General features: G+C 35.3%; 345 protein-coding genes, 1 other RNA gene and 1 pseudogene (1 of these 347 cut by a window edge). 221 read left to right on the top strand and 126 right to left on the bottom strand.

The features are described from left to right. A partial coding sequence (locus ACFSQS_RS04315; protein ID WP_388014631.1) for an HYR-like domain-containing protein occupies nt 1–2664 on the bottom strand: 2664 nt, incomplete at its 3' end. Nucleotides 2665–2696: 32 nt separating this feature from the next. Then, a complete protein-coding gene (locus ACFSQS_RS04310; protein WP_388014628.1) occupies nt 2697–3218 on the bottom strand; it encodes a hypothetical protein in 522 nt (173 codons plus the stop codon). 468 nt (nt 3219–3686) lie between these two features. Between ACFSQS_RS04310 and ACFSQS_RS04305 the strand changes: the two genes are divergently transcribed. The 4 genes from ACFSQS_RS04305 (at nt 3687) to ACFSQS_RS04290 (ending at nt 7924) form a co-directional block, all read left to right on the top strand. Continuing rightward, entirely contained in the window at nt 3687–4172 is a 486-nt protein-coding gene (locus ACFSQS_RS04305) for a SixA phosphatase family protein (RefSeq protein WP_388014625.1), read from the top strand. Between the two features lie 81 nt (nt 4173–4253). Next, complete coding sequence (gene ppk1, locus ACFSQS_RS04300) at nt 4254–6317, top strand: polyphosphate kinase 1 (protein ID WP_388014622.1); 2064 nt, start codon at nt 4254–4256, stop codon at nt 6315–6317. Between the two features lies 1 nt (nt 6318). Beyond that, a complete protein-coding gene (locus tag ACFSQS_RS04295; RefSeq protein ID WP_388014619.1) occupies nt 6319–7224 on the top strand; it encodes a Ppx/GppA phosphatase family protein in 906 nt (301 codons plus the stop codon). Nucleotides 7225–7330: 106 nt separating this feature from the next. Further along, a complete protein-coding gene (locus ACFSQS_RS04290) occupies nt 7331–7924 on the top strand; it encodes a porin family protein (protein ID WP_388014616.1) in 594 nt (197 codons plus the stop codon). Here ACFSQS_RS04290 and miaE read toward each other — a convergent pair. The 3 genes from miaE to dnaX are packed head-to-tail and all read right to left on the bottom strand — an operon-like array spanning nt 7921 to nt 10818. Then, a complete protein-coding gene (gene miaE / locus ACFSQS_RS04285; RefSeq protein ID WP_388014614.1) occupies nt 7921–8502 on the bottom strand; it encodes a tRNA-(ms[2]io[6]A)-hydroxylase in 582 nt (193 codons plus the stop codon). The two genes, ACFSQS_RS04290 and miaE, sit on opposite strands and share 4 nt — an antisense overlap. Before the next feature lie 2 nt (nt 8503–8504). After that, nucleotides 8505–9074 (bottom strand): hypothetical protein, encoded by a 570-nt coding sequence (locus ACFSQS_RS04280; protein WP_388014611.1) that lies wholly within the window; start codon nt 9072–9074, stop codon nt 8505–8507. Between the two features lie 10 nt (nt 9075–9084). Further along, nucleotides 9085–10818 carry a DNA polymerase III subunit gamma/tau gene (dnaX, locus tag ACFSQS_RS04275; protein WP_388014608.1) on the bottom strand — a complete coding sequence of 578 codons (1734 nt, stop codon included), beginning with the start codon at nt 10816–10818 and terminating at the stop codon, nt 9085–9087. A gap of 400 nt (nt 10819–11218) precedes the next feature. Here dnaX and rnpB point away from each other — a divergent pair. Continuing rightward, an RNA gene (rnpB, locus tag ACFSQS_RS04270) (RNase P RNA component class A) lies at nt 11219–11544 on the top strand. A gap of 60 nt (nt 11545–11604) precedes the next feature. On the opposite strand, the gene ACFSQS_RS04265 is transcribed toward rnpB, so the two are convergent. The 5 genes from ACFSQS_RS04265 to ACFSQS_RS04245 all read right to left on the bottom strand — a co-directional run bounded on the left by ACFSQS_RS04265 (nt 11605) and on the right by ACFSQS_RS04245 (nt 15471). Next, complete coding sequence (locus ACFSQS_RS04265) at nt 11605–12357, bottom strand: hypothetical protein (RefSeq protein ID WP_388014605.1); 753 nt, start codon at nt 12355–12357, stop codon at nt 11605–11607. A gap of 368 nt (nt 12358–12725) precedes the next feature. Further along, complete coding sequence (locus ACFSQS_RS04260; RefSeq protein ID WP_388014602.1) at nt 12726–13247, bottom strand: hypothetical protein; 522 nt, start codon at nt 13245–13247, stop codon at nt 12726–12728. 145 nt (nt 13248–13392) lie between these two features. Then, nucleotides 13393–13932, bottom strand: coding sequence for an RsmD family RNA methyltransferase (locus tag ACFSQS_RS04255; RefSeq protein WP_388014599.1), 540 nt, complete (start codon nt 13930–13932; stop codon nt 13393–13395). Next, a complete protein-coding gene (locus tag ACFSQS_RS04250) occupies nt 13932–14753 on the bottom strand; it encodes a DUF3822 family protein (RefSeq protein WP_388014596.1) in 822 nt (273 codons plus the stop codon). Before ACFSQS_RS04250 ends, ACFSQS_RS04255 begins: the two co-directional genes overlap by 1 nt. Next, nucleotides 14737–15471 (bottom strand): hypothetical protein, encoded by a 735-nt coding sequence (locus ACFSQS_RS04245; protein ID WP_388014593.1) that lies wholly within the window; start codon nt 15469–15471, stop codon nt 14737–14739. Before ACFSQS_RS04245 ends, ACFSQS_RS04250 begins: the two co-directional genes overlap by 17 nt. Before the next feature lie 131 nt (nt 15472–15602). Between ACFSQS_RS04245 and ACFSQS_RS04240 the strand changes: the two genes are divergently transcribed. From ACFSQS_RS04240 to ACFSQS_RS04215, 6 genes are all read left to right on the top strand, one after another. After that, on the top strand, nt 15603–17024 hold the full coding sequence (locus tag ACFSQS_RS04240; RefSeq protein WP_388014590.1) for an ATP-dependent DNA helicase: 1422 nt from the start codon (nt 15603–15605) through the stop codon (nt 17022–17024). A 309-nt stretch (nt 17025–17333) separates the two neighbouring features. Continuing rightward, nucleotides 17334–17909 carry a DUF4126 domain-containing protein gene (locus tag ACFSQS_RS04235; protein ID WP_388014587.1) on the top strand — a complete coding sequence of 192 codons (576 nt, stop codon included), beginning with the start codon at nt 17334–17336 and terminating at the stop codon, nt 17907–17909. A gap of 38 nt (nt 17910–17947) precedes the next feature. Beyond that, complete coding sequence (kdsB, locus tag ACFSQS_RS04230; protein WP_388014584.1) at nt 17948–18676, top strand: 3-deoxy-manno-octulosonate cytidylyltransferase; 729 nt, start codon at nt 17948–17950, stop codon at nt 18674–18676. Between the two features lie 115 nt (nt 18677–18791). Beyond that, nucleotides 18792–19496, top strand: coding sequence for an HAD family hydrolase (locus ACFSQS_RS04225; RefSeq protein ID WP_388014581.1), 705 nt, complete (start codon nt 18792–18794; stop codon nt 19494–19496). An 84-nt stretch (nt 19497–19580) separates the two neighbouring features. Further along, nucleotides 19581–20663: an iron-containing alcohol dehydrogenase family protein gene (locus ACFSQS_RS04220; RefSeq protein WP_388014578.1), complete on the top strand. Its 1083-nt coding sequence runs from the start codon at nt 19581–19583 to the stop codon at nt 20661–20663. 1 nt (nt 20664) lies between these two features. After that, on the top strand, nt 20665–21216 hold the full coding sequence (locus ACFSQS_RS04215) for a 1-acyl-sn-glycerol-3-phosphate acyltransferase (protein WP_388014575.1): 552 nt from the start codon (nt 20665–20667) through the stop codon (nt 21214–21216). 215 nt (nt 21217–21431) lie between these two features. On the opposite strand, the gene ACFSQS_RS04210 is transcribed toward ACFSQS_RS04215, so the two are convergent. The 4 genes from ACFSQS_RS04210 to prfB form a co-directional block, all read right to left on the bottom strand. Then, entirely contained in the window at nt 21432–23882 is a 2451-nt protein-coding gene (locus ACFSQS_RS04210) for a TonB-dependent receptor domain-containing protein (protein WP_388014572.1), read from the bottom strand. A gap of 82 nt (nt 23883–23964) precedes the next feature. Then, a complete protein-coding gene (gene arsC, locus ACFSQS_RS04205; RefSeq protein ID WP_388014569.1) occupies nt 23965–24306 on the bottom strand; it encodes an arsenate reductase (glutaredoxin) in 342 nt (113 codons plus the stop codon). Then, nucleotides 24306–24923: an HAD family hydrolase gene (locus tag ACFSQS_RS04200; protein WP_388014566.1), complete on the bottom strand. Its 618-nt coding sequence runs from the start codon at nt 24921–24923 to the stop codon at nt 24306–24308. The genes arsC and ACFSQS_RS04200 overlap by 1 nt, the downstream gene beginning before the upstream one ends. A 68-nt stretch (nt 24924–24991) precedes the next feature. Beyond that, nucleotides 24992–26102, bottom strand: a protein-coding gene (gene prfB / locus ACFSQS_RS04195) for a peptide chain release factor 2 (RefSeq protein ID WP_388014563.1) whose coding sequence is annotated in 2 segments (ribosomal slippage) — nt 24992–26038 and nt 26040–26102 — 1110 coding nt in all. Because the reading frame shifts where the segments join, the coding sequence is not laid out codon by codon here. Nucleotides 26103–26196: 94 nt separating this feature from the next. On the opposite strand from prfB, the gene ACFSQS_RS04190 reads away from it, so the two are divergent. Next, on the top strand, nt 26197–27213 hold the full coding sequence (locus ACFSQS_RS04190) for a threonine aldolase family protein (RefSeq protein ID WP_388014559.1): 1017 nt from the start codon (nt 26197–26199) through the stop codon (nt 27211–27213). Between the two features lie 29 nt (nt 27214–27242). Here ACFSQS_RS04190 and ACFSQS_RS04185 read toward each other — a convergent pair whose 3' ends face one another. After that, complete coding sequence (locus tag ACFSQS_RS04185; protein WP_388015115.1) at nt 27243–27566, bottom strand: YbaB/EbfC family nucleoid-associated protein; 324 nt, start codon at nt 27564–27566, stop codon at nt 27243–27245. A gap of 216 nt (nt 27567–27782) precedes the next feature. Between ACFSQS_RS04185 and ACFSQS_RS04180 the strand changes: the two genes are divergently transcribed. The 3 genes from ACFSQS_RS04180 to ACFSQS_RS04170 all read left to right on the top strand — a co-directional run bounded on the left by ACFSQS_RS04180 (nt 27783) and on the right by ACFSQS_RS04170 (nt 32397). Further along, complete coding sequence (locus tag ACFSQS_RS04180) at nt 27783–29843, top strand: S9 family peptidase (RefSeq protein ID WP_388014557.1); 2061 nt, start codon at nt 27783–27785, stop codon at nt 29841–29843. 78 nt (nt 29844–29921) lie between these two features. Next, nucleotides 29922–30974 carry a PLP-dependent cysteine synthase family protein gene (locus ACFSQS_RS04175; protein WP_388014554.1) on the top strand — a complete coding sequence of 351 codons (1053 nt, stop codon included), beginning with the start codon at nt 29922–29924 and terminating at the stop codon, nt 30972–30974. A gap of 163 nt (nt 30975–31137) precedes the next feature. Continuing rightward, nucleotides 31138–32397 carry an aminotransferase class I/II-fold pyridoxal phosphate-dependent enzyme gene (locus ACFSQS_RS04170; protein WP_388014551.1) on the top strand — a complete coding sequence of 420 codons (1260 nt, stop codon included), beginning with the start codon at nt 31138–31140 and terminating at the stop codon, nt 32395–32397. Nucleotides 32398–32526: 129 nt separating this feature from the next. On the opposite strand, the gene ACFSQS_RS04165 is transcribed toward ACFSQS_RS04170, so the two are convergent. Both ACFSQS_RS04165 and ACFSQS_RS04160 read right to left on the bottom strand, forming a co-directional pair. After that, nucleotides 32527–33648: a GNAT family N-acetyltransferase gene (locus tag ACFSQS_RS04165; RefSeq protein ID WP_388014548.1), complete on the bottom strand. Its 1122-nt coding sequence runs from the start codon at nt 33646–33648 to the stop codon at nt 32527–32529. Nucleotides 33649–33681: 33 nt separating this feature from the next. Then, nucleotides 33682–34731 carry a transporter gene (locus tag ACFSQS_RS04160; RefSeq protein WP_388014545.1) on the bottom strand — a complete coding sequence of 350 codons (1050 nt, stop codon included), beginning with the start codon at nt 34729–34731 and terminating at the stop codon, nt 33682–33684. Between the two features lie 166 nt (nt 34732–34897). On the opposite strand from ACFSQS_RS04160, the gene ACFSQS_RS04155 reads away from it, so the two are divergent. The 4 genes from ACFSQS_RS04155 (at nt 34898) to ACFSQS_RS04140 (ending at nt 40538) form a co-directional block, all read left to right on the top strand. Further along, nucleotides 34898–35161, top strand: coding sequence for a DUF4834 family protein (locus ACFSQS_RS04155; RefSeq protein ID WP_388014542.1), 264 nt, complete (start codon nt 34898–34900; stop codon nt 35159–35161). A 122-nt stretch (nt 35162–35283) separates the two neighbouring features. After that, nucleotides 35284–37719, top strand: coding sequence for a YfhO family protein (locus ACFSQS_RS04150; protein ID WP_388014539.1), 2436 nt, complete (start codon nt 35284–35286; stop codon nt 37717–37719). Between the two features lie 81 nt (nt 37720–37800). Then, nucleotides 37801–39081 (top strand): glycosyltransferase, encoded by a 1281-nt coding sequence (locus ACFSQS_RS04145; protein WP_388014536.1) that lies wholly within the window; start codon nt 37801–37803, stop codon nt 39079–39081. Beyond that, nucleotides 39081–40538 (top strand): oligosaccharide flippase family protein, encoded by a 1458-nt coding sequence (locus ACFSQS_RS04140; protein ID WP_388014533.1) that lies wholly within the window; start codon nt 39081–39083, stop codon nt 40536–40538. The genes ACFSQS_RS04145 and ACFSQS_RS04140 overlap by 1 nt, the downstream gene beginning before the upstream one ends. 266 nt (nt 40539–40804) lie before the next feature. Here the strand turns inward: ACFSQS_RS04140 and ACFSQS_RS04135 are convergent, their stop codons facing one another. The 3 genes from ACFSQS_RS04135 to ACFSQS_RS04125 form a co-directional block, all read right to left on the bottom strand. Next, nucleotides 40805–42049: a hypothetical protein gene (locus tag ACFSQS_RS04135; RefSeq protein ID WP_388014530.1), complete on the bottom strand. Its 1245-nt coding sequence runs from the start codon at nt 42047–42049 to the stop codon at nt 40805–40807. A gap of 217 nt (nt 42050–42266) precedes the next feature. Next, nucleotides 42267–42929, bottom strand: coding sequence for an ABC transporter ATP-binding protein (locus ACFSQS_RS04130; protein WP_388014527.1), 663 nt, complete (start codon nt 42927–42929; stop codon nt 42267–42269). Nucleotides 42930–42993: 64 nt separating this feature from the next. After that, nucleotides 42994–45492, bottom strand: coding sequence for a DUF5916 domain-containing protein (locus ACFSQS_RS04125; RefSeq protein ID WP_388014524.1), 2499 nt, complete (start codon nt 45490–45492; stop codon nt 42994–42996). A gap of 279 nt (nt 45493–45771) precedes the next feature. On the opposite strand from ACFSQS_RS04125, the gene folE reads away from it, so the two are divergent. Both folE and ACFSQS_RS04115 read left to right on the top strand, forming a co-directional pair. After that, entirely contained in the window at nt 45772–46359 is a 588-nt protein-coding gene (gene folE / locus ACFSQS_RS04120; RefSeq protein ID WP_388014521.1) for a GTP cyclohydrolase I FolE, read from the top strand. A gap of 45 nt (nt 46360–46404) precedes the next feature. Further along, nucleotides 46405–46698, top strand: coding sequence for a hypothetical protein (locus ACFSQS_RS04115; protein ID WP_388014518.1), 294 nt, complete (start codon nt 46405–46407; stop codon nt 46696–46698). A gap of 63 nt (nt 46699–46761) precedes the next feature. Here ACFSQS_RS04115 and ACFSQS_RS04110 read toward each other — a convergent pair whose 3' ends face one another. The 8 genes from ACFSQS_RS04110 to ACFSQS_RS04075 form a co-directional block, all read right to left on the bottom strand. Continuing rightward, on the bottom strand, nt 46762–49020 hold the full coding sequence (locus ACFSQS_RS04110) for a TonB-dependent receptor (protein ID WP_388014515.1): 2259 nt from the start codon (nt 49018–49020) through the stop codon (nt 46762–46764). Nucleotides 49021–49041: 21 nt separating this feature from the next. Continuing rightward, a complete protein-coding gene (locus ACFSQS_RS04105) occupies nt 49042–49374 on the bottom strand; it encodes a hypothetical protein (RefSeq protein WP_388014512.1) in 333 nt (110 codons plus the stop codon). Next, nucleotides 49374–49868: a DUF6787 family protein gene (locus tag ACFSQS_RS04100; RefSeq protein ID WP_388014505.1), complete on the bottom strand. Its 495-nt coding sequence runs from the start codon at nt 49866–49868 to the stop codon at nt 49374–49376. Before ACFSQS_RS04100 ends, ACFSQS_RS04105 begins: the two co-directional genes overlap by 1 nt. A gap of 35 nt (nt 49869–49903) precedes the next feature. Continuing rightward, nucleotides 49904–50356 carry a DUF6146 family protein gene (locus ACFSQS_RS04095; RefSeq protein ID WP_388014502.1) on the bottom strand — a complete coding sequence of 151 codons (453 nt, stop codon included), beginning with the start codon at nt 50354–50356 and terminating at the stop codon, nt 49904–49906. 252 nt (nt 50357–50608) lie between these two features. Further along, nucleotides 50609–51247 (bottom strand): DUF937 domain-containing protein, encoded by a 639-nt coding sequence (locus ACFSQS_RS04090; RefSeq protein WP_388014499.1) that lies wholly within the window; start codon nt 51245–51247, stop codon nt 50609–50611. A gap of 148 nt (nt 51248–51395) precedes the next feature. Next, nucleotides 51396–52346, bottom strand: coding sequence for a D-2-hydroxyacid dehydrogenase (locus ACFSQS_RS04085; RefSeq protein ID WP_388014496.1), 951 nt, complete (start codon nt 52344–52346; stop codon nt 51396–51398). A gap of 161 nt (nt 52347–52507) precedes the next feature. Beyond that, on the bottom strand, nt 52508–53572 hold the full coding sequence (gene serC, locus ACFSQS_RS04080) for a 3-phosphoserine/phosphohydroxythreonine transaminase (RefSeq protein WP_388014493.1): 1065 nt from the start codon (nt 53570–53572) through the stop codon (nt 52508–52510). Between the two features lie 78 nt (nt 53573–53650). After that, complete coding sequence (locus tag ACFSQS_RS04075; RefSeq protein WP_388014490.1) at nt 53651–54709, bottom strand: acyl-CoA reductase; 1059 nt, start codon at nt 54707–54709, stop codon at nt 53651–53653. A 96-nt stretch (nt 54710–54805) separates the two neighbouring features. On the opposite strand from ACFSQS_RS04075, the gene ACFSQS_RS04070 reads away from it, so the two are divergent. From ACFSQS_RS04070 to ACFSQS_RS04050, 5 genes are all read left to right on the top strand, one after another. Further along, on the top strand, nt 54806–55159 hold the full coding sequence (locus ACFSQS_RS04070) for a 4Fe-4S dicluster domain-containing protein (RefSeq protein ID WP_388014487.1): 354 nt from the start codon (nt 54806–54808) through the stop codon (nt 55157–55159). 146 nt (nt 55160–55305) lie between these two features. Continuing rightward, nucleotides 55306–56400 (top strand): redox-regulated ATPase YchF, encoded by a 1095-nt coding sequence (gene ychF, locus ACFSQS_RS04065; protein WP_388014484.1) that lies wholly within the window; start codon nt 55306–55308, stop codon nt 56398–56400. A 174-nt stretch (nt 56401–56574) separates the two neighbouring features. After that, nucleotides 56575–57273 (top strand): hypothetical protein, encoded by a 699-nt coding sequence (locus ACFSQS_RS04060; protein ID WP_388014481.1) that lies wholly within the window; start codon nt 56575–56577, stop codon nt 57271–57273. Between the two features lie 143 nt (nt 57274–57416). Further along, entirely contained in the window at nt 57417–59276 is a 1860-nt protein-coding gene (locus ACFSQS_RS04055) for a DNA topoisomerase IV subunit B (RefSeq protein WP_388014478.1), read from the top strand. 75 nt (nt 59277–59351) lie between these two features. Beyond that, entirely contained in the window at nt 59352–62033 is a 2682-nt protein-coding gene (locus tag ACFSQS_RS04050) for a DNA gyrase/topoisomerase IV subunit A (RefSeq protein WP_388014475.1), read from the top strand. A gap of 1 nt (nt 62034) precedes the next feature. Here the strand turns inward: ACFSQS_RS04050 and miaA are convergent, their stop codons facing one another. The 8 genes from miaA to ACFSQS_RS04010 all read right to left on the bottom strand — a co-directional run bounded on the left by miaA (nt 62035) and on the right by ACFSQS_RS04010 (nt 70509). Further along, nucleotides 62035–62946: a tRNA (adenosine(37)-N6)-dimethylallyltransferase MiaA gene (gene miaA / locus ACFSQS_RS04045; protein ID WP_388014472.1), complete on the bottom strand. Its 912-nt coding sequence runs from the start codon at nt 62944–62946 to the stop codon at nt 62035–62037. A 4-nt stretch (nt 62947–62950) separates the two neighbouring features. After that, nucleotides 62951–63820: an ion transporter gene (locus ACFSQS_RS04040; protein WP_388014469.1), complete on the bottom strand. Its 870-nt coding sequence runs from the start codon at nt 63818–63820 to the stop codon at nt 62951–62953. A gap of 25 nt (nt 63821–63845) precedes the next feature. After that, complete coding sequence (locus ACFSQS_RS04035; protein WP_388014466.1) at nt 63846–65807, bottom strand: DUF3857 domain-containing protein; 1962 nt, start codon at nt 65805–65807, stop codon at nt 63846–63848. Between the two features lie 2 nt (nt 65808–65809). Beyond that, on the bottom strand, nt 65810–67174 hold the full coding sequence (locus ACFSQS_RS04030) for an exonuclease domain-containing protein (RefSeq protein ID WP_388014463.1): 1365 nt from the start codon (nt 67172–67174) through the stop codon (nt 65810–65812). 61 nt (nt 67175–67235) lie between these two features. Continuing rightward, nucleotides 67236–67907 carry a YggS family pyridoxal phosphate-dependent enzyme gene (locus ACFSQS_RS04025; protein ID WP_388014460.1) on the bottom strand — a complete coding sequence of 224 codons (672 nt, stop codon included), beginning with the start codon at nt 67905–67907 and terminating at the stop codon, nt 67236–67238. A gap of 25 nt (nt 67908–67932) precedes the next feature. Then, nucleotides 67933–68394: a YcxB family protein gene (locus ACFSQS_RS04020; protein ID WP_388014457.1), complete on the bottom strand. Its 462-nt coding sequence runs from the start codon at nt 68392–68394 to the stop codon at nt 67933–67935. Beyond that, nucleotides 68394–69284, bottom strand: a complete 891-nt coding sequence (locus ACFSQS_RS04015) for a 3-hydroxyacyl-CoA dehydrogenase family protein (RefSeq protein WP_388014454.1) — start codon at nt 69282–69284, stop codon at nt 68394–68396. Before ACFSQS_RS04015 ends, ACFSQS_RS04020 begins: the two co-directional genes overlap by 1 nt. 265 nt (nt 69285–69549) lie before the next feature. Then, nucleotides 69550–70509: a Gfo/Idh/MocA family protein gene (locus tag ACFSQS_RS04010; protein ID WP_388014451.1), complete on the bottom strand. Its 960-nt coding sequence runs from the start codon at nt 70507–70509 to the stop codon at nt 69550–69552. A 283-nt stretch (nt 70510–70792) separates the two neighbouring features. Between ACFSQS_RS04010 and ACFSQS_RS04005 the strand changes: the two genes are divergently transcribed. After that, complete coding sequence (locus tag ACFSQS_RS04005; protein WP_388014448.1) at nt 70793–71434, top strand: protein-L-isoaspartate(D-aspartate) O-methyltransferase; 642 nt, start codon at nt 70793–70795, stop codon at nt 71432–71434. A 21-nt stretch (nt 71435–71455) separates the two neighbouring features. Here ACFSQS_RS04005 and ACFSQS_RS04000 read toward each other — a convergent pair whose 3' ends face one another. The 4 genes from ACFSQS_RS04000 to smpB all read right to left on the bottom strand — a co-directional run bounded on the left by ACFSQS_RS04000 (nt 71456) and on the right by smpB (nt 75242). After that, nucleotides 71456–72250 (bottom strand): cation transporter, encoded by a 795-nt coding sequence (locus ACFSQS_RS04000; RefSeq protein WP_388014445.1) that lies wholly within the window; start codon nt 72248–72250, stop codon nt 71456–71458. A gap of 82 nt (nt 72251–72332) precedes the next feature. After that, nucleotides 72333–74120: a Xaa-Pro dipeptidyl-peptidase gene (locus ACFSQS_RS03995; protein WP_388015112.1), complete on the bottom strand. Its 1788-nt coding sequence runs from the start codon at nt 74118–74120 to the stop codon at nt 72333–72335. A 49-nt stretch (nt 74121–74169) separates the two neighbouring features. After that, nucleotides 74170–74706, bottom strand: coding sequence for a hypothetical protein (locus ACFSQS_RS03990; protein WP_388014443.1), 537 nt, complete (start codon nt 74704–74706; stop codon nt 74170–74172). 77 nt (nt 74707–74783) lie between these two features. Next, nucleotides 74784–75242, bottom strand: a complete 459-nt coding sequence (smpB, locus tag ACFSQS_RS03985) for an SsrA-binding protein SmpB (protein WP_388014440.1) — start codon at nt 75240–75242, stop codon at nt 74784–74786. 102 nt (nt 75243–75344) lie between these two features. Between smpB and ACFSQS_RS03980 the strand changes: the two genes are divergently transcribed. The 13 genes from ACFSQS_RS03980 to ACFSQS_RS03920 all read left to right on the top strand — a co-directional run bounded on the left by ACFSQS_RS03980 (nt 75345) and on the right by ACFSQS_RS03920 (nt 87184). Beyond that, nucleotides 75345–76943: a S41 family peptidase gene (locus ACFSQS_RS03980; RefSeq protein ID WP_388014438.1), complete on the top strand. Its 1599-nt coding sequence runs from the start codon at nt 75345–75347 to the stop codon at nt 76941–76943. A 66-nt stretch (nt 76944–77009) separates the two neighbouring features. Continuing rightward, nucleotides 77010–78410 (top strand): dihydrolipoyl dehydrogenase, encoded by a 1401-nt coding sequence (gene lpdA, locus ACFSQS_RS03975; protein WP_388014435.1) that lies wholly within the window; start codon nt 77010–77012, stop codon nt 78408–78410. A 13-nt stretch (nt 78411–78423) separates the two neighbouring features. Continuing rightward, entirely contained in the window at nt 78424–79614 is a 1191-nt protein-coding gene (gene fabV / locus ACFSQS_RS03970) for an enoyl-ACP reductase FabV (protein WP_388014432.1), read from the top strand. Nucleotides 79615–79989: 375 nt separating this feature from the next. Further along, nucleotides 79990–80565 (top strand): RNA polymerase sigma factor, encoded by a 576-nt coding sequence (locus ACFSQS_RS03965; RefSeq protein ID WP_388014430.1) that lies wholly within the window; start codon nt 79990–79992, stop codon nt 80563–80565. After that, nucleotides 80565–80759 carry a hypothetical protein gene (locus ACFSQS_RS03960; RefSeq protein ID WP_388014428.1) on the top strand — a complete coding sequence of 65 codons (195 nt, stop codon included), beginning with the start codon at nt 80565–80567 and terminating at the stop codon, nt 80757–80759. The genes ACFSQS_RS03965 and ACFSQS_RS03960 overlap by 1 nt, the downstream gene beginning before the upstream one ends. Nucleotides 80760–80761: 2 nt before the next feature. Next, nucleotides 80762–81589, top strand: coding sequence for a mechanosensitive ion channel family protein (locus ACFSQS_RS03955; RefSeq protein ID WP_388014426.1), 828 nt, complete (start codon nt 80762–80764; stop codon nt 81587–81589). A 184-nt stretch (nt 81590–81773) separates the two neighbouring features. Next, complete coding sequence (locus ACFSQS_RS03950) at nt 81774–82472, top strand: serine hydrolase domain-containing protein (protein WP_388014423.1); 699 nt, start codon at nt 81774–81776, stop codon at nt 82470–82472. A 100-nt stretch (nt 82473–82572) separates the two neighbouring features. Further along, nucleotides 82573–83127 carry a hypothetical protein gene (locus ACFSQS_RS03945; RefSeq protein ID WP_388014420.1) on the top strand — a complete coding sequence of 185 codons (555 nt, stop codon included), beginning with the start codon at nt 82573–82575 and terminating at the stop codon, nt 83125–83127. A gap of 124 nt (nt 83128–83251) precedes the next feature. Continuing rightward, nucleotides 83252–83707: a cold-shock protein gene (locus ACFSQS_RS03940; RefSeq protein ID WP_388014417.1), complete on the top strand. Its 456-nt coding sequence runs from the start codon at nt 83252–83254 to the stop codon at nt 83705–83707. A 39-nt stretch (nt 83708–83746) separates the two neighbouring features. After that, complete coding sequence (locus tag ACFSQS_RS03935) at nt 83747–84655, top strand: EamA family transporter (RefSeq protein WP_388014414.1); 909 nt, start codon at nt 83747–83749, stop codon at nt 84653–84655. A 96-nt stretch (nt 84656–84751) separates the two neighbouring features. Beyond that, entirely contained in the window at nt 84752–85801 is a 1050-nt protein-coding gene (locus ACFSQS_RS03930; RefSeq protein WP_388014411.1) for a glycosyltransferase family 9 protein, read from the top strand. A gap of 93 nt (nt 85802–85894) precedes the next feature. Continuing rightward, entirely contained in the window at nt 85895–86437 is a 543-nt protein-coding gene (locus ACFSQS_RS03925; RefSeq protein WP_388014408.1) for a DUF4251 domain-containing protein, read from the top strand. A gap of 120 nt (nt 86438–86557) precedes the next feature. Next, nucleotides 86558–87184, top strand: a complete 627-nt coding sequence (locus tag ACFSQS_RS03920; RefSeq protein WP_388014405.1) for a dioxygenase family protein — start codon at nt 86558–86560, stop codon at nt 87182–87184. 190 nt (nt 87185–87374) lie between these two features. On the opposite strand, the gene ACFSQS_RS03915 is transcribed toward ACFSQS_RS03920, so the two are convergent. Then, nucleotides 87375–88553, bottom strand: a complete 1179-nt coding sequence (locus ACFSQS_RS03915) for a hypothetical protein (protein ID WP_388014402.1) — start codon at nt 88551–88553, stop codon at nt 87375–87377. A gap of 268 nt (nt 88554–88821) precedes the next feature. After that, a complete protein-coding gene (gene fahA, locus ACFSQS_RS03910) occupies nt 88822–90105 on the bottom strand; it encodes a fumarylacetoacetase (RefSeq protein ID WP_388014399.1) in 1284 nt (427 codons plus the stop codon). A gap of 199 nt (nt 90106–90304) precedes the next feature. Between fahA and glyA the strand changes: the two genes are divergently transcribed. After that, a complete protein-coding gene (gene glyA, locus ACFSQS_RS03905; protein WP_388014396.1) occupies nt 90305–91576 on the top strand; it encodes a serine hydroxymethyltransferase in 1272 nt (423 codons plus the stop codon). Nucleotides 91577–91797: 221 nt separating this feature from the next. Here the strand turns inward: glyA and ACFSQS_RS03900 are convergent, their stop codons facing one another. Next, a complete protein-coding gene (locus ACFSQS_RS03900) occupies nt 91798–92289 on the bottom strand; it encodes a hypothetical protein (protein ID WP_388014393.1) in 492 nt (163 codons plus the stop codon). A 233-nt stretch (nt 92290–92522) separates the two neighbouring features. Between ACFSQS_RS03900 and ACFSQS_RS03895 the strand changes: the two genes are divergently transcribed. The 4 genes from ACFSQS_RS03895 to ACFSQS_RS03880 all read left to right on the top strand — a co-directional run bounded on the left by ACFSQS_RS03895 (nt 92523) and on the right by ACFSQS_RS03880 (nt 99340). Next, on the top strand, nt 92523–95444 hold the full coding sequence (locus ACFSQS_RS03895) for an FAD-binding and (Fe-S)-binding domain-containing protein (RefSeq protein ID WP_388014390.1): 2922 nt from the start codon (nt 92523–92525) through the stop codon (nt 95442–95444). Between the two features lie 96 nt (nt 95445–95540). Then, nucleotides 95541–96602 carry a chorismate synthase gene (gene aroC / locus ACFSQS_RS03890; RefSeq protein WP_388014387.1) on the top strand — a complete coding sequence of 354 codons (1062 nt, stop codon included), beginning with the start codon at nt 95541–95543 and terminating at the stop codon, nt 96600–96602. A 422-nt stretch (nt 96603–97024) separates the two neighbouring features. Continuing rightward, nucleotides 97025–97753, top strand: a complete 729-nt coding sequence (locus ACFSQS_RS03885) for a phosphatase PAP2 family protein (RefSeq protein WP_388014385.1) — start codon at nt 97025–97027, stop codon at nt 97751–97753. Between the two features lie 138 nt (nt 97754–97891). Next, nucleotides 97892–99340 (top strand): cation:dicarboxylate symporter family transporter, encoded by a 1449-nt coding sequence (locus ACFSQS_RS03880; RefSeq protein WP_388014383.1) that lies wholly within the window; start codon nt 97892–97894, stop codon nt 99338–99340. 57 nt (nt 99341–99397) lie between these two features. Here the strand turns inward: ACFSQS_RS03880 and ACFSQS_RS03875 are convergent, their stop codons facing one another. Continuing rightward, a complete protein-coding gene (locus ACFSQS_RS03875; protein WP_388014381.1) occupies nt 99398–100033 on the bottom strand; it encodes an alpha/beta hydrolase in 636 nt (211 codons plus the stop codon). Between the two features lie 51 nt (nt 100034–100084). Between ACFSQS_RS03875 and ACFSQS_RS03870 the strand changes: the two genes are divergently transcribed. The 5 genes from ACFSQS_RS03870 (at nt 100085) to ACFSQS_RS03850 (ending at nt 105454) form a co-directional block, all read left to right on the top strand. After that, nucleotides 100085–100510: a PaaI family thioesterase gene (locus tag ACFSQS_RS03870; protein ID WP_388014378.1), complete on the top strand. Its 426-nt coding sequence runs from the start codon at nt 100085–100087 to the stop codon at nt 100508–100510. Nucleotides 100511–100513: 3 nt separating this feature from the next. Continuing rightward, a complete protein-coding gene (locus ACFSQS_RS03865; protein WP_388014375.1) occupies nt 100514–101668 on the top strand; it encodes a chorismate-binding protein in 1155 nt (384 codons plus the stop codon). A 159-nt stretch (nt 101669–101827) separates the two neighbouring features. Next, on the top strand, nt 101828–103576 hold the full coding sequence (gene menD, locus ACFSQS_RS03860) for a 2-succinyl-5-enolpyruvyl-6-hydroxy-3-cyclohexene-1-carboxylic-acid synthase (protein WP_388014372.1): 1749 nt from the start codon (nt 101828–101830) through the stop codon (nt 103574–103576). A gap of 167 nt (nt 103577–103743) precedes the next feature. After that, nucleotides 103744–104082 (top strand): DUF2853 family protein, encoded by a 339-nt coding sequence (locus ACFSQS_RS03855; RefSeq protein ID WP_388014369.1) that lies wholly within the window; start codon nt 103744–103746, stop codon nt 104080–104082. Nucleotides 104083–104623: 541 nt separating this feature from the next. Then, nucleotides 104624–105454 (top strand): CvfB family protein, encoded by an 831-nt coding sequence (locus ACFSQS_RS03850; RefSeq protein ID WP_388014366.1) that lies wholly within the window; start codon nt 104624–104626, stop codon nt 105452–105454. Here the strand turns inward: ACFSQS_RS03850 and ACFSQS_RS03845 are convergent. Continuing rightward, nucleotides 105446–105865 carry a hypothetical protein gene (locus ACFSQS_RS03845; protein WP_388014363.1) on the bottom strand — a complete coding sequence of 140 codons (420 nt, stop codon included), beginning with the start codon at nt 105863–105865 and terminating at the stop codon, nt 105446–105448. The two genes, ACFSQS_RS03850 and ACFSQS_RS03845, sit on opposite strands and share 9 nt — an antisense overlap. A 1058-nt stretch (nt 105866–106923) precedes the next feature. On the opposite strand from ACFSQS_RS03845, the gene ACFSQS_RS03840 reads away from it, so the two are divergent. The 26 genes from ACFSQS_RS03840 to ACFSQS_RS03715 all read left to right on the top strand — a co-directional run bounded on the left by ACFSQS_RS03840 (nt 106924) and on the right by ACFSQS_RS03715 (nt 136429). Beyond that, nucleotides 106924–107121: a hypothetical protein gene (locus ACFSQS_RS03840; protein WP_388014360.1), complete on the top strand. Its 198-nt coding sequence runs from the start codon at nt 106924–106926 to the stop codon at nt 107119–107121. 30 nt (nt 107122–107151) lie between these two features. Then, a complete protein-coding gene (locus ACFSQS_RS03835; RefSeq protein WP_388014357.1) occupies nt 107152–107823 on the top strand; it encodes a hypothetical protein in 672 nt (223 codons plus the stop codon). A gap of 236 nt (nt 107824–108059) precedes the next feature. Then, nucleotides 108060–109448, top strand: coding sequence for a tRNA uridine-5-carboxymethylaminomethyl(34) synthesis GTPase MnmE (gene mnmE, locus ACFSQS_RS03830; protein ID WP_388014354.1), 1389 nt, complete (start codon nt 108060–108062; stop codon nt 109446–109448). A 130-nt stretch (nt 109449–109578) separates the two neighbouring features. Beyond that, nucleotides 109579–110031, top strand: a complete 453-nt coding sequence (locus tag ACFSQS_RS03825; RefSeq protein ID WP_388014351.1) for a helix-turn-helix domain-containing protein — start codon at nt 109579–109581, stop codon at nt 110029–110031. 7 nt (nt 110032–110038) lie between these two features. Further along, on the top strand, nt 110039–111133 hold the full coding sequence (locus tag ACFSQS_RS03820) for a phage integrase SAM-like domain-containing protein (RefSeq protein WP_388014348.1): 1095 nt from the start codon (nt 110039–110041) through the stop codon (nt 111131–111133). After that, nucleotides 111133–112080: a DUF6617 family protein gene (locus ACFSQS_RS03815; protein ID WP_388014345.1), complete on the top strand. Its 948-nt coding sequence runs from the start codon at nt 111133–111135 to the stop codon at nt 112078–112080. The genes ACFSQS_RS03820 and ACFSQS_RS03815 overlap by 1 nt, the downstream gene beginning before the upstream one ends. Before the next feature lie 160 nt (nt 112081–112240). Next, complete coding sequence (locus tag ACFSQS_RS03810) at nt 112241–112540, top strand: helix-turn-helix domain-containing protein (RefSeq protein ID WP_155087805.1); 300 nt, start codon at nt 112241–112243, stop codon at nt 112538–112540. Beyond that, nucleotides 112537–112833, top strand: coding sequence for a helix-turn-helix domain-containing protein (locus tag ACFSQS_RS03805; RefSeq protein WP_388014341.1), 297 nt, complete (start codon nt 112537–112539; stop codon nt 112831–112833). The genes ACFSQS_RS03810 and ACFSQS_RS03805 overlap by 4 nt, the downstream gene beginning before the upstream one ends. Before the next feature lie 49 nt (nt 112834–112882). After that, on the top strand, nt 112883–113728 hold the full coding sequence (locus tag ACFSQS_RS03800) for a BT4734/BF3469 family protein (protein WP_388014338.1): 846 nt from the start codon (nt 112883–112885) through the stop codon (nt 113726–113728). Next, on the top strand, nt 113725–115476 hold the full coding sequence (locus ACFSQS_RS03795; protein ID WP_388014335.1) for a DUF3987 domain-containing protein: 1752 nt from the start codon (nt 113725–113727) through the stop codon (nt 115474–115476). The genes ACFSQS_RS03800 and ACFSQS_RS03795 overlap by 4 nt, the downstream gene beginning before the upstream one ends. Nucleotides 115477–115608: 132 nt before the next feature. Beyond that, the gene (locus ACFSQS_RS03790; RefSeq protein ID WP_388014332.1) at nt 115609–115926 is read left to right on the top strand and encodes a helix-turn-helix domain-containing protein; all 318 of its coding nucleotides are present in this window, start codon (nt 115609–115611) and stop codon (nt 115924–115926) included. 6 nt (nt 115927–115932) lie between these two features. After that, nucleotides 115933–118044, top strand: a complete 2112-nt coding sequence (locus tag ACFSQS_RS03785) for a Piwi domain-containing protein (protein ID WP_388014329.1) — start codon at nt 115933–115935, stop codon at nt 118042–118044. 9 nt (nt 118045–118053) lie between these two features. After that, nucleotides 118054–118788: a hypothetical protein gene (locus ACFSQS_RS03780; RefSeq protein WP_388014326.1), complete on the top strand. Its 735-nt coding sequence runs from the start codon at nt 118054–118056 to the stop codon at nt 118786–118788. Nucleotides 118789–118791: 3 nt separating this feature from the next. Then, nucleotides 118792–119895, top strand: coding sequence for a DUF4238 domain-containing protein (locus ACFSQS_RS03775; protein WP_388014323.1), 1104 nt, complete (start codon nt 118792–118794; stop codon nt 119893–119895). Between the two features lie 78 nt (nt 119896–119973). Then, entirely contained in the window at nt 119974–120387 is a 414-nt protein-coding gene (locus ACFSQS_RS03770) for an HYC_CC_PP family protein (RefSeq protein WP_388053061.1), read from the top strand. A gap of 128 nt (nt 120388–120515) precedes the next feature. Continuing rightward, complete coding sequence (locus tag ACFSQS_RS03765) at nt 120516–124322, top strand: efflux RND transporter permease subunit (RefSeq protein WP_388014317.1); 3807 nt, start codon at nt 120516–120518, stop codon at nt 124320–124322. After that, a complete protein-coding gene (locus ACFSQS_RS03760) occupies nt 124319–125542 on the top strand; it encodes a TolC family protein (RefSeq protein ID WP_388014314.1) in 1224 nt (407 codons plus the stop codon). The genes ACFSQS_RS03765 and ACFSQS_RS03760 overlap by 4 nt, the downstream gene beginning before the upstream one ends. A gap of 3 nt (nt 125543–125545) precedes the next feature. Then, a complete protein-coding gene (locus ACFSQS_RS03755; protein ID WP_388014311.1) occupies nt 125546–128047 on the top strand; it encodes a heavy metal translocating P-type ATPase in 2502 nt (833 codons plus the stop codon). 19 nt (nt 128048–128066) lie between these two features. Further along, nucleotides 128067–128561: a DUF305 domain-containing protein gene (locus ACFSQS_RS03750; protein ID WP_388014308.1), complete on the top strand. Its 495-nt coding sequence runs from the start codon at nt 128067–128069 to the stop codon at nt 128559–128561. Beyond that, nucleotides 128551–130329, top strand: coding sequence for an efflux RND transporter periplasmic adaptor subunit (locus ACFSQS_RS03745; RefSeq protein WP_388014305.1), 1779 nt, complete (start codon nt 128551–128553; stop codon nt 130327–130329). Before ACFSQS_RS03750 ends, ACFSQS_RS03745 begins: the two co-directional genes overlap by 11 nt. 35 nt (nt 130330–130364) lie before the next feature. Next, nucleotides 130365–130805, top strand: coding sequence for a heavy-metal-associated domain-containing protein (locus tag ACFSQS_RS03740; RefSeq protein ID WP_388014302.1), 441 nt, complete (start codon nt 130365–130367; stop codon nt 130803–130805). Nucleotides 130806–131947: 1142 nt separating this feature from the next. Beyond that, nucleotides 131948–132388 carry a DUF6943 family protein gene (locus ACFSQS_RS03735; RefSeq protein ID WP_388014299.1) on the top strand — a complete coding sequence of 147 codons (441 nt, stop codon included), beginning with the start codon at nt 131948–131950 and terminating at the stop codon, nt 132386–132388. 125 nt (nt 132389–132513) lie between these two features. Beyond that, on the top strand, nt 132514–133155 hold the full coding sequence (locus ACFSQS_RS03730) for a DUF6266 family protein (protein ID WP_191099767.1): 642 nt from the start codon (nt 132514–132516) through the stop codon (nt 133153–133155). 381 nt (nt 133156–133536) lie between these two features. Then, nucleotides 133537–134631: an NAD(P) transhydrogenase subunit alpha gene (locus tag ACFSQS_RS03725; RefSeq protein WP_388014295.1), complete on the top strand. Its 1095-nt coding sequence runs from the start codon at nt 133537–133539 to the stop codon at nt 134629–134631. A gap of 98 nt (nt 134632–134729) precedes the next feature. After that, the gene (locus tag ACFSQS_RS03720) at nt 134730–135044 is read left to right on the top strand and encodes an NAD(P) transhydrogenase subunit alpha (protein ID WP_388014292.1); all 315 of its coding nucleotides are present in this window, start codon (nt 134730–134732) and stop codon (nt 135042–135044) included. Continuing rightward, nucleotides 135044–136429 (top strand): NAD(P)(+) transhydrogenase (Re/Si-specific) subunit beta, encoded by a 1386-nt coding sequence (locus tag ACFSQS_RS03715; protein ID WP_388014289.1) that lies wholly within the window; start codon nt 135044–135046, stop codon nt 136427–136429. Before ACFSQS_RS03720 ends, ACFSQS_RS03715 begins: the two co-directional genes overlap by 1 nt. A gap of 257 nt (nt 136430–136686) precedes the next feature. Here the strand turns inward: ACFSQS_RS03715 and ACFSQS_RS03710 are convergent, their stop codons facing one another. Beyond that, nucleotides 136687–137685: a metal-dependent hydrolase gene (locus ACFSQS_RS03710; protein ID WP_388014286.1), complete on the bottom strand. Its 999-nt coding sequence runs from the start codon at nt 137683–137685 to the stop codon at nt 136687–136689. A gap of 167 nt (nt 137686–137852) precedes the next feature. Here ACFSQS_RS03710 and nrfH point away from each other — a divergent pair, with 167 nt between their 5' ends. From nrfH to ACFSQS_RS03665, 9 genes and pseudogenes are all read left to right on the top strand, one after another. Continuing rightward, entirely contained in the window at nt 137853–138452 is a 600-nt protein-coding gene (gene nrfH, locus ACFSQS_RS03705) for a cytochrome c nitrite reductase small subunit (protein ID WP_388014283.1), read from the top strand. A 12-nt stretch (nt 138453–138464) separates the two neighbouring features. Beyond that, nucleotides 138465–139963, top strand: a pseudogene (nrfA, locus tag ACFSQS_RS03700) (ammonia-forming cytochrome c nitrite reductase). Nucleotides 139964–140050: 87 nt separating this feature from the next. Beyond that, nucleotides 140051–143227: a cytochrome c biogenesis protein CcsA gene (gene ccsA, locus ACFSQS_RS03695; RefSeq protein WP_388014280.1), complete on the top strand. Its 3177-nt coding sequence runs from the start codon at nt 140051–140053 to the stop codon at nt 143225–143227. A 174-nt stretch (nt 143228–143401) separates the two neighbouring features. Beyond that, complete coding sequence (locus ACFSQS_RS03690; RefSeq protein ID WP_388014277.1) at nt 143402–143851, top strand: hypothetical protein; 450 nt, start codon at nt 143402–143404, stop codon at nt 143849–143851. Between the two features lie 377 nt (nt 143852–144228). After that, a complete protein-coding gene (locus ACFSQS_RS03685; protein ID WP_388014274.1) occupies nt 144229–145560 on the top strand; it encodes a hypothetical protein in 1332 nt (443 codons plus the stop codon). Between the two features lie 157 nt (nt 145561–145717). Beyond that, complete coding sequence (locus ACFSQS_RS03680; protein WP_388014271.1) at nt 145718–147148, top strand: T9SS type B sorting domain-containing protein; 1431 nt, start codon at nt 145718–145720, stop codon at nt 147146–147148. A 1-nt stretch (nt 147149) separates the two neighbouring features. Next, on the top strand, nt 147150–149735 hold the full coding sequence (locus tag ACFSQS_RS03675; RefSeq protein ID WP_388014268.1) for a PorP/SprF family type IX secretion system membrane protein: 2586 nt from the start codon (nt 147150–147152) through the stop codon (nt 149733–149735). A gap of 402 nt (nt 149736–150137) precedes the next feature. Continuing rightward, nucleotides 150138–158366, top strand: coding sequence for a T9SS type B sorting domain-containing protein (locus ACFSQS_RS03670; protein ID WP_388014265.1), 8229 nt, complete (start codon nt 150138–150140; stop codon nt 158364–158366). 25 nt (nt 158367–158391) lie between these two features. Further along, nucleotides 158392–159390 carry a PorP/SprF family type IX secretion system membrane protein gene (locus ACFSQS_RS03665; protein WP_388014262.1) on the top strand — a complete coding sequence of 333 codons (999 nt, stop codon included), beginning with the start codon at nt 158392–158394 and terminating at the stop codon, nt 159388–159390. Here the strand turns inward: ACFSQS_RS03665 and ACFSQS_RS03660 are convergent. From ACFSQS_RS03660 to ACFSQS_RS03650, 3 genes are read right to left on the bottom strand one after another with little or no spacing between them, the layout of a single operon-like run. Continuing rightward, the gene (locus ACFSQS_RS03660) at nt 159380–160123 is read right to left on the bottom strand and encodes a 4'-phosphopantetheinyl transferase family protein (RefSeq protein ID WP_388014259.1); all 744 of its coding nucleotides are present in this window, start codon (nt 160121–160123) and stop codon (nt 159380–159382) included. The genes ACFSQS_RS03665 and ACFSQS_RS03660 overlap by 11 nt on opposite strands. Before the next feature lie 3 nt (nt 160124–160126). Next, nucleotides 160127–164398, bottom strand: a complete 4272-nt coding sequence (locus ACFSQS_RS03655) for an amino acid adenylation domain-containing protein (protein ID WP_388014256.1) — start codon at nt 164396–164398, stop codon at nt 160127–160129. A gap of 20 nt (nt 164399–164418) precedes the next feature. After that, on the bottom strand, nt 164419–165654 hold the full coding sequence (locus ACFSQS_RS03650) for a HupE/UreJ family protein (RefSeq protein ID WP_388014253.1): 1236 nt from the start codon (nt 165652–165654) through the stop codon (nt 164419–164421). A 287-nt stretch (nt 165655–165941) separates the two neighbouring features. On the opposite strand from ACFSQS_RS03650, the gene ACFSQS_RS03645 reads away from it, so the two are divergent. From ACFSQS_RS03645 to ACFSQS_RS03630, 4 genes are all read left to right on the top strand, one after another. Continuing rightward, nucleotides 165942–166193 carry an acyl carrier protein gene (locus tag ACFSQS_RS03645; RefSeq protein WP_388014250.1) on the top strand — a complete coding sequence of 84 codons (252 nt, stop codon included), beginning with the start codon at nt 165942–165944 and terminating at the stop codon, nt 166191–166193. Between the two features lie 11 nt (nt 166194–166204). Then, the gene (locus tag ACFSQS_RS03640; protein ID WP_388014247.1) at nt 166205–170335 is read left to right on the top strand and encodes an amino acid adenylation domain-containing protein; all 4131 of its coding nucleotides are present in this window, start codon (nt 166205–166207) and stop codon (nt 170333–170335) included. A 21-nt stretch (nt 170336–170356) separates the two neighbouring features. Further along, entirely contained in the window at nt 170357–170803 is a 447-nt protein-coding gene (locus ACFSQS_RS03635) for a hypothetical protein (RefSeq protein ID WP_388014244.1), read from the top strand. Nucleotides 170804–170935: 132 nt separating this feature from the next. Continuing rightward, nucleotides 170936–173170: a TonB-dependent receptor gene (locus ACFSQS_RS03630; protein ID WP_388014241.1), complete on the top strand. Its 2235-nt coding sequence runs from the start codon at nt 170936–170938 to the stop codon at nt 173168–173170. A gap of 125 nt (nt 173171–173295) precedes the next feature. On the opposite strand, the gene ACFSQS_RS03625 is transcribed toward ACFSQS_RS03630, so the two are convergent. Next, a complete protein-coding gene (locus ACFSQS_RS03625) occupies nt 173296–174495 on the bottom strand; it encodes an aminotransferase class I/II-fold pyridoxal phosphate-dependent enzyme (RefSeq protein WP_388014238.1) in 1200 nt (399 codons plus the stop codon). A gap of 160 nt (nt 174496–174655) precedes the next feature. Between ACFSQS_RS03625 and ACFSQS_RS03620 the strand changes: the two genes are divergently transcribed. The 6 genes from ACFSQS_RS03620 (at nt 174656) to ACFSQS_RS03595 (ending at nt 178471) form a co-directional block, all read left to right on the top strand. Next, nucleotides 174656–175114: an Lrp/AsnC family transcriptional regulator gene (locus tag ACFSQS_RS03620; protein ID WP_388014235.1), complete on the top strand. Its 459-nt coding sequence runs from the start codon at nt 174656–174658 to the stop codon at nt 175112–175114. A 1-nt stretch (nt 175115) separates the two neighbouring features. Further along, nucleotides 175116–175742, top strand: coding sequence for a CPBP family glutamic-type intramembrane protease (locus ACFSQS_RS03615; RefSeq protein ID WP_388014232.1), 627 nt, complete (start codon nt 175116–175118; stop codon nt 175740–175742). Between the two features lie 101 nt (nt 175743–175843). Beyond that, nucleotides 175844–176365, top strand: a complete 522-nt coding sequence (locus tag ACFSQS_RS03610; RefSeq protein ID WP_388014229.1) for a hypothetical protein — start codon at nt 175844–175846, stop codon at nt 176363–176365. Between the two features lie 119 nt (nt 176366–176484). Continuing rightward, nucleotides 176485–176943, top strand: coding sequence for a hypothetical protein (locus ACFSQS_RS03605; protein WP_388014226.1), 459 nt, complete (start codon nt 176485–176487; stop codon nt 176941–176943). A 3-nt stretch (nt 176944–176946) separates the two neighbouring features. Further along, entirely contained in the window at nt 176947–177660 is a 714-nt protein-coding gene (locus ACFSQS_RS03600) for a hypothetical protein (RefSeq protein WP_388014223.1), read from the top strand. Continuing rightward, nucleotides 177653–178471 carry a sensor histidine kinase gene (locus tag ACFSQS_RS03595; RefSeq protein ID WP_388014220.1) on the top strand — a complete coding sequence of 273 codons (819 nt, stop codon included), beginning with the start codon at nt 177653–177655 and terminating at the stop codon, nt 178469–178471. The genes ACFSQS_RS03600 and ACFSQS_RS03595 overlap by 8 nt, the downstream gene beginning before the upstream one ends. On the opposite strand, the gene ACFSQS_RS03590 is transcribed toward ACFSQS_RS03595, so the two are convergent. The 4 genes from ACFSQS_RS03590 to panB all read right to left on the bottom strand — a co-directional run bounded on the left by ACFSQS_RS03590 (nt 178468) and on the right by panB (nt 182266). Beyond that, the gene (locus ACFSQS_RS03590) at nt 178468–179838 is read right to left on the bottom strand and encodes an aldehyde dehydrogenase (RefSeq protein ID WP_388015109.1); all 1371 of its coding nucleotides are present in this window, start codon (nt 179836–179838) and stop codon (nt 178468–178470) included. The genes ACFSQS_RS03595 and ACFSQS_RS03590 overlap by 4 nt on opposite strands. A 399-nt stretch (nt 179839–180237) precedes the next feature. After that, nucleotides 180238–180930 (bottom strand): RluA family pseudouridine synthase, encoded by a 693-nt coding sequence (locus ACFSQS_RS03585; protein ID WP_388014217.1) that lies wholly within the window; start codon nt 180928–180930, stop codon nt 180238–180240. 27 nt (nt 180931–180957) lie between these two features. After that, nucleotides 180958–181311, bottom strand: a complete 354-nt coding sequence (locus ACFSQS_RS03580) for a four helix bundle protein (RefSeq protein WP_388014214.1) — start codon at nt 181309–181311, stop codon at nt 180958–180960. A 136-nt stretch (nt 181312–181447) separates the two neighbouring features. Then, nucleotides 181448–182266 (bottom strand): 3-methyl-2-oxobutanoate hydroxymethyltransferase, encoded by an 819-nt coding sequence (panB, locus tag ACFSQS_RS03575; RefSeq protein WP_388014211.1) that lies wholly within the window; start codon nt 182264–182266, stop codon nt 181448–181450. Between the two features lie 452 nt (nt 182267–182718). Here panB and gshB point away from each other — a divergent pair, with 452 nt between their 5' ends. The 4 genes from gshB (at nt 182719) to ACFSQS_RS03555 (ending at nt 186680) form a co-directional block, all read left to right on the top strand. Then, nucleotides 182719–183759: a glutathione synthase gene (gene gshB, locus ACFSQS_RS03570; protein WP_388014208.1), complete on the top strand. Its 1041-nt coding sequence runs from the start codon at nt 182719–182721 to the stop codon at nt 183757–183759. A gap of 92 nt (nt 183760–183851) precedes the next feature. Then, nucleotides 183852–184676 (top strand): sulfurtransferase, encoded by an 825-nt coding sequence (locus ACFSQS_RS03565; RefSeq protein WP_388014205.1) that lies wholly within the window; start codon nt 183852–183854, stop codon nt 184674–184676. Between the two features lie 3 nt (nt 184677–184679). Continuing rightward, complete coding sequence (locus ACFSQS_RS03560) at nt 184680–185507, top strand: N-formylglutamate amidohydrolase (protein ID WP_388014202.1); 828 nt, start codon at nt 184680–184682, stop codon at nt 185505–185507. A 12-nt stretch (nt 185508–185519) separates the two neighbouring features. Beyond that, a complete protein-coding gene (locus ACFSQS_RS03555; protein ID WP_388014199.1) occupies nt 185520–186680 on the top strand; it encodes a flavohemoglobin expression-modulating QEGLA motif protein in 1161 nt (386 codons plus the stop codon). 302 nt (nt 186681–186982) lie between these two features. On the opposite strand, the gene thrC is transcribed toward ACFSQS_RS03555, so the two are convergent. The 3 genes from thrC to thrA all read right to left on the bottom strand — a co-directional run bounded on the left by thrC (nt 186983) and on the right by thrA (nt 191785). Further along, the gene (gene thrC, locus ACFSQS_RS03550) at nt 186983–188281 is read right to left on the bottom strand and encodes a threonine synthase (protein WP_388014196.1); all 1299 of its coding nucleotides are present in this window, start codon (nt 188279–188281) and stop codon (nt 186983–186985) included. 57 nt (nt 188282–188338) lie between these two features. Then, nucleotides 188339–189262, bottom strand: coding sequence for a homoserine kinase (locus tag ACFSQS_RS03545; RefSeq protein WP_388014193.1), 924 nt, complete (start codon nt 189260–189262; stop codon nt 188339–188341). Between the two features lie 78 nt (nt 189263–189340). Further along, on the bottom strand, nt 189341–191785 hold the full coding sequence (gene thrA, locus ACFSQS_RS03540) for a bifunctional aspartate kinase/homoserine dehydrogenase I (RefSeq protein WP_388014190.1): 2445 nt from the start codon (nt 191783–191785) through the stop codon (nt 189341–189343). Nucleotides 191786–192160: 375 nt separating this feature from the next. Here thrA and ACFSQS_RS03535 point away from each other — a divergent pair, with 375 nt between their 5' ends. Beyond that, nucleotides 192161–193714 (top strand): NAD(P)H-hydrate dehydratase, encoded by a 1554-nt coding sequence (locus ACFSQS_RS03535; protein WP_388014187.1) that lies wholly within the window; start codon nt 192161–192163, stop codon nt 193712–193714. A gap of 26 nt (nt 193715–193740) precedes the next feature. Beyond that, nucleotides 193741–194160, top strand: a complete 420-nt coding sequence (locus tag ACFSQS_RS03530; protein WP_388014184.1) for a hypothetical protein — start codon at nt 193741–193743, stop codon at nt 194158–194160. Between the two features lie 284 nt (nt 194161–194444). On the opposite strand, the gene ACFSQS_RS03525 is transcribed toward ACFSQS_RS03530, so the two are convergent. From ACFSQS_RS03525 to ACFSQS_RS03500, 6 genes are all read right to left on the bottom strand, one after another. After that, a complete protein-coding gene (locus ACFSQS_RS03525; RefSeq protein WP_388014181.1) occupies nt 194445–195479 on the bottom strand; it encodes a TlpA family protein disulfide reductase in 1035 nt (344 codons plus the stop codon). An 83-nt stretch (nt 195480–195562) separates the two neighbouring features. Next, a complete protein-coding gene (locus ACFSQS_RS03520) occupies nt 195563–196417 on the bottom strand; it encodes a substrate-binding domain-containing protein (protein ID WP_388014178.1) in 855 nt (284 codons plus the stop codon). Between the two features lie 13 nt (nt 196418–196430). Next, nucleotides 196431–197294, bottom strand: a complete 864-nt coding sequence (locus ACFSQS_RS03515) for a nucleoside phosphorylase (RefSeq protein ID WP_388014175.1) — start codon at nt 197292–197294, stop codon at nt 196431–196433. Then, entirely contained in the window at nt 197284–198225 is a 942-nt protein-coding gene (locus ACFSQS_RS03510) for a DUF1835 domain-containing protein (RefSeq protein WP_388014172.1), read from the bottom strand. Before ACFSQS_RS03510 ends, ACFSQS_RS03515 begins: the two co-directional genes overlap by 11 nt. 3 nt (nt 198226–198228) lie before the next feature. After that, nucleotides 198229–198558 (bottom strand): translation initiation factor, encoded by a 330-nt coding sequence (locus tag ACFSQS_RS03505; RefSeq protein WP_388014169.1) that lies wholly within the window; start codon nt 198556–198558, stop codon nt 198229–198231. Nucleotides 198559–198691: 133 nt separating this feature from the next. After that, entirely contained in the window at nt 198692–199642 is a 951-nt protein-coding gene (locus ACFSQS_RS03500) for an isopenicillin N synthase family dioxygenase (RefSeq protein ID WP_388014166.1), read from the bottom strand. Nucleotides 199643–199804: 162 nt separating this feature from the next. On the opposite strand from ACFSQS_RS03500, the gene ACFSQS_RS03495 reads away from it, so the two are divergent. From ACFSQS_RS03495 to ACFSQS_RS03485, 3 genes are all read left to right on the top strand, one after another. Continuing rightward, nucleotides 199805–201781: an alpha-ketoacid dehydrogenase subunit alpha/beta gene (locus ACFSQS_RS03495; RefSeq protein WP_388015106.1), complete on the top strand. Its 1977-nt coding sequence runs from the start codon at nt 199805–199807 to the stop codon at nt 201779–201781. Nucleotides 201782–201988: 207 nt separating this feature from the next. Then, the gene (locus tag ACFSQS_RS03490) at nt 201989–202861 is read left to right on the top strand and encodes a sterol desaturase family protein (protein WP_388014163.1); all 873 of its coding nucleotides are present in this window, start codon (nt 201989–201991) and stop codon (nt 202859–202861) included. 1199 nt (nt 202862–204060) lie between these two features. Beyond that, nucleotides 204061–204732 carry a hypothetical protein gene (locus ACFSQS_RS03485; RefSeq protein WP_388014160.1) on the top strand — a complete coding sequence of 224 codons (672 nt, stop codon included), beginning with the start codon at nt 204061–204063 and terminating at the stop codon, nt 204730–204732. A 1-nt stretch (nt 204733) separates the two neighbouring features. Here ACFSQS_RS03485 and mgrA read toward each other — a convergent pair whose 3' ends face one another. After that, nucleotides 204734–205747 carry an L-glyceraldehyde 3-phosphate reductase gene (mgrA, locus tag ACFSQS_RS03480; protein WP_388014157.1) on the bottom strand — a complete coding sequence of 338 codons (1014 nt, stop codon included), beginning with the start codon at nt 205745–205747 and terminating at the stop codon, nt 204734–204736. Between the two features lie 174 nt (nt 205748–205921). On the opposite strand from mgrA, the gene ACFSQS_RS03475 reads away from it, so the two are divergent. Next, on the top strand, nt 205922–207478 hold the full coding sequence (locus tag ACFSQS_RS03475; RefSeq protein ID WP_388014154.1) for a DEAD/DEAH box helicase: 1557 nt from the start codon (nt 205922–205924) through the stop codon (nt 207476–207478). A gap of 103 nt (nt 207479–207581) precedes the next feature. Here the strand turns inward: ACFSQS_RS03475 and ACFSQS_RS03470 are convergent, their stop codons facing one another. The 4 genes from ACFSQS_RS03470 to ACFSQS_RS03455 all read right to left on the bottom strand — a co-directional run bounded on the left by ACFSQS_RS03470 (nt 207582) and on the right by ACFSQS_RS03455 (nt 211294). Next, nucleotides 207582–208070 carry a hypothetical protein gene (locus ACFSQS_RS03470; RefSeq protein WP_388014151.1) on the bottom strand — a complete coding sequence of 163 codons (489 nt, stop codon included), beginning with the start codon at nt 208068–208070 and terminating at the stop codon, nt 207582–207584. 117 nt (nt 208071–208187) lie between these two features. After that, nucleotides 208188–208664, bottom strand: coding sequence for an Hsp20/alpha crystallin family protein (locus ACFSQS_RS03465; RefSeq protein ID WP_388014148.1), 477 nt, complete (start codon nt 208662–208664; stop codon nt 208188–208190). Between the two features lie 350 nt (nt 208665–209014). Further along, nucleotides 209015–210367: a DEAD/DEAH box helicase gene (locus ACFSQS_RS03460; RefSeq protein ID WP_388014145.1), complete on the bottom strand. Its 1353-nt coding sequence runs from the start codon at nt 210365–210367 to the stop codon at nt 209015–209017. A gap of 36 nt (nt 210368–210403) precedes the next feature. Next, complete coding sequence (locus ACFSQS_RS03455) at nt 210404–211294, bottom strand: aldose 1-epimerase family protein (protein WP_388014142.1); 891 nt, start codon at nt 211292–211294, stop codon at nt 210404–210406. Nucleotides 211295–211374: 80 nt separating this feature from the next. On the opposite strand from ACFSQS_RS03455, the gene pabB reads away from it, so the two are divergent. Next, on the top strand, nt 211375–212688 hold the full coding sequence (gene pabB, locus ACFSQS_RS03450) for an aminodeoxychorismate synthase component I (protein ID WP_388014139.1): 1314 nt from the start codon (nt 211375–211377) through the stop codon (nt 212686–212688). Here the strand turns inward: pabB and ACFSQS_RS03445 are convergent. Beyond that, complete coding sequence (locus tag ACFSQS_RS03445) at nt 212685–213377, bottom strand: hypothetical protein (RefSeq protein WP_388014136.1); 693 nt, start codon at nt 213375–213377, stop codon at nt 212685–212687. The two genes, pabB and ACFSQS_RS03445, sit on opposite strands and share 4 nt — an antisense overlap. Before the next feature lie 123 nt (nt 213378–213500). On the opposite strand from ACFSQS_RS03445, the gene tilS reads away from it, so the two are divergent. From tilS to ACFSQS_RS03400, 9 genes are all read left to right on the top strand, one after another. Further along, the gene (gene tilS / locus ACFSQS_RS03440) at nt 213501–214811 is read left to right on the top strand and encodes a tRNA lysidine(34) synthetase TilS (protein WP_388014133.1); all 1311 of its coding nucleotides are present in this window, start codon (nt 213501–213503) and stop codon (nt 214809–214811) included. Between the two features lie 142 nt (nt 214812–214953). After that, entirely contained in the window at nt 214954–216573 is a 1620-nt protein-coding gene (gene ade / locus ACFSQS_RS03435; protein WP_388015103.1) for an adenine deaminase, read from the top strand. 66 nt (nt 216574–216639) lie between these two features. Further along, on the top strand, nt 216640–217611 hold the full coding sequence (locus ACFSQS_RS03430) for a YheT family hydrolase (protein ID WP_388014130.1): 972 nt from the start codon (nt 216640–216642) through the stop codon (nt 217609–217611). A 65-nt stretch (nt 217612–217676) separates the two neighbouring features. Further along, nucleotides 217677–218132, top strand: coding sequence for a (2Fe-2S)-binding protein (locus ACFSQS_RS03425; RefSeq protein WP_388014127.1), 456 nt, complete (start codon nt 217677–217679; stop codon nt 218130–218132). Nucleotides 218133–218143: 11 nt separating this feature from the next. Beyond that, nucleotides 218144–220348: a molybdopterin cofactor-binding domain-containing protein gene (locus tag ACFSQS_RS03420; RefSeq protein ID WP_388014124.1), complete on the top strand. Its 2205-nt coding sequence runs from the start codon at nt 218144–218146 to the stop codon at nt 220346–220348. Further along, complete coding sequence (locus tag ACFSQS_RS03415; protein ID WP_388014121.1) at nt 220348–221367, top strand: XdhC family protein; 1020 nt, start codon at nt 220348–220350, stop codon at nt 221365–221367. Before ACFSQS_RS03420 ends, ACFSQS_RS03415 begins: the two co-directional genes overlap by 1 nt. 9 nt (nt 221368–221376) lie before the next feature. Then, nucleotides 221377–221994 (top strand): nucleotidyltransferase family protein, encoded by a 618-nt coding sequence (locus ACFSQS_RS03410; RefSeq protein WP_388014118.1) that lies wholly within the window; start codon nt 221377–221379, stop codon nt 221992–221994. Continuing rightward, entirely contained in the window at nt 221991–224285 is a 2295-nt protein-coding gene (locus tag ACFSQS_RS03405; protein WP_388014115.1) for an FdhF/YdeP family oxidoreductase, read from the top strand. The genes ACFSQS_RS03410 and ACFSQS_RS03405 overlap by 4 nt, the downstream gene beginning before the upstream one ends. 22 nt (nt 224286–224307) lie before the next feature. Beyond that, nucleotides 224308–224895 carry a DUF4202 domain-containing protein gene (locus ACFSQS_RS03400; protein WP_388014112.1) on the top strand — a complete coding sequence of 196 codons (588 nt, stop codon included), beginning with the start codon at nt 224308–224310 and terminating at the stop codon, nt 224893–224895. 2 nt (nt 224896–224897) lie between these two features. Here the strand turns inward: ACFSQS_RS03400 and moaA are convergent, their stop codons facing one another. From moaA to ACFSQS_RS03350, 10 genes are all read right to left on the bottom strand, one after another. After that, nucleotides 224898–225905, bottom strand: coding sequence for a GTP 3',8-cyclase MoaA (gene moaA, locus ACFSQS_RS03395; RefSeq protein ID WP_388014109.1), 1008 nt, complete (start codon nt 225903–225905; stop codon nt 224898–224900). A gap of 27 nt (nt 225906–225932) precedes the next feature. After that, a complete protein-coding gene (gene moaCB / locus ACFSQS_RS03390; protein ID WP_388014106.1) occupies nt 225933–226844 on the bottom strand; it encodes a bifunctional molybdenum cofactor biosynthesis protein MoaC/MoaB in 912 nt (303 codons plus the stop codon). Nucleotides 226845–226860: 16 nt separating this feature from the next. Further along, nucleotides 226861–227169: a hypothetical protein gene (locus tag ACFSQS_RS03385; RefSeq protein ID WP_388014103.1), complete on the bottom strand. Its 309-nt coding sequence runs from the start codon at nt 227167–227169 to the stop codon at nt 226861–226863. 34 nt (nt 227170–227203) lie between these two features. Beyond that, nucleotides 227204–227647 (bottom strand): molybdenum cofactor biosynthesis protein MoaE, encoded by a 444-nt coding sequence (locus ACFSQS_RS03380; RefSeq protein WP_388014100.1) that lies wholly within the window; start codon nt 227645–227647, stop codon nt 227204–227206. Next, on the bottom strand, nt 227647–228735 hold the full coding sequence (gene moeB / locus ACFSQS_RS03375; RefSeq protein WP_388014097.1) for a molybdopterin-synthase adenylyltransferase MoeB: 1089 nt from the start codon (nt 228733–228735) through the stop codon (nt 227647–227649). The genes ACFSQS_RS03380 and moeB overlap by 1 nt, the downstream gene beginning before the upstream one ends. A gap of 2 nt (nt 228736–228737) precedes the next feature. Continuing rightward, a complete protein-coding gene (locus tag ACFSQS_RS03370; protein ID WP_388014094.1) occupies nt 228738–228971 on the bottom strand; it encodes a MoaD/ThiS family protein in 234 nt (77 codons plus the stop codon). Then, on the bottom strand, nt 228955–229539 hold the full coding sequence (gene mobA, locus ACFSQS_RS03365) for a molybdenum cofactor guanylyltransferase (RefSeq protein ID WP_388014091.1): 585 nt from the start codon (nt 229537–229539) through the stop codon (nt 228955–228957). The genes ACFSQS_RS03370 and mobA overlap by 17 nt, the downstream gene beginning before the upstream one ends. Before the next feature lies 1 nt (nt 229540). Then, a complete protein-coding gene (locus tag ACFSQS_RS03360) occupies nt 229541–230281 on the bottom strand; it encodes a sulfite exporter TauE/SafE family protein (RefSeq protein WP_388014088.1) in 741 nt (246 codons plus the stop codon). 143 nt (nt 230282–230424) lie between these two features. Further along, nucleotides 230425–230763, bottom strand: coding sequence for a winged helix-turn-helix domain-containing protein (locus tag ACFSQS_RS03355; protein ID WP_388014085.1), 339 nt, complete (start codon nt 230761–230763; stop codon nt 230425–230427). 2 nt (nt 230764–230765) lie between these two features. Continuing rightward, nucleotides 230766–231944, bottom strand: a complete 1179-nt coding sequence (locus tag ACFSQS_RS03350; RefSeq protein WP_388014082.1) for a molybdopterin molybdotransferase MoeA — start codon at nt 231942–231944, stop codon at nt 230766–230768. 131 nt (nt 231945–232075) lie between these two features. On the opposite strand from ACFSQS_RS03350, the gene ACFSQS_RS03345 reads away from it, so the two are divergent. Continuing rightward, nucleotides 232076–233611, top strand: a complete 1536-nt coding sequence (locus tag ACFSQS_RS03345) for a YifB family Mg chelatase-like AAA ATPase (RefSeq protein WP_388014079.1) — start codon at nt 232076–232078, stop codon at nt 233609–233611. Here the strand turns inward: ACFSQS_RS03345 and ACFSQS_RS03340 are convergent. After that, entirely contained in the window at nt 233608–234228 is a 621-nt protein-coding gene (locus ACFSQS_RS03340) for a class I SAM-dependent methyltransferase (protein ID WP_388014076.1), read from the bottom strand. The two genes, ACFSQS_RS03345 and ACFSQS_RS03340, sit on opposite strands and share 4 nt — an antisense overlap. A 715-nt stretch (nt 234229–234943) precedes the next feature. On the opposite strand from ACFSQS_RS03340, the gene ACFSQS_RS03335 reads away from it, so the two are divergent. Then, nucleotides 234944–235729 (top strand): glycosyltransferase family A protein, encoded by a 786-nt coding sequence (locus ACFSQS_RS03335; RefSeq protein WP_388014073.1) that lies wholly within the window; start codon nt 234944–234946, stop codon nt 235727–235729. A 435-nt stretch (nt 235730–236164) separates the two neighbouring features. Here ACFSQS_RS03335 and ACFSQS_RS03330 read toward each other — a convergent pair whose 3' ends face one another. From ACFSQS_RS03330 to ACFSQS_RS03320, 3 genes are all read right to left on the bottom strand, one after another. Then, the gene (locus ACFSQS_RS03330) at nt 236165–237004 is read right to left on the bottom strand and encodes an OmpA family protein (RefSeq protein ID WP_388014070.1); all 840 of its coding nucleotides are present in this window, start codon (nt 237002–237004) and stop codon (nt 236165–236167) included. Between the two features lie 97 nt (nt 237005–237101). Then, nucleotides 237102–238094, bottom strand: a complete 993-nt coding sequence (locus ACFSQS_RS03325; protein WP_388014067.1) for a glycosyltransferase family 2 protein — start codon at nt 238092–238094, stop codon at nt 237102–237104. 60 nt (nt 238095–238154) lie between these two features. Then, nucleotides 238155–238598: a type I restriction enzyme HsdR N-terminal domain-containing protein gene (locus ACFSQS_RS03320; protein WP_388014064.1), complete on the bottom strand. Its 444-nt coding sequence runs from the start codon at nt 238596–238598 to the stop codon at nt 238155–238157. 107 nt (nt 238599–238705) lie between these two features. Here ACFSQS_RS03320 and holA point away from each other — a divergent pair, with 107 nt between their 5' ends. Both holA and ung read left to right on the top strand, forming a co-directional pair. Next, nucleotides 238706–239710 carry a DNA polymerase III subunit delta gene (gene holA, locus ACFSQS_RS03315; RefSeq protein ID WP_388014062.1) on the top strand — a complete coding sequence of 335 codons (1005 nt, stop codon included), beginning with the start codon at nt 238706–238708 and terminating at the stop codon, nt 239708–239710. A gap of 10 nt (nt 239711–239720) precedes the next feature. Next, on the top strand, nt 239721–240386 hold the full coding sequence (ung, locus tag ACFSQS_RS03310; protein WP_388014059.1) for a uracil-DNA glycosylase: 666 nt from the start codon (nt 239721–239723) through the stop codon (nt 240384–240386). 18 nt (nt 240387–240404) lie between these two features. Here the strand turns inward: ung and ACFSQS_RS03305 are convergent, their stop codons facing one another. Together ACFSQS_RS03305 and ACFSQS_RS03300 are read right to left on the bottom strand one after the other, a co-directional pair. Next, nucleotides 240405–240581, bottom strand: a complete 177-nt coding sequence (locus tag ACFSQS_RS03305; RefSeq protein WP_388014056.1) for a hypothetical protein — start codon at nt 240579–240581, stop codon at nt 240405–240407. Between the two features lie 148 nt (nt 240582–240729). Then, nucleotides 240730–241836, bottom strand: a complete 1107-nt coding sequence (locus ACFSQS_RS03300) for a C1 family peptidase (RefSeq protein WP_388014053.1) — start codon at nt 241834–241836, stop codon at nt 240730–240732. Between the two features lie 54 nt (nt 241837–241890). Here ACFSQS_RS03300 and ACFSQS_RS03295 point away from each other — a divergent pair, with 54 nt between their 5' ends. The 10 genes from ACFSQS_RS03295 (at nt 241891) to ACFSQS_RS03250 (ending at nt 253509) form a co-directional block, all read left to right on the top strand. Then, nucleotides 241891–242730, top strand: coding sequence for a 1,4-dihydroxy-2-naphthoyl-CoA synthase (locus ACFSQS_RS03295; RefSeq protein ID WP_388014050.1), 840 nt, complete (start codon nt 241891–241893; stop codon nt 242728–242730). After that, the gene (gene menA, locus ACFSQS_RS03290) at nt 242731–243633 is read left to right on the top strand and encodes a 1,4-dihydroxy-2-naphthoate octaprenyltransferase (protein WP_388014047.1); all 903 of its coding nucleotides are present in this window, start codon (nt 242731–242733) and stop codon (nt 243631–243633) included. Nucleotides 243634–243667: 34 nt separating this feature from the next. Continuing rightward, nucleotides 243668–244345 carry a metal-dependent hydrolase gene (locus ACFSQS_RS03285; RefSeq protein ID WP_388014044.1) on the top strand — a complete coding sequence of 226 codons (678 nt, stop codon included), beginning with the start codon at nt 243668–243670 and terminating at the stop codon, nt 244343–244345. Continuing rightward, a complete protein-coding gene (locus ACFSQS_RS03280) occupies nt 244346–245383 on the top strand; it encodes an o-succinylbenzoate synthase (protein ID WP_388014041.1) in 1038 nt (345 codons plus the stop codon). After that, complete coding sequence (locus ACFSQS_RS03275; protein WP_388014038.1) at nt 245383–246369, top strand: CPBP family intramembrane glutamic endopeptidase; 987 nt, start codon at nt 245383–245385, stop codon at nt 246367–246369. The genes ACFSQS_RS03280 and ACFSQS_RS03275 overlap by 1 nt, the downstream gene beginning before the upstream one ends. Beyond that, the gene (locus tag ACFSQS_RS03270; protein WP_388014035.1) at nt 246353–247474 is read left to right on the top strand and encodes an AMP-binding protein; all 1122 of its coding nucleotides are present in this window, start codon (nt 246353–246355) and stop codon (nt 247472–247474) included. Before ACFSQS_RS03275 ends, ACFSQS_RS03270 begins: the two co-directional genes overlap by 17 nt. A 49-nt stretch (nt 247475–247523) precedes the next feature. Beyond that, entirely contained in the window at nt 247524–249287 is a 1764-nt protein-coding gene (sppA, locus tag ACFSQS_RS03265; RefSeq protein WP_388014032.1) for a signal peptide peptidase SppA, read from the top strand. A gap of 304 nt (nt 249288–249591) precedes the next feature. Further along, complete coding sequence (locus ACFSQS_RS03260; RefSeq protein WP_388014029.1) at nt 249592–250002, top strand: T9SS type A sorting domain-containing protein; 411 nt, start codon at nt 249592–249594, stop codon at nt 250000–250002. A gap of 138 nt (nt 250003–250140) precedes the next feature. Further along, a complete protein-coding gene (locus ACFSQS_RS03255) occupies nt 250141–252450 on the top strand; it encodes a YfbK domain-containing protein (protein ID WP_388014026.1) in 2310 nt (769 codons plus the stop codon). Between the two features lie 90 nt (nt 252451–252540). Next, nucleotides 252541–253509, top strand: coding sequence for a carboxylesterase family protein (locus ACFSQS_RS03250; RefSeq protein ID WP_388014023.1), 969 nt, complete (start codon nt 252541–252543; stop codon nt 253507–253509). On the opposite strand, the gene ACFSQS_RS03245 is transcribed toward ACFSQS_RS03250, so the two are convergent. Further along, nucleotides 253510–255138 carry an acyl-CoA carboxylase subunit beta gene (locus ACFSQS_RS03245; RefSeq protein WP_388014020.1) on the bottom strand — a complete coding sequence of 543 codons (1629 nt, stop codon included), beginning with the start codon at nt 255136–255138 and terminating at the stop codon, nt 253510–253512. A 296-nt stretch (nt 255139–255434) separates the two neighbouring features. Here ACFSQS_RS03245 and ACFSQS_RS03240 point away from each other — a divergent pair, with 296 nt between their 5' ends. The 3 genes from ACFSQS_RS03240 (at nt 255435) to ettA (ending at nt 258103) form a co-directional block, all read left to right on the top strand. Continuing rightward, nucleotides 255435–255965: an NADPH-dependent FMN reductase gene (locus ACFSQS_RS03240; RefSeq protein WP_388014017.1), complete on the top strand. Its 531-nt coding sequence runs from the start codon at nt 255435–255437 to the stop codon at nt 255963–255965. A 153-nt stretch (nt 255966–256118) separates the two neighbouring features. After that, a complete protein-coding gene (locus ACFSQS_RS03235; RefSeq protein ID WP_388014014.1) occupies nt 256119–256301 on the top strand; it encodes a CAL67264 family membrane protein in 183 nt (60 codons plus the stop codon). Between the two features lie 110 nt (nt 256302–256411). Further along, on the top strand, nt 256412–258103 hold the full coding sequence (ettA, locus tag ACFSQS_RS03230; protein ID WP_388014011.1) for an energy-dependent translational throttle protein EttA: 1692 nt from the start codon (nt 256412–256414) through the stop codon (nt 258101–258103). 386 nt (nt 258104–258489) lie between these two features. Here ettA and ACFSQS_RS03225 read toward each other — a convergent pair whose 3' ends face one another. Further along, the gene (locus tag ACFSQS_RS03225; protein WP_388014008.1) at nt 258490–258762 is read right to left on the bottom strand and encodes a hypothetical protein; all 273 of its coding nucleotides are present in this window, start codon (nt 258760–258762) and stop codon (nt 258490–258492) included. A 338-nt stretch (nt 258763–259100) separates the two neighbouring features. Between ACFSQS_RS03225 and ACFSQS_RS03220 the strand changes: the two genes are divergently transcribed. From ACFSQS_RS03220 to ACFSQS_RS03180, 9 genes are all read left to right on the top strand, one after another. After that, nucleotides 259101–260447 (top strand): microtubule-binding protein, encoded by a 1347-nt coding sequence (locus ACFSQS_RS03220; RefSeq protein ID WP_388014005.1) that lies wholly within the window; start codon nt 259101–259103, stop codon nt 260445–260447. A 242-nt stretch (nt 260448–260689) separates the two neighbouring features. Next, entirely contained in the window at nt 260690–261751 is a 1062-nt protein-coding gene (locus tag ACFSQS_RS03215; protein ID WP_388014002.1) for a hypothetical protein, read from the top strand. Between the two features lie 91 nt (nt 261752–261842). Then, the gene (locus tag ACFSQS_RS03210; RefSeq protein WP_388013999.1) at nt 261843–262202 is read left to right on the top strand and encodes a four helix bundle protein; all 360 of its coding nucleotides are present in this window, start codon (nt 261843–261845) and stop codon (nt 262200–262202) included. Between the two features lie 72 nt (nt 262203–262274). Then, nucleotides 262275–264239: an AAA family ATPase gene (locus ACFSQS_RS03205; protein WP_388013996.1), complete on the top strand. Its 1965-nt coding sequence runs from the start codon at nt 262275–262277 to the stop codon at nt 264237–264239. 105 nt (nt 264240–264344) lie between these two features. After that, nucleotides 264345–264929 (top strand): NUDIX domain-containing protein, encoded by a 585-nt coding sequence (locus ACFSQS_RS03200; protein WP_388013993.1) that lies wholly within the window; start codon nt 264345–264347, stop codon nt 264927–264929. Between the two features lie 134 nt (nt 264930–265063). Continuing rightward, entirely contained in the window at nt 265064–266299 is a 1236-nt protein-coding gene (locus ACFSQS_RS03195) for a DUF6638 family protein (RefSeq protein ID WP_388013990.1), read from the top strand. A gap of 59 nt (nt 266300–266358) precedes the next feature. Further along, nucleotides 266359–266670, top strand: coding sequence for a GIY-YIG nuclease family protein (locus ACFSQS_RS03190; protein ID WP_388013987.1), 312 nt, complete (start codon nt 266359–266361; stop codon nt 266668–266670). A gap of 42 nt (nt 266671–266712) precedes the next feature. Next, the gene (locus ACFSQS_RS03185; RefSeq protein ID WP_388013984.1) at nt 266713–267234 is read left to right on the top strand and encodes a hypothetical protein; all 522 of its coding nucleotides are present in this window, start codon (nt 266713–266715) and stop codon (nt 267232–267234) included. 90 nt (nt 267235–267324) lie between these two features. Beyond that, nucleotides 267325–269019 (top strand): hypothetical protein, encoded by a 1695-nt coding sequence (locus tag ACFSQS_RS03180; protein ID WP_388013982.1) that lies wholly within the window; start codon nt 267325–267327, stop codon nt 269017–269019. Between the two features lie 139 nt (nt 269020–269158). Here the strand turns inward: ACFSQS_RS03180 and ACFSQS_RS03175 are convergent, their stop codons facing one another. From ACFSQS_RS03175 to ACFSQS_RS03165, 3 genes are read right to left on the bottom strand one after another with little or no spacing between them, the layout of a single operon-like run. Further along, entirely contained in the window at nt 269159–269752 is a 594-nt protein-coding gene (locus tag ACFSQS_RS03175) for a sugar transferase (protein ID WP_388013979.1), read from the bottom strand. Next, nucleotides 269752–270129, bottom strand: coding sequence for a hypothetical protein (locus tag ACFSQS_RS03170; RefSeq protein WP_388013976.1), 378 nt, complete (start codon nt 270127–270129; stop codon nt 269752–269754). The genes ACFSQS_RS03175 and ACFSQS_RS03170 overlap by 1 nt, the downstream gene beginning before the upstream one ends. 33 nt (nt 270130–270162) lie before the next feature. Beyond that, the gene (locus ACFSQS_RS03165) at nt 270163–271362 is read right to left on the bottom strand and encodes an alanine dehydrogenase (RefSeq protein ID WP_388013973.1); all 1200 of its coding nucleotides are present in this window, start codon (nt 271360–271362) and stop codon (nt 270163–270165) included. Between the two features lie 162 nt (nt 271363–271524). On the opposite strand from ACFSQS_RS03165, the gene ACFSQS_RS03160 reads away from it, so the two are divergent. Continuing rightward, the gene (locus ACFSQS_RS03160; protein WP_388013970.1) at nt 271525–273927 is read left to right on the top strand and encodes an outer membrane beta-barrel protein; all 2403 of its coding nucleotides are present in this window, start codon (nt 271525–271527) and stop codon (nt 273925–273927) included. 19 nt (nt 273928–273946) lie between these two features. Here ACFSQS_RS03160 and ACFSQS_RS03155 read toward each other — a convergent pair whose 3' ends face one another. The 3 genes from ACFSQS_RS03155 to porX form a co-directional block, all read right to left on the bottom strand. Continuing rightward, nucleotides 273947–274486 carry a hypothetical protein gene (locus ACFSQS_RS03155; RefSeq protein ID WP_388013967.1) on the bottom strand — a complete coding sequence of 180 codons (540 nt, stop codon included), beginning with the start codon at nt 274484–274486 and terminating at the stop codon, nt 273947–273949. Between the two features lie 266 nt (nt 274487–274752). Then, a complete protein-coding gene (gene tsaE, locus ACFSQS_RS03150) occupies nt 274753–275175 on the bottom strand; it encodes a tRNA (adenosine(37)-N6)-threonylcarbamoyltransferase complex ATPase subunit type 1 TsaE (protein ID WP_388013964.1) in 423 nt (140 codons plus the stop codon). Between the two features lie 104 nt (nt 275176–275279). Further along, on the bottom strand, nt 275280–276827 hold the full coding sequence (porX, locus tag ACFSQS_RS03145) for a T9SS response regulator signal transducer PorX (RefSeq protein ID WP_388013961.1): 1548 nt from the start codon (nt 276825–276827) through the stop codon (nt 275280–275282). 85 nt (nt 276828–276912) lie between these two features. Here porX and ACFSQS_RS03140 point away from each other — a divergent pair, with 85 nt between their 5' ends. The 20 genes from ACFSQS_RS03140 to ACFSQS_RS03045 all read left to right on the top strand — a co-directional run bounded on the left by ACFSQS_RS03140 (nt 276913) and on the right by ACFSQS_RS03045 (nt 297495). Continuing rightward, nucleotides 276913–278133 carry an HD domain-containing protein gene (locus ACFSQS_RS03140; RefSeq protein WP_388013958.1) on the top strand — a complete coding sequence of 407 codons (1221 nt, stop codon included), beginning with the start codon at nt 276913–276915 and terminating at the stop codon, nt 278131–278133. A 180-nt stretch (nt 278134–278313) separates the two neighbouring features. After that, complete coding sequence (gene lpxD / locus ACFSQS_RS03135) at nt 278314–279336, top strand: UDP-3-O-(3-hydroxymyristoyl)glucosamine N-acyltransferase (RefSeq protein WP_388013955.1); 1023 nt, start codon at nt 278314–278316, stop codon at nt 279334–279336. Beyond that, nucleotides 279327–280733 carry a bifunctional UDP-3-O-[3-hydroxymyristoyl] N-acetylglucosamine deacetylase/3-hydroxyacyl-ACP dehydratase gene (locus ACFSQS_RS03130; protein ID WP_388013952.1) on the top strand — a complete coding sequence of 469 codons (1407 nt, stop codon included), beginning with the start codon at nt 279327–279329 and terminating at the stop codon, nt 280731–280733. Before lpxD ends, ACFSQS_RS03130 begins: the two co-directional genes overlap by 10 nt. Nucleotides 280734–280735: 2 nt before the next feature. Next, a complete protein-coding gene (gene lpxA, locus ACFSQS_RS03125; RefSeq protein WP_388013949.1) occupies nt 280736–281521 on the top strand; it encodes an acyl-ACP--UDP-N-acetylglucosamine O-acyltransferase in 786 nt (261 codons plus the stop codon). Between the two features lie 44 nt (nt 281522–281565). Next, entirely contained in the window at nt 281566–282132 is a 567-nt protein-coding gene (gene efp, locus ACFSQS_RS03120) for an elongation factor P (RefSeq protein WP_388013946.1), read from the top strand. A 91-nt stretch (nt 282133–282223) separates the two neighbouring features. Then, a complete protein-coding gene (locus ACFSQS_RS03115) occupies nt 282224–283168 on the top strand; it encodes a UDP-3-O-(3-hydroxymyristoyl)glucosamine N-acyltransferase (RefSeq protein ID WP_388013943.1) in 945 nt (314 codons plus the stop codon). A gap of 76 nt (nt 283169–283244) precedes the next feature. Continuing rightward, complete coding sequence (sucD, locus tag ACFSQS_RS03110; protein ID WP_388013940.1) at nt 283245–284117, top strand: succinate--CoA ligase subunit alpha; 873 nt, start codon at nt 283245–283247, stop codon at nt 284115–284117. Nucleotides 284118–284380: 263 nt separating this feature from the next. Continuing rightward, nucleotides 284381–285127 carry a 3-oxoacyl-[acyl-carrier-protein] reductase gene (gene fabG, locus ACFSQS_RS03105; protein WP_388013937.1) on the top strand — a complete coding sequence of 249 codons (747 nt, stop codon included), beginning with the start codon at nt 284381–284383 and terminating at the stop codon, nt 285125–285127. Nucleotides 285128–285184: 57 nt separating this feature from the next. Next, entirely contained in the window at nt 285185–287218 is a 2034-nt protein-coding gene (locus ACFSQS_RS03100; protein ID WP_388013934.1) for a VWA domain-containing protein, read from the top strand. Between the two features lie 12 nt (nt 287219–287230). Continuing rightward, nucleotides 287231–288046, top strand: a complete 816-nt coding sequence (locus tag ACFSQS_RS03095; protein ID WP_388013931.1) for a prohibitin family protein — start codon at nt 287231–287233, stop codon at nt 288044–288046. Nucleotides 288047–288382: 336 nt separating this feature from the next. Next, the gene (gene hisG, locus ACFSQS_RS03090; RefSeq protein WP_388013927.1) at nt 288383–289240 is read left to right on the top strand and encodes an ATP phosphoribosyltransferase; all 858 of its coding nucleotides are present in this window, start codon (nt 288383–288385) and stop codon (nt 289238–289240) included. A gap of 110 nt (nt 289241–289350) precedes the next feature. After that, entirely contained in the window at nt 289351–290634 is a 1284-nt protein-coding gene (hisD, locus tag ACFSQS_RS03085; RefSeq protein WP_388013924.1) for a histidinol dehydrogenase, read from the top strand. A 54-nt stretch (nt 290635–290688) separates the two neighbouring features. Then, on the top strand, nt 290689–291738 hold the full coding sequence (gene hisC / locus ACFSQS_RS03080) for a histidinol-phosphate transaminase (protein ID WP_388013921.1): 1050 nt from the start codon (nt 290689–290691) through the stop codon (nt 291736–291738). Further along, the gene (hisB, locus tag ACFSQS_RS03075) at nt 291735–292868 is read left to right on the top strand and encodes a bifunctional histidinol-phosphatase/imidazoleglycerol-phosphate dehydratase HisB (protein WP_388013919.1); all 1134 of its coding nucleotides are present in this window, start codon (nt 291735–291737) and stop codon (nt 292866–292868) included. The genes hisC and hisB overlap by 4 nt, the downstream gene beginning before the upstream one ends. Before the next feature lie 129 nt (nt 292869–292997). Then, nucleotides 292998–293579, top strand: coding sequence for an imidazole glycerol phosphate synthase subunit HisH (hisH, locus tag ACFSQS_RS03070; RefSeq protein ID WP_388013916.1), 582 nt, complete (start codon nt 292998–293000; stop codon nt 293577–293579). A gap of 63 nt (nt 293580–293642) precedes the next feature. After that, nucleotides 293643–294377, top strand: coding sequence for a 1-(5-phosphoribosyl)-5-[(5-phosphoribosylamino)methylideneamino]imidazole-4-carboxamide isomerase (hisA, locus tag ACFSQS_RS03065; RefSeq protein WP_388013913.1), 735 nt, complete (start codon nt 293643–293645; stop codon nt 294375–294377). A gap of 92 nt (nt 294378–294469) precedes the next feature. Further along, nucleotides 294470–295231, top strand: coding sequence for an imidazole glycerol phosphate synthase subunit HisF (gene hisF / locus ACFSQS_RS03060; RefSeq protein ID WP_388013910.1), 762 nt, complete (start codon nt 294470–294472; stop codon nt 295229–295231). 40 nt (nt 295232–295271) lie between these two features. Further along, the gene (gene hisIE, locus ACFSQS_RS03055) at nt 295272–295898 is read left to right on the top strand and encodes a bifunctional phosphoribosyl-AMP cyclohydrolase/phosphoribosyl-ATP diphosphatase HisIE (protein WP_388013907.1); all 627 of its coding nucleotides are present in this window, start codon (nt 295272–295274) and stop codon (nt 295896–295898) included. A gap of 58 nt (nt 295899–295956) precedes the next feature. After that, nucleotides 295957–296739, top strand: coding sequence for a tRNA pseudouridine synthase A (locus ACFSQS_RS03050; protein WP_388013904.1), 783 nt, complete (start codon nt 295957–295959; stop codon nt 296737–296739). 69 nt (nt 296740–296808) lie between these two features. Next, nucleotides 296809–297495: a DUF2461 domain-containing protein gene (locus tag ACFSQS_RS03045; protein WP_388013901.1), complete on the top strand. Its 687-nt coding sequence runs from the start codon at nt 296809–296811 to the stop codon at nt 297493–297495. A 16-nt stretch (nt 297496–297511) separates the two neighbouring features. On the opposite strand, the gene ACFSQS_RS03040 is transcribed toward ACFSQS_RS03045, so the two are convergent. Continuing rightward, nucleotides 297512–297928 (bottom strand): glyoxalase, encoded by a 417-nt coding sequence (locus tag ACFSQS_RS03040; protein ID WP_388013898.1) that lies wholly within the window; start codon nt 297926–297928, stop codon nt 297512–297514. Nucleotides 297929–298344: 416 nt separating this feature from the next. Between ACFSQS_RS03040 and ACFSQS_RS03035 the strand changes: the two genes are divergently transcribed. The 5 genes from ACFSQS_RS03035 (at nt 298345) to leuB (ending at nt 303943) form a co-directional block, all read left to right on the top strand. Beyond that, the gene (locus ACFSQS_RS03035) at nt 298345–298704 is read left to right on the top strand and encodes an acyl-CoA thioesterase (RefSeq protein WP_388013895.1); all 360 of its coding nucleotides are present in this window, start codon (nt 298345–298347) and stop codon (nt 298702–298704) included. 238 nt (nt 298705–298942) lie between these two features. After that, nucleotides 298943–300337: a 3-isopropylmalate dehydratase large subunit gene (gene leuC, locus ACFSQS_RS03030; protein WP_388013892.1), complete on the top strand. Its 1395-nt coding sequence runs from the start codon at nt 298943–298945 to the stop codon at nt 300335–300337. A 118-nt stretch (nt 300338–300455) separates the two neighbouring features. Then, nucleotides 300456–301052: a 3-isopropylmalate dehydratase small subunit gene (gene leuD, locus ACFSQS_RS03025; protein ID WP_388013889.1), complete on the top strand. Its 597-nt coding sequence runs from the start codon at nt 300456–300458 to the stop codon at nt 301050–301052. Next, nucleotides 301053–302573: an alpha-isopropylmalate synthase regulatory domain-containing protein gene (locus ACFSQS_RS03020; protein WP_388013886.1), complete on the top strand. Its 1521-nt coding sequence runs from the start codon at nt 301053–301055 to the stop codon at nt 302571–302573. 311 nt (nt 302574–302884) lie between these two features. Next, complete coding sequence (leuB, locus tag ACFSQS_RS03015; protein WP_388013883.1) at nt 302885–303943, top strand: 3-isopropylmalate dehydrogenase; 1059 nt, start codon at nt 302885–302887, stop codon at nt 303941–303943. Nucleotides 303944–304039: 96 nt separating this feature from the next. Here the strand turns inward: leuB and ACFSQS_RS03010 are convergent, their stop codons facing one another. The 4 genes from ACFSQS_RS03010 to ACFSQS_RS02995 form a co-directional block, all read right to left on the bottom strand. Beyond that, nucleotides 304040–306337, bottom strand: a complete 2298-nt coding sequence (locus tag ACFSQS_RS03010; protein WP_388013880.1) for a hypothetical protein — start codon at nt 306335–306337, stop codon at nt 304040–304042. Between the two features lie 374 nt (nt 306338–306711). Continuing rightward, entirely contained in the window at nt 306712–307965 is a 1254-nt protein-coding gene (locus ACFSQS_RS03005) for a mechanosensitive ion channel family protein (RefSeq protein ID WP_388013877.1), read from the bottom strand. Continuing rightward, nucleotides 307966–308256: a DUF3817 domain-containing protein gene (locus ACFSQS_RS03000; protein WP_388013874.1), complete on the bottom strand. Its 291-nt coding sequence runs from the start codon at nt 308254–308256 to the stop codon at nt 307966–307968. A 65-nt stretch (nt 308257–308321) separates the two neighbouring features. Next, on the bottom strand, nt 308322–308945 hold the full coding sequence (locus ACFSQS_RS02995; RefSeq protein ID WP_388013871.1) for a YqaA family protein: 624 nt from the start codon (nt 308943–308945) through the stop codon (nt 308322–308324). Between the two features lie 1454 nt (nt 308946–310399). Here ACFSQS_RS02995 and ACFSQS_RS02990 point away from each other — a divergent pair. From ACFSQS_RS02990 to ACFSQS_RS02935, 12 genes are all read left to right on the top strand, one after another. After that, on the top strand, nt 310400–311014 hold the full coding sequence (locus tag ACFSQS_RS02990; protein ID WP_388013868.1) for a TetR/AcrR family transcriptional regulator: 615 nt from the start codon (nt 310400–310402) through the stop codon (nt 311012–311014). A 1-nt stretch (nt 311015) separates the two neighbouring features. Further along, nucleotides 311016–312266 (top strand): TolC family protein, encoded by a 1251-nt coding sequence (locus ACFSQS_RS02985; protein WP_388013865.1) that lies wholly within the window; start codon nt 311016–311018, stop codon nt 312264–312266. A 10-nt stretch (nt 312267–312276) separates the two neighbouring features. Beyond that, nucleotides 312277–313185 carry an HlyD family secretion protein gene (locus tag ACFSQS_RS02980; RefSeq protein WP_388013862.1) on the top strand — a complete coding sequence of 303 codons (909 nt, stop codon included), beginning with the start codon at nt 312277–312279 and terminating at the stop codon, nt 313183–313185. A gap of 11 nt (nt 313186–313196) precedes the next feature. Next, the gene (locus ACFSQS_RS02975) at nt 313197–313685 is read left to right on the top strand and encodes a hypothetical protein (protein ID WP_388013859.1); all 489 of its coding nucleotides are present in this window, start codon (nt 313197–313199) and stop codon (nt 313683–313685) included. Then, nucleotides 313686–314588, top strand: a complete 903-nt coding sequence (locus ACFSQS_RS02970; protein WP_388013856.1) for an ABC transporter ATP-binding protein — start codon at nt 313686–313688, stop codon at nt 314586–314588. 103 nt (nt 314589–314691) lie between these two features. After that, on the top strand, nt 314692–315450 hold the full coding sequence (locus tag ACFSQS_RS02965; protein WP_388013853.1) for an ABC transporter ATP-binding protein: 759 nt from the start codon (nt 314692–314694) through the stop codon (nt 315448–315450). A 100-nt stretch (nt 315451–315550) separates the two neighbouring features. Further along, a complete protein-coding gene (locus ACFSQS_RS02960; protein WP_388013850.1) occupies nt 315551–316657 on the top strand; it encodes an ABC transporter permease in 1107 nt (368 codons plus the stop codon). Beyond that, nucleotides 316657–317778, top strand: a complete 1122-nt coding sequence (locus ACFSQS_RS02955) for an ABC transporter permease (protein ID WP_388013847.1) — start codon at nt 316657–316659, stop codon at nt 317776–317778. Before ACFSQS_RS02960 ends, ACFSQS_RS02955 begins: the two co-directional genes overlap by 1 nt. A gap of 10 nt (nt 317779–317788) precedes the next feature. Then, a complete protein-coding gene (locus tag ACFSQS_RS02950) occupies nt 317789–318553 on the top strand; it encodes an LOG family protein (RefSeq protein ID WP_388013844.1) in 765 nt (254 codons plus the stop codon). Beyond that, nucleotides 318543–318944: a hypothetical protein gene (locus ACFSQS_RS02945; RefSeq protein WP_388013841.1), complete on the top strand. Its 402-nt coding sequence runs from the start codon at nt 318543–318545 to the stop codon at nt 318942–318944. Before ACFSQS_RS02950 ends, ACFSQS_RS02945 begins: the two co-directional genes overlap by 11 nt. Before the next feature lie 4 nt (nt 318945–318948). Further along, entirely contained in the window at nt 318949–319842 is an 894-nt protein-coding gene (locus ACFSQS_RS02940) for a hypothetical protein (RefSeq protein ID WP_388013838.1), read from the top strand. A 14-nt stretch (nt 319843–319856) separates the two neighbouring features. Further along, nucleotides 319857–320711 (top strand): ATPase, encoded by an 855-nt coding sequence (locus tag ACFSQS_RS02935; RefSeq protein WP_388013835.1) that lies wholly within the window; start codon nt 319857–319859, stop codon nt 320709–320711. Between the two features lie 674 nt (nt 320712–321385). Here the strand turns inward: ACFSQS_RS02935 and ytxJ are convergent. Further along, nucleotides 321386–321775 carry a bacillithiol system redox-active protein YtxJ gene (ytxJ, locus tag ACFSQS_RS02930; protein WP_388013832.1) on the bottom strand — a complete coding sequence of 130 codons (390 nt, stop codon included), beginning with the start codon at nt 321773–321775 and terminating at the stop codon, nt 321386–321388. Between the two features lie 303 nt (nt 321776–322078). Here ytxJ and clpB point away from each other — a divergent pair, with 303 nt between their 5' ends. The 4 genes from clpB to deoD all read left to right on the top strand — a co-directional run bounded on the left by clpB (nt 322079) and on the right by deoD (nt 327591). Then, nucleotides 322079–324685, top strand: coding sequence for an ATP-dependent chaperone ClpB (gene clpB, locus ACFSQS_RS02925; RefSeq protein WP_388013829.1), 2607 nt, complete (start codon nt 322079–322081; stop codon nt 324683–324685). A 547-nt stretch (nt 324686–325232) separates the two neighbouring features. Continuing rightward, on the top strand, nt 325233–325973 hold the full coding sequence (gene deoC / locus ACFSQS_RS02920; protein ID WP_388013826.1) for a deoxyribose-phosphate aldolase: 741 nt from the start codon (nt 325233–325235) through the stop codon (nt 325971–325973). Nucleotides 325974–326183: 210 nt separating this feature from the next. After that, nucleotides 326184–326852 (top strand): deoxyribose-phosphate aldolase, encoded by a 669-nt coding sequence (deoC, locus tag ACFSQS_RS02915; RefSeq protein WP_388013823.1) that lies wholly within the window; start codon nt 326184–326186, stop codon nt 326850–326852. Between the two features lie 40 nt (nt 326853–326892). After that, on the top strand, nt 326893–327591 hold the full coding sequence (deoD, locus tag ACFSQS_RS02910) for a purine-nucleoside phosphorylase (RefSeq protein ID WP_388013820.1): 699 nt from the start codon (nt 326893–326895) through the stop codon (nt 327589–327591). On the opposite strand, the gene ACFSQS_RS02905 is transcribed toward deoD, so the two are convergent. From ACFSQS_RS02905 to ACFSQS_RS02865, 9 genes are all read right to left on the bottom strand, one after another. Further along, nucleotides 327575–328318, bottom strand: coding sequence for a DUF6503 family protein (locus tag ACFSQS_RS02905; protein WP_388013817.1), 744 nt, complete (start codon nt 328316–328318; stop codon nt 327575–327577). The two genes, deoD and ACFSQS_RS02905, sit on opposite strands and share 17 nt — an antisense overlap. Nucleotides 328319–328382: 64 nt before the next feature. Further along, complete coding sequence (locus ACFSQS_RS02900; RefSeq protein WP_388013814.1) at nt 328383–329231, bottom strand: 5-oxoprolinase subunit C family protein; 849 nt, start codon at nt 329229–329231, stop codon at nt 328383–328385. Further along, nucleotides 329224–329955 (bottom strand): 5-oxoprolinase subunit PxpB, encoded by a 732-nt coding sequence (gene pxpB / locus ACFSQS_RS02895; RefSeq protein ID WP_388013811.1) that lies wholly within the window; start codon nt 329953–329955, stop codon nt 329224–329226. The genes ACFSQS_RS02900 and pxpB overlap by 8 nt, the downstream gene beginning before the upstream one ends. Before the next feature lie 5 nt (nt 329956–329960). Beyond that, nucleotides 329961–330701, bottom strand: a complete 741-nt coding sequence (gene pxpA, locus ACFSQS_RS02890; protein ID WP_388013808.1) for a 5-oxoprolinase subunit PxpA — start codon at nt 330699–330701, stop codon at nt 329961–329963. Next, nucleotides 330701–331930, bottom strand: coding sequence for an Nramp family divalent metal transporter (locus ACFSQS_RS02885; RefSeq protein WP_388013804.1), 1230 nt, complete (start codon nt 331928–331930; stop codon nt 330701–330703). Before ACFSQS_RS02885 ends, pxpA begins: the two co-directional genes overlap by 1 nt. 12 nt (nt 331931–331942) lie before the next feature. After that, complete coding sequence (locus ACFSQS_RS02880; RefSeq protein WP_388013801.1) at nt 331943–335176, bottom strand: S41 family peptidase; 3234 nt, start codon at nt 335174–335176, stop codon at nt 331943–331945. 89 nt (nt 335177–335265) lie between these two features. Further along, entirely contained in the window at nt 335266–336411 is a 1146-nt protein-coding gene (locus ACFSQS_RS02875; protein ID WP_388013798.1) for a DUF2891 domain-containing protein, read from the bottom strand. Between the two features lie 380 nt (nt 336412–336791). Continuing rightward, nucleotides 336792–338186: a DUF819 family protein gene (locus ACFSQS_RS02870; RefSeq protein WP_388013795.1), complete on the bottom strand. Its 1395-nt coding sequence runs from the start codon at nt 338184–338186 to the stop codon at nt 336792–336794. Between the two features lie 57 nt (nt 338187–338243). Then, entirely contained in the window at nt 338244–338864 is a 621-nt protein-coding gene (locus ACFSQS_RS02865) for an L-threonylcarbamoyladenylate synthase (protein WP_388013792.1), read from the bottom strand. Nucleotides 338865–339009: 145 nt separating this feature from the next. On the opposite strand from ACFSQS_RS02865, the gene ACFSQS_RS02860 reads away from it, so the two are divergent. Both ACFSQS_RS02860 and ACFSQS_RS02855 read left to right on the top strand, forming a co-directional pair. After that, nucleotides 339010–339195, top strand: a complete 186-nt coding sequence (locus ACFSQS_RS02860; RefSeq protein ID WP_388013789.1) for a hypothetical protein — start codon at nt 339010–339012, stop codon at nt 339193–339195. Between the two features lie 15 nt (nt 339196–339210). Further along, complete coding sequence (locus tag ACFSQS_RS02855; RefSeq protein WP_388013786.1) at nt 339211–339873, top strand: alpha/beta hydrolase; 663 nt, start codon at nt 339211–339213, stop codon at nt 339871–339873. A gap of 259 nt (nt 339874–340132) precedes the next feature. Here ACFSQS_RS02855 and ACFSQS_RS02850 read toward each other — a convergent pair whose 3' ends face one another. After that, nucleotides 340133–342478 (bottom strand): ATP-dependent helicase, encoded by a 2346-nt coding sequence (locus tag ACFSQS_RS02850; RefSeq protein ID WP_388013783.1) that lies wholly within the window; start codon nt 342476–342478, stop codon nt 340133–340135. 232 nt (nt 342479–342710) lie between these two features. Between ACFSQS_RS02850 and ACFSQS_RS02845 the strand changes: the two genes are divergently transcribed. Further along, nucleotides 342711–343232 carry a DUF7935 family protein gene (locus ACFSQS_RS02845; protein WP_388013780.1) on the top strand — a complete coding sequence of 174 codons (522 nt, stop codon included), beginning with the start codon at nt 342711–342713 and terminating at the stop codon, nt 343230–343232. Here ACFSQS_RS02845 and ACFSQS_RS02840 read toward each other — a convergent pair. Then, the gene (locus tag ACFSQS_RS02840; RefSeq protein WP_388013777.1) at nt 343224–344147 is read right to left on the bottom strand and encodes a patatin-like phospholipase family protein; all 924 of its coding nucleotides are present in this window, start codon (nt 344145–344147) and stop codon (nt 343224–343226) included. The genes ACFSQS_RS02845 and ACFSQS_RS02840 overlap by 9 nt on opposite strands. Before the next feature lie 201 nt (nt 344148–344348). Between ACFSQS_RS02840 and ACFSQS_RS02835 the strand changes: the two genes are divergently transcribed. Both ACFSQS_RS02835 and ACFSQS_RS02830 read left to right on the top strand, forming a co-directional pair. Then, the gene (locus tag ACFSQS_RS02835; protein ID WP_388013774.1) at nt 344349–350435 is read left to right on the top strand and encodes a PKD domain-containing protein; all 6087 of its coding nucleotides are present in this window, start codon (nt 344349–344351) and stop codon (nt 350433–350435) included. A gap of 9 nt (nt 350436–350444) precedes the next feature. Continuing rightward, nucleotides 350445–351440, top strand: a complete 996-nt coding sequence (locus tag ACFSQS_RS02830) for a PorP/SprF family type IX secretion system membrane protein (protein ID WP_388013771.1) — start codon at nt 350445–350447, stop codon at nt 351438–351440. Nucleotides 351441–351587: 147 nt separating this feature from the next. Here ACFSQS_RS02830 and ACFSQS_RS02825 read toward each other — a convergent pair whose 3' ends face one another. After that, entirely contained in the window at nt 351588–353555 is a 1968-nt protein-coding gene (locus ACFSQS_RS02825) for a M1 family metallopeptidase (RefSeq protein ID WP_388013768.1), read from the bottom strand. 109 nt (nt 353556–353664) lie between these two features. On the opposite strand from ACFSQS_RS02825, the gene ACFSQS_RS02820 reads away from it, so the two are divergent. From ACFSQS_RS02820 to ACFSQS_RS02810, 3 genes are all read left to right on the top strand, one after another. Further along, nucleotides 353665–356202: a DUF559 domain-containing protein gene (locus tag ACFSQS_RS02820; protein ID WP_388013765.1), complete on the top strand. Its 2538-nt coding sequence runs from the start codon at nt 353665–353667 to the stop codon at nt 356200–356202. 216 nt (nt 356203–356418) lie between these two features. Continuing rightward, a complete protein-coding gene (locus tag ACFSQS_RS02815; protein WP_388013762.1) occupies nt 356419–358584 on the top strand; it encodes an endonuclease MutS2 in 2166 nt (721 codons plus the stop codon). Between the two features lie 117 nt (nt 358585–358701). Then, on the top strand, nt 358702–360597 hold the full coding sequence (locus ACFSQS_RS02810) for a tetratricopeptide repeat protein (RefSeq protein WP_388013759.1): 1896 nt from the start codon (nt 358702–358704) through the stop codon (nt 360595–360597). A 95-nt stretch (nt 360598–360692) separates the two neighbouring features. Here the strand turns inward: ACFSQS_RS02810 and ACFSQS_RS02805 are convergent, their stop codons facing one another. Then, complete coding sequence (locus tag ACFSQS_RS02805; protein ID WP_388013757.1) at nt 360693–361613, bottom strand: leucine-rich repeat domain-containing protein; 921 nt, start codon at nt 361611–361613, stop codon at nt 360693–360695. 94 nt (nt 361614–361707) lie between these two features. After that, the gene (locus ACFSQS_RS02800) at nt 361708–363312 is read right to left on the bottom strand and encodes a thiol-activated cytolysin family protein (RefSeq protein WP_388013754.1); all 1605 of its coding nucleotides are present in this window, start codon (nt 363310–363312) and stop codon (nt 361708–361710) included. 547 nt (nt 363313–363859) lie between these two features. On the opposite strand from ACFSQS_RS02800, the gene ACFSQS_RS02795 reads away from it, so the two are divergent. The 6 genes from ACFSQS_RS02795 (at nt 363860) to ACFSQS_RS02770 (ending at nt 368070) form a co-directional block, all read left to right on the top strand. Then, complete coding sequence (locus ACFSQS_RS02795; RefSeq protein ID WP_388013751.1) at nt 363860–364276, top strand: thiol-disulfide oxidoreductase DCC family protein; 417 nt, start codon at nt 363860–363862, stop codon at nt 364274–364276. A gap of 160 nt (nt 364277–364436) precedes the next feature. After that, entirely contained in the window at nt 364437–364727 is a 291-nt protein-coding gene (locus ACFSQS_RS02790) for a hypothetical protein (RefSeq protein WP_388013748.1), read from the top strand. 151 nt (nt 364728–364878) lie between these two features. Further along, nucleotides 364879–365961: a glycine cleavage system aminomethyltransferase GcvT gene (gene gcvT, locus ACFSQS_RS02785; RefSeq protein WP_388013745.1), complete on the top strand. Its 1083-nt coding sequence runs from the start codon at nt 364879–364881 to the stop codon at nt 365959–365961. Between the two features lie 122 nt (nt 365962–366083). Next, entirely contained in the window at nt 366084–366917 is an 834-nt protein-coding gene (locus ACFSQS_RS02780) for a sugar nucleotide-binding protein (RefSeq protein ID WP_388013742.1), read from the top strand. Between the two features lie 55 nt (nt 366918–366972). Further along, nucleotides 366973–367263, top strand: a complete 291-nt coding sequence (locus ACFSQS_RS02775) for a 4a-hydroxytetrahydrobiopterin dehydratase (RefSeq protein WP_388013739.1) — start codon at nt 366973–366975, stop codon at nt 367261–367263. An 87-nt stretch (nt 367264–367350) separates the two neighbouring features. After that, nucleotides 367351–368070, top strand: coding sequence for a YebC/PmpR family DNA-binding transcriptional regulator (locus ACFSQS_RS02770; RefSeq protein WP_388013736.1), 720 nt, complete (start codon nt 367351–367353; stop codon nt 368068–368070). A 113-nt stretch (nt 368071–368183) separates the two neighbouring features. Here ACFSQS_RS02770 and ACFSQS_RS02765 read toward each other — a convergent pair whose 3' ends face one another. Continuing rightward, a complete protein-coding gene (locus tag ACFSQS_RS02765) occupies nt 368184–368912 on the bottom strand; it encodes an NYN domain-containing protein (protein WP_388013733.1) in 729 nt (242 codons plus the stop codon). A 189-nt stretch (nt 368913–369101) separates the two neighbouring features. On the opposite strand from ACFSQS_RS02765, the gene ACFSQS_RS02760 reads away from it, so the two are divergent. Continuing rightward, nucleotides 369102–371705, top strand: coding sequence for a zinc-dependent metalloprotease (locus ACFSQS_RS02760; protein ID WP_388013730.1), 2604 nt, complete (start codon nt 369102–369104; stop codon nt 371703–371705). 106 nt (nt 371706–371811) lie between these two features. On the opposite strand, the gene ACFSQS_RS02755 is transcribed toward ACFSQS_RS02760, so the two are convergent. Beyond that, complete coding sequence (locus tag ACFSQS_RS02755) at nt 371812–371988, bottom strand: hypothetical protein (protein ID WP_388013727.1); 177 nt, start codon at nt 371986–371988, stop codon at nt 371812–371814. Nucleotides 371989–372155: 167 nt separating this feature from the next. Then, nucleotides 372156–372797, bottom strand: a complete 642-nt coding sequence (locus ACFSQS_RS02750; protein ID WP_388013724.1) for a peroxiredoxin — start codon at nt 372795–372797, stop codon at nt 372156–372158. Nucleotides 372798–372974: 177 nt separating this feature from the next. Here ACFSQS_RS02750 and fumC point away from each other — a divergent pair, with 177 nt between their 5' ends. Then, nucleotides 372975–374372, top strand: coding sequence for a class II fumarate hydratase (gene fumC / locus ACFSQS_RS02745; RefSeq protein WP_388013721.1), 1398 nt, complete (start codon nt 372975–372977; stop codon nt 374370–374372). 143 nt (nt 374373–374515) lie between these two features. Here fumC and ACFSQS_RS02740 read toward each other — a convergent pair whose 3' ends face one another. Continuing rightward, on the bottom strand, nt 374516–375106 hold the full coding sequence (locus tag ACFSQS_RS02740; protein ID WP_388013718.1) for a Crp/Fnr family transcriptional regulator: 591 nt from the start codon (nt 375104–375106) through the stop codon (nt 374516–374518). A gap of 176 nt (nt 375107–375282) precedes the next feature. Next, nucleotides 375283–376167, bottom strand: coding sequence for a chromosome partitioning protein ParA (locus ACFSQS_RS02735; protein ID WP_388013715.1), 885 nt, complete (start codon nt 376165–376167; stop codon nt 375283–375285). Nucleotides 376168–376294: 127 nt separating this feature from the next. On the opposite strand from ACFSQS_RS02735, the gene ACFSQS_RS02730 reads away from it, so the two are divergent. After that, a complete protein-coding gene (locus tag ACFSQS_RS02730) occupies nt 376295–377329 on the top strand; it encodes a formimidoylglutamase (protein ID WP_388013712.1) in 1035 nt (344 codons plus the stop codon). Beyond that, the gene (locus ACFSQS_RS02725) at nt 377304–377768 is read left to right on the top strand and encodes a GNAT family N-acetyltransferase (RefSeq protein WP_388013709.1); all 465 of its coding nucleotides are present in this window, start codon (nt 377304–377306) and stop codon (nt 377766–377768) included. The genes ACFSQS_RS02730 and ACFSQS_RS02725 overlap by 26 nt, the downstream gene beginning before the upstream one ends. Before the next feature lie 80 nt (nt 377769–377848). Here ACFSQS_RS02725 and ACFSQS_RS02720 read toward each other — a convergent pair whose 3' ends face one another. Together ACFSQS_RS02720 and ACFSQS_RS02715 are read right to left on the bottom strand one after the other, a co-directional pair. Next, on the bottom strand, nt 377849–380014 hold the full coding sequence (locus ACFSQS_RS02720; RefSeq protein ID WP_388013706.1) for a S9 family peptidase: 2166 nt from the start codon (nt 380012–380014) through the stop codon (nt 377849–377851). Nucleotides 380015–380100: 86 nt separating this feature from the next. Then, complete coding sequence (locus ACFSQS_RS02715) at nt 380101–381279, bottom strand: proline dehydrogenase family protein (protein WP_388013703.1); 1179 nt, start codon at nt 381277–381279, stop codon at nt 380101–380103. Between the two features lie 98 nt (nt 381280–381377). Between ACFSQS_RS02715 and aroB the strand changes: the two genes are divergently transcribed. From aroB to ACFSQS_RS02700, 3 genes are all read left to right on the top strand, one after another. Continuing rightward, the gene (gene aroB, locus ACFSQS_RS02710) at nt 381378–382445 is read left to right on the top strand and encodes a 3-dehydroquinate synthase (RefSeq protein WP_388013700.1); all 1068 of its coding nucleotides are present in this window, start codon (nt 381378–381380) and stop codon (nt 382443–382445) included. Between the two features lie 62 nt (nt 382446–382507). Continuing rightward, the gene (locus ACFSQS_RS02705) at nt 382508–382810 is read left to right on the top strand and encodes a hypothetical protein (protein ID WP_388013697.1); all 303 of its coding nucleotides are present in this window, start codon (nt 382508–382510) and stop codon (nt 382808–382810) included. 30 nt (nt 382811–382840) lie between these two features. Beyond that, nucleotides 382841–383587, top strand: a complete 747-nt coding sequence (locus ACFSQS_RS02700) for a tyrosine-protein phosphatase (RefSeq protein WP_388013694.1) — start codon at nt 382841–382843, stop codon at nt 383585–383587. Here the strand turns inward: ACFSQS_RS02700 and ACFSQS_RS02695 are convergent. From ACFSQS_RS02695 to ACFSQS_RS02680, 4 genes are read right to left on the bottom strand one after another with little or no spacing between them, the layout of a single operon-like run. Next, entirely contained in the window at nt 383584–385962 is a 2379-nt protein-coding gene (locus ACFSQS_RS02695) for a GumC family protein (RefSeq protein ID WP_388013691.1), read from the bottom strand. The genes ACFSQS_RS02700 and ACFSQS_RS02695 overlap by 4 nt on opposite strands. An 8-nt stretch (nt 385963–385970) precedes the next feature. Continuing rightward, entirely contained in the window at nt 385971–386753 is a 783-nt protein-coding gene (locus ACFSQS_RS02690) for a polysaccharide biosynthesis/export family protein (protein WP_388013688.1), read from the bottom strand. Between the two features lie 38 nt (nt 386754–386791). Then, the gene (locus ACFSQS_RS02685) at nt 386792–388735 is read right to left on the bottom strand and encodes a polysaccharide biosynthesis protein (RefSeq protein ID WP_388013685.1); all 1944 of its coding nucleotides are present in this window, start codon (nt 388733–388735) and stop codon (nt 386792–386794) included. Beyond that, complete coding sequence (locus ACFSQS_RS02680) at nt 388732–389862, bottom strand: DegT/DnrJ/EryC1/StrS family aminotransferase (RefSeq protein ID WP_388013682.1); 1131 nt, start codon at nt 389860–389862, stop codon at nt 388732–388734. The genes ACFSQS_RS02685 and ACFSQS_RS02680 overlap by 4 nt, the downstream gene beginning before the upstream one ends. Before the next feature lie 646 nt (nt 389863–390508). Here ACFSQS_RS02680 and ACFSQS_RS02675 point away from each other — a divergent pair. Genes ACFSQS_RS02675 through ACFSQS_RS02630 form a run of 10 tightly spaced genes read left to right on the top strand, consistent with a single transcriptional unit; the run spans nt 390509 to nt 402179 of the window. Continuing rightward, nucleotides 390509–391525, top strand: a complete 1017-nt coding sequence (locus ACFSQS_RS02675) for an SDR family oxidoreductase (protein WP_388013679.1) — start codon at nt 390509–390511, stop codon at nt 391523–391525. Next, nucleotides 391512–392792 (top strand): nucleotide sugar dehydrogenase, encoded by a 1281-nt coding sequence (locus ACFSQS_RS02670; protein WP_388013676.1) that lies wholly within the window; start codon nt 391512–391514, stop codon nt 392790–392792. The genes ACFSQS_RS02675 and ACFSQS_RS02670 overlap by 14 nt, the downstream gene beginning before the upstream one ends. A 29-nt stretch (nt 392793–392821) precedes the next feature. Next, nucleotides 392822–394345 carry a lipopolysaccharide biosynthesis protein gene (locus ACFSQS_RS02665; protein WP_388013673.1) on the top strand — a complete coding sequence of 508 codons (1524 nt, stop codon included), beginning with the start codon at nt 392822–392824 and terminating at the stop codon, nt 394343–394345. A gap of 8 nt (nt 394346–394353) precedes the next feature. Then, the gene (locus tag ACFSQS_RS02660) at nt 394354–395634 is read left to right on the top strand and encodes a hypothetical protein (RefSeq protein WP_388013670.1); all 1281 of its coding nucleotides are present in this window, start codon (nt 394354–394356) and stop codon (nt 395632–395634) included. Between the two features lie 22 nt (nt 395635–395656). Then, entirely contained in the window at nt 395657–396622 is a 966-nt protein-coding gene (locus tag ACFSQS_RS02655; RefSeq protein ID WP_388013667.1) for a polysaccharide pyruvyl transferase family protein, read from the top strand. Nucleotides 396623–396637: 15 nt separating this feature from the next. Beyond that, the gene (locus ACFSQS_RS02650; RefSeq protein ID WP_388013664.1) at nt 396638–397735 is read left to right on the top strand and encodes a glycosyltransferase family 4 protein; all 1098 of its coding nucleotides are present in this window, start codon (nt 396638–396640) and stop codon (nt 397733–397735) included. Continuing rightward, nucleotides 397732–398943 (top strand): glycosyltransferase, encoded by a 1212-nt coding sequence (locus ACFSQS_RS02645; RefSeq protein ID WP_388013661.1) that lies wholly within the window; start codon nt 397732–397734, stop codon nt 398941–398943. Before ACFSQS_RS02650 ends, ACFSQS_RS02645 begins: the two co-directional genes overlap by 4 nt. 7 nt (nt 398944–398950) lie before the next feature. Then, the gene (locus ACFSQS_RS02640; RefSeq protein ID WP_388013659.1) at nt 398951–400051 is read left to right on the top strand and encodes an EpsG family protein; all 1101 of its coding nucleotides are present in this window, start codon (nt 398951–398953) and stop codon (nt 400049–400051) included. Continuing rightward, nucleotides 400048–401034 (top strand): glycosyltransferase family 2 protein, encoded by a 987-nt coding sequence (locus ACFSQS_RS02635; protein WP_388013657.1) that lies wholly within the window; start codon nt 400048–400050, stop codon nt 401032–401034. The genes ACFSQS_RS02640 and ACFSQS_RS02635 overlap by 4 nt, the downstream gene beginning before the upstream one ends. 17 nt (nt 401035–401051) lie before the next feature. After that, nucleotides 401052–402179 carry a glycosyltransferase family 4 protein gene (locus ACFSQS_RS02630; RefSeq protein WP_388013654.1) on the top strand — a complete coding sequence of 376 codons (1128 nt, stop codon included), beginning with the start codon at nt 401052–401054 and terminating at the stop codon, nt 402177–402179. A 623-nt stretch (nt 402180–402802) separates the two neighbouring features. Here the strand turns inward: ACFSQS_RS02630 and ACFSQS_RS02625 are convergent. Continuing rightward, complete coding sequence (locus ACFSQS_RS02625) at nt 402803–403834, bottom strand: glycosyltransferase (protein ID WP_388013651.1); 1032 nt, start codon at nt 403832–403834, stop codon at nt 402803–402805. A gap of 362 nt (nt 403835–404196) precedes the next feature. Here ACFSQS_RS02625 and ACFSQS_RS02620 point away from each other — a divergent pair, with 362 nt between their 5' ends. After that, the gene (locus ACFSQS_RS02620; protein ID WP_388013648.1) at nt 404197–405054 is read left to right on the top strand and encodes an ATP-grasp fold amidoligase family protein; all 858 of its coding nucleotides are present in this window, start codon (nt 404197–404199) and stop codon (nt 405052–405054) included. A gap of 175 nt (nt 405055–405229) precedes the next feature. After that, entirely contained in the window at nt 405230–406084 is an 855-nt protein-coding gene (locus tag ACFSQS_RS02615; RefSeq protein ID WP_388013644.1) for an ATP-grasp fold amidoligase family protein, read from the top strand. A 68-nt stretch (nt 406085–406152) separates the two neighbouring features. On the opposite strand, the gene ACFSQS_RS02610 is transcribed toward ACFSQS_RS02615, so the two are convergent. Further along, nucleotides 406153–407922 (bottom strand): NosD domain-containing protein, encoded by a 1770-nt coding sequence (locus ACFSQS_RS02610; RefSeq protein WP_388013641.1) that lies wholly within the window; start codon nt 407920–407922, stop codon nt 406153–406155. A 491-nt stretch (nt 407923–408413) separates the two neighbouring features. Here ACFSQS_RS02610 and ACFSQS_RS02605 point away from each other — a divergent pair, with 491 nt between their 5' ends. The 5 genes in view from ACFSQS_RS02605 to ACFSQS_RS02585 are tightly spaced (at most 49 nt apart) and all read left to right on the top strand, a layout consistent with a single transcriptional unit that may run on beyond the window. After that, nucleotides 408414–409859 (top strand): MBOAT family O-acyltransferase, encoded by a 1446-nt coding sequence (locus tag ACFSQS_RS02605; protein ID WP_388013638.1) that lies wholly within the window; start codon nt 408414–408416, stop codon nt 409857–409859. Between the two features lie 10 nt (nt 409860–409869). Next, entirely contained in the window at nt 409870–410820 is a 951-nt protein-coding gene (locus ACFSQS_RS02600) for a hypothetical protein (RefSeq protein ID WP_388013635.1), read from the top strand. A 48-nt stretch (nt 410821–410868) separates the two neighbouring features. After that, the gene (locus ACFSQS_RS02595) at nt 410869–411876 is read left to right on the top strand and encodes a GNAT family N-acetyltransferase (RefSeq protein WP_388013632.1); all 1008 of its coding nucleotides are present in this window, start codon (nt 410869–410871) and stop codon (nt 411874–411876) included. A gap of 49 nt (nt 411877–411925) precedes the next feature. Beyond that, entirely contained in the window at nt 411926–412879 is a 954-nt protein-coding gene (locus tag ACFSQS_RS02590) for a GNAT family N-acetyltransferase (protein ID WP_388013629.1), read from the top strand. A gap of 7 nt (nt 412880–412886) precedes the next feature. Continuing rightward, on the top strand, nt 412887–413214 hold the start of the coding sequence (locus tag ACFSQS_RS02585) for a GNAT family N-acetyltransferase (RefSeq protein ID WP_388013626.1). 866 nt of this gene lie beyond the right edge of the window; the window shows 328 of its 1194 coding nt (coding positions 1–328); the start codon lies at nt 412887–412889; its stop codon lies off the right edge, out of view.

Raw genomic sequence — 413214 nt, 5'->3', positions numbered from 1 at the left:
GCCATCAGACACATCAGAGACAAAAGCTACGGTTGGTGTGCCTTGGTTATCGGCCTCGTCTGTTACCACGTTTACATCGGGTGCAGGTACATCGCTGATGCACTGCACGTTAATGGGGTCTGGGTTAGATGCCGTTGGCACTATGGGGTCTGTAATGGAGATGATTTGTGTTACGTTCATGGAGTTTCCGCAATCATCGGTTACACTGTACGTTCTGGTAATTATTTCTGGGCAAGTGCCGTTATCGGACACATCAGAAACAAAAGCTACGGTGGGGTTTGCTGTACAGTTATCAGCTTCATCAGTAACCACTTCAACGTCTGGAGCCGGAGCTGGTCCGCCAGGGATTGTAATTCCCGCTGGGTTTGAAGCAGTTGGAGCCGTGGTGTCGTTTACGTTAATGGTTTGCGTAGCGGTAACCGAGTTACCACAGGCATCTGTAATGGTATAGGTTCTGTTTACCACGGTAGGGCAAGTACCCGATGCGGTATCTGAGTTTGTAACGACAAGGTCTGTATTACTGGTACAGTTATCGGCAATGGTAAGCCCAAGTGCTTCAAGGCCGGCAACGGTATTTGCGGGAGTAGTGGCATCTGCGATGCTGCATCCTTCAACGGTTGTATCGGCAATAGTGCCAGAGACCGTTGGGTCTGTATCGTCGTTTACTGTAATGGTCTGTGTAACGTTAATGGAATTGCCGCAATCATCGGTAACACTATATGTTCTGGTAATTGTTTCTGGGCAGGTGTTGCCATCAGACACATCAGAGACAAAAGCTACTGTTGGTGTGCCTTGGTTATCGGCCTCGTCTGTAACCACGTTTACATCGGGTGCAGGTACATCGCTGATGCACTGCACGTTAATGGGGTCTGGGTTAGATGCTGTGGGATCTTGATTTACATAATCTAAATAATCTATGCCAATAATGACTGGTGTTGGTATTGGCTCGCCTACACAAAGTCCGTCAAGTTGATAACCTTGAATTAATGGAAAGGAAAACGGTATGTTAGATACTGCTCCATTGCCACTTATAGTCCCGCTTAAAGAAACATCAGGGTTAAAATTAGGATCTGTTAACATAGTACAATCTGTGGTAACAGTTAATCTAAAACTAATGGTTGCCAATACCGTATCAGGGTCCGTAGGGTTTGGTAATGTGCCTAAATCCCACACAATAGATCCATTTGTTCCAAAACCAGGACCTGTTTGATAGGAAGGGGTGTTTGTAGTTGTAAATATACTTGGGTTTGGTAAAGTTGTTGTAATATTTAAGTTACTTGGGTTTACAGTATCGGGAAGCGGAATAGTAATTACGGTATTATCCGTAGCTTCTGTACCTGTATTTTTTATTTCAATAGTGTATTCTGAGTTTTGTCCAGGTTCTAATATGTCTGGCGGACTAGGCGGGTTTCCGTTAACAGATGTAATATTTAAAACACCTTCGGGCTCTGGGACATAAGCATCAACAGCAAAAGTAACGTTAAATATGATGTAGGTGTCTTGTGTAGAGCCATATCTAAGCACCGTAGAGGTTTGGTTGTTGGTAATAACATCGTTGTTTGTATTGTCTATATTAAACATTGCAATATCCAAACCGGTGTTATTGGGGTTGTTTGGGAATCTGTTGGGATTGGTAATTGAGGAGTTAAAAAAGTTATCGGTAGTGTTGCCTGCATGCGAAAGTCTTTGATAAGCACCATCAATTTGTCTTTCTATTTCAAAATAATCACCAGAAATATCGACATCGCCTTCACCAGCCATAAGACCTAATTTTACATTAACAGCACCGTTTGAAACAGCGTTAAAACCAGATACGCTAATGGTGTGCTCAAATGGCCCAGAGTTTACATAAGCATGTCCATCAAAAACGGTAATGTCTCTCCAATTCATTTTAGAGTTTTCATACACAATTACCATGCCCCAGCCGCCATAATAGCCAGTACCATCAACGTTACCTTCTCTTAAAGCAATGTCTGCAACATAGTACTCACCTATACCACCGGTACTAGGGTCTTTAACATAAGCTGTAATATCTGCATAGCCTGCATACATATTTCGCTCGTCGCCGTTAGTTGGATAGGCAATGTTAATAGGGTCTGCAATAATGCCTGATGCTCCTGCTGTAACAGTCGTGTAACTAGATGCACCTGGGCCTTTAATTCGTACTTGGCGTTTATCGAATTGTTTTGTTATTCCGTTTTTGGTAACTTCAAAAGTGTTGGGGTCGTTATCGCCATCGGCATTATCATCTGCACCAGATTCTGTTCTACCTGTCCAATATAAACCTGCATAAATAATGTTGGAACAACTAGGAATGGCGTTATTTTCAGTTGAAAACGTTACAGTGGCAGAAGAGGAATTGAAGGTGTTAAATGTATTGCCTGGAAATATAGTGTTGTCTGCATCTACATAGCGCATCGCATCATCATTTGCACCACCATCAGAGTAATTAACTAAGGTAAGATTGGTATTACCAACCATGGTAAAATCACCTTTTATATTGTACGTTGTTTTACTAGGCGTAGCATCTGCGGCCCTGGGTGTAAAAGGTACCCTAGCCTGACTATAACCACTAAAGATTGATGTTAAAAGTAAAACTGCAAAAAGCACTAATGTTGTGTAATGCCTATTTGTAGTAGTTTTGTTAGTGTACAGTTTTCTCATGTCGGAATCTTTTTAATTGACTTTGGGCGTTTTTATGATGGGGATTCTGTTTTGTAAAAAATTCTAATATTCGAATTTGATTTAACCTTTACAAATTTTTCGATTTGTTGTGCTGTGCATTTAAAATAACATTTAACAAACACATATTTTAGATTGGAAAGCTTTTCGTTGGTTGTAAGGTCTAAGCGGTTAGAAAGGTCGCTTAGCTTTTTTACTTTAATTGTTATCAATTCGGCTTCATCAAATGTTTGTTTGTCTAGTAAACCAAACGATCTGGTGTCTTCAAAATTCAATTTCTTTATTTTATCTTTTCCATACACATTGCTTATGGTTTTATTACTTAAATAAGCGGTTGTATGAAGGTTTTGGTAGAGATTGTAAAATTTAATCCTATTGTTTTTTTTGGTTTTGTTTGCGCTAAGATTAGAACGCGTTTCATTGGCAGTAAGTTCAAAAATACCATGTTCTTGGGCTTCGGCTTTACCTGTTGATAAAAGACCTAAAAGGCAGGCGAACAAAAAGGTGTAATATGTAATAGCTGGTTTGTTTTTCATAATAATTAATTTAACTTTACTATATATAATAGACTCTATTATCGTGCTTTAGTTATTAAATACAAGTAAAAAGCAAGTAATTAAGTTTAAGTTTTTGAGGGAAAAACCGTGAGGGAGAACATTGATACACCAATGTTTTTTTGTAATTATGTATTAGATTTAGGATCATAACTTTTTAATTTTAATAAGTAGGTAAAACAAAACAACGTATATGTTACAGGTTTATCAAAAAAAAATGTTAAATCACTTATAAATTCGTTAAAAAGATATGCGCAGGTATTTTGTCGGTTTATTAAAACGGCTTAACGATTTGTTTAAATGCTAACAGCTTGCTGGCTTGGTTTTTATTTCATAATTTCCGTCTTTCTTTTTTTTATTAAATATCTTAGCTAATATTGAACAAATAAATTGATTTTATCCGAGAAAAACAACTTTTTATCGGTAAAAAACGTATTTAATCGAATTTTAATGAAAACACTAATTTTAATAAGGCACGCAAAATCTTCTTGGAAACACGATGTTATAGACCATCAAAGACCTTTAAACAAGCGCGGTACCGAAGATGCAAAAGCCGTTTCCAATCATTTAAAAGCGAGTAATTTAGCAATAAACAAAGTGCTTACAAGCGATGCGGTTCGTGCACAGACCACTGCAAATACTTTTATCTCTAATCTTAAAATTGATAAAACCCTAGTGGAATCTAATCACGATCTGTACGATTTTTCAGGATATAATCTCGTAAAAACCATTAAAGCGGTTGATGCCTCGGTAAACAAACTTATGGTATTTGGCCATAACCACGCCATAACCCATTTTGTTAATACTTATGGCGATATGCACATAGAAAACGTTCCTACCTGTGGTGTAACCATAATTGAATTCAACATCTCAAATTGGGCTGATTTGGTTAAGGGAAAAACAGTACAGACAATATTCCCCAAAACATTAAAATAATATAGGTTTTAATACTCCTTTTCAAGTTAAATTATTAATGTAAATAGAATATATTTGCTAGAATATTTCTTAGTTAAAAACATGACAAAAGCCAATAAAGACAACAATAAGCATATCAATAGGGAAATAAGCTGGCTGCAGTTTAATGCCAGGGTTTTGCAAGAAGCCACAGACGAAAGCGTGCCTCTAATTGAGCGGTTACGTTTTTTAGGTATTTTTTCAAACAATTTAGACGAGTTTTTTAAAGTGCGATACGCTACAGTTAAACGCATTGTACAAGCAGGCAAAGGTGGCAAGCACGAACTTGGTGGTATAAAAGCCAAAGAGCTATTGGAGATAATAACCCAAATTGTAATAAATCAGCAAAGCGAAAGTTTAGGTATTTTAGATGCCATAAAAACCAAATTGGAAAAAGAAAACATCTATATAATAGACGAAACCCAAATTGATAGCGCACAGCACAACTTCATAAAAAAATACTTTGTTCAAAACGTAAGTCCCGCACTGGTAACTATTATTTTAAACGATTTGGTAAAGCTTCCCAATTTAAAGGATACCGGTGCATATTTGGCCGTTAAAATGGAAATGGCAGACCATAGCAAACAATTCGCACTGTTAGAAATACCAAAAACCGTTAACCGGTTTGTTGAGCTTCCCAAAGAAGGCGATAAAAGCTATATTATTTTAATAGACGATTTATTGCGCCACTGTTTGGGCGACATATTTAACATTTTCGATTACAAAAGCATTTCGGCACACATGATAAAAATATCGCGCGATGCCGAATTGGATTTTGAAAGCGATTTAAGCAAAAGTTTTATAGAAAAAATATCAGACAGTGTAAAAGATAGGCAAATTGGAGAACCCGTAAGGTTTGTTTACGACAAGACTATCGATGCCGATACCCTGGAGTATTTAATGTCTAAAATGGAAATCGATGATACCGATAGCATCATACCTGGTGGCCGCTACCACAACAGGCGCGATTATATGGGCTTTCCTAGCTTGGGAAGAACCGATTTGCTTTACCGTAAAATAGAACCCTTGCCCATTAAAGGGCTCAGTTTCGAGTCCAGTATCTTTAAAGCCATTTCAAAAAAAGAATATTTGCTCTATGCGCCCTATCATACTTTTTCCTATGTCGTAAAATTTTTAAGAGAAGCCGCCTTAGATCCTAAAGTAAAAACCATAAAAATAACCATATATCGTTTAGCCGAAATCTCGCATGTGGCAAGCTCGCTTATTAATGCCGCAATTAACGGTAAAACGGTAACCGTATCAATTGAACTTCAAGCCCGTTTTGACGAACAAGCCAACATAAACTATGCCCAACAAATGAAAGACGAGGGCGTTAATTTAATATTTGGTGTTCAAGGATTAAAAGTACATAGCAAAATGTGCGTAATAGAAAGAGAAGAAAATAACAAATTGGTACGTTACGGGTTTATAAGTACGGGTAATTTTAACGAATCTACAGCAAAAATCTATACAGACCACACCCTGTTTACCTCAGACCAAAGGATTTTAAAAGACGTTAACAAAATCTTCAACTTTTTTGAAGCCAATTATAAAATATTCAACTATAAACATTTAATAACATCGCCACACCATACACAAAAATCTGTATTTAAGCTTATTGATGCCGAAATAGAAAAAGTTAAACAAGGAAAAACGGGCAGAATACGATTGAAAATGAACAGCATTTCCAGCTATGTAATGATCGATAAACTTTACGAAGCCAGTAGAGCAGGCGTTAAAATACAAATGATAGTAAGAGGCATTTGCTGTTTAATACCAGGCGTTCAAGACATGAGCGAAAACATAGAGGTTATAAGCGTTGTCGATAAATTTTTAGAGCACTCCAGACTTTATATCTTTGGCGAAGGCAGTGATTGTAAAGTCTATATCTCGTCTGCAGATTGGATGACCAGGAATATAGAAAACAGGGTAGAAGTAAGTTGCCCCATTTACAACAAGGCCATAAAGCAGGAAATAATTGATACCTTTCAAATTAGTTGGAGCGATAATGTAAAAGCGAGATTGATTAATACAGCACAAGAAAACGAATATAGAATAAATGATAACCCAAAAGTAAGGTCGCAAATAGCTATTTACGATTATTACCTAAACAAGTTACAAAACTAGTATGCTTTCAATAAAAAAATATGCTGCCATAGATATAGGCTCGAATGCTGTAAGATTACTAATTTCAAATATCATTGAAGAAAAAGGGCAACCCGTGCGCTTTAAAAAAAACTCATTGGTACGTGTGCCTATTCGCTTAGGGGCCGATGTGTTTATAAAACAAAAGATATCTAAAATCAACACAGAGCGCCTTGTAGATACCATGAAAGCCTTTAAGTTACTCATGAAATCTCACAATGTTGTAAAATACAAAGCTTGTGCCACATCGGCAATGCGAGAATCTAATAACGGCAAAAAAATTGTCGATCGCATCTTTAACGAATCAGACATTCAAATCGATATTATCGATGGCGAAGAGGAAGCCGCTATAATTGCTGCCACAGACCTACAGAAGTTTGTCGATAAAAACAAAACCTATCTCTATGTTGATGTTGGTGGCGGTAGTACAGAATTTTCTGTAATTCACAAAGGCGACAAAGTGGTGTCAAAATCATTTAAAATAGGTACGGTTAGGTTGTTAAACGATATGGTTAATAAATCTACCTGGAACGCCCTTGAACAATGGATTAAAGCCAACACATCTACCTACGATAAGGTAAGGGTTCTTGGTTCTGGAGGCAACATTAATAAAATATTCAAGCTTTCAGGAAAAACCATCGATAAACCCTTGACTTTTTTCTATTTAACATCGTTTTACAATATATTGCAAAGTTATACTTACAACGAGCGTATTACAGAATTGGGGCTTAACCAAGATCGTGCAGATGTAATAATTCCGGCAACTCGTATTTACCTGTCTGCAATGAAATGGAGCGGAGCAAAACACATTTACGTTCCTAAAATAGGGCTGGCCGATGGCATTATAAAAAGTATATATTACGATACCGTTTCTAGCAATACACAGTAAAATTTTACCATTCATCTTTTAAAATACGTGTATTATACTTTTTAATATATATTGCTCAACGTTAAATTGTTACACTTTTAAACCCAAACCTATTAAAATATTACTTATGAAAAAATTATTACTATTAACGGTCCTGCTAGCTTTTTCTTTTTTTGGATTTTCTCAGGAAAACGATTCTGCTAAACAACCTGTAGATTCTGTAAAAGTAAACACCAAAGGCACCGCTTTTCAAGGGGTTATGTATGGTGTTAGAGGCGGTCTTAATATCTCTAATCTTGATTTTGATAGCTCGCCAAATATGGCCAATAAACACAGAAACAGCATTTTTGTTGGTTTCTTTGCCAATATTGGTTTATCAAAAACCATATCCTTAATGCCAGAAATTCAGTTTTCGGCTGAAGGAGCAAACGAAGAGAAATTACATTTAGACTTTATTCAAGCCCCTGTTTTTTTTAGGTTTAGGCTTAGCGAAAAAATACATATTGGCGCAGGACCACAAGTAAGCTTAAAGGTGCACAAGGTAGATGATGGCGTTAAAAACTTTGCATATTCTGGCGTTGGTGGCATCGAGTACAAACTATCGCACATGCTTTTTGCCGATTTAAGGTATGCATATGGGTTCTCTAATGTTTTTGACGACCATTTAAACGTTGAAGCCAAAAACTCAAACATTCAAATAGGCGTTGGTTATAAGTTTTAACCATGAATAGTCTCGGTTTTTCCAAGATTAGCCATAATTTTACCTTCAAATTCAAGAAGTTGTTGCCATTTGGTATCAACTTCTTTTTTATTACCGTACTGTCTGGCAAAGCCTAAAAACATGGTATAGTGGTTGGCTTCGCTTACCATGAGTTTTCTGTAAAAATCGGCCAATTCTTTGTCTTGTAATTCTTCCGATAGCAATCTAAAACGCTCGCAACTTCTAGCTTCAATTAAAGCCGCATATAATAATCTATGTACCAATTGGGTGGTTCTGCTTCCGCCTTTAGGAAAAAACTTTTGTAGTTGCACCACATAATCGTCGCGTCTGTCCCTGCCTAAAGTCCAACCGCGTTTTATAATAATATCGTGCACCATTTTAAAATGGCTGATTTCCTCTTTTACCAAAGCCACCATTTCTTGTACCAAATCGGTATATTCGGGAAAACTTACAATTAAAGATATGGCGGTACTTGTTGCTTTTTGTTCGCAAAACGCATGATCGGTAAGAATGTCTTCAATGTTTTTTTCTACAATGTTTACCCAACGCGGATCGGTTGGCAGTTTTAATCCTAGCATAATTATAATACGTTTTCAATGAGGTTGATTTGTTTTGTTTTAAGGGTTCCGAATGCATCAATTGAAATACTGAAATCTTTATACACGTTGGTTCCCGGAATGTTAAATGAAGTATTTATAACTATAAAATTTTCATTTGAGTTTTCATAATCTATCCAAACAAACTGCATGATGGCTTGTTCCCAAAAAGCAGAGGCCCCATGTTTTTTGAAAAATTCTTTATTGATAACATTTTGAGCGACAAATTTATTGTTTTTTGAAATGTGAAATTGAGCTTCAAAATTTTTAAAATATAATATTTTGTTTATTTCGTTTGAAGCTTTTATTCTTTTTGTTGAATAGTCATCATCAAGCACATAATATTGTATTTTAACCTGAAAACCGCTGCTTAAAATGGTATCGGTTAAAACCTCGGTACGCTGCTCGGGGATGTATTTTATTTCCTCAGAAAAAGAATCAAACAGTTTGTTTTCTTTTAAAACCTCGGCACTTGTTTTGTGTATTCTGTCTCGTCCATCACAACTAATTAAAGTGATAATTAATGCAAAATATAAAATTGATAAATACCTCATAAACAATAGTTTATATATCTAATCCAAAGGTTTTTCTTAAGGTTTCAATATTGGGGTTTTTAGCTTTTAGTTTTTCAAATTTATCCGCACTTGTGTAGGCGTATTTTTTTTCTAAAACCTCGTTTACGGTAATCGATAAATTAATGTCGAAATTATTCAAGGTTTTTCTAATATAGCCCAATAAATCGAATTGTTGCCGCTCAACCTCCAACTTGTTGGTTTCGTTAGGATATTCCAAATGAATCGTAGTGCCTTTTAATTTGGGTGTGTCAATCCGTAAAATAGAAGCCAGATTGTACTGCCCTTTGTCTTCAATTATTTTAACATAGGCATTCCAGGTTTCAACGAGTTGTTTTTGGGTAAAAGCTTCTTTAGGTAGGTTTTCTTCATCAACAACAACATCCATTTGCCGGATTTGATGTTCTTTTTTTGCTCGAATACTGCTTAAAGATAAGCCCGAAGTGCGCTTGCTACCTTGTTTTAAAATAATTTTTGGGGGCTCTTTAACCTGTAAATTAGCAACAGCTTTGGGGATTTCTTTTTCCTTTGGAGTCGTTACCGTAGCATTGGCTTCAATAGATTTATTTTCAGTAGTTTTTGAAGGTACTGTAACAGCAATAGCTGTAATGCCTTTCTTTTTAAAATACGAAGGCGGAATTATGTAATGTTTGCTATTTTTTTTTTCTCCATCGAAAGTGATGGAGGCCAATTGCATTAAACAAAGCTCGACGAGCAAGCGTTGGTTTTTGCTGGTTTTGTATTTTAGGTCGCAATCGTTGGCGAGGTTTATACCCTGCATTAAAAAGGCTTGCGAGGCTTTTTTTGATTGCTCTAAATACTTGTTTTTGGTTTGTTCGCCAACTTCAAGCAAATCTATGGTTTCAGGTGTTTTGCTAACCAGTAAATCTCTAAAATGCGATGCTAATCCTGCGATAAAATGGTGGCCGTCGAACCCTTTTGAAAGCGTATTATTAAACTGAATTAGCAATTCGGGGATTTTATTTTCTAAAATAAGGTCGGTGCTCGTAAAATAGGTTTCGTAATCCAGCACGTTTAAATTCTCGGTAACGGCTTGTCGTGTTAAGTTTTTGCCCGAAAAGCTAACCACACGATCAAAAATAGAAAGTGCATCGCGCATGGCGCCATCTGCTTTTTGTGCGATGATGTGTAGTGCGTCATCTTCGGCTGTTATGCTTTGTTCTTCGGCGATATATTTTAAATAGCTTTTAGCATCTTTAACGGTAATGCGTTTAAAATCGAAAATTTGGCAACGCGATAAAATGGTTGGAATAATTTTATGTTTCTCGGTAGTAGCGAGAATAAAAATACAGTGTTTTGGTGGCTCTTCTAAAGTTTTTAAAAAGGCATTAAAAGCGGCCTGCGATAGCATGTGTACCTCGTCAATAATATACACTTTGTATTTGCCCACTTGTGGCGGGATACGAACCTGATCGGTTAAACTTCTAATATCATCAACAGAGTTGTTTGATGCGGCATCGAGTTCAAATATATTAAAGGCAAAATCTTCGTCGCCCGTTTCGGAGCCATCGCTATTAATCATTTTAGCTAAAATACGGGCGCAGGTGGTTTTGCCAACACCACGGGGACCTGTAAATAAAAGTGCTTGGGCTAAATGGTTGTTTTCAATAGCATTTAATAAGGTATTTGTAATGGCTTGCTGCCCAACTACGTCTTTAAACGTTTGGGGTCTGTATTTTCGGGCCGATACTACAAAGTGTTCCATGAAAATGTATTGAATAACAAAGTTAAAAATTCAATTTATAATTCTGGATTTTGAGCTTAGAATTTAATAGGAGTTATTAACAAGTGTTAGTTGTTAATTTATTGTGGGGTTTTGGGGTTTGTGTGAAAAAACAAAGAATATTTCCAAAAACAAACCATCTTCCCGTTTAACACATAAGCCAGCAAGTAAACCCGCGTTAAGGATTGAGCGGTTTGTTTGAGCTCGCCGACGATAGGAGGAAGCGAGTAGTGAAAGCCTGACCCCGACTTAAGAAGGGGTAACGCCCAAATAATTAAATATTCTTGAAAAATTGCATTAGTTTGTTGTAATTTTGCGCTTAAGTAAATCGCCTTATCGCTCTTGTGCTGAATTTATTTCAGCATCTTTTTATTTTAATGTAAAAGTTGATTTGAGGAGTTGCTGAAACAAGTTCGGCACTTGGGAGGAAAGTCCGAACACCGTAGTGTAGCATAGTGGTTAATGGCCACCAACCGCGAGGTTAGGAAAAGTGCAACAGAAAGTATGTACAGGTAATGCTGTAGTGAAACCGGGTAAACTCTATGTGGTGCAATGTCATGTAAACCAGTGTCCCGATAACAATTGGGAGAGGGCGGCACGCTCGATGCTGGAGGGTAGGCAGCTAAAGTGTATGGGTAACCGTGCACTCAGATAAATGATAAGGGCTCTTTTAGAGTACAGAATTCGGCTTATAGATTTACTTGGTTATAATAAACCCTTCTTGAATTCAAGAAGGGTTTATGGTTAAAAAATGGTTGGTTTTAAGTACTAATCTTCTTTTGGCGCGTACGATAGGTCTGGGCGCATTTCGCCTGTATGTTCTTCTGTTCTTGATGTGTAATTCATTACTTTGGCAAAAGTATCCCATCGGTCTGGGCCCAAAACTTTTTTGTTTGCTTCACTTCTTTTAGCCGAATCTATAGCGTCTTTTGCAGGAATAGAAACCAAATAATAGCTTTCCATTTGCCCAAATCCGTTGCGGTAAACATTGTAATATTCTGTTGAGCCTTTGCTTTTAAACATGGCTTTAACGGCTTTCATGCCCTCGCGGATTTTTTTGGCATTTTCTGGCTTATAATACATGTAAATCCAAGTTCGGTAGTTTTCGGCCTCGGTGGGTTCGGCATCTTCGGCGGGACTGTAACTAAGCGCGTTATCTTTTACAATGATGTAAGTGCCATGTGCGTCGTAGCATGCATCGAAGCGATCAAACAAATCGCCAAACTTGTCGCCCATAGCTTTTGCCATATCTGTAAACGGGCGTTTATCTAATTCTGCGAAGTTTTCAATTGGGGTTATATAAAAATACTTAAAATCGTGGCTCATGGCCGTAAACCAGCTTGTTTGTAGCTTATGTTCTACACAAGCGGAATGGAACTCTTTGGCGATTTTTTCATATTCCATAAATTTTGAAGGCTTAACATTGTCTTGATGTATTTGGTAGGCTTGTTGCGCATGGGCTACATTAAGGGTAAAGCATACAAGTAATGCCAGTACAAGGGTTGTTTTAATTGTTTTCATAATTATTGTTTTAAATGATTGGTTAACTTAATTGTTTGAATACCTGTTGTTAATATTAAAAACCAAGGTTAGCCTAAAGTTGTTTTTACTGCTTTTGTTTTTGGTGTTTAATCGGTTAAAAAAATCCTTGAGGCTCTGCCTCGGGGTTTTGGTTAAAAATGTTATTCCCGAGAATTCCTAGGCTATGGGGACTGCCACGGATATAGTTAGATTCAAGGAATTTTTAGTTGTTTTGTAATAGGTTGTTTGGCATTGCTATGTAAAAAAAGCGCAATTGCCAAAAAACAGGGTTACATTTTAAAAAAACAGATGGTCTATTAATTTTTTTTAACAGCTAATAATTTAAAACAAAGGGTGTACTGCAATTGCTATTCCAACAAGTTTTCGGTATTGTTTTTTTCCATTTCTGCGGCTTCAATTTCTATAAATGCGGCCGTAATTGAGGCCGTATCGTAATACCCGTATTCTTTGGCTACTTTTCCATCAACAAATTGCGAGGTTAAGTGTACCGGGATAACTAATTCTTTGCCGTTTGCTTTTAGCTTGCCGCTCCAGACCGACCAATAGTTAACCCATTTGTTACCTTCTTTATCGATAACCATTTCCAATACGGTTTTGTCGTCTGAAAAGCCATAGGAAGAGAAATTAGAAATCATCTCTTGGTGGCGCTTCATGCTTTCTAAATAGGATATACCGGTGTTTTTGTTGTGGAATACTTGTGCGGTATCTATAAATACAGATTTCCAAGTGTTCCAGTCTTGATCTTCGTAGGCTTTTACTCTTAATTTTATGGATTCGATTTCCGGCGCTTCAGAATAATAGCGCTGAGGCTCTTTACTGCACGATAGCATTAGGGTAACAATAAACCCAAATAGGATAAGTTTTTTCATTTTTAGTGATAGTTTTAGTTAATGATTCTAATACCGTAAAAAAAGGTATTTGCTTTTTTTTGGTAAAAAAATAGAGCTTTTTACTCTTAGGGAGATACCTAAATTAATGAAAAAAAAGGAATTATAATAAAAAAAGGGCTAAAATTTAGTGGGCTTCAAAAAAGCTGAACATATTGCCTCCATAAGTTTTCGAATAGCTAAAACCTTTTAAATCAGATAGGTTGGTGTGTTTGGAATGCTCGATTATAAGCAGGCCGTCTTCTAAAAGTAATGTGTTTTGAAATACCAATTCTGGGATTTTTGCAAATTGCGCTTCTGTAAAATGATATGGCGGATCTGCAAAAACAACATGGGCTTGCTGCGTGCATTTTTCTAAAAACAGAAACACATCGCTTTTTATGGTGGTAATGGGCATGTTATATTTTTCGGCAGTTTGGTTAATAAACTTTATACAGCCAAAATCTTGATCTACAGATGTTATCTGTTGGGTGCCTCTTGATGCAAACTCGTAACTTATATTACCTGTTCCTGCAAATAAATCGAGTACGGAAATGGCATCAAAATAAAAAAGGTTGTTTAGTATATTAAACAGGGATTCTTTTGCCATATCGGTTGTGGGGCGCACCGGTAAGTTTTTTGGCGCAATAATTTTTCTGCTTTTGTATAATCCTGAAATAATCCGCATTAAAAACTGTGTATTAAGGTAAAGTTTGAGTGGTTGGCATCAGTGGGTTGTAAATACTTGTAATTGTCCAATCGTTTTCCAAAACTTACATGCCTTATGTAGGTGTAAGCTATGTTGTATAATTCATCATCTTTCGAAATATTTCCAATAAGAATTAAATGTAACGTTTCCGGGTTGAGTTTTAATTGTTCGGCAGTAAAAAGTATGTAGTAAATAAAATCTTCCTTGGTGCTGTATTCAAAGGTGTTGTAAAGGGTGAGTTTTCCTTTTTTTGTTACAATAATTTCAAAATGAACTGTATTTACATTAACGTAAACCTTGGTGCCATCTGCATTTTTTTCAATTGCTAAAATACGTTCTATTAAAATGGTGGAAAAATGTTTGTAGGTAAAGCTTCCGAATTTTTCGTAAATAAAGTTGTTAATGTTTATGTACGGGACGTAAACGTTTACGCTATTGTTGGTTTTTATGGTATCGAAAGCAATAAAATCGGTTTTTAGGATTTTAGAATTAAACTTCAGGTAATGGGCTAAACAGGCTTCATCGAAAAATGCTTCTGGTACTAGTGTGGATAGCTCGTTGGTGTGTATTGCAATAACGTTGCTAAAGGTGTCTTGTAAGGCGTTTTCTGTGTTAAACAATTGGATTAGCTTGTCTAAAACTTCAAAGGGGTTTAGTTTTTTATTGAAATCTATTTGCTTTAATGTGCTAATGGTTTGTGTATCTCTATTTAGGATACAAAAAGAAAGTCCACTCAAACTTATTTGAATGGACAATTCCTTATAACTTGGTTTATTGTAATCTTTATTCGTTAGCGCCATAGGTTTTTGGCCAGTTTCCTGCTGTGTTTACTTCGTCCATAGAGCCTACTTTTAAGGCGTCTCCATTTACACCGTCAACAGATACTACTTGGTTTTCTTGCGAGAGTAGGTCTTTGTCTTGGTCAAACAAAATTACTTCTTTTTTAACCAGAGCTTCAAACACGGGTATTTTATTGCCGTTTTGGTCCAAAAGGCCGGCTTTAAGTTGAAATTTAGCCCCTTCTTTTCCAACAGGTACATTCATCATGGTTTTGTAACGGTCAGAATTTTTAAACAACGAGTCTTTTACAGGTACAAAGCCCAAGGTGTCTATTAGTACTTTGTCTTCAAACATGTCAACTCCAAATTGTTTGGTTAGTACAGGGTCCAGAACGCTGGTATCACGGCGTTGCGTAATTGTAAATTCTGCGGTATCAACAAACTTCACTAAATTATCGAAGTTGCCAGCAAATTTACCAGTTACTTTTCTGTGCGCCAGTTGCGCTTCTCTTATATCGTTTAAGCTTTTAATTACTTCTGCATAACGTTTGTTTTTGGTTTTGTTAAACTCGATAGGCGCATAGATAGACTGGAATGTATTATATCCTAAAAAAGCAATAGCTATCCAAAGCACAACTTGCAACAGGGGTTTAAATTTTGTAGGAATAAATTTGTCAACTAACTTAACCAAGCCAATTGTTACAAGAATTACAGCAATAGCAACTAAAACTAATTTCATAATAGGTTATTTATTAAAAAAAATTTATTAATGGTATTTAGCAAATCTACAATTTTTTTTTAATCGCAAAAACCAAAGAACGTAAAAATCATTTCTATATTTGAATAATTTTTAAAATATTTTGTTTTAGTATGACGTCTTCAGAATTTTACGCCCTTATCAAGCAGCGGTTTCCGTTTCGGCCTACCTTGAAACAAAATATTGTACTCCAGCAACTTACAGAGTTTGTTTTCAGTAAAAGCCCAAATGCCCTGTATTTGCTAAAAGGCTATGCAGGTACTGGTAAAACCAGTATTGTGGGTACGCTTGTTGCCAATTTGTGGCAGGCCAAAAAAAGTGCTGTTTTAATGGCACCAACGGGTAGGGCGGCTAAAGTAATTTCAAATTATTCGAATAAAGAAGCCTTTACCATTCACAAAAAAATATATTTTCCTAAAAAGGATAAAGGTGGTAGCGTGAAGTTTATTTTACAACCCAATAAACATAAAAACACCATTTTTATTGCTGACGAGGCCTCAATGATTCCTGATACGCCCGCAGAATCTAAATTTTTTGAAAACGGATCGTTGCTGGATGATTTGATGCAATATGTGTATTCCGGCCACCAATGTAAATTGCTTTTAATTGGAGATACCGCCCAATTACCTCCGGTAAAACTCGATTTAAGCCCAGCGCTGGACGAAAACAAATTAGCCTTAAATTACAACAAAGAAGTTACAAAAATGGAGCTTGACGAAGTAATGCGGCAAGAGCAGGATTCTGGTATTTTAGAAAACGCCACGGTGCTGCGCGAGGCATTATCGAGAAATGCCCACGATGCTTTTAAATTCGATTTAAACGGTTTTGCCGATATTGTAAGATTGGTTGATGGCTACGAAATAATAGACGCCATTAACGACGCGTACAGCAGTTTAGGAAACGAGGAAACCGCTATAATTGTTCGTAGCAACAAACGCGCCAACATGTATAACCAGCAAATACGAAGCCGCATTTTGTTTAATGAGCACGAGTTAACCGCTGGCGATTATTTAATGGTGGTTAAGAATAATTATTTTTGGATTAAGCCCACTACCGAAGCCGGTTTTATTGCCAATGGCGATATCATTGAGGTTTTAGAAATTTTTTCAATTAAGGAATTATACGGATTTCGCTTCGCGGAAGTTAAGGTGCGCATGGTCGATTACCCAAAAATGAAACCTTTTGAAACCGTTTTGCTATTAGATACTATTGAAGCCGAAACACCATCATTAACTTATGAAGATTCAAACCGATTGTATCAAGAAGTTCAAAAAGATTACGAAAACGAAACGAGCAATTACAAAAGGTTTTTAAAAATAAAAGGCAATAAACATTTCAATGCGTTGCAGGTTAAATTTTCTTATGCTATCACGTGCCATAAATCTCAAGGTGGGCAATGGCACACCGTTTTTGTAGAGCAGCCCTATTTGCCCAATGGCATCGATAAAGACTATTTACGCTGGTTATACACTGCCGTAACCAGAGCCAAAGAAAAATTATATCTTATTGGTTTTAAAGATGATTTTTTTGAGTAATAGTAGTAAGTTGGAAGTTGGAAGACAGAATTTGTTTGCGTACATAATCTCATCGTATTTATAATGCGAAAATGTGTACAAATTAATAAACCACTTTTTAAATTTTAAGAGTGAGAGTTCCCCGCCTTGGAGGGGCTAGGGATGGGTTTTAAATTAAAGAGTTAGAAGATAAGCTTTTACTGAGGACTGCTGATTTTGAAGTTTTTTTACCAACCAATTAACTTTTAAAATCTTTGTAAATTAGCATGGTGCTTTAGCTTTGAATGATTATTAATTTTTAAAAAAATTCCCGAAAGGGGATTTAGGCTTATGACAGTAGAAACCATTATTAGTATATGTTTAGGCATAGGGCTTGCCGCATCGGTTGGGTTCAGGGTGTTTTTGCCGTTGTTCGCATTGAGTTTGGCCGCTAATTTTGAGATTTGGCCACTCAACGAATCTTGGGAATGGATCGGCAGTACCACTGCTTTATTAACTTTAGGTGTAGCTACCCTAGTAGAAATTTGCGCCTATTTTATTCCGTATGTCGATAACGTATTGGATAGTATTGCAATACCCTTGGCAACACTGGCAGGAACTGCGGTAATGCTATCTACGGTATCCGATTTAAGTCCCGTAACCACATGGGCTTTGGCCATTATTACAGGTGGCGGAACAGCAGCAGCCATAGCAGGAACATCCAGCACAACACGATTGGCATCAACGGCAACAACTGGCGGGATGGGAAACCCGTTGCTCTCTATTCTAGAAACGGTTACAGCAACGGTAATGTCTGTTATTTCAATATTCATTCCCGTTTTAGCCCTAATTTTGGCGGCCATATTATTATTTGTGGTCTATAGGGTATATAAAAAGTTTAAACCATCAAAAGCCAAAAATCATTAATATTATAGTATTTTTGAATTGTAATCGATTATTAAAAAATGAAGATAATTTCAATGATACCCGCGCGTTACAGCGCCACGCGTTTCCCAGGAAAACTCATGCAGGATTTAGGCGGTAAAACCGTTATCTGTCGTACTTACGAAGCAACTGTAGCCACCCATTTGTTTGACGATGTTTTTGTGGTTACCGATAGCGACATTATATACAACGAAATAGTAAAAAACGGCGGTAAAGCCATAATGAGCGTTAAAGAACACGATTGCGGAAGCGATAGAATAGCCGAAGCCGTAGAGGGGTTAGATGTAGATATTGTGATAAACGTACAGGGCGACGAACCGTTTACCGATGCAGAATCGCTAAAAAAACTCATAGAAGTCTTTAAAGGCGACACCGATAAAAATATAGATTTAGCCTCCTTAATGGTGCATATTACAGACCAAGAAGAAATTAACAACCCAAACACCGTAAAGGTAATTGTAGATCAGTCTAACTTTGCGCTCTATTTTTCTCGAAGCCCAATACCATACCCAAGAGATAAAAATGCTGGTGTAAAATATTACAAGCACAAAGGCGTTTACGCCTTTAGGAAAACCGCGATTTTAGATTTTTACAAGTTGCCCATGTTGCCCCTCGAAGCTTCAGAAAAAATTGAATGCATCAGATATTTAGAATACGGAAAAAGCATAAAAATGGTTGAAACAAACGTGCAAGGTGTCGAGATTGATACACCCGAAGATTTAGAGCGCGCCAAAAAACTTTGGAAATGAGCAAGTCATTCCGTTGAAATCGTAAGATTCATCAATTCATTATTATAAAATTTTAAACAATGAATATAAAGGGAATCTTTTTTAAAATGAATTATAATTATTCATAAACAAAAAATTGATAAACGAATACAAAAACATAAAAGTCATTGGTTTTGATGCAGACGATACCCTTTGGGTTAACGAAACCTATTTTCGTGAGGCAGAAGAAAAAATTCAACGTTTATTATCAGATTACGAAACCCCAAACAAAATAGACCAAGAACTGTTTAAAATGGAAATGAAAAACCTGCCCATTTATGGCTATGGCGTTAAGGCTTTCATTTTATCGATGGTTGAAGTCGCTTTAGAACTATCTAATTATAACATTTCAAATAAAACCATCGAAGCTATTTTGAATATTGGTAAAGACATGCTAGAAAAACCAGTAGAATTATTGGATGGTGTCGAAGAGGTTTTAAGCGACTTATCTAAAAAATACAGATTGATATTGGCAACCAAAGGCGATTTGCTGGACCAAGAACGAAAATTGCAAAAATCGGGTTTAACCAAATATTTTCATCACATAGAGGTGTTAAGTGATAAAAGAGAACGTAATTATTCAAACCTTTTAAACCATTTAGATATTAAACCTACCGAGTTTTTAATGATTGGTAACTCTTTAAAATCAGATATCTTACCTTTGGTAAATATAAAGGCACATGCCATTCATATCCCGTTTCACACCACTTGGGTCCACGAACAGGTAAGCAAAAAAGAAACCAACGGTAAAATATACAAAACTATTGGTAGCTTAAAAGAGCTGATAAACCTATTAAACTAAAATACTAGCACATTACAATGTTTTTAATCGACTATGATTGAAAATAATACTATTTTTACATTTTGATAAAAGAACTTATTTTAAATGAATTACAGAAACTTTCCAATGGTGCCAAAAGTAATTTTTGGCAGAGGTAGTTTTAATCAGTTAAATGATATTATTGCCCCAAAACGTATAAGCATTAACGCCCCTTTTATTTTTTTGGTGGACGATGTCTTTAAAAACAATACTTGGCTAACCTCAAGAATACCTACGGCTTACGAGGATAAAATTATATACATTTCTGCCAACCAAGAGCCCACAACAGTACAAGTGGATGCGTTGGTAGAAGATCTTATACTAAACACCAAAGCGCTGCCCTCTGGTATTATTGGAATAGGTGGCGGCACCATTTTAGATTTAGCCAAGGCCGTATCAATCATGCTAACCAACAAAGGAGAATCTAAAGATTACCAAGGCTGGGATTTGGTTAAAAACCCTGCCATATACCACGTTGGCATCCCAACATTATCTGGTACCGGGGCCGAGGTTTCCAGAACTACGGTGCTTACAGGCCCCGAAAGAAAATTAGGCATAAACTCAGATTTTACTCCTTTCGATCAAGTTGTTTTAGACTCCGAGCTAACCAACAACGTACCAAAAGACCAATGGTTTTACACCGGAATGGATTGTTATATCCATTGCGTAGAATCGTTAACGGGCAACTATTTAAATGCCTTTAGCCAAAGTTATGGAGAAATGGCTTTACAGCTTTGCGAGTCTATATTTTTAACCAACGACCTATCAACAATCGAGGCACAGGAAAAACTTATGATGGCGTCGTGGCACGGTGGCATGAGCATTGCCTATTCTCAAGTAGGTGTAGCACATGCCATGAGTTATGGCTTATCTTATTTATTAGGTACAAAACACGGTATTGGTAATTGTATTGTTTTCGATCATTTAGAAGAATTCTATCCAGAAGGCGTAAAAGTGTTTAAAGCCATGAAAAAAAAGCATAATATTATTTTACCAAAAGGTATTTGTGCTAATTTAAGCGATAGGGAGTTTGATATAATGATTAATATATCACTTAGCCTAGATCCGCTTTGGGAAAATGCACTGGGTAAAAATTGGAAAAAAATAATGACACCAAAAAAACTAAAACAACTCTACCAAAAAATGTAATATGCGGTGGTTGGCCAAATTTATTTACTTTAAACTTTTAGGCTGGAAAGCTGTTGGCAATACCAATTTCTCAAGTAATACCATTAAAAAAGCCGTAATTATTGCTGCGCCACATACCAGTTGGCACGACTTTTATATTGGGGTTTTATTACGAGCGGTTTTAAATATTAAAACCAACTTTGTTGGTAAAAAAGAATTGTTTGTTTTTCCAATTGGGTGGTTTTTTAGAGCCTTAGGCGGCGCACCAATTAACCGCCAATCCAACGAAAACAAAGTGCAGGCCATTGCAAAATTATTTAAAGAGCACAATGAGTTTAGAATGGCTATGGCACCAGAAGGTACAAGAAAAAGAGTAGAAGATTGGCGCACCGGTTTTTACTACATTGCCAAAGAAGCTAAAGTGCCCATAATAATGTTTACATTAGATTTTGAAAACAAACAAAATAAGATTTCTGAACCTTTTTATCCCACAGATGATATAGAAGCAGATTTTAAATTTATATATAATTTCTATAAAGGAGTAAAGGGAAAAGTGCCCGAATATTCAAAATAATCTAGATTTTAAAATTTATGCTAATATTATGTTTTTGGCACAAATTTTGAATTACATTTTGTAGAATCCCGAATGAAACATAAAGTAAACCAGATTACTGGCTCTAAAAAGAAACATTCGCTCTATATACACTTAAAGCTGCTTTGTTAAAAGCAGCTTTTTTGTTTGTGTAGTTTAAAATAAATAGGTGTTTTAAATACTATATATAATTGGCATTACATTTCCATGTCACCACCGCCAAAATCGCCGCTGCGTTCGCGTTTTTTCTTTTGGTTAAACCTGTAGGTAAACGATAAATTGTAGGTGCGTCCGCCTCTAAATCTTATTTCTTGGTCTGCCGTAAAGGTATCGGCAGTTATATGGTTTTTAAAAACAGCACTATCTAGTATATCTCTAATATTAAATGCAATAGAGGCTTTGTCTTTAAACAAATCTTTACTAAAAGCCATATTTGCAGAAAAACGTCCTTTTCTACTGTTTTGTGCATCATCACTTGGGCCTCTGTACCTCATGTTTGTTTGCCAATCAATCTTGTAGGGTAAAGTTAATTTGTTGCTTAAACGTGCCGACCAAGTTAAGGCATCCGAACTTAAATCTACTCCATTAAATTCGCCTGATCTATCTAATTTAAAAAGATTAAAATCTGTATTTATACGCCATTTGCGCGTAGGGCTGTAGTTTAGGTTAAACTCAAAGCCAGAGCGTTTGTCTGTAGCTAAATTTACCGGACCTCTTTCTATTACAGGAAAAATTTCATTATCAATACTAACGGTTTCTCCGGTTTCTCTACTTACAAAACTCATTACATTTGTAGAATGCTCGTAATACACCGCGGTGCTTAGGGTAAATTTTCCAAATCTGTTCAAATATCCTAATTCAAATTTATCAGAATAAGTGGGATCTAAATCTGGGTTGCCTTGAAAAACGTTTGTTAAACTAGAGCGCGACGGAAAAGGGTTCAGCATAAAACCTCGCGGTCTTCTTAGTCTTCTATTGTATCCCAACGATAGGCTTTCGGTATCGCTTATCTCGTAATTTAAGTTTGCTGTTGGGAATAAACCTGTTAGGTTCTTTCTTTTAAAATCGCCGCTGGTTGGTTGGTCCAGGGTGGTTCTTGTATTTTCTAATCGTAAACCTAATAAATACGAGAACTTATTAATTTTGCTACCGTATTGGGTATAAACCGCAGTAATGTACTGTTTGAAATTAAAGAGGTTGGAAAGGTTTTCATTCAATTCGAAATTTCCGGTATCAGTATTCAATAATTCTACGGTATAATCAGTAGAACGATCGCTAAAATCGCCACGGAAACCCATTTCAATTTGGCTCATTTTGCCTATGGGCAGAATGTAATCAGACTGTAACAGTACTTTGGTTTGATTTTCTAGAGTTGTAACAAAATCGGTATCGGTACCATCAACATTTATTAACGAGCTTTCGTCTTCGTTGGAATCTTCAAATTGAAAATCGAAAGTTAGCTTATGGTCGGTTTTATCAAAATCTTTTGTGAAATTTAAAGCGTATTGAATGGTTTCTCCGTCTTCTAATTCTGGGTCCAGTCGTACACTTCTGCTCGTTGTATTGTTTATTTTGTTAAATTGAACAAGGTTGTTAACCGAGTTGTTTTCGCCATTGCTATTGCTGTAAACAACCGAGGTGGTTAAAGATGCCGAATCGTTAATGTACCATTCAATTCCGGCATTGGTGGTAAAGCCTTTTCTGGTATCTGTCCAATCTCTTTTTTCGTCTAGATCGGGCGTGTTTATATCGTTATATTTTACATCGTTGTACCAGCGCCCAATAGATTCTCTGTACCTGTAAGACGTGGTGTTAAACAGGTTTATGTTTCCGGTTCTGTAATTTACATTGCCCGAAATGCCTGCAGCATCCGGATGGCCAACATTAGCGGTAATGGCACCGTTGAGCCCCAATAACTTGCTGCGGCGTAAAATAATATTTAAAATTCCGGCGGTACCCTCGGCTTCGTATCTGGCCGATGGCGAGGTAATTACCTCTACTTTTTCAATAGATTCGGCAGGCAATTGTTTTAAGGCATCGGTAGAATTTAACCCCACTAGACCTGATGGTTTTCCGTTAATTAAAATACGTACGTTGTCGTTTCCGCGTAGCGCCACATTACCTTCGGCATCAACCGAAACCGAGGGTACATTGTCTAAAACATCGCTAACGGTTCCGCCGCTAACGGTTAAATCTTTGCCAACGTTGTATATTTTTTTATCGAGTTTTATTTCTACCGTGGTGCGTTCAGCTATAATTTCTACTTCGCCTAGCGATGCAAAATCCAGCTCTAAAGCAAAAGTGCCAATATTCTCGTCGGCTATTAATTCTTTATTCGAAATTTTTTGGGTTTTAAAAGAGATATATTCAACAGAAATATCATAAACACCGGTTTTAACAGGAATGCTAAAATTGCCATTAAGATCGGTAATGCCGCCAGTAACTATTTTATTTTTCTTTTTGCTAAAAAAAGAAACGGTTGCATACTCTAAAGGCTCACCTGTTTCTTTGTCTATAACGTTTCCGGTTATTAATACCTCTTTGATTGTGGGTATTGAAACAGGTAGTTCTTCTAAATTTTTAGGTTGAGAATACGCCTTTACAATACATAAAATAAAAGCGAAAGTAAAAGTAAATATTTTGTTCATGGTTAGGTTTTGCCGTTTTAGACTGCAAAAATAACCTATGGTTTAAGCTATGCAGGTTAAAGATATGTTAAAAGATTAACCTTTAAATAATATCTAAAATAAGTTCGGGCGGCCTGCCAATTACAGCTTTGTTGCCGTTAACTACAATGGGGCGCTCAATTAGTTTGGGGTTTTCTGCCATGGCTTGAATAATTTCGGCATCTGTTAATGTTTTGCCTTTATAATTTGCTTTCCAAATGGCTTCGTTTTTTCTAACTAAATCTATTGGTTTTATTTTTAATAATGCAATTATTTCTTTTAACGCTTTCGCGGAAAGGGTAGCGTCTAAATATTTAACAATTTCGAATTCCTTTCCTGAATTTTCTAGAATCTCTAATCCGCAACGCGATTTACTGCAACGGCTGTTGTGGTATATTTTTATCATTATATATTGATATTATATTTTTTTAATTGTTGAATAAGTTGATTGGGAGATGTAAAATGAATGCCATTAATATCCAAATTATTCGCAGCTTCAACGTTTGTTAAACTATCATCTATAAAAATAGCGTTTTCGGCTTTTATATCGAACCGGTTTAGGGTTAAATGATAAATGGCATCAAAAGGTTTTCTGGTTTTTTCTTCGCCCGAAACCAAAACACCTTCAAACCAATGTAAAAAACCGAACTTTTTTAAGGCAATCGGGAAGGTTTCTGCACTCCAATTGGTAAGTGCAACCACTTTGTATTGTTTTGAATCGATAAGTTTTTTAAGAATATCAACCGTTCCGGAAATAGCATCACCCAACATATCTTCCCAACGGCCGTAAAACATTTCAATCTCTTTTTGCCATTCGGGGAACAGGGCTATGCGTTCTTTGGTTGCCTTTGCCATGGGATAACCGGCATCTTGGTTTTTGTTCCAGTCGCTGGTACATATATTATCAAAAAACCATTGCATTTTTTCTCGGTTGCCGTTAAATACGTCTAAGTAAACGTATTCTGGGTTCCAATCGATTAATACACCGCCAAGGTCGAAAATTATAGTATCTATTTTATTCATTTAATTTTTGGGTTTTTACACCTACAAGTCCCAATACTTCGGGATTGAAACCTTGCAGGTCTCGAATTTTATAATTGCGAATTGTCTTCTTCTTTTTGCCCCATCATCATTAAATATGCTTTTAAAAAGGCATTAATATCTCCATCCATAACCGCATCAACATTACCGGTTTCGTGGCTGGTCCTTACATCTTTAACCAATTTATAAGGGTGCATTACGTAATTGCGAATTTGGCTTCCCCATTCAATTTTCATTTTACCGGCCTCAATATCATCGCGTTGTGCAAGTTGTTTTTGCAATTCAATTTCGTATAACTGAGATTTCAACATTTGCATGGCACGAGAGCGATTATCGTGCTGCGACCTGGTTTCTGAGCATGAAATTTGAATACCCGTTGGTTTGTGGGTTAACTGTACTTTGGTTTCTACTTTGTTAACGTTTTGCCCACCGGCACCGCTGGAGCGCGCTGTTGTAATCTCTATATCTGCGGGGTTAATTTCAACTTCAATGGTATCATCAACCAATGGATACACGTAAACCGAAGCGAAACTGGTATGGCGTTTTGCGTTACTATCAAACGGCGAAATACGCACCAAACGGTGTACGCCATTTTCGCCTTTTAGCCAACCAAAAGCAAAATCGCCTTCAATCTCTAAAGTTACCGTTTTTATGCCCGCAACATCACCTTCTTGAAAGTTAAGTTCCTTTACTTTAAAGCCGTTTTTTTCGGCATACATTAAATACATGCGCATTAGCATACTTGCCCAATCGCAGCTTTCGGTACCGCCGGCACCTGCAGTAATTTGTAAAACGGCGCTTAGGCTGTCGCCTTCTTCAGAGAGCATGTTTTTAAACTCAATGTCTTCTAAAAGCGTTGCGGCTTTATCAAAGCGGGTCTGCACTTCTTCTGCGGTAGCCTCGTCTTCTTTGTAAAACTCGTAAAGTACTTCTAAATCTTCAACAAGTGTTTTGGCAGTGTTATAATCTTCTACCCATTTTTTCTTAACTCTAATCGATTTCATTATAACTTCGGCTGCTTTCGAGTCGTTCCAAAAATTGGGGTCGAAGGTTTGTTCTTCTTCGTTTTGTATTTCAATTAATTTGGCATCAATGTCAAAGATAGTGCCTTAGTTTATCAAGGCGGGTGTTTAGGTTTTTTATTTGATCGGAAGTAATCATAGAATATTTATTTTGAACAAAAATAGAATTTAAACATACAGAATAAAATTAATACTGAGATAATTTTATAGCTTTATACACAAATTGATTTTAAATGATTATAGACCTAAGAAGCGACACCGTTACAAAACCAACAAAAGGTATGTTAAATGCCATGGTGCAAGCCCAAGTTGGCGACGATGTATTTAGAGAAGACCCAACCATAAACGCATTAGAAAAGCGTATTGCAACTATGTTTGGAAAAGAACAAGCCTTGTTTTTTCCAAGCGGAACCATGGCCAACCAAACCGCTTTAAAACTGCTTACCAACCCAGGAGATCAAGTAATTTGCGATAAATATGCCCATATTTATAATTACGAATCTGGCGGGGCATCGTTTAATAGCGGTGTGTCTTGTAATTTAATTGATGGCAAAAGAGGTATGTTTCAAGCTTCGCAGGTATTAAATGCCATAAACCCAGATGCTTATTATTACAGTAAAACCAGTTTGGTAGAAATTGAAAATACAACCAATAAAGGCGGTGGCGCGTGTTGGGATTTTAACGAGATTTTAAAAATTAGAAAAATTTGCGATGATAATAAGCTCGGATTTCATTTAGACGGTGCACGTTTATGGAACGCTTTAGTAGCTAAAAATGAAACCCCAAAGCAATACGGCGAGGTGTTCGATACTATTTCGGTGTGCTTAAGTAAAGGTTTGGGGTGTCCTATGGGTTCTATTTTAATTGGCGACGAAGCTATAATGCGCAACGCCCTAAGAATTAGAAAAATATTTGGAGGCAATATGCGACAAGTGGGTTATTTAGCTGCTGCCGGATTGTATGCTTTAGATAATAATATTGAAAGACTAAAAGAAGACCATAAAAAAGCAAAAGAAATAGGCGAGGAGCTAAGTAAATTATTAATGGTTAAAATTGTTGAACCTATTGAAACCAACATTGTTATTTTTGAATTGAATGATGGTATAAACGAAACAGAATTTGTTCAAAAACTAGCCGACAAAAACATCAAAATTATTGGTATGGGCGGAGGCAAATTGCGCATGGTTACGCATTTGGATTATACCGATGCGATGCACAATAAATTTTTAGAAATCTTGAAAAGTATTTAGTCTAAAAGTGTAGCGCTATATTGTCTAATTTACTTAAACATATCCATCCCCGGAATATTCGGCATACCTTCTTTGGCAACGGCAGCTAATTCGGCTTCATTAACATTTGTAGCTTTTTCAATGGCTTTATTTAAGGTTAAAACCAAATAATCTTCAAGCTGCTCTTTATCTTCAAGCAATTCATCGGCAATATCAATAGATTTAATCGTTCGGTTTGCCGTTAGTGTTATGCCCAACAATCCGTCGCTGCTCTTTTCGTCTATTAAAACCGTATCCAAGCGTTTTTTTGTTTCTTCAACTTTTTTCTGGGTTTCTTTAAGTTTTCCCATCATATTCATCATATCTCCAAACATAATTTTAAATTTTGTTTTACCGTACAAAGCTATTTAATTTTTCTATTTTTCTTCTGTAAAATTAATTTTTGTATTTGAAAAAACACAAATTTAATTTCACTTCATTAACCAGTATGTTAGTTCATGATTTTTTTCATTTAGTTTTTTTGTCAATTTCTAAATGAAAAAAAATCATGTACTTTTGAGGCCTTAATTCAAGAATAAATACAGCTTCATTTGAAAAATACAATTCAGCCACCAATAGCTAAAAAAATACCGCAAGCATTACAGGTTCATAACGATACCAGAATCGATAATTATTATTGGTTGAACGATAAGGAAAACCCCGAAACCATAGCCTATTTAAATGCAGAAAACACTTATACAAAACAGATGATGCAGCATACGGAAGGTTTTCAAAAGGATTTATTTGAAGAAATGAAGGCGCGCATTAAAGAAGACGATACCAGCGTACCTTACAAGCTTAATGGCTATTGGTACATTACGCGTTTTAAAAAAGGTAGCGATTACCCCATTTACGCCAGAAAAAAGGAAAGTTTAGAAGCCGAAGAGGAAATTTTATTCGATTGCAACCAAATGGCCAAGGATTTTGCCTATTTTAACCTGGGCAGCATTGCCATTAGCCCAAATAATAAATTGGCAGCGTTTTCAACCGATACGGTAAGCAGGCGCCAATACAGCATTCAAATTAAAAATTTGGAAACGGGCGAAGTTTACACCGATAAAATTTTAAACACCACTGGAAGCGTTACTTGGGCAAACGACAACAAAACCTTGTTTTATGCTATGAAAGATGAGGTTACGCTGCGTTCGCACAAAATTTTAAAACACAAATTGCATACCGATATCAAGGCAGATGTTGAGGTTTTTAATGAAACCGACGCCACCTTTAACACTTTTGTTTACAAATCTAAATCCAGAAAATATATTATTATCGGATCCTCGAGCACATTAAGCTCAGAATACCGTATCTTGAATGCCGATACGCCCGATGGGGAATTTAAGGTTTTTCAGAAAAGAAAACCAGATTTAGAATATAGTATTGCCCATTACAACGATTCTTTTTACATTATCTCGAACATTGATAACGCAACCAATTTCAAACTATCAAAAACCTACGAGAACAGTACAGAAACCAAATTTTGGAAAGATGTATTGCACTACCGAAAACATGTTTTAATTGAAGATATTGAGATTTTTAAAGATTTTTTAGTGGTTAACGAACGCGAAAACGGACTCAATAAACTGCGTATTATTAAATGGGACGGAACAGAGGATTATTATCTGCCCTTTAATTCTGAAACTTACACCACTTACATAGGTACCAACCCAGATTTTAATAGCGATACGCTGCGCTACGGTTATAGTGCATTAACAACTCCAAACTCAATTATCGATTATAACCTAAAAACCAAACAAAGCGAAATAAAAAAAGAACAAGCCGTTTTAGGGGGCAGTTTCAATAAAGAAAATTACGAATCTAAACGCCTTTGGGCCACCGCGAGAGATGGTGTAAAAGTACCAATTTCGTTGGTTTACAGAAAAGGAATTAAGTTAAACGGCACAAACCCATTATTGCAATATGCCTATGGTTCCTATGGTTCAACAATTGATCCTTCGTTTTCAACCATTCGATTAAGTTTATTGGATCGCGGATTTATCTATGCCATTACTCACATTCGCGGTGGCGAATATTTAGGAAGAGACTGGTACGAAAACGGAAAACTATTATCCAAAAAAAATACGTTTACAGATTTTATCGATTGTTCTAAATATCTAATTGAACAGAAATACACATCAAACACACATTTGTACGCCTATGGCGGATCTGCCGGTGGCTTGCTAATAGGAGCCGTTATTAACATGAATCCGGAGTTGTACAAAGGCGTTTTGGCGGCAGTACCTTTTGTAGATGTGGTAACTACCATGCTAGACGATAACATTCCGTTAACCACAGGAGAGTACGATGAGTGGGGAAACCCTAATGAGAAAGCCTATTACAATTACATGAAATCTTACTCACCTTACGATAATGTTCAAGCAAAACAATACCCAAATATGCTGGTTACAACAGGCTTGCACGATTCGCAAGTGCAATATTGGGAACCCGCAAAATGGGTGGCAAAATTAAGGGAATTTAAAAAAGACAGCAATATATTATTATTGCATACCGATATGGATTCTGGACATGGCGGTGCTTCAGGGCGGTTTGAAAGTTTAAAGGAAGTCGCTTTGGAATATGCTTTTATATTAGATTTAGAAGGAATTAGCGCATAATAAAAAAAATGCTTACTTTTGCCAAGTTTTAAGTTACAAAAAAATTAGTACAATTAAAGTAGCTTCTAAAAAGCATTTATGAAACATAACAACCAAGTTTTTGATAATGTATTAGACTTAATAGGCAACACGCCTCTTATTAAGCTTAATAAAATAACTTCAAAATTTAAAGGTAACTTTTTCGCAAAGGTAGAGGCCTTTAATCCAGGGCATTCTTCAAAAGACAGAATAGCTTTGTACATTATAGAAGAAGCAGAACGCAAAGGCATCCTTAAACCAGGCGATACCATTATAGAGACTACCTCTGGCAACACAGGTTTTAGTTTGGCCATGGTTAGTATTATTAAAGGCTACGAGTGTGTTTTGGCGGTAAGCTCAAAATCTTCCGCAGATAAGATAGACATGCTAAAAACCATGGGTGCAAAGGTTTATGTTTGTCCGGCGCACGTTAGCGCAGACGATCCCAGGTCTTATTATGAAGTTGCCAAGCGTTTGCACGAAGAAAACAAAGGTTCGGTTTATATCAACCAATATTTTAACGAATTGAATTTAGATGCACATTACCATTCAACCGGTCCGGAAATCTGGAACCAAACCGAAGGTAAAATCACGCATTTGGTGGCTTGCAGCGGAACAGGAGGCACCATTTCTGGAACCGCAAAATATCTAAAAGAACAATCCCAGCGCTTCGGGACCAATATTAAAGTTATAGGGGTTGATGCTTTTGGTTCTGTGCTAAAAAAATATCATGAAACCAGGGAATTCGACGAAAAAGAAATATACCCTTACCGAATAGAAGGTTTAGGCAAAAACCTAATACCTACCGCTACAGATTTTGATACAATTGACGAATTTATAAAGGTAACAGACGAAGAAAGCGCACACACCGCCAGATTAATAGCAAAAACCGAAGGTTTATTTGTTGGCTACACCTCTGGAGCGGTAATGCAAGCGGTTGCTCAACTAAGCGAAATGGGTGAATTTAAGGCAACTGATAATGTTGTGGTTATATTCCCAGACCACGGATCGCGATACATGAGCAAAGTTTACAGCGATAAATGGATGAACGAACAAGGCTTTTTTGATAGTGTTAATCAGGAAACCGAAAAAACGGTACAATACATAAAATAAAAAAGACCACATAAATAACTTTAAAAAGAGAGCTTTGTTTTAAATTAAGGCTCTTTTTTTGTTTATTGAATAATTGAACACCAAAAATTATGTTCAAACCATATAAATATTTAATTTTGCAGCAACAAACTTAAGAATTAATAGCATTAAGATATTTAAATAGATGAAGGATTTATTCGAAAAAATTTATAGGGATAAAGGGCCATTGGGCAAATGGGCATCTCAAGCCGAAGGGTATTTTGTGTTCCCCAAATTAGAAGGAGAGATTTCCAATCGTATGAAGTTCCAAGGAAAAGATGTTATTACCTGGAGCATTAACGATTATTTGGGTTTGGCAAACCACCCCGAAGTTCGTAAAGTTGATGCGCAAGCAGCCGCCGATTATGGTTCGGCTTACCCCATGGGCGCAAGAATGATGTCCGGACATACAGATTTGCACGAAAAACTTCAAAATGAATTGGCAGCATTCGTTAATAAAGAAGCCGCTTACCTTTTAAATTTTGGCTATCAAGGTATGGTATCTACCATAGATGCCCTAGTTTCAAAAGACGATATTATAGTTTACGATGTAGATGCGCACGCCTGCATTATAGACGGTGTAAGATTGCACCATGGCAAACGCTTTACCTACAAGCACAACGATGTTGAGAGCTTAGAGAAAAACTTAGTACGGGCCACCAAAATGGCTGAGCAAACCGGAGGCGGAATTTTAGTTATCTCTGAAGGTGTTTTTGGGATGCGAGGCGAACAAGGCCGTTTAAAAGAAATAGTAGCACTTAAAAAGAAATTCAATTTCAGGTTTTTTGTTGACGATGCCCACGGATTTGGAACCTTAGGTAAAACAGGTGCCGGAGCAGGAGAAGAACAAGGCGTTCAAGACGATATTGATGTGTATTTTGCAACATTCGCCAAATCCATGGCAAGTACAGGTGCTTTTATTGCGGCCGACCAAGAAATTATAGATTACTTAAAATATAATTTACGCTCGCAAATGTTTGCAAAATCGTTGCAAATGCAATTGGTTGTTGGGGCATTAAAACGTTTGGAAATGCTTAAAACAATGCCCGAACTAAAACAAAACCTCTGGACTATTGTTGATGCCCTGCAATCTGGATTAAAACAGCGCGGATTCGATATTGGCACAACGCAAAGCTGTGTTACCCCAGTATATTTAAAAGGCAGTATCCCAGAAGCTATGGCATTGGTTAGGGATTTACGCGAAAACTACGGCATATTCTGTTCTATAGTAGTTTATCCTGTAATTCCTAAAGGATTAATTTTGCTAAGAATGATTCCTACGGCAACACATACATTAAAAGATGTTGAAGAAACTTTAGATGCTTTTGATGCCATAAGGGACCGTTTGGAAAATGGAACTTACAAACGCTTATCGGCAGCTGTAATGGCAGCCATGGGCGAGTAGTTAAAACATAAAAAAACAATCAAAAAAAATCCGATTCGTTAATGAGTCGGATTTTTTTGTGTTTTGCAACCTATAGCCTTTCTGTTCTTGCGCTTAAAGGTTTTGGTGCCGCATGCGTTGCAGCCTGTTTTATAAAATGTCTTTTCTAAACGTGCAGCGCCTTTTATGGGTTACAGGTTTAAAGTTTTTCCAAATTTTATGTATGGCTTCGTTGTCGTCTAGTTCAGGGCCTCTAATGCAGAGTTCTATACCTTTTTTAGAGAATGTCTTGTAAAATTCATTAAAAATAATAGCGGTAATGCCTTTGTTTTGGTATTCGGGTAAAACACCAATTAAATAAAAAGTTACGGTTTTGGCGTGTTTTTTGGCGTGCAACAAATGTTTTATTCCAAACGGAAACAACTTGCCTTTCATTTTTTGCAAAGCTTCGGCATAAGATGGGGTTACAATTCCAAATCCAACAAGCTTATTATCTTCGTCCATTACGAATTTTACATATTCCGGATTTAAAAACCCAATAAACTTCTTTTTAAAATAGGCTTTTTGCTCGTTGTTTATTTCTACAAAAGAAGAGAGTGTTGCGTGCGATTTCGAGAAAACCTCAAACATCTCATCGGTATAAGGCATAATATCTTTGTTCTTTGTAAAATTCAAGGCCTTTAATTTATAGCGTCTTTTGATTAAATCTTGAATTTTTGAGAAATGTTCTGGACGTATGTTTTTAAACTCCATTTTATTCTCAGAATAGGTTTTGGCAACTGTATATTCTAGTTTTTCAAAATGTGTTGCGTAATAAGGGTGGTTGTGCCATGTAATCATGCTGCCTATTTGGTCGAAACCATGGGTAAGTACACCAACCTTATCTAAATTGGAAAACCCAACGGGGCCTTCAATAAATTCTAAATTATTGGCTTTTCCTATTGCATGGACTTTTTCTAACAAGGCTTTGGTAACATTAACATCGTCAATAACATCAAACCAGCCAAACCGCATTTTTTTTTGGTGCTGTTTATTTACTTCAATCCAATTGATAATGCAGGCAATTCTGCCTACAATCTCATTGTTTTTGTAGGCTAAAAAAAAGCGAGCCTCGGCATCGTTAAAAGCGGGGTTTACTTTTTTGTCTAGTGTTTTTAGCTCTTCCGAAATAATAGGAGGTACCCAATATTTCGAGTTTTTGTAAAGTTTAAAGGGGAACTTCACAAAGGCTTTTAGGCCTTTTTTGGTGGTTACTTCTTTAAGTTCAATCATATTTAAATAATCGATTTTAACTTGTTTTAGTTATCAAAAATCGCTGTCTTTTCTTTTTTGTTTTTTCTTTGGTTCTAGGGTGTTTTTGTTTTTTGTTTTTTTGGCACTTCTGGTTTTTCTTCTCAGTTCTTCTTTTGCAGAATTACTGTTATCGATTTCTTTATCTTTATGAAAATCCAATCGATACGAGGCTCCAAAATTAACACTAAAAACCGATGGTGTGTCTTTGGTGTTAAAGGTAATTGCGGTGTCCAACTGAAAATCTTTCCCCCATAAATAAGCACCACCAAATCTAAACAAATTATCGGCATAAAAATCGCTTTTAATGCCTTGGGTTTCACCAAATATCACCCAATTTGGGCTAAAGGAATGTGTTAAAGTTAATATGTATTGAAATTCAGAAGCTTTAAGTTCTTCTCCATTTATGGTTATCGGATTTCCATTTTCATCTTCTATTTTCATAAATGGTCGATTAAAGATTAAGTTTGTAACTAAAACCCAACCGCCTACAAAATTATTTTGTGTTGCTACCATCGCTTTGGGGCTAAAGCCTTCAATTCCCGGTGCTGTGTACGGGTTGTTTTTAGTATCGTAGTTGGTACCTAAATAAACTGAAACAGCAGGAATTAACGATTTCCACTTAAAGCGGTTGTTCGCTTTCCAACTGTATAAATTTGGTTTGTCTTCTTCAGCGTTTTTGTAAGGATCATAAACCAAATATTTTGCACCAACACTTAAAAACTTAAAGTTTGAACGCGCATCTTCAGCAGCCAAATTAGAGGTATATGTTTTGGTATCGTTTTGGTATGTGCCTTCAACATTTAACTCTAATTCTTCCCAAAGCAAGCCGTATCGTGCTGCAAAATCAACACCAAAACCAGAAACCTCAAAAGCAGTTGCTGGTGTTCTTTTTTCTTTTAAAACATAGGGGCCAACTTCAAATTGCGCTACGTTTGTTCCTACAGAAAACGCGCTTCGGGAAACCCCGGGTCTGTTGGAATTTATAACATCGGTGTATTGGCCAAAAGCTTGTATGGTTAGCAAGCTTAGCAGTAAAATTAGGGTAGATTTGATTGGGCTCATAGCAAATATTTTAGAAAAAAACTATAATTTAAATAAACGAAATACGCTCTTTATGTTTTTTATAGGATGCTCAAATATAGATATTTTATACTTTTTTTATCATTTTTGAACGTTTTTTAAATGTTTAGAATTGTATTTTTGCATAAAATATTAAATATAGTTTATAATGGGTTTATTAAGAACCATACTTATTATTGTGTTGGTGTATTATGGTTTAAAAGTGCTTGCAAGAATATTTGCGCCTTTTTTAATAAAATACGCTGCTAAAAAAGCTGAAAAACGTTTTGGTGGGCAATTTGGGCAATTTAACGGCCATCAAAACCAAGAAAAACCAAAGCGCGAGGGCGAAGTTACTATCGATAAAATGCCAAACACGAAAACTTCAAATAAAAAGGTGGGCGATTATGTTGATTTTGAAGAAATTGAATAAACATCTTTGTTGCATATTTAAAATAGACCTAAATCTTAAAGCTATTTTTTTGATTCTTTTTGTTTAAGCATATCTCGAAAATAATAGTTAATTTCACAACCATTGTTTTTTAACATATATTCATGCCGTTTTCTTTTAAAAAAATACTCCCGCACTTATTCGTTTTAATTGGTTTTGTAATACTTTCTTTGGCTTATTTTAGTCCGGTTTTAAAGGGGAAACAGATATTGCAAAGCGATATTGTACAGTATATTGGCATGAGCAAACAGCAAAAAGAGTTTCGTGCCGAAACTGGCGAAGAAACCTATTGGACAAACAGTGCGTTTAGCGGTATGCCCACCTATCAATTAGGCGCAAAATACCCACATAATTATATTAAAAAGTTAGATTTAACCCTACGGTTTTTACCACGACCAGCCGACTATTTATTTCTTTATTTGTTGGGTTTTTATGTGCTTTTGCTGGTTTTAAAAGTCGATTTTAAACTTGCGGCAATTGGAGCCATTGCTTTTGGGTTTTCAACGTATTTAATAATAATCCTGGGTGTTGGGCACAATAGCAAAGCGCATGCCATTGCTTACATGCCCCTAGTTTTAAGTGGCATTCTGCTCACATTCCAACGAAAATATATTGCAGGTTTTTTGCTTACCGTGGTGGCTATGGGTTTAGAGATTGTGGCAAACCATTTCCAGATGACCTATTATTTAATGCTATTGGTTATCGTATTGGGAATCGCTTATTTAATCGATGCTTATAAAAAGAAGATTTTGCCGCATTATTTTAAATCTGTTGGTATTTTATTCGCTGCAGTTTTTTTATCGATTGCTTTAAATGCGACCGGAATTTTAGCCACAAAAGAATATGTAAAAGAAAGCACTCGAGGCAAAAGCGAATTAACTATAAACCCTGATGGTTCGCCAAAAGAAGTTACTTCGGGTTTAGACAGAGATTATATTACCCAGTTTAGCTACGGTATTTTAGAAACCTTCAACCTTTACATTCCGCGTTTTATGGGTGGCGGAAACGGGGAGAACCTCGGTAAAGACTCGGCAACTTACGAGGCTTTTAGAAAATTAGGCGCATCGCCAAGTCAAGCTTTACAAGAATCTAAACGTGCGCCCATGTATTGGGGCGATCAACCCATTGTTGAAGCTCCTGCTTATATAGGAGCTGTAGTGTTGTTTTTATTTGTATTTGCCCTGTTTTTGGTAAAAGGGCGTTTAAAATGGTGGCTTGTTGGCGGAACAGTATTGTCGTTAATATTGTCTTACGGAAAGAATCAACCTTTTACATTTATAACAGACTTTTTTATTGATTATGTGCCGCTTTACAACAAGTTTAGAGCCGTAAGTTCCATTCAAGTTATTTTAGAATTGTGTATTCCAGTTTTAGCAATTTTCGGATTGGTAAGATTGTTTAATGATTTTGAAAAGAGAGAAGAGAAATTAAAAGCTTTAAAATTTACGGCGATAATAACCGGAGGCATAGCTATTTTGTTTTTGCTGCTTAAATCTTCGTTTGATTTTGCTGGCGTAAACGATGGGTTTTATCGTCAAAATTACGGGCAAGCTTTTATTGATGCTATTAAAGCAGACAGGAAATCTATTTTTACCCAAGATACTATTAGAACCCTTGTTTTGGTATTGCTTTCAGCAGGCTTGATTTGGGCGTTTTTAAAAGAAAAGCTAAAAGAAAAATGGGTCATGTTGGCTTTTGCAGCACTTATTCTTTTTGATTTAGTTGGCGTTAACAGGCGCTATGTAAATAACGATAATTTTGTATCTGCAATGCAGGTTAATCAGCCTTTTACAAAAAATGCAGCCGATAAAGAGATATTAAAAGATACCACACATTTTAGGGTGTTCGATTTGGTTTCGGGTCAATCAAAACCATCGTATTACCACAATTCTTTAAGTGGTTATCACGCTGCGGGGTTAAAACGCTACAGAGAGGTTTATGATTGGTACATCACGCAAAACAACATTAATGTGCTTAATATGTTTAACACCAAATATATTGTTGTGCAAAACGACAGTGGAAATCCTGTGCCTTATACCAACAAAGATGCCAACGGAAATGCGTGGTTTGTGAAAACGTTAGAACGTGTTAATTCTGCAAATGAAGAAATCAAAGCATTGGATAGTTTGGATAACAAGAATAAAGCAATTTATACTTATGTTAACAAGCCGAAACAATTGTTAAAAGAAAGTAGAGCATATAGTTCGTTTGATGTTGATTCTCTAGCTTCAATTAAATTGATAACACATCGTCCCAATTATCTAAAATACAAGTCAAACAATTCAAATGATGGATTTGCGGTGTTTTCTGAAGTGTATTACGGCAACGGTTGGAAAACGTTTGTTAATGGAAAAGAAGCAGCGCACACACGCGTAAATTATACGCTACGCGGTATGGAAATACCTGCAGGCCAGCATGTAATCGAGTTTAAATTCGAACCCGATGTGGTAAAAACAGGAAGCAAAATTGCATTGGCAAGTTCTATATTTTTCGGAATATTGCTTTTGGCTGGTTTGTTTTATAAATTTAAAAAGAAATAGTTTGTTATTCCCTCAAAGGAAGGAATCCAATATTAATCCAGTTTCAATTTTAAATATGCCTTGCTACTAGCGAATATACAAATGGCAAAAAAAAAAGCACTTATAATAACCTATTATTGGCCGCCAGCGGGAGGCCCAGGTGTGCAACGCTGGTTAAAGTTTGTTAAATATTTGCCAGAATTTAATGTTGAACCCATTGTTTACATTCCAGAAAACCCTAATTATCCTTTGGTAGATGATAGTTTAATTGATGAAGTTTCAGAAGGTTTAACCATTATAAAACAACCTATTAAAGAACCTTATAAACTAGCTAAGTTGTTCTCTGAAAAATCATCTAAAACTATTAGTAAAGGCATTATTTCAGAAGAAAAAAAGCAAAGTTTTATTGAAAAAATGATGCTTTATATCCGTGGCAACTTTTTTATTCCAGATGCCAGAAAAAGTTGGGTAAAACCTTCAGTAACTTATCTTTCAAATTATATTCTAGAAAATAATATAGATACCATTATTACAACGGGGCCACCGCACAGTTTGCATTTAATCGGTTTAAGGTTAAAAGAAAAACTAGAGGTAAAGTGGTTGGCAGATTTTAGAGATCCGTGGACTACCATTGGCTATCATAAACAGCTTAAACTGACGAAAAAATCTCAGGAAAAGCACAAATTACTCGAAAAGCAGGTTTTAAATACAGCCAACCAAATTATTGTAACCAGCGCTGTAACAAAAAACGAGTTTAAAAACATCACCACAAAACCTATTGAAGTTATTACAAATGGTTACGATTACGAATTGGTTGGCAAAGTAGCATTGGATGCTAAATTTACCATGGCACATATTGGGTCCTTGTTATCAAAACGAAACCCGGAAATACTGTGGCAGGTTATAAGTGATTTGATTAAAACGGACAGTGAATTTTCCAAAGACTTTCAACTTAATTTTGTTGGAGCCGTTAGCGAAGATGTGCTTCATTCAATTAAAAAAAATGGTTTAAGTGATTATGTAAATAATGTGGGTTATATTTCACATAATGAGTCTATTAAATATCAAAAAAAATCACAAATATTGTTATTGATTGAAATCGATTCAGAAGACACTAAATGCATTATTCCTGGGAAACTGTTTGAATATATGGTTTCCAACCGGCCTATTTTAGCTTTGGGCCCAAAAGGTTCGGATGTCGAAAAAATCATAAAAGAAACCAACACCGGTAACTACTTTTATTACAATAATTACGAGTCGTTAAAAACCACTATATTAACACACTATAAAGCATATAAAAAAAACACATTGCAGTCGCATGCCATTGGTTTGCAAAAGTATAGTAGAAAATCGTTAACCGCATTTTTATCTAAATTAATATAATGGGCATTGTTGCTACACAATCATTTAAAAACATTATATCCACGTATTTGGGTTTTTTTATTGGCGCGATAAATACCTTGTTTCTTTACACCAAGTTTTTAAGCGACGAGTACTACGGAATGGTGGGCTATATGCTGTCTTTGGCCTATGTAATAATGCCGTTAATGGCCTTTGGCGTACACAATACTTTAGTAAAATTTTATTCCTCATTTAAAACACGTGTGTCTTTAAACAGTTTTTTAACGCTCATGTTGTTTTTGCCATTGTTGATTATTTTTACGCTCTCCATCATTATGCATTTTAGTTATGAGATGATAGGTGGATTTTTATCGACTGAAAACCCCATAATAAAAAACTATTTGTGGCACACCTTGTTTATAGCTATAGCTTTAGCGTATTTCGAGGTGTTTTTTGCCTGGACCAAAGTGCACATGCAAACCGTGTTTGGTAATTTTATGAAAGAAGTATTCCATCGTGTAGGTACTATGGTTTTGTTGTTTTGTTTGTATTTTGAAGTGGTAGATGTTGAGCAATTTATGCTAGGTTTGGTTGTTGTTTATGTGTTAAGGATGGTAATTATGAAGTTTTACGCATTTAGCATTAAACCTCCTGTTATAAGCTTTAAAAAAGTCTCTAATTTAAGTGCTGTTTTAAAATATTCGTTTTTAATAATTATTGCGGCCTCTATAGCTACGATTCTGTTGGATATAGATAAGGTTATGCTGGGGCATTATATACCAATTGAGCAAATTGCCTATTATAACGTGGCTATTTTTATTGCTACTGTTATTGCTGTACCCCTACGCTCAATGCATCAAATATTATTGCCCTTATCTGCTAAATATTTAAACGAAAAAGATTTTGATGCGCTTAAAGATCTGTACAAACGCAGTTCGCTAAACCTGTTTATAGTAAGTGGGTTTATTTTTTTGCTTATTGTGCTTAATATTAATCAGTTATATAATATTATTCCTGAAGAGTTTAACGGCGGGCTTTTTGTGGTTTTTTTAATTAGCGTTGCTAAATTGTACGATGCCTTGTTAGGTAGCAACAATGCTATTTTGTTTAATAGCGATTATTACAGAATCGTGCTTTTTTTGGGTGTAATTCTGGTAATTTTAATGGTTTTGCTAAATATGGTTTTTATCCCGCTATACGGCATTAATGGTGCTGCATTAGCCACCTTTTTGGCTATATTTTTATACAACTCGATTAAGTTGTTTTTTGTTTTCAGAAAGTTTAAAATGTTGCCCTTTAGTGCCAATACATTTAAAATAGGCCTGTGTATTGTTTTAGGTGTTTTGTTGTTTTATTTCTGGGATTTTTCTTTTCATCCAATACTAAATATCATACTAAAATCGGCACTTGTTAGTATTGTCTATGGGCTTGTTATTTATTTCTTTAAGTTTTCAGAAAATATTACGGAAATTATTGACAGGGTTTTAAAGCGTAAATAAGTCATTTAATCATTGTGAAGCTTGCTTAATTATCTAAAGATGCGTCATTCTGAATTTATTTCAGAATCCCATCTATCATTATGAGAACCTAAAACAGGTTCGGGTTGTCATAAATTTTACTTTTTTGAAAGCCCCTAGTTTAGCTATCAATATTTCATGCATTGTTTCACATTTTTTAAACAATGAGTTTCACTAAAAAGAAAACCCCACGAATTTGCTTTGAGGCAAACGTATCGTGGGGCTTTCCAACTAACCAACCAAAATTGTTAGGATCGTCTTCTTGAAGTCGATCTTGTATTTTTATTACTAGAAGCACTTCTGCTTTGTGTTGCTCTTTGTTTATTTTGTGTTGACCTAGAAACGGTTCTTTGCGTTGTTCTAGGTTTACTTTTTCTAGTTACCGTGCGTTGTGTGCGTTGCACGGTTCTAGGTTTGTTAAGCGTTGTTCTTGTTGCAACGCGTTGTGTGTTTCTAGTTGTTTTCTCTCTTTTATTATATGTACGTGTATTTACGTTATTTGGTTTTCTGGTAACAGAAGTATTTCTATTTCTAGTTACGGTTCTCGTATTGTTTACATTTGGTCTTGTAGTTCTGGTAACGCTTTCCCTTGTTCTTTTATTATCATTTGTGCGTGTATTGGCTCTAGTTGTGTTTGTTCTAGCATTATCACGTCTTGTCGATGTTCTGCTATTAACGTTTTCAGAATTTGCTCTAGTATTTCTGTTTACGGTCGAAATATTTGTTCGTCTTGCCAAATTTACTTGGGCCACATCTCGTCTAGAATTGGCACGTTTGTTAATTTGTGTTTTATTTCTGGTGCTTCGGTTTACGGTTGCATAGCTTCGGTTTCTGTAAATTTTATGTCCGCGTCTAGTGGCAATTGCAGTTCTGGGTCTGTAATTGTTGTAAAACGGTCTGTTATAAGTGTAACGAATGGGTTTATAATACTTTCTGTATGGTCTGTTGTACACTACACAGTAATCGTAAGCCGGAACACTATAATATCTGTGCCAAGGTCTGTACACATAATGTCTGTTGTAAATATTAATAAAACCAGTAAAATGCGAGTAACGGTTGTAACGGTTGTAGTGCACATATAAACCACCAACGCGCGAAATGTGCCCATAGTTGTTGTAGCGAATATTTACATTTCCAACCTGACTTACGCGCCCGTAATAATCATAATAAATAGGTGTGTTTTCTATTTGAATAATCGCACCATATTCATCGTATTGCACGTAAGCGTTGTAGTTGTAACCCGAATTAAAGCTAATACTTACGTTTGGCGAACCAATAGATACACCTAACCGTGAGTTGCCTCTTAAAATATTAAAATCGAATTGTCCGTCGCGGAACACAGAAAACTCAATACCGTCTTCTACAAAAATGAAAGAATTGCCGTAACCTCCATAATAAGTTGCACCTATTTTTGCTGTGGCATTGGTAGTGGCTGCGGTAGCAGTAAACCCTGTTAAGACTAACCCTGCTAATAAGAATATAAATTTTTTCATAATTGTATGTTTTACTTGTGTTACGTTTATTTAGTTACAAACAACGTGCCAAAAAACCAAAAAACGCTGTAAGTAATTATAAGTCAGTAAAATAAGTGTTTTGTGTTTTTAAATAGAGCAACCTGTTTTGTTAAAAAACACAATTGCTTAATAGCCTTTTATGGCTTTTGTAGCTTAGTTTAATATTAAAATGCCCAACGGTTTAAAAACTTTGTAATTAATTTACAATTTTACCATCAACCATAGTTAGTTTTCTGTCGGCTAAATTAGCAAGTTCTTCGTTGTGGGTAACAATTACAAAGGTTTGCCCAAACTCTTCGCGAAGTTTAAAAAAGAGGCTGTGCAGGGTTTCGGCAGATTCGCTGTCCAGGTTTCCGGAAGGCTCGTCGGCAAAGATTAAATCGGGGTTGTTTATTAAAGCCCTGGCCACGGCAACACGCTGTTGTTCGCCACCAGACAATTGGTTGGGTTTATGCTTGTAACGATGCGATAAACCTAAAAAATCTAAAAGTTCTTTGGCGCGTTTTTCGGCATCTGTTTTTTTAGTACCTTTAATAAATGCTGGTAAACACACGTTTTCCAGAGCGGTAAATTCTGGTAATAATTGGTGGAATTGAAAGATAAAACCAATATGCTCGTTTCTAAACTTAGCTAAAGCTTTATCGTTTAGCGTATTAATATTGGTGTTGTTTATTGAAATGCTAAAATTTTCTTTAGCAGAAGCTCGATCTAAAGTGCCCAAGAGTTGCAATAATGTGGTTTTTCCTGCACCCGAGGCTCCGACAATAGAAACAATTTCTCCTTTTTTTACATGAATTTCTACACCTTTAAGTACGTGTAAATCGTTGTAGTATTTATGAACATTATGTGCTTTAATCATAGAAATTAATTAGGGAATGAAAATACTGCTTTATAGATTTATAAGCAACGATTAGCGGTTACTTTTATTTTTTAAAAAGGGTTTTAAGATTTGAATAATCGATAAAATATTGAAGCCTTAACGAGAATACGTGCTGTATGGGTTGATTGAACAAGGTGTTTAAGCTATTAAAATAACTGTCTTTTGATGCATTATCAGAATTAAAAAGTGAATTGCGGTATAAAGCCGTAAGTTGGCTGCCCGGGGCAAATTGCCACGAGTAGCGCAAATCTAAATTCCAAGTATTAAAATTTATGTTTGGGCTGTCCTCAATACTATCTACATTATAGCCGTTATTTGCAGAAACTGTGCCGTTGTTTTCAAGAATAAACAATTGATAATCATAATTTACGGTACTCCAAAAGTTTCTAAAATTAAAGTTTATGGCATGTAACGGATTAAAATTATAGCTCACGTAGAGTCCGTTTTCAACCGAAACCACATCGCGTTCACCAAAAACAATGTCATCATTTATATTATCAACAAAACCACGGCTTCCTTTGTTGTTTTGGTATTCAAACTCGTAAGTTATTTTTAACTTATCGTTGAATCTAATTGTGGGCTCCAGTTCTAGCTCGTAGCCAAACAAATCCCTGGTGCTGTCAAACAAGGTAAACAAATTTAAATTGGTTTCAATGGAAAAAGTTTTATTTGGGTTGGTTTCTAGCCAAACACCTGTAGATCCAAAATTTTTGTAAATAAAGAAACGTTTGTTTTCAAAATCTCGAGGCTCAAAATAGTCGTATTGTTTCCCGGGCTGTATATTAATTCTTGCGCCAAACCACATGAGTTTTTTGTTTTGTGCGCTTACGCGCATACCAAAGTTGGTGCCTGTAAATGTACTTGGTTTGTATAAGCGACGGTAATTTGCCCAAGTGTTTGCCCTAAATGCATTTAATCTTTTAGTCGGCTCGAAAATTTGGTACAAGGCATCGAAGCCAAAATTGTTAAAGTTGTTTCTTAGGTTTAAACCCAGGTCGTTTATATCGTATTTTTCATCTGCAAACTCATGGTCTATACTATAGCGTAACTTGCCATGTGTTTTTCCGGCTCTAAAAAACGAACTTAAACCGCTGCTTATGCCAGTAGATAAATTTACGTTACTCATTTTTACTTCACCACGAATATTATAAGTATTTCTTTTGTTTGAAACATCGGCCAGCAGACCCGTAGCGTTGGCATCTCTAAAATTGCCGTCTCTGGTAACATTGGTGTTTATAAAGCTTACTGATGAGTTTTTATTGAATTGCTGGTCCAGCACCAAAATGTTGTAATTGGCAAGGGGTTCGGTAACTTTATTTCTGTAGGTAATAATGCTGTCGGTTATGGCTTGGGTATTTTGGTCGCGAATATATTTTGTTGTTTTTATTTTAGCTCGAGTTTTTTGGGTTATGGCATTAAAAAAACCAAGGCCCAAACCCTTTTTGGTGCGCCCCGAAACCTTAACGGCGTTTAATGTTTTAACTATGTTTGGGTTATCTATAATTTCTTCATTAATATTGTTGTTGCTTATTAGCTCGTCCTCAATATTGTCTTGTTCTACGGGCGAATTACCAACTCGTCTTGAAAAAAACAAATTACCTTTATTAAACAAATCTACACCTTCTTTAAAAAACTGGCGTTGTTCGCTAAAGGTTTGCTCGAAAGGGCCAAGGTTTAATCTTACATTATCAAAAGCAGCTTGACTAAAATCGGGGATTAAAGTGGCATCTAAGGTAAAGTTTTCGGTAATGCCGTATTTTACATCTAAACCCATTTTTAAATCGGTTTCGTGTTCGCCATCAAAATAAGTCGATATACCTGAAACAAACGGATATAAACTTAAGCGAGTAGGTGGCTCAATGTTTTTTATGCCTGTTAATTCGCCGTGATATAAACCAATATTCCCTTTGGTTCTGTCAATGGGGTTCCATGAATATTGCGAGTTATCTATTCTATAACGTCTATGGAATTGTATGCCCCAGGTTTGCACATCATCGTTAGAAAACCGAAGGGCTCTATAGGGTATTTTCATTTCAACAATCCAACCATCGTCAACAATTTTAACGGCACTGTCCCAAACGGCATTCCATCCAAAATCTTCGCCGCCATCAATACTTGGCGATGCAATGGCATCGGCTTGGGTGCCAGAGCTAAACACAAAAAACTCGGTATCGTTTTGGGCATCGTTGTTGGGGTTTAGTACCACTCCAAAAAAATCTGATTGCCCAAAATTATCACGACTTGTAAACTGCTTTTGTATATCTTCTGGTTTGTCCTTTAGGTATGCTCCAACATAAATGGCATTATCATCAAAAGTTATTTTAACAGTAGTTTTTTGGTGTGCTTTTTCAGCAATACCCATTTCTGGTCTAAATTGTGTAAAACCCTTTGCCTCGTCTGCATTTTTCCATGCTTTATCATTTAGCACTCCATCAATTTTTGGAGCTTTTTCAGTCCTTAAAACATGCAAGGTTTTTTTATCCTGGGCTTGGGTTAAAAAAAAGCATAGTAGAATGGAGCATAACGTGGTTTGTTGCCGCATTAAGGTTGTTTTTGTTGTTTTTGGCCGATGGTTAAAAGACAATATTAATAAAAAAATGTTACACTTTTAACAAATGTAGTTTTGTTGAAACTGCATTAATCTTAACTAAACGTTAAAAAGCCAAACGAATTGTTAATGTTTTTTTCTAAATTTTAATATGAAGATAATGTCTAATTTTTTTTGAGTATTTTTATTGGGATAAGAATTTTTGAAGCTTTGTTTACAAGTTTCGGTCTAAATTGTCTATCCCGCAAGCTGGGAGTCTTAATAAATTGCAATATGCCATATAAAAATTTTGAAGAGTACAACATACAGGTAACCGATGATGTAAAAGAACGGTACAAAAACATTATTGAAGATTTGGGTGAAAATACCGATAGAGAGGGTTTGATTAAAACACCCGAACGTGCTGCTAAAGCCATGCAATTTTTAACACAAGGTTACAATCAAGACCCTGTTGAAATCCTTAAAAGTGCTATGTTTAAAGAGTCTTATAACGAAATGGTTATTGTAAAGGACATCGAGTTATATTCGCTTTGCGAGCACCATATTTTACCATTTTTTGGGAAAGCCCACATTGCTTACATCCCGAACGGACAAATAGTCGGGTTGAGCAAATTGCCCCGAATAGTCGATGTGTTTGCAAGACGCTTGCAAGTGCAAGAACGTTTAACCGAGCAAGTTTTAGATTGCATAAACGATACCTTAAAACCCCAAGGCGTTGCCGTGGTTATTGAAGCGTCGCACATGTGCATGATGATGCGCGGTGTACAAAAACAAAACTCGATAACAACAACTTCTGGGTTTAGAGGACAGTTTGAAAAAATTGAAACCAGAAACGAGTTTTTAAAACTTATTGGAAAGTAATTTTTGGTATATTTCTTGCGTTATATAGATTAAAATTAATCTTTTATGAATTTAGAGCAATTAAGTAAAAACAAAAAATTGGCGTTAAGCCTATTGTTTGATATTATTGGTATGCTAACCATTTTGGATATTATTTGGGCGCCGGTATCGGCCTATTTAATGAGTAAAATGTACAAAGGTACCAAAGGGAAAGTTGCCGGTGTAGTCTCGTTTATTGAAGAAGCTATCCCTGGTTTTGATATTATTCCGACCTTTACCATTATGTGGTTTTTAACCCATGTTTTCCAAAAAGAAGAGCAGCCCATTGTGGTTGAGGTTGAAGCTGAAAATGAATACTAATGTTATAAAAATAAAAAAATGCCTTTCTTCCGATAGCTATCGGGATTGAAAGGCATTTTTTAATTATAAACTATAAGTAAATCCTAAATTAAAGGTTCTTCCTATATTAAAAATACCATTTGGTTTTAACCGCGATAAATGGTTTATATATTTTTTATCGGTTAAATTGTTCCCAGAGAATGTAATGCTCAATTCGTTGTTAAAAACAGAAAAACTACCGCCCAAACCAGCGCTTAAAAGGTTGTAGCCATTGGTTTTGGTTTCAAAATCACTTAGCTTGTTTTGCTTGAAAGTCGATTTTAATTTAACAAATGCATAGCCTTTTTTTATCCAGTTATCTTCAAACTCAACCCTTACAATATTGCTTAGCGATTTTGCAGGAATTAGCGGTAAATAGGTGTTGTCTTTCTGTTTTCCGGTTACGGTTTCAAAGCTCGACTCGAAATGTAACCAGTGTATGGGATGCGGATGAAAGTGCAGCCCAAATTCGCCACCATAAAGTTTAGCATCGTTTTGTAAATACAGATAAACAGGGGTGTTGTTAATTAGGTTGCCATTAGGCGAAAGGAAAATATAATTGTTAATGCTATTAAAAAAACCATTAACGAATATCTCGATATGCTTATTTTTATATTCTAAAGCTAAATCTGTTTGAAAATTATTCTCGCTTTTTAAATTAATGTTTCCAATTTCGTAGCGGTTGGTACCACCGTGAGATCCATCGGAAGTTAACTCAGATAAATTTGGCGCTCTAAACCCCGATGCAAAATTTACCCTGGCAGTAACATTGTTGTTAATGTTTTTTTTAATTCCGAAAGCGCCGTTAAAACTATTAAAGTTTTTGTTTAGTCCAGAAGCTCCGTTTATGTTGCGGTTGTCAAATCGTGCACCTAGTTGAATATCTATGGTTTCAAAATGAATATGAGACGTTGCCAGCACACCAATATCGTTTGTAGTTGCATCTGGTATAAGTTGCTCTTCGCCGTAGTTTGTGTTGGTTTGGTTCATGCCCTGCGCGCCAACAATGGTTTCAAATTTTCCTAGTGTTGGCAAATGGTATTTTACATCGTAATTAAAGGTTTTTAATTTCATTTGTAGGGCAGCTTCTAAAGCCTCGTGCTCATTGTGCTCTTCGTGTTCTTCTTCATGCTCATGATCATGGTGTACTTCTTCTTCTTCTTCTTCTTCATGATGATGGTGGTGGTGGTCTTCAAACTCTTTTCTGTCGTTATATGTATAGCCTAGTGTTACATCTAGTTTCGAATTATCTAAAAACAAGGTCGATTTAGAGCTAAACACATGGTTTGTGATGTTTTGAAATGGAAGCAAAGGTGTTTTGATTAAAGACTGTTCGCCAATCTCTTCTGGGATTCCTATTTTAGAATTATTCACATTGTATCTAAATACAGTTTTAAACCCTTGGTTTTGATATCCCAGACCTGCTTTAAAATCTTGTTCTCTGTACCTTGTGTTGGTAACGCGATAGTCTTTGGTTTTGTAATCGGAATGCTCTGTTAAACTTCCTCTAAATAAAAATTTAAAATTATTTACCGAAGATTTATAGCCGGCATTGGTACTGTAGCCTCTTGTGTTGCTGTAAAAGGTAGATCCAAAATCTCCAGATGCTGTATTGATATTGGCAAATTTCTCGGGGTTTAGGTAAAGTACGCCACCTAAAGCATCGCTACCGTAAAGCAACGAAGCAGGGCCTTTAATAACTTCAACCCCTTCAATACCGGTGTCGCTAAGGCCTAAACCGTGTTCGTCTCCGTATTGCTGGTTTTCTAGCCGGACACCTTGGGTGTAAACCAAAACACGGTTAGAGCTTAATCCTCTAATTACCGGCTTGCCAATGCCCAAACCTGTTGTAACACTTTCTACGCCTGCAATGTTGGTAATGCCATCAGCTAGGGTAATAGCGCCTTTGGCCTTTAATTCTGCCATGTTTTTTTGCTCAACTTTCATAACATTGTCGCGTTGTAATTTATGAAACGGCGTTGAGATAATAATGCTTTCCATCTCTATTGCAGATGGTTTTAATTGAATTGATATCGGGCTATTTAACGGAGTGGTAATGCTTAATGATTGCGTTTCGTAGCCAATGTTAGAAAACAATATGGTATGTGTTCCCGTTGGTAGGTTGAGTAATGTAAAATTACCTTTTTCGTTGGTGTTTGTTCCTTTTTCTAAATGTGGGATATAAACGTTAACATAGGCTAGTTTTCCATTGGTTTCGGCATCGGTTACAACGCCTTCTATTTTATTTTGTGCATACGCATTTGATAGTACCAAAAGCAGCAGCATATTAAGAAATAATTTCATAAAGTTGTTTTTTAAATAATATTAAATTAAAACAGGTGGCCCGCGAAGCGCGGTTTGTAAGCGTTGGTACTTGCTTAAAAAGTGGTATTGGGATTTAATTTGAAGCGATTCGTTTTTTTCTTTAAACAACTCCAGATTAAATAGGGAGTTAGCAAAATTTTTATTGAGCTGAAATTTGTAAAAATCGCAATCTAGATCGATTTTATGTATGTGGGCAGTATCGTAGCCTTTGCAAACCTCGTGCGTATGGTGGGTAAAAACATGTGAGAATTTTACTGTTATGGGCACCAAAAATACCACAGCTATAAATAGAGTGATAATCTTAAAACCAATATGTTCTTTAACGAGTTGCATTAATCTAAAAAGCGTTTGAAACCAATTTTACGAAGCATCTTTTTTTCGAAATCCCAAAAAAACTTGAATTGCCCAAAAAGCCATCCTATAAAAACCAAAAGAATTTGATAAAATACAAACCCAATGATTATGTACAATAACCAATAAGCAAAAGTAGGTAGGTTATCTTTGCTTACTCCCATTAATTTTATTAGTGGTCTACTAACAAATAACGATGAAGACCCCGTGGTGGCAAACACCAAAAAGATGCTAATAAGCTCCCATTTGTAAGCTACTTCCCATTTTTTTTCTAATTTACCGAAAATGAAAAGGATAAACTTTAAAAGTGCCATAAAGATAACAGCGCTTAACAAGACCAAAAGGATACTATTTACATCTTTTATAAGCATGTTAGCCAGCTTGTAAGATGAATAGCCCAAGGCTGTTAATCCTAAAAAAGGTAGAAAAAGCTGCCAATTATGCTTTATCTCCCAATGCTCTTTAAACTTTTTCACTTTAAAATTTTGACTGCAAAAATAGTTAAAGCGTTTTAAATTCTGGGTGTAAAAGCTGTTAATTGTTGCTTGTAAGTTAATTGAAAGTAAATAAAATAATTATACAATTTGTAATTTACCTCGTAGCCATAATCGATTCCGGGTTGGTAATCTATTTGCATTTCGTAAAGGTTTGGGTTAAAGCGCTGTGGCTGAAGCACTCTTTGGTTCCATTCCACAACATATTGATGGTTTCTGTTTTCTAAAAACTGTTGCGAATAATAGCCTTCTGGTTTTGCTCTACTTGCCAGCCAATAATTAAACCCAGGTTCTATAATAGTAATTTCGTATTCTAATTTATCGTTAGCAATGGTTACCGTATCATTGTTTGCGGCTGCTAATTCTTTTTCTGTTATGTTCTTTTGCGAGTTTATGGGCTTAGATGTGTTACAGCCTATAATAAGCCCACAAAATAATAATAAGATAAGACTTGTTTTAATTGTTTTCATAGCATTTAAATGTATTTTGTTTTTTGTTGTACGGTGGTTTATTGGTTTTTATTTTTCCGAAAGTAAATTTTAGTTTAATTGCTTTAAAGTAGAAATGTGTAAACTTTTACTTTTGGTGAGGGAACTAAGCGTTTTGATTTGTATGTGAATTTACAAAAATCGTGCCTTTAACAATTGTTTTTGAGCTAGTTTAACAAAAAAAAGCGTCATGTGATTACACGACGCTTTGTTGTTTATGTGGTTTTTAAGCACTTATTTGCCTCCAAAAAGCCCACCTAACAATCCGCCAAGTCCGCCTTTTTTCTTGGCGCTTCCCAAAACCATTCCAGCAACGTCGTCAACCACACTGCCATCGCCGTCTGCATCAAGTATTTTTTCCAAGAAACTTTGTTCTTGTTTGGCTTCGTTGCCACCAAGTAAACCACCAAGCAATCCGCTTAAATCGTTTGGTGTACTTACATTATTTTGTCTGGATTGTTTGCCTAAAACACCCATTAAAATAGGTGCAGCCACTTTAAGTATGTTGGCTACGGCACCGGCATCTAATCCAGATTTTTCGCCAATAATTTTTTCAACACCTTGTTTTTTACTTCCTAAAACGTGGCTTAGAATTCTATCACCATCGCTTTTAACATCTTCATTAACGCCACCGCTAAACAAATCGCCAAGGTTATCTAAAATGCTTCCATCGTGCTTATTCATTAATGCACCCATTAAGCCTTGTGCGCCTTGCGGGGTTGAGGCGTTGCGTTCCATGGCTTTCATTAATACAGGCAAAGCCATTGTTAAGGCACTGCTTGTTCTGGTTTCATCGGTTCCTGTTGAGCCTGAAACACCACTTATAATGGTTTTTCCTAAGTCGCTGTTTAATAAGTCTAAAATTCCTGACATGATTATATTTTTTTTATGGCACCACTTAATTGTTAAAATGGGTACAAGATTAATAAATTGGATGTTGAAGGTACAAAAAAAGTCCCAACTTGTAGTTAGGACTCATTTGTGGTAACTAAGTCACATTTTATTTATGAATAGTTTTTTGTTAACCTAAAATGTTTATTATTTGAGTTGCTAATTCAATGCCTATTCTATCTTGCGCTTCGTTAGTAGCCGCACCAGTATGTGGCGTTAGTGATAACGAAGGATTCATTAATAATTGAATTTCTGGTTTTGGTTCTTTTTCAAAAACATCTAAAGCTGCTCTGGCTACTTTGCCGTTTTCAATGGCTTTTATAAGAGCTACTTCGTTTACCACCCCGCCACGGGCTGCATTGGCTATTATAACGCCATCTTTCATCATGTTAAATTCTGCTTCGTCAATTACGTAGTCATTTTGTGCTGGAACGTGTAGGGTAATAAAATCGGATTGTTTTAGTACATCTTCTTTAGAAATGGTTTCAATTTCAAAATTTAAGGATTGTCCGTCAAAAAAATCTAATTGCAAATTGGCTTTTTCTAAAAACGGATCGAAGGCAACTACCTTCATGCCAGCACCAAGTGCTACCTTTGCGGTAGCTTGACCAATACGCCCAAAGCCTAAAACGCCTAGTGTTTTTCCTTTTAATTCTGTGCCTTTGGCATAGGCTTTTTTTAGGCCTTTGAAGTTGCTGTCTCCTTCTAATGGCATATCTCTGTTTGAGTTGTGCAAGTAGCGGGCTAATCCGTAAAGGTGGCCAAATACCAATTCTGCAACCGAATGGGATGAGGCTGCTGGTGTGTTTATGACAGAAAGTCCTTTTTCGCGAGCATACTCCACATCAATATTATCCATTCCAACGCCACCACGCCCTATAATTTTTAAGTTTGGGCAAGCGTCAATTAAATCTTTGCGTACTGTTGTTGCGCTTCGTACCAATAAAACATCGATTTCTTTTTCGTTGATGTAATTTATAAGTTGCTCTTGCGCAACAGTTGTTGTAATGATCTGGTAACCGGCTTTTTCCAGGGCATCTATACCGCTTTGGGAAATGCCGTCGTTTGCTAATACTTTCATTTATCTAAGTTAAAAGTTGAAAGTTGAAAAAGTTATAAGTTCTGAGAACGAATAATTATTCAACTTTAAATTAAATTTTATTTGTTGTCATTGCGAGGAAGTATGACGTGGCAATCTTTTGATGAGATTCCTTCACTTCGTTCGGAATGACGATTAATTATTTATGCTTTACTTTCTAATTCACTCATTATTTCCACCAAGGCCTTAACGCTTTCTATGGGCAGTGCATTGTACATCGAGGCCCTGTAACCGCCAACACTTCTGTGGCCGTTTATACCGCTAATGCCGCCTTCTTTGAGCATGGTTTCAAAGGTGTCTTTTAGGTTTTCGTTTTCAAGTGTAAATGTGGCATTCATTAAAGAGCGGTCTTCTTTGTTTGCAAACCCTTTAAACAGAGGGTTTAGGTCTATCTCAGAATACATTAAACGCGCTTTCTTTTCGTTTTCCTTTTCAATAGCTGCAATACCACCAAGTTTTTTTAGCCATTCTAAAGTTAGCATGGATGTATATACGGCAAAAACCGGTGGTGTATTAAACATACTGCCACTAGCTATATGTTTTTTGTAATCCATCATTGAAGGGATTTTGCGCGACACTTTGCCCAAAATATCTTCTTTTACAACTACTAGAGTTGTTCCTGCTGGACCAAGGTTTTTTTGTGCACCGGCGTATATTAAATCGAATTGGGAAAAATCCAGAGTACGCGAAAATATATCGCTGCTCATATCGCAAACCATGGGGATATCGCATTTAGGAAACGATTTCATTTGCGTACCGAAAATGGTGTTGTTTGTGGTAAAGTGAAAATAATCGTAATCTGAAGGGATATCGTAGCCTTTTGGAATGTAGTTGTAGTTGGCATTTTTTGATGATGCTACTTCGTATATGTCATCATAAATTTTGGCTTCATTAATGGCTTTGTTTGCCCAAGTTCCGGAGTTTAAATAACCGGCTCTTTTTTCTAAAAGGTTTAGTGCTACCATTAAAAACTGTGTGCTAGCGCCCCCTTGTAAAAAAAGTGCTTTATAGCCTTTGCCTTCTAGCCCAAGTAATTCTAGAGCCAGAGCCCTGGCTTTTTCCATAATTTCAACAAAGTCTTTGCTTCTGTGCGATATTTCTATTAACGATAAGCCACTGTTATTGTAATCTACCACGGCCTGAGATGCTTTTAGTAAAACCTCTGGAGGTAAAATACATGGGCCTGCGCTAAAGTTGTGTTTTTTCATTTTGAAGGATTGAAAATTAAAGATGCAAAGGTCTTAATTTATATAGGATTTTTTGTTATAAAAATGATAATTTTTAAGCTATATTTCTAATAAAAATGCAATAGTATCTACATTGTCGGCATAATCCCAAAGCTCTGGTTTTTGTGTTTTGCCAAAAGCTATTTCGTGGCTTGTAAAGCCATTTGAAACGATACATTGTATTTGGTTGGCATCGGCTTTTATTTTTTGCTTTAATTGATTGGCATCATCGTAATATTCGTAAAACACCGTTGCAATAGGCGATGTGTAGCTAGCATCTTCTTTTATCATAAAAAAACCATTTTCTAGCATATCAAATTCGCTCATTAAATATACGGCTTTGTTATAATCGTAATTATTAGCGTATTTAGCTTTTTCTATAATATGATGCCAGTGGTAAATAGCTTCAAAAAAGGTATCGAAATTATAGTTTTTAGGTACAAAAAGTTTAGATACGTTTCTGCAGCCCAAACCGTAATATCTAAAAATATCTTCGGCGAGTTGTTGTAAATCTTCTTTGGTTTCTTTGCCGTTTAAAACTGCAACCGAATTTCTGTTATTTCTAATAATAGATGGTTTTCCTTTAAAATAATACTCGAAATAGCGTGCTGTATTATTGCTTCCTGTGGCAATAACGGCATCAAAATGGGTTAATTTTTCTTCGGTAAATTCAATTTTATTTTTAAAATCGTTTTCAACATATTCTAAATATTTTGCTAAAAAAGGAAGCAAATGTTTATCGTTTGATGATTGCTTAACCAATACCCGATGCCCAGAAATTAACACCGATATAAAATCGTGAAACCCAACCAACGGAATGTTTCCTGCCATAATTATGGCTACCTTTTTTGGGTTAACAGCATCTAAATTATAGGGTTGTAACCACTTTTTTAAATTTTGAAGCGTTAAAGCATCAACCCAACCTTGTAGTGCAAATGTTATATTTTCTTGAGTAAACCAGCCATTGTGCTCTTCGGCTAATTTTATTTGGTGTTTAAACCCATCGAAGAAAATAGCATTGTGTTCTACATTATCCTTTTTTTGGATAACTTTAGTAGAAAATTGACTTATAAATTCTCCTAATTTTACAAAAGCGTTAATTCTTTGTTGTAAATGCATTCTATATTTGGTTATGAATGGTTTTGGTTTTATTTTTGCTTTTCTGCCTATTTCTGGGCAGTTGCAAATTTAAGTAAACTTAAAAGAAAAAACGCTATGGCAATTATAATAACAGACGAATGCATAAATTGTGGCGCATGCGAACCCGAGTGCCCAAATACAGCAATATATGAAGGTGCCGATGATTGGCGCTATAAAGATGGAACCAGTTTAGAAGGCACTGTTGTACTAACAAACGGAACTGAAGTTGATGCAGACGAGGCCCAAGAACCAGTAAGCGACGAGATTTATTACATTGTGCCAGATAAATGTACCGAATGTGTAGGTTTCCATGACGAGCCTCAGTGCGCTGCGGTTTGCCCAGTGGATTGCTGTGTGCCCGATGAGGATGTGGTAGAGACCGAAGAAGAGTTGTTGGCCAAACAAAAATTTATGCATCCAAATGGTTAAACAGTAACCGACATTAAATTATAAAATGAATCCCGAGTTTTTTACTTGGGATTTTTTTTATGTAAAAGAATTAGCAAATTAACTACATTTGCACTCGCAAATAAAAAAGATTTCCGTGTTCACGGAAATGAAAAAATAAAATTTCAATGAAAGCAGGAATTGTAGGATTGCCAAACGTAGGAAAATCGACGTTATTTAATTGTTTATCAAATGCAAAAGCGCAAAGTGCCAACTTTCCGTTTTGTACAATCGAGCCTAATATTGGTGTGGTAAATGTCCCAGACCCTCGTTTAGAAAAGTTGGATGAATTGGTAAATCCAGAGCGCGTTCAGCCTGCAACCGTTGAGATTGTAGATATTGCGGGATTGGTAAAAGGCGCCAGTAAAGGCGAAGGTTTAGGTAACCAGTTTTTAGCTAATATTCGCGAAACCGATGCTATTCTTCATGTATTACGCTGTTTTGATAACGATAATATAGTGCATGTTGATGGCAACGTAAACCCCATTCGAGATAAAGAAACCATCGATATGGAATTGCAGCTTAAAGATCTAGAAACCCTAGAAAAGAAGTTGGATAAAGTAAAACGTTCCGCTAAAACAGGTAATAAAGAGGCCCAAAAAGAAGAGGCTGTTTTATTAAAACTTAAAGCCGGTTTAGAAGCAGGAAAATCGGTTCGGGCCATTGAGATTTCAGAAGACGATTATTACGATTTTGTAAAACCCTCGCAACTTATTACAGATAAGCCGGTTATGTATGTTTGTAATGTAGATGAAGGTTCTGCGGTTTCTGGCAATGCTTATGTCGAGCAAGTAAAAGAAGCTGTTAAAGACGAAAATGCCGAGGTATTAGTACTTGCCGTAGGTACCGAGGCCGATATTAACGAGCTGGACGATTACCAAGAACGCCAAATGTTTTTACAGGATATTGGATTGGATGAAGCGGGTTCTGCTAAATTAATTCGTTCGGCATACAAACTGCTAAATCAACAAACCTATTTTACTGCAGGGGTTAAAGAAGTTCGCGCTTGGACCATAGATGTTGGCGCAACGGCACCACAGGCTGCAGGGGTTATCCACACCGATTTTGAAAAAGGCTTTATCCGCGCAGAAGTTATTGCTTACGATGATTATGTGGCTTTTGGTAGCGAAACCAAAGTTAAAGAAGCCGGCAAAATGCGTGTTGAAGGCAAAAATTACATTGTTAAAGATGGCGATGTGATGCACTTTTTGTTCAACGTGTAATTTTACCCAGCTATTGGCCGGTAAACCATTAGGTCTCTGGTAAATGTTTTTAAGGGCTACGTGGTATTTTGCAGGATTTTGTGCATTTTATCGAAAGGTTTGGTTAAAGCTTTAAAACTTATAGTCTTAAAAGGAGGTTTCATTCGTAAATAGATTTAATCAAATCTAAAATTCATGAATGTCAAACAATCACTCTTATCAATTATTCTATTAGGTTTTACAACCTTATCTTTTGCGCAAGTTGAAACCGACGAATCTAAATTCGCGCTAGGTTTCTCAGCAGGCTACAATAGAGGCTTTGGTGCCCAAATAAGCATAACGGCTTTACGCCCCTTAGAAAGTTTGCCTGTACAAATTAGGTTTGGTATAGGGCTTACTAAATTAAATCCAGGAAACGCAGCAGACGCCAGACGCATTTTTATAAACAATGCCACCAATGGCGTACCCGAAGAAAAAGCCAAATCATTTGATTACAGACTCGATTTTATGCTAAATTCCAATTTTATAGATTCAGAATCTACCAAGCTGGTATTTGGCCCAAGGTACTCAAGCTTTACAGCGAATTTTAAATACGTTGGCGGCAATGAAGATTTTGATGTTACAACCAAACAATTTGGAGTGGGTCTGGGCGCAGAAAGTCAGTTTAAAATGAACGATAAAATTAACCTGTTGGCCGCAATTGGGTTAGACTATTTTTTCAATAACACCCTAAAAGGCCACGACACCTCTTACAGTCCAGACAACGATAACGTAAATGCCAGAAACGACAACGCAAATAACAATGCCGAATTTACCTATAAAGATGCCAACAAAGCCATAAAACAACCCCAATTAATGCCCCGTGTGCTTATAGGTTTGGTATATAAACTCTAGTAACACCAATCTTAAATAATCTTTAAACCAGTGTTCTCAACAGCATTGGTTTTTTTATTGTTAATTACTTTGTGTAATCGCTGTTTTATATTATAATTGGTTGTGTTATATTAGCATCCTATCATTAAATTCTGCTCAATTTTATGGCTGTACAATCCAATTATACCGAAGACAACATACGTTCACTAGACTGGAAAGAACATATCCGTATGCGCCCAGGTATGTATATTGGCAAATTGGGCGATGGCTCGTCGCCAGACGATGGCATTTACATCCTTTTAAAAGAAGTGCTCGACAACTCCATTGACGAATACGTAATGGGCGCGGGTAAAACCATAGAAATTTCCATTCAGGGCACAAAAGTTACCGTGCGCGATTATGGTCGAGGCATCCCCTTGGGCAAAGTGGTCGATGTGGTTTCAAAAATGAATACCGGCGGTAAATACGACTCCAAGGCCTTTAAAAAATCGGTCGGCTTAAACGGTGTTGGTACCAAAGCAGTTAATGCGCTATCGTCGTTTTTTAGAGTAGAATCTACGCGCGATAGTAAAAGCGCTTCCGCGGAATTTGAGCAAGGTAAATTAATTGCCAAGGATTTATTAGAAGAAACTTCCCGTAGAAAAGGCACCAAGGTGTCTTTCGTTCCAGATGAAGCCATCTTTAAAAATTATAAATACAGAAACGAGTATATCGTTAAAATGCTGAAAAACTATGTGTATTTAAACCCCGGTTTAACCATAGTTTTTAATGGCGAAAAATATTTTAGCGAAAACGGTTTAAAGGATTTGTTGAGCGAAAACATTAACGAGTCCGATAGGTTATACCCCATTGTACATTTACGAGGCGACGATATTGAAATTGCCTTAACGCACAGTAAAACCCAATATAGCGAAGAGTACCACAGTTTTGTAAACGGGCAAAACACCACCCAGGGCGGTACACACTTAAATGCCTTTAGAGAAGCTGTAGTTAAAACCATTCGTGAGTTTTATGGTAAAAATTTTGATGCCTCCGATATTAGGAAATCTGTTGTAAGTGCCATTGCCATTAAAGTTATGGAACCCGTTTTCGAGAGCCAGACCAAAACCAAATTGGGCTCTACCGATATGGGTGGCGATTTGCCAACGGTACGTACCTATGTTAACGATTTTGTAAAAACACATTTAGATAACTATCTGCACAAAAACCCAGATACCGCAGAGAAAATACAGCGTAAAATTTTACAGGCCGAACGCGAGCGAAAGGAATTATCGGGTATTAGAAAATTAGCTAAAGACAGAGCAAAAAAAGCAAGCCTTCACAATAAAAAATTACGCGATTGCCGGGTGCACTTTGGAGATACCAAAAACGAAAGGTACCTTGAAACCACTTTGTTTATAACAGAGGGCGATTCGGCTTCGGGTAGTATTACAAAGTCGCGAGATGTAAATACACAAGCCGTTTTCAGTTTAAAGGGAAAACCACTAAACTGCTACGGATTAAGTAAAAAGATAGTTTACGAAAACGAAGAATTCAACCTGCTTCAAGCCGCATTAAACATTGAAGAATCTTTGGAAGATTTACGCTATAATAACGTGGTTATCGCTACCGATGCCGATGTTGATGGTATGCACATTCGGTTGTTATTGATAACCTTCTTTTTGCAATTTTTCCCTGAAGTCATCAAAGAAGGGCATTTGTATATTTTGCAAACCCCATTATTTAGGGTGCGCAATAAAAAAGAAACCATTTACTGCTATTCTGAAGAAGAACGGCGCGATGCCATCGAAAAATTAAAACCAAAACCGGAAATCACACGATTTAAAGGATTGGGTGAAATCTCGCCCGATGAGTTCAAGCATTTTATTGGTGATGATATTCGGTTAGATCCTATAATGTTGGACGATAACATGTCTATCGATGAACTATTGTCTTTTTACATGGGTAAAAACACCCCGGACCGACAGGAGTTTATAATTGATAATCTGAAAGTAGAATTGGATTTAATTGAAGAAGAGAAGTAATTGTCATTCCGCACTTGATGCGGAATCCAAAAAAAATATAAAATAGATTCCTGCCTTCGCAGGAATGACAAGAATATGATAGAACACCAAAACGACGATTTAGAAAACAACAATACAGAAAACCAAGAGCCCCAAGAAACCATTACCCGAATTACGGGTATGTACAAAGATTGGTTTTTAGATTATGCCTCGTATGTCATATTAGAAAGAGCCGTACCTGCTATTGAAGACGGTTTTAAACCCGTGCAGCGCCGTATTATGCATTCCATGAAAGATTTGGACGATGGGCGCTACAATAAAGTGGCGAACATAGTTGGTCATACCATGCAATACCACCCACACGGTGATGCTAGTATTGCTGATGCCATGGTGCAAATTGGTCAGAAAGATTTGTTGATTGATACTCAGGGAAACTGGGGAAACATTTTAACGGGCGATAGGGCAGCGGCATCGCGTTATATTGAAGCGCGTCTTTCAAAGTTTGGGCTGGATGTTGTATTTAACCCTAAAATTACCGAATGGCAGGCCAGTTATGATGGCAGACGAAAGGAGCCCGTAAACCTTCCGGTTATGTTTCCGTTGCTTTTGGCACAGGGCGGAGAAGGTATTGCGGTGGGCTTATCAACTAAAATATTGCCGCATAATTTTATCGAACTTATTGATGCTTCCATAAAACATTTACAAGGTAAACGCTTCACTATTTTACCCGATTTTCCAACGGCAGGAATCGCAGATTTTTCAAATTATAACGATGGTTTACGAGGCGGAAAAGTTCGCGTTCGTGCAAAAATTTCGCAAGTCGATAAAAACACATTGGCCATTACCGAAATTCCTTTTGGCACCACCACATCGTCGTTAATAGATTCCATATTAAAAGCCAACGATAAAGGTAAAATCAAGGTTAAAAAGATTGAAGATAACACCGCCGCCGAGGTAGAGATATTAATCCATCTTCCGTCAGGATTATCGCCAGACAAAACCATTGATGCCCTGTATGCCTTTACCAGTTGCGAATCGTCTATTTCGCCATTGGGTTGTGTTATTGAAGATAACAAGCCTTTGTTTATAGGGGTTACCGAAATGCTGCGTCGCTCTACCGATAATACCGTTCAGCTTTTAAAGCAAGAATTGGAAATCAAATTAAACGAGTTTGAAGAGCAATGGCATTTCGCATCGTTAGAACGTATTTTTATAGAAAACAGGATTTACCGCGATATTGAAGAAGAAGAAACATGGGAAGGTGTTATTTCGGCTATCGATAAAGGCCTTCAACCCCATATAAAACATTTAAAACGCGCCATTACAGAAGATGACATTGTGCGTTTAACCGAAATACGAATCAAGCGTATCTCGAAATTCGATATCGATAAGGCACAACAAAAAATTGAAGCTTTAGAAGATCAAATAGCGCAGATAAAACATCATTTAGCAAACCTTATTGATTATGCTATCGCCTATTTTAAGCGGCTTAAAAAAGATTACGGCGAAGGGCGCGAGCGCAAAACCGAAATCAGAACGTTTGATGATGTCGATGCTACCAAAGTTGTAATAAGAAACACCAAACTTTATGTAAATAGGGAGGAAGGTTTTATAGGAACCTCGTTGCGCAAAAACGAATATGTTGGCGATTGTAGCGATATAGACGATATAATCGTGTTTACCAAAGAAGGTAAAATGATGGTTACTAAAGTAGATACCAAAACCTTTATTGGTAAAGACATCATTCATGTGGCGGTGTTTAAAAAAAAGGACAAACGTACCATTTACAATATGATTTACCGCGACGGAAAAGGTGGGCCATCATACATTAAACGTTTTGCAGTTACCAGCATAACCCGCGATAAAGAGTACGATTTAACCAACGGCAATAAAGGGTCGGTGGTACTATATTTTTCAGCAAACCCGAATGGAGAAGCCGAAGTGGTTACCGTTAATTTACGGCAAGCCGGCAGCATAAAAAAACTAAAATGGGATATCGATTTTGCCGATATTCTTATAAAAGGACGCACATCAAAAGGGAATTTAGTAACTAAATATTCTATTAAACGTGTTGAATTGAAAGAAAAAGGTGTATCAACTTTAAAACCTCGAAAAATTTGGTTTGACGATGCGGTACAACGCTTAAATGTTGATGGTAGAGGCGAATTGGTGGGCGAGTTTAGAGGTGAAGACAAACTGTTAATAATCAATCAATCTGGAATGGTTAAAACCGTAACGCCAGAAGTAACCATGCATTTTGACGACGATATGATTGTTATGGAAAAATGGGTGCCTAAAAAGCCCATATCTGCCATTTATTATAACGGCGAAAAAGAACTGTATTACGTAAAACGCTTTTTAATAGAACAAGAAGGAAAGGAAGAATCGTTTATACCAGATCACCCAAATTCGCAATTGGAAATTGTTTCTACAGATTGGAAGCCCATGGCAGAAATTGTTTTTGCCAAAGAACGTGGCAAGGACAGAAAGGAAAATTTACAGATTAACCTAGAAGAGTTTATTGCCATTAAAGGGATAAATGCTTTGGGCAACCAGCTTACCAAAGAGAAAGTAAACCAAATTAACGTTTTGGACCCCATCCCTTTTGAAGCCCCCGAAGAAACCCCTGCAGATGAGATTGAAGTGGTTGATGAAACAGAAATTTCTTCGAATGATTCAGTAGAAAAAAACCAAATTAATAAATCTAATTCAGATGATAAATCTAATGATTCTGGAGATTTAGAAATGGATGATGAAGGGCAAATTACTTTGTTTTAAATTAATGTAATTCAGTTGTTGTTATTTGCTTCAATTCATTGGTAATAACATTCACATTAGTTTCATAATCAAACCAAAGCGTCGATTCATCTTTTTTAAACCAAGTTAGTTGGCGTTTTGCAAAACGACGGGTATGTTTTTTAATTTCAGAAATTGCAAAATCTAAAGTCCATTCACCATTCAAGTAATTAAATAATTCTTTGTAACCAACGGTATTTAATGCGTTTAATGATTGATAGGGCATTAAAGTTTTAACTTCGTTTAATAAACCTTGTTCCATCATTATATCAACACGCTGGTTAATACGGTCGTAAATAATTTCCCTTTCCGCAGTTAAACCAACGGTAATGGTTTTAAAATCTCTTTTGCTTTTTCCTTGGTTTAAAAATGATGAATAGGGTTTACCCGAGCCTAAACAAATTTCTAAAGCACGAATAACACGATGCGGATTGTCAATAGCTATCGTATTATAAGCTTTACTATCAAGGGTATTTAATTGGTTTTGTAAATGTTTTAATCCTTTAGATTGTAATTCGTTATTTAATTGTTCGCGAATACTTTTATCGACTTCCGGAAACTCATCTAAACCTTTAGTAACAGCATCAACATATAAGCCGGAACCGCCAACCATAATAACCACATTGTTGGTTTTAAAAAGGGTGTTTAAGCATTGTAGTACATCTTTTTCAAACGCACCCACATTATAGTTGTCTTGAATGGATTTATGATGAATAAAATGGTGTTTAGCCGCAGCTAATTCTTCAGCAGAAGGTGCAGCCGTACCAATTTGCATCTCTTTAAAAAACTGTCTGGAGTCTGCCGAAATAATATCTGCATTAAAATATTGCGCCAGTTTAATACTTAATGCTGTTTTGCCTATTGCCGTTGGCCCAACAATGGAGATTAATAACATACCATTAATTTAATTTACGACCACATTTAAAGCAAAATTTAGCATTATCTTGATGCTGTACAGCTAAGCAATTAATGCAGCATTGAGAGTTAAGATGTACAGGTTTTTTAGAGTTTCCTGTTTCAGTTTTAGGTTCTTTGTCTTTACCAGATTTGTAAATGTTAGTATATTCTGCCGATATAATGCCTGTTGGTACGGCTATAATACCATATCCCAAAATCATAACAAAAGAGGCTATAAGTTGCCCAAAAGGCGTTTGTGGGGTAATATCCCCAAAGCCAACAGTTGTAAGTGTTACAATACACCAGTAAACACTTTTTGGTATGTTAGTAAAACCATTTTCTTCACCTTCAATGAGGTACATAATGGTGCCTAAAATAATTGAGATAATAATAACAGCATAAAGGAAAACCGATATTTTTGCTCTACTGGCTCTTAAGGCACTCATTAAATTATTTGAGGCTCCTAAATAACGGGTTAATTTTAAAATTCTAAAAACACGAAGTAGCCTTAAAGCACGTATAGCTGCTAATGCATGAATACCACCAAAAATTAAAGAAATGTATTTAGGAATGGTTGAGAGCAAATCTACAATACCATAAAAGCTAAAAATATAATTTAGTGGTTTTTTAACCGTTAAAACTCTTGCTATATATTCTATGGTAAATAATACGGTAATAATCCATTCTGATATATTAAGAAAATCATGGAAGTTTTTATCTATACTCTCTACACTTTCTAGCATAACTAGCAAAATACTGGCTAGAATGGTTATTAATAAAACCACATCGAACAGCTTACCTTGAGGTGTATCGGCCTCATAAATAATTTCATGTAGCTTTACCCTTAATTTATTTCTAGTGTATTTGCTCATAAACTCAAAAGTAGTAAAAGATTTGCTATTTCTTCTTTAATAAAATTAACGATTTGGTTTGAATATCTACAATGTTACTCATAAACGCTTTTAAATATGGATAATATTCTGCCGGATAAACAGCATCTTTAAAACTTATTTTAAACATCATGCTTACAGCGTTTTCATTTAAAACATTAGTAAAAAGAACACTTCCTTTATTATTTGGTAAAGTAAATCTCGAATTTTTTGGTAGTTCTGAGGCCGTATAATTATCGCCAAAATTAAGTTTTAATATATAATAATAGGTGTCTTTATAGCCAAAGTCGATGGGGTAAGTGCGTTCTTGAAGCTTAAAAGGATTCTCTTTAAAAAACGTGGTGAAAAATGGGTTTAAATAAATGTTGTCTCCTGTTTCATCAGAATTATATGCAATGGCATAGGTTTCTATAAAATCAGGATTTGTTTTGCCTTCGCTAATTACCTTATGATTTGATATATCTATGTTTGGATATTTGTCTTCTAAATTTGTTACGTAAGAATCACTATTTTGATAATATTTTTTTCTGCTATTTAGTGCATGATAGCCTGTTTTTTTAGAGCTTATTGTTCCTGTTATGTTTTCGTTTTCATCAATATTTAATTCGGCTTTAATTTGAATTTTCGATAGTTTATTTGGTTCAAGATCAACCCATTGGCTTCCGTTTTTAAAATCCATTAAGCGTGCGTAGCTGTTTAAACATCTAAAAGGGATTTCGCCAAAGCTTAAATACGGGTCTGTGGCATCAAGTAAATATGTTTTGTTATCCATAGTAACTTGAACAATTAAATAATTAAAGTCTGAAATAACCGGGTATATTTTAGTAGGAAACCCATGGTCTCTTGTCGAAATTAAAACAGGTTTAACATCAATATCAGCTTCTTTTAACAAGTTATGCAACAAGATATTTATTGATGATACGTTGCCCGATTTATTTTTAATTAAATCTTTTACCGATACATCTTTAAATATTTTATAATCGCCATTCCAAGTGTAGTTTTCTTGAACGTATTTATAAATAGCTTCGGCTTTTTTATAAAGATCTGTTTCGTTAATACTAGTTTCGCTTAAAAAATCTTCTAAATTAATAGATTTTGAGAGTTGCTTACCAATATCTTTATCGGTTCTAAATTCTCTGTCTGTTGTTTTCCAGGTTTTAGTATAGTTATTAATATTGCCTTCAAAATCTTTAAATATTTTTAACTCGTATTCAATTCTAGCTAAGTAATTAGATTTGCTAGTCATATAATCTTCTTCAATAAAAGCAGGAACATCTTTCATGGCATAGGTAGAAATGGTGCAATCTGCTGATGCACCTCGGCTACCGCTTAAACAGTTCTTTTTAATATCCTGTTCGTTTTTAAAAAGTTTTTTACCGCCAACTAATTTAACATTGTACTCCCAATTTGCCGGAATGCTTGTGTTGTACTCGCTATAAAGCTTTGGGATATCGCTTTGAAACGCCCAACCTTTGTATTTAAATTTAAATGGAGATTGAATGGTATAGCTATAATTTATTACCGATCCTTCCTTAATATTTGGCAGTGCAAATTTTACGAGGGTATAATTATCGTTGTATTTTTCTTCAAAAATATCGACTTCTTTTAATTTTGTGGTGGTTACTTTTCCGTTAACTAAATTGTAAGTTGTGGCAACAATATTTTTAACTTTTTCTTTTCTGTTGTCGTTATTATACAAATAAATGGTAACGTTTGCTTTATTAAAACCCTCGCGATTTAGTATTTTTATTTTACGTTTTTCTTCGGTTTTTAAAGTATAATCGTTGTTATCGATATAGCTATTTCCGTGTTCGAATAAAACTAGCGCATTTGCGGTGGAGTCTTTCTCATAAGATGTCATTTTTAATTCATTTAAACTAACTCTGTAATTATAGGATTTGTTTTCTGTTTGAGAAAATGAATACATAAATGAAGTTAGAAGAAACAAAAAGGTGTAATATTTTTTCATATTTAACTAAGCGTAATAATTTTTAATCGTTTATTTTTTCTGAGATAACTTTGAATGATGTGCTGTGTATCTCTATTGTTTGCCATACGTGTAATTATGGATTCTAAAACCTCAATATTATTTATTTGATAATTCAAATTAAAATAGCCCAAACCTTTAAATATACCATTTTCAATAAGTATGGCGCTGTGCTCATCGACCGCTCGACCTTTATCGATAATTACCATGTTTTTGTTTTGGTAACTGTTTTTGTCTATTAAGGTTTGTACGCGTTTGTTATAAACATCGGCGGGCTCTTTTTCAATACAAGCACCGTTGCAGCTTTTTATATCGTAGTTAAAACAGCTGGTATTGGTTTTGTATAGACCGCTTAATTTTTGGCAAAGTTTATAATCTTCAACTGCTTTTGTGATAAAACTTTTTCCGCTTTGGCGGGTACTAAAAGTGGTTATGGGTTTTTTTCTGCCGTCGGCAACATCTATTTTTAAATTAATATAACCGTTTTCATCTATAAAACTATATAATGCGTGCGTAAAGATATTGCGCCGTAACGCGCGGTTATAAATGGGTTTGTTGCGTTTAATTTCTTCGCTTTCTTTTAAAAGTGCCACCAGTTCGCTACCCGTAGCCTCATAAGTTACCGCGGCTACGTTTTGCTGTATTTTTTTTGATTTTTGATTCGTATTTGTAAAATGCTGATTGATGCGCTTTTTTATATTGTTACTTTTACCAATATAAATAATATCGCCATTGGCTTTATGAATATAATACACACCAGTTTTAGATGGCATTTCTTCAATAATATCCAAGTGTCGTGGTTCTAATTGATGTTTGGGGTTTAAACGAATGGATTGCTGGATGATGTTTTTTGTGGTGTCTTTATCCAAAAGTATTTTAAACAATTTTACGGTTGCCAAAGCATCGCCCGAAGCACGGTGCCTATCGGTTACCGGAATACCAAGCGAACGCACTAGCTTGCCTAAACTATACGAGGCTTGCCCCGGAATTAAATCTTTGGCGAGTTCTACGGTGCAAAGGGTTTTGCGTTCAAATTCGAAGCCAAGGCGTTTAAATTCGGTTTTTAAAATCCGGTTGTCAAATTTAGCATTATGTGCTACAATAATGCAGCCTTCGGTAATTTCTACAATACGTTTGGCAACCTCATAAAATTTTGGAGCATTACGTAGCATATTACTGTTAATACCGGTAAGGTTTACTACAAAAGGTTGTATCTCGCGTTCGGGATTTACAAGGCTTATAAATTGATCGACTACCTCGTGGCCATCGTATTTATAAATAGCAATTTCGGTAATGCCTTCTTCGTTGTACTTGCCACCGGTGGTTTCTATGTCTAATATTGCGTACAAAAAGTGTTTATGTGTTTATTTGTTTGTCGTTTAGTGGAAGGCTTTTAACTGTGACTGTTTACTAATTATTATAATTCCGTTCGCCAAATATACTACTTCCCACGCGAATCATGTTACTACCGCAATCAATTGCCAATTGGTAATCGCCACTCATGCCCATTGAAATAGTTTGCAGTTTACAGTTTACAGTTTGCAGTTCTTTTAAATTATCAAAAGTCGTTTTTAGTAAAGTGAATTCTTTTTCAACTAGATTCGTGTTATTGGTAAAAGTTGCCATTCCCATAAGGCCGACCACTTTTATATGTTGCAATTCTGAAAGGGCTTTAGATTGAATAATCTCTGAGGCTTCGTTGGGCGACATTCCAAATTTAGAATCTTCTGAAGCTATTTTTATTTGCAATAAACAATTAATAATTCTATTGTGTTTTTTGGCTTGTTTATTTATTTCCTTCAACAATTTAAAATTATCTACACCATGAATTAAGCTAACAAACTCAGCCATGTGTTTTACTTTATTGCGCTGTACGTGCCCAATCATGTGCCACTCGATATCTTTTGGCATATCTTCATATTTATCAACCATTTCTTGAATTTTATTTTCTCCAAAAATGCGTTGGCCCGCATTATAAGCTTCCATTAAATCGCTAACGGGTTTGGTTTTAGAAACGGCAACCAATGTAACGTGTTCTGGTAATTTTGATTTTATATGAAGAAGATTTTGTTGAATGCTCATTATCGTTTTTTAGTAGAAATTTCTATTATTGATTATCATTTATTAAGTTGGAAAACGTATCGAAATCATTTTCTGTATAAAAAATATGCTTTGGAACATAAATAAATTGCCCTTTTGAGATATATAACATCCAATAATCTGGGTTTGAGATAACTTTTTGAATAGAATTTGGATTTAATTTTGTTTCATTATCATTTCTTTTAAAGTATAAATAATCGTTATCAAATGATAAATCTGTTTTAGAAAAAATAGGCTTGTGTCCTTTAGAATTTGTCCAAAAATAAAGATAAGTAAAAGTTATAAGCGGATAAGCAAATGCAAAAATTGAGAAAAATGTACTAAAACTATCTTCTCCAAATTGTTGAAAATGAAATAGACCCAAAACAAGCATCGATAAGTATAGCCACCAAGATTTTTTTAGCCTTTTTAATAGTATTATTTTAGTATACTCTTTTTTTGAAATGGAGTATTGTTTTGTTTGAATCATTACTTTAAAAACTGTTTAGCCACTTTCTCAGCCTTTCTACTTTCAGAATAATCGTAAAAACCCTCACCAGATTTTACACCCAATTTACCCGCACTAACCATATTTACTAACAGTGGACATGGCGCATATTTAGGATTTTTAAAACCTTCGTACATCACATTTAAAATAGAAAGGCAAACATCCAAGCCTATAAAATCTGCTAGTTGTAAAGGGCCCATAGGGTGTGCCATGCCCAGTTTCATAACGGTATCGATTTGGCTAACACCAGCAACACCATTGTATAAAGTTTCAATCGATTCGTTAAGCATGGGCATTAATATGCGGTTGGCTACAAAACCCGGATAATCGTTTACTTCAACAGGAACTTTACCTAAGGTTTTAGAGAGTTCCATAATCGTATTCGTGACTTCATCACTTGTATTATAACCACGGATAATCTCGACCAATTTCATAATAGGTACGGGATTCATAAAATGCATCCCGATAACCATTTCTGGTCGCGCGGTTGCTGCTGCAATTTGCGTTATGGAAATAGATGAGGTGTTGGTTGCTAAAATAGTTTCCTTAGGGCAAACTTTATCTAATTGTTTAAAAATATTTAGTTTTAAATCTACGTTTTCGGTAGCCGCTTCAACCACAAGGTTAGCATTTTTAACACCTTCGGAAATATTTGTAAAGGTCGAAATATTTGCTAACGTATCATTTTTATCGGATTCGGTTATTTTTTCTTTGGCCACCATTCTATCTAAGTTTTTAGAAATGGTTTCCATACCTTTTTTAAGTGAAGCTACACTAATATCTATAAGTTGAACTTTAAATCCGCTTTGTGCAAAAGTGTGTGCAATACCATTTCCCATGGTGCCTGCTCCAATTACGGCGATGTTTTTCATATAAAGCTATTTTTCATTTCCGCGAAGGCGGAAATCTATTTTAATTTATATTCATTTTGTCTTGATACAAAACGAATCAAAAAATCATTTCAAAATTAGGAAATTGCTAAAGCACCATTTGCTTTCAGAATTTCGTGCTTAAAGCTTCGCTTTGCATCTTCATTCTTTCGCTCTTTATTTCTGAATTTTTTGATGATTCCGACTTTGTCGAAATTAGGGACTTGTTTTTTTGCAATATTCTTTTTTAATCTTAATTACCTGTCTTTTAAAAACAATTAATTATTTGTGTTGCCACGCGCAAAGCTTCAGTGCCATCGTGTAAAGTTACAACGGGCGTTGTGTTATTGTTAATAGCATCGGCAAAGGTTTCTAGCTCGTCTAGAATGGCATTGTTATTTTCAACTTCGGGGTTGTCAAAATAGATTTGTTTTTTAACGCCTTCTGCATTTTGCAGTATCATATCAAAATCACCGGGGTTTTCTGGGGCGTCTTTCATTTTAACCACCTCACATTTCTTTTCTAGAAAATCAACTGAGATATAAGCGTCTTTTTGAAAGAAACGGGCTTTACGCATATTTTTTAACGAAATCCTGCTGGCCGTTAAATTGGCCACACAACCGTTTTCAAATTCTAAACGGGCATTGGCAATATCGGGCGTGTCGCTAATTACCGAAACGCCACTTGCCGATATGGTTTTTACTTTAGATTTTACAACGCTTAAAATAATATCGATGTCGTGAATCATTAAATCCAGCACCACAGGCACATCGGTACCACGCGGATTAAATTCTGCTAAGCGGTGCGTTTCTATAAACATGGGCGATTTAATATGGTTTTTTGCTGCTGTAAAAGCAGGGTTAAACCGCTCCACATGGCCTACTTGACCGCGCAAATTGTGCTCTGCTAAAAGCGCCCTGATATGTTCGGCTTCTTCTACGGTGTTGGTTATGGGTTTTTCAATAAATATATGCCTGCCTTTGGCAATGGCTTGTTTGGCACATTCGTAATGCGATAATGTGGGTGTTACAATATCTACCATATCAACAGCATCGATAAGGGCTTCGATAGTATCGAAAAATTTATAACCAAATTCGGCTTCTACTTTTTTTGCATTTTCCGTATCGGCATCATAAAACCCAATAAGGTTGTATTTGTTGGATTGATTAAGAAGTCTTAAATGAATTTTACCTAGATGACCAGCACCTAGCACACCAGCTTTTAGCATATTTTTACGTTTTCAACAAAAATAAGATATTTAACACATGAATTTTATTATTTTTTGCTAATTTTTTTACTATTTCTAATCTCAAAGCCTTTGGCACGAATTCTCAAAATAGCCACGGATAAATAACTTAATTTATTATGAAGAATTAGTTTTGATTGTTGGTTTTTTTTGTTTTAAAAACTAGACGCGCAGTACTTTAATGAAATTGGTTTGAGAATTCTGTTTAAATTGTTTTCCGCTTTAAAATGTTTGATTAATTTTAGCATTGAAAACTACCCAAGCATTGAAAGATACATTTAAGCACAAAGGATTACGGCAACAGCTAGTTAACGTTTTAAGAAACAAAGGAATAACCAACGATGCGGTTTTAAAGGCTATTGGAAACATACCAAGGCATTTGTTTATGGACTCTGGTTTTTTAGACCATGCGTACCAAGACAAAGCGTTTCCTATTGCGGCAGACCAAACCATATCGCAGCCCTATACGGTGGCTTTTCAAACGGAATTGTTGGAAGTTAAAAAAGGCGACAAGGTTTTGGAAATTGGTACGGGCAGCGGGTACCAAACCGCTGTTTTATGCGAATTGGGAGCTAAGGTTTTTAGTATTGAACGCCAGCAGGAACTGTTTAAAAAAACCAGTAAGTTTTTACCAAAATTGGGGTATCGTGCTAAAAAACTCGTTTTTGGCGATGGTTACAAAGGCCTACCCGAAGAAGCGCCTTTTAATAGTATTATTGTTACCGCCGGCGCACCGTTCGTGCCAAAGCCCTTATTGAGCCAGTTAAAAATAGGAGGAAGACTTGTAATACCCGTGGGCGATGATGTGCAGATTATGACGCTTTTTATTAGAAAAGGACCAAAGGAATTTGAACAACACGAGTTTGGTGAGTTTCGTTTTGTACCGCTTTTGGAGGATAGGAATTAAGGATTTCAGTGTTCAGTCCGCTCATTTACCCAATTTCAGTATCCGAAATGCTCCCTGAACTACCAACACAAAAACAATTGTGCCAATAATTAAATCAGGTTTGTTTGAGCTTAACCAATTTACCAAAACTCCTGCAATTATTACTCCTAAATTTATAATCACGTCATTCGAGGTGAAAATCATACTCGCTTTAATATGTGCTTCATCTTTGCTTTTGGACTTTTGTAAAATGTAAAGACAAATTCCGTTTGCAATAAGTGCAAAAATCGAAACGATAATCATTGTCGAAAAATTGGGGAGTTTCTCATCTCCGAAAAATCTCCTTAAAACTTCTACAAATCCAATAATCGCAAGTGTGATTTGAAAATATCCAGCAATTTTCGCAATTTTCTTTTTCTTAATTAAAGTTCCGCCAACCGCAAACAAACTAATTCCGTACACAAAACTGTCGGCAAGCATATCCAAACTATCGGCAACAAGTCCCATGGATTTTGAGACAATTCCCGTTGTCATTTCGATTATAAAAAAGGCAAGATTTATTGCAAGTACAGACCAAAGTAGCTTTTTTTGGTTTGCATTTTCTTTAAACTCAATTTGGTCTGTTTGTTCAGTCGATACTTTTTTTCCGCCTAAATTCAGTTCGATAACAGATTTTTCGATTTGCTCGATTTCTCCATTGTGAAAAACGGTCAGTTTTCGATTAGGAATATCAAAATCCAAATTTGCAATACTTGAAATTCCATCCAATTTCATTCGGATTAGATTTTCCTCCGAAGGGCAGTCCATCTTGGTAATTTCAAATATTGTCTTTTTCACTCGTTTTTTTTTTTTTTGACTAACAACAACACCTTATAACCCAAGCTAAATGAATAAATCAAGCTTATCAGTTGCCAATAACTTAATTAAAACTATCAACTGCTCCAACAACAGGTAAAACCAAATACGTTCCATCCAAATCAACAGTCAATTCCGTTCCTGGTTTTGGGTGTAACGTAAACTCTTTATCACTTGAAAAAATCATCAAACCTATTTGTTGGCCGGCTTTTATAACTTGGTCGTCTGGTTGTAAATTAAAAGTTATTTCGTAAAACTTACCGGGTTTTAAAGGATTACTTTTGGTTAACGATTTATGGTTTTGCGGGTCTGCCCAACCTCGGGTAATAATATTATCGGTTATTTTGGTGCGTCTGCCATCATTCCACGGCAGCGATACCAACCAAACCGATAAATTTGCAGCAGGTTTGTTGCTAGCCAATTTAATGGTGATTTGTGGTACCCCAGAAATATGAACATCTTGTGTTAGTTTGGGTGTTACATACAATAAACGGTGGTTTGTAATTTCAGCACGTGCCAATGCTTCGCCACTAAACGAGTAATTGTCAACTAAGGTTTCTTTGCCTTGTTTTGTTGGTTTTGTTGTAGTTAATCCGCCGGTTTTTGGAGCACCAGATGTTAGGTGCAAGGTTACGGGTTTTGCTTCAGGATTTGGGTAGTCTTTATAAGCCGTGGGGTCGTTTATTTTGTCGTCTTCGCGAACTATCCACGCTTTGTGGGGTTCGTTTTCAATATTATTGTCAATTCCATGTAAATACTGGGTAAACCATTTGTTCATCATGCTTACTGGCGGCGGGCCACCATGACCAAATTGATGGTAATATATCTGTGCCGTTAAGCCCATGTCTTTGGCTTTTTTATAAATGCGGTAACTGTGTTCGGGCATAACGTTCCAATCGTTAAAACCGTGTGCCATTAACAATGCGGCTTTCATGGGTTTCATGTGGTTTAGGTAATCGCGTCCTGCCCAAAAATCGTTGTAATCGCCAGTAATTCTGTCCATGCCGTTTTTCATTTCGGTATCACGGATTTTGGCATTGTTATGTGCACGTTTCAATTCGTTGCCACTATGAATATAATCGTACAGCACATCAATATCTTCGCCTAAATATCCACCAGGAGAACGCACTAATCCGTTGGAACGGTAATAATGATAATAAGACGTATTTGGTGCCACAGGAATAATAACCTCTAAACCTTCAACGCTCGTGGTTGCGGCGGCCAACGGAATGGTGCCGTTGTACGATGTTCCCGTCATGCCTACTTTTCCGGTGGACCAAAATGCCTTAACTTCTTTATTGCCGTAAGGCTCGGTATAGCCTTTTGCGCGACCATTTAACCAATCGATAACCGCTTTTGGAGCCAAGGATTCGTTAATGCCGCCAACGGTAGGCGAACCTTGGGATAAGCCTGTGCCGGGTGATGATGAATGCACTACAATATATCCACGTGGTACCCAGGTTTGAATTTGCGAATTAGAAATTATTGGACGTTCTCCCAAACGGGTAACTTCTGGGTGTACACGAGGTTTTCCCATAGCACCCAATTCGTGTTTTACATCCCAAAATACACCATCAACATTGGGGGCAACACCAGCGTAATACGGGCTAGATTCGTAAATTACGGGGAGTTTTAAACCTTCGGTTTCGGTTTGGTAGGGTCTAGTAACGCCAACATGCATACGGTCTGGTTTGCCATCGCCATCGGTATCAAAAGTGGTTTCGACAAATAAATCGTGGCGAATCCATTTTTCAGGTGTATTAAAAGCTTCAACAATTTGCGCTTCGCCGTTTTTAAAAACCGGTACTGCTTTTTTTTGGGCTGAGGTTGAAAATATGGTAACAAATACCATAGACAGTGTAAACGCTATGGTTTTTAATTTAAAATGATGCATCATGGGTTTATTGTTTAGAGAGGTACATATTTGGTATGGGTTGTTCTTGGGTTTCTTGGGTCCAATACAAGTTTACAATCCACCAACGTTGGCCATCATAAAATAATTGAATACTGTTAATGCCTCGCATAAAGGGGGTTTCATCCGTTTCACTTTTAAAAGCTTCGTAGGTGCTAAAAACTTGCGCAATTGTACCAAAAGCATCCACTTTTCGGTGTATTTCTTTTTCAAAAAAACCGTTGTTAACTAACCATTTTTCGGAGCTTTTAATGTAATCGTTTGGCGACATATAACGTGCTTTATATACGCCTTTATTATCTTTTCCTGCGGCTATTAATTTGGCATCTGCTTTAAAAAGGTGTTTAAAAAGCGTCCAATTTCTTTCTTGACCCTTTTCGCCAGAAATAACGGTATAAAGCGTATTTATAATGCTATCTAGGGTTTTTACATTATCGGAATAATCTTTAGTTTCTTTGGGTGTTTCTTGCGTATGTATTGAAAGTGTTAACAGGCAAAAAAGTGGAATTAAAATGCGTTTTTTCATAAAAAAAAATGTTTGGTTTTTTTAAAAGCTACAAATTAAAAATTAGTAAGTAGTTTAAGCGTTAAGGGATTCTTAAATTACCTATACGTTTTTTTTACCCTATCTAAATCTCGCTTGTTATCGCGGTCTTTAATGGTTTCGCGCTTATCGTATAATTTTTTTCCTTTTGCCAGGGCAATGTCTAATTTGGCAAATCCTTTTTCGTTAATAAACAATCGTAACGGAATAATGGTCAATCCTGTGTTCTGCACTTCTTTTTGCAGTTTTTTCAATTCCCTTTTGTTTAAAAGAAGTTTCCTTTCGGCTTTTGGCCGGTGGTTGTAATAATTGCCAAAGGCGTACTCTTGTATGGTCATGTTAATTACAAAAAGTTCCCCTTTTTCGTTAAACTCACAAAAGCTTTCTGCAATAGAGGCTTTACTGCTTCTAATGGATTTAATCTCGGTTCCGGTAAGCACGATCCCTGCGGTGTACTTATCCAAGATTTCGTATTGAAAGCGCGCTTTTTTGTTTTGTATGTTAATGGTTTTTTGCATGGAGCACAAAGCTACAGGATTTTACTTAAAAGTTAAAGATTATTCAGAACTTAAAATAATTACAGTTACTTTAGTTGCTTTAAACCTGATATTTTTTTTTGAATGAAGAAATTCCTTCTTGTATTTAGTGTATTGTGCTTTGTTACATCGTGTACTAGCGTAAAAACCTATAACGAGCAAATCAGATCGTTGCACACGGTTGAAGATTTACAAAACGATATCGATAAACTTTACAGGCAACTTAAAAAACACCACCCAAAACTCTATCAATACACCCCAAAAGCAGTATTGGATTTTAAGTTTGATAGCTTAAAAACAGCGATAAAACAACCCATGAATTCGCGAGAATTTTACAAAAAACTTGCACCTGTTGTTACCCATGTTAGGCAGGGGCATGTTTCGGTAGGTTCGGCAAATAAAAGGTTTACCCGTAAAGAGAGGAAGCTTTTAAAAAAGAAGAAATTTGAGTTTTACGATTTAGATTTCGAATATTTAAACAACAAACTTTATGTAAAAAACACACGAGGTAAAGATTCATCACTTATCGGAAATGAAGTCCTCAAAATTGAAAATGATTTAGCTCCAAATTTAGTTGAAACATTTAAAACCCAATTTGCCACAGATGGTTACAACACCACATTGCACAATCGATTTGTTGGTAAAAATTTCAAAACATTTTACTACAGAAATAAAGGTTTTGTAGATAGCTTAAAAGTAACTTTTAAAAATAAAGATTCTGTTTTCACAAAAACATTTAAACGTTTAAAAAAAGAAGATAAAAAGGTTGAAAACGATTCATTAAAAAATGATTCAGCTAAAACAGTTAAACCAAAAAGGCTAACCAAATCAGAAAAAAAAGCCAAACGAATTGCCCGAAAGAAGAAAAAGAAATTCAATAAAAAACATGGATATATTTCTAAAAACAAATATACCAGAAACCTTAATTTTATAGGAAATGACAGCACCATTGCGCTTATGAAAATACGTGCTTTTGGTAACGGCCCGTACAAAGCGTTTTACAAAGAAAGTTTTGCGAAATTAGATTCAGCAAAAACCAAGTATTTTATTTTGGATTTGCGCGATAACGGTGGCGGTCGCATTGCTGAAATCGATAAACTATATTCGTATTTAACCGATAAAAATTATCAATTTATTACAGCAAGCGAAGTAAAAAGCAGAGTGCCTTTTATGACGTTTATAATGAGCAACACCTCATCAACTAGCCGTAAAATTGTTGGCGGATTGTTATCGCCCATTATAATTACCCATAATTTGTTGAAAACAAAAAAGAATGCTGGCAAATTGTATTACAAATTCAATAACTTTTCAAAAACCAAAGCACCCAATCCGTTACATTTTAAAGGCAAAATTTATGTGCTTATCAACGGGAATTCTTTTTCGGCGTCCTCGCTTTTATCAACCCATTTAAAAGCAAACAAACGCGCTGTTTTTGTGGGCGAAGAAACCGGTGGCGCATACAACGGTACCGTGGCGGGCATTTATAAATTATACCAATTGCCAACAACTAAACTTAAAGTGCGCATGGGCTTAATGCAAATAGAAGCCCCACAAAAACAGCTCCCCGATGGTTATGGCGTAAAACCAGATATTAAAATAATACCAACAATTAAAGATAGAAAATTAAAAATAGACACCGAGCTCAAGTGGGTTTTAAGCGATATTGAAAAGACTAGCGATTAATCTTTTTTCTTTAACAAAAATCGTACTTTTGTTCTTTGTTAAATTAAGAAAAATAAAACAAAATATATGAATTCTTACGATGTAGCCATTATAGGTTCTGGCCCTGGCGGATATGTTGCCGCAATACGTTGCGCCCAATTAGGCATGGAAACAGCAATAATTGAAAAATACCCAACCCTTGGTGGCACCTGCCTAAATGTGGGTTGTATTCCCAGTAAAGCCCTTTTAGATTCGTCTCACCATTACGAAGATGCCGTTAAACATTTTGAAGAACACGGTATTGAAATCCCCGGCGATATTAAAGTAAACCTAGAAAAAATGATTGCACGCAAGCAAGCCGTTGTCGATCAAACTACAGGTGGCATCGATTTTTTAATGAAGAAAAACAAGATTGATGTTTACCAGGGTTTAGGAAGCTTTAAAGATGCAACGCATATTACCATTAAAGGAGATGAAACTATCGAAATTGAAGCAAAAAATATAATTATAGCAACAGGTAGCAAACCATCAAATTTGCCATTTATCAATATAGACAAAGAACGCGTAATCACTTCAACCGAAGCTTTAACACTTAAAGAAATTCCAAAACATTTAATCGTTATTGGCGGAGGCGTTATTGGTTTAGAGTTGGGGCAGGTTTATAAAAGATTAGGAGCAGAAGTAACAGTTTTGGAATACGCTGATAGAATTATCCCAACCATGGATGCGGGCTTATCTAAAGAATTAAATAAAGTTTTAAAGAAACAGAAGTTTAAAATAAATGCGTCGCATAAAGTAAAATCTGTTGAGCGGCAAGGTAATGAAGTTATCGTTAAAGCCGATAATAAAAAAGGAGTAGAAGCAGAATTTAAAGGCGATTATTGCTTGGTGTCAGTTGGGCGGCGCCCATATACAGATGGCTTAAATGCCAAAGCTGCTGGTGTAAAAATTAATGATAGAGGGCAAGTTGAGGTAAACGATTATTTACAAACTTCAGCTTCAAATATATACGCCATTGGCGATGTAGTAAAAGGAGCAATGCTAGCCCATAAAGCAGAAGAAGAAGGCGTTTTTGTTGCCGAAACCATCGCGGGGCAAAAACCACATATCGATTATAATTTAATTCCGGGCGTGGTTTACACATGGCCAGAAGTTGCGGCTGTTGGTAAAACCGAAGAGGAATTAAAAGATGCTGGAGTAGATTATAAAACCGGACAATTCCCCATGCGTGCATTAGGCAGAAGTAGAGCCAGTATGGATTTAGATGGTTTTGTAAAAATTCTGGCCGATAAAAAAACAGATGAGATTTTAGGCGTTCACATGGTAGGTGCCCGTGCTGCAGATATGATTGCTGAAGCAGTTGTAGCCATGGAATACAGAGCTAGTGCCGAAGATATATCGCGTATGTCGCACGCACACCCAACATTTACAGAAGCTATTAAAGAAGCTGCTTTAGCGGCAACAGACGATAGAGCATTACATATTTAGAAATAATTTTTTTATGATAATAGAACCAAAAACAAGAGGCTTTATATGTTTAACCGCACACCCAAAAGGCTGCGAGCAAAACGTAATGAATCAAATTAATTATATAAAAGAACGACCAGTTGCAAATGGACCAAAAAAAGTATTGGTTATTGGAGCTTCCACAGGATTTGGTTTAGCATCACGAATTACCGCAGCTTACGGATCAAATGCTGCAACCATTGGCGCATTTTTTGAAAAACCTCCAACCGAAGGCCGTCCGGCATCTCCAGGTTGGTACAACAGTGCCGCTTTCGAGGCCCAAGCGCATAAAGATGGTTTGTACGCCAAAAGCATTAATGGCGATGCGTTTTCAAACCAAGTTAAGGCACAAACCATAGATTTGATAAAAGCCGATTTAGGCGAAATAGATTTATTGGTGTACAGTTTAGCATCGCCAGTAAGAACACACCCAGATACGGGCCAACGTTTCAAATCGGTTTTAAAACCCATAGGAAGCACCTTTACAAATAATACAGTAGATTTTCATACCGGCGAGGTTAAAAACATATCTATTGCACCAGGTTCCGATCAGGATATAAAAAACACAGTAGCCGTAATGGGTGGCGAAGATTGGCAGATGTGGGTTAACCAACTAAAAGCAGCAGGTGTTTTATCAAACGACTTTAAAACAGTGGCCTATTCTTATATTGGACCATCGTTAACAGAGGCCGTTTACAGAAAAGGCACCATTGGTCGCGCAAAAGACCATTTAGAAGCCACGGCGTTTAATATTGCAGATGCTTTAAAAGACATTAACGGGCAGGCCTATGTGTCGGTTAATAAAGCTTTGGTAACACAAGCTAGTTCTGCTATTCCGGTAATTCCCTTGTATATTTCATTACTGTACAAAGTGATGAAGGAAAAAGGCATCCACGAAGGTTGTATCGAGCAAATCGAGCGTTTATTTAACGCTCGTTTGTATGCAGAAAATTTAGAATTAGACGAAGCAGGCAGAATACGTATTGACGATTGGGAAATGCGCCACGATGTGCAAGCTAAAGTTTTAGAACTTTGGAACAATGTAACCACCGATACCTTACCAAAACTAGGCGATTTAAAAGGTTACGAAACAGATTTCTACAACCTTTTCGGGTTTAAAGTTGATGGTGTAGATTATAAAAAAGACGTAAACGAAATGGTTGAAATTCCGGGATTGCAAGACTAGTAAAATAATATTTACAAATAAAAAAAGCGACCTACTTTGACTACGCTAAGTAACCAAAGGTCGCTTTTTTTATTGCTTAAAAATAAAGTCCTTCAAAATTATAGCTAATCATATACTAGCTGTTACAACCTAGTATCTTGATGTTGTAATATTTAAAAACTCATTGTCTAATTTTAATAGTATTAAAATCATCATTTTTATAATAGCTTCTACTATTCAATAAGTAAATTATGTAAAAAATATCTTATATAAAATATATTTCAACAATAAATTATGCGTTTTAAAGTTTAAAAAATAAATATGTAGTTTTTTTTGTGTTAAATGTGACTTATCAAGTAATATCGTGTCTAATAACTTAAGGAATCACTTTTAAAATTGAAAACCCTAGACCATATTAACAAGTTAACCGACGAAGATTTGGTAAAAGCCATTGTTAAAACCAACAACACATTGCTTTTCGAGATACTGTACGACAGGTATGCGACATTGGTATATAATAAGTGTTTTGGGTTTGCAAAAGATGCCGACGAAGCTAAAGATTTAACCCAAGATGTATTTTTAAAACTCTTTGTTAAGTTGGCTAGTTTTAAAGGGAAATCGAAATTTTCAACCTGGTTATATGCCTTTACTTATAACCACTGTGTAAATTATGTAACCAGAAACACCGCAAAAAAATTTGAAAAACAATCGGTAGATTATAAAGACATTGAAAACCTTTCTTATGCAGATGAAGACGATACCAGTTTTCTCAACATGAAAGTAGATAAATTAAAAACCGCCTTAGAGTTTATTTCACCAGAAGAGAAAATGATTTTACTGTTAAAGTACCAAGATTTTCTATCTATTAAAGAAATTGGAAGCGCCCTAGAAATTGGCGAAAGCGCGGTTAAAATGAGAATTAAGCGCGCCAAAGACAAACTAATAGCCGTTTATACCAACAACCTTAAATAATGGATAATCCATTTAAGCATATAAACCAGCCACTTAAAGAAGTTCCGCAAGAACTTAAAGCTAAGGTTATGAGCGATATTGCCACGGCTAAGTTGCTAATGGATTTAGCGAGCTTATTCTCTGTTGATATGGCTAAAATTGTGGAACAGACCATTAGAAAAAGAAAACACAACCCTAACCAATACAATAAGTAACCATGGAAAAAATAACAGCGTGGAATGAAGGTGTTATAAATTCATTATCGACAATCACAGAAGAAGTCGCCAAAGTTGTCCCCAATATTCTTGGTGCCATTGCCATTGTAATTATTGGTTGGTTAGTAACCAAACTTATAGTTGCTATAGTTAGAAAAGCATTAAAACTGGCCAAGGCCAATAAGTTAGACGATAAAATAAATGAAATTGAAATATTTGAAGGCAAAAAACTAAATTTCAACATCATTAAAATTGTTACCAAGTTTGTAAAATGGATTATGTACATAATGTTATTGATTATTGTTACAGACATCCTAAATCTTACTATGGTTTCAGAGGAAATCAAGAATTTCCTTGGGTACCTGCCCAAATTGTTTTCAGCTTTAATCATATTTACAATAGGTTTGTTATTGGCTAATTTCATTAAAAAAGCCATCAAATCGTTTTTTGAATCTATGGATTTATCGGGTTCAAAAATCATAAGTCAAATTGTATTTTTCTTATTGCTCACTTTCATTTCAATAACGGCTTTAAACCAAGCAGGTGTAGATACAGAGATTATTACAAGCAATATTACCATGATTCTGGCGGCCTTTTTGCTGGCCTTTGCCTTAGCCTTTGGCATTGGCGCCCAAAAAGTGGTGGGCGATTTGTTAAAGACCTTTTATGCCAGAAAAACTTACGAAATCGGACAAAAAATAGAATTTAATAATATTAAAGGCGAGGTGGAAACCGTTAACAATATTTCGGTAACCCTTAAAACTAAAGAAGGAAAACTAATAGTCCCTATTAAAGACATTGTAGAGAGCCAAGTTAAGGTACAGAGTTAATTTTAAGTTAGGGTTAAAATTTGGTTGGTTACCCTCTGTGTTTTAAGCAACTCTCTACATGTTACATCCCTTTTCATTAATTTGGAAAGGGATTTTTTTTGTGCAAATTCTACGTTTTTTATAAATGGTTATAAAAAAGCTAACTTCGCTTTTTATGTTTTACTAAAAACCACCACTTTTCTCCATGAAAAAACTACTTAATATTTTAGTTGTTTCCTTCTTTTTTGTGAGTTGTTTTAAATCTAAAAACGAAACGCAATCTGTTTCACCTAAAACACTTTTTGAAGTTCAAGATGATCAGGTTGGCATGTCCAAATTAAGATTGATTTATATTGACACGATGTTGAATGATGCAATTAAAGACAATATTATTCCTGGTGCAGTTGTATGGGTTTCAAGACGCGGAAAAATAGTATATCATAAAGCCTTTGGTATGGCTGATAATAGCTCAGAAAGGAAGTTGCAACAGTCCGACATTTTCAGAATCGCTTCACAATCAAAAGCAATCACATCAACAGCAGTAATGGTGCTTTGTGAAGAAGGCAAGTTTAATTTAGACGCCCCCATTTCTAAATATATTCCAACGTTTAAAGGCGAACAAATTTTAGGTTCGTTTAACGAAAACAATTCATCGTACACCACAAAACCATCTAAAAAACAAATCACGATTAGGCATTTGTTAACCCATACATCGGGTCTCGGTTATGGCTTGATTGATGGCGATTACCGATTCAACAAAATATACAATAAAGCAAACATTATTGATTTATTTACAACTGAAAATATTAGTATTGAAGATAACATTAAAAAGCTTGCTAAACTGGCATTGCACCATAAAACGGGAGAAAGGTTTACCTATGGCGAAGCACTCGATGTGCTATAAAAACAAACCCAACGCATTAAAGGCGATAATGCTTCTAATACATTCAGAAAACTTGTAATGCAATCTATAGTCGATTAGTTAAAAAATACAGTCCTTCAATATGTTATATATAATAAGTGGCGTATCAAGAGCAGGAAAGACAATAGTTGCTAAAAAACTAGCTTCACAAAAAGGCATATCTTATTTGTCTCTCGATTGGTTGGTAATGGGCTTTACTAACGGTATCCCGGAATACGGATTGCACCATATGCTATTGCCCGATGAAATCGCAAAAAAAATCTGGGGTTTTTTTAAAGCCATCGTTGAAAGTATGCTTTGGAACGATGTCGATTATATTATTGAAGGCGAAGCGATACTGCCCGAATTGATAATTGAATTATTCAATAAACATCCTAATAAATTAAAAATATGTTTTCTCGGTTTTGCTGATATTTCTGTTGATAAAAAAGTTGAAGAAATAAAAGAATTCAGTTGCGGAAAAAAAGATTGGTTAATTGATAAATCAGATAAATACATGAGAAACCATGTAAAAAACATGATGGCGCACAGTAAAACAATAAAGGCATCTTGTAACAAACATAATCTGCGTTATTTTGATGTGTCTAAAAACTTTGTTACAGCTATTAACAATGCAATGTGTTATTTAAAAACATAAAAAAATACCACGGCAACACTATATGCAGTATAATAAGTTATTAATACATTGATTATTATAGCATCATAAAAATAAGACGTATCTTTACACATTAATTTTTAAAATCGACAGGATAATTTAAACTATGGCAAAATCGCAAGTAACATTTAACAAAATTGAAAAAGAAAAAAAACGCTTAAAGAAAAGAGAAGAAAAGCAAAAAAAGAAAGACGCCCGTAAAGCCGAAAAAGAAGCTAGCGGAAGCAGCGGCATACAGTTTGCTTATGTTGATTTTAACGGTAATTTAACCGATACACCACCAGATCCAGCAATGCGCGAAAAGGTTGAGGCCGAAAGCATTGAATTGGGTATCCCAAAAAAAGAAGATAGAGTACAAGAGGAGCCAACGGCCAACGAAGGTAAGGTTTCGTTTTTCGATCACTCTAAAGGCTTTGGATTTATAATCGATAGCGTTAACCAAGAAAAATATTTTGTTCATATAAGCGGTTTAATTGATGAAATTACCGAAAACGACAAAGTTACCTACGAATTGGAGCGCGGACAAAAAGGCATGAACGCCGTTAGAGTCAAGAAAATCTAGTTCCCACTTTTTTTAATACATTTAAACTCACAGCACAATATGAGTTTACCCCGCAAAACCATTTTAATTGTATTGGCTTTTTTTGCCATATATGTTATTTGGGGCTCTACCTATTTGCTTAATAAAATTGCGGTGTCTCAATTACCGCCTTTTTTTTTGGCATCGGTTAGGTTTTTAATGGCCAGCGCAATTATTTTTTTAATAGCCAAAACGCTTAAAGTTAGCCTTTCAATATCCAAAAAACAATTAATAAATGCATCTATTGCCGGTTTTTTGTTTTTAACTTTGGGCAACGGGCTTGCTGTTTTGGCCTTAAAATACGTAGATAGTGGTTTTGCTGCTTTAGAGATTTCTGCACAACCCTTAGTAGTGCTTATAATGATGCGTATTTTCTATGGTAAGCGCATTGCACTTATGTCTTACATAGGCGTGGTATTGGGCTTTATAGGCATTTTTCTTTTGGTAAGCCAGAAGCAAATTATAAGTCAGGAAGGGCAGGTTTTGGGCATGGTTTTAATTTTTGCATGTATGTTAAGTTGGGCCTATGCCAGTATTTTTGTTGGTAAAGCAGATTTGCCCAAGAGCTCGTTTGTAAATACCGGCTATCAAATGCTAACGGGAGGTATAATGCTAGGGGTAATCAGTTTAATTTTAAACGAACCTTGGTCGCTACCCCACAATTGGCAAAACGATGTACAGTGGTCTATGCTTGGGCTAATACTATTTGGTAGCATTGTTGCGTTTACCGCTTTTAATTTTCTTTTAAAAGAAGTATCACCAGAAAAAGTGGCAACATCAACTTATGTAAACCCTATTATTGCTTTAATATTGGGATGGTGGGTTTTAAACGAACACATTACAACGCAATCTATATTTGCGGCAGTAATTTTACTAACCGGTGTGTACTTTATAAATACCAAGCGCAAGTTTAAACCACGACGCGTATAGTAGTGGGTTTCCTGTTGCATGAATTAAAACCAACAAGAACTTTTGGTTTGGCGAACTCTAAGCTTATTCGTAATTTTGCAGCCATAAAACAAACAAATGAAAGTACCAATTACTGTAAATGTATATCGAAGAAAGATAATGCATTTTATTACCAAAAACATTGGTAGTTCTCAAACCGAACCAGAATTTGATGCCAATACAAAGGTTGAAATAAAAAAAATTCTAATCATCAGGCCAAACCACAGATTGGGTAACCAGTTGCTTTTAACTCCAATTGTGCAAGAGGTTATTGATACTTTTCCCAATTGTGAAGTCGATTTGTTTGTAAAAGGCGGTGTGGCGTTTCCTGTTTTTCAGAATTATACAGAAATCAATAATATCTTTCAGCTACCAAAAAAGCCATTCAACCATTTGTTTAAATATGTTAAATGTTGGGTTTTAATCAAAAGAAAACGTTATGATTTGGTAATAAATGGCGATAAAAATTCATCTTCCGGTCGATTACTCACTCAAATTTCAAAAGCAAAATATAAAGTTTTTGGCGATGTAAATGAGACTATTAAGCTAAAGCACAACGATTACGAACATATTGCAAAATATCCTGTTTATAATTTAAGGCACTATTTAACTAAATTGGGCTTTGATGGAAATAGGAGTAAAGTGCCTACTTTAAATATCAAGTTAAGTGATTCTGAAATTAAAAACGGTAAAAATCTGCTAAACGATATTGTTAAAAATGATAAGCAAACCATTTGTATTTACACCAATGCCACAGGCAATAAATGTTATTCTGAAGAATGGTGGAACACGTTTTACAGCCGTTTAAAAAACGAGTTTGAAACCGATTTTAATATTATTGAAATGTTGCCCATTGAAAACATTTCGAAAATCAACTTTAAAGCAACACATTTTTACAGTAAAGATATTCGCGAAATGGGTGCTATTATAAACAACACCGCTATATTTATTGCTGCCGATAATGGCGTGATGCATTTGGCAAGCGCATCGGGAACGCCAACAATAGGTTTCTTTTCGGTAACCAACCAAAATATTTATGCGCCTTACGGAAATAGAAGTTTGGCTTTAAATACAAATACCACATCCATTGAAGATTGGGTTGCCGAAATTAAAAAGATTTTGAGCTAATTAGTTGCGTTTTTTTTAAATTTTTAACAATCTGTTATTACAACAATTTACTGATATTTTGTAACTTAGAAACACAGTTAAGATTGCTTAAAAATGAAACATTTGTCCATACTAACCCTAATTGTTGCGATTGCTTTTTTTTCGTGTAAATCGGCAAGTTCAAAAATAACCGATGAACAAATTGAAGCACTTGAAGTTTTGGTTGAAAATAGGAACTTCACTATTGAATCTACTTGGGCGCATCCGCAAACAACATTAGCTACGCAGCAGGTTTTTAATTCGGGGTTATTGCCAGCAGGATCTTCGTCTGGAGCTATAAATCTTATCGGGAACTCAAATTTTTTAACCATTTCTGGCGATAGTATAACATCGTATTTACCGTATTTTGGCGAACGCCAAATGCATGTGGGTTATGGCGGAAATAATGGTGCCATTCAGTTTAACGGTATTGTTGAAAACTATACTGTTACCGAAGGGAAACGTGATAGCTATACTATTTCATGCACTGCTAAAAGAAAAACAGAACGCTTTAAAGTTACCATCAAACTATTCCCTAATTTAAAAAGTTACATTACATTAACCAGTGCTTCAAGAAACTCCATTTCTTATTCAGGCGAAGTAAAATCTTCAGATTAGTTAACCTAATAACAAGTTTTGCATTTCATCTATTCGTCGTAAAATTTTATAGTTCAATCGATTTTTTTATTTATGGGCTTCATAATTAATTAATTTTGAAAGTATTATAAAAATTCACCCATGAAAAATCTATTAACCCTACTTAGTCTTTTAATAATTGTAAGCTTTTCAACTCCTGTAAACGCTCAAGAAACAAACGAAACTTCAAGCGATATTCCGCAGAATTATAAAAAGCGAAGCCCTATTTACGATTACACCGAAAAGCAATTGAATAGCGTTGATACCATTCCAGATTTTGCAGCAAGATCTAACAAGCTTAAAATTACTGGAACCATTTACGAAAACGATGGCGTTACACCTGCCAAAAACGTACTTTTATTTATACATCAGGCCGATGAAGATGGTAATTTTAAATTAAAAAGGCACAACAAAAAGCGCTATGTTAAGCATAGAGGTTGGATTAGGACAGATGCTAACGGGCGCTATACGTTTTATACCTTTGTACCTGGTAAATATATATATGGTAACGAGCTTGCGCAAATTCTTCCAATTGTTAAAGAACCTAACAAGCCGGAATACAAAATTGAATCGTTTATTTTTGATAACGATCCCTTGTTAACAAAATCTTGCAGATTAAAAATAGAGCAAACAAACCCAGGCAGAATTATCAAACTCGATAAAAAGGAAGGTTTATTTGTGGCCAATAGGGATATTGTTCTCGGTAAAGAAGCAATTGCGGAATACTAATTTGATCGCTTTTATTTCTATTAACCTTATTTGTAACAGTTTTTACTGTTTTAGCACAAAGTTGGGGCTGTCTTAAAAGTCTTTAGAATTTAATTTGTCTTGTTGAGTTTGTATAGACCAATCTTGATTACCAATTTTTAGCTAGCCCAAATAACATAGAATTCCACTTTTTAAACAGCCTCAATGTACTTTAATTTACACTATAGGAATTTATAATATCTTTTAGTTTAAGTTTTAAATCTTCACCGGTATAGTAAACCATTTGCTCGTTACTGGGGAAAGGTACAGCTTTGTTTCCCAGCAATATTCTATCGTTTTTAGTAAGCGCGCGTTTATCGCCTCTGGATTGTGCAAAGGAATGTTCGAAAATAAATTCGCTATCAATGGTAAAGGTGTCTAAAGGCAAATTTGAAGCCATATCAAAATACACCACATCGGCAATAACTTGCGAAGATTTTGTTTGTACGCTTTTAAGCAAACGGCATTTAACCCTAATAATTTTTTCTGTTTTTATATCGTTGCCCAAAGAGTCTTTTGCAACATTTCCTGCACTGTCGAGTTTGTATTTCCAACCATCTTTAACATCTTTTTCCTTTAAAAATTCGCGTTCTTTTATTCGCTCTGGCGATATATTAATGCGCTTTAAATTAAGGTGCATGGCATAATCGTAATTTAAACCTTTGATTTTGTTGGCATGATAAACACTCCAGAATTTATTTAATCCGTAAGTATCGAAATTCAACAAATCCTCTTCCAATCGCTTGGGTATTATTTGTTGCGTTTGGTTGTTAACGGATACTAAAATATAATTGGTGCCTCTTTGGTGCGCTTCTTTCATAAGCTCGCGCGTATTTTCGTAATTAGGATTAATCTTGTCTAAGTAATCAAGCGTGCTATAGGCTTCTCTTATGGCAAATTTGTCGTCCAATTCCAGCAAATCCAAGCCTTTTTCATATAAATAATCCGACAGTTTTTCGCGAGACTCAATAATAACATCGCTATAATTTTTAAACATAAATGGAATTTCTTTTCCATTTACACGCAATGGCAAAATGGGCTTAATGGCCTCTTGTCGTGCATTCAAATCTAAATAACGTTTGTAAATCTCACGATATAACTCTGGGTTTTTGTCTTTTTTAAGATGATTGATGGTATTTAAATCTCTAGCTTCAGCTTTATAATAAGCATCTTGAAGCATTAAAACCACATCGTGTTTACGTTTAGAGTCTTTATTAGTTCTCAGTTTTTTTAACGCTGTATTTATGGCTAAATCGTAATGGCCAGAGTTTACGGCCTTTTCAACTTCTTTTGTTCCGCTGCAGGCGATACATATTGAAAGCGTTACTAATAGGAGTAGTGTTTTTTTCATAGGTTAAAATTTAAGGGTATTGGGGTAGTATTTCAATAGTAATGCCAAAAATATAAAAAACTATTGTTTAGCAATAAATTAGAATAGTGTTTATGGCCGTAACTTTGTTTTTAGGCAAACCTTAAAGCGCTTGCTGCCATGTTTTTAAGGCATTACGGGACACAAGAATATAGTACCTAATGTGGGCGTTTTATAAAACAAAACTAATAAAGGCAAACCGTAGCAAGGGTTGCCTTTGTTTTAATTAATAAATTTAAACCTAATTACTTTATTTTTTGCCGTACACAGGAAGCAGTTTGGTAAATACTTCACCAAAGCCAATACGTGTGCCATCTTTTTCGCAATACCCACGCATAATAACGGTATCGTTATCGTTGATGAATTTACGATCAGATCCATCGTTCAATTTAACAGGTTTTTCACCACGCCACGATAATTCTAGCATTGAGCCATAAGAATCTGGTGAAGGACCAGAAATTGTACCGCTTCCCATCATGTCGCCAGAATTTACTGGGCAACCGTTAACCGTGTGATGCGCTAATTGTTGCGACATATTCCAGTACATATATTTAAAGTTCGATTTGCTAACAACGGTTTCTTTAGCACCGTTTGGCTGTATGGAAACTTCTAAATTAATATCGTAGCTCTTTTTGCCTTTGTATTGCAAATATTCTAATTGCGGTTTTAAGGGTTTTGGGCTCTCAACTCTATAGGGTTCTAAAGCATCTAAAGTAACTATCCAAGGAGAAATAGATGTAGCAAAACTCTTAGCTAAAAATGGGCCCAAGGGTACGTATTCCCATTTTTGAATATCGCGTGCGCTCCAATCGTTTAGCAGTACCAATCCAAAAATATATTCTTCGGCTTCTTCAATAGGTATAGGCTCACCCAAATCGTTGGCATCTGTAGTAATAAAAGCCATCTCTAATTCGAAATCCACTAATTTCGAAGGGCCAAAAACAGGTTGGGTAGCACCTTTTGGAAGGGTTTGCCCTTGGGGTCTGTGCACCGGAATTCCTGATGGGATGATAGATGAGCTTCTGCCATGGTAACCCACAGGTATGTGCAACCAATTTGGCAAAAGCGCATTATCGGGGTCTCTAAACATGGTACCTACATTTGTGGCGTGTTCGATGCTTGAATAAAAATCGGTGTAATCGCCAATTTGTACGGGTAGTTTCATTTCAATTTCATCTAAGCGAAAAAGTACTATTTCTTTATGCTTTACATTGTTTTTTAAGGTTGTATTGTTGGCATCAAAAATCTCAGCAATTCGGTTTCGTACCAAACGCCATGTTTTTCTACCATCGGCAATAAAATCGTTTAAAGTATCTTGTAGAAAAATATCATCGGTTAAAGGAATACCGTCAAAATACCCTAATTGATGCAAAGCGCCAAGGTCTATGGCCGTATCGCCAATGCGCGAGCCTATGGTAATGATATCATCGCGTGTTAAAAATACACCAAAAGGAATATTCTGAATGGGGAAATCTGAGTTTTTATCGACGTGTAACCACGAAGTCCTATCTGGATTATTAGCTGATAATGGCATAACTGTTTTTTTGATGGTTATTAAATTCATATCAAACCTACATAAATTTTTTATTTTTTTTGTTATAAATGATTAAAAATTGGGTTTACCACAATGGTTAACAAAACGGTTTAAAACTTAGTGTAATTATGTGTTTTTTAATGTTTTTTGAAAAATCTATTTGTTATTTTTGCCCCTTATTTAACTACAAATAGAATTTATGCAACGCGACGAACAGATTTTTGAACTTATTGAAGCCGAGAAACAACGCCAATTACATGGCATAGAACTTATTGCATCAGAAAATTTTGTAAGCAACCAAGTAATGGAGGCTGCAGGCTCTGTGCTAACCAACAAATATGCCGAAGGCTACCCAGGAAAGCGTTATTACGGGGGCTGCGAAGTGGTTGATGAAGTAGAGCAAATCGCCATAGATAGAGCTAAAGCTTTGTTTGGTGCTGCCTATGTAAACGTACAGCCGCATTCTGGTAGTCAAGCTAATACTGCTGTTTACCATGCCTGTTTAAAACCTGGAGATAAGATTTTAGGATTCGATTTGTCTCATGGAGGCCATTTAACCCACGGATCGCCAGTAAACTTCTCTGGTAAATTATACAACCCTGTATTTTACGGTGTAGAACAAGAAACCGGTATTTTAAATTACGATAAAATACAAGAGATAGCTACCAAAGAACAGCCAAAATTAATTATTGCAGGTGCTTCGGCATACTCGCGAGATTTGGATTTTAAGAGATTTAGAGTTATTGCCGATAGTGTTGGCGCGATATTAATGGCAGATATTTCGCATCCGGCTGGATTAATTGCCAAAGGTATTTTAAACGACCCGTTGCCACATTGCCATATAGTTACTACAACAACCCACAAAACCTTACGTGGCCCTAGAGGAGGTATGATTATGATGGGGCAAGATTTTGATAACCCTTTCGGGATTAAACTTAAAAACGGAAGCTTGCGTAAAATGTCGTCTTTATTGGATTCGGCCGTTTTCCCGGGTAACCAAGGTGGGCCATTAGAGCATATTATTGCCGCTAAAGCCATTGCTTTTGGCGAAGCCTTAAGCGACGATTTTTTACACTACCAGCTTCAAGTTAAAGCCAACGCCAATGCCATGGCAAATGCATTGGTTGCCAAGGGTTACAATATTATATCAAATGGAACAGATAACCATTCTATGCTTATAGATTTGCGCAATAAAAACATCTCTGGTAAAGCCGCAGAGCAAGCCTTGGTAAAAGCAGATATAACTGTAAATAAAAACATGGTGCCTTTTGATGATAAATCGCCCTTTGTAACCTCGGGTATCCGGATTGGCACATCGGCAATCACAACACGTGGTTTAAAAGAAAACGATATGCTTGCTATTGTAGATTTAATAGACGAAGTTATCAACAACCATGAGAACGAAACTGCTTTAAAAACCGTAAAAGGCAAAGTAAATGCCATGATGAAAGGGAAACCTTTGTTTGTTTAAGCAGATTTTGTTATGCTGAACTAGTTTTAGCATCACATCATCAATAGAATATACAATATAAACACGAAAATCCTTATACAGTCAGATAGCTAATGTGCTGCCAGAGGTTTTGTGATTTTGTTTTGCACATCACCGTTTTTTTAATTGCAATACAGAAATAAATTAGCCCACAAAAAAAGCGCCCAATTGGGCGCTTTTTAAATTTATATAAATTACTTTTTTTAGAATTGATAACGGATGCCCAAGGCAATATCGAAATCCAAATCATTGTTATTATAAATATCGTCTCCAAAACCAATTTCTGGTCTAAAATCCAACGACAGCAGCAGTGGTATATCAAAATTATACTCTATACCAATATCGCCTGCTACAAAAATAAAGGTGTCGGTTACGTCTTTGCCACCAGGTGCGTTAATGCTAAACGATCCTAAACCACCACCAGCACCAGCGTACCAATTAAAGCCACCATCTAAATTCCAAACCCATTGGTATAAACCAGCGAGCTTAAAACCGTCGTAGTTATTGCCGTCGCGCCAGCCCAAATCCAACTCTAAACGGTTGTTGGCGCCCAAGGCGTGCTGATACGAAATTTCGGCACCAAAGCCATCGCTATCGCCCAAACGTAAACCAATGGCATTGTTAGCAATATCTTGCGCACTTGCAGCAAATGTAAACCCTAATAGGGCAGCCGATAATAAAAATAATTTCTTCATAAGTTAAAGTTTTGTTTTATCTGTTAATATTTATTGTTTTAAAAAGGTCAGATTTAACATTCAAATAATTAAGACCATGTATTTTAGTTTTAGCTACGAATGTTTCATTAATAATATACGACCTACTTTATAAAATAGATTACTAAAATATTCTATTCATTTTAACAAAAATAACGCCAAAATTGTAATTATATTTAACTTCTTTTTAGATTTGATGCAAGAATTATAAAATCATGGGTTTAACACCACATTTACAGGCTTTAAGGGAAAACCTTTTGGGCGAACTTTTTTATGACGATTTAATAAAAGCCATATATGCCACCGATGCGTCTGTTTATAGAATGTTGCCCTTGGCCGTAGCGTATCCAATAAACAACGCCGATATCAAGGAGCTTATTAAGTTTGCAAAAACGCATAACACTTCGCTAATTCCTAGAACCGCTGGTACATCGCTTGCCGGACAATGTGTTGGTAAAGGTATTGTGGTAGATGTATCGAAACATTTTACAAACATTTTAAATATTGATGAAAAAGCGCAAACCGTAACTCTACAACCTGGTGTGGTGCGCGACCAGTTAAATAATTACTTAAAGCCCTTTGGCTTGTTTTTTGGCCCCAATACATCAACCTCTAACCGCTGTATGATTGGTGGTATGGTTGGCAATAACTCGTCGGGTACAACCTCTATTCAATACGGTGTTACGCGCGATAAAGTATTAGAATTACATGCTGTTTTAAGCGATGGAAGCGAGGTTGTTTTTGGTGAAATATCTTCAGATGATTTTAAGAAGAAAACAAGCGAACCCTCTTTAGAAGGCCATATTTATAAAACGATTTATAATGAATTAGAATCTGAAACGGTTCAAAATAACATTAAAGAAAATTTTCCAAAACCAGAAATACATCGAAGAAACACAGGTTACGCCATTGATGAGTTATTGAAAACCAATATTTTTTCTGATTCTAAAGAGAATTTCAATATGTGCAAACTCCTTTCGGGCAGCGAGGGCACACTGGCGTTTACAACCCAAATTACTTTAAAGTTAGATGTCTTGCCGCCACAAGAAAGTATTATGGTTGCAGCACATTTTAACAGCATCGAAAACTGTTTAAACGCAGTAGAATTGGTTATGCAGCACAATTTGTACACCTGCGAAATGATGGATAAAACCATTTTAGATTGTACAAAACACAATAAAACCCAACGAGAAAATAGGCAGTTTATAGAAGGCGACCCCAAAGCGATTTTAATGTGCGAAGTTAAAGCTTCCAGGTTAGATGAGGTGAAAATTTTGGCAGATATTTTAGTTTCTTCAATTAAAAAATCTGGTTTAAGTTACGCGTATCCGAAGCTTTTAGGAAAAGACATTGAGAAAGCAAACAATTTAAGAAGTGCTGGTTTAGGATTGTTGGGAAACATTATTGGCGACAAAAAATCGGCAGCCTGTATTGAAGATACCGCTGTGGCATTGCCAGATTTGTCTGATTACATTTCTGAGTTTACTCAATTGATGAAAGATTACAAACAAGATGCCATTTACTATGCACATGCTGGTGCTGGCGAGTTGCATTTGCGCCCCATTTTAAATTTAAAAAAGAAAGAAGATGTTGTTTTATTTAGAAAAATAACCACCGATGTGGCGCATTTAGTGAAAAAATACAAAGGCTCGATGAGTGGCGAGCACGGTGATGGTATTGTGAGAGCTGAGTTTATTCCTTTAATGATTGGTAACGAAAATTATGAAATTTTAAAACGTACAAAAACGGCTTTTGATGCCCATAATATTTTCAATCCCGGAAAAATTGTGGATGCTTTCCCAATGGATGAATCGCTGCGTTACGTCTCCAATAGAGAAGAGCCAAAGATTCAAACGCTTTTAGATTTCTCGAAATCCCAAGGTATTCTTCGCGAAGCAGAAAAATGTAATGGCTCTGGCGATTGTAGAAAACTTCCAGAATTTGGCGGAACGATGTGCCCGAGTTACAGAGCCACTAGAAACGAAAAAGATACCACCAGAGCGCGTGCCAATGCACTGCGCGAGTTTTTAACGAATTCTGAAAAGGAAAATAAATTCAATCATAAAGAATTAAAAGACGTTTTTAATCTTTGCTTAAGCTGTAAAGCCTGTGCCAGCGAATGCCCAAGTAGTGTAGATGTGGCGAGTTTAAAAGCTGAGTTTTTGTATCAATATCAAAAAGAAAATGGCGTATCGCTGCGTACCAAATTGTTTGCTTATAATAATACATTAAATGATTTTGGAAGTCGAATTCCGAAGCTTACAAATTTTGTGTTTTCAAACGGATTTACAGCATCATTATTAAAAAAAAGTTTCGGAATCGCTAAGGAAAGAAGCTTGCCTTTAATTTCAAATAAAAGTTTAAATAATCAATTTCAAAAAATTGAAAGTAAAGTAGTTAAAGAAAAAATTATTAAAACTGTTTATTTTTTTAATGATGAATTTACCAATCATTTAGACACTAAAATTGGCATTGATACCATTCAGCTTTTAAAGGCTTTAAATTACGAAGTTAAATTGATTAATCATGCAGAGTCTGGTCGTTCATTTTTATCAAAAGGCTTATTAAAACAGGCTAAAAATTTTGCCAATGTAAATGTTGGAATCTTTAAAGGTAAAATTTCAGAAAACACACCGCTTATCGGTGTTGAACCTTCAGCGATTTTCACTTTCAAAGACGAATATTTAAAATTAGCAGACGATAAAACTTCCGCGGAAGCGATAGCAAAACACACCTTTTTAATTGAAGAATTTATTCAAAAAGAAATAGCATTGGGAAACATCAGTTCTAATCAATTCACTTTAGAAGAAAAAACCATAAAATTCCATGGGCATTGCCACCAGAAAGCCATGAGCAATCAACTGTCGAGTTTTTCGGTTTTAAGTTTACCCAAAAATTACAAAGTTACTATTATTCCTAGCGGTTGTTGCGGAATGGCAGGCAGTTTTGGCTACGAAAAAGAGCATTACAAAGTGAGTATGCAAGTTGGCGAGCAAACGTTATTTCCAGCGGTAAGAAAAGCTCCAGAAACTACAATTATTTCGGCAAATGGTACGAGTTGCAGGCATCAGATAAAAGATGGCACACAAAGAGAGGCTAAACACCCAATTACTATTTTGAAGGAAGCGCTGGTTTAGTTGGCAGTATTCAGTCATCAATCTCATTTACAACAAAACACAACTTCAATTTCCATATGTCTCAGAATAGATTTATTTTAGCATCAAAATTTTACTATGGCAGGAAACTCTTTCGGAAAACTATTCAACTTAACAACTTACGGCGAATCTCACGGGCCTGCTTTAGGCGGTGTAATAGATGGTTGTCCGTCTGGTATTCAACTCGACTTGGATGCTATTCAAGATGAGCTTAACAGACGCAAACCTGGGCAATCGGCCATTGTTACCCAACGTAAAGAACCCGATACGGTAAAATTTCATTCCGGTATTTTCGAAGGAAAAACCACGGGGACTTCCATTGGTTTTGTTATAGAGAATACCAATCAAAAATCGCACGATTATACACATATAAAAGACAGTTATCGTCCAAGTCATGCCGATTATGTGTACGACAAAAAATATGGTTTTAGAGACTATCGCGGTGGCGGGCGCAGTTCGGCACGCGAAACCGCATGTCGTGTTGTTGCCGGTGCCATAGCAAAACAAATGTTAAAAGGAATCGAAATAACTGCTTATGTTTCGGGTGTTGGAAATGTAAAACTTGATAAGCCATATACCGAATTAGATTTAACAAAAGCAGAATCAAATAATGTGCGTTGCCCCGACGAAGCCATGGCTTCAAAAATGGAAACCTACATTAAAGAGGTGCGTAGCAAAGGCGATACCGTTGGTGGTATAGTAAGCTGTGTTATCAAGAATGTGCCCGTTGGTTTGGGCGAACCCGTGTTCGATAAATTACATGCAGAATTGGGTAAAGCCATGCTCTCCATAAACGCTGTAAAGGGCTTTGAGTATGGTAGCGGATTTCACGGTAGTACCATGTACGGCAGCGACCACAACGATGCATTTAATACCGATGGTAGTACAAAAACCAATTTTTCTGGCGGCATTCAAGGCGGTATAAGCAACGGTATGGATATTTATTTTAACGTCGCTTTTAAACCTGTGGCCACACTTATCCAAGAATACGAAACCATAGACAAAGAAGGTAAAGTGGTAAAAATGCACGGAAAAGGGCGACACGATCCTTGTGTGGTGCCTAGAGCGGTGCCTATTGTAGAGGCCATGGCGGCTTTGGTTATTGCCGATTTTTATTTAATAAATAAAATGTACAATTAGAATAGTTTTTTGAAGTTATTTCCCGCTTGCAATTTATCCTGAGCACACCCGAAGGGCTATGTCTTTCTTGTACTGAACTTGTTTCAGAACCTTATTAAACATGTTATAAATAGTATAAATCTCTATTTTTATTAAACAAATCGTTTAACTGAAAAAAAGATGCCGCATCAATCGGGGTTAAGCAATCTGCTATGGTTTATTTACGCCTAAAGGTTTGTTATGCCTTGAGGAACTATTGAGGCATCACATCATTTAATTATTTAATTTCTTATAAAATAAATTCTGATCGCAGTCTTAGGGCTCTATTCTTTTATAACTACATTATTGCGAGGGCAAAGTACGTGGCAATCCATTAATTAAAAATGATATTGATGCCTTTTAGGTAGTCCGCAAAATTTACTGCCTTAAATTTTTTTAAAAATATGTTTAAAATATTAATAGCTATAATAAAAAAAACAAGCAAAATCTTAATACATAATTTTGGCAAATACAATGTTACCTTGCCACATGTAATTGCTCTGTTACTCACTTTGGTTTTTGTGGTTGTGGGCATCAGTTTATTTATTGAACTTACCGAAACACTTACCACAGACGTACTTGTTGCATACGATGCTAGAGTTACCGATTATATTATTTCGTTTCGGTCGTCAGCCTTAACAAATTATTTTGTGTTTGTAACCCATGTGGGAGATGTTTACGGCTATTTAACCGTGCTTGCTATTAGCTTTTTTCTGTCTATAGTTATTTTTAAACGAAAAAAATATGTGCTGCAAATTTTGGTGGTATTGCTTTTATCGGCGCTTTCAAACTTGGTATTAAAACGTATTGTAAATAGGGCAAGACCAAGTACAGAACACCTGGTTCCGGTAGAAACACTAAGCTACCCCAGTGGTCATGCCATGAGCGCCATGGCTTTTTATGGTTTTTTAATCTATCTGTCTTATAAGTTTAAAATGAATAGGTTTAAAAAAATTGCCGCAATTTTTATTTCAACCTTGTTGATTTTAAGCATCGGGATAAGCCGTATTTACCTTGGTGTACATTTTCCTTCGGATATATTGGGCGGATTTATTGCTGGTGCCATTTGGGTAGTGTTTTGTATTGTACTGTTTAATATGATTGAAGTTTTTAGGCGCAACCCTAAAACATAATCCTGCCATAAAAGCAGTTTATTTGGCAAAAATTGAAAGCCAACCATAGTAGCTACACACAAAAAATACTTATATTGTTAGCCATTTTAAATTACGAATCTAAAAAAATCTCTTGCTAAAAAGAGGCTGGAAAAACTTATGAAGAAACTCGCATTGCACTGGAAAATTATTATAGGCATGGTTTTAGGAATCGTTTTCGGATTTATTTTATTATCAACCAGTTGGGGAAGGGAGCAAGTTGTAACCGCTACTATTCCGGCTCACGAAAAAATTATTGAATCGATTGTAAATGGCGAAGTTATTCAAAGCGTAGAAATTGTAGAGGCCCAACAGGTAAAAGAGTTAAAAGCAAAGCATTTTATAAGCCGTTGGGTGGCACCATTTGGCACCATTTTTATCAACCTTTTAAAATTAATTGCCGTACCACTTATTTTGGCATCGTTAATAAAGGGGATTTCAGATCTTAAGGACATTTCTAAAATAAAATCTATGGGCTTGCGTACCATTTCAATATATATCGGTACAACAGTAATCGCCATAATTATTGGTTTAAGCATAGTTAACGTGGTTAAGCCAGGTATTGGAATGCCAGAGGAGACCATTGAAAAAATTAAGCTTAAATACGAAAACGACGAAGGCGTTGTAGATAAGTTAACCAAAGCCTCTGAACAAAAAGACGCAGGACCATTGCGCGCTTTGGTCGATATTTTTCCAAGTAATGTTTTTGAGTCTTTTGTAGAAGCCTCGATGCTGCAGGTTATCTTTTTTGCCCTTTTTGTTGGTATTAGTTTGTTGCTTATTGGCGAAAAAAAAGCCAAACCACTAGTCGATTTTTTTGATTCGCTTAACGAGGTTGTTATGAAAATGGTCGATTTAATTATGCTGTTCGCTCCCTATGCTGTTTTTGCGTTATTGGCGAATGTTATAGTGGCTTTTGATGATACCGAGATTTTGGTGAAACTTTTATATTATGCTTTTTGTGTTGTTGGTGGTTTAATTTTAATGATTGGGTTCTACCTTTTATTGATTAGTGTATATACAAAAAAATCGCCATTGTGGTTTTTAAAACAGATAAGTCCAGCGCAATTACTGGCGTTTTCAACCAGTAGTAGTGCCGCCACATTACCCGTAACCATGGAACGTGTTGAAGAACATTTGGGCGTGGACAAAGAAGTCTCTGGTTTTGTTTTGCCCGTAGGTGCTACTGTAAATATGGATGGCACAAGTTTGTATCAAGGCATTGCAGCCGTATTTATTATGCAGGTTATTTGGCCAGAAGGCTTAACCTTTACCAATCAATTGGTTATTGTTGTTACAGCATTATTGGCCTCTATTGGTAGTGCCGCTGTACCTAGCGCTGGTATGGTAATGTTGGTTATTGTATTGGAATCTATTGGGTTTCCTGCGGAATTACTACCTATTGGTTTAGCGCTTATTTTTGCTGTTGATAGACCTTTGGATATGTGCAGAACCGTGGTAAACGTAACTGGCGATGCTACCGTTTCTATGATGGTAGCCAAGTCTTTAAACAAATTGCACGACCCCAAACCAAAAGAATGGGACGACCATTATGATGAGGTAAAATAGATTAGTCAATAAAACTTGACTAAAAATAGCTTACTGCCCTATATTGCCATGCTACTATTAAACCAAATTATTAATCAATGCTACATTAACCTCATGTTTGCCATCAAACAGCATAACATTCAAATTATCTTTAAATAAAAGTTGAGCTTTTTGGGTTTCAGATTGTAAGCGATTTTCAGTTAAAAACTCATCGTTTTTTCCGCAAATCAAATTTACCTTAGCCTTTAAAAACACAAAGTCTTCAGCATGTAATTCTTTAGGAATACCGCCAGAATGCAATACCAATTGCGCACATTGTAATTGCCGTTTTGCCACATAACGTGCAGCAACGCTAACCCCTTGCGAATACCCAAATACTATTAAATTAACATCGTTAGGAATGTTTTCAGCTTCAAAAATAGCATCAAAATATTGCATTGCGTTTTTGGTTTCCATTGCAGTATTTTCTTTGGTTAGCCAACTTGCGCCAACATGTTTAAACTCAGATTTTAAATAATATTTACTCGCTGCTTGTGGTGCAATAATATAATTTTCATCAGCATTTAATCCTTTAAAATAGCGTAAAAAATACCGACTTAAATACCCCATGCCATGGCAAACAAACCAAACGTTTTTGGTCGATTTTGTAAGCGTGTTTAAGGTAGAATAAGAGTTGGTTGCGGTGTATGATATTTCTTTTTCTTCTGATTTCATTTACACTTATGTTTTGTATTTTTGTTTGCGATTTTAAAAATACACTATTCTATGCAATTATCTAAAGAAGCCGTTTTAGAAAAGGCCAATAAAGCTTGTAAAAACACATTAATGGAAACCTTAAATATTGAGGTTGTAGATTTTGGAGCCGATTTTTTAGTTGCAAAAATGCCGGTTAATTCCAGGGTGCATCAACCCGATGGTTTGCTACATGGCGGTGCAACAGCTGCTTTGGCGGAAAGTGTTGGAAGTTTTGTATCGCATATTTTTATTGATACCGATAAATTTTTTGTTCGTGGTTTGGAAATTACGGCAAATCACCTAAAAAGTGTACGCGATGGTTTTGTTTATGCCAAAGCCACTTTTTTACACAAGGGCAGAACCACGCAATTACTGGATATAAGGGTGACCGATGATGCCGATAATTTAATTTCTATTTGCAAACTTTCAACCATTTCGTTACCCAAAAATAAATAGTTAATGACTTTGGAAGATTTTTTTAATCGAATTGAAACGCAGTATAGCAACCAATTGCCTTTTGTGGTTTACAGAAAACCCAATGAAGATACCGTAAAAGCGATACTTCAACAAACAAGTAATTTATTTTTTACCCAAGATTTTACCGATAAAGGATTTGTGTTTTCGCCTTTTAATGCTGCAGAAGATTCGGTTTTAATACCCATTGAAAATTCGGAAGTAATTTCTATTTCTCAACAATTTGTCATTTCGGAGTTTATGCAGAGCGCAGTCGAAGTAAAGGCAGGAAACCACTCAGATAGTAGTTTTGCTCAAATTGAGAATGAATCAAAAAACCATCACATCAACCTCATAAAAAAAGGCATCAAAGCCATTGCCGAAAACGCTCTTGAGAAAGTGGTTTTATCGAGGCAGGAAACGGTTGGCCTTTCGGCGGAAACCAATCCCATTTCAATTTTTAAAAAACTTTTAAACACGTACAAATCGGCATTTGCATATTGTTGGTATCATCCCAAAGTAGGATTGTGGTTGGGTGCAACACCAGAAACATTAATTAAAATAGAAGGAAAACAACTCTCGATTATGGCATTGGCCGGCACGCAAGATTATAAAGGCACTTTGGATGTAGTTTGGAAAGCCAAAGAAAAAGACGAACAACAAATTGTTACTTATTTTATTACCGAAAGTTTAAAACCTTTAATTGAACACATAAAAATAGCTGAAACCGAAACCGTAAAAGCGGGTAATTTACTGCATTTAAAAACCATGATTTCGGCAAGATTGCAAGCCCATGCAAAATTAAAGGACATTGTTTCGGTATTGCATCCAACACCGGCAGTTTGCGGATTTCCGAAACTTGATGCCAAACAATTCATTCTAAAAAACGAAAATTATAATCGCGAATTTTACACGGGTTTTCTGGGAGAATTAAATTTTGATTCCACAAAAGCACCGCGTTCTGGGAAACGAAATATTGAAAACAGGGCTTATGCCATAAACAAAAAAAGCACGCAATTGTATGTTAATTTGCGTTGTATGCAATTAAAAGATAGCAAAGCCCTAATTTACGTTGGCGGCGGTATTACCGAAAGTTCAATTCCGGAAAGCGAATGGGACGAAACGGTGTCTAAATCGCAAACTATTAAACGTGTTTTGTAAATTAGACCTGTGTTAGGTTTTTAAAAACCTAACACAGGTCTCGCTTTCTAATAGCCTATTTAAAGTGATTGTTTATGATGAGATTCCTTGTTAGATACCAATAAATATTCGAGAATTTATAACGCAAATTTTCACTTAGGTTTTGTACTTTTGAAAACCATGAAACACCCAAAAATTCCGCTTGCACAAACCGTTATTCAGCTATGTAAAGCCAAAGGCATAAAGCATATTATAATTTCTCCCGGTAGCCGTAGTGCCCCGTTAACCATTGGGTTTACCAACAACCCGTTTTTTAAATGTTACAGTATTGTTGATGAGCGTTGTGCGGCATTTTTTGCTTTAGGCATTGCACAGCAATTGCAAGAGCCAACGGCTGTGGTTTGTACTTCGGGTAGTGCATTGTTAAATTATTACCCCGCTGTGGCAGAAGCTTTTTATAGCGATGTGCCGTTGGTGGTTTTATCGGCAGATAGACCCAAACATTTAATTGGGGTTGGTGATGGGCAAACCATAAATCAAAAAAACGTTTTTAAAAACCATATTTTATATTCGGCTAATTTAAAGTTGGATTTAGATGAAAAAGTTGAAGTTGAAGAGGAGTTGCCCATTTTTAAGAATTTAGAAAATAAACTTGAAACTTTATTGGGCTTAAAACAAGGTATCCAAGATTTTAACGAAACCGAAATTAATAAAGCTATAAATATTGCATTTTCTAAAAGCGGCCCTGTACATGTTAATATCCCGTTTGATGAGCCCTTGTACGATATGGTTGATGATTTATCGGTAAACCCGAAATCTATTTCTGCTGAAAACAAACCTTTAGAAATTGAAGACTCTATTTTAGAATCGTGCATAAACGATTGGAATGCGGCTTCAAAAAAAATGGTATTGGTTGGCGTTAATCAGCCCAATGATATAGAACAGCAATGGTTGGATATTTTAGCAAAAGACGATAGTGTGATTGTATTTACCGAAACCACATCGAATTTGCACCACAACGAATTTTTTCCGAGTATCGATAAAATAATCGCACCTTTAAAAGATGAGGACTTTAAAAATCTTCAACCCGAAATCTTACTCACATTTGGAGGCTTAATCGTATCAAAAAAGATAAAAGCATTTCTTCGCAAGCATAAACCAAAGCAACATTGGCATATCGATTTTAATAAAGCAAACGATACGTTTTTTAGTTTAAGCCAATGGATTAAAACCACACCAAATTACTTTTTTTCTAAATTTTTATCAGAAGTAAAAACAGAAGAAAGTGATTATAAACCGAATTGGAATACTGTAAAGTCGCTTAGAAATAATAAGCATAACACCTATTTAAAAGCGATTGATTTTAGTGATTTAAAAGCTTTTGAAATTATTTTAAACAACATTCCAAACCACACTATTTTACAATTAGGAAACAGCTCAACAGTGCGATACGCGCAATTATTCGATTTGGATAAAACCTTAAAAGTGTTTTGTAACCGAGGCACGAGCGGTATTGATGGTAGCACAAGTACAGCCATTGGTTGCGCCGTTGCCAACACAAAGCAAACCACTTTAATTTCGGGCGATTTAAGTTTTATTTACGATAGTAATGCGCTGTGGAATAATTATATACCTAATCACTTTCGAATTATTATTATAAACAATCAAGGTGGCGGTATTTTCAGGATTCTTCCCGGGCAAAAAAACACAGAGAATTTTGATAGATATTTTGAAACTAAACACCAATTAACTGCAGAACATTTATGCAAAATGTATGGTTTTGAATACGAATCGGTTTCGAATGTATCAGATTTAAAAAACAGTTTAAACTCATTTTATTCGGAAAGCGATCAGCCAAAACTGTTAGAAATTTTTACACCCAAGAATTTGAATGATGAAGTGTTGCTTCACTATTTTAAGTCTATTTAGATTTCCGCCTTCGCGGGAATGACTCCCAACGCTTTGTGAAATGCAAACCCCAAGGCAAGCATCGAGGATTTTTTTCGATTAAAGTGACTTTCTGTAATTCTGCGTGTCTAAAAAAATAGTTATCTTTAAAACGTATTTTTATAAACCCTTAAAAAAACTATATTATTATGAGCAAAAGAGACGAGCTTATTGCAAAATATGCAACAGATTTAAAAGACAAATGTGGTGTTGATGCCGACATGGATTTATTAACCAAAGTTACTATTGGTTGCGGGCCATCTATTTACAATGCAGATTCTGCAACAGTTTCCGGATCGGACCAGACAGAACTGGCCACCGTTAAAAACAATTTCTTAATTAAAAAATTAGGGTTGAGCGATGGCGCTGATTTAGATAAAGGTATTCAAGCCGTTATGGACAAATACGGTCAATCCAACAGAAATAAATACAGAGCGGTTGTTTATTATTTATTGGTTAAACATTTTGGTAAAGAGTCTGCTTACTAATATTTGCAGTTTTACATATTTTAAAAAGCGTTGCAATTTTGTAACGCTTTTTTTGTGCCTTACCCAGAACTACAAAAAGGTAGTTCTGACCTCTCTTAAGCAGTGGTAAATAGGAGACCCAAAGCATAGTTTTCGGGGAGTTATTAAGCTTGTAGCTGCGTTTTGAGACTCCATTCCTGCCCTCATTATTTCTGCAGATTGATGTTTTCGACTTTGTCGAAATTTAAGACTTTACTTTTTAATGTTTTTAGTTTAATGTTTGTTTTAAGTTTTCACAATTCTTTACAAATAGATAACTTACTGCAAACTGATTACTGCCAACTGCTAATTGTTGCGCAAGGGATTGAACGGTTCGACTGCGCTTACCGCAGGCTAAATGTTTGAGCTCGCCGACGCAGGAGGAAGCTAGTAGTGAAAGCCCGACCTGTTACCCTGAGCGTAGTCGAAGGGCAAGGTTGCGCCAAAAAATAAACTATAAATTACCGATTAAGTTGCGCCTTGTAAACTACTACCGCGGATTAAAAATTGTTACCTTTGCCGCATGATACATTTAGGACAAATAAATACTTTGGAAATACTGCGTGAAACGGACCATGGCGTGTATTTAATTGATGATGAGGACAACGAGGTTTTGTTGCCCAATAGATACGTTCCGGAGGCTTTTAAAATTTGGGACAAGATTGATGTTTTTGTGTATTTGGATAATGAGGAACGACCGGTTGCATCAACAGATTTTCCTTATATTACGAAAGGCGATTTTGCGGTTTTGCGCTGTAATCAAGTTACAGAGTACGGTGCTTTTTTGGATTGGGGTTTGGTTAAGGAATTGTTTTGTCCGTTTAAAGAACAGGCCTTTAAAATGAAACCCGGTGGCTGGTATTTGGTGCATTGTTATTTGGATGAAAAAACCGATAGGCTAGTGGCATCGAGCAAAACAAATCGGTTTTTGGATAATAAAGAACTTACGGTTGCCGAGTTTGATGAGGTGGATTTGATTGTGTCGCATCCATCGGATATTGGGATGAATGTAATTGTAAATAAAAGGCATTTGGGCCTGATTTACAAAGATCAGGTTTTTAAGGATATTAGTGTTGGCGACAGATTAAAAGGTATTGTTAAAAAAATACGCCCCGGCAATAAATTGGATATTGCTTTGGGGCAAATAGGTTATAGAAACATTGAGCCCAATGCCGAACGCATTATGCAAGAACTTGATGATAACGACGGGTATTTAAACCTGACCGATAAGTCGGATCCCGAAGCCATAAAAGAGCAGCTTCAAATGAGTAAAAAGAACTTTAAAAAAGCCGTTGGGAGTTTGTACAAACAGCGTTTAATAGAAATAAAGCCAGACGGGATTTATCTAGTTTAAAGAAAAAGACGAACAGTTTTTTACTTTGTGGTACACACTGTTTAAAGCGTCTGGGATGCTATTGAAACAAATATCGTCAGAGAGGCAGAACATGTTTTCTGTTTCGGCATTCATCTTGCCCGCAAGGTTGTAGCTAACCACACCGTAGCCACATAGGTTTCTTGCTTTTTTCCTGAACAGTTCGGCATCCAAAACCTTTACAGAATACGAGTTTGTACGGTTGGCGATAACGCCAAAGGGTTCCGAGGTGCCGAAAAAGGTGTGCAGTTCATCAAATATTTCTTCGGAATTGTTAATGTCTACATGGACGCCCTCGTTAAACTCGACCACGGCGATACGGTTAAAAAAGTAGATGTTGCCCAAATCTTTTTGGACGGATTTAATAATGTGTTTTGAAAAATCAGACTCCATAATTTTCATGTTGTTGCAAATCTTTCCCTCGTTGCGCTAGGTGGATTAAAATTAGTACTGTTTTGGTTTACTGTAAGTTAGACACGGTAAATAACAAAAAGTCACAGTCACCAAAAACAGGTGTGCAAATATACTATGCGTACATAATATATTTTTACACTACAGATTTTTTTTTTTTTGTAAAAATCAATGTTTTTTGTGGTTTACATAATAAAATGAAGCTATTCCACCTTTTTAGTAGATAAAATTCAAAGAATTTTGAGCAATGTTGTGTTTTTTGTAAACCTTCAAAAAAGCAGGTTGGTTTTTTTGATAAAATAACTTTTAAAAACATATCAGATATTTATTTTTGGTTTATTTAATTGAAAAAAAACCTAGAGCCGGCGTCGAGTTTCCCGTTGAGATATTCATTCTCGAAAAAGCGGGGATTTAAGTTGAAATATTTGTTTTTTGCCAAAAGCCAAAATAAAACTAAAGAAACCCCAGCTGAGTGAAGCATGCCTCGTATACTTATATCGAGAAATAGGTTGATTTTAAAGGTGTGCCTTTAATAAAACAGTTCTATTGAAAAAATTCATTGTGGCATTATTCTTTTTTTTAACTTAAAAAACTGTATAAACAATAAAATAAGTATTGTATTTGTAGTATAATAAATCTTTCATTATATTTATATTTTTCTTATAAAAATTTGTTTATTTCATTTTTTTTTTTTTTTTCTTTACGTAAAAAAATAAATTATGTACTTAGATAAGAAATATTTTATGGTTTTTGTATTTGTGATTAGTTATAATTTTAATTTCTCACAAAGCAGCTATAGTGGTAACATTCAATATTAAATGTTTAGTTCTTTTGAAGAATTTTATTTAGGTACTTATACGCTTAATGCCAATATATTTTTTAGTAATGGGCCACTTAGTGTTAGTCATTACTATTTTGAAAAAGGTACTGGCGGGGTTGGGATTACATATTCTTATATCGCTCATAAGCATTTCACGAGGATTAATAGCTACCCGCAAACAATATATTATGACCAAAGCCCTTCTTGTCCAAATTATAATATGCCCTGCAACATAGTTGGACACGGGCCAAATTTAGTGCCAGATGGCGCAGAGCGTCTTAGTGTATTTGCTAAATTTTGGTTTTCTATAGAACAAAGAGTAGCAATTTCAGGGGCTACCGTTACTTATCACATGCATTTTGATGGTATTGGAGGCGATATGCATTCAGTTAATGTTTATAATGGGAAGAGTTATTAAAAACAATTGTATAATAAATAATTAATAGTAATGAAAAATAGAACATTTAGTTATTACGTTGTTCTTTTATGTTTTATAGGTCTAATTTCCTGTAAAGACAATAAAGAAGTTTTAAGAGAGCCTGATGCATATTATCTAGAGTATTTAAAAAAAGCTTTTGAGGATAACAATATAGTTGAAACCCCATCTTTTAAAATAGATTATAGCAATTTTGAACTTGATGATAAACTAAGCCATGATGAGTTAATTTTTGAAATAGATAGTAAAGTACAATTACTTAAAAGAATATTGGAAACTAATAGGCAACAAGAGTTAGAAAGAGTCAATGTTTTAATAAAGGTCGTTAAAGAAAACAACTTGGAGCACAAAGAAGAGTTTTATGAGAAATTATTAAGAGCAAAGACAGATGACCAAAAGATTGATTTGTATGCAAAAGAGTTAAAAGAATTTTTTTCTAAGCTAGAAATTGCTAAATTGAAAAATGACCCAGATTTGTCTACTAAAGTTGCAAACGAATATTCCTATTTAACTGTTTTGGCTAAAGATGATAACGGTAATTACGTAAATAAAACAGGTTTACATGTCAAAGAAGGTCTAAATTATAGTATTGCTAAATATGATAAGGTTTACAATAAAAAACAAAATGCAACTTCAAGAAGCAAAAATTCAGTGGTATATGTAAATGGAGTACAGATAAAATAAGATGTGAAGCAACTAAGCGTAAACCAGTATCAATTAAGTATTTTCTTTTTTTGGTAGTTGTTTTTTTAAGAAACTCTAATTAAGCCAATTTTCATACAAAATCAATAAAAACAGAAGTTTTTGTTTTCTTTAATGAAACAAACTTTGTTAAAAATGCTATAATTAGCTAAAAATCAGTTTAAATATATTATACTTTGGTGTTAAGAATAGCAAAGCGTTTTTGTTATTTTTGCATCATGATAAATCAAGACACCATAGTGGCCTTGGCTACACCCTCGGGCGCGGGCGCCATTGCCATTATTCGAATTTCAGGCAAACAGGCCATTGGTATAGCCGAAAAACAATTCCAATCGGTTTCGGGCAAGCAATTAAGCAAACAGGCAACGCACACCATCCATTTGGGGCATATTATGGATGGAGACAGGACCATTGACCAAGTATTGCTGTCCATTTTTAAAAACCCAAATTCTTATACCGGTGAGGATGTAGTCGAGATTTCTTGCCACGGCTCCAATTATATCCAACAGGAAATTATTCAATTATTTTTACGACAAGGTTGCCGAATGGCCACTGCGGGCGAGTTTACCTTACGGGCCTTTTTAAACGGCAAACTGGATTTGAGCCAAGCCGAAGCTGTGGCCGATTTAATTTCTAGCGATAACGAAGCCGCACACCAAATAGCCATGCAACAGATGCGCGGTGGTTTTTCGAGTGAAATCGCTAAACTTCGCGAAGAACTTTTAAATTTTGCTTCGTTAATAGAATTGGAACTCGATTTTGCCGAAGAGGACGTGGAATTTGCAGATCGCAAGCAATTTAAAGATTTAATCGAACGTATTTCCATAGTCTTGAAGCGACTCATAGATTCCTTTGCTGTGGGTAATGTGATAAAAGAAGGAATTCCAGTGGCTATTGTTGGCGAACCTAATGTTGGTAAATCTACTTTATTAAATGCTTTATTAAATGAAGATAGAGCGATAGTATCTGAAATTGCTGGAACCACGCGCGATACTATTGAAGACGAAATTTCAATTGGAGGCATAGGATTTAGATTTATAGATACTGCAGGAATCCGTGAAACCGAAGATGTTGTTGAAAGTATAGGCATTAAAAAAACCTTCGAGAAAATCGATCAAGCTCAAGTGGTTATTTATTTGTTTGATGCACATGATTTTAATGATAAGAGTTCGGTTTTAAAAGTAGAATTAGAGAAAATTAAAAACAAATACCCCCAAAAACCTCTTCTTGTAATAGCAAATAAGATTGATAAGGTAGATGATGTTTTAATAGCTAAAATACAATCTGAAATTCCAGAGATTAAATTATTATCAGCTAAATCTGGCTTTGGCATAGAGCAATTGACGAATTCACTTCTCGAATTAATCAATACCGGATCGCTAAGAAATAATGAAACCATTATAACCAACTCACGACATTATGACGCCTTGTTAAAAGCCTTTCAGGAAATTCAGAAAGTTAAGTATGGTCTTGAAACAGGGCTTTCAGGAGATTTTTTAGCCATCGATATTCGGCAGGCATTATACCACTTTGGTGAGATAACAGGAGAGATAACCAACGATGATTTATTGGGTAATATTTTTGCTAATTTTTGTATAGGGAAATAACTTTCTTTCTTTTATTTGTTAATCCCTTGTTATTGTTGACTTTATAGTATTTTATCTTCTTTTATTTGTTGTTTATTTGCTCTTTTTTAATTAAATTTGTTGTATATCTGTTGCCTAAAATATAGAATTGTTGCCCATTTCTGTTGGCGAAGATATTGGCGAAATGATGCACCATAACGCACCACGTTGCACCATTACGCTACATAAAGCACCATTTATGAGCAGTAATTTATTCATTCCTAAAACTTGTAAGCATTGCGGTAATGCCTTCACAGCACGTACAACAGTTACTAAATACTGTGGCGATACTTGTGCAAAAAGAGCCTATAAGGCACGCAAACGTCAAGAAAAAATCCAAGCTACTCTTACTAAAGATATGCAACAGCAAAAACAAGTTGTTGAAGTTCACAATCCTAATGCTGTAAATAACAAGGATTTTTTAAGCGTAACAGAAGCTTCACAACTTATTGGAGTAAGTAGATGGACCATTCAAAGAATGATACAACAAGGACGTTTAAAAGCAGTTCCTTTTGGTAGAAAGCGTATTGTGGCCAGATGGCAAATAGAAAACCTTTTTAATTAATTCCATTATGAAAGTAACATTAAGACAACGCAAGAAGAACGACAAAATAAGTCTGTATTTAGATTACTATCATAAAGGCAAACGTAAAACAGAATACTTACGCTTATACCTTACACCTAATCCTAAAACCAAAACTGAAAGAGAAGTTAATAAGAAAACCAAACAATTGGCTGAAACTATATGTGCACAGCGACAAATAGAAATTCAAAATGGTATTTATGGCTTTCAAGATATTGAAAAGCTAAAAGGCAGTTTTATTACTTACATCACAGCTTTAGCAGAAAAGAAAAATACAAGCTCTGGCAATTATGGGAATTGGAATAGTATGCTCAAACATTTAAAAAAGTTTTGTCCAACTGATGTTAGTTTTCAAGACATAGACAAATCATTTGTTGAGCGTTTCAAAGAATATTTAGATAAAGATGCAATAGGTAGAGCAGGTAAAAAGCTGTCTCAAAATTCAAAATATTCGTATTTCGGTAAATTTTCAGCTGCATTAAAACAGGCGGTAAAGGATGGTATATTAAAAGTAAATCCTGCTAATGGTGTGGAGTATTTTAAACAAGGTGAACCTCAACGTGAATTTTTAACGCTTGATGAATTACAAAAAGCTGTTAATACAGAATGTGAACTACCTCTTTTAAAGAGTGCTTTTATTTTTTCTGCTTTAACCGGATTACGTTGGTCAGATATTGAAAAACTTATATGGTTAGAAATTCAGCACTCAAAAGAAATGGGATATTATATCCGATTTAGGCAAAAGAAAACCAAAGGTGTTGAAACCTTGCCAATATCAGACCAAGCAAGAGAATTATTAGGAGAAGAAGGGAAACCAGAAGAAAAAGTATTTCAAGGTTTACATTATAGTGCCTGGTCTAACTTGAAACTACAACAATGGATGATGAAAGCAGGTATTACAAAGAATATCACTTTCCATTGTGCGCGTCATACCTATGCTACTTTACAGCTTACTTTAGGAACAGACATATATACTGTATCAAAATTATTAGGTCATAAAGAATTAAGAACTACACAGATTTATGCAAAAGTAATTGATGATAAAAAGAAAGAAGCTGCTAACCGTATTCAACTGGATTTATAATGAAAGGAAGTATATTTTCAAGTTTGGTTTCAATAACCAATGGCTTACATAGAGATAATAGACAGGAAAAGGATTTTAAATACCTATTGTCTGATTTAAAATTGAATCCAAAAGCCAATAACGCTGTTTTTAAAGTAAACTTTAAAAAGCCTTTAAATGCGAAAAAGGAATACTACCAAAAGCTAATATTTAATGAAACAGAAAAGACAGTAGTATCATTTGTAAAGGAATTTCCTAAAAATGCTACAGTTCCAGAAAATAAATACAGCTTTACTATTCTGCTTAACAAATTTGATAAGTACTTAAATGACATTTCAACTTATATCAATAAAAGAGGAGTAACAGCAGATTTAAATAATGATGACAATTATATCATAAACTACTTAAAAGTATCTGCAATCCGTTTATATGCTGAACTGCAAGAACAATATGGACAGTTTTCAGAAAATTTAAACTTCACAATTTTAGAAATAGCTGAAAAGTATTTTAATGATACAACGTTTGACATTAACCAGATAGAAAAAGCGAACACAAAAAAAACAGTTATTAAAAAAGAACCGAGAGTTACAGCAAAACCAAAAACCTCATTTGGTTATAAAAACAAAGACACCTCAACCTTATTAACCGTACTAAAGCAATTAAACCTAAAAATTGATTTGTTAGATAATCGTTCAACTGTTGAGCAATTGCAAGAACTATTGTTATCTAAAGATTTTACAGTAGTAGATTTCCAAATTTATCTTCAATGCGAAACTACACAGTTTAGTTACCTCGTAACAAAACTTAAACCATTTTTCAATGGTTTCAATCCTACGGTAATAGAACGTTCTGGTAAATTTAGAACTAAAACAGATACACCTTTAAAAGCAAATAATCTTCACAAAAACAAAGTCCACAACCCAAAAGAAAAGGAAGAAATAGACAATATTATTCAACAACTGCAATAAAAAACAGTAAGAATAGTAAGAAACCTTACTGTTGTCTTACTCTTGCTTTACACTCTTACTAAAATAGGAAAGCCAATTTTAAACCTTTGTCCTGTTCTTGAAAACCAAGAATGACATTTGGCCAGATGTCCATTTACTATAAACTAAAATTTTATTAGTTATGGACGAAATATTAGAACGTCTCAAAATTATTGAACAACACGTTTTAGACAGAAACATTATTGTAAAAAACGTATTAAGTTTTAACGAAGCGTGTAAGTTTTTGGAATTATCACAATCCCATTTATACAAACTTACAAGCACAGGAACCATTCCACATTATAAACCGAATGGTAAGAAAATTTATTTTAACAGAGTTGAATTAGAACAATGGTTATTAAGTAACCGTGTGGATTCACAAGATGAAATCGAACAGCAAGCTGCCGATTACCTAATTAAGAAAGGAGCGGTAAAGTTATGACGGAGATAATCGATTTAATCTTGGCGCTCTCGCAAGATATTAAGGACTTAAAAGCACGTATCGAGTTGTTGCGACAATCGAGAGCAGAAGTATTGAAAGATACGTGGATTGACAATCAAGATGTATTGCAAACCTTACGCATTAGTAAGCGAACTTTACAAACATTTAGAACCAACGGAATATTGCCTTACAGTAAAATAAAAGGCAAGTTCTATTACAAAGTTGCTGATATAGAGCAATTGCTTCAAGATAATTATTACAACCATAATTTCAAATACAATGGAGGTAAATAGAGAAGCAATATTAGAAAAAACACATTATGGTTTAAAGATTTATGCTTATGTGTTGAGACAGTATTATCCTAATCAAACAGTCCTTTCTTTAAAAGGAAGGGACTGTGGGATAACTCGCAATCCGTTTAACGGTGGTAAAGAGACCTTACGTATTCATATTGATGGTGTTATTGCAACGCATAGAGATACAGAATTAGAAGACTTTAAAGGTGATGTATTCGATTTTGCACAATACCATTTTAGAATAACCAATGAACAGGAATTATTTCAAAAGATAAATCAAGAGCTACATCTAAATTTAGAGATTCAGGAGAAAGACGAATTAGAATGGCTTAATGAACCTGACGATTCCTGGTATGCAAACTGTAGCTTTTTCAAAGCACCTGTTCGCAATGTGTTTCCTACGGAAACTATGCGATTGCATCAAGTATTTGAATTAATCACAAGTGATAAATACAAAAAGATAACCGAAGATTTAAGATTAATTACAGATGTAAAAGAAGCTCGTAAATTCAAAGCGAATCACTTTGATTACGTAACCTTTTCAGGAACTTTTGAAAAGCGTAACGATAGTAACTTGTTACAGCATTCTAACCTATTAACTATTGATTTTGACCATTTAGATAATCTGCAAGAGTTAAAAACACAATTGTTAAACGATGAATATTTTGAAACCGAAATGCTTTTCATTTCACCATCTGGAGATGGCTTAAAATGGATTATCAGGATTGATGTTTCAGAAGTGACACATTCAGAGTATTTCACAGCGGTAGCAAATTACATAAAACACAATTATAACATTGAGGTTGACCAGTCAGGTAAAGACGTTTCCAGAGCCTGTTTTTTACCATACGACCCAACAGCCTTTTTACATAAAAGACATCAAACATTATGAGCAAAATATTTAACCCAAAAGATTGGTTAGAAGTTCCAAAAGAACAACAAAAACCAACAAGCAACAAGGCAACAACAAATGTTGTTGCTGTTGCTAATAGTGATATAGAATCCTATATTACAGCAATTGAACAATCTGGTATAGACATAACAGGTAATTATGCTACTTGGCGTGATTTAGGCTTTGCTTTAGCTGAAGAATATGGAGAATCTGGTAGAGATTATTTCCACCGAATAAGTAAAAATTATTCAGGTTACGATGTTAAAGAATGTGATGAACAATTCAATAAATGCCTAAATGCAAAAGGACACGGAATAAGTATTGCAACTTTTTATCATCACGCGCATCAAGCAGGTATAAAACCGATGAAGCAACATTACAACAACGAGATTGCTACAAATGTTGCAACCGTTGTTGATGCACCAGAACAAACAATGCCAACAATACCAGAAAAGGTATTTGACACATTACCGCAGTTTTTACAACAAGTTGTAAATCCTGCAAGTAGTCAGGAAGAAAAGGACATTTTATTATTAGGCGCATTAACAGCATTTAGTGCTTGTTTCCCAAAATTATTTGGTATTTACGACCAAAGAAAAGTATTCAGTAATTTATACTTATTTGTAACTGCACCAGCTTCGGCAGGTAAAGGCAGACTTAACCAAATTAAAAATTTGGTAGACCCTGTGCATAAACTAAAGCGAGAACAAGCAAAAATATTAAAGCAACAGTTTCAGTCAGAAACAGCTACTTATAATATGAACAAGGGCAAAGATGAAAACTTGGAAAAACCAAGTAAACCGCCAGAACGAATGTTGTTTATTCCCGCCAATAATAGTGTAACAGGTGTATATCAATTAATTTCAGATAATGAAGGTAAAGGATTAATTTTTGAAACCGAAGGTGATACGTTAGCTCAAGCCTTTAAAAGTGATTACGGTAATTATTCCGATGGTTTTCGTAAAGCATTCCATCACGAAACCATAAGTTATTATCGTAGAACTGATAGAGAATATGTAGATATTGAAAAACCTTGTTTATCTACAGTTTTATCTGGTACACCTAAACAAGTAGCGACTTTAATTCCTAATGCTGAAAATGGATTGTTTAGTCGTTTTATGTTTTATTATATGAATATCAAGCCGACTTGGAAAAATGTATTTAAAAACAACAATAATGTAGGTTTAGATGATTATTACAACCAATTAGGTAGTGAGTTTTTAGGACTGTATAAAACGCTTAAAAATAATCCAGAGATTGAAATTAGGTTAACCACAGCTCAACAAGAGCAATTCAATACGTTTTTTGAATCCTTACAAACAAAATACATCAATCTACAACCAGAAGAATATATTGCTACCATTAGGCGGTTAGGCTTAATTGCATTTAGGATTATGATGCTTTTTACAGCATTTCGTATTATGGAAGATGGTGATGTTAATGCAACTAAAGAATGTGAGGATATTGATTTTGAAAATGCGCTCATAATTATTTCGATTTTAGTGAAACATAGTAGTAAAGTGTTTAACGACTTACCAATTGAGCAAAGGACAGTAAAACGTTTAAACAGAAAAGAACGTTTTCTGGAAAGTTTACCAAAACAATTTACCAGACAAGATTATTTAGATTATGCCACTAAACAGAGCATCCCACATAAAACAGCAGAAGGCTATATTACCAAATTTGTAGAAGCAGGTTTAATACACAGAGAAGCACACAATAATTATTCAAATCCTGCAAAAACATAATTCAGGATTTAGAGGATTTAAGGATAAAATTGATAGGACTTCCTTAAATCCTTAACTTCCTCATTCCCTTGTTAATAACTGTTAATATCTTTTTCTTACTTCTTTCTTTCCTTTTCTTAAATTAGACAAAATTTGACAAGTCTAAATAATTCTATTATGGTGTTTGGAGAGTACATACGTTCATTGCGTGAAAAACGTAATTTACTATTAAGGGAAATGGCTGCAAACCTAAATATGGATGTTGCCTATTTAAGCAAAATAGAACGTGGAAATCGTATAGCAAGACGCGAACAAGTAGTTGCATTTGCTAAAACTTTAAAAGAAGACGAGAACGAATTAATTAAGCTATGGATGTCAGAACAAATAGTACTAATGCTAAAAAATGAAAAAGAGCGTACGGAAATCCTCAAAATAGCGGAAGAAAATTTAAATAGATTGACAAAAAAATAATAGTCTATGCAAGAACACCTCAAAACCAATATACTTAACTTCAAATGGCCCAATAGTACGCCTACAATATTTTTAGCGTTAGAGGATATTGAAGGAGACCACCCAATCCATAAATCAAAGTTTTCTAAACAAATATTAGAGGCGTTTCCTGAAACAGATTTATCGCAAACAGACGAAATTTACACCTCTTTTACTGATGAAATACCTAACGCACCAAGTATTAAACTAAATTTAGTAGATGGTAGGGAATTAAGAATCTACAAGCAATATTTAAAACATCAGTTAAGAACTTATTTTAAATCTAAAGAATATATAGTTGTCAAAAACTTTGTAGGTGATGTACAGGTTTGGATGCCTTCCAAAAAAGGGAATACAGAGCATTATAATTTGTATTATAAATTCTCATTTAAAATACAATTTGCAAAATTAACCGACTTACCAGAACTTATTGTATCGTACGATGGCACATCAAAAGTCCTTACAACGTCTGTTAAGGATATTGAGGATTCGGAGGTAATAAAACGTTGCGTATATGGACAAACTATTTTCAATTATCAAATGAACCTCGACACAGAGGAAAAAGAAGAATTTTACAATACTATTGAGTTTGATAAAGCATTCCCAATTTTTAGTTTGCCATTAGCCAGAGCGTTAAACATACCTATTGAAGAACCATTAAGACCAGCTAATAAATACCAAAAGTATGTTGCGCTCATTAATAATTTTGCAACCAACTATCTATTTAAAGAAAATTTTAAAGCCATTTTTCCGTTTAAAAACGATGCATTTATAGATGTGCCACTCAATCGTATCAATCACATTGACCCACAATTAGGTTTGTTAGAATTTGGTAAAGACCAATACGGTAATAAAAAAACCCATTTAGTGCCTAAATTGGCAATGAATAACCTTAACCCATACAAACGACCAAACAACCAAAACATTAAGTTTTTCTTTGTGTACCATACTTCACATAAAGAAGCAATTAAAACCTTTTACAACAACCTTAAAACTGGTGTTACAGCGGATAAAAAATATTTTAAAGGGATTGAGGCTTATGTAAACATTAAGGCTTCAACTTCTAAAGAGCATTTTATAGAGTTTACCAACGAAAGTGACCCAATTCCAGAAATTACAGAAAAGTTAGAAAACCTTTCATTCGACCACGATACTGTACGTTATGCAGCTTTCTATTTAAGTCCTTTCGATAAGTTTACACCAAATCCAGAAGACCGAGAAATCTATATTCAAATCAAAGAACTATTTCTAAATGAAGGCATTGTTACACAGGTTGTAGATTATGAAAAAATGGTGGTTAATATCGAGAATCAATACAACTTCCAATTCTCATTACAAAATATGGCATTGGCAATTCACGCCAAATTAGGTGGTGCACCTTGGAAGCTCGCAGTAACAGATAAAAAAGAATTAGTAATAGGAGTTGGTGCATTTACAAATCAAGGCGAAAACAGACGTTACATCGCAAGTGCCTTTAGTTTTCAAAACAATGGCTTGTTTAGAAAGTTTGAATATTTTGACCAAACCGAAACAGACCTTTTAGCAGGTAGTATATGTAAAGCCATAAGAGATTTTACATCGGTTGCAGAAGCAGATAAAGTAGTGATTCATTTTTATAAAGAAATGAGCTATGAAGAATTACAACCTATTATTAAAGGGATGCATACTTTAGGCTTAAAAGTACCCTTATACATTCTAAACATTAATAAAACAGAAGCAGAAGATATTATTGCTTACGACCTTAATTGGAATAAAAAACTAATGCCAGTAAGTGGTACATACATTCGTATAAACGAAAACCAATTTTTGCTATTTAATAATGCACGTTATCTCAATTCACAACGCTATGCAGATACAGATGGCTATCCATTTCCAATAAAAATTAAAATAAGTAGTCCAGATGAAGATGCTTTTGAAGATGCAGATGTAGTGTTAGAATTATTGACACAAGTATATCAGTTTAGCAGATTATATTGGAAATCGCTTCGACAACAAAATGTACCAATAACAATAAAATATCCAGAAATGGTAGCACAAATAGCACCACGATTTAATAATGGTGTTCCAGATGATGCTAAAGATGCTTTATGGTTTTTATAAAAGAATGATATGTCAAGATTAAGAAGAAAAGAAACACTTGCATCTATAATGGGTTTTGGGTTTATCCATTTTGAGTTCCATTTAATTGAAGATTATATGAATCATATGGAAACTCATTTTGAAATGGAATTGAAAAATATTGAGGTCGAATATGATAATTTTCAAAAATCTAAAGAAGAAGATAAATCGGAGTTTTCAGAAGAATATTTAGACCATATACAAGATTCCTTTATTGACAATGTTTTTATGTTTAATGATGTTTATATCAAAAATTATAGAAATGCTCAAATCATACAACTGTATTCTTTTTTTGAAGATGTTTTAAAGCGTGGTTGCGACAGGTTTGCATCTTATAAACAAACAGACTACAGAGTAGATGACTTAAAAGGTAATAATGATATTGATAAGGTAAAGAAGTTCTTAAAGCAGTCAGCTAAAGTTGATTTTTCGGTACTCAATCCTGAATGGAGTTTTATCGATAATTTTAGACAAGTACGTAATTTAGTTGTTCATCATAAGGGTATAATTAAAAACAACGATACCGTCAATAATAGTGATAAAAAGTTCAATAATATTAAGAGTTTTAGCAAAGGTCGGTTTACGCTAAAGGAATATGTGTCTTCACAAAATAGATTCGAAATAGTACTTGATAATCCACAGTTTTTTAAAGAGATAATAAACAACATCGAAAGTTTATTAGATAAAATAGGTAGTAAGGAAATGCCTTTAAACAAAGTAAAATAGAGTATGTCAAACCCTATAAAACAACATTATATTCCACGTTCATATTTAAAGAACTTTGGTATTGAAGGTAGAAAAAGAAACTATTTTGTTGATGTTTACAAGTTAGATGATGATATATTATTAGAACAAATAAGTACAAAAGATATTTGTTTTGAGAAGAACATTTATACAATACCGGCACAATCAGATGAGGTTAAATATGCTTTAGAAAAACATTACGCTGAAAATGTAGATAGTGAATTTCAAAAGGTCTATTCCCTGCTTATTGATGAAAAAGCTTTAACGGTAACCCAAGAACAAAAAGTACAGATACTCTACGTTTGTCTCTCACTATATTTTAGAACACCAAGAATTTTAAATCTTCAACGGAGTATGAATAATCAAATTTTTGATAAAGCGGCTCATACAGCAGATGAAGAAGGAATGATAAAAATGAACTTATATGGTGAAAAAATAAAGTTTCACATTGATGATATTGAAGCTGTAAAAAAAGAACATAACGAACGTTCAAGAACGGTTTTTTTAGTAAACCATTTAGAACAATGGGGGAATTTTGTAAAATATAAATATGACTGTACTATTAATGTTATAAAAATTAATGATGCGAATGCACCTCTCATAACTTGCGATAATCCTGTATCCATCAGGCATTTTGAAACAAATCGTTTTCAAGGGTTATATGACCCAAGAGCAGTAATAACTTTACCATTAGACCGCTCACATTATTTAGAAATTCATCCTAATGACTATGCAGATGGCCAAACAAGAATTAATCGTCTTACACAAGATAGAGACTATGTATTCACTACAAATGGAGTAACCCAACAGAATGCAGAAAAACTATTAATTGGTTATAAAGGCGATATTGATAAACATTTCGATATTCAAAATCATTATGAAAAACCAGAAAATGGTGAGGAATTTGTCAAAAAAGCTAAATACAGAGCCGAACAAGCTCTAATTCTATTTGAGATTTTAAAGAAAAAAGGTTTTGTTTCCAAAGAATTTATTGGTAAGCTAAAAGAGTTATTAGAACACCCTTATTGTAAGGATGACATACAAATGCTGAAGTATAAAAAAGTACTTTCTAAAATGGGTAAATGGTGATTTATCTAATTTTCTAACCACTAAACTTCTGTTAAACAAAATCAATAGTTGTTAAAATTTCGTAACTTTGTGTCACAAATGAAACAAATATTCCATAAAATAATGTCTTTAGCAATGGCTTTCGTAGTGTTATTTTCTACGTTGTCATTTACTGTAAATATGCATTATTGTGGAGATACTTTAGTGGAAACGGCTATTTTCCATAAAACCGAAGGTTGCGGAATGGAAATGGAAAAACCTTCTACTGATGGATGTTCTATTACCAAGAAAAATTGTTGCGATGATAAACAATTAGCAATTGAAGGTCAAGACGAACTTCAATTACAAGTTGACAAAATTACGTTTGAGCAACAAGTATTCATAGCGTCATTTGTTCATACCTATATTAACCTTTTCGAAGGTTTAGATAACAATGTGTCTTCTTACGAAGAATACAAACCACCACTCGTCATTAGGCAAATCTTCAAGATTGACGAGACCTATTTAATTTGATTTTTAAACAAAAACTGTGTTATCCTATGGCTTTATGCTATGTGGATAATTTGTTGCTTGCCTGTCCGGTAGGCAGGTATTCGTTGTCGTTGTAACATCAATGTCTAACTGTTTAATAATCAAAACCAATGCTAAATAAAAGCATCAAATTTTTAATAGAAAACAAACTCGTAGCAGTACTACTACTCGTTCTTTTCGTAGGATGGGGAACAGTAAATGCACCTTTCAATTGGGAACAGTCCCGATGGCTATCGGGATTACCAAGCAATCCAGTAGCTGTTGATGCTATTCCAGATATTGGAGAAAACCAACAAATTGTATTTACAAAGTGGGATGGTCGTTCACCACAAGATATTGAAGACCAAATTACCTATCCATTAACCACATCCTTGTTAGGTATTCCTGGAGTAAAAACCATTCGTAGTTCGTCTATGTTTGGCTTTTCAAGTATCTATATCATTTTTGAAGAAGACATAGAATTTTACTGGAGTAGAAGTCGTATTCTCGAAAAACTAAACTCATTACCAAGCGGCTTATTACCTGAAGGTGTTAATCCTGCATTGGGTCCAGATGCCACAGGATTAGGACAAATATTTTGGTACACACTTGAAGGACGTGATGAAAACGGAAACGTTACTGGTGGTTGGGATTTACAAGAGCTACGAAATATTCAAGATTACTATGTAAAATATGCACTATCCTCTGCAAGTGGAGTATCTGAAGTAGCTTCTATTGGAGGTTATGTGCAAGAGTATCAGGTCGATGTTAATCCTGAATTAATGCGACAATACAATATTGGTTTACATCATATTGTAAAAGCTGTTAAGGAAAGTAATAAAGATATTGGCGCACAAACTATTGAAATCAATAATGCAGAATATTTAGTTCGTGGTTTAGGTTATGTCAAGTCCATTTCAGATATAGAAAATGCAGTCGTTACTTCCGAAGATTATACAGCAATACGAATTAAAGATATTGCTAAAGTATCGTTAGGTCCTTCAGCACGCAGGGGAATTTTAGATAAAGAAGGAGCAGAAGTTGTTGGTGGTGTTGTTGTGGCACGCTATGGCGCCAACCCAATGGAGGTCATAACCAATGTAAAAACAAAAATTACCGAATTAAGTACCGGATTGCCCTCAAAAGTGTTGGAAGACGGACGTACATCGCAACTTACCCTTGTGCCTTTTTACGATAGAAGTGAATTGATTAAAGAAACCATTAGTACTTTAAGTGAAGCTTTAACATTACAAATTTTAGTCACCATTTTGGTTATAATCATTATGGTGTTTAATCTTCGAGCTTCGGTTTTAATTTCTGGGTTATTACCTGCAGCGGTTCTAATGGTTTTTATAGCTATGAAGTTCTTTGGAGTAGATGCAAACATTGTTGCTTTATCAGGTATTGCAATTGCTATTGGTACTATGGTCGATGTAGGTGTGATTCTTTCAGAAAATATTATAAGGCACTTGGACGAAAGTGAAAAGTTAAAAGTGAAGAATGAAAAGTTAGAGGGTGAAAGTGTAAATGTCATTCCGACAGAGGGAGGAACGAGCGACGAGGAATCTCATAAAGGATTAACAATAAATCAAATTGTTTATAACGCCACAGCAGAAGTATCTGGTGCTATTGTAACCGCAGTAATGACAACAATAATTAGTTTCATTCCTGTATTTACTATGATTGGTGCAGAAGGGAAATTATTTAGGCCATTGGCTTTTACAAAAACCTTTGCGTTAACAGCATCAATTATTGTCGCGTTATTTTTAATTCCACCGTTTGCTGCATTATTATTCAGAAAGAAAAGCATTAAAAACACTTTTAAAACTATTTTAAATGGTGTATTAATAGCCTTAGGAATCGTAGCAATAGTTTACGGTTATTGGTTAGGGTTAATATTGATATTTTTTGGGGTTATAAATTTTCATAGACAATTCAATTTTCTTCCCTTTGGAAAGATGTCGAAGGCAGATGGGCTTATTTCAGCATCTGCGATAGTATTCCTGTTAGCCGAATATTGGCGTCCATTAGGCGTTGATAAAAGCATCTTCTGGAATCTCATTTTTGTTAGTGTTATATGTTTTGGTTTATTAGGTGTTTTTTCGCTATTCATCAAATACTATACGCGTATTTTAAGTTGGTGTTTAAATAACAAATTATTGTTTCTATCTGTACCAACAGCTATTGTAATTGCAGGGTTTTTCATTATGAAGAACACAGGCAAAGAGTTTATGCCATCCTTAAATGAAGGCTCATTTCTACTTATGCCAACATCAATGCCACATTCTGGCGTAGAAGAAAATAAAAGAGTTTTACAGCAATTAGATATGGCTGTCGCCAGTATTCCAGAGATTGAAACGGTAGTTGGTAAGGCAGGAAGAACAGAATCAGCATTAGACCCAGCACCACTGTCAATGTATGAGAACATCATTCAGTACAAACCAGAATATATGCTGAATGTAGATGGAGAAAGGCAACGCTACAAAGTAAATGATGATGGTTTGTTTGAATTAAAAGATGGTCGTTTTATTGCAAATCCAAATAATTCTGAAAATGTTACTTATAGTACAGTTAAAAGGTCTCAACTAATTGAAGACAAAAACGGCGAATTCTACCGCAATTGGCGACCAGAAATCGAATCACCAGACGATATTTGGAATGAAATAGTTCGTGTAACCAAATTGCCAGGCGTAACCTCTGCGCCAAAACTTCAACCTATTGAAACCAGATTGGTAATGCTTCAAACAGGAATGCGCGCACCTATGGGAATTAAGGTGAAAGGCCAAGACTTAAAACAAATTGAAGCGTTTGGAGTACAATTAGAAAACATTATCAAGGAAGCTGAAGGTGTTAAAAAAGAAGCTGTTTTTGCAGACCGTATTGTTGGTAAACCGTATTTGTTAATTGATATTGATAGAGAGAAAATTGCACGTTATGGCATTTCAATACAAGATGTTCAGGATGTATTAAAAGTAGCAGTTGGTGGTATGGTTTTAACACAAACGGTTGAGGGTCGTGAGCGATATGGTGTTCGTGTGCGATACCCAAGAGAATTAAGAGCAAATCCAACAGACTTACAACAGATTTATGTGCCAGTTGAAAAAGGCAGTCCTGTTCCATTAAGCGAATTGGCAACCATTCGATATGAGCAAGGTCCACAAGTCATTAAAAGTGAAGATACCTTTTTAGTAGGTTATGTACTGTTCGATAAACAAGCTAGTTTTGCAGAAGTAAGCGTTGTTGAAAATGCACAAGCATTGATTCAAGAAAAGATAGATTCTGGGGAACTAATTGTTCCAAAAGGAATCAACTATGCATTCACAGGAACGTATGAAAATCAGTTACGAGCAGAAAAAACACTATCTGTAGTTGTGCCTTTAGCTTTGGCAATTATCTTTTTAATTCTGTATTTCCAATTCCGTTCAGTAAGCACATCATTAATGGTGTTTACAGGTATTGCCGTGGCCTTTGCAGGTGGATTTGTAATGATATGGCTCTATGGTCAAGATTGGTTTTTAAACTTCAATGTCGCTGGCGAAAATATGCGAGACTTATTTCAGATGCATCCCATTAATTTAAGTGTAGCGGTTTGGGTTGGGTTTATTGCACTCTTTGGTATTGCAACCGATGATGGTGTAGTAATGGCAACCTATTTAACGCAAACTTTTGATAGAAATACACCAGAGAATATAAAGGAAATTAGAGCGTCCATAGTAGAAGCAGGAGAAAAACGGATTAGACCTTGTTTAATGACAACAGCAACTACCATATTAGCATTATTACCAGTATTAACCTCTACAGGACGAGGAAGCGATATTATGATTCCAATGGCAATACCAAGTTTTGGTGGAATGTTAATCGCTTTAATCACCTTATTTGTTGTACCAGTTTTATATAGCTGGAAAGCCGAAGTTCAACTTAAAAGAGCATCAAAATGAAACATATAAAAACAGTCTTTTTTCTTTTTTCAATTCTCTTTTGTCTCAAAGGTAACGCCCAACAATTAGAAATTTTAATTAATGAAGCGTTGGAAAACAATCCCGAGATTCAAAAATTCGAGTTACAGTACAAAAGAGTTTCAGAAAAAGTAAATGAAGTCAATACGATTCCTAATACTGAATTTGGTGTAGGTTATTTTGTAAGCGAACCAGAAACGAGAACAGGAGCGCAACGCTTTAAAGTATCAGCAAAACAGATGTTACCGTGGTTTGGTACAATTACTTCACGAGAAAATTATGTGAGTTCGTTAGCCGATGCAAAATATGAGGACATTGTTATTGCAAAGCGAAAATTGATGGCTTCTGTATCACAATCCTACTATAATTTATACGCTAACAAAGCGAAACAAAGGGTGCTAACAGAAAACATTAAACTATTGGAAACCTATGAAACATTGGCTTTAACATCGGTTGAGGTTGGTAAAGCTTCTGCAGTAGATGTGTTGCGTTTGCAAATGCGTCAAAATGAAATGCAACAACTAAAAGATGTTTTAAGTCAACAGTTTTTAGCAGAACAAACTAATTTGAATAATCTTTTGAACAGAGAAAATGATGTTGCTGTTAGTGTGGTAGATAGTTTAATGATGCCGGCAGAAGACTTTGAAATCAATACTGCAAATTTAGCATTGCATCCCGAATTATTGAAGTATGAAAAACTCTACCAATCCATTGAACAATCAGAATTACTAAATCAAAAAGAAAGCAGTCCTATGATTGGTTTTGGGTTGGATTATATTAATGTTTCCGAAAGACCAGATATGAATTTTAGTGATAATGGAAAAGACATTGTAATGCCAATGGTATCAGTGTCAATTCCAATATTCAACAAAAAGTACAAATCTCAAACCAAGCAAAATGAGTTAGAACAGCAAGAAATAACAGCTCAAAAACAAGAACGATTAAACATTTTGGAAACGCTTTTAAGTAAAGCGATTAATGAACGAATTTCTGCAAGAATAAGTTATGCAACGCAAACCAAGAACTTAAAACAAGCCAAAGATGCAGAAGACATCTTAATCAAAAGCTACGAAACAGGAACGATAGATTTTAATGATGTTTTGGATATTCAAGAACTACAATTAAAGTTTCAAATGAACCAAATAGAGTCTATTAAGAGCTACTATGTGCAAAGCACAATTATTAATTATTTAATTCAGTAAATTATGAAACACACATATCACATACACGGAATGACTTGCAACGGTTGTCGTACTCACGTAGAAGAAACACTTTCTAAAGTGAAAGGTGTTTCAAAAGCAACAGTCAATTTAGAAAAGGCAAAAGCTACAATCGAAATGGAATCCCATATTCCTATAGAAAAGTTTCAAGAAGCCTTAAAAAATGATGGTGGGAGATACAGTATTCATAAACAAGGTGAACATCATCACCATTTAGAAGATAAAAAGGAAAACCAACCAAAAGCAAAAGGCACAGGTACATTTTATTGTCCTATGCATTGTGAAGGAGATAAAACTTATGATAAAGCAGGAGATTGTCCTGTTTGCGGAATGGATTTGGTCGAAGAACAAAATCTAACAACAGCTACAACTGAACAATGGACGTGTCCAATGCACCCAGAAGTTGTAAAAGATGAAGCAGGTTCGTGTCCTATTTGCGGTATGGATTTAGTACCAATGCAACCAGATGTTTCAGCAGAAGAAAAGACCTATAAAAAATTATTGAAGAAGTTTTGGATAGCAACTGCATTCACATTACCAATATTCTTAATGGCTATGAGCGAAATGCTCAATAACAATCCATTGTACGATATAATGGAACAGAAATATTGGAATTGGATTCAGTTTGGATTATCTATTCCAGTTGTATTTTATGCGACTTGGATGTTTTTTGAACGTGCTTATAGAAGTATAAAAACGTGGAATCTCAATATGTTTACCCTAATTGGGATTGGTGCAGGTGTAGCTTGGTTGTTTAGTGTGTTTGGGATGTTTTTTCCAGATGTATTTCCGGCACAGTTTAAAACAGAATCAGGTGCAGTACACGTCTATTTTGAGGCAGCAACGGTTATTCTAACCTTGGTGCTTTTAGGACAGTTGTTAGAAGCGCGTGCACATAGTAAAACCAATTCGGCAGTAAAAGAGTTACTAAAGTTAGCACCTAATAAAGCCATAAAAATAATTGATGATGAAGAAATTGAAGTCAGTATCGATAAGATAGAATTAAATGATATTCTAAAAGTAAAACCTGGCGATAAAATTCCTGTGGATGGTGTGATAACTGAAGGCGAAACAACCATTGACGAATCTATGATTACAGGAGAACCTATTCCTGTAAACAAATCTCAAGATGATAAAGTAAGTAGCGGAACAATTAATGGGAATCAATCCTTTTTAATGAAAGCCAAAAAAGTAGGAAGTGATACGCTTTTATCTCAAATCATTCATATGGTTAATGATGCCAGTAGAAGTCGCGCACCTATTCAAAATTTAGCAGATAAAGTGTCAGGTTATTTTGTGCCAGTAGTAGTTCTTATTTCTATTATCACATTTATGGTTTGGGCAATTTGGGGCCCAGAACCTGCTTATGTGTATGCACTAGTCAATGCAATTGCAGTACTAATTATTGCGTGTCCTTGTGCTTTAGGTTTAGCAACACCAATGTCTGTAATGGTTGGTGTGGGTAAAGGTGCTCAAAATGGTGTATTGATTAAAAATGCCGAAGCTCTTGAAAAAATGGATAAGGTAAATACACTTATAGTTGATAAAACAGGAACAATTACAGAAGGAAAACCAACAGTAGAAACAGTAGGTGTTTTTAGTGATACTTTAAAAGAAAAAGAGCTATTACAATACATCGTTTCATTAAATACCAATAGTGAACATCCTTTGGCAGAAGCGACTGTTAAATATGGAAAAGAACATAACGCTGAAACAATAAAATCTGAAAACTTTAGTGCTGTCACAGGAAAAGGTGTTGAAGCGATAATAAATGATAAAAAAATAGCATTAGGAAATCCTAAAATGATGGAATATGCCAAAGCAGATATTACTTCTAAAATGAAAGACGAAGCTAAATCTTACCAAAAACAAGGTAAGACAGTTTCTTATTTGTCGATAGATAAAACCGTTGTTGGCTACGTAGTTATTGGAGATAAAATAAAAGAAACAAGTGCCAAAGCAATTAAAACACTTCAAGATAAAGGCATTGATGTTATAATGCTTACAGGCGATAATCACGATACCGCACAAGCAGTAGCTTCAGAACTAAATCTTGCAGATTTTAAAGCCAGTATGCTACCAGAAGACAAACTCAAAGAAGTAGAGAAACTACAAAAAAATGGAAAAGTAGTTGCTATGGCAGGTGATGGAATTAATGATGCACCAGCATTGGCAAAAAGTGATGTAGGTATTGCAATGGGTACAGGAACAGATGTGGCGATAGAAAGTGCAATGATAACCTTGGTAAAAGGAGATTTACAAGGCATTGTAAAGGCTAAAAATTTAAGTCATTCCGTAATGAAGAATATTAAGCAGAATCTATTTTTTGCACTTATTTATAACACATTAGGAGTACCTATTGCAGCAGGCGTATTATTCCCATTTTTTGGCATTTTATTGTCGCCAATGATAGCAGCTTTAGCAATGAGTTTTAGCTCGGTTTCGGTTATAGGTAATGCACTACGATTAAGAACAATTAAAGTTTAACCATTAAAATCAAAATTTTATGAACACACAAGAACACACAAACAACGATAATAAAGGTTTGAGCAATTACACTAAATTCTTTTTGATGTTAGGCTCATCATTTGTTGCAATGTATATCACAATGTACTTAAACACTTATGAATTTGACCACGTATGGTTTAGTCTAACACGATTTTATATGGTCTGTTTAGGTATTGCAGCTATGGCTTTAATTATGTTTTTCTTTATGAAGAATATGTACAAGAATAAAAGGAAAAATTTGGGTATTGTATTAGGTAGCATCGTCCTTTTCCTTGGTGCTTTAGGTTTAGTACGTGACCAAAAATCAACCGTAGGTGATGTACTTTGGATGAAGGGTATGATACCACATCATTCCATAGCAATTCTAACAAGCGAAAGAGCAGATATAAAAGACCCAGAAGTTAAACAATTAGCAGAGGATATTATTAAAGCACAGAAAAAGGAAATAGAAGAAATGAAAGCAATGATAAAACGATTAGAAAATGAAAAATAATAAAATAGTCATATACGTTGGCTTACTCGTAATAGGTGTGTTGTTGGGTTGGTTGCTATTTGGAGGTTCGTCCAATGAAAGTGCAAAACATAATCATAAGGAAACAACTGAAACCAATCAAATGTGGACCTGTTCAATGCACCCACAGATTATGCAACCAGAACCAGGTGATTGTCCTATCTGTGGAATGGATTTAATTCCTGCCGAAAGTAGTGCAGATGGTTTGTTGGCAGACCAATTCCAACTAACAGAAAATGCAATGGCATTAGCCAATATTCAAACGACAGTTGTTGGCAAAGGAAACATTGATGGGAATACCATTAAGCTATCAGGTAAAATTGCTGAAAATGAAGAAGCAAACGCAGTACAAGTCAGTTATTTTTCAGGAAGAATAGAACGTTTGAATATAAACTTTACTGGAGAGGAAGTAAACAAAGGTCAATTGTTGGCAACCATTTATTCGCCAGAATTGTATGCAGCACAACAGGAATTGATTACAGCATCATCTTTAAAGGAATCGCAACCTGCATTATATAAGGCAGTTCGTAATAAATTGAAGTTGTGGAAACTTTCTGAAAGTCAAATTAATCAAATAGAAGATACTGGAAAAGTAAAAGAAAACTTTCCAGTCTATGCTATGGTTTCAGGAACAGTTACCGAAAAATTGGTAGAGCAAGGCGATTACGTTAAACAAGGTCAACCCTTATTAAAAATTGCCAATCTCAACACAGTTTGGGGAAATTTTGATGTGTATGAAAATCAGATTGACCGCTTTACAAAAGGACAGGAAGTGTTGATAACAACCAATGCTTATCCTAATAAAGAGTTTAAAGGTAAAGTAGATTTCATTGACCCAGTTTTAAACACCAAAACAAGAACTGTAACCTTACGTGTGGTATTAAATAATAAGGATGATGTTTTTAAACCAGGAATGTTTGTAACGGCAAATATTGAACGAGTTTCAAGAAGTAATGATGAGGTATTAACAATCCCAGCATCTGCTATACTTTGGACAGGTGAACGTTCTGTGGTTTATTTAAAAACCAATCCAGACCAAACCGTTTTTGAAATGCGTGAAGTTGTTTTAGGTAATCAAATTGGTAATGAATATGAAGTTTTAGAAGGATTATTTGTTGGAAATGAAATCGTAACTAACGGAACTTTTACGGTTGATGCAGCAGCTCAATTACAAGGAAAAAAGTCTATGATGAATAAAGATGGTGGTAAAGTAATGACTGGACACGAAGGTCATTTAGGTATGGAAAACAATTTACCCAACAAAGAAAGTGACCATACTAATATGAACGAAAGATTGACAGTATCAGAGAAATTCCAAGAACAATTAAAAGTTGTTTACAATGATTATATCAATTTAAAAAATGCTTTAGTAAAGGAAGATTCAAAAATTACTTCAGTTAATGCAACAAGTTTATTTGACAATTTAGGTAAAGTTGATATGAAATTATTATCAGACAATAATGCTCACGCACATTGGATGTCATTAGTAAAAGAAATACAATCTTCTGCAACATCCATTTCTAAAACGTCAGATATAAAAGAACAAAGAGACCACTTCAAACATCTATCATCACATTTAATAAATGCTGTACAATTGTTTGGTGTTAATGAAAAAGTGTATGTGGAATTTTGTCCTATGGCAGATAACAACAATGGTGCATATTGGTTGAGTAAAGAAGAAAAAGTAATCAATCCATATTTTGGTGAAGCAATGCTAACCTGTGGTGAAGTAAAACAAGTAATAGAATAATAATAAATCAAGTAATAACAATTAAATTTTAAACAATGAAGAAAGTAATTTTAAGTGTAGTTGCAATAGCAGCATTAGGTTTAACAAGTTGTAAAAACGAAACTAAAAAAGTTGAAGATACTACAACAACAGAAGTGTCAAAAGAAATCGCAATGATAGATTTATCTTTTGGAGTAAGAGGAAATTGTGGTATGTGTAAAAGTACCATTGAAAAAGCAGCCAATAGTGTTGAAGGTGTTGCAAGTGCCAATTGGGATGTCGATAAAAAGAAGATTGATGTTTCTTTTGATGATACCAAAACAGATGCTATGACAATTCACAAAGCTATTGCAGCTTCAGGGTATGATACTGAAAAAGTTGCAGGTAGTGAAGAAGCCTATAAAGATTTACCAGGTTGTTGTAAATACGACCACGAAATGATGATGAATCAGTCAGGTGAAATGAAATCGGAAGACCATTCAAATCACGACCATTAAGCCAATAATTTAAGAGTCTTTTTCGAAAGGCTCTTTTTTATTCCCCACAACCCAAAACCCAGTTTTTTCGTACCTCAAAATCCTCTGTCTTTTGTGTTGTTCCGCTCGCCAATGCATAATTGGTTTTATGTCATAATACTTGTAGCCAACGCTATAATGGCACATTGCTTGTTTTATTTAAACGTCGTTATTTTATAAAATTGGTACAATAAAAAAGCAAAGAGCCATTGCCAACGCTCAAACAACTATAACGCCAGTAAACCAATCCCAAGCTATGTTACATAATAGAAGTTATAGTAGCAAAAATCCTTTCAATGGTTGCCTACGGCGTTTTATTATATTTTCGTAGCTATAACTGCTATTATGTAAAATATCCGCTTATCCAACGCTCACATCCGAACTTTTAATCACATTTTGAACAAGTATTAAACAGTCGTACATTTAAAGGGTAACGTTAATTTTGAATAATATTAGTTATCTCATTCAACTGCACAAAACCATCGTTAAGTCCAAGTATTCCTTACCTCAAGTCTTTGTTTGTTTCATTTCGCTAACAAACATTATAGTCCACTTTTCCCCACCACCCAAGAAATAGGATATAAAAAAATAGGTTTACAATATTTATAGTACGCCATAGCACATTACTTTTTATCGCTCGCCTTGTCTCGAGCGCCAGTCGAGAGGTCAAAAAAGTAATAAGCTATTGTCTAAAAGTCCTGTATAAGTAGCTTGTTTAAATGCTGTTTTATCAAACAACTATTTAAAATTCTACCCATACAAACGCTTCATCCACCGCTCAATGCGTTTAGTAAACCTATTTTTTTAAGAGTTAATTCCCCAGAAAATTTAAAAGCAAATTGAATCAAGTTTAAACCAATTTGAAATATTAAAATAAAAAAAGATGGCAAATATATGTGGCTACCTTTGCCAACCGCACAAGGCTATAAAGGTCAAGCCCTACGGGTTTTGAATAAAACTTTTTTCAACACCCTTTTTCTTTTGATTTAAACATTCAACTCAAAAAACTTTTACCCAAAAACCTTGACAGCCTTACCCACGCCACAACAACTATAGCTATCTTTTTTCTTTTCAAAAAAAATAATGGCGCGAAGCGTAGCGAAGCAATTTTAAATTGGATAGCTATGTCAACTTTTGAACTAAAAACACACCAAGTCGGAAGAACTTACTCAAACCCTCACTTTTTTATACTAAACAAAGGACTAAACAGCGGAAAACCCTTGACAAATCCTTGTCCTAATTGTTTTGTAGTCACAACTTCAACCGAAGAAGAAAAAAACACGCTTTTTCACATATCTATGATGTTGCAAATTGGCGGTTTTTACGCTTACTATTTAAAAGGAAGTGTTATTCCGTTTATTTCAATAGATGATTGTAGGAACATTTTGAAAAACAGCTACAGCTCATTGTTTTATGATTCAATTCAGTTGCAAAAACATATTAATATTGTGTCAGCAATTAATAAAAAGGAAAAGGAGCTTCATAAAATCATTTCAAAAATGGCAGATTTGAAAGTGTCATATATTCAAAGTTTATTTTCTAAAATGCAAAAAGAAGCAATCTAAAGCAACAAAATCCATATCGAAAGAATAGCATAAAACTTGCCATATATTTCAATGGAAGGTACAACTTCGTGTTAAGTCCGTACCAAGTCCGAAGAAAATTATGTTTCATTTAAATTATTTATGTTATGGGTAAAATTGCTCAAGGTATTTTAGGAGGTCTTTCAGGTAAGGTTGGTAACGTTATCGGTGGAAGCTGGAAAGGAATTGATTACATTAGAATTAAACCTTCAAGTGTAGCCAATCCAAGAACTGTTGGTCAAGTAAACCAAAGAACCAAGTTTACTGCCACTTTAGAATTTTTACAGGCTGTAAAGCCTTTTATTAAGTTAGGATATAAAGGGTTAGCTGTTAAGAAAACAGAATTTAATGCTGCGATGTCGTATGTGTTGAATAATGCGATTACAGGTACTGAACCTAACTTTGTTGTTGACTATCCAAACGCTTTAGTAAGTCGCGGAGGTTTATCTGGTGTTCTAAACCCAACGACTGATTTGGCAACTGCTGGAGAAGTAACGTTTGGTTGGGATGATAACTCTGCTGAAGGTAACGCAAATGCTACTGATAAGGCGATGTTGTTAGTTTATAATCCATCAAAAAAGGAATCTATTTCTTTACTTGATGGAGCAGACAGAACAGTAGGTTCTCAAATTATTCCAATTCCAACTACTTATGCAGGAGATACAGTAGAGCTATTTATGGCTTTTATTACTGCTGATGGTAGTCAAGTATCAAACAGTATTTATTTAGGCTCTGGTACAGCTAATTAATGCTTGGTGTTTTTATTTGGAAACCGCTCTAATCGAGCGGTTTTTTTTATACTATATTTGTTCAGCTATTTATTAATAGTTGTTGTCAATCTTCTCTTATTATCCATTTTTTGTATGCTATTTGTTGCCCAAATAGATTAGTATCAATGAATACAGGGTTAGTTAAATATTGTATAGGGAAGTAAACCTGTTAACTCGTTTAATGTCATTTAACACGATTTTATGTTAAATTACTGAAAATTTTAAAACAGATTTTCGATTTGGTTAAAAATATGATTTGAACACAGAAAAATGCACTCTAATAAAGTGCTTATAATTAATAAAATTTTTACTTTTGGCCGCACAAACTTTAAAAGTTAAATAATTAAAATAAATAGATTCATGGTAATTGGGGTATTAAAAGAATGGTTTGATAATAAAGTTGGTTTAGTTCCTGCTGTTGTAAAAAAGCTTATTGCTAAAGGATATACTGTGCAAATAGAGACAAAATCGGGGAGGTCCTCTTATATAGCTAACGCTGATTTTGAAGCTGCTGGGGCAATCATTAAAGAAAGAGACGAAATTTTTAAAAGTTCAGATATTTTAATTTCTTTCACTCCAATAAAAGAAGAAGAATACAAAAAGTTTAAAAAGGGGGTTGTTTACATCTCAAATTTTAAACCTTACATCTACAAAGATGTAGCCGAAAAATTACAAAAATACGAAATTCAAGCTTTTAGTTTAGATATGATTCCTAGGTCGTCGATAGCTCAGTCTATGGATGTTTTATCATCTATGTCATCTATTGCAGGATACAAAGCTGTGTTAAAGGCTGCCGATTTGTTACCTAGATATTTTCCAATGTTAATAACATCTGCGGGTAGTGTTAAACCTGCAAAAGTTCTTGTAATAGGAGCTGGTGTTGCAGGCTTGCAAGCAATAGCTACTGCAAAACGAATAGGAGCGATTGTTGAGGCAGTAGATACAAGATTGGAAACTGAAGATGAAGTAAAGAGTTTAGGTGGTAAATTCTTAAAAGTAGAAGGTGCTAATCAATCAGTTAGCCAGGGTTATGGTAGCGAACAGACAGATGAGTTCATACAAAAACAACGCGAAATGATGTTTAAGCATATTACAGAAGCCGATGTTATTATTTGTACTGCTACTGTAAGAAGTACCAAAGCACCGGTAATTGTAACCAAGGAAATGGTTGAAAACATGCGCAGAGGTTCGGTAATTATTGATTTAGCATCAGATGCAGGAGGAAACTGCGAGCTAACCGAAGATGGAAAATCGGTTATTCACAACTATGTGCACATTATTGGAAATTCTAATCTATCTGATGGTGCCGTAGTGGATGCCAGCACCCTTTTTGCAAATAATATCTATAATTTTTTAAATCATATTTCAGATTCAGATTTAAAACTTAAAAGCACCGATCACGACGAAATCTACACATCTTCCTGTATTTCCAACTGCAATTTGGTCACTAACTAATTTATAAAACAATTAAAAAAAAGAAATTATGTGGATGAATTTAATTCATCCACATAATTTCTTTCAATAAATATTAACTAACTAAAAACGAATCCGTTATGAGTGAAATAATTCAATTCATTTCCAATAATTTAAACATGATTTATATTTTGGCCTTTGCTATCTTTTTAGGTTTCGAAATCATATCAAAAGTACCCACTGTATTGCATACGCCCTTAATGTCGGGTTCAAACGCCATTAGTGGCTTAATATTAATAGGGGCCATATTATTAATTCGAGTAACCCCTTCTGATAATTACATAACCCTTATTTTAGGAACTCTTGGTATTGTTTTTGGATCCATAAATGCTTTTGGTGGTTTTGCGGTTACAGGTAGAATGTTGGAAATGTTTAACAAAAAAAGAAAGAAATAATGACTGTTTTTTTTGATATTTTATTATTTATAAGCTCTATATTATTAATTGTTGGTTTAAGGAAATTATCTCATCCAGAATCAGCTAACAACGGAAATATACTCGCCGCCATTAGTGTTGGTCTGGGAATTATTGTATCTATTTTTTATCCGATGGAAACGCAAAACAACAATTATTTGTTTATTGCTTTAGGAATTATTATTGGTGGTATAATTGGTTTAATTGCAGCCAAAAAAGTAGCCATGACAGCAATGCCGGAAATGGTTTCCTTGTTTAATGGTTTTGGAGGTTTTTCTGCTGCTTTAATTTCATTAATTTGGCTAATTAACCATAACTCATCTGGCGGGTATGCAGATTTAAGCGTTGTACTGTTCAATCTTTTCTTAGGCTTTGTTGCCTTTACAGGGTCTATGGTCGCTTTTGGCAAATTAAGCGGAAAGCTTAAAGATAACCATCTAAAAATACCTTATGCCTCAATTGTAAATATTACATTGCTAATATTAGCTGTGGTATTAATTGGTGTTTTTGCATATCAAGGTAAACTAACCCACGTACACCTTATTCTATTTACAGTACTTTCAATAATCTATGGTGTAACTTTTGTGGCGCCAATTGGTGGAGCAGATATGCCGGTGGTTATCTCATTGTTAAATTCCTTAACAGGTATTACCGCTGCTATTTCAGGAGTTATGACAGATAATAAACTCATGCTACTTGGTGGTATTCTTGTTGGTTCTTCCGGTATTATTTTAACCTTGCTTATGTGTGTAGCCATGAATCGTTCTTTAGTAGCGGTTCTATTTGGTAGTTTTTCTTCTGCAAAAGCTGGAGAAACGGCAAACTCTGTAAATGGTGTTATTAAAGAAATCTCAGTTTCCGATTTGGCAATACAGCTAGCCTACACCGAGCGCGTGGCCATAATACCAGGTTATGGAATGGCAGTTGCCCAAGCGCAAAAAATTGTAAAAGATGTTGAAAACCTGCTCGCATCTAAAGGGGTAGAGCTTAAATATACCATACACCCAGTAGCAGGAAGAATGCCCGGGCACATGAACGTTTTACTTGCCGAGGCTAATGTTAATTACGATAAGTTGCTTGATTTGGAAGAATCTAACGAGTATTTATCCAGTACCGATGTTGCCATAGTTGTAGGGGCAAATGATGTTGTAAACCCATCTGCAAAAGAAGATCCTTCAAGTAAAATATATGGTATGCCAATTTTAGATTTAAGCCAGACTAAAAATGTGGTTGTTTTAAAACGTGGAATGAATCCTGGTTATGCAGGCATTGAAAATCCCTTGTTTTTTAAAGACAACACCAAGATGCTTTTTAGCGATGCAAAAAAATCTCTGGAAAGTATTTTAAGTGAATTAAAACAACTGTAGTTTTATAAATTCAGGTATTCATTTTTTTTTCAAATCGATTATTTTACGATTCTTGTTTAGAAAGTAAAACCTTGTTTTTTCAAGTGTTTTTTAAAAACAACAAGACTCCCAACATTTTTTTAGATAAGCTTATAGGCATTTAAAAAAAATGTTGGGAGTTTTTTAATGACAATCTAGTATAAAGGCTATTATTAAAGCCCATATTTTAGCAAGACATTGCTTATAAATTTTGCGTAAAGAATGTAGAATTCTATTAATCAATTCCCTTTTATACGTAGCCATAAATCAGCTAGTAGCGTTTTGGCATCACGCTTAGTTTTTTCTTGTTCTATAAAACTTACATTTCCAGATTCATCGGTTTTAATTTCATACTGAAACACAAAATCTTGAGACTTAGGAGCCATATTTAAAAGCCCAAACCGCAGGTCGTTGTAGAATAGCTTATCGCCTTTTTGGGTAATGGTGTACCAGCCTTCAGATATAGAAACCATCTTTTTAACTTTTTCGTTGTCAATAATATTACCAATTAACTCGTGGTTCTTTCTGTAACTTTCAAAAGTGATGGGTTGTGTATCAAAAAAGGAATAATTCCCCAATAGATAAGCATCTTTGGTATCTATATTAGCGCTCCATAATATGGTATTTAGCGGCGCTGGTCTGGTGTCAATTTCTTGGTATGCAATGTTTTGGTTTTTTAGTGCGTTTTCAAACTTGGTATAAGCATTCCATTTTAAAACAAAGGTCAGTGCTAAATAAAAAGAGCTTATAAAAAGTCCGGTGTAATTGAAAAAGCGTCTTTTTTTCGAGGTTCTTTTATGAGACATTGCCAAAATTAAAAACACTAAAAATGGCAGCGTGTACAGTGGGTCTATTACAAAAATGGTTTTAAATGCCAATCGCAAATCAAAAGGCCAAAATAGTTGGGTGCCCCAAGTGGTATGTGCATCTAAGATAGAATGTGTTAAAAATACCCAGAAAAACAACCAAGACCACCCCTTATAACTTTTAAAAGATTCGTATAATGATACCAGCCACCCAAAAAGCGGCGCAAAAAGGACTGCAAACAGTACAGAGTGCGAAAACCCTCTGTGAATTAATAATGATGTTACGGTGTCTGTAAAGTGCGATGCAAAAATATCTAAATCTGGTATGGTACCTGCAATGGCACCGTATAAAATGGCTTTATTGCCTACCTTTTTTCCTAAAACGGCTTCGCCAACGGCGGCACCCAATACTATTTGTGTTAATGAATCCATAAATTCTACAAAAATAAGTCTTATAAAGTTAATCGCTTCAAGGTTTTTTTCTAGATTTTGTTAAACTTTATGACAATTATCATGTTTTAAAATTAAATAATACATCAATTTTGTTTTGTTGGTTTTTTATTTGTGATTATATTTATGAACGCAATAAACTCAAAGTATTGAATTTAAATAAAAAAATACTGCCGCCTAAAACATCAAGATGGCGCACCACTGCCGTTTTTTTTATTGCCGTAATTATTGGTCTGGGCTTGTTTATGGCTCGAGAATCTAAAATAACATCTTATCTTTCAGACAACCCGCAAGCCTGTGTAAACTGCCATGTTATGACACCCGTTTACAATAGTTGGATGCATAGTTCGCACCGCGAATGGGCCAATTGCAACGATTGCCACGTACCGCACGATAATGTATTCAACAAGTATTATTTTAAGGCTAAAGATGGTTTGTACCACGCCTCTGTTTTTACAGCCCGCGCAGAACCAGATGTTATCAAAATTAAAGAAGCCTCGCAAGAAGTGGTACAAAACAATTGCATACGCTGCCATGTACAGCAAGTAACCCAAGTAAAGTATAAAGGTTGGATTGAAGGCCATAAAGAAAACAGAACAGGGCGCCAATGTTGGAGCTGCCATACCCATGTACCGCACGGAAAAGTACGTGGATTAACCACTGTAAAATATAATATCGCACCATTGCCAACCGATCAAGAAGGACTTGTAATTCCTGCTTGGATGGATAAACAGATTAAAGACCAATAAAATTTTTATCAAATGAAAAACAAAGTATTATTTATAGTAACCATTATTGTAGTTTTTCTATTAGGGCTATTGGCATCTAGTATTGTAAACAGAAAATCTGAAGCTAAGTACAAATACGTACCGCAAGTTAATATTGCTGAAAACGAACCAAGAAACGAAGTCTGGGGCGAAAACTTTCCTTTAGAATACCAATCGTCTTTACAAACCCTAGATACTTCATTTGCATCTATGCAAGGTGGTTCTGCCATGCGTGATGTACTCGAAGAAGACCCTCGATTGGTTATATTATTTGCCGGATATGGCTTTTCTAAAGACTATAACCAAGGTAGGGGGCACGCATATGCCATAGAAGATGTACACAACACATTAAGAACCGGAGCACCAACATCCAAAGAAGATGGCCCCATGCCCGCAACTTGCTGGACCTGTAAAAGTCCAGATGTACCACGTTTAATGAATGAGAAAGGCATTGCCGAATTTTATAACGGAACATGGGCAGAAACGGTATCTGAGGTTGTTAACCCCATAGGATGTGCCGATTGCCACGATTCTAAAACCATGAAACTACGTATTTCCAGACCGGCTTTGGTAGAGGCTTTTGATGCCATGGGAAAAGATATTAACCAAGCTACGCACAACGAAATGCGCTCCCTGGTTTGTGCGCAATGCCATGTGGAATATTATTTTGATAAAAATTACCAGGAAAAGAAGGCGTGCCCTATTTAAAATTTCCTTGGAAAAATGGCATGACCGTTGAAAACATGGAAGAATACTATGACAATCTAGAGTTCGCAGATTGGACACACAAATTAAGTAAAGCACCCATGCTAAAAGCACAGCACCCAGGCTACGAAACCTTTAAAACCGGCGTACATGCCGATCGAGGCGTATCTTGTGCCGATTGCCACATGCCTTATAAAAGCGAAGGCGGACAAAAATTTACCGACCACCACATTCAATCACCATTAAACAACACATCTAATGCTTGTCAGGTTTGCCATAGAGAAGAATCCAGCAAATTGATAGCAAACGTTTATGAAAGACAGCGCAAAGCAACTGAAAATCGCCTTAAATTAGAAGACCTTTTGGTTAAAGCGCATTTGGAGGCTAAAAAATGCTGGGAATTGGGAGCAACAGAAGAGCAAATGAAACCCATTTTAACCGATATTCGCCACGGCCAATGGCGATGGGACTACTCTGCAGCAGCCCACGGTGCATCGTTCCATGCCCCAGTTGAAACCGCAAGGGTTATTGGAAGCGGTTTGGTAATAGCCCAAGAAGCACGCGTTAAGTTAGCACGTTTATTAGCAGATTTAGGGCATAATAAACCCGTAGAAATGCCAGACATTTCAACAAAAGAAAAAGCCCAAAAATATATAGGTTTAGATGTCGAAAAATTAAAAGCCGATAAACAAGAGTTTAAAAGAACACTTTTGCCAAAATGGCTTGACGAAGCCAAAGCACGCGAAGATAAAATGCCAATTCACGCTGTGTCTTCTACAAAAAAATAACCACATAAAAACATTGATGTAAAGATGCCTTATTAATTATCTAGTAAGGTATTTTTATATGTAAAACTCAACCTCATTTAATTTACAATGAATAAACTATTTCGCTTATTTTCTTCACCAATTTTAGCAACTGTATTACTCTTTTTATTTGCCATAGCTATGGCTGTTGCAACTTTTATAGAAAACGATTTTGGTACTGCAACAGCATGGAAATTAATTTACGATGCCTGGTGGTTCGAGCTTGTTATGTTGGGTTTATGCGTTTGCTTTATAATGAACATAAATAAATACAAGCTTTGGCGCATAGAGAAATGGGCGTTGTTAACTTTTCACCTCTCTTTTATAATTATTTTAATAGGTGCTGGAATTACACGTTATGCATCTTATGATGGTATTATGCGTATTCGCGAAGGTGCATCGTCTAACATAATAATATCCAGAAGCAATTATCTTCATCTGCATATTTCAGATGATAATAGCACAAAAACACTTCGGAAAAAACTTAGCTTTTCGCCATTGAGCGATAACGATTTTAAAGTTGAAACCGATTTTAACGGAACGCCAATAACAGTATCGTACAAAAACTTTATCGCCGATGCTATTCCACAAATAAAAGACAATTCCGAAAACGGCAAGCCCATGCTTTTAATGGTGGTTTCAACAGGAAATGGACGAGAAACCATTTTTTTGGAAAAAGGCGAAGTTGAAGCTGTTGGCGCGCATAAGCACAAGATTGGCTTCGATGTGGTTGCCCCCGATGTAATCAACATAACCGAAAACAATGGTGCGTTTCATATAAAATCGCCCAGAAATCTAGGCACATTTGTTATGGCAACCCAAACGGCGGGCACTATAAAAAAAGATAGCTTGTACACTATGCAATTACGTACGCTGTATCGTGATGGCGATGCGTCTTTTGTACCCATGTCTTATCACCCAAAAGGTGAAATAGTATTGATTAGCGATTCTGAAAAACCAAAAGACAACAGCCCACAAAAAGATGATGCTTTGCTGGTAAATGTACAGGTAAACGAAGCGGTTAAAGAGGCTACGCTGCTTTATCGTGAAGGGTTTTTACCAACAAATCACGATGTTAATATTAATGATTTAAACATTAGTTTATCATACGGATCCGAAGCCATAAAAACACCATTTTCAATTAAGTTAGACGATTTTCAGCTGGAGAGATACCCAGGTTCTACGAGCCCTTCGGCCTATGCCAGCGAAGTTCAGGTAATCGATAATAACACTAAAACACCGCACCGTATTTTTATGAATAATGTGTTGGATTACAAAGGGTATCGGTTTTTCCAAGCCAGTTATGATACAGACGAGTTGGGCACGGTATTATCGGTAAACCACGATGCTTTGGGTACAAACGTTACTTATTTAGGGTATTATTTAATGATGATAGGCATGTTTTTTACCCTTTTCGGAAAAACCTCCCGATTTAGACTAGTTAATAAAAAACTTAAAAAATTAAAACTAAAAACAGCTACAATGTTTTTGCTGTTTTTAGGCATTGCTAATGTTTCTTTTTCACAATCTAATGTTCCATCCGAAAAAGCAAAACCAACAATTAATATCCAATCTATTGAACAGCTTAGAATAGACGAGCAGCACGCAGATATGTTTGGCAGGCTTATGGTACAAGATTTAGACGGCCGAATAAAACCCATGAATACCTTGGCATCAGAGTTTTTAAGAAAACTATCGCGCAAACCCTATTTTAAGTTTTCCCAACAAGGCGAAAATGTGCGCTATTCTGCCAATCAAGCTTTTTTGGGCATGCAATCGGCATCGAATATTTGGCAATTTGTACCGCTTATTAAAGTGGATGTAAAAAAAGGAGGCACGCTTTTTTCAGATTTAGAAATCAGTGAAGATGATTTGGTCGCATTTACCACATTATTAGACGATAAAGGCAAATATATTTTGTCTGATGCTGTTGAAGCTGCCAATAAAAAGAAACCGGCCGAACGCAGCGAGTTTGATAAAGAAGTTTTAAAAGTTGACGAGCGCTTCAATATTTTGTTCAATGTGTTTTCTGGTAATTATTTAAAGATTTTCCCCAACAGCAACGACGAGAACAATACATGGCACAGCCATACCCATCACTTTCAAGATTTCCCTTTAGAAGATGCGCAATTTGCACAAAAAATTATACCGGCTTATTTTAAAGATGTAAACGAAAAAAAATGGGTTGATGCCAGTGAGAAATTAGAATATGTTAAAACCTTTCAAGACGTATTGGGAGCCGATATAATTCCGGGTCGTAAACGGGTAGAAGCAGAATTGTGGTACAATCAACTCAATCTTAATTTTTGGCTATTTCAAGCTTATTTTGTTATTGGGGGCTTGCTCTTGGTATTGGCCATTTCAAAAATTTTTACAAAAAACAAACTATTGGAAATTCTTTGGAATGGGCTAATAATTACAACGCTGGTTAGTTTTTTAATGTTTACAGGCAACATTATTTTAAGGTGGTATGTGGCGCAACACGCTCCTTGGAGCAATGGTTACGAAATGTTGGTTTTTGTAGCCTGGGTGCTTTTGCTTTGTGGATTGCTCACTTTTAGAAAATCTGATTTTTCACTTCCGTTAGCAACACTCTTTTCCGGAGCCTTACTGTTTGTTAGTTATTTGGATTGGTTAAGTCCGGAAATTACCAATTTAATGCCAGTATTAAAATCGGTATGGTTAAAAGTTCACGTGGCTACAATTGTAAGTAGTTACGGGCCATTGGCACTTTCGGCAGTATTAGGGTTTATGGCACTTTTACTTATGATTTTTAAAACCAAAAACTCTAAAAAAGAAATAGACATTCGTATTAAAGAGCTCACTTATATTAATGAAATATCCATGACCATTGGTTTGTTTGTACTGGCTATAGGTACATTTTTAGGCGGTATTTGGGCCAACGAATCTTGGGGGCGTTATTGGGCATGGGATCCTAAAGAAACTTGGGCACTTATTAGTATAATAGTGTATGCTATTGTGCTGCATCTTAGGCTTATACCAAATCTTAAGAGCAGTTTTATATTAAATTCGGCAAGTGTTTTTGCTTTTGCTTCTATAATTATGACCTCTTTTGGGGTAAATTACTATCTCTCGGGCTTGCACAGTTATGCTGCTGGAGACCCGCTACCAGTACCAAAGTTTATTTATGTTTTAGCGGCTTTGGTAATTATAGTTGTAATTGTTGCTTATTACAGAACTAAATCATTAAAAAAAAACAAATTAAGGGATAGCGCAATTGGCTAACCCAATACAAATTTTATTTTTTAAGTTTATGCCATAATGTACCCATGGTTTTAGCGCCAACAAACATGCGTTTGTATCTATAAAAATAAATTAATAACTATAAAAAACCGATAAAACGCTTGTTTTTTACGATTAATTACATAAATTTGTTGCTTAAATCCTTAAATCTTCAACATGAAAATTAAAATTATATTAATAAGTTTTAGCTTTTTTTTAGTTACAGGCCTTGGTTTTGCACAGAAAAGAAATGAGCCAAAAAGTATTATTAGCGATAACGTTTCTATAAAAAAATATCATACTAAAGAAGATCTTGATCGTATGCAAAAAGGACAATTGTTGGATTTGTATGTAGAGCGTATAGAAAGTCTTGTTAAATTGTTGCCTTACATTGCATTTGCAACCAAACCAGGAGTTACCATGACAACTTTGGGCATCCCTAACGATAAGGATAACAGAACGGCACTAGACGAGCAATTTGATGCTACCGAGAGTTTTCTAGAAACCAATAACGAGTTCCAAAGGCGTATTTTACCCTACTCTGATACCAAAAACCTAGTGGCAGCCATTCTTTTCTTTGAAGAAACCATGAAAGCCCTGCATGAATACAGCGAGTTTCAATTTTAACAAAAAAAGCTTTTATCTGCGTTTGTGCAATTGTAACTACTACATTTCTCCCATTATGTATGGTTATACTTTCATATAGCGCACTTCGGGCTTCTGTTTTCTAAAATTCACCTAATTTATTATATGCGCTGCAAGTGGTTAAGCCATCTATTTCAGGTACATAGGCTTTTTTTAAAATCCAGATCTTAAAAAAAACAAGAATTGGATCATTGTTTTTATATTTCTTAAAATGCATTTCGTCGATAAAACCATGTAGCAAAATTCATCATTTTATGTATTTTAACGAAATAATTGGTATTTCATGGATTTTTAATATATATTTGAGCGTTATATAAATAGGAAATCTTATTTGTTTTTTCCATCTTAAAAACCGAATTATGAAAAACTTTACTCAAATACTATGTATATGCCTTGTAATTACAGGGAATATTTTTGGGCAACAGGAAAAAGGAATAATTGGAGCCGATAATTGGCTGAATAATTGGACGGAGTTTAACCCTAAATTTGTCGATTATGGCGAGCCCACGCAAATTCTTGCCGGCAATATAACCGAAGATACCAAACTGTTAAAACGCTACAGATATTTGCTGTCGGGAAATGTTTTTGTTACCGATAGCACTACACTAACAATTGAACCCGGAACGGTAATAATGGGCGATTATGCTTCAAAAGGATCGCTTACCATTTCTAAAGGCGCTAAAATTGTGGCAGACGGATTAGAAACCGATCCCATTGTATTTACCTCAAACCGAAGCGTTAAACGAGCAGGAGATTGGGGCGGACTTATATTGCTTGGCGATGCGCCAATCACGAAATTTGGTAGCGGATCTGTTGCCTCATACTATGCACAATTAAATGCATCAATATATGCCAATTCTAACTACGGTGGCCAAAACCCTGCAAGTAATTCTGGTATTTTAAGATATGTAAGAATTGAATATGCTGGAAAAAGAATAAAAAATGCCGGATATTTTAATGGTCTTTTGTTGGCCAGTGTTGGCCATGAAACGGTTTTAGAAAACATTATGGTAAGCCATTGCGCCGGTAACTCGTTCGAGATTTTAGGAGGTGAGGTTAATTTAAACAAAGTCGTTTCTTATAAATCCAACGGTAACGATTTTATGTTTAATTTCGGCGCACAATCTAATTTAACAAATGCATTGGCAGTACGTTCGCCCTATATATCTAATAGATCGGGCGCTCGTTGTTTGCTTGTAAATTCGTATAATAATAAAGAGGAAGTCGATTTTACCAAAAAAGGCACCATGCTAGTTGCAAAAAACTTAACCCTTTTAACAGATAGCGACGATATTACCTCAGATATTAAACAAGGTTTGGTAAAAGAGGCCGTATATGTTGGGCACCTTGCTTCGCTTAACATGAATAAAAGCGTAATATCTGGATTTAACCCAGCGGTCTTGCTTGAAAATAAAATTAGGGTAAATCAAGAAAACCTAGAAAAAATACAGTTTTCAGATATGTATTTTAACAATTGCAACGGTAACATTTTTGTTGAAAACAATATGAACAACGAAGATTTAGAAAACTGGTATGGCAATTCTGCATTTTTTAATGTGTACGCCAATAGCAACAATTCTGAAACTTTTATAGATGCCAAAAACAGAAAGCGACCAGATTACAGGCTAAGGATTAACAAGATAATTGCATCAAATGAAGTAGATCCGGATTTAAAGAGATTAGACGATTAAAAAAAGAGTGTTTAGCCATTTTTTCAATAGCGTTTTTACAACTTGTTTACGACCCAAATCCCATATTTAAGTTTCCCATAAATATAAAAGACAGCGAGTTTAAATTTTAAAAAAACACCATCGAAAATGGCTTCTTCTTTAAAGAAAATTATAACAGATGAAGCATTTAACCTTAACCTACAGTCTTGCTTTTTTTATTCTTTTATTAACTAAGTCTATTGGTGCACAAGTGGTTATTAGTAACCCAAGTTTAGGGTTTACCCAAGCTTGCGCCAGCGATTCGTTTAATACTTACTATATTACTTTTGCTTTTTCTCCAGAGGCTAATTTAAGTTCAACCAATCAATTTATCATCGAGCTTTCAGATGCATCAGGGGCTTTTACAAACGCTACCGCGGTTTACACATCTGCACAGGGCACAATAACATCATCGCCAGCAACCATTGGTTTTTCATTGCCTACAGATGCTGTTGGCGAATCTTATAAGCTCAGGGTGAAAAGTACAGCACCTGTTGCTACAAGTACCGGATCTGTAGCTTTTCCGGCCTATTATAAAATACAAGATACACCTTTTTCAATAAACAATTTAATCGATACGGGTATGTACTGTTCTGGCGGTAGCTACTTATTAACTATAGATAACCCTGGTGCAGATGACAACGATTCGCCATTGCAGTACCCAATGCTCACTTATAATTGGTATAAAGAAACCAGTTTAACCACATCGGTTTTTGTGGCATCGGGTAATACACTATCGGTTAATCAACCAGGGACCTATTTTGCCGAAACCAATTATGGTTCTTGTACATCCAATTCATTTTCAAACCGGGTTACGGTAGGCGAATCTACAACCAACGGTACCTTTGCTATTAGTTCCAGTCTGGGCAACCCTTACTGCGCAAGTCAAGGCTCAACATCTTTAAGCGCTATAAACGGTGTAAGTTACAAGTGGTATAAAGATGGGGTAGAAATTCCCGGGGCCACAAACCAAATGTATGTAACCAATGAGTCTGGCGAATTTTCTGTAGATGTCGATTTGGGCGATTGTAGTACCAGTGCATCAATAAATTTAGATGGTTATGGCTTTACAAGCGATATTGATGTATTAGGTGTTAACACCATTGATGATAACCAAACCCTAGTAGCCACAGTAACAACAACTGCCAATAGCCCCGAGTTTAAATGGTATTTTAATAATGTGTTAATTACAGGTGCCACAACCCAAACTTACCAAGCCACCAAAACAGGAAATTATAAGGTTGAAGTTACCCAAACACTTGGCTGCGTAGCCACCAAAGAGCACTCATTTATTTTAAGCAAGAGTGCATCTAAAATACCCAATTTGGTTAGCCCGAACTCAGATGGCTTTAATGATACATGGATTATACCCAAAGCATATTTAAGCGGAACAAACACCGAAGTGCTAATCATGGATTCCCAAGGAAAGATAGTGTTTAAAACCATAGATTATACAAACAATTGGCCCGAGAACCAATTGGATTTTAACAGTATAAACCCTGTTTATTATTATGTTATTACCACCTCGGATAACAAAACAAAAAAAGGCTCGATTACTATCGTAAAATAAAATGAAAAAATGGCTTTTACATATCGTTTTGTTTTTTTGTATCGCTCAACAATCATATGCCCAAGATAATGGCGTAGTTGCCTTTGATGTGCCCTCAAGAAACTCTTTAAAATTTAATAAATACACCATAAACCCAACATTTAGTTTTGTTAGAGAACAAAATAAATATATTACCTTTTACAATAAAAGGCAATGGGTACAGTTTGATGATGCTCCGTTAAACTATTTGGCAAGTTATGCCGGCAGGTTTAGGGAAAATATGGGCTTAGGCGTTGGCCTGTTTCAGCAAGATTATGGTGTGTTGACTACCTTTGGTGGCATATTGAATTTTGCCTACAATGCGGCACTTAACACCGAAAGCAATTTAACGTTCGGGCTTAATCTTGGGTTTTACAAAAGCGGTATAAACGAGGGTAGTGTCAATACAAATTTCCTCGATCCATCGCTGGAAAACATACCTTCAAATTCAATAATCACAATAAACCCGGGTATAAATTACGGTACAACTTTTATTGATTTGGGGCTTTCAGTTAAAAATGCCGTTTCCTATAATTTGTTAACCTCTCAAATGATTCAAAACAACCCAGAACAAAGCATTCAAGGGCATTTAATGTACACAGGTTACCTAAGTAGCCGTGGTTTTTTCGATGAGGGTAAATTTACGGGATTGTTGCGTTCCGAATTCAAAAAAAACCAAACCGTAGTCTCTGGATTGGTTATGCTTAACGTACCCAAAGGTATATGGGCACAAGCTGGCTATAACAGTCTATACGGTGTTTCAGGCGGATTGGGCTTGAACATTACCACACAATTAGCGGTTGAGTATAATTACGAAAAAGCTATTGGAGATCTGTTAACTTTTGGTAACTCTCACGAGATTACTTTGGCCTACAAATTTAAAAACAAACAACGCTACAGTTATAGCGGTGATGATGACGAGCAAGCCCTTATAAACACAAATACCAAGAAAAAGGTACTTGCTAAAAACAGTACAGCACCAAAGCTTAGCATAGAAGAAAGGCGCCTAGCAAAAGCAGAAGCTCAAGCAAGAATTAAAGCAAGACGTGAAGCTGCAGCAGCCAAAGCGGAAGCAAGAAAAGTGGCCGCTCAACAAAGACAAGCAAAAGCAGAACAAGAAAATATTGCTAAAATTGCCACTGAAGTAGCCAAATCAAAAGCGAGCGAGGATACCCAAGCACTAAAGGAAGCAGAAGTTAAAGTTGAAGCAAATAAAAACAACGAAGCAGAAAAAATAAAGCAGGAAGAGGTAGCAAAAATAGAAGCCCTGAAAAAAGCAGAAGCCGAAAAGCAGAAGATAGAAGCTGCAGCTAAACTAAAAGCTGCGGAAGCTGCCCAATTAGAATTGGAAAAGGAAGCCCAGGCAAAAGCAGACCAGGAAAACCGAATCAAGTTGCAAGAAGAGGCTAAAGCTGAGGCTCAGAATAAAGCAGATGAAGAACGATTAAAATTAGAGGAAACAGCTAAACTAAAAGTCGAAATTGAAGCCAAAACAAAGGCTGAAGAAGCTCAAGCAAAAATTGAAACTCAGGTAGAAATTGAAGCACAGAAAAAAGCAGAAGGTCAAGCTGTTGAAAATAAGCAAATTAGCGATACAGCAGCAATTAAGAAAACCCAACCCAAAGCGGCACCAAATGCAATAAAAGACGAAACAATACAAATGATAGAGCTAGACGGTGTATTAGTGCCCGTGCCAACAAACCAAAACACAAGGTACCTAAACGACCTCACCAAATTAACAGCTAATTCTAAAATAGAACAGCAAAAATTATTGTTAAAATTAAGCGAAACGGTTGATAGTAGAAATCAAGATCTTAAAGATTTAAAAGAAGAAAACGATTTAAGCGAACGTGGTATTTACAAGGCACCTAAACCATTTAAAAGTGTTTCGGCAGAAAACGCCAAATTAGAATCTTTAAAGCAAGAAGTGGACAACGTAATAAAATCGCAAAACAACCAAATTGCACAATTAGAGAATTTATATAACGAGAGGCTTAAAACGGTTAACGATAAAAACGATGCTGCCAATATATTCTATTCTAAAACAATACAGGATCTTAAAACCGAACAGAGAAAAGCCATACAAACAAAGCAAAACCTATTGTCTAACTTGCAAGCCATTAATGAAGCTACTGAAATAGAAAGAAAACGAAGAATAAAACGTGCTGTTTATGATAATGAGGAAGACCGGTATTTAAAAGACAGAGCAGCCTTAAAACAAATAAAACAATTTACCCCGTTAGCCTCTGAGCCTTTAACGGCAGCCGACTTTGACTCTGGTGAGCAACAGGGCACTAGCATTCAAATTGTAAAAGAAGTAAAGCATGTAGAAAGCGGTTATTATGTTGTAGTTGCGGTACATAGCGATGTGTTGAAAAGAGACGAATTTTTAAGGAAAGCTGTCGCTGCCGGACAAACAAACATAGATTTCTTCTTTGATGTATCATCTAATAAATACTATATCCACTATCAAAAATTCAATGATATCGATTCTGCTAAAAATGCTATGAAATTAAAAGGAACCAAGCCTTACAACAATAATATGGCGATGGTAAAAGTTGAAAATTAACGTTGTAGCTTGGTGCAAAACAAAGGTGTTTTTGGTTTCCGGCTTAGGGTTGCTAGAGAAGTAATTAAAACTAGTTTTTTTATATATATTTTAAAATCACCGGGATAATTATAATCATTCTAAATTACAGGTCAATTAAAAAACCGATTTTTTTACTGTAAAATATTACAAAAAAAACAACTACAAGGGTTTAAGAGCGTAATTCAACGATTAAATACATTATTTATTGTATTCCATTATCCTTATTGTAAAAAAATTCACGATATTTACCGTTTAAAATCATTAAAATAAGATAAAATACTTTACAGGTAAAAATAATATTACTTTATTGGTTTTCAGAATAGTATAAAATTTCTTTTTTATATGCCCCAAATATAAAAGAAACGCTAAAAATAATCGACCATGAAAAAAACTACTTATGTTAACACCTTAGTTGTTGTTTTATTCCTCGCAATAGGTTTACAGGCTTTTTCTCAAAATTTTGTTCCATTTACCCCTAGGTTTAATCAAGATTTAAAAGGCGATATTGTTTTAATTGGCAACAACATTCTAGGGCCAGATAATAATGCATTTAACAACAATTCGGTTTATAACCATAATGTTAACATGCAATATATAGATATAGATGGTGATGCAACAACATTTAGCTCATCTAGTGCAGATTTAGTAATTCCAGACCCAGATTGTTACAAAATCATTCATGCAGGATTGTATTGGGGAGCTGTAAATAGTGGTACAGCACCTATTACAAATGTTAAACTTAAAGGTCCGTCAGGTGCTTACCATGATGTTGTTGGTAATATTGTTTTTAATGCAAACGGCACAACTGTAGATGGCGGAGATAGTTTTCCGTATGCTTGTTATGCAGATGTAACCAGCATTGTTACGGGTTTAGCAAATAATATAGGTACTTATACTGTGGCCAATGTATCATCGGCACAAGGGCGAACAGCGTCTTATAACCCTAGAAACGGCACAGGGCATTCAGCAGGATGGTCTTTGTTTATTGTTTACGAAAACCCCAAATTACCTGGTAAGTCCATTACCAGTTTCGATGGGTTTAGTGCCATAAGTGTACCTGGTGGAAATACATCATTGGATATTCCTGTTTCTGGTTTTAGAACTGTTCCAGCTCCTGCACCAGTTCGGGCAAACTTTGCATTTGCGACCTTAGAAGGGGACAGCCCTATTTTAGGCGATCAATTATTGCTTAACGGTGTAAACCTCTCTACTGCTGATAGACCAGCAACTAACTTTTTTAACAGTTCGGTTACCCAGCTAAGCGCAACTCCTGTAAACAATAGAAACCCCAACAGCACTAATACTTTAGGTTTCGATACAGGGGTAATGGTTGTACCAAATCCAGGGAACTCGGTTATTGCTAATGATGCTACATCTGCAACAGTAACGCTAGAAACCAGTGGAGATACGTATTTTCCTTATTTTTATGCTTTTGCCGTCGATATCATTGAACCCAATATTGTACTTACCAAAGTTGTTGAAGATGCTTTGGGGAACGATATTGGTGGCCAATTGGTTGGTTTGGGCGATGAGTTGAATTATGTTATTGGTTTTCAAAATACAGGAAATGATAATGCCACAAATTTAACTATTAGAGATATACTTCCATTGAATATCGTTTTTAATTATCCGGTAGATATCTTGGATTTACCTTCAGGTGTTGCCGTGCAAAGTTACAATCCAACTACTAGAGAAATAATTTTTAGTGTTGATGATTCTGTGGTTGAAGAAAACGATCCCTTACAAGAAATCCGGTTTAAGGTAACCGTAGTGCAAACCTGTAGTTTGTTAAATGATGCTTGCGATAATATAATAAGTAATCAGGCATTTGCTACTTATAACGGCACTTTAAATCCTACTTTTACCATTTCAGACGATCCAAGTTTCAATACCAATGCAGGCTGTTTGCTTAACCCGACCGCTACTAATTTTCTTGCCGATATAGATTGTACGTTTACCGAAGAAGTTATACTATGCGGAGACAGTACAGTACTAACGGCTGGAGATGGATACGACTCGTATTCGTGGTCCACCAGTCCAACAGGCACACCGGTAATAGGCAGCACCCAATCCATTACCGTTACCACAACAGGAACCTATTATGTGCGCAATACAGCAACGGCACCTTGCCAATCAATCAATCAAGAGTTCGAGGTAATTACCTTTGGTGCTGGTGTAACAAACCCCTTAATACCTTTTGCAGATCAAGTGGTAGTTTGCCCAAATGATGGTAAGGAGTTGCCCAATTTTTTCTTATGCGGTACAGGCGATTCACGAGATATTCAAACCAACATTACCGATGCATCTTCTATAATTTGGGAAAAATTAGATGAAACAAGTTGTGCCGCGGTCACAGATCAAGATTGTGCTAATGAAGATGCAGGCTGTACATGGAACCAAGTTCAAACAGGTCCAAATTATTTAATAGATACGGCTGGCCAATACCGATTAACCTTAAATTATACTGGAGGTTGTTTTAATCAGTTTTATTTTAACGTTTATACCAATTTATTGGTTCCAACGGTAAGCTCAAGAGACATTTATTGTACAACACCCGGTGAGATAGTAGTTGGCGGTGTACCCAATGGTTACGAGTATAGTATAGATGGTACTAATTATCAAACTAGCAACACGTTTTCAATTACAACGCCTAATATATATTCGGTTTATGTAAGGCAAATAGGGGTAAGTCCAAATCCGTGTATTTTTTCTGTGCCCGATGTTCAAATCCGCGAACGCGATTTTATGGTTTCAACACTTATAGAACAGCCTTATTGTAATGCTGAGTTTGGTAGTGTGGTTTTAGCAGCAAACGATGTGCGGCCGCAATATTTCTTTTCCATTTACAACGGCGCAACTCTAGTAAATAGCGTAGGCCCAATAAATGATAATAATTATACGTTTTCAAACCTAAACCCCGGCATTTACACGGTTAATGTTTCAACAGAAGATGGTTGTACCCATTCTGAAGATATCGAGATTATAAACCCGCCTTTATTAGAAGCAACCTCTGCACTTACACAACCGCTAACATGTACTGATGGTGAAATTACCGTATATCCGGTGGGTGGGACACCACCATATTTTTACTTTGTAAATAGCACTACGGTTTTTCAAACCACACCAACAATTCCTGTAACAACAGCAGGAGTTTATAACATTATGGTTGTAGATTCCAACAACTGTACAGCAGAAACATCTATAACTGTTGATGCCACACCTGCACCAGATTTTAACGTAACTAAAACCGATATTTTATGTGCAGATGATTTGAATTCTGGTACGATAAACATAAACGTAACCAACCCCAACGGAAATAGTTTACGATACAGTATCGATAATGGCGTAACATTTTTTAATTCGCCTGTTTTTACCGGACTTACCGCAGGGAATTACGATGTAGTTGTAGAATATACCCTAGCAGCAGATGTATGTTTAACCGCACCGCAACCCACAACCATTATTGCAGCAACAGACATCTCTGGTACAGCAACTTTAACAACACCTTATACCTGTTTAACCAATGGTGTAATTACCGTTTCTGGAGTATCTGGAGGCAATGCACCGTATAGTTACAGTCTTGATGGATTTACCTTTCAAGGCGGAACGACTTTTTCAGGATTAACCAATGGTACATACACGGTAACCATTATGGATGCCAACAACTGTACTTTTGTTACCGCTCCAATTACTATCGATCCTTTAAATCCTCCAACAGATTTAACCTTTAGCAATACACCATTAAGTTGCCCTACTGTAACTACCAATGTAACGCTAACCACAACTGGCGGAACATTACCTTTAGAGTATCAAATTGTTGCACCTGCGGCTTCTGCAACGGCATATCAGTCTTCAAATATATTTTCAGGATTGGCATCTGGTACTTATACATTTCAAGTAAGGGACGCCAATGATTGTTTATATAGCGAATCTTATACCATTTTGCCATTGCCACCGGTAACATTAAACACGGTATTAACTAAAAATTTAGATTGTACGGCATCACCAGATGCGGTAATTACTGGTACAATTTCTAGTGGTGTCGCTCCATTTACTTATGCCGTTTCATTTAATGGCGGTGCTTATGCTTCATTGGGGGCAACGGGTTCTCCGTTTACTTATACCACTTCGGTTGATGGTACTTTTCAATTCCAAGTAACCGATGCTAATGGCTGTACTGCTGAATCTTCAGTACAAACCGTAAATGCCATTTCGTTACCCGATATCATTTCAGTAGTGCAAACCCAACCTATTTTATGCAGTGGCGATTCTAACGCCTCCATTCAAGTAAATATAGATAATACCGTTGGTACGCCTCCATTTACAATTAATGTGAATAACGATACTACCGGAACGAATTACGGTACGCAAACAAGTAGTTTGCCAGCGGGCATATATACCATTACTTTAACCGACTCTAATTCGTGTACAGATACTGAAACCATAACCATAGCCGAACCTAATCCTATTGGTTTTAATTTAAGTAAAGTGGATATTACCTGTAATAACCCGGGTGGCTCAAGCTTAGGCTCTATTACGGTTGAAAACGTTACGGGCGGTACAGCGCCTTTTACTTATTACATAACAAATAATTTTGGCGATGTTATACCAGGCAATCCATATTCGGCCGTATCCAATGAAGATTATACCTTTAATATTATTAATTTTGGTATTTATACCGTTAATGTTGTTGATGCCAATGGCTGTAGTTTATCTGATGTAATTACTATGGCATCTCCACCAGATGATTTGCTTATTGATGTTAATACCGTAGTGCCCGATTGTACAACGGGTGGTATAGCTGTGGTAGAAGCTACGTCTCTAGTGGGAAGTGGTAGTTACGAGTTTGCTATTTTAGAATTTAACTCGGCGCCTTACGCGTTGCCAACATCGTATTTGCCACCAGATGTTCCGGGAGGCAATACCAGGACCTTTAACAACTTAACGCCTGGGGTAGTTTATACCTTTGTGGTACACGACCTTGTAACAGACTGTTATTTTGTAAAATCTGCAGATGCGGCCATTGATCCAGCATCAATCCTTACATCTACAGTTGTTCCAAATAATGTGGTTTGTTTGGGCGAAAATAATGGTAGTGTAACCTTTACCATTGATAATTTTGATAGCACCACAACATCGGTTGATTATGCTATATATAGGGCTTATACAAATGTTTTGGTAGATGGACCTGCCAATGTGCCCGTTACTTTTGGCGTGCCGCAAACGGTAACAACACCAACTCCAGGGACTTTATCGGTAGGGCAATATTATATGGTTTTTACCGAAAACGGAACGGGTGCATTTAATGGTTGTGAATCGGCATCGACTATTTTTGAAATTACAGAGTCTGTAATAGATTTGGATATTACGGCAACAGTAGACGCCAATGCAAATTGTGCTCCAAATTCGGGTGTAATTAGTGCTATAGCCACAAACGGTACGGATCCGTATTTATACCAAATTACAACATCGGCAATACCTCCATTGGCAACAGATCCTTTATGGGCTTCAGCAACTACCTTTAATGTAGATGCTAACAATTATTACGTACATGTTATCGATGCCAATGGGTGTATAAAATCGACACCTGTTATAGTGTTGCCACCAGATCCGGAACCTGTAATTACGGCAACAGTTAACAATGCGTGTACCGTTACCGAAGGTGATTTTGAGATCGATGTTGCTTTAACAACAGCAGGAACTCCACCATATAGTTACAGTTTAAACGGTGGAGCATTTCAGTCGCTTACGGCACCATTTACCATATCTAATTTAGCTTCTGGCACACACACCGTAGAGGTAAGAGATGCCAATGGATGTGGTAATTTAGTGTCTGTAACTATTGAGGCACCTATAGATTTGGTTCCAACAGTAACGGCATCTGCAACTTGTAATGATAATGATGGGCAAATTACGGTAACAGGCACGGGCGGAACAGGTACTTATACCTATGCTATTAGTCCGGTTCCGGCATCTATCAGCGTAAGCGGAAACGTGTTCTCTGGTCTTCCGTCCGGTATTTATACCGTTACCATTACAGATGCTGTTACCTTATGTTTTGAAGAGGCTACTGTAGTTGTACCCATCGAAACACCTGCTACGGTTATAACAACGCCCGCGGCAATTACCTGTTTTAGTGGTAATACAGGAGCTTTTGAGCTTCAGGTTAATGGCTATACAGGAACTTATAATTATGAAGTATTTGATAGTACCAGCACCTCGGTTTTTGGTGTGGTATCTGCCAATACCTCTACAAACCCACAAATAATAACAGGACTTTTGGCGGGAAGTTATACTGTGGTAATTACAGAAACAGCTAGTCCGTTTTGTTCAAGTACATCAAATGTTATAATACCGTCTCCAGCAGAAGTTTTAAGCTTAACTGCTACCGAAACTTCAAACGTAACCTGTGATGATAACAGCGGTACAATTACAGCGGTTGCCACCGGTGGTTGGGGCTCTTACGAGTACGAATTAACAGGAGCTGCATCGGTGGCGTATTCTTCAAACGGGACATTTACTAATTTATCAGCGGGTATTTATAACGTTAATGTTAGAGATGCTGGCGGATGTATTGCATCTTATGGCGTAACCTTAGCTGTTCCGCCTCCAATTGCGGTAACGGCAACAGCTAATGTGCCCATGTTATCTTGTTTCGGAGATTCAAACGGAACGATAACGGTAAACGCTAGTGGCGGCCAAGGCACTAATTATTCTTATACATTAAACACTATTGCGCCAACAGCAAGCACTTCTGGTCCGCAATTATCAAACGTATTTACTGGATTGGTAGCTGGAACTTATAGTATAACTGTTACCGATGGCTATAATTGTTCAATGACTTCAACAGATGTAGTAATTACAGAACCTACTTTAATACAGGCAAGTTTGGTTGCTGCAACAACACCAACCTGTACTACTGATGCAGCATTAACTTTAAGTGCAACGGGGGGCACAGGAACTTACGAGTATAGTAATTCTGCTAACTTTGCAACGGTTTTAGGATCATTTGCTTCATCTACAACAATTACAGGTGTAACTTCAGGTACATATCAATATTACGTAAGAGATGCCAATGGTTGTGTGTCTGCTGTTTCAAATGAAATAACCATCGATCCGCTGCCAACATTAATAGTCGGTTTAGATACAACTAATGCTTCAATTAATTGTGCTGGCGATAATACAGGTGTTATTATCGCAACTGCAGAAGGCGGTTTGGGCACCTACATATATACGTTGCAAGATGCTACAGGTACAGATATTGCTCCAGCACCCGTACAAAGCAGCCCGGGCGTATTTACCAATTTACCACCAGGAACCTACCAAGTACAGGTAGATAGCGGAGATTGTTTAGCGGTAAGTGCACAAACTGCCATTATCGAACCAACGGCACCGTTGGTTGCTAATTTTACGGTAACCGATGTAACTTGTACTGGAAGCAATAATGGTGTGATGGAAATAACGGCATCCGGAGGAACAGGTATTATAAAATATGCGATTTCCCCGCAATTGAATCAGTTTTTCGATTCCCCTGTTTTTGAAGATTTGGCTCCGGGCACCTACCAAGCCATTGCGCAAGATGAATTGGGCTGTTTCGTTATTTTGGATTTCACTGTTAATGAGCCTGTCCCGGTAATGCTTACAATTGTTCCAAACTCAATTATACCCGAGGTTTGCAGTGGCGATTTAGATGGAGAATTCAGTATAGAGATTTCTGGTGGTACTTTACCATATAGCGTAAGTTTAAATGATATTAACGGCACCTATACAACGGGCGCACTAACGCAAACCCAGTTCGATTTTACAGGATTGGCTGGTGGAGATCACGTGGTTTATGTGCGCGATGCTGAAAACTGCGAATCTGAATGGAACATAACATTCCCGCCCTCGGTTTTAATAAACCCAGAGTTAGTGGTGGAGTTTGGCTGTACCAATAACTTGTCAACCAACACGGTTACCGTAACGGTTGATGCTAGCGTAAACCCATCAGATTTAGATTATTCGCTTAATGGCGGCGTCTATCAAACCAGCAATGTGTTTGTTGATGTACCTCCAGGGATGAATCACTCTATAGATGTTAGGCATACAAACGGCTGCATACAAACAACAGATACTTTTGATATTGAGGCTTACGATCCGTTAACATTAACATTGGAAGACGGTGCTTTAAACGAAATTGTTGCCACAGCTTCAGGCGGAACAGGCGATTACGAATTTACGTTAAACGGCGTGCCTTACGGAAGCAGCAATAACTTCTTTATTTACGCATCGGGCGATTACACCGTTACCGTAACAGATAGTTATGGTTGTTTTGCCACCGCAACACGGTATTTTGAATATGTTGATGTGTGTATTCCTAATTATTTCACTCCTAATAATGATGGCAATCAAGATCAATGGGGCCCAGGTTGTTCAGACCAGTACAAAGATTTGACCTTTGATATTTTTGATAGGTACGGCCGCAAAATAGCAACCATGCGCATTGGCGAAAAATGGGACGGAAAGTACAATGGCAAAGAACTCCCTACGGGCGATTACTGGTATGTTATAAGATTGAACGATAAAAACGACAACCGTGAGTTTGTTGGCCACTTTACACTGTACCGATAAAGTTTTCAAAAAAAAAATCATAAAAATGAAAAAACTAATTACATATCTTCTTTTTATAGCCGTAACCTATCATAGTTATGGACAAGAATTGAATTTGCCTGTTTTTACCCAATATTTGGCAGATAACGAGTTTGTAATTTCGCCCGCTTATGCCGGTATTGGCGATAATTTAAAAATTAGGGCAAACGGTTTAACTCAATGGGTTGGCATAAAGGGCGCGCCAGATAACCAATCCATTTATGCCGATTTCAGGATTGCCGACCGCTCTGGTGTTGGTGTGTCTTTGTACAACGATAGAAACGGAAACACGATCCAGACCGGTGCTAAATTCTCGTTTGCGCATCATTTGGTTTTAGATTATTATTCAAGACAGTATCTTTCGTTTGGTATTTCGTACAATTTAAATAATTTCAGAATAGATATTAATAATTTTGTTGATTATGGTCCAGGGGGAAACCCAGTTCCGCCATCAAATATAACCGACGATAGGCGCACATCAAACCATAATTTCGATGTGAGCGCACTTTACCGCTACAAAGGTTTTTTTGCAAGTTTTAATGCCAATAACATTTTAGATAAAAACATAGATAAAGACATTCGTAAACTGGAGCCAAACCTTATTTCAAACTATCAACTTTATTCGGGCTTTACCTTTCGAGGGCCTAAAAAAAGCGGACTGGAATACGAGCCTTCTATATTTTACCAGTTATTTAGTAGCGATAAGCGTTCTGCCACCGATTTGAATTTCAAATTCAGGAAATACAATAAAAACGACGATTATTATTGGGCAGGACTATCCTACCGATTCCTTAACGATCAGTTTTTAAAACCTTTAAACGTTGGTCCAATGGCCGGATTTAAAAAATCTAATTTTTACTTTGGCTATGCTTACCAAATAACCATTAACGATTTGGCAAGATTTAATTCGGGTACACACGTGGTTACAATTGGTATTGACTTTTTACAAGGTATTAGTAATTGCCCATGTACGCAAAGTGCCGTTCGTAAAACACTTAGCTATTAAAATTGTAGTTATTAAAATTAAAGTATTTAACAGTTTTTATATTGCCCAGGATAGAAATTGCGCCCTTATAATCAGGTTGCAATGTAAAGGGGTGCAGCTGCCATTTGTGTTTTTCGGCCTCGTTCCATTTTGTTTCCAATAATTTGCTTTTACTGTTTGAATTTATACAAACCGAAAACGAATCCAATGCAAACGAAAGCCCTAGAGATTTGGCTTTTACAAACGATTCTTTTCGTGTCCAGCATCGGTAAAAATTTTCGACCTGTTTTTCTTTTGGGACTTTTTTTAAGGCTTCGATTTCTAATGCCGAAAAAAAATTTGAAGCGATTTCCAATACATCAAAATCATTTTTAACCTTTTCAACATCCACGCCAATATCAAAATCCTTAACAAAACCAAGTACGATTAAACCCCCCGAATGGGAAATATTGAATTTTAATTTTGAATCGAAATCATATTCAGGCTTCCCGTATTTGCCGTATTTAAAGCTTAGGGATTCGGGTTTTATGTTTAGATATTTACTAGATAACTGTCTTAAAATACCTCGAGAGATGATGGATTGTTGCTGGTTGGTTTTAAACTTGAATTTTGATGTTTTTTTTATTTCATCTTCAGAAAGCAGCTTTAAATAATAATTTAGGTTATTGGTGTTATTAGAAAAATATGCATACCATACATGTACAACGTTTTTTAATAGTAAATAAGGTTTTTTTGTTATATTGTTATTGTGCATTTTTTAATGGCTGTTTTCAAATTCTTGCATACAATTTTCCAAGGTTTTTGATGTATGCTTTACAATTGGATCTACAAACAACGTGGTATGGTGGCCTTCTACGGGTACTATTTTTATTTGGTTTGATGCAATTTCGTTCCATGTGTTTTTTATATCTTGGTTCATCGTTTTATCTTCTTTTTCGGTAATTAATACGGTAATTGTTCCATGGTAAGGTGGCCAATTGTATTTTAAATAGTTTTTAACTTGGTTGTCTCTTAGCACTGCAATTTTTCTTTGCTCTTTGTTGCCAATATGTTTGCTTACAGCGGGTTTTATAATGCGGTTTATTCTAGACTTAGCAAATAGTTTTACTGCTTTAAACGGATTTTTAAATAAGCGTATAAAAAACTGTGCTGTTCTCAACTTAATTCTTGATGTGGCGTATCTATCTTGGTTTTTAGCTACGGTATCTACAATTATCAGGTTTACTTTTTCGCCTTCTTTTTTTAGAATTCTGGAAATCTCTAAACCAACAGCAGTACTAAAGCAGTAGGCCATAATGTGGTAAGTGCCTTGTGGTTGCACTTGCTTAATTTCATTTATAAAATCCAGAGCCATTTGTTTTATACTGTCGTGCAGAATCAAGTCTGCATCAATGCTAGATGCTTGAATGCTGTATATAGGCCGTTCTTTATCTATATATTTTGATAAAAGGTTATAAAAGAAGAAGTGTGCGCCACCACCATGAATACAGAATAAAGGTGCGTTTTTGCCTTGTTGTTTAATGCCAATGATATGTTTTAATTTTAAATTTTGTAGCTCTTGGTTGGAAGTTGCTTCTTTTTTGTTCGATATTGATTTCGAAAGTTCTGCTATGGTTTGGTTATCAAATAACTGGTTGGGCGTAAGGTTTAAGTTTAGTTTTTTTGCTTTTGCTATAATTTGAATGCTTAATATGGAATCTCCGCCAATATCAAAAAAATTATCCTGAGTACTTATGGATTCTATGTTAAGTACTTCTTGCCAAATTTGTACAAGTTTAGTTTCAACAGCGTTTATTGGATTTTTAAATTCTTGTGTTTTTTCTGAGTTTGAATGCGAAGTGGCTTTTTGCCTTAGTGCCTTGATATTAATTTTTCCATTGGGAAGCATAGGGAATTCTTCTAGCTTTATAATGCTTGAAGGCATCATGTAATCGGGTATTTTGTTTTTTAAAAAGGCTTTGAGTTTTGTGGTGTTTAAATCTTGGTTACTGGTAATGTATGCAACAATGCGCTTAGGTTTTTTTAAGTTAGATTTAGGCTTGTTGGCCATTAACTGTTTCATTTTTAAAAAAAGCAACTCCCGCTCGCTTATTGATAATGTTTCTATATTATCGCTTATATTGCCCGTAATATCAAAAAGATTTACGGCATTTAGTAGCTTGTTTATCTCATTAGTTGTTAGGTTGTCTTTAAGTATTTTGGCAATTAGGGCAATATTGGTGAATGTACTTGGATAAATAATGTCATTTTTACCACCACTGGTTTCTGTTACTACTATGGCTTTGTTAACTAGATTGCTTTCAAGTATTGCTTTTTTTATTTCGTCAAGTTCTATTCTGTGCCCTCTAATTTTAACTTGATAATCTGCTCGACCTAAAAACTCAATGGCACCATCATTTCTAAATTTGCCTAAATCGCCTGTTTTGTAAAGTTTTTTGTTGTTTTCAGTGTTAATAGGGTGTTTTATATATACAGCTTCTGTAAGTTCTGGCCTATTTAAGTAGGTTTTAGATAGTCCCGTTCCGCCAATATAAATTTCTCCAATGGCACCATAGGGTACCATGTTACGTGTTTTGTCAAGAATGTAAATTTCTGCATTGGCAACAGGGCTACCAATGGGAATGGTGTTGTATTTTAAATCTTCTTGGGTAATTTTATGTGCAATACACCAAACCGTGGCTTCAGTAGGGCCATATTCATTGTATAAATTTACCGTTGGTAGCTTTTTAAAATGTAGCTTACATAAACTTTTACCACAGGCCTCTCCTGCTACAATAGTGGTTTTTAAGCTTTTTAAATTTGTAATGCTGGCGTGTTCCAATAGTAATTGGTAAAGCGATGGCAGCATTAATGTATGGCTTATATTGTGTTTTTTTATTAGTGTTTCTATTTTGTTTATATCTTGTTCAATGCGTTTTTTGGTAATAACCAGGTTGCCGCCTGTGCACAGGGTCCAGAAAATACCGGCTTTAGAACTATCAAACGAAACTGAGGACATGAGCAAAAAAGCCGATGGATTTTCATCATAAAAATCCAACCTGCCAGCCGTAGAGTTTATAATGTTTTTGTGGGTAATGGGCACGCCTTTTGGATTTCCGGTACTGCCCGAAGTGTAAATTACATAAGCTAAATCGGTTTCTTTTGCTATTGGAAACTCAATAGTACCATCATTTTTTGAGTAATCAATGGTATCAATTAAAACGTGGTTAGTTTCAAAATCATCAAAAAGATTTAAAAGTGAATTTTGAGTTACTATGGTGCTAACCTTTGCGTCGTTAAGTATAAAATTAATACGCTGTTTTGGGTATTCTGGATCTATTGGTAAATAGGCGCAGCCTGCTTTTAAAATACCCAGTAGGCCAACAATCATATTTAAAGAGCGCTCGATGCACAATCCTACAATTTCTTTTTGGCTCGATTTTTTTAATACCTCTTGTGATATTTGGTTTGATTTTTCGCTTAGCGCTTTGTAAGTAATCGAATTACCATTATAGGTTAAAGCTACGTTTTCTGGATGTTTTTTAGAAATATCTTCTATGATATTATGAATACCGTTAAATTGAGTAAAGTTTTTGGAAACGGGTTGTTTTTTATTTAGTAAAAACGCCTTTTCGGTAGCGGTGTACATGGGGATTTCTGAGATGCGCTCGTTTGGGTTTTTTACAATAGTTTCTAAAAGTAATTTAAAATGATTTTGAAAACGATCGATTGTTGGCGCACTAAATAGATCTGAGGCATATTCGAATGTTGATGATAACAACCCATCTTCTTCAGAAATATATATGGTGAGATCAAATTTTGAAACTTTAGAATCAAACCAAGTATGCGTCATTTTTAAATCATCATTAAAAAACGGGTTTTCTGGTACCGAATGGTACAGAAACATGGCTTGAAAGAATGGGTTTATGCTTAACGATCGTTCTATCTTTAGTTCTTTAACCAAAACATCAAACGGTACATCTTTATTAGCAAAAGCCTCTAAGGTTGTTTTTCTTACTTGTAATGCCAGATCTTTAAAAGTGGTGCTTGGTAAGATTTTGGTTCTTAAAACTATGGTTTCGTTAAAAAAGCCTATAAGCTCTTCGAGTACTTTTTGGTCTCTGTTGGTTACTGGCGAGCCTATTAAAATATCTGTTTGTCCTGTGTATTTGTGCAAAAAAACATAATATACAGAAAGCATGAGCACATACGGAGTGGTTTCTAATTGTTTTGATAAGGCTAGCAATTTGCTGGATAAATCGCGGTTAAATACTTGAGTGTATGAGGCAGCACCTTTAAAAGAGGGTTGCAGTGGCCTAACAAAATCTGTGGGTAAATTTAAATTAGGAATCTCTCCAGCGAGTTTGTTTTTCCAGTAGTCTAGCTGTTTGGTATTTGTTTTTTTGGTTTGTAGCCAATGTGCATAATCTGAGTACTGAAGCTCTGTTCTTTTATTTTTAAAAGCGGTGTTTAAAGTTAATGCGTTGTAGTGGCTTGCTAAATCGTCTCTAAAAATTCGCATGGACCACTTATCGGTAGCAATGTGGTGCAGTGTGATTAGCAGTATGTGCTTTTGGTTGTTTATCTTAATTAGCGCTACTCTAACCAATGGATTTTTTGTTAAATTAAAATGCCTAGTGGCTTGGGCTTCCATAATCTGGGAGGCCTTTGCATTGGCTTCTAATTCTGTTAGAGTGCTTAAATTGTGGGTAGAAATGTCTAAAACCGCAGACTCATCAATTTTTTGATAAATGTTGCTGTCTTTAATATGGTATGTAGTTCGTAATATATCATGGTCGTTATATACTTTTTTAAGGCCTTTTATAAGCGAATCTTCTTGAAGTGAGCCATTAAAAGTATATGTTTCAGAGTAATTATAAAAAGGACTTGTAGGGTGTATTTGCTGCAAAAACCACAGTCTTTTCTGTCCGTGCGACAAAGGTATGCTTTCCTGCAAAGGGGCTTTTTTTATAACGTTTGCAGTAGGTTTTACTTTATCTCTGTTTTTCCATCTGTCGAGTACTGATGATTTTTCTATATCTTTTTTCACAAGCCATGTATTGAGTTAAACTATTTAAGCCCGAGCCATTTTGCTGTTTCGTAGGCATACATTATTAAGTAATCATCAAATAGCAGGTTAATATCAAATGCACGTTCAATAAACCAATATAACGAGATAATAATGAGCAATACCGATGTGTAAACCAAAAACTTTGGGTAAAAGTTATACTTTCTTATTAAATAAAGTACAGGAAAAATGCCAGCAATAATGGCCACTTGACCAACTTCTACGCCAATATTAAACCCTAACAGCGATAGTGTTAAAAATTCTCCGGTTAACCCTAAATCGCTTAAAACGCTGGCAAAACCAAATCCGTGGAATAACCCAAAGATAAAAGCAATAATCCAGTCTTTCATTTTAAAAATGGGTTTAATATTATGGTAAGCCGCCAAACCTATTGAAAACGCGATAATGGATTCTACAACTCTAGAGGGTAACATTACAATTTCCAGAGAAGCAAGCGTTAAGGTTATGGTATGGGCTATGGTAAAAAAGGTTACCACTTTAATAATGTAAATAAAAGCCGTTTTAAACGTCATAACTGGCTCCCAACCGTAAATGCTGTATTTGCTTGTATTGGTTTTGCGCCTTCTAACAACCGATGGTAATATAAGTGCCAATAGAAATAAAATATGATCGATACCTATCCAAATATGCCAAATACCTTCTTTTACCATGGCCACTAAGCCTTTCCAAACCGATGTGTCTGTTACCGATAAAACCTTGGTGTAATTTTCGTTATCGTAAACTAAAGCTATCATAGCCTCATTGTTAATAATACCAGATTTCCAGTTATGCTGTATGGTTACATAATTAATATGGTTCGGGTCTTCTTCTAAAAAAGATTTAAAAGTAATTTCAATATTATCGGCAATGTTTACAGAGTTATCTAAATAAAAGCCTAAAGAGATAAAATCTCCAAAACTAGTGGGAATGGTATAAAGTTCGTCAACAAAAATAATGTTGTGATGGCCTTTTAAGGATTTGAACTTGGTCGTGCTTAAAAGGTAGTTTTGTATATCCTGCCTATGCAATTTTATATCTGCAACGGTAAAGCTTTGGCTAATGCTAAAGCCTAAAATGTCGTTTAATTCGTTTACGTTGATATGAAATTCGCCTTCAATATTGGATGTTTCATAGATTTTTAAATAAATAATACTTCTATCTGGATTGTGGGCCTGTAATTTAACTGAGGCAATTACTATGAAAATAAACAACAACGGAAACAATAGCTTTTTTTGCATAATGGATGGTTTGAAATTGAATTTTTTATTAAACAATATCGTTATTATTAAAATATTCTATGCTAGATAGGTTATTATTTTCGATTAATTCAATAAATTAGTCGTCAAGTTGCATAAAATGTATTTTAAGTGTAGCGCTATTTCTTATACCTTTGTTTTATTACTCTGATATAAAAAATGCTATGTTTTATGTTGAGGTTATTTAAAATGAAATTTTTATTGATGTTAACTTACCTGAGCTAATTATTAATCAACTTTTTAACGACTAATTTTACACTTGGCTTACTATGGAAATAAATAAAATTTTAAGCACTTACATAACCAACGAATTTGTACAAGACCAACCAGAAAAAATAGCCTTTAATGATGATATTTTAAGTTCGGGAATTGTAGATTCTATTGGTATGATAAGACTTGTAAACTTTATTGAAAAGGAGTTTGGTATCGAAGTGCTATCAGAAGAGATGACTTTTGATAACTTTAAGAGCATTGAAACGATAACCGATTACATACAACAAAAAATAACCCAATTGATATAGACAACCTAAATATGAGCAACCAATACATGCCATTAACCCAAAGTCAATTAATGCTGTTGGCAGGACAAAAACTAAATCCAGAATCGCCATTGCACAACACTACACACGCTTTTGATATTTCTGGGGCCATTAACGTGGCGGTTTTTAAAAAAGCTTTTAAAGCATTGGTTGAGCAGGTTGATGCGCTCAGGTTTGTTTTTTTAGAAAAAGACGGTACGCCATATCAAACCATAACATTAAATACAAATGTTGAGTTGGAACTTATCCATTTTGATAATGATGCTAACGAGAGCGACATAAAAAACTGGCTAAAGCACAGAAGCGAACTACCTTTGGATTTAACAAAACAAGTATTCGATGCGGCATTGCTCAATATTGATAATCAAAGGTACATTTGGTTTTTAAACATGCACCATTTGGTTACAGATGCGGTTTCGGCTACATTGGTTTACAAATATTTAACCCAATTATATAAGCATGTAGAAAACGATGCTTTAAATGAAATGATTGAAATTCCTTCATTTAAAGATTACATTATTTTTGAAAATAATCAACAAAAACAAGATAATGCACAAAATTATGAATATTGGACCCGTAAGATAAAAGGTCTCAGCAAAACCTCAAATTTTTACGGAAAGCAATCAAAAGAGAACAGTACAGCATCAAAACGCGTATCTGTAAAATTAGGATTAGAGCGCTATCAAAAAATAAAAGATTTAGCTAAAAAACCAGAAATAAGAAGTTGGTCGTCAAACCTCACCCATTTCAATATATTGGCAACCGCTTTTTTTGTTTACTTACACCGCATAAGTGGCGACAAAAAAATAGTTTTTGGGGCGCCGGCACACAACAGGATAAACACCACTTATCAAAATACAGTTGGTCTATTTATAGAGATATTTCCAGTGGTTATGGAGCTAACCGATAACGATACCTTTTACACTATACTGCAACGTTTAAACATTGAAGCCAACAACTATTTAAGGCACGTAAAACCAGGAATGGTTGTGCCAGAAGTAAGCAGAAGCTTTAATACTATTTTTAATTTTATAACCGCTAGTTTTTCAGATTTTAACGGAATGCCAATGCAGTCTGAATGGATGCACACCAACCATATCGACATGACCCACCAGTTGCGATGCCACATTTACGATTTTGATGCCACAGGCAATATGGAAGTGCATTTCGATTTAAACAACGTTGTTTTTAATAATGAAGTGGCGCAACAAGTACCACTGCATTTTTTAAAAATAGTTGATGCCATAATTGAAGATATTAACCAACCCATAAACAAGCAAGCATTAGTATCAACCAAAGAAATCACAGGTTTTTTAACGCCACAATTAGGGCTTTCAAATCCGTACATTTCCATTTTAGAAACTTTTCAAAATCATGCCAAAACCAATCCCAATGCTGTTGCGCTACAATATAAAAATGAAACGTTAACGTATAAGGGACTTAATAAAAAAGCAAATCAACTTGCACATTATTTAAGTAAGCAAGGTGTTGTAATCGATAATAAAATTGCAATTTATAATTACAGGAATTCAGATTACATTATTAGTGTTTTAGCCACTAAAAAACTAGGCGCAGCATTCGTACCCATTGCTTCCAGCCAACCTTCAGAACGTGTTGGTTTTATAATTTCAGACTCCAATTGTTCGCATGTTTTAACCAATAATGATTTAAAAAATAACTTGGTTTCTATTGAAATTCCAATTATTGATACATCAGCTATTAAAGCAGATTTGGCAAACCAATCTTCTGAAAATTTAGATATTAAACAGGATGAAAACGGGCTCGCTTATGTACTTTACACATCGGGCTCCACAGGAAACCCAAAAGGCGTTCAAATTTCAAACAAAGCACTTTCAAATTATATATTTTGGGCTAAAGATTATTATAATTTTAATAGCACATTGGCTTTTGCACTTTGCACTTCCATAGGGTTCGATTTAACTATTACATCAACCTTTTTGCCATTAGTTAGCGGCGGAAGAATACTTGTTTACAAAGAAAACACTTCTGGTCCAGATACCGCGGTTTTAAATGTTGTAAAAGATAATTTAGCCAATGCCATTAAGCTTACACCGTCGCATTTAATGCTTTTTAAAGATAAAGATTTAACAGATTCTGCTATCGAAAAAATAATAGTTGGTGGCGAAGATTTTAAAGTTAGTCTTGGTAAGTCTATAAAAAAAGCATTTGGTAATCGCGTGCAGATTTATAACGAATACGGTCCAACCGAAGCCACCGTGGGCTGTATTGTAAGCGAGTTTAACCCAGAAACACATCAAGATAGTTCGGTGCCCATAGGCAAACCCATTTTAAACATGCATGCTTATATTTTAGATGACTATAAAAACCTAGTGCCAAAAGGAGTTGTTGGCACTTTGTATTTAAGTGGCGATAGTTTGGCAAATGGCTATTTAGGCTTAAACGCATTAACCGAAGAAAAATTTACAGACCATCCTTTTATAAAAGGACAAAAAATGTACAATACCGGCGATTTGGCCAGAATAAACGAAAATGGCGAATACGAATATTTAGGTAGAGTGGACGAGCAGGTTAAGTTGCGCGGTTATCGCATCGAGCTAACCGACATCGAATCTAATTTAAACGCTATAAATGGCATAGAAAATTGTGCTGTTGTTTTAGCTAAGAGCAGCAAAATAAAAATTGCCGAAGCAGATGTTGTTAATTGCAAAGACTGCGGATTGCCATCAAATTACCCCAATACCGATTTTGATGAAAACGGTGTGTGCCATTTATGCAATGCCTTTAAAAACTATAAAGACAAAGCTGAAAAGTACTTTAAAACCGAAGATGAGTTAAAAACGATTTTAACCGCAAACAAAGGCAATAACCCAACTTACGATTGCATATCGCTATTAAGCGGCGGGAAAGACAGTACCTATATTTTGGCTCAATTGGTGGGCATGGGCTTAAAGGTTTTAGCCTTTACTTTGGATAACGGATACATTTCCGAACAGGCTATCGATAACGTAAAACGCATTGTTAAAAAGCTTGGTGTCGATCATGTTTTTGGAACCACCAAACACATGAACGACATTTTTATCGACAGTTTAAACCGCCACAAAAACGTATGCAATGGTTGCTTTAAAACCATTTACACGCTAAGTACCAAAATAGCCATCGAAAAGCAAATTCCGTTTATCGTTACAGGGTTGTCCCGCGGGCAGTTTTTCGAAACACGTTTAACCGAAGAGCTTTTTTGGGACGAAGAATTGGATGTAAAAAAAATTGACGACACCATTTTAGAAGTCAGAAAACTATACCACAGAGAGGAAGACGCTGTAAAAGATTTGTTGGACGTATCCATGTTTAAGGATGATGCGGTTTTTGATAAAGTACAGTTTGTAGATTTTTACAGATATTCCGATGTGAGTTTAGAAGAAATGCTTACGTATTTAGATGAAAAAATAGGTTGGGTAAGGCCAACAGATACAGGGCGATCTACAAATTGCCTCATCAATCAAGTTGGAATTTATGTGCATAAAAAAGAAAAAGGCTATAGCAATTATTCGTTTCCGTACAGTTGGGATGTACGCTTAGGGCACAAAACCAGAGATGAAAGCCTTGAAGAAATAAACGAATATATTGAGGAGGTTGAAGTAAAGCGCATTATGGAAGAAATAGGCTATAAAGAATCTGATGCTTTTGAAAACGATGAAAAACTCGTGGCTTATTATACCGGTAACCCATCTATTTCAGTAAAAGAATTAAAAGATCAGCTTTCTAAACGTTTGCCAGAGTACATGCTACCTTCCAGTTTTAAGTATTTGGATGAAATGCCACTAACCAAAAACGGTAAAATTGATAAGCAAACCCTTCGCAGCTTTAATACCGAGCAACTTGAACTGGAAACAGCTTATGTGCCACCAAGAAACGAAATTGATAAACTAGTTGAGGGCGTTTGGAAAAATGTTTTACGGTTAAATAAAATTGGTATCCACGATAATTTTATTGCTTTGGGCGGCCACTCGCTCGCGGCAATACGAGTTACCTCCAGGTTAAATGAAGAGCTAGGATTGGAAATCCCGCTCAACAAAGTATTTAATTTACCAACCATTAAAGCCTATTCAGATTATTTAGAGCAAACCATGTTAGAATTATTATAAGAGAACTAATTAAAGCCAAACTTGAAAAAACTAAAAGCACATATTATAAAATTTACCGCTATAGCCATAAGCGTTATATATGTGTTTATGCCTTTGCACAAAGAGATTAAATATGTATTGCACGGTATCTCGCATGCTTTGGAAATGCCCGATAATGTATTATCGCACAACCAAAATGAAAACCTAAATTATAAATTCAAGAAGTCAAAAACCAGATATCACAAGCATAATATACTAGATTTATTAGATGGTTTGTCTGTAACTGGCCAGCATTCAAAAAACTCTAACATGCCAAATCTTGTTGATAATATCATCGATAAACATTATCATAATTCAAAACATCAGGCTCAAAAATTAGTTGCCACAAAATCAACCACAGTTATCGATTCCTATAAAGAAAAAGTAAAAGATCTTTTTTACAGAAAAATAAAAATCCCTCCAAAGCAATTAAATGTACAACTGTCTTAAAAAACAAATTGATAAAGTTTTTCAATAAAGACAAGCGGTGTTTAAACACAATTCACTTTTTTTTTAATAAACAATTGCGCAAATTTTGCCTAATCTGGTGTTTGGGTAGTGCGCAATTACAAAAACCATAAAATGAAAAAACATATACTTTTATATATGCTTTTTGCTGTTTTTAGCAGCGTAAAAGCTCACGAATTAAGCGGTATTGTTGTATCTGAAGATAACAATAAACCCTTGCAAGGCGTTGGTGTTTACAACAAAACCACGGGCGCATATACCTATACCAACGTTTCTGGTTATTTTGAGTTAGACGATATTTCGATAAACGACATCATCTACTTTTATCAATTAGGTTACGAAAACCAGGAGCTCGTTATTGTTGAAAAACATTTAGATAGCGAAATCAATATCACGTTAAAAATTTCATCGGCTTCTTTAGATCAGGTTTTAATCGTTTCAAAAGTAAACGTATTAAGTAATTTTGTTAATGTTGATTTAAAAACAAGTCCCGTAAAATCATCGCAGGAAATCCTCAGGAAAATCCCGGGATTGATTATCGGTCAGCATGCTGGCGGCGGTAAAGCAGAACAGATATTTTTACGGGGTTTTGATATTGATCACGGAACAGATATCGCCATAGATGTAGATGGTATGCCGGTAAATATGGTGTCGCATGCCCACGGCCAAGGCTATGCCGATATGCACTTTATAATACCCGAAACCATTGATAATATCGATTTTGCAAAAGGGGCTTATTATGCCAACAAAGGCAATTTTAATACGGCGGGTTACGTAGATATTAATACCAAAAAAACCATTGATGATAATATCGTTTCGGTTGAAGCGGGCCAATACGGTACATTGCGTGCGTTGAGTATGCTTAAGATTGTCGATGAGGAACACAGTAAGGCGTACCTAGCATCAGAGCTTATGCTGTCTGATGGTGTTTTCGAGTCGCCGCAAAATTTTAACCGTATCAATGTTATGGGGCGCTATAATTTCAATAATTATAAAGACCAAGAATTTAACATGGCTATTTCACATTTTCAAAGCAAGTGGGATGCCTCTGGGCAAATTCCGGTACGTGCTGTTGAAAGCGGATTGATTAGTCGTTTTGGGGCTATAGACGATACCGAGGGCGGCAACACCAGCCGAAGCAATTTTTGGATCAATCATACCAAAGAACTGGACGAGCATTCCTCAATAAAATCATCGGCTTACCTTTCAAAATACGATTTCGAATTGTTTTCAAACTTTACCTTCTTTTTAGAAGATCCTGTAAATGGCGATCAAATCCATCAAAAAGAAGACCGAACCATAATAGGTGCAAAAACAGCTTACGAGCATTCGCTTCATTTAAAAGACCACGATGCCCAGTTAAAATACGAGCTAGGTGTTGGTTTTAGGTACGATGATGTTAACGATGTGCAATTATCAAGAACATTAAACAGGCAAACCATTTTAGAACGATTGGCTTACGGGAATATTGATGAGTTAAACGGATTTACTTATGCGCATTTAACCTACAAAAAAAATAAATGGACACTAAACCCGGGCTTGCGCTTAGACTATTTTAATTTCGATTACGAAAATTTACTAACAGCTGCCTACGATAATAAAAGTGAAAATAAATTTTTGGTTAGCCCAAAATTGAATTTTATTTACGCAGCATCTCCAAAATTGCAGGTGTTTGCAAAAACCGGTTTAGGTTACCACTCCAACGATACCAGAGTAGTTACCGCCAATAACGGCAAGAAAATTTTGCCAACCGCTTTTGGTGCCGATCTTGGTGTAATTATGAAACCCATTGACCGTTTGGTTATTAATGCAGCACTGTGGAGCTTGTTTTTACAACAAGAATTTGTGTATGTTGGCGATGCCGGAATTGTGGAACCCAGCGGAAAAACAAAACGCTATGGTGTAGATTTTGGCCTGCGTTACCAATTAACAGATGGCTTGTTTTTTAATACCGATGTTAATTATACCTATGCCAGAAGTAGTGATGACCCTAGCGGACAAGATTACATTCCGTTGGCACCAGACTTAACCTCTTCCGGTGGTTTAAGTTTTAGGGATTTGGGTAATTTTTCTGGCGGATTAAGTTATAGGTTTATTAAAGATCGTCCAGCAAATGAGGATAATTCCATTGTGGCAGATGGCTATTTTATAACCGATTTTAATTTGAACTATAACCATAAAAACTGGACGTTTGGTTTGATTGTTGAAAATTTATTCGATAGCGAGTGGAACGAAACCCAATTTGCAACCGAAAGTAGATTGTTTAATGAGCCCGATGCGGTTGAAGAAATTCATTTTACACCCGGGACCCCGTTCTTTTTAAGAGGTAAAATATCGGTTAGGTTTTAAAGCAAGAAGGTTATTTATATTGCACTAAACACTTAAATAGCGCATACTACTATGCCTTTAAAGTGTTTGGTGCAATTAACTTTTTAAAGCAACCTTTTTTTTAAAGAATTCTAAAGGGTTTTTGCTTAAATAATATCCAAGGTTTTCATGCATTGGTGCATCTGTTTGTAGGTCCGCTCAATATCGGCATCCAATCCAATGGAAAACCGAATCAATCCATCGCTTAAACCCATTTCTTTTTGTTCGTCTTCAGGGATTTCTGATGAAGTGGAGCTTCCCGGGGCAGAAAACAGGGTTTTATAAAACCCAAGGCTAACAGCCAAATAGCCTAAGTTTCTGTTTTGCATCAGTTCCATAAGTTCGTTGGCTTTTTCCAAAGCACCTACATCAATGGTTAGCATACCTCCAAATCCGTATTTTTCATTCATCATCGATTTGAACAATTCATGAGAAGGATGCGATTTTAATCCCGGATAAACCGTTTTTAAACCATCAGCTTCAAATTTTTCAGCTAAATACAAAGCATTTTCACTATGCTGTTGCATGCGAATATGCAAGGTTCTTAAATTCTTCAACACTGATGCTGCTCGCAAACTATCCATAGTTGCGCCTAAAAGCATGCAGGCACCGTTGTTTACATTGCGCAAATTGTTTATAAATTCTTGAGTGCCACAAACCACACCGCCAACGGTATCGCTCGATCCGTTAATAAACTTTGTTAAACTATGTATAACCACATCGGCGCCTAAAATGGCCGGGGAAATGGATAATGGCGAAAACGTATTATCGACCACTAATTTTAAATTGTGTTTTTTAGCAAGTTTTGCCAGCTCTTTAATGTTGGCAACTTCCAAAAGCGGGTTGCTAACCGATTCGCAATACAAAACCTTGGTGTTTTTTGTAATGGCCGCTTCAACACTGTCTAATTTTGTTATATCGACAAACGATGTTTCAACATTAAAGCGCGGTGCAAAGTTTTTTAAAAAAGCATAGGTACCGCCATAAATGGTTCGGCTAGAGACAATGTGGTCGCCAGCACCGCAAAGTTGCAATAAAACCGGTGTAATGGCGCCCATGCCCGAGGCTGTAACATTGGCGGTTTCGGTGCCTTCCATGGCTGCTAAAGCTTCACCCAAATAGAGGTTTGAAGGTGATGAGTGGCGCGAATATAAATAACAACCATCGGCGTTACCTTCAAAGGTGTCAAACATGGTTTTTGCCGATAAAAAGGTATAAGTTGAAGCATCGGATATTGAAGGATTAACACCTCCAAATTCACCAAAATACTGTAGGTCCTGAATGTTGTTTGCGGGTTTAAAAGCCATGGTATTTCATTTTATGTATTTATACAAAAATCAATATTTTTAGATTATAAAACAATATGTGTTACTTTATTAAGAAAATAAATCTAATTAATTTAATAACAATAGATTTTAGTTTTAAAAGTATTCGATTATAAACTATCTTTATGAAAATTTTTCAACCATGGTTTTTGATGATACAGACAAAAAACTCTTATTCTATCTGCAAGAAGATAGCAAGCAAACTAATAAAGCGCTTTCAAATAAATTAAACTTATCGGTTACGGCGGTTTACGAGCGTATTAAAAAACTCGAAAAAAATGGATACATCAACAACTATGTTGCGTTGGTAAACAAAGAAAAAATCGATAAGGGGTTTATAGCCTATTGCCATATAAAACTGGAAAAGCACAGTCAAGATTTTGTAGTTAGTTTTGAAAAGGAAGTCAACCGCCTAACCGAAGTGCTGGAATGTTACCACGTAAGTGGCGATTACGACTACCTATTAAAAGTATTGGTAAAGGACATGGCAGCCTTTAGGGAGTTTATGGTAAAAAAACTAACCACCATCAACCATATTGGCAGTACGCATAGTATGTTTGTAATTAACGAAGTAAAGCACACCACAGCAATTAACGTTTAATATGCAATCGGGTTTATATAAAAGTTTTGAGTTTTTTATCATTTTTATTTTGGTGCCCATAAGTTTTGCTTTGAGCTATTCGCCGTGGCTTAAACTAATCATTGGGTTTACCGGTTTTATTTACATTGTTTTTGTGTTGTTGAAAGTTGAAAAGGAAAAAATCCAAATCTCTAAAAACCTAAATTGGAAACTGTTTTTTAAGCAAACACTTGTTAAGTTTTTAGGTATTGCCATGGTTACAACGCTTTTTGTTTGGTTTACCAATAAAGAAGCCCTTTTTAGCGTATTATTAAATAAACCAATATTATGGTTTTTAATTCTAATTATTTACAGCGTTTTTTCAGTGTATCCGCAAGAACTTGTTTACAGAACTTTTTATTTTAAGCGATATAGCGGGGCGCTTAAAAATAAAAACCTTTTCTTGTTTATAAATGCAATTATGTTTTCTTTAGGGCATTTGTTTTTTAAGAATCCTTTGGTATTGGTATTAACTTTTTTTGGCGGGTTATTGTTCGCAGTAACCTATAACAAAACAAAGTCCACACTTTTGGTTTCTATTGAGCATGCCATTTACGGCTGTTGGTTATTTACAGTAGGCATGGGCGATATGCTTGGTTTTCCTTTATGATTTTGTAAAGGTTTAGGTTTTATGGAAAGATAATTTAAAGTTAATTAAAACTTTTTACTATTTTAGACCAGCTATTATTAACTAAAAAACCAAATTAAAAGATGAAAAAATTAAGCTACATTATTTTAGGAATTATTATTGGCGCCTTAGCTACGTATTATTATTGTCCAAGACAAATTGATGATGGCGCAACAGAAATTGTAAAACCCAAAGGTGTTATTACTCCAGATCAAGCTATGGCGTTAAATAACAATTGGACTAAATATAGAAAAGCAGCAGTAGATTCTGCAGCAGCTAGACAAGGACGGGAAATTGATGACCGTTCAACATGGTGGTCTATAAAAAATATTGAAAACTACATAGCCTACTCAAAAAAACAAACCGATAGTTTGGGGTATACCATAACGGGGCTTCGTGTGTATTTGGGCGTTTATGGTGAAAACGCAGGCCGAACCAAAAGAAATTTAACCACCATGTTTGTTGTGCCAACGGTAAAAAAGGCTAAAGACAAAGCCAGTATGAACCCGTTTGCTTTTCAAGATGAAGATGAAGAGGACTGCGAGGAATGTGAGCCTTTGAATGAAGGAGGAAATGGTGGCGGCGGTTCTGGTTATCCTAACTAGAAAAAATATTTCTTTGTACGATTAATTTTATTGTTATATTTGGAAGAACTTTAAAATTATATTCATGAAAAAATTAAAAAATGTATTAAAATTTAGTGTATGTATGTATGTATGTATGTATGCTCAGTTACAGTTGCTCTAAAGATGAAGCGAAACCATCAGAACAATCATCAAGCGAAACGTTTTATAAGCCTTCTGGTGTTATTACCCAAGACAAAGCAAAAGGATTAAATGATGCTTGGACAGCGAAGAACACTGGTAAATTTAGCAAAGGGGCAAGCATGAAGTTTGAAAACGATGACAGGTCGTTTTGGTGGACTATAGAAGATATTAGGAATTACTTAGATTATTCTGAGCATATTGCTAAAGAAAATGGGCATGATCTGAATGGGCTTAGAGTATATTTGGGAGCCTATCCGAATACGGGTAAAACGACCTTGTTTATGGTACCAACCATTAAAAATTCAACATCAGAAGCTAGTATGAGCCCATTTACTTTTCAAGACGATGAGGAGGACTGCGAGGAATGTGAGCCTTTGAATCATGGAAGTGGAGGCGGAGGTTATCCTCCTAACTAGTAAATGAAAGATTTTTTATTAAATAATTATACCATATTAACACACCTGTTTGAAGCCATAGCGGCTTTAACAGGTGTGTTTTTATATAAAAAACATTATACAACCGAGGTTAAATATTTTATTTGGTTTTTAGTGTATTTAACGATTTTTGATTTTATTGGTACTAACTACAAAGGTTATGTTGATGACGGTGAATTTCTAAATTTTTTAAAAGGAACTGTTATTGAAACAAATCATTGGTGGTATACATTTTTTTGGAAAGTTGGAGCCATACTTTTTTTTGTTTTTTACTACTCAAAAATCTTAAAAACAAAACCGTTTAAAGATATTGTTAAGATTAGTGGGTATGCTTTTTTCTTGTTCTCAGTAGTATATATTGCTATAAATTGGGATGCCTTTTTTAATACATTTTTCCCCATTATAAGTATTTTGGGAGCCATTATTGTGTTTTTATGTTCGGTGTTTTATTTTATCGAGGTTCTGCAAAGCGACAAGATATTAACCTTTTATAAATCCATTAATTTTTACATTAGTTTCGCCATATTTATTTGGTGGCTCATTATCACGCCTTTGGTGTTTTATGATTTATATCATACCAGCGGCGATTGGAATTTTATTTTCTTAAAATGGCAAATCTATTTATTCGCCAATATATTTATGTACTCAACCTTTACCTTTGCATTAATCTATTGTAAACCAGAATCTAAAAATGAGTAACTGTTTAACTGTTTTTTTAGCACAGACCCAACCCGTTTCTACCGCGGCCGAACGCTATTTGCTGGTGTACATGATTATGGTTTTAGTCATTATTACCGCATTGGTTGTCGTGTTTTTTGTGGTGTTTCAAAAACGAAAAAACAAATTGCTTTTAGATCGTATTAAGCAACAGCAAGCTTTTGAAAAAGAAATAGCCTTGGCACAAACCGAAAGCCAAGAACAAACCCTGAAAAATATTGGCTGGGAACTGCACGATAATGTGGGACAACTATTAGCATTTGCGAGCATGCAATTAAGTATTTTAAAAGCCCAGGTTGCCGATGATGTAAAAGATAAGTTTAAAGACACCACAGATGCCCTAAAGGAAAGTTTGAAAGAAGTCCGCTCGCTTTCAAAAACCTTAAATAACGAAGTGGTTTTAAACATCGGATTTGAAAAATCGATTAGCAACGAGTTGAATCGTTTAAAAAAGATGAAATTTACCAGTGCCGAATTGCTTATTAAAGGCGATAAAGTAGATTTTGAAAATAGGCAGCACGAAATCATCATCTTTAGAATTTTACAAGAGTTTTTGTCCAATTCGGTAAAATATTCTGATGCTAAAAACCTAAAGATAATTTTAGAATATCAACCCAAAATAATAACCATTACAGCTTCTGATGATGGTAAAGGTTTCGATATGGCTACCGTTAAAAAAGGCTCTGGCTTAATAAATATGCAAAGTAGAGCCGCTTTGATTAATGCAACATTAGAGCTGCATTCCAAACCAAACGAAGGTGTAACACTAACCTTAAACTATCCAACGTTTTAATTAAACCACTTAAACATAGTTTTAATCAGCTTTAATTTGCCTTTGCTATACGGTGCGTACCTAAGTGGCGGATCAAACCACGTGCCACGTTTTACAATCGCTTTTTTATGCGAAAAGGTATCGAAACCATATTTGCCGTGGTATGCGCCAATACCACTTTTACCAACGCCGCCAAAGGGCAAATTGGCATTGCCGTAATGTATTAAAGTATCGTTGATTGCTCCACCACCAAAACTGAATTTCTCAATGGTATTTTCAATAAAATGTTTGTTTTTTGAAAACACGTAAAGCGACAACGGTTTTTCAAAATGCCATATTATAGATTCAATATCGCTTTCGGTTTCATAAGAAAGTATGGGTAAAATAGGTCCGAAAATTTCATCTTTCATAACGGCGCTATCTAAATCCGGTTCATCAATAAGCGTGGGGCCGATGTATAATTCTTTTTCATTAAAGTCGCCACCAAAAACAATATTTGCATGTTTTAATAGTAGTGCCAATCTTTTAAAATTTTTAAGATTGATGATTCTAGGATAGTCTTTAGAATTTTTAGCATTACCGTAAGCGTTTGTAATTTCACGCTTCAAATGGCCTGTTAATTTATTTTTTATTGAAGCTTTTACAATCAAATAATCTGGCGCAATACAGGTTTGTCCGCCATTGAAGAATTTGCCCCAAACCAAACGTTTTGCCGTTAGTTTTAAATCTGATGTATCGTCGATAATACAAGGCGATTTCCCGCCCAATTCCAAAGTTACCGGTGTTAGGTGTTTTGCGGCCGCCTGTGCCACTATTTTTCCAACCGTAACACTGCCGGTAAAAAAAATATAATCCCAATGCTCTTTTAAGAGCTTGGTTGAAACCTCTACATCGCCCTGTACCACCGTAGCCATTTCTTTTGGGAAAATATCTTCTATAATATTGGCTAATAATTGCGAGGTGTTTGCTGTAAGCTCGCTAGGTTTTAAAACCACGGTATTACCTGCCGCAATGGCCATTATTAATGGGTTTATGGCGAGTTGGAACGGGTAGTTCCACGGGGCAATAATAAGCACGGTGCCGTAAGGTGATTTGTAAATATAATCTTTGGACGGAAATAATAATATAGACGATTTTACCCGCTCTGGTTTACTCCATGTTTTTAGGTGTTTTATGGCCAGATTAATTTCGGCAATAACCAATGCGTTTTCACTTAAAAAAGCTTCGAAAAATGGTTTTTTAAAATCTTTATATAAGGCATTAAAAATGTCTTTTTCGCGATTAATAATCTCTTGTTTTAGCCTTTTAAGCAAAGTTGTTCGTAAAGCAATGTCTTTGGTTTTTTGTGCTCTAAAATAGGCTTTTTGAGCTGAAATTATTTCTGGAATCGTGTTCAAAATAATTTTTAATTATATATCCGTAATTAATAATAATCATAGAATAATGTCAAGCTGAACTTGTTTCAGCATCTCATTATTATTTAACATCTAGCTATTTGCTGAATAAGGCCCTGAAACAAGTTCAGGGTGGCAAACTAATTAACGTGAGTTCGATATAATTATAGTTCATAATCAGTAGGTTGTAAATTTACAAAGTTAAAATTATGTCATTCAGACGAAGAATGAGGAGGAATCTCTATTGAATGAGATTTCTCGTCGCTCTTTCCTCGCTCTGTCGAAATGACAAACAGCTGAAAAACAACAAACTAAAGTATATAATTATAAAAATTTTAAATCGAACTCACGTTAATTATGTTACATTTTTTTAATAAAGATATTAAATTAAGTTTAGCAAGCCTCCCAAATAGGATCTTTTGGCAATGGTGCGATAACGTGAATGTGCTTATTTGAAACCGGATGTACAAACTTAATTTCCCGAGCATGTAAATGAATGCCCGCATCTTTGTTGCTTCTGTCGAAACCGTATTTTAAATCGCCTTTAATAGGGCATCCGATACTTGATAACTGACAGCGAATTTGGTGGTGCCTTCCGGTTTCTAAATTAATTTCCAGCAAAAAATAATTATCGAGTTTCTTTATGGTTTTATAATGCAGAATCGCCTTTTTGCTATCGGTTATTTCTTTATTATGTGCGTAAGATTTATTGTTTTTAGGATTTTTTTTTAGCCAATTAACAAGCGTGCCTTCTGTTTTTTGAGGTTCGTTTTTAACAATGGCCCAATAGGTTTTGCTAATATCTTTTGAAACAAATAACTTGTTAAGCCTTGGTAAAACCTTACTTGTTTTCGCAAAAATAACCAAACCCGAAGTGGGTCGGTCTAACCGGTGCACCGTACCTAAATATACATTTCCGGGTTTGTTGTATTTGTTTTTTATATAAGCTTTTACAACATCGCTTAATGGTTTGTCGCCTGTTTTATCGCCCTGTACAATATCGCCCACGCGTTTATTTACAATGATGATGTGGTTGTCCTCATAAAGCACAATAAGGTTTGATTTGTAAGACAATATTTTAGACATTCTTAGAGTTTTAGACAAGTTAGATGTTTAGAATTTTAGTGTTGATTTGAATTTAGAAACCATTTTAATGATTTCTTGTAATTCTGAAATTGCATCTTCTAATTCTGAATTAGTTATAAAGTTTAAATCATTCGCTATTAATAGCTGTGTCTCAATTTCGTAAGCTGAACCTAAAGTTATTTGAAGAAATCTAGAAAAGTCTTTATTTGATTGTCTTGAAGAGCCTTCAGCAATATTTGAAGGTATAGAAACTGAAGCTCTTCGTAATTGATTGGTTAAACCGAATTTTTCAGATTCAGGAAATTTTGATGTTAAACTATAAATTTCAGAACAAAATAATCTACTTCTTTTCCAAATTTCTAACTCTTTAAATCGATGCATTTTTTTAGATTAATTAGATTGTTAGACTTGACTTAGACGAGTTAGAACTGCTAGTTAATTTAGAACTAAAGAGTTTAAATTTAAATAAATAATTTATCTAAAAATCAAACTTGTCTAAAAATCTAAGAAGTCTAAACTAATATTGCTCACTTTCATTCGGGAAATCCTGTGTTTTTACATCATCGACATATTGCGAAATAGCCGATGTCATATCTTCGTATAAATTCATGTAACGGCGTAAAAAACGCGGATTAAACTCATGCGTCATTCCCAGCATATCGTGCAACACTAAAACCTGCCCATCAACACCATTTCCGGCGCCAATGCCAATTATGGGAATGCTCACACTATCAGCAACTTGTTTGGCCAAAGCAGCAGGAATTTTTTCTAGAACAATAGCAAAACAGCCAATTTTTTCAAGCATTTTGGCATCTGCAATAAGTTGTTCGGCTTCTTGCTCTTCTTTGGCCCTAACGGTATAAGTGCCAAATTTATATATAGATTGTGGGGTCAATCCCAAATGTCCCATTACTGGTATTCCCGCATTTAATATACGTTTTATAGAGTCTTTTATTTCTTTGCCACCTTCTAGTTTTACCGAGTGAGCACCACTTTCTTTCATAATTCTTATAGCAGAACGCAGTGCTTCTTTAGGGTCGCTTTGGTAACTTCCAAAAGGTAAATCTACAACCACTAAACACCTGTCTATCGCTCTAATTACAGACGATGCATGATAAATCATTTGGTCCAGGGTTATGGGCAATGTGGTTTCGTGGCCAGCCATAACATTGCTAGCCGAATCGCCAACCAGAATCACATCGATACCTGCACCATCAACAATTTTTGCCATGGTATAATCGTAGGCTGTTAGCATCGATATTTTTTCGCCATTGGCCTTCATATCAACCAAGGTTTTAACGGTAATGCGCTTGTACTCTTTTTTTGCTGTGGACATGTTTTAGTTGCTTTTTATAAATAGACGGTAAAAGTAGTAAAATAAGTGTTATGCCAAATGAATTATAAAATGATTGATGATCGGAATTACGTTTTCTGTTGTCCTCAATAAAAAAAAGCTGCTTAATCTAGGTTTTGTTTTATGGTAAATGTATATACGTAATTAGTAATAATTTAGCGTAAGGTCATGCTGGACTTGTTTCAGTATCTCATTATTATTTGTCAGGCAGATATTTGCTGAATGTTGGCCCGAAACTAGCTCAGGGTTACAAACCAATTATGTTACCCTAAAGATAATCACATCGTTTTTTTTTAAGTTTATTTGGCAATATTACACTTTAGGTTAAAATTTTAGTGTATTTATGCTTTTTAAATTGCAGTTTTACTTTTAAAAACCCTAACCGGAAACTAAAAAATAATTACTAATTTTATAATCCATCAAAAAAACAAAAAATGAACGTTTGCTTTATAATGTACCCATGGGAAGATATAGACCCAGAAAACGATACTACACTGGCTTTAATTAAAGAATGCGTAAAACGTAAACATGGGGTTGCTATGTGCACACCGGCAAATTTAACCATTAGAAATAGTGTTACCAATGCCAGTTGCACGGTTATTAACAAGATGGATAAAACCCCTTCGTCCCTAAAATCGTTTTATAACAAAGCCCAATTACGCGAAGAGATGCTGCCACTTGCGGGTTTCGATGTTATCTTTTTTCGTGCAAATCCACCGTTGGATCCCATTATGCTAAACTTTTTAGACTCGGTTAAAGACGATGTGTTTATTATGAACTCGCTTCAAGGTATGCGAGAAGCCAACAACAAATTATATACCGCTGCCTTTGGCGATGCACACAGCAACATAATTCCGGCAACACACGTATCAAAAAGTAAAAACTATTTAATAAGGCAGATTAAAGAATCTAAGGCCGACAAAATGATTTTGAAACCACTTAACGGCTTTGGTGGCTCGGGTGTAATACTTATAGAAAAATCGGCGATGAGCAATATTAACTCTTTGCTTGATTTTTATATTAGCAGCAGTGGCGACGGCACTTCAAATTACGTAATCCTTCAAGATTATATTGAAGGTGCCGATGCTGGAGACATACGTATTTTAATGCTAAATGGAGAGCCCGTTGGAGCCATGAAACGGGTTCCTGGAAACGAAGATCACCGCTCCAATGTTTCGGCTGGCGGAAGCGTGCAGCGCCATACCTTAACCAAAGCAGAAAAAGCCCTTTGCAAACAAATTGGCCCTAAATTAGTTAACGATGGCTTGTATTTTGTGGGTATTGATGTTATTGGCGGAAAATTGGTCGAGGTAAATGTAATGTCTCCGGGCGGGATAACCTACATTAACAAAGTGTATAAACTTAAAACCAAAATAGAGGAGAAGGTGGTCGATTTTCTTGAAATGAAAGTTATCGATAAACTCCAAGCTTTCGATAGGCGTACCCGATTGCGAAAAACGGTACAAGATGCTTAATCAATTAATAATTATTAGTAAAAAACATATTGTTTTGTCATGCCGAAATGAGGCACGATTGAGACATCTTATAACCAATTAGAATTTAGCAAATGAGTTCTTATGTAAACTTAACATCTCCAACGGTTTCAGCGGAATGGCTTCATAATAATTTGAATGCCGAAAATCTTGTTGTATTAGACGGGACCATCAATAAACCGTTTGACGCTTCACAAAAACAAATCCCAAAGGCACGCTATTTCGATATAAAAAATAAGTTTAGCGATGTGTCCAATTCGTTTCCAAATGCCTTTCCTTCGGCAGAACAATTTCAAAAAGAAGCCAGAAATTTAGGCATTAATACCAATAGTGCTATTGTAATTACAGATGATAAAGGTATTTATTCCAGCGCCCGCGTTTGGTGGTTGTTTAAAGCTTTTGGCTATAATAATGTGGCAGTTTTAAATGGCGGCTTTCCAGCATGGTTAAAAGCAGGTTTCCCAATAGAAACCATGAAAAATTACTCTGGAAAAACTGGTAATTTTGTCGCACAGCTTCAACCCAAATTCATGCAGTTTTTTAATGATGTTGTAAAAGCTTCAAAAAGCAAAACCCATAACATAATCGATGCACGCTCTGCCGCTCGATTTAATTGTTTAGAAGCTGAACCCAGAGCAGGATTGCGAATGGGAAACATTCCAAATTCAAAGAATATTCCTTTTAAAAATCTTTTAAATGATGACGGTTTACTAAAACCAAAAGAGGAATTGAAAACCATTTTTTCAAAAATTATAAATAAAGATGATGATATTATTTTTTCATGCGGCTCTGGCATTACAGCTTGTGTCTTGGCTTTGGGCGCTGAAATTTCAGGGTATAAAAACATGTCGGTTTACGATGGTTCGTGGACGGAATGGGGGAGCTTGGTTAAAGAATAAATCATGCAAAAACTTTCAATAAAAGATATAATTAGTAAAATTAGTAACGAGGAAACTTTTGAAGCCGTATCTTCAGATTATTCGTTTACCATAAAAATCGATAAATATGTACCTTATGCTTGTGCGGCGATTCACGACGGGCATCAATTTAGAAAAGAACTTTGGGATAATTGCATACATACCGAATACGAGCGTTGGTACGAAGAAGACCCAGAAACTAAAAACATGGTGAAATCGCATCCCATTGTTATTGCGGGTTGCGACTCGCGTTTTGAGTACGATTTAAACCGTGCACCAAAAGATGCGGTTTTCGATACCGCTTGGGGAAAGCAACTTTGGCACGAACCGATTTCGGAAAAAATGAAAGACAAAAGCTTAAAAAAGCACACCAATTTCTATAAAATGGTACATACTTTAATTGCTGTTTTAGAATCTAAATTCGGATTTTGCACCGTTTACGATATGCACAGTTACAATTGGAAACGCTGGGATAGGGATGTGCCAACCTGGAACTTAGGAACCTTGAACATCGATAACAAGCGCTTTGGCGATGCGATTGAGGGTTGGCGACAAAGTTTGTTTGAAATTAAATTTCCAAACGCTATAAAATCGACTTCAAAAATTAACGATACCTTTCAAGGCAACGGTTATTTTTTAAAATACATAACCAATAATTTTAAGAATACCTTAGTTTTGGCAACCGAAATAGCCAAGGTATATTGCAATGAGCAAGATTATATTATATATCCGGAAGTCCTATATGCTATTGAAACCCAACTTAATAAACGCCTTCCGGAACACGCTATGCAAACTTACCATAGCTTTAAATGATTAGAAATTTATATGAAGACCCACAACACCGTAACAAGCAATTCGCTATTGGATATCGATAAAAGTATTGATGCACTTGTAAAACAAATAGAGTTGCTTAGTTTGGTAAACCCAACAAATATTGAAGCAGAAAAAACACGTTTCTTCTCATCTAAATACTTAATCGAACCCGTTTTTAAATACCCCGAAATAAACTTCGATAAGTTTAAACTGCATCGAAAATTATTCACTCAAAAAATAGAATGTATTGAAAATAACGAGATTAAAAACTTCTACGAAGATATAATCTATACTTATTCTGGCTTAATTCAATGCATAGAAACCATTGGTAACGGTAAAAAATTCTATTACAACAGCTTGCATTGTTTTGGTACCCCTACAGAAATCGATGTAGAAAACGCAAAATACATACTTCATTTTAAAGATACCGATAAAGATTCGCCAGCATTTGTACCAAAATACAACGCCAAGGAAGCCGAGTCTTTTTTTAAAACCTACTCCAAACAATACGATTTTAGTTACCACATAAAGCAATCCGACAAAATTTCGGCTATAGCCATGGTATCAAACCATGAAAAAAGTTTGGTGCTCAATTCCAATCATCTGTATTCCGATAACGAAATTGCCGTACTTACCAACCACGAAATTGGAGTGCACATGGTAACCACCATGAATGGTTTGTTGCACCCGTTAAAAATATTTTCGCATGGGTTTCCAAACAACGAAGAAACCCAAGAAGGCTTAGCGGTTTTTGCAGAATATATGAGCGATAATTTAACGGTTACACGTTTAAAAGAACTGGCTTATCGTGTTATTGCGGTAAATAGTTTGGCCAAAGGCTACTCGTTTTCCAAAACCTTTAGTTTGTTGCATAACCAATATGATTTAGACAGGGAAACCGCTTATTATATAAGTGTTAGGGCTCACAGAGGTGGCGGTTTTACAAAAGATTACCTGTATTTAACCGGACTTAAAAAGGTTTACGATTATTACCGTTCTGGTAACGATTTAAACTTGTTGCTAACGGGTAAAGTAAGTTTAGAATATACCAAGGAAATACAATTGTTTATAGATAAAGGGCTGGCTGTACCTGCAAAATATATTACCGATGCCTATGCAGAAAACAGCAATACCAATAAAACAGTAGATTTTATTTTGAAGAATTTGAAGTAGCTTTGTTACTAATGTAAATTTATTTAAACCTTTTCAAATTAAGTGTTTAACCGCTGTTTTTTTAATCTAAAAGAAAGAGGCTGTTTGAAAATTGATTATCCAGTATCAAACTGAGTGCAGTCGAAATTTTAATGTCTTGCATACCAAAGCATTTTTTCTACGCCCTCCTGAAGATTCGGGAGTGATATTTAAAGTATAAATTAACTTTTTCAAACGACCTATTTCTTTGTCCGCAAGCACCGGAAGCTATTCCCAAGAATCCCGTCTCTATAACTATCGGGTTTGCCCAAGGCTATTTGGTTTCAGGTAATTTTTAATAAAAACGCTTTTAAATCGCTATAAGTTGAAATTTTAACCGATACTTTCTCTTTGCCCATAACCGCTTTGATTTGAGGAGGCAAAGGTTGCTTTACTTTAACAACATCTTCAACAACATCTAAAAACTTGGTGGGATGTGCAGTTTCTAAAAACACGCAATGTGTATTTGGATGGTCTTTTAAATACGCTTTGCAGCCCAAATAGCCAACAGCACCGTGCGGATCTGCCACATAGTTGTAATTGTTATAAATCTCTAACATGGCTTCTTTGGTAATTGCATCTGAAAAACTATACGACGACAGGTTGTCTTTTAACGTATTAAACGCATTTTTATAAATTTCTTGAATACGGATAAAGTTACTGGGGTCGCCAACATCCATTGCGTTGCTTATGGTTTGCACCGATGGTTTGGTGGTGTACTCTTGGGTTTGCAAATAGCGGGTAACCACATTGTTTTCGTTATTAGATGCTATAAAGTGCTTAATGGGCAAACCTAATTGCTGTGCCATCATACCGGCACAGACGTTGCCAAAGTTACCGCTAGGTACAGAAAAAACAATCTCTTCGTATTTATTGTGCAACTGTTTGTAAGCAAACATAAAATAAAAGAGCTGAGGTAGCCAACGTGCTACGTTAATGGAGTTGGCAGAGGTTAACTGCATTTGGCTTGTTAGTTCTTCATCTAAAAATGCGGTTTTTACCATGGCTTGGCAATCATCAAAAGTGCCATTAACCTCTAATGCTGTAATGTTTTTACCTAAAGTTGTAAGTTGTTTTTCTTGAATATCGCTTACTTTTCCGCTAGGGTAAAGAATTACTACATTAACCCCTTTTACACCTAAAAAACCATTGGCCACGGCACCACCGGTATCGCCAGAAGTGGCAACCAAAACGGTAACTTCCTCGTTATTATCTTTATTGAAATAACCTAAACAGCGTGCCATAAAACGCGCGCCAACATCTTTAAAGGCCATAGTGGGGCCATGGAACAATTCTAATGTAGAAATGGTGTTGTTAAGTTGCACCACAGGGAAATTAAAATTCAAGGTGTCCTCGACAATTGTTTTTAAAATATCGTTGGGTATTTCGGGCGATACAAATTGCTTAATCGCTTCAAAAGCAATTTCGGTATGCGATAAATTATCAATATTATCAAAAAACGATGATGGCAATGGTGTTATGCTTTCAGGAAAGTACAGGCCTTTATCTGGTGCCAACCCTTTAATAACAGCATCTTTAAACGATGCGTTTTCTGCTTTTTTGTTTAGTGAGTAGTAGTTCATTGTATGTAATTCCTGCTAAGTCGGGAATCTGTTTATTAGTTGTTCGTAAATTTTAATTTATCCAATAATCTTTACACCCTCGGTGTTGATTTTTGATACAAAAACATCGAATTCTATGTTTGTTTTTGAATATACTTTTTTAATGGCCGCTTCTACATTTTTAGCTTGTTCCAGTCCTTCAGTTAAAGAAAAAACTGATGGCCCAGAACCAGAAATCCCACAACCTAAAGCACCATGTTGTAAAGCGGTTTGTTTTACTTCTTTAAAGTACGGAATTAATTGGCTGCGGTGTGGTTCTATAATAACATCGTGCAACGCCCTTTTTATAAGTTGGTAATCGTTGGTGTGTAATCCATGTATTAAACTGCCAAAATTGCTCCATTGCGTTATGGCATCCTCCAGCGGTACTTGTTTGGGCAATATGGCTCTGGCTTCAACGGTTTTTATTTCAATCTGCGGATGTATAATGGTAGCATATAGGTTATTTGGTGTTGGAATTTGTAAAATCTCAAGTGGCGATATGCTTTTTACCAAGGTAAAACCACCAAAAAGCGCTGGTGCCAAATTATCGGCATGCTCGCATTTACTGGCTAAAGCTTCGCCTTTAATGGCAAATGCCGTAAGCTGTGTTTTGTTACAGGGGTTGCCTAAAAGTTGGTTCATGCCAAAAACACTACCAACTGCACTTGCTGCACTACTGCCTATACCGCTACCTGGTTTTATGTTTTTATAGATTTCAATTTCGAAACCGCAATCTGGTTTTAAGGCATTGTACATAGCTAGTGCCGAAACCCCAGCTACGTTTAGCTCGGTTTCCAAGGGTAAATTAAAGCCTTCGGCTTTGGTTACAAAAACACCTTTTTTGTCGGTTTTCCTTATTACCATTTCGTCTCCAACTGTATCTAAGCAAAACCCTAGTACATCGAAGCCACAAGAAACATTGGCAACTGTTGCCGGCGAAAATATTTTTATTTCGTTCATATTTTATAGAAATAAGAAAATTGAGAAGAGATAATTGATTGATTTAAAACTGAGTTTGTTCTCTTTTCTTTATTCTTTTTAATCGTTTCCAATTTTAATTATATCAGAGAAAATACCAGATGCCGTAACATCGGCGCCAGCACCGGCACCTTTAATAATCATGGGTTGTTCTGGGTAGCGCTGGGTGTAAAACATAACAATATTGTCTTTGCCTTCTAAGTTGTAAAACGGGTGGCCTTCGGGTATTTCTTGCAAGCCAACCCGTGCTTTTCCGTTGTTAAACTGTGCCACATATTTTAATTGGCAATGGTTCGCTTTCGCGCAAGCAAATAGTTGTTGGTAATGTGCTTCATCTTTAATTAAGGTTTGGTAAAAATCATCAACCGTATCACTTTTTAAACCAGATTCTGATAAGAAGGGATTGTTTTCAATATCTTCTAAATTCATTTCAAAACCACTTTCTCTTGCCAGAATTAAAATTTTTCGTGCTACATCCACACCACTTAAATCTATTCTTGGGTCGGGCTCGGTATAGCCTTCTTCTTGAGCTTGTTTTACCACATCGTGGAATTTTGTGGTATCATTGAAATTGTTGAAAACAAAATTTAAGCTCCCCGATAAAACCGCTTGTATCGATGTGATTTTATCGCCCGAAGCTATAAGGTTATTTAAAGTGTCTATAATTGGTAAACCTGCGCCAACATTGGTTTCAAATAAAAACGGAGCATTGTATTTAAGCGATAGGCGTTTTAACAGCCTATAGTTTTCGTAATCGCTAGAGCAGGCAATTTTATTGCAAGCTACAACACCAATACTTTGGCGCAAATAGTTGGGGTATAAATTTGCAACTGCTTGGTTTGCAGTAATATCTACAAAAATGCTATTGCGTAGGTTTAAAGCTTTTGTGTTTTCGAAAAAGCCTTCTAAACTTGCTTTTCTGCCTGCGGATAGTTGGGCTTTCCAGGTGTTTAAATCGATGCCGTGTTCGTTAAAAATCATGGTTCTGGAATTGGACAAGCCAATAATGCGCACATTTATTTTTAAGTTTTCGTTTAAGTATTTTTTTTGTTGCTTTATTTGTTCTACCAAGCGTTCTCCCACATTGCCAACACCGGTTATAAACACATTGAGTTGTTTTATTTGAGTTTCAAAAAATTTCTCGTGCAAGGTGTTTAAAGCCTTTTTTATGTCTTTTTTGTCTATTACAGCTGAGATGTTTTTTTCTGAAGCCCCTTGCGCAATAGCTCTAATATTAATATTGTTTTTGCCCAAGGTGCTAAACATTTTACCGCTAATGCCTTGGTGGTTTTTCATGTTATCGCCAACCAAAGCGACGATGGATAGCCCTGTTTCAACAGTAATAGGGTCTATTTTATGGAGCGCAATTTCATTTTCAAATGCTTTGTCGATAGCTGTTTTTGCCGCTTCGCTATTGTTTTCATCTAGCCCTAAGCAAATGGAATGTTCTGATGAGGCTTGGGTAATTAAAATAATGTTTATTTTTTCTTGAGCCAAAGTTTCGAACAAGCGTTTTGAAAACCCCGGAATACCAATCATGCCACTGCCTTCAAGCGTTAACAGTGCTACATTGCTTATGTTGCTAATGCCTTTTACCGGAAATGCTGCGCTTGTGGCGTTGTTGGAAATAATGGTGCCGGCTGCTTCGGGTTTTAAAGTGTTTTTTATGTGAATGGGAATGTTTAAATCCAATACCGGTTGTACCGTTGGTGGGTATAAAACTTTGGCGCCAAAATGCGATAGCTCCATAGCTTCTTGATACGAGATTTCTTTAATGGGGTAGGCTTGTTTTACCAGTTTTGGGTTGGTGGTAAACATGCCGCTTACATCGGTCCAGATTTCTAATTGTTTAACCTGTAATGCTGCTGCTACAATGGCTGCGGTAAAATCGGACCCGCCACGACCAAGTGTGGTTTGCTCGCCCATGGTAGAGTTGGCTACAAAACCAGGTAGAATGGTAATTTGCTGTGTGGCCGATTTAAAATAATCTGTAATGTTACTATTTGTTATATTAAAATTAACTTCGGCCTTTGTAAAATCAGAATTGGTAATTATTAATTCTTGTGAATTTTTAAGTGCAACCGATAAGCTTCTGTTTTTTATAGTTTCAGCAATAATGAAAGACGATAAAGACTCACCAAAACTAACCAATTTATCTGATGTTTTGGGCGATAGTTCATTAATCAAATAAATGCCATCAAGTAAATTTTTAAGATCGTTTAGCCGATTTTCAATAGAATTAATAATAGATTTGTTGTTATCTGGATTCAGTTCATTTATAATTTCAAAATGAATGGCTTTAATTGTATTAAATGTATCTAAAAAAGTACTGTCTTTGTTTTGTGCTTGTTTACCGGCAAGCAGTAATTTATCGGTAATACCACCAACAGCCGAAACCACACATATTAGAGCATCTTCTTTTGAATAATTATCTAAAATGTGTATTACTTTATCTATATTTTTTGCAGAACCTATAGATGTTCCTCCAAATTTTAAAACCTTCATTTTTTAATGAATTTGTATATTTAATAAATTGTTTAAGAAAATGTAATTATAATAATTACAAAGTTAGCCCGGAGATATTATAATTAGAAACCCCAAAGGGTAAAAGTAGGGGTAATTGCAATAAAAGTATAACCTATTATTGCTATAAAATAAGGACGGGTATTTGTTGTATTTTGGTTTAAATGAATCATTTTTCATATTTAAAACAAACCAAAAGTATTATTTTTAAATCAATAAAAAAACAAATTGATTTTTTTTATAGTATTCTTATCTAGTTTCTGTTTTTCATTAAAATAATATAGAAAACCAGATAATGATTAAAAAAACAATAACAGCCAAATAAGTCATTTATACAAAAAAACAATAGCATACCCGATGAAAATATTTTCTAAAGCACAAGTTTACAGTGGCGACAAACTAACAGCCCAACGGCAAAACATAACATCGACCGATTTAATGGAGCGTGCCGGAACCCAAATTTTTAATTGGATGCACGCCCGCATGCAAGGCGCCCAAGTGCCCATACACGTATTTTGTGGCATTGGTAATAATGGGGGCGATGGATTGGTTGTTGCGCGCCATTTGGTAACACATGGCTATAATGTTAAAACCTATGTGGTGAATTGCAGCGATAAACGTTCGAAAGATTTTTTGGTTAATTATGATAGAATTAAAAACGTAACTAAAAACTGGCCAACGTTATTGAGCTGTAAAGGAGATTTTCCTAAAATACACCACAACGATATTATAGTTGATGCGGTATTTGGTATTGGGCTAAACCGACCTGTTGATGCTTGGATAAAAGCCTTATTTGTACATTTTAAGAGTGCTAAAGCCTATACCTTGTCTATCGATATTCCTTCGGGTTTAAATACTGAAAAAACACCCGAAGATGAAGATGCAGTAGTTTGGGCGGGATACACATTAAGTTTTGCTTCGCCAAAACTGGTATTCTTTTTACCGCAAACAGCAAAATATACTGTACAATGGGAAGTGTTGGATATTGGCTTGGACAAGGAATTTTTATACACCACAGAAACCGAAGTTGAATTAATAGGAAAACACGAGGTACTGCCCATGTACATACCAAGAGATAAATTTTCGCATAAAGGCCATTTTGGGCATGCGCTTATTATTGGTGGTAGCTACGGCAAAATTGGTGCGGTAACCTTAGCCAGTAGAGCTGCACTTTCTGTAGGTGCAGGTTTAATAAGTGCTTACGTGCCTAAATGTGGATATACTGTTTTACAATCGTCTTTTCCTGAAGCCATGGTTATAACTGATACTAATGAAGCACTAATTTCTAAAATCGATTTTAAAATAGAACCCACAGTTATTGGTTTTGGGGTGGGCATAGGTACAAAAGCCAAAACTGTAAATGCTTTTGAAGCGTTTTTAAAAGTAAACATAACACCATTGGTTATAGATGCCGATGGTATTAACATCCTGTCTAAAAAGAAAGCCTTATTAAAATTATTGCCAAAATTAACTGTTTTAACGCCGCATCCAAAAGAGTTAGAGCGATTAATTGGTAATTGGAAAGACGATTTCGATAAATTAAAAAAAGTAAAGGCTTTTTCTAACAAACACCATGTTATTGTGGTTATAAAAGGAGCAAATACCATTACAGTGTTTCAAGACAAGCTGTATGTTAACTCTACAGGCAATCCAGGGTTGGCCACCGCAGGAAGCGGCGATGTGCTAACGGGAATTATAACAGGATTGATTGCTCAAGGTTATAACCCGTTGATAGCAAGTGTTTTTGGTGTGTATTTACATGGTAGATCTGCCGATATTGCAGTAGAAGATTTTGGTTACCATAGCTTAATTGCGAGTCGTGTTATCGATTATTTGGGCGATGCTTTTATTGATTTGTTTAAACAACCCGAACAACAAGAACAAGATAAAAAAGAAGAAAAAAATAGTTAGCAAAAGGAAAAACAGCAATCATAGAAATGAAAATAAAATTTAAAAAGAAAAGATTACGTATAAATTTAATATTTGGCATGGTATGGCTTATACTCGGTATTTTAAGTATTGTGACCGATGAAGATCTTCGTTGGACTGATTACGGATATTTAATAATAGGAATTTTATATTTGGGACACTATTTGTATGATTTAACATATCAATATCTCACTATCGAAAACGGAACAATCCAAAAAAACGGACTTTATGGATTTGGGAAAAAAATAATTCTTGAAGAAATAAATTGGATTAAAAAGTTTGCAGGAGATTACACACTGAAAACTGAACAAAATGAGTTGAAAATAAATACGGAATTGATTGACAAAGATTCGCTGAATGAATTGAATAAAATATTAGCAGAACTGAATTTACCATCTAAAAAAACACCGTTTACTAACAATGTATAATCACAATTACGGCAGGTTCTACTACGTTCTAATCCACTCATAATTGCAAGTGCCTGTGCGAAACCTAAAAATTATAGGATATTAACCCGTAATTAAAGGTTGTGCAAAACCTTTATGGGCAATAAAAAGAGGCTCTCTAAAAAGTGATTATCCTGTGTCAAACTGAGCGGAGTCGAAGCTTTAATGTTTTGAAAACCAAAGCATTTATACTGCGCTCAATGTAACATTTAGAGTAGAAATCGACTTTTTAGACAGCCTCTTTTATTTTAATTTTATGGAATAAATTAAATATTTAATTCAGTAAATAATTCTTTAATAGATGCGCTTGATGGTCTTGGGGCATCTGGTGTTACCACATTTCCGTTGGGGTCTATCAATAAAAACCTTGGAATGCCTTTAATTTTATAATCTTGTACAAACTGCGTTTGCCAGCCTTTTGGTGCAAATAATTGAATGCCGCCCAGTTCTTTATCGGTTACCATGGCTTTCCAGTTTTCTCTGGCCTTATCCCACGAACCACCATGACTTCTATCGTCATCAATCGATAGGCTAACAAATTCGATGTTTTTCCCATGGTATTCTTTTTCCAGGGCCTTTAAAGACGGGATTTCGGCTTTACAGGGGCCGCACCAAGTTGCCCAAACATCAACATATACGTATTTTCCTTTTAAGTCTGAAAGTGAGGTTGTTGTGCCGTCGAAGTTTTCAAAATCATTAAATACCGGCGAGGGCGATCCTTTTGGCAATTCTTCTTTTAAGGCAATAGATTCGCCTATGTATTGCTTATAGAAATTAAGCATGGGTTCTATCTCGTTTTTCCCTTTGTTGATTATTGAGGTATCCACATGAGAATTAGCTTCGTAAAATCTAGTTAATTCTGTTTTTATATTATCCAGTTTGGTTTCTAAACCCGCTTTGTCCAGTTTAGTCAGTTCTTCCATGTTCAGTAAATTTTCTTGAAGCAATGCTTTTTCAGCTAAAAAATTACTGTGTTCGGATCCCGTTCCCGTATATTTCACAGTTTCGTCAAAGGCTTTTGTGTCTAAGGTTAGGTTTAGATCAAATCCGTTTTTTAAGAATACCGAAGTAGATTCGCTTCCGTCGTACAGGAAATAAAGACCGGTTTCAACTTTTAGGGTATCTTTAAAAGTACCGTCTTGGTTAACTTGAATAGCTTTCGAGAAGCCTCTGGTTCTAACCACTAAAGAGTCGCTGTTTTTATTGGTAATTGTGCCCGATAAGGTTACATAATCTTTAGGTTCTTCTTTACATGCTACAGCAGTTGCAAAGGCGCAGCATAGAATTAGTAGTTTTTTCATTTTTTTGGTTTTAAAGTTGTAAAAATAGCCATTAGTATAGCTTTGGCGGTAGTATTAACATTTGTTTAAGAAATAGAATGCCTTTAGAGTTTGTGGGTTAGCCTTTTGTAATCGACCATTTCTGGGATAATATTTAGAGCAAGCAATTGGTTTTGTACATAATTGAGTGTTTTTTTATCTATAAGCTCCTGAGACCACTGGGTTAAACTCAGCCATTCTTTAACATCTTCTAGCTTTTGTTGGTAGCGGTTTGCTATGGTTTTGTCGATTCTTGGAATATCTTTAAATGCTGTAGTGGTATTGTTTATTATATTCAAAATCGTTTGAAGCTCTTTTTTGTTGGATTCTATAAATTCATTGCGTGCAGCAATTACAAAACAAGGCCAGGGCGAGGGGCAATTGCCTATGCGCCTAAAGGTTTCGTTGTCAACCAAAGGTTTTGTGGTAAATTTTTCCCATAAAAAATAATCGGCTTTTTGGTTAGTTAAACCTTCAATAGCACCGTTAAGGTTTTTTATCACTTCAAAATTCAAATCATTTTCTAAATTCCAATTGTTGTTCTTGGCATTTATGAAAGCCATTAAATGCGAACCGGAACCGTATCTGCTAATCGCCGCCTTTTTACCTCTTAAATCTTCAATGGTTTTATAAGGCGAGTTATGAGCTACATGAATCCCCCAAATTAAAGGGGTTTGCACAAAGGTTTGAACGATTTTGCATGGGTTTCCGTTTATAATATCGGTTACAATACCTTCGGTAAGAATAACGGCAATATCGATTTGCTTGTCTCTTAGAGCTTTGCACATTTCGCCAGTGCCACCGTAATAATCGTGCCAGCGCAGATTAATGTTTTCATTTTTATATTCACCCTTTTTTAGTGATAAATACCATGCTAAATTAAAATGCTCGGGCACACCGCCAATGTTTACTTGCTTCATTTGGTGTTTTTTTTTAAATTCTTTCTAAAGTGTAAATAATGAGGTCTTCAATAATTTTACTGGGGTTTTGGCTAAAGGTGCCATTGGCTCTGTTTGCTATTACCGCATTTAAGGAAAGTGCGTGGTGACCTAATAATTTGGACAAGCCGTAAATGGCCGATGTTTCCATCTCGAAATTTGAAATATAGGTGCCTTCAAAATTAAAAGCGTCCATATTATTATTTAAACTTTCATCTTGTAAAGGTAAGCGTAAAACGCGCCCTTGTGGGCCGTAAAAACCGCCGGCAGTTGCTGTAATTCCAGAATGTGTCTGTTCGCTTTTAAATTGTTTTTCTAATTTATTACTGTTTTTTACAATTATAGGTCTTGCTTTTAAAGGCGACCAGTTGGTTTGTTCTATAAAAGCATTTTCTATTTTTGAATCGCTAAAGGGTGCAATTTGGTAGGCGTGAAGCATGCCATTAATATCTAAACCATGCGAGCTCAATACAAAGGAATCTACCGGGATGTTGCTTTGTAAAGCCCCCGATGTACCCACCCTAATTATGTCGAGACTGGTAAGTTTTTCTTTTGGTTTTCTGGTTTTTAAATCGATATTAACCAAGGCATCCAATTCGTTTAAAACAATATCGATATTATCGGGCCCAATACCGGTAGAGATAACCGTTATGCGTTTGTCTTTGTATGTGCCGGTTTGGGTTTTAAACTCGCGTTTTTGGGTTTTAAACTCAATAGTATCAAAATGTTTTGTTATTTTTTCAACGCGGTTTTGGTCGCCAACACAAATAATGGTGTTTGCAATGTTTTCGGGTTTTAAATTAAGATGATAAATACTGCCATCTGGATTTAAAATAAGTTCGGAGTCTTTAATGCCCATCTGCAATTGTTTTTATGAGTTTGTTTTGTTTTTTGTTGAATTGGTAATCTAATTTATTAACACCGCCAAAAACCATGTTGTTGTTTAATTGTAATGAAAAATTATAAGTACCCAACAGGGCTTCGTGTCCTTTTCTGTTTAATTCTAAGCCTTTGGTAGTAACAGAAAAAAAGATATTCAACTTGTCGATTATTCGATGGAACTGAAGATCGGTATAGCCGTAGTATCCTTGATAATTTATCGCATATCCTAATAGATGATGCATTGATTTTACCGTGTTGTTTTTAATGATGCTTAAAATATTACGTTCTAGGGCATTTAAACCGCTTTTATAATCTGGAAACCGTTGTAAATGAGCCTTTAAGCAGTTGTTAAGGTATATAAACGACGATCTTTTTACAATAAAGGGTTTAAGCAAATTATGGTCTTTGCCGCAGTATATGCCCCAAAGCGTGGTGGCCAACTGTATATCTTCAGGGTTTAATTTAACCTTGTTTTTGTAGTGTTTTAAAAGTTGTTCTGCAGTAAGTTCTGGTAAAGCTTTAAGATTTTTTTCGCCTCTAATCCTACCACTACAAACCAGATAGATGGGAAGTCTTGTTTTTTTTTGCTTTATAAGGCTAATAACTGCCAGCATATTGATGTGGCAAAACAAATCGTACTCGAACCAAAGCACAATTTCTGTGTAATTATCCAAATCATTTAATTTATTGAGCTCTTTTTTTATTTCGTTAACATCTAAATCGATGTCGTAATAATCTTTTAAAAAAGAAGTTCTTAAACTTAAAAAATGATTGTTATCAATAGTGGCTAGCGTGGGGCCTTCGCAAAGCATTTCTTGCCATGTTAGTTTTTCTCCAACAATATCTAGTTCGTTTAAATAATTTGTTAAACTAGTTCCATTTGTTATATGCAATAGCTTTTTAGCCATAAATTAACCGCCAACGCGTTTTACATTAAAGCCTTTGGCTTTTAGTATTTGCATGATTTTATCGCGGTAATCACCTTGAATAATAATTTTATCATCCTTAAAACTACCGCCAACACTTAGTGTTTTTTTTATGTCTTTGGCAAGTGCTTTAAAATCCTGGGTTGCTCCTGTGTAGCCTTCTAAAATGGTTATGGGTTTGCCTTTTCGTTTTTCGTATTTGCAAATTATAGGATCGTCTTGCAGCCACAAATCTTTTGTTTCTTGGGTTTCATTAACTGGTTCTTCAGAAATATGATCGGGAAATAAGTTTTTTAGTTGGTCTTGTAAATCCATATTAGCCCCTCTTAATCTCCCCAAAGGGGAGAAACTCAAATTGGGTATTTGAGTTTTTTGTTTTATTTGTTAGATTATTATTCTATTTTCTTTATAATTTATTCCTTCCCTTTGGGAAGGTTAGGATGGGCTTTTATTTTTTTATCAACCCTAGTTCAATTAAGCGTTCGGTTAAAAATTCGCCAGCAGTAATATCATCAAAAGCTTTAGGGTTTTTTTCGTCAATGCAACCTTCTAAAACATTTAATTTCATATCACTAATGGGATGCATAAAAAACGGAATGGAATAACGCGAAGTGCCCCAAAGTTCTTTTGGTGGGTTAACAACGCGGTGTATGGTAGATTTTAATTTGTTGTTGGTGTGCCTCGAAAGCATATCGCCAACATTAATCATGAGTTCTTCGGGTTCTGCAATGGCGTCCAACCATTCGCCTTTGTGATTTTGTACTTGCAATCCACGGCCTTGTGCGCCCATTAAAAGCGTTATTAAATTAATGTCGCCATGTGCTGCGGCACGAACCGCTTCTTTAGGCTCTTGGGTTATTGGCGGATAATGTATGGGTCTTAAAATAGAGTTTCCGTTGTGAATGTAGTCGTCAAAATAAGTTTCCTTTAAACCTAAATGCAATGCTAAGGCACGTAATACGTATTTTGCGGTTTTTTCAAGCATTCTGTAAGCTTTTTTGCCTACGGTATTAAAGTTTGGCAATTCTTCTACGGTTACGTTTTTTGGGTATTCGGCTTCTAATTTTGGGTTGTTTTCAACATACTGCCCAAAGTGCCAAAATTCTTTTAAATCGCCTTCTTTTTTGCCTTTTGCGCTTTCTTTCCCGAAAGATACGTAACCTCGTTGTCCACCAATTCCTGGAATTTCGTATTTCTGTTTCGTTTCAGTTGGCAAACTAAAAAAACGTTTAACCTCAGAGTATAAATCATCTACTAACTTATCATCTAAAAAATGCCCTTTTAATGCTACAAAACCAATGTCTTCGTAAGCTTTACCAATGGCATCTACGAATTTTTGCTTTCTATCGGGGTCGTTAGAGATAAAGTCGCTTAAATTAACACTCGGTATCCTTTTCATAAGAATAATTTTTTAATGGTATGTATTACAAATGTACAAAAACATTGTAGATTTTTTCGGGTATATTTTGAGATAACTTTTCTGAAGATATATCCATTTTATTTTATATTTGATAAAATTTGTAACCCCTGTTTTATGAGCGATACCACCTCATTATTCAATATGGCCTATATTGCTAAAGATCTCGATAAGAAGAAGTTGCTTCAGCTTTACGCCAATATGCTAAAACCCAGAATGATTGAAGAAAAGATGCTTATTTTACTTCGTCAAGGTAAGATAAGCAAGTGGTTTTCTGGTATTGGTCAAGAAGCAATTTCGGTTGGTGTAACCATGGCCATGAGCCAAAGCGAGTACATATTGCCCATGCACAGAAACCTTGGTGTGTTTACTACTAGGGGCATCCCTTTGCAGCGGTTATTTGCCCAATGGCAGGGAAAGGCATCTGGATTTACTAAGGGTCGAGACCGCTCGTTCCATTTTGGAACCCAAGAGTACAAAATTGTAGGTATGATTTCGCATTTGGGGCCGCAATTGGGCGTTGCCGATGGTATTGCCCTGGCCAGTAACTTAAAAAACAAAAACGAGGCTACGGCTGTTTTTACAGGCGATGGCGGTACTAGCGAAGGCGATTTCCATGAGGCCCTAAACGTGGCTTCAGTTTGGAAACTGCCCGTTATGTTTTGTGTTGAAAACAATGGTTACGGTTTATCTACGCCAAATAGCGAACAGTATAATTGTAAGGACATTGCAGATAGAGCCTTGGGTTACGGCATGGAATCGCATATTATTGATGGCAATAATATTATTGAAGTTTACACCAAAGTTAGTAACATTGCCTCAAACATTCGGGAAAATCCACGCCCCGTTTTAATAGAATTTAAAACTTTTAGAATGCGCGGGCACGAAGAGGCAAGTGGCACTAAATATGTGCCGCAGAATCTAATGGATGCCTGGGCTAAAAAAGATCCAGTGGTTAATTTCCAGTCGTTTTTAAAAGCCGAAGGGTTGTTGAATGAAGTCGAAGAGGTGTCAATAAAAGAAGGAATATTAAAAGAGATCAATGAGAATTTAGACATTGCTTTTAATGAAATTGACATTATTCCTAATGAAACCAATGAGTTAGATGATGTGTATAAAAATTTTGAATATGAGGAGATTACGCCGAATAAAAACACCAAAGAGATCCGTTTGATAGATGCCATTTCCCAAGGATTAAAACAAAGCATGCAACAACATAACGATTTGGTAATTATGGGACAGGATATTGCCGAATACGGTGGCGTATTTAAAATTACCGAGGGTTTTGTTGAAGCCTTTGGAAAAGACAGAATCCGTAATACACCAATCTGCGAATCGGCCATTGTTGAGGCTGCCATGGGGCTATCTATAGCCGGAATTAAAAGCGTTGTAGAAATGCAATTTTCAGATTTTGTGACTTCTGGATTCAATCCTGTGGTTAATTATTTGGCAAAATCGCATTACCGTTGGAATCAAAATGCAGATGTGGTTATACGAATGCCATGTGGTGGTGGCGTTGCTGCTGGTCCGTTTCACTCGCAAACCAACGAAGCATGGTTTACCAAAACCCCGGGTTTAAAAGTGGTGTATCCTGCATTTCCTTATGATGCCAAAGGCTTGTTGGCAACCGCCGTAAACGACCCCAATCCGGTGTTGTTTTTCGAGCATAAAGGTTTGTACAGGAGTATCCGTCAAGAGGTTCCCGAAGATTATTACACCTTGCCATTTGGAAAAGCATCGGTTTTAAAAACGGGCAAGAATGTAACCGTTATTGCTTATGGCGCCGCGGTGCATTGGGCGTTGGAAACTTTAGAGAACAATAATAACATTCAGGCAGATGTAATAGATTTAAGAACCCTTCAGCCCTTAGATACCGAAACAATTTACCATTCGGTAAAAAAGACAGGAAGAGCCATTATTTTGCAAGAAGATTCTTTGTTTGGTGGGATTGCAAGCGATATTTCCGCTCTTATAATGGAACATTGTTTTGAGTATTTGGATGCCCCTGTAAAACGCGTGGCAAGTATGGAAACCCCTATACCTTTTGCCAATCAATTAGAAGCACAATACCTCGCTAAAGGTAAGTTTGAAGCCGCTTTAAAAGATCTTTTGGCATATTAAAATTTGTTGAGTTTTCATTTTGAAAAAAGATAAACTCTTGTAGGATTGTTGTTCGTCATTGCGCATCATTTTTTTTAATGATGTAGCAATCTGTTTATTGATTATTTATGTGAAAATTGAAACAGAAAATTAAAAGAATACCACGTTTCATTTTTTTTTACGATCATTATGACTTAAATATTAGTGTATTTGTGCAAAATAAAATTTATGAATTACATTGAGGCCTTTAAAACAGCATTTTTCAATACCTTAAACTGGACCTGGGATTCCATAGTTTTTAACGTGCCCTGGTACACCAATTATTTTTGGGGTTTAATTGTTATTTCGCTTGTTGTTTGGGGCTTGGAAATTGTGTTTCCATGGAGAAAAAACCAATCTATTTTTAGAAAAGATTTTTGGCTCGATGCCTTTTATATGTTTTTTAATTTCTTCATTTTTGCTATAGTTATAAGTGGTGTTTACAAGGCGTTGGAAGTTTTGTTTTTGCAGTTGGGTATTACGGCAAAATCTTTAGCGGTAATAGATATAGCAACATTTCCTATGTTGATCCAACTTCTGGTTTTTTTTGTTTTACAGGATTTTGTGCAATGGTTTACGCATGTTTTATTACATCGTTTTAATATTTTGTGGAAATTCCATAAAGTACACCACTCGGTAAAAGAAATGGGTTTTGCAGCACATTTACGTTACCATTGGATGGAAAATATTTTTTATAAACCCCTAAAGGTTTTAGCAGTTATGCTTTTAGGTGGTTTCGAGCCCGAGCAAGCCTTTATTGTTCATTTTATAGCCATAACCATTGGCCACCTAAACCACGCCAATGTTAAACTCACTTACGGCCCTTTAAAGTATGTATTTAACAATCCGGTAATGCACTTGTACCATCATGCGTACAGTTTGCCCAAAGGCCGGAATTACGGTGTAAACTTTGGGATTAGCTTAAGTTTATGGGATTATATTTTTAAAACCAATTTTGTTCCAGAAAAAAGCGGAACTATTGAATTGGGCTATTCAGACGATTTTAAAATGCCCAAAAGTTTTTTAAAGCAAATGTTTTATGGGTTTAAAAAAGAGGATTAGTTTACCAAATCAGCCGTAAAATAACCAATCGGTTGCGTTTTATAAAATTTAAAGGACAAGCGTTTTTGGGCGATTTTTCAGTTGTGCTAAAGCCACCATGTTGTGTTAGTTTTTATTGCTGCCTTTTGGTAAAATGGAACTAGATCAGGTTTAAAAAATTCGGTTTTCGCTTTTTTTATATTTGCAAATGACTAATCCTTAGTTGTAATTCATTAATTCTTTCAATTTAGTAATCAGATCCGGAAACTCTGTTACAAAGGCCATTAAATTTATAGAATTTTATTTAGCCTTAGCTTTAATCGAAAGGAATTCCTCGAGTTTATTCACCGTGGTTTCCCTTGCCCAACTTGTTGGGAGTCATTAGCAATCCCCTTAACTGGTAAGAAAATAAAACTTAATTTAAAAAACAATACCCTTTGCCAGAGCTTATTTTAGTGAGCATAACGCTTAGTGCCTTTCCAAATCGCCCCACTTGAGTTATTAAAACTTATTATTCGCCTATTTTGCGACGTGTTTTCTTGTGTGTTTATGCCTAAATGTTTAGATAATTTGATAGATAATTTCATGATTTCTTTGATTGATGATGATAAATTCTCAATTAAAAGACGCTACATTATCTGTAACGTCTTTTAGTGTTCCAATGGTTACTTTTTGTAGGGTTTAAAGTGCTGCTTAATTGATTGGTGTTTAATGTTCTCATAATTTTGTTTTTTTAATTGATTACTGTTTTATAATTATTCAAATATGTTTTAAAGTGTTGCTAGTTAGTGATTTAAATATCTGAATTGTTGTTTAATGATGATGGATTCTAACTATCTAAAGCGCCTTTTGCTATTCCATTGGTTGCTTTTTGTATGGTTTAAAGTGCTGCTTAATTGATTGGTGTTTAATGTTCTCATGATTTTTGTTTTTTAATTGATTTATACTGATAAGACGATGCGAATTAAATATTGTTACAGTACTATGCATAACATACTAATTAATTAACATATTTTAACTATTTAAGGGGGAATACAAGGTAAGTTTGTTATGTATTGAAAGACTTTATATTATATTTAGGAATGGTTTTTGCTTAAATAAATGCTAAATAACATTTGTAATAAGAAGAATTTCAGATAAAAATAATAGCTTTGAAGTCCGTAACGGCACTTATATAAATTGATAAAAAAATTAAACAACAGTTTATTGAATAATTTAAAATGATGAAATTTTATGCTGCCTTTTTTGTTTTGTGCTTTTTTGCTTTAACGGCAAACGCTCAAATAGATAGTAAAAATAAATCGACATCTATTCCTGCGGTAAAAAGTAAAAAGGATTCTGCCGAAGTTAAGCCCATGTTGCCCTCAAAACCTATTAAAAACAACACGGTTAATGGTATGTCTGTGCCAAAAACAAATACTGCTTTAAATTTTCCTAAAAAGGAATTTTCCATGTTTGGTGAAAAATTTGGGAATCCGGGAGAATTATATGAAGATAGATTGAATAAAAAAACCAATGAACTTAAAACCGAAATGCTTTTAGGCACAAAAGGCAGTAAAACCGACCAATATTTCGGTGATTTTAAAACCAAATCTAAATATGTTAGAGTTGTTTATAGAGACTTTGGAGAGCAAGATGGAGATTATATTCGTGTATTGGTAAACGATGAAATTTTAGAATTTCGAGTTATGTTAACAAACAGCACTAAAGGTTTTAAATTAGATTTAAAAGATGGTTTTAACAAAATAGATTTTTTAGCTTTAAATGAAGGTTATTTAATGCCCAATACTGCCGAATTTCATGTTATAGACGATAAAGGTAATATTATTGCTGGCAATCAATGGAACCTTTCAAGTGGTGTAAAAGCAACTATTATAGTGGTTAAAGAATAATTTAAGATACAATCTTATCAATCAAATTTAATTCCCCTTCACTAAAGTTTAAACAATCTAAACCTTTTACATTTTCTTTCAATTGATTTGCAGAACTTACGCCTACCAATACTGAGGCGACTTGTTTCTGTCTTAAAATCCAAGCAATTGCCATTTGCGATAGTTTTTGTCCGCGTTCTTGCGCCATAGCATTTAGGTTTTTAATTTTTTCAATATGAGAATAAACCATTTCTGCATTCAAAAAAACCGAATCGTTTCCTGCTCTAGAGTTTTCAGGAATCCCCTTTAAATATTTATCGGTAAGCATACCTTGGGCTAAAGGCGAAAACGCAATACATCCAACGCCATGGTTTTCTAAAGTATCTAAAAGTCCATCTTCCACCCAACGATCGAACATCGAGTATCTGGCTTGGTGCAAAATAAAAGGCACATTCAAACCCTTTAATAGTTTAGCAGCCTTTTGGGTGTCTTCTGGTCCGTAATTAGAAATGCCCACATATAAAGCCTTGCCTTGCCTAACAATATCTGCCAACGCACCCATGGTTTCCTGTAGTGGCGTATCTGGGTCTGGTCTGTGATGATAAAAAACATCAACATAATCTAAACCCATGCGTTTTAAGCTTTGGTCTAAACTAGATATTAAATATTTTCTAGATCCAAAATCTCCGTAAGGTCCAGGCCACATAGTATATCCTGCTTTTGTGGCTATAAATAATTCATCTCTATACGGTTTAAAGTCTTGCTTAAATATAGTTCCAAAATTTTCTTCAGCAGACCCCGGAGGCGGTCCATAATTATTGGCGAAATCTAAATGCGTTATTCCTAAATCGAAAGCTGTTCTTAAAATGTCTCTTCCATTTTTAAGGTCATCAACAAAACCAAAGTTATGCCATAACCCTAATGAAATTGCTGGAAGGCGTACACCGCTTTTCCCGGTTCTATTGTATTTCATATTGTCATAGCGTTTTGAATCAGCTTGATATGATGTTATTTTAGTTTTGTCGTTAGCTTGCATGTTTTCTAATTAAAAAGAAGTATAAAAATATGAATTAGTTTGCAGTAATATTGTATAATCATTCATTTTTACCCTCATTTTCAGAAGAATTAAAATTCATTTATAATTTTCATGGCAAACATTAGTTATTAACCCTCTAAAGGTGTTATTTTTGCACCTCTGAAAAATCAAAATATGTCTAAAATATCGACTTTAGAATTAGAAGAAAGAAAAGCTGGCAAAGACCTTTATAGCTATCAAAAAGGAGCTATAGATAAAATTTTCAAGGCCTTTGAAGAATCTCCAGACGATTATCATTTATTGTACCAGCTTCCAACGGGTGGCGGAAAAACGGTTATTTTCTCTGAAATTGTAAGACAGTATTTAAAGCACCATAAAAAAAAGGTGCTTGTTATGACGCACCGCATAGAGTTGTGCAAGCAAACCTCGAACATGCTTACAGAATTTGCAGTACATAATAAAGTAATTGACAGTAAGGCAGATTTAAGCGACCAAGCCGAATATAGCTGTTTTGTAGCCATGGTCGAGACTTTAAACAACAGATTAAATGATGATAAATTAGATATTTCGGATATTGGTTTGGTTATTATTGATGAGGCGCATTACAACTCGTTTACCAAATTGTTCAAGTTTTTTAGCCAATCGTTTATTTTGGGCGTAACGGCAACGCCCTTAAGCTCTAGTGTAGAATTGCCCATGACCGATAATTATGATGAATTGATTGTTGGCGAAAGTATAGAATCCTTAATTGATAACGGCTTTTTGGCACGGGCTAACATGTACTCTTACAATGTGGGCTTAACATCGCTTGTTGTGGGCGCCAATGGCGATTATACTGTAAAATCTTCTGAAGATTTATATACAGACAACGACATGCTATCTAAGCTAATACAAGCCTATGAAGAGCGCTCGAAAGGTAAAAAAACATTAATTTTTAACAATGGTATTAACACCTCGCTGCACGTTTACGATACCTTTAGGCGTGCCGGTTACCCCATTGCACATCTCGATAATACCAATACTAAAAAAGAGCGCGCCTTAATTTTAAAATGGTTTAAAAATACACCCGATGCCATTTTAACATCGGTTAGTATTTTAACAACTGGTTTCGACGAGCCAACCGTTGAAAGCATCATTTTAAACCGAGCTACAAAATCGTTAACGCTTTACTACCAAATGATTGGTAGAGGGTCGCGTATTTTAAAAGATAAAAAAACGTTTGATGTTATTGATTTAGGAAATAATTTCCATCGTTTTGGTGCTTGGGGAGACGATCTGGATTGGCAAAAAATATTTAAGTCGCCTTACTATTATTTAGACTCTTTGTTGAGCGACGAAGAGTTGGAAAGCAATTTTAGATACGAAATGCCCGACGAATTGCGCGCAGAATTCTCAAAATCCAAAGTGGTGTATTTCGATGTACAAAAAACCTATGTAGAATCTGTTAGGGCAGGAGCTTCATCAAAAGTGGTTTTAGAGCGCTCTATAGAACAGCATGCCAGAATATGCATAGAAAACAGTGAAGATGTTTACGATGCCTTGGCCTTGGCGAAAATGCTTGGAGACGATATAGATTTTAGAATTGGCAGATACACCAAATGCATTAGCAAAAGCACCTATAATTTTGTAGAATGGTTAAAAGGCGATTACAGAAAAAAGCTAAACGCGTATCTGCGTGCCAATTTTGATACCGTTTTTGAAGATATACATGGGTATCCGCCAGAAGATTGATTTTTATTTTTGCATTAAGGTTGTAAACAGAGACAAAGTGTTGCAATGGCGCATGTTGCTATTTGTAAAATAATTATTAGCTTAAGTATCTCAAATTGGGCAATTAATGCTCTTCTTTAGGCTTTATAAATTCCAATTTGTATTTTTCTAAAAACTGCTTTTGTCTTTCAATCATTTGTTGGTTAAATTTATCAATGTCCATAAAATCATTACCAAAATCACTACCAAAAAAATCATCATTAAAAAATTGTTTGCTAAAAAGCGAATCTTGAGAAAAGAAGTCTTCGAAACCTTGGTTTCTAAATCTCGAAAAGTTTTTAAAAAACCTAGATTTGTAAGATTGCATCAAACTATCGCGCTCTACATTTGTTAGAGCATCAAACGCATTGCCAGAAGACCAAGAGTAGATGCTGTCGTACCTAATTAAATTGCCGTTTTCATCAAATTCCTTGTCAACTTTCCAAGAGCCTTTGGGTTGTTCTATCTGTTTTTCCAAGTTGGTTTTGGGCACATTTTTTTCGATGTCTTTTTTTTGTCCGCTACAGCTAAAACTTAATAAAATAGCCATAGCCAAAATACCACATGTTTTCATTATTTCTAATTTTTTATTATTGAAAAAAACTCTATAAACAATAAATAACTTGTTTTTTATAATGGGGCTGAAACTTATGTTTCAGCCCCATTATTCATCTCTATAATTTGGAAAAAATTAAGAAATGCTAATTGTTCTTGCGGGCTTTTGTTTGGCTTCTTCTTTTTTGGGCAAAACAATAGTTAAAATGCCATCTTTATAATTGGCATTTATTTTATCGTCGTTAACAGTTTCTGGTAGGGTAAAGGTTCTTTTAAACGACGAATAGCCAAATTCTCTACGCGTATAATTCTCTTCAGTGTGCTCGTTTTCTTGTTTTGTCTCAGTAGAAATTGATAATACCTGATTGTTGAGGTTAATTTGGAAATCTGATTTTTTTAGACCCGGGACAGCCATTTCAACCATATAGGCATCAGCCGATTCTTTAATGTTAACTTTGGGTAAGGTAATGCCTGTATTGAAATTTGAAGTGAACGCAGATGGAAGGTCTCTGTTAAAGATCTCGTCTATCCAATGCGATAAATTTGAGAAGTTTGCATTTGAATTCGTGCTTGCTAAACTTCTGTTTTTAGGAACATTAACTAAATTGCTCATAATCAAAAATTTTAAATTAAACATTTATTTCAAATTTGAAACCTTTTTTTACTTCATTAGTTGCATAAGCAAATAAAATACCAAAATGCATTAATCGCATTAAAATGCAAAATTATTGTTAAAATTGTTATTAAAACCGCCAAATATTCAGTATTGTTGGTGGTTTTTTGATTAACTAAATGCCAATATGGCATTTGGTTGCCTAGTTTTTTATTGTATCAGAAAAACTTGGATTGATAATCACTAAACCCTTGAAAATTGAAACGGACCAGATTGTTTTTATTTAACCACATATTGGTAAATTTTAAAAACGGCACGAAGATTTAACTACTGCGAACAGGAAACTGTGGCTACTTTCGTTTATTGCGTTTATTGTAATTTTTATCGCCACGAGTTTTTGGCTTTTTGTACTTAGCAGCTATTTTAAATTTATACGAACCACCCAAATTCTCTTTCGAGTTCTTTTCAGATTTTTCATGGAATGCTGGCCCAGGAGCTTCTTTGTCCAGCCGTTTGGTTGGGTTGTTGCGCTCTTTTATATGCGGACGTTCTTCTTCAATAAGTTCGTTGGAAATTTCAACAACATCTGGGATGCTTAGCACCGGAATTTCCATTTGCATCAAATCCTCGATATTTTCTATAGCCTCCTGTTCCTTTTCAGTAGTAAACAAAAGGGCTTCACCTTTGCGTTCGGCACGACCGGTTCTTCCAATTCGATGCATGTAATTTTCAGGGTAATCGGGCGTATCAAAATTTATAACATGACTAACATTATCAATATCCAATCCACGTGCCATCACGTCGGTAGCAATTAAAATACGGTTCTCGCCAGTCCTAAATTGCTCAATGCTTCGCAATCTGTAATTTTGTGTTTTATTGGAATGAATCACGCAAAGTTCTTCATGGAATATTTCGTCTAATTTTTCAAATAAACGATCTGCCATCTTTTTATAAGCCACAAAAACTAAAACCTTGTTGAAGGTTTCGGTGTCATTCAATAAGTGAACCAATAGATTTACTTTGGTATAAAAATTTGGGACAATATATCGGGTTTGGCTAATGTTTTCTAAAGGCGTTCCCGAAACGGCTATGGAAACACGCTCAGGACTTTTAAAGAAATCATTAATTAGTTCGTCAACATCTTGCGTCATGGTTGCCGAGAACATGATGTTTTGTCGGCGTTGTGGCAGGATATCAAAAATATTAATAAGCTGATGCCTAAACCCTAAATCGAGCATGACATCCACTTCGTCAATCACTAATTTCTGAATCGATTTTAATTGCAACACACGGCTTAAAGCCAAATCGTACAAACGCCCCGGAGTGGCCACTAAAATATCCAAACCTTCGGCAACTGCTTGTTTTTGCGTGTTAATATTAGTGCCACCGTAAACGCCTAAAACTCGATTATTAATGTATTTTGAGAGCTTTTCAATTTCATCAACCACTTGCACAACCAATTCGCGCGTGGGCACTAAAATTAAAACCCGCGGGTTTTCTTGGGTAGAAAATTTTAGGTTTTTAAGTATAGGAAGCATGTACGCAAAGGTTTTTCCTGTACCGGTTTGCGCAATACCAACCATATCTTTTCCCGAGGCCACCACGTTAAAAGCCTCTGCCTGAATGGGCGTTGGCGTGGTAAACCCTAAATCGTTTAAGGCGTTGTGTAAAGGTGTGTTTATGTTTAAATCTGTAAAAGTCACTATCTTGTTTTAAGCTGCAAATCTACCATTAATTTTTTAGACTAAATGGTTATTATGAATTTCAATAGTATAAGTGGCTTCAAAAGTTTTGCCGGCAAGTAATGCAATAATGCCTTCTTTGGTTTTAAAATCTTGATTGGTGTTTTCGCCATCGGCAACGCCCAACCACGGTTCAATGCACACATAGTCGCCCTCTGGTTTTGCCCAAATACCCAAATACGGAAAATCGTGATAGCTCACCGAAAGTATAGCGCCATTTAACTTACTTTTTAAAGTCACTTTTCTGGATTTTAAATCTTTAAAAACGATTGCATCTCTATTAAATAGATCGTGGGTTAAATTGATGGTGTTCGAGCTGTTTAAAACGGTTTCGGTTTCAGAGGAAATCAATCCATTTTTAATATTGATTAAATGCGTTTTGGCGGTTTCAGTGTGTTCAAACTCCAAACTGTAATCTTCGTAATTTTCATTTTCAAACACGGGGCATTTAAAAGCGGGGTGCCCGCCAACAGAGAAATATATGGTTTTGTCATCCACATTTTTAATCTGGTGAATCACATCTATCTTATTATCAACAAGTAAATAAGTGATGTAAAACTCAAATTTAAACGGATAATTTTTCAGCGTTTCATCGTTGTAAAACAGAGCGAAAGTTAAACTGTTTTCGGTCCGTTCGTGCAAAAAAATATCGTTGTTATGCCTTATAAAACCGTGTTTTGGCATGCTGAATTTCTTGTCTTCAAAAGTATAGCTATTATCTTTTAAAGCTCCTATAATAGGGAATAGATTGGGTGCGTAACTGCCCCAAACGTTGGGGTTGGCATCCCACATAAATTGGGTTTTGTTTTGTGTTGAAGATATGTCGCAAAGTTCTGCGCCAATATTTTTTACTGCTATTTTTAGCTTGTTGTTTTGTAAAACGTGCATCAAAAAAATAATTTGTATGCTACAAAACTCTTAATTTTTTAAGTATTCTGAGTAACTTTACCCCATAAACTTTTTTTTTGTTGAGAACCACAAAGATTTTTAAAGTAGAAAACACCTATACATTTAAGCACCAAATATTGGTTTGGGCGCAACAATTTGACGATGTGGTTTGGTTGGATTCCAATCCCCAAAGCGATGGTGACAAACAGAACCATGCCAATTACGATGCGGTTTTAGCGGTGGATGCCCTTACCAGTATCCAAACGGATTTTTATGATGCATTTGAAAAGTTAAAAGAGTACCAAACCCTTGTAAACGATTGGATTTTTGGTTATTTAACCTACGATTTAAAAAATGATGTTGAAGCCTTAAGTTCCAATAATTTTGACGGATTAGCGTTCCCCGATTTATATTTTTTCCAGCCTAAAAAGCTATTTCTTTTTAAAGGTAGCGAAGTTGAAATTCGTTATTTAAAAGGTGTTGAAGATGAATGGGAAGACGATTTAAAAAACATCCGTCATTGCGAGGAGGAACGACGTAGCAATCTGCAAAATGAGAGCAACAACATCAAAATAAAACTCCGCATTCACAAAGACGAGTATTTTGAAAAAATAAACACTATGCTCGCCCACATCCATCGTGGCGATATTTACGAAGCCAATTTTTGTCAGGAATTTTATGCCGAAGACACCGTTATAAACCCGTTGGAAACGTACAATAAACTCAATGCCATTTCAAATCCGCCTTTCGCAACCTATTTAAAATGCCACGATAAGTATTTGTTATCGGCTTCTCCCGAGCGTTATTTGAGAAAACACGGCAATACCATTATTACGCAACCCATAAAAGGAACAGCGAAGCGTTCGGACAATATTGAAGAAGATGAGCTATTAAAAAACGCCTTGTTAAAAGACAAAAAAGAACGTAGCGAAAACATTATGATTGTAGATTTGGTGCGTAACGACCTTTCTAAAACAGCCATAAAAGGCAGTGTTAAAGTTGAAGAATTATGCAAAATTTATACCTTTGACCAAGTGCATCAAATGATTTCTACGGTAACTTCAAAGGTGGAGCAGCACACGCATCCCGTTGATGTTATAAAAAGCACATTCCCCATGGGTAGCATGACGGGCGCACCCAAAATTTCGGCCATGAAAATTATTGAAGACTTAGAGGAAACTAAACGCGGACTCTATTCTGGTGCTGTGGGTTATTTTTCGCCAATTGGCGATTTCGACTTTAATGTGGTTATCCGAAGTATTTTGTACAACCAAACAAAAAAATATGTGTCGTTTTCCGTTGGTGGGGCAATTACTGCAAAAAGCAAACCTTTAAACGAATACGAAGAATGTTTGGTAAAAGCCAAAGCGATGCGAACGGTTTTAGAGCATTAGCCCAAACGTTCCTTTAAGCTTTCAATGGTTAAATTTAAAATGCGTTTTACACGTTTTGCTTCAATGTTTTTAACTTGGGCAACTTCATCGTAATCCAGCCTTCCAAAAACGAATAAATCTACAATTTCAGATACTTTTAAGGGCAATAAAGTATAAAATTTACCTAAAATATTTTTATTGTTTAAAGCCGACATATCTTCAACTTCAAGCGCATTTTGTATCGAGGTGTTTTCGTTGTCATAAATAAACAAATGCTTGTGTTTGTGGTCTTGTTTGTACGAAATATCGTTGAGTTCTTCGTTCATTATAAAATCAAAATCCTCATCAACGGTAAAATGCTCTTCCAACCCGTCCAATTCTTCTTCTAAAATATCGTTTGTGCTCAGCGTTTGTTGATGAAATGCTTCTTTTTCAAACAACTCATTTAAATCGGCATCCACAATTTTGAACAACTTGATCTTTATAGCGAAAGCATCCATGTCCATATCGTAACCGCCTTCGTAAAATTTTGCAATAGCCTCGTCTATAAAATCGTTTGAGGCATACATGTTTTTTGGAATGATGCCTTTTGATTCTGCTATATACAAGCGGTGTTTAATATAAGCTTGCAAATGTTGTGTTGCCGAAACAACTTTTTTGTTAAAGGCATTTAAAGCCTCTTTATCGTTTAGTTTATCTGTAGCGCACATAGCTTTTGGTTTTATAATTAAAGCTTAAAGTTACAAAAAACTTAATTTTGAAACATGATTTTTATCATTGTAATCTGCCCACATCATGTGTATATAAATGAGCAATGTTGTATATTTGAAAACATGCTAAAACTATTAAAAACCCATATAAAAAAAGATTTTGCTTTCTTAAATAAAAGCAAGTTGCTCGTTGCCATTTCTGGCGGAATGGATAGCGTGGTTTTAGCGCATTTGTGCCATCAATTGCATTTAAATATTGCCTTGGCACATTGCAATTTTAATTTAAGAGGAGGTGAAAGTGATGCCGATGAAGCCTTCGTTTTAGATTTAGCCAAAAATTTAGATTTAGAAGTTTTTATTGAAAGTTTTGATACTGAAGCCTTTGCAAAAAACAATAAGCTTTCCATACAAATGGCAGCACGCGAATTGCGTTACAGTTGGTTTGATGAATTAGCCGAACAATTAGGTTTCGATTACATTTTAACAGCACATCACGCCGATGACAATCTGGAAACTTTTCTCATCAACCTATCTCGAGGAACGGGTTTAGAAGGTTTAACGGGAATTCCGGCGATTAACAATAAATTGGTGCGACCGCTATTGCCCTTTTCCCGCGAAGCGATTGAAACCTACGCAAAAGCTAAAAACCTAAAATGGCAAGAGGATAGTAGTAATGCATCAACCAAATATTTACGAAATAAATTACGGCACGATGTGATTCCTGTTTTAAAAGGAGTGAATCTGCAATGGCTTAAAAATTTTCAAAACACCTTAAAACACCTAAAAGGGACATCTGATATTGTTGCCGAAAGTGTCGATGTTTTTTTGAACAAAGCCATTGAAAATATGGACAACAACGAGGTTAAATTTAAGATTTCGGCGTTTAAAAAACTTGCACACCCAAAACCTTATTTGTATGAAACTTTTAAGGAATTCGGTTTTACGCAATGGGATGATATTTTACATTTATTAGATGCACAATCTGGAAAGCAAGTCTTTTCAAAAACACACCGATTAATAAAAGACAGAGCGCATTTATTATTAAGTGAAATTAATTTAGGTGAAAGCGGGCCGATTACTATTTTAGAAAAAGACAGAAAAATTGAAACCTCATTCGGAATTCTATTTTTTGATGAAGTTGATGCGATTACAGAAAAACGAAACAATATTATTTACGTTGATAAAGATAAATTAAAAATTCCGTTAACCATCAGAAAATGGGAAGAAGGCGACGTGTTTTATCCTTTAGGAATGAAGGGCAAAAAGAAATTAAGCAAATACTTTAAAGACGAAAAATTATCACTTTTAGATAAAGAAAAAGTGTGGTTGTTGTGTTCAAATAATGAGATTGTTTGGGTAATCAATAAACGCGCAGACAATCGATTTAAAGTAACCGAAAACACAAAACATATTATTAAAATAGAAATGCAGTAATTTTTTTACTCCTGTATTTCGGCTATCGTTCAAGTTAAACTTTGGCGGGAATCTACTTTAAAAATAAAACTTAAAGAATAATTAAAAACTATAATCCCACACTGAGCTTGTCGAAGTGTCACATAAAATATTAAGCATTGATTTGAAACTACAGGGCAACATCGTCGATATACCGAACAAGCGCATTTTTAAAGGTGAAATTGTTATTGAAAACAAAAGGATAATATCCATCACCGAAAAAAATCACAACGTTAACCATTACATACTTCCGGGTTTTATCGATGCGCATATCCATATAGAAAGTTCCATGCTCGTTCCAAGCGAATTTGCGCGTTTAGCGGTAACTCACGGTACGGTAGCAACCGTTTCCGATCCGCACGAAATCGCTAATGTTTTGGGTGTAAAAGGCGTTGAATTTATGATTGAAAACGGCAAGCAAACCCCATTCAAATTCAATTTTGGTGCGCCGTCCTGTGTGCCAGCAACCACATTCGAATCGGCCGGAGCCGTTATAAATTCTGAGGCTATCAAAACGCTTCTCGAAAATCCAGACATCAAGTATTTGGCAGAAATGATGAACTACCCCGGTGTTTTGTTTGATGACGACCAAGTGATGAAAAAGATAGCTTGGGCAAAACAATATAACAAACCCATTGATGGGCATGCGCCAGGTTTAAAAGGCGACAAAATCACCAAATATATAAACGCAGGAATTTCAACGGACCACGAGTGTTTTACTTATGATGAAGGATTGGAAAAACTTCAAAAAGGCATGAAGGTTTTAATTAGAGAGGGTAGTGCCGCCAAAAATTTTGAAGCCTTAATAGATTTGTTGCCCAAACATTACAAAAACATGATGTTTTGTAGCGATGATAAGCATCCAGACGATTTAATAATAAGCCACATCAATAACCTTTGCGCCAGAGCCGTGGCTAAAAACATAGATGTTTTTAAAGTGTTGCAGGCGGCATGTATTAATCCTGTAGTGCATTATAATCTCGATGTTGGTTTGTTGCAAGAAGGCGACTTTGCGGATTGCATTGTGGTCGAGGATTTAAAGGATTTTAAAACGCTTCAAACTTATATAAATGGTGAGCTGGTTTTTAATAAAGGCCAATCGTTAATTGAATCTATTTCTTTTGAAATACCGAATAATTTCAATTGTAATAAGAAGCAGGTTTCTTATTTTAGATTTGAATCTTCGGCAAAACAAATTCGGGTTATCGAAGCTTTGGAAGGGCAATTGGTAACCAACGAAATTATTGAAAATGCTTTAATTAAAGATGGTAATTTAATTTCGAATGTTGAAAAAGATATTCTGAAAATGGTTGTTGTTAACCGTTATCAAGATGAAAAACCAGCCATTGCATTCATAAAAAACTTCGGATTAAAAGATGGAGCTATTGCATCATCGGTGGGTCACGATTCGCATAATATCATTGCTGTTGGCGTTTCGGACGAAGCTATTTGTAAAGCCGTTAATTTACTCATAGAAAACAAAGGAGGTATTTGTGCCGTATTAAATTCAGAAGAAAAAATAGTACCGCTTCCCGTTGCAGGAATTATGAGCGATAAAGACGGTAAAACCATTGGTAAACAATATGCCGAACTCGACAAAATGGCAAAACTACTTGGTAGTAAATTGAATGCGCCTTACATGACACTCTCGTTTATGGCGTTGTTGGTAATTCCATCATTAAAATTAAGCGATAAAGGCTTGTTTGATGGAAATACATTTAAATTTAAAGCTTTGGAAATCTGATTAATTTGACCAACAAATAATATTGTATCAACTGAAAAACTGCGACTGACACTGTCCACCAAATATATGCCCATCATAGAACCCACTTACAAACCAAAATTCTATTTTAAAAACGGATTTATCTCAACCGTATATTCGGGATTATTCAGACGTGTAAATGGCGTTAATCAAAAACGCGAGCGCTTCACTTTAAACGATGGCGATTTTATAGATTTAGATTGGAGTTTTTCAAAAGGAAAGACAAATGAGCTTATCATTTTATTGCACGGTTTAGAAGGTAATGCGCAACGCCCTTACATTACAGGTGCCGCAAAACTTTTTAATAACAATAACGTTGATGCCGTTTGCGTAAACTTTAGAGGGTGTAGCGGAGAAACCAATTTAAAATACAGAAGTTACCATTCTGGAGCTACCGACGATTTAATTGAGATTATTGAGCATATAATTTCTACAAAAAAACACTCCAAAATTTATTTAAAAGGCATAAGTCTTGGCGGCAATGTAATTTTAAAATATTTAGGAGAAGGTAATGGCATTCCAAAGCAAATAAAAGCTGCTATTGCCGTTTCCGTCCCTTGTTATTTAAAAGGTTCGGCAAAAGAACTGCACACCTTTAAAAACATACTCTTTCACGATAGATTTAAAAAGTATTTAGTTGAACGCTTAAAAAACAAACAAGTGCAATTTCCTGATGATCTGAGTGTTGAAGATATTAAGTCCATCAAAACTTTAATGGATTTTGATAACGTGTACACCTCTAAAGCACATGGTTTTAAAGATGCTTTTGATTATTACGAAAAAAGTAGCAGCCTTCAATTTCTTCAAAAAATAAAAACACCAACTTTAATTATCAATGCGCTTAACGATTCGTTTTTATCGCCCGAATGTTACCCAGTAAAAGACGCTAAAACAAATCCGAACCTCTATTTGGAAATGCCAAACCATGGCGGGCATGTTGGTTTTATCGATAAAAAGAATGTGTATTATAATGAAAAACGAGCTTTGGAATTCATTAAATCCGTGTTAAAAGAATCTTAGCAATTAGCATCGCTATTATTTTTTTGTATTTTTAGTAAGAATAAATGCTTCTAAATAATACAACTATGCCAACATTCAACTTAAAAATCAACAACAAAACCCATTCTGTCGAGGCAGATATGGATACCCCTTTACTTTGGGTGTTAAGAGATCAAATAGATTTAGTAGGTACCAAATATGGTTGCGGTATTGGGCAATGTGGCGCTTGTACCATACATGTTGATGGTGTTGCTACCCGAAGCTGTTTACTACAAATATCGCAGGCCGAAGGTATGCATATTACAACCATTGAAGGACTTTCAGAAGATGGCAATCACCCCGTTCAAAAAGCATGGTTAGAGCATGATGTGCCACAATGTGGTTATTGTCAGTCCGGACAAATTATGACGGCTGCTGCACTTTTAGAAAATAATCCAACGCCTTCAGATGAAGATATTGATATAGTCATGGATGGAAATATTTGTAGATGTGGCACTTATGTTAGAATAAAACAAGCGATTAAAACGGCATCTAAACTATAAATACAGAAATCATGACAAAAATAAAAACAAAATATAATCGCCGTTCATTTTTGAAGGTTTCTGCTGCAGCTGGTGGTGGTATGTTAATAGGTTTTAGTTGGTTAACAGGTTGCACTTCAGATAAAAAAATAGAACAATTAGCCATACCAAACGAATGGTTTGATATAAACGGCTATATTAAAATAGGAGATACAGGTATGGTAACTATTTATTCACCAAACCCAGAAATTGGTCAGAATATTAAAACTTCAATGCCAATGATTGTTGCAGACGAATTGGATGTAGATTGGAAACATGTTGTTGTTGAGCAAGCACCTTTAAATACAGGATTTTATCAAAATCAATTTGCAGGCGGAAGCCTTTCTATAAAATTAAGTTGGAATGCTTTACGAATGGCTGGAGCAACTGGAAGACGTATGTTATTGGAAGCCGCAGCAAAAGAATGGCAGGTAAATGTTACAGATTTATCAGTTTCAAAAGGTGTTATTAAAGAGAAAAATGGAGAAAGAACAATTTCTTATGGAGACTTAGCATCAAAAGCCGTAGGCATTGAAATTCCTGAAGAAGTAGAACTCAAAGAAATTTCAGATTTCAAATTGATTGGTACAAGCATCAAAAATGTTGATGGTAAAAAAATAGCTACGGGTGCACCTTTATTTGGATTAGATTTTAAAAGAGAAGGGATGAAATTGGCAATGATTCAGCATCCACCTGCTTTTGGAATGAAGTTAAAAGATTTTAATGAAGCCGAAATTAAAAGTTTGCCAGGAGTTGAAGATGCATTCATTATCGATATAACTATTGAAGAACCAGCTTGGTGCGATGAAAAAGGCTTTCTTCAACTTATAGCCATTGTTGGCAATTCTACTTGGCAATTAATAAAAGCTAAAAAAGCAATAAAAGCTAATTGGGATGTTGTAAGTGATTTGGAGAACTCTGAAACTCATATTAATAGTTTAGATAAAGCCCTTTTATCTGGCAATGCAAATAAAAATAGTAGAGTAGATGGTAACCCAGAGGCGGCATTTAAAAAAGCTGTAAAAGTTATTGAACGCAGTTATAGTGCGCCTTTTATGGCTCATAATACCATGGAGCCTATGAATTTCTTTGCTAATGTTACAAACACTTCGGCAGAACTAATTGGGCCAACACAAACACCAGAAGCACTTGAAAAATCGGTTTCTAAATTGCTAAATCTTGATATAGAGCATGTAACTGTAAACATGACGCGTATAGGTGGTGGTTTTGGGCGAAGACTCTACGTTCATTTTGGGGTTGAAGCTGCCGCAATTTCAAAGAAAATAGGAGCGCCAGTTAAACTTATTTATACTAGAGAAGATGATATCACACAAGGCACTTATCGTCCAGCTTACAAATCAACTTATAAGGCTGGTTTAGATGAAAATAACAATTTAATTGCTTTTACGGCTAAAGGTGCTGGATTGCCAGAAGGTGCAATATTTCCAAATCGTTTCCCTGCCGGTACGGTCGATAACTATTCAGCAGAACAAATTAATGTAAAAACCAACATAACAACTGGTGCGTGGCGAGCTCCAAAATCTCATTTTACAGCTGGAGCCGAACAATCATTTCTTGATGAGGTTGCAGAATTAGCAGGCAAAGATCCAATAGATTTTAGATTAGAATTGTTTAATCGAGCTATTAATAATCCAGTAGGCGAAAAGAACGATTACGAGCCAGAACGTTATGCTGGCGTATTAAAATTAGTAAAAGAAAAATCGAATTGGGGCGAAACAAAACCAGGCGTTTATCGTGGTGTTGCTGCATATTTTTGCCACTCTAGTTATGTTGCAGAAGTTGTAGATGTGGTTTTAGAAAACGGAAAACCAAAAATAAAAAACGTTTGGTGCGCTGTTGATTGTGGTATAGTTGTAAATCCTGATGGCGCTAAACATCAGGTTCAAGGCAGTGTTATAGACGGCATCGGTCATGCCATGTATAGTCAATTAACTTTTGATAAAGGCGTCCCTAACGAAAAAAATTTTGATACTTACCAATTAATGCGACATTCGCAAGCACCAGAAAATATAGAGGTTTTCTTTGTTGAAAATGAAATTGCACCAACAGGATTGGGCGAACCTGGGCTTCCGCCAGCTGTTGCAGCCATGGCAAATGCACTTTATCGAGCCACGGGGAAACGGTTTTATAAGCAACCATTTATTAGTAACATTGTTTCTAAAAAAGTAATAGGATAGTGACACACGAATTTAAGGAAATAGTAGAAGAAGCCTCATCCGCAAAATCAAAAGGCCTAAAATCTGTTTTGGCATCCGTTGTAGCATTGGATGGCTCATCCTACAGAAGACCAGGCGTAAGGATGCTTATTCTTGAAAACGGAAAAATGATTGGTGCCGTAAGCGGCGGATGTGTTGAAAAAGAAATCCTATTACAATCGGAAACCGTTTTTAAAACAGGTACAGCTAAAATGATGACTTACGACGGCAGATACCGTTTAGGGTGCGAAGGCGTTTTGTATATTTTATTAGAAATATTCAACCCCAATAAACCTTTTATAAATGCTTTTCAAAATTGTTTGAAAGACAGAAATGCCTTCGAAATACAATCTTATTTTGAAAAAAAGGAAGGTGTTTTTTCAGGAATTGGCACTCAAATAAAAATCAATAATAAGTCGTTTTCAGTTTCCGGGAATAATTTAGAAAACCAAAATAAATCGGGTTCAACCTTTTATCAAAAGATGCCACCCTGTTTTAAATTAATAATTATTGGTGCCGAACACGATGCGGTGCAACTCTGTAAATATGCCGCTTTAACGGGTTGGGAAGTAACCATTGTTTCAGGAGCATCAGAAGCCAAATCGATTTCAGATTTTCCGGGTGCGCATGGTTTTTCTGCTATTTCCCCAGAGCAAATGGATGTTAAATTAATAGACAACCAAACCGCCATTGTGCTAATGACCCATAATTTCGCGACCGATTTAAGGTATTTAGTCGCATTAAAAAACACCAATCCAAATTATATTGGTGTATTGGGACCAACAAAACGGCGAGAAGATTTGCTCTCTCAATTTATTGAATATTGCCCGAATGCAGAAAATGAGTTTTTAGATAAAATCCATGGGCCAGCAGGTTTAAACATCGGTTCCGAAACGCCACAGGAAATAGCCATTTCCATAATTTCTGAGATTTTATGTGTTATCAGACAAGAAGAACCTGTATATTTAAGTAAGAAAACGGGGCCTATTCATACCTCGTAACTAATTCTTTTGCACAAACCATCAAACATATCCGTCATCATACTAGCCGCCGGCGCCTCAATACGCATGGGAACACCCAAACAACTTCTAAAATGGGGGAATTCCACTTTATTGGGCAATGCCATTGAGACTGCTTTAAAATTACCCGTAAAAGAAGTTGCGGTAGTGTTGGGCGCCAATTATAATGTGATTAAAAAACACATAGAACATCATCACATAACTATTTTAAACAATGAAGAATGGCAAAAAGGTTTGGGTAAATCCTTAGCTTTTGGCGTTGAATGTATGGTAGCTTCAAAACAAGATATTGATGGAATTTTAGTAACTTTAGCAGACCAACCTTTAATTGATAGCCAATTTCTAAATAAATTGATTGATGCGTTTAATAAAAAAACACATCCTATAATTGCGACATCGTATAAAAACAAAAAGTGCGGTGTTCCTGTTATTTTTGATAAGATATATTTTGAGGAACTACGGACTTTGAGCGATGATTTTGGTGCTAAATATATTTTAAAAAAATACAATGCATTAGTTGAAATTTTAAAACCTGAAATAGATAATTTAGATTTAGATTTAAAAGCAGATTACAAATCGCTTTATAAGAAAAAAATTGATAGTAAATGAGCGCATCGCCAGAACATAAAGCCAGCACGCCAGAAAAATTTTGGGATTTAAAAACTAAAAAACCTCCAAAAAATAGTGCAGGTTTTACTTCTATAAAAGTCGCTTTTGGTCAGGTTACAAAATACATGAATCCTGTTGATGCCGTAAAATTATCATTTAAAATAAACCAAAAAGGCGGTTTTGATTGTCCGGGTTGCGCATGGCCAGATCCCGACGACGACCGTTCTGCTTTGGGCGAATACTGCGAAAATGGACTAAAAGCCATGGCCGAAGAAGCGCAAAATAAAACCATTGGCGAAGATTTTTTTAAAGATCATTCTGTCGAAGCACTTGCAGAATTATCGGATTTTGAAATCGGTAAATCCGGGCGTTTGTCCGAACCCATGTTTTTGGCAAAAGGCGCAACACATTATCAACCTATTGGGTGGGATGAGGCTTTTAAAAAAGTTGGTAATCATTTAAACGCCTTAACAAATCCCGACGAGGCTGTTTTTTACACTTCGGGCAGAACTACAAACGAAGCGGCATTTTTGTATCAATTATTTGTGCGCGAATTTGGTACGGCCAATTTACCAGACTGCTCCAATATGTGTCACGAAGCAAGCGGTAGCGCACTATCTGAAACTTTGGGTATTGGTAAAGGTTCGGTAACTTTAAACGATTTGTATAAAGCCGAAGTGGTTATGGTTATTGGCCAAAACCCAGGCACCAACCACCCTAGAATGTTAACCGCTTTAGAAAAATGTAAAAAAAACGGCGGTAAAATTATAGCTGTTAATCCGTTGCCCGAAGCGGGGTTAATAAAGTTTACAAATCCGCAGAACCCCATAAAATTATTAACTGGCGGCACGAGTATAGCCGATGTTTTTGTGCCGATTAGAATTAATGGCGATGTGGCTTTTATAAAAGCCTTGTTGCTTAAACTGTTGGAAGAGGAAGAGCAAAACGCTAATGTTTTTGATAAAACTTTTATTGAAGAATTTACCGATGGTTACGACGCTTTTATTGCCGATTTGAAAACATACGATTTTGATGCCTGTTTGAAAGCATCGGGAATTACAAAAGCTGTTTTTGATGAGGTTTTCAATCTTATATTGAACAACGATAAGATAATTATTTGTTGGGCCATGGGCTTAACCCAGCATGAAAATGCCGTTGATAATATCCGGGAACTTGTTAACCTTTTGTTGTTAAAAGGAAGTATAGGAAAAGAAGGGGCAGGCACTTGTCCGGTACGTGGGCATTCCAATGTGCAAGGCGATAGAACCGTAGGTATTTGGGAATCGGCGCCTCAAGCTTTTTTAGATAAAATTGAAGCCAAATACGGGTTTAAACCCACCACAAAACACGGCTATTCGGTAATCGATGCTATTAAAGCCATGTATGAAAAAAAAGCAAAAGTGTTTTTTGGTTTGGGCGGAAATTTTATCTCGGCAGTGCCCGATACCAATTACGCGGCACAAGCTTTGGCGAACTGTAATTTAACCGTTCATGTAAGTACAAAGCTGAATCGTTCGCATTTGGTAACCGGAAAAGAAGCGCTCATTTTGCCTTGTTTGGGCCGCTCGGAAAAAGACTATCAAAAAACGGGTGTTCAAACCCAGAGTGTCGAGAATTCTATGGGTGTAGTATCCTCGACAAAAGGAATTTTAGAACCCTGCTCCAATACATTGTTAAGCGAAGTTGCCGTAGTTTGTGGTATTGCGCAAGCAACTTTAAAGCAACGAAGCAAAATCGATTGGTTAAAATATACAGATGATTATAAATTGGTGCGCGACGATATTCAAGAAGTTGTTGACGGTTTTAATAATTATAACAAACGCTTAAAAAATCCGTCAGGGTTTTATTTGCCCAATGGCGCTCGTGTCAGGGATTTCAAAACCAAAACAGGAAAAGCCCTTTTTTCTATCAATAAACTCCCCAATTGGAAACTTAAAGATGATGAATTAATTATGATGACCATTCGTAGCCACGACCAATTTAACACCACTATTTATGGTTTAAATGATAGATATCGAGGCATTTATAACGAACGCCGCATCATTTTTATGAACAGAAACGATATGAAAATTAGAGGTTTGCAAGAACAGCAAGTCGTAAACTTGAAATCTGAATTTAACGGTGTTACCCGAGTTGCGAATAAATTTAAGGTAATTGGTTACGATATTCCTAAAAGTTGTTGTGCCACTTATTTTCCGGAAACCAATGTTTTAGTACCTTTAGATAGTTTTGCGCATACCGCAAAAACACCAGCTTCAAAAAGTGTAATAATTACCGTTGAAGCCAATTAAAAATAATAAGCATTATTAACTTATGAAACCAACACGATTTGAAAGTACCATAGCATTAATCGATAAAAAAAATTCTGAAGACCCCAATGTGTATCGCATTTACGATTTAGATTATCCAAAAGAATTATTGTACTCGCAACGCATGACGCGCAAGTTGTTGCAGTTTAATCCCAATGCATCAAAAGCATTGCAAATTGCGGCGAGAGCACAACATATTTGCCGTTGGAAAATAAATAGGGATGACTACCCAATGGATCGGGTTGGGTATTTAAAATGGCGAGAAACCCTCAAGAAAATGCATTCAGAAATTATCGCAACTATTTTAAAACAAGTGGGTTATGATTATGAATTTATCAACCGAATTAAGTCTTTAATCACCAAAAAACTCATAAAGAAAAATAAAGAGTCTCAAATTTTGGAAGATGTGGTTTGCCTCGTTTTTTTGGATTATTATTTTGAAGAATTTTCGGAAAAACACGACGCCAATAAAGTGATAGACATTCTTAAAAAGACCTGGAAAAAAATGTCTGATAAAGGTAGAAATGAAGCATTAAAACTCCAGTTTTCTGATAAAAATTTAAAGCTAATAAATGAAGCTATTGCTCAATAATTTTAACCGCCAATAGTAATCATACTTCTATTGTTATTATGCAATTTGGGTTCTTGAAGTTTTTCCAAAGTATTCATGCCACCACGTATTTTAAGCTTTGCTTGCACTGCTTTTTGAATGATAGGTTCAATAGAATTGCCTACTCGAAGTGTGGTTAACAAATCAGATTCGGTAGAAGAAAATAAACAGTTTTTAAGTTGCCCATTGGCCGTTAAACGCAGTCTGTTACAAGAATCGCAAAACGGATTGGTTACTGAGCTTATTATAGCAAAACTACCTTTGTATCCTTTTATTTTATAGTTTTTTGAGGTGTCGTTTGGGGCATCTTTTAAACGCACCATGTTTTCTTCGGAAAAAGACGTGTGTACATATTTCATCACTTCTTTATAGGATACCATTTTGCTGATGTCCCATTTGTTGCCATCAAAAGGCATAAACTCTATAAACCGAACGGAGATAGGTAAATCTTTTGTAAACTTGATAAAATCGATGATTTCGTTATCATTAATTCCTTTCATTAAAACCGCATTCAATTTAACCTTAAAACCTTCTTTTATCAATAATAAAATATTGTTGTAAACTTTTTTAAATTCATTACGGCGTGTTATGTGTTTAAACTTTTCTTCATTTAAAGAATCTAAACTCACGTTGATGTTTTTTACACCATTAAGCTTCAACACATCAATAAACTTATCGATAATAACGGCGTTTGAAGTGATAGACAATTCCACAGGGAGTGTTGCCAATTTCTCTAAAATAATAGGGATGTCTTTTCTAATAAAAGGTTCGCCACCCGTTAATCTAATTTTTGTAACCCCATGTTTCACAAAGGTTTTTGCGATGTCGTAAATCTCTTCGTAAGTCATTAAATGACTTTTAGGCGATAGTTGTACGCCTTCTTCGGGCATGCAATACGAACAGCGTAAATTGCAGCGTTCAATTAGCGAAATACGTAAATAGGTGTGGTCTCTACCGTGTAAATCTTGTAATATATTTTTATTAGTGTCCATTTTTACCTATTCATTTTTCATTATAAATTAATCGTGTCTTGCACCTTTCAAAATCCCAAATACATGTAAAACCGACGGGAAAATAGCATCCATAGATTCCTTTGCACCGTTGGTTGAACCCGGTAAAGCGAGTACCAGCGTATTGTTTATGGTGCCCGCCACACTTCTTGATAACATGGCGTATGGCATGCGGTTTTGGCCGTAATTTCTAATGGCTTCTTCAATGCCTAAAATGCGTCTGTCCAACAAAGGTATTAAGGCTTCGGGCGTTACATCGCGTGCCGACAATCCGGTGCCGCCCGTGTAAATAATCAAATTTACCCCCAGATTTTCATAATGTTTTGCTTTGGTTTGAATGAGGTCTTTTTCGTCTGGAATAATGATATAATCTTCAATCTTAACATCGCAAGCTTTCAACTTTTCAATAATGGCTTTTCCGGCTTTATCTTCTTTTTGACCATTGGAAATAGAATCCGAACACACAATAACAGCAGCGTTTAACGGTGTTGTAAATCGGTTTTTATAACTGGATTTGCCGCCTTTTTTCTTCAATAATTTTATGGCGTGTATCTCGATGCCTTTATCGATGGGTTTCAGCATATCGTACATGTTCAATGCCACAACGCTGGCACCATGCATGGCTTCAACTTCAACACCAGTTTTATATATGGTTTTAATGGTGCAGGTTACGATTATTTCTAAGTCGTTAATTTCAAAATCAATTCCAGTGTGTTCAATGGGCAGCGGATGGCAATCGGGTAAAATATCGGGTGTTTTTTTTACGCCCAACAATCCCGCAGCTTTGCTCATGGCAAATACATTGCCTTTTGGTACGGTGTCGTTTTTAATGGCTTCAATAGTGTCTGGTTTGCTCACTTTTACAATGGCTTGAGCGGTTGCTATTCGTAATGTTGTATTTTTATGTGTAATATCTACCATTTTATTGTTTGGTTTTTTATTTTGGATTATTAATAACAATACTTTGGGCACTTTCACATTCCCATTTTCTAATAATTTTAATGTTATTTCTTTTTCCAAATTCTACTACTAAATTCCAATCAGAAGTCATGTCTACCAAAATATCTTCATTTTTAGTTTTAAAAATCAAATCAATTGAATTAGTGTTTTTGCCTAATACAGAATCACAAATCTCATAGATTGCAGAAGTATTAATTATTTGGTCTCGATTTGTATTTTTTTTGATGCCAAATATTAACGTGTTCTTTTTAATTTCTTTTAAATGAAGTCTATTAGAATTAAACATTTATAATTTTTTAGATTAGAAAAATAGAGACTTTTTAAGTGTTAATTTTCCATTGATGCGATTCGTCTTCAAAAATTTCTTTTCCAAAAACGGGAACGTCGGCTTTTATGGCTTCAACAATATATTCTAAAGCTTCAAAAACTATTTTTCGTTTTGGTGATGATACAAAAACAAACAAGCAAATTTCGCCTGCTTTTACCTTGCCCAAACTGTGGTAAATATGCATACACGTTAGTTCGAATTTATCGAAAGTGGCTTCGCGAATGTCGTGGAATTTTTGATTTGCCATATCCTCGTAAGCTGTATATTCAATTGCCGAAACGGTTTTATCGTTTATAACATCAGCGCGGACTTGACCTAAGAAAATATTGTGTGCGCCAATGCTGGTTTTGGTTTGGTGTTTGGCGATGGAATCTCCTATAAATTCTGAGGAAATCGCACCCTGTTTAAATACGCTTTTGGGTTTTTTATCTTTCATTATAATGAAATTTTATGTTGTTCTTTTATATGTTTAATTATATCGAAAGCACCTTCTTTCAAACTAAAACAGTTTTCAATTTTTAATGCTTTTAAAATAGAAACTGCTTTTTTACTGCGGATTCCCGATTGACAAAACAGATACTTTTCTTTTTTCAAATCGATTTTATCTATGTTGTTTTTTAGTGCGCTCAACGGCATGTATGTTACTTCTAAATTTTCAACTTTTGGTTGTTCGTTTGCTTCCCTAACATCGATAAATTGAATGTTTTCTTTGGATAAAATGGAGGTGATTGAAACTTCTTCAACTTCAATTTTACAATTAAAATCCATTTCCTTTTTATGAAAATTTTCTTTGTTGTTTAAAACCGAATTGATACTTTTTTCGTTTCGATTGATTTTTAAGATGGATGTTTTTGATGTTTGTGCATTATAGCACAACAATTTTCCTGAAAGTACGTCGCCCAGATTTAAAATGATTTTTAAAACTTCGTTGGCTTCCATACTGCCGATAATTCCGGGAAGAACACCTAAAACGCCAATTTCCGAACAATTTGGAACTGCATCTTTTTTAGGCGGATTTGGAAACAGGCAACGGTAACTTGGTCCGTTGTTGTAATTAAAAACAGAAACCTGCCCTTCAAATTTATAAATAGCACCAAAAACTAAAGGTTTATTGGTAATTATACACGCATCATTTACTAAATAACGGGTTTCAAAATTATCGGTGCCATCAACAATAATGTCGTATTGATTAAATAGGTTAATGGCATTTTGATGTGTTAATTTTTCCGCGTACGAGATGATTGAAATACTATCATTTAAATCTTCCAAACGTTGTTTTGCAACCATGGCTTTGTTTTTGCCTAAAGATGATTTGCCGAATAAAACCTGACGTTGCAGGTTGGATAATTCAACCACATCAAAATCTATAATACCAATGGTGCCCACACCCGCAGCGGTTAAATACTGCAGCACCGGGCAGCCCAAACCACCAGCACCAATTACCAATACCTTGGCATTGGAAATTTTGTTTTGACCGGTTTGACCGATTTCGGATAAAATAATATGTCTGTTGTATCTACTCATAATCAGCCTCCTGCAAAAGGCGGTAATAAAGCGATTTCGGTTCCTGTAATTTCGGTTTCAACGGAAACCAATTCTTGATTGTGCGCCACTTGAAAATCCTTGTTTTTTAATGCCTTATATTTTGAGTAAAGTACATTTAAAAGCTCTGAAATAAGTTGTCCCGAAAACTCCAAAGATTCTTCTTCTTTTTGGGTAACTTCGGCTATTTGTCCGAAATATTTAATGGTTAAATGCATTTTCAATTTGTTTTAATTCTTCTTTTGTATTCACGTTCATGGTAGAAAATTCATGCGCTTTTTCTAGTCTGATGGTTTTAGATTTGCAGGCTTTTACGGCCACTCGCAAACGCCGTTCGTCTTTCTGTAAAAACCCATTAAATGTGTCTTTAATGTGCCGTTTATATAAAGCAATCAACGGCATTGTTTTTCCATGGTTTTCAATTTGAATGATTTCAGAATTATCATCGACAACTTCAATTAATTTTTTTAGAACTTCGGAAGAAATCAGCGGAATATCGCAACTCAAAATCAAATTGTAATCGGTTGATGAAGCTTCTAATCCAGAGTAAATCCCCGCCATTGGACCTGCGTTTTTTTTGATGTCGTTTACGCGTTTCAATCCGAATACATCATAATTTGAATTATCTGAAACTATCATGATTTCAGAAACCAAAGGTTTTAAGGCCTGAATGCTATATTGAATAAATGGTTTGTTATCCAGCATTAAAAACCCTTTGTCCGTTCCCATTCGCGAGCTTTTTCCGCCTGCTAAAATAATTCCTGTTATGTCTTTTTTGTTTATCATTTTATGCGAAAAATAATTTAGCGCTTGCAATTACGAGAACAAAAGCCAAAATATATCGAAGCTTTTGATTGTTGATTTTTTTACTGCCATAGTAACCGCCCAAAACACCACCAATAAGTGCAATGCCCACTAATAAAAACGATTCTTTTTCTAAAGTTACGCCGCTACTTAATTGCCCGATAAGTCCGGAAGCGGAATTTACCCAAATAAACAAAGCCGAAACTGCGGCGGCCTCCTTCATTTTGCCCCAATGTAAAAGCAAAATTATGGGCGTTAAAATAATGCCTCCGCCAATACCGATAAGTCCCGAAAAGAAACCAATGATGGCACCAACTACCAACCCTTGCCATAGTTTAATATCTTTAATGTTGTTGCTTTCTTTTCTGAAAACATTCAACATTTTTAAAATGGCAAACACCAATAAAATTGCTAATATTTTTTTGTAAAGTGTAGCATCAACTTCAATCGTGCCTCCCAAAAAAGCCAATGGAATTGAGGTTATGGCGAACGATAAAAACAGCTTTCTGTTAAAATAGCCTTCCTTATAATAATAGTAAAATGAAATACCGGCAACGAATAAATTGAGCAATAGGGCAGTGGGTTTCATGGTTTCCGGGGCAAACGAAAACAGTGCCATTAAAGCCAAATAACCGCTTGCGCCACCGTGACCAACGCTAGCGTAAAGGAACGATACGATGGGAAGTATTAAAAGGAAAATATATATGTTTTCGGTTTGTAACATAAAGAAGTGCCTAAAGTTATAAGTGTCTAAAGTATTTAAAGTTATGAATGGTTAAAATTTTATGTTTCATAGTTGTTAGATTATTGGTATTTGTATTAAACTTTAAGTACTTAAAACTTTAGCACACTTTAAGTACTCTCTAATCATAATTCTTTTATTTTTTCGAGTTGCGTGTCTAAAAATTCCCAGCAGTTTTTATTGATGTTGTCAAAGGCGTTAACCAAAGTTTTTCCGTAATCGGTAAGTTCTGCACCGCCGCCGCCTTTTCCGCCAATGCTATTTATGGTTACTGGTTGTTTAGCTGATTTGTTAACCGAATCAATAAGACCCCAAGCTTTTTTATAGGATATATTTAAAGATTTTGCAGCTTTTGAAAGCGACCCCGTTTCATCGATGGCTTTAAGTAATTGCACGCGCCCTTCGCCTAAAAACACTTTGTTTTTTGATTCGATCCAGATTCTGCTTTTAATACTATAACTCATATTTATACGGGTAATAAAATGGTTTCAACGGTATCGTTCATATTAATTTTGGTAACCTCTTCTGAAGCAAAAACCAATGCATTCGACACGGCAAACGTGTGTTGCATGGCAGAACTTTGGCCTTCTAAAATTTCAACTTTTCCATCGTTATAAACCGCTTTTAGAAATTGAGGACGGTCGCCTTTTTTGTTAAAATCTGAAATGGATTTTGCCTTTATTCGAGGCAATTCAGCGGCATCCCGATTCATCATATTTTGTAAGGCGATAAAGACATAAACATAAAAACAAGTAAGTGCCGCTGCGGGATTTCCGGGTAGGGCGAAAATGCTTGTGTCCTCTTTTTTTCCGAAGAACAAAGGCTTACCGGGTTTCTGATTTACTTTATAAAAGATTTCTTTTACTTGTAATTTCTTTAACGCCTTTCCAACAAAATCGTAATCGCCCACCGAAATACCTCCGGTTATTAGTACTAAATCGTGGTCATTTATAACGGTGTTTAGTTTTGTTACCGTTTTTTCATAATCATCTGCAACTTTATGAATGTTAACATCGTAAAATTTTAAGCTGTAAAGTGCCGCGAGCAACATTTTGGAATTGCTTTCGTAAATTTTCCCGAAGGGTAAATCTTGTACGGCCTCAATCAATTCGTTTCCTGTGGCAATAATAGCGATCGAAGGTTTTTTAAATACCGAAACGTTTTTAATGCCTAACGAACTTAAGTATCCAATGGCTGCAGGTGTTAATTTGGTGCCCTTTTTTAAAGCTAAATCGCCTGTTTTTACTTGTTCGCCTAAAGGGCGGATATTGTGCTCTTTGTTTATGCGATGTTCAATCACAATCTTATTGTCAACAACCTTCACTTTTTCCTGCATCATTACCGCATCTGCCGTATTGGGGACTGCTGCGCCCGTAAAAATCCTTACGGCTTCCCCTTTTTTTAAAATGGGTTGATGCGCATCGCCCGCTTTTACTTCATCAATTAAATTATATGTTAAATCGTCATGCAAGCATAAGGCATAACCATCCATAGCCGATTGCCTAAAAGGGGGCATGTTTATTGGTGAATATAGGTCTTCATATAAAAAATATCCACCAGCTTTTTCAATGGTTTTTGTGGTTTTTAATAAAAGTGGTTTTACGCTGTTTTTTAGTAATTGAATAGCTGTATCTATCGAAATCATTTTAATTATCGTTATGTATTAACAAATATAACGGATTATTTTAAATTGATTATGAGTGTTTTAGCGTATTGAGCAATTAAATATTAAAAAATCAAAATACATTTCTTACATTTAAGGAGTAAAATAATACTATGCTAAAAAAAGTTTTTGGTAGTGCCGTTTTTGGCGTAGAAGCTACCACTATTACAGTAGAGGTTAACGTAGATAAAGGTGTGGGCTACCATCTTGTGGGTTTGCCCGATAATGCCATAAAAGAAAGCAATTTTAGAATTGCCGCAGCGCTACAGAATAATGGTTACAGAATCCCTGGCAAAAAGATAATTATTAATATGTCGCCTGCCGATTTACGAAAGGAGGGAAGTGCGTACGATTTAACTTTAGCCATCGGGATTTTGGCATCTACAGACCAAATTAAAGCCCAAGATTTAGAAAAATATTTGATTATGGGCGAGTTGTCGCTCGATGGAAGCCTGCAACCCATAAAAGGCGCATTACCCATCGCTGTTAAAGCCAGGGAAGAAGGCTTTAAAGGATTTATTCTGCCAAAACAAAACGCTAAAGAAGCGGCCATTGTGGATAATTTGGAGGTTTATGGCGTTGAAAATATTGAACAAGTCATCAATTATTTTGATAAAGGCGAACCCTTAGAACAAACCATAATCGACACTCGAAAAGAATTTGAAAAAAGTTTAGATTTTCCAGAGTTTGATTTTTCTGATGTAAAAGGACAAGAAAGCATAAAGCGTTGTATGGAAATTGCAGCGGCTGGCGGGCATAACATTATTTTAATTGGGCCTCCGGGTGCAGGGAAAACCATGTTGGCAAAACGTTTACCTAGTATTTTACCACCAATGACTTTGCACGAGGCCTTGGAAACCACCAAAATACACTCGGTGGTTGGCCGTGTAAAAGATACCGGTTTAATGGCGCAGCGGCCGTTTCGCAGTCCGCACCACACCATATCCAACGTGGCACTTGTTGGCGGTGGTAGTTTTCCGCAACCGGGTGAGATTTCTTTATCGCACAACGGCGTGTTGTTTTTAGACGAATTACCGGAATTTAAACGTGATGTTTTAGAAGTACTGCGCCAACCGCTGGAGGATAGGGAAGTTACCATTTCACGCGCTAAATTTACGGTAACCTATCCGTCGTCGTTTATGCTAGTGGCAAGTATGAACCCAAGCCCCGGAGGTTATTTTAATGATCCAGATGCACCGGTAACCTCAAGTCCTGCTGAAATGCAACGGTATTTGGGCAAAATCTCTGGACCATTGTTGGATCGTATCGACATACATATTGAAGTAACGCCCGTACCTTTTGAAAAACTAAGTGATGACAGAAAAGGTGAAACCTCGGTTGATATACGTAAGCGTGTTACCAAAGCCAGAGCGATACAAACATTACGTTTTGCCGATTCGGATTCGGTTCATTATAATGCCCAAATGAATACAAAGCAAATTCGAAAATATTGTAAGCTGGATGAAGCTTCGAAACAACTCTTAAAAACCGCAATGGAACGACTGAATTTGTCAGCTCGAGCGTATGATAGAATTTTGAAGGTTTCAAGAACCATTGCAGATTTAGAAGCTGTTGATGAAGTAAATGGCTCGCATATTAGTGAAGCCATTCAATATAGAAGCTTAGATAGAGAAGGATGGTTGGGTTAATTTAAACTATTTTTGTAAATATTTACTCCCCACTTGGTTTTAACGAGTTTAAAAACACCTTTTTCAATAAAGGCTTTATGGCAAAGTGGATTAAAATACAAAATCGTTATTTGTCTTGGTGCTTTTGCCAAACTCCCATAAATATTATTTAAAACCTTAAGCATTATTTTATTAGGAAAAGGATTAAAAAAATAGAAATACGTATAGCTGTCTAGTGCTTTAAATTTAGAAGCATCGCATAAAAATATTTTAGGTTTTTTTGCCTTTAATTTTTTGAGATTTTTTTTTGCAATTTTACATAGCCTAGGGGATATTTCAACACCATCGGCTTTTTTAAATTTGAATTTTGAAAATAAATAAACCATTTTGCCTTTTCCGCATCCAAAATCCAGAATAGCATCTTGCTCTTTAATAGGCATGCTTTTAAGAATAAATTTAATTCGAATATCTGAAGCCATATAGCTCTCGCTATTTTCGGCAGACAGACCAAGTTCATCCAATTCAACTTGGGCAGAAAAATCTAAACCCATTAATTTTTCAGCATATTGCATCAAGCGATTGATTAGAGTTCTCAGGCAGAAGTAAATTCTTTTAAAAAAGGATTCTATAGGACTCATTAACTTGTATTATGATATTTATGAACTCTATACCATTGATTGCCAGAAACTTTATAGTAGAGTTTGATAAAATGGTACAATAAGTTAAATCTTTTAAATAACACAATAAAGGTTTATTCGATTAATGGTTTGTAAATATCTATAAAGTGAATGTTTTTATTGGTTTTTAAAATGGATTTTGGTTAATTAATAAATATTTACAATACCTAATTAATAGTAAATTACAAAAAAAAAAAATATATATAACTTGCTGTTAAATATAAGTTTACAATAAAAAAAAGGTACCCTGATTGCTTTGAGCCAGCTTAATTTAGGTAGTTAATTTGCATTAAGATTTTTATTACAAAAAATACGTGGCAGTTTAATACTTTTTACCCCACAAAAAAAACAATCTTACCGATGGTCATCGGGAATAAAATAAAGAATGAATATATTACCTGTTGATATATAATCATTTCAATCTGCATCAATAATTTTTTATTTTATCAGATTTTTAAATAAAATATCTGCCTATACCAATGTATCATACATCTTTACCGCTAATTTTTGCTTAGTAGCAATATTCTTAAGCTGGTTTTTTTAACGAATAGACTTTAATTTTAGTAAGAATATTTGTATTTTGTTTATCAAAATAATACTTGTTTGTTACGCTATAAAGTATATGAGAAAAAACAGTTCTTACATTAATTTCAAGCTAGAAATTTTAATTTCAACAATGCATAGAACATCATTGTCTTTTCTTGAGGCCATGTTTCCTTGTCATGATTTAGAAAAATTTTATATTCTTATAATAAATCAAACAGGAAAAGGGTATGAGTTAAACTCAACTTTTAAGAATATTAGAGTAATTAATTCATACGAAACAGGACTTTCTTTAAGCCGAAATTTAGCTATTAAAAATGCTACTGGAGATATATGTTTAATTGCAGATGATGATGTAGAGTATTTACCAAATTTTCAGCAAAAGATTCTTGAAGTTTTTTTAAAGCATCCGTTAGTATCAATATTTCAGTTTAGAATTGAAACTTTTTGCGGCTTAGCATATAAAGACTATCCGAAATCTTCTAAAAAATTAGTGAAAAATCAGGATTTAAAAAAAGTGTCTTCAATTGAAATTGCTTTTAAAAGAATGGATATTATCGAAAAAGGCATTTGGTTTAATCCTTGTTTTGGATTAGGTAGTTACTTTAAATCTGGAGAAGAGTATTTGTTTTTAAAAAAAGCTTCTCAAAGCAATCTTGTTATTTGTTTTGAAAACTTGTTTATTGTAAAGCATAAATTCGAAAGATCTACAGCAAATGTAGGAAGTGATGATTCTGTTAAGGCTAAATCAGCACTTTATTTTAATGAGCATAAAAATTTAAGCTATTTGTTTGTATTAAGGTTTATTTATATTCTTTTTAAAATGCGAAAAATTGAGTTTAAAGAGATTGCTAAAAAATATAAAGTAGGTTTAAATGCCATTAAAGAATATAAAGATTTAAAAAGGCTGCATAGATAAATAAATTATATATATTTTACTTGTAGCGTACCTAGAGTATTGCACCCCGCTACAATTAAGTTCTGCTTAGTTGCAGTAATTTTTCTCTGTTTTTTAAAAATGAATAGTCTTTAACTTTTATAAGAACGTTTTTGCCTTGTTAATTAAAACAACACTTATTGGTTGCGCCACCTAGCAGAGCTTGGCGGTTGTGGGGCGTTAAGGATTGATGAGGCATCCTTTTTAAAAATAAAAGAAACTAATGCTTTTAAAATAGATGAAATTTAACAGATTGCTACGTCGCTAACTCCTAGCAATGATATTTTTTAAAAAGGTATAGCGGAAAACCTAGCCATACTATTTTGTGTGGTAAAGCAACAATATTTCAACAAATTAAACGTACAAAAAAAGCCCAATCTTTAGATTGAGCTTTTTTAAACTATAATTGAAAGCTAATTAGTTTCCACCAGCTTCTAAGTTTTTCATTTCCTTTTCAATCATGTCGTAAAACTGATCGATTTTAGGCAGTACAACAACGCGTGTACGTCTATTTTTTGCTCTGTTTTCAGCAGTGTCATTATCAACTAAAGGCACGTAAGAACTGCGTCCGGCAGCAATTAATTGCCCCGGGTTTACTCCAAGCTCTTGCAACACACGAATAATGGATGTAGAACGTTTAACGCTTAAATCCCAGTTATCTAATAGCACGCCTTTTTGGTAAGATCTGCTATCTGTATGGCCTTCAATCATGGCTTCAAATTCCGGTTTGCTGTTTATTACTTTAGCAACTTTGGCTAAAACCTCTTTAGCTCTTGTAGTTACGTTGTAGCTTCCGCTTTTAAATAATAATTTATCGGCTATTGAAATAAATACAACACCTTTCTCTACGTTTACTTCAATATCAGGGTCGTTAATACCAACTTCGCGTTTAAGGCTCGTTACCAATGCCAAGGTTACACTGTCTTTTTTGGTAAGTGCATCTTGTAAACGGTTGATTTTAAGTTCTTTTTCTTTAATACTTTCAAGTGTTTTTTCTATGCTACTTGCGCCTTTTGCAGAAAGAATTTGAAGATTGTCGTTGCTTGCTTTTAAGTCGGCAATGCGGTCTTCTAAAACAGTTGTTCTGGCAGTAGCTGCAGCTTTTTCTTCTAAACAGGAGTTTAATTTAACGGTTGCAGAATTTAACAAATCTTGAGTCTCTCTTTGTTTAGCCTGCAAATCTGTAAATTGCTTTTTAGAAACACAAGAGCTTAGTAAAAAAACGGTCGCTAAGCTAAGTAATAAAACTTTTTTCATAATTAATAAGGGATTAAATTTTCTGTTTTTGTTGATAGCGCAAAAGTATGTAAAAAACCTATGATTACAGCATTGTTAACAAAAATTTTAGTATGGTTTACAAACTTTTGTAAAAGGTTTTTCTATTTACGAAATAATCAAGCACAATAGATGTTTTTTGGTAATATTTTACGGTTTGGTTTAATGTTTTTCTTTGCTTTAACAAATAACCCAAATACCAATAAAAACTTATGTGCGCTTTAATGATGGCAAAAAAGTGTTTAAATTTTAATTCCAGTAAAAACTTAATGCCAGCAATACCATCTAAAATTAATCTTGCTGTAATTAAAAAGAAAACATTGCCTTTTGCATTTTTGGTTACGGCAAACAAACTATTCCTGAAATTAAGAAAGGTTTTTTTGGGATTGGTGTTGCTTAAAGTTGCACCGCCAACATGGTAAATGGTAGAGTTGCCAACATATTTTACTTTGTATCCCAAATTTTTTGCGCGCCAGCACAAATCTATTTCTTCCATGTGTGCAAAAAAGGCCTCGTCTAGACCGTTTAGGGTATTAAAAACCTTTTTTTTAATAAATAAACAGGCTCCAGATGCCCAAAAAATAGAAGTAGTATCGTTGTACTGTCCGTTATCTTTTTCAATGGTGTTAAAAATACGTCCGCGGCAATAGGGGTATCCAAATTTATCTATAAATCCACCGGCTGCTCCGGCATATTCAAAATAATCCCTGTTGCTGTAATCTAAAATTTTGGGTTGTATTATGGCTGTGTTCTCTTCAGTTTTAAAAGTGTCAATAATAGGGGCGAGCCAGTTTTTGCTAACTTCAACATCACTATTCAACAAGCAAAACACATCTGCTTCAACACGCTTTAAAGCTTCGTTATAACCCTTGGCATAACCTCCATTTTCTTTGTTTTTAATAATTTTAATTGAAGGAAAATTGTTTTTTACAAAAGAAACAGAGCCGTCGGTCGAAGCATTATCGGCCACATAAATCTCAGCTTCGTTTGAAGAATACTCTACCACAGAAGGCAAAAACCGTTCTAATAATTTTTGTCCGTTCCAATTTAATATGACGATGGCTACTTTCAATTTTTATGCTTAATAAGTTTATTCGTTAATTATTTTTTAATTTTTATGCTACTGCGGCTATCAACTATATTCCGGAATTTCCTTTAAAAAATTATAACGCTCATTCTTAAAATCCATTTGGCAATAATAGTGATTTAATCCGTTTGTTACCATTAAATAACTCGCGTTAAGCACCAAATTATACTGCGCAATTTGGTCGAAGGTTTTTTGGTTAATCGCAACCGATGGCGCTTTGCACTCCACAATTAAACGGATGCTGCCATCAGAATTAAATACCACGATGTCGTAGCGTTTTTTTAAGCTGTTAACAATCAGCTCTTTTTCAATATTTATTAAAGATTTCGGGTATTTTTTTACATCAGTTAAATATTGAACACAATGCTGGCGCACCCATTCTTCGGGTTGCAAAACCACAAATTTTTTACGGATGCTATCGAAAATTGAAACTTTATTTTCGTTACTTTTGAAACGAAACGAAAACTTTGGAAAGTTAAGCTCTTGCAATACTTAGATTTTATGTTTTTTCAAAGTTAAGCTTCATTAATCAAAAACCAAACACCAATGTCTTTTTCTTGGGATTTGGAATTTATAAATTGGAATTTTAGAACGATTTGGACGAAGTAAAACAATTGGTAACCGATATTAAAAACAAAAACCTAAAACCCATTTATTTTTTAATGGGCGAGGAGCCGTATTATATTGATAAGATATCAGGTTTTATTGAAGATAATGTGCTTTTAGAAGAAGAAAAAGGCTTTAACCAAATGCTGCTTTACGGACGCGACGTTACCATTGACGATATTGTGGGCAATGCCAAACGCTACCCCATGATGGCAGAGCGGCAGGTAGTAATTGTAAAAGAAGCCCAAGATTTATGGCGAACCATTGAAAAGCTCGTGGATTATGCAAAAAAACCGCAACCAACAACGGTTTTGGTGGTAAATTACAAATACAAAAAAATCGATAAACGCAAAGCGTTGTACAAGGCCATTAAAAAAGTAGGTGTAGTTTACGAAAGTAAAAAACTGTACGAAAACCAAGTAGCCGATTGGATTCGCAGAGTGTTGTCGTCTAAAAAATATGCCATTGTTCCCAAAGCGTCGCAAATGCTGGTTGAGTTTTTGGGCAACGATTTAAGCAAAATTAGCAACGAGCTGGAGAAGCTACAAATTATATTACCAAAAGGCACTCAAATTTCGCCAGAGCATATTGAAGAAAATATTGGTATTAGCAAAGACTTTAATAATTTTGAATTGCGTAAAGCCATTGGCGAAAAAAATGCGGTTAAGGCACATCAAATAGTTAAATATTTTGCCGAAAACCCAAAAGATAATCCTATGGTGGTTACAGTGTCTTTGTTGTTTGGTTTTTTCTCTCAATTGCTTCAATTCCATGGGCTAAAAGACAAATCGCCCCGTAACGTGGCATCGGCCTTAAAAGTAAACCCGTATTTTGTTAACGAATATATTACAGCAGCAAGAAATTACCCCATGCGAAACGTTAGTGCCATAGTTTCTGTGTTGCGCGAATTTGATGTTAAAAGCAAAGGTGTTGGCAGTAATGCTGTGCCTCAAGGTGATTTGCTGAAGGAGTTATTGGTTAAAATCTTAGCTTAATACTTAAAAGATGAATGTAGAAATACACCCCAGTTGGAAACCTTTTTTGCAAACCGAATTTAATAAAGCTTATTTTGAAACTTTAATCGATTTTGTTAAACATGAATATGTAAATGAAACATGTTTTCCGCCAGAAAATCAAATTTTCAATGCTTTCAATCGGTGTCATTTTGAAGATGTTAAGGTTGTAATAATTGGGCAAGATCCGTACCATGGTATTGGGCAAGCAAATGGTTTATGTTTTTCGGTAAACCAGGGTATTGCTCACCCGCCCTCGTTAATTAATATTTTTAAAGAGATAGAAAAAGATGTATCGATTCCATATCCTAAAAGCGGAGACTTAATACGTTGGGCAAATCAAGGGGTTTTATTGTTAAACGCCACCTTAACGGTAAGGGCGCACCAAGCGGGAAGCCATCAAAAAAAAGGTTGGGAATTATTTACAGACGCAGTAATAAAGCTAATAAGTACTAATAAAGAAGGTGTAGTGTTTTTGCTTTGGGGCGGTTTTGCAAAGCGAAAAGAAAAATTAATAAATACAGCCAAACACCATGTTTTAAAGTCGGGACACCCATCTCCACTTAGTGCTAATAGAGGTTATTGGTTTGGAAATAAGCACTTTAGTAAAGCCAATTTGCTATTAAAACAAAAAGGTTTAAAAGAAATAGTTTGGTAAAAAAAAAATGCAGAAACATTAACTTCCTGTTGGGGCAAGTTTTTCAGATTCTTGTTTTAAAACAATAGCAGGTTTAAAAACAATGGGTTTCTTATTTACTTTTGCAGTACTATTTGTTTTGTTGCTGCTAAATTTTAGCAATAAAAAATTTATGGTAACCAGTACAGAAATTGAGATAGTAATTGTTAGTAACATGATAGCGTTTGGGTTTTGATTATCGGCAAAATACAAAAAAACCTAGTTTAAATGCATTTTTGAGCACAAAAAATTTAATTCTGCGCAAAAATAATAAATAAAATATTACAAACAATAGTTTTTTATCTTATTTTCTTATCACTTTATCTCAATTCAATATTTTTTTTGGCACCACATCTTTATGCACCATTATAGAGATGGTTTTTAATTTAAAGTAAGCTTCGCTCATATATATATAACCATTATGGGCAACGCGGTCTGGGTTATTTCCCCAAGAATTTTTTACCTTATAATAAGTTGTGCCATTTTGATCTTTTAACATGCCAGTAATGTGCATTAAATGGTCGTCGGTGGTGTTGTAATTTTCAAATTCCTGTTGCCTTAAAACTTGGCTGATGGTTTTTTCTGACATTATTTTAGTTAAAGCATCTTTGTTGTTAACTTCATCTTTTGGTATAACTGCCAAACCGTGTTTAGACGAAAAGGTTTTTTCGCTCACATCGCAATCTAATGCAATGCTGTAACCTGCTTTTAAAGCTGTATTTGTAATATTTACCAAATCATTTAATTCAACATTTAAAAACGAGCCATTTGAGAAATTATCAGGAATATTCAATATAAAATTAGAATAATAAGGTTTATGAGAAAACGATGTAATGCTTATGTAATCTTCAGGATCTATTTTGGTCATTTCTAAAAACGATTTTGGTGTATATTGCACACCATCATAATTAAAAGTAGATATGTTTTTACCAAGATAAGTATCTAAAACACTTTCGGTTACTTGTTTCCATTTAGGTGATAACTGTTTCCCAGGATTATCTATAAATACATTCAACAGTCCTTTTAAAACGGCTATCATTTCTGCGTGATTATGCCTTAACGCATCGGTTTCCAAACCAGAATATGCCACATTTGGCACCAAACCATAATCTGCAACGCTATTAATAACATCGTGGGCTAAACCCCCTTCGCTAAACTGTGCTTTCCCTTGGCGCATAATATAGTTCCAAGCTTTTTTTGGGTAGGTGTTTCTAACAGTGTACATTTCAGACAAATCAATTTTCTTACCTGTTTTACGCATAATTTCACTCTCTAAAAAAGATGACACCGAAAAACTCCAGCATGTTCCTGTATTGCCTTGAGAAATTACATCGGTTGTTTCTAAATCTATTACAGTTTCAAATTCATAAGATTGTGAATAATTTATTAGCGAAACAAAAATTAAAATAAGGGTAGAAATGCTCTTTTTCATAATGAAATAAGTGTTTTAAAGAAATAAAATTTATTTTTGACTAAAATATAAAAAATGGAGCAAGCAAACTGGGTAACGGCCAAAGAATATCAAGATATTACTTATAAAAAATATAACGGAGTAGCAAGAATTGCGTTTAACAGGCCCAATGTTAGAAATGCGTTCCGGCCAAAAACAACAAGCGAATTGTACGATGCGTTTTACGATGCCAATGAAGATGTAAATATTGGTGCGGTTTTATTATCTGCCGAAGGCCCATCAACCAAAGATGGTATTTGGAGTTTTTGTTCGGGCGGCGACCAAAAAGCCAGAGGGCATCAAGGCTATGTGGGAGAAGATGGTTACCATCGTTTAAACATTTTAGAAGTGCAACGCCTCATTCGTTTTATGCCCAAAGCAGTAATTGCCGTGGTACCAGGTTGGGCTGTTGGTGGCGGACATAGTTTGCACGTTGTGTGCGATTTAACTTTGGCCAGTAAAGAACACGCCATTTTTAAGCAAACCGATGCAGATGTAACGAGTTTTGATGGCGGTTACGGATCGGCTTATTTAGCAAAAATGGTGGGGCAAAAAAAGGCACGAGAAATTTTCTTTTTAGGAAGAAACTATTCTGCACAAGAAGCTTTCGAAATGGGTATGGTAAATGCCGTAATTCCGCATAATGAATTAGAAGATACCGCGTACGAATGGGCACAAGAAATATTGGCAAAATCGCCAACCTCTATTAAAATGTTGAAATTTGCTATGAATTTAACTGATGATGGCATGGTAGGGCAACAAGTTTTTGCAGGCGAAGCAACCCGTTTAGCGTACATGACCGATGAAGCCATTGAAGGCAGAAATGCTTTTCTTGAAAAACGTAAGCCTAATTTTGATAAAAAATGGATTCCGTAAATGAAAAATATCTCACTTTGGATTTCAACCATGCGTTTACGAACGCTACCACTATCGGTTTCCGGCATTATTTTGGCCTCTTGTTTGGCGGCTTATAATGGCTATTTTAATTGGAAAATATGCATTCTTGCCACTTTAACAACACTTAGTTTGCAGATACTCTCTAATTTGGCAAACGATTTTGGCGATGGCATTAAAGGCACCGATAATAATGATAGAATTGGGCCAGAACGCGCCATTCAAAGTGGTAAGATTTCGCCACACAAAATGTTTAATGCTATAAAAATTAATATTTTAATTTCAATAGTATTAGCTTTTGCGCTTATATTTTCGGCTTTTGGGGTTAAACATTTTTTACTCACCATGCTTTTCTTTGCTTTGGGAATTGCCAGTGTTGTTGCAGCTATGCGCTATACCATAGGCGATAAGGCGTATGGTTACAGAGGTTTAGGCGATGTTTTTGTATTTGTTTTCTTTGGTTTGGTAAGCGTAATGGGCTGTTATGTACTGTATGCAAAAACCTTGGACCACGTGGTGTTTTTACCCGCGTGTACCATAGGTCTGTTAAGCATGGGCGTGTTAAATTTAAATAATATGCGCGATATAGTTTCAGATGAAAAATCAAACAAAATAACGCTAGCTGTAAAATTGGGTAAGGCCAACGCTAAAATCTATCATACGGTACTTATATTATCAGCTATAATTTTATCGGCTTTATTTGGTGTTTTGTATTATACATCGCCTTTAAATTTAATTTTTATGGTGGCCTATATTCCATTAATCGTTCATTTAAAAAAAGTAATCACAAATAAATCGCCCAAATTATTAGATCCAGAATTAAAAAAACTGGCTTTAACAACTGTCTTGTTAGCTATTTTAATGGGAATTGGGCATTTGTTATAGTTTTTCGTATTTTTCTGATAAAATTTAAGAACACATGAAAATCACATTTTACGGACATGCCAGTTTAGGCATTCAAATAGCAGACACACATATTCTTGTAGATCCATTTATAACCGGAAACCCAAAAGCTTCGAATATTGATGTTAATTCGCTTAAAGCAGATTATATTTTGATAACACACGCGCACCAAGATCATATTTTAGATGTTGAAGCTATTGCAAAACGTACGAACGCCGTTATTGTTTCTAACTACGAAATTGTAACGCGTTTTGGTAAATTAGGGCTTGAAGGCCACCCAATGAACCATGGCGGCACTTGGGATTTTGAATTTGGAAGCGTAAAGTACGTTAATGCCATTCATAGCTCATCTTTTCCCGATGGTTGTTATGGTGGGCAACCCGGCGGCTTTGTAATAGAGGGCGAGCACAAAAATATTTATATAGCTGGCGATACGGCGTTGACTTTCGATATGAAATTGATTCCGCTTCAAACCAAATTAGATTTGGCGATTCTTCCGATAGGCGATAATTTTACCATGGGAATTGATGATGCTATTTTAGCAAGCGATTTTCTGGAATGCGATAAAATTTTAGGCTGCCACTTTGATACCTTTGGTTATATTGAAATAGACCATGAAGTGGCAAAACGTAAGTTTTTTGAAAAAAATAAAGATTTGATGCTTTTAGAAATTGGTGAAAGTTTAGAGTTGTAAATGTTAACAGCATCCTACCACAAATACATTTTAAACTTTAAACAGGCCAGTGGCACCTCGCGAGGTGTTTTAAAAACCAAAGAAACCTGGTTTATTGTTTTAAAACGCAGCGGAAAAAAAGGTATTGGCGAATGCGGTTTATTTAGAGGTTTATCTGTCGATGATGTACCCAATTACGAAGAAAAACTTAAATGGGTCTGTAAAAATATAAATTTAGGCTTCGGTATTTTAGCAAATGAGCTTGTCGCGTTTCCCAGCATTCAGTTTGGATTGGAAACCGCTTTTAAATCTTTAGAAAGCGAAAATAAATTTGAATTATTCCCATCCGAATTTACTAAAAGCAAAGCTTCAATTGATATTAACGGATTGATTTGGATGGGGTCTGAAAGTTTTATGAAGCAACAAGTAAAAGATAAAATTTCAGACGGATTTAAATGTATAAAAATGAAAATTGGAGCGATTGATTTTCAAAAGGAAATTAATCTCATAAAATCTATTCGACAAGAATTTTCAGCAAAAGACATCGAATTACGTGTTGATGCCAATGGCGCTTTTAAAAAAGAAGAAGCTTTAGAGAAACTTAAATTATTATCAGATTTCGATTTACATTCCATCGAGCAACCCATAAAACAGGGGCAAACAGAAGCGATGGCAAAATTATGCGAAACCACACCATTGCCCATTGCTTTAGATGAGGAATTAATTGGGGTTTTTTCTGTAACAAAAAAGCAAGAATTGCTACAAACCATAAATCCGCAATACATTATTTTAAAACCGAGTTTAGTTGGTGGTTTTAAAGGAAGCGATAAATGGATTAAAACAGCAGAAAACAACAACATAGGCTGGTGGATAACCAGTGCTTTAGAAAGCAATATTGGGTTAAATGCCATAGCGCAATACACTTTTACAAAGCAAAGTAATTTGCCGCAAGGCCTTGGCACCGGGGCCTTATTTACCAATAATTTTGATAGCCCATTACAGGTAAAAAACGGTACTTTGCAATACAATAATAATTTAAAATGGAAATTTAATTTATAATGGATTATATACAACAAGCTTATAAGGTGTTGCACGATTGGTGGCGGTATTTGGTTGGTACAATTCTTGTTTTTTTTGCGTGGCAATTAATAGGCATGATTCCTTTGATGCTTACCATAGGAATTAAAATTGTTAATGGCGATAAGATTCCAGGAGATATACCACAAATGGTATCGCTTTTAGGTAATAACCTGTTTTTGTTTTTAATGCTTTTTTCGTTTGCAATTGGTTTGGCAGGTTTATTTTTTACAACTAAATTTTTGCACAACCAATCTATAACCCACCTTACAACGGCTAGAAAAAAAATAGATTGGAAACGGTTTTGGTTTATATTTTTTCTTTGGGGCATAGTGTCTAGTGGTTTTGTGCTTATAGATTATTTTTTCTTGGCACCAGAGAACTATATACTTAACTTTAAATGGCAACCCTTTTTAATTCTATGCGTCATTGCCATTGTATTGGTACCATTGCAAACCAGTTTTGAAGAGTATTTTTTTAGGGGTTATTTAATGCAAGGTTTCGGTGTTGTTTTAAAAAACAAATGGGCGCCATTGCTTATTACGTCTGTGGGTTTTGGTTTGTTACATATTGCAAACCCCGAAGTTGAAAAATTGGGTTATATCATTATGGTCTATTATATTGGCACAGGCTTGTTTCTTGGCATAATAACCTTAATGGACGAAGGTTTAGAGCTGGCTCTAGGTTTTCATGCGGCTAACAATTTATTTACAGCTTTGTTGGTTACCGCAGATTGGACGGCGTTTCAAACCGATTCTATACTAAAAGATATATCCGATCCAGAAAAAATGGGCTTAGCAGAAATATTTGTTCCGGTGTTTGTAATATTTCCAATTTTTCTTTTCATATTATCTAAAAAATACAATTGGACCAATTGGAAAGAGCGTTTGTTGGGCAATGTCGTAGAACCACCAAAAGAAAATTATAAAATTTTAGAAGATATAGGAAAACATGATTCCAAATTATAATAAAGTACATTTAAAATTTAAGCTCAACGGAGTTTATTATTCGTACAACGATTTAAACGAAGTCGCTTATAGTTTTGTAAAAGAAGGCCGCCCGTTCGAGCAAAGTATTGGCAACTTTCTGCTAGATTGGTTAGATAAAAACGATTATATAACCGTAAATACATCAGGCTCCACAAGTAAGCCAAAACCCATAAAAATAAGTAAACAGGCCATGGTTGATTCTGCCATAGCCACAGGCGATTTTTTAAATTTAAAACCAGGCAATAAGGCTTTATATTGTTTGCCGGCACATTATATTGCTGGTAAAATGATGCTGGTAAGAGCCTTGGTTTTAGGCTTGGAATTAGATTTGACTCAGCCCACATCGCAGCCCATTTTCGACTACGAAATGCACTACGATTTTGCGGCTATGGTACCCATGCAACTGGAAAAAATTTACCGATATTGCGATAACATAAAAAATATTATAGTTGGTGGTGCTCCAGTTTCAATTACTTTAAAAAAAGCTGTTAAAGACATTAAATCAAATGTTTACGAAACCTACGGAATGACCGAGACCATAACGCACATTGCATTAAAAAAACTTAATAATTATTCGTCATTGCAAAGCGATAGCAAGCCAGAATTAAACACAGTTAAAGTGAGCCAATCTGTTAAATCTTATTTCAAAACATTACCCAATATATCAATATCTCAAGACCAACGTGGTTGTTTGGTAATCAATGCACCTCGAATTTCAAAAGACACTATAATAACCAACGATATTGTAAAATTGTATTCTGATACCACATTCGAGTGGTTGGGGCGCCACGATAATATCATAAATTCTGGTGGTGTTAAATTAAGCCCGGAAAAAATCGAGGCCAAACTTCAGGATAAAATAGAGCAACGCTTTTTTATAGCCTCGGAAAAAGATGAAAGACTGGGCGAACATTTAATTCTGGTAATAGAGGGCGATTCAAATAAAATGGATAACACTATTTTTTCAAACTTGGATAAATATGAAAAACCCAAGGCTATTTACCACATAAACCAATTTGTCGAAACGGCTTCAGGCAAAATTCAGCGTAGCAAAACCCTAAATCAATTAAAAATTAAAAATTAGTTGTAACATTGCCAAAAATCTATCCACTAATCGTAAAATTCAATACCAAATGAACTTTTTAAAACGCGTTCTATCTACCGTAACAGGTATTTTTGTATTCCTCTTTATTTGTTTCGCATTACTTATAGTAATTGGGTTATTTGCAGGCTCGTCAGCAGATCAAAACATTATTGTTAAAAATAATTCGGTGCTAAATCTAAAACTCGATTTTCCTATAAAAGACTATGCCGGAAAAACCGTTTTTAAGCACTATCCTTTTTTAGATGAAGACAGAAAAGATGGCCTTTTCAATATAATTGAAGCTATAAAATATGCTGAAACCGATGATAAAATCAAAGGCATTTCCATAGAAAATAATTTTATTCAAGCAGGCTATTCGCAAACCAAAGCCATAAGAGACGCACTTTTGGAGTTTAAAAATTCTGGTAAATTTATTGTCGCCTATGCCGATATTTTTACCCAAAAAGATTATTACTTAAGCTCTGTAGCCGATACTATTTATATAAATCCGGTTGGTATGATGGAGTTTGGGGGCTTATATACAGAACGTTTGTACTTTAAGGATTTTCAGGAAAAGTCTGGTATTAAGATGGAAGTCATTCGCTTAGGTAAATACAAAAGCGCTGTTGAACCTTATTTAGAAAATGAAATGAGCGCTAATAACCGAGAGCAAATCAAAGGCTATTTAAATGGCATTTGGAGCACCGTTAAAAATGAAATTTCAGCAAGTAGAAACATACCAGTTGAAAGACTAAACACTGTGGCAGATAGCTTATTATCAAGAACCGCAACTTTAGCAAAAGCATCAAAAATGATTGATAAAATTGCTTATTACGACGAGTTTGAAAATGGTTTAAAGCATGCAATTAATTTAGAGGCTTCAAAAAAAATAAACACCATTTCCATAAGCGACTATGCGGTACACACCGCCAATAAACAAAAAACAAATACAAGCACCAACAAAATAGCGGTTATTTATGCCGAAGGCGAAATTATATACGGCGAGGGCGACGAACAATTTGTGGGGCAAGGTGCCATGAACCGCTCGCTAAAACAAGCCCGGGAAGACAATAAGGTAAAAGCCGTGGTTATCCGAATTAATTCCCCAGGCGGAAACGCTTTGGCAAGCGAACTTATTTGGCGCGAAATAGAACTAACCAAAAAAGTAAAACCCGTTATTGTGTCTATGGGTAATTTGGCAGCTTCTGGCGGATATTATATAGCTTGTAATGCCAACAAAATTATTGCAGAACCAACAACCATTACCGGTAGTATTGGTGTTTTTGGTATGTTGCCAAATGTAAAAGGGTTGGCAGATAAATGGGGCATAAACGCAGAACAAGTCGCTACCAACAAAAATACAATTCCATATAGCTTTTTTGAGCCTATGGGCGAAGCACAAGAAGCGTTTATAAAAGAAAGTATTGGCGATATTTACGATTTGTTTATTACTAGGGTTGCAGCAGGTAGAAACATGGGGCAAGACGATGTAAAAGCCATTGCTCAAGGTAGAGTGTGGACTGGTGTTGATGCCCTAAATAATGGTTTAATTGATAAACTTGGTGGATTGGATGTGGCACTAGAATATGCCGCCCAAGCAGCAGAAATTAAAGATTATAAAATTAAAGAATTACCAGTTTTTGAAAAAGATCTCGAAAAAATATTGCAAAGTTTTGGATTGGCAAAAGCAAAAGATGCCATTTTAAAGGAAGAATTAGGCGAAGCCAATTACAAAATAATGCAAGACATTAAAGCGATGTCGCAACGTAAAGGCATCCAGTTGTTGTTTCCTTTTGATATTGAGATAAAATAGTACTATATATTTATTGAAACAAAAAGGTTGAGCTAAAGTAAAGCTTGACCTTTTTTGATTACTCTTACAAAGACCAATCATTAACAACCATGAAAAAGTTTTACCTTTAATATTGTTTTTTTTCTGTTAACGTTTATTTTGTACAGTCTAAATCTTTATTGTAAAAAACTTACAAAAACTAATATTAGTCATATTATACAAGTTTTAAATAAGGTAATTTCTTTTAAAAATAATTCTTACAAAATTTTAATCAACCTATTAGTTGTTTTTGCATCTAATAGGTATAGCCTTAAAATATAAAACCATGAAATATTTAGTCATTTTATTAATAGGAATTTTAATCACTAATTGTTCAGATAACAACAATGAAGACATTTTATTGGACAAATGTAATGATGGCACGCTAGTTAAAGAGCTAACAGAAGATATTCCAGCTGTATATCCTAACCCTTCGGATACTGAGTTATTCATAACCAATTCCACAGCAAACAATACCAGACTGACGACTGACTCGGAAACCAATAATTCTCTAGAAGATTTAGGGCCAATAACATTGGAACTATATGACTTTGTTGGAAATAGGATTATAAATCAAAAGTTTAACAAAAGAGATGGTAGTCCAAAATTGGATGTTTCACATCTTAAAAAAGGAATTTATATACTAAAGATAAAAGCAAAAGAAGTTGATGAAACCCATCAGGTAATAATAAAATAAGTTAGTGCAGAAAGAGGCTGATTGAAAATCAGCCTCTTTCTTTTTAGTTAACTCACTCAAAAGCACACTTCACTCATTGCTGGTTTTTTAATACATGGTTTGATTATAGTTTTATGCTAAACTTAAAAATCGACTATTATGGAAACGGTATTAAAATTCATTCTTGTATTAATGGTTTCAATGCAATTACCAGCACAAGAAAAACTAATTTCAGGACAAGTAACATCGGCAAGTGATAACTACCCTTTGCCTGGGGCTAGCATTACTTTAAAAGGAACTGCTGTTGGTGTTCAAACTAATTTTGATGGTTATTATCAAATTAAAGCAAAACCAACAGATGTTTTAGTGTTTACTTATGTTGGTTTTGTTACACAAGAAAAAAAAGTAGGCAGCCAAAATACTATATCTGTAGCTTTAAATGAAGATGTTGCGCATTTAGATGAAGTTATCGTTACTGGTTACGGTACCACAACACGTAAATCTTACCCGGCATCGGTAGCTCAAATTAAAAGGCAAAAACAAAAGGCTTATCATAATAAATTAGCTGGTCAAATTCAATCTACACCAGTTACCCAAGCTTTGCAAGGCAAGGTTTCTGGAGTTCAGACTCCTCAGGTTTCAGAGAAGCCTAAATCGAACACTCAAATCGTTATTAGAGGAAATGCGTCCATATCAAAAGGAAGAGAACCATTAATAGTTATAGACGGGGCAGTAAGTTCTTATAATGTTATGAATCATTTAAAACCTGAAGATATTCAAAATATTAGTGTATTAAAAAATGCGAGTGCAGCTTCATTATATGGAAGCCGAGGAAATAATGGTGTAATAGTAATTTCTACAAATAAAAGTAAAACTGTTGAAGCGCCTTTGTATATTATTGACGGTGTTCCAATTAAAAAAGCGAATAATCATATTATTAAAAATTTATCGAAATCTGATATAGAAAGTGAAAAGAAATACAATAAAGCTGATGCCAAGAAAAAATTCGGTAAAATAGCCAAACACGGATGCATTGTAATTACCACGCACCAAGGAAATTTTAGAATTGACAACAATGAGAGTTACGCCGTTATTGAAGAAAATAGCTTTGAAAGAACAGCCCTTTCTCCACTATCTACTTTCTCCATTGATGTTGATAAGGCTTCGTACAGCAATATAAGGCGCATGATTAATAACGGCATGTCAATTGAACCTGATGCTGTTAAAATTGAAGAAATGATTAATTATTTTAATTATAATTATCCACAACCTACTAATGAGCATCCGTTTTCTATCAATACCGAAGTTTCAAAAACACCTTGGAATACCCATACTAAAATCGTGAAAATCGGTTTGCAAGGCAAAACATATTCCAACCAAGCATTGCCAGCATCAAACCTTACGTTTTTAATTGACGTTTCGGGGTCAATGGGATCTCAAAACAAATTACCGCTTTTAAAATCGGCTTTTAAGTTGTTAGTCAGTCAATTACGAGAAAAAGATAAAGTGTCAATTGTTGTTTATGCAGGAGCTGCAGGCATAGTTTTAGAACCGACTTCGGGAAAGCACAAAGAAAAAATATTATCGGCTTTAAACAACTTAAATTCTGGCGGATCTACGGCTGGTGGCGCGGGTATAAAACTAGCTTATAAATTAGCTGAAAAACATTTTAAGAAAAATGGAAATAACAGAGTGGTTTTAGCAACAGATGGCGATTTTAATGTTGGTGCTTCCAGCGATAAAGCAATGGAAAAGTTAATTGAAGAAAAGCGTAAGTCTGGAGTTTTCTTATCTGTTTTAGGGTTTGGTTACGGAAATTATAAAGATTCTAAACTTGAAACTTTAGCCAATAAAGGCAATGGTAACCACGCCTATATTGATAATATGCAAGAAGCTCAAAAGGTTTTTGGAAAAGAATTTGGAGGCACGCTTTTTACCATTGCAAAAGATGTGAAAATTCAAGTTGAATTTAATCCAAATAAATTACAAGCTTACAGATTGATTGGTTATGAAAACAGGATGTTGGCCGATGAGGATTTTATTGATGATACCAAAGACGCTGGCGAATTAGGAAGCAAACATACCGTTACAGCGCTTTACGAGGTTATTCCTGTTGGTGTTGAAAGTAAGTACTTAAAAGATGTGGCCGATTTAAAATATACTAAAACAACAATAAATACTGATTTTTCAGATGAATTATTTACAGTTAAGTTTCGATATAAAAAGCCTGATGGCGACAAAAGCATTGAGATGATTCATGTACAAAAAGATGAAGTTTCAGAAGCTTCAGAAAATTTAAAATTTGCCTCTGCTGTAGCACTATTCGGTATGCAATTACGTCAATCCAAATATAAAAATAGCACAAATATAGATGATGTTATAAATTTAGCAAACCTAGGGCGAGGTTATGATAAAGATGGTTATAGAGCAGAGTTTATTAGGTTAGTTTCCGCTTATCAAAACTTGTAATTTTATAAATAAAAGTTTAAATCTAATCTTACAGAAAAAAACAATTTCTCTATTTAAAAACCTTATATTTATTTTCCATAAATTAAACACATGAAAAATGCATTTTGCTTATTATTTTGCATCGTAAGTATAAATATATTTACAGCGCAACAAACCAATGAAAAATTTATTATCGAAGAACAATACCTAAAATACTTACCAGAACAATACGAAGAAGATTTAGATAAAAAATGGCCGTTATTAATTTTTCTGCACGGGTCTGGAGAACGAGGAACTGATATTGAAAAAGTTAAACTTCATGGGCCGCCAATGCTTGTTGAAAAAGGGAAACACTTTCCTTTTATTATAATATCTCCACAAGCTAAAATTCGTTGGGATGAAAATGTATTGCATCAAATAATTACTAACTTTATTGAAAATAATAGAGTTGATACCGATAGGATTTATTTAACAGGTTTAAGTTTAGGAGGGCATGGCACATGGAATTTAGCTCAAAAATACCCAGAAATGTTTGCAGCAATAGCACCTATTTGCGGTTGGGGAAATATTGAAAAAGCTTGGAAACTTAGGCACATGCCTGTATGGTGCTTTCATGGTGAACTGGATACAGTTGTACCTCTTTCTGCTTCAAAAAATATGATTAATGCTTTAAGGCCAATAAACCCTAAAGTTAAATTTACAGTGTATCCAGAAATTTACCATGATGCTTGGAAACAAGCTTATAATAACCCGAAATTATATGATTGGTTTTTAAAGCAAAAAAAACATACACACAAAGCTATTAAATTGCCATTAAAAACATTGATGCAATATGTTGGCACTTATGATTTTGAAATGGGTAATTTTAAAACAAAAAGTATCGTTTCAGTAGAAGATGGAAAACTGGTTATTAAAACAGGACAAAGCACAACACCACTTATTCCATCAAGTAAGGACACTTTTTTTATTAATAAAAATCAGCTTATCGAATATAAATTCATAAAAAATAAAAAAGGTGTAGTCGATAAAATTCTATTTTATTATGATGATATATATACTATGCCTAAAAGCAAAGATTAATTACACCTGCAAAACACCCAAATTAAACTGTTTCTCAATAGGAGCGTGATTTGCTGCTTCAATGCCCATAGAAATCCATTTTCGGGTATCCAACGGATCTATAATGGCATCGGTCCAAATTCGTGCGGCCGCATAATAGGGCGATACCTGGTTGTCGTACCTATCTTTTATTTTTTTGTAAAGTGCGTCTTCTTTTTCTTTTGTGAATGTTTCGCCCTGTTTTTCAAGCGAAGCTTTTTCTATTTGCAACAACACTTTGGCAGCAGAATTTCCGCTCATAACGGCGAGTTCTGCACTAGGCCACGCCACAATAAACCTTGGGTCGTAGGCTTTACCACACATGGCATAATTTCCTGCACCATAAGAATTACCGATAATTATGGTAAATTTTGGCACCACCGAATTACTAACCGCATTTACCATTTTAGCACCATCTTTAATAATGCCTCCGTGTTCAGATTTACTTCCAACCATAAACCCGGTAACATCTTGTAAAAATACTAGTGGTATTTTTTTCTGGTTGCAATTGGCAATAAACCGTGTGGCTTTATCTGCGCTATCGTTATAAATAACGCCGCCAAATTGCATTTCGCCTTTTTTGGTTTTCACCAATTTGCGTTGGTTGGCCACAATACCTACCGCCCAACCATCAATACGGGCATAACAAGTAATAATGGTTTGCCCGTAGCCTGCTTTATATTCATCGTATTCAGAATTATCGACCAAGCGTTTTATAATTTCAAACATATCGTATTGATCGGCTCTCGATTTTGGAACGATGCCATAAATATCCTCAGGATTTTTCTTAGGTTTTTTTGCATCACTTCGGTTAAAACCTGCTTTATCAAAATCGCCTATTTTATCTATAATATTTTTAATGGTATCTAAAGCATCGGCATCATCTTTGGCTTTATAATCGGTAACCCCAGAAATTTCGCAATGTGTTGTGGCGCCGCCCAAAGTTTCGTTATCAATAGTTTCGCCAATTGCCGCTTTTACTAAATAACTACCTGCTAAAAAAATACTTCCGGTTTTATCAACAATCAAAGCTTCATCACTCATAATGGGTAAATACGCGCCACCGGCAACACAACTGCCCATAACCGCAGCAATTTGGGTAATGCCCATGCTGCTCATAATGGCATTGTTTCTAAAAATACGTCCGAAATGTTCTTTATCCGGAAAAATTTCATCTTGCAGGGGTAAATACACGCCAGCAGAATCTACCAAATAAATAATAGGCAATTTGTTTTCAATAGCAATTTCCTGTGCTCTTAAATTCTTTTTTCCGGTAATAGGAAACCAAGCGCCCGCTTTAACAGTAGCATCGTTAGCAACCACAATACATGGTTTGCCTTTTACGTAACCTATTTTTACCACCACCCCACCAGAGGGGCAACCGCCGTGTTCTGCGTACATATCCTCGCCGGCAAAAGCAGCAATTTCAATAGATTTTTCATTGGTATCTAAAAGATAATCAATGCGTTCGCGCGCTGTCATTTTTCCTTTGGCTTTATGCTTTTCAATACGCGACTTTCCGCCGCCAAGGCTAACTTTTGCTAGTCTTTTGTTTAATTCGGAAAGTAGAAGTTTGTTATGATCTTCGTTTTTATTGAAGTTGATATCCATAATCTAGTTTTAATGCACGCTAATCTACAAAAGATATTTATCCTTAGAAAGTATGAATCTTTTTTTAATTTTAGATGAATTTAATTTAAGGGTAAACTTTAAAATTTAAGTTTGTTATTAATATATTTGAAAAAATAAAATTTGATTGTTCAATTTGTCATAAATTTAAAAATTCAATGATTTTATCATTCCGAGGAAAAGAGGAATCCTTTTGATTATTAAAGATTCTTCACTTCGTTCTGAATGACAAAAACATAAATATGCATGATTACGGATATTCAGAAATAAAATTATAGATGAAAAACATAATTGCCTTTGCGGGAAGTAACAGTAAAACCTCGATAAATAAACAGTTAGCAACTTATGCAGCAAGTTTAGTTGTAGATGTAAATACGACCATTTTAGATTTGAATGATTTTGAATTGCCACTTTTTGGGGTAGATTTAGAAAATGAAATAGGGATTCCAGAGCCAGCCCACGAGTTTTTGAAATTGATAAAAGAATCTGACGGTATCGTTTTATCGCTTGCCGAACACAATGGCGCGTATTCTACAGCATTTAAAAATATATTCGATTGGGTGTCGAGAATTGACGGAAAGCTTTGGAGCAACAAACCCATGTTGTTAATGGCTACCTCTCCGGGAGAACGTGGTGGTGCATCGGTTTTGGCCATAGCCCAAGATCGTTTTCCTAGGCACGATGCCAATATTGTTGAAACATTCTCTTTACCATCGTTTAATGATAATTTTTCTGACGGAAAATTGATAAATGAAGAATTAAATAACGATATAAAACGCAAGGTTGAATTATTTAAAAAATCATTATAGTCTAGCATAACATACAACCAAACCATACCAGATTACAATACGTTAATATGGGCATATTAAAACAGTTAATAAAAAAGCATCCTTTAAGGGGTGCTTTTTTTAAGTAAATAAACGATATTTGCTTTTAGACTAACCATCAAAAAAAAAACAATTATGGCAATGAACAAAAACACAGTATTAGCTTGGGCTACATGGATTATGATATTTGTAGGCTTAAGCTTAATAGGATTAGGTGCATTTAGGTACGACGATGTTGCAGGTTGGGGATTTGCAGCTGTTGGAGGCGGCTTTTTCTGTATAGCCTGGGTGTTTAATGCTTTAAAAGGGCGCGTTTAAATAATAGTAAATTAATTGCTGTTCAAATATCAGTTATGCATTGGTGTCATTTTTTTGCACTATCGAATTAAACTATAAAAAACAATAAATAGAACATAAAAAATAGCTTTATGAGCGACGATAAAAAAATAATATTCTCAATGTCTGGTGTTACCAAGACGTTCCCTAGTGCTAATACGCCGGTTTTAAAAAATATTTATTTAAGTTTTTTCTACGGTGCCAAAATAGGAATCCTTGGTTTAAACGGTTCTGGTAAATCTACTTTGTTAAAAATAATTGCTGGCGTTGATAAAAATTACCAAGGCGATGTGGTGTTTTCTCAAGATTATTCGGTGGGTTATTTAGAGCAAGATCCAAAGCTAGACGAGAATAAAACCGTTATGGAAATTGTACGTGAAGGGGCAGCAGAAACCGTAGCCATACTTGATGAGTACAATAAAATTAACGATATGTTCGGGTTAGAAGAAGTGTATTCTGATGCCGACAAAATGGAAAAACTCATGAACCGCCAAGCAGAGCTTCAAGACCAAATTGATGCAGCAAACGCTTGGGAGCTCGATACCAAATTGGAAATTGCCATGGATGCACTGCGAACACCTGATGGCGATAAAAAAATCTCTGTTTTATCAGGAGGTGAGCGTCGTCGTGTAGCATTATGCCGTTTACTTTTACAAGAACCTGATGTGTTGCTTTTAGACGAACCAACAAACCATTTAGATGCAGAATCTGTACATTGGTTAGAGCATCATTTGGCCCAATATAAAGGTACTGTTATAGCTGTAACGCACGATAGATACTTTTTAGACAATGTTGCGGGATGGATTTTAGAGCTCGATAGAGGCGAAGGTATCCCCTGGAAAGGCAACTACTCTTCTTGGTTAGATCAAAAATCTAAACGTATGGCTCAGGAAGGAAAAGTAGCTTCTAAACGTCAAAAAACACTTGAGCGAGAGTTGGAGTGGGTGCGTCAAGGCGCTAAAGGGCGGCAAACCAAACAAAAGGCCCGATTGAAGAATTACGATAAATTAATGAGTCAAGACCAAAAGCAACTGGACGAAAAGCTCGAAATATATATTCCAAACGGACCACGTTTAGGCACTAATGTTATTCAAGCTATTGGCGTAAGTAAAGGTTATGATGATAAATTACTTTACGAAGATTTAAACTTTAACCTGCCTCAAGCGGGAATTGTGGGCGTTATTGGACCAAACGGCGCAGGTAAAACCACAATTTTTAGAATGATAATGGGCGAGGAAACTCCAGATAAAGGTGAGTTTAAAGTAGGCGATACCGCAAAAATTGCTTATGTAGATCAGAACCATTCCAACATAGATCCAGAAAAAACGATTTGGCAAAACTTTAGTGACGAGCAAGAGTTGATTTTGATGGGCGGTAAGGAAGTAAATTCAAGAGCCTATTTAAGTCGATTTAACTTTTCTGGTGGCGAGCAAAATAAAAAGGTAAAATTACTTTCTGGAGGAGAACGTAACCGATTGCATTTAGCAATGACACTTAAAGAAGAAGGCAACGTATTACTTTTAGACGAGCCAACTAACGATCTTGATGTTAATACGTTACGAGCTTTAGAAGAAGGTTTGGAGAACTTCGCGGGTTGTGCCGTTGTAATTAGTCACGACCGTTGGTTTTTAGATAGAATTTGTACACACATTTTAGCTTTTGAAGGCGATAGTCAAGTATATTTCTTCGAAGGCAGTTTTTCTGATTACGAAGAAAATAAAAAGAAACGTCTTGGTGGAGATTTAATGCCAAAACGAATAAAATACAAGAAATTAATACGATAAACACTAACTAAAGAGGTTGTCTGAAAAACTCTATTAGATTTAATTTGTCAGGTTGCACTTGTTGAAACCGATACCGATTGTGAGTAATTTAAAATAATTCGACAAAGTTTGTGCTTAGCGCATCCAAACTTACTTATTATGTAGAATTAGACTTTGCAGACAGCTTCTTTTTTTATTTGTAGATGTGAGTTGACCCTAATTTGAAATCTGATGCTTTGTCTATACTTTCTATAACTTTATAATTATCTTTAAAAGTATTCAGTTCATTTTCAATAGACAATTCATGTTCATTTGAATAAAGAATTTTTTTAGATAATATTCCTATTACAAGTACAATTATCAAAAAAATCATTGTAAAAATTAACTCAATCATTATCTTTTTTTAGTTATTTCTTACCATACATATGCCCATCGGTAAAATCTTTGTATGGTTTTTCGTTTTCATCCTCAATGGTAGTGTCCATATTGTTTAAGCGTTCGTTTTCTTTTTTAAGCAAATAAGATTTTCTAACACCAAGAATCAATAGAAAAGAGAAAATAATAACAACAATAATTAAAACGGTTACAATATCAATTTGACTAATCAAGGGAGTGCACAATAGTGAGAGCGTTGTGTAATATATAAGCATTTCTAGTGCCTTATTTAAAGTTAATAGCATTTCAAATATAGTGCTTTTTACAATTTAACACAATTACCAACTCTACATTTTTGTAATTATGTTTTTTGTAATAAGTTAAAAACCTAGGTGTTTATTGCGCTAAGGCAAAAAAAATATTCTAAAAAAAGCCATTTTGCATAACCGTGTAACATTTTACAGGTTTTACGCACCTATAAATTAGGCAGACTTTATTTTTTAAAGGAAATTATTATTTGTTTTTAGAATTAATATTTTTTACCGAAATTGCTTGTCCGTAAAATTGTTCAACCCATACCAATTATTGTTTCTAATAAAGTAATAAAATTAAATAATATGCGGTATAAAACACAACATATAACATGTCAGATGATTTTGATTTATTGGAAACCTCGTCAAACGAAAAAAAAGAAAAAGTAGATGTCAATTGGGGAAAAGCCATTGATACGATGAAATCTAAATTATCTCAAGAAGATGATCCGGAAGTCCGTCAAAAAATATTAAATGCCACTTTAGATGATGTGGTGCACATGGCTGAAAAAGACAGAACCACACTTTTAGATGCCATTAAAGATTTAACCGATTACCAAGATGAAGTTGGTATTATTTTCGAAAAATTCTCATCACTTAATGCAACAGAGCAAAAAGTAATTGACGATGCACAAAAAGCTTTGGAACGTGCGCGAATAGAATTAGAGGATGCCAAAAACAAACCAGACACTTGGTGGAATAACCTTTGGGGACGAAAAAGTAAAATTAAAAAAGAAGAACAAGAGTTTAAAGCTGCCGAAAAAGTACGCGCTGGCGCCGATAATAAAGCCAAAGCCATGTTTCAAGAGCGTATTGAAAGTGCTGATGTACAAACGCTTTTAAGTGAGTTGTCTTATAAGAGTCAAGCCGCGGTTTCCCGTTTAAAAAACAGGGAAGTAGAGATAAAAGAAGTTGAAGAAAAGCTTAAAGATGCTATTGTTGAAGCTTCTAAAAACCACACAAAAGCCTTAGAGAAAAAGAAAGAAGTCGAGGCAAAATTAGAAGAGCAGTATGCCTTATTAAAACAAGCGCGCCAAGAGTTAGAAGATATTGCCGATAAACAATCTGCCGAATATGCCGAAGCTATTGGTAAAATAACCACTTTAGAGCAAAAAGTTGAAGAACTTGAAGGTCTTAAAAACGCTTATACTACGCTCGCTGCAAGTAAAGATAGTTTTGTACATAAACATAATTTAACCATTAAAGTATTAACATCGTTACGCAGCAATTTGCAAACGCATCGTGCTAAATTAAAAAGTGATACCGAAGAACGCCTTAAATATTACGATGGTTATGTAGTGGCGTTAAAAGCTAGAACCGACCAGGAATTTGCTGCTATTTTAGAGCATTTAGGTGTAAAAACCGACGAGCATATTGGCGAAACCTTAGCATCAATGCATACGGCAAGTGCCAAGGCACGACAAGATATGATGGACAATATTCCGGTGCACGAAAAAGTGATGCAAGGTGTTTATAGTAGTTATGCCGAGGCTTTACAGGAAATCCGCGCGAAGGATAGCGATATACAAAAGAATTTTGCAGAGCGCTACGGCATCGATATGAAAGCCATTTTTGAAGATTATTATAACGCCGATACCAACAAACCAGCTGGCGATGGAGGCAAAGTTGAAAAAACCAACCCAAAACCAGAGGCTAACGATGATGATTTGTTAAGCTAATAACAATTTTGTCATTCCCGCGCAGGCGGGAATCTCATCGAATGAAGTTAAATAATTTAAATGCGTAACGTTTTTCCGCGTTAGGGATTGAACGGTATGTTTGAGCTCCCCGACGTAGGAGGGAGCGAGTAGTGAAAGCCCGACCACTTGCACTGAGCGCAGTCGAAGTGTTGTGGTAACGCCCAAATTAATTTTATAACGTATTTCTGAAAATTCGTGAAATTCGTGTCAAAAGAAAATAAATGTCCATAAACCATATTGTTACACCATTGGATTCTGCTGTTCTCGATTCTAAAGAGCATTATGTTTTCTATCATAAAATGGTCGATTTTGCTTTTAAGGAATTGATTGTTGCCGTTCAACGCCAAAAGATTTGTAATGACGTTGAGGTGCAATTGTTTAAGCAATACTGCGATTTGTTATTGTACTCTATTGAAGCCATGCGCATTAAATACATGTACGACCACGAGGATAATATGAAGGTGGATTTAACGTATTCTGGGTTTCCCAATTATTTGGAATTTAGGTATTTGTTTAACGATTTGGAGTTGCGCGACGAGTATTTAGGCAGATTAACCCCTATTAGTGATTTAAAGGCGCAGTTTTTAAATACGCTGATGCATAAAAAGGAGCCGATTAAGAAAAGTAAATTGTTTCAAGCGGCATCGATAGTGTATTATTCGTCGGTTAAAAAGGAATATATTTTTAATCGGTTTGTGCAAGGTAAAATATTGCAAGCCCCGGAAAATTCGGCTGGAGATTTGCTGATTAGTTGGAGTTTTTATGATGTATCGCATAACCGACCCTTTATATGTTTTATGTATTTTAATTATGATGGGAAAGATGTAAACGATTATAAAGATGATATTTACGAGGTTTTAAAAACGGTTGCCGATAGAGATATGGCGTTAGATATGATGGCCCATACTATAGACAGAAAATTGCCAAAAGTTTTGCCAAAACTTATAAAACGTATTGATTTAGGCCCGATGCATAACGTGTTTGCTAAAGATGAAAACGGTATTACGCATATTATTTTAGAGGCTATTGGTAAAAAGGAAATCCCGTTGGAATCGTATGCTATTTCGTTACGATTGGATGAAGTAAAATCGGATAGCGAATTTAAAGAAGGTGGTTTTTTTAGCAAGCAAACCTTACAAAAATGGGATGCTGTTTTTAATAAAAAATATGTTTTTGCACCGCACAGAATTATTCAATTATTATATAACAAAACACCAGAGATTATGAATGGGCTTGAAAAAGCGCCGATTGAAGTCAGCAATTTGAATTTAAGTAAGCAGTAAGCAGTCGGCAGTAAGAAGTCTTGTCTTTGGTTCAAATTATGTTTATTAATAATTATAATGACTAAAATGTAAAACGGTTTAAAATAAAAAAATGAGTTTTAAAACTTTATTAGCATATCAAAAAGGTTTTGACTTAGCCATGGAAATTTTTCATTTAACTAAAACGTTTCCCAAATCTGAGCTGTTTAGTTTAACATCTCAAATTACTAAATCAAGTAGGGCTGTCTGTTCAGCAATAGCAGAATCATATAGAAAACGACAATATGAAAAACATTTTAAAAGCAAATTATCTGATGCGGATAGTGAGAATTCAGAAACCCAATTATGGCTTGATTTTGCAGTAGCATGTGAATACATTTCAGAAGACAAAAGAATCGAATTGCAAAATAAAAGCGAAGAAATAGGGAAACTATTACATTATATGATGCAAAACCCTGGTAAATTTAGATAAATATATTAAGGATTCATTTTTACATAATTAATTGACTGCATACTGAATACTGCCAACTGAAGACTAAAAAAAATGGAACACAACTCAACATTCCCCATAAAACTAACCGAACTTGATATGCTTCGTGATGAAGCGGCATCCTATTTAAAATCGATACAATGGGAGCAAGGTGCTCGTGCAAAAAATAGAGATAAAGATGCTAAAGACGAATCTATTTTACTGTATTTATCGCGTGCCAATAATGGAACGAATGCTTCCGAAATAACATCGGTTTCAAAAACTATTCTTGCTTTAAAAAAGCGGCTGTTACCAGATTCGGTCGCCATTCCTATTTATTTGAATCAGACTTTGTATGCCGTTCAAGAAGGTATCACTTTGGGTATTTGGATTAAAGATAGTTATTACGATGCTTCAGGTTTATCGAGTTTGAATGAAAACAAATCGGCTTTAGATAATAACGGAAAGCGCGAGTTTGAAAGTAAAATGCACACTGCCACAGCGTTTATGTTATTCGCTACGGCATACAAAATTTTACACGATTTAAAACCACATGCTTCAGACGATTTAAGTGTGATGAAACAGAAGTTTGCAGGTATTCCTGAGGTGTCTTTAATGTCGCCATTAAAAGGTGTTTCGTGTAGTTTGTTTTATTTTGATAAGTATTTGGGGCACCCAGAAATTGTGAAGTCAGATAAAGATGTTATCGATTTTACAGTGGTTTATTTTGAAGCGCTAATTGATGAAATTCAACTTAGAAAAAGTTCTTTAGAATACACCGAAACCATTGAAGACAGAACTTATAAATTAGAAAAATCAGAATTTGCAGTATCGGGTTGGAACAATGTGTTTTCAGGAACTGCTAAAAGCATCGAGTTCAATAAAATCCAATTCGAACAAATTGTTGGTAATCGTGATGCAAAACATTTTGCGCGCCGTTTAACCGAGCGTATGTTGAGTTACGATTTTATTGCCAAAAAAAATCCGTTTCAAGAATTAGGTGGGTTTATGCCAGTATTTATGGGCTACGGTATTCCAGGAACAGGAAAATCTATGCTAATTGCAGCTATTGCAACACGACTAAAAGAGCATTGCGATAATTTAGATATTCCGTTTTTGTTTCACCCCATGCCAGATACTTTAATTAGTACGTTTCAAGGTGGTTCTGCCGAAAAGATGGTAGAATGGATGAAACCTTTGCAAGACCCATCAAAACTTATTTTTGCCCCAATCGATGATGCCGAAAATAATTTGCAAGAGCGTACGGCGCAGGGTGTTTCGGCGGGTGTAAAAGAAGTTATTGGCGTATTTTTAAGATATACCGAAGGTGCTTATGCGGTAAATTACGGCAACAGTTCTATCGGGCTGTTTACCAACCTTCCAGAAATGTTGGATAAAGCTGTAATTTCTCGTGTTCAAGGGCGTTTTAAAATTGATGGTGCTCGTACCGAACACGACTTTTTAGATCAAGATTATATTTGGTGGAAAAAGTTTGATAAAACGATGCCAAACTTTGTGAATATGCAAAACCCGCTGGGCTACAAATATTTGGCCGATCAAGGGTTGGCGAAAAGCATGGGCGATATTTTAAATGCTATTGAAAAACCATCGGAAGAACGCGTTTTAGAAGCTTTTGATAAAGCGGATAAAATGCACGACACTAACGAACATCTGTTTTATGCGAGTTTGTACAAAGAAATTCAGAAGATATTTCCGTTCTTTTCTTCGCGCGATGTTAGGAATATTCAATCGGCAATATCATTAAGATTAACCGATTTTGATTTGGAAACCGATTGGTTTGAAAACCCTGAAATATATTTTAAAAAAGATTACGATACCAAATTCGGCATGCTTCAAGAATTGATGAAAGCGAATATGAAAGGATTGGATTTTTCTGAGATAAGAAAGCAAGAAGTAGTTAGATATTTAGACAATGTAGCTACAATTGCTGATACCGATTTTAAACGAAAAGTTGATGCCAGAGTAAATCAATTGAATATTGAAACTGAAGCTAGAGAGCAATTTGAAAATAACCAGTAATGAGTTTGTCATTCCGAACGAAGTATGAGGAGGAATCCCGTAATTATAAGATTTCTCGTCGTTCATACTTCACTCTGTCTAAATGACAACCGATTGTAAAATTTAATGAACAGAATAAAAAACATAACATCAACCGTATTATCGCAATTTTGGGGCAAATTGGAACGTATAGATTTCGATTTTAAATTTAAAAACGGTAATTGGAAACGCTTAGCTCACGAAGCCTATGGCAAAAGTGATGGTGTAGCGATATTGATATATAATGCGGAAACAAAAAAAGTCATTTTATCAAAACAATTTAGAATACCTGTTTATATTTCAGGAGTTTCAGAAGGTGTTTCTATTGAAGTTTGCGGTGGCGCTATTGACGAGGGTGAATCGCCAGAAACAACCGTTATTAGAGAAGCCAAAGAAGAATTGGGGTATCATATTTCAAATTTAAAAGCTATAAATACCGTGTTTTTATCCCCAGGAATTGTTAGAGAACGCGTGCATCTTTTTATTGGCGAATATAAAGATGCCGATAAAATTGATAATAGCGGTGGCGGTTTGGAAATTGAAGGTGAAGAAATTGAAGTGATGGAAATATCTTTTGATAAAGCGATAGAAATGATAGATTCACAAGAGATTATTGATGCGCGAACTATTATGCTGTTGCAGCATCTTAAGATTAAAGGATTGTTAAGTTAGTTTGTTATTCCTGCGAAGGCAGGAATCCAGTTTTGAAAATGATATGTATTCGTGTCCCGAAGTTTCGGGAGTGGCAAATAAAAATAAATTAGAACTATAAATAATGAGATTCCTGCCTGCGCAGGAATAAAAAAATGCAAAAACTAAAACAAGCAAAACTATATAGAAACGAACTCATTCCCGTAAGCGGAAAACTAGTTGAGCGTTATAACAAATGCTTGGTAAAACTTGGATTTACCAAAACAAAACTTAAAACCTTTTCTATTGATGGTATGGGTTGGAGTCCCGAAATTGCTGAGGAAAAAAAGGAACTTCATTACTTAAATAACGGCGATGCAAATCCACATGGAATCATCATTACACCATTGCAAAAAGGTAAACCAGTGTATGTGCCGTTTCATACGTTCGATAGAGATATAATGAAATTCGTTTTCAAAATTCACGAAAGCAAAATAAATGATATTACACGCGATTGCGCAATATGTTTGGATTTCGACCAAAACATAGATGCCTTTTACGAACCCTTGGATGTTTTAAAATACAAAATCATTTCCATCAGTTTTCATTTAATAAACGATTTAGACAAAATTAAAGCGCAGCAACTGGAACTCATTGAAACCTTCAATAGAGGCAATAATTTTATAGATGAAACTATACATCAGCAATTATTAGAATCGGCTAAAAAACATGGAGATTTACGCAACAGAGATTTAGATTTACACGAATTGCAATTTACAACAGATTCTTTTTACACCAAGGCTTTTGGAGGTGTGTATGTATTGAGAGATTTTATAAAACCCATTGTGGTTTTTGAAGATGAAAAATGGCATAAAGAAGCTATAAAAAATGTGAGTTACGATGTACTTATCTATCATATTCATCAGCCCGAATTAATGGATAAACTCCGCGACCATGTGATTATTGAATACGATTTGGAAGCCGTAGTAAAAACAAAACGATACGAGCGAATCAAAAAATTTGAAATGTTTCAGGCCATAAAAAAGCCGCAACATCCTATTAAAAATATTTTAAACGATCCGTTGCTTTATAAAAGTTATCTTAATAAACTAGATATCGAAACTCGAAAAAAAGTAATGAGTGTGGAGCGTTATTTAGAAAAAATAGAAACCAGCAATCAATTTAAAATCGCCGATATTGTAGATGTAAAGTTGTTTGAAGCCTTGCACCAACCACATTCCTCGTTAGAGGGAAAACACCAAGATTTAATTTGGATGCTTTTGGTAAATGTAGCACCAAAAGATGTTTTGTATTTGTATTGGTACGATAAAGAAGCGTTTTACAATAGTTTTAAAACTTGGGACGATTCCTTTAAAGATTGGGTAATTGAGACGATTGGTAACAATATTTGATAATTATAGACTAATTTTATAGAAACTATTTTGTCATTCTGCGCTACGACGCAGAATCCATGTTTAAAATGAAAGGAAATTATTATCAATTTTATGTTTACATACTTTCCAATAAGAAAAATGGAACTCTATATATTGGAATGACAAATGATTTGGAGAGAAGAATGTTTGAACATAAACAAAGGCTAGTTTCGGGGTTTACTTCAAAATATGGATTAGGAAAATTAATGTATTTCGAACAATTTCAATATGTTGATGATGCTATTAAAAGAGAGAAGCAATTAAAGAATTGGAATAGACAATGGAAAATAGATTTAATTGAAAAGGAGAATAAAAGTTGGAAAGATTTGTCTTTCGATTGGAAATATTAATGGATCCTGAATCAAGTTCAGGATGACAAAACACTTAAAATTATGACACTAGAACTTATTGTATTCATTGCCTCTATATTATTTGGTGCATTAATATATTGGAGAGAATCTCACGGAAACGGACTCTATCGATTTTTTAATAAACTGATGTATTCCAAAGCATTACAAATGAAGCCAACTGATAAAACGGGTTTTGTATATCAACAAAAATTTATAATTCGTTTGGTATTCATCGGTTTCTTATTTTTAATAGGGATCGTAATTACCAGATTTTTAATACCGATTGATATAGCGACTATTTCCATATTTGCATCCATGATTTTAGGAACTTTAATTGGAACGTATTTGGCTGGTTTTATTTTTAAATCCAGTAAAGTAATCGAGGAGAAAAGCGATTCTCTTGGTGATATAATGGAAGATGCCGTTGAAAAAGGAAAAGATTTTATCGAAGATTTAAAAACTAAAGATGCCAATGTAGTTGAAGAAAATGAAGCTACAAAAGAAGCACCAAAAACTCAAGAAAAAAGTGCGCGCGAACGCTTAAAAGATAAAGGGTTGTTGTAAAGTTTGTCATTCCTGCGAAGGCAGGAATCCACTTTTAAACAATTTAGTATAAACAAATAGATTCCTGCCTTTGGAGTAATGACAAAAATTATGATAAGAAACTACTGGAATAAAGGAAAAAAACAAAAAAAAATTACGATAATCGTTGGTTTAATTTTATTAATCGCCTTGTTTGTGTTGCGCGACGATTATCAACCAGCCTTACTATTTTTAAGAAAATTCATTTTCATAATCCTGTTATGTGCCGCTGTTTTGTTTTTCGGATTGCATAAGTTTAGAAACTCAGCAAGTACGGGAGCTCGTTTGGGTATTTTAGCACTGTTAGTTGTTTTCTTCGGAATATTATATGCAATAGGATGGCATTTTAAAATGTACGATTACATGAAAACCTACAATGTGTTTAATAACCTTAATCGTATTGAAATTAATGAATTGCCATTAACACAAAACGAGCGTATTCAACCGCTACAAAATATTGCATCTATGGCAAATGAAAGCGTAGGCGAAACCAAAGATGTATCGCTACCACATTTAGTAAGAGTTGATGGCGAAAATAAATGGACCATGGCCATTCAGCCCACCGAAAAGTACGTTTGGCAAGGTATAACCGATAATACCGAGGAAGTTTTTTCGGTATCGAGTACAACACCATTCCCAAGGTTTTCGAGCGAAAATAGAATTGCTGTAACCTTCTCTATTGGAGAATCTTTAAAATTTAGCCGAAACACCTATAATGCGGTTGTGCAGCGCTTCAATCTGTTGCAGTTATTTACCATGGAACCCAGCGATACGTTTTACATAAAAAACGATACGGGGCAATGGGTGCAAGTGGTAAGTTTAATTAAATGGAAAGGTTTTTTGTTTCCGTATCCAACCTTTGGTGGCGTTATGGTTATTGAAAATGGCGCGCACGATTTTAGCGATTATATAGAGCGTATTTTAATAGGAAAGGGCACTTATATCAGTCCGACTGAAATGAAAAATCACCCCTTTTTAAACGGACAAAACACTTTGGCTGAAAAAGTATCGAGGATTCAAGCTGAATCTTTAAAGTTTTTAGGCGGTTTTAGCGACCCGTTACCTTGGAATATGGAGACTGCTGTTAAAATTCCGCAGCTACCAAAAGACCAAAACCAGCAACCATTTGTAACCGATTTCGATTTTTCCGATACCAATTCCAATGCCTATAGCGGTTTGTACCATTGGTTTGGTTTAGAGCCCGTTGGCGACGAGCGTACCAGTTTAACCTTTAGCGTTTTTGTGCCCGCAGATGGTAGTAACGTGTTGTATTATTACGATCATGCTGCAAAAAAACAAGGTTATGCCGGTGTTTCGGCAATGCCGTTAAAGGTTAAGGAATCGAGAAAAGAATACGATTGGACCGCCAATACCCCGGTAGAATTTAGGCCCTACATTAAAGATATTGCAGGCAGAAAACGCATGTTCTTTTTAGGCACGGTTTCCGCGATAAGCGAAAAAAACGCAGGACAATTTGATGGCTCTGCAACACCGGATTTAGTATTGATTGATAGCGAATACCGCGATGTGATTTGGATTGATGTAAAAAAACCGAGTCTGTGGGACAAAACCGTTTACGACCAATTAAATGAAGCCTGGAGATTGAGCGAGGGCATTGGTTATTATTTTGCAGAAGAGACCAAAACTATTGATATTACTGAACAGGTTTTAGATTCAAGTTTAGTAATTCCTGTTGTTGATAAAAAGGCAGAAGCGATTGAGCGTTTACAACGGCAGATCGATTCTTTAAAAAGTATAAATAACTAATCGATTGTTTCTTTATGTTGTACTGCTAGTTTTAGCTTTTAATAATCCCAAAAGCTTTTCGTGATTATTTCATAATCTAATAAAATATCTGATTAAGTAGTGTGCCAATAAGCCAAAGAGGGCTTAAATTAGAACCAGTTTATTTTGTAATCACTTTAACAACGGTTAACAAAATAAGTTTTAAGTCTAAAAATAAATTTTGTTTTTCTATATACATTTTATTAAACCTTAATTTATCTGGTATTATGGTTTTAGTAAAATATTCTTCAGGATTATCAGCAGCTTTTAAAAGTTCAACTTCATTTCTGTATTTTAACGAAGCCAATCCGGTAATGCCCGGTCTTACTTTAAAAATCTTCATATCGTCTTCGCTATAGAAATTTACATAGTAACGCAATTCGGGTCTTGGGCCAACAAAACTCATATCGCCTTTTAAAATATTTATAAGTTGGGGAAATTCATCAATTTTATAGCGTCTTAAAAAATAACCGATTTTTGTTATGCGTTCATCATTGTTACCCAAGGTTAACAGTCCTTTGGTTTGCGAAGCGACACGCATGGTTCTAAATTTATAAATGTTGAAATCGATATTGTTTTTGCCAACACGGTTTTGGATAAATAAAACAGGCCCTTTGGAGTCTAGTTTTATTAATATGGCAATTAGTATAAAAACAGGAACGAGGAGCAGTAACCCAACGCAAGAAAAAACCAAATCGAAAGTGCGTTTTACCATTATTTAAAAGATAAATTAGTGAGTGTTGCTATGCTATCGTTATGGCAAAATACAATTATTGCTTGAGCTTCTCTAGTATTCAATTCGCCTTCAAGCATATATGTGGCACATGGTTTTTGTTGTGCTTTACTGTTTCCAAAATCAATATCGCCTTTTATCATAAAAACCTTAAGCCCATTGGTATCAATTTCTTCAGAAGAAATAGCTTTTAAAATATCAGGGCTAAATTGCAATGGTTTGGTGTTTATCCTTTTTATTACCCTAGCTTGAGGGCCATAATTGCAAGACACTTTTTTTCCGTTTAAAAAAAACGCCAAAATAATCAAACCTAATGAGAATCCGCCTAAATAATAACCAATGCGCTGTATTAATTTCATGTGCAAATAATTGTTTTAACAAGGAAAGTTGGTTTAAAAAATAAGCAAATTAATATCGCTGTAATTTAAATCGAACCATTCTCCAACAGGTTTGCTGGTTAAAATTCCGTGGTAAAAATACAATCCGTTTTTTAAACCCCTATCAAATCTCAGAGAATTTTCTATACCACCTTCCTCTGCTATTTTTAGCAAATACGGCGTAAAAATATTACTTATTGAAACAGAGGCGGTTCTGGAGTATTTTGCTGGTATATTGGGCACGCAATAGTGCACTACGCTGTGTTTTACAAAGGTTGGTTTTTTATGGGTGGTAACCTCGCTGGTTTCAAAACAACCGCCCATATCTATACTTACATCAATAATAACAGCGCCTTTTTTCATGTATTGCACCATGGCTTCGGTTACTACTATGGGCGATCTGTTTTTTCCGCGAACGGCACCAATGGCAACATCGCAGCGTTTTAGTGCTTTTGTTAGGTTTTTTGGTTGTAATGTTGATGTGAAAAGCGGCCGACCAAGATTGGTTTGAATGCTACGTAACTTGGTTATGGAATTGTCGAATATTTTAACATTGGCACCAAGTCCAATAGCGCTTCGTGCAGCAAATTCGCCCACGGTTCCAGCACCCAAAATAACTACTTCGATAGGTGGAACACCGCTAATATTGCCAAACATTAACCCATTACCGTCTTTACTGTTCGATAATAGTTCTGCCGCTATTAGTGTTGATGCCGTACCAGCGATTTCACTTAAGGACCTAACGGCAGGATAGGTGCCATCTGCATCCCTTATAAACTCGAAAGCCAATGCCGTAATGCGTTTTGATGCCAAAGCTTCAAAATATTTTTTGTCTTGGGTTTTAAGCTGTAAAGCAGATATTAATATAGCTTGTGGGTTTATTAGTTTTATTTGCTCTAAGCTTGGGGGCTCTACTTTTAATATCATAGGGCAAGAAAAAACCTTGGCTGTATCTTTTGTTATTTCTGCGCCTGCTTCACTGTAATCCTTGTCGCTAAAATTAGCGCCTTCGCCAGCTCCAGATTCCAATAAAACCCGGTGCCCATTGTAAACAAGTGCCGATACAGCATCTGGAGTTAAACACACTCTTTTTTCTTGATATGCTGTTTCTTTGGGTATTCCAATAAAAAGCTCGCCTTTGCGTTTGTTTATTTCAAGCATTTCTTCTTGAGGCAATAATTGCTGCATTGTAAAAGGTGACAGGGATTTTGACATGTTTGGATTGTTTAATAAAAAATCAAATTACGAATAAAAATCTGAATGTTTTACATCACAGCTCAAAGTTTTTTAAATCTTTGTAGGAAAAAATTTTGATTTATTGTAGATTTACGGCTATTTGAAATTTAACTGTATCCTAGATTTTTTTTTATTAAATTCATGAATAAGTGCTCCCTTTTTTTTCTGCTATTTGTTTTTTCATTATCCTGTTTTTCTCAAGATTTTAGCCTAAGCAGTTATGTAAAAGATGCTAATAAAAACCCCATTGCTTATGCTAACGTTATTGTTTCAGATAGTACAGAAACGTTTAAAGGGGCAACAACTAACGAAAAGGGATATTTTATAATTAATAACTTAAACACAGGGAAATACACCATTAAAGTAAGTTACTTGGGCTACGCCACTTACACAACTGTTATTGATGTAAATAAAAATACCGCATTAAGTCATATTGTTTTAGAAGAAAACCCAGAGGCACTAGACAATGTAATGGTTTATGCAAAAAAACCAACGGTAAAGCGATTGGTGGATCGCTTGGTTTTTAATGTTGAAAACTCAACCTTATCAAACAACAATGTTTTAGATGTGTTAAAACATACTCCTGGTGTGTTGGTTTTTGATGGTATAATTACTGTTAAAAATACTGCACCAACAGTATATATAAACGACAGAAAGGTGCATTTATCTTCGAGTGAAATTCAGCAATTGCTTGAGGGCACATCGGCCACCAACATAAAATCTATCGAGGTTATTACCAACCCACCGGCTAAATACGAAGCCGAAGGTGGGGCCGTGCTAAACATTGTAACGAGTAAAAACATTATTAGCGGCTATAACGGTAGTTTTTTTGGCAATTATAAACAAGGTTCTGAATTCCCAAAGTACGCTCTAGGCAGCAGTCATTTTTTTAAAAGCAAAAAGTTAAACACGTATTTTAATTACAGTATAAATCCCAGAAAAGATTTTAGGCATAATACCGAATCTCTTAATTTTACCGATGATACCAGTTGGGAAACCGATTTTAAAAGAACACGGAAATCTGCAAACCAAAACATAAATGCTAATATAGATTACGATATTAACGAAAACAATAGTCTAGGCTTTTCTGCAAATATTTTAATGGCCCCAAGAAAACCCAGCCAAACAAAAGTAAACTCTTTAACCCAAGTTTTTAATATTAACAGAGTTTTAGACTCTACGTTCCATACCATTAACAATAAGGTTAACGAAACACATAATTTGGCTTTTACGCTAGATTATACCCATAAATTAAAAAACGCAGGCGAGAAACTATCTGCAAGCTTACACCACACCAATTATGATTTTTCTGGTTTTCAAGATGTAAAAACAGATTACTTTATGCCAAATAATTCGGTTGCATTTAGGAACAATAAATTCCAAACCTTTTCCCACCAAGATATAAAGTTATATACCGCCCAAATAGACTACGAATTGCCTATTAGCGATTTGGCACATTTTGAGGCCGGGGCGAAATTATCTAATATTAATTCTGAAAGTGACTTAAAACAGTTTACTTTTGAAAACGGCGTAAAAACCGAAGACTTGCAAAACTCTGATACCTTTTTATACGACGAATTAAATTACGCCGCCTATGCCAGTTACTCAAAAGATTGGGAGTCTTGGAGCTTAAAAGCTGGGCTTAGGGTAGAGTTTACAGATATTAGGGGCAATTCAAGGTCTGCTAACCAAAAGAATACGAATAACTATATTAAGTTTTTTCCGTCCTTCCATATTTTAAATAAGTTGAATGGCAATAACGAGTTGTATTTTAATTATAACCGACGCATTTACAGGCCCAGATACAGCCAGCTTAACCCATTTAAATACTTTTTAAACGACAATGCCTATATTACCGGCGACCCCAATTTAAAACCCCAAATAGACGACAGCTTTACTTTGGGTTATACCCTAAATAACAAATATACCTTTGAGGTGTATTACCGCTACGAAAAAGACCCAACACTGGAAATCGTGTTTCAAGACAACAATGATAATATCCTAAAAAACATCAACACAAATATTGATAGAAGTATATCTTATGGTTTAGATTTTACTACTTATACAGGCATTGCAACTAATTGGAATCTTTATGCATATTCTTCTGTTTATTATTACGACAATCAGTTCTTCGCTTTAGAGAGCAATAATGCGCTAACCAATATAGATAAGTGGTCTGTGTATGCACAAATTATCAACTATTTTACTTTCCTTAAAGATAAAAGTTTAACAGCCGATATGTCCTTTTTGTACATATCGTCACTTGTTGATGGGCCATCAGTAATCAGTGATAGATTAGGTTTAGATTTAAGCCTAAGAAAAACATTATGTAACAATAGGGCAACTATAAGTATTGGTGTAACCGATATTTTTAACACTCTAAATTTTACAAAAACCACCAAATATTTAAACCAAGATGTGTTTTTTAAATCTGGAATAGAAAACAGGTTATTTACTTTTGGGTTTAACTACAAGTTTGGCAATTACAGATTGCGTACCAATAAGAAAGCGATTGATTTAGAGGAGCGCGATAGATTAGATTAAGCAATAGTAATAGTACTAATTAAAAATATTGTTTAATTCTTTGCCAAAAGTTTTTAGGAGATATTTTAAACTCATCTTCCAATTCTTCTAAGCTTTTGTTGGCTTCATTTATTCTGTTAAATATTCTGGCCCTAATTAGATAAATAGAAGGTACAATTACTGCCATTATGGGTATTAAATACATGAGTTGGTTTTTGTCAAAAAACATCAAATCATCATTTAAAATGCTAAATATTTGATAAGTGTACATGGAGATAGGGACTAACAATGCATGATACCACCAATGTCTGCAAGTAAAAAACCATATAAACAAAAGAAAAAGTGGTATAAACTTACCGGTTAAAGTCCACATTGCCATAGCAGCACTTTCAAAATAGCCACTGTTATAGGTAAACAAAAAAGTGTCCCAAACAGGTACGTCTGGGACACTCTCGTATAAATAAAACAAATAAGGCGTCATGGCAATTAGGGTGGCAACAATGCTACCTATTACCAAACTACTCTTATCCTTTGGTCGGAATTTTGACTCTGTCTTTTCTAACTGCTGTTTCTTGTGCATCGAGGTTATACTGATTAGCTGCTTGCGCTAAAAATAACATGCCTCCGAAAATTGCGATTGCGATTAAATACTTTTTAGTTTTCATTCTTTAAGGGATTTAAATTAATTAATTATTTATATCCTCAAAAGTAATTTATGGCTATCTTGAAAATAAGCTTAAAATGTTAAAAAAATGTTAAAAACAGTGTTTTTCAAAATTTCAGCTGCGGGTTTCCCGTAAATCTTCAAAAATCGGAGCAATTTATGTTATTCTGTTATTCAAAAATTTAATTAATTTTATTTGTTTGTTGTAATTTAACAATCCTTTTGTTGTTACTTTCAAAACCGATGTGTATTGCATTAACATCTTCATACAATATAGATTCGATTTTTTCTGGCCATTCAATTAGTTTCAAATACTCTGAATCTAAATAATCTTCAATACCAAAATTATAGGCTTCTTCTATATAGTTAATTCTATACAAATCAAAATGATAAACCAATCCGGTTTCAATTTCATATTCATTAACAATAGAAAAAGTAGGGCTACTTACTTCGTCTTTACTGCCCAGTATTTTAACTATAGCTTTTATTAGCGTTGTTTTTCCAGCACCCATGGCGCCATAGAACAATAAAGTTTTACTGGTTGCATTTTCAATTATTTTTTTGGCAACCGTATCAACTTCATTTAACTCATAACTAATTTTCAATGTGCAAATATTTATTATGCAATGTTAATTAAAATTTTGATTAAAACCTAACAGCAAATGTATTTCGTCGGATATTTTAGTATTACGTGGATTATTTAGGTGTTTTATTTGGGTTTTAAAACTACAAACGGAATAATCATTTCCTCCAATGATACGCCACCATGTTGATAGGTATTTCTAAAATAACTAACATAGTGGTTGTAGTTGTTTGGGTAGGCAAAAAACAGGTCGCTTTTTGCAAAAATAAAAGAGCTGCTCATGGTTATTGAAGGCAGGTGTATGTCTTTTGGGTTTTTGGCTACAAGTACATCCTTATTATCGTAGGTTAAGCTTCGGCCGGTTTTATAGCGCAGGTTTAAACTGGTGTCTCTGTCGCCTACAACTTTCGATGGGTTTTTTACGTTAATGGTACCGTGGTCCGTGGTGAGCATTAGCTTAAAACCAAGCTGTTGTGCAAGCTGAATCATTTCTAACAGCGGAGAGTTTTTAAACCAACTTAATGCTAAAGACCGGTATGCTTTATCGTTTGATGCCAACTCTTTAACAACCTCCATTTCGGTTTTGGAATGCGAAAGCATATCTACAAAATTATACACTAACACCGTTAAATGGTTGTTTTTTAGTGCGTTGAAATTTTCCACAAGTTTTTTTCCTGTTTTTAGGTTTGTTATTTTATGGTATTCGTAGTTTAAATCGTTTAATCCCAATCGCTTCATTTGGGTTTCTAAAAACTCGGCTTCATAAAGGTTTTTTCCACCTTCGTCGGTATCGTTTTTCCAATACTGCGGAAATAGTTTTTCCATATCGCCGGGCATTAACCCAGAGAAAATAGCATTTCTGGCGTATTGGGTTGCGGTTGGAAGAATGCTAAAAAAGGCATCTTCGGTTTCTTTTTTGTAGTAATTGTTAATTATGGGCTCGAAAACTTTCCATTGGTCGTAGCGCAAATTATCTATAACCACAAGTATTGTGGGCTGTTCTTTGCTTAACTGGGGCGCTATTTTTTCTTTAAACAAGGTGTGCGACATTATGGGAGCCTCTGTATTGGGCTGGAACCATTGGGCGTAATTTTTGTCTATAAATTTCCCAAACTGGATGTTGGCTTCGTTTTTTTGGGACTCTAAAATCTCGAACATGCCCGCGTCTTCAATGTCTTCTAATTGAATTTCCCAATAAATGAGTTTTTGATAAAGAGTTACCCATGATTCATAAGTATTAACCATAGATAAATCCATGGCTATCTTTCTAAATTCTTGCTGGTAATTTGAGGTTGTTTTCTCTGAAACCAATCTGGAATGGTCCAAGTTTTTTTTTAGGCTTAACAAGATTTGGTTTGGGTTAACGGGCTTGATCAAATAGTCTGCTATTTTGTTGCCAATAGCTTCTTCCATAATATATTCCTCTTCACTTTTGGTAATCATTACCACAGGGAGGTTGTCTTGTTTTTCCTTAATTTCGTTCAGGGTTTCAAGTCCGGTTAACCCGGGCATGTTTTCATCTAAAAAAACAATATCAAATTTGGCGTCGTCTAACACATCGATAGCTTCGCTACCGCTATTGCATGTGGTAACCTTGTAATTTTTCTTTTCTAAAAATAAAATGTGCGGTTTCAGCAAATCTATTTCATCATCGACCCAAAGTATATTTATCATAATTATTAAATGTGTTATTGTTTTAAATGCCCATTATGGGCTTCATTGGTTATATTTGTAAAGTAGTAAATAAAAACTTTAACGATTGAACAAACTTAAAATATTAAACGACCCAATTTACGGTTTTATTACCATACCAAGCACCCTTATTTTCGATTTAATACAGCACAGGTACTTCCAGCGTTTGCGCAGAATTACTCAAATGGGCATGTCTTATTTGGTGTATCCCGGAGCGCACCATACGCGTTTTCATCACGCCATTGGCTGCATGCATTTAATGCAGCAGGCGGTTAATGTGCTTAGGTTTAAGGGAGTTAGTATTAGCAAAGTAGAAGAAGAAGCCCTGTATGTTGCTATATTGTTGCACGATATTGGCCATGGCCCGTTCTCGCATGCCATGGAGCACAGTATTGTAAACAACGTATCGCACGAGCAAATTTCGTTGCTTTTTATGGAGCGTTTAAACGAAGAATTTAACTCAAATTTAACGTTGGCCATAAGCATATTTAAAGGCGAGTACCACCGCAATTTTATGTGCGAGCTAATTTCTGGGCAATTGGACATGGATAGGGCCGATTATTTAAAGCGCGACAGTTTTTACACGGGCGTTGCAGAAGGCAACATTAACAGCGAGCGCTTAATAACCATGTTGAATGTTGTGGACGACGAATTGGTGGTTGAAGAAAAAGGCATCTATAGTGTCGAAAAATTTTTAGTGGCCAGAAGGCTAATGTACTGGCAGGTATATTTGCACAAAACCGGTTTAGTGGCAGAGCAACTGCTTATTAGGGTTTTAAAGCGTGCCAAGGAGTTAACCAACCAAGGGGCAAAGTTAAATGCCAGCAAGCCACTTCAGTATTTTTTGCACCGTGAAATTTCGATAGACGATTTTAACAACGAAACCTTAAATATCTTTTCGCAGTTAGATGATTACGATATTGTTTCAGCAATGAAAGCATGGCAACACCACAACGATTTTGTACTGCGCAATTTATGCGAAATGATAATAAATAGAAATTTACTGAAAATTAAAATGAAGAACAAGCGTATTAAAAACCATAAGCTGGAAAATCATTTAAAAGCGCTAACAGAACAATACGGAATAACCAACCAAGAGGCTTCTTATTTTGTGTTTAACGGTCATATTTCAAACCAGGCCTATCAGCTAAAACACCAAAATATAAATATAATGCACAAATCGGGTAAAATCGAGGATATTGTTAAAGCATCCGACCAGCTAAACCTTAAAGCCCTGTCCAAACCCGTAACCAAATATTATATCTGTTATCCAAAAGCCTATATTTAAGCCAATAAACAATAGATGCCATCTCATGAAAAACTTTAGTACATTTTTCCTATTTTTGCGGTAATTTATAAAACAACAAATATTAAAGTGTGAAATGAGCATACTTAAAACAATAACGATAAACAATATTTTCCCTGTGCGAATTGCATCTGACTTTATAACCACATTACTTTTAAGCAGATGAAATTTACAGCACAACAAATAGCAGATATTTTAGAGGGCGAAGTGGTTGGCAATACCAATATAGAGGTATCAAAACTATCAAAGATTGAAGAAGGTACAGCAGGATCTTTAACCTTTCTTGCAAACCCTAAATACACACCATATATATATTCTACCAAAGCATCGATAACCATTGTGGACAAAACCTTCAATCCGGAAAACAAAATACGCACTACGCTTATAAAAGTAGAAGATGCCTACAAATCGTTTTCAAAATTACTAGAATATTACAATCAAATAAAAAACAACAAAACAGGTATCGAAAGCCCCGTTTTTTTATCTGATAGCTCAACACATGGCGAGAATGTATATATAGGAGCATTTGCTTATATTGGAGAAAACGTGCACCTGGGCAACAATGTTAAAATCTACCCCAATGCCTACATTGGCGACAATGTGGCTATAGATGATAATACTGTTGTGTTTTCTGGAGCCAAAATATATTCAGATTGCATAATAGGCAAACATTGCGTTATCAATTCCGGCGTTATTATTGGAGCCGATGGCTTTGGCTACGCACCAAACAACAAAGGGGAATATAGCAAAGTACCACAAATAGGAAATGTTATTATCGAAGACCATGTAGAAGTTGGGGCTGCAACTACCATAGATAGAGCCACATTAGGATCAACCGTTATTAGGCAAGGTGTAAAATTAGACAACCAAATACAAATAGCCCACAATGTAGAGATTGGCAAAAACACCGTAATAGCAGCCCAAACCGGAATAGCAGGTTCTACCAAAATAGGAGAGAATTGCCAAATTGGAGGGCAAGTAGGCATTGTTGGGCACATTGCAATTGGCAATAACGTTAAAATACAAGCCCAATCCGGAATAGGCAGAAATGTAAAAGACAATGAAATGTTACAAGGCTCTCCGGCTTTGCCGTATGCCGATTTTAACAAATCTTACGTACACTTTAAAAATCTACCAAAAATTGTTAAAAACATTAATGATTTAGAAAAAAACAAATGGGAATAGTTAACACAGAAATAAAGCAAAAAACACTAAAGAACCAGGTGTCCTTAACCGGCGTTGGCTTGCATACAGGAAAAAACGTTACTCTAACATTTAAACCGGCAGTTGCCAATTCTGGGCTTGCGTTTAAACGCATAGATTTAGAGGGAGAACCCGTTATCGAAGCCAATGCCAACTACGTAACCAATACACAGCGTGGTACTTGCCTCGAAAAAAACGGCGTAACCATACAAACCTCAGAGCACGTGCTCGCTGCTTTAGTAGGTTTAGATATTGATAACGCCATTATCGAATTAAACGAGTCTGAACCGCCAATTATGGATGGGTCCTCAAAGTTTTTTGTTGAAGCCATCGAAAAATCTGGAATCGTAGAACTTGATGCTTTTAGAGAAGAATATGTTGTTAACAATGTTATTTCCTATACCGATGAAGAATCCGGAAGCGAAATTTTAATTATGCCCGCCAAACAATACCAGATTACCACTATGGTAGATTTTGGAACAAAGGTATTAGGCACCCAAAACGCTACCTTAAATGATATATCTGATTTTAAAAAAGACATTGCAGATTCGAGAACCTTTAGCTTTTTACACGAAATTGAAATGCTATTGGAACACGGATTGATTAAGGGCGGAGACCTAAACAATGCCATAGTTTATGTTGACAAAGAACTATCTCCAGAAACCATGGAAAAACTAAGGGTAGCATTTAAAAAAGATAACATAGCAGTAAAACCAAACGGGATATTAGACAACCTTACCCTACATCATCCCAATGAAGCAGCCAGACATAAATTACTGGATGTTTTAGGCGATTTAGCACTGGTTGGTACAAGAATTAGAGGAAAGGTAATAGCCAATAAACCCGGTCATTTTGTAAATACACAGTTTGCAAAAAAACTATCTAAAATTATAAAAAACGAGCGTCGAAACAACGTGCCAAATGTAGATTTAAACCAAACACCATTAATGGACATTACCCAAATTATGGCAATGCTACCGCACAGGCAACCCTTTTTGCTAATCGACAAGGTTTTCGAACTCTCAGACCACCATGTTATAGCCACCAAAAACGTAACCATGAACGAAGAGTTTTTTAAAGGACACTTCCCAGGTGCACCCGTAATGCCCGGTGTTTTAATTGTTGAAGCTATGGCACAAACAGGAGGCATTCTTGTTTTAAACACCGTACCCGATCCAGAAAATTACTTAACCTTTTTCATGAAGATGGACAAGGTTAAGTTTAAACAAAAAGTATCTCCTGGAGATACATTAATCTTTAAATGCGATTTAATAACACCCATACGTCGTGGTATTTGCCACATGCAAGGCTATGCTTATGCCAACGGAAAATTATGCGCAGAAGCCGAACTAATGGCTCAAATATCTAAAGTTAAATAACTATGAACCAACCACTTGCTTACGTGCATCCCGGTGCTAAAATCGCCAAAAACGTTGTTATTGAACCCTTTACAACCATACACAATAACGTAAAGATTGGAGAAGGCACCTGGATAGGCAGCAACGTTACCATAATGGAGGGAGCGCGAATTGGTAAAAATTGTAATATTTTTCCAGGATCGGTAATTTCTGCTGTGCCCCAAGATTTAAAATATAACGATGAAGACACCACCGCCGAAATAGGCGATAACGTTACCATTCGCGAATGCGTTACCATAAACAGAGGAACCGCAGACCGAATGAAAACCGTTGTTGGCGATAATTGTTTAATCATGGCCTATTGCCACATTGCACACGACTGTATTGTTGGTAAAAACTGCATTTTTTCAAATAACAGTACATTGGCAGGCCATATTACCATAGGCGATTTTGTGGTTTTAGCAGGCATGACGGCCGTTCATCAATTTGTATCAATAGGAAATCATGCTTTTGTAACGGGCGGTTCGCTGGTTAGAAAAGATGTGCCACCCTATGTAAAAGCAGCAAGAGAACCCTTGTCTTACGTGGGTATAAATTCTGTAGGATTAAGACGCCGCGGCTACACCACAGATAAAATAAGGGAAATCCAGAATATTTACAGAATACTCTACCAAAAAAACTACAACAATACTCAAGCTTCAGAAATTATAGAGGCAGAAATGGAAGCTACTCCAGAACGCGACGAAATACTCCAATTCATAAAAAATTCGCACCGCGGCATCATGAAAGGGTATTTCAAATCAAACTAATAAATCAATCAGCTTAACACACCAAGCATATTAACAAATAACAAATGGCTACTACATCAGATATTAGAAACGGATTGTGCATAAAATACAACAACGACATCTATAAAATAATTGAATTCTTACACGTAAAGCCAGGTAAGGGTCCAGCTTTTGTAAGAACGAAAATGAAAAGCGTAACAAGCGGAAAGGTATTGGAAAACACCTTTTCTGCTGGTCATAAAATCGATGATGTACGTGTTGAAACCCATAAATTTCAGTATCTATACAACGATGGCGAGTTTTATCATTTTATGAACGAAGCAGATTACACGCAAATCCGGCTATTGGAAGCTGCTTTAGACCGGCCGGATTTAATGAAGGAAGGCGAGATTGTTACCGTAATAATAAATACAGAAGACAACATGCCATTATCGGTAGAAATGCCAGCTAGTGTAATTCTAGAAGTAACGGCAACAGAACCCGGAGTAAAGGGAAATACAGCAACTAACGCTACAAAACCAGCCACGGTTGAAACCGGAGCAGAAGTTAACGTACCTTTGTTTATAAATGAGGGCGATAAAATAAAGATAGAAACCGATAAGGGTACATATAAAGAGCGTGTAAAAGAATAAAAACCGGTAGGCGGTTTTACTTCGCAGAAGGCTTTACTTGCCTTGTCATTTTATTCTGTATTGCAAATAACAGCAAACTCAAGCTTATACTATGAAATTCCCTAAGCCATATACCCTGAAAGAAATTGCGCAATTAATAGATTGCGAGTATGTTGGTGCCCAAGATTTCCCTGTTTTGGGCATGAATGAAATTCATGTGGTTAATGCAGGAGATATTGTTTTTGTAGATCACCCAAAATATTACGGTAAAGCCCTAGAATCCAATGCCACCATTGTGCTAATCAATAAAAAAGTAGATTGCCCCGAAGGAAAAGCGTTGCTTATAAGCGACGATCCGTTTAGGGATTTCAATGTGCTTACCAATTATTTCAAGCCATTTCAACCTTCAAACAACCAAATATCCAAAACCGCCAAAATTGGTAAAAACACAATAATTCAGCCCAATAGTTTTATAGGGAACAATGTCCAAATTGGAGACCATTGTATTATCCATTCCAATGTAAGCATTTACGATAATACCGTTATTGGCAATCATGTAGAAATTCACTCAGGCACTGTTTTGGGCGCCAATGCGTTCTATTACAAAAACAGGCCATCTGGATTCGACCAGTTAAAATCAGGCGGACGCGTAGTTATTGAAAACCACGTTGATATAGGAGCAGCTTGTACCATTGATAGAGGAGTAACTGCCGATACAACTATAAAAGCAGGCACAAAAATAGACAATCAAGTGCAAATAGGGCACGATACCATTATTGGTAAAAAATGCTTAATAGCCTCGCAAGTTGGTATCGCAGGCTGTGTTATTATTCAAGACGAAGTAACCATTTGGGGGCAAGTTGGCATTGCAAGTGGTATAACCATTGGGGCAAAAGCCGTAATTTCTGCAAAATCGGGTGTTAGTAAATCCTTAAAAGGCGCCAAAAGTTATTTTGGTATCCCTGCAGACGACTCTCGATTAAAATACAAAGAAATCGCATCACTAAGAAAAATTCCGGAGCTCCTGGAAAAATTAAAGCAAAACGAAAAAAAGTAATTCGGTTTTTACTTTAAAAATAGAGTTCAAAAAATTACTTTTGTAAGTGATTAAATAAAACGATAAATAATCTTCTATGAGTGTTTTAGTAAACAAAAATTCAAAAATAATAGTACAAGGTTTTACAGGTAGCGAAGGGACTTTTCACGCCAGCCAAATGATAGCATACGGTACCAATGTAGTTGGCGGTGTTACCCCAGGTAAAGGCGGGCAAACCCATTTGGACAAACCTGTTTTTAACACCGTACAAGAAGCCGTACAAAAAGTTGGTGCAGATACAACTATTATTTTTGTTCCGCCAGCATTTGCCGCCGATGCTATAATGGAAGCTGCAGATGCAGGTATTAAAGTGATAATCACTATTACAGAAGGTATTCCGGTTGCCGATATGATTACGGCTTCAAATTATATAAAAAATAAAGATTGCAGATTAATAGGCCCAAATTGCCCAGGCGTTATTACTCCGGGTGAGGCCAAAGTTGGTATTATGCCTGGGTTTGTTTTCAAAAAAGGAAAAGTGGGCATTGTCTCAAAATCAGGTACCCTAACTTACGAAGCCGCAGACCAAGTTGTAAAACAAGGCTTAGGAATCACAACAGCCATTGGAATTGGTGGCGACCCCATTATTGGCACTACAACAAAACAAGCTGTTGAGCTATTAATTAACGATCCAGAAACCAAAGCCGTTGTTATGATTGGCGAAATAGGCGGGCAATTAGAAGCCGATGCCGCAAACTGGTACAAAGCCAGCGGAAGCAAAAAACCCGTAGTTGGTTTTATTGCCGGCGAAACCGCTCCCGCAGGACGAACCATGGGGCACGCTGGCGCTATTGTTGGCGGAAGCGATGATACAGCACAAGCCAAAAAGAAAATTATGAGGGCATGTGGAATTCACGTTGTGGATTCTCCTGCCGAAATTGGAAAAAAAATAGCTGAAGTTTTAAGCTAATTATTCCAAAAAAATAGGCAATCCGTTAGCTAGTTGCGTTAACGGATTTTTTTTTTGAAATTATTTGGGCGTTACCACAAGGGTCGGGCTTTCGGCAGTCGCTTCCCGATGAAAAATCGGGAGAGCTTCAACAAATGCCTCAATCCCTAACGCAAAACAAGTTCATATTAAAATTACTAGGAATGTTGTAATATGAATAGGTAATCATTATATTTGAGTAGATAGAAAATTCAGTATTAAAAACCTAATAAACTAACTATAAAATGAAATTATTAGAAGGAAAAACAGCCATCATCACAGGAGCAAGTAGAGGTATAGGAAGAGGCATAGCAAAAGTGTTTGCAGAACAAGGTGCCAATGTAGCATTTACATACAGCTCTTCTGTAGAAGCAGCAAAAGAACTTGAAAACGAATTAAATGCCTCAGGTACAAAAGCTAAAGGCTACAAAAGCAATGCAGCAAATTTTGATGAAGCTCAAAAATTAGCAGCAGATGTTGTGGCAGAATTTGGTAGTATCGATATTTTGGTAAACAACGCCGGCATAACTAAAGACAATTTATTAATGCGTATTACCGAGGAAGATTTCGATAAAGTTATCGAAGTCAATCTAAAATCGGTTTTCAACATGACCAAGGCTGTACAGCGTACCATGCTAAAACAACGCAAAGGCTCTATAATTAACATGAGTTCGGTGGTTGGCGTAAAAGGAAATGCAGGACAAACCAATTACGCAGCCTCTAAGGCCGGAATTATAGGCTTTTCAAAATCGGTGGCATTAGAGTTAGGTTCAAGAAATATACGAAGCAATGTGGTTGCACCGGGTTTTATTGAAACCGAAATGACAGCCAAATTAGATGAAGAAGTTGTAAAAGGATGGCGTGCCGGAATTCCTTTAAAACGTGGCGGCACTCCAGAAGACATTGCCAATGTTTGCGTGTTTTTAGCCAGCGACATGAGTGCTTATGTAACAGGGCAAACCTTAAATGTAGATGGTGGTATGCTAACTTAATCTATTTTGTCATTCTCCCGAAAGAGGGAATCTCTTAAATAAAAGCTTTAAGCTTTAATGCAAACAGAAACTATATTATACATTGTTATTGCTGGAATTATAGCGCTTTTATTAGCGCTTTTTCAGTATTTTAACAAAAAGAAAAGCATGTCTAAATTGAATATGCTTTTTTCATTTTTAAGGTTTATTACCTTGTTTTCAGTTTTCTTATTACTAATCAATCCAAAGTTTGAACATGTTACGCTAACCACAGAAAAACCAAACTTAGTAATAGCTATTGATAACTCCAGCTCTATAAAACATTTAAAACAAACCGAAAATGCTCTAAGAATTATAGACAAGCTAGCCCAAAACAGCGAATTGAACAGCAGGTTTAACATCTCTAAATACAGCTTCGCAGAACAATTAAAACCGTTTGATTCCGTTATGTTTTCCGAAAAACAAACCAATATATCCAATGCGTTAAATAAGCTATCGCAAGTCTATAATACTGAAAATACAGCTACTGTTTTAATCTCCGATGGCAACCAAACCCTCGGTAACGATTACGAGTTTATAGCCTCTAAATTTAAAACCCCAATTTATCCAATTATTTTAGGCGATACCGTAACCCACACAGATTTAAAAATAAAACAACTCAATGTTAACAGATACGCCTACTTAAAAAATCGCTTCCCCATTGAAGCCATATTAACTTACAACGGAAATGCTAATGTTAATTCTCGTTTTGTGGTTACTCGTGGCAACACAACGGTTTACTCGCAAGCGGTTAATTTTACAAAGCATAAAAATTCTATAACCATTAACTTTACATTGCCTGCAAATAGTGTTGGTGTTAGTAGTTTTAAAGCGAGCATAATCCCTATTGAAAACGAGAAAAATATTATTAATAATACCAAGAATTTTGCAGTTGAAGTCATCGATCAAAAAACAAAAATTGCCATTGTTTCCGATTTTCCGCACCCCGATTTAGGCGCACTTAAAAAAAGTATTGAAAGTAACGAGCAACGCTCCGTGGTGTTTTTAAATCTAAATGAAATACTTAATCAAATAACTGATTTTCAATTGATTGTAATCAATCAGCCAAACAATAAGTTTAGGCAATTATTTGATGTAATTGATAAAGATAACAAAAACAGATTTATAATTATTGGATCTAAAACCGACTTAAATTTTGTGAATAGCATAAGTAAAAATTTTACTCACGAAATAACAAATCAAACAGAAGATTATCAAGCCGAATTAAATCTAAACTATGCACCATTTATTATTGACGGAATTGATTTTGAATCGTTTCCACCCTTAAAATCAAATTTTGGAGCTGTAAATTTCTCAATTCCTTTTGAAGCTTTACTCAATAAAAAACTGGGTAATGTTTCTACCAACCAACCACTATTGCTAACTTTTGAAATAAGCAATAGGCGAGAAGCCCTTTTATTCGGAGAAAACATCTGGCAATGGCGTGCCCAAAGTTTTTTAAACACAAAATCGTTTAACGCGTTTGATGATTTTTTAGGGAAGCTCGTTCAATATTTAGCTTCAAATAAACGCAGAAACCGATTGAATGTTGAATACGAATCGTTTTATAACGGGAGTACAAATGTTGTTATTAAAGCGCAGTTTTTCGATAAGAATTATATGTTCGATACTCGGGAAACGCTAATTATCACTGTAAAAAATAAAAATTCAAACGAAGAAAAAGTATATCCTCTTATTTTAAAAAATAATAATTATCAAGTCGATTTAAGTAGTTTGCCACCTTCAGAATATAATTTTTCGGTTAAGGCTACAAACGAAAACATCTCAAAATCAGGCACCTTTAAAATTTTAGAATACAATGTCGAGCAGCAATTTTTAAACGCCAATGTGTCAAAGCTACAACAGTTGGCTAAAAACACTGGTGGAACAAGCTATTTTATTGACGATTCAAACAATTTAATTAACAATTTATTAAGTAATAATCGTTATACAACTATTCAAAAAAGCAATAAAAATATCATACCTTTGCTGGCTTGGAAATATTTACTCTTAATTATTGCAATAAGCTTAACAAGCGAATGGTTTTTAAGAAAATATAACGGATTAATTTAAAATAAATTAGAAATGGAAAAATTACCAAAAATTGCATTACCCTTTGTAATTGTAGCGATTGTTGTCGTTATATTACTATCAAAATCTGCCGTAACCATTGGTTCTGGAGAAGCCGGAGTACTTTTTAAAACCTTTGGCGAAGGTGTTGTTATTGATGAGCCTGCCTTGGGCGAGGGCTTTCATATAGTAGCACCATGGAACAGAGTTTATGTTTATGAGGTAAGACAACAAGAAATCACCGAGAAAATGAATGTACTCTCCTCTAACGGTTTGGACATTAAATTAGAGGCTTCTGTTTGGTTTCAGCCAGATTTTAAAAACCTTGGGAAATTACACCAAGAAAAAAGCGAAATGTACAAAGAGCGTGTTTTGCTTCCTGCTATTCGTAGTGCAGCCAGAAGCGTTGTAGGGCGTTATACGCCAGAGCAATTATATTCTAGCAAACGGGATGCGATTCAACAAGAAATTTTTGAAGAAACTAAAAAAATCGTGCAAGATCAATACATTCAACTAAACGAGGTTTTGGTGCGCGATGTAACTTTGCCATCAACTATTAAAGATGCTATCGAGCGTAAATTAAAGCAAGAACAAGAATCTTTGGAGTACGAATTTAGATTGGTTACCGCCGCAAAAGAAGCCGAAAAACAAATTATTGAGGCCCAAGGTAAAGCCGATGCAAACCGTATATTAAGTGCATCGTTAACCGATAAGATACTTCAAGATAAAGGTATAGAGGCCACCATTAAATTATCTGAATCACCAAATAGTAAGGTAGTGGTTATTGGCTCTGGAGATAGCGGTATGCCAATTATACTGGGCAATCAATAAACCGTAAATTAAATTATTCAGTTTTTTTATCGTTATTTTAACAAATAAATAATCAATTATAATTATAATGAAGAAAAACCAATAATTACAAAATTTTTAAGCTTTTTTTGGAATTATAAATATTATTTACAGATATTTGTAACAAGAAAAAACAAAAAATGAAGCCTATTCAAGCACATCATCATTTTCATATTTGCTCTCAAGCGAACTGAAGATGTATTGAATAAAATCAGCATATTTTTAAACCCGTTTGAGACCATCAAGCGGGTTTTTTAATTCCCGTTAAAACGGGAATCTTTTTTATCCCGTTAACGGATAACAATTAAACTATTGAAAATGAGTAAATTAAAAATTGCAGTGCAAAAATCGGGACGTTTAAACGAAGACTCGATGCGCATTTTAAAAGACATTGGCATTTACATCGATAACGGAAAAGACCAATTAAAAGCCTCGGCCAAAGGCTTTCCGGTAGAAGTGTTTTATCTGCGAAACGGCGATATACCACAATACCTAAAAGATGGTGTGGTAGATGCCGCCATTATTGGAGAAAATGTTTTAATAGAAAAAGGTAATAACATTAAAGTGGCCGAAAAACTGGGTTTTTCAACCTGTCGGGTTTGTATTGCCGTACCAAAATCTTCAAATTATAAAACTATTAAAGATTTAGAAGGTAAGCGAATTGCCACATCGTATCCTAATACGGTACAGGGTTTTTTAAATGAAAACGGTGTAAATGCGAAACTTCATATAATTAACGGTTCGGTTGAAATTGCTCCAAATATAGGATTGGCAGACGCTATTGTCGATATTGTTTCAAGCGGAAGCACCTTATTTAAAAACAACTTAAAAGAGGTTGAAGTGATTTTAAAATCTGAAGCTGTATTAGCAGTATCGCCAATTTTAAATCAAGAAAAACAAGCCATATTAAACACGATACAATTTAGAATGCAATCGGTTTTAAAAGGCCGTAAATCCAAATATATTTTATTAAACGCGCCAAACGAAAAAATAAACCATATCATTAACTTGCTTCCAGGAATGAACAGCCCAACCGTTTTACCATTGGCAAAAGCAGGCTGGAGCTCTGTGCACTCGGTTATTGATAAAAACGAATTTTGGGATGTTATTGAAGCTTTAAAAGCCAACGGAGCAGAAGGTATTTTAGTTTGCCCAATTGAAAAAATGGTGCTATAGTTATTGGTTCTTTTATTTCCGCGTAAGCGAAAATCTAACGATCTCACTAATCATAAAAAGTACTTTGTTTAAAAATATTTCGCTTTCGCGGAAATGAATAAAAAACAGTAATGAAAATAATACACAATCCAAAACGAGAGAGCTGGCCTAAAATTTTAAAGCGCCCAACCCAAACCGTAGGCGATATAGAAGGCATTGTAAATCAGGTTTTTGAAGCCATAAAAAAAGAGGGTGATAAAGCCATTGGCAAGTACACCCAAAAGTTTGACGGCGTTAATTTAAAAACAAATATTGTTGAGTTAACAGACATTGAAGAAGCAACAGGCAAGCTGTCGGTTGCGCTTAAAAATGCCATAAAAAACGCTAAGCAAAACATTGAAGCTTTTCATGCAGCGCAAAAAACAACCAAAGTCGAAATAGAAACTACAAAAGGGGTTTTATGCTGGCAAGAAAAACGTCCCATAGAAAAAGTAGGGGTATATATTCCCGGTGGTACGGCACCATTGTTTTCTACCGTTTTAATGCTTTGCGTTCCTGCACAAATAGCAGGGTGTAAAGAGATTGTACTGTGCTCACCACCTAATAAAAAAGGCGAATTAGCACCAGAAATATTGTATGCCGCTAAACTTTGTGGTGTAACAAAAATTTTTAAAACAGGTGGTATTCAAGCTATTGCGGGCTTAACTTTTGGCACCGAAACCATGCCGCAAGTTTATAAAATTTTTGGCCCAGGAAACCAATATGTAACTGTTGCCAAACAATTAGCCACAAAATTTGGTGTGGCTATAGATATGCCTGCGGGCCCAAGCGAATTGTTAGTGGTTGCAGACTATACTGCTAATGCAAGCTATATAGCATCAGATTTATTAAGTCAAGCCGAACACGGTACCGATAGTCAGGTCCTTTTAGTTTCAACATCAAACCAATTAATTAATGAGGTTTCAGAAGAAGTTGAAAAACAATTAAGCGTGCTTCCGCGTAAAGCGATTGCTGAAAAATCCATCGCCAATTCTAAATTGATTTATGTTGAAAATGATGAAATAGCACTGGATTTAATTAATGAATACGGCCCAGAACATTTTATTGTTTGTACTAAAAACGAAGATTTTTATGTTAATGGTATTTTAAACGCTGGCTCTATTTTTATTGGCGATTACACGCCTGAAAGTGCTGGCGATTATGCCTCTGGAACAAACCACACCTTGCCAACAAACGGGGCTTGTAAAGCCTATTCTGGTGTTAATTTAGATAGTTTTTTAAAAAGCATGACCTTTCAAAAATTATCAAAAGAAGGCTTGAAAAACATTGGTGAAACCATAGAATTAATGGCAGAAGCCGAAGGTTTGCAAGCGCATAAAAATGCCGTTTCATTGAGATTAAAAGATTTAAAATAAATTTGTCATTCCTGCTAAGGTAGGAATCTCTCGAACTTAGTTCGCAATATAATTATGAAAACAATATTTAATTTAAACGACATTATTCGTCCAACCATAAAAGCCCTAAAACCGTATTCTTCCGCACGAGACGAGTTTCATGGCAACAGCGATGCCATGGTATTTTTAGATGCCAACGAAAACCCGTTTGAAAATGGTGTTAATCGTTATCCAGATCCGCAACAGCGAAAATTGAAATCTATTTTATCAGAAATTAAAGGTGTTTCTGAAAAAAATATACTATTAGGAAATGGAAGCGACGAGGTTTTAGATCTTGTTTTCAGAGCTTTTTGCGAACCCAATCAAGACAACATCATAACGCTACCACCAACCTACGGGATGTATAGCGTGTTGGCTAATGTTAATGCGATAGAAATTAAAGCGGTTCAATTAGATGGAAAATTTCAGCCAAAAATTGATGCCATTTTAAAGGCCCAAAATAAAAACACGAAACTGCTTTTTATATGTTCGCCCAATAATCCCACTGCCAATAGTTTTGACTCAAATAATATTGAAAAGCTAATCGATAATTTTGATGGTATTGTAGTTATTGATGAAGCTTATATTGATTTTTCGAATGAAGAAAGTTGGATTAAAAAAATAAATGAATTTCCTAATTTAATAGTAACTCAAACCCTTTCAAAAGCATACGGAATGGCAGGAATTAGATTAGGAATTTGCTTTGCATCAGAAGCTATTATTTCTGTTTTAAACAAAATTAAACCGCCATACAACGTAAACGAACTTACCCAACAAAAAGCCATCGAGCAATTAGCTATACCAAATTTAGCAAAAAATCAAATTGAAACCATTCTTAAAGAACGAGAAATGTTAATTTCGCAGTTGCAACAAATAAGTTTTGTTTCAAAAATATATCCTACCGATGCTAATTTTGTGTTGGTAAAAGTTGATAATGCCACCAATCGATATAATCAACTTATAGATAAAGGGATTGTGATTAGAAATAGAGCTACCCAACATGGTTGCGAAAACTGTTTAAGGTTTACAGTGGGTACTAAAAACGAAAATGAAAAATTGATAAGCGCTTTAAAATCATTAAAATGAAAAAAGTACTATTTATAGATAGAGACGGCACCTTAATAAAAGAACCCGCAGACGAGCAAGTTGATGCCTTTGAAAAGCTAATTTTTTACCCCAAAGTATTTCAGTATCTAGGTAAAATCTGTAAAGAACTGGATTTCGAAATCGTAATGGTTACCAATCAAGATGGGTTGGGAACGCCCGATAACCCATCAGAAAAATTTTGGCCCATTCATAATTTTATTTTAGAAACGTTTAAGGGAGAAGGTATAAAATTTAATGCCATTTACATTGACGAAACTTACGCTAAAGACAATGCGCCAACACGTAAACCCAACACGGGGTTGCTTACCAAGTTTTTTTCTGAGGAATACGATTTAGAAAACTCATTTGTAATTGGCGATAGGTTAACCGATGTAGAATTGGCAAAAAATTTGGGAGCCAAAGGCATTTTTATAAATGATGAAACCCATTTAGGTACCGATGAAATTACAGTTAAACGAGACGAGTTAGACTCTTATATTGCCTTAGAGAGCAACGATTGGGAAGTTATTTACGAGTTTCTAAAAAAGGAAGACAGAACAGGCGAGATTGTTAGAAATACCAACGAAACCAAAATAGCAATTCAGCTTAATTTAGACGGTACGGGCAAAAGCAAAATTGATACAGGCCTTGCTTTTTTTGATCACATGCTCGACCAAATTGCGCGCCACGGACAATTAGATTTAAACATAAAAGTAGATGGCGATTTAGAAGTTGATGAGCACCACACCATTGAAGATACAGCGATTGCTTTGGGCGAATTATTCAACAAAACTCTAGGTAATAAATTAGGCATTGAGCGTTACGGATTTTGTTTGCCCATGGACGATTGTTTTGCACAAGCTGCCATAGATTTTGGAGGAAGAAACTGGCTGGTTTGGGAAGCCGATTTTAAACGCGAAATGATTGGTAAAATGCCAACAGAAATGTTTTATCACTTTTTTAAATCGTTTACCGATGGTGCAAAATGCAATTTGAATATAAAAGCAGAAGGTACAAATGAGCACCACAAAATAGAGGCCATTTTTAAAGCCTTCGCCAAAGCCATTAAAATGGCCGTAAAACGCGATGTAGAAAAAATGATTTTACCATCAACAAAAGGGGTTTTATAAAATTCCAAAAAAAAATAAATTAAAATTCCAACCAGTTACACTGAGCTTTGGAATTTAGATTTCGAAACTTGGATTTTGTAATTATAAGTTTCAAAATCTAAAATTATTAAATAAATAAAAAACAAAAATTTGAAACTTGTAATTATTAATTATGGCGCAGGAAACATAAAAAGCATTCAGTTTGCATTTAAACGCTTAGGTTACAATGCCGTTTTGTCCAATAACCCAGATGAGATTATTGCAGCAGATAAAGTAATATTTCCAGGCGTGGGAGAAGCAAGTAGCGCAATGAAAATGCTAAAAGAAAGCGGATTGGATGTTTTAATTCCAACACTAAAGCAGCCCGTTTTGGGTATCTGTTTGGGCATGCAGCTTATGTGCAAATCTACCGAAGAGGGCAATACCAAAGGCTTGGGCATTTTTAAAACCCATGTAAAAAAGTTTTCCAATGCGGTAAAAGTTCCACAAATGGGTTGGAATGTAATAAAAGACTTAAAATCCGATTTGTTTAAAGGCATTGAAGAAAACGAATACATGTATTTGGTTCACAGCTATTACGCCCAACACTGTAACGAAACCATTGCCAAAACAGATTACGGATTAAATTATGCATCGGCATTGCAGCACAAAAACTTTTATGGTGTACAATTTCATCCAGAAAAGAGTGGTGTTGAAGGTGCTAAAATATTAAATAATTTTATAAATATGTAGTTGTTAGCCTTTAGCCTTTAGCTTTTAGCTAATGGCAAACCGCTAATAGCCAAAAGCTAAAATATGAGAATTATACCAGCCATAGATATTATAGACGGGAAATGTGTACGCTTAACCAAAGGCGATTACGGCACAAAAAAAATATATAGTGAAAGTCCGCTTGAAATTGCAAAAACCTTTCAAGATTCAGGAATTGAATATTTACACTTAGTAGATTTAGACGGTGCAAAGGCAAAACACATTGTAAACTATAAAGTTTTAGAACAAATCGCATCTAAAACAAATCTTAAAATCGATTTTGGGGGGGGCTTAAAAACCAATGAAGATTTACATATAGCCTTTAATTCGGGTGCTAGACAAATTACCGGAGGAAGTATTGCCGTTAAAGATCCAGAAACTTTTGAAGGTTGGATATCAAAATATGGGGCCACAAAAATTATTTTAGGTGCCGATAGCGATAACGGAAAAGTATCTATTAGTGGTTGGATGGAACAAAGTCAAGAGGCGGTTATTCCGTTCATAAAAAAATACCAAAAAAAGAGCATCCAGTATGTTATTTGTACAGATATTTCTAAAGATGGGATGCTTGAGGGCCCATCAGTAGAATTGTACAAACAAATCATTAATGAATGTTCAAATAGTAGTAGCGGACAATCTATAAAATTAATCGCCTCAGGTGGTATTTCAACCATTGAAGAATTACCTGTTTTAAAAGCCTTAGGATGCGAAGGTGTCATTATTGGAAAAGCGATTTACGAGAATAGAATTAGTTTAAAACAATTAGAAAAGTATATCTAATCGAATTTGTCATTCCTGCGAAGGCAGAAATCCACTTGATAACTAAAACACTAAGATTTTCGCCTTTGCGGAAATGAAAAAAATAATTTCCAATGCTAACAAAAAGAATAATCCCTTGTTTAGATATAAAAAATGGTCGCACCGTAAAAGGTGTTAATTTTCTAGATTTGCGCGATGCCGGCGACCCGGTTGAACTAGCAAAACAATACGCAAACCTTGGCGCAGACGAACTTGTTTTTCTCGATATATCGGCTACTTTAGAGGGTAGGGCCACCACTTTAGATATGGTCTTGCACGTTGCCGAACAAGTTAATATCCCGTTTACCGTTGGCGGCGGTATTTCGTCTATCGAAGATGTCGATGCCCTTTTAAAATGCGGTGCCGATAAAGTTTCGGTTAACTCATCGGCAATAAAACGCCCAGAATTAATTAATGAATTGTCCAATAAATTTGGAAGCCAATGCATTGTAGTTGCTATCGATGCCAAATTAGTGGACGGCCAATGGAAAGTGCATTTAGCGGGCGGTAGTATCCCTACAAAATTAGATTTATTTGAATGGGCAAAAGAAGTAGAAAATCGAGGTGCCGGCGAAATTTTATTTACTTCCATGAATCATGATGGGACTAAAAACGGATTTGCAAATCAAGCCTTAAAAAAACTTTCTGAAACTTTAAACATACCCATAATTGCATCAGGCGGGGCAGGAAACGTACAGCATTTTATAGATACTTTTAAAGACGGAAAAGCAGATGCTGCTTTGGCCGCCAGTGTGTTTCATTTTGGAGAAATCCCTATTCCAGATTTAAAAAAAGAACTAAAAGCTAATAATATTGAAGTACGATTAGCACCCTAATCCCCAAAAAGGGAATTTAATCTCAATTAAATATTTAGAAATGAACAACGAAAAACATAAAGGTATTATTTCTCCCCTTTGGGGGGAGCTAGAGGGGGCTCTAATCCCCGCAATCATACAAGACGCCACAACAAAAAATGTGCTAATGTTGGGCTATATGAATGAAGAAGCATACAATAAAACACTTGAAACCAACCAAGTTACTTTTTTTAGCAGAAGCAAACAGCGTTTATGGACTAAAGGCGAGGAAAGTGGAAATGTGTTAAACCTGGTTGATATTAAAAATGATTGCGATAACGACACGCTCCTAATTCAAGCAAATCCACAAGGACCAACCTGCCACAAAGGCACCGATAATTGTTGGGGAGAAGATAATATACCCAACTATGGTTTCTTTTCAACTTTAGAAAACGTTATTGCAGAACGCGTTGCCAATAAAGATACCCGAAAATCGTATGTAGCGAGTTTGTTCTCGAAAGGAATAAATAAAATTGCCCAAAAAGTAGGCGAGGAGGCAGTGGAAACCGTTATTGAAGCGATGGATAACAACAACGAACTATTCCTTTACGAATCGGCAGATTTGCTATTTCATTATTTAATGTTGTTACAAGCCAAAGGATTTACTTTAAAAGATATTGAAACCGAATTAAAAAAACGGCATAAGTAATAGCTCCAAAAAAAAACAAAAAAGGCAAATATAAAGTAGGTGTTACAATAGTATAAAAATGAAAACCAATAAGTATTTTTATCTCATTACCATTCAATATTTAGGCTATCGGTTTCATGGTTGGCAAAAGCAACCCGATGTAAAAACATTGCATTTAATGGTAGATAGAACACTAAATTTTATTTTACAAGGCAAACGTTTTAAAACTTTAAGTTCGGGCAGAACCGATGCTATGGTTTCGGCAGAAAGTGCTTCAATCGAGTTGTTTTTATTTGAGCCTATTGAAGATTTAAACGCCTTTTTAGAGCTATTTAATTACAACCTTCCGCAAGATATTCGGGCTTTAAGTATTAAAGAGGTTGATGAGAAATTCAATATCATTCAACATTCTAAAGTTAAAGAATACTTGTATTTATTTACATACGGACAAAAATGCCACCCGTTTTGTGCGCCAATAATGACCACTATTCTTGATGATTTGAATATAGAAACAATGAAACAAGGCGCAAAACTTTTTGAGGGTTCGCATTATTTTAAATCTTATTGCTACAAACCCACAGATAACGGCGTTTATACCCGAGAGATTATAAGCTGCGAAATAGTGGAAAACACTCTTTATACCGCAAATTATTTTCCTGAAAAATCTTACCTATTGCGTGTTAGAGGCAAAGGTTTTATGCGAAACCAAATACGGTTAATGATGGGCACGCTTATAGATTTGGGCAAAGAAAAACTAACACTAACCGATATAAAATTAAGCCTAAACAAAGAAACTGCAAAAAAAATGAATTTCATCGCACCAGCTTCTGGCTTAATTCTTAACCGTATAGAATTTGAATAATGCCTAAGCTTTTGTAATTTAACGTTCTTATAATCTTTTAGGCACTAACCAAATAATAATACTTTTAACATGAGCGCATTGGCATTAAAATCGGCATTAAGCTTCTTAAAAAAACTGGAAAAAAATAACAACCGCGATTGGTTTAACGAGAACAAACCCGAGTTTAAAGCTATAGAAACAGAAATAAAAGCGATTTTCAATTCGGTTTTAGAAAGCCTAAACAAACACGACGATATCGATAAGCTAAAAATGTTTCGCATCTACAGGGATGTGCGTTTTTCTAAAAACAAACACCCCTACAAAACCCATTTCGGTGGCTCGTTCAACCGAACAAAACCCAAGTTGCGAGGCGGCTATTATCTTCATATTCAACCCAACAACGAGAGTTTTATTGCCACGGGTTTTTGGGAGCCAGCCAAAGAGGATTTATTGCGTATTCGTAAAGAGTTTGAAATGGATGATTCTGAAATTAGAAACATTTTAGCAAATAAAAAGTTTAACACAATTTGGGGCAATTCATTTGTAGGAGATGAAGTTAAATCTGCTCCTAGAGGATTTGCAAAAGATCATAAAGCCATCGATTTAATTAAAAAGAAACAATACATTTTTGTTAAAAAAATTACAGACAAAGAAGTATTGTCGCCCAAATTTTTAGAGACTGTAAATGAGTCGTTTAAGGCTATTCGTCCGTATTTTGATTATATGAGCGAGGTGCTCACTACCGATTTAAATGGGGTTTCGTTGATTGAAAAATAATTGTGTTTCTTTAAATTTAAACCGCAGCCAGCAACTCAGGTTTTTCAAACAATTGAATATTGCTTAGCAATCGTTCCTTAACAATGTGCATCATGCGCTTATTTAAGGCCGAAGAATTTTCAATATAGATTAAATACTCTTCAACAGTAAAAAGCCCAATTATCATGCCTTTTACCGAGTTTCTGAATTTCATATCTTTTTGTATCGCATTTTCAATATAATCCATTCGCTTTTGTAACGATAAATCGTAAAAAACAGATTTGTGTTTAACTACATAATTTTTAAAAACCTCAATAAGTAATTCATTTTGTAGCTTTACAATTGGTCGCAAAACTAAATTCTGAAAACGCTCATCGGCACTCATATAATCATTAATTATTGCTGAAGGAATTTCTGGTCGAATACCTTTTAAGTTAATTGTTCTCGTGTTCATGGTTTTAGTTTTTATTAAAAATATCAATTTTTATAGCTTGTAAATTTCTGTGTGCATTATAATTATCAACTAGGTTATTAACATTAAAGTTTTTTATCTTTAATAAAATAAAATGAAGACCCGAAGTATTGGCAATCCAGAAAATATCCACTTTACTATACCTAAGGCCTGTACAGTAAACCTGCGGATTTAAAAAAATTTTGTCCAACAGGAACAAAAAATGAACCAAAGTATTATTGAAAAGCTAAAATAAATGAGCTAAACCCATTTAAAATATATGTAAGGCTTAGCTTAAAGAAGGTTATAACACATAAAAGAACATTAGAAATATCCATCATTAATAAATAATTGTGACATTTGTGCTGAATATTTTTAAAATAAAAACAAGCAAACATTTATAAATCCAATTTAAAGACATGAAGTTTCAAACAAGAAAATGGATTAAACCCGAAGATTTAAACCCCAACGGCACCCTTTTTGGTGGACGCCTTCTGGAATGGATAGACGAAGAAGCAGCCCTTTTTGCCATTATACAATTTAACAACAAAAAAGTAGTTACCAAATCTATGGGCGCTATAGATTTTGTGGCTTCGGCAAAACAAGGCGATGTTGTGGAAATAGGAATTGAAATCACCAAAGTTGGAAACGCCTATATAGCACTACGCTGCGAGGTAAGGAACATTATGACACGCGAAACCATAATTACCATTTCAAACATCATTATGGTTAATCTAGACGATAACGGAAAACCCAAAGCACACGGTAAAAACATATAGATACCTTGGTGCTTAACAATAAAAAAAACTGTTTAAAAATTATAATCAATTAAGTTGTTCTGTTGCATAAAATTCAATTTATTATGCATCTGTTATAAATTTTATAAAAATCCAACAACAAACCCGCATATAGTTTTAAATAACTGCATTATACTATAAATTTGTTATTCTGTATAATTCCCTAATATCCAAACACCAACAGATTTAGGGGGTTTTTAACACAAAAATTAAATATTTTATGAGCAAAACATTGTTTGACAAAGTGTGGGATGCCCATGTGGTACGGCAAATAGAAGGCGGGCCAGATGTGTTTTTTATAGACCGCCACTTTATACACGAAGTAACTAGTCCAGTTGCTTTTCTAGGATTAAAAAACAGAGGCCTAAGCGTATTGTACCCCGAACGTACATTTGCTACAGCAGACCATAATACCCCAACTATAAATCAGCACTTACCAGTTGAAGACCCTTTATCGGCAAATCAATTAAAGGCTTTAGAAGACAATTCCAACGAATACGGTATTAGTCATTGGGGATTAGGGCATAAAAAGAACGGTATTGTTCACGTTGTGGGGCCAGAAAACGGCATTACGTTCCCAGGTGCCACAATTGTTTGTGGCGACTCGCACACATCAACACACGGTGCATTTGGCGCTATTGCCTTTGGTATTGGCACTTCAGAGGTCGAAATGGTGCTGTCTACACAATGCATCATGCAACCCAAACCTAAAAAAATGCGCATTAATGTTAATGGGCAATTGGGCAAGGGCGTTACCCCAAAAGATGTGGCTTTGTACATTATTTCGCAGTTAACAACCTCTGGAGCAACAGGCTATTTTGTTGAATATGCAGGTGATGTTTTTGAAAACATGACCATGGAAGGTCGTATGACCGTTTGCAACCTTTCTATTGAAATGGGTGCTCGTGGCGGCATGATAGCTCCAGACGAAACCACTTTTGCCTATTTAAAAGACAAACCACTTTCGTTAAAAGGTGAAGCTTGGGATAAAGCCGTGTCGCATTGGAAAACATTAAAAACCGATGCCGATGCAACCTTCGATAAAGAATTGACTTTTAATGCAAGCAATATTGAACCCATGATAACCTACGGAACAAACCCCGGAATGGGCATGGGCATTTCCAACAATATCCCAAATGCCGAAGCTGTTGAAGGTGGCGTAGCTACTTACAAAAAATCTTTGGATTACATGGGGTACCAAGAAAACGATGCCATGATTGGCAAAAAAGTAGATTACGTATTCTTAGGAAGTTGTACCAATGGCAGGATTGAAGATTTTCGTGCCTTTGCATCTATAGTTAAAGGCAGAAAAAAAGCCGACAACATTACCGCATGGTTAGTTCCAGGTTCGCACGAAGTTCAAAATAAAATTAAAGAAGAAGGTCTTTTAGATATAATCACCCAAGCTGGCTTTACATTACGCCAACCAGGTTGTTCGGCATGTTTAGCGATGAACGATGATAAAATTCCAGCAGGGAAATATGCAGTAAGCACCTCCAATAGAAACTTTGAAGGTCGCCAAGGCCCAGGCTCACGAACCATGCTGGCAAGCCCACTGGTTGCCGCCGCCGCCGCCGTAACTGGCGTTGTAACAGATCCAAGAGAACTTTTATAAGTTTACAGTAAGCAGTAAGCAGTTTTCAGTTACATAAAATGAAAATTGATACTGCACAAAAAATATTAAAATAAATTATTGACTGCCAACTGATGACTGGCAACTGAATACTAAAATTATGGCTTACGATAAATTTACAACATTAAAAAGTACGGCAGTTCCATTGCCTTTGGAAAATGTGGATACCGATCAAATTATACCGGCGCGTTTTTTAAAAGCCACAAAACGTGAAGGTTTTGGAGACAATTTATTTAGAGATTGGAGATATAATAACGACAATACGCCAAAAGAAAGTTTTGTTTTAAACAACCCCATTTATAGCGGAAAAATATTGGTTGGGGGAAAGAATTTCGGTTCGGGTTCGTCAAGAGAGCACGCAGCTTGGGCGGTTTACGATTATGGTTTCCGTTGTGTCGTTTCGAGTTTCTTTGCCGATATTTTTAGAAATAACTGTTTAAATGTTGGCGTTTTACCGGTTCAGGTAAGCCCAGAATTTTCAGAGCAGATTTTTGAAGAAATTTATAAAGACCCAAATACAGAAATAGAGGTTAACCTTCCAGATCAAACGATAACAATATTATCAACTGGTGCTCAAGAATCTTTTGAAATTAATAGCTACAAAAAAGAAAACATGCTTAACGGTTTTGATGATATTGATTATCTTCAAAACATGAAGGGCGACATAGAATCTTTTGCTAATAATTTGATGCTGTAAATGGCAACACGACAAATTGAAATAATGGATACGACATTACGCGATGGCGAACAAACATCGAGTGTGTCGTTTTCTGCTTCAGAAAAGTTAACCATTGCAAAACTTTTACTGGAAGAATTAAAAGTTGATCGTATTGAAATTGCATCGGCCAGAGTATCGGAAGGTGAACTGCAAGCAGTAAAGGATGTTACGCAATGGGCTGCTGAAAATGGCTATTTGCACGCTGTTGAAGTATTGACTTTTGTTGATAATGGTGTGTCCATTAACTGGATGAAAGAGGCTGGTGCGAAGGTTCAAAACCTGTTAACCAAAGGTTCATTGAACCATTTAACCCATCAACTTAAAAAGACTTCTAATCAGCACTTTAAAGAAATTAAAAATACTTTAAAGCTGGCCAAAGTCAGCAACATTGAAACCAATATTTATTTAGAGGATTGGAGTAATGGTATGCGAAATTCCAAAGCCTATGTATTTGAGTTTTTGGAGTTTTTATCCACACAACCGGTAAAGCGGATTATGCTACCGGATACCTTGGGTATTTTAACACCTCCAGAATCTTATGCATTTGTAAAGGAAATAAAAGACAAATACCCAAATTTACATTTCGATTTTCACGCGCACAACGATTACGATTTGGGCGTTGCCAATGTTATGGAAGCTTTAAAGGCCGGAGCCAACGGTTTGCATTTAACGGTAAACGGCATGGGCGAACGCGCCGGAAACGCACCCATGGCAAGCACTATTGCGGTTATAAACGATTTTATGCCAGAAGTTAAAATAGACGTGAACGAAAAGGTTTTATATACCGTAAGCAAGCTCGTGGAGAATTTTTCTGGGGTTATGATTCCTGCCAACAAACCAGTTATTGGCGCCAACGTATTTACGCAAACGGCTGGAATTCATGCCGATGGCGATAATAAAAAGAACCTCTATTTTAGCGATTTACTGCCCGAGCGTTTTGGTAGAAAGCGACAGTATGCTTTGGGAAAAGCCTCTGGAAAAGCGAACATCCAAAAGAATTTACAAGAATTGGGCCTGCAGCTTGACGATGAAGATTTAAAGAAGGTTACCCAGCGCATTATTGAGTTGGGCGATAAAAAACAGGTAGTTACCAAAGAGGATTTGCCTTATATTATTTCGGATGTATTAGACCGAACGTATGAAGAAAAGGTTAAAGTGAACTCGTATGTATTAACACATTCCAAAGGATTAAAGCCATCAACTACGGTATCAATTAGTATTGAAAACGAGACTTTTGAAGAGCATTCACAGGGCGACGGACAATTTGATGCCTTTATAAACGCGATTAAAAACGTGTTTAAAAGAAAAAAACTCGTGCTGCCCGATTTGATTGATTATGCGGTTAGAATTCCGCCAGGGAGTAGATCCAATGCATTTTGCGAAACTATTATTACTTGGAAAAATTCTGAAAAGGAATTTAAAACCCGTGGATTGGACTCGGACCAAACGGTATCGGCAATAAAGGCAACCGAGAAAATGCTGAATATTATTGTGAGTTGAATGGATGACTGAATACCGAAGACGGGAGTTTTTGCGGATGAGATTTAGCATTTTGAAATGAAAACTGAAGTTTACGGATTTGCCTGCGTTAGGGATTGCAGTGGCATCCTTTTAAAATTAACAATAAATAAGCCGTCATTACGAGGAGGTACGACGCAGTAATCTTTTCAGATTTAAGAGATTACTACAGTAAATAAAAATATACTTCGCAATGACGAAAATTTTAAAAGATATAGCGGAAAGCCCGACCCCTTTTCGGGGTAACGCCCAATAGAATTAAAATAGAATTTTAAAATATAAAATAAACAACAATGAAATTTAACATTGCCCTTTTAGCCGGAGACGGCATTGGACCAGAGGTTATAGACCAAGCCGTAAAAGTTAGCGACGCGGTTGCCAAAAAATTTGGACACGAAATTACATGGAAACCGGCCTTAACCGGTGCCGCGGCCATTGATGCTGTTGGTGAGCCTTATCCGGATGAAACGCATGCTATTTGTGCGGCATCGGATGCGGTTTTGTTTGGTGCTATTGGCCACCCGAAATACGATAACGACCCCAGTGCGCCTGTGCGACCGGAACAGGGTTTATTAAAAATGCGCAAAAAATTAGGCTTGTTTGCCAATGTGCGACCAACGTTTACATTTCCGTCGTTATTAGATAAATCGCCATTGAAAAAAGAGCGTATTGAAGGTACCGATTTGGTGTTTTTGCGTGAGCTTACCGGTGGCATTTACTTTGGGGAAAAGGGGAGAAGAGACAACGGTGAAACGGCTTTTGACAACTGTGTTTACACGCGCGAAGAGGTACAGCGTTTAGCAAAAAAAGGTTTTGAATTGGCAATGGCGCGTTCTAAAAAATTATGTTGTGTGGATAAAGCTAACGTTTTAGAAACCTCGCGTTTATGGCGAGAAACAGTACAAGCGATGGAAAAAGATTATCCGGAAGTGGAAGTGAGTTACGAGTTTGTTGATGCCGTAGCGATGCGTTTGGTACAATGGCCAAATAGCTACGATGTGCTGATTACCGAAAACTTATTTGGTGATATTTTAACGGATGAAGCTTCGGTAATTTCGGGCTCGATGGGCTTAATGCCATCGGCGTCTATGGGTGCTAATATTGCTTTGTTCGAGCCTATTCACGGGTCGTACCCACAGGCAACGGGACTGAATATTGCTAACCCTATGGCTACGGTTTTATCGGCTGCCATGATGTTTGAAACCGCGTTTAATTTACCCGAAGAAGGTAAAGCTATTAGAGATGCCGTAAATAAAGCTTTGGCTGAAGGTATGGTTACAGAGGATTTAGCAGACGGTGGAAAAGCTTACGGCACTAAAGAAGTAGGAGATTGGTTGGCTGCAAATATATAGAAGAATATTTTAAATGAAATTGATAAAAAGCCCGTAAAAGAATGCGTTACGGGCTTTATTGGTTTTAAGACTTAGCGTTTACAATACGCTCGGTATTTAAGGCTCTAAGGCAAATGCCGCACTTTTACCAGCATCGCGTTTTACCCGTGAGTGGCCATCTGTTGCCATGGTAAGCACCCTTAAATTTTGCCCAAAAGCAGCTTTTCCCTCACCATTGTCATAACACTCGCCAAGCAATTCGGCTGGTGTAAAATGCTTGCTATAAATGCCGCTGCTCAATGTATAGCCAGAGGCACTGTCTATAACCATACCTTGGGCATTTGCAGTAGGCACACCGCCACAGGTGCCTTTTACAACTCCAAAGCTAAACACTGCAAAATTATTGGGGTGGGTTGCTTCAAAAGTAATTTCGAGGTCGGCTTCCACACCTTCTGGTTTATAATTTACAAAACCACAGCAATCCAACGAAGCTGGTGTACCGTTAACATTGATTGTAAATATATCGGCATCACAGCTTTCATTATCAAATCGCATTAAGATGTTGAAGGCATCTGCAGTCCCTACTCCCGTTGCTGTACCTGTGGGATCCTCAAGTAGTGCATCGGGGGCATTTTCACTAAAGCCAGCATTACTGTATTGAGGCACCTTAAATGTTGATCTGGAAATATTGCTGAGCAGATTTCCGGATTGATCAAATAATTCCAATTTTAATTCATATAAACCATCACCGCCCTCAAATTTTGTTGAATCGAACTTTATGGTATTCATATTGTACGTTTGTTCATGCCATAGCGGGTTTGACTCAGCGACGTTAAATGGTGCCTCGTCGGGTTGCTGCGGAGGGATTATGTACAAATTGTCGTTGCCGCCAACACTAAAAGGACCGAGTTTTACACTATTGGCACCAATTTGGGTATCGTTATTGGAATCCTGATACTCGAAATCGTATCCTTTATTTACTGCACCATTGATTGGTTCAAGTGGTTTATAGGAATCTCCAACATCCACCAAATCGACATCAGCAACCTGCCTATAGCTCCATCTATAATAATAAATACTGCTATTTGGAAGGTCGCTTCCGAAGCCCATATAAATAGAGGGGCTTCCTCCAAAGGGGCGTTTATAATCGCCTACTACCGTTGTTATGGGCCAAACATCTCCATTGGCCGAGGCATCGGTTAAACCAATGCGGTTGTAAGGCACTGTTTGCGTAGGTGGCGCCTGTAGATAACTGTTTTGGTTAATATGCGACACACTCGTGCTTTTGCTAATCGTTCTAATAAAAACCAATTCGCCACCAATGGGGCAATCGCAACAACATTCTCCAGTCACCCTTGGGTCTGTGATATGGATATTAATATCTGTTCCGCACTTATAATTCCAATGGGTATTGCAGGGGATTGGTGGTCTGTAAACGGTGGTCCATTCGCCGTTGATAAAATATTCTACCCAAATGTAAATGTCTGGTTTATCACCAAAACAATTGTAGGTTATGCTTGCATCAAAACGTCCGTGAGCATTAGTTTTAACTACGGCCAGTTCTTTGCAACGGTAGAAATAACGCCACCACCAGGGCCACAAACAAAACCATGGATGGAATAAACTATAATTTTCTATGATGGTTTCTCGGATAATATTAGCATTGCCAGTTTTTAGTTTTTGTTTAATGGCATCGCCTATATCGGGTAATTTGGACGAGATTTGTTTGCGTTTGCTTTCAACAGATGTCGTATCGAATAGATTGATAGGTTTGGGTTGTGGTTGGGGCAAATTTGGTGATGTCTGAAATCTGTAGGGCGGAGGATCGGGAAAAGGTATCGGGATTTTTTTTATTCTTTCCGGTTTTAAAATGGCATCGGGTATTTTAGTGATAATGTAATCTGGCACTTTTTTAATCCAATAGAAAATGCTATCGATTTCGCAAATATGTACACGGGCTCGACACACAGGTTTATCTTCCCAAACATTGCCACCGTTGAACCATTTTGATATTTTACCGGTTACACGGCATTTACAGTAAAGCCAATATCTCGAAAATGCATCTGGTATGGGTTTTATGGAAACATTGCCTTTATTGTTGGTTACTAAAATGGGTTCGTAGGCTTTATAAGTTTCCAGTTCTTTATGGCTGGAAATCTTTAATGCACGTTTATCTGCTGCAGGGGCGATGAACAAACGGAGATCGTCTATTCTCGTGCTGTTTTGCAATGCTCTAGGTTTTTGCATGTTTTTCAGACTGAACTGCAATTCGTTGTTTCTAACAGGTTGCCTTTGTAAGAGCCTGCCTTTACAGTTAAAAAGAAACCCGATAAGGTCTATTTTTTCTTGAGGTTCTTGTTCATAACTCACTTGAATCCTGAACTTTAAATTCTGATTTTTTGGGTTTTGTTCCATGACTTATTTTTTTAGATTTGTTGCTTACTCTCTTTTTATATTCGGATTTTCGGCTTACTCCATGGTATTTTTTTCATTTTTATAATTGAAAAAAGAGCTATAAATAAGTATTAAAAAGGGAGTTTTCAGCATTAAAAAATCCTGTGATAATCAATACTTAAAGGGAGAGTAGTAAATACTGTTAATTATAGACTTATAATGATTATCGAGAGTCTTCAATGAAGAAGAAATAGACATGACAATATAGGGCATATTACCATGCAAAGCAATCCCTATTTATAGGGGTTTTTAAGTTAATTGACTTATAGTCAGTAAGTTGCTTTTGAAGAACACCTGTGTTGGTATTGGCAAAACCAGACAGAATTTTATTGGTTTTAAAGTGGATCCTTAAACATAATATTACTGGGCAATTCGAAAATCTCGAGATCGAAATAGGGTAGTGCAGCAATAAGGTGGTCGAAAATATCGGCCATAATGTACTCGTAATTTTCCCAACGTTTATCGTTACTAAAAGCATAAAGTTGTAGTGGTATGCCTTGAGGTGTTGGCTCTAATTGGCGTACCATAATCATCATCTCCTTATTAATGGCCGAATGTTGCTTTATATATGCATCTATATATTTTCTGAAAACCCCAAAATTGGTTAGGTTTCTGCCATTTATTAATAGGGATTTATTAGCATTGGTATGCACGTTATGAGCTTCGATATCTTGTTGTCTTTTTTCTAAATAAGCGGTAATTAATTGGATGTCTTTAAGTTTTTCAACAGCCTCTTTGGTTAAATATGTTATGCTGTTTTGTTTAATTAATAAGGCTCTCATAATTCGTCTTCCGCCAGAATCGGTCATTCCGCGCCAGTTTTTAAACGAATCGGAAATAAGGGCATAGGTAGGAATTGTAGTAATGGTGTTGTCGAAATTCTGGACTTTAACGGTTGCTAAGGTTATTTCGGTTACATAGCCGTTGGCACCATATTTCTCGAATGTAATCCAATCGCCAATACGTACCATATCGTTTATAGAGACTTGAATACTAGCAACAAAACCTAAAATAGTGTCTTTAAAGACCAGTATAATAACTGCCGATATTGCACCTAAACCAGTTAAAAAATCGATAAAATCAATTTTAGAAACAATAGCTATTGCCGACATAATACCAGCTAACCAAGCAAAAATCATGAATACCTGTATATAGCTATCAATTGGCTTGTCCTTTAATCGCGGTAAGGTTTTTAGGTAATCCTTTAAGGTGTTTAGTATGCTTCTTACAATCCAAAGTATTAAAATAATGGCGAAGACTTCTAAACTTTTTTTGATTAAGTTTTCAAACGTAGGAAAATCAAAAAATACTACGGGTACAAATTCTATAACAATTAATAAGGGTATTATATGTGCGATATTTCGTGGTGCTTTGTTAGCCACTAGAATATCATCAAATTTTGTTTTGGATTTAGTTGCAAATTTCGAAAAGGTACCTCTAAGTAATTTTCTAATAACATAATCGATTACAGAAACCACTATTAACAAAACGATTAATAGGGCCAGCATGTTTAGGTATTTGGCAACGGTTTCGGTTGTTCCGAGGGCGATTAAATAATCGTAAACAATTTGCTTTAGGCTGGTATCCATTTAGTTTACAGGTTTTATATAGTTTTTATCGATATAGAATGTCCCGAACGGAACCACGGAAGCTAAAAGCACAAACGCAAATTGTTTGTTGTTCCAGGAAAAATCTTTTTTAAAAACAAAAGCCAAGGCAATGTAAGCGATAAATAAAATGCCGTGTGGCATGCCTAAGAGTTTAACATATTGTGGGTCGTTAGCTAAATACTTAATAGGCGTAGCTATAAACAGCAGTAAGATGTATGAAATGCCTTCTAAAAAAGCAACAATTCTGAATATATTAACGAAAGAAAACATGCTCATTTAATTTTAGGTAAAAATAACATAGAAAAGTTATTTAAACTGTAATGTATAAAAGTAAATTATAATGCGTTGAAAATTATGAGACCGTAAATTGCGAAACGCAACAAACGCAGTGAGCCATAAAGTACCACATTTTTAAAAGGGAACTTTATAATGCCAGCGGCGATACAAGATACAGAAAAAGGTAAGGGTAACAAGGCGCCAACAATTATTAAAAAGCCGCCCCATTTTTTTGAGTTTTTTAATTGTTTTTCCATTTTAACCTCAAGGTAATTATGTACCGATGGTATTTTGGTAATGGTTCTGCCCATCCAATAAGATAAAAGGCCGCCACAGTAAGACAAAATAGCTAGTAGGCTTAAATAAAACCAAGGGCTGTACATTTTACCCGCCCAAGCAATAAACACTTCTGGAGGGATCAAACCTAAAAGGGTTTCTGATACAAAGAAAAAAGACAATACTCCAAAAACAGGGAGTATTTCGGTAAGGCGTGTTAGCGCCTCATTGATATTAAAAAAATGATTGATTGTATATACAGCAATAACCAGCGCAATAATATAGGGCAATGCTTTTTTTACAGCTTGCCAAACAAAAGTGTAAAACCCAGTATAAGTATAATACTGATGCAATAACTTAAGCCTTGATTTACCAACCTTGGATTTTTGCTTAGATTTTATTTTCATTTTTTATGAACCGATAAACTAAATAGGATGCAAATATACAGTATGAATTTTTGTTATAAAATTTTTTTTTGCTAATAGCTTGTTAATTAATGGTTATAAATGAGTAAGGTTAGGTTTAAACATTTCTATTTTACATAATATAAATTATAGTACAAATGTAACAAATTACTGTATACGTAGTATTTTACATAATTGCAGTTCTAGAGCTTTAGCTGTATAACGATAGTAATTATGTAAAAAGTAATTTGCGCCATAGCATAATCCAACTGTAACTATAATGATACCATGTAAAATAGAACTTCTCGCTAAATTGAAAATTCTGTACAATTATCAAGAATTTTATTTTTAAGCGATTCTCAGCGATTAGCATTTGAAGAATTAAAATGTAACTTTAATTTGAGGTTATGTAAAATATCCGCTGCCAACGCTTATTGTTTATATAAATACAAATTGCTGATTGCAATTTATTTATAACTCAATTTCCAGCTGTTTGCCAGCGCATTTAAAAAGCTAGTTTTTGATTGTTATATTTGTACGTCATATTTTTTTTCTACGCGATTCTCGTAAAGTTGCCACAAGAGCTTAAATTTTAAAAAAATAAAATTCTAAGTACTTATTTTATTCTCGCTACTATTTAAACTTTTTTATCTGGAACTATTAATATTATGTAAAATAGAATTTAAAGCTTTGAACTTCTAAAGGTTTTATTTAATATCTTTTGTCTTGAAACAAAAGAAACAAAAATTCAAGGCTGCATATAATTTTGAAACAATTAACGGCTCATTCGCTATATTTTAGGAAACATCGGAACTCATTAACATTGCTTGGAAACCCTATGTATAATTGAACCTCTTAAGAAACGGTAGTACTAAACCCCTAAAATATGGACGCTCATTTCTCCTATTGTTTTGACCAAAATTTTATGAGGCCGAGTTAAACATCGAGATTCTATTTTACATAATTTATTATTGTATATTTATTCAAAAGCATCAAATAATTTATCCTTTACATTATAAAAGCTAACTATATTGAAAGGTAAATCATCTTTTTTTAAGAATCTTGAAACTAATTGTTTAGAAGTTAAAATAACAGGTAGAACATCATATTCATTAATGGTGTTTTAAAAAATTGATTCTCAATCAATTCTTTAAAATAGTGTCTTGAAATACTATTTAGCAAAAGCTAAATACCTAAAACAAAAAATCAAGACTGCATAAACTTTTGGAAACAATTAACGGCTCATTTGCTATATTTTAGACTATTTAGCGTTAAGAAAATCTACAGTGTACATTTTTAGCTAAATACCATTTGAAGTTATATTTCATTCGAATCATCTACTGGATAATTCTCTCGAAATAGCCTATTGTTTTAGCCAAAATTTTATGAGATCAATATCAGGCTTTCAATATTATTAATTATATTTGTTAACCAAATGGTTAAACTATATAGTTAAAATGGCAAAAACAAAAGACGAAAATACCGAAGAGCAAATTTTAGATGCGGCAAAAAATGTATTTCAAACCAAAGGTATGGATGGTGCACGTATGCAGGAAATAGCAGATAAAGCAGGCATTAACAAAGCTATGCTTCATTATTATTACAGGAGTAAGCAATTACTTTTTGAAGCGGTTTTTAAAAATGCCTTCGCTCTATTAGCACCGCAGTTAAATGCTATTTTAAATGACGACTCATCTATTGAAGAGAAGATTAAAAACTTTACATCAAACTACATTTCATTCATCATTAAACATCCATATTTGCCGAATTTCATCATTCAAGAGCTTAATAGGAATCAAGATTTTATTCTAAAGCTCAAAGAAAATAAAGGCTTTCCAAATCTTAAAAAATTCCAGAAACAGGTAGATGATGAAGTTAATAAAGGCATCATAAAACCTATAAGTGCTGAACACTTATTTATTAATATCATAGCACTTAATATTTTTCCATTTATCGCAAAACCACTAATCATGGCTTTTACCAACTCTGACAATCAAACCTACAAGCAACTTATGGAAGACCGCAAAACCGAAGTCGCCAATTTTATTATAAATTCTATAAAGAACGCATAACATGAAACGCTTAATACTCATTTTTATAAGCATAGCAACATTTTCAGGTTATGCGCAAAAACATATCACATTGGAAGAATGTTATAGTTTGGTCACTCAAAATTACCCTTTGGCTAAGCAGTCACAACTATTAGAAACACAGTATCAACTAGATGCTGAAGCTATCAATACTACAAAATTGCCACAATTTAGTTTAGATGCCCAAGCTACCTACCAATCTGATGTTATAGAAGTTCCAATTCCAAATACTACCATCCAACCTTTAGACCAAGACCAATATCGCGCCACATTATCGGCAAACCAATTGATTTATAATGGAGGACTAACAGATGCGTCTTTAAAAGTAAAATCAGCACAACTAAAAACCAAACAAAAACAGATTGAAGTTAGCTTATATCAACTAAAACAACAAATCAACCAACTGTATTTCTCTATTTTACTGGCTCAAGAATCCGAGTTGTTATTAAAAGCCAAACAAGCACAATTGGAAGCTAAGCTTAAAGAGGTGGTTTCTGGCATTAAATACGGTGTTATTTTACCGTCTTCAGATAAAGTTTTGGAAGCCGAATTATTAAAAATTAGCCAACAGTTTCAAGAGTTAGAAAGTAATAAAATAGCTCTCATTGAAACGCTTTCAAGCTTAATCAAAAAGCCATTAGACGCTTCCACCCTATTTCAAAATCCACTCGTACAAACCCAGTTTCAGCATGATTTAAACAGACCCGAATTGGAATTGTTTCAACTTAAAAAAGAGGAGATAGCACATTCAGAATCATTAATCTCAAAACAAAACGCACCAAAACTACTCGGTTTTGCAACAGGTGGTTATGGCAATCCTGGATTGAATATGCTAGATAATTCCTTTCAAGCCTTTTATACTGTCGGTATTAAATTAAATTGGAATGTTTTTGACTGGAATTCTAAAAACAAGCAACGAGAATCGTTAGCCATCAATAAAGATATTATAGATACCGAAACCGAAGCGTTTAAGCTCAATACCAGCATTGAACTCAACAAACAGCAAAAAGAAATAGAGAAAATAGAAGGTATTATAGCATCAGATGAAGCGATCATTAATCTCAGAAAAGAAGTGTTACAAACCGCAGATTCGCAACTCAAAAATGGTGTGATTACATCTTCGGCTTACATCACAGAATTGACCAATTTATATGAAGACGAAAGCACCTTAGTAAGGCATAAAATCCAGTTACAACTCGCAAAAGCAAATTATAATATCATTAAAGGACAATAACTATTTAGAAATGAAAAAATACAACTATATACTAGTAATAAGCATGATAACCACTACCCTGTTTTCCTGTGGAAATGGTGATGATAAAGCAGATGGTTATGGCAATTTTGAAGCAACAGAAATAACAATTTCGGCTGAAAATAACGGAAAGTTAATGCAGTTTAATGTTAATGAAGGTGATATCCTTAAAAAAGACCAGTTTATAGGTTATATCGACACCATACCGTTGGCATTAAAACGTGAACAACTACAGGTTTCTAAAGCTGTAATTAGCTCAAGATCTAGAGGTGTTTTGTCGCAGATATCTGTTTTAAATGCAAAATTAAAAACAGCCAACACCAACAAAACCAGAGTTGAAAATTTAATCAAGGATCAAGCTGGAACACAAAAACAATTGGATGATATTGAAGGTGAAATAGATGTGATTAAGAACCAAATAAGAAGCGTGGAAATACAAAATGCACCAGTGGTTAATGAATTGAAATCTATCGATGTGCAACTAAAGCAAATTGATGACCAAATTCAGAAAAGTAAAATCATAAATCCTTTTAACGGAACAGTTTTAACCAAATATGCCGAACCTAACGAAATTACAGTTTTTGGTAAACCACTCTATAAAATAGCCGATTTAAATACCATGCAATTGCGTGTGTATGTAAGTGAAACCCAATTGGGGAATATAAAAATTGGTCAAGAGGTCTCTGTAAAGATTGATGATGCAGACACTATGAAATCTTATAAAGGGATGATTAGTTGGATTGCATCAGAAGCCGAATTCACGCCAAAAATTATTCAAACCAAAGAAGAGCGCGTCGCCTTAGTATATGCTGTAAAAATTGATGTTGCCAACGATGGTAGCTTAAAAATAGGCATGCCAGCAGAATTATGGTTAAACAACGCATACAATAATAATCAATAACAACTCAAACAATGAAACATGTAATTTTCACATTAAGCCTATTGGCATTAGTAAGCTGCAAAGACAGTAAAAATCAGGACACAAAAACAGAAACAATTGAGCATTCTGATGACACCAAAAACGATCATCAAAATCATGAAACTTCAAATGTTTATGCAAATGCTTGGATTAACGAAATTCAAAATGATAATGGTGTCAAATGGCAAGCGGATACACCTACAAATGAAGGGGTTCAACAACTACAAAACACTATCAACACACAATCGGCAAGCACATTAGACGACTATCACAAGTTAGCCAAAAAACTAAATGATCAGAAAAATTTTGTAGTAAAAAATTGTACAATGGAAGGGCCTTCTCATGATAATCTACACATTTGGCTACATCCATTAATCGAAAAAATTGATGCCCTTTTAAAAGCGGAAACAGTTGAGGATGCTTCAAAAATTACAGCTAGTATTAAAGAAAACATCAATGCCTATTCAGAATATTTCGAATAAATGGGAATTTCTGTAAACCATATTAGCAAATCATATAAAAATGTAAAAGCCTTACAAGACATCTCTTTTGAAGTAAAAAAAGGCGAACTTTTTGGCCTCATAGGTCCTGATGGTGCTGGTAAAACAACACTATTCAGGATTTTGACCACACTTTTATTTGCAGATGAAGGCACAGCAACCGTTGCTGGTTTTGATGTCGTTGCAAATTACAAAAGCATTAGAAACAGTGTTGGTTACATGCCTGGGAAATTTTCACTTTATCAAGATTTAACCGTTGAAGAAAATCTGGATTTTTTCGCTACCATATTTGGAACAACCGTTGAAGAAAACTACGATTTAATAAAAGATATCTATGTGCAAATAGAACCGTTTAAAGGTCGTCGCGCTGGGAAATTATCTGGTGGTATGAAACAAAAACTCGCATTGAGCTGTGCCTTGATTCATAAACCAAAAGTGCTGTTTTTAGATGAGCCTACTACAGGCGTTGATCCCGTGTCACGAAAGGAATTTTGGGAAATGCTAAAACGCTTGCAACAAAAAGGCATTACCATTTTGGTATCCACACCTTATATGGACGAAGCGGCTTTATGCGATAGAATTGCACTGATTCAAGATGGAAAAATTTTAGAAATAGACACGCCTGAAGCGATTGTAAAACATTATCCGAAACCAATTTATAACGTTCGTGCTAATAATATGTATCAACTCATCAATAGCTTAAATGCCTATGAACACAACCATAGCGTGTATCCTTTTGGCGAGTTTGTGCATTATACAGATAATAGAACAGACTTTAATCCAGACCATTTAAAAGCATACTTAGAAAGCAAAAACTTATCAAACATACACATTGAAAAAACAATAGCCACTATTGAAGACACCTTTATGGAATTGGCAAAATAACAAGCATGTCCCTTCGAGTGATTTTCGATAGAAAATTGTATCGAGAAGTTCTCGATACTTCGGCTTAAGCCTCAACTCGAACTGACAAAACAGCAATAAAGAAATGATCAACAAAGTCATACAAGTAGAAGGATTAACCAAAATGTTTGGTGATTTTACAGCAGTAAACGCCATCACTTTTGATGTTGAAAGAGGCGAGATATTTGGTTTTTTAGGTGCAAATGGAGCAGGAAAAACCACAGCTATGAAAATGCTTATTGGCATTTCAAACCCTACTTCTGGCAATGCCAATGTCGCTGGTTTTGATGTGTTTACCAATGCAGAAGACATTAAGAAGAATATTGGCTATATGAGTCAGAAATTCGCCTTGTATGACGATTTAACGGTTAGGGAAAACATTACGTTTTTTGGAGGTATTTATGGTTTATCCAGAAAACGCATTAAAGAAAAATCGGATGCTTTGATTGAAGAATTAGGCTTACAGAATGTTGCTAATAAATTGGTTGGTGCTTTACCATTGGGTTGGAAACAAAAACTATCCTTTTCGGTGTCCTTGATTCACGATCCCAAAATTGTGTTTTTAGATGAACCAACTGGTGGCGTCGACCCTATTACCAGACGTCAGTTTTGGGAATTGATTTACAAAGCAGCCAACCAAGGTACCACGGTTTTTGTAACCACGCATTATATGGACGAAGCAGAATATTGCGACAGGGTTTCTATTATGGTCAACGGAAAAATAGAAGCTTTAGATACTCCAAAAAAACTGAAAGAACAGTTTAAGGCTGAAAATATGAACGATGTGTTTTTAAAACTGGCAAGGAGCCCATCCCCAACCCTTCCCAAAGGGAAGGGAGTTTAAAATCGAACACCAATTTGAAATGCTTAAAGATGATGAAATTAAATATATTTAAAATGCGCACTGGGTTTTCCCCTTTTGGGGGAATTAAAAGGGGGCTGATATGAAACGTTTTATAGGCTTCATAAAAAAAGAATTCTACCATATTTTTAGAGATAGACGCTCGTTGTTTATTCTCTTTGGGATGCCGATAGCCCAAATTTTACTATTCGGATTCGCCATTACCAATGAAATCAATAATGTAGATATTGCCATTTTGGACCATTCTAAAGACGCCACCACAAAAGAAATCATCAATAAAATTTCAGCTTCAAAATATTTCAGTATCAAACAAATCATTGAAAAAGAAGCCGATATCGAATCGGTGTTTCAAAAAGGTCACGTAAAAGCCGTTTTAAACTTCGAGAATGATTTCAGTAAAAATCTGATTAAAGACAACAAAGCAACGGTTCAAATCATAACCGATGCCACAGATCCGAATACCGCAAATACTATTAGTAATTACGTTAATGCTATACTTCAACAATATCAAAAAGGTTTAAATAAAGATATTACCATAGTCTATCAAATCATTCCAGAAACACGCATGGTCTATAATCCGGAATTAAAAAGCGTGTATATGTTTGTTCCTGGTGTGATGACTATTATTTTGATGTTAGTTTCTGCTATGATGACTTCTATTTCTATCACAAGAGAAAAGGAATTAGGCACTATGGAAATCCTCTTGGTGTCACCATTAAAACCGTTTCAGGTAATTATAGGTAAAGTGTTTCCGTATATTTTTCTATCTATAATTAATGCAGTAGTCATTGTCTTATTAAGCATTTTTATTTTTAAAATGCCTGTTGAAGGAAGCTTATTTCTATTGGCTTTGGAGAGTATCTTGTTTATCATTTCAGCATTAGCATTAGGAATTTTAATCTCAACCATTTCAGCAACCCAACAAACCGCAATGATGATTTCATTAATGGGACTCATGCTACCTGTCATATTATTATCAGGTTTTATTTTCCCAATTTCAAGTATGCCATTACCATTGCAAATTATTAGTAATATCATTCCAGCAAAGTGGTTTATCATTATCATAAAAGGTGTTATGTTGAAAGGTGTTGGAATGCAATTTATATGGAAAGAAACTTTGATTTTATTAGGAATGACTGTGTTTTTTATTGCATTGAGTGTCAAGAAATATAAAATTAGACTGGAGTAATGAAAACAATCCTATACATCATCCAAAAAGAGTTTAAGCAAATCTTTAGAAATAAAGGGATGCTTCCTATCATTTTTGTGTTACCACTACTCCAACTCGTCATTTTATCCAATGCTGCGACATTTGAGGTCAAGAATATCAAATTTGGGCATATAGATAATGACCACACTTCAACTTCAAGAGCATTAGTTGAAAAATTTAACGCATCCACTTATTTTAATGTATTAACCGATTTTCCTTCGGAAGCATTAGCAAGTTCGGCCATGTTAAAAGGTGAAGTAGATGTTGTTTTAGAAATTCCACAATATTTTGAACGCGATCTTCAAAACGAAAAACACAATAGTTTAGGCGTGACTATTAATGCGATTGATGGTGCAGCTGCTGGTGTCATGAACGTTTATGTTTCACAAATTATTCAACGGTGTAATCAACAGTTAAAAGTCGATTTATTTCAAATTTCAGACAAACAAGTTCAACCAGTAAACATTGAAACAATTCCGCTTTTTTGGTACAACGAAACCTTAAATTATAAAACCTTTATGGTTCCAGGAATATTGGTTTTACTGGTAACTATGATTACTTTGTTCTTATCAGGAATGAATATTGTTAGAGAAAAAGAAATTGGCACCTTAGAGCAAATCAACGTGACACCAATTAAAAAAAGCCAGTTTATCATTGGGAAATTATTTCCCTTTTGGGTTTTAGGAATGGGCTTATTAACCATAGGTTTAATCATAGCCAAACTCATTTTTGATGTACCTATGGTTGGTAGTTTGCCACTTATGTATGTGTACACGTCCATCTATATTTTGGTGGTTTTAGGAATTGGCCTGTTTATTTCAAACTTTACAGACACACAACAACAAGCCATGTTTATCGCTTGGTTTTTTACAGTTATTTTTATTTTAATGAGTGGTTTGTTCACACCTATTGAAAGTATGCCAGAATGGGCTCAAATTATTACAGAATTCAACCCCATTAAATACTTTGTAGAAGTGATGCGTATGGTAATGTTGAAAGGTTCTGGCTTAATGGATATTCTTCCGCAGTTATTAAAAACCTTGCTATATGCACTTATTATGAATGGATTGGCTGTTTGGAGTTACAAGAAAACAAATTAATACATGACCTATGAAGACTGATAAAAAAATAAAACTATCTAGAGATGAATCCCTGTTTGTTCGAGGACCTCTATCCCGTTTTAAAGAATTATCCTTTGCCTTTAAAGTCTTTTTCAATTTCATAAAAGCCTTCCGGAAAATGCATTTTATTGGACCTTGTGTAACTGTTTTTGGTTCTGCTCGATTTACCAATGATTCTGAACATTATAAAAATGCTGAAAAAATTGGAGCTGCATTAGCAAAAACAGGATTTACAGTAATGACAGGTGGTGGACCAGGAATTATGGAAGCTGCCAATAAAGGTGCGTTTGAAGCAGGTGGAAACTCGGTTGGGTGCAATATTATTCTACCTTTTGAGCAAAAACCAAATCCGTATTTACACAAATGGATTGATATTCCATACTTCTTTTTACGTAAAGTTATTTTGGTGAAATATTCTTATGCTTTTGTTGTCATGCCTGGAGGCATTGGAACTTTAGACGAACTGTTTGAAGCCCTAACCTTAATTCAAACTAAGGTCATTAAAGATTTCCCAGTGGTGATTTTTGATTCGGTTTATCATAAAGAATTATGCGAACATATTCAGTTAATGGCTGAAAATGAAAGCATCAGTCCAGAAGATATGAAACTGCTTTTTGTAACCGATTCTGTTGAAGATGTAATCAAGCATATTGAAAAATATTCCATAAAAAAATTCGGTTTGGTTTCAAAACAGGACAAACCAAAATGGTGGCTTGGTGAATCGTCTAATAAATCGTTATCAAATGAAAAATAAAAAAATCATCAACGCGGTAAGTGCAACTATTTTAGCACTATTTGCATTACTCACTTTATTTTTAAGTAGTTCTGTAATATTCGATTGGTTTGGTATTAGAGCCAAAGAAGGAAACTATGTCCTGTTTATAGTTTGGGCAAATTTTATCTGTAGCATATTATATTTATTCGCTGCTTACGGTTTTTTAATAAGGACAAAGTGGACGTTTTGGATATTAATTATTGCCTTGAGTGTTTTAATTATTGCCTTTATTGCATTGCAATTTCATATCAGTAATGGTGGCATTTATGAAGAAAAAACGATTGGTGCTATGGTTTTTAGAATGTTAGTAACCTTGATATTTTCACTTCTAGCGTTTTATAATATTAACAAACAGCTTAAAAAACCCTAAATAAATGAAAACGAAAACTTACATCTTGTTTTTGTTTTTATGGTCTGTGCATTTTGCTTTTTCGCAAAAAGATTTAGATTCACTTCCGCAATTAGATTTGTCTAAAATAGCCCTAATCAATCAAAGCGATAGCTACATTACCTTTCCAACAGATATTGGAAATATTGAACCCTTAATGTTTGAAGCCAATGTAAACCCATCATTTGTAATTAGAAAACGAAAGGACTCTAAACTAATGGCTATTTTAAAACCTCAAATTACAATTAGGATGTATAATGAGGAATCCTATCCTGTTCGTACACCAAGTTATATTCCGCAGATTTCAGTGTATTATTTAGCCAATAAATATGAGGCTCTTAATTACTTGGTTTTTTTCGGAAAAATAGCGCATCATTCCAATGGACAAGATGGAAATTTTTATAATGACGATAATTTCATCAACTTACAAACGGGAAATTTTGCCACTAATTTCATGGAGTTTGGATTTCTTAAAACAGCATATAGTAATCGATTAAAAGCCATTAAAACGATAAAAAGTTCCATTGAAATTCATCCTAAAAGTTGGATGTTACAAGAATTAAAAGGCAAGTATAGCGGATTGCGTTGGCATAATAGTTTTACATCGTTTAAGTTTCCTCTAATCAATTCTCATAGCGATAAAGCCAATTTTTCATTAAAAGCTGAAACAACGTTCATGTTGGATAATTATAATGATTTGGATTTATTTGATTTTGATAGATTTAATGCAAGTCTTACCTTTTACTATCATCCAAAGTTTTTAGAAGATATAGGATTATTTGTCCAGTTTTATCATGGAATGGATTATTACAATATTTATTTTCAGCATCAGATATCTGTTATTCGATTTGGAATAATGACAGAAATATTAAGATTTTAAAACATTAAGAAAGCATGGAAAAGCAAATTTATATAAAGAAAGGAAACGATGAAATTGAACTTTTTTCTTTCGAAAAATTAAAAAAATCCCTAAAATCTGCAGGAGCATCCAAAGATGTGATTGAAACCATAATACTTGGTATTCAACCTAATCTTTATGATGGCATGTCATCTAATGAAATCTATAAAAAAGCATTTGCCATATTAAAAAAGCACAATAAGATTTGTGCTTCACGCTACAGTTTAAAACGTGCTCTTTTTGATTTAGGGCCTACAGGGTTTCCGTTTGAGCGATTGGTTGCTGCCTTATTAAAAGAAAAAGGTTATATAACCAAAGTCAGCGTTATTTTAGATGGTGCATGTGTGACGCATGAAATTGATGTGTTGGCAGAAAAAGATGTAAATGTATATGCTATAGAATGTAAGTTTCATTCGGATGCTAAAGGCTCAAGCAATGTTAAAGTACCTTTGTACATAAATTCTAGATTTTTAGACATTCAACAACAATGGAATACCAATTCCAACAAAAAAACACATTTAAAACAAGGTTGGCTGGTTACCAATACAAGGTTTAGCGAAGATGCTATAAACTATGCAAAATGTGTTGGTTTAACCCTGTTAAGTTGGAATTACCCTAAAAACAACGGATTAAAAGCCAATATCGATTCTATGGCATTATATCCTGTTACCACTTTAACAACATTAACCAGAAAAGAAAAGCATCAACTTATTGAGAAAGATGTGGTTTTGGTTAAAGAGCTTCTTAATGCATCTAATACAATGAAAAATATTGGATTATCAGAAAAAAGGATTCATCATGTTTTAGATGAAATTAAAAAATTGTGTAATGTCACACAACATAATGCTTAAAAGATATTGGTTAAAAAGTTCCATATGAATTTGTAATTAATGGATTGGCAGTTTGGTGCTATAAAAAAAACAACAAGTTTATTAACCATTCCACACACATAATGCTTCCCTCCTATACTTCGACTACGCTCAGCACACGCTATTTTAATAAATAGGTGTTCGTGAACCTCATAAATTCGATTTCATTAACAATGTATAAGAAACTTTTGGAGTAAAATTTTTTGAAGAGACTGTAGTAACAACTTTCGCTTTTATCCAAAGCTCAAGTTACATAACGCAAGAACATTATAGTACACTTTTAATATTGGATTATCCTGAGGATGATTTAATATTAAAACAACATTTAGCAATAAGCATGATGTTTGTTACTGTTTAAGCTATAATTCTCTATTATATAAAATATCCCAGAAACATTCGTTTTCATTAGAATAATTGGAACTTGGGTCATTAAACTATTAAGTGGTTTACTTCGCAGCGTTAATATATTTGTATCTATAATTTGACGTTATGTAAAATCTTGTGTGCACTATTAGATATAGTGTTTACCAAACCAAACACATTACCCCTACCTATCTCTGCATAAACAATTTCAAGAAACTGTTGTAAAAACTTTCGTATTTTAACAAAGGTAGATTGTAGCACGCTTTTTAAAAAAGCATTTGGCAATAAGCACGTTAAACAAACCTACTTAAATCTACATCGTTAATGGCGCCATGCGAGGCATGCAGTACTACTACCCCATTTTTAATTACAATAAGTTGCGGAGATTCGTGAATTACTTGAAATTTATCGGCGATTTCGTTTGAAACACCAAGGTAATTCAGCAAATCCAGATAATATAAATCCATGTCCTTTTCGGCTATCTTATACAAAGCAACAAATTGTTTCATTACCATTCTGCTTATTCCGCATCGGGTAGAGTGCTTAAAAATTACCTGTGTTTTGCTATTGGATTTCGTTTTAATCAAATCCAACTGAGGCAATTCATTTAAGGGAATCCAAGGCAAAAACTTTTCTTCTTTTGCTTGGTTATCGCCAACAAATAGTTTATTAAATAATCCCATAATTTCAATATTATCTTTTCATGCCCCCGAAAGAGCGAATCCTATTTTTACTATTCTTTTTAATGCAGAAACACATCCATTAGCCTACTAAGTCGAAACTTATTTTAAATCTTACAAACTGACTAAAAGTCATTAAAACAAAGTAACAACAAGACATTATGTCGCTTAAATAGCGTTGGTAAGGTTATTGTCTCAATGCAATTGTAAAAGTAATTAATAATAAGATTTTTGCTTTTATAAAAAACAAAAAGAAAGTATTAATAATATTCTCTTGTTTGAGGGAATAACATAAAAAACAAATTAATGAACTTAAACAATTATACCATAAAATCGCAAGAGGCCATACAGCAAGCACAGCAAATTGCACAAGGTCTAGGGCATCAGCAAATTGAAAACGAGCATGTTTTTAAAGGCATTTTTGAAGTTGATGAAAACGTATTGCCATTCATTTTAAAAAAATTGAATGTTAATATTAGTATCCTTCAACAAGCTTTGGATAAGCAATTAGAAAGTTTCCCAAAAGTTACGGGTAGCGAATTAATGTTATCGCGCGAAGCTGGGAAAAGCTTAAACGAGGCATCCATCATCGCAAAAAAAATGAAGGATGATTTCGTATCTATCGAGCATCTTATTTTAGCGGTTTTTAAATCGAACAGCAAAATAGCGCAAATGCTAAAAGACCAAGGTGTTACAGAAAAGACTCTAACTGCTAGCATTCTAGAGTTGCGCAAGGGCGAAAATGTAACTTCACAAAGTCAAGAAGAAACTTACAATGCACTTAGTAAATATGCAAAAAACTTAAACCAATTGGCAAAAGACGGTAAACTGGACCCTGTAATTGGTCGTGATGAAGAAATACGCAGAATTCTTCAAATATTATCGCGCCGTACCAAAAACAACCCTATTTTAGTTGGCGAACCCGGAACCGGTAAAACTGCTATTGCCGAAGGTTTAGCCCATAGAATTATTGATGGCGATATTCCAGAAAACCTAAAAGACAAACAAATTTTCGCTCTCGATATGGGCGCATTAATTGCAGGTGCAAAATACAAAGGCGAGTTTGAAGAACGCCTTAAAGCCGTAATAAAAGAAGTAACTACCAGCGATGGAGATATTGTGTTGTTTATCGACGAAATACACACGCTTGTTGGTGCTGGTGGCGGTCAAGGCGCCATGGATGCTGCCAATATTTTAAAACCCGCTTTAGCCCGTGGCGAACTGCGCGCCATTGGTGCGACCACTTTAGATGAGTACCAAAAATACTTCGAAAAAGACAAGGCTTTAGAGCGTCGTTTTCAAAAAGTTATGGTCGATGAGCCAGATACAGAAAGTGCAATATCAATTTTAAGAGGTATTAAAGAAAAGTACGAAACCCATCATAAAGTGCGCATTAAAGACGAGGCTATTATTGGTGCTGTAGAATTATCGCAACGTTACATTACCAATAGGTTTTTACCAGATAAAGCTATCGATTTAATGGATGAAGCGGCATCAAAACTTCGTATGGAAATCAATTCTAAACCAGAAGAACTGGATGTTTTAGATAGAAAAATAATGCAATTGGAAATTGAAATTGAAGCCATTAAACGCGAAAAAGACGAAACGAAATTAAAATCACTTCGATCAGATTTAGCTAACTTAAAAGAAGAACGTAACGAAATTAACGCGAAATGGAAAAGCGAAAAAGAAGTGGTTGATAATATTCAAAACACCAAACAGGATATTGAAAACTATAAACTTGAAGCAGAACGTGCAGAACGCGATGGCGATTACGGTAAAGTTGCCGAATTGCGCTACGGAAAAATAAAAGAAGCCCAAGAGCAGTTGGAAATTTTCCAAAAGCAACTTGAAGCCCAATCTGAAACTTCCTTAATTAAAGAAGAGGTAACTTATGATAATATTGCCGAAGTGGTTGCTAAATGGACCGGGATTCCCGTTACAAAGATGCTGCAAAGCGAACGCGAAAAGCTTTTAAAATTAGAAGACGAATTACATAAACGTGTTGTTGGGCAAGAAGAGGCCATAGTTGCGGTTAGCGATGCGGTTCGCAGAAGTCGAGCAGGATTGCAAAATCCGCAAAAACCAATTGGCACATTCTTGTTTTTGGGTACCACCGGTGTTGGTAAAACCGAACTCGCCAAGGCTTTAGCCGAATATTTGTTTGACGATGAGAATGCCATGACCAGAATTGATATGAGCGAATACCAAGAACGCCATGCGGTTAGCAGACTGGTTGGCGCGCCTCCAGGATATGTGGGCTACGATGAAGGCGGACAATTAACCGAGGCTGTAAGAAGAAAACCATATTCTGTGGTTTTGTTGGACGAAATTGAAAAAGCACATCCAGACACCTTTAATATTTTATTGCAAGTACTGGACGAAGGGCATTTAACAGATAACAAAGGTCGAGTTGCAGATTTTAAAAACACTATCATAATCATGACCTCGAATATTGGAAGCCATTTAATCCAAGAACGTTTTGAGGCCACAAAAGATCTCGATTCTGCCGTTGAAGCTGCAAAAATAGATGTACTGGGTTTATTAAAGCAAAGTGTGCGCCCCGAGTTTTTAAACAGAATAGACGACACCATAATGTTTACACCCTTAAGCAAAGAAAACATAATCGATATTGTTGGGCTTCAACTAAAAAGCGTTAAAAAAATGATTGCCAAACAAGGTATTACGTTTGATGCTACACCAGAAGCCATAGGCTATCTAGCAAAAAAAGGGTATAATCCAGAATATGGTGCAAGACCCGTAAAGCGTGTAATACAAAAAGAGGTCTTAAATGCGTTAAGCAAAGAGATTTTAGCCGGAAAAGTAACAACCGAAAGTATTATTTTGTTAGATGCCTTTGATGATCAATTGGTATTTAGAAACCAAAACAGTTTAGTTGCCGAAGAATTTTAGGGCAATACAATGGTTGGAAAAAAACTAATTTTTTAAATTGTAAATCAATTCCAAACCAATAGTATAAAAGCAACATGACCTTTTAACGAGGTAATGTTGCTTTTTTTATAACCGTAACCAGTTATAAAAAAACATAATATCGTACTATTTCTATGGCTATTGCTTCCTGCCTCGAGGAAAGTTGGTTTCAATTTTTTTTAATTCCTATTTTGCAGTTAAACGATTTTTTTTTTTTGACGGTTATTGATTGTACTTTTATTAAATCGTAAAACAAAAACAACACGCTATGTCTTTATTGCAATGTGCTGTAAATGTTTGATATAAATCGCTATTTCTTGTTTTTTAGGCCGCTTAAATTTACCTTGAAAATATATGGCATAATTTACCGTTTAACTTACTAACAATATATTGTTAATTAAAACCTTGTTAAAGTTCAAAAAATAACGTTTTAAATTCCTACTTTTACCAAGATATAATTCAAATATTAATAAACCATAACAACTATTAGCTGTTTAAATTAAAAAAGACAATAAAACCTACTTGTTCAATGCAAATATCAAATCAAATAGAATACACGTTATTACATCCATCGGCAACAGAAAGAGACATTATAGAGCTGTGTTTAGAAGCCAAAAAACACAGTTATTGCGCCGTAAATGTAAATAGCTATTATGTAACTTTTGTTAAACAATTTTTAATCAATACCAATGTAAAAGTCTGCACACCTATTGGTTTTCCTTTAGGTGCTATGGCAACAGCATCAAAAGTTTACGAGGCTAAACAAGCACTTAACGATGGCGCAGACGAAATAGAAATGGTTATTAACCAAGGCTTGCTTAAAAGCAAAAATTACGTTTCTATTTTAAAAGATATTACCGATGTAAAACGGGCTATTGGTAGTACACCACTTAAAGTAATTATTGAGATTTCAGAATTAAACAAAAACGAGGTTATCAGGATTTGTGAAATTTGTTTGGATGCCAAAGTAGATTATATAAAAACTTCCAGTGGGTTTTCAAAAAACGGAGCTACACAAACCACTGTTAAAATAATTAAAAAAACGGTAAAGAACCGCATTAAAATAGTTGCTTTTGATGGTATTGAAGATTACGAAACCGCAGTTAAATATCTAGAATCCGGAGCCGATAGAGTTGGTGTTAACTATGGTATATTGCTTTTTAACGATAAGCGGGCCAAAAGAAATTCTAAAATTTTTAAGCAGTACATTAAAACATTTAAAGAAGAACAAGCTTTAAAAGTAACGGAAACTGTTACCGTAAAAAATTAAGACATTACCATAAAATGAAATAGCTAAACCAAATCTAAAAATTCTGTTTAGCTATTTTTTATGGCTGCTACGCTAAAAATGAGTTCTACATTATAAAACTGACTTAAATCATAGTTTCAAATTAATTTATTAATGCATCTTAGCAGTTTTAACAATGTAAGCAGTGAAATACTGTTTTATTAAATAAATAAACTTAATTTTGGCATTAGCATGAAACTTTTAAACACTTATATAGACCACACGCTTTTAAAGCCCACAGCAACAAAAAACGATATCATAACACTTTGCCAAGAAGCAATTGAGCATAAATTTTTATCGGTTTGCGTAAACAGTTGCTATGTAGCTTTGGCTAAATCGCAATTAAAGGATAGCCATGTAAAAGTATGTAGCGTTATCGGTTTCCCTTTAGGAAGCATGAGTACACAAGCCAAAGTTGCCGAAACAAAATCGGCTTTAAGCCAAGGTGCCGACGAAATAGATATGGTTATTAACCTAGGCTATCTTAAAAGCAAGGATTTTGATGCCGTTTGGAAAGATATTGAGGCTGTAAAAAAAGTAATGCCCCAACAGGTGCTGAAAGTGATTTTAGAAACTTGCTATCTTGAAGATCTGGAAATTATTAAAGCCAGCGAACTTGCCATACAAAGTGGTGCAGATTTTATAAAAACATCAACAGGTTTTGGAACCGGTGGTGCTACACTACACGATGTAAAACTCATGAAAAGCGTTGCAAATGGTACTGTTAAAATAAAGGCTTCTGGCGGTATAAAAGATAAAAAAACAGCACTAGACTTTATAAACCTTGGCGCAGAGCGTTTAGGGACATCGTCTGGAATTGAGATAGTTACCGGCAAAACCACAAGCGAAAGCAAATATTAAATTGCCTAATAGAGAAACCATTAACTTTTAATTATTTTAAATGAGTGTACATATTGAAGCCAAAAAAGGCGATATAGCCGAAACCATTTTACTTCCCGGAGACCCCTTGCGCGCCAAATGGATTGCCGAAACTTTTTTTGACAACCCTTTCTGTTTCAATAAAATAAGAAACATGTTTGGCTACACAGGCACTTTTAACGGAACTCGAATTTCGGTAATGGGTACAGGCATGGGCGTGCCTTCAATATCCATTTATGCGCACGAACTTATTACAGAATATGGAGTTAAAAACCTTATTAGGGTTGGCAGCGCGGGCTCGTACCAAAAACATGTTAAAATACGCGATATTGTTCTGGCTATGGCGGCGTCGTCCAATTCTGGGGTAAACGAACTGCGTTTTGGTGGTGCAGATTACGCGCCCACGGCCAATTTTGATTTGTTTAAAAAGGCTTTGGATGTCGCAAAAGAGAAAAACATAGATATTAAAGCGGGCAATGTTTTTACTTCGGATGAGTTTTATGAAGACGATTTCGAATCTTACAAAAAGTGGTCTAAATTCGGGGTGCTTTGCGTAGAAATGGAAAGTGCCGGATTATACACTGTTGCCGCAAAACACAATGTAAATGCGCTTAGTATCTTAACTATTTCTGATTCTTTGGTTACTGGAGAGCGCACCACAAGCAAAGAACGCGAAACCACATTTATCGAAATGGTAGAAATTGCTATGGGATTAGCCTAATATGCTTTAGGTTTATTTTAGACACGATTTGCAATTGGTTTTTTTCAAACAAATCATCTAAATCCAACGCAGAAATCGATGTGCTGTTTTCGGGTTTATAATTGGTATAATCTACAAACCTAATGCCGCTAACATAACGCTCGTTATTGGCTTCTCGAAACCGTAAACCAATGCCGTGATTTTCATGGTACGAATAGGCAATATATTCTGTTTTATAAGTTTCAGCGTTTACCCAATACACAAAAATATCTTCAAAATCTTCTCCTCCACCTTCTTGATTAAAAGTGATTTCTATTTTATGATACGGCTTGCCTTTCACAGTAACTTTTTCAATATATTTTTTGTTAACGGCCGCATCATTTAACCCATAAGGTAAAACCGAAAAATAGTGAACCGAATTCACCGAAGCCGCGTATTTTGGAACCATAGTATCTGAAACCTTCACGATTTCATTATTGATGTATCGCTGAAAACCCTCGTTTGACAGCACATCCCTGATTGTGTTTATAGAATCTTTAAACGTTCTTTCCAATTTAAATAACCCATTATTTCGCGTTGCTTTATAGTGTTTATCCCTAAAATCGAATGCAATGGTGGCATTTTTAATTTTATCGCCCCCGGTAACCTCAATGGTTTTATCAACAATTTCTTGTGCGCTGAATTCTTTTTCCTTTTCACAACTTAAAAAGAACATGGCAACCGTAAAAAGTAGAAAATGTTTTTTCATTTTATGTTTTTAATCTCTGTCGTAAAACTACGCACAACTTACCAATTACCGTTATAAAATTTTCTTAATATTCCAGAAGTTTAAAGCTGATGTTTTGCCCCGTAAACTTTTGCGCCAAAACACTAATCGATGATTCTTTTAACTGTAAAATTCTGGGATAACCGCCCGTAGTTTGGCAATCGCGCATTAAAACAATAAGTTTTCCAGAAGGCGTTAGTTGCACCGTACCCGGAAGCACCGACGAGGTTATTATGGGCTGCAAGCTATTATTTAAAGTGTCCTCCAATTGGTAAGCCATTCGGTTATTTTCTTTTGAAATTTTAAATGGTTTTGAAAACAGTTTTTCTTGTTGTTCTTTGGAAAGCAAATCGAATTCCGGCCCCTTATATACTTCGATTTCATTTGCATTAAAATGATTGGCATTTACTTTAACTCGAGCATGCTTTGAATTGATTTCGATAAAATCCGAAACCGGCAACTCGCCATTTATACGCAGATTAAACGAATTGGTAATGCCTTTGTACATACTTCTGCTGCGCATGACTTTTTCGGTTTTAAAGCCACCCGAAATCGCTAAATAACATCTAAAACCGTAATTCAGTTTTCCAAAAGACAACACGTCTCCGGTTTTCATAGCTGTATTTTTATAAAGTTGGACTTGATTTGAATTGATTTTTGGCGACATATCTGCTCCAGAAATGCAAATGTTTGCATTGCCATAAAATTGAAGTGTGGCGCCCGTCATCGTCATTTCAATTACCGCAGTATTTTCATCGTTGCCCAATACAGCATTAGCCATGGTTGCCGAATAACGATCCATAACCCCGGAATATGGCACGCCGTAATGCTGAAAACCGATGCGACCTAAATCCTGAATACTTGAATAAAACCCTGTTTTTATGACTTTAACCATAGATGACCTCGCTTTCCAATTGATAATCGCCTACATCAACAAGCGTTTTAATTTCGTGGTGTTTATTTAATGAAATTGGATAAAACTCTATACGGTCTCCGGATGTTGCAAAACACGGATTCTCTTTTTTTACGTCGAAAAAAGAAATGGGTGTATTCCCGATAATATTCCAACCGCCAGGGCTTTCATTCGGATAAACCCCAGTTTGATGGCCGCCAATGGCCACAGCCCCTTTTTCGATTTTTAATCTTGGGGTATCTTTTCTAGGAAAATAAAGCGTTTCATCCAAACCTCCCAAATACAAAAATCCGGGTAAAAAACCGATAAAATAAACGGTGTAAACAGCTTGCGAATGCCGCTTAATAATGTCTTTTTTTGAACAGTTTTTAGCCTTAGACATCAGCTCTAAATCAATACCAAAAAAAGCATCGTAACACACCGGAATTTTCCATTTCTTAAATTTGGGTTGCTTATAAGTTGCATTCTGATTATAGATTTTTTTTAAGGTAGAGCATTGAGATTCAAAATCTATAATATTCTTTTTATAAGTAACTAATAATGAATTATATGCATGAGTTATATTAACGATAGATTTAATGTTGTTTTTTAATATTTTATCTTTACAAGCCAATACATCAAAAAGTGTTTTTTTTGTGATTACAGATGGCCATTCAATCAAAATTGAACGTTCTCCATAGCGTTTATATACAAGGTTAAAGGCCATAAAAACTACATGATTTTCACCCCTTTTGCTTCCAAGTTTTTCCTTAGGGTTTTAACCAGGTTTACAGCCTCGGTATTATCGCCATGAACACAAAATGTATCCGCTTTTATGGCAATTTCCGAGTCGTTAACAGCTCTAACCTTTCCAGTGGAAATCATGCGATACACATGGTTAACCAGGGTTACATCGCCACAAATCAGCGCATTGCTTTTATCTCTGGAAACCAGGGTTAAATCGTCGTTGTAATTTCTATCGGCGAAAGCTTCATAGATAATAGCGATGTTATTTTTAATCGCCACATCGGCAATTACCGATTTATAGGGCACGTATAATTTTACTGGAATGGCTATGCTCTTTATCGCTTCAACGATAATTTTTGCAGTCTTTTCGTTAACCGTAGCTACATTGTAAAGGGCACCGTGTGGTTTAATATGATGCAATCTGGCGTGCTCTTCTTTTAAAATATTCAATAAATCGCGAATCTGTTTTTTTATCGATTTGTACAACACCACCGAAGGCATTTTCATGGCCACTCTTCCAAAGTTTTCTTTATCGGGAAACGAGGGGTGCGCTCCTATTTTTACGTCGTGTTTTTTTGCCAACCGTACAACGCTTCGCATAGTTTCGCTATCACCTGCATGACCTCCGCAGGCAATATTACAGCTAGAAATATATGGCATTAATTGTGATTCGTTACCAATGCCTTCACCCAAATCTACATTGATATCAATCTTGTAATTTTGCATTAAAAGAGGTTTAATTGAAACACTTTGTTAAGCGTAGCTAACGATAGTAAGATACTAATTCCTAGAATAATAATCCCGAAAATATTTTGTTTTACATTATTTACATGCATCTTCAAAATAGATTTTTTATTCATAACCCAAATTAAAAAACCAGCAATAATGGGCAATAGGATGCCATTTGTAACTTGGGCGAATTTTATAATTTCTATTGATTTTATTCCTGATGAAGCGGATATTACACCAACAAGCAAAACAATTATCCAAACTGCTCGAAACTTTTTAGATTGCATATTGGTGCTCCAACCCAAACAGCCCGTTGCCACATAAGCCGCTGCCAATGGCGCTGTAATGGCACTGGTAATGCCAGCCGCAAACAAACCTATAGCTAAAAAATATTTTGCAAAACTCCCGAATAACGGCTCTAATCCTTTGGCTAAATCTGCCGCATTATTTATGTCTTGGGTTTGAATGGATGCGGCCGAAATAATGATGCACATAGAAACCAACCCGCCTAAAACAACTGCGACCAAAGTATCTTTTCTTGCGAATTTTAAATCTGATTCGTTATGCCATTTTTGTTTGACTAAAGACGCATGTAAAAATAAATTGTAAGGCACAACGGTTGTTCCAATTAAAGCAATGACTGTTAACATGCTATCTTTTGGAAACTTGGGGATAAATACGCCGTTTAAAATTTCAGAAAAATTGGGTTTGGTAATCATAGCCGTAATCAGAAAAGCTAAACTCATTAAAATAACAAGAAATACCAGCGCGTGTTGAAGTATTTTATAATTCCCTAAATAGAGCAAAACGAAAGCAATAATGCCTATCGCAACACTCAAAAAATTAATTGAAATTCCTGCCATGTCAACATTTGAATTTCCAACAATAGTTTCTAAACCTAAAACGCCACCGCTTATATTTCCGGCTTCGTAAGCGGCATTGCCAATTACAATGGCAGACAGTATTAATATAATAGCAAGCGTTTTTAATACGGGGTTTTTAATTTCGCTTCTAATGGCTTGCGCCAATCCATTTTGTGAAATAATCCCCAGTCTTGCAGCCATTTCCTGTAAAACAATGGTTGCTATAATGGAGAGCAACATCGCCCAAAGTAAGGCATACCCAAAGCCCACGCCAGCAAGTGTGCAAACGGTTACGGTGCCCGGTCCAATAAACGCAGCTGCGACTAATGGCCCAGGACCAATGTTTTTAAACCAGTTTTGCATATAAGTTTATATCTATAGTTGCTTTAACAATTCATCGACTGCTTTTTTAAGTTGTGTATCTTGGTTGTTTGCTTTATCATCTGGATTATTTAGCACTAAAATATCTGGGACTGCTGGTACAAAATCCATGTTATCGCCAGTCGATTTTACAAACCAACCTCTAAACGGCATTCTAACGCTAGAGCCATCGATTAATCGAGCCGAACCTGTTGAAATAACCGCTCCAAAAGTAGGTTCGCCAACCAAAGTACCAATATTCAATGCTTTGTACGCATGCGAAAATATTTCGGCATTCGAATAGCTGGTATGATTACACAGCGCTATAGATGGTTTGGTCCAAGCCGCTAAAGGCAAACGCTCGCTAAACGGATAATGCTCTTTAAATTTTGTATGTTCGGTTTTTAAATTTCCAGCAGCGCCGCGAGGCACCGTATAAGCGTGTTGCTTTACGTTTAAAACCGCCATAAGATAATCGGTTGTCCAACCACCACCGTTAAATCGCACATCTATTACCAATCCTTTTTTACCCAAACCGGCAGCAGTGAGTTCGCGCTCAAAACGCTCGAAACTCGTCCAGTTCATCCCTTGAATATGAATGTAACCCAACTGCCCATTCGAGTATTTTTCTGTCAGTCGTTTACGTTCTTTTACCCAAGCTTTATAATTTTCAAATCGGTTGCTGTTTGTAGGTCTTATTACAACTTCAACGGCATTATTTCCTCGTTTAACATCTAAATAAATCTTCTCGTTTGCAGTGCCTTCCAACAAGCTGTAAACATTCAAATCTTTAGTAAGTTTAGTGCCGTTTACCGCCGTAATTACATCGCCGACACGTATTTTACTGATGCTTCTATCGGCAGGCATGTCGCCAATTACCGCCTCAACTTTTAAACTTCCGTTGTTATTGGGCGTAAACTCCAGCCCTAACAAACCGGTGCTTTGTCTTTGCAAATCTTCGCGAGATTCTCCAGAACGGAAGCCCATGTGACTCGCGTTTACCTGACCCAGCATCCAATTGAACATGTTTTGGAAATCTATTCTGGTGGAAGCGCCCATAGCCAAAGGCTTGTAGGTTTTCTTTAGGGCATTCCAATCGCGACCATGAAAATTGGGATCGTAAAACCCATCGTTAAGTGCTTTCCAAGCTTCCTCGAATATTTGATTTGATTCTTCGTGGTAATTCACATTCAATCGCGCCGAAATAGGAAGGCTTTCCGTTTTATCAGACGACATATTAATTTTTGAAAGACTACCAAATCCGCTGGTCATGTACAAGTTTGAATATTTATTGTCGGTTACAATATTGGAAGGTCTTTTATTGCCATTTGTAATGGCTTTTCTGTCTTTTCCTTCCCATGAAATTTTAAACAAATCGGATTCGGTATCTGGATTGCCTCTGGTGCCATTGCCCGTAGTGTAGTAAATGGTTTTTCCGTCTTTTGAAAATGCCCTACCAAACTCGCCGCCCGTAAATGAAGTAACCTGTATTTGACGCTCGTGGATGTCTTTAAAATCGATTACAATGTTCTTAACCGCATCTTTATCTTTTTTGTCATTGTCGTTTTTCTTGTCGTTCTTTTTGCTTTTATTCTTGTCATCTTCATCATCGTCTTCTTTCCAATCTTCAGCTGTTTTTTCCCAATCTGCCTTATTTAACCAAGTAAACCAAACATCGTAATCGCCATTATTTCTATTGGATGAAAACATTAATTTTTTTCCATCGGCACTCCAAACCGGACCATAATCTTGTTTTGGATGCATCGAAATGTTTACTGGTTTTTTGGAGTTATCGGCTTTATGAATATAAATTTCGCTGTTAAAATCTAGATCGCTCAAGCTGTACGCCAACCATTTGGAATCTGGCGACCACGACACGTTATCGGCGGTATCCCAACCATCAAGCAAAATGGTTTCGTTTGAAATTTTCCCTGAGCTATCTATGTTCGCAACCACAAGCATACCCCGACCTCTTTGAAATGCCAATTGTTTTCCGTTGGGAGACATTACCAAATTACTTTCGTTTTCTTTGGTTTTTGTAATTCTTTCAACCCGATGTTTTAAGGTTTTAAAGAGGTTTGATTCTTTTTTATCATCGGAAGTTACCACGTACAAATCATTCTGTCCGTCTCTATCCGAAATAAAAATTAAGGTGCTATCGTTAACCCAAGTTGCCATTCTGTCTCTGTACGATGAATTTGAAACGTTTACCGTTCGGCTTTTTTCTTTATCATTTTCCCTTAAAAATATTTCGCCCCTAATGTTCAACGCACTGTATTTTCCGTTTGGCGATACGGCAATTTCGCCAATTCTGTTGGAGTATGTTTTGCGCTCCACAGGATCGAATCTGTAATCTGAAGCGATATCAATGTTTACTTCTTTTTGGGATTTGGTTGCCGTATCCATTACAAAAACCTTATCGGCTTGAGCCATAATTATAGCATTTCCGTTTCTGCTCACATGAAACGAAAATAGGCCCATATCCTTAAACGCACTTACCTGCTTTATTGGTCCTTCTTTCGTGCCCGCATCAGAAATATTTAGTTGGTGTACGTTATATTTTCCGCTTCGTGCCGATTGAAAATAAATGGTATTGTTATTGCCCCATTGCGGATAAAAATCGTTGCCATCAAAAGTGGTTAGTTGTGTGTATTTATCATTTTTAATATCGTACAACCACAAATCCCTATTTGCCGAACCGCGATACGCTTCACGCTGGATTCTGCAATTTCCCTTTACAAAAACAATAAATTTTCCGTTGGGTGATAATTTGGAATCGAAGCCCAATGTGGTCATAAACCTATGTGGCGTTCCGCCTTTATCGCTTACTTTATGTGTTTCGTATTCGCGTTCAACTTGGGCAAAATTCCGTCGTGTTGAAAATAAAATATCACCATTATTTGTGTAATCTGTTAAATAATCGGTGGTTGAATGATACGTGATTCTCTGCGACAATCCGCCATTTGACGGTATGGTAAAAACATCGTAATTCCCAAACCTGTTGCTCTGAAATGCAATGGTTTTTCCGTCTGCGCTCCACAGCGGATTGGTATCGTAACCTTCGTGAACGGTTAGTCGTTTTGCGTTTTTACCGTTTATATTTGTGGTCCAAATATCGCCCTGAAAATTAAAGGTTATTTGCGTGCCATCGGCATTTAAAGACGGTGAATTTACCAATGGGTTTTGTGCAGATACAGCGTTGGCAAACAATAAGCTGCATGCCAAAAGCATTAAAGAAAATGGTTTCATTTGTTTAGTAAATTAGTTTAATGAAGAAAAATATAAAAAATTAAAGACATACTTGTTGTTTACAATGGCTTTAACATAATATTGAGATTCTATTTGATCTTGGCTGTTGAATTAAGCGCGTAAATCGCGAAACTTCCCAACCAATGGCCGCCCTCGTAACTATCGCCAACAATATTTGGCAACGAATAATTTATGTGGTGATTGGCGATGTTTTTTAAATGATTGTACTCCGGTAATCCTTCGGCAATTTTATTTAAACTCCACGCACGCGAAAAATTTACGCCATCCAAATGCACCAATTTTCCATCGGTTCTGTCGGACACTTTTCCTGTTTCGAGTTTGAAGTTTTTATCTTTTAACTGCGGAAGAAATTCATGCAACCACACTTTGAAATCCTCAATTGATAGCACGCGTTTCATTAAAGCGGCTTCCTCTAAACAGGGCGATAAAAAATCAAAACCACTGGGTCCCCAAGTTATTGGGCAACCGATATCTTTTAAATAAAAATCTTTGGCGCGTTGAGTAATTAGGTTTTTAAGTGTTTCGTTATTTACGCTTAAAGCATAATCGAAAGCAAAAGACAACCCGAACGCGGTATTTGTATGTTCGCCAACTCTTATTGGGTAATTTAATTTGGGAAGAAATTCTATGTATTTTCCAACAATTAAATCGGTTAGCGGTTGTAAATTGGTTTCTAGGGTTTGTGCGGTTTCATCGTCCCAAGTATGCAGTTCTTCAGCGAGTTTTAACAACCACGCCCAACCATAGGTACGCTCGTAAGATGTGTTGTGTTTACCGTAAAAATATTGCACTTCGGATTCAATATTTTCTTTTGAAATGTTATTGAGAAGTTGATTTTTAATGTCATCAGCATTATCAATATCCGGGAACTGTTTGAGTAAACTCACCAAACTCCAATGCCCGTGAACGGACGAATGCCAATCGAAACACCCATAAAACGCAGGATGCAATGCGCTTGGGGATTTTAAATCGTCATCGCCACCAATCGTTTGGTTGAGTTTGTTTGGATATTCGGTATTGATGCAATGCATCGGTAATTGTGCTAAGGTATTTGCACCTTTTAAGTCCAGTTTTGGAATGCCTAAAATGGGTTTGGATTGCGATGCTGAAACCAGTTCTGTTTTGGTTTCAGTAGCTTGTTGTTTTTCTTTTTTGGTGTTACAGCTTAGGGTTAAAACTGTTATTGTTATAAATAATGCGATGTGTTTTTTCATATTGTAAATATAATTGTTAGTTGGTAAATTTCGAAAAACTATTTATACTTATTGAAATGGATAAGGGTTTTAATGTTACATCAATAATTAGGAAAAATATAGTGTAACGTTATGCTGTCCGGATAGCTATCGGTATCGCTTTAACATCTCGTTATTATTTACCAAACAGCAATTTGCTGAATGTGATTCTGAAACAAGTTCAGTAAACCTAACAAATTGTGTTATAATGCAGATAATCATTCAGTATTATTAAGAAGTATAGTATTTGTTATATACCATCTTATCTATCCGTAGGCTTTTTTAATTGGTTTTTTTATTATTGATGAAGCCTCGAGTTACCAACACAGCTTTAAACCATAACTTTAAATATCCAATTAAACCTAACTTACCCACTTCATCATTAAAGCACAAGCAAAGGCGGCATAAGTACCCAAGGCGTAGCCCAAAACCGCCAATAAAACACCAACCGGTGCTAGCGAAGGATGGAAAGCACCAGCAACCACAGGTGCCGATGCAGCGCCACCAATATTAGCCTTAGATCCTACCGCCAAAAAGAAATAAGGTGCTTTAATAATTTTTGCTACGATAAACAGTAAGCCTACGTGAATAATCATCCAAACGAAACCAATGGCAAATAAGCTTATATTTTCTATAATGGCGTTTAAATTCATTTTCATGCCTATGGCCGCTACGAGTATGTAAATAAAAACCGTTCCTATTTTACTGGCTCCGGCGCCTTCGTAACTTTTAACCTTGGTAAACGATAGCAAAACACCAAGGGTTGTTGCGACAATAATGAGCCAAAAAAACGAACTTCCAAGTCCGAAATCGACTAAAAGCGGCGCGTTTTCTTTTACCCAAACGCTTAGGTTATCGCCTACTATGTGCCCTATTGCCGTAACACCAAAACCAATGCCCAAAAGAATCATAAAATCGTTAAATGATGGTACTCTAGCGGTTTCCAAACTAAACTTTTCCATTTTGTTTTTTAGTGTGGTAATAGACGAGTTATCGGCTTTAAAGTAATTGTCTATTTTATCGGATTTAGCCACACCAAGCAACAAGAATATCATCCAAACTTCGGCAACCAAAACATCAACCACAGCCATAATGCTAAACAAGCTGTCGCCAACTTCCCATTGCTCTTTCATGGCCAATTGGTTGGCGCCGCCTCCAATCCAACTTCCTGCCACGGTAGAGAGGCCTTTCCACAATTCGGTGCCTTCTACAGAAACTAAAATATCTGGGGCCACAAATTTAAAAAACAAAATAGCCAATGGACCACCAATCATAACTCCAACGGTTGCTGTTAAAAACATAATTAAGGCTTTAGAGCCAAGTTTAAACACACCTTTTAAATCGATGCTCATGGTTAAAAGCACCAACGATGCGGGCAATAAAAATCGAGACGATACGTAGTACAATTTACTGCCACCAACAAATTGCGAGTACTCCGATGGGTTAATGTTATTGGCCATTGCATATTCTTTTAAAGTATGTAAATTGCTAACACCATCTAAATTTCCGTAAAGCGATTGCAAGTGTTTTATGGTTGCCGAAACATCAATCCATTTGTCGGCAATCAACCCAACAGAACTTAGTATGGAGGGAATAAAATAGCATAATAATAGCGCGGGGACAATGCTGTAAAATTTTGAAAAACGAGGTAAACTCGATGAATAAAATATGAGTGCGAGCGTTACGGCTAAAATGCCAAAAATAATGGTGTCGTTGGCAAATAAAGGGATGTCGCTGCTAATTTCTGCTAAATTCATAAACTGGTGTTAAGTTAAAATGGTTTTGTGAAATATGATTTTGTTTTAAAAAAGTAATTAAAAAATCTCTAAACTGCCTTTGCCTTCTCTAATAACAATAGGCTCGTCTTCAGATAAATCTATAACCGTTGAGGCTTCATTATCGCCATAACCGCCATCAATTACCAAATCGACTAAGTTAGTCCATTTTTCGAAAATCAATTCCGGATCGGTGGTGTATTCCAAAACTTCGTCTTCATCATGTATAGAGGTAGAAATAATGGGGTTTCCCAATCGCTTAACAATATCTAGAGCAATGTTGTTTTTGGGTACACGAATACCTACTGTTTTGCGCTTTTTAAAAGGATTTGGTAACGATTTTCCTCCGGGCAGCACAAAGGTGTATGGCCCTGGCAGCGCACGTTTTAATATTTTAAAAGTTGTTGTATCTATTTGTTTTACATAATCGCTTAGGTTACTTAAATCGTGGCAAACAAACGAAAAATTTGCTTTTTCAAGCTTTACCTGCTTAATTTTGGCAACACGTTCTAAAGCTTTTATATTGGTAATATCGCAGCCCAAGCCATAAACGGTATCGGTAGGATAAATTATTAGACCGCCACGTTTTAAAACGGCAACCACTTTTTCAATCGCTTTCGGATTGGGGTTTTCTTCATATATTCTTAAAAACTCAGCCATAATAACTATCTTGTAATTGCGTTTACAAAGTAAATATTATTTTTATAATCAAACCAATAGATTAAAATAATCTTTAATCTTAAAGCAAAATGATTTTTTTTAAAGCGCACTAAGTTACACGACAAAATAAAAATTAAGCTTACCCATGAGAGCACTTAAATCTATTTTATTAACTTTTGTTATTGCTGTTTCCGTTTTTGGTTGTTCGAATGAAAATTTAAACCAGGAAATTGTAAGCAATTTAGATCCTTCTGAATATTATGAGGAATTAAATATTTCTTATGGAGAAGATTCTGATCAAAAATTCGATTTGTATCTGCCTGCCAATTGAACGGCGAATACCAAAGTGATGGTCTTGGTACACGGTGGCGGCTGGTCTGCCGGCGATAAAGCTGAAATGAATCCTATAAAAGACCTGTTGCGTCAAGATTTTCCTAACCTATCCATTGTAAATATTAATTACAGATTGGCAGATGAAAACAACAGCCCCTACCCGATGCAAATGGATGATATTACAACCATAATCAATCATTTAAAAGACAATAAAACACATTATACCATTTCTGAAACTCTAGGGTTTATAGGCACGAGTGCCGGTGGGCATTTATCGCTGCTTTGGAGCTATGCTTTTGATGTTCATGAAAAAGTGGGTATGGTATGCAGCATTGTAGGGCCAACAAATTTAACAGATCCGGCATATTTAAACAACACAAACCCAGATTTACAGCAACTATTGGATTTGTTTGGAGTAAATCCTACAACCGCTTTTTTAGAAAAAGTTAGCCCCTACCACCAAGTTGCAGCTACCTCGCCGCCCACCATTTTGTTTTATGGCGGACAAGACCCGTTAATACCAACAACGCAGGGTATCTATATGCGCGATAAATTACAAAGCATGGGCGTTACGCACGAGTTTACGTTATACCCTAATGCGGGACATGGTTGGGTTGGGTTGGAATTATTGGATACTTGGTTGAAACTTAAAGGTTTTATAAATAACCACTTGTAATGCAAATAAATATACTAAGAATTCTATTTTTTATGATAATCTTCAGTCTAAATATATTCTTTTAACTGTATGTTTAAATAATGTTTATTTATAAGCTTTTAGTTCTAGATTTCGCAATATTCAAGAAACTATCATAATTAAAATAACTCATTTTTTTTGGTGTTATAAGCGTAAAACAAGATTATGATAATTTTTTTTGGCTCGAAACAGGCCGAACAGGTTTGTGATACACTGTTGCTAAAAAAAAAATGATTTCAACCTACCCCACAACTTCCAACTTAGCAAAACGCAACAATAATTTTTTTAGGCCACCATGCTGAAAATTAATTTCGGCTTTAATATCGGCGCCTTTACCTTCTATTTTCATAACTTTTCCCGTGCCAAACCTTATGTGTTTTACCACATTCCCAACAACCAATTTACTGTCGAATAAATTGGTGTTTCCGCCTGTTTTAGAAACAGGTTTTAAATTTTTAGGCGCTGTAACCTGGAATTTTTCTTGAGTTTTATTTGTGCTCCCTTTTTTAAGCACCGCTTTTTTTGCGGGTTTAAATCTAATTTTATTAGGGTTAACTTTAGAGTCTTCAACATCGCCAAAAATATCGGCATCGAGCATGGGGTTAAATCGTCGCTCTTCAATAGGCGTAACAACATCTAAATACTGCTCGTCTATTTCTTCGATAAAACGGCTAGGTTCAGAATCAATCAATTTCCCCCAGCGGTAGCGCGATAAGGCATAGGTTAAATACGCTTGTTTTTCAGCTCGTGTTAACGCCACGTAAAACAAACGTCGCTCCTCTTCTAATTCGCTACGGGTGTTCATGCTCATCGCACTTGGAAACAAGTCTTCTTCCAAGCCCACAATAAACACATACGGAAACTCCAATCCTTTTGCTAAATGAATCGTCATTAAAGCGACATGGTCTGCATCGCCTTTGTCGGCATCCAAATCGGTTGCCAAAGCCACATCTTCTAAAAACTCCGCTAAATTCCCAGTGGTATCGGCAATTTCTTTTTGGCCCTCAACAAAATCTTTCATCCCGTTTAAAAGCTCCTCAATGTTTTCCATTCGGGTAACACCTTCGGGCGTGCCGTCTTTATTAAATTCGCGTATTAAACCACTGGTTCGGGTAACGTGTTCTGCCAATTCAAAAACATCGGCGGTTTGGTTTAAAACCTGATAGCTTTCAATAAGCGTTACAAAATTCTGCAGTTTTGTTTTTGTGCCCGAATTCACTTTAACATTGGTTTTATCGATGTTTTTCATCACCTCAAAAATGGTTCGGTTATAACCATTTGCAGAAACGATAAGCTTGTCCATGGTAGTTTGGCCAATGCCTCGCGGCGGAAAGTTGATAACGCGCTTTAAAGCTTCTTCATCCGCAGGATTTATAATAAGTCGCAAATACGAGAGCACATCTTTTATTTCTTTCCGTTGATAGAATGATAATCCGCCATAAATTCTATATTTAATATCGCGTTTGCGCAAAGCATCCTCGATGGCTCGAGACTGTGCGTTGGTACGGTACAATATAGCAAAATCGCTGTTTTTTAATTGGTTGTTCATTTTGTTTTCCCAAATGGTACTCGCCACGTAACGCCCTTCGTCACCATCAGTTAACGAGCGGTGTACTTTAATTTGTTCGCCTTCATCATTGGCTGTCCAAACTATTTTATCAAGTTTTGTTTGGTTTTTATCGATTATTGAATTTGCGGCATTAACTATGTTTTTAGTGGAACGGTAATTTTGCTCTAATCTAAAGACTTTCACATCATCGTAATCTTTCTGAAAATTTAAAATATTATTAATATTCGCCCCACGGAAGGCGTAAATACTTTGGGCATCATCGCCAACCACACATATATTTTGAAACTTATCAGACAAGGCGCGCACAATTAAATACTGCGAGTGGTTGGTATCTTGGTACTCGTCTACCAAAATGTACCTAAACCTATTTTGGTATTTCATTAATACGTCTGGAAAACGTGTTAAAAGTTCGTTGGTTTTGAGCAATAAATCATCAAAATCCATAACGCCGGCTTTAAAACAACGCTCGACATATTCCTTGTAAATATCGCCCATTCTTGGACGACGCGCCATAGCATCGGCTTCTTTTAATTCTGGATTTTGAAAATAGGCACGCACCGTAATCAAACTATTTTTATACGATGAAATTCGCGAGCGCACCTGTTTGTATTTATAAACATCTTTATCCAGGTTCATTTCCTTGATAATGGAGGCAATCAACCTATCTGAATCTTGGGTATCGTAAATGGTAAAATTACTTGGATAGCCTAATTTATCGGCCTCTGCACGTAAAATTCTGGCAAAAACAGAGTGAAAGGTACCCATCCATAAATTTTTTGCTTCACTATCGCCTACTATGGTTGCGATGCGTTCTTTCATTTCGCGCGCCGCTTTGTTGGTAAAGGTTAACGATAAAATATTAAAGGGGTCAATCCCTTTGCTCATCATGTATGCAATACGGTACGTTAGCACACGGGTTTTACCAGAGCCCGCGCCGGCAATAACTATCATGGGGCCTTCTATTTGAACGGTGGGCTCTAATTGTGCGTCGTTTAGCTGACTTAAATACTTTTCCAATTCATTTTCATTTTAAGCTGTGAAATTAACCATTGTTGCGCTTTTTTTTAAGCCTAATTATCAATAATTATAAACAATCGATTCTTGCGGATGTTTCTATTGAGCTTTTGAGGATTGGCCGGCAGCCCGATTTTAAAATGACCGTAGGTTTTAAATGGGCCTATTTAAAAGATTGTTTTATATTTGATTTTGAAATCCTGAAAGAAACAAAACGCTTAATCTCTTATTTTTTATGGACGCATCACGTATTTTAGATTTATTTTTATTCGCTATTCCCTCGTTAATCGTCGGACTTATTGCTTATTATTTTTTTAAAGAACACACTAAAAACGAAGATGGCCGAAGACGCTTTTTATTAAAAAAAGATTTACAGGTTTCGGCTATGCCATTACGCCTTCAAGCTTATGAAAGGTTGGCATTGTTTTTAGAACGGATTTCACCAAATCAATTAATGGTTAGGGTTACCCCAGTATCTTCAAGTAAAGAAGATTACGAGATGTTACTTATACAAAACATTGAACAAGAAATGCAGCATAATATAGCGCAGCAAATTTATGTTAGCGAAAAATGTTGGAGTGTAATTTCTGCAGCTAAAAACGCTACAATTCAGCTAATTAGAAAAGCGAGCCTGCTTGAAAAAACCGATACAGCAAACAAGCTTAGAGAAGTGGTTTTAACCGAAATGATGGAACGCCGTGCACCAAGCGATGCGGCATTATCTTTTATAAAAGATGAAGTATCGGATTTATGGTAGGGTATCTTCCATTCGCAGCTCGTTGGACCGCGCTTGCTCAAATTTTTGTTTGGCATAATAATACCCTTGCTGCCACCAAGACGTCATTGATTTTTTATTGAAAACCAAAGAGTTTTCGGTTAGTTTTGAAGGTGTGTAATATAGGTTTAGCTGTACGTTTTTGTTTTTTGCGGCCAGCTTGCCAATGGTAATATCGTTGCGTTCTACCTGGTCCAAAAGGTGCCCGAATAAATTAAGCATCAACGAGAACGGGTTTTTACCAAGCACTTTATTGTAGGCCATACTTTCAGATTCCAAGATAATGGCATCGATTTCCGTGGCACCTCTTAATATAGCTTCGCGAATGGGCACCACGCAGCCAAAGGCGCCATCGGCATATTCAAATCCGTTTTTTTTCACTAAAGACATAAAGGGAATGTAATTACACGAAATCCAAATCCAATCGCAAAACTCATCATAGCTAAAATCTTTTATCGATTTGTATTCCACACGGTTTTTAGATAGATTGGACACCGTAACCACAACATCGTCTTTGGTTTCACGTATTAATTTAAATTCATCGTAAGTAAAATGCTTTTTTAAATACCGCCGTAGTGCTTTGCTTTCTCCAAAAGTCCGTTTCATCTTTATAAACTGCCAAAGCGAGTTTAAGAAATCTATAGACACAAACTCCCTGTCTCCTTTTTTTCGAACCACAAAAGGGTTTACACTAAAAATGTTGCGTTGGTTAACATTTGTAAATACCTTATGTATTTTATCGATTTTGCCAACGGCCAAGTGCGGAATTAACAAACTCCCGGTAGATGTACCCAAAAACATATCGTAATCTCTACCTTCTTGTTTTATTAAATATTCGGCAACACCGCCTGCATAAGCACCTTTGCTGCCACCTCCAGAAATAACCAATGCCCTCATTTTTATTTTTTAATGTAAATATAAATAAGAACAGATAAAAAATGGGGTTTAATTAATTTAAAGTTGCCTTCTGCGAGATTAAAAAAACTTGTCCCCAATAATGGGTATTTTATAGAAAAACTGAATATATGTTGGTTAAAGATGATGTATCGTAAAAAAGAATATCTATTTTAGTAACAGCTATTAACCCAATTAACTTAGATGAGACATCAATATTTTCTAGGTATATTATCATTTTTTATAATTACCATTTCCATTTTTGCATATAATGAAAAGGTGAAACCAAGTAAGCCAAACAACTTGAACGCTTTAAATTTGTTAACTACTGCTTTACCACCATCTGCAACAATTTCTGGTACAACCCAAGTTTGTAAAGATGAAGTAACCCTACCCCAAATACGGTTTACAGGCTCTAGTGGCACAACGCCTTATACATTTACTTACACCCTAAACGGTGGAGCAAATCAAACCATAACAACTGTTGGCAGCAATAGTATTGCAAATCTTCCGGTAAGCACCAATACTATTGGGGTTTTTGTTTACGAACTTATTTCGGTTACCGATGGTGTTGGAGACACAACCAACGAAAGTGGAACAGCTACCGTAACCGTAACAGAACCCGTTGTAGATTTTACTTTTAACAATGCTGGAACTTGCGCAGGAACACCTGTAGATTTTGTATCGAACGTTACCGGTAGTGCTCCCTTTACTTACAGTTGGAGTTTTGGTGATGGCAATACATCAACAGCAGCAAACCCTACACATGAGTTTGATGTTGTGGGTTGTGGTAGCCAGAATTTAAGCGTTACACTAACTGTTACAGACTCAAACGGATGCACAGACACCATTACAAAATCTATATTAGTCCAAGAAAAACCAAGATTAGAATTTAGAGATATAGATAACCCTTTTGATCCTTTTAACAATTGCGGAAACAATACTACAGACCCCTCATTTACCATTAATGTTGGTATTGACAATGTTTCTGCTGGCTGTATAAACTCTTATAATGTAAATTGGGGCGATGGCAGCACACAAACCAATGTTACATTTCCTGCAACACACACTTACACGCAGTTAGGCTCTTTTAATATGGAAATTACTGGCATTGGAAGCAATTGCGATAACACAGTTACTTATTTAATTAAAAACTCCAGCAATCCAACTGGGTCTATTGTAAACCCAGGGAATACAGTTAATTTATGCACGCCCATTACTCCTTTAGAGTTTGCTATTGGCTCTTGGGGCACCAACCCACCAGACACCAATTATACTGTAGATTTTGGAGATGGTACTATTGAAAACTATACACAAGCACAACTAGAGGCTTCAATATATTATAATGCAGGAGACCCTGCAAACTCGCAAGATTTCCCCATTCCGCATACGTACACAGAAACCAGTTGCCCCTTTAGTTATACCGTTTTTTTAAATATTACAACATCGTGCGGACAAACCAATTTAACCGCTGGTCCTATTATCATTTTAAGAAGACCAGAAGTCGATTTTGAAGATCCGCCCATAAGCTGCGTAGATACCGCGGTACAGTTTGTAAACAATTCATTAGATGGCTATAGCAATAATTGTAGTGTTAATGATGGATTTTATTGGGATTTTGGTGATGGCGCAACATCAACATTAAGAGATCCAAGCCATATTTATACAGCACCCGGAACTTACACCGTTTCGTTATATGCTGAAAACTCTTGTGGCGTAACCAATACAGTAACAAAAACCATATGTATCGAACCAGAATTAACACCTGCATTTACTTTAAATACCAATAACGGATGCTCGCCTTTAGATGTGCAGGTAACCAACACCACCAATTTAAGTTTAAGTTGCGGTACCGAGGAATATTTATGGGAAGTTGCTTATGCTTCTGGTTTTTGCGGTACAGCACCACCAAGTTGGAGTTTTACAAACGGAACAGATGAAAACTCAGCAGCTCCATCAATTAGTTTTGTAACTGCCGGAATTTATACCCTAACACAAACCATAACAAATTCTTGTGGCAGTAATTCTATTTCTGAAACTATAGAAGTTAAACAACCACCAACTGCAGCTATAAATAGTATTGCTGATTTTTGTGATACAGCTTCATTTAATCCTGTTGCGGTAGTTGATAATTGCGCGCCAACTTCGGAAACCATAACGTATAATTGGAGTTTCCCCGGCGGAAGTCCAGCAACTGCAAACACTCTAGACCCGGGTGCCATTACTTATGCAACTCCAGGCAACTATCAAATCACTTTCAATATAACAAATAGCTGTGGTACAACAACGGTAACTGAAGATTTTTCAGTAAACCCCATTCCAACCATAACAAACACCAATTTAACACAAACCATTTGCTCTGGAACAGATACAGCTGGAGTTGTTTTAACCTCAGATTTATCAAATACAACATACACATGGACAGCAACAGCACCCGCTGGAGTAACAGGGTTTATTGCTTCTGGGAATACGGATACCATTCCTGTTCAAACTATTTTTAATTCTAATGGCACGTCTGAAGATGTTACATTTACTATTACACCAACTTCTAATGGATGTACTGGAAATTCTATAAATGTTGTAATTACTATAGATCCAGCACCAAGGTTTACCAGCCAACCCCAACCAGAAACTATTTGTTTAAACGGTACTTTAAATCCGTTATCGGTTAACGTTACTGGAGCCGGCACACCAAGCTATCAATGGTACAGCAATACTGTTGATAATAATACGACAGGCACTATTATAACTGGTGAAACAGCAGCTACTTACACACCGCCAAATAACCCAACGGGCATTTTATATTATTACTGTATAGTGTCTTTTCCAACAGGAATTGGTTGTAATGAAATCACTTCCAACACCGCTCGTATCGAAATTGTTGATGGTCTTCAAATAGACACGCAACCGTTAACAACTCAAAGTTTATGTGTTGGCGGAGATATTAATACAGCGTTATCGGTAATTCATTCCGGAGGCACGGGTGCAATAACCTATCAATGGTATGCAAATACTACAAATTCTAATACTGGCGGCACACTAATTACAGGAGCTACTAATATCACTTATACACCACCAACTTTCAACACTTCTGGAAATTATTATTACTATGTGGTTGTTTCCTCTAGCGGAAATGGTTGCGGTGATATTACGAGCGATACTGCTGAAGTTATTGTAGTTGACGACCCCATTATTACAAGTCAGCCCATAGTTTCACAAGAATTATGTCAAGGCACAATTCCTCAAAATTTAGAGGTTGTTACTAGTGGCGGACTGGGAACGGTTTACAATTACCAATGGTATTCTAACACAACAAACTCAAATACTGGCGGAACTTTAATTACTGGCGCTACTAATAGCATTTTCACCCCACCAACAACCTCAATTGGTAGTCTTTATTATTATTGTGTGATTGCGCAACCAGATCCTGGGTGCAGCGTTACAAGCGACACGTCTTTAGTTATTATTAATGCAGCACCAATTTTTACCGCACAACCTATTTCTGAAACAATTTGTTTTGGTAACACGCTAAATACGTTGTCTGTTTCGGTTACCAATGGTGTTGGCACGCCAACCTATCAATGGTATTCCAGTACGGTTGATGATGTTTTTACAGGCACAGCAATTACGGGCGAAACCAATGCAACTTACAATCCGCCAACAACAAATATTGGAACTATATACTATTATTGTATCGTTACATTTTCGGCTGGTGGTTGTACCGAAATAACTTCACAAACAGCACAAATCACAATTAACGAAACCCCTGATATTTCAGATAAAGCGATAACTATTTGTAGCGGTGTAAACTTTCAAATTATTCCAGATTCTTCAACAGGAGATATTGTACCAACAGGAACATTATACACTTGGACAACACCAACAATTAATCCAATTGGTTCAATCACAGGGGCTTCAAACGAAAACACGCCGCAATCAGATATTAGCCAAACTCTAACAAACACTACTACAAATCCCGCTACGGTAACTTATACAGTAACTCCAATTTCGGGTATTTGCGCTGGCGCGGATTTTACCATTACCGTAACCGTAAACCCTTCCATAAGCATTATAACCAATCAAATAAACAGTAATTGTTATTTGGCGAATAACGGGTCGCTTGACATTTCGATAACAGGTGGCGTCCCTTTTTCAACAGGCAATCCGTATCAAATTTCATGGACGGGACCAAACGGATTTACAAGTACCAACGAAGATATCTCGAATTTAGAACCCGGTAATTACACGGTAATTATTAACGATGATGGCGGTTGCCCGTTTACAGAAACCTTCACGATAACAGAACCTGATGAATTGATTTTTAGCAGTATCAATTTCGACCCCGAAACCATTTCTTGTTTTGGCGCCAATGATGGCGAAATCGATATTAATGTTGCTGGTGGAACAACACCTTACACTTATAATTGGACCTTAAATGGCAATCCTTTTGATACTTCAGAAGATCTTTCAAATTTAGGTCCGGGCGATTATCAAATAACCGTAACCGATGCGAATAGCTGTACCCCAATTATTCAGAGTTTTCAAATTATCGAACCGCCCGTGTTGGATGTAAGCTTAAACAATCAGGTTGATATTATATGTTTCGGCGAAGCCACAGGAGCGATTAATATTGATGTTGTTGGCGGCAGACCTATTGAGATTTCACCCGGTGTTTTCGATTATAATTATGCATGGACTGGTCCAAACGGATTTACAAGTAGCTCACAAAACATTTCAAATTTAATAGCAGGAACTTATAATTTAACAGTAACAGATAAGTCTAATTGTATAGATACTTTAGAGGTTATTTTAGATCAATCCGACGAGATAATCATTGATTACACCGCTACTGAAATTGAATGTTATGGCGACAATAACGCGTCTATCACCATCAATAATATTTCTGGAGGAAATGCACCATACAACATTCAATGGAGTAATTTAGGCTCAGGAAATGTTCAAAACAACTTATCGGCAGGCACTTATGTTATTACCGTAACTGACGATACAAACTGTATTCAAACTGCAACTATTGTTATTGACGAAGCACCAATATTCACTATAAATCCAATCGTAAATAATGTCTCTTGTTTTGGCGAAAATGATGCGCGTATTAGTTTAAACCTTGTTGGCGGTATCGATCCAGTTACTTTGGTTTGGGATGATGATGCCACCGCTGGCGTAGAGCGTAACAATATTGGTCCAGGTATATATACCGTAACCATTACCGATGGTACACCTTGCGTTATCACTGAAACTTTTACTATTACCGAACCTGCAGCTATAACTTTATCGGCAACTACAACCGATGCTTTAGATTGCGATGATGCTAATAGCGGCTCAATAAATACCATTATTACGGGTGGTACGCTTCCGCTTACTTATTCGTGGTCTAACGGAGCGACTACCGAAGATTTAACGAATGTGCCCCCAGGCGATTACACACTCAATATTACCGATGCCAATGGCTGTACAATTTCAGATAGTTGGACGATTAACAGGTTCGACCCGCTTGAAATTTCTGTGGAAACCATAACCGATTTCGTTTGCGACACACGATATGTCAATCAATCCTTTGTAGCTCATGTAACTGGTGGTATTCCGCCATATCAAATCAATTGGTCTAGCGGAATAATTAGCGGAGCAAACAACGAAATAATGAATACGTCGCAAGATGGTTTAGTGCTTTTAGAGGTTACAGATAGCTTTGGTTGCACAACAAGCTTGTCTTATAATGTTGAAATTCCCGTTTTGGGCGATGCCGATTTTACTTTAAATTCAACTGCATTTAGCACTTATGGTTTTTATTCTATTGAAGACGAAATACAATTTACAAATACTTCAACTGGTGATTACCAAAGCATTTCATGGGACTTTGGCGATGGCAGTTTTTCAAGTGAAGAAAACCCGACGCACACCTATCTAACCGTTGGTTCGTATGCTATAACACAAACGGTAACTTACCCTTTTGGATGTGTTTACACAAAAACCATCACACTAATTATTGAAAAAGGATATGCCTTAATAATGCCCAATGCATTTACACCAAATAATGACGGATTGAATGATTTTTTCAACCCTTCATTCATAGGATTGAACAATATGAAATTAGATATTTACGATACTTGGGGCAGTTTAATTTATTCTGAAGTGGGTGAAAATTTAAAAGGATGGGATGGCAAAATAAAAGATTCTGAAGCTGAAAACGGCAACTATTATTACACATTTTCTGGCGATACCTTTTACGGAAAAACCATTACCGCAGCAGGTGCCTTTGTATTAATAAAGTAATTTATGAGAATGAAAATAAAGATATTATCTATAATAATCATCAGTTGTGTTTATTTAAAAATAAACGCTCAAGACCCAGTTTTTACGCAATACTTTCAAGTTCCAGAAACAATAAACCCTGGTTTTTCAGGGTTTGAAGACGCTACTTATTTCGGATTAATTCACCGAACGCAATGGCCTAGTCTAGATTTAAGAGTAGATACCGAATATGCTTTTTTTAACACTTGGGTTGAAAATGTTGGTGGACTAGGTTTTAGTATTTTAAATCAGCATGAAAACAACACCAATTACAACCATTTACAAGGTAATGTTAACTATGCTTACCATGTTAAATTAGCAAACGATTGGTATTTTAGACCTGCCATTGAAGTTGGTTTTGGCACCAAATCCTTTAATTTTAGAAACTTGGTTTTAGCCGATCAAATCAATATTGGTGCTGGTACTATAAATCCGGTGTCATCAGATATTTTTGCCATGAACGCCAATAGGAATATTACGTTTTTCGACTTCTCCGCTGGCTTTGTATTCGATAAAAAAAACACGAGAAACGACACCGATCTCTGGTTGGGCGCAACTATAAAACACCTAAACAAACCTAATATTTCGTTTGTTGAAAATGGCAATGTACCGCTGGATATTTTTTACTCCATTCACGCCAATTATAAGTTCCCGTATTTTGATTATAACGATATGCTTTTTTCGCTTAATTACATGCAACAAGGCGAATATAACCGATTGGATATTGGCACAGCCGTAAGATTGGAAAAACTCATGTTGGGTGCTATGGCTGTAACAAATCCTGCAAAAAATATTATGAACAGCCATTTATTAACCTCTGTAAATGCGTTTATAGGTTTAGAATTAGAGCGGTTTCGATTTGGGTTTTCTTATGATTTTAACACCTCTAAGATTGGAAGAACAGATGGCGTTTACGAAATTTCAATAACCTATTTAGCCGATTGTTTAATTTGTAAAAACCCTGCGAATGTTGAGCGGAGGAAATAATTATTTTAAGTCGAAAAAATCGTCATTGCGAATCACACTTTTTCGTGTGATGTGGCAACCTGTCCAATAGTATATTTTTTTATGATTTAATCTCAATTTAAAAGATTCTCGCGCTTCGCTCAGAATGACGGAAAACTGAAACACAGTTTAGTTTTCATCAGCAATATTTTTCAATAAATCTTTTGCAAATTTTGAAAATCGCCAATTATGATGCTTAGTTGCTTGTTTTAAATTGTCTTTACAATTATTATTACAAGCTTGAATTTGGGTTAAATATTGAAATGCGTTTTGCCTAGTTTCAAAACCAAAAATATCATTTGTGTAATTAGCCAACTCTTTAAAATATATGGGCTTGTTTTCAACTTCATAATCTTCGGTAATCAATGCTAAAGTTAACCAAAGTGTTCTTACATTTTTATCATTAAAACCGATAATTTCCTTGGTTTTATTGAGGTATTTATGTCGCTCTTCTAAAAAATTATTCCATAAATTAAATAATGCTATTTCGGTGGTTATATATGATTTATCATCTAAAAGCGATTCGTAATCTTGTTTTAATTCCAATGGGATTTTACGCATTGTTTTTGCAATGGCTTGACGCACTTTTATACTGTTTTTAAAATCTTGTTTTGTTATGCGGTTTGGTATTTGGTTTATGGTTTTAATTTTAGCTTCATCAGAAATCAACGAACTTAAATACTCTTTACATTTCGAGGTGTAATTTTTGCAATCAATTTGAATATATTGCTTTATAAATGAGGAGTTTGAATATAATATGTTTTCAATTTTTTCATAATTAAATTTAGCCTCAACCAACCATTCTTTTATAAATTGACTTAAATCTTTTTTAGATGTCTTTTCAACTTCATTTATAAAATCGTTAGTTTCAACATTCTTAAACTGATGTTTTTTTAAATAATTTTTAACCGCTTTTTTAAAAGCCTTATCGCCAACGCGCGCTCTTAAAATATGCAGCACCCAAGCTCCTTTTTTGTAAAAGGTTGTGCTACTCGATTTCGGGTTTAATAGCGACGTGCTCGCTCCTCGTCTATCTTGGTTTAATAATTCTTGGGCGTATTCGTATAATCGCCAATAGTAATAATCGTCTCCAAAAATATCTTTTTCTGCTAATAAGGCATAATAGGTTGCAAACCCCTCTTGTAACCAATGGTGCGTTCCAGATTTTGCCGTAACCAAATTTCCAAACCATTGGTGTGCTAATTCGTGTGCATTTATATTAACATAATTTTTATCGACAAACCCAATAGAATCAACAACAAAAGAATCAGCAAAAATGGTGGTTCCCGTGTTTTCCATTCCGGCATACAAAAAATCTTTTACTGGCACTTGTTTGTAATTTTGCCACGGATACGGGACACCAATTTCATCTTCTAAAAAATCGAACATTTGTTTGGTGTAGCGGTATGTGGGTTCAAATTTTAATGAATCCTCGGGGTAATAATACATTTCTAAAGGCACACCGCTTTTTGAGTATTCTACTTTTTTATTGTATTTACCAATGGCTAAAGCAACTAAGTAGCTGGACATGGGTTTTTGCATGTTGTAATGCCATGTGGTTGTGGATTCGTTGATTTGTTTATCTGTTAGCTTCCCGTTGGCGATGACTTGATAATCAGAATTAAAAGTGATTGATAAATCGAATTCAATTTTTTCATTCATATCGTCAACACTTGGCAGCCAATTGCTTGTATATTTTCCTTGTCCTTGGGTCCAGACTTGCCCTGAGCTTGTCGAAGGGTTTGCCCAATCAACAAAATACATGGTTTTTTGTGGAGTGGTTTTCCAAACTATTTCAACCTTATGAGTGCTGTTTGCTTTAAAAGAATGTTTTATAATAAGCTGTTTTCCATTATATAAGTTATCTTCAAATTTATTGTCCAGTTTATATTTAATTTCTCTAAAATTTCTAGCATCAATAAAAATGGAATCGACATCTTTTAAAATTTTAAATTCATAAGTAACAAGTCCCTCAATTTCTTTTTTAATTAAATCACTAAAAATTATTTCGGCTTTTGCTGTTTTAAAATCGACATATTTGGTTTGTTGGGAGAAAGAAAAGAAAGTGAGAAAGAAAGAGACTAAAAAATATTTCATAAATAAGCTAAAATAACGATGATACTAAAATACAATTTTTAATAAGAATCTGATAAGTTACAACTTGATAAGATTTTCACTTTCGTGAGAATTAATTAATTTCGCTTTTATGAGTGTTAACCTTCAAACTCCCATAGATTATTTAAAAGGCGTTGGCCCAAATCGTGCCGATTTATTGCGCAAGGAGTTGGGCATTCATACCTATCAAGACTTAATTAACTTATTTCCAAATAGATATATTGACCGTACGCAGTATTACAAAATCAACCAATTACAACGCAATAATGCCGATGTACAAGTTGTTGGTAAAATAACAGGGTTTAAAGAGGTGGCGCAAAAACGGGGAAAACGATTGGTGGCGACTTTTCAAGACGATTCTGGCACCATGGAGCTCGTTTGGTTTCGCAGTCAAAAATGGATTCGAGAAAACCTAAAACTCAATAAACCTTATGTGGCTTTTGGCAAAACCAATTGGTTTTCTGGAAAATTTAATATGGCACACCCCGATTTAGAACTTTTAGAAGACCATAAAAAAAATATGAGTTCCGGGATGCAAGCTATTTATCCTTCTACCGAAAAATTATCGAATAGAGGCATTAGCAATCGAGTGATGAGTAAAATCATGCAACAATTGTTTATAGAAACCCATGGGAAGTTTGCTGAAACCTTATCGGAAAATTTATGTTCAGAATTAAAATTAATCAGTAAAAAAGAGGCACTTTTTAATGTGCATTTTCCTAAAAATCAAGCACTACTTTCTAAGGCACAATTTAGATTAAAATTTGAAGAATTATTTTATATTCAATTGCAATTGATTCTGAAAAACCTCATTCATAAATCGAAAATTAAAGGCTTTCCTTTTGAAAAAGTAGGCGACTATTTTAACACCTTTTTTTCAAACCATTTGCCGTTTGAATTAACCAATGCACAGAAACGTGTTTTAAAAGAAATTCGTGCCGATTTAGGTAGTAATGCGCAGATGAATCGGCTTTTACAAGGCGATGTGGGTTCTGGTAAAACCATAGTAGCACTCATGTCAATGTTAATAGCACTTGACAACGGTTTCCAAGCCTGTTTAATGGCGCCGACTGAAATTTTGTCAGTCCAACACCATAACGGATTGCTTGAGTTATGTAAAAACTTGAATATCAGTATAAAACTATTAACAGGTTCAACTAAAACTTCAGAAAGAAAAAAAATTCATGAATCTTTAGAAAATGGCGAATTACAAATATTAATTGGCACCCATGCATTACTTGAAGACAAGGTGAAATTTAAAAATTTAGGACTCGCAATAATTGACGAGCAACACCGATTTGGAGTGGCGCAAAGATCAAAATTATGGAGAAAAGGCCCTCCTCAACCCTCCCATGGGGAGGAGGCAAAAGCGATACGCAAAAAATATATGACTGCTCGTCCATCTGCATATAATTTGATTAAGGAATTGCAAAAAGAAAATAAAAAACACAGTACAGAAGCAGAACGCATTTTATGGGAATGTTTAAGGAACAAAAAGTTAGATTACAAATTTAGAAGGCAACATATTATTGATGAATTTATAGTCGATTTTGTGTCGTTGGAAAAAAATTTGGTAATTGAAATTGATGGTGGCTACCACAATACAATTGAACAAAAAGAGGCCGACGATTTAAGAACCCAAATTCTCAACAAAATAGGCTTTAAAGTTATTAGATTCACAAACGAACAAATAATTGGCGACATTGATAATGTCTTGCGGTATATTACGAATTACTTGGAAAGCCTCCCCTCTGGGGAGGTTGGTGGGGCTTCTATCCCTCCACACGTTTTAGTAATGACAGCAACTCCAATTCCGCGCACATTAGCTATGTCTGTTTATGGCGATTTGGACATCTCAGTTATTGATGAATTACCCCCTGGAAGAAAGCCTATAAAAACGGTACATAGATACGATAATAACCGATTAAATGTTTTCCGTTTTATTCGTGATGAAATCGATAAAGGGCGACAAATTTATATCGTCTATCCGTTAATTCAAGAAAGTTCGGCCATGGATTATAAAGATTTAATGGATGGCTACGAAAGTATTTCCAGAGATTTTCCCATGCCAAAATATCAAATTTCCATAGTTCACGGAAAAATGAAACCTGCCGATAAAGAATACGAAATGCAACGTTTTATAAAGGGCGAAACCCAAATTATGGTCGCCACAACCGTTATTGAAGTTGGAGTTAACGTGCCCAATGCCTCGGTTATGATTATTGAAAGCGCAGAACGTTTTGGCTTGTCGCAACTTCACCAATTACGAGGTCGTGTAGGCCGCGGTGCTGAACAAAGCTACTGTATTTTAATGACGGGGCATAAACTGAGTAACGACAGCAAAACACGCATGGAAACTATGGTAAAAACCAATGATGGTTTTGAAATTGCCGAAGTAGATTTGCGTTTACGTGGTCCCGGAGATATTATGGGCACACAACAAAGTGGCGTACTAAATTTAAAAATTGCCGATATTATTAAGGACAACGATATTTTACAAAGTGCCAGATTCTATGCTAAAAAGGTGCTTCAAAACGATCCCACTTTAGAAAAACCACAAAATAGTACGCTACTAAATACTTACAAACAAATGGGCAAATACAAGAATATTTGGAATTATATTAGCTAAAAGCCCAATCGGGATAGATTGAGCCTAAAAACTGATGGTAGTTTGATTGATGATTTATTATAGTCCTCAAGATAAAGACTAATTAAAACCGCTAGTGTTAGCGTTTTGTTAAAGAAACCCACAAAACTGTTAATTAACTATTTGTTAAGAAGCTTTTGCAGTGCTAACATCTCGTAGAGATTGCTTAAATTTGCTAGCCTTTTTATAAAATATAGAATGATACACATTCACGAAAAAACATTACAAGATTTAGAATTTCCCACCGTATTACAACAGGTTAGCGAACATTGCGTAACACCGTTAGGGCACGATAAAGCACTTCAAATTCTACCTTTCAAAAAAAAGGAAGATTTGCAAATGGCACTGCAATTAACTAATGAATATTTATCTTCTTTTTATAACGACAACCGTATTCCTAACCACGGATTTGATACCATTGCCAAAGAAATTAAGCTATTAGGCATTGAAAACACTTATCTGGAAGTACATAGTTTAAAAAAAATAGTATCCATTTCGTTAACCACAAACGACATTGTTGCCTATTTAAAAAAGTTTGACGAATACTATCCAAGGCTAAACGAATTTGCATCGCATATTGAAGTTACCAAAGTTATCATAGAAAAGGTAGATGCCATTGTGGACCGTTTTGGCGATATAAAAGACAATGCCTCAACGTTGCTTTTCGATTTGCGACAGGCCATAAACAAAATAAAAGGTAAAATAAATGCTAGTTTTTCAACAGCTTTAAACATGTATCACAATCTTGAATATTTAGACGATATTCGAGAATCGGTAGTCGATAACAAGCGTGTTTTAGCCGTAAAAGCCATGTATCGGCGTAAAGTAAAAGGGGCTATTATGGGCGGCAGTAAAACAGGAAGCATTGTATATATTGAGCCCGAAACTACGCTGCAATATTCGCGCGAGCTTAATAATTTAGAATACGAAGCCCACGAAGAAGTCATTCGTATTTTAAAAGAAGTTACCAATTTTATTCGTCCGTTTTTACCATTATTGCAACAGTATCAAGATTTTTTAATTGACATGGATGTGATTTCCGCGAAAGCGAAATACGCCAAATCGATGAACGGAATCCTTCCCGAAATTTCGGAAGATAGAAGTATGTTTTTACGTGACGCCTTTCATCCACTACTCTATTTGAACAATTTAGAGAAGAAAGAAAAAACATTTCCGCAAACCATAAAACTAAAACAAGACAGCAGGATTATTGTAATTTCTGGCCCCAATGCCGGCGGAAAAAGCATCACCTTAAAAACCGTTGGTTTACTGCAAGTTATGCTGCAAAGCGGCATGTTAATACCTGTGCACGAGCGCAGTAAAGTGTATTTGTTTGATAGGATTTTAAGCGACATTGGCGACAACCAATCCATTGAAAACCATTTAAGTACCTATAGTTACCGCTTAAAACAAATGAATTATTTTTTAAAAAAGTGTAACAAAAACACACTGTTTTTAATTGATGAATTTGGTACGGGTAGCGACCCCGAATTGGGTGGAGCATTGGCCGAAACGTTTTTAGAGGAGTTTTACCATCGGGAAGCTTTTGGCATTATAACCACCCACTACTCCAACCTAAAAATACTGGCCAACGAATTGCCGTTTATGCTAAATGCGAATATGCTTTTTGATGAACGTACATTGGAGCCGCTTTTTAAACTCGTTATCGGTCAAGCCGGAAGCAGTTTTACCTTCGAGGTGGCGCAGAAAAACGGTATTCCGTACAGTTTAATTAATCGTGCCAAAAAGAAGATCGAGCGAAGCAAAGTCCGCTTTGATGCTACCATTGCTAAGCTTCAAAAAGAACGCTCTAAACTCGAGAAAACAGGGCAATCCTTAAAATTGAACGAAAAGAAAAAAATCGAGGAAGCCGATAAATTAGAAGAAATAAACGCAAAAATCCAAAAGAAACTGGAAAGCTACCAAGAGTTGTACGACAGCAACCAACGGTTAATTTATCTGGGGCAAAAAATAAACGATATAGCCGAAAAGTATTTTGAAAACAAAAAGAAAAAAGCATTGATGGACGAGCTTTTCAAACTGGTCCAGATAGAAAATTCCAAACGTAAAAAAGTTTCCGCGAAAGCGAAAAAAGTAATCAAAGCTAAAGAAACACAAGTAAAAAAAGAGGCCGAAAAAAAAGTTGCCGTTATTAGAAAAAAGAAAAAGGCCGCCAAACAAAAAGCCATAGCAGAACCCAAGCCAAAACCCGTTTTAAAAGTGGGCGACCGTGTACGGATGGAAGATGGACGCGCCATTGGCAGTATAGATAAAATTGAAAAAAACAAAGCTGTTGTAAACTACGGCATATTTACTACCAACGTAAGTTTAGCGCAGTTGGAATTGGTTGAAGCCAAAAAGTAACAATCTGTTTTTCGTTAAAAATGCATAGACTTAGCATAGACAAGAACCCTTTTAAGGCTGCATTGCAATCTTATTTTAAGGATTTTGAATTATATTGGGTGTGCTAAACAACATCTTATGAAATTTAAAGTTTTTTTGCCCTTAATGGGACTCATTTTTTCGCAATTGCTCTGCGCCCAAAACACAAAACTTATTGATAGTTTAAAATTAGAACTGGAATCTAGAAAAGAAGACGACTCGATAAAAGTGATGATTTTAACCCGTTTGCACGAAAAACTCATGTTTTCTAAACCCGAGGAAGCCAAAGCTTACGCCGAAAAAGAATTGGAAATTTCGAAAAAAATCAATTACAGAAGAGGTATCGCCGTTGGCAACATGCACCTTGGCGACTATTACGGCAACCGAAGCGAGAATGATTCGGCATTGTACTATTACACCATTGCAAAAGAACATTTTAAAGCCATAAACAGTACACGAGGGTTAATATTTATCAACCATTCTTTATCATCAATCGAAAGTACAAATGGCAATTTGGATAAAGCCATTTCTATTACTAAAGAAAATATTGAACTTATAAAAACACATGAAAAAGAAGGTGAACCCAAAACCAAATTTCTTGGTGCTCAGTACAACTCGTTAGCAAATATTTACATTGAAAAAGCTAATTTTAAAACCGCTTTAATATATGCGTTTAAAGCATTAGAAGCCTTTGAAGCCATAAATCATGAATCTAGAAAAGCCGATGTTTTAAAGCAAATTGGAGATATAGAAAGTGGTTTAGAAAACCATGAATCTTCAATAAAATATTTTAAAGAAGCTTTAGATATTTACGAACGCTTTGAGGAAACGTTTTATGCTGCATACACTTATAATTCACTAGGTATATCTTATCAAAATCTAAACGATTACGCTTCCGCGGAAAGCTATTTTAATTTGGCAGTTGAAAATGCCAAAAAAGTTGAAGACAATTTAGGAATTACGAATGCCTTGCACAATCTTGGAGAAATTAAAAGGCTTCAAAACAAAAATACTGAAGCAAAAAAAATACTAATAGAAGCAAAAACCATAGCCGAAAAAGAAAATATAAAATTGGGCTTAGCAAATGCTTTACATAGCCTTTCTAAAATAGATTACCAATCTAAAAATTATAATTCATCGTTAAACAACAATAAAGATGCCATAGATATTTCAAAGTCGTTAGGTGCCATGTCGCACCTCGCCGATTTGTACAAATACCGTTCAACAATACTCGAAGGTCTTAATAAAAGTAATGATGCCTTAGGTTTTTTGAAGTTATACCATACCATTAACGACAGTTTATTTACTACAAAAAAATCACAGCAAATAGAGGAGCTAAAAGCCATTTACGAATCTGAAAAAAAGGAAGCAAAAATTACGCTTCAGAAAAAAGAAATTGAAACTTTAAATACTCAAACAGAAAATGATAAGCTCACCAAAACACTTTATGGTATTGGAATGTTTTCATTTCTAACTATTGCTGGTCTAATTTATTTCAGTTTTAAACAGCGTATTAAAAAAAATAAAATTGAACGCGAAAAACAAGAGGAAATTTTAAAACAAGAAATAGAATTTAAAAAGAAAGAACTCGCCTCGCAAACGCTGCATCTGGTTCAAAAAAACACGTTTATTAGCGAGTTAAAAGAAAATCTAGAAAAAATAAAACAATCGCCACAACTTTTTAAAGTAGAATTTAGGCGACTGGTAATGTTACTGAGGAAAGAAAGTGCAGAAGACAAAGATTGGGAAGTCTTTAAATCGTATTTTTCTGAAGTGCACAACAACTTTGATATTAAGCTAAAGGAAATTTATGCAGACATTACTGAAAAAGAAATCCGATTAGCATCATTTTTACGCATGAACCTCTCTACCAAAGAAATAGCCTCTATGCTTAATGTATTGCCGGAAAGTGTTTCGAAATCTAAATACCGATTAAAAAAGAAATTGAATTTAAACAAAGACGTCGATTTAAATCAATTCTTAAATAATCTGTAAATTTGTGTCATTAAATAAAATCAACAACTAATCCCGTTGTTCATTTTAAATCAGAACAGCTTAAAATGCACAACGGGTTAACAACAATAGTTTAATTATTCTTTAATAAATTTTACGGTATAGCCATTTGCTAGCTTTAAAAAGTACAAGCCTCTTGCTAGTTTATTGATCTCTATTGAGTTTTCATTGTTTATAGAACCTTTAGCAACTTGTTTCCCTAAAGCATTATAAACAACATAGCTTTCGGGTTGCTTTAACCCAGGAATAAAGATATTACTTTTTGCAGGATTAGGATATACCCCAAATGAATTATTTAGGGTAATAGCATTTAAATTTAGCGTGCCATTTATACTCCCAAAGTCTTGCCAAACAGCCGAGGCTGAATAAGCACTTTCACTTCCTACAGGAACATTTAGTGTTATTAAAGACAAGTCGAGATTCCAAAACCTATGGATAGTAATGTTTATTGGCGATACAACGTTTATATTTACTGTTGCTAAACTATCACAGCTTGAAAAGGCATAAGTACCGATTGATTGTACAGATTCTGGTATTGTAATTGACGTTAAATCTTGACAATACGCAAATGTGCTCATGCTTATTGTGGTAATCTTATCTGGAATATTAACGCTAACTAATTTGGTACAATATAAAAAAGCCCCTTCGCCTATTGATGTTACTGAATCTGGTAATATCATTGATGTGATGCCGCGACAATCTCTAAACGCATAATCTTCTATGGTTATTATTGAGTTTGGCAGACTAATACTTGTTACGCTTAAGCAGCCCCTAAATGCCTCATAACCAATAGCAGTAACATGATACGTTGTGTTAGCATAGTTTACAGTTGCCGGTATTATAATATTTCCAGTATATTTTTGCGTTTTACTTGTTACCTCTACATCGGTAGAATTTAAAATATTGTAATTTATGCCATCTACCTCAAAGCTTTGGGCAGTTAATTCTCCTAAACTTATTAGGGCAATGAATATATATAGATGTATTTGTGTTTTCATTTTATTGTTTTTTTATGTGAAATAACAGCCGACACCAAGTTGTTGAATCTACAACTTTAGGTGCCAACTGTTTTGACTAAAAATAAGGTACTTATTAATAAATTCTCCATAAATAATAATAGGCTCTAAACTCACTACCTGGTAATTCTTTTAAATCTATACGCTCATAATCAATATCATCTTTATCCAGATCACCATCATCATTTATGTCCATTATTTGATTCACATCTTTTAAATACACCTTTCTCGTTTCTTTCCCAAAATATTCCGGATCAAAAGCCCCGTTACTTTCATAAAACTCTGCATAGAGCTTAATATAATCATTATTAACATCTGGCTTATAGAGTTCTACTTCTGCAAACTTATTATTAATGCCCACAAATTCATCTTCTTCAACCTCTAATGCCGGATCTGAATTGTAGTGTTTTTTAAATTCCTCAACAACCTCCCCTCCTTGATAGATACCAATTTCTATGTCGCCGTAAATCTCTAAATTGTTTTCACCTTCATGTTTTTTAGGCTTAATGCCATGTAACCCAATATAAAATCTTTGATATGCTTCATAGCAGGTTCTTATATTATATTCGCTAGACAGTACCACGTTGGCCACTGGAAAACCTTTTCTAATATACCTTAGTGTATATCCTAATGGCGCACCAGGTGAATCGATTGAATACTCACCGCCCTCGGTAATATAATTATATACGCCTTCTGGTCCAGTAACAACTTGTGCCGCATCACCAGAAGAACCTCCAACAACCAAAGCTTTAACAGTTGAACTGTTCCAAAAGCTCTGATGTTCACCTTGTCCGTTTACTTCCCCTCCTGAAAAAGCCGCGTTAAATGCTGCTTGTGTATCTGTAAATTTAGAATTAGTCTCAACAGTATATATTAACATACGCCCGTATTTTACAGACGATACAATAACTGGGCTTGTAGCATCCAAACTAGGTGTAGAAGAAAAAAGTTTTCCTGGATTTTGGCTATCTTCTATCGTCAGATCAATAGTATAATACACTTGTAGGTATTTAATAACATATTTGTGCTTTTTCTCTGAACTATTAAAATTAAATGCCCCAGACACACTGTTTTTTCCTTTTGTGTAGCTAGCTCCTAGTGCTAAACTTAAATGTTCTTCGGAATATACTTCTTCTGTAGTGAAATTAACTTTAGCCGAAGCAGAACCTGTAACACCTTGCTGTAGCATATCTTTCACACCTGTTCTAACCGTATTAATATTAGGGTTTTCAATGTACGCTGAAGGTTTCCCATTTAAATTTTCTAAAGATACCGATAAGGTAATAGGTGACCTATTCCCTGTTATTCCGATATATTCTCCTGTTGGAATAGATTCTCCTTTTAACATAGCGCCAGGATAGATAACATCACTGGTAGGGTCTAATAATATCATTTCACTAAACCCAGGCGCCATTTTATATTTATTTACAACACATTCATTATTTTGCCCCTCTCTTTCTTTACTTACCTCCTCAATAAACTCCTCTTCAGATATTTCTGACTGACTAAAATTGCCTAAGCCAGCCAATAGATTATTTACCTCTGCTAAAGCTTCTCCAGACAATTCTTTTGGTGCATCATTATTTACACTTTCTGAACTACACCCGTTGCAAGAAAAGAAAATGGTTATGAATGCCAATACATATACTATTGGTTTCTTTGTTAATAGCTGTGTTTTCATAATTTATAGTTTTTGTGATTCAACAGTCATAAAATTAAATAGTAATGCAACTAAAAACTAATTTATGGCATGGACAAAGTATAGACACAATGGTAACAATTAACAGTTTGTAAGCTTTTGAGATAATAAAATTTTAAACACACAATAACACATAAATGCTTATTTATCAATATTTTAAAAATTAAATCAACTGCTTTATGGAAAAGCTTATCATAGATTTCTTATGGACAAACTAATATTACCTCATAGACTGATTAGCATTTTCAATAGAATTAACTTCTATCTTAGAAACCTTCGAATTTTATAAACAAATAACTGTAAACCAAGTTTAAAATTGCCGATAAAAATCAATGATGGAACTTTCAAATCACAAGCTACAGGAATGTTTTGGCATCTAATTGCCCAAGAGCGTTTAAAAATTGGAATACCTATTGGAAGAGGAATTGAATTTAGGCAAAGAACCCAGTTTGGATGTGTTTTTAAGCAATTTGTAAATCCCTATCTTTGTAATATCATTCTGAGTCCTTCCTCACAATGAAGAACTATTATGCTAAAACTTCCTAAAAACAAAAAACTCATCCTCTTTGATGGTGTTTGCAACCTTTGCAACAGCAGCGTAAAATTTATTATAAAACACGACAAAAAGAACTTGTTTGTGTTTACCGCCTTACAAAGCGATGCTGGGAAAGAAATTATTGAAACCTATAATATTGATACCAAAAAAACAGATTCAATTTTACTTTACACCGCCAAAAAAGGTATTGATTATAAAAGTACAGCCGCTTTAAAAATAGCTTCAAACTTAAGATTCCCTATTAATTTAATGAGCGTGTTTTTTATTGTCCCGCCGTTTATTCGCCATTGGGTTTACAATTATATTGCGAAAAACAGATATAAATGGTACGGTAAAAAAGATAGCTGTATGATACCAACACCCGAGTTGAAAAACAGGTTTTTAAACTAACTGAATAAACAAGCCTAATCTTACATTATTAGCAGGTTTTTAAAAATAGCTCATTATAACAAGTTTGTTTTTAATTTACTAAAAACAGAACGCTAAAAAAAAATGATGTTAACATTAAATCTGTTTATATTTAACACCATATAATTGTAAGCCATAAACTATGAAACCCTTAAAAACCACAAGTTTAATTTTAGTAATACTACTGGCATTTGCAGCTATTGCAGCTTTGTTTTTAGGTGGTTTTATGCCTCTGTTTTCAATTGCTTTTGGTATATTGTTTGTCTATTATTTGTTTATTTATATTGCTTTGGTTTTACTTAGTAAAAAAGAAAATACCATATTAAAATGCATAATGGTTTCATTATTTTTAATGCCCATTTTATGGGGTCTTTTTGCTCCAGAGTCTCTTTTTAATTTCTTGCTTCAAGGTGTAAAAATGGATTTCAGATAGGGCTGTGCAATACAAAAAACAATTTGCTTTATTATCTGTAATTCTTTTCATTCCGCGAAAGCGATATTTATAAATTTTCATACATTTGTTTTTGTTGTAAATTAATAACATTCCCTCATTTCGAGCGGATATTAAAATAATTATTTCCAAAATGAAAAACACAGCCTTATCTAAAACCCACGAAGCTCTTGGAGCAAAAATGGTGCCCTTTGCCGGTTACAATATGCCCGTACAGTACGAGGGTGTAAATGTAGAACACGAAACCGTAAGAAATGCAGTTGGCGTGTTCGATGTATCGCACATGGGCGAGTTTCTAATTGAAGGCGAACATGCACTGGATTTAATACAGAAAATAAGCAGTAACGACGCCAGTAAACTAACTGTTGGCAAAGCACAATACAGTTGTTTTCCAAATGAAAATGGCGGTATTGTTGACGATTTAATCATTTATAAAATTAAAGAACAAACCTATTTATTGGTGGTTAATGCCAGTAATATTGAAAAAGATTGGAACTGGATTCAATCTAAAAACAATGTTGGGGCCACTATTCGCGATTTAAGCGACGACTATGCGTTACTTGCCATTCAAGGCCCAAAAGCCATTGAAGCGATGCAAAGCATTACAAGCCACGATTTATCGGCTATTAAATTTTACAATTTTGTGGTTGGCGATTTTGCTGGTATCGAGCATGTTATTATATCGGCAACAGGCTACACCGGCAGTGGCGGATTTGAAATTTACTGTAAAAATTCTGAGGTAAAACAAATCTGGGATGCCGTGTTTAAGGCTGGGGCAAATTACGGCATTAAACCCATAGGTTTAGCGGCCCGCGATACTTTGCGCTTGGAAATGGGCTATTGCCTTTACGGAAATGATATAGACGATAACACTTCGCCTATTGAAGCAGGATTGGGTTGGATAACAAAATTTACTAAAGATTTTACAAATTCTGAAGCTTTAAAAGCCGAAAAAGATCGTGGTGCAGAACGTAAATTAATCGCTTTTAAATTAGACGAGCGAGGAATTCCGCGTAAAGGCTACGATATTGTTGATGGTAACAGACAAAAAATTGGCGTGGTTACCTCGGGTACCATGTCGCCAAGTTTAGGCATAGGTATTGGCCTGGGCTATGTGCCAACTGTTTTTGCATTGGCCAATAGTAAAATAAACATACAAATTCGTAAAAAAGTAGTTCCTGCAACCGTTGTAAAACCTCCATTTTATAAAAGTTAGCAAACAATTTCAAATTGAATTAAAATGTCAGTTTGAGCCTGTCGAAAACCTAACTCTAATCTATAATAGAAAGACTTCGACAAGCGCGGGCTGACATTTTATCTTTAAATTGGCTTTTGCAAATGAAACAGGAAAAAGATAATAAGCATCGTATTTTAATTTTAGGCGCAAGCGGCTTTTTGGGCGGTGCCATTTACAAAGAACTCTGCCCCTATTTTAAAACCTTTGGCACGTATAATATTACCAATAAAGCGTTTGAAAAAAACCATCACTTTTTTCAGTATAATATTCAAGAAGATGATATTTATGAAATTCTGGATATTGTTAAACCAACCATAATTATTTCGGCACTTCGCGGCGATTTTTCAAAGCAAGTTTTACTGCATCAGCACCTTGTTGAATATGTGTTTTCAAAAAAAATCAAACTCCTATTTTTATCGTCTGCCAATGTTTTCGATGCCTACAGCAAATACCCAAGTTACGAAACCGATAAAACATACAGCAATAGCATTTACGGGCATTTCAAAATTAAAATTGAGAACATGCTTTTACGATTGCCCAATAAGCAAGTTGCTATTTTGCGTTTGCCCATGGTTTTTGGTAACCAATCGCCTAGGGTGTTGGAAATGCTTAAGCTTATAAAACAAAAAGAGCCCATTGAGGTGTTCCCAAATTTAATAATTAATGTAACAACCGATACTAAAGTAACACAGCAAATACATTATATAATCAATAGGAACAAAAGTGGTATTTTTCATTTGGGAAGCAACGATTTGGTGCATCACGACGATTTTATAAAAGAAATAGTAACCTCGCTAAACACACAAAAAGCCCTTTACAAACAAGTATATACAACCAACAACGACAGGTATCTAGCGGTGCTGCCAAAGTATAACTTACTACCCAAAAACCTACAGCTGCACAGCCAGGATATTTTAAGAGCATTAAAAAAATAGTTGATTTTAATACCTAAAACAAGTATTTTGGACGAATATTTTTAAACGATAAATTATGGACAAACTAACTATAGACCACATAGAAAAAAAGCTACTGCATTTACCGGATTGGGAATACGGCGATGGTGCAATTCATGCTGAATTTGAATTCGAAAACTTTAAAGACTGCTTTAGCGCCATGAGCCGAATTGCGTTTGAGTGCGAAGCCCTAAACCATCACCCCAATTGGAGCAACGTTTATAATGTGCTAACAATTTCTTTATCCACACACGATGCCAACGGTGTAACAGAAAAAGATTTTAAATTGGCAAGAGCCATCGAAAATATTGTTGAACCGGACGAATAAAAAACTTGCAGTTAACAATCTCGGTTTTCAGAATTTTTTAAATTTGTGTGATTGAAAATTGGGTAATAACAAAATAAAAAAAATATTATGGGAAGAGCTTTCGAATTTAGAAAAGCAAGAAAAATGAAACGTTGGTCTGCCATGAGCAAAGCCTTTACACGTATTGGTAAAGATATTGTAATGGCGGTAAAAGAAGGCGGTCCAGATCCCGATAGCAATTCGCGCTTGCGTGCTGTAATACAAAACGCCAAGGCCGTAAACATGCCCAAAGACAATATCGAGCGCGCCATTAAAAAAGCAACCGAAAAAGGCCAAGGCGATTATAAAGAGGTTATTTTTGAAGGTTACGCACCACATGGCATCGCTGTTTTGGTAGAAACGGCAACCGATAACAATACACGAACCGTAGCCAATGTACGCAGTTATTTTAATAAATGCGATGGAAGTTTAGGCACTTCGGGCTCGGTGGTTTTTATGTTCGACCACAGCTGTAATTTCAGGATTAATGCCGAAGGTTTAGACCCAGAAGAAATAGAATTGGAATTTATAGATTTTGGTGCCGAAGAGGTTTTTGCAGACGACGATGGTATTTTAATTTACGCACCTTTTGAAAGCTTTGGAGCAATTCAAGCGGAATTGGAACGCAGGGATATTGAAATATTATCCTCTGGTTTTGAGCGTATTCCACAAGTTACAAAACCTTTAACAGCAGAAGAAGCCGCAGAAGTTGAAAAACTATTGGAAAAGCTTGAAGAAGATGATGATGTGCAGAACGTATATCACACCATGGAGGAAAGTACTGAATAGAGTTTAACAGAAAACGTTGTTCTTAGTTTATTTTAGAATCTCATCTCGCACAGAATATTAATTGTTATGAGAATCTTAAACAAGTTAAGATGGATTAAAACGTACTATTTATTCTATTTATTCCTCACATAAATCAACTTAAACCGCGTATTGCTCTGGTCGCGCTGTTCCATTTCAAATTGCGGCAACGATTTAAAAAGCGGGGTTAGTTTGGCAAACCCAAAATTTCTTGAATCAAAATTGGGCTGCTTTTTAAGTATCAACGAACCCACATCGCCCAGAAAAGCCCAACCATCGTCATCGGCAGCATCATCAACAGAATTTTGAAGTAGTTTAATAACTTTGGGTGTAATGCTATATAAATTCTTCTTTTTTATTTTTATGCCTTTTTCGTCTTTATCGGTATCATTTTTAAGGATTTCCAAATAAATAAACTTATCGCAAGCTACAATAAACGGGTTTGGGGTTTTTTTCTCGCCCATGCCATAAACCTGCATGCCTGCTTCTCGTAAGCGTGTGGCAAGTTTTGTAAAATCGCTATCGGACGATACCAAGCAAAACCCGTTTACCTTCTCAGAATAAAGAATGTCCATGGCATCAATAATCATAGCAGAATCGGTAGCATTTTTACCTGTAGTATAGCCGTATTGCTGTATGGGTGTTATTGCATTTTCAAGCAGTATATTTTTCCATTTCGATAAATGTGGCTTGGTCCAATCGCCATAAATCCTTTTAATGGTTGGTGTGCCGTACTTTGTTATTTCTTCCATCATTTCAGAAATGTACTTAGATGGTATGTTGTCGCCATCAATTAACACGGCTATTTTACTGTCTGTTATCATATTGCATAAAGGTACTTAAATAAAAGAGAATATAAATAAGCTTTGCGTTTTCTTCAGTTTATTTTAATAAAACCAGTACACTTTAAAGGTTTTAACATTTTATAAAGAAATAACCGTTTCATTCTTTTTATTTTTAGCTTCGTTAATAAAAAACTACACTAATTACATTCCAATTAAACATTTAATGTTATGAAACACAAAAAAATTAGAGCCTTAAAATTTTTAAGCCTCGTATTTTTGCTAGCGGTTTTTATTATGCCGCTAAATGCCGAAGCACAAAAAAAGAAACGAAGCAAGAAAAAAAACCAAGTGGAAGCACCGGTTAAACCAGCTCCAAAAAAATCTAAAGAAAAGAAAATTGAAGATCTTGTTAAATCCAGCAAAAAAATAGAAGGGCTTTTTACCATATACCAAGATACGATTACGGGATCTATACAAATGTTAATTTCAGACAACCAGATTAATAAAGAGTACATTTATTTTAGCCAAATTGCAGATGGCGTAATGGATGCCGGCAGAATTGTTAGGGGTATGTACCGGGGGTCTAAGGTATTCAAAATAAAAAAGCATTTTAACAAAATTGAATTAGAAACACAAAATAACTCCTTTTATTTCGACCCTAACAGTCCGCTTTCAAAATCTAAAAACGCCAACATTAGCCATGGCAATATGGCTAGTGTAAAGATTGAAGCGCACGATAAAAAGAAAGGGCTTTATTTAATTAAGGCAGACGGTTTGTTTTTAAGCGAAACCCTATCTCAAATAAAAAGACCTAGATTCCCCGGGCAATCGCCAACGGCATTCAAACTTGGTAATTTAAGCAAGACCAAAACCAAGATAAATTCAATTAGAAATTATGAAGCAAATACCAATCTTAAAATAGAATATGTGTATTCCTCGCCTTCTGTTTTAAATAGCGGATCTAACGCTGTAGTAGATGGCAGAAACGTAAGTATTAAAGTGTTTCATAGCTTAATGGAAATGCCCGATAACGATTACGAAATACGATACGACGACCCAAGGGTAGGGTATTTTTTAACACAAGTAGATGATCAAACATCTACCAGTGCAACACCTTATCGAGATTTGGTACACCGTTGGAACTTAAAAAAGAAAGACCCGAATGCGGCTATTTCTGAACCTGTTGAACCCATAACATGGTGGATAGAAAACTCGACCCCTTTGGAGTGGCGAGAAACCATTAAAAATGCTGTTTTACAATGGAATGTAGCTTTTGAAAAAGCTGGATTTAAAAATGCCATAGCAGTAAAAATTCAACCCGATGATGCCCAATGGGATGCAGGAGATATTAGGTACAACGTATTACGCTGGACATCGTCTCCGCAACCTCCCTTTGGTGGCTACGGACCAAGTTTTGTAAACCCAAAAACAGGACAGATTTTAGGCTCTGATATTATGCTGGAATATGTGCATTTTACCAATAGAGTGATGTACGATAAGCTTTTCGACCTCGCATCGTTAAACCAAACTTTTGATGATGTACAAATGCATGCAGACGATAAAATGTACTGTTCATTAGGCCATGTAATGCACGAAAACACCTTGTTTGGTAAGGCTGTTTTACAAGCAACAAATGCTTCTGATTTAGAAATGAAACGCATGAAAAAAGAAGCGATGACTGCCTTAATTATGCATGAAGTTGGGCATACTTTAGGTTTAAATCATAATATGAAAGCTAGCCAGTTATTCTCGCCAGAGCAACTTGCTGATGCCAATTTTATTAAAGGCAAATGCTTAACAGGCTCGGTTATGGATTATGCCGCTATTAACCTTACAAAAGACCGAAGCAAACAAGGGCAATATTACGATATGGCTGTTGGGCCATACGATATTTGGGCCATACAATTTGGCTATACCCCTTTTAAAAGCAAAGAAGAAAAAGAAGCCTTGTTAAACCAATCGACTAAGCCAGAACTTATTTTTGGAAACGATGCCGATGATATGCGATCACCAGGAAAAGCAATCGACCCACGTGTTATGGTTGGAGATTTATCAAACGACCAGATAGCCTATTCTAACGACCGTTTCGAGATTATAAACACCATGATGAAGGGCATAAAAGATAAGTTTTCAAAACCTGGGCAATCGTATCAAGAATTAAGACAGGCCTATTATATTTTAAGTGGTCAAAGAGGCAATGCAGCCAATGTGGTTTCTAGGTTTATTGGAGGTGTTTATGTCGATAGAGCTATGGCTGGTCAACCAGGAGCAGCACAACCATACACTCCAGTAAGTTTAAAAGACCAAAAAAGAGCTATGGCAACACTTAACAAATACGTTTTTGCACCAAATGCTTTTGATGCACCTAACGATTTATACAATTACTTAGCTATGCAGCGCCGTGGTTTTGGATTTTTCAGTTCGTCAGAAGATCCAAAAATTCACCGCCAGGTATTGGGTTATCAAAAAAACGTATTAAACCATTTGTTGCACCCAAACACATTACAGCGCATCACAGACTCTGAGTTGTATGGCAATACATATAAATTATCTATGGTAATGCGCGATTTAAATAATGCTATTTTTAAAGCAGATATATATTCTAATGTAAATTCGTTTAGACAAAATTTACAATTGGAATATACCAATATGTTAATTGATATGTTAACCGGTAAGCAAAGTAGCAGATACTCTAACAACGTAAAATCCATGGCCTTATATAATTTAAAAACAATAAGAACCATGGCTGCTCCGTCAGGAAATATTGCATCTAGAGCACACAAACAACATTTAAGAACACGTATTGACAATGCTTTAAAAGAGGTTAAATAAAAACCGTTTAAATAATCACAAAAAAGCCATATCGGTAAATCGATATGGCTTTTTTATTTTAATAAACCCCAATGGCTTGTGGCAATATAGGGAAAATAGGTAATTTTTAAGCTGCTTCGCGCTTAGCTTTTTTTTCTGCTCTAATTTCTTTTAATCTTTCAATTAATGCACCACCAATCCAATACGGAACTACGTATAATGTTAAAAACAACATAAGCCAAAAGCCCATGGAAAAAATGATTAAAAATGCTAAAAATCCTAAATATTGGTCAAATTCAAACATATTATTTAAGTGTCTAATTAAAAGTGTTATACAAATATATAGTAATGCAGTGGCTTATACAATACCATAATAATAATAAATTACAATTTATTTTCTTTTTATATAAGGGTTGTAAATTAAGTTTAGCGAACAAATCTTTAATGTGCCACAAATTAATAGTCTTATTATTAATCTAAATTAGGTTGAGGCGTCATTCGTAAATAAGGCTTAACCTCTTTATGGCCTTTAGGAAATAAACTTGGTATATCGGCCGTTGCAACAGCAGGTACCACAACACAATCGTCTCCATTTTGCCAATTGGCAGGTGTTGCAACTTTATGGTAAGCCGTTAGTTGCAACGAATCGATAACGCGTAGCAATTCATCAAAATTTCTACCCGTTGAAGCCGGATATGTAATTATCAGTTTTACTTTTTTATTGTTATCGATTACAAACACCGAGCGCACCGTAAGGTTACTATCTGCGTTTGGATGAATCATATCGTAAAGCTCAGACACTTTTTTGTCTTCATCTGCAATAATAGGAAAGTTAACTATTGTATTTTGGGTTTCGTTAATATCTTTTATCCAACCGTGGTGCGACTCAAGACCATCAACACTTAAAGCCACAACTTTTACGTTGCGCTTATCAAATTCAGCTTTGTATTTGGCCACAGTACCCAATTCTGTTGTGCATACCGGAGTGTAATCTGCTGGGTGCGAAAATAAAATACCCCAACTATCGCCTAACCAATCGTGAAAATCTATTTTTCCTTCTGAAGTTTCTGCGGTGAAATTCGGTGCTTCATCACCTAGTCTTATTGTTGCCATAATTTAATGTGTTTTTATACTATATTTTAAACTTACTAAATTAATCGATTTTAAACAAAACAAGCCAAAAGATTCGTTATTTATATGTTAAAAAGAAGTTGTAAAAACTAACAAATATCATAATAAAAACCAGGTCAAATCAACTAACTTTGTAACTTACATTTAAACCATTTTACTATGAGTTACAGAATAGAAAAAGATACTATGGGCGAGGTAAAAGTACCTGCCGATAAGCTTTGGGGCGCACAAACCGAACGCTCCAGAAACAACTTTAAAATAGGAGCTGCAGCCTCTATGCCTCTAGAAATTGTTTATGGTTTTGCATATCTAAAAAAAGCAGCGGCTTATACCAATTGCGAACTTGGGGTTTTGCCTATAGAAAAGCGCGATTTAATTGCACAGGTATGCGATGAAATTTTGGAGGAAAAACACAACGACCAATTTCCATTGGTTATTTGGCAAACAGGTTCCGGAACGCAAAGTAATATGAATGTAAACGAGGTTATTGCAAACAGAGCGCATCAAATTGCTGGAAAAACCATTGGTGAAGGTGAAAAAACCATTCAGCCAAATGATGATGTTAACAAATCGCAATCTTCAAACGACACCTTTCCTACGGGCATGCACATTGCTGCTTATAAAAAAGTAGTTGAAACCACTATTCCGGGTGTTAAACAATTACGCGACACATTACACAAAAAAGCCGAAACCTTTAAAAATGTGGTTAAAATTGGTCGTACCCATTTAATGGATGCCACGCCACTAACACTTGGGCAAGAACTATCGGGCTATGTGGCACAATTAGACCATGGCATAAAAGCTCTCCAGAACTCTTTACCGCATTTAAGCGAGTTGGCCTTGGGCGGTACTGCCGTTGGTACGGGGTTAAATACACCAAAAGGCTATAGCAAACGTGTTGCCGAATATATAGCAGAATTTACAAAATTACCTTTTATAACAGCACCAAATAAATTTGAAGCTTTAGCGGCACACGATGCCATTGTAGAAACCCACGGGGCATTAAAACAGTTGGCCGTATCATTAAATAAAATTGCGAATGACGTTAGAATGATGGCCTCTGGTCCGCGCTCGGGTATTGGCGAAATTACAATTCCTGCCAACGAGCCTGGGAGCTCTATCATGCCTGGTAAAGTAAACCCCACGCAATGCGAGGCTTTAACCATGGTTTGCGCCCAAGTTATGGGCAACGATGTGGCCATTGGTGTTGGTGGTATGCAAGGGCATTACGAGCTTAATGTTTTTAAGCCCGTAATGGCGGCAAATCTTTTGCAATCGGCACAATTAATTGGTGATGCCTGTGTGAGTTTTGATGTTAATTGTGCTGTTGGTATAGAGCCAAACCAAGCGGTTATAACAAAATTATTGAACAATTCCTTAATGCTCGTAACCGCATTGAATACTAAAATAGGATATTATAAAGCAGCCGAAATAGCCAATACAGCCCATAAAAACGGCACTACGCTAAAAGAAGAAGCTATTAATTTAGGTTATGTTTCCGCAGAAGATTATGATGCCTGGGTAAAACCCGAAAATATGGTTGGAAGCTTAAAATAAAATCTAAACAAAAATAGGGTATAAAAGAGGCTGTCTTTTCAAACAGCCTCTTTTTTTGGTTGGTTTGCTATCAATTATCCAATGTGTTTTAAAAATAAACTAAGGAAAAATCTTCTTCAAATATATTATTTTTTACATTATTATCAATTAACATTTGTTAATGGGCAACCAATTTTTTTTCTAATCCTGCTTAATTGAACGGGTGTTATACCAAGATAGGATGCTATATGGTGTTGGGAAATCAATGAATCTACATCGGGTATTTGCTTTTTTAACTCCAGATATCGCTCTTTAGCGTTTAACGTAATAGATTCAATAATACGTTTTTCGTATTTTATGTAAAGGTACTCTAAAACCTTGGTATATAAAGTCTTAAGATTTGGTTTAGAATTGCATAAATGCATGGTTTTGTAATAATCTATTTCATAGATTTCACAATCTGTAACAGCTTGAAAAACAAAGGCTGATGGTTTTCTTCTCATTAAAGCTGTTAAGGAGGCCGCAAAACTAATTGGCAGGTAAAAACTTTTATTAAATTCTTTTCCGGATTCTGTTATTAAATAAGACCTAACAATACCAGAAACAACCATATACGCTTTAGAAGGAACCTCGTTTATTTTTACAATTTCTGTACCTGCTTTGATTATTTTAAAGGTTGATATTTTTTTAATTTCAGAATAGGTGTCTTCTGAAATTTTTGAAATAGAATTTAAAAACACAAAGTTACTATCCATATAACAGGGCTTGGTTTTTGGCACTTTACCAAAAATAACATCTTCCGCCCCATTGGCCAATATATTATCTGCAATTTGCAAATAAACTTGATAATGTGTTTAATAATTAAAAAAACAAGCATTAAAAAACCCCGAGTTTTGCTCGGGGTTATGCTCTTAAGTGTTATATAATGTGTTTACTTTAAGGTAAACTCTGAGCTGGAAACTAAATCTTTTTCGTTAAAAACATTAACGGTATAACGTCCTTTTTCGAATTTCTCCTTGCCTTTTGATGCTACAAACTCGCAAATGTTAAGACTGCCATTTTCGTAATTAAACTTGCTTATTATGCTGTAGTTTAGTGTTTTATCTCCAAACTGCACTTGCTCGTTCGACCCTAAAGTATTGTTTTTTGGGTCTATAACCTGTACATATAATTCTTGATCTCCAGCTTGTACCAAAGCGTTTTTAGCAACGGTAAAGCACACTCTAATTTTATCTACTCTACTCGCTCTTTCAGTTGGAATTAATTTACCTGAAGTTCTTTCAATTACTCCAAATCCTTTTAAACCTACCGTATTTAAAACCGCGGCGTTTTCAACAACTTCGGCTAAAGCGGTGTTTTGCACCAATAAAGAATCTGTAAACATGGTACGCTCTTCTAAGCGCACTCTGGTACTGTCTAAAGAGGTTGCCAAGTAAGAGTTCTCTACTCTTAAAGAATCGTTTTGTGCCAACAACACATCCATTTCTTTTTGAAGTGATACATATTTTTGCTTGTACCTCCATAGGCTTTTTACGTTTGTTTCAGATATTTTTAAAGAATCTATTAACCCTTGAATACGCGATCTGGCCTCAATTAAGTTTTGGTTTGCCACTTCATTTTCTCCAATGGCCTCGTCGTACTGTTTAGCCATGGCGTTTAAATCGTTCATTACCAACTCCTTTTGCTCTGTTAATTCTTTGGTGTTTTTATCACTTTCGCTTTTTAAATTAAAAGTGTAAAACAATGTTCCTAAAAATAAAACCAAAGCGATTCCTAAAGCCACTTTTAATCCCGTACTACTTTTGCTATTTTCCATAATTATTACTTGTTTTAATTGTTTGTTTGTCTTTTTGTTAATCTTAAATTTTAATACTTAATTTTTTTTATACGTTTAATAAATATTGATTAATTTTAATATTTTAAACTAAATCCGAAACCCTTAGATGGATAAACTTGTTTTATTTAACAACACCGCGCTTAACAAATTATTAAATAAACGCTCTGGCGAATCCAAATTTGGCGAACATGTTAAAACCTTAACCAGCATTTCCAATATATACGAACAACTTAAAAATTTGGATGTTGCGTATGTTGTAATTGGTTTGCCCGAAGATGTTGGCGTTTTCGCAAATGGCGGAAAACCAGGTGCTTCCAGGGCTTGGGAAGCCACAATAAAAATTTTATTAAATATCCAAAGTAATGCGTTTACCAAGGCAGATGCTGTTTTAATTTTGGGACATTTAGATTTTTCTGACGAATTGTTAGAAGTTTCAAAACTCGACCAAAACAAAAAAAGCAATATAAAAAAAGCAAGGAAAATTGTAGAGCAAATCGATAAGTACGTGGCCCATATTATGCAGCTTATAGTTGCCTCGGGCAAAAAAGCTATTGTAATTGGCGGCGGGCACAACAATGCTTATGGCAACATAAAAGGCGCATCGTTGGCATTAAACAAACCTATAAATATTGTGAATTTTGATGCCCATTCAGATTTTAGACCAGAAGAAGGCAGGCATAGTGGGAATGGGTTTAGTTACGCTTTCGCGGAAGGATTTTTAAAAAATTACTTTGTTTTCGGGTTGCACGAAAACTATACATCTGATGGCATTTTTAAAACTTTTAACGAAACAAAATCTTTAAAATACACCACGTTTGAAGATTTAGAAATAAAAGATAAATTAAGTTTTAATGATGCCATGTACCATGCCTTAACCCACATATCCAGCAAACCCTATGGGATAGAAATAGATTGCGATGCTATTGAAAACATACCAAGTAGCGCCATGACACCAAGTGGTTTTAGCGTTAATAAAACCAGGCAGTTCGTCAACTTTTTTGCAAAACATAAAAACGTTACTTATTTGCACATTTGCGAAGCTGTGCCAAAAAAGAAAACCGCAAATCTGGTTGGAAAACTCATTACCTATTTAATCACCGATTTTATAAAAGCCAATGCAAGTCGAAATTATTCCGTTTGATAAAAAATATTCTAAAGACTTTTACGAGCTAAACATTGAATGGTTACAAACTTATTTTTACGTTGAAGCTTTAGATGAAGCCGTTTTACGCAAGCCCGAAACACACATAATAAATAAAGGTGGCCATATTTTTTTTGCAAAACTAGATACTGAAATTGTTGGTACAGCAGCCTTAATGCCATTTGGAAATGATGGCGTATTCGAACTTACAAAAATGGCCGTTTCACCAAAGTACCGTGGTTTAAAATTAGGGCAGCAACTAATGCAATATTGTATAGATTTCGCAAAATCTATGGAATTGCCCAAGCTTATACTCTACTCTAGCACCAAACTGGAAAACGCTATTTATATTTACAGAAAATACGGGTTTTTAGAGATTGCTATAGAGCCCAATAGCCCGTATAAACGTAGTGATATTAAAATGGAATTGGTATTTTAATTCACAAAAAGACCTGTAAGGGTTTTAATCCCGAATTGTTGGTACTTGCAGGTCTAGGTTCGTAAAATTTATTATGTTTTCTATTCTGTAACTCCTTCCAAATCCAGCATAAAGGCGTAGTTTAAAGCTATTCTTTTGTAGCGCTCAAAACGTCCAGATGCACCGCCATGGCCTGTTTCCATGTCGCAATACATGGCCAATAGATTGTTGTCTGTTTTTAAATCACGTAATTTTGCAATCCATTTTGCAGGCTCCCAATATTGCACTTGGCTATCCCAATACCCGGTTGTAATTAAAATATTGGGGTAATCTTTGGCTTCCACATTATCGTATGGCGAATAGGATTTCATATAATTATAATACTCCTTATTTTTAGGATTTCCCCATTCATCAAACTCAAAAGTAGTTAGCGGGATGGTTTCATCCAGCATGGTTGAAACAACATCAACAAAAGGAACTGCGGCAATAACACCATTCCACATATTGGGTTCCATATTTAAAACAGCACCCATTAATAATCCGCCTGCCGATCCGCCGTAAGCGTATAAATGATTGCTAGATGTAAACTTTTCATCTATTAAAAACTTACCCGCATTTATAAAATCGGTAAATGTATTTTTCTTTTTTAGCAATTTTCCGTTTTCGTACCAATCTCTTCCCATTTCTTGTCCGCCTCGAATATGGGCAATGGCATAAACAAACCCTCTGTCGAGCAAACTTAAACGCGTAGAACTAAATGTGGGTTCCATACTATTTCCGTAAGAACCATAGGCATAAAGTAATAATGGGTTTTTGCCATTTTTTTCAAGCCCTTTTTTATAAACTAAAGACACTGGTATTTTTGTACCGTCTGTAGCCGTTGCGAATAAACGTTCAGATGTATAATTATCTATGGCAAAAGAAGTGTCAACAACTTCATCTTGCTTTAACAGCACTTTCTTTTTATTAGCCATATTATACTCAAATGTGCTGTTTGGAGTGGTAAGCGAGCTGTACCTGTAGCGTAAAACATCGGTATCAAAATCCAAATTAGAGGTTGTTGCGGCATAATAAGCTGGATCGTTAAAAGGAATGTAATGGTCGTCTGTTCCGTCCCATTTCATTACCCTAATGTTCCGTAAGCCATCTTTTCGCTCTTGGGCTACTAAATAGTTTTCAAACAAATCCATGCCTTGAAAAAATACGTTATCGCGATGCGGAATAACATCAACCCAATGCTCTTTTTCGGTTTTGTTTACCGGGGTTTTAACGAGTTTGAAGTTTTTGGCATTGTAATTTGTTCTTATATAGAAATGATTTTTATAATGATCGATGGTATATTCTAAATTATTGGCTCTGGGCTGAATCACTTTCCACTCACCGTTGGGCGTGTTGGCATCTAAAACCCTAAATTCTGTGGATAAGGTTTGAAAGCTACCAATAACCAGATAAGCATCAGATTTTGTTTTGCCAACGCCACATCTAAATGTGTCGTCTTTTTCTTCGTAAACCACCACATCTTCAGATTGATTGGTGCCAATAGTATGTTTTACAATTTTATTTTGACGCAAGGTCTGTGGGTCTTTAGTGGTATAGAATACGGTTTTTCCGTCGTTAGCCCAAGTGGCACTTCCGCCTGTATTACTAAGGTTTTCTTTTAAGATCTCTCCTGTTTCCAAATTCTTAAAGTAAATGGTGTATTGGCGTCTTGAAACGGTATCTATAGCAAAGGCTAGCATTTTATTGTCCGGACTTACCGATTGCCCGCCAAAGCCATAATATGCATAATCTTTAGCCATTTCTGGACCATGGAGCATAATTTCTTCTTTAGCATCTTTTTCTAATTTTTTTCTGCAATACAAAGGGTAATCTGCACCTTTTTCAAAACGTGTGTAATACGAATAACCGTTATTGTTTACAGGTACCGATAGATCGTCCTTTTTTATACGCCCAACAATCTCGTTAAAAAGTTTTTCCTGAAACGCTTTAGTATGCGCCATGGCTTTGTTTAAATACTCGTTTTCATCATTTAGGTAATTTAGCACTTCTTGGGTTTGGGCATCTGGTGTTTCGGCATTTTTTTGTTCGTCGCTTAAACGCATCCAAAAATAGTTATCTATTCGGGTATCGCCATGTATGGTTAATTCTTTAGGTATTTTTTTAGCAACTGGAGCTTCGATAGCCAGGTGCGGCCTTTCGGTTTCGTTTGATTTACAAGATGAAAGCATTAGCGATACAGTTAAAAAAGCGTAGATATAAGGTTTCATAGAGATTGTTTTTTATTGAGTGTAAAGGAATGTAAAAAAGTTTTACGAAATAGGTTATCATTAAAAATTAACAGAATAAGCGCAACCTATTCTAGCTGCCTGCGCTTTTTTTCTTTACGCAATAAATTTAGCTCTCTGCTTGTTTGCCCTGCAACCGATGTGTTTTCTTCGGCACGTCTAATCAAATAAGGCATCACATCCCTTACTGGGCCAAAGGGCATGTACTTAGCCACATTATAGCCTTTGGCGGCCAAATTATAACTAATATGGTCGCTCATGCCATATAATTGTCCAAACCACACATGCGGATCGTTATTTTGCAAACCCCGTTCTTGCATGAGTTGCATTAGCAAATACGAGCTCTCTTCGTTATGGGTTCCCGAAAACAAAGAAATATCGTTTAAGTTATCTAAAACATATTTTAGGCCTTTGTTAAAATTATTGTCGGTAGCTTTTTTGTTCTCGCAAATAGGTGTTGGATAACCTTTTTCTTGGGCACGTTCGTTTTCTTTTTCCATATAGGCACCCCGTACTAACTTATACCCTAAATAAAACCCATTTTTTTTTGCAAAGGCATGCTGCTGCTTTAAAAACTCTAACCTATCGTGCCTGTACATTTGCAAGGTGTTAAAAACAACCGGTTTTTCGGTATTGTATTTTTGCATCATTTGGGTTACCAAATTATCGGCAGCGTCTTGTATCCAGCTTTCTTCGGCATCAACCAAAATGGCAATGTTGTTTTCCTTAGATTTTTTGCAAACGGTATCAAATCTATCAACCACCCTAAACCATTCCTGGTGCTCCTCGGTAGTTAAAGCTTCGCCTCTGCTTATTTTTTCGTACAGGTAAAAACGCCCAAAAGCTGTAGGTTTAAATACGGCAATAGGTATGGCATCGATTTCTTTTGCAAAATCTATGATTTTAAGAACCATACGTTTTGCAGCATCAAATTGGGTAACTTTGGTTACTCGTTCAACTGAATAATCTAAAACAGAACTCACGCCTTTTTCGTACATTTTATCAATAACAGGCAAGCAATCATATTCATTTACACCACCGCAAAAATGATCGAAAACGGTAGAGCGAATAAGCCCTTCTACAGGTAAACGGGCTTTTATTGCAAAGTTTGTTGCGGCAGTTCCTATTTTTACCAGTGGCTCAATAGATATCATTTTAAACAGAAAATATGCACGTTCTAATTCAGAATCGTTTTTAAGGGCAAAAGCTATTTCTGTATTTTCAAAAATAAGATCGGTTTTTTGCATTTACTTAAAATTTTACGCAAATATAATTAAGAGTTCTTTATCATTTTATAAAAAAAACTCCTTAATTTCACGGCTTAAATTAACAGCTATATTTTTTCATGAAATCCATTAAAGCTAACCATTCTACCATTCATTTCAATCAATATTGCTATCCTGCACTAAATAAGCATATTAAAGAAAATAATTTTTCTAAAATATTTATTTTAGTTGACGAGAATACGCATACACATTGTTTGGCAAATTTTCTAGCAAGACTAGAAACCAATTTGGTTATTGAAATTATAGAAATTGAAGCTGGCGAAGCCCACAAAACCATTGATACTTGTTCTGGTGTCTGGAATACGCTCTCTGAATTAGATGCCGACAGGAAAAGCCTGCTTATAAATGTTGGAGGCGGCGTTGTTACAGATTTGGGCGGTTTTGTGGCTTCTACCTTTAAACGAGGCATTGCGTACATAAATGTGCCAACCTCTTTACTGGCCATGGTTGATGCCTCGGTTGGCGGGAAAACAGGGGTGGATTTGGGCTATTTAAAAAATCAAATTGGTGTTATAAGCACGCCCCATTTAGTTTTGATTGATAGTACTTTTTTAAAAACACTTCCTGAAAACCAAATGCGGTCTGGATTAGCCGAAATGCTAAAACACGGCTTGATTAGCGATGAAAAGTATTGGAATAAATTTAAGGATTTATCGACATTGACCATAGAAGAATTAGACGGGTTGATTTATGAGTCGGTTATCATAAAAAAAGAGGTAGTAGAGCAAGACCCTTTTGAAGAGGGTCTTAGAAAAACACTAAATTTTGGGCATACACTAGGGCACGCTATAGAATCATATTTTTTAAGCAACCCTGACAAAAAGGAGCTTTTGCACGGTGAGGCCATTGTTGTTGGAATGATTTTGGCCAGTTATATCTCTACCCAACTGGTAGGCTTCCCAAGAAAAACAACCGATGAAATAAAAAAATTACTGTTGGCACATTACCCAAAGGTAACCATTAGCAAAAGCGAGTACCAAAACATTATAGACCTTTTGAAATACGATAAGAAAAACAACCACGGCAATATTAATTTTGTGCTGCTTAAACACATTGGCAAACCCCAAACAGACTGTTTAGTGGCTGATGATATTATAATAGACGCTTTTGATTTTTATTCGAGCTAAACAATTTTTTTGTAATTTTATAAAACGGCAAATAAATATAATTTTCAACCAAAATTTTTAATATGCAAAGAATTATAGTTGATTACAAAAAATTGAAACCTGAAGTTTTAAAGCTTTTAACAGAACGATTTCCAGACGGTTATGGCGACGACGATATTATAACTTTTGACAATCACAGAAACGAAACCATTGAGGCCATTGAAATTAAAACACCCGATGCTATATACTTGGTTAAAGTAAGCAGCAAATTGCATTATACAATGACCAATTTTGATCATGACAACATCGCGCTAGACAACCTGGGCCATGTTGTAATTGAAGACAAAATTGAATCGGCTGTTTTTAAAGAAGACGAAGAGGAATAAAGCCTTAATTTAAGCTATACCAATTAGCTCATGCTCCAATTTTTTACAAAAAAAACTTTCCTTAAAGATTTACTTGATGGTTTTGTTGACATGCACTCCCATATTTTACCAGGAATTGATGATGGCGCAAAAAGCATAGCAGAATCTATAGACTTGATAGCAGGCCTGCAAGCATTGGGCGTTAAGCAATTTATGCCCACTCCACACGTGATGCAGGATTTTTACCCCAATAACGATGAAACAATTGGCAATGCCTACCAGCAACTGCTATATGCTTTAGATGCTAAAACACGTTCTGAAATTACCATTAATCCAGCTGCAGAATATATGCTGGACGATAATTTCCTGAAACAATTGGAAACCCAGGAAATGTTTACGCTTAAAGGACATTATTTATTGATTGAAATGTCTTATTTTCAGCCACCAATCAATCTTGAGGAAATTATATACAAAATTAAAACAAAAGGTTATTTTCCTATTTTGGCACATCCAGAGCGCTACTCGTTTTATCATAATGCAAAAGAACAATATTTAAAAATGAAACAATTGGGATGTTTTTTTCAGCTTAACATGCTATCGTTAAGTGCACATTACGGTAAAAATGTGGAGAAAGCGGCAAACTACTTAATTGAAAATGATTTGATTGATTTTATTGCAACCGATACGCATAACCTTAACCATATAAAAAAGCTTTCTAACTTAACCCTTAACAAGGGTTTGGCTAAAAAGCTTCCTGCTATTATTGAGAAAACCTGTAGTACGTTTTCTGTTATTTAGGCTCTTTTTCTAAAAAAACCTTTCTTTTGCTTGGCACCGTAGTAGCCGTATTTTGCACCATACCCAAAGTTAGACTGCTTAACATCGTTTACTACAAGCATCATGCCTTTAAGTTTATTTTCGGCATGTAATTCTTTAGCGAAATTCAATATGCGTTTCTCTGTATAATCTGCACGGGTTAGGTAAATGGTATGTCCGGCATATTGGCTGAACAACAGTGTATCGGTTACTAACATTGCTGGTGCTGTATCTACAATTACATAATCGTATTTTTCTGAAACCTTATCAAAAAGCGGATGCATTCTATCGCTCATCAACAATTCTGCAGGATTTGGCGGTACTTTGCCAGATAACAAGATATCTATTTTGTTACCCTTAATGTCGTAATTGTTTATGGCATCTTCAACGGTTACGGATTTATCTACCAAATATTCTGTTAGCCCAACTTTAGCGAGTTCATTTTTCCTTTTTTCATCTAGTCCCAAAAGCAATTTAGGATTTCTAATATCGGCTCCTATAAGCAATACTTTTTTATTGGTGTTGGCAAGGGTTAGTGCCATATTCATACTAAAAAAAGATTTGCCCTCGCCATTTATGGTCGAGGTTACAAAAACAACATTATCGTATTCTTTAACCTTTCTGGTTCGCTTTATATAATCAAAATTGGTTCGTATTATTCTGAAGGATTCAGATAAAATAGAACGGTCGTTCTTTTCAACCAATACTTTATTGCTGTTAACTTTTGGAATTTCTCCCAATACGGTAATGTTATTTATTTCACCTTCAAGATCTTCTTTGTTGTGAATTTTGGTGTCTAAAAGGTTTTTGGTGTAAAAAACACCAAAAGGAATTAAAAAGCCTAACAAAATGGCACTGGCATAGGCAATTTGTTTGTTAGGAGAAATTGGGCCGCCTGCGCTGTTGTATGCAGCATCTATAATTTTTGCACTAGGTGAAGTGGCTGTTAACGAGATGGCAGCTTCTTCTTTTTTCTGCAACAGATAAAGATATAACGATTCTATGGTTTGGCGCTCGCGTTCTATGCCCCTTAACCGGTTTTCTTGCCCTGGAACCGAGGTTATTTTAGAATTTATTCTTCTGGATTGGCTCTCTAAACTGTTGATTTGAATTCGAAGCGATGTGCTTGAGCTACTTATGCTTTGTTGCAGGTTTTGCCTTACTCCTGCTATGGTTTGGTTAAGTTCCAATACTATTGGGTTTTGCGAACCGGCACTTTTTAAAAGTGATTTTCGTCTTTCAAGCAACTCGTTGTAGCGTGATGATAGAGCACTTATTGTTGGGTCTCCTGCACCTAGATTTGAAGGAATTGCATTGTATTTTCCTGTTTCGTCTCCCAAGGTTTCCTTAACGTAATTAAGTTGGCTTAATTGCATTTTCGCAGCGTCTATTTGTTGTTCGTTCGCCACACTTGAATTTAAAAACTGGCCGGCTTCAGATACCACATCTGTAATTTTATTACTGGTTTTAAAGCCTACAATACTATCATCAACATTAATAAGGTTTTTTTCAACCAACCTGATTCTCCTGTCTATAAACAAAGCGGTGCTATCGGATATCTCGTTTTTCTTTTTTATGGTGTAATTGTTGTATTCGTCTATTAAAGTGTTAACGATATCTTTGGCTTTTTCTATTACTGGATCTACTAGACTTACCTGTACTACTTTTGATGATTTTCCTGTAGGTGCTATGGATATTCTGTCTTTTAACGATTCGGCCAAAAATTCTGCTTTTGTTATGTTAACCCTAATGTTGTTTCCTATGTTGTTTTCAATACTTTTGATTTTTGGGGTTATTATTATACCTCCAAAACCGGTTGGTACGGTTTCGCCAAATGTATATTTTTTAGGTTGGCCGTCTTCATTTCTACGATAGTTAAAGTGTGTATCAGATAGAATTTCAATGTAAAAATTAGAATTGGTATTGTTTATTATAGAATCTGATTCTATAAAGTTAACGAGTATGGGTGTGCTTTTGTAGAGTTCTGATTCGTAAACTCTACCTTTGGTGTAATATCTAACATTTAAGCTTAGCTCTTTTACAATGTTTCTAAGAAAGCTTCTAGATTTAATAACTTGTATCTCGTCTTCCACCATGGCGTCTTCCCTATCGGAAAAAATAGACAGGTCGTTTAAAGCTCCAACAGACGAATTGTCCTTATCATCTAAAAGCATTATTTTGGCTACGGCCAGATATTTTGGTGTTGTATATCTTAGGTTAACATAGGCAAAGCCAATACACAAAATTAAACTTAACACAAACCATTTCCATTGTTTCGTGTATAAGGATAATGTTTTCTTTAAATTAAAATTATCAAGTGTATTGTTTGATGTATTTTCGTTATTAAGTAAAGCCATATTATTTACTAATTTCTTGTTACAAAAATAAGTGCTGTGGTTAAAAGAAAAGATGTAATTGTAATGATTGTACCTATTCTAGTATCGCCGGATGCACTACTAATAGCAGAATTGTTGGGTTCTACGTAAACAATATCGTTTTGGGTTAAATAATAAACGGGCGAATTAAAGACCTCTTTGGTTGTTAAATCTACATAGGTAATGGCTTTTGTGCCGTTAAAGTCTCTAATAACCATTACATTGTCTCTTTTTCCTTTAATGGTTAAGTCTCCTGCCAAACCTAAGGCTTCTATTATAGAAACACGCTCTCCGCTTACTTGGTAAACCCCTGGGTTTCTTACCTCGCCTGCTACGGTAATCCTAAAGTTTAAAACCCGCATTATAATAACAGGGTCTTTAAGCAATTCGCCTTTTGAGAATTTTTCCTTAAACAGGTTTTTGGCTTCTTCTATGGTTAAGCCTACTAGTTTTACTTTGCCTAAAACCGGGAAATCGATATTGCCGTCAACGTCTATTAAATAATCTATTAATCTGCCTTGACCTTGTCCGGTTTGCATTTGTATGTTATAGGGCTTCGCAGGATCTATATCTCCCGAACTGTAAACCGAAACGTAAATACTTACAATATCGCCTATTTTTAGTTTTGCCCTAAAGGTATCGGTATCAACTATGGTTTCAAAATTTTTGGCATTTTGAAAGTAAACTATGTCTTGTTTTGTTTTACATGAGGTTAAAAAAAAACTAACAAGAGTAAATGTAACAACTAATCTATAGCTCAGTATTCTTTTCATTCTATGGAATTTATTTGGGGAAAATATAAAAATATTATTTACAAGCTACCATAATTATTGTTTGGTTTTGCTTTTAAAATCCCTTTAGCTTTTTTGTAGATCTGAACTCTTTTGTCAAATTTCTCAAAATCAGAGTTTTTAGATTTGTATTCTGGAATTAGGTTTTTCATTTTCATTACAATATTGTTGTTTTGAAAACGGTTTGTTATGCATAGCTCCTCAATTTCAGATTTCACTTTGCTGTATTCCAATTCTCTGGTTTTGCTTATCATTATCTTTTTATGGTATGTCGATAAGGTGTTCTCGCCATTGGCCAATAGTTCTTCGTATAGTTTTTCGCCTGGGCGCAGTCCTGTAATTTTTATGTCAATATCTTCAGGGTTCCTTAATCCAGATAGCTTAATCATGTTTTTTGCAAGATCGAAAATCTTAACCGATTCTCCCATATCGAAAATAAATATCTCGCCACCTTTACCCATTGTGCCAGCTTCTAATACTAACTTAGAGGCTTCAGGTATAGTCATAAAATAGCGTGTAATATCTTTATGTGTTAAGGTTAGTGGTCCGCCGTTTTCTATTTGTTTTTTAAATAGAGGTATTACAGATCCGTTGGATCCTAAAACATTACCAAAGCGGGTTGTAATAAACTTGGTCTTGCTTTCTTTTTGTAGGCAGCTTATGTACATTTCGGCCATTCTTTTGGTGGCACCCATAACGCTTGTTGGGTTTACAGCTTTATCTGTGGATACAAACACAAATTTCTTTACATTGTAGCGAGAGGCCGTATCCGCCAAAAGTTTTGTTCCGTTTACATTTATTTTAATGGCTTCGTAAGGTGATTGTTCCATTAGTGGAACATGCTTATATGCCGCGGCGTGAAATACCAGTGTAGGCTTATGGTTTTGGAATATGGTATCTATTCTTAGCCCATCTCTTATGTCTGCAACAATTGCTGTGAAATTGTGCTTACCAGCGCGTTTTAAATCTTGCTGTACGTCGTACAGGGCAGATTCTGCTTGGTCTACTAAAATTAACTCCTTAACATCGAAATTGGAAAGTTGTTTTACCAACTCACTTCCTATGGAGCCTGCAGCACCGGTTACAATAATGGTTTCGCCGTTAAATTCGTTTTGTAGGTTAGGGTTATCGAACTCAATGGGTGGTCTCCCTAATAAGTCTTCTATTTGGAATTGCTTGATTTGGCTTGTGTTAAGCTCGTCGTTAATCCATTGCTCGATAGGTGGTACTTTTTTAATTTTAACGCTCAAACTGTCGAATAACCCAATAATTTTGCTAGAATCTATTGTTTGCGAAGCAATAATGATTTCTTCTATACCTTTCGATTCTATATAATTTTGATTGATTTTATGTACGCTGCATATTTCAATCCCATTAATAACCTTTCCTTTTTTCTTGGCATCGTCATCAATAAAATTGATAACATTATATCTTTCGGTTGTGTTATTCAAAAGGGTGTTGTAAGTTGTAATTCCTAAATCTCCAGCTCCATAAATTAAGATGTTTTTTGAAGCCATTAGTTTAATTTTTAAGTATTTCCAAACTATTTTAAATAGCAACCTACTTCCTGCCAGTGCTACAAAACACAAGAGTGAATGTACGATTATTATGGACAGCGGAATGGTAAACCCTGGTATTAGGTTTGTAATTCTGTTGATTAAAACAATAATAACAGACGTAGCCGCTATTAGAGCTACAGATTTAAAAATGTTTACAACATCTGCAAACCCTGTATGCCTAATTACACTTTTAAATGAGCCTACCGCAATAAAGCTAAAAGATGCAATGGCCAGCATTAAGGGAATTTGAATTAAAAACTGTTGTAAGTCAAAATTTAGTGTTAAATTAAATCTAACTAAATACGCCATAAAGAACGTAATGGTTACTATGCTTAGGTCTATAGCGAATACCAACCATTTAGATGCGTGTTTTTTTGAAAAGCGAGCTAAGTAATTATTAATCATAAGTTTGGGTTTTTGCGTATTATTTCGATTACTCTAGACAAATCATCTTCAGTTAGATTTGATCCGCTAGGTAAACAAAGTCCGTTGTTAAATAGGTTTTCAGATATCCCGTTTGTAAAACTCAGGCAGTCTTTAAAAACTGGTTGTAAGTGCATTGGCTTCCATAACGTTCTTGATTCAATATCTTCGTTTTGCAAGTCTAAACGCAGGCTTTCTCTTAACTTGTAAGAATTGGTTTTTATACAAGTTATCCATCGGTTAGAAAAAAATCCGAAAGGTTCTTCTAAAAACTCAATCGCGCCGAATTGAGATAAATTTGTTTTATAAAAATTATAATTTGATCTTCTTGCTTCTACCCTTTCGTCAATCACTTCCATTTGGCCTCTACCTATGCCAGCCAATACATTGCTCATCCTGTAATTGTAACCAATTGAAGAATGTTCGTAATGTGGTGCGTTATCTCGTGCTTGGGTTGATAAAAAGATGGCTTTGTTTTTTAACTCTAATTTTTTCGTTATAAGGGCGCCACCACCAGAAGTGGTTATAATTTTATTGCCGTTAAACGATAAAACACCCATATCTGATAATGTGCCACAGGCTTGGTTAAAGTAAGTGCTTCCTAGGGCTTCTGCACTATCTTCTAACACAGGGATACCATAATTTTTTGCTATAGCATTAATTTCTTTTGCTTTATAGGGCATACCATATAGATGCACAGCGATTATGGCCTTTGGTTTTTTATATTTTTCAATTCTATCTTTAATGGCTATCTCAAGCAGTTCTGGCGACATGTTCCAGGTTTCAGGTTCGCTATCAATAAATACAGGTGTAGCACCTTGGTATATAATGGGGTTTGCTGATGCAGAAAATGTAAAACTTTGGCACAAAACTTCGTCTCCTTTAGATACACCTATCAATTGTAATGCCAAATGTATTGCTGCGGTACCAGAACTTAAAACGGCTACTTCGTCGTTTCCTCCTAAATATTGTTTTAGGTCATTTTCAAAACCATCAACATTTGGTCCTAGAGGCGCAATCCAGTTAGTATCAAAAGCTTGATTAACAAATTTTTGCTCGGAGCCTCCCATGTGAGGTGATGATAGGTATATTTTAGTTTTGGTCAACATTATATTTTTAAATATGTTTTTTTTATTTTTTACATAGAAAACCTAGGTGGCTAAAGGTTAGACCACTTAATTGTAATATTAAATTTGAATTTGTGAATCCCTCACAGGTAAAAAATAAAATCCTTATCATAATTAATAGCTTGTTAAAATATAATTTAAGGGTAAAATCAATCTGCAAAAGATTAATCTTGAGAGGGTTTTTGGTTTTTTTTAAATTATATTTTACTTATTAAATTAAAAGTGCTATTAATCAATTCAATAGTTATTTACGGTGTAAATTTAGCAATTGTTTTAACTTATCAAGTATGCAAAGTGGTTATTTCGCTAAAAGAGTAATAAAAATCGGTTAAATACATTAACCGTTTTCATTGGTAGTAAAACTATGCACATTATCGATTTATTAAATTGTGTTTTAAGTTAAGCCTATTCAGATATTAGTTCTTTTTTCACAGTATTAATGCACCTTTTTTTGGTGTTTAGGCTACCTTTGCTATTTGGGATATACATAATTTAATCGGTAATTTTAACAAAAAACTGAATTTCGTCGGTAAAAAACAGTTCTTAATACAAATAGTTAACTAAATTACATTTATTTTTTTCATATTTGCTGGGCTATTAACAATTTATAAAATTACCCCAAATTTAAATGACCCAACAGCAATTAAAAATACTAGAGGGAAAGAAAGTACTTATAACTGGAGGCGCTGGTTTTATTGGCTCTAACCTTTGTGAAGCATTATTGGAACATAATATAAATATTGTATGTTTAGATAATTTTTCAACAGGGAAAAGAAATAATATAAAACCTTTCCTATTTAATCATAATTTCAGTTTAATAGAAGGAGACATCAGGCGATTAGCAGATTGCCAAAAAGCCTGTGCTGGCGCAGATTATGTGCTACACCATGCAGCTTTAGGTTCTGTGCCAAAATCTATTAAAGACCCCATTACCACCAACGACGTAAATGTTTCTGGATTTTTAAATATGTTGGTGGCTTCAAAAAATGCTGGTGTTAAACGGTTTATATATGCGGCTAGCTCTTCAACATATGGAGATCATGAAGCTTTGCCAAAAGTTGAAGATAAAATTGGAAAACCCCTTTCGCCTTATGCCATAACTAAATATGTAAACGAATTATATGCCGATGTTTTTTACAAGACATATAAATTAGATACCATAGGGCTACGCTATTTTAACGTATTTGGCAAAAGACAAAACACCAATAGTGCTTATGCCGCAGTGATCCCTAAATTTGTACAGCAATTAATAAACCATGAATCGCCAATAATTAACGGAGACGGTAGCTTTTCAAGAGATTTTACCTATGTTGAAAACGTAGTGCAAATAAATGTAAATGCGTTAACAACCACAAACAAAAACGCATTAAACAATGTGTATAACGTTGCTTATGGAGAGCGAACCACTTTAAAAGAGTTAGCGGGGTTGTTAAAAACAAATCTAGCTAAGTTTGATGCCTCTATAAAAGATATAGATATTAAACATGGAGAAAATAGAATTGGAGACATTCCCCACTCATTGGCTTCTATTGAAAAAGCAAAGCAATTGTTAAATTATAATCCGAAATTCAACATTAACAGTGGGTTAAAAAAAACCGTTAATTGGTATTGGCAACGTTTAAAACAAAATAATGAAGGATATTAAAATTGCTGTAATTGGACTAGGGTATGTAGGGTTGCCATTAGCTAGACTCTTTGCAACAAAATATAGCGTAGTAGGTTTTGATATAAACCAAGCACGAATTGACGAACTTTTATTGGGCCACGACTCTACTCTAGAAGTTGATAATACCGCATTACAATCTGTTTTAAAAAACAATTTAAGCACAGGTATTGGTCTGTTTTGCACTTCGAACACCGAAGATTTAAAAAACTGCAATCATTATATAGTTACTGTCCCCACCCCTATAGATAAAAACAACAAGCCAGACTTGGCACCGCTCTACAAATCCAGCAGAACTGTTGGCAAGTATTTAAAAAAGGGCGACCTAGTAATATATGAGTCCACGGTTTTTCCGGGAGCTACCGAAGACGAATGTGTTCCTGTATTAGAACAAATAAGCGGGCTTAAACTAAACATAGATTTTTTTGTAGGCTACTCGCCAGAACGCATTAACCCGGGCGACAAATTGCATACCATAGATAACATACTTAAAGTAACTTCGGGCTCCACACCCCAAACAGGAAAAAAAGTCGATGCGCTTTACGCCAGTGTAATTCCTGCAGGCACACATTTGGCGCCATCAATTAAAGTAGCCGAAGCTGCAAAGGTTATAGAGAACTCGCAACGCGATATAAACATAGCTTTTGTAAATGAACTTGCCAAAATTTTTAACTTAATGGATATAGATACACAGGATGTATTAAAAGCTGCAAGCACTAAATGGAACTTTTTGCCATTTAAACCTGGGCTTGTTGGCGGCCACTGCATAGGTGTCGATCCTTATTATTTAGCACAAAAAGCACAAGAAGTTGGTTATCACCCCGAAATAATTTTAGCTGGAAGGCGGGTAAACGACAGCATGGGACAATTCGTAGCCTCTGCAGTTATTAAGCTAATGCTTAAAAACAACATCCAGGTTAATGGTGCTAAAATACTGGTTTTAGGAATTACTTTTAAAGAAAACTGCCCCGATATAAGAAATACAAAATCTGTAACTGTAATAAACGAATTAAAAAGCTATGAAACAGATGTTACAGTTTACGACCCTAAGGCAAACCCAAAAGAAGTCATGCACGAATACAACCTGAAAATTGTAAATACCATACCCAAAAACACTTATGATGCCATCGTGATTACGGTTTCGCATAAAGAGTTTTTAAAGCTCGACCTAAAATCGTTTTTAAAACAAAAAGGTATTATATACGATGTAAAGGGAGAATGGAATGGAACTGTTAACGGAAGATTATAAACCAAATATAACTAACTAAATATACTATTTTGAGCCAATTAAAAAAAGGAGCTGTTTTAAATTATGTAACCATAGTGCTAACAAACGTAATTGGTTTGTTAATGACGCCTTTTATACTTAACCATTTAGGCAAAGAGCAATATGGCATATACATTACTATTGGTGCCCTTGTAGGGACCATTTCCTTATTGGATTTTGGACTCAACAATACCGTAGTGCGTTTTGTAGCCAAATACAAAGCCCAAAAGGACAATATTGGACTTGAAAATTTTCTTGCCACCACCATGCTGCTCTACGCTGTAATATCTAGTATTGTGGTTATTTTTGGAGTGGTATTTTACGGCTATATAGATTCGTATTTTACACAAATGACTCCTGATGAATTAGAAATAGCAAAGGTAATTTTTATATTATTAATCTTCAACCTAGCAATAGGCTTACCAGGTGGCTCATTTACAGGAATATGCAATGGGCACGAAGCTTTTGTATTTCCTAAAACGGTAAATATTTTGCGTTATGTATTGCGTTCTTTAACTCTTGTAGTGGTTTTGTTATTTGGTGGTAAGGCTATTGCTCTTGTTATTGTAGAAACAGTTTTCAACATTATTGTTATTGCAATAACTGCGTATTATGTGTTTAAAAAATTACATGTTAAAATAAAATTACACGAGCTTTCTATTAAATTCATTAAGCATATTTTTGGTTACTCAACCTGGATATTTGTATTTGCTTTAGTTAGCCTGTTTCAATGGAAATCCGGCCATTGGGTTTTAGGGCGCATATCAACACCAGAGGTACTTACTATTTACGGTATTGGCATTGTTTTAGGTACCTATTACGGGGCGTTTTCCACAGCTATTTCAAGTGTGTTTTTACCACGAGCAACTCAAATGTCGGTTGGTAATGCTTCTGGAGAAGAATTAACCTCAATGATGATTAAAATAGGCAGACTCTCATTCATTATTTTAATGTACATTTTGGTTGGATTTATATTTTTTGGAAAACAATTTGTCTTTTTGTGGGTTGGAAAAGAATTAGGAGAACAAGGCAGTTTCGAGTCTTGGTTAATTGCATTAATGATTATGATTGCCTATACCCTACCGTTAGTACAAGGGTTTGGAAACTCCATTTTAGAAGCAAAAAACAAACTATCGTTTAAGGCTATTTTATATTTATCTTTTATGATAGTTGGTACCATAATAGGCGCTATTTTAGCAAAACCCTATGGTGCAATTGGTATGATATCGGGCTCGATAATAGGGTGGCTAATTGTGCAGAACGTAATGAATTTTTATTACCACAACACCATCGGACTCAACATTATAAGGTTTTTTAAAGAATTATTAAACAAAACCGTACTCGTTGTTTTGGTTGTTGCCTGTGTTTGCTATTTTATAAACTTAATCCCGGGCTCTGGTTGGGGTAATTTTATAATAAAAGGAGTTAGCTATACAGCGGTTTACGGTACATTGATTTTCTTTTTCGGAATGATAAATTTTGAAAAAGAGTTATTTAAAAACTCTTTTTCATCAATATTGAATAAAAGCAGATAAATTTAATTATGAAGGGTATTAAATTAAAGGCAATAAACTTTGAAGATTCCGGCAAAAAAATATGCTACGATTATAGCATTGACAGGCCATACTCGAAATACTTCAATTTGGATAATCCCTATTACTCCAAATACGATGTCGATGTAAGTCAAACACCAAAAAGTATAGCAATAATCCCGCTCTTATCAAACATAATGCCTATCTCTTGGTTTGTTGGGTTTGATGTTTATATAGATGAATTAGACGAAACATTTTATAATTCCCTTAAAGAATTAAGATCTCAATTTGAAAAGCATCACCCAGAGATTACGCACAAAGGAAAACTAATATTTAAAAAACTTGTTAATAACACACTTACTGGCACTAACGCGTTACTATTGTTTAGTGGCGGGTTAGATTCCTTTGAATCTTTAACAAGAAATTATGAAAAGCAGCCTTATTTGATTTCCATTCATGGCGCCGATGTAGAAATTAGCGATACTAAAAGATGGAATCAATTTAAAAAACTCAATGAAGAAGAAAATATTATTGATAACTCAAAGCTATCATACATAGAATCCAACCTTCGAGATTTTTATACCTACAAAGTAGATTTGTTGATAAACAGTACAAGTTGGTGGGGCGAAATACAACACGGTATGGCACTTTTGGGGGTACTTGCACCCATGTCGTATAAATTAAAAGCCAACCAAATTTTTATTGCATCATCAAATACCAACGAAATAGATTTTGGATGGGGTTCTCGCCCTGAAATTGATGAAAACATGGTATGGGCAAATGTAAAAATTGTGCACGATGGATACCATCTAAGACGTACTGGTAAAATTGAAAATGTCATTGATTTTTCCAAAAAACATAATGAAAATTTATTTCTAAGAGTATGTTATTCTGAATTGCGCAATGGTGCCAACTGCAATACCTGCCCAAAATGTTTGCGTACTATGCTTGGTATAATTTTAGCTGGAGACGACCCTTCAAAATACGGGCTTCAAATTCCAAATAACTTTTACCAACGCATTCTATCAATCTTTAGCAAAAAAACAAAAATGAGTAAAGGCCTTGAATACGAATGGTGGTGTTTACAAGAAAAAGCAAAAGACACTAAGCATGTTTTTGTAATTCAGGATAAAGAAAAAGAAACTGCCTTTTTAAATAAATTTAAAAATCTAAATCTAAAACAAATAATTAATACAGAATCAGACAAAGTGAGCAAATTAAATAGACTTAAATTTGCCTTGAGAAACAAATATTCAACTTTATATAATATCTACTTAAAAGCAAGACGTTAACTAAAAAAACAAGTAAAAAAAAATGAAATACGGACTATTAACATATCAAGAAGCTAAAGAAAAATATAATGTCGGCGATTATGTACAAAGCTTAGCCGCAAAACAATTTTTACCCACTGTTAACGAGCTTATAAACAGAGAAAAAATGGGCGATTATAAAAAAGGCGATACAAAATTGATTATGAATGGTTGGTTTACCCACAACATAATGCATTGGGTGCCAAGCGAAGATATTATCCCGCTATTTGTTTCATTCCACATGAATAATACTGCTGCACCATTCATGCTAAGCGAAAAAGGAATTAATTATCTTAAAAAACACCAGCCCATTGGTTGTCGAGATAAATATACTGTACAAATACTTCAAGAAAAAGGTATAGACGCTTACTTTACAGGCTGCTTAACATTAACCCTAGACAACTATAAAGTGGATGATGCTGAGCGTGGAGACGAGATTTATATAGTAGATCCGTTTTACAATTACCCTACAAAAGAAAAAGTAACCTTAACCCCAAAACACCTTATTAAAGGCGTTGCTAGTGGCGACATTTTTAAATTGGGCAAAATAAACAACCAACTTAAAAAAATTGTTGATAAAGAGCTTTTGGAAAGCGCCAACTACATAACCCAAATACTACCCCCGGGCAAGCAAACCGAAGAAGAAAAATTTGAATATGCAGAAGAATGTCTAAAAAAATACGCCAAAGCCAAATTAGTAATAACATCCAGAATTCATTGTGCCTTACCTTGTTTGGCCATGGGTACACCGGTAATATTTTTAAATAGCTTTAATACATTTGTAGACACCTGTAGGTTTGATGGTATTATTGAGCTCTTTAACAGAATCGATATAGACGATAAAGGCAATTGGAAGGCTAATTTTAACCTGGAAGGAAAAATTAATAAAAATACCAGCGTTACAAATTTAGGCTTGCACCATAAACTTGCCGACCCCTTAAAAGAAAAATGCAGATCTTTTGTAAAATAGATTATTTTAACGATTATGAAACTACTGTACATAACTAATCAAATCTCAGGAGCCGCTGGTCTAGAAAGAGTACTCTCTATCAAAGCCAGTTATCTGGCAGATAATTTAGATTACGAAGTACACATACTAACGCTAAACCAAAAAAACAAGCCCTTATTCTATAATTTTAGCGACAAACTCATTTACCACGATATACCAATCGAAGGGAATACTCTTGCTTACTTTTTTAAGTATATAAAAGGTATAAAAAATACCATAAAAAAAGTAAACCCCGATGTAATATCGGTGTGTGACGACGGGTTAAAAGGTTTTTTTGTTCCTTTTTTTACAAAAAAAACCTGTCCCATGATTTACGAAAGACATGTTTCCATAAGTGTAGAGCAAAAACAGGACAAAACCAGTTTTTTTTCATCATTAGCAAATAAATTAAAGCACAAGCTCATGCTATTTGCTGCAAAAAAATACGACGCCTTTGTGGTGCTTACCAACGGAAACCTTAAAGAATGGGATTTAAATAACTTAATGGTTATCTCAAACCCATTGCCGTTTTCATCAGAAAAAAAATCTGATCTAAACAGCAAAACAGTATTGGCAGTAGGCAGGCAATCGTACCAAAAAGGATATGATAGATTGTTGAAAAGTTGGCAAATAGTAAATAAAAAACACCCGGATTGGAAATTGGACATTTACGGTAAATTTGATGAGCAACTCCATTTAAGGGAAAACTCCCAAACATTGGGTATATCAAAAAGTGTAACTTTTTATAAGCCGGTAAAAAACATAGAAGACAAATACAAAGAGGCCTCTATATACGTTATGCCCTCGCGCTTTGAAGGTTTTGGGATGGTATTAATTGAAGCCATGTCTTATGGCCTGCCCTGTGTTTCGTTTAACTGCCCCTACGGTCCTTCAGATATAATATCGCAGTACAAAGATGGTATTTTAGTAGAAAACGGTGATATTGATGAGTTTGCAAAATCTATTTCGCAATTAATAGAAAACGAGAGTTTAAGGCGAGAACTAGGAAAAAATGCCCAGGTAAAAGCAACACATTATTTACCAGAAAAAATAATGGCTAAGTGGGATGGTCTTTTTAAAAGTTTAATACAATGAAAACTATTATTTTAATAATGCCCTATGGTAGTGTTGGCGGAATGGAGCGTTTAGCGCTAACATTTTACAACCATTACCAATTAAAAGGATATCGTGTTAAGGCCATCAAATTAATCAAGCTAAAATCCGATATCATCAACTTTAACAACGACGAGTATTATTTAAGCGATAAAGATTTTTCAGAATTAAACCCAATAAAAAGAATTTTATTTTATTTACTCGCGCCTTTTAAAATAAGAAAAATCATTAAAAAAGAACAAGCAACAGATTCTATATCATTTGGCGATATGGCCAATATTTTTAGTGCGCTAACCTTTACCAAAGAAAACAAAATAAGCAGCATACATGCGCTTAAAAGTGTCGAGCTAAACGATAAAAACAGCTTTAATACATTAATTAAATTTAGCTATAAAAAACTTTATGGTGCGTTTAACAAAGTGGTATGTATAAGTAACGACATAAAACGCGATTTAATTGAGAATTGCGGGTTTAAATTTCCTGAAAAAATGGAGGTAATCTACAATCCGCACAATGCAAAAAGATTGGTTGAACTCTCTGAAGAACCTATTGATAACAAGCAGGAAATACAATTATTCTTTAAAAAAACAATATTGTTTATTGGAAGGCTCTCTGTGCAAAAATCGCCTTGGCACTTAATAAACGCTTTTAATCTGCTACAAGAAAAAGGCATTGATGCTAATTTAATTTTTATTGGCGATGGCAATTCAAGCATTACCAACCACATAAAATCTTTAGCTTCAAACTATGGCATATTAGACAGCATACATTTTCTGGGGCGAAAGAACAACCCTTTTAAATACTTACAGCGCGCCAATGTTCTTGCGCTTTCGTCTCATTACGAAGGCACACCAAATGTAATTGTAGAATCTATAGCAGTTGGCACTCCGGTTGTTTCGTCATACTGTACAGATGGTATTATTGAATTGATGAGCCTAAATGCACACCATGTAAAAAACGAAAATTTACATGTAGAAGCAGGCATAATTACACCCAACCTTTACAAGGGCAATTTAGGAATTCCTAAAACAAACCATGTGTTACCAGAAGAGCAGAAGTTTGCAGATGCCTTAAAATACGCTTTACAATCGCCCGAACTAAAAAACAATTTATTAAAAAACAGAAACCAATTGCTTAGCAAATTTGATGTAAAAATTGTTTCAGAAAAATATTTAACACCAAATAAATAATTAGGGCATGATAGAACTTATACCTTTAGAATACTATTACAGAGTTTTTTTATATAGTGCCTTTGGTATAGCATTAATTACATTGTTCCATACTTTTTTACTGCAATTAAATGAGCAAAAAAACATAAGGTATATTAACTTTATGGGGCACTTTATATTGATTTCTTTAACATTGTACATGGGACTTCGCCCCATTAGCGGTAAGTATTTTGTAGATATGGCTACCTATGCCAGAATTTACGAAAGCTATGCCATGGGTGGCGAAATTACAATTAAAGACGATTTGTTTTTTCATCAATTAATGAAAACCTGTTCGTATTTTATATCGACCACAGGTTTTTTCCTGTTATGCGCCATTATATATATTGTGCCTTTGTTTATAGCCTCTAAACGGTTTTTCTCAAAATATTGGTTTTATGCCTTTTTTATGTTTGTGGTATCGTTTTCGTTTTGGACCTACGGCGTTAATGGCATAAGAAACGGCATGGCAACTTCGCTATTTATTTTGGCCATTTCCTATCGCAACAAAAAAGCCATACTAATAGCCTTATTGGTGCTTTCTTGCCTGTTTCATAAAACCATGCTCTTACCAACACTAGGGTATGTTTTTACCCTTTTTGTTAACAACTCCAAATGGTATTTTTATGCTTGGTTACTGGCTATCCCATTATCGTTAGCACTTGGTAGTTTTTGGGAAAATTTATTTGCCCAACTGGGGTTTGCAGACGATAGGTTAAGTGGTTATTTAACAGGAGATAGACACGAAGCTTTTGCAAATACCAGTTTTAGGTTCGACTTCCTGTTTTACAGCTCGTTTGCAGTAGTTAGCGGCGCATACTTTATTTTTAAAAAGAAATACAAAGACCCCTTATTTATACAACTGTTTAATATATATTTAACGGCCAATGCATTCTGGATATTGGTTATTAGGGCAAACTTCTCAAACAGATTTGCTTACCTGTCTTGGTTTTTAATGCCGCTTGTTATTATATATCCCTTTATAACAGAACGCTTCTTTAAAAACCAGCACACCGTAATAGGTAAAGTGCTTTTGTTTTATTTTATGTTCACTTATTTTATGTTTATTTATTACGAATATATACAATGATTAAACTAAGCATAATAATACCCATGTACAATGTGGAGCAATACTTAAAAAAATGTGTGGCTTCTACTTTTAACCAAGGCTTAAGCGAAAGCGAATTTGAAGTTATTATGATTAACGACGAGTCGCCCGATAATAGCTATGCTTTGGCCAATAAAATAGCAAAACAGCATAACAACATTAAAGTTATATCGCAAAAAAACAAAGGCTTAGGCGGTGCCAGAAACACAGGAATACAACATGCCAAAGGCCAGTATCTGTTATTTTTAGATGCAGACGATTACCTTTTGCCCAACGCATTTAAAAATATAACCGATCTAGCAATTAACAATACTTTAGATGTTTTAGAGTTTGGAAGCCAAGGCGTACTACCCAATGGCAAAATTACCTATACGGTTGCCATGCACAGCAAGGGTGAAATTTATAGCGGCGTAGAATATTTTAATAGGTTTAAGTATATGAATTCTGCCTGCAACAAATTGTATAACCGTAAGCTGCTTATTGAAAATGAAAACCTATTTTTAGAAAAAATATATATTGAAGATTTTGAGTTTAACACCCGGGTATTTTATTACTCTAAAAAAGTTATGGCCATAGATACAATTGGTGCACATTATTTGCAATCGCCAGATTCCATTACAAGAAATACTAGCGAGCAAAAGAAAGAAAAAATGCTTCAGGATTTAATACAGGTTTTAAAAATAACAAAAGCTTTTAGCCAAAAAAAAGAACAAAATCAACAAAACAAAAACTATTTTAATTACCGATTATGCTTTATTAACGTTACTATATTTTATCAACTATTAAAAAATAAAAAAAGTTACAAAGCCTTTATTAACCTAAAAGAACAATTAAAAAAAGAAAACCTTTTTCATGTAAAACATCCTTTATCTGAACCCTCAAAAAACCTGTTCAGAAAAACGTTTTTACATCACTTTTGGTTATTTAAAATAACACAGCCATTACAACATATTTTGTTTAAGTAAGCACAACGCATTTAGTTATGAAAAAGAATATTTGCTTTATAGTATCATCGCCATATACCTTCTATTTTCTGAAAACCCATTTTGAAAAACTTATAGAAGAATATAACATCTATCTTGTTGCCAATATAGACCACAAAACCAAGCATATATTAGATAATTTTGAGCATAACAGTTACCAAAACATATCTATAAACCGCAACATACACTTAATAAAAGACTTAAAGGCTATTTACAAGCTATACAAATACTTTAAAAAAAATAAATTTGATGCTATTCACTCTGTTACTCCCAAAGCTGGTTTAGTTACAGCCATTGCAGGTAAGCTGGCTGGCATAAATACCCGAATACATATTTTTACTGGTCAAGTTTGGGCTAATAAAACGGGCTTGTTTCGAGGCCTGTTAAAAACACTAGATAAAATAATAGTGCGGTTTTCTACACACATATTGGTTGACGGAAACTCGCAAAAACAATTTTTAATAGCAGAAAAAGTACTCAAACAAAATACGGCCATAGTTTTGGGTGCTGGTTCTATCTCTGGGGTAGATTTAACCAAGTTCTCACCAAACCTTAAAACAAGACAGGACTTAAGAAAACAACTAAAACTACCCGAAGATATGGTTGTATATTTATTTCTGGGCAGGATAACCGAAGATAAGGGCGTTATTGAACTTGCAAAAGCATTTTCTAAACTTAAATCTAATTATAAAAATGTATATCTTATTTTGGTGGGTAATGATGAAGGCGCACTAGACAAAATGGACAATATTATAAAAGATAGAACCTATTTCGATTTTATGGGAACAACAGATAACCCAGAAATATACTACCAAGCCAGCGATGTGTTTTGCCTACCAAGTTACAGAGAGGGCTTTGGCATGAGTGCCATTGAAGCCTCGGCTTGCGGAATACCTGTTATTTGCAGCGATGCTTATGGGCTAACAGATACCATAGTAGATAACAAAACAGGATTGCGCCACAAGGTTAAAGATGTAGATGATTTATATTCTAAAATGCAACAGTTGGCAGATAATAAAGGCCTTAGGGAAACCCTTGGAAAAAACGGTGTTGAATATATTTCCGATAATTTTTCATCAGATACCATTACTACAGAATGGATTAAGTTTTATAAAAAACATGTTTAACACTAATTTAGTGATGTAAAGCTACACAAAAAACGAAGTTGCTTTTTTTGTACAAAACGTTACTATTAGTTTGTATAACTGAAGCTACGGACATTGTAATTAAATAAATAAAGCAGAACTTATACCAAATTAACCCTGTAATGCCGCATATAATTCGTTTCTTTTTTGCTTATATTTTGGTATAAAATAAAACCATAACTAAGGCTATGCTTTGATTTTAGTTCACGCTTCTTTTATTGCAAAATAAGGAGTTCTTGAATCTGCGATTTCTATCTCATTTTGAACAAAAAATAATTCAAATTAACAATACGACATTTCAAAATTAAATTGGAATTAAACACGTTTTAAATGCGTACTTGCATAATTTAACGTGAGTTCGATATAATTGTAGTTCATAATCAGTAGGTTGTAAATTTACAAAGTTAAAACTATGTCATTCAGACCAAGAATGAGGAAGAATCTCTATTGAATGAGATTTCTCGTCGCTCTTTCCTCGCTCTGTCGAAATGACAAACAACTGAAAAACAACAAACTAAATTATATAATTATAAATATTTTTAAATCGAACTCACGTTAATTTAATTGGTTAACCTAAAAATAATTTTTTACCACATTACCTTTAATTAATCAAATTGTAGCTGTTTTCTATTTTTCTGCCTGTAAACTGCCCTTAACATATACAAAAAAGGATAAAGTAATAAAGGCTTGTTAAAAATAAACACTAAAAACCTATACTTAAAACCATTATAATCTTCACCTATAAAATGGGTAATGGGGTAAGCGCTAATTAATTTTAAATGGTTTATAACATCTTTAAGTGCTTTAAAAGTCATATTCGATTTTGCAAACCTTATTAAAAAGAAAAACACATAGCCTTGTTGTCTGTTTTTTAGCCGTAATATACATTTTTCGTTATTAACCGTCTCAATTAAATGCGCTAGTTTATTTACCGAAAAAATCAAATCGTCCATATGCTTTTTAATGTGCTTTGGCGATTTTATATGCGTTATGGAATTATCGTTTTGCCTATACCTATGCGCATCAAGCGGAATAAACATAACCCTTTGGGCATTAATAAAAATGCTGGGCGTTATGTAGGAGTCTTGAACAAATTTACGATTATAAAAAGATATTCCGGTACCTTTAAAATATTCGGTTTTAACAATATACCACCACACCTCTGCCCTATAGTTATGGTCTGCTAGAAAATTTATGCCTTTGGTTAGTTTATAATTGCCAACATCTTCAAAGATATTTATATTATGCGGTGTGTTTAGTTGAGAGGATGTGGTATTAACCGAGTTAAAACCCAAAATATCTAAATTGTTGTTTTCCAATATTTTTATTAAACCTTCTAAAACATAATCTGCTAAGTAATCATCAGCATCAAGAAAATAAAGATATTTACCCTTTGCCAATGCAATGCCTTTATTTCTTGCAGCACCATTTCCAGAATTGCTTTGGTTGCATAAAACAATGTTGGAGTATTTTTTTGCATAAGTTTCTACAATAGTTTGGCTACCATCAGTAGATCCGTCATTAACAACAAGCACCTCATAGTCGGTAATACTTAAGTTTTGGTTTAATAAACTATCTAAACAAACGCCAATAAAATCCTTGGCATTATACATTGGAACTATTATGCTAAGAATCATTTTAGATTTATGTTATTAATTTCTACCATTACAAAATATTGCCAAACTTATATAAATTATGCTAAAAACCATGCTGCATTTTAATGAAATTTGTTAACCAAGATAGCTTTTACAATAAAAAATGAGTCAAACTTATTTCGAAAAAATAATTTTAAAGACCAATAGGCAAAATTAACTTACCCAAGCAGCAAATTAAACTATTTAGCTGCAAACATTGTTGTTAATCAATTAAAAGCTACTATACCAACAATATTTTTTTAGATTTGATTTTTTTTATGTAAATTTTACTTTCGCATAAATAAATACAGTTTTTTTTATCAAGCAGCATAAAACCGTAAACCTAATATTTTATATTATTATTCATGAAAAAATACCTATGGCAACATACCAAAGCCCTTTTATCTAAAACCAGTCCAGAGCTCTATGTAAAAAACCGTTTTAAGGCCAATTTAGGCTACAGCCCCAATTTTAAAAACCCAAAAACCCATAACGAGCATATGGCAAAACGGCGGTTTAGCTATACCGAACAAATGACATTGCTCTCTGACAAGATAGCGGTAAGAGACTATGTTGCCAAAAAAATTGGCGACAAATACTTGGTGCCCCTACTTTTTGAAATGGACAGCCTTAGCGAAACCATTTACAATAAGCTGCCCAATAGCTTTGTAATTAAAGCCAACCATGGCAGCGGCTTTAATTTATTGGTTAAAAACAAATTAGATTACAGTTTTGAGAAATTAAAACAAATAACCAACAACTGGCTTGAAACCAAATACCATTTGCTGGGTATGGAACTGCATTACAAAAACATAAAACCCAGACTTTTGGTTGAAGAGTTGCTTTTAGATGAAGAAGGCAAAGTACCCAAGGACTATAAGTTTTATTGCTTTGAAAGTAAAAAATACCTCGGGGTTTACGTTGATAGATTTGTAGATACCCGTGTGGCTTTTTTTGATGAAAAATGGGAACCGGCCGATTATCCATTTATATTCAAAGAAGTAGATGACCCGCGAGAAGTTAAAAAACCAGAGAATTTTGATGAAATGATAACTGTGGTATCGAAACTATCGCAACCCTTTGATTATGTGCGTTTAGATTTATATTCGGTAAACAATCGTATCTATTTCGGCGAATTTACATTTACTCCCGGAGGGGGGATAGATAAATTCAAAACTTATGAGAAAGACCTTGAATGGGGACAATTATGGAATAAAAATTAAGGTTGCCTAAAAAGCTTATTTTGTATTCTGTCTGTTAGGGCACAGTCGAAACCTAACTATTGTTTACCAATAAATTGAAACATTTATACTGTGCGCTCCCAAAGCTTCGGGAAAAACATTAAACTTACTATTTATACAGCATTTTTAGTTAACAATAATATCTAACCAACCAAACATGAAATATTTCTTATGGCAACACACAAAGGCCCTTTTATCTAAAACCAGTCCACAACTCTATGTAAAAAACCGTTTTAAGGCCAATTTAGGCTACAGCCCCAATTTTAAAAACCCAAAAACCCATAACGAGCATATGGCAAAACGGCGGTTTAGCTATACCGAACAAATGACATTGCTCTCTGACAAGATAGCGGTAAGAGACTATGTTGCCAAAAAAATTGGCGACAAATACTTGGTGCCCCTGCTTTTTGAAATGGACAGCCTTAGCAAAACCATTTACAATAAGCTGCCCAATAGCTTTGTAATTAAAGCCAACCATGGCAGCGGCTTTAATTTATTGGTTAAAAACAAATTAGATTACAGTTTTGAGAAATTAAAACAAATAACCAACAACTGGCTTGAAACCAAATACCATTTGCTGGGTATGGAACTGCATTACAAAAACATAAAACCCAGACTTTTGGTTGAAGAGTTGCTTTTAGATGAAGAAGGCAAAGTACCCAAGGACTATAAATTTCACTGTTTTAAAAACAAAATGTACGTAGAGGTATTTGTTGATAGGTTTACCAATAAAAAAGTAGCCTTTTTTGATAAGCAATGGCAAGTTTGCACCTATCCCTGGACTTCCGATGTGGTTGTAGATGATCCTTTAAAAATTAAAAAACCCGAAAATTTTGATGAAATGATAGCAGTGGTATCAAAACTATCTCAACCCTTCGATTTTGTTCGTCTGGACCTCTATTCGGTAAACAACACTACTTATTTTGGTGAGTTTACATTTACACCAGGCAGTGGCATGGATAAGTTTATAAGCTATAACATGGATTTAGAATGGGGTGCGTTTTGGGAATAAAATAAAAGCACCTTGATAAATATCAAGGTGCTTTGTAATATTAATATATATCTATTATTAATAATAAACTAGTTATTTTTTAATATTTGAATACCCTTTGAATTGAAAACTCTAGCCGAAGAATTATTAAAGAAATTATCGTAAACCGTTACTTCAACTTTATCTGGCGTTGTTGTATTTTCGTTAACCGATTCAAAAGAAACTGCATTACCCACTTTTACATCAATATTATTAGAATGAATTTGTACATTTTTCAATACTGAAGTATGGGCATATATACCTCGAGTGTAGGTGTCAGTAGTGTTGGTAATGGTATTACCATAAATTTCGGTATCTCTAATTTGGTTTGGTACAAATATACCTTTACCAGCATTTTCAATAACATTATCGTAAACCTTGGCTTGTTTAGCATAAAGTGTTATACCGGTGCCATAGCCCTTAATTATGTTACCTGAAATCTCATTGTTGTATGTGGTTTCGGTATTGGCAACCCCACCACCAATGGCATTACTGTTTAAATGCTTTTCAGAAGTTCCCGTAATTCTGTTATTTCTTATTTTAACGCCTTTAGCAAGAGAATAACTAATGCCGTTTTCGGTCTCGTTATTTTCAATAACAGTATCGTCGCCAATGGCTACAATAATTGCAGACCTTGCACTGCCTTTTTCAATATTGTTTCTAATAATAACATCTCTAACAATTTCATAGTATATGTAATTGCCGTTATCGTCTATACCACGTAGCGCTTCAATATCAATCCCCGCTTTTGGATTGGTTCCTAATGATTTATCGGTATCTATACCTGCATTTAATATCTGGCAATCTTCAACAATAACATTGTGTGCATTTACAATAGATATGTTGTTTCTTCTACTTTTATCTAAAATACAGTTTTTAATAACAATATTATTAGATGGGTCGTAATCTGGGTTAAACGAGAAGCCTCTTGCTTTAACCATAATGGCATCAGCTGTAGAATTATAGAAATTTACACCATCGACTACCACATTTGCAGCAGCTTCTAATCTCAATAGATCACTATCTTGACACCATTCTCTTCCGCCACAAGTGCTGTAATCGTGCTCGTCTCTGTCGCCGTGTAAGTTACCGCCGGTTATGGTAACGTTGGATTCTTCATAAACCGCTAATAAAGTAAAATCTGTAAACCCATTAGGCTGTACTCTTAAATGGGTATTGTCAGTCATTACTAAGTTAAAATCTGAAGGTATAAAGATATCTCCCATTCTAAACTTTGGAGGGAAGTTATCTTCTTTACTTACTAGAAAATAAGCATCCATTTTGTCGATTTTAAAAGTGTTTATGCCCATTTCTTTGGATTGGGTAAATATATTGTTTAAGATGTTCCTGTTGTTTAAGGCTACTTCATCTGAAACTTTACCTTCAACGATTCCCCATCTGCTAGGAATAAATTGAAAACTAGGATCTTTTAACAATGGAGTGGTTCCAGCGATAGTTAATGTTGAATTTAAAAAATTACCATCGAAAGTAGAGCCACTTGAGAAATTAAGTGTACCATTGGTTATATCGCCGCCTTCGTAAACAATAGTAACATTTTCTGGTAAATTAATGGTTTCTCCACCTAAATCCATAATACAGTTTATTACAACGGTAGAGTTGGCCTGCACATCGTTTAATGTAAAATCGCATGGTAAACTCGTGTCAACTGCTGTTGGAGTTTCTGGATTATTGGTGTCTTCATTGTTTGGGGTTTCTTCTTCAACCACAACGGGTTCAACAAATAATTCTTCTTGGTTGCAAGACATCATCGATACCATTAGCAATCCTGTAAATAAAAAAGTTTTCAAAATCGTTTTCATAATTCTTCTGTGTTTAGGGCATTAAATAATTTTCAATATTAATTCATTTTCTAATAAAAACCGTTGAAGCGTTTGTTTTTTTCGACGAAATACATTCTGGACAATACTAATATCCGATTAAATACATTTTTTGTCGATAAAGTGAAGTTTCGCTTTAACAATTAGTTCTTATATACGAGTAAAAATTAATTTTGGATTTCCCTCTCTAAAATTAAATTCCGACAAAAATAGGATTTTATCGGTGAAGTGCATGTAATTGTTAATAACTTTTTGTTGCTTGTTAATAAGTTAAATAATTAGTAAACAAACACATACAAGCGAACATTGTGGGTAAAGACCTTAAAAGTTAACAATAATAAAAAAGCGGAAAAATAATTCTGTTTTTATCTTTTAGACTTAAATTTTTACTTTTAGTCTTATTTTATAACCAACATAGCTTATAATTAATTATGTTCGCAAAACCAAAAACAACCTACTAAACTGTTATATAGATGCTATTCAACTCTTTTGAATTCCTTCTCTTTTTTCCGATAGTTATTATAGGGTTTTACGCTTTACCCCATAAGTACAGGTGGTTATGGTTGCTTTCTGGTAGTTATTTTTTTTACATGGTGCACGAACCAGAGTTGATTATCCTGTTGTGCATTTCAACGCTTGTAGATTACTATTGCGGCATTAAAATGTACAAATCACATAGCGCGACAATAAAAAAACGATACTTGGTATTTAGTATTATAACCAATGTTGGGATCTTGTTTTTATTTAAGTATTTACTTTTTTTTACAGATAACCTAAAATCGTTTTTGGGCTTTTTTGGGGTTGAACTTCTTTCAGATGAGTTGGCGAGCTCGTATAACTTTACCAATATTTTATTGCCCATTGGCATTAGTTTTTACACCTTCCAGACCATGAGCTACTCGTTTGAGGTTTACAGGGGCACCGTTAAACCCGAGAGGCATTTAGGTAAATTTGCGCTTTATGTGGCGTTTTTTCCGCAGTTGGTAGCTGGCCCTATTGAGCGCGCTTCTAGGTTATTGCCGCAATTAAAGCAAAAGGTAATTGTTAATATTCCCGATATAAAAAAAGGGCTTATTATTATGGCATGGGGCTTTTTTTTAAAAGTTGTTGTAGCAGACCGCTTGGGCGTTTATGTGGATGAGGCCTTTGCAAATCCGGATTCGCCACACAATATAGCTTTAATATTAGGAAGTATTTTCTTTTGCTTTCAAATATATTACGATTTTTCGGCCTATACCGCTATTGCCATTGGTGCTGCTAAAACCATGGGGTACGATTTGATACAAAACTTTAATCGCCCGCTTTTTTCAACGTCTATGGCTCAGTTTTGGCAACGTTGGCATATCTCTTTTACGCAATGGCTTAGGGAATTTTTATACAGACCGCTAGTAAAACACTATAAGCTTAACAGGTTAACGGCCGTATTTATTGTGTTTTTTATTAACGGGTTATGGCATGGTGCCAATTGGACTTTTGTGATATGGAGCCTCTTAAACGCATTTATCTTGGTTTTAGAGATTGCAACCAATTCTAAACGGCATAAATTATTTAAAAAACTAAACATCCCAAAATACATAACAGGATTTTTTGGTTGGGCTTTTTGCTTGGGCTACATGGTTTTAACCTTAGTGTTTTTTAGATCGCCTTCGTTAGAACATGCCCTTTTGTACCTAAAAAACATGTTTAACTTTGGCAGCATGCATATTAATATTGTTGGCAATTATTTTGAGTTGTTTTTAAGCCTAATGCTTATTTTAATTGTGCAAACCATACATTATTATAAAGGCAACAGTAAAGTTTACGAGCTGGTTACCCAACGCCCTAATTATGTACGGTATAGTATGTATCTGGGTTATATTTTAATTATCGTGCTATTTGCCATTAATAGGCAAAATACGTTTATTTATTTTCAGTTTTAATGTCTTAAAAATGAAGTTTATACTTAAAATATCGCTTTTTTGTTTGTTGCTAATGGCTACCTATTTATTTTTTGTAGATAAACTCTCTGAAGGCTATGTGGATCAGTATTACCACAAATTCACCCAAGAATCTGGGAGTTTAATTTTAGGGCTGTCAAGAGCAGACCAAAATATAGCACCAAAGGTATTAGAACACGAACTTAGAGCCTTGAAATTTGATATGCCCATTACAAATTTTGCTATTAATCTGGACCATTCTGCTTATGGCCAACTCTATTTACAAGGCATAAAAGATAAATTAAACCCTAAACTTAACAACGGGCTATTTATATTATCGGTAACTCCGGGTGCTTTTACAGCGCCTTTAAAAATGGATGATGAAGCTATTTTTAATTTGGATAAAAAGGGGGTTATCGGTAAAACCGCAAACCTAAAGCAAAGCCCAAATTACGATTACATAATTAACAATTATGCCAACCCTTTATACAATGGAATAATAAATCTAAATTCGTGGAACCACCATATTGCACACGATAACGGATGGAATGAATTTGTGCTGGTTAGCCATTCAGATACGTTAAAACATGATGATATGCTGTTTTGGAAAACACAAACTATTAAGTATTACAGAAAAAAAAACGAACTGTTAGAAGTTTCAAAATACCGCATCAATGGATTTGTTGACACGATTGAATATTTAAAAACCAAAGGTCATGTTTTTATGGTGAGATTGCCTGCTGATGCAGATTTTATAGAGTTCGAAAATTCAAATTGGCCAACTTTCAATCAAGAATTTGATAGCATTGCAAAACACTACCAAGTTCCTTTTTTAAATTATACATTACAAAATACCAATTATAAAACCTACGATGGTTCGCACATGCTTTCTCAAAGTGCAAAAGCCTATACAAAGCAATTAAGCACAGATATTAAAAAAAATTTATCGAAAAACAAAGAATGATTTTGCACTTATAACTTTATCTTTAAATCTCGTTATTAAATAACAAAAATGAAAAACAGTCCGTACTTAGATAATCCTTTTAAAACCATTTGGCTAAAACACTTCAATGAAAGTAAGACCGATGTTTCGTTTTCTTTTTTTAATAATTTAACTTTTGTTAAGCATAAAAACCGAACAGTATATCAAAACACGGGCAAAACCAATACAAAAGGCATAAGCTATAAACTAAGCCACCCAAATACAGAAGATTACAAAAAAAGCGTGTTTATAGTTTATGATGTTTATCATTTTTTAGATACCAACCCACCCAAAAGCGACACCTTAGGTTTTTATAAAATAAAACAATACCCGGGGTATATCTGCGACTTAAAAAACTACAATGGCTTGCAAGACTATATGGCGCAGATAATAAGCAGAAAAAGCCGCTATAAATTTAAAAGCTACAAAAAAAAGCTGGAAGCTGCACATAACATACATTACAAAATGTATTTAGATGATATAACTCCCGAAGCTTACCAAAGCCTTTTCTCTGATTTTAAGCGTTTGTTAAAAAAACGGTTTTTAGATAAAAAAACAGTAAACAACAATTTAAATCCAGACGAGTGGGCTTTTTACAAAGACCTTACCTACCCCATGATGCTAAAAAAACAAGCCGGATTATTTGTTGTTTACAATAACAACAGCCCCATAGCCATAACACTACTTAATTTTTCGGGCAGCAAAATGCTGGATGTTATTAGGGTTTTTGATATCGATTATTCTAAATACAGATTAGGCTCTGTTAGTATTATGAAACAGTTGGAATGGTGTTTTAAAAACAATTTTGAAAGTTTAGATTTTTCAAAAGGGTATTTTGAGTACAAAAACCGATGGGCCAACAAACCCTACTGGTTTGAATACCATATATATTACGATAAGCAATCTTTTAAGGCGAAACTATATGCCAAAATGTACAAAAGCATTTTTGCTTTTAAGTGGTATCTTAGAAAACACGAAATTACACATTTAATACACCAAATAAGTTTTTTATTGAATAAAAAGAAATATGCCGAATAAATAAGCTGTAAACTTTTCTGGAAAAAAAACAAGGTTAATCAATTTAAAGATGCTTCATAAAATTTTCGCTTTTCAGAGCAGTCGTTTAATTTTCGATTTGTTTTTAGAACATAAGATAAATTCATTTTATGAATCTAGTATTTTAAATACACTTTCTAAAGAAAAATTTTCGGCAAATAACAGCATCTTCAGTACCCTAAAACAAGTTTATATTGTTAAGGACGTCCCAGATTATTTAAAGCTAAGCCTGCTCAAAAAACATCCAAACCTAAGGTTTAAAAAAGTAAAACAATACCATGGATACTTGCTAAATATTGAAAACAAGCAAGATGCAATACATTATATTAACAAAAACTTAAATAGCAGAAACCGAAAAAATTTATACGCTAAAAAAAGAAAGCTATACAATAATCATAACATTACAACAAGCGTTTATTATGGAGCCATTAGCGCGGGCGATTACAACAATATATTCGATGCATTTTATGTCCTATTAAAAAATAGATTCGACGAAAAAAAAATACACAACCGCTATTTATCCAACTGGAAAGCCTTACAAGCTTCAACCTACCAAAAAATTTTAGACAAAAAAGCCTCGTTACATGTTGTTTTTGATGGTGCAAAACCTATAGCAATTACTTTAAATTTCCATATAAACGATATTGTTTTTAGCCATATTCAAACCTATCATGTTAACTACTCAAAATATAATATGGGCGATATTTGCATGCATAACCATTTGGAATGGCTTATAAAAAACAAGTTTCGTTTTTTCGATTTATCCATGGGCAAAACCTATAACAAAGAAAAATGGAGCAACCATAAATATACGCTAATGTACCATGTTTTTTACAACAATGCCTCTGTAATATCTAAACTATGTGCTAAAATTACAGTTAAAGAATTACAGTTAATGCAGTATTTAAGAGATAAAAACATTGTTGGTAAGCTTATAAATATGGATAGATTTCTTTACCTACTAAAAGGAAGACGCCTAAAATAATAGAAGAATGCTAAAAAAAACAAAACCAGAAACTTTAGATGTTTTAAGCACTTTTCTTGAAAAAGACGAGGCCTTGCCCGTTTACAGCAAAATTGTAAACAGCATTTCTGGTACATTACTTTACAAAAACAAAGCAGCAAACGCACAAAACAATGCCAATCTATATTGCATTTACGACTTTCCGGGTTATTTAAAAGGATCTGTAACCAAAAAAGGCTGGAAACTAAAAAGTATTAATACTTACAAAGGCTCTTTAATTCTTTTAAAAAACTATAAAAATGCCGAAGATTATTTAAAGCATAAATTTAGTTCGGGCAGAAGATCAAAATTTAGAA

The organism is Gelatiniphilus marinus (assembly GCF_042684345.1).
Classification (GTDB): domain Bacteria; phylum Bacteroidota; class Bacteroidia; order Flavobacteriales; family Flavobacteriaceae; genus Gelatiniphilus; species Gelatiniphilus marinus.
Note: the sequence above shows the minus strand (reverse complement) of the source record. Positions and strands in the feature narration are given on the sequence as shown.

What these genes read in the sequence shown, in the direction of transcription:
- ACFSQS_RS03980 (WP_388014438.1), top strand. Translation starts at nt 75,345, where the DNA reads ATGAAGAAATTCCTTCTTGTATTTAGTGTATTGTGCTTTGTTACATCG.
- aroC (WP_388014387.1), top strand. Translation starts at nt 95,541, where the DNA reads ATGGCAGGAAACTCTTTCGGAAAACTATTCAACTTAACAACTTACGGC.
- ACFSQS_RS02730 (WP_388013712.1), top strand. Translation starts at nt 376,295, where the DNA reads ATGGATAAACTTGTTTTATTTAACAACACCGCGCTTAACAAATTATTA.
- ACFSQS_RS02825 (WP_388013768.1), bottom strand. Translation starts at nt 353,555, where the DNA reads ATGAAATATTTTTTAGTCTCTTTCTTTCTCACTTTCTTTTCTTTCTCC.
- ACFSQS_RS03195 (WP_388013990.1), top strand. Translation starts at nt 265,064, where the DNA reads ATGCAAAAACTAAAACAAGCAAAACTATATAGAAACGAACTCATTCCC.
- ACFSQS_RS02950 (WP_388013844.1), top strand. Translation starts at nt 317,789, where the DNA reads ATGAAGACTGATAAAAAAATAAAACTATCTAGAGATGAATCCCTGTTT.
- ACFSQS_RS02670 (WP_388013676.1), top strand. Translation starts at nt 391,512, where the DNA reads ATGAAGGATATTAAAATTGCTGTAATTGGACTAGGGTATGTAGGGTTG.
- ACFSQS_RS03175 (WP_388013979.1), bottom strand. Translation starts at nt 269,752, where the DNA reads ATGGTAAAACGCACTTTCGATTTGGTTTTTTCTTGCGTTGGGTTACTG.
- ACFSQS_RS03640 (WP_388014247.1), top strand. Translation starts at nt 166,205, where the DNA reads ATGAGCAACCAATACATGCCATTAACCCAAAGTCAATTAATGCTGTTG.
- ACFSQS_RS03740 (WP_388014302.1), top strand. Translation starts at nt 130,365, where the DNA reads ATGAAGAAAGTAATTTTAAGTGTAGTTGCAATAGCAGCATTAGGTTTA.
- ACFSQS_RS02655 (WP_388013667.1), top strand. Translation starts at nt 395,657, where the DNA reads ATGAAATACGGACTATTAACATATCAAGAAGCTAAAGAAAAATATAAT.
- ACFSQS_RS03775 (WP_388014323.1), top strand. Translation starts at nt 118,792, where the DNA reads ATGTCAAACCCTATAAAACAACATTATATTCCACGTTCATATTTAAAG.
- ACFSQS_RS04140 (WP_388014533.1), top strand. Translation starts at nt 39,081, where the DNA reads ATGGGCATTGTTGCTACACAATCATTTAAAAACATTATATCCACGTAT.
- panB (WP_388014211.1), bottom strand. Translation starts at nt 182,266, where the DNA reads ATGTCCACAGCAAAAAAAGAGTACAAGCGCATTACCGTTAAAACCTTG.
- ACFSQS_RS03820 (WP_388014348.1), top strand. Translation starts at nt 110,039, where the DNA reads ATGAAAGTAACATTAAGACAACGCAAGAAGAACGACAAAATAAGTCTG.
- ACFSQS_RS02755 (WP_388013727.1), bottom strand. Translation starts at nt 371,988, where the DNA reads ATGTTTGAATTTGACCAATATTTAGGATTTTTAGCATTTTTAATCATT.
- ACFSQS_RS02590 (WP_388013629.1), top strand. Translation starts at nt 411,926, where the DNA reads ATGCTTCATAAAATTTTCGCTTTTCAGAGCAGTCGTTTAATTTTCGAT.
- ACFSQS_RS03240 (WP_388014017.1), top strand. Translation starts at nt 255,435, where the DNA reads ATGAAAAACATAATTGCCTTTGCGGGAAGTAACAGTAAAACCTCGATA.
- ACFSQS_RS03035 (WP_388013895.1), top strand. Translation starts at nt 298,345, where the DNA reads ATGAAGTTTCAAACAAGAAAATGGATTAAACCCGAAGATTTAAACCCC.
- ACFSQS_RS03545 (WP_388014193.1), bottom strand. Translation starts at nt 189,262, where the DNA reads ATGAACGAAATAAAAATATTTTCGCCGGCAACAGTTGCCAATGTTTCT.
- ACFSQS_RS02830 (WP_388013771.1), top strand. Translation starts at nt 350,445, where the DNA reads ATGAAAATAAAGATATTATCTATAATAATCATCAGTTGTGTTTATTTA.
- hisG (WP_388013927.1), top strand. Translation starts at nt 288,383, where the DNA reads ATGAGTAAATTAAAAATTGCAGTGCAAAAATCGGGACGTTTAAACGAA.
- sucD (WP_388013940.1), top strand. Translation starts at nt 283,245, where the DNA reads ATGAGTGTTTTAGTAAACAAAAATTCAAAAATAATAGTACAAGGTTTT.
- ACFSQS_RS03300 (WP_388014053.1), bottom strand. Translation starts at nt 241,836, where the DNA reads ATGAAAAAGAGCATTTCTACCCTTATTTTAATTTTTGTTTCGCTAATA.
- menD (WP_388014372.1), top strand. Translation starts at nt 101,828, where the DNA reads ATGAAACACCCAAAAATTCCGCTTGCACAAACCGTTATTCAGCTATGT.
- ACFSQS_RS03275 (WP_388014038.1), top strand. Translation starts at nt 245,383, where the DNA reads ATGGATTATATACAACAAGCTTATAAGGTGTTGCACGATTGGTGGCGG.
- fabG (WP_388013937.1), top strand. Translation starts at nt 284,381, where the DNA reads ATGAAATTATTAGAAGGAAAAACAGCCATCATCACAGGAGCAAGTAGA.
- fumC (WP_388013721.1), top strand. Translation starts at nt 372,975, where the DNA reads ATGAGTTACAGAATAGAAAAAGATACTATGGGCGAGGTAAAAGTACCT.
- ACFSQS_RS03675 (WP_388014268.1), top strand. Translation starts at nt 147,150, where the DNA reads ATGAAAAAATGGCTTTTACATATCGTTTTGTTTTTTTGTATCGCTCAA.
- ACFSQS_RS04010 (WP_388014451.1), bottom strand. Translation starts at nt 70,509, where the DNA reads ATGCTAAAAGCTGGTGTGCTAGGTGCTGGTCATCTAGGTAAAATTCAT.
- ACFSQS_RS03020 (WP_388013886.1), top strand. Translation starts at nt 301,053, where the DNA reads ATGGCAACACGACAAATTGAAATAATGGATACGACATTACGCGATGGC.
- moaCB (WP_388014106.1), bottom strand. Translation starts at nt 226,844, where the DNA reads ATGGTAGATATTACACATAAAAATACAACATTACGAATAGCAACCGCT.
- ACFSQS_RS03160 (WP_388013970.1), top strand. Translation starts at nt 271,525, where the DNA reads ATGAATAAGTGCTCCCTTTTTTTTCTGCTATTTGTTTTTTCATTATCC.
- ACFSQS_RS02725 (WP_388013709.1), top strand. Translation starts at nt 377,304, where the DNA reads ATGCAAGTCGAAATTATTCCGTTTGATAAAAAATATTCTAAAGACTTT.
- ACFSQS_RS03425 (WP_388014127.1), top strand. Translation starts at nt 217,677, where the DNA reads ATGCCAACATTCAACTTAAAAATCAACAACAAAACCCATTCTGTCGAG.
- ACFSQS_RS02685 (WP_388013685.1), bottom strand. Translation starts at nt 388,735, where the DNA reads ATGATTAATAATTACTTAGCTCGCTTTTCAAAAAAACACGCATCTAAA.
- ACFSQS_RS02715 (WP_388013703.1), bottom strand. Translation starts at nt 381,279, where the DNA reads ATGCAAAAAACCGATCTTATTTTTGAAAATACAGAAATAGCTTTTGCC.
- ACFSQS_RS03720 (WP_388014292.1), top strand. Translation starts at nt 134,730, where the DNA reads ATGAGTGAAATAATTCAATTCATTTCCAATAATTTAAACATGATTTAT.
- ACFSQS_RS03760 (WP_388014314.1), top strand. Translation starts at nt 124,319, where the DNA reads ATGAAACATATAAAAACAGTCTTTTTTCTTTTTTCAATTCTCTTTTGT.
- deoC (WP_388013826.1), top strand. Translation starts at nt 325,233, where the DNA reads ATGCAAATATCAAATCAAATAGAATACACGTTATTACATCCATCGGCA.
- ACFSQS_RS03115 (WP_388013943.1), top strand. Translation starts at nt 282,224, where the DNA reads ATGAAATTCCCTAAGCCATATACCCTGAAAGAAATTGCGCAATTAATA.
- ACFSQS_RS03995 (WP_388015112.1), bottom strand. Translation starts at nt 74,120, where the DNA reads ATGGTATTTGTTACCATATTTTCAACCTCAGCCCAAAAAAAAGCAGTA.
- kdsB (WP_388014584.1), top strand. Translation starts at nt 17,948, where the DNA reads ATGAAGATAATTTCAATGATACCCGCGCGTTACAGCGCCACGCGTTTC.
- ACFSQS_RS03990 (WP_388014443.1), bottom strand. Translation starts at nt 74,706, where the DNA reads ATGAAAAAACGCATTTTAATTCCACTTTTTTGCCTGTTAACACTTTCA.
- ACFSQS_RS02905 (WP_388013817.1), bottom strand. Translation starts at nt 328,318, where the DNA reads ATGAAAAAACATTTTCTACTTTTTACGGTTGCCATGTTCTTTTTAAGT.
- ACFSQS_RS03295 (WP_388014050.1), top strand. Translation starts at nt 241,891, where the DNA reads ATGGAGCAAGCAAACTGGGTAACGGCCAAAGAATATCAAGATATTACT.
- ACFSQS_RS02945 (WP_388013841.1), top strand. Translation starts at nt 318,543, where the DNA reads ATGAAAAATAAAAAAATCATCAACGCGGTAAGTGCAACTATTTTAGCA.
- ACFSQS_RS04250 (WP_388014596.1), bottom strand. Translation starts at nt 14,753, where the DNA reads ATGGCGCTAACGAATAAAGATTACAATAAACCAAGTTATAAGGAATTG.
- ACFSQS_RS03095 (WP_388013931.1), top strand. Translation starts at nt 287,231, where the DNA reads ATGGAAAAATTACCAAAAATTGCATTACCCTTTGTAATTGTAGCGATT.
- ACFSQS_RS04025 (WP_388014460.1), bottom strand. Translation starts at nt 67,907, where the DNA reads ATGAGCATTCAACAAAATCTTCTTCATATAAAATCAAAATTACCAGAA.
- ACFSQS_RS03585 (WP_388014217.1), bottom strand. Translation starts at nt 180,930, where the DNA reads ATGTCTAAAATATTGTCTTACAAATCAAACCTTATTGTGCTTTATGAG.
- fahA (WP_388014399.1), bottom strand. Translation starts at nt 90,105, where the DNA reads ATGCCATTATCAGCTAATAATCCAGATAGGACTTCGTGGTTACACGTC.
- ACFSQS_RS04165 (WP_388014548.1), bottom strand. Translation starts at nt 33,648, where the DNA reads ATGATTGAACTTAAAGAAGTAACCACCAAAAAAGGCCTAAAAGCCTTT.
- ACFSQS_RS02680 (WP_388013682.1), bottom strand. Translation starts at nt 389,862, where the DNA reads ATGTTGACCAAAACTAAAATATACCTATCATCACCTCACATGGGAGGC.
- hisC (WP_388013921.1), top strand. Translation starts at nt 290,689, where the DNA reads ATGAAAACAATATTTAATTTAAACGACATTATTCGTCCAACCATAAAA.
- moaA (WP_388014109.1), bottom strand. Translation starts at nt 225,905, where the DNA reads ATGGACACTAATAAAAATATATTACAAGATTTACACGGTAGAGACCAC.
- ACFSQS_RS04020 (WP_388014457.1), bottom strand. Translation starts at nt 68,394, where the DNA reads ATGATTCAAACAAAACAATACTCCATTTCAAAAAAAGAGTATACTAAA.
- ACFSQS_RS03840 (WP_388014360.1), top strand. Translation starts at nt 106,924, where the DNA reads ATGCCCTGCAACATAGTTGGACACGGGCCAAATTTAGTGCCAGATGGC.
- ACFSQS_RS02980 (WP_388013862.1), top strand. Translation starts at nt 312,277, where the DNA reads ATGAAAAAATACAACTATATACTAGTAATAAGCATGATAACCACTACC.
- ACFSQS_RS02595 (WP_388013632.1), top strand. Translation starts at nt 410,869, where the DNA reads ATGAAAAACAGTCCGTACTTAGATAATCCTTTTAAAACCATTTGGCTA.
- lpdA (WP_388014435.1), top strand. Translation starts at nt 77,010, where the DNA reads ATGAATTCTTACGATGTAGCCATTATAGGTTCTGGCCCTGGCGGATAT.
- ACFSQS_RS03180 (WP_388013982.1), top strand. Translation starts at nt 267,325, where the DNA reads ATGATAAGAAACTACTGGAATAAAGGAAAAAAACAAAAAAAAATTACG.
- ACFSQS_RS02690 (WP_388013688.1), bottom strand. Translation starts at nt 386,753, where the DNA reads ATGAAAAGAATACTGAGCTATAGATTAGTTGTTACATTTACTCTTGTT.
- ACFSQS_RS03340 (WP_388014076.1), bottom strand. Translation starts at nt 234,228, where the DNA reads ATGAGTCCTATAGAATCCTTTTTTAAAAGAATTTACTTCTGCCTGAGA.
- ACFSQS_RS04015 (WP_388014454.1), bottom strand. Translation starts at nt 69,284, where the DNA reads ATGAAAAACATCGCCGTAATTGGAGCAGGCACCATGGGAAATGGTATT.
- ACFSQS_RS02675 (WP_388013679.1), top strand. Translation starts at nt 390,509, where the DNA reads ATGACCCAACAGCAATTAAAAATACTAGAGGGAAAGAAAGTACTTATA.
- deoC (WP_388013823.1), top strand. Translation starts at nt 326,184, where the DNA reads ATGAAACTTTTAAACACTTATATAGACCACACGCTTTTAAAGCCCACA.
- ACFSQS_RS03555 (WP_388014199.1), top strand. Translation starts at nt 185,520, where the DNA reads ATGAAGACCCACAACACCGTAACAAGCAATTCGCTATTGGATATCGAT.
- ACFSQS_RS02600 (WP_388013635.1), top strand. Translation starts at nt 409,870, where the DNA reads ATGAAGTTTATACTTAAAATATCGCTTTTTTGTTTGTTGCTAATGGCT.
- ACFSQS_RS02650 (WP_388013664.1), top strand. Translation starts at nt 396,638, where the DNA reads ATGAAACTACTGTACATAACTAATCAAATCTCAGGAGCCGCTGGTCTA.
- ACFSQS_RS02720 (WP_388013706.1), bottom strand. Translation starts at nt 380,014, where the DNA reads ATGAAACCTTATATCTACGCTTTTTTAACTGTATCGCTAATGCTTTCA.
- ACFSQS_RS04155 (WP_388014542.1), top strand. Translation starts at nt 34,898, where the DNA reads ATGGGTTTATTAAGAACCATACTTATTATTGTGTTGGTGTATTATGGT.
- leuB (WP_388013883.1), top strand. Translation starts at nt 302,885, where the DNA reads ATGAAATTTAACATTGCCCTTTTAGCCGGAGACGGCATTGGACCAGAG.
- ACFSQS_RS03835 (WP_388014357.1), top strand. Translation starts at nt 107,152, where the DNA reads ATGAAAAATAGAACATTTAGTTATTACGTTGTTCTTTTATGTTTTATA.
- mobA (WP_388014091.1), bottom strand. Translation starts at nt 229,539, where the DNA reads ATGATAAACAAAAAAGACATAACAGGAATTATTTTAGCAGGCGGAAAA.
- ACFSQS_RS04215 (WP_388014575.1), top strand. Translation starts at nt 20,665, where the DNA reads ATGCGGTGGTTGGCCAAATTTATTTACTTTAAACTTTTAGGCTGGAAA.
- hisIE (WP_388013907.1), top strand. Translation starts at nt 295,272, where the DNA reads ATGAACAACGAAAAACATAAAGGTATTATTTCTCCCCTTTGGGGGGAG.
- ACFSQS_RS03130 (WP_388013952.1), top strand. Translation starts at nt 279,327, where the DNA reads ATGGGAATAGTTAACACAGAAATAAAGCAAAAAACACTAAAGAACCAG.
- ACFSQS_RS03360 (WP_388014088.1), bottom strand. Translation starts at nt 230,281, where the DNA reads ATGTTACAAACCGAAAACATATATATTTTCCTTTTAATACTTCCCATC.
- ACFSQS_RS03925 (WP_388014408.1), top strand. Translation starts at nt 85,895, where the DNA reads ATGAAACATTTGTCCATACTAACCCTAATTGTTGCGATTGCTTTTTTT.
- folE (WP_388014521.1), top strand. Translation starts at nt 45,772, where the DNA reads ATGCCATATAAAAATTTTGAAGAGTACAACATACAGGTAACCGATGAT.
- tilS (WP_388014133.1), top strand. Translation starts at nt 213,501, where the DNA reads ATGCTAAAACTATTAAAAACCCATATAAAAAAAGATTTTGCTTTCTTA.
- ACFSQS_RS03955 (WP_388014426.1), top strand. Translation starts at nt 80,762, where the DNA reads ATGGAAAAAATAACAGCGTGGAATGAAGGTGTTATAAATTCATTATCG.
- ACFSQS_RS03735 (WP_388014299.1), top strand. Translation starts at nt 131,948, where the DNA reads ATGTCAACTTTTGAACTAAAAACACACCAAGTCGGAAGAACTTACTCA.
- arsC (WP_388014569.1), bottom strand. Translation starts at nt 24,306, where the DNA reads ATGATAAAAATATACCACAACAGCCGTTGCAGTAAATCGCGTTGCGGA.
- ACFSQS_RS03040 (WP_388013898.1), bottom strand. Translation starts at nt 297,928, where the DNA reads ATGAACACGAGAACAATTAACTTAAAAGGTATTCGACCAGAAATTCCT.
- ACFSQS_RS04310 (WP_388014628.1), bottom strand. Translation starts at nt 3,218, where the DNA reads ATGAAAAACAAACCAGCTATTACATATTACACCTTTTTGTTCGCCTGC.
- ACFSQS_RS02955 (WP_388013847.1), top strand. Translation starts at nt 316,657, where the DNA reads ATGAAAACAATCCTATACATCATCCAAAAAGAGTTTAAGCAAATCTTT.
- ACFSQS_RS03050 (WP_388013904.1), top strand. Translation starts at nt 295,957, where the DNA reads ATGAAAACCAATAAGTATTTTTATCTCATTACCATTCAATATTTAGGC.
- ACFSQS_RS03250 (WP_388014023.1), top strand. Translation starts at nt 252,541, where the DNA reads ATGAAAAATGCATTTTGCTTATTATTTTGCATCGTAAGTATAAATATA.
- ACFSQS_RS04060 (WP_388014481.1), top strand. Translation starts at nt 56,575, where the DNA reads ATGAATGTCAAACAATCACTCTTATCAATTATTCTATTAGGTTTTACA.
- ACFSQS_RS02610 (WP_388013641.1), bottom strand. Translation starts at nt 407,922, where the DNA reads ATGAAAACGATTTTGAAAACTTTTTTATTTACAGGATTGCTAATGGTA.
- ACFSQS_RS02695 (WP_388013691.1), bottom strand. Translation starts at nt 385,962, where the DNA reads ATGGCTTTACTTAATAACGAAAATACATCAAACAATACACTTGATAAT.
- ACFSQS_RS02615 (WP_388013644.1), top strand. Translation starts at nt 405,230, where the DNA reads ATGAAATATTTCTTATGGCAACACACAAAGGCCCTTTTATCTAAAACC.
- ACFSQS_RS04135 (WP_388014530.1), bottom strand. Translation starts at nt 42,049, where the DNA reads ATGAAAAAATTTATATTCTTATTAGCAGGGTTAGTCTTAACAGGGTTT.
- ACFSQS_RS03260 (WP_388014029.1), top strand. Translation starts at nt 249,592, where the DNA reads ATGAAATATTTAGTCATTTTATTAATAGGAATTTTAATCACTAATTGT.
- ACFSQS_RS03270 (WP_388014035.1), top strand. Translation starts at nt 246,353, where the DNA reads ATGATTCCAAATTATAATAAAGTACATTTAAAATTTAAGCTCAACGGA.
- ACFSQS_RS04055 (WP_388014478.1), top strand. Translation starts at nt 57,417, where the DNA reads ATGGCTGTACAATCCAATTATACCGAAGACAACATACGTTCACTAGAC.
- ACFSQS_RS02835 (WP_388013774.1), top strand. Translation starts at nt 344,349, where the DNA reads ATGAGACATCAATATTTTCTAGGTATATTATCATTTTTTATAATTACC.
- ACFSQS_RS04235 (WP_388014587.1), top strand. Translation starts at nt 17,334, where the DNA reads ATGACAGTAGAAACCATTATTAGTATATGTTTAGGCATAGGGCTTGCC.
- hisB (WP_388013919.1), top strand. Translation starts at nt 291,735, where the DNA reads ATGAAAAAAGTACTATTTATAGATAGAGACGGCACCTTAATAAAAGAA.
- ACFSQS_RS02735 (WP_388013715.1), bottom strand. Translation starts at nt 376,167, where the DNA reads ATGGAAAATAGCAAAAGTAGTACGGGATTAAAAGTGGCTTTAGGAATC.
- hisF (WP_388013910.1), top strand. Translation starts at nt 294,470, where the DNA reads ATGCTAACAAAAAGAATAATCCCTTGTTTAGATATAAAAAATGGTCGC.
- ytxJ (WP_388013832.1), bottom strand. Translation starts at nt 321,775, where the DNA reads ATGGGATTATTTAATAAACTATTTGTTGGCGATAACCAAGCAAAAGAA.
- ACFSQS_RS03045 (WP_388013901.1), top strand. Translation starts at nt 296,809, where the DNA reads ATGAGCGCATTGGCATTAAAATCGGCATTAAGCTTCTTAAAAAAACTG.
- ACFSQS_RS03750 (WP_388014308.1), top strand. Translation starts at nt 128,067, where the DNA reads ATGAACACACAAGAACACACAAACAACGATAATAAAGGTTTGAGCAAT.
- miaA (WP_388014472.1), bottom strand. Translation starts at nt 62,946, where the DNA reads ATGTTATTAATCTCCATTGTTGGGCCAACGGCAATAGGCAAAACAGCA.
- ACFSQS_RS03810 (WP_155087805.1), top strand. Translation starts at nt 112,241, where the DNA reads ATGGACGAAATATTAGAACGTCTCAAAATTATTGAACAACACGTTTTA.
- ACFSQS_RS03220 (WP_388014005.1), top strand. Translation starts at nt 259,101, where the DNA reads ATGTCAGATGATTTTGATTTATTGGAAACCTCGTCAAACGAAAAAAAA.
- ACFSQS_RS03470 (WP_388014151.1), bottom strand. Translation starts at nt 208,070, where the DNA reads ATGAAAACATGTGGTATTTTGGCTATGGCTATTTTATTAAGTTTTAGC.
- ACFSQS_RS04265 (WP_388014605.1), bottom strand. Translation starts at nt 12,357, where the DNA reads ATGAAAACAATTAAAACAACCCTTGTACTGGCATTACTTGTATGCTTT.
- ACFSQS_RS02880 (WP_388013801.1), bottom strand. Translation starts at nt 335,176, where the DNA reads ATGAAACCATTTTCTTTAATGCTTTTGGCATGCAGCTTATTGTTTGCC.
- ettA (WP_388014011.1), top strand. Translation starts at nt 256,412, where the DNA reads ATGAGCGACGATAAAAAAATAATATTCTCAATGTCTGGTGTTACCAAG.
- sppA (WP_388014032.1), top strand. Translation starts at nt 247,524, where the DNA reads ATGAACTTTTTAAAACGCGTTCTATCTACCGTAACAGGTATTTTTGTA.
- ACFSQS_RS02760 (WP_388013730.1), top strand. Translation starts at nt 369,102, where the DNA reads ATGAAACACAAAAAAATTAGAGCCTTAAAATTTTTAAGCCTCGTATTT.
- ACFSQS_RS03755 (WP_388014311.1), top strand. Translation starts at nt 125,546, where the DNA reads ATGAAACACACATATCACATACACGGAATGACTTGCAACGGTTGTCGT.
- ACFSQS_RS04255 (WP_388014599.1), bottom strand. Translation starts at nt 13,932, where the DNA reads ATGCGGATTATTTCAGGATTATACAAAAGCAGAAAAATTATTGCGCCA.
- ACFSQS_RS03510 (WP_388014172.1), bottom strand. Translation starts at nt 198,225, where the DNA reads ATGGCTAAAAAGCTATTGCATATAACAAATGGAACTAGTTTAACAAAT.
- ACFSQS_RS03935 (WP_388014414.1), top strand. Translation starts at nt 83,747, where the DNA reads ATGAGTTTACCCCGCAAAACCATTTTAATTGTATTGGCTTTTTTTGCC.
- moeB (WP_388014097.1), bottom strand. Translation starts at nt 228,735, where the DNA reads ATGAGTAGATACAACAGACATATTATTTTATCCGAAATCGGTCAAACC.
- gcvT (WP_388013745.1), top strand. Translation starts at nt 364,879, where the DNA reads ATGAAAAACACAGCCTTATCTAAAACCCACGAAGCTCTTGGAGCAAAA.
- thrA (WP_388014190.1), bottom strand. Translation starts at nt 191,785, where the DNA reads ATGAAGGTTTTAAAATTTGGAGGAACATCTATAGGTTCTGCAAAAAAT.
- ACFSQS_RS03950 (WP_388014423.1), top strand. Translation starts at nt 81,774, where the DNA reads ATGAAAAAACTACTTAATATTTTAGTTGTTTCCTTCTTTTTTGTGAGT.
- ACFSQS_RS03345 (WP_388014079.1), top strand. Translation starts at nt 232,076, where the DNA reads ATGCTAAAAAAAGTTTTTGGTAGTGCCGTTTTTGGCGTAGAAGCTACC.
- deoD (WP_388013820.1), top strand. Translation starts at nt 326,893, where the DNA reads ATGAGTGTACATATTGAAGCCAAAAAAGGCGATATAGCCGAAACCATT.
- ACFSQS_RS03430 (WP_388014130.1), top strand. Translation starts at nt 216,640, where the DNA reads ATGCCCATCATAGAACCCACTTACAAACCAAAATTCTATTTTAAAAAC.
- ACFSQS_RS03530 (WP_388014184.1), top strand. Translation starts at nt 193,741, where the DNA reads ATGAAAATAAAATTTAAAAAGAAAAGATTACGTATAAATTTAATATTT.
- ACFSQS_RS04210 (WP_388014572.1), bottom strand. Translation starts at nt 23,882, where the DNA reads ATGAACAAAATATTTACTTTTACTTTCGCTTTTATTTTATGTATTGTA.
- ACFSQS_RS03765 (WP_388014317.1), top strand. Translation starts at nt 120,516, where the DNA reads ATGCTAAATAAAAGCATCAAATTTTTAATAGAAAACAAACTCGTAGCA.
- ACFSQS_RS03335 (WP_388014073.1), top strand. Translation starts at nt 234,944, where the DNA reads ATGCATAGAACATCATTGTCTTTTCTTGAGGCCATGTTTCCTTGTCAT.
- ACFSQS_RS03485 (WP_388014160.1), top strand. Translation starts at nt 204,061, where the DNA reads ATGATGAAATTTTATGCTGCCTTTTTTGTTTTGTGCTTTTTTGCTTTA.
- ACFSQS_RS03870 (WP_388014378.1), top strand. Translation starts at nt 100,085, where the DNA reads ATGCAATTATCTAAAGAAGCCGTTTTAGAAAAGGCCAATAAAGCTTGT.
- ppk1 (WP_388014622.1), top strand. Translation starts at nt 4,254, where the DNA reads ATGACAAAAGCCAATAAAGACAACAATAAGCATATCAATAGGGAAATA.
- ACFSQS_RS03680 (WP_388014271.1), top strand. Translation starts at nt 145,718, where the DNA reads ATGAAGCATTTAACCTTAACCTACAGTCTTGCTTTTTTTATTCTTTTA.
- ACFSQS_RS02700 (WP_388013694.1), top strand. Translation starts at nt 382,841, where the DNA reads ATGCTCCAATTTTTTACAAAAAAAACTTTCCTTAAAGATTTACTTGAT.
- ACFSQS_RS03205 (WP_388013996.1), top strand. Translation starts at nt 262,275, where the DNA reads ATGGAACACAACTCAACATTCCCCATAAAACTAACCGAACTTGATATG.
- ACFSQS_RS02875 (WP_388013798.1), bottom strand. Translation starts at nt 336,411, where the DNA reads ATGAAAAAACACATCGCATTATTTATAACAATAACAGTTTTAACCCTA.
- ACFSQS_RS02780 (WP_388013742.1), top strand. Translation starts at nt 366,084, where the DNA reads ATGAAACAGGAAAAAGATAATAAGCATCGTATTTTAATTTTAGGCGCA.
- ACFSQS_RS02750 (WP_388013724.1), bottom strand. Translation starts at nt 372,797, where the DNA reads ATGGCAACAATAAGACTAGGTGATGAAGCACCGAATTTCACCGCAGAA.
- ACFSQS_RS02635 (WP_388013657.1), top strand. Translation starts at nt 400,048, where the DNA reads ATGATTAAACTAAGCATAATAATACCCATGTACAATGTGGAGCAATAC.
- ACFSQS_RS03500 (WP_388014166.1), bottom strand. Translation starts at nt 199,642, where the DNA reads ATGAAAAGGATACCGAGTGTTAATTTAAGCGACTTTATCTCTAACGAC.
- dnaX (WP_388014608.1), bottom strand. Translation starts at nt 10,818, where the DNA reads ATGGAACACTTTGTAGTATCGGCCCGAAAATACAGACCCCAAACGTTT.
- lpxD (WP_388013955.1), top strand. Translation starts at nt 278,314, where the DNA reads ATGAAATTTACAGCACAACAAATAGCAGATATTTTAGAGGGCGAAGTG.
- ACFSQS_RS04280 (WP_388014611.1), bottom strand. Translation starts at nt 9,074, where the DNA reads ATGAGGTATTTATCAATTTTATATTTTGCATTAATTATCACTTTAATT.
- ACFSQS_RS02995 (WP_388013871.1), bottom strand. Translation starts at nt 308,945, where the DNA reads ATGAAAATAAAATCTAAGCAAAAATCCAAGGTTGGTAAATCAAGGCTT.
- ACFSQS_RS04090 (WP_388014499.1), bottom strand. Translation starts at nt 51,247, where the DNA reads ATGTCAGGAATTTTAGACTTATTAAACAGCGACTTAGGAAAAACCATT.
- ACFSQS_RS04240 (WP_388014590.1), top strand. Translation starts at nt 15,603, where the DNA reads ATGACGTCTTCAGAATTTTACGCCCTTATCAAGCAGCGGTTTCCGTTT.
- ACFSQS_RS02990 (WP_388013868.1), top strand. Translation starts at nt 310,400, where the DNA reads ATGGCAAAAACAAAAGACGAAAATACCGAAGAGCAAATTTTAGATGCG.
- ACFSQS_RS04125 (WP_388014524.1), bottom strand. Translation starts at nt 45,492, where the DNA reads ATGCGGCAACAAACCACGTTATGCTCCATTCTACTATGCTTTTTTTTA.
- ccsA (WP_388014280.1), top strand. Translation starts at nt 140,051, where the DNA reads ATGAATAAACTATTTCGCTTATTTTCTTCACCAATTTTAGCAACTGTA.
- ACFSQS_RS02965 (WP_388013853.1), top strand. Translation starts at nt 314,692, where the DNA reads ATGATCAACAAAGTCATACAAGTAGAAGGATTAACCAAAATGTTTGGT.
- ACFSQS_RS03565 (WP_388014205.1), top strand. Translation starts at nt 183,852, where the DNA reads ATGAGTTCTTATGTAAACTTAACATCTCCAACGGTTTCAGCGGAATGG.
- ACFSQS_RS03795 (WP_388014335.1), top strand. Translation starts at nt 113,725, where the DNA reads ATGAGCAAAATATTTAACCCAAAAGATTGGTTAGAAGTTCCAAAAGAA.
- ACFSQS_RS04130 (WP_388014527.1), bottom strand. Translation starts at nt 42,929, where the DNA reads ATGATTAAAGCACATAATGTTCATAAATACTACAACGATTTACACGTA.
- ACFSQS_RS02740 (WP_388013718.1), bottom strand. Translation starts at nt 375,106, where the DNA reads ATGGATAGTAACTTTGTGTTTTTAAATTCTATTTCAAAAATTTCAGAA.
- ACFSQS_RS03475 (WP_388014154.1), top strand. Translation starts at nt 205,922, where the DNA reads ATGTCTAAAATATCGACTTTAGAATTAGAAGAAAGAAAAGCTGGCAAA.
- ACFSQS_RS03165 (WP_388013973.1), bottom strand. Translation starts at nt 271,362, where the DNA reads ATGTCAAAATCCCTGTCACCTTTTACAATGCAGCAATTATTGCCTCAA.
- ACFSQS_RS03210 (WP_388013999.1), top strand. Translation starts at nt 261,843, where the DNA reads ATGAGTTTTAAAACTTTATTAGCATATCAAAAAGGTTTTGACTTAGCC.
- serC (WP_388014493.1), bottom strand. Translation starts at nt 53,572, where the DNA reads ATGAAAAAACACAACTTTAGCGCAGGCCCATGTATTTTACCTCCAGAG.
- leuC (WP_388013892.1), top strand. Translation starts at nt 298,943, where the DNA reads ATGAGCAAAACATTGTTTGACAAAGTGTGGGATGCCCATGTGGTACGG.
- mnmE (WP_388014354.1), top strand. Translation starts at nt 108,060, where the DNA reads ATGATAAATCAAGACACCATAGTGGCCTTGGCTACACCCTCGGGCGCG.
- ACFSQS_RS04170 (WP_388014551.1), top strand. Translation starts at nt 31,138, where the DNA reads ATGAAGGATTTATTCGAAAAAATTTATAGGGATAAAGGGCCATTGGGC.
- ACFSQS_RS04105 (WP_388014512.1), bottom strand. Translation starts at nt 49,374, where the DNA reads ATGCAACTCGTTAAAGAACATATTGGTTTTAAGATTATCACTCTATTT.
- menA (WP_388014047.1), top strand. Translation starts at nt 242,731, where the DNA reads ATGAAAAATATCTCACTTTGGATTTCAACCATGCGTTTACGAACGCTA.
- ACFSQS_RS03285 (WP_388014044.1), top strand. Translation starts at nt 243,668, where the DNA reads ATGAAAATCACATTTTACGGACATGCCAGTTTAGGCATTCAAATAGCA.
- ACFSQS_RS03710 (WP_388014286.1), bottom strand. Translation starts at nt 137,685, where the DNA reads ATGGATTCATTAACACAAATAGTATTGGGTGCCGCCGTTGGCGAAGCC.
- ACFSQS_RS03595 (WP_388014220.1), top strand. Translation starts at nt 177,653, where the DNA reads ATGAGTAACTGTTTAACTGTTTTTTTAGCACAGACCCAACCCGTTTCT.
- ACFSQS_RS03785 (WP_388014329.1), top strand. Translation starts at nt 115,933, where the DNA reads ATGCAAGAACACCTCAAAACCAATATACTTAACTTCAAATGGCCCAAT.
- ACFSQS_RS03650 (WP_388014253.1), bottom strand. Translation starts at nt 165,654, where the DNA reads ATGCAAAAAAAGCTATTGTTTCCGTTGTTGTTTATTTTCATAGTAATT.
- ACFSQS_RS03010 (WP_388013880.1), bottom strand. Translation starts at nt 306,337, where the DNA reads ATGGAACAAAACCCAAAAAATCAGAATTTAAAGTTCAGGATTCAAGTG.
- ACFSQS_RS03420 (WP_388014124.1), top strand. Translation starts at nt 218,144, where the DNA reads ATGACAAAAATAAAAACAAAATATAATCGCCGTTCATTTTTGAAGGTT.
- ACFSQS_RS02985 (WP_388013865.1), top strand. Translation starts at nt 311,016, where the DNA reads ATGAAACGCTTAATACTCATTTTTATAAGCATAGCAACATTTTCAGGT.
- ACFSQS_RS02765 (WP_388013733.1), bottom strand. Translation starts at nt 368,912, where the DNA reads ATGATAACAGACAGTAAAATAGCCGTGTTAATTGATGGCGACAACATA.
- ACFSQS_RS03495 (WP_388015106.1), top strand. Translation starts at nt 199,805, where the DNA reads ATGGCCTATATTGCTAAAGATCTCGATAAGAAGAAGTTGCTTCAGCTT.
- ACFSQS_RS03940 (WP_388014417.1), top strand. Translation starts at nt 83,252, where the DNA reads ATGGCAAAATCGCAAGTAACATTTAACAAAATTGAAAAAGAAAAAAAA.
- ACFSQS_RS03200 (WP_388013993.1), top strand. Translation starts at nt 264,345, where the DNA reads ATGAACAGAATAAAAAACATAACATCAACCGTATTATCGCAATTTTGG.
- ACFSQS_RS03630 (WP_388014241.1), top strand. Translation starts at nt 170,936, where the DNA reads ATGAAAAAACATATACTTTTATATATGCTTTTTGCTGTTTTTAGCAGC.
- ACFSQS_RS03455 (WP_388014142.1), bottom strand. Translation starts at nt 211,294, where the DNA reads ATGCACGTTTTACAAAACAACAAGCTAAAAATAGCAGTAAAAAATATT.
- ACFSQS_RS02805 (WP_388013757.1), bottom strand. Translation starts at nt 361,613, where the DNA reads ATGAAAACACAAATACATCTATATATATTCATTGCCCTAATAAGTTTA.
- ACFSQS_RS04220 (WP_388014578.1), top strand. Translation starts at nt 19,581, where the DNA reads ATGAATTACAGAAACTTTCCAATGGTGCCAAAAGTAATTTTTGGCAGA.
- ACFSQS_RS02705 (WP_388013697.1), top strand. Translation starts at nt 382,508, where the DNA reads ATGCAAAGAATTATAGTTGATTACAAAAAATTGAAACCTGAAGTTTTA.
- ACFSQS_RS03895 (WP_388014390.1), top strand. Translation starts at nt 92,523, where the DNA reads ATGGGTTTAACACCACATTTACAGGCTTTAAGGGAAAACCTTTTGGGC.
- ACFSQS_RS04115 (WP_388014518.1), top strand. Translation starts at nt 46,405, where the DNA reads ATGAATTTAGAGCAATTAAGTAAAAACAAAAAATTGGCGTTAAGCCTA.
- ACFSQS_RS04040 (WP_388014469.1), bottom strand. Translation starts at nt 63,820, where the DNA reads ATGAGCAAATACACTAGAAATAAATTAAGGGTAAAGCTACATGAAATT.
- smpB (WP_388014440.1), bottom strand. Translation starts at nt 75,242, where the DNA reads ATGCAAAAAACCATTAACATACAAAACAAAAAAGCGCGCTTTCAATAC.
- ACFSQS_RS03915 (WP_388014402.1), bottom strand. Translation starts at nt 88,553, where the DNA reads ATGAAAAAAACACTACTCCTATTAGTAACGCTTTCAATATGTATCGCC.
- ACFSQS_RS04245 (WP_388014593.1), bottom strand. Translation starts at nt 15,471, where the DNA reads ATGAAATTAGTTTTAGTTGCTATTGCTGTAATTCTTGTAACAATTGGC.
- porX (WP_388013961.1), bottom strand. Translation starts at nt 276,827, where the DNA reads ATGATAAATATACTTTGGGTCGATGATGAAATAGATTTGCTGAAACCG.
- ACFSQS_RS02640 (WP_388013659.1), top strand. Translation starts at nt 398,951, where the DNA reads ATGATAGAACTTATACCTTTAGAATACTATTACAGAGTTTTTTTATAT.
- ACFSQS_RS03385 (WP_388014103.1), bottom strand. Translation starts at nt 227,169, where the DNA reads ATGTTTAATTCTAATAGACTTCATTTAAAAGAAATTAAAAAGAACACG.
- ACFSQS_RS02840 (WP_388013777.1), bottom strand. Translation starts at nt 344,147, where the DNA reads ATGAGGGCATTGGTTATTTCTGGAGGTGGCAGCAAAGGTGCTTATGCA.
- ACFSQS_RS02800 (WP_388013754.1), bottom strand. Translation starts at nt 363,312, where the DNA reads ATGAAAACACAGCTATTAACAAAGAAACCAATAGTATATGTATTGGCA.
- ACFSQS_RS03505 (WP_388014169.1), bottom strand. Translation starts at nt 198,558, where the DNA reads ATGGATTTACAAGACCAACTAAAAAACTTATTTCCCGATCATATTTCT.
- ACFSQS_RS04050 (WP_388014475.1), top strand. Translation starts at nt 59,352, where the DNA reads ATGATAGAACACCAAAACGACGATTTAGAAAACAACAATACAGAAAAC.
- ACFSQS_RS04305 (WP_388014625.1), top strand. Translation starts at nt 3,687, where the DNA reads ATGAAAACACTAATTTTAATAAGGCACGCAAAATCTTCTTGGAAACAC.
- ACFSQS_RS03355 (WP_388014085.1), bottom strand. Translation starts at nt 230,763, where the DNA reads ATGAGTTATAGTATTAAAAGCAGAATCTGGATCGAATCAAAAAACAAA.
- miaE (WP_388014614.1), bottom strand. Translation starts at nt 8,502, where the DNA reads ATGCTAGGATTAAAACTGCCAACCGATCCGCGTTGGGTAAACATTGTA.
- ACFSQS_RS03865 (WP_388014375.1), top strand. Translation starts at nt 100,514, where the DNA reads ATGACTTTGGAAGATTTTTTTAATCGAATTGAAACGCAGTATAGCAAC.
- ACFSQS_RS02860 (WP_388013789.1), top strand. Translation starts at nt 339,010, where the DNA reads ATGAGAGCACTTAAATCTATTTTATTAACTTTTGTTATTGCTGTTTCC.
- ACFSQS_RS03255 (WP_388014026.1), top strand. Translation starts at nt 250,141, where the DNA reads ATGGAAACGGTATTAAAATTCATTCTTGTATTAATGGTTTCAATGCAA.
- ACFSQS_RS03520 (WP_388014178.1), bottom strand. Translation starts at nt 196,417, where the DNA reads ATGAAGCAAGTAAACATTGGCGGTGTGCCCGAGCATTTTAATTTAGCA.
- ACFSQS_RS03330 (WP_388014070.1), bottom strand. Translation starts at nt 237,004, where the DNA reads ATGAAAAAAGTTTTATTACTTAGCTTAGCGACCGTTTTTTTACTAAGC.
- ACFSQS_RS04185 (WP_388015115.1), bottom strand. Translation starts at nt 27,566, where the DNA reads ATGTTTGGAGATATGATGAATATGATGGGAAAACTTAAAGAAACCCAG.
- ACFSQS_RS02630 (WP_388013654.1), top strand. Translation starts at nt 401,052, where the DNA reads ATGAAAAAGAATATTTGCTTTATAGTATCATCGCCATATACCTTCTAT.
- ACFSQS_RS02935 (WP_388013835.1), top strand. Translation starts at nt 319,857, where the DNA reads ATGGAAAAGCAAATTTATATAAAGAAAGGAAACGATGAAATTGAACTT.
- ACFSQS_RS03000 (WP_388013874.1), bottom strand. Translation starts at nt 308,256, where the DNA reads ATGTTTTCTTTCGTTAATATATTCAGAATTGTTGCTTTTTTAGAAGGC.
- ACFSQS_RS03305 (WP_388014056.1), bottom strand. Translation starts at nt 240,581, where the DNA reads ATGTTACTAACAATTACTATCTCAATTTCTGTACTGGTTACCATAAAT.
- ACFSQS_RS04175 (WP_388014554.1), top strand. Translation starts at nt 29,922, where the DNA reads ATGAAACATAACAACCAAGTTTTTGATAATGTATTAGACTTAATAGGC.
- ACFSQS_RS04190 (WP_388014559.1), top strand. Translation starts at nt 26,197, where the DNA reads ATGATTATAGACCTAAGAAGCGACACCGTTACAAAACCAACAAAAGGT.
- ACFSQS_RS03770 (WP_388053061.1), top strand. Translation starts at nt 119,974, where the DNA reads ATGAAACAAATATTCCATAAAATAATGTCTTTAGCAATGGCTTTCGTA.
- ACFSQS_RS03715 (WP_388014289.1), top strand. Translation starts at nt 135,044, where the DNA reads ATGACTGTTTTTTTTGATATTTTATTATTTATAAGCTCTATATTATTA.
- ACFSQS_RS04085 (WP_388014496.1), bottom strand. Translation starts at nt 52,346, where the DNA reads ATGAAAGTATTAGCAAACGACGGCATTTCCCAAAGCGGTATAGATGCC.
- ACFSQS_RS03190 (WP_388013987.1), top strand. Translation starts at nt 266,359, where the DNA reads ATGTTTAAAATGAAAGGAAATTATTATCAATTTTATGTTTACATACTT.
- ACFSQS_RS03225 (WP_388014008.1), bottom strand. Translation starts at nt 258,762, where the DNA reads ATGCTATTAACTTTAAATAAGGCACTAGAAATGCTTATATATTACACA.
- ACFSQS_RS02625 (WP_388013651.1), bottom strand. Translation starts at nt 403,834, where the DNA reads ATGATTCTTAGCATAATAGTTCCAATGTATAATGCCAAGGATTTTATT.
- pxpB (WP_388013811.1), bottom strand. Translation starts at nt 329,955, where the DNA reads ATGGCCTTTAACCTTGTATATAAACGCTATGGAGAACGTTCAATTTTG.
- clpB (WP_388013829.1), top strand. Translation starts at nt 322,079, where the DNA reads ATGAACTTAAACAATTATACCATAAAATCGCAAGAGGCCATACAGCAA.
- thrC (WP_388014196.1), bottom strand. Translation starts at nt 188,281, where the DNA reads ATGAACTACTACTCACTAAACAAAAAAGCAGAAAACGCATCGTTTAAA.
- ACFSQS_RS03600 (WP_388014223.1), top strand. Translation starts at nt 176,947, where the DNA reads ATGAAAGATTTTTTATTAAATAATTATACCATATTAACACACCTGTTT.
- ACFSQS_RS02620 (WP_388013648.1), top strand. Translation starts at nt 404,197, where the DNA reads ATGAAAAAATACCTATGGCAACATACCAAAGCCCTTTTATCTAAAACC.
- ACFSQS_RS02865 (WP_388013792.1), bottom strand. Translation starts at nt 338,864, where the DNA reads ATGGCTGAGTTTTTAAGAATATATGAAGAAAACCCCAATCCGAAAGCG.
- ACFSQS_RS03920 (WP_388014405.1), top strand. Translation starts at nt 86,558, where the DNA reads ATGAAAAATCTATTAACCCTACTTAGTCTTTTAATAATTGTAAGCTTT.
- ACFSQS_RS03525 (WP_388014181.1), bottom strand. Translation starts at nt 195,479, where the DNA reads ATGAAAAAACTACTAATTCTATGCTGCGCCTTTGCAACTGCTGTAGCA.
- ACFSQS_RS03725 (WP_388014295.1), top strand. Translation starts at nt 133,537, where the DNA reads ATGGTAATTGGGGTATTAAAAGAATGGTTTGATAATAAAGTTGGTTTA.
- hisD (WP_388013924.1), top strand. Translation starts at nt 289,351, where the DNA reads ATGAAAATAATACACAATCCAAAACGAGAGAGCTGGCCTAAAATTTTA.
- ACFSQS_RS03615 (WP_388014232.1), top strand. Translation starts at nt 175,116, where the DNA reads ATGCAATCGGGTTTATATAAAAGTTTTGAGTTTTTTATCATTTTTATT.
- ACFSQS_RS03445 (WP_388014136.1), bottom strand. Translation starts at nt 213,377, where the DNA reads ATGTGCGCTACAGATAAACTAAACGATAAAGAGGCTTTAAATGCCTTT.
- ACFSQS_RS03875 (WP_388014381.1), bottom strand. Translation starts at nt 100,033, where the DNA reads ATGAAATCAGAAGAAAAAGAAATATCATACACCGCAACCAACTCTTAT.
- ACFSQS_RS03400 (WP_388014112.1), top strand. Translation starts at nt 224,308, where the DNA reads ATGAAACCAACACGATTTGAAAGTACCATAGCATTAATCGATAAAAAA.
- ACFSQS_RS02960 (WP_388013850.1), top strand. Translation starts at nt 315,551, where the DNA reads ATGAAACGTTTTATAGGCTTCATAAAAAAAGAATTCTACCATATTTTT.
- ACFSQS_RS04160 (WP_388014545.1), bottom strand. Translation starts at nt 34,731, where the DNA reads ATGAGCCCAATCAAATCTACCCTAATTTTACTGCTAAGCTTGCTAACC.
- ACFSQS_RS02795 (WP_388013751.1), top strand. Translation starts at nt 363,860, where the DNA reads ATGCTAAAACTTCCTAAAAACAAAAAACTCATCCTCTTTGATGGTGTT.
- ACFSQS_RS03100 (WP_388013934.1), top strand. Translation starts at nt 285,185, where the DNA reads ATGCAAACAGAAACTATATTATACATTGTTATTGCTGGAATTATAGCG.
- ACFSQS_RS03930 (WP_388014411.1), top strand. Translation starts at nt 84,752, where the DNA reads ATGAAAGTACCAATTACTGTAAATGTATATCGAAGAAAGATAATGCAT.
- ACFSQS_RS02940 (WP_388013838.1), top strand. Translation starts at nt 318,949, where the DNA reads ATGAAAACGAAAACTTACATCTTGTTTTTGTTTTTATGGTCTGTGCAT.
- ACFSQS_RS03660 (WP_388014259.1), bottom strand. Translation starts at nt 160,123, where the DNA reads ATGCACAATAACAATATAACAAAAAAACCTTATTTACTATTAAAAAAC.
- ACFSQS_RS02815 (WP_388013762.1), top strand. Translation starts at nt 356,419, where the DNA reads ATGATACACATTCACGAAAAAACATTACAAGATTTAGAATTTCCCACC.
- ACFSQS_RS02970 (WP_388013856.1), top strand. Translation starts at nt 313,686, where the DNA reads ATGGGAATTTCTGTAAACCATATTAGCAAATCATATAAAAATGTAAAA.
- ACFSQS_RS04260 (WP_388014602.1), bottom strand. Translation starts at nt 13,247, where the DNA reads ATGAAAAAACTTATCCTATTTGGGTTTATTGTTACCCTAATGCTATCG.
- ACFSQS_RS03815 (WP_388014345.1), top strand. Translation starts at nt 111,133, where the DNA reads ATGAAAGGAAGTATATTTTCAAGTTTGGTTTCAATAACCAATGGCTTA.
- ACFSQS_RS03005 (WP_388013877.1), bottom strand. Translation starts at nt 307,965, where the DNA reads ATGGATACCAGCCTAAAGCAAATTGTTTACGATTATTTAATCGCCCTC.
- ACFSQS_RS03610 (WP_388014229.1), top strand. Translation starts at nt 175,844, where the DNA reads ATGAAAAAATTAAGCTACATTATTTTAGGAATTATTATTGGCGCCTTA.
- ACFSQS_RS03185 (WP_388013984.1), top strand. Translation starts at nt 266,713, where the DNA reads ATGACACTAGAACTTATTGTATTCATTGCCTCTATATTATTTGGTGCA.
- fabV (WP_388014432.1), top strand. Translation starts at nt 78,424, where the DNA reads ATGATAATAGAACCAAAAACAAGAGGCTTTATATGTTTAACCGCACAC.
- hisA (WP_388013913.1), top strand. Translation starts at nt 293,643, where the DNA reads ATGAGAATTATACCAGCCATAGATATTATAGACGGGAAATGTGTACGC.
- ACFSQS_RS03625 (WP_388014238.1), bottom strand. Translation starts at nt 174,495, where the DNA reads ATGGCTTTTAAACCCGCAAACAACATTCAGGACCTACAGTATTTTGGT.
- leuD (WP_388013889.1), top strand. Translation starts at nt 300,456, where the DNA reads ATGGCTTACGATAAATTTACAACATTAAAAAGTACGGCAGTTCCATTG.
- ACFSQS_RS04035 (WP_388014466.1), bottom strand. Translation starts at nt 65,807, where the DNA reads ATGAAAAAATATTACACCTTTTTGTTTCTTCTAACTTCATTTATGTAT.
- aroB (WP_388013700.1), top strand. Translation starts at nt 381,378, where the DNA reads ATGAAATCCATTAAAGCTAACCATTCTACCATTCATTTCAATCAATAT.
- pxpA (WP_388013808.1), bottom strand. Translation starts at nt 330,701, where the DNA reads ATGCAAAATTACAAGATTGATATCAATGTAGATTTGGGTGAAGGCATT.
- ACFSQS_RS04145 (WP_388014536.1), top strand. Translation starts at nt 37,801, where the DNA reads ATGGCAAAAAAAAAAGCACTTATAATAACCTATTATTGGCCGCCAGCG.
- ACFSQS_RS04200 (WP_388014566.1), bottom strand. Translation starts at nt 24,923, where the DNA reads ATGAATAAAATAGATACTATAATTTTCGACCTTGGCGGTGTATTAATC.
- mgrA (WP_388014157.1), bottom strand. Translation starts at nt 205,747, where the DNA reads ATGCAAGCTAACGACAAAACTAAAATAACATCATATCAAGCTGATTCA.
- ACFSQS_RS03370 (WP_388014094.1), bottom strand. Translation starts at nt 228,971, where the DNA reads ATGCATTTAACCATTAAATATTTCGGACAAATAGCCGAAGTTACCCAA.
- ACFSQS_RS03465 (WP_388014148.1), bottom strand. Translation starts at nt 208,664, where the DNA reads ATGAGCAATTTAGTTAATGTTCCTAAAAACAGAAGTTTAGCAAGCACG.
- ACFSQS_RS03560 (WP_388014202.1), top strand. Translation starts at nt 184,680, where the DNA reads ATGCAAAAACTTTCAATAAAAGATATAATTAGTAAAATTAGTAACGAG.
- ACFSQS_RS04070 (WP_388014487.1), top strand. Translation starts at nt 54,806, where the DNA reads ATGGCAATTATAATAACAGACGAATGCATAAATTGTGGCGCATGCGAA.
- gshB (WP_388014208.1), top strand. Translation starts at nt 182,719, where the DNA reads ATGAACGTTTGCTTTATAATGTACCCATGGGAAGATATAGACCCAGAA.
- ACFSQS_RS03620 (WP_388014235.1), top strand. Translation starts at nt 174,656, where the DNA reads ATGGTTTTTGATGATACAGACAAAAAACTCTTATTCTATCTGCAAGAA.
- ychF (WP_388014484.1), top strand. Translation starts at nt 55,306, where the DNA reads ATGAAAGCAGGAATTGTAGGATTGCCAAACGTAGGAAAATCGACGTTA.
- ACFSQS_RS03490 (WP_388014163.1), top strand. Translation starts at nt 201,989, where the DNA reads ATGAATTACATTGAGGCCTTTAAAACAGCATTTTTCAATACCTTAAAC.
- ACFSQS_RS03845 (WP_388014363.1), bottom strand. Translation starts at nt 105,865, where the DNA reads ATGGAGTCTGATTTTTCAAAACACATTATTAAATCCGTCCAAAAAGAT.
- ACFSQS_RS03855 (WP_388014369.1), top strand. Translation starts at nt 103,744, where the DNA reads ATGAGCAAAAGAGACGAGCTTATTGCAAAATATGCAACAGATTTAAAA.
- ACFSQS_RS02900 (WP_388013814.1), bottom strand. Translation starts at nt 329,231, where the DNA reads ATGGTTAAAGTCATAAAAACAGGGTTTTATTCAAGTATTCAGGATTTA.
- ACFSQS_RS02790 (WP_388013748.1), top strand. Translation starts at nt 364,437, where the DNA reads ATGAAACCCTTAAAAACCACAAGTTTAATTTTAGTAATACTACTGGCA.
- ACFSQS_RS04295 (WP_388014619.1), top strand. Translation starts at nt 6,319, where the DNA reads ATGCTTTCAATAAAAAAATATGCTGCCATAGATATAGGCTCGAATGCT.
- ACFSQS_RS04290 (WP_388014616.1), top strand. Translation starts at nt 7,331, where the DNA reads ATGAAAAAATTATTACTATTAACGGTCCTGCTAGCTTTTTCTTTTTTT.
- ACFSQS_RS03605 (WP_388014226.1), top strand. Translation starts at nt 176,485, where the DNA reads ATGCTCAGTTACAGTTGCTCTAAAGATGAAGCGAAACCATCAGAACAA.
- ACFSQS_RS02605 (WP_388013638.1), top strand. Translation starts at nt 408,414, where the DNA reads ATGCTATTCAACTCTTTTGAATTCCTTCTCTTTTTTCCGATAGTTATT.
- ACFSQS_RS03170 (WP_388013976.1), bottom strand. Translation starts at nt 270,129, where the DNA reads ATGAAATTAATACAGCGCATTGGTTATTATTTAGGCGGATTCTCATTA.
- ACFSQS_RS03960 (WP_388014428.1), top strand. Translation starts at nt 80,565, where the DNA reads ATGGATAATCCATTTAAGCATATAAACCAGCCACTTAAAGAAGTTCCG.
- ACFSQS_RS03645 (WP_388014250.1), top strand. Translation starts at nt 165,942, where the DNA reads ATGGAAATAAATAAAATTTTAAGCACTTACATAACCAACGAATTTGTA.
- ACFSQS_RS03745 (WP_388014305.1), top strand. Translation starts at nt 128,551, where the DNA reads ATGAAAAATAATAAAATAGTCATATACGTTGGCTTACTCGTAATAGGT.
- ACFSQS_RS03280 (WP_388014041.1), top strand. Translation starts at nt 244,346, where the DNA reads ATGTTAACAGCATCCTACCACAAATACATTTTAAACTTTAAACAGGCC.
- ACFSQS_RS03215 (WP_388014002.1), top strand. Translation starts at nt 260,690, where the DNA reads ATGTCCATAAACCATATTGTTACACCATTGGATTCTGCTGTTCTCGAT.
- lpxA (WP_388013949.1), top strand. Translation starts at nt 280,736, where the DNA reads ATGAACCAACCACTTGCTTACGTGCATCCCGGTGCTAAAATCGCCAAA.
- ACFSQS_RS03850 (WP_388014366.1), top strand. Translation starts at nt 104,624, where the DNA reads ATGATACATTTAGGACAAATAAATACTTTGGAAATACTGCGTGAAACG.
- ACFSQS_RS03515 (WP_388014175.1), bottom strand. Translation starts at nt 197,294, where the DNA reads ATGGGCATTAAAGACTCCGAACTTATTTTAAATCCAGATGGCAGTATT.
- ACFSQS_RS03670 (WP_388014265.1), top strand. Translation starts at nt 150,138, where the DNA reads ATGAAAAAAACTACTTATGTTAACACCTTAGTTGTTGTTTTATTCCTC.
- ACFSQS_RS02870 (WP_388013795.1), bottom strand. Translation starts at nt 338,186, where the DNA reads ATGAATTTAGCAGAAATTAGCAGCGACATCCCTTTATTTGCCAACGAC.
- ACFSQS_RS02770 (WP_388013736.1), top strand. Translation starts at nt 367,351, where the DNA reads ATGGGAAGAGCTTTCGAATTTAGAAAAGCAAGAAAAATGAAACGTTGG.
- ACFSQS_RS02810 (WP_388013759.1), top strand. Translation starts at nt 358,702, where the DNA reads ATGAAATTTAAAGTTTTTTTGCCCTTAATGGGACTCATTTTTTCGCAA.
- ACFSQS_RS03945 (WP_388014420.1), top strand. Translation starts at nt 82,573, where the DNA reads ATGTTATATATAATAAGTGGCGTATCAAGAGCAGGAAAGACAATAGTT.
- glyA (WP_388014396.1), top strand. Translation starts at nt 90,305, where the DNA reads ATGCAACGCGACGAACAGATTTTTGAACTTATTGAAGCCGAGAAACAA.
- ACFSQS_RS03350 (WP_388014082.1), bottom strand. Translation starts at nt 231,944, where the DNA reads ATGATTTCGATAGATACAGCTATTCAATTACTAAAAAACAGCGTAAAA.
- ACFSQS_RS03880 (WP_388014383.1), top strand. Translation starts at nt 97,892, where the DNA reads ATGAAGAAACTCGCATTGCACTGGAAAATTATTATAGGCATGGTTTTA.
- ACFSQS_RS03665 (WP_388014262.1), top strand. Translation starts at nt 158,392, where the DNA reads ATGAAAAAACTAATTACATATCTTCTTTTTATAGCCGTAACCTATCAT.
- ACFSQS_RS03730 (WP_191099767.1), top strand. Translation starts at nt 132,514, where the DNA reads ATGGGTAAAATTGCTCAAGGTATTTTAGGAGGTCTTTCAGGTAAGGTT.
- ACFSQS_RS03580 (WP_388014214.1), bottom strand. Translation starts at nt 181,311, where the DNA reads ATGCATCGATTTAAAGAGTTAGAAATTTGGAAAAGAAGTAGATTATTT.
- ACFSQS_RS03900 (WP_388014393.1), bottom strand. Translation starts at nt 92,289, where the DNA reads ATGAAGAAATTATTTTTATTATCGGCTGCCCTATTAGGGTTTACATTT.
- ACFSQS_RS04095 (WP_388014502.1), bottom strand. Translation starts at nt 50,356, where the DNA reads ATGAAAACAATTAAAACAAGTCTTATCTTATTATTATTTTGTGGGCTT.
- ACFSQS_RS03380 (WP_388014100.1), bottom strand. Translation starts at nt 227,647, where the DNA reads ATGAAAGATAAAAAACCCAAAAGCGTATTTAAACAGGGTGCGATTTCC.
- ACFSQS_RS04075 (WP_388014490.1), bottom strand. Translation starts at nt 54,709, where the DNA reads ATGCATTTACAACAAAGAATTAACGCTTTTGTAAAATTAGGAGAATTT.
- ACFSQS_RS02885 (WP_388013804.1), bottom strand. Translation starts at nt 331,930, where the DNA reads ATGCAAAACTGGTTTAAAAACATTGGTCCTGGGCCATTAGTCGCAGCT.
- ACFSQS_RS03155 (WP_388013967.1), bottom strand. Translation starts at nt 274,486, where the DNA reads ATGCACAAGAAACAGCAGTTAGAAAAGACAGAGTCAAAATTCCGACCA.
- efp (WP_388013946.1), top strand. Translation starts at nt 281,566, where the DNA reads ATGGCTACTACATCAGATATTAGAAACGGATTGTGCATAAAATACAAC.
- ung (WP_388014059.1), top strand. Translation starts at nt 239,721, where the DNA reads ATGAATGTAGAAATACACCCCAGTTGGAAACCTTTTTTGCAAACCGAA.
- ACFSQS_RS02645 (WP_388013661.1), top strand. Translation starts at nt 397,732, where the DNA reads ATGAAAACTATTATTTTAATAATGCCCTATGGTAGTGTTGGCGGAATG.
- ACFSQS_RS04150 (WP_388014539.1), top strand. Translation starts at nt 35,284, where the DNA reads ATGCCGTTTTCTTTTAAAAAAATACTCCCGCACTTATTCGTTTTAATT.
- ACFSQS_RS02845 (WP_388013780.1), top strand. Translation starts at nt 342,711, where the DNA reads ATGGACGCATCACGTATTTTAGATTTATTTTTATTCGCTATTCCCTCG.
- ACFSQS_RS03690 (WP_388014277.1), top strand. Translation starts at nt 143,402, where the DNA reads ATGAAAATTAAAATTATATTAATAAGTTTTAGCTTTTTTTTAGTTACA.
- ACFSQS_RS02775 (WP_388013739.1), top strand. Translation starts at nt 366,973, where the DNA reads ATGGACAAACTAACTATAGACCACATAGAAAAAAAGCTACTGCATTTA.
- ACFSQS_RS03245 (WP_388014020.1), bottom strand. Translation starts at nt 255,138, where the DNA reads ATGGATATCAACTTCAATAAAAACGAAGATCATAACAAACTTCTACTT.
- ACFSQS_RS02820 (WP_388013765.1), top strand. Translation starts at nt 353,665, where the DNA reads ATGAGTGTTAACCTTCAAACTCCCATAGATTATTTAAAAGGCGTTGGC.
- ACFSQS_RS03780 (WP_388014326.1), top strand. Translation starts at nt 118,054, where the DNA reads ATGTCAAGATTAAGAAGAAAAGAAACACTTGCATCTATAATGGGTTTT.
- ACFSQS_RS03405 (WP_388014115.1), top strand. Translation starts at nt 221,991, where the DNA reads ATGAGCGCATCGCCAGAACATAAAGCCAGCACGCCAGAAAAATTTTGG.
- ACFSQS_RS03885 (WP_388014385.1), top strand. Translation starts at nt 97,025, where the DNA reads ATGTTTAAAATATTAATAGCTATAATAAAAAAAACAAGCAAAATCTTA.
- ACFSQS_RS03685 (WP_388014274.1), top strand. Translation starts at nt 144,229, where the DNA reads ATGAAAAACTTTACTCAAATACTATGTATATGCCTTGTAATTACAGGG.
- ACFSQS_RS04110 (WP_388014515.1), bottom strand. Translation starts at nt 49,020, where the DNA reads ATGAAATTATTTCTTAATATGCTGCTGCTTTTGGTACTATCAAATGCG.
- ACFSQS_RS03235 (WP_388014014.1), top strand. Translation starts at nt 256,119, where the DNA reads ATGGCAATGAACAAAAACACAGTATTAGCTTGGGCTACATGGATTATG.
- ACFSQS_RS02660 (WP_388013670.1), top strand. Translation starts at nt 394,354, where the DNA reads ATGAAGGGTATTAAATTAAAGGCAATAAACTTTGAAGATTCCGGCAAA.
- ACFSQS_RS03805 (WP_388014341.1), top strand. Translation starts at nt 112,537, where the DNA reads ATGACGGAGATAATCGATTTAATCTTGGCGCTCTCGCAAGATATTAAG.
- ACFSQS_RS02975 (WP_388013859.1), top strand. Translation starts at nt 313,197, where the DNA reads ATGAAACATGTAATTTTCACATTAAGCCTATTGGCATTAGTAAGCTGC.
- ACFSQS_RS03535 (WP_388014187.1), top strand. Translation starts at nt 192,161, where the DNA reads ATGAAAATATTTTCTAAAGCACAAGTTTACAGTGGCGACAAACTAACA.